The sequence below is a fragment of the Mesorhizobium sp. L-8-3 genome (genome assembly GCF_016756615.1).
Lineage (GTDB): Bacteria > Pseudomonadota > Alphaproteobacteria > Rhizobiales > Rhizobiaceae.
Map to the genome: position 1 here is coordinate 5,586,484 of NZ_AP023262.1, position 456,026 is coordinate 6,042,509.

Annotated in this window: 440 protein-coding genes, 7 tRNA genes and 4 pseudogenes (2 of these 451 only partly in view); 201 read left to right on the forward strand and 250 right to left on the reverse strand. The window is 64.0% G+C overall.

Annotated elements, in window-relative coordinates; all coding sequences use genetic code 11:
- From JN302_RS25875 to JN302_RS25890, 4 genes are all read right to left on the reverse strand, one after another.
- On the reverse strand, positions 1-129 hold the 5' portion of the coding sequence (locus tag JN302_RS25875) for a HEAT repeat domain-containing protein (protein ID WP_202329627.1). 951 nt of this gene lie to the left of the window's left edge; only the first 129 of its 1,080 coding nucleotides appear in the window; the start codon lies at positions 127-129; its stop codon lies beyond the left edge, outside the window.
- Positions 129-551 (reverse strand): DUF6484 domain-containing protein, encoded by a 423-nt coding sequence (locus tag JN302_RS25880; RefSeq protein ID WP_202329628.1) that lies wholly within the window; start codon positions 549-551, stop codon positions 129-131. Before JN302_RS25880 ends, JN302_RS25875 begins: the two co-directional genes overlap by 1 nt.
- Before the next feature lie 10 nt (positions 552-561).
- Positions 562-2,889, reverse strand: coding sequence for a type VI secretion system Vgr family protein (locus tag JN302_RS25885; RefSeq protein WP_202329629.1), 2,328 nt, complete (start codon positions 2,887-2,889; stop codon positions 562-564).
- A gap of 223 nt (positions 2,890-3,112) precedes the next feature.
- On the reverse strand, positions 3,113-6,877 hold the full coding sequence (locus tag JN302_RS25890) for an autotransporter (protein ID WP_202329630.1): 3,765 nt from the start codon (positions 6,875-6,877) through the stop codon (positions 3,113-3,115).
- Positions 6,878-7,458: 581 nt separating this feature from the next.
- Between JN302_RS25890 and JN302_RS25895 the strand changes: the two genes are divergently transcribed.
- The 5 genes from JN302_RS25895 to JN302_RS25915 all read left to right on the forward strand — a co-directional run bounded on the left by JN302_RS25895 (position 7,459) and on the right by JN302_RS25915 (position 16,993).
- Positions 7,459-8,922, forward strand: a complete 1,464-nt coding sequence (locus JN302_RS25895; protein ID WP_202329631.1) for a caspase family protein — start codon at positions 7,459-7,461, stop codon at positions 8,920-8,922.
- A 90-nt stretch (positions 8,923-9,012) separates the two neighbouring features.
- Positions 9,013-10,509 (forward strand): type VI secretion system protein TssL, long form, encoded by a 1,497-nt coding sequence (tssL, locus tag JN302_RS25900; protein ID WP_202329632.1) that lies wholly within the window; start codon positions 9,013-9,015, stop codon positions 10,507-10,509.
- A gap of 34 nt (positions 10,510-10,543) precedes the next feature.
- On the forward strand, positions 10,544-14,005 hold the full coding sequence (tssM, locus tag JN302_RS25905) for a type VI secretion system membrane subunit TssM (protein ID WP_202329633.1): 3,462 nt from the start codon (positions 10,544-10,546) through the stop codon (positions 14,003-14,005).
- A gap of 88 nt (positions 14,006-14,093) precedes the next feature.
- Complete coding sequence (locus JN302_RS25910; protein WP_202306871.1) at positions 14,094-14,864, forward strand: PP2C family protein-serine/threonine phosphatase; 771 nt, start codon at positions 14,094-14,096, stop codon at positions 14,862-14,864.
- The gene (locus JN302_RS25915; protein ID WP_202329634.1) at positions 14,861-16,993 is read left to right on the forward strand and encodes a serine/threonine-protein kinase; all 2,133 of its coding nucleotides are present in this window, start codon (positions 14,861-14,863) and stop codon (positions 16,991-16,993) included. Before JN302_RS25910 ends, JN302_RS25915 begins: the two co-directional genes overlap by 4 nt.
- 10 nt (positions 16,994-17,003) lie before the next feature.
- On the opposite strand, the gene JN302_RS25920 is transcribed toward JN302_RS25915, so the two are convergent.
- From JN302_RS25920 to JN302_RS25940, 5 genes are all read right to left on the reverse strand, one after another.
- Complete coding sequence (locus tag JN302_RS25920) at positions 17,004-17,672, reverse strand: hypothetical protein (protein ID WP_202329635.1); 669 nt, start codon at positions 17,670-17,672, stop codon at positions 17,004-17,006.
- Between the two features lie 1,058 nt (positions 17,673-18,730).
- Positions 18,731-19,144 (reverse strand): ExbD/TolR family protein, encoded by a 414-nt coding sequence (locus JN302_RS25925; protein ID WP_202329636.1) that lies wholly within the window; start codon positions 19,142-19,144, stop codon positions 18,731-18,733.
- Positions 19,141-19,572, reverse strand: a complete 432-nt coding sequence (locus JN302_RS25930; RefSeq protein WP_202329637.1) for an ExbD/TolR family protein — start codon at positions 19,570-19,572, stop codon at positions 19,141-19,143. The genes JN302_RS25925 and JN302_RS25930 overlap by 4 nt, the downstream gene beginning before the upstream one ends.
- Positions 19,573-19,586: 14 nt before the next feature.
- Positions 19,587-20,285, reverse strand: a complete 699-nt coding sequence (locus JN302_RS25935) for a MotA/TolQ/ExbB proton channel family protein (protein ID WP_202329638.1) — start codon at positions 20,283-20,285, stop codon at positions 19,587-19,589.
- Positions 20,286-20,298: 13 nt separating this feature from the next.
- Positions 20,299-20,721: a hypothetical protein gene (locus tag JN302_RS25940; protein ID WP_202306878.1), complete on the reverse strand. Its 423-nt coding sequence runs from the start codon at positions 20,719-20,721 to the stop codon at positions 20,299-20,301.
- A 347-nt stretch (positions 20,722-21,068) separates the two neighbouring features.
- On the opposite strand from JN302_RS25940, the gene JN302_RS25945 reads away from it, so the two are divergent.
- Positions 21,069-21,482, forward strand: coding sequence for a DUF1036 domain-containing protein (locus JN302_RS25945; protein WP_244742130.1), 414 nt, complete (start codon positions 21,069-21,071; stop codon positions 21,480-21,482).
- The gene (locus JN302_RS25950) at positions 21,479-23,809 is read left to right on the forward strand and encodes a peptidoglycan DD-metalloendopeptidase family protein (RefSeq protein WP_202329639.1); all 2,331 of its coding nucleotides are present in this window, start codon (positions 21,479-21,481) and stop codon (positions 23,807-23,809) included. The genes JN302_RS25945 and JN302_RS25950 overlap by 4 nt, the downstream gene beginning before the upstream one ends.
- Before the next feature lie 147 nt (positions 23,810-23,956).
- On the opposite strand, the gene JN302_RS25955 is transcribed toward JN302_RS25950, so the two are convergent.
- Entirely contained in the window at positions 23,957-24,481 is a 525-nt protein-coding gene (locus tag JN302_RS25955) for an OmpA family protein (protein WP_202306881.1), read from the reverse strand.
- Positions 24,482-24,928: 447 nt separating this feature from the next.
- Here JN302_RS25955 and tagH point away from each other — a divergent pair, with 447 nt between their 5' ends.
- Positions 24,929-26,056, forward strand: coding sequence for a type VI secretion system-associated FHA domain protein TagH (tagH, locus tag JN302_RS25960; protein WP_202329640.1), 1,128 nt, complete (start codon positions 24,929-24,931; stop codon positions 26,054-26,056).
- 337 nt (positions 26,057-26,393) lie between these two features.
- Here tagH and JN302_RS25965 read toward each other — a convergent pair whose 3' ends face one another.
- Positions 26,394-27,434 carry a class I SAM-dependent methyltransferase gene (locus JN302_RS25965; protein ID WP_202329641.1) on the reverse strand — a complete coding sequence of 347 codons (1,041 nt, stop codon included), beginning with the start codon at positions 27,432-27,434 and terminating at the stop codon, positions 26,394-26,396.
- A gap of 281 nt (positions 27,435-27,715) precedes the next feature.
- Between JN302_RS25965 and JN302_RS25970 the strand changes: the two genes are divergently transcribed.
- On the forward strand, positions 27,716-29,719 hold the full coding sequence (locus tag JN302_RS25970) for a GGDEF and EAL domain-containing protein (protein ID WP_202329642.1): 2,004 nt from the start codon (positions 27,716-27,718) through the stop codon (positions 29,717-29,719).
- A gap of 441 nt (positions 29,720-30,160) precedes the next feature.
- Here the strand turns inward: JN302_RS25970 and JN302_RS25975 are convergent, their stop codons facing one another.
- Together JN302_RS25975 and JN302_RS25980 are read right to left on the reverse strand one after the other, a co-directional pair.
- Positions 30,161-31,822 (reverse strand): acyl-CoA dehydrogenase family protein, encoded by a 1,662-nt coding sequence (locus JN302_RS25975; protein ID WP_202329643.1) that lies wholly within the window; start codon positions 31,820-31,822, stop codon positions 30,161-30,163.
- An 18-nt stretch (positions 31,823-31,840) separates the two neighbouring features.
- Positions 31,841-33,064, reverse strand: coding sequence for a CoA transferase (locus JN302_RS25980; RefSeq protein ID WP_202329644.1), 1,224 nt, complete (start codon positions 33,062-33,064; stop codon positions 31,841-31,843).
- Positions 33,065-33,390: 326 nt separating this feature from the next.
- On the opposite strand from JN302_RS25980, the gene JN302_RS25985 reads away from it, so the two are divergent.
- Positions 33,391-34,413 carry an aromatic ring-hydroxylating dioxygenase subunit alpha gene (locus JN302_RS25985; RefSeq protein WP_202329645.1) on the forward strand — a complete coding sequence of 341 codons (1,023 nt, stop codon included), beginning with the start codon at positions 33,391-33,393 and terminating at the stop codon, positions 34,411-34,413.
- 144 nt (positions 34,414-34,557) lie between these two features.
- Positions 34,558-35,463, forward strand: coding sequence for a LysR family transcriptional regulator (locus JN302_RS25990; protein WP_202329646.1), 906 nt, complete (start codon positions 34,558-34,560; stop codon positions 35,461-35,463).
- Between the two features lie 38 nt (positions 35,464-35,501).
- On the opposite strand, the gene JN302_RS25995 is transcribed toward JN302_RS25990, so the two are convergent.
- Positions 35,502-35,882 (reverse strand): hypothetical protein, encoded by a 381-nt coding sequence (locus tag JN302_RS25995; protein ID WP_202329647.1) that lies wholly within the window; start codon positions 35,880-35,882, stop codon positions 35,502-35,504.
- A 27-nt stretch (positions 35,883-35,909) separates the two neighbouring features.
- On the opposite strand from JN302_RS25995, the gene JN302_RS26000 reads away from it, so the two are divergent.
- The 9 genes and pseudogenes from JN302_RS26000 to JN302_RS26040 all read left to right on the forward strand — a co-directional run bounded on the left by JN302_RS26000 (position 35,910) and on the right by JN302_RS26040 (position 45,522).
- Positions 35,910-36,539 (forward strand): flavin reductase family protein, encoded by a 630-nt coding sequence (locus JN302_RS26000; protein ID WP_202329648.1) that lies wholly within the window; start codon positions 35,910-35,912, stop codon positions 36,537-36,539.
- Between the two features lie 21 nt (positions 36,540-36,560).
- Entirely contained in the window at positions 36,561-37,688 is a 1,128-nt protein-coding gene (locus JN302_RS26005; protein ID WP_202329649.1) for an S-(hydroxymethyl)glutathione dehydrogenase/class III alcohol dehydrogenase, read from the forward strand.
- A 45-nt stretch (positions 37,689-37,733) separates the two neighbouring features.
- Positions 37,734-38,308, forward strand: a pseudogene (gene gfa / locus JN302_RS26010) (S-(hydroxymethyl)glutathione synthase).
- Between the two features lie 38 nt (positions 38,309-38,346).
- On the forward strand, positions 38,347-39,327 hold the full coding sequence (locus JN302_RS26015; protein ID WP_202329650.1) for an ABC transporter substrate-binding protein: 981 nt from the start codon (positions 38,347-38,349) through the stop codon (positions 39,325-39,327).
- 456 nt (positions 39,328-39,783) lie between these two features.
- Positions 39,784-40,710 (forward strand): ArsR/SmtB family transcription factor, encoded by a 927-nt coding sequence (locus tag JN302_RS26020; RefSeq protein WP_202306896.1) that lies wholly within the window; start codon positions 39,784-39,786, stop codon positions 40,708-40,710.
- Between the two features lie 126 nt (positions 40,711-40,836).
- Positions 40,837-42,342, forward strand: coding sequence for an arabinosylfuranosidase ArfA (gene arfA / locus JN302_RS26025; protein ID WP_202329651.1), 1,506 nt, complete (start codon positions 40,837-40,839; stop codon positions 42,340-42,342).
- Between the two features lie 119 nt (positions 42,343-42,461).
- Positions 42,462-43,736, forward strand: a complete 1,275-nt coding sequence (locus JN302_RS26030) for an extracellular solute-binding protein (protein WP_202329652.1) — start codon at positions 42,462-42,464, stop codon at positions 43,734-43,736.
- Positions 43,737-43,798: 62 nt separating this feature from the next.
- Positions 43,799-44,683, forward strand: a complete 885-nt coding sequence (locus JN302_RS26035) for a carbohydrate ABC transporter permease (RefSeq protein WP_202329653.1) — start codon at positions 43,799-43,801, stop codon at positions 44,681-44,683.
- On the forward strand, positions 44,680-45,522 hold the full coding sequence (locus JN302_RS26040) for a carbohydrate ABC transporter permease (protein WP_202329654.1): 843 nt from the start codon (positions 44,680-44,682) through the stop codon (positions 45,520-45,522). The genes JN302_RS26035 and JN302_RS26040 overlap by 4 nt, the downstream gene beginning before the upstream one ends.
- A 63-nt stretch (positions 45,523-45,585) precedes the next feature.
- On the opposite strand, the gene JN302_RS26045 is transcribed toward JN302_RS26040, so the two are convergent.
- Positions 45,586-46,659: an ABC transporter ATP-binding protein gene (locus tag JN302_RS26045; protein WP_202329655.1), complete on the reverse strand. Its 1,074-nt coding sequence runs from the start codon at positions 46,657-46,659 to the stop codon at positions 45,586-45,588.
- An 89-nt stretch (positions 46,660-46,748) separates the two neighbouring features.
- Here JN302_RS26045 and JN302_RS26050 point away from each other — a divergent pair, with 89 nt between their 5' ends.
- On the forward strand, positions 46,749-46,928 hold the full coding sequence (locus JN302_RS26050; RefSeq protein WP_202329656.1) for a hypothetical protein: 180 nt from the start codon (positions 46,749-46,751) through the stop codon (positions 46,926-46,928).
- Here the strand turns inward: JN302_RS26050 and JN302_RS26055 are convergent.
- The 3 genes from JN302_RS26055 to JN302_RS26065 are packed head-to-tail and all read right to left on the reverse strand — an operon-like array spanning position 46,925 to position 49,127.
- The gene (locus tag JN302_RS26055) at positions 46,925-47,986 is read right to left on the reverse strand and encodes a LacI family DNA-binding transcriptional regulator (RefSeq protein ID WP_244742134.1); all 1,062 of its coding nucleotides are present in this window, start codon (positions 47,984-47,986) and stop codon (positions 46,925-46,927) included. The two genes, JN302_RS26050 and JN302_RS26055, sit on opposite strands and share 4 nt — an antisense overlap.
- A complete protein-coding gene (locus JN302_RS26060) occupies positions 47,979-48,200 on the reverse strand; it encodes a hypothetical protein (RefSeq protein ID WP_202329657.1) in 222 nt (73 codons plus the stop codon). The genes JN302_RS26055 and JN302_RS26060 overlap by 8 nt, the downstream gene beginning before the upstream one ends.
- Before the next feature lie 15 nt (positions 48,201-48,215).
- Positions 48,216-49,127 (reverse strand): SMP-30/gluconolactonase/LRE family protein, encoded by a 912-nt coding sequence (locus tag JN302_RS26065; protein ID WP_202306906.1) that lies wholly within the window; start codon positions 49,125-49,127, stop codon positions 48,216-48,218.
- Positions 49,128-49,570: 443 nt separating this feature from the next.
- On the opposite strand from JN302_RS26065, the gene JN302_RS26070 reads away from it, so the two are divergent.
- From JN302_RS26070 to JN302_RS26090, 5 genes are all read left to right on the forward strand, one after another.
- Positions 49,571-50,695, forward strand: coding sequence for a sugar ABC transporter substrate-binding protein (locus tag JN302_RS26070; protein ID WP_202329658.1), 1,125 nt, complete (start codon positions 49,571-49,573; stop codon positions 50,693-50,695).
- 77 nt (positions 50,696-50,772) lie between these two features.
- On the forward strand, positions 50,773-52,314 hold the full coding sequence (locus JN302_RS26075) for a sugar ABC transporter ATP-binding protein (RefSeq protein WP_202329659.1): 1,542 nt from the start codon (positions 50,773-50,775) through the stop codon (positions 52,312-52,314).
- Complete coding sequence (locus JN302_RS26080) at positions 52,311-53,291, forward strand: ABC transporter permease (RefSeq protein WP_202329660.1); 981 nt, start codon at positions 52,311-52,313, stop codon at positions 53,289-53,291. Before JN302_RS26075 ends, JN302_RS26080 begins: the two co-directional genes overlap by 4 nt.
- A complete protein-coding gene (locus JN302_RS26085) occupies positions 53,288-54,274 on the forward strand; it encodes an ABC transporter permease (RefSeq protein WP_202329661.1) in 987 nt (328 codons plus the stop codon). The genes JN302_RS26080 and JN302_RS26085 overlap by 4 nt, the downstream gene beginning before the upstream one ends.
- Positions 54,275-54,277: 3 nt before the next feature.
- Entirely contained in the window at positions 54,278-54,805 is a 528-nt protein-coding gene (locus JN302_RS26090) for a gluconokinase (RefSeq protein WP_202329662.1), read from the forward strand.
- A 124-nt stretch (positions 54,806-54,929) separates the two neighbouring features.
- Here JN302_RS26090 and JN302_RS26095 read toward each other — a convergent pair whose 3' ends face one another.
- The 7 genes and pseudogenes from JN302_RS26095 to JN302_RS40030 form a co-directional block, all read right to left on the reverse strand.
- Positions 54,930-55,442, reverse strand: coding sequence for a DUF992 domain-containing protein (locus JN302_RS26095; protein WP_202306912.1), 513 nt, complete (start codon positions 55,440-55,442; stop codon positions 54,930-54,932).
- A gap of 306 nt (positions 55,443-55,748) precedes the next feature.
- Entirely contained in the window at positions 55,749-56,768 is a 1,020-nt protein-coding gene (locus JN302_RS26100) for a glycoside hydrolase family 25 protein (RefSeq protein WP_202329663.1), read from the reverse strand.
- Positions 56,769-56,949: 181 nt separating this feature from the next.
- On the reverse strand, positions 56,950-57,399 hold the full coding sequence (locus JN302_RS26105; protein ID WP_202329664.1) for an RrF2 family transcriptional regulator: 450 nt from the start codon (positions 57,397-57,399) through the stop codon (positions 56,950-56,952).
- A 49-nt stretch (positions 57,400-57,448) separates the two neighbouring features.
- Positions 57,449-57,913, reverse strand: coding sequence for a group III truncated hemoglobin (locus JN302_RS26110; RefSeq protein WP_202329665.1), 465 nt, complete (start codon positions 57,911-57,913; stop codon positions 57,449-57,451).
- Between the two features lie 297 nt (positions 57,914-58,210).
- Positions 58,211-58,693, reverse strand: coding sequence for an L-2-amino-thiazoline-4-carboxylic acid hydrolase (locus JN302_RS26115; RefSeq protein WP_202329666.1), 483 nt, complete (start codon positions 58,691-58,693; stop codon positions 58,211-58,213).
- Positions 58,694-58,799: 106 nt separating this feature from the next.
- On the reverse strand, positions 58,800-59,834 hold the full coding sequence (gene ftsZ, locus JN302_RS26120; RefSeq protein ID WP_202329667.1) for a cell division protein FtsZ: 1,035 nt from the start codon (positions 59,832-59,834) through the stop codon (positions 58,800-58,802).
- A 119-nt stretch (positions 59,835-59,953) separates the two neighbouring features.
- Positions 59,954-60,031, reverse strand: a pseudogene (locus tag JN302_RS40030) (RcnB family protein); the annotation flags it as partial.
- 436 nt (positions 60,032-60,467) lie between these two features.
- Between JN302_RS40030 and JN302_RS26130 the strand changes: the two are divergent.
- Positions 60,468-62,483: a bifunctional DedA family/phosphatase PAP2 family protein gene (locus JN302_RS26130; RefSeq protein WP_202329668.1), complete on the forward strand. Its 2,016-nt coding sequence runs from the start codon at positions 60,468-60,470 to the stop codon at positions 62,481-62,483.
- 93 nt (positions 62,484-62,576) lie between these two features.
- On the opposite strand, the gene JN302_RS26135 is transcribed toward JN302_RS26130, so the two are convergent.
- From JN302_RS26135 to JN302_RS26145, 3 genes are read right to left on the reverse strand one after another with little or no spacing between them, the layout of a single operon-like run.
- Positions 62,577-63,299 carry an RNA polymerase sigma factor gene (locus tag JN302_RS26135; protein ID WP_202329669.1) on the reverse strand — a complete coding sequence of 241 codons (723 nt, stop codon included), beginning with the start codon at positions 63,297-63,299 and terminating at the stop codon, positions 62,577-62,579.
- Positions 63,300-63,328: 29 nt separating this feature from the next.
- Positions 63,329-63,853: a plastocyanin/azurin family copper-binding protein gene (locus JN302_RS26140; RefSeq protein WP_202329670.1), complete on the reverse strand. Its 525-nt coding sequence runs from the start codon at positions 63,851-63,853 to the stop codon at positions 63,329-63,331.
- Positions 63,850-64,260, reverse strand: coding sequence for a DUF5602 domain-containing protein (locus JN302_RS26145; RefSeq protein WP_202329671.1), 411 nt, complete (start codon positions 64,258-64,260; stop codon positions 63,850-63,852). The genes JN302_RS26140 and JN302_RS26145 overlap by 4 nt, the downstream gene beginning before the upstream one ends.
- Positions 64,261-64,501: 241 nt before the next feature.
- Between JN302_RS26145 and JN302_RS26150 the strand changes: the two genes are divergently transcribed.
- On the forward strand, positions 64,502-66,034 hold the full coding sequence (locus JN302_RS26150; protein ID WP_202329672.1) for an FAD-dependent oxidoreductase: 1,533 nt from the start codon (positions 64,502-64,504) through the stop codon (positions 66,032-66,034).
- 64 nt (positions 66,035-66,098) lie between these two features.
- Here the strand turns inward: JN302_RS26150 and JN302_RS26155 are convergent, their stop codons facing one another.
- Positions 66,099-66,983 (reverse strand): LysR family transcriptional regulator, encoded by an 885-nt coding sequence (locus tag JN302_RS26155; protein ID WP_202329673.1) that lies wholly within the window; start codon positions 66,981-66,983, stop codon positions 66,099-66,101.
- A gap of 132 nt (positions 66,984-67,115) precedes the next feature.
- Between JN302_RS26155 and JN302_RS26160 the strand changes: the two genes are divergently transcribed.
- Positions 67,116-67,784, forward strand: a complete 669-nt coding sequence (locus JN302_RS26160; RefSeq protein WP_244845939.1) for a 5-formyltetrahydrofolate cyclo-ligase — start codon at positions 67,116-67,118, stop codon at positions 67,782-67,784.
- 109 nt (positions 67,785-67,893) lie between these two features.
- The gene (locus JN302_RS26165; RefSeq protein WP_274609288.1) at positions 67,894-68,463 is read left to right on the forward strand and encodes a Tim44/TimA family putative adaptor protein; all 570 of its coding nucleotides are present in this window, start codon (positions 67,894-67,896) and stop codon (positions 68,461-68,463) included.
- 13 nt (positions 68,464-68,476) lie between these two features.
- On the opposite strand, the gene JN302_RS26170 is transcribed toward JN302_RS26165, so the two are convergent.
- Positions 68,477-68,824 carry a DUF488 domain-containing protein gene (locus tag JN302_RS26170; protein WP_202334454.1) on the reverse strand — a complete coding sequence of 116 codons (348 nt, stop codon included), beginning with the start codon at positions 68,822-68,824 and terminating at the stop codon, positions 68,477-68,479.
- A 78-nt stretch (positions 68,825-68,902) separates the two neighbouring features.
- Between JN302_RS26170 and JN302_RS26175 the strand changes: the two genes are divergently transcribed.
- Positions 68,903-69,871: an IS5 family transposase gene (locus JN302_RS26175; RefSeq protein WP_202328731.1), complete on the forward strand. Its 969-nt coding sequence runs from the start codon at positions 68,903-68,905 to the stop codon at positions 69,869-69,871.
- 438 nt (positions 69,872-70,309) lie between these two features.
- Here JN302_RS26175 and JN302_RS26180 read toward each other — a convergent pair whose 3' ends face one another.
- Positions 70,310-70,462, reverse strand: coding sequence for a hypothetical protein (locus JN302_RS26180; protein ID WP_202329675.1), 153 nt, complete (start codon positions 70,460-70,462; stop codon positions 70,310-70,312).
- Between the two features lie 473 nt (positions 70,463-70,935).
- Here JN302_RS26180 and JN302_RS26185 point away from each other — a divergent pair, with 473 nt between their 5' ends.
- Positions 70,936-71,256 carry an NUDIX hydrolase gene (locus JN302_RS26185; RefSeq protein ID WP_210382566.1) on the forward strand — a complete coding sequence of 107 codons (321 nt, stop codon included), beginning with the start codon at positions 70,936-70,938 and terminating at the stop codon, positions 71,254-71,256.
- Here the strand turns inward: JN302_RS26185 and JN302_RS26190 are convergent.
- Positions 71,241-72,391, reverse strand: a protein-coding gene (locus JN302_RS26190) for an IS630 family transposase (RefSeq protein ID WP_202329677.1) whose coding sequence is annotated in 2 segments (ribosomal slippage) — positions 71,241-71,941 and positions 71,941-72,391 — 1,152 coding nt in all. Because the reading frame shifts where the segments join, the coding sequence is not laid out codon by codon here. The two genes, JN302_RS26185 and JN302_RS26190, sit on opposite strands and share 16 nt — an antisense overlap.
- 591 nt (positions 72,392-72,982) lie before the next feature.
- On the opposite strand from JN302_RS26190, the gene JN302_RS26195 reads away from it, so the two are divergent.
- Entirely contained in the window at positions 72,983-74,080 is a 1,098-nt protein-coding gene (locus JN302_RS26195; protein WP_202329678.1) for a carboxynorspermidine decarboxylase, read from the forward strand.
- Positions 74,081-74,120: 40 nt separating this feature from the next.
- Positions 74,121-75,362 (forward strand): saccharopine dehydrogenase family protein, encoded by a 1,242-nt coding sequence (locus JN302_RS26200; RefSeq protein WP_202329679.1) that lies wholly within the window; start codon positions 74,121-74,123, stop codon positions 75,360-75,362.
- A gap of 166 nt (positions 75,363-75,528) precedes the next feature.
- On the opposite strand, the gene alr is transcribed toward JN302_RS26200, so the two are convergent.
- The 11 genes from alr to JN302_RS26255 form a co-directional block, all read right to left on the reverse strand.
- Positions 75,529-76,632 (reverse strand): alanine racemase, encoded by a 1,104-nt coding sequence (alr, locus tag JN302_RS26205; RefSeq protein ID WP_202329680.1) that lies wholly within the window; start codon positions 76,630-76,632, stop codon positions 75,529-75,531.
- Positions 76,629-77,882 (reverse strand): D-amino acid dehydrogenase, encoded by a 1,254-nt coding sequence (locus JN302_RS26210; protein WP_244845947.1) that lies wholly within the window; start codon positions 77,880-77,882, stop codon positions 76,629-76,631. Before JN302_RS26210 ends, alr begins: the two co-directional genes overlap by 4 nt.
- Positions 77,883-78,326: 444 nt before the next feature.
- Positions 78,327-78,791 carry an aminoacyl-tRNA deacylase gene (locus tag JN302_RS26215; protein WP_202306939.1) on the reverse strand — a complete coding sequence of 155 codons (465 nt, stop codon included), beginning with the start codon at positions 78,789-78,791 and terminating at the stop codon, positions 78,327-78,329.
- A 259-nt stretch (positions 78,792-79,050) separates the two neighbouring features.
- Positions 79,051-79,998 (reverse strand): alpha/beta fold hydrolase, encoded by a 948-nt coding sequence (locus JN302_RS26220; RefSeq protein ID WP_202329681.1) that lies wholly within the window; start codon positions 79,996-79,998, stop codon positions 79,051-79,053.
- 116 nt (positions 79,999-80,114) lie between these two features.
- Positions 80,115-80,585, reverse strand: a complete 471-nt coding sequence (locus JN302_RS26225; protein ID WP_446720678.1) for an SRPBCC family protein — start codon at positions 80,583-80,585, stop codon at positions 80,115-80,117.
- Between the two features lie 139 nt (positions 80,586-80,724).
- Positions 80,725-80,973 (reverse strand): ParB N-terminal domain-containing protein, encoded by a 249-nt coding sequence (locus JN302_RS26230; protein WP_202329682.1) that lies wholly within the window; start codon positions 80,971-80,973, stop codon positions 80,725-80,727.
- 67 nt (positions 80,974-81,040) lie between these two features.
- Complete coding sequence (locus JN302_RS26235; RefSeq protein WP_202329683.1) at positions 81,041-82,306, reverse strand: cysteine desulfurase-like protein; 1,266 nt, start codon at positions 82,304-82,306, stop codon at positions 81,041-81,043.
- Positions 82,307-82,334: 28 nt separating this feature from the next.
- Positions 82,335-83,387, reverse strand: a complete 1,053-nt coding sequence (locus JN302_RS26240; protein ID WP_202306947.1) for an aldo/keto reductase — start codon at positions 83,385-83,387, stop codon at positions 82,335-82,337.
- 52 nt (positions 83,388-83,439) lie between these two features.
- Positions 83,440-83,688 carry a hypothetical protein gene (locus JN302_RS26245; protein ID WP_202306949.1) on the reverse strand — a complete coding sequence of 83 codons (249 nt, stop codon included), beginning with the start codon at positions 83,686-83,688 and terminating at the stop codon, positions 83,440-83,442.
- 196 nt (positions 83,689-83,884) lie between these two features.
- Complete coding sequence (locus JN302_RS26250) at positions 83,885-84,367, reverse strand: hypothetical protein (protein ID WP_202329684.1); 483 nt, start codon at positions 84,365-84,367, stop codon at positions 83,885-83,887.
- 90 nt (positions 84,368-84,457) lie between these two features.
- Positions 84,458-84,745 (reverse strand): DUF2218 domain-containing protein, encoded by a 288-nt coding sequence (locus JN302_RS26255; protein WP_202329685.1) that lies wholly within the window; start codon positions 84,743-84,745, stop codon positions 84,458-84,460.
- A gap of 322 nt (positions 84,746-85,067) precedes the next feature.
- On the opposite strand from JN302_RS26255, the gene JN302_RS26260 reads away from it, so the two are divergent.
- Positions 85,068-85,232 (forward strand): hypothetical protein, encoded by a 165-nt coding sequence (locus tag JN302_RS26260; protein ID WP_202329686.1) that lies wholly within the window; start codon positions 85,068-85,070, stop codon positions 85,230-85,232.
- Between the two features lie 230 nt (positions 85,233-85,462).
- On the opposite strand, the gene JN302_RS26265 is transcribed toward JN302_RS26260, so the two are convergent.
- On the reverse strand, positions 85,463-85,969 hold the full coding sequence (locus JN302_RS26265) for a DUF1993 domain-containing protein (protein WP_202306957.1): 507 nt from the start codon (positions 85,967-85,969) through the stop codon (positions 85,463-85,465).
- A gap of 149 nt (positions 85,970-86,118) precedes the next feature.
- On the opposite strand from JN302_RS26265, the gene JN302_RS26270 reads away from it, so the two are divergent.
- A complete protein-coding gene (locus tag JN302_RS26270) occupies positions 86,119-87,174 on the forward strand; it encodes a DUF1176 domain-containing protein (RefSeq protein ID WP_202329687.1) in 1,056 nt (351 codons plus the stop codon).
- A 36-nt stretch (positions 87,175-87,210) separates the two neighbouring features.
- On the opposite strand, the gene JN302_RS26275 is transcribed toward JN302_RS26270, so the two are convergent.
- From JN302_RS26275 to JN302_RS26310, 8 genes are all read right to left on the reverse strand, one after another.
- Positions 87,211-87,630: a DUF1330 domain-containing protein gene (locus JN302_RS26275; protein WP_202329688.1), complete on the reverse strand. Its 420-nt coding sequence runs from the start codon at positions 87,628-87,630 to the stop codon at positions 87,211-87,213.
- Positions 87,631-87,639: 9 nt separating this feature from the next.
- Entirely contained in the window at positions 87,640-88,527 is an 888-nt protein-coding gene (locus JN302_RS26280; RefSeq protein WP_244845949.1) for an alpha/beta hydrolase, read from the reverse strand.
- 115 nt (positions 88,528-88,642) lie between these two features.
- Positions 88,643-90,253, reverse strand: coding sequence for an NTP transferase domain-containing protein (locus JN302_RS26285; protein ID WP_202329689.1), 1,611 nt, complete (start codon positions 90,251-90,253; stop codon positions 88,643-88,645).
- On the reverse strand, positions 90,250-90,960 hold the full coding sequence (locus tag JN302_RS26290) for an XdhC family protein (RefSeq protein WP_202329690.1): 711 nt from the start codon (positions 90,958-90,960) through the stop codon (positions 90,250-90,252). Before JN302_RS26290 ends, JN302_RS26285 begins: the two co-directional genes overlap by 4 nt.
- A 6-nt stretch (positions 90,961-90,966) precedes the next feature.
- Positions 90,967-91,302, reverse strand: coding sequence for an XdhC family protein (locus JN302_RS26295; protein ID WP_202329691.1), 336 nt, complete (start codon positions 91,300-91,302; stop codon positions 90,967-90,969).
- A gap of 27 nt (positions 91,303-91,329) precedes the next feature.
- Positions 91,330-92,580: a vWA domain-containing protein gene (locus JN302_RS26300; protein WP_202329692.1), complete on the reverse strand. Its 1,251-nt coding sequence runs from the start codon at positions 92,578-92,580 to the stop codon at positions 91,330-91,332.
- Between the two features lie 2 nt (positions 92,581-92,582).
- Complete coding sequence (locus JN302_RS26305; protein ID WP_202329693.1) at positions 92,583-93,512, reverse strand: AAA family ATPase; 930 nt, start codon at positions 93,510-93,512, stop codon at positions 92,583-92,585.
- Positions 93,513-93,533: 21 nt separating this feature from the next.
- Entirely contained in the window at positions 93,534-94,037 is a 504-nt protein-coding gene (locus tag JN302_RS26310) for a flavin reductase (RefSeq protein WP_202306968.1), read from the reverse strand.
- 180 nt (positions 94,038-94,217) lie between these two features.
- On the opposite strand from JN302_RS26310, the gene JN302_RS26315 reads away from it, so the two are divergent.
- The 5 genes from JN302_RS26315 to purB are packed head-to-tail and all read left to right on the forward strand — an operon-like array spanning position 94,218 to position 98,958.
- A complete protein-coding gene (locus JN302_RS26315; RefSeq protein WP_202329694.1) occupies positions 94,218-95,276 on the forward strand; it encodes an ABC transporter substrate-binding protein in 1,059 nt (352 codons plus the stop codon).
- 7 nt (positions 95,277-95,283) lie between these two features.
- Positions 95,284-96,297 (forward strand): P1 family peptidase, encoded by a 1,014-nt coding sequence (locus JN302_RS26320; protein WP_202329695.1) that lies wholly within the window; start codon positions 95,284-95,286, stop codon positions 96,295-96,297.
- Between the two features lie 17 nt (positions 96,298-96,314).
- Positions 96,315-97,040 carry a DUF2259 domain-containing protein gene (locus tag JN302_RS26325; protein WP_202329696.1) on the forward strand — a complete coding sequence of 242 codons (726 nt, stop codon included), beginning with the start codon at positions 96,315-96,317 and terminating at the stop codon, positions 97,038-97,040.
- A gap of 2 nt (positions 97,041-97,042) precedes the next feature.
- The gene (locus JN302_RS26330; protein WP_244742148.1) at positions 97,043-97,591 is read left to right on the forward strand and encodes a hypothetical protein; all 549 of its coding nucleotides are present in this window, start codon (positions 97,043-97,045) and stop codon (positions 97,589-97,591) included.
- A 59-nt stretch (positions 97,592-97,650) separates the two neighbouring features.
- Positions 97,651-98,958: an adenylosuccinate lyase gene (gene purB / locus JN302_RS26335; protein WP_202329697.1), complete on the forward strand. Its 1,308-nt coding sequence runs from the start codon at positions 97,651-97,653 to the stop codon at positions 98,956-98,958.
- A gap of 20 nt (positions 98,959-98,978) precedes the next feature.
- Here the strand turns inward: purB and JN302_RS26340 are convergent, their stop codons facing one another.
- A complete protein-coding gene (locus JN302_RS26340; RefSeq protein WP_202329698.1) occupies positions 98,979-99,785 on the reverse strand; it encodes a VOC family protein in 807 nt (268 codons plus the stop codon).
- Between the two features lie 248 nt (positions 99,786-100,033).
- Between JN302_RS26340 and JN302_RS26345 the strand changes: the two genes are divergently transcribed.
- Positions 100,034-100,588 (forward strand): RBBP9/YdeN family alpha/beta hydrolase, encoded by a 555-nt coding sequence (locus JN302_RS26345; RefSeq protein WP_202306978.1) that lies wholly within the window; start codon positions 100,034-100,036, stop codon positions 100,586-100,588.
- A 3-nt stretch (positions 100,589-100,591) separates the two neighbouring features.
- Here the strand turns inward: JN302_RS26345 and JN302_RS26350 are convergent, their stop codons facing one another.
- Positions 100,592-101,368: an HpcH/HpaI aldolase family protein gene (locus JN302_RS26350; RefSeq protein ID WP_202329699.1), complete on the reverse strand. Its 777-nt coding sequence runs from the start codon at positions 101,366-101,368 to the stop codon at positions 100,592-100,594.
- A gap of 182 nt (positions 101,369-101,550) precedes the next feature.
- Complete coding sequence (locus tag JN302_RS26355) at positions 101,551-101,871, reverse strand: DUF1476 domain-containing protein (protein ID WP_202306980.1); 321 nt, start codon at positions 101,869-101,871, stop codon at positions 101,551-101,553.
- A gap of 268 nt (positions 101,872-102,139) precedes the next feature.
- Between JN302_RS26355 and purC the strand changes: the two genes are divergently transcribed.
- From purC to JN302_RS26380, 5 genes are read left to right on the forward strand one after another with little or no spacing between them, the layout of a single operon-like run.
- Positions 102,140-102,934, forward strand: coding sequence for a phosphoribosylaminoimidazolesuccinocarboxamide synthase (gene purC / locus JN302_RS26360; RefSeq protein WP_202306981.1), 795 nt, complete (start codon positions 102,140-102,142; stop codon positions 102,932-102,934).
- A 22-nt stretch (positions 102,935-102,956) separates the two neighbouring features.
- Positions 102,957-103,199: a phosphoribosylformylglycinamidine synthase subunit PurS gene (gene purS / locus JN302_RS26365; protein ID WP_202306983.1), complete on the forward strand. Its 243-nt coding sequence runs from the start codon at positions 102,957-102,959 to the stop codon at positions 103,197-103,199.
- A gap of 20 nt (positions 103,200-103,219) precedes the next feature.
- Positions 103,220-103,477: a hypothetical protein gene (locus JN302_RS26370; RefSeq protein ID WP_202329700.1), complete on the forward strand. Its 258-nt coding sequence runs from the start codon at positions 103,220-103,222 to the stop codon at positions 103,475-103,477.
- Positions 103,474-104,142 (forward strand): phosphoribosylformylglycinamidine synthase subunit PurQ, encoded by a 669-nt coding sequence (gene purQ / locus JN302_RS26375; RefSeq protein WP_202306987.1) that lies wholly within the window; start codon positions 103,474-103,476, stop codon positions 104,140-104,142. Before JN302_RS26370 ends, purQ begins: the two co-directional genes overlap by 4 nt.
- A gap of 11 nt (positions 104,143-104,153) precedes the next feature.
- Positions 104,154-104,564 (forward strand): hypothetical protein, encoded by a 411-nt coding sequence (locus JN302_RS26380; protein WP_202306988.1) that lies wholly within the window; start codon positions 104,154-104,156, stop codon positions 104,562-104,564.
- A gap of 74 nt (positions 104,565-104,638) precedes the next feature.
- Here JN302_RS26380 and JN302_RS26385 read toward each other — a convergent pair whose 3' ends face one another.
- Entirely contained in the window at positions 104,639-104,875 is a 237-nt protein-coding gene (locus tag JN302_RS26385) for a DUF1127 domain-containing protein (protein ID WP_342215875.1), read from the reverse strand.
- 92 nt (positions 104,876-104,967) lie between these two features.
- Here JN302_RS26385 and JN302_RS26390 point away from each other — a divergent pair, with 92 nt between their 5' ends.
- Positions 104,968-106,383, forward strand: a complete 1,416-nt coding sequence (locus JN302_RS26390) for an aminotransferase-like domain-containing protein (protein WP_202329701.1) — start codon at positions 104,968-104,970, stop codon at positions 106,381-106,383.
- Between the two features lie 11 nt (positions 106,384-106,394).
- Here the strand turns inward: JN302_RS26390 and JN302_RS26395 are convergent, their stop codons facing one another.
- The gene (locus tag JN302_RS26395; RefSeq protein ID WP_202329702.1) at positions 106,395-106,820 is read right to left on the reverse strand and encodes a hypothetical protein; all 426 of its coding nucleotides are present in this window, start codon (positions 106,818-106,820) and stop codon (positions 106,395-106,397) included.
- Positions 106,821-106,875: 55 nt separating this feature from the next.
- Positions 106,876-107,043, reverse strand: a complete 168-nt coding sequence (locus JN302_RS26400; protein WP_202329703.1) for a Thivi_2564 family membrane protein — start codon at positions 107,041-107,043, stop codon at positions 106,876-106,878.
- Between the two features lie 210 nt (positions 107,044-107,253).
- On the opposite strand from JN302_RS26400, the gene purL reads away from it, so the two are divergent.
- Positions 107,254-109,488 carry a phosphoribosylformylglycinamidine synthase subunit PurL gene (gene purL / locus JN302_RS26405; protein WP_202329704.1) on the forward strand — a complete coding sequence of 745 codons (2,235 nt, stop codon included), beginning with the start codon at positions 107,254-107,256 and terminating at the stop codon, positions 109,486-109,488.
- A 57-nt stretch (positions 109,489-109,545) separates the two neighbouring features.
- On the opposite strand, the gene JN302_RS26410 is transcribed toward purL, so the two are convergent.
- Positions 109,546-110,316 carry an IclR family transcriptional regulator gene (locus JN302_RS26410; protein WP_244845951.1) on the reverse strand — a complete coding sequence of 257 codons (771 nt, stop codon included), beginning with the start codon at positions 110,314-110,316 and terminating at the stop codon, positions 109,546-109,548.
- Positions 110,317-110,449: 133 nt separating this feature from the next.
- Between JN302_RS26410 and JN302_RS26415 the strand changes: the two genes are divergently transcribed.
- The 10 genes from JN302_RS26415 (at position 110,450) to JN302_RS26460 (ending at position 120,017) form a co-directional block, all read left to right on the forward strand.
- On the forward strand, positions 110,450-111,199 hold the full coding sequence (locus JN302_RS26415; RefSeq protein WP_202329706.1) for an SDR family oxidoreductase: 750 nt from the start codon (positions 110,450-110,452) through the stop codon (positions 111,197-111,199).
- Between the two features lie 23 nt (positions 111,200-111,222).
- Complete coding sequence (locus tag JN302_RS26420; RefSeq protein WP_202329707.1) at positions 111,223-112,776, forward strand: sugar ABC transporter ATP-binding protein; 1,554 nt, start codon at positions 111,223-111,225, stop codon at positions 112,774-112,776.
- Positions 112,773-113,768, forward strand: coding sequence for an ABC transporter permease (locus JN302_RS26425; RefSeq protein ID WP_202329708.1), 996 nt, complete (start codon positions 112,773-112,775; stop codon positions 113,766-113,768). Before JN302_RS26420 ends, JN302_RS26425 begins: the two co-directional genes overlap by 4 nt.
- A gap of 97 nt (positions 113,769-113,865) precedes the next feature.
- A complete protein-coding gene (locus JN302_RS26430; protein WP_202329709.1) occupies positions 113,866-114,810 on the forward strand; it encodes an ABC transporter substrate-binding protein in 945 nt (314 codons plus the stop codon).
- Positions 114,811-114,902: 92 nt separating this feature from the next.
- Complete coding sequence (locus JN302_RS26435; RefSeq protein WP_202329710.1) at positions 114,903-116,180, forward strand: L-fuconate dehydratase; 1,278 nt, start codon at positions 114,903-114,905, stop codon at positions 116,178-116,180.
- Positions 116,181-116,191: 11 nt separating this feature from the next.
- The gene (locus JN302_RS26440) at positions 116,192-116,968 is read left to right on the forward strand and encodes an SDR family oxidoreductase (RefSeq protein ID WP_202329711.1); all 777 of its coding nucleotides are present in this window, start codon (positions 116,192-116,194) and stop codon (positions 116,966-116,968) included.
- Between the two features lie 204 nt (positions 116,969-117,172).
- Complete coding sequence (locus JN302_RS26445; RefSeq protein ID WP_202307007.1) at positions 117,173-117,406, forward strand: BolA/IbaG family iron-sulfur metabolism protein; 234 nt, start codon at positions 117,173-117,175, stop codon at positions 117,404-117,406.
- Positions 117,407-117,412: 6 nt separating this feature from the next.
- Complete coding sequence (locus JN302_RS26450) at positions 117,413-118,057, forward strand: HAD family hydrolase (protein ID WP_202329712.1); 645 nt, start codon at positions 117,413-117,415, stop codon at positions 118,055-118,057.
- A 273-nt stretch (positions 118,058-118,330) separates the two neighbouring features.
- Positions 118,331-118,666, forward strand: coding sequence for a Grx4 family monothiol glutaredoxin (gene grxD, locus JN302_RS26455; protein WP_202307011.1), 336 nt, complete (start codon positions 118,331-118,333; stop codon positions 118,664-118,666).
- Between the two features lie 103 nt (positions 118,667-118,769).
- Positions 118,770-120,017, forward strand: a complete 1,248-nt coding sequence (locus JN302_RS26460; RefSeq protein ID WP_202307014.1) for a multidrug effflux MFS transporter — start codon at positions 118,770-118,772, stop codon at positions 120,015-120,017.
- Positions 120,018-120,083: 66 nt separating this feature from the next.
- On the opposite strand, the gene JN302_RS26465 is transcribed toward JN302_RS26460, so the two are convergent.
- The 5 genes from JN302_RS26465 to JN302_RS26485 all read right to left on the reverse strand — a co-directional run bounded on the left by JN302_RS26465 (position 120,084) and on the right by JN302_RS26485 (position 123,997).
- Complete coding sequence (locus tag JN302_RS26465; RefSeq protein WP_202307016.1) at positions 120,084-120,911, reverse strand: inositol monophosphatase family protein; 828 nt, start codon at positions 120,909-120,911, stop codon at positions 120,084-120,086.
- A complete protein-coding gene (gene ttcA / locus JN302_RS26470; RefSeq protein ID WP_202307018.1) occupies positions 120,908-121,780 on the reverse strand; it encodes a tRNA 2-thiocytidine(32) synthetase TtcA in 873 nt (290 codons plus the stop codon). Before ttcA ends, JN302_RS26465 begins: the two co-directional genes overlap by 4 nt.
- A gap of 133 nt (positions 121,781-121,913) precedes the next feature.
- Positions 121,914-122,531: a 30S ribosomal protein S4 gene (gene rpsD / locus JN302_RS26475; RefSeq protein ID WP_202307022.1), complete on the reverse strand. Its 618-nt coding sequence runs from the start codon at positions 122,529-122,531 to the stop codon at positions 121,914-121,916.
- Between the two features lie 264 nt (positions 122,532-122,795).
- On the reverse strand, positions 122,796-123,503 hold the full coding sequence (locus tag JN302_RS26480; protein ID WP_202307023.1) for a 2OG-Fe(II) oxygenase: 708 nt from the start codon (positions 123,501-123,503) through the stop codon (positions 122,796-122,798).
- Between the two features lie 74 nt (positions 123,504-123,577).
- Entirely contained in the window at positions 123,578-123,997 is a 420-nt protein-coding gene (locus JN302_RS26485; RefSeq protein WP_202307024.1) for a winged helix-turn-helix transcriptional regulator, read from the reverse strand.
- A 137-nt stretch (positions 123,998-124,134) separates the two neighbouring features.
- Between JN302_RS26485 and JN302_RS26490 the strand changes: the two genes are divergently transcribed.
- On the forward strand, positions 124,135-124,773 hold the full coding sequence (locus JN302_RS26490; RefSeq protein WP_202329713.1) for an NAD(P)-dependent oxidoreductase: 639 nt from the start codon (positions 124,135-124,137) through the stop codon (positions 124,771-124,773).
- 80 nt (positions 124,774-124,853) lie between these two features.
- Here the strand turns inward: JN302_RS26490 and murI are convergent, their stop codons facing one another.
- Together murI and JN302_RS26500 are read right to left on the reverse strand one after the other, a co-directional pair.
- Positions 124,854-125,648 (reverse strand): glutamate racemase, encoded by a 795-nt coding sequence (murI, locus tag JN302_RS26495; RefSeq protein WP_202329714.1) that lies wholly within the window; start codon positions 125,646-125,648, stop codon positions 124,854-124,856.
- Positions 125,641-126,570 (reverse strand): RNA methyltransferase, encoded by a 930-nt coding sequence (locus JN302_RS26500; RefSeq protein WP_202329715.1) that lies wholly within the window; start codon positions 126,568-126,570, stop codon positions 125,641-125,643. Before JN302_RS26500 ends, murI begins: the two co-directional genes overlap by 8 nt.
- A gap of 86 nt (positions 126,571-126,656) precedes the next feature.
- Here JN302_RS26500 and JN302_RS26505 point away from each other — a divergent pair, with 86 nt between their 5' ends.
- A complete protein-coding gene (locus JN302_RS26505) occupies positions 126,657-127,004 on the forward strand; it encodes a TfoX/Sxy family protein (protein ID WP_202329716.1) in 348 nt (115 codons plus the stop codon).
- A 23-nt stretch (positions 127,005-127,027) separates the two neighbouring features.
- On the opposite strand, the gene JN302_RS26510 is transcribed toward JN302_RS26505, so the two are convergent.
- Positions 127,028-127,552 carry a hypothetical protein gene (locus JN302_RS26510; protein WP_202329717.1) on the reverse strand — a complete coding sequence of 175 codons (525 nt, stop codon included), beginning with the start codon at positions 127,550-127,552 and terminating at the stop codon, positions 127,028-127,030.
- A gap of 51 nt (positions 127,553-127,603) precedes the next feature.
- Positions 127,604-128,518 (reverse strand): alpha/beta fold hydrolase, encoded by a 915-nt coding sequence (locus tag JN302_RS26515; RefSeq protein WP_202329718.1) that lies wholly within the window; start codon positions 128,516-128,518, stop codon positions 127,604-127,606.
- A gap of 139 nt (positions 128,519-128,657) precedes the next feature.
- Between JN302_RS26515 and JN302_RS26520 the strand changes: the two genes are divergently transcribed.
- Together JN302_RS26520 and JN302_RS26525 are read left to right on the forward strand one after the other, a co-directional pair.
- Positions 128,658-129,872, forward strand: coding sequence for an NADP-dependent isocitrate dehydrogenase (locus JN302_RS26520; RefSeq protein WP_202307036.1), 1,215 nt, complete (start codon positions 128,658-128,660; stop codon positions 129,870-129,872).
- Positions 129,873-130,331: 459 nt separating this feature from the next.
- Entirely contained in the window at positions 130,332-130,973 is a 642-nt protein-coding gene (locus JN302_RS26525) for a glutathione S-transferase family protein (RefSeq protein ID WP_202329719.1), read from the forward strand.
- 146 nt (positions 130,974-131,119) lie between these two features.
- Here the strand turns inward: JN302_RS26525 and alaS are convergent, their stop codons facing one another.
- The 5 genes from alaS to JN302_RS26550 form a co-directional block, all read right to left on the reverse strand.
- Positions 131,120-133,789, reverse strand: a complete 2,670-nt coding sequence (gene alaS, locus JN302_RS26530; RefSeq protein WP_202329720.1) for an alanine--tRNA ligase — start codon at positions 133,787-133,789, stop codon at positions 131,120-131,122.
- A 237-nt stretch (positions 133,790-134,026) separates the two neighbouring features.
- A complete protein-coding gene (gene recA, locus JN302_RS26535) occupies positions 134,027-135,115 on the reverse strand; it encodes a recombinase RecA (RefSeq protein WP_202307040.1) in 1,089 nt (362 codons plus the stop codon).
- A 419-nt stretch (positions 135,116-135,534) separates the two neighbouring features.
- A complete protein-coding gene (locus tag JN302_RS26540; protein WP_202329721.1) occupies positions 135,535-136,182 on the reverse strand; it encodes an OmpA family protein in 648 nt (215 codons plus the stop codon).
- Between the two features lie 176 nt (positions 136,183-136,358).
- Positions 136,359-136,745 (reverse strand): hypothetical protein, encoded by a 387-nt coding sequence (locus tag JN302_RS26545; protein WP_244742159.1) that lies wholly within the window; start codon positions 136,743-136,745, stop codon positions 136,359-136,361.
- 525 nt (positions 136,746-137,270) lie between these two features.
- On the reverse strand, positions 137,271-138,101 hold the full coding sequence (locus tag JN302_RS26550; RefSeq protein WP_202329722.1) for an aldo/keto reductase: 831 nt from the start codon (positions 138,099-138,101) through the stop codon (positions 137,271-137,273).
- A 64-nt stretch (positions 138,102-138,165) separates the two neighbouring features.
- Between JN302_RS26550 and JN302_RS26555 the strand changes: the two genes are divergently transcribed.
- Together JN302_RS26555 and JN302_RS26560 are read left to right on the forward strand one after the other, a co-directional pair.
- Positions 138,166-139,167 carry a heparan-alpha-glucosaminide N-acetyltransferase gene (locus JN302_RS26555; RefSeq protein ID WP_202334457.1) on the forward strand — a complete coding sequence of 334 codons (1,002 nt, stop codon included), beginning with the start codon at positions 138,166-138,168 and terminating at the stop codon, positions 139,165-139,167.
- Positions 139,164-139,640 carry a methyltransferase family protein gene (locus JN302_RS26560; protein ID WP_202329723.1) on the forward strand — a complete coding sequence of 159 codons (477 nt, stop codon included), beginning with the start codon at positions 139,164-139,166 and terminating at the stop codon, positions 139,638-139,640. Before JN302_RS26555 ends, JN302_RS26560 begins: the two co-directional genes overlap by 4 nt.
- Before the next feature lie 111 nt (positions 139,641-139,751).
- On the opposite strand, the gene JN302_RS26565 is transcribed toward JN302_RS26560, so the two are convergent.
- Complete coding sequence (locus JN302_RS26565; RefSeq protein ID WP_202315067.1) at positions 139,752-140,138, reverse strand: MerR family transcriptional regulator; 387 nt, start codon at positions 140,136-140,138, stop codon at positions 139,752-139,754.
- A gap of 132 nt (positions 140,139-140,270) precedes the next feature.
- Positions 140,271-141,683: a magnesium transporter gene (gene mgtE / locus JN302_RS26570; protein WP_202307046.1), complete on the reverse strand. Its 1,413-nt coding sequence runs from the start codon at positions 141,681-141,683 to the stop codon at positions 140,271-140,273.
- A 988-nt stretch (positions 141,684-142,671) separates the two neighbouring features.
- On the opposite strand from mgtE, the gene JN302_RS26575 reads away from it, so the two are divergent.
- Entirely contained in the window at positions 142,672-142,881 is a 210-nt protein-coding gene (locus JN302_RS26575; protein WP_202307047.1) for a cold-shock protein, read from the forward strand.
- Here the strand turns inward: JN302_RS26575 and JN302_RS40035 are convergent.
- Positions 142,869-143,324, reverse strand: coding sequence for a hypothetical protein (locus JN302_RS40035; protein WP_202329724.1), 456 nt, complete (start codon positions 143,322-143,324; stop codon positions 142,869-142,871). The genes JN302_RS26575 and JN302_RS40035 overlap by 13 nt on opposite strands.
- 91 nt (positions 143,325-143,415) lie before the next feature.
- Positions 143,416-145,212, reverse strand: a complete 1,797-nt coding sequence (locus JN302_RS26585; protein WP_244845953.1) for a B12-binding domain-containing radical SAM protein — start codon at positions 145,210-145,212, stop codon at positions 143,416-143,418.
- Between the two features lie 454 nt (positions 145,213-145,666).
- Between JN302_RS26585 and JN302_RS26590 the strand changes: the two genes are divergently transcribed.
- Positions 145,667-145,981, forward strand: a complete 315-nt coding sequence (locus tag JN302_RS26590) for a low affinity iron permease family protein (RefSeq protein ID WP_202329725.1) — start codon at positions 145,667-145,669, stop codon at positions 145,979-145,981.
- A 262-nt stretch (positions 145,982-146,243) separates the two neighbouring features.
- Here JN302_RS26590 and JN302_RS39265 read toward each other — a convergent pair whose 3' ends face one another.
- The 4 genes from JN302_RS39265 to JN302_RS26610 all read right to left on the reverse strand — a co-directional run bounded on the left by JN302_RS39265 (position 146,244) and on the right by JN302_RS26610 (position 151,008).
- Positions 146,244-147,098 carry a Gmad2 immunoglobulin-like domain-containing protein gene (locus JN302_RS39265; RefSeq protein WP_244742166.1) on the reverse strand — a complete coding sequence of 285 codons (855 nt, stop codon included), beginning with the start codon at positions 147,096-147,098 and terminating at the stop codon, positions 146,244-146,246.
- A gap of 14 nt (positions 147,099-147,112) precedes the next feature.
- Positions 147,113-147,460 carry a hypothetical protein gene (locus tag JN302_RS26600; RefSeq protein WP_202307049.1) on the reverse strand — a complete coding sequence of 116 codons (348 nt, stop codon included), beginning with the start codon at positions 147,458-147,460 and terminating at the stop codon, positions 147,113-147,115.
- Between the two features lie 667 nt (positions 147,461-148,127).
- Positions 148,128-148,349 carry a hypothetical protein gene (locus JN302_RS26605; RefSeq protein WP_202307050.1) on the reverse strand — a complete coding sequence of 74 codons (222 nt, stop codon included), beginning with the start codon at positions 148,347-148,349 and terminating at the stop codon, positions 148,128-148,130.
- A gap of 2,574 nt (positions 148,350-150,923) precedes the next feature.
- Positions 150,924-151,008: transfer RNA gene (locus JN302_RS26610), tRNA-Leu, on the reverse strand.
- Positions 151,009-151,188: 180 nt separating this feature from the next.
- On the opposite strand from JN302_RS26610, the gene lipB reads away from it, so the two are divergent.
- Both lipB and ggt read left to right on the forward strand, forming a co-directional pair.
- Positions 151,189-151,932 (forward strand): lipoyl(octanoyl) transferase LipB, encoded by a 744-nt coding sequence (lipB, locus tag JN302_RS26615; RefSeq protein WP_202329726.1) that lies wholly within the window; start codon positions 151,189-151,191, stop codon positions 151,930-151,932.
- Position 151,933: 1 nt separating this feature from the next.
- The gene (ggt, locus tag JN302_RS26620) at positions 151,934-153,694 is read left to right on the forward strand and encodes a gamma-glutamyltransferase (protein ID WP_202329727.1); all 1,761 of its coding nucleotides are present in this window, start codon (positions 151,934-151,936) and stop codon (positions 153,692-153,694) included.
- A 407-nt stretch (positions 153,695-154,101) separates the two neighbouring features.
- Here ggt and JN302_RS26625 read toward each other — a convergent pair whose 3' ends face one another.
- Genes JN302_RS26625 through proS form a run of 3 tightly spaced genes read right to left on the reverse strand, consistent with a single transcriptional unit; the run spans position 154,102 to position 157,390 of the window.
- A complete protein-coding gene (locus tag JN302_RS26625; protein WP_202307056.1) occupies positions 154,102-154,782 on the reverse strand; it encodes an ABC transporter ATP-binding protein in 681 nt (226 codons plus the stop codon).
- Positions 154,779-156,065 (reverse strand): lipoprotein-releasing ABC transporter permease subunit, encoded by a 1,287-nt coding sequence (locus JN302_RS26630; RefSeq protein ID WP_202329728.1) that lies wholly within the window; start codon positions 156,063-156,065, stop codon positions 154,779-154,781. The genes JN302_RS26625 and JN302_RS26630 overlap by 4 nt, the downstream gene beginning before the upstream one ends.
- Positions 156,062-157,390: a proline--tRNA ligase gene (gene proS / locus JN302_RS26635; RefSeq protein ID WP_202329729.1), complete on the reverse strand. Its 1,329-nt coding sequence runs from the start codon at positions 157,388-157,390 to the stop codon at positions 156,062-156,064. Before proS ends, JN302_RS26630 begins: the two co-directional genes overlap by 4 nt.
- Before the next feature lie 688 nt (positions 157,391-158,078).
- Here proS and JN302_RS26640 point away from each other — a divergent pair.
- Complete coding sequence (locus tag JN302_RS26640) at positions 158,079-158,480, forward strand: MAPEG family protein (protein ID WP_202329730.1); 402 nt, start codon at positions 158,079-158,081, stop codon at positions 158,478-158,480.
- A gap of 102 nt (positions 158,481-158,582) precedes the next feature.
- Here JN302_RS26640 and JN302_RS26645 read toward each other — a convergent pair whose 3' ends face one another.
- From JN302_RS26645 to JN302_RS26750, 22 genes are all read right to left on the reverse strand, one after another.
- Complete coding sequence (locus tag JN302_RS26645; RefSeq protein ID WP_202307064.1) at positions 158,583-158,852, reverse strand: DUF1467 family protein; 270 nt, start codon at positions 158,850-158,852, stop codon at positions 158,583-158,585.
- A gap of 83 nt (positions 158,853-158,935) precedes the next feature.
- Entirely contained in the window at positions 158,936-159,340 is a 405-nt protein-coding gene (gene mce / locus JN302_RS26650) for a methylmalonyl-CoA epimerase (RefSeq protein ID WP_202329731.1), read from the reverse strand.
- 106 nt (positions 159,341-159,446) lie between these two features.
- Entirely contained in the window at positions 159,447-161,111 is a 1,665-nt protein-coding gene (locus JN302_RS26655) for a ribonuclease J (RefSeq protein ID WP_202329732.1), read from the reverse strand.
- 21 nt (positions 161,112-161,132) lie between these two features.
- Positions 161,133-161,957 carry a biotin--[acetyl-CoA-carboxylase] ligase gene (locus tag JN302_RS26660; RefSeq protein ID WP_202329733.1) on the reverse strand — a complete coding sequence of 275 codons (825 nt, stop codon included), beginning with the start codon at positions 161,955-161,957 and terminating at the stop codon, positions 161,133-161,135.
- Between the two features lie 4 nt (positions 161,958-161,961).
- On the reverse strand, positions 161,962-163,398 hold the full coding sequence (gene nuoN / locus JN302_RS26665; protein WP_202307070.1) for an NADH-quinone oxidoreductase subunit NuoN: 1,437 nt from the start codon (positions 163,396-163,398) through the stop codon (positions 161,962-161,964).
- Between the two features lie 13 nt (positions 163,399-163,411).
- The gene (locus tag JN302_RS26670; RefSeq protein WP_202307071.1) at positions 163,412-164,917 is read right to left on the reverse strand and encodes an NADH-quinone oxidoreductase subunit M; all 1,506 of its coding nucleotides are present in this window, start codon (positions 164,915-164,917) and stop codon (positions 163,412-163,414) included.
- A gap of 1 nt (position 164,918) precedes the next feature.
- On the reverse strand, positions 164,919-166,910 hold the full coding sequence (nuoL, locus tag JN302_RS26675) for an NADH-quinone oxidoreductase subunit L (protein ID WP_202307072.1): 1,992 nt from the start codon (positions 166,908-166,910) through the stop codon (positions 164,919-164,921).
- 10 nt (positions 166,911-166,920) lie between these two features.
- A complete protein-coding gene (gene nuoK, locus JN302_RS26680) occupies positions 166,921-167,229 on the reverse strand; it encodes an NADH-quinone oxidoreductase subunit NuoK (protein WP_202307073.1) in 309 nt (102 codons plus the stop codon).
- A 2-nt stretch (positions 167,230-167,231) separates the two neighbouring features.
- On the reverse strand, positions 167,232-167,852 hold the full coding sequence (locus JN302_RS26685) for an NADH-quinone oxidoreductase subunit J (RefSeq protein WP_202307074.1): 621 nt from the start codon (positions 167,850-167,852) through the stop codon (positions 167,232-167,234).
- Between the two features lie 247 nt (positions 167,853-168,099).
- Positions 168,100-168,591 (reverse strand): NADH-quinone oxidoreductase subunit NuoI, encoded by a 492-nt coding sequence (nuoI, locus tag JN302_RS26690; RefSeq protein WP_202307075.1) that lies wholly within the window; start codon positions 168,589-168,591, stop codon positions 168,100-168,102.
- A 2-nt stretch (positions 168,592-168,593) separates the two neighbouring features.
- A complete protein-coding gene (locus tag JN302_RS26695; RefSeq protein ID WP_202329734.1) occupies positions 168,594-168,785 on the reverse strand; it encodes a hypothetical protein in 192 nt (63 codons plus the stop codon).
- Complete coding sequence (gene nuoH, locus JN302_RS26700) at positions 168,785-169,828, reverse strand: NADH-quinone oxidoreductase subunit NuoH (protein ID WP_202307077.1); 1,044 nt, start codon at positions 169,826-169,828, stop codon at positions 168,785-168,787. Before nuoH ends, JN302_RS26695 begins: the two co-directional genes overlap by 1 nt.
- Positions 169,829-169,836: 8 nt before the next feature.
- On the reverse strand, positions 169,837-171,921 hold the full coding sequence (gene nuoG, locus JN302_RS26705; RefSeq protein WP_202329735.1) for an NADH-quinone oxidoreductase subunit NuoG: 2,085 nt from the start codon (positions 171,919-171,921) through the stop codon (positions 169,837-169,839).
- Positions 171,922-171,995: 74 nt separating this feature from the next.
- Positions 171,996-172,691 carry an NADH-ubiquinone dehydrogenase gene (locus tag JN302_RS26710; RefSeq protein WP_202329736.1) on the reverse strand — a complete coding sequence of 232 codons (696 nt, stop codon included), beginning with the start codon at positions 172,689-172,691 and terminating at the stop codon, positions 171,996-171,998.
- Positions 172,692-172,765: 74 nt separating this feature from the next.
- On the reverse strand, positions 172,766-174,070 hold the full coding sequence (gene nuoF / locus JN302_RS26715; protein WP_202307080.1) for an NADH-quinone oxidoreductase subunit NuoF: 1,305 nt from the start codon (positions 174,068-174,070) through the stop codon (positions 172,766-172,768).
- Between the two features lie 10 nt (positions 174,071-174,080).
- Complete coding sequence (locus JN302_RS26720) at positions 174,081-175,331, reverse strand: NADH-quinone oxidoreductase subunit E (protein ID WP_202329737.1); 1,251 nt, start codon at positions 175,329-175,331, stop codon at positions 174,081-174,083.
- Between the two features lie 89 nt (positions 175,332-175,420).
- Positions 175,421-176,611, reverse strand: a complete 1,191-nt coding sequence (locus tag JN302_RS26725) for an NADH-quinone oxidoreductase subunit D (protein ID WP_202307082.1) — start codon at positions 176,609-176,611, stop codon at positions 175,421-175,423.
- Between the two features lie 45 nt (positions 176,612-176,656).
- Entirely contained in the window at positions 176,657-177,046 is a 390-nt protein-coding gene (locus JN302_RS26730; RefSeq protein WP_202329738.1) for a four helix bundle protein, read from the reverse strand.
- Positions 177,047-177,070: 24 nt separating this feature from the next.
- The gene (locus JN302_RS26735) at positions 177,071-177,670 is read right to left on the reverse strand and encodes an NADH-quinone oxidoreductase subunit C (protein WP_202307083.1); all 600 of its coding nucleotides are present in this window, start codon (positions 177,668-177,670) and stop codon (positions 177,071-177,073) included.
- Between the two features lie 6 nt (positions 177,671-177,676).
- Positions 177,677-178,258 carry a NuoB/complex I 20 kDa subunit family protein gene (locus JN302_RS26740; RefSeq protein ID WP_202307084.1) on the reverse strand — a complete coding sequence of 194 codons (582 nt, stop codon included), beginning with the start codon at positions 178,256-178,258 and terminating at the stop codon, positions 177,677-177,679.
- Positions 178,249-178,614: an NADH-quinone oxidoreductase subunit A gene (locus JN302_RS26745; RefSeq protein ID WP_202307085.1), complete on the reverse strand. Its 366-nt coding sequence runs from the start codon at positions 178,612-178,614 to the stop codon at positions 178,249-178,251. The genes JN302_RS26740 and JN302_RS26745 overlap by 10 nt, the downstream gene beginning before the upstream one ends.
- Positions 178,615-179,052: 438 nt before the next feature.
- A complete protein-coding gene (locus JN302_RS26750; RefSeq protein ID WP_244845955.1) occupies positions 179,053-180,243 on the reverse strand; it encodes a M24 family metallopeptidase in 1,191 nt (396 codons plus the stop codon).
- A 236-nt stretch (positions 180,244-180,479) separates the two neighbouring features.
- Between JN302_RS26750 and JN302_RS26755 the strand changes: the two genes are divergently transcribed.
- Entirely contained in the window at positions 180,480-181,016 is a 537-nt protein-coding gene (locus JN302_RS26755) for a hypothetical protein (protein WP_202329740.1), read from the forward strand.
- Between the two features lie 161 nt (positions 181,017-181,177).
- Here JN302_RS26755 and JN302_RS26760 read toward each other — a convergent pair whose 3' ends face one another.
- Positions 181,178-182,128 carry a homocysteine S-methyltransferase family protein gene (locus JN302_RS26760; protein WP_202329741.1) on the reverse strand — a complete coding sequence of 317 codons (951 nt, stop codon included), beginning with the start codon at positions 182,126-182,128 and terminating at the stop codon, positions 181,178-181,180.
- A gap of 227 nt (positions 182,129-182,355) precedes the next feature.
- On the opposite strand from JN302_RS26760, the gene JN302_RS26765 reads away from it, so the two are divergent.
- The gene (locus JN302_RS26765; protein ID WP_202329742.1) at positions 182,356-183,009 is read left to right on the forward strand and encodes a TetR/AcrR family transcriptional regulator; all 654 of its coding nucleotides are present in this window, start codon (positions 182,356-182,358) and stop codon (positions 183,007-183,009) included.
- 163 nt (positions 183,010-183,172) lie between these two features.
- Here JN302_RS26765 and JN302_RS40040 read toward each other — a convergent pair whose 3' ends face one another.
- Complete coding sequence (locus JN302_RS40040; protein ID WP_446720679.1) at positions 183,173-183,622, reverse strand: hypothetical protein; 450 nt, start codon at positions 183,620-183,622, stop codon at positions 183,173-183,175.
- 507 nt (positions 183,623-184,129) lie between these two features.
- A tRNA-Asp gene (locus JN302_RS26775) sits at positions 184,130-184,206 on the reverse strand.
- A 211-nt stretch (positions 184,207-184,417) separates the two neighbouring features.
- Between JN302_RS26775 and JN302_RS26780 the strand changes: the two genes are divergently transcribed.
- Both JN302_RS26780 and JN302_RS26785 read left to right on the forward strand, forming a co-directional pair.
- A tRNA-Val gene (locus tag JN302_RS26780) sits at positions 184,418-184,493 on the forward strand.
- Between the two features lie 223 nt (positions 184,494-184,716).
- Positions 184,717-185,346 carry a hypothetical protein gene (locus JN302_RS26785; protein WP_202307094.1) on the forward strand — a complete coding sequence of 210 codons (630 nt, stop codon included), beginning with the start codon at positions 184,717-184,719 and terminating at the stop codon, positions 185,344-185,346.
- A 476-nt stretch (positions 185,347-185,822) separates the two neighbouring features.
- Here the strand turns inward: JN302_RS26785 and JN302_RS26790 are convergent, their stop codons facing one another.
- The 5 genes from JN302_RS26790 to JN302_RS26810 form a co-directional block, all read right to left on the reverse strand.
- Entirely contained in the window at positions 185,823-186,095 is a 273-nt protein-coding gene (locus JN302_RS26790) for an HU family DNA-binding protein (protein ID WP_202307096.1), read from the reverse strand.
- A 194-nt stretch (positions 186,096-186,289) separates the two neighbouring features.
- Positions 186,290-188,707: an endopeptidase La gene (gene lon, locus JN302_RS26795; protein ID WP_202329743.1), complete on the reverse strand. Its 2,418-nt coding sequence runs from the start codon at positions 188,705-188,707 to the stop codon at positions 186,290-186,292.
- Positions 188,708-189,014: 307 nt separating this feature from the next.
- Entirely contained in the window at positions 189,015-190,283 is a 1,269-nt protein-coding gene (gene clpX / locus JN302_RS26800) for an ATP-dependent Clp protease ATP-binding subunit ClpX (protein WP_202307101.1), read from the reverse strand.
- 291 nt (positions 190,284-190,574) lie between these two features.
- Positions 190,575-191,210 (reverse strand): ATP-dependent Clp protease proteolytic subunit, encoded by a 636-nt coding sequence (locus JN302_RS26805; protein ID WP_202307103.1) that lies wholly within the window; start codon positions 191,208-191,210, stop codon positions 190,575-190,577.
- A 250-nt stretch (positions 191,211-191,460) separates the two neighbouring features.
- Complete coding sequence (locus JN302_RS26810; RefSeq protein WP_202329744.1) at positions 191,461-192,564, reverse strand: NAD(P)/FAD-dependent oxidoreductase; 1,104 nt, start codon at positions 192,562-192,564, stop codon at positions 191,461-191,463.
- Positions 192,565-192,652: 88 nt separating this feature from the next.
- Between JN302_RS26810 and JN302_RS26815 the strand changes: the two genes are divergently transcribed.
- The 9 genes from JN302_RS26815 (at position 192,653) to arsK (ending at position 200,300) form a co-directional block, all read left to right on the forward strand.
- The gene (locus tag JN302_RS26815; protein ID WP_202329745.1) at positions 192,653-193,897 is read left to right on the forward strand and encodes a cytochrome P450; all 1,245 of its coding nucleotides are present in this window, start codon (positions 192,653-192,655) and stop codon (positions 193,895-193,897) included.
- Positions 193,898-194,030: 133 nt separating this feature from the next.
- On the forward strand, positions 194,031-194,402 hold the full coding sequence (locus tag JN302_RS26820) for an ArsR/SmtB family transcription factor (protein ID WP_202329746.1): 372 nt from the start codon (positions 194,031-194,033) through the stop codon (positions 194,400-194,402).
- On the forward strand, positions 194,395-194,922 hold the full coding sequence (locus tag JN302_RS26825) for an arsenate reductase ArsC (RefSeq protein WP_202329747.1): 528 nt from the start codon (positions 194,395-194,397) through the stop codon (positions 194,920-194,922). The genes JN302_RS26820 and JN302_RS26825 overlap by 8 nt, the downstream gene beginning before the upstream one ends.
- A gap of 3 nt (positions 194,923-194,925) precedes the next feature.
- On the forward strand, positions 194,926-195,984 hold the full coding sequence (gene arsB, locus JN302_RS26830) for an ACR3 family arsenite efflux transporter (RefSeq protein WP_202329748.1): 1,059 nt from the start codon (positions 194,926-194,928) through the stop codon (positions 195,982-195,984).
- On the forward strand, positions 195,981-196,406 hold the full coding sequence (arsC, locus tag JN302_RS26835) for an arsenate reductase (glutaredoxin) (RefSeq protein WP_202329749.1): 426 nt from the start codon (positions 195,981-195,983) through the stop codon (positions 196,404-196,406). Before arsB ends, arsC begins: the two co-directional genes overlap by 4 nt.
- Positions 196,381-197,109 carry an arsenical resistance protein ArsH gene (arsH, locus tag JN302_RS26840; protein WP_202329750.1) on the forward strand — a complete coding sequence of 243 codons (729 nt, stop codon included), beginning with the start codon at positions 196,381-196,383 and terminating at the stop codon, positions 197,107-197,109. The genes arsC and arsH overlap by 26 nt, the downstream gene beginning before the upstream one ends.
- Positions 197,110-197,202: 93 nt before the next feature.
- The gene (locus JN302_RS26845; RefSeq protein WP_202307114.1) at positions 197,203-197,520 is read left to right on the forward strand and encodes an ArsR/SmtB family transcription factor; all 318 of its coding nucleotides are present in this window, start codon (positions 197,203-197,205) and stop codon (positions 197,518-197,520) included.
- A gap of 48 nt (positions 197,521-197,568) precedes the next feature.
- Positions 197,569-199,038, forward strand: a complete 1,470-nt coding sequence (locus tag JN302_RS26850) for a flavoprotein (protein WP_244845957.1) — start codon at positions 197,569-197,571, stop codon at positions 199,036-199,038.
- On the forward strand, positions 199,038-200,300 hold the full coding sequence (gene arsK, locus JN302_RS26855) for an arsenite efflux MFS transporter ArsK (RefSeq protein ID WP_202329751.1): 1,263 nt from the start codon (positions 199,038-199,040) through the stop codon (positions 200,298-200,300). Before JN302_RS26850 ends, arsK begins: the two co-directional genes overlap by 1 nt.
- 141 nt (positions 200,301-200,441) lie before the next feature.
- On the opposite strand, the gene JN302_RS26860 is transcribed toward arsK, so the two are convergent.
- From JN302_RS26860 to JN302_RS26875, 4 genes are all read right to left on the reverse strand, one after another.
- Entirely contained in the window at positions 200,442-200,804 is a 363-nt protein-coding gene (locus JN302_RS26860) for a cupin domain-containing protein (RefSeq protein ID WP_202329752.1), read from the reverse strand.
- A gap of 54 nt (positions 200,805-200,858) precedes the next feature.
- A complete protein-coding gene (locus tag JN302_RS26865) occupies positions 200,859-202,142 on the reverse strand; it encodes an O-acetylhomoserine aminocarboxypropyltransferase (protein WP_202329753.1) in 1,284 nt (427 codons plus the stop codon).
- 178 nt (positions 202,143-202,320) lie between these two features.
- The gene (locus tag JN302_RS26870; RefSeq protein WP_202329754.1) at positions 202,321-202,842 is read right to left on the reverse strand and encodes a CoA-binding protein; all 522 of its coding nucleotides are present in this window, start codon (positions 202,840-202,842) and stop codon (positions 202,321-202,323) included.
- Between the two features lie 142 nt (positions 202,843-202,984).
- Complete coding sequence (locus JN302_RS26875) at positions 202,985-203,806, reverse strand: enoyl-CoA hydratase (RefSeq protein ID WP_202329755.1); 822 nt, start codon at positions 203,804-203,806, stop codon at positions 202,985-202,987.
- Positions 203,807-203,962: 156 nt separating this feature from the next.
- Here JN302_RS26875 and JN302_RS26880 point away from each other — a divergent pair, with 156 nt between their 5' ends.
- Positions 203,963-204,409: a PaaI family thioesterase gene (locus JN302_RS26880; protein WP_202307124.1), complete on the forward strand. Its 447-nt coding sequence runs from the start codon at positions 203,963-203,965 to the stop codon at positions 204,407-204,409.
- A gap of 149 nt (positions 204,410-204,558) precedes the next feature.
- Here the strand turns inward: JN302_RS26880 and JN302_RS26885 are convergent, their stop codons facing one another.
- The 4 genes from JN302_RS26885 to JN302_RS26900 are packed head-to-tail and all read right to left on the reverse strand — an operon-like array spanning position 204,559 to position 208,055.
- A complete protein-coding gene (locus JN302_RS26885; protein WP_202329756.1) occupies positions 204,559-205,359 on the reverse strand; it encodes a 3-methyl-2-oxobutanoate hydroxymethyltransferase in 801 nt (266 codons plus the stop codon).
- The gene (locus JN302_RS26890; RefSeq protein WP_202329757.1) at positions 205,356-206,597 is read right to left on the reverse strand and encodes an NAD(P)/FAD-dependent oxidoreductase; all 1,242 of its coding nucleotides are present in this window, start codon (positions 206,595-206,597) and stop codon (positions 205,356-205,358) included. Before JN302_RS26890 ends, JN302_RS26885 begins: the two co-directional genes overlap by 4 nt.
- 16 nt (positions 206,598-206,613) lie before the next feature.
- Positions 206,614-206,934 (reverse strand): MocE family 2Fe-2S type ferredoxin, encoded by a 321-nt coding sequence (locus tag JN302_RS26895; RefSeq protein ID WP_202329758.1) that lies wholly within the window; start codon positions 206,932-206,934, stop codon positions 206,614-206,616.
- A 26-nt stretch (positions 206,935-206,960) separates the two neighbouring features.
- Complete coding sequence (locus JN302_RS26900) at positions 206,961-208,055, reverse strand: fatty acid desaturase family protein (RefSeq protein WP_202329759.1); 1,095 nt, start codon at positions 208,053-208,055, stop codon at positions 206,961-206,963.
- Between the two features lie 45 nt (positions 208,056-208,100).
- Here JN302_RS26900 and JN302_RS26905 point away from each other — a divergent pair, with 45 nt between their 5' ends.
- The gene (locus JN302_RS26905; RefSeq protein WP_202329760.1) at positions 208,101-209,213 is read left to right on the forward strand and encodes a LacI family DNA-binding transcriptional regulator; all 1,113 of its coding nucleotides are present in this window, start codon (positions 208,101-208,103) and stop codon (positions 209,211-209,213) included.
- Positions 209,214-209,267: 54 nt separating this feature from the next.
- Here the strand turns inward: JN302_RS26905 and JN302_RS26910 are convergent, their stop codons facing one another.
- Both JN302_RS26910 and JN302_RS26915 read right to left on the reverse strand, forming a co-directional pair.
- Complete coding sequence (locus tag JN302_RS26910; RefSeq protein WP_202329761.1) at positions 209,268-210,047, reverse strand: IclR family transcriptional regulator; 780 nt, start codon at positions 210,045-210,047, stop codon at positions 209,268-209,270.
- Positions 210,048-210,078: 31 nt separating this feature from the next.
- A complete protein-coding gene (locus tag JN302_RS26915) occupies positions 210,079-210,906 on the reverse strand; it encodes a sugar phosphate isomerase/epimerase family protein (RefSeq protein ID WP_202329762.1) in 828 nt (275 codons plus the stop codon).
- 83 nt (positions 210,907-210,989) lie between these two features.
- Between JN302_RS26915 and JN302_RS26920 the strand changes: the two genes are divergently transcribed.
- The 5 genes from JN302_RS26920 to JN302_RS26940 all read left to right on the forward strand — a co-directional run bounded on the left by JN302_RS26920 (position 210,990) and on the right by JN302_RS26940 (position 214,228).
- On the forward strand, positions 210,990-211,628 hold the full coding sequence (locus JN302_RS26920; protein ID WP_202307133.1) for a nuclear transport factor 2 family protein: 639 nt from the start codon (positions 210,990-210,992) through the stop codon (positions 211,626-211,628).
- A 31-nt stretch (positions 211,629-211,659) separates the two neighbouring features.
- The gene (locus tag JN302_RS26925; protein ID WP_202307134.1) at positions 211,660-211,809 is read left to right on the forward strand and encodes a hypothetical protein; all 150 of its coding nucleotides are present in this window, start codon (positions 211,660-211,662) and stop codon (positions 211,807-211,809) included.
- Between the two features lie 13 nt (positions 211,810-211,822).
- Complete coding sequence (locus tag JN302_RS26930) at positions 211,823-212,506, forward strand: hypothetical protein (RefSeq protein WP_202329763.1); 684 nt, start codon at positions 211,823-211,825, stop codon at positions 212,504-212,506.
- Between the two features lie 71 nt (positions 212,507-212,577).
- Positions 212,578-213,384 (forward strand): shikimate dehydrogenase family protein, encoded by an 807-nt coding sequence (locus JN302_RS26935; RefSeq protein WP_202329764.1) that lies wholly within the window; start codon positions 212,578-212,580, stop codon positions 213,382-213,384.
- Between the two features lie 79 nt (positions 213,385-213,463).
- The gene (locus tag JN302_RS26940; RefSeq protein ID WP_202329765.1) at positions 213,464-214,228 is read left to right on the forward strand and encodes a sugar phosphate isomerase/epimerase family protein; all 765 of its coding nucleotides are present in this window, start codon (positions 213,464-213,466) and stop codon (positions 214,226-214,228) included.
- Between the two features lie 68 nt (positions 214,229-214,296).
- Here JN302_RS26940 and JN302_RS26945 read toward each other — a convergent pair whose 3' ends face one another.
- Positions 214,297-215,001, reverse strand: coding sequence for a TetR/AcrR family transcriptional regulator (locus JN302_RS26945; RefSeq protein ID WP_202307139.1), 705 nt, complete (start codon positions 214,999-215,001; stop codon positions 214,297-214,299).
- 605 nt (positions 215,002-215,606) lie between these two features.
- On the opposite strand from JN302_RS26945, the gene JN302_RS26950 reads away from it, so the two are divergent.
- The 7 genes from JN302_RS26950 to rpsI all read left to right on the forward strand — a co-directional run bounded on the left by JN302_RS26950 (position 215,607) and on the right by rpsI (position 221,580).
- Positions 215,607-216,620, forward strand: coding sequence for a sialic acid TRAP transporter substrate-binding protein SiaP (locus JN302_RS26950; RefSeq protein ID WP_202329766.1), 1,014 nt, complete (start codon positions 215,607-215,609; stop codon positions 216,618-216,620).
- A 91-nt stretch (positions 216,621-216,711) separates the two neighbouring features.
- Entirely contained in the window at positions 216,712-217,275 is a 564-nt protein-coding gene (locus tag JN302_RS26955) for a TRAP transporter small permease (RefSeq protein WP_244742175.1), read from the forward strand.
- A complete protein-coding gene (locus JN302_RS26960) occupies positions 217,272-218,567 on the forward strand; it encodes a TRAP transporter large permease (RefSeq protein WP_202307141.1) in 1,296 nt (431 codons plus the stop codon). The genes JN302_RS26955 and JN302_RS26960 overlap by 4 nt, the downstream gene beginning before the upstream one ends.
- Positions 218,568-218,703: 136 nt before the next feature.
- Positions 218,704-219,864 (forward strand): Gfo/Idh/MocA family protein, encoded by a 1,161-nt coding sequence (locus JN302_RS26965; protein ID WP_202307142.1) that lies wholly within the window; start codon positions 218,704-218,706, stop codon positions 219,862-219,864.
- Positions 219,803-220,258, forward strand: coding sequence for a type II 3-dehydroquinate dehydratase (gene aroQ, locus JN302_RS26970; RefSeq protein ID WP_202307143.1), 456 nt, complete (start codon positions 219,803-219,805; stop codon positions 220,256-220,258). The genes JN302_RS26965 and aroQ overlap by 62 nt, the downstream gene beginning before the upstream one ends.
- A 378-nt stretch (positions 220,259-220,636) precedes the next feature.
- Positions 220,637-221,098, forward strand: a complete 462-nt coding sequence (rplM, locus tag JN302_RS26975; protein WP_202307144.1) for a 50S ribosomal protein L13 — start codon at positions 220,637-220,639, stop codon at positions 221,096-221,098.
- A gap of 5 nt (positions 221,099-221,103) precedes the next feature.
- Positions 221,104-221,580, forward strand: coding sequence for a 30S ribosomal protein S9 (gene rpsI, locus JN302_RS26980; protein ID WP_202307146.1), 477 nt, complete (start codon positions 221,104-221,106; stop codon positions 221,578-221,580).
- An 87-nt stretch (positions 221,581-221,667) separates the two neighbouring features.
- Here the strand turns inward: rpsI and JN302_RS26985 are convergent, their stop codons facing one another.
- Entirely contained in the window at positions 221,668-223,041 is a 1,374-nt protein-coding gene (locus JN302_RS26985) for an amino acid permease (protein ID WP_202307148.1), read from the reverse strand.
- A 36-nt stretch (positions 223,042-223,077) separates the two neighbouring features.
- Complete coding sequence (locus JN302_RS26990) at positions 223,078-223,341, reverse strand: hypothetical protein (protein WP_202307150.1); 264 nt, start codon at positions 223,339-223,341, stop codon at positions 223,078-223,080.
- 305 nt (positions 223,342-223,646) lie between these two features.
- Here JN302_RS26990 and JN302_RS26995 point away from each other — a divergent pair, with 305 nt between their 5' ends.
- Positions 223,647-225,164, forward strand: coding sequence for a tetratricopeptide repeat protein (locus JN302_RS26995; protein WP_202329767.1), 1,518 nt, complete (start codon positions 223,647-223,649; stop codon positions 225,162-225,164).
- Positions 225,165-225,498: 334 nt separating this feature from the next.
- Here JN302_RS26995 and JN302_RS27000 read toward each other — a convergent pair whose 3' ends face one another.
- Complete coding sequence (locus tag JN302_RS27000; protein ID WP_202315077.1) at positions 225,499-225,957, reverse strand: histidine kinase; 459 nt, start codon at positions 225,955-225,957, stop codon at positions 225,499-225,501.
- A 571-nt stretch (positions 225,958-226,528) separates the two neighbouring features.
- Between JN302_RS27000 and arcD the strand changes: the two genes are divergently transcribed.
- From arcD to JN302_RS27025, 5 genes are all read left to right on the forward strand, one after another.
- On the forward strand, positions 226,529-228,007 hold the full coding sequence (gene arcD / locus JN302_RS27005; RefSeq protein ID WP_202307154.1) for an arginine-ornithine antiporter: 1,479 nt from the start codon (positions 226,529-226,531) through the stop codon (positions 228,005-228,007).
- A 46-nt stretch (positions 228,008-228,053) separates the two neighbouring features.
- Positions 228,054-229,283: an arginine deiminase gene (gene arcA / locus JN302_RS27010; protein ID WP_202307156.1), complete on the forward strand. Its 1,230-nt coding sequence runs from the start codon at positions 228,054-228,056 to the stop codon at positions 229,281-229,283.
- Between the two features lie 28 nt (positions 229,284-229,311).
- Positions 229,312-230,316: an ornithine carbamoyltransferase gene (locus JN302_RS27015; RefSeq protein ID WP_202307158.1), complete on the forward strand. Its 1,005-nt coding sequence runs from the start codon at positions 229,312-229,314 to the stop codon at positions 230,314-230,316.
- A gap of 3 nt (positions 230,317-230,319) precedes the next feature.
- Positions 230,320-231,255, forward strand: coding sequence for a carbamate kinase (gene arcC / locus JN302_RS27020; RefSeq protein WP_202329768.1), 936 nt, complete (start codon positions 230,320-230,322; stop codon positions 231,253-231,255).
- A 437-nt stretch (positions 231,256-231,692) separates the two neighbouring features.
- Positions 231,693-232,862: a porin gene (locus tag JN302_RS27025; RefSeq protein ID WP_244846703.1), complete on the forward strand. Its 1,170-nt coding sequence runs from the start codon at positions 231,693-231,695 to the stop codon at positions 232,860-232,862.
- 40 nt (positions 232,863-232,902) lie between these two features.
- Here the strand turns inward: JN302_RS27025 and JN302_RS27030 are convergent, their stop codons facing one another.
- The gene (locus JN302_RS27030) at positions 232,903-233,967 is read right to left on the reverse strand and encodes a glycerophosphodiester phosphodiesterase family protein (protein ID WP_202334459.1); all 1,065 of its coding nucleotides are present in this window, start codon (positions 233,965-233,967) and stop codon (positions 232,903-232,905) included.
- Positions 233,968-234,126: 159 nt separating this feature from the next.
- On the opposite strand from JN302_RS27030, the gene speB reads away from it, so the two are divergent.
- Both speB and argC read left to right on the forward strand, forming a co-directional pair.
- Entirely contained in the window at positions 234,127-235,077 is a 951-nt protein-coding gene (gene speB / locus JN302_RS27035; RefSeq protein WP_202329770.1) for an agmatinase, read from the forward strand.
- 111 nt (positions 235,078-235,188) lie between these two features.
- Positions 235,189-236,115 carry an N-acetyl-gamma-glutamyl-phosphate reductase gene (gene argC / locus JN302_RS27040; protein WP_202329771.1) on the forward strand — a complete coding sequence of 309 codons (927 nt, stop codon included), beginning with the start codon at positions 235,189-235,191 and terminating at the stop codon, positions 236,113-236,115.
- Between the two features lie 291 nt (positions 236,116-236,406).
- On the opposite strand, the gene JN302_RS27045 is transcribed toward argC, so the two are convergent.
- Positions 236,407-237,522, reverse strand: a complete 1,116-nt coding sequence (locus tag JN302_RS27045) for a COX15/CtaA family protein (protein WP_446720680.1) — start codon at positions 237,520-237,522, stop codon at positions 236,407-236,409.
- A gap of 206 nt (positions 237,523-237,728) precedes the next feature.
- Here JN302_RS27045 and JN302_RS27050 point away from each other — a divergent pair, with 206 nt between their 5' ends.
- A complete protein-coding gene (locus JN302_RS27050) occupies positions 237,729-237,944 on the forward strand; it encodes a DUF2842 domain-containing protein (RefSeq protein WP_202329772.1) in 216 nt (71 codons plus the stop codon).
- 16 nt (positions 237,945-237,960) lie between these two features.
- Here the strand turns inward: JN302_RS27050 and JN302_RS27055 are convergent, their stop codons facing one another.
- The gene (locus JN302_RS27055) at positions 237,961-239,019 is read right to left on the reverse strand and encodes a polysaccharide deacetylase family protein (protein ID WP_202329773.1); all 1,059 of its coding nucleotides are present in this window, start codon (positions 239,017-239,019) and stop codon (positions 237,961-237,963) included.
- A gap of 88 nt (positions 239,020-239,107) precedes the next feature.
- On the opposite strand from JN302_RS27055, the gene JN302_RS27060 reads away from it, so the two are divergent.
- Positions 239,108-240,319 (forward strand): GNAT family N-acetyltransferase, encoded by a 1,212-nt coding sequence (locus JN302_RS27060; protein ID WP_202329774.1) that lies wholly within the window; start codon positions 239,108-239,110, stop codon positions 240,317-240,319.
- Positions 240,320-240,493: 174 nt separating this feature from the next.
- Here JN302_RS27060 and JN302_RS27065 read toward each other — a convergent pair whose 3' ends face one another.
- A complete protein-coding gene (locus JN302_RS27065) occupies positions 240,494-242,692 on the reverse strand; it encodes a GumC family protein (RefSeq protein ID WP_202329775.1) in 2,199 nt (732 codons plus the stop codon).
- Positions 242,693-242,907: 215 nt separating this feature from the next.
- Between JN302_RS27065 and JN302_RS27070 the strand changes: the two genes are divergently transcribed.
- The 5 genes from JN302_RS27070 to JN302_RS27090 all read left to right on the forward strand — a co-directional run bounded on the left by JN302_RS27070 (position 242,908) and on the right by JN302_RS27090 (position 247,711).
- A complete protein-coding gene (locus JN302_RS27070) occupies positions 242,908-243,471 on the forward strand; it encodes a polysaccharide biosynthesis/export family protein (RefSeq protein WP_202307172.1) in 564 nt (187 codons plus the stop codon).
- Positions 243,472-243,486: 15 nt separating this feature from the next.
- Entirely contained in the window at positions 243,487-244,626 is a 1,140-nt protein-coding gene (locus tag JN302_RS27075) for a glycosyltransferase (protein ID WP_202329776.1), read from the forward strand.
- Between the two features lie 112 nt (positions 244,627-244,738).
- Positions 244,739-246,274 (forward strand): undecaprenyl-phosphate glucose phosphotransferase, encoded by a 1,536-nt coding sequence (locus JN302_RS27080; RefSeq protein ID WP_202329777.1) that lies wholly within the window; start codon positions 244,739-244,741, stop codon positions 246,272-246,274.
- The gene (locus JN302_RS27085) at positions 246,271-247,581 is read left to right on the forward strand and encodes an O-antigen ligase family protein (protein ID WP_202329778.1); all 1,311 of its coding nucleotides are present in this window, start codon (positions 246,271-246,273) and stop codon (positions 247,579-247,581) included. Before JN302_RS27080 ends, JN302_RS27085 begins: the two co-directional genes overlap by 4 nt.
- A 53-nt stretch (positions 247,582-247,634) precedes the next feature.
- Positions 247,635-247,711 (forward strand) — tRNA-Pro (locus tag JN302_RS27090).
- Between the two features lie 202 nt (positions 247,712-247,913).
- On the opposite strand, the gene JN302_RS27095 is transcribed toward JN302_RS27090, so the two are convergent.
- Positions 247,914-247,990 (reverse strand) — tRNA-Gln (locus JN302_RS27095).
- A 313-nt stretch (positions 247,991-248,303) separates the two neighbouring features.
- Between JN302_RS27095 and JN302_RS27100 the strand changes: the two genes are divergently transcribed.
- Positions 248,304-248,552, forward strand: coding sequence for a ribbon-helix-helix domain-containing protein (locus JN302_RS27100; protein WP_202329779.1), 249 nt, complete (start codon positions 248,304-248,306; stop codon positions 248,550-248,552).
- Between the two features lie 58 nt (positions 248,553-248,610).
- On the opposite strand, the gene JN302_RS27105 is transcribed toward JN302_RS27100, so the two are convergent.
- The 7 genes from JN302_RS27105 to JN302_RS27135 form a co-directional block, all read right to left on the reverse strand.
- The gene (locus JN302_RS27105; protein ID WP_202307177.1) at positions 248,611-250,326 is read right to left on the reverse strand and encodes a M10 family metallopeptidase; all 1,716 of its coding nucleotides are present in this window, start codon (positions 250,324-250,326) and stop codon (positions 248,611-248,613) included.
- 225 nt (positions 250,327-250,551) lie between these two features.
- The gene (locus JN302_RS27110) at positions 250,552-251,100 is read right to left on the reverse strand and encodes a MerR family transcriptional regulator (protein WP_202307178.1); all 549 of its coding nucleotides are present in this window, start codon (positions 251,098-251,100) and stop codon (positions 250,552-250,554) included.
- Between the two features lie 216 nt (positions 251,101-251,316).
- On the reverse strand, positions 251,317-251,640 hold the full coding sequence (locus tag JN302_RS27115) for an integration host factor subunit alpha (RefSeq protein WP_202307179.1): 324 nt from the start codon (positions 251,638-251,640) through the stop codon (positions 251,317-251,319).
- 150 nt (positions 251,641-251,790) lie between these two features.
- Entirely contained in the window at positions 251,791-252,762 is a 972-nt protein-coding gene (locus JN302_RS27120; RefSeq protein ID WP_202307181.1) for a beta-ketoacyl-ACP synthase III, read from the reverse strand.
- 8 nt (positions 252,763-252,770) lie between these two features.
- A complete protein-coding gene (gene plsX / locus JN302_RS27125; RefSeq protein WP_202307183.1) occupies positions 252,771-253,844 on the reverse strand; it encodes a phosphate acyltransferase PlsX in 1,074 nt (357 codons plus the stop codon).
- Positions 253,845-253,953: 109 nt separating this feature from the next.
- Positions 253,954-254,505, reverse strand: coding sequence for a YceD family protein (locus JN302_RS27130; RefSeq protein ID WP_202329780.1), 552 nt, complete (start codon positions 254,503-254,505; stop codon positions 253,954-253,956).
- The gene (locus tag JN302_RS27135) at positions 254,502-255,056 is read right to left on the reverse strand and encodes a ubiquinol-cytochrome C chaperone family protein (protein ID WP_202307187.1); all 555 of its coding nucleotides are present in this window, start codon (positions 255,054-255,056) and stop codon (positions 254,502-254,504) included. The genes JN302_RS27130 and JN302_RS27135 overlap by 4 nt, the downstream gene beginning before the upstream one ends.
- 145 nt (positions 255,057-255,201) lie before the next feature.
- On the opposite strand from JN302_RS27135, the gene JN302_RS27140 reads away from it, so the two are divergent.
- Positions 255,202-255,693, forward strand: coding sequence for an outer membrane protein assembly factor BamE (locus tag JN302_RS27140; protein ID WP_244845959.1), 492 nt, complete (start codon positions 255,202-255,204; stop codon positions 255,691-255,693).
- 156 nt (positions 255,694-255,849) lie between these two features.
- Here JN302_RS27140 and JN302_RS27145 read toward each other — a convergent pair whose 3' ends face one another.
- The 13 genes from JN302_RS27145 to nrdR form a co-directional block, all read right to left on the reverse strand.
- Positions 255,850-257,994 carry a sodium-translocating pyrophosphatase gene (locus JN302_RS27145; RefSeq protein ID WP_202329781.1) on the reverse strand — a complete coding sequence of 715 codons (2,145 nt, stop codon included), beginning with the start codon at positions 257,992-257,994 and terminating at the stop codon, positions 255,850-255,852.
- 173 nt (positions 257,995-258,167) lie between these two features.
- Positions 258,168-258,923, reverse strand: coding sequence for an ABC transporter permease (locus tag JN302_RS27150; protein ID WP_202329782.1), 756 nt, complete (start codon positions 258,921-258,923; stop codon positions 258,168-258,170).
- Positions 258,920-259,858: an ABC transporter ATP-binding protein gene (locus tag JN302_RS27155; RefSeq protein WP_202329783.1), complete on the reverse strand. Its 939-nt coding sequence runs from the start codon at positions 259,856-259,858 to the stop codon at positions 258,920-258,922. Before JN302_RS27155 ends, JN302_RS27150 begins: the two co-directional genes overlap by 4 nt.
- On the reverse strand, positions 259,855-261,021 hold the full coding sequence (locus JN302_RS27160) for an ABC transporter permease (RefSeq protein ID WP_202329784.1): 1,167 nt from the start codon (positions 261,019-261,021) through the stop codon (positions 259,855-259,857). The genes JN302_RS27155 and JN302_RS27160 overlap by 4 nt, the downstream gene beginning before the upstream one ends.
- A gap of 163 nt (positions 261,022-261,184) precedes the next feature.
- Positions 261,185-262,096 (reverse strand): glycine betaine ABC transporter substrate-binding protein OsmF, encoded by a 912-nt coding sequence (gene osmF / locus JN302_RS27165; protein ID WP_202329785.1) that lies wholly within the window; start codon positions 262,094-262,096, stop codon positions 261,185-261,187.
- Positions 262,097-262,315: 219 nt separating this feature from the next.
- Entirely contained in the window at positions 262,316-263,530 is a 1,215-nt protein-coding gene (locus JN302_RS27170) for an MFS transporter (RefSeq protein ID WP_202329786.1), read from the reverse strand.
- Positions 263,527-264,027 (reverse strand): transcription antitermination factor NusB, encoded by a 501-nt coding sequence (gene nusB, locus JN302_RS27175; protein WP_202307196.1) that lies wholly within the window; start codon positions 264,025-264,027, stop codon positions 263,527-263,529. The genes JN302_RS27170 and nusB overlap by 4 nt, the downstream gene beginning before the upstream one ends.
- Before the next feature lies 1 nt (position 264,028).
- Complete coding sequence (ribH, locus tag JN302_RS27180; RefSeq protein WP_202307198.1) at positions 264,029-264,484, reverse strand: 6,7-dimethyl-8-ribityllumazine synthase; 456 nt, start codon at positions 264,482-264,484, stop codon at positions 264,029-264,031.
- Positions 264,485-264,616: 132 nt separating this feature from the next.
- Positions 264,617-265,234: a riboflavin synthase gene (locus JN302_RS27185; RefSeq protein ID WP_202334462.1), complete on the reverse strand. Its 618-nt coding sequence runs from the start codon at positions 265,232-265,234 to the stop codon at positions 264,617-264,619.
- Positions 265,234-266,340 carry a bifunctional diaminohydroxyphosphoribosylaminopyrimidine deaminase/5-amino-6-(5-phosphoribosylamino)uracil reductase RibD gene (gene ribD / locus JN302_RS27190; protein WP_202329787.1) on the reverse strand — a complete coding sequence of 369 codons (1,107 nt, stop codon included), beginning with the start codon at positions 266,338-266,340 and terminating at the stop codon, positions 265,234-265,236. Before ribD ends, JN302_RS27185 begins: the two co-directional genes overlap by 1 nt.
- Positions 266,341-266,563: 223 nt before the next feature.
- Positions 266,564-268,198, reverse strand: coding sequence for a tryptophan halogenase family protein (locus JN302_RS27195; protein WP_202329788.1), 1,635 nt, complete (start codon positions 268,196-268,198; stop codon positions 266,564-266,566).
- Between the two features lie 485 nt (positions 268,199-268,683).
- A complete protein-coding gene (locus tag JN302_RS27200) occupies positions 268,684-270,300 on the reverse strand; it encodes an MFS transporter (protein ID WP_202307204.1) in 1,617 nt (538 codons plus the stop codon).
- 259 nt (positions 270,301-270,559) lie between these two features.
- Positions 270,560-271,024 (reverse strand): transcriptional regulator NrdR, encoded by a 465-nt coding sequence (gene nrdR / locus JN302_RS27205; protein ID WP_202307206.1) that lies wholly within the window; start codon positions 271,022-271,024, stop codon positions 270,560-270,562.
- Positions 271,025-271,044: 20 nt separating this feature from the next.
- On the opposite strand from nrdR, the gene JN302_RS27210 reads away from it, so the two are divergent.
- The 3 genes from JN302_RS27210 to JN302_RS27220 are packed head-to-tail and all read left to right on the forward strand — an operon-like array spanning position 271,045 to position 272,032.
- Positions 271,045-271,350, forward strand: coding sequence for a hypothetical protein (locus JN302_RS27210; RefSeq protein ID WP_202329789.1), 306 nt, complete (start codon positions 271,045-271,047; stop codon positions 271,348-271,350).
- Between the two features lie 20 nt (positions 271,351-271,370).
- Positions 271,371-271,598, forward strand: a complete 228-nt coding sequence (locus tag JN302_RS27215) for a ribbon-helix-helix domain-containing protein (RefSeq protein WP_202329790.1) — start codon at positions 271,371-271,373, stop codon at positions 271,596-271,598.
- Positions 271,595-272,032 (forward strand): TA system VapC family ribonuclease toxin, encoded by a 438-nt coding sequence (locus tag JN302_RS27220; RefSeq protein WP_202329791.1) that lies wholly within the window; start codon positions 271,595-271,597, stop codon positions 272,030-272,032. The genes JN302_RS27215 and JN302_RS27220 overlap by 4 nt, the downstream gene beginning before the upstream one ends.
- A 122-nt stretch (positions 272,033-272,154) precedes the next feature.
- On the opposite strand, the pseudogene JN302_RS27225 reads toward JN302_RS27220, so the two are convergent.
- From JN302_RS27225 to JN302_RS27250, 6 genes and pseudogenes are all read right to left on the reverse strand, one after another.
- Positions 272,155-272,511, reverse strand: a pseudogene (locus JN302_RS27225) (ATP cone domain-containing protein); the annotation flags it as partial.
- Positions 272,512-272,630: 119 nt separating this feature from the next.
- Positions 272,631-273,947, reverse strand: a complete 1,317-nt coding sequence (glyA, locus tag JN302_RS27230) for a serine hydroxymethyltransferase (protein WP_202329792.1) — start codon at positions 273,945-273,947, stop codon at positions 272,631-272,633.
- A gap of 209 nt (positions 273,948-274,156) precedes the next feature.
- Positions 274,157-275,410 carry a L,D-transpeptidase family protein gene (locus JN302_RS27235; protein ID WP_202329793.1) on the reverse strand — a complete coding sequence of 418 codons (1,254 nt, stop codon included), beginning with the start codon at positions 275,408-275,410 and terminating at the stop codon, positions 274,157-274,159.
- A gap of 317 nt (positions 275,411-275,727) precedes the next feature.
- On the reverse strand, positions 275,728-276,243 hold the full coding sequence (gene ldtR, locus JN302_RS27240) for a transcriptional regulator LdtR (protein WP_202329794.1): 516 nt from the start codon (positions 276,241-276,243) through the stop codon (positions 275,728-275,730).
- A gap of 310 nt (positions 276,244-276,553) precedes the next feature.
- Complete coding sequence (locus JN302_RS27245; protein WP_202307221.1) at positions 276,554-276,982, reverse strand: DUF6163 family protein; 429 nt, start codon at positions 276,980-276,982, stop codon at positions 276,554-276,556.
- 103 nt (positions 276,983-277,085) lie between these two features.
- Positions 277,086-278,123 (reverse strand): enoyl-CoA hydratase/isomerase family protein, encoded by a 1,038-nt coding sequence (locus tag JN302_RS27250; RefSeq protein ID WP_202307223.1) that lies wholly within the window; start codon positions 278,121-278,123, stop codon positions 277,086-277,088.
- 427 nt (positions 278,124-278,550) lie between these two features.
- On the opposite strand from JN302_RS27250, the gene hemB reads away from it, so the two are divergent.
- From hemB to JN302_RS27280, 6 genes are all read left to right on the forward strand, one after another.
- Positions 278,551-279,582 carry a porphobilinogen synthase gene (hemB, locus tag JN302_RS27255; RefSeq protein ID WP_202307225.1) on the forward strand — a complete coding sequence of 344 codons (1,032 nt, stop codon included), beginning with the start codon at positions 278,551-278,553 and terminating at the stop codon, positions 279,580-279,582.
- Between the two features lie 25 nt (positions 279,583-279,607).
- A complete protein-coding gene (locus JN302_RS27260; RefSeq protein WP_244742181.1) occupies positions 279,608-279,961 on the forward strand; it encodes a DUF423 domain-containing protein in 354 nt (117 codons plus the stop codon).
- An 89-nt stretch (positions 279,962-280,050) separates the two neighbouring features.
- Positions 280,051-280,290, forward strand: a complete 240-nt coding sequence (locus JN302_RS27265) for a DUF2188 domain-containing protein (protein WP_202307228.1) — start codon at positions 280,051-280,053, stop codon at positions 280,288-280,290.
- Positions 280,291-280,390: 100 nt separating this feature from the next.
- Positions 280,391-280,861, forward strand: coding sequence for an RDD family protein (locus JN302_RS27270; RefSeq protein ID WP_202307229.1), 471 nt, complete (start codon positions 280,391-280,393; stop codon positions 280,859-280,861).
- 116 nt (positions 280,862-280,977) lie between these two features.
- Complete coding sequence (locus JN302_RS27275) at positions 280,978-281,733, forward strand: arginyltransferase (protein ID WP_202307230.1); 756 nt, start codon at positions 280,978-280,980, stop codon at positions 281,731-281,733.
- Positions 281,734-281,789: 56 nt separating this feature from the next.
- A complete protein-coding gene (locus JN302_RS27280) occupies positions 281,790-282,686 on the forward strand; it encodes a DMT family transporter (protein ID WP_202307231.1) in 897 nt (298 codons plus the stop codon).
- A gap of 32 nt (positions 282,687-282,718) precedes the next feature.
- Here JN302_RS27280 and JN302_RS27285 read toward each other — a convergent pair whose 3' ends face one another.
- Both JN302_RS27285 and JN302_RS27290 read right to left on the reverse strand, forming a co-directional pair.
- Positions 282,719-283,414 carry an SDR family NAD(P)-dependent oxidoreductase gene (locus JN302_RS27285; RefSeq protein WP_202307232.1) on the reverse strand — a complete coding sequence of 232 codons (696 nt, stop codon included), beginning with the start codon at positions 283,412-283,414 and terminating at the stop codon, positions 282,719-282,721.
- Positions 283,415-283,539: 125 nt separating this feature from the next.
- Positions 283,540-284,715 carry an AI-2E family transporter gene (locus tag JN302_RS27290; RefSeq protein ID WP_202315081.1) on the reverse strand — a complete coding sequence of 392 codons (1,176 nt, stop codon included), beginning with the start codon at positions 284,713-284,715 and terminating at the stop codon, positions 283,540-283,542.
- A gap of 555 nt (positions 284,716-285,270) precedes the next feature.
- Here JN302_RS27290 and JN302_RS39270 point away from each other — a divergent pair.
- The gene (locus tag JN302_RS39270) at positions 285,271-288,357 is read left to right on the forward strand and encodes a calcium-binding protein (RefSeq protein ID WP_274609230.1); all 3,087 of its coding nucleotides are present in this window, start codon (positions 285,271-285,273) and stop codon (positions 288,355-288,357) included.
- A gap of 187 nt (positions 288,358-288,544) precedes the next feature.
- Here the strand turns inward: JN302_RS39270 and JN302_RS27315 are convergent, their stop codons facing one another.
- From JN302_RS27315 to parC, 6 genes are all read right to left on the reverse strand, one after another.
- The gene (locus JN302_RS27315) at positions 288,545-291,685 is read right to left on the reverse strand and encodes an efflux RND transporter permease subunit (RefSeq protein ID WP_202329795.1); all 3,141 of its coding nucleotides are present in this window, start codon (positions 291,683-291,685) and stop codon (positions 288,545-288,547) included.
- Positions 291,682-292,908: an efflux RND transporter periplasmic adaptor subunit gene (locus tag JN302_RS27320; RefSeq protein ID WP_202329796.1), complete on the reverse strand. Its 1,227-nt coding sequence runs from the start codon at positions 292,906-292,908 to the stop codon at positions 291,682-291,684. The genes JN302_RS27315 and JN302_RS27320 overlap by 4 nt, the downstream gene beginning before the upstream one ends.
- Positions 292,909-292,933: 25 nt before the next feature.
- Positions 292,934-293,668, reverse strand: a complete 735-nt coding sequence (locus tag JN302_RS27325) for a TetR/AcrR family transcriptional regulator (RefSeq protein WP_202329797.1) — start codon at positions 293,666-293,668, stop codon at positions 292,934-292,936.
- 188 nt (positions 293,669-293,856) lie between these two features.
- Complete coding sequence (locus JN302_RS27330; RefSeq protein ID WP_202329798.1) at positions 293,857-294,123, reverse strand: hypothetical protein; 267 nt, start codon at positions 294,121-294,123, stop codon at positions 293,857-293,859.
- Positions 294,124-294,134: 11 nt separating this feature from the next.
- Complete coding sequence (locus JN302_RS27335) at positions 294,135-294,461, reverse strand: ArsR/SmtB family transcription factor (protein ID WP_202307238.1); 327 nt, start codon at positions 294,459-294,461, stop codon at positions 294,135-294,137.
- Positions 294,462-294,632: 171 nt separating this feature from the next.
- A complete protein-coding gene (gene parC / locus JN302_RS27340) occupies positions 294,633-296,885 on the reverse strand; it encodes a DNA topoisomerase IV subunit A (RefSeq protein WP_202329799.1) in 2,253 nt (750 codons plus the stop codon).
- A 292-nt stretch (positions 296,886-297,177) separates the two neighbouring features.
- Between parC and JN302_RS27345 the strand changes: the two genes are divergently transcribed.
- Positions 297,178-298,383, forward strand: a complete 1,206-nt coding sequence (locus JN302_RS27345; RefSeq protein ID WP_202329800.1) for a hypothetical protein — start codon at positions 297,178-297,180, stop codon at positions 298,381-298,383.
- A gap of 208 nt (positions 298,384-298,591) precedes the next feature.
- On the opposite strand, the gene JN302_RS27350 is transcribed toward JN302_RS27345, so the two are convergent.
- The 3 genes from JN302_RS27350 to JN302_RS27360 form a co-directional block, all read right to left on the reverse strand.
- A complete protein-coding gene (locus tag JN302_RS27350; RefSeq protein ID WP_202329801.1) occupies positions 298,592-299,275 on the reverse strand; it encodes a pyroglutamyl-peptidase I in 684 nt (227 codons plus the stop codon).
- Positions 299,276-299,279: 4 nt separating this feature from the next.
- Complete coding sequence (gene aspS, locus JN302_RS27355; RefSeq protein ID WP_202329802.1) at positions 299,280-301,070, reverse strand: aspartate--tRNA ligase; 1,791 nt, start codon at positions 301,068-301,070, stop codon at positions 299,280-299,282.
- Between the two features lie 202 nt (positions 301,071-301,272).
- A complete protein-coding gene (locus tag JN302_RS27360) occupies positions 301,273-301,689 on the reverse strand; it encodes a GNAT family N-acetyltransferase (RefSeq protein WP_202329803.1) in 417 nt (138 codons plus the stop codon).
- Between the two features lie 207 nt (positions 301,690-301,896).
- Between JN302_RS27360 and JN302_RS27365 the strand changes: the two genes are divergently transcribed.
- A complete protein-coding gene (locus tag JN302_RS27365) occupies positions 301,897-303,135 on the forward strand; it encodes an MFS transporter (RefSeq protein WP_202329804.1) in 1,239 nt (412 codons plus the stop codon).
- 115 nt (positions 303,136-303,250) lie between these two features.
- Entirely contained in the window at positions 303,251-304,408 is a 1,158-nt protein-coding gene (gene rnd, locus JN302_RS27370) for a ribonuclease D (RefSeq protein ID WP_202307252.1), read from the forward strand.
- 38 nt (positions 304,409-304,446) lie between these two features.
- Here rnd and ppx read toward each other — a convergent pair whose 3' ends face one another.
- Positions 304,447-305,961 carry an exopolyphosphatase gene (ppx, locus tag JN302_RS27375; RefSeq protein WP_202329805.1) on the reverse strand — a complete coding sequence of 505 codons (1,515 nt, stop codon included), beginning with the start codon at positions 305,959-305,961 and terminating at the stop codon, positions 304,447-304,449.
- Positions 305,958-308,165 carry an RNA degradosome polyphosphate kinase gene (locus JN302_RS27380; RefSeq protein ID WP_202307256.1) on the reverse strand — a complete coding sequence of 736 codons (2,208 nt, stop codon included), beginning with the start codon at positions 308,163-308,165 and terminating at the stop codon, positions 305,958-305,960. The genes ppx and JN302_RS27380 overlap by 4 nt, the downstream gene beginning before the upstream one ends.
- A 174-nt stretch (positions 308,166-308,339) precedes the next feature.
- Between JN302_RS27380 and JN302_RS27385 the strand changes: the two genes are divergently transcribed.
- Positions 308,340-308,585 carry a zinc-finger domain-containing protein gene (locus JN302_RS27385; RefSeq protein ID WP_202315084.1) on the forward strand — a complete coding sequence of 82 codons (246 nt, stop codon included), beginning with the start codon at positions 308,340-308,342 and terminating at the stop codon, positions 308,583-308,585.
- Positions 308,586-308,612: 27 nt separating this feature from the next.
- Positions 308,613-309,833 carry an FAD-dependent monooxygenase gene (locus tag JN302_RS27390; RefSeq protein ID WP_202329806.1) on the forward strand — a complete coding sequence of 407 codons (1,221 nt, stop codon included), beginning with the start codon at positions 308,613-308,615 and terminating at the stop codon, positions 309,831-309,833.
- A gap of 300 nt (positions 309,834-310,133) precedes the next feature.
- Here the strand turns inward: JN302_RS27390 and JN302_RS27395 are convergent, their stop codons facing one another.
- The 5 genes from JN302_RS27395 to JN302_RS27415 form a co-directional block, all read right to left on the reverse strand.
- Positions 310,134-310,937, reverse strand: coding sequence for an amino acid ABC transporter ATP-binding protein (locus JN302_RS27395; RefSeq protein WP_274609040.1), 804 nt, complete (start codon positions 310,935-310,937; stop codon positions 310,134-310,136).
- Positions 310,938-311,076: 139 nt separating this feature from the next.
- Positions 311,077-312,228, reverse strand: coding sequence for an amino acid ABC transporter permease (locus tag JN302_RS27400; protein ID WP_202329807.1), 1,152 nt, complete (start codon positions 312,226-312,228; stop codon positions 311,077-311,079).
- A gap of 6 nt (positions 312,229-312,234) precedes the next feature.
- Complete coding sequence (locus JN302_RS27405; protein ID WP_202329808.1) at positions 312,235-313,425, reverse strand: amino acid ABC transporter permease; 1,191 nt, start codon at positions 313,423-313,425, stop codon at positions 312,235-312,237.
- Positions 313,426-313,488: 63 nt separating this feature from the next.
- Positions 313,489-314,517, reverse strand: coding sequence for an amino acid ABC transporter substrate-binding protein (locus JN302_RS27410; protein ID WP_202307265.1), 1,029 nt, complete (start codon positions 314,515-314,517; stop codon positions 313,489-313,491).
- A gap of 256 nt (positions 314,518-314,773) precedes the next feature.
- Entirely contained in the window at positions 314,774-315,475 is a 702-nt protein-coding gene (locus JN302_RS27415) for a phosphatase PAP2 family protein (protein ID WP_202329809.1), read from the reverse strand.
- Between the two features lie 187 nt (positions 315,476-315,662).
- Between JN302_RS27415 and JN302_RS27420 the strand changes: the two genes are divergently transcribed.
- The gene (locus JN302_RS27420; protein WP_202329810.1) at positions 315,663-316,835 is read left to right on the forward strand and encodes a cystathionine beta-lyase; all 1,173 of its coding nucleotides are present in this window, start codon (positions 315,663-315,665) and stop codon (positions 316,833-316,835) included.
- Between the two features lie 568 nt (positions 316,836-317,403).
- Here JN302_RS27420 and JN302_RS27425 read toward each other — a convergent pair.
- Positions 317,404-318,324, reverse strand: coding sequence for a class I SAM-dependent methyltransferase (locus JN302_RS27425; RefSeq protein ID WP_202329811.1), 921 nt, complete (start codon positions 318,322-318,324; stop codon positions 317,404-317,406).
- Positions 318,325-318,515: 191 nt separating this feature from the next.
- On the opposite strand from JN302_RS27425, the gene JN302_RS27430 reads away from it, so the two are divergent.
- From JN302_RS27430 to JN302_RS27455, 7 genes are all read left to right on the forward strand, one after another.
- Positions 318,516-319,019, forward strand: coding sequence for a VOC family protein (locus JN302_RS27430; protein ID WP_202329812.1), 504 nt, complete (start codon positions 318,516-318,518; stop codon positions 319,017-319,019).
- Between the two features lie 59 nt (positions 319,020-319,078).
- Entirely contained in the window at positions 319,079-319,312 is a 234-nt protein-coding gene (locus tag JN302_RS27435) for an acyl carrier protein (protein WP_202307275.1), read from the forward strand.
- A 109-nt stretch (positions 319,313-319,421) separates the two neighbouring features.
- Positions 319,422-320,663 carry an MBOAT family O-acyltransferase gene (locus JN302_RS27440; RefSeq protein ID WP_210382567.1) on the forward strand — a complete coding sequence of 414 codons (1,242 nt, stop codon included), beginning with the start codon at positions 319,422-319,424 and terminating at the stop codon, positions 320,661-320,663.
- Between the two features lie 9 nt (positions 320,664-320,672).
- Positions 320,673-321,935, forward strand: a complete 1,263-nt coding sequence (locus JN302_RS27445) for a hypothetical protein (RefSeq protein WP_202329814.1) — start codon at positions 320,673-320,675, stop codon at positions 321,933-321,935.
- Positions 321,932-322,063, forward strand: coding sequence for a hypothetical protein (locus tag JN302_RS39660; RefSeq protein WP_274609231.1), 132 nt, complete (start codon positions 321,932-321,934; stop codon positions 322,061-322,063). Before JN302_RS27445 ends, JN302_RS39660 begins: the two co-directional genes overlap by 4 nt.
- Positions 322,064-322,222: 159 nt before the next feature.
- Positions 322,223-322,513: a hypothetical protein gene (locus JN302_RS27450; RefSeq protein WP_202307281.1), complete on the forward strand. Its 291-nt coding sequence runs from the start codon at positions 322,223-322,225 to the stop codon at positions 322,511-322,513.
- 170 nt (positions 322,514-322,683) lie between these two features.
- On the forward strand, positions 322,684-324,027 hold the full coding sequence (locus JN302_RS27455) for a calcium-binding protein (RefSeq protein ID WP_202329815.1): 1,344 nt from the start codon (positions 322,684-322,686) through the stop codon (positions 324,025-324,027).
- Positions 324,028-324,251: 224 nt separating this feature from the next.
- Here the strand turns inward: JN302_RS27455 and JN302_RS27460 are convergent, their stop codons facing one another.
- Entirely contained in the window at positions 324,252-325,433 is a 1,182-nt protein-coding gene (locus JN302_RS27460; protein ID WP_202334463.1) for a phosphopentomutase, read from the reverse strand.
- A gap of 416 nt (positions 325,434-325,849) precedes the next feature.
- On the opposite strand from JN302_RS27460, the gene JN302_RS27465 reads away from it, so the two are divergent.
- Positions 325,850-326,095: a hypothetical protein gene (locus tag JN302_RS27465; protein ID WP_202329816.1), complete on the forward strand. Its 246-nt coding sequence runs from the start codon at positions 325,850-325,852 to the stop codon at positions 326,093-326,095.
- Between the two features lie 458 nt (positions 326,096-326,553).
- Here JN302_RS27465 and JN302_RS27470 read toward each other — a convergent pair whose 3' ends face one another.
- The 7 genes from JN302_RS27470 to JN302_RS27500 all read right to left on the reverse strand — a co-directional run bounded on the left by JN302_RS27470 (position 326,554) and on the right by JN302_RS27500 (position 329,779).
- Positions 326,554-327,294 carry a hypothetical protein gene (locus JN302_RS27470; RefSeq protein ID WP_202329817.1) on the reverse strand — a complete coding sequence of 247 codons (741 nt, stop codon included), beginning with the start codon at positions 327,292-327,294 and terminating at the stop codon, positions 326,554-326,556.
- A 308-nt stretch (positions 327,295-327,602) separates the two neighbouring features.
- Positions 327,603-327,679: transfer RNA gene (locus tag JN302_RS27475), tRNA-Arg, on the reverse strand.
- A 49-nt stretch (positions 327,680-327,728) separates the two neighbouring features.
- On the reverse strand, positions 327,729-328,034 hold the full coding sequence (locus tag JN302_RS27480; RefSeq protein WP_202307286.1) for an ETC complex I subunit: 306 nt from the start codon (positions 328,032-328,034) through the stop codon (positions 327,729-327,731).
- Between the two features lie 227 nt (positions 328,035-328,261).
- Positions 328,262-328,456 carry an FkbM family methyltransferase gene (locus JN302_RS27485; RefSeq protein ID WP_202329818.1) on the reverse strand — a complete coding sequence of 65 codons (195 nt, stop codon included), beginning with the start codon at positions 328,454-328,456 and terminating at the stop codon, positions 328,262-328,264.
- Positions 328,431-328,937: an FkbM family methyltransferase gene (locus tag JN302_RS27490; protein ID WP_202329819.1), complete on the reverse strand. Its 507-nt coding sequence runs from the start codon at positions 328,935-328,937 to the stop codon at positions 328,431-328,433. The genes JN302_RS27485 and JN302_RS27490 overlap by 26 nt, the downstream gene beginning before the upstream one ends.
- Before the next feature lie 209 nt (positions 328,938-329,146).
- The gene (locus JN302_RS27495) at positions 329,147-329,452 is read right to left on the reverse strand and encodes a DUF982 domain-containing protein (RefSeq protein WP_202329820.1); all 306 of its coding nucleotides are present in this window, start codon (positions 329,450-329,452) and stop codon (positions 329,147-329,149) included.
- Positions 329,453-329,509: 57 nt separating this feature from the next.
- A complete protein-coding gene (locus JN302_RS27500; protein ID WP_202329821.1) occupies positions 329,510-329,779 on the reverse strand; it encodes a hypothetical protein in 270 nt (89 codons plus the stop codon).
- Positions 329,780-330,205: 426 nt separating this feature from the next.
- Between JN302_RS27500 and JN302_RS27505 the strand changes: the two genes are divergently transcribed.
- The gene (locus tag JN302_RS27505; protein ID WP_202329822.1) at positions 330,206-330,694 is read left to right on the forward strand and encodes a hypothetical protein; all 489 of its coding nucleotides are present in this window, start codon (positions 330,206-330,208) and stop codon (positions 330,692-330,694) included.
- Between the two features lie 235 nt (positions 330,695-330,929).
- Here the strand turns inward: JN302_RS27505 and JN302_RS27510 are convergent, their stop codons facing one another.
- From JN302_RS27510 to JN302_RS39665, 5 genes are all read right to left on the reverse strand, one after another.
- Positions 330,930-332,054, reverse strand: a complete 1,125-nt coding sequence (locus tag JN302_RS27510; RefSeq protein WP_202329823.1) for an alpha-hydroxy-acid oxidizing protein — start codon at positions 332,052-332,054, stop codon at positions 330,930-330,932.
- An 83-nt stretch (positions 332,055-332,137) separates the two neighbouring features.
- Complete coding sequence (gene dctP, locus JN302_RS27515; RefSeq protein WP_202329824.1) at positions 332,138-333,100, reverse strand: TRAP transporter substrate-binding protein DctP; 963 nt, start codon at positions 333,098-333,100, stop codon at positions 332,138-332,140.
- Between the two features lie 35 nt (positions 333,101-333,135).
- Positions 333,136-334,452 carry a TRAP transporter large permease gene (locus JN302_RS27520; RefSeq protein ID WP_244742187.1) on the reverse strand — a complete coding sequence of 439 codons (1,317 nt, stop codon included), beginning with the start codon at positions 334,450-334,452 and terminating at the stop codon, positions 333,136-333,138.
- Positions 334,449-334,850, reverse strand: coding sequence for a TRAP transporter small permease (locus tag JN302_RS27525; protein ID WP_202329825.1), 402 nt, complete (start codon positions 334,848-334,850; stop codon positions 334,449-334,451). The genes JN302_RS27520 and JN302_RS27525 overlap by 4 nt, the downstream gene beginning before the upstream one ends.
- A 126-nt stretch (positions 334,851-334,976) precedes the next feature.
- Positions 334,977-335,102 (reverse strand): hypothetical protein, encoded by a 126-nt coding sequence (locus JN302_RS39665; RefSeq protein WP_274609232.1) that lies wholly within the window; start codon positions 335,100-335,102, stop codon positions 334,977-334,979.
- A gap of 375 nt (positions 335,103-335,477) precedes the next feature.
- On the opposite strand from JN302_RS39665, the gene JN302_RS27530 reads away from it, so the two are divergent.
- Positions 335,478-335,554, forward strand: a tRNA-Pro gene (locus JN302_RS27530).
- A 198-nt stretch (positions 335,555-335,752) separates the two neighbouring features.
- Here the strand turns inward: JN302_RS27530 and JN302_RS27535 are convergent.
- The 6 genes from JN302_RS27535 to JN302_RS27560 all read right to left on the reverse strand — a co-directional run bounded on the left by JN302_RS27535 (position 335,753) and on the right by JN302_RS27560 (position 340,738).
- Positions 335,753-337,138 carry a hypothetical protein gene (locus JN302_RS27535; RefSeq protein ID WP_202329826.1) on the reverse strand — a complete coding sequence of 462 codons (1,386 nt, stop codon included), beginning with the start codon at positions 337,136-337,138 and terminating at the stop codon, positions 335,753-335,755.
- On the reverse strand, positions 337,135-338,355 hold the full coding sequence (locus JN302_RS27540; RefSeq protein ID WP_202329827.1) for a hypothetical protein: 1,221 nt from the start codon (positions 338,353-338,355) through the stop codon (positions 337,135-337,137). Before JN302_RS27540 ends, JN302_RS27535 begins: the two co-directional genes overlap by 4 nt.
- A complete protein-coding gene (locus tag JN302_RS27545; protein WP_202329828.1) occupies positions 338,352-338,543 on the reverse strand; it encodes a hypothetical protein in 192 nt (63 codons plus the stop codon). Before JN302_RS27545 ends, JN302_RS27540 begins: the two co-directional genes overlap by 4 nt.
- Positions 338,527-339,024: a hypothetical protein gene (locus JN302_RS27550; RefSeq protein ID WP_202329829.1), complete on the reverse strand. Its 498-nt coding sequence runs from the start codon at positions 339,022-339,024 to the stop codon at positions 338,527-338,529. The genes JN302_RS27545 and JN302_RS27550 overlap by 17 nt, the downstream gene beginning before the upstream one ends.
- Positions 339,025-339,183: 159 nt before the next feature.
- Positions 339,184-340,008, reverse strand: a complete 825-nt coding sequence (locus JN302_RS27555; protein WP_202329830.1) for a hypothetical protein — start codon at positions 340,006-340,008, stop codon at positions 339,184-339,186.
- A gap of 13 nt (positions 340,009-340,021) precedes the next feature.
- On the reverse strand, positions 340,022-340,738 hold the full coding sequence (locus JN302_RS27560; RefSeq protein ID WP_202329831.1) for a hypothetical protein: 717 nt from the start codon (positions 340,736-340,738) through the stop codon (positions 340,022-340,024).
- 114 nt (positions 340,739-340,852) lie between these two features.
- Here JN302_RS27560 and JN302_RS27565 point away from each other — a divergent pair, with 114 nt between their 5' ends.
- The 4 genes from JN302_RS27565 to JN302_RS27580 all read left to right on the forward strand — a co-directional run bounded on the left by JN302_RS27565 (position 340,853) and on the right by JN302_RS27580 (position 343,909).
- Positions 340,853-341,095 (forward strand): helix-turn-helix domain-containing protein, encoded by a 243-nt coding sequence (locus JN302_RS27565; RefSeq protein ID WP_202329832.1) that lies wholly within the window; start codon positions 340,853-340,855, stop codon positions 341,093-341,095.
- Complete coding sequence (locus JN302_RS27570) at positions 341,092-341,403, forward strand: hypothetical protein (protein WP_202329833.1); 312 nt, start codon at positions 341,092-341,094, stop codon at positions 341,401-341,403. The genes JN302_RS27565 and JN302_RS27570 overlap by 4 nt, the downstream gene beginning before the upstream one ends.
- 320 nt (positions 341,404-341,723) lie before the next feature.
- Positions 341,724-342,875 carry an AAA family ATPase gene (locus JN302_RS27575; protein ID WP_202329834.1) on the forward strand — a complete coding sequence of 384 codons (1,152 nt, stop codon included), beginning with the start codon at positions 341,724-341,726 and terminating at the stop codon, positions 342,873-342,875.
- A 776-nt stretch (positions 342,876-343,651) separates the two neighbouring features.
- The gene (locus tag JN302_RS27580) at positions 343,652-343,909 is read left to right on the forward strand and encodes a hypothetical protein (RefSeq protein WP_202329835.1); all 258 of its coding nucleotides are present in this window, start codon (positions 343,652-343,654) and stop codon (positions 343,907-343,909) included.
- A gap of 270 nt (positions 343,910-344,179) precedes the next feature.
- Here JN302_RS27580 and JN302_RS27585 read toward each other — a convergent pair whose 3' ends face one another.
- The 4 genes from JN302_RS27585 to JN302_RS27600 form a co-directional block, all read right to left on the reverse strand.
- Positions 344,180-345,562 carry a tyrosine-type recombinase/integrase gene (locus JN302_RS27585; protein ID WP_202329836.1) on the reverse strand — a complete coding sequence of 461 codons (1,383 nt, stop codon included), beginning with the start codon at positions 345,560-345,562 and terminating at the stop codon, positions 344,180-344,182.
- 195 nt (positions 345,563-345,757) lie between these two features.
- Complete coding sequence (gene hdaA, locus JN302_RS27590) at positions 345,758-346,453, reverse strand: DnaA regulatory inactivator HdaA (protein WP_202329837.1); 696 nt, start codon at positions 346,451-346,453, stop codon at positions 345,758-345,760.
- Positions 346,440-347,612 carry an AI-2E family transporter gene (locus JN302_RS27595; protein WP_202329838.1) on the reverse strand — a complete coding sequence of 391 codons (1,173 nt, stop codon included), beginning with the start codon at positions 347,610-347,612 and terminating at the stop codon, positions 346,440-346,442. Before JN302_RS27595 ends, hdaA begins: the two co-directional genes overlap by 14 nt.
- The gene (locus tag JN302_RS27600) at positions 347,584-348,141 is read right to left on the reverse strand and encodes a CDP-alcohol phosphatidyltransferase family protein (protein ID WP_202329839.1); all 558 of its coding nucleotides are present in this window, start codon (positions 348,139-348,141) and stop codon (positions 347,584-347,586) included. The genes JN302_RS27595 and JN302_RS27600 overlap by 29 nt, the downstream gene beginning before the upstream one ends.
- A 179-nt stretch (positions 348,142-348,320) precedes the next feature.
- Here JN302_RS27600 and purM point away from each other — a divergent pair, with 179 nt between their 5' ends.
- From purM to JN302_RS27615, 3 genes are all read left to right on the forward strand, one after another.
- Positions 348,321-349,385, forward strand: coding sequence for a phosphoribosylformylglycinamidine cyclo-ligase (gene purM / locus JN302_RS27605; RefSeq protein ID WP_202329840.1), 1,065 nt, complete (start codon positions 348,321-348,323; stop codon positions 349,383-349,385).
- Entirely contained in the window at positions 349,382-350,095 is a 714-nt protein-coding gene (purN, locus tag JN302_RS27610; RefSeq protein ID WP_202329841.1) for a phosphoribosylglycinamide formyltransferase, read from the forward strand. The genes purM and purN overlap by 4 nt, the downstream gene beginning before the upstream one ends.
- Positions 350,096-350,253: 158 nt before the next feature.
- Entirely contained in the window at positions 350,254-350,769 is a 516-nt protein-coding gene (locus tag JN302_RS27615) for a SixA phosphatase family protein (protein ID WP_202329842.1), read from the forward strand.
- Positions 350,770-350,803: 34 nt separating this feature from the next.
- Here the strand turns inward: JN302_RS27615 and JN302_RS27620 are convergent, their stop codons facing one another.
- Positions 350,804-352,909 (reverse strand): molybdopterin-containing oxidoreductase family protein, encoded by a 2,106-nt coding sequence (locus JN302_RS27620; protein WP_202329843.1) that lies wholly within the window; start codon positions 352,907-352,909, stop codon positions 350,804-350,806.
- A gap of 109 nt (positions 352,910-353,018) precedes the next feature.
- Here JN302_RS27620 and JN302_RS27625 point away from each other — a divergent pair, with 109 nt between their 5' ends.
- The 4 genes from JN302_RS27625 to JN302_RS27640 all read left to right on the forward strand — a co-directional run bounded on the left by JN302_RS27625 (position 353,019) and on the right by JN302_RS27640 (position 355,894).
- On the forward strand, positions 353,019-353,894 hold the full coding sequence (locus JN302_RS27625; RefSeq protein ID WP_202334464.1) for a 23S rRNA (adenine(2030)-N(6))-methyltransferase RlmJ: 876 nt from the start codon (positions 353,019-353,021) through the stop codon (positions 353,892-353,894).
- Between the two features lie 68 nt (positions 353,895-353,962).
- Positions 353,963-354,427, forward strand: coding sequence for a hypothetical protein (locus JN302_RS27630; protein ID WP_202307303.1), 465 nt, complete (start codon positions 353,963-353,965; stop codon positions 354,425-354,427).
- Between the two features lie 14 nt (positions 354,428-354,441).
- Positions 354,442-355,164 carry a ribonuclease T2 family protein gene (locus tag JN302_RS27635; protein ID WP_202329844.1) on the forward strand — a complete coding sequence of 241 codons (723 nt, stop codon included), beginning with the start codon at positions 354,442-354,444 and terminating at the stop codon, positions 355,162-355,164.
- Between the two features lie 130 nt (positions 355,165-355,294).
- Positions 355,295-355,894 carry a glutathione S-transferase gene (locus JN302_RS27640; protein ID WP_202329845.1) on the forward strand — a complete coding sequence of 200 codons (600 nt, stop codon included), beginning with the start codon at positions 355,295-355,297 and terminating at the stop codon, positions 355,892-355,894.
- A gap of 307 nt (positions 355,895-356,201) precedes the next feature.
- On the opposite strand, the gene JN302_RS27645 is transcribed toward JN302_RS27640, so the two are convergent.
- On the reverse strand, positions 356,202-356,864 hold the full coding sequence (locus JN302_RS27645) for an outer membrane protein (protein ID WP_202307308.1): 663 nt from the start codon (positions 356,862-356,864) through the stop codon (positions 356,202-356,204).
- Between the two features lie 377 nt (positions 356,865-357,241).
- Here JN302_RS27645 and JN302_RS27650 point away from each other — a divergent pair, with 377 nt between their 5' ends.
- The 7 genes from JN302_RS27650 (at position 357,242) to JN302_RS27680 (ending at position 364,733) form a co-directional block, all read left to right on the forward strand.
- Positions 357,242-358,003: an SDR family oxidoreductase gene (locus JN302_RS27650; protein WP_202307309.1), complete on the forward strand. Its 762-nt coding sequence runs from the start codon at positions 357,242-357,244 to the stop codon at positions 358,001-358,003.
- Between the two features lie 74 nt (positions 358,004-358,077).
- A complete protein-coding gene (gene uvrC / locus JN302_RS27655; RefSeq protein WP_202334465.1) occupies positions 358,078-360,084 on the forward strand; it encodes an excinuclease ABC subunit UvrC in 2,007 nt (668 codons plus the stop codon).
- Between the two features lie 98 nt (positions 360,085-360,182).
- Entirely contained in the window at positions 360,183-360,773 is a 591-nt protein-coding gene (gene pgsA, locus JN302_RS27660) for a CDP-diacylglycerol--glycerol-3-phosphate 3-phosphatidyltransferase (RefSeq protein WP_202329846.1), read from the forward strand.
- 3 nt (positions 360,774-360,776) lie between these two features.
- Positions 360,777-361,031, forward strand: coding sequence for a molybdopterin converting factor subunit 1 (moaD, locus tag JN302_RS27665; protein ID WP_202329847.1), 255 nt, complete (start codon positions 360,777-360,779; stop codon positions 361,029-361,031).
- 7 nt (positions 361,032-361,038) lie between these two features.
- A complete protein-coding gene (locus tag JN302_RS27670; RefSeq protein ID WP_202329848.1) occupies positions 361,039-361,512 on the forward strand; it encodes a molybdenum cofactor biosynthesis protein MoaE in 474 nt (157 codons plus the stop codon).
- A gap of 78 nt (positions 361,513-361,590) precedes the next feature.
- On the forward strand, positions 361,591-362,358 hold the full coding sequence (locus tag JN302_RS27675) for a YbaY family lipoprotein (RefSeq protein WP_202329849.1): 768 nt from the start codon (positions 361,591-361,593) through the stop codon (positions 362,356-362,358).
- A 110-nt stretch (positions 362,359-362,468) separates the two neighbouring features.
- Positions 362,469-364,733, forward strand: coding sequence for a putative bifunctional diguanylate cyclase/phosphodiesterase (locus JN302_RS27680; protein ID WP_202329850.1), 2,265 nt, complete (start codon positions 362,469-362,471; stop codon positions 364,731-364,733).
- 74 nt (positions 364,734-364,807) lie between these two features.
- Here JN302_RS27680 and ndk read toward each other — a convergent pair whose 3' ends face one another.
- Positions 364,808-365,230, reverse strand: coding sequence for a nucleoside-diphosphate kinase (gene ndk / locus JN302_RS27685; protein WP_202329851.1), 423 nt, complete (start codon positions 365,228-365,230; stop codon positions 364,808-364,810).
- An 83-nt stretch (positions 365,231-365,313) separates the two neighbouring features.
- On the reverse strand, positions 365,314-366,006 hold the full coding sequence (locus tag JN302_RS27690) for a glutathione S-transferase family protein (RefSeq protein ID WP_202329852.1): 693 nt from the start codon (positions 366,004-366,006) through the stop codon (positions 365,314-365,316).
- 68 nt (positions 366,007-366,074) lie between these two features.
- On the opposite strand from JN302_RS27690, the gene JN302_RS27695 reads away from it, so the two are divergent.
- The 6 genes from JN302_RS27695 (at position 366,075) to JN302_RS27720 (ending at position 372,951) form a co-directional block, all read left to right on the forward strand.
- Positions 366,075-366,587: a DinB family protein gene (locus tag JN302_RS27695; RefSeq protein WP_202307318.1), complete on the forward strand. Its 513-nt coding sequence runs from the start codon at positions 366,075-366,077 to the stop codon at positions 366,585-366,587.
- Between the two features lie 73 nt (positions 366,588-366,660).
- Positions 366,661-368,538 (forward strand): ABC-F family ATP-binding cassette domain-containing protein, encoded by a 1,878-nt coding sequence (locus JN302_RS27700; protein ID WP_202329853.1) that lies wholly within the window; start codon positions 366,661-366,663, stop codon positions 368,536-368,538.
- Positions 368,535-369,341: a crotonase/enoyl-CoA hydratase family protein gene (locus tag JN302_RS27705; protein ID WP_202329854.1), complete on the forward strand. Its 807-nt coding sequence runs from the start codon at positions 368,535-368,537 to the stop codon at positions 369,339-369,341. Before JN302_RS27700 ends, JN302_RS27705 begins: the two co-directional genes overlap by 4 nt.
- A gap of 8 nt (positions 369,342-369,349) precedes the next feature.
- Positions 369,350-369,946 (forward strand): helix-turn-helix domain-containing protein, encoded by a 597-nt coding sequence (locus JN302_RS27710; RefSeq protein WP_244845962.1) that lies wholly within the window; start codon positions 369,350-369,352, stop codon positions 369,944-369,946.
- Between the two features lie 67 nt (positions 369,947-370,013).
- Positions 370,014-370,967, forward strand: coding sequence for a DUF5996 family protein (locus JN302_RS27715; RefSeq protein WP_202329855.1), 954 nt, complete (start codon positions 370,014-370,016; stop codon positions 370,965-370,967).
- Between the two features lie 232 nt (positions 370,968-371,199).
- Positions 371,200-372,951 carry a tetratricopeptide repeat protein gene (locus JN302_RS27720; RefSeq protein ID WP_202329856.1) on the forward strand — a complete coding sequence of 584 codons (1,752 nt, stop codon included), beginning with the start codon at positions 371,200-371,202 and terminating at the stop codon, positions 372,949-372,951.
- A gap of 265 nt (positions 372,952-373,216) precedes the next feature.
- On the opposite strand, the gene JN302_RS27725 is transcribed toward JN302_RS27720, so the two are convergent.
- The 7 genes from JN302_RS27725 to JN302_RS27755 form a co-directional block, all read right to left on the reverse strand.
- Entirely contained in the window at positions 373,217-373,762 is a 546-nt protein-coding gene (locus JN302_RS27725; RefSeq protein ID WP_202329857.1) for a DUF2076 domain-containing protein, read from the reverse strand.
- Between the two features lie 29 nt (positions 373,763-373,791).
- Positions 373,792-374,508, reverse strand: a complete 717-nt coding sequence (locus tag JN302_RS27730) for a Bax inhibitor-1/YccA family protein (RefSeq protein ID WP_202329858.1) — start codon at positions 374,506-374,508, stop codon at positions 373,792-373,794.
- 26 nt (positions 374,509-374,534) lie between these two features.
- Positions 374,535-375,308, reverse strand: coding sequence for an anti-sigma factor family protein (locus JN302_RS27735; protein WP_202329859.1), 774 nt, complete (start codon positions 375,306-375,308; stop codon positions 374,535-374,537).
- Complete coding sequence (locus tag JN302_RS27740) at positions 375,301-375,834, reverse strand: sigma-70 family RNA polymerase sigma factor (RefSeq protein WP_202329860.1); 534 nt, start codon at positions 375,832-375,834, stop codon at positions 375,301-375,303. Before JN302_RS27740 ends, JN302_RS27735 begins: the two co-directional genes overlap by 8 nt.
- 163 nt (positions 375,835-375,997) lie before the next feature.
- A complete protein-coding gene (locus JN302_RS27745; RefSeq protein ID WP_202329861.1) occupies positions 375,998-376,615 on the reverse strand; it encodes a hypothetical protein in 618 nt (205 codons plus the stop codon).
- 16 nt (positions 376,616-376,631) lie between these two features.
- Positions 376,632-377,081, reverse strand: a complete 450-nt coding sequence (locus JN302_RS27750) for a DNA polymerase III subunit chi (protein ID WP_202329862.1) — start codon at positions 377,079-377,081, stop codon at positions 376,632-376,634.
- Positions 377,082-377,116: 35 nt separating this feature from the next.
- Positions 377,117-378,607 carry a leucyl aminopeptidase gene (locus JN302_RS27755; protein WP_202329863.1) on the reverse strand — a complete coding sequence of 497 codons (1,491 nt, stop codon included), beginning with the start codon at positions 378,605-378,607 and terminating at the stop codon, positions 377,117-377,119.
- 164 nt (positions 378,608-378,771) lie between these two features.
- On the opposite strand from JN302_RS27755, the gene JN302_RS27760 reads away from it, so the two are divergent.
- The 7 genes from JN302_RS27760 to rsmA all read left to right on the forward strand — a co-directional run bounded on the left by JN302_RS27760 (position 378,772) and on the right by rsmA (position 387,369).
- Positions 378,772-379,557: a phosphatase PAP2 family protein gene (locus JN302_RS27760; protein WP_202329864.1), complete on the forward strand. Its 786-nt coding sequence runs from the start codon at positions 378,772-378,774 to the stop codon at positions 379,555-379,557.
- Positions 379,558-379,766: 209 nt separating this feature from the next.
- Entirely contained in the window at positions 379,767-380,969 is a 1,203-nt protein-coding gene (lptF, locus tag JN302_RS27765; RefSeq protein ID WP_202329865.1) for an LPS export ABC transporter permease LptF, read from the forward strand.
- 1 nt (position 380,970) lies between these two features.
- The gene (gene lptG / locus JN302_RS27770) at positions 380,971-382,053 is read left to right on the forward strand and encodes an LPS export ABC transporter permease LptG (protein ID WP_202307342.1); all 1,083 of its coding nucleotides are present in this window, start codon (positions 380,971-380,973) and stop codon (positions 382,051-382,053) included.
- Positions 382,053-384,467, forward strand: coding sequence for an LPS-assembly protein LptD (locus JN302_RS27775; RefSeq protein WP_446720681.1), 2,415 nt, complete (start codon positions 382,053-382,055; stop codon positions 384,465-384,467). Before lptG ends, JN302_RS27775 begins: the two co-directional genes overlap by 1 nt.
- Before the next feature lie 97 nt (positions 384,468-384,564).
- Positions 384,565-385,503: a peptidylprolyl isomerase gene (locus tag JN302_RS27780; RefSeq protein WP_202307344.1), complete on the forward strand. Its 939-nt coding sequence runs from the start codon at positions 384,565-384,567 to the stop codon at positions 385,501-385,503.
- A gap of 19 nt (positions 385,504-385,522) precedes the next feature.
- A complete protein-coding gene (gene pdxA / locus JN302_RS27785; RefSeq protein WP_202329867.1) occupies positions 385,523-386,548 on the forward strand; it encodes a 4-hydroxythreonine-4-phosphate dehydrogenase PdxA in 1,026 nt (341 codons plus the stop codon).
- Positions 386,545-387,369, forward strand: a complete 825-nt coding sequence (gene rsmA / locus JN302_RS27790) for a 16S rRNA (adenine(1518)-N(6)/adenine(1519)-N(6))-dimethyltransferase RsmA (RefSeq protein WP_202307348.1) — start codon at positions 386,545-386,547, stop codon at positions 387,367-387,369. Before pdxA ends, rsmA begins: the two co-directional genes overlap by 4 nt.
- A gap of 63 nt (positions 387,370-387,432) precedes the next feature.
- On the opposite strand, the gene gmk is transcribed toward rsmA, so the two are convergent.
- The 8 genes from gmk to JN302_RS27830 form a co-directional block, all read right to left on the reverse strand.
- Entirely contained in the window at positions 387,433-388,089 is a 657-nt protein-coding gene (gmk, locus tag JN302_RS27795) for a guanylate kinase (RefSeq protein ID WP_244845964.1), read from the reverse strand.
- Positions 388,090-388,092: 3 nt separating this feature from the next.
- Positions 388,093-388,980 carry a YicC/YloC family endoribonuclease gene (locus JN302_RS27800; RefSeq protein ID WP_202329868.1) on the reverse strand — a complete coding sequence of 296 codons (888 nt, stop codon included), beginning with the start codon at positions 388,978-388,980 and terminating at the stop codon, positions 388,093-388,095.
- 62 nt (positions 388,981-389,042) lie between these two features.
- Entirely contained in the window at positions 389,043-390,221 is a 1,179-nt protein-coding gene (mltG, locus tag JN302_RS27805) for an endolytic transglycosylase MltG (protein WP_202329869.1), read from the reverse strand.
- A gap of 96 nt (positions 390,222-390,317) precedes the next feature.
- Positions 390,318-391,580 (reverse strand): beta-ketoacyl-ACP synthase II, encoded by a 1,263-nt coding sequence (gene fabF / locus JN302_RS27810; protein WP_202329870.1) that lies wholly within the window; start codon positions 391,578-391,580, stop codon positions 390,318-390,320.
- 40 nt (positions 391,581-391,620) lie between these two features.
- A complete protein-coding gene (locus JN302_RS27815) occupies positions 391,621-391,857 on the reverse strand; it encodes an acyl carrier protein (RefSeq protein ID WP_018427111.1) in 237 nt (78 codons plus the stop codon).
- A gap of 190 nt (positions 391,858-392,047) precedes the next feature.
- The gene (gene fabG / locus JN302_RS27820) at positions 392,048-392,785 is read right to left on the reverse strand and encodes a 3-oxoacyl-[acyl-carrier-protein] reductase (RefSeq protein WP_202329871.1); all 738 of its coding nucleotides are present in this window, start codon (positions 392,783-392,785) and stop codon (positions 392,048-392,050) included.
- A gap of 61 nt (positions 392,786-392,846) precedes the next feature.
- Positions 392,847-393,788, reverse strand: coding sequence for an ACP S-malonyltransferase (fabD, locus tag JN302_RS27825; RefSeq protein ID WP_202307358.1), 942 nt, complete (start codon positions 393,786-393,788; stop codon positions 392,847-392,849).
- Positions 393,789-393,908: 120 nt separating this feature from the next.
- A complete protein-coding gene (locus tag JN302_RS27830) occupies positions 393,909-396,638 on the reverse strand; it encodes a bifunctional diguanylate cyclase/phosphodiesterase (protein ID WP_202329872.1) in 2,730 nt (909 codons plus the stop codon).
- Between the two features lie 426 nt (positions 396,639-397,064).
- Between JN302_RS27830 and rpsF the strand changes: the two genes are divergently transcribed.
- The 6 genes from rpsF (at position 397,065) to JN302_RS27860 (ending at position 401,595) form a co-directional block, all read left to right on the forward strand.
- Positions 397,065-397,529, forward strand: a complete 465-nt coding sequence (gene rpsF / locus JN302_RS27835) for a 30S ribosomal protein S6 (protein ID WP_202307362.1) — start codon at positions 397,065-397,067, stop codon at positions 397,527-397,529.
- Positions 397,529-397,777 (forward strand): 30S ribosomal protein S18, encoded by a 249-nt coding sequence (gene rpsR, locus JN302_RS27840; protein ID WP_018427106.1) that lies wholly within the window; start codon positions 397,529-397,531, stop codon positions 397,775-397,777. Before rpsF ends, rpsR begins: the two co-directional genes overlap by 1 nt.
- A 220-nt stretch (positions 397,778-397,997) precedes the next feature.
- On the forward strand, positions 397,998-398,579 hold the full coding sequence (rplI, locus tag JN302_RS27845; protein WP_202315091.1) for a 50S ribosomal protein L9: 582 nt from the start codon (positions 397,998-398,000) through the stop codon (positions 398,577-398,579).
- Between the two features lie 283 nt (positions 398,580-398,862).
- Positions 398,863-400,158, forward strand: a complete 1,296-nt coding sequence (locus JN302_RS27850; protein WP_202329873.1) for an SAM-dependent methyltransferase — start codon at positions 398,863-398,865, stop codon at positions 400,156-400,158.
- A 125-nt stretch (positions 400,159-400,283) separates the two neighbouring features.
- Positions 400,284-400,604, forward strand: a complete 321-nt coding sequence (locus tag JN302_RS27855) for a YnfA family protein (protein WP_202307366.1) — start codon at positions 400,284-400,286, stop codon at positions 400,602-400,604.
- Between the two features lie 7 nt (positions 400,605-400,611).
- The gene (locus JN302_RS27860) at positions 400,612-401,595 is read left to right on the forward strand and encodes a small ribosomal subunit Rsm22 family protein (RefSeq protein ID WP_202329874.1); all 984 of its coding nucleotides are present in this window, start codon (positions 400,612-400,614) and stop codon (positions 401,593-401,595) included.
- 8 nt (positions 401,596-401,603) lie between these two features.
- On the opposite strand, the gene JN302_RS27865 is transcribed toward JN302_RS27860, so the two are convergent.
- Together JN302_RS27865 and JN302_RS27870 are read right to left on the reverse strand one after the other, a co-directional pair.
- On the reverse strand, positions 401,604-402,479 hold the full coding sequence (locus JN302_RS27865; RefSeq protein WP_202329875.1) for a DMT family transporter: 876 nt from the start codon (positions 402,477-402,479) through the stop codon (positions 401,604-401,606).
- Between the two features lie 84 nt (positions 402,480-402,563).
- On the reverse strand, positions 402,564-403,394 hold the full coding sequence (locus tag JN302_RS27870; RefSeq protein WP_202329876.1) for an AraC family transcriptional regulator: 831 nt from the start codon (positions 403,392-403,394) through the stop codon (positions 402,564-402,566).
- A 293-nt stretch (positions 403,395-403,687) separates the two neighbouring features.
- Here JN302_RS27870 and JN302_RS27875 point away from each other — a divergent pair, with 293 nt between their 5' ends.
- The 5 genes from JN302_RS27875 (at position 403,688) to JN302_RS27895 (ending at position 409,701) form a co-directional block, all read left to right on the forward strand.
- On the forward strand, positions 403,688-405,175 hold the full coding sequence (locus JN302_RS27875; protein WP_202329877.1) for a replicative DNA helicase: 1,488 nt from the start codon (positions 403,688-403,690) through the stop codon (positions 405,173-405,175).
- An 84-nt stretch (positions 405,176-405,259) separates the two neighbouring features.
- Positions 405,260-406,657, forward strand: coding sequence for a DNA repair protein RadA (gene radA, locus JN302_RS27880; RefSeq protein WP_202329878.1), 1,398 nt, complete (start codon positions 405,260-405,262; stop codon positions 406,655-406,657).
- 46 nt (positions 406,658-406,703) lie between these two features.
- The gene (locus tag JN302_RS27885; protein WP_202329879.1) at positions 406,704-407,300 is read left to right on the forward strand and encodes a CvpA family protein; all 597 of its coding nucleotides are present in this window, start codon (positions 406,704-406,706) and stop codon (positions 407,298-407,300) included.
- Between the two features lie 61 nt (positions 407,301-407,361).
- A complete protein-coding gene (purF, locus tag JN302_RS27890; protein ID WP_202329880.1) occupies positions 407,362-408,837 on the forward strand; it encodes an amidophosphoribosyltransferase in 1,476 nt (491 codons plus the stop codon).
- Between the two features lie 117 nt (positions 408,838-408,954).
- Positions 408,955-409,701 carry an SDR family NAD(P)-dependent oxidoreductase gene (locus tag JN302_RS27895; protein WP_202329881.1) on the forward strand — a complete coding sequence of 249 codons (747 nt, stop codon included), beginning with the start codon at positions 408,955-408,957 and terminating at the stop codon, positions 409,699-409,701.
- 158 nt (positions 409,702-409,859) lie between these two features.
- Here the strand turns inward: JN302_RS27895 and JN302_RS27900 are convergent, their stop codons facing one another.
- Entirely contained in the window at positions 409,860-410,996 is a 1,137-nt protein-coding gene (locus JN302_RS27900; protein WP_202329882.1) for a helix-turn-helix transcriptional regulator, read from the reverse strand.
- Positions 410,997-411,208: 212 nt separating this feature from the next.
- Here JN302_RS27900 and JN302_RS27905 point away from each other — a divergent pair, with 212 nt between their 5' ends.
- The 4 genes from JN302_RS27905 (at position 411,209) to JN302_RS27920 (ending at position 416,030) form a co-directional block, all read left to right on the forward strand.
- Positions 411,209-411,829: a hypothetical protein gene (locus JN302_RS27905; RefSeq protein WP_202329883.1), complete on the forward strand. Its 621-nt coding sequence runs from the start codon at positions 411,209-411,211 to the stop codon at positions 411,827-411,829.
- Positions 411,830-411,976: 147 nt separating this feature from the next.
- Positions 411,977-412,876, forward strand: coding sequence for a DMT family transporter (locus tag JN302_RS27910; RefSeq protein ID WP_202329884.1), 900 nt, complete (start codon positions 411,977-411,979; stop codon positions 412,874-412,876).
- Positions 412,877-413,092: 216 nt separating this feature from the next.
- Positions 413,093-413,662 carry a putative glycolipid-binding domain-containing protein gene (locus tag JN302_RS27915; protein WP_202307387.1) on the forward strand — a complete coding sequence of 190 codons (570 nt, stop codon included), beginning with the start codon at positions 413,093-413,095 and terminating at the stop codon, positions 413,660-413,662.
- A gap of 139 nt (positions 413,663-413,801) precedes the next feature.
- Positions 413,802-416,030, forward strand: coding sequence for an AMP-binding protein (locus JN302_RS27920; RefSeq protein ID WP_202329885.1), 2,229 nt, complete (start codon positions 413,802-413,804; stop codon positions 416,028-416,030).
- Between the two features lie 122 nt (positions 416,031-416,152).
- Here JN302_RS27920 and pssA read toward each other — a convergent pair whose 3' ends face one another.
- From pssA to JN302_RS27945, 5 genes are all read right to left on the reverse strand, one after another.
- Entirely contained in the window at positions 416,153-417,004 is an 852-nt protein-coding gene (gene pssA, locus JN302_RS27925; RefSeq protein ID WP_202307389.1) for a CDP-diacylglycerol--serine O-phosphatidyltransferase, read from the reverse strand.
- Between the two features lie 4 nt (positions 417,005-417,008).
- Positions 417,009-417,707 carry a phosphatidylserine decarboxylase gene (locus tag JN302_RS27930; protein WP_202307390.1) on the reverse strand — a complete coding sequence of 233 codons (699 nt, stop codon included), beginning with the start codon at positions 417,705-417,707 and terminating at the stop codon, positions 417,009-417,011.
- Between the two features lie 246 nt (positions 417,708-417,953).
- On the reverse strand, positions 417,954-419,834 hold the full coding sequence (locus tag JN302_RS27935; protein ID WP_202334598.1) for an ABCB family ABC transporter ATP-binding protein/permease: 1,881 nt from the start codon (positions 419,832-419,834) through the stop codon (positions 417,954-417,956).
- A 19-nt stretch (positions 419,835-419,853) separates the two neighbouring features.
- On the reverse strand, positions 419,854-420,225 hold the full coding sequence (locus JN302_RS27940; protein ID WP_202329886.1) for an ArsR/SmtB family transcription factor: 372 nt from the start codon (positions 420,223-420,225) through the stop codon (positions 419,854-419,856).
- 42 nt (positions 420,226-420,267) lie between these two features.
- Positions 420,268-421,764: an Ig-like domain-containing protein gene (locus tag JN302_RS27945; RefSeq protein WP_202329887.1), complete on the reverse strand. Its 1,497-nt coding sequence runs from the start codon at positions 421,762-421,764 to the stop codon at positions 420,268-420,270.
- Positions 421,765-421,916: 152 nt separating this feature from the next.
- Here JN302_RS27945 and JN302_RS27950 point away from each other — a divergent pair, with 152 nt between their 5' ends.
- A complete protein-coding gene (locus tag JN302_RS27950) occupies positions 421,917-422,528 on the forward strand; it encodes an LOG family protein (protein WP_202307393.1) in 612 nt (203 codons plus the stop codon).
- Between the two features lie 12 nt (positions 422,529-422,540).
- On the opposite strand, the gene rarD is transcribed toward JN302_RS27950, so the two are convergent.
- The 9 genes and pseudogenes from rarD to cysS form a co-directional block, all read right to left on the reverse strand.
- Complete coding sequence (gene rarD / locus JN302_RS27955; RefSeq protein ID WP_202329888.1) at positions 422,541-423,449, reverse strand: EamA family transporter RarD; 909 nt, start codon at positions 423,447-423,449, stop codon at positions 422,541-422,543.
- A gap of 122 nt (positions 423,450-423,571) precedes the next feature.
- Entirely contained in the window at positions 423,572-423,703 is a 132-nt protein-coding gene (locus tag JN302_RS39275) for an urea carboxylase-associated family protein (protein WP_244742209.1), read from the reverse strand.
- Positions 423,700-425,316: a citramalate synthase gene (cimA, locus tag JN302_RS27960; protein ID WP_202329889.1), complete on the reverse strand. Its 1,617-nt coding sequence runs from the start codon at positions 425,314-425,316 to the stop codon at positions 423,700-423,702. Before cimA ends, JN302_RS39275 begins: the two co-directional genes overlap by 4 nt.
- A 49-nt stretch (positions 425,317-425,365) precedes the next feature.
- Positions 425,366-425,500, reverse strand: a pseudogene (locus JN302_RS27965) (prolyl aminopeptidase); the annotation flags it as partial.
- A 14-nt stretch (positions 425,501-425,514) separates the two neighbouring features.
- The gene (locus JN302_RS27970) at positions 425,515-425,991 is read right to left on the reverse strand and encodes a GFA family protein (RefSeq protein ID WP_202329890.1); all 477 of its coding nucleotides are present in this window, start codon (positions 425,989-425,991) and stop codon (positions 425,515-425,517) included.
- Positions 425,988-426,479 (reverse strand): GFA family protein, encoded by a 492-nt coding sequence (locus JN302_RS27975; protein WP_202329891.1) that lies wholly within the window; start codon positions 426,477-426,479, stop codon positions 425,988-425,990. Before JN302_RS27975 ends, JN302_RS27970 begins: the two co-directional genes overlap by 4 nt.
- A 13-nt stretch (positions 426,480-426,492) precedes the next feature.
- Positions 426,493-426,876 (reverse strand): VOC family protein, encoded by a 384-nt coding sequence (locus JN302_RS27980; RefSeq protein WP_202329892.1) that lies wholly within the window; start codon positions 426,874-426,876, stop codon positions 426,493-426,495.
- Positions 426,873-427,265, reverse strand: coding sequence for an endonuclease domain-containing protein (locus tag JN302_RS27985; protein WP_202329893.1), 393 nt, complete (start codon positions 427,263-427,265; stop codon positions 426,873-426,875). Before JN302_RS27985 ends, JN302_RS27980 begins: the two co-directional genes overlap by 4 nt.
- 229 nt (positions 427,266-427,494) lie before the next feature.
- Positions 427,495-428,991 (reverse strand): cysteine--tRNA ligase, encoded by a 1,497-nt coding sequence (gene cysS, locus JN302_RS27990; protein WP_202329894.1) that lies wholly within the window; start codon positions 428,989-428,991, stop codon positions 427,495-427,497.
- A 407-nt stretch (positions 428,992-429,398) separates the two neighbouring features.
- Here cysS and JN302_RS27995 point away from each other — a divergent pair, with 407 nt between their 5' ends.
- Complete coding sequence (locus tag JN302_RS27995) at positions 429,399-429,539, forward strand: transcriptional regulator (RefSeq protein WP_202307408.1); 141 nt, start codon at positions 429,399-429,401, stop codon at positions 429,537-429,539.
- Between the two features lie 57 nt (positions 429,540-429,596).
- Here JN302_RS27995 and JN302_RS28000 read toward each other — a convergent pair whose 3' ends face one another.
- Positions 429,597-430,370 (reverse strand): SOS response-associated peptidase, encoded by a 774-nt coding sequence (locus JN302_RS28000; RefSeq protein ID WP_202329895.1) that lies wholly within the window; start codon positions 430,368-430,370, stop codon positions 429,597-429,599.
- A 198-nt stretch (positions 430,371-430,568) separates the two neighbouring features.
- Here JN302_RS28000 and JN302_RS28005 point away from each other — a divergent pair, with 198 nt between their 5' ends.
- The 4 genes from JN302_RS28005 to JN302_RS28020 all read left to right on the forward strand — a co-directional run bounded on the left by JN302_RS28005 (position 430,569) and on the right by JN302_RS28020 (position 432,698).
- Positions 430,569-430,952, forward strand: a complete 384-nt coding sequence (locus tag JN302_RS28005; RefSeq protein WP_342215879.1) for an NUDIX hydrolase — start codon at positions 430,569-430,571, stop codon at positions 430,950-430,952.
- 87 nt (positions 430,953-431,039) lie between these two features.
- Positions 431,040-431,417, forward strand: coding sequence for a TIGR02301 family protein (locus tag JN302_RS28010; protein ID WP_202307411.1), 378 nt, complete (start codon positions 431,040-431,042; stop codon positions 431,415-431,417).
- Positions 431,418-431,555: 138 nt separating this feature from the next.
- Complete coding sequence (locus JN302_RS28015; protein WP_202307412.1) at positions 431,556-431,813, forward strand: hypothetical protein; 258 nt, start codon at positions 431,556-431,558, stop codon at positions 431,811-431,813.
- Positions 431,814-431,891: 78 nt separating this feature from the next.
- Entirely contained in the window at positions 431,892-432,698 is an 807-nt protein-coding gene (locus JN302_RS28020; RefSeq protein ID WP_244845966.1) for a hypothetical protein, read from the forward strand.
- A 223-nt stretch (positions 432,699-432,921) separates the two neighbouring features.
- On the opposite strand, the gene JN302_RS28025 is transcribed toward JN302_RS28020, so the two are convergent.
- Positions 432,922-434,247 carry a dihydroorotase gene (locus tag JN302_RS28025; protein ID WP_202329897.1) on the reverse strand — a complete coding sequence of 442 codons (1,326 nt, stop codon included), beginning with the start codon at positions 434,245-434,247 and terminating at the stop codon, positions 432,922-432,924.
- 103 nt (positions 434,248-434,350) lie between these two features.
- On the opposite strand from JN302_RS28025, the gene ygfZ reads away from it, so the two are divergent.
- From ygfZ to JN302_RS28060, 7 genes are all read left to right on the forward strand, one after another.
- Complete coding sequence (ygfZ, locus tag JN302_RS28030; RefSeq protein ID WP_202329898.1) at positions 434,351-435,226, forward strand: CAF17-like 4Fe-4S cluster assembly/insertion protein YgfZ; 876 nt, start codon at positions 434,351-434,353, stop codon at positions 435,224-435,226.
- Entirely contained in the window at positions 435,223-435,840 is a 618-nt protein-coding gene (locus tag JN302_RS28035) for a YfbR-like 5'-deoxynucleotidase (RefSeq protein WP_202334469.1), read from the forward strand. The genes ygfZ and JN302_RS28035 overlap by 4 nt, the downstream gene beginning before the upstream one ends.
- Before the next feature lie 161 nt (positions 435,841-436,001).
- The gene (locus JN302_RS28040) at positions 436,002-437,192 is read left to right on the forward strand and encodes an MFS transporter (protein ID WP_202329899.1); all 1,191 of its coding nucleotides are present in this window, start codon (positions 436,002-436,004) and stop codon (positions 437,190-437,192) included.
- Positions 437,193-437,413: 221 nt separating this feature from the next.
- The gene (locus JN302_RS28045; RefSeq protein WP_202307419.1) at positions 437,414-438,022 is read left to right on the forward strand and encodes a YkoF family thiamine/hydroxymethylpyrimidine-binding protein; all 609 of its coding nucleotides are present in this window, start codon (positions 437,414-437,416) and stop codon (positions 438,020-438,022) included.
- A gap of 79 nt (positions 438,023-438,101) precedes the next feature.
- Complete coding sequence (locus JN302_RS28050) at positions 438,102-438,686, forward strand: ECF transporter S component (RefSeq protein WP_202329900.1); 585 nt, start codon at positions 438,102-438,104, stop codon at positions 438,684-438,686.
- Complete coding sequence (locus JN302_RS28055) at positions 438,679-440,334, forward strand: ABC transporter ATP-binding protein (RefSeq protein ID WP_202329901.1); 1,656 nt, start codon at positions 438,679-438,681, stop codon at positions 440,332-440,334. The genes JN302_RS28050 and JN302_RS28055 overlap by 8 nt, the downstream gene beginning before the upstream one ends.
- A complete protein-coding gene (locus JN302_RS28060) occupies positions 440,328-441,062 on the forward strand; it encodes an energy-coupling factor transporter transmembrane component T family protein (RefSeq protein ID WP_202307427.1) in 735 nt (244 codons plus the stop codon). Before JN302_RS28055 ends, JN302_RS28060 begins: the two co-directional genes overlap by 7 nt.
- Before the next feature lie 15 nt (positions 441,063-441,077).
- On the opposite strand, the gene JN302_RS28065 is transcribed toward JN302_RS28060, so the two are convergent.
- The 4 genes from JN302_RS28065 to JN302_RS28080 all read right to left on the reverse strand — a co-directional run bounded on the left by JN302_RS28065 (position 441,078) and on the right by JN302_RS28080 (position 444,670).
- Positions 441,078-442,541, reverse strand: coding sequence for a RimK family protein (locus JN302_RS28065; RefSeq protein ID WP_202329902.1), 1,464 nt, complete (start codon positions 442,539-442,541; stop codon positions 441,078-441,080).
- Positions 442,542-442,632: 91 nt separating this feature from the next.
- Positions 442,633-443,136 (reverse strand): GNAT family N-acetyltransferase, encoded by a 504-nt coding sequence (locus JN302_RS28070; RefSeq protein ID WP_202307430.1) that lies wholly within the window; start codon positions 443,134-443,136, stop codon positions 442,633-442,635.
- A gap of 200 nt (positions 443,137-443,336) precedes the next feature.
- The gene (locus JN302_RS28075; protein ID WP_202307432.1) at positions 443,337-444,161 is read right to left on the reverse strand and encodes an anti-sigma factor family protein; all 825 of its coding nucleotides are present in this window, start codon (positions 444,159-444,161) and stop codon (positions 443,337-443,339) included.
- Positions 444,158-444,670: a sigma-70 family RNA polymerase sigma factor gene (locus tag JN302_RS28080; RefSeq protein WP_202307434.1), complete on the reverse strand. Its 513-nt coding sequence runs from the start codon at positions 444,668-444,670 to the stop codon at positions 444,158-444,160. Before JN302_RS28080 ends, JN302_RS28075 begins: the two co-directional genes overlap by 4 nt.
- A gap of 227 nt (positions 444,671-444,897) precedes the next feature.
- Between JN302_RS28080 and JN302_RS28085 the strand changes: the two genes are divergently transcribed.
- Positions 444,898-446,133 (forward strand): MFS transporter, encoded by a 1,236-nt coding sequence (locus tag JN302_RS28085; protein ID WP_202307436.1) that lies wholly within the window; start codon positions 444,898-444,900, stop codon positions 446,131-446,133.
- A gap of 23 nt (positions 446,134-446,156) precedes the next feature.
- On the opposite strand, the gene JN302_RS28090 is transcribed toward JN302_RS28085, so the two are convergent.
- Complete coding sequence (locus tag JN302_RS28090; protein ID WP_202329903.1) at positions 446,157-446,852, reverse strand: outer membrane protein; 696 nt, start codon at positions 446,850-446,852, stop codon at positions 446,157-446,159.
- Positions 446,853-447,146: 294 nt separating this feature from the next.
- A complete protein-coding gene (locus JN302_RS28095; RefSeq protein ID WP_202329904.1) occupies positions 447,147-447,851 on the reverse strand; it encodes a glutathione S-transferase family protein in 705 nt (234 codons plus the stop codon).
- 107 nt (positions 447,852-447,958) lie between these two features.
- On the opposite strand from JN302_RS28095, the gene JN302_RS28100 reads away from it, so the two are divergent.
- Positions 447,959-448,306: a winged helix-turn-helix transcriptional regulator gene (locus JN302_RS28100; RefSeq protein ID WP_202329905.1), complete on the forward strand. Its 348-nt coding sequence runs from the start codon at positions 447,959-447,961 to the stop codon at positions 448,304-448,306.
- A gap of 181 nt (positions 448,307-448,487) precedes the next feature.
- Here the strand turns inward: JN302_RS28100 and JN302_RS28105 are convergent, their stop codons facing one another.
- The 5 genes from JN302_RS28105 to JN302_RS28125 all read right to left on the reverse strand — a co-directional run.
- Entirely contained in the window at positions 448,488-451,211 is a 2,724-nt protein-coding gene (locus tag JN302_RS28105; protein ID WP_202329906.1) for a DUF2339 domain-containing protein, read from the reverse strand.
- A 24-nt stretch (positions 451,212-451,235) separates the two neighbouring features.
- On the reverse strand, positions 451,236-451,754 hold the full coding sequence (locus JN302_RS28110) for a PaaI family thioesterase (protein ID WP_202307446.1): 519 nt from the start codon (positions 451,752-451,754) through the stop codon (positions 451,236-451,238).
- The gene (gene recO / locus JN302_RS28115; RefSeq protein ID WP_202307448.1) at positions 451,751-452,512 is read right to left on the reverse strand and encodes a DNA repair protein RecO; all 762 of its coding nucleotides are present in this window, start codon (positions 452,510-452,512) and stop codon (positions 451,751-451,753) included. Before recO ends, JN302_RS28110 begins: the two co-directional genes overlap by 4 nt.
- Before the next feature lie 179 nt (positions 452,513-452,691).
- Positions 452,692-453,210 (reverse strand): DUF6398 domain-containing protein, encoded by a 519-nt coding sequence (locus JN302_RS28120; RefSeq protein ID WP_274609234.1) that lies wholly within the window; start codon positions 453,208-453,210, stop codon positions 452,692-452,694.
- Positions 453,211-453,344: 134 nt separating this feature from the next.
- Positions 453,345-456,026, reverse strand: partial view of a YhaN family protein gene (locus JN302_RS28125; protein ID WP_202329907.1) — the 3' portion only. 834 nt of this gene lie beyond the right edge of the window; 2,682 of the gene's 3,516 nt are visible here — the last part of the coding sequence; the start codon falls outside the window, past its right edge; it ends in the stop codon at positions 453,345-453,347.

Here is a 456,026-nt window from a genome sequence, read left to right on the forward strand (position 1 = left end):
AGCCGCCATCAGAGTGTCCCGTTGCGCCCAAAGGAAGGCGGCTTGCTCGACGTGCTGCTTCACGACGAAGGGCACGAGGGGCGGCTGCGGCCCCGCAGGCGGCCGATGTTGTGGCGTCACGGCCGCCATCAGTTCAAATCGATCGAACCGCCGCGGATGCGGTTGGCGGCGCTGGCATGGCTGGTAACGTAGGTACCGCGAATGGTGATACGGCCGTCTTTCTCCATGATGATCGTCGACTTCCCGCATCTGAATTCGATGCGCTCCTCGCCGGTGATCTTCACTCTTTCGCCGTCGCGAACAACCTGGGGCGGCAACTTGCGAGTGGGCTCGACGATGCGCCCGACGATCAAGGGGCGGCCTGGATCACCTTCCTGGAAAAGCAGCGCGACCTCGGCGCCGATCATTTCCGATGTCAGTTCCGTCAGGCTGCGTGCCGGCACCGCCGTCTCTTGCGGGTTCCCGGGAAAGACAACGAGCGGGGCATCCTCGCCGAATCCCAGGAAGACTCCTATCACGACGCCGTCGATCCGCTCGTGAACGCTGCCCATGGCCGTCACCTCAGTTCTCGCTGATCTTCGAACCCTTCATCACAATGTCGCTCGAAGCCTTGATGCTGATCTTGCCTGAAGCCTTTACGGAAATGTCCTTGCCCTCGATCGCAATCGAGCCGTCCTTCTTCATCATCAGCTTCGCCGATCCGGTCTTGATGAGGATCGAGTCTCCCGCATCGATGACCAGATTCTTGCCGACCTTGATCGAACTGTCCTGCGCGATCTGAATGCCGCTTCCCTTGCCGATCTTGAGCGAATGCGCGCCGCTTATGTCGGTCGAGTCATCTGCACCGATCTTTGCGCTGCGCGCCGCACCGATATCGCTGCTCAGGGCACTACCGACCTTGAAGGACTGATTGGCCCCGATCTGCACGCTCTGGTTCGCCCCGATGTCCCAGCTGTCGCTCGCGCCGATGTCATGGCTCTGATTGATGCCGACGCTCACCGAGCGCGTCGCGCCGATCGTGTTTATCTGCGCCGCCCCCACGCTTCGGGTCTCGGCCGCCCCGACCGTATCGATCCGCGCCGCGCCCACGGTGATCGTCTGGACGAGGCCCACGGTCTGGGTGTGGTTGGACCCGATCGTCTCAGTGGAGTTTGAGCCGATGCCGATCGTCTCGTCGACCCCCACCGTCAGCGACCGGTTGGCGCCCACCGTCTCCGTGTCGTTCGAGCCGATATTGGTCGTCTGGTCGACGCCGATCTTCACGGTCTTGTTGTTGCCGACGTCCTCGTCGAGATCGACGCCGACCGAATGCTTGGCGTTGTTGTCGATGCGGTCGGACTGGTCGTGCTGCACCAGTTTGGTGCGATCGTTCTTGATCAGAAGGTTGTGGTCCTTCTGCGCCTGGAAATTGACCAGTTCGGAACCGGCCTTGTCCTCGAACATCAGCTCGTTGTATCCGCCGCCGCCCTTCGAGGAGTTCGATTTCCAGCCCGATTGGGTTGCGCTTCCGGGCAGTCCGTAGGGTGGCATCTGCGAGGCATTGTAGACGCGGCCAGTGATGATCGGCAGATCAGGATCGCCCTCGATGAAGTCGACGACCACCTCCTGGCCGATGCGCGGAATCTGGATGAAGCCCCAGCCGCTGCCGGCCCAACTCTGCGAAACCCGTACGAAGCAGGAGCTGTCCTGATCCTTCTTGCCTTCGCGGTCCCAATGAAACTGGACCTTCACCCTGGCATATTCGTCGGTGAAGATTTCCTCGCCCGAGGGACCCACCACGGTCGCCGTCTGCGGGCCGCGCATGACGGGCCGCCGCGTGATGCGCGGTGGCCGGTAGGGCAATGAGGTCGGCGCCACCTCCATGGTCACGCGGAAGTTCTCGGCTTCCGTTTCGACGCCGCTGCGGAAGCCGGGATCGAACAGCCGGTATTCGGCGCTGACCACCAGATATTCCTGGTTCTGGTCTTCGCGCGGAAAGCCTTCGAGTTTGAAGGTTGAGCCCGAGGCCAGGCCACGCACGGTGCCGGCGGCCCGAACGCGCCGGTGCACGGCCTGGATCTCCTCGCGCCGGATCGCCGCGATCGCGTCGCCGCGCCCGACATCGAGATGAGCGCCCGGCTGGCGATAGTGTTCGCCGGATGCCCGCTCATGGCTGAAGGCCTTCGTCGATACGGCCATCAGGTCGGCGCCCGGTTTCTTGAAGTCGTAGTCGGTATGGGCGTAGGCACCCGGCATCACGGCGCTGCCGGGTATCCAGTCGGAGATGTATTCGACGTCGCGCCTCGCCGCCCGCCCCTCCTGGTGATAGGGCACCTTCTCGTAGCCGGGCGCCGGCTTCAGCTTGCTCATGGCGTCGGTCAGGATGAGCTTGTGCTCGCCATCGCCATATTCGAAGAAGTACATGATGCCTTCGTGCTCGAGCAGGCGCTGCACGAAGTCGAGGTCGGTCTCGTCGTACTGCACGCAATAATCGCGCGCGGGGTACGATCCCTGGAGCCGCTTCTCGTATTTGGCGGGAGCGTGCTTGGAGAAAATGTCCTCGACGATCTCGACGACGCTCATCTTCTGGAAGATGCGGCAATCGGTGGTATTGCCGAGGAACCACAGCCAAGGCCTGACCACGGCCTCGTAATAGGCCAGCCTCTCCTCGATACGCGTGAGACGGAACTCGGAGATGAGACCGCTGAACCAGCGTTTCGGATCGGATTCCCCCTCGATCGAGACAGTGCCGCCCAGCATCTTCAGGGGGTCGACCTGCAGGTCGTTGCTCACGAAGCCGACGGTGAAGGCGAAGCAGCGGCTGATCTCGTCGCGTCCGATCAGCTGGGTGAAGGTCAAAGTCTTGGCTCCGACCGGCGTCTGGATGACTGCGGCACGATCATCTGCCATCGGGAACGTGCCTCCGGAACGCAGGCCAACTTTCAACGATCAAGTGTAGCACAAGTCTTGGAGACCGGCCAAAAATCACGCGCTATCTTCCTGATTGCAAATCCAATTCATCCGAAGAGGCTTGTCGGGCCGTGGTCGAGGCAGGCATGCGCCCGATCAGGATCGTCGGCCTCGGTTCACCTGCGTTGGCATAGCCGTCCTCGCTTCGCAGCTTTCCCGATGCTCAGAATGCTACCTTCAGCCCGATCTTGCCCGCTATCGTGGAACTATCGGAGGAAAGCTTGCCCCGAACCTCGCCGCTGACCGTGGAGGATTGCGATATCTTCAGGTTGAAGCCCCCCGAAAGTGCCGCGGAAAAGTCTGAGTCGTCGAAGAAGAATCCCACCCCGCCGGCGCTCGCCTCGTTGTTGTAGGCAAAGCGCTGCTGGAGATCGGCACGCAGATATGGGCTGAAGATCATGCCGTTTTCCATCCGGTAGTCGGCATACACGCCTGGATCGAATTTCACGGCGCCGAAGGACACCTTCGATTCCCCGTGCTCGACGCCGAGGCTGTCCGTATAGGCGTCGCCGGTGAAGCTGATGCCGAGCACGCCGCCGCGCAGATCGAAGCGGGCCCTTTCCGTCAAGTTGAAGATGTGGCCGGCCGATGCCGTAACCGCATAGCCGATCGTGTCGTATTCGCCGCTGGCTCCGTTGAGCACGCCGTTCGAGACGTCCGTGCCGCCGAAAAGAACCATTCCGGAGACCAGGAGATAGTTCTGCTCCTTGCGGAACAGACCGTAGGTGCCCGCCATGCCGCTCTCGTTGCGTCCGGAACCGACGCTGGGGAAACCTCCGAACGAGCCGAGGGCCAGATCCGTGGAGGTGTAACCCGCGAACAGTCCGAGATTGAGCCCGTATTCCTGATCGAAGGCGAAATGCCTGGCGGCGTTGAAATCGAGGCTGATCGCGGCCGAGAAGTCGTCGCTGTCGAAGGACGGCCCCTGGATGCTCGTGGCGCCGTTCGAGATCGTGAAGCCGTCATGGTTCACGCGAGCGAACTGGCCCGAGGCGAAGACGCCAAATATCGGAGCCGCCGCTCCCGTCGTTCCGCCATCGAGACCGAGCCCGTATTCAATTGCATCTCCAGTGATGTCGAAGAACGCATCCTTCATCGTCTCCACCGTCTGCGAATTGACGGCCGCATCGACGTTCGACACGAGGCCGACAACTTCCGCATTCGGCGTTGCAATGAGGATCAGGCCGCCGCCCGCGCCTGGCAGAACTTGATAGGTGAACAACTCGGCGGCCGTCCCACTGATGCCGCTGACTGTGAACGCGCCGCCGATCGGGGCGCCGGCCGCGGTCAGGATGGGTATCTGCGTGGTCTCCAGAATCTGCGGCGTACCGAGCAGATTGACCAGTATCACATTGTCGCCCGTGGCGGTGGCAGCGCCGTTGGCAATGATGGTGTCGGCCTGGGCCGTGACCTGGTTGAAGTCGAGCCCGATCGTCGCGCCGTCGAGAAAGAGCCCTCCGAGCGTCAAGGTGCTGGTGGGATTTCCGTCGATGAGGTTCAGTGTCGAGCCCGCGATCGAAAGATTGCCGAAGCCCCCCGCCTGCGAGGCGAGCGTCACGGCTCCGGTCGAGAACAGCGTCGAGCCGCCGGTCAGGGCCAGCGCGTCGATCACCTGCACGCCGCCGGCGAAGCGAAGGGTCGATCCTGTGACCGCGAGCGAGGAGAAGCCGGCGAAGTTCTGGCTCTCGCTCCCGACAGCTAGATTGGTGCCACTGATCACGCCCGTGGCATCGGTGCCGCTGAACAGGACGCCGTCGCTCAGATTCAGCGTCGCGGCATTGTCGATCACCAGCGTGTTGCCGGAGAGCCCCGTGATGTCGCCGCCGACCGTGCCGCCGAAAAGGCGGACGGTCTCGGCGTCGATGCCGCCGAGAATGGTGCCACCTTCGAGGATGACGACATCAGCCCCCGCGCCGCCGAGCACGCTGCCGCCGACCGTGCCTCCGTCCATGGCGAAGCTGTCGTTGCCCTCGTCCAACTCGACGACGCCGTCGATCCTCGCATCTCCGGAAACGGCAACCGTGTCGTTACCGGCACCACCGGTAATCCTCGACACCCTCCCCGTCCCGCGTACGGTGAGGGAATCGTCGCCTATGTCGCCGCCGACAGGGCCTGCCACCGTGCCGCCGCTGACCTCCACGACATCGTCGCCTTCATTGCCGAAAAGGAAGCCGGCAATAGATCCGCCCTGCACGGTCAGAGTGTCTGCGCCTTCATTGCCGCTGACGGCTGCGCCGACGCTGCCGCCCGTCATCAGGAAAATGTCGTCGCCCGTCTCGAGCCCGATTGCATCCGGATCGGCGGTCGAGCCGACGATGTTCGCCGTGCCCGAAATCGTGACCGTGTCGTTCCCGGAACCTGCAAAGATCGACTCCTCGATCGTGCCGCCGCTGACGGTGATGTTGTTGCCGCCGCCCTGCCCGAACACCGAACCGTTGATGGTGCCGCCGCTCATTCGGAAGACATCGGCTCCACCGCCGAGATAGACGCCCGGCTGCGGGGTTACGGTCGGGCCGATCACGCTCCCCACCGTGCCGCCGGTCATCGTGAAGGTGTCGTCTCCCTCGTCGAGTTCGACCAGGTCGCTGATCACTGCCGTACCGGAAACCGTGACCGTGTCATTGCCGTCGCCGCCGGAAACGGCGAACACCGAGCCGGTTCCGCGGATGGTCAGAGCATCGTTTCCGATGTCGCCGCCGACAACGCCAGATACCGTCCCGCCGCTGACGTCGATAATATCGTCCCCCTCGTTGCCGAAAAGGAAACCGGCGATGGACCCTCCTTGCACGATCAGAGTGTCGGAGCCTTCATTGCCGCTGACAGCCGCACCGACAGTACCGCCGGTCATCAGGAAAGTGTCGTCGCCGGCTTCCAGCCCGATCGCGTCAGGGTCGGCCGTCGAGCCGACGATGTTCGCGGTGCCCGAAATGGTGACCGTGTCGTTCCCGGATCCTGCAAAGATCGACTGGTCGATCGTGCCGCCGCTGACGGTGATGGTGTCGCCGCCGTCCTGCCCGAACACCGAACCATTGACCGTGCCGCCGGTCATCGTGAAAGTGTCGTCGCCCTCCTCGAGTTCGACCACGTCGCTGATCACTGCCGTGCCGGCAACCGTGACCGTGTCATTGCCGTCGCCGCCGGAGACGGCGAACACCGAGCCGGTTCCGCGGATGGTCAGAGCATCGTTTCCGATGTCGCCGCCGACAACGCCAGATACCGTCCCGCCGCTGACGTCGATCGTATCGTCCCCCTCGTTGCCGAAAAGGAAACCGGCGATGGACCCGCCCTGCACTGTCAAAGTGTCGGCGCCTTCGTTGCCGCTGACAGCCGCACCGACAGTGCCTCCCGTCATCAGGAAGGTGTCGTCGCCGGCTTCCAGCCCGATCGCGTCGGGATCGGCCGTCGAGCCGACGATGTTCGCCGTGCCCGAGATGGTGACTGTGTCATTCTCGGAGCCGGCAAAGATCGACTGGTCGATCGTGCCGCCGCTGATGGTGAGGGTGTTGCCGCCGCCCTGCCCGAACACCGAACCATTGACCGTGCCGCCGGTCATGGTGAAGGTATCCGCACCGTCTCCCAGAAATATGGACACAGGCGAACCCGGATCTCCCACCGTACCGCCGTTCATGTTGAAGGTGTCGACCCCGCCGAGTGTTTCGATGGTGCCGGTCGTGATGTCGAGAAAACCCACCTCTCCGATCGGCGTGAGAGCCCCACTGGTACCGAGAATGAGGCCGCCCGACATGTTTATCACGTCGCTGCCGTTACCGCTGTAGATTTGGGGGCCCTCGAACGGGGTAATACTGGTTGCGAACGATCTGAACGTTCCGGACGGGCAATCCACGGTGACGCCCGTGCCCAAACCCAGCGTCCCGCTGCAAGCGCGTGCCTGCGTCGACGGGAACATCAGCATCGCGGCGATGGCCATGCCGGAAGCGCCGGCAAGCCAGATAGCGGCAACACCTCTGGCGGTGTCGCTGCGGGTGCGCGCGCCGCAAGATTTCGGACCGCGGACGGTCGGCCCTGCCTTGACCAAGAGTACCCCCCTTTTCCCTTCGCCGACCGCCCCGCCATGGCCGACATCACTGAAGAAGAACCCGGTTCAATTGTGTCAAACTATGCCATCCAGGCAGCCTGAGCCGCAATTGTAAATTTATCACACTGGTCGCAAGTCATTCAGGCGCATGGAGAAATTCCACGTCTTCTGCAACCCTCGTTTGCAGCTTCTTCCTTTGGAGATCATCATTTCACAGCCGCCACCGGCCCGAAAATCAGGCAACCTTCTACAGAAAATATAAGACGTCTGGCGTGAAACGAGCGTAAAATCAGGCCGATGCCGTCATCTCAGGGCGGTGTCAATGGCATGGCGTGCTATCTTTTGCCTGCTCGTTGGTGTAGAAAAAGCAGTGGTCTTCGAAGGTATCCGGCCGGCACCACAGGCGGCGACTTTGCCAACCCGTATACGTTCGACGACTGCCAATTGTCGGATGGCAGCACGGGGACAGAGACATGTCGTTCTTCGGACTCCTCCTCCATTCAGTGGTGCCGACATTGCTGCTGATCGGATCGACGTTCGCCGCGAGTGCTGCGGCGATGGACACGTCCCCCGACGAACCGTCGAGGCGGATGGCGATCGTCGTCGGGAATTCCGACTATCAAAGCAAGCGCCTGGAGGAGCTGGCCAATGCCGCCAATGACGCAAGCCGCCTTTCGGAGAGCCTCAAGAGGCTGAATTTCGACGTCCTGACCGCCACCAACGTCACCCGTGACGACTTCGACCGGCTCCTGGCCGATGCCGAAAAGAGGCTTGCCACGGCGAGCTCTGTCCTCATCTTCTATGCGGGTCACGGGGTCCAGATCGAGGGTCAGAACTACCTGCTGCCGGTCGACACGCCGGATCCGGAAAGCATCGAAAAGCTGACCGGGCGGGCCGTCAAGCTGAACGACGTCATCGCGCGCTTCGCCAGCCGGGAGCGCCAGACCTTCGTCTTCCTCGATGCCTGCCGCAACAATCCGATGGGCGCATCCGGCCTTGGAAGCAACGGCCTCGCTCAGGTCGAGGCCGGCGAGAACACGTTCATCGCCTTTGCGACCCAGCCCGGCAACGTGACGGTCGACGGTGCCGGCGAGAACAGCCCTTTCACGGCTGCCCTTCTGAAGAGCGTCGAGATCCCCGGCCTGAGCATTTCGGACATGATGATCCGTGTCCGCAACGAGACGGAGGCGCTGACGCTTGGCCGGCAGGTCCCGTGGGACCAGTCCAATCTTCGGGAACAGTTCTACTTCACCGAGCAGCAGGTCATTGATCCGACACAGCTGAGCGCGAGCCTGTCGCGGATTTTGTCCGACCCGGTCGCCAAGCAGAAGCTCCAGGTCGAACTGGCGTCGAACGATCTGCAGACCGCGGTCCTGATCGTCGGGCAGACGATGCGCTCGATAGGCTCGCCGCTGGCCGTCCCGGCGAGCGATCCGCCTGCTGTGGCGGAGCAGCGGGGCGGCACCAGGGTGGCGAGCCTCGACGGAGCGCGGCAGAGCGTAGTCTCCGACCTCGGAACCTTGATCGTTGGGACGTCGGTCGAGCAAGGGGCCGAAGACAGCTCCAAGGAACTGGCTCGCAGCGTTCAGACGGAACTGCGCCGGCTGGGATGCTATCGCATGGCGGTGGACGGCGATTGGGGCAAGGGTTCCGCCCGCGCCCTCAATGATTATTACAAGAACACCAAGCAGGTGGCTGCAGCGAACGGGCCAAGCGTGGAACTGCTCGGCGATCTGTTCCTGCGCTCCGGCCGCATCTGCAAGGCCCCGGTGATCGTGAAGAAAGTCAGGCAAACCGATGTCGCCTCCCAGGAAGCCGGCGGCAAGCCGGCCTCAACGAGAACGGGCAATACGAAACGCAGGTCGAGTCCGGCACGCGCGCCGGCTCCGCCTCCGCCCGATATCAGCAGCGGGATCGGCATCGGCGGAATTTTTTAGCCAGCGAGCCCCCCGGCTGCATCGACTTGCCGCATCGAGGCCTCGTGCTTCGTGCCGGCAAGCCGGAGGTTTCGGCGTCGAAAACCGGCCATGAGCATCAAGGACGAACCCATCGCCTCGGGCGACCGAACCATCATCCGGCCTGTTCCAACCGGTTCGCCGAAGTCTGTCCCGGCGGGCACTCCGCCGCAGCGGAGCCGCGCTGATGTCGAGCCCGCATCGTCGCCGGCAACGATCATTTCTCCGCAAGCGGGCCGCGCCTCCACCCAGGACTGGCCCGGCGCAACGGTAATCGCCGACGCCGCACCGGGCGGCTGGCCAGGCGTCGGGCCTACCGTTCTTGCCGGCTGGGATGGCGCGCCGGCCTCAGAAGCCTCGCTCGAACCTGTCGGCGGCGCGCCATATCCCGGCTCCAATCCGCTGATTGCCGCCGCGGCGCCGCTGCTCCTGCTTCTCGGTCGCCTTCGGACGAAGCAGACCGAGATCGACGGCGAGCCGTTGATGGACGGCATTGCCGAGGCCATTCGGCAATTCGAGCGGGAGGCCGGTGAACGAAACGTCCCGGCCGAAGAGATCCGGATCGCGAAATATGCGCTTTGCGAAGTGGCCGACGATATCGTGCGGAACCTGCCCGGCTCCGACAGGCAGGCCTGGATACGGAACGGCATGGTGTCGAAGTTCTTCCAGGGCCAAGCCTCCGGCGCCGGTTTCTTCGAGGAGCTGAACAGGCTGTTGGCCGATCCCCACTCGCATTACCATTTGCTCGAACTGATGCATGCATGTCTCGGCCTCGGTTTCGAAGGCCAGTATCGCGGCCTGGCCGACGGCGGCAGCGGTCTGATGCGTGTGCGCGGCGACGTCTACGAGACGCTTCGCGTTCTTGAGCCGCAAGCGGACGATATCTCCCCTCGCTCACAGGACCCATCCGCAACGACGGCACGAGCTTCTGCATCCCTTCCGCTCTGGGCCGTCGCCGCCGCCGGGCTCGTGCTGCTCGCGGTCACCTACGCAGCGATGCGTTTCACGGTCGAAAGGCAAAGCGACGCGGCCGTCCACAACTTGCTGGCGCTCAATCCGCCCACGGCCGTCACGATCGAGCGAACCGCCCCGGCACCGGTTATCGAGGAGCCAAGACGCTCCACGCGGCTGGACCGCATTCGCGCCGCCCTTGCCGCCGAAACCGCCCTGGGAAATCTGATCATCGAGCCCAAGGACGGTTTCATCGTTATGGAAATCAACAATCTCCTGCTGTTCCAGCCGGGTAAGGCCGAACTCAGGCCCGAATTCGAGCCGGTCGCGGGGCGCATCGCCGCCGCGCTCGAGCCGGAACCGGGTCCGATAAAGGTCGTCGGTCACACCGACGATGTGAAGCCCAGCCGGTCGAGCGCCTTCAAGTCGAACTACGATCTTTCCCTCGCCCGTGCCGAGGCCGTGAAGGAGCTTGTCGCGCCGCGGATGAGCGACGGGTCGCGCTTGTCGGTGGAAGGCAAGGGCGAAGACGTTCCCATAGCGGACAACAAGACGCCGGAAGGCCGGGCCCGCAACCGCCGGGTCGAGCTGATGATTCCGCAGGAGGAAACGCCGTGAGGGCAGCCGGCTCGCACGTCGGTTCGGTGAGCCCATGAGATCCTGGATCGTCGGGAGCATCTCGGCTATCGCGCTGGCCTGCTTCGCTGCGGCCGTCTGGTATGCCGGCCCGATGATCGGCTTCAACGGCGAGCGGCCGTTCGAACCGGTTTGGGTCCGCGCCGCGATCGTTGCGGCGGCCTTCCTGCTGGCGGGGGCTTGGGGCGTCCTCATGCTGCTGCGAAGACCGGCGACGCATCCGCCGCATGTCGCAGAGGCGGACGTGGCGACCGGCAACCCCGAGCTCCTGAAGCGCCTGAACGAAGCGCTCGGAACGCCGCGGAGCAGCAAGCGCAAGATCGCCGACAAGCAACCCTGGTATCTCGTCATTGGCCGGCAGGACGCAGGCAAGACGGCGGCGATCGCCAATTGGGGGCTCCGCCCGGACGCGTCGCGTAGCGCGCGAGAGGCCGCCACGCAGCAATGCGACTGGTGGCTCGCCGAGGAGGCCGTGTTCATCGACACGCCAGGTCGCCTGACGATGCAGGATTCGAATTCCGCGACCGACCGGAAGAGTTGGCTGGCGCTCCTGTCGCTGCTCGGCAAGAGCCGCGCCGGGCAGCCGATCGACGGTGTCATCGTCGTGATAAGCCTCAAGGACGTCATAGCTCTCGAAAGTGAGGCGCTGGCCGCACAAGCCCACGCCATCCGCAATCGGCTGCAGGAGATACAGGACCGGCTGACTACCGAATTCGGCGTCTACCTGCTGTTCAGCATGGCCGACCTCGTCCCCGGCTTTGCCGAGTTTTTCGGCCGCTTCGACGACAGCCGCCGAGGGAAGGTATGGGGGGCGATGTTCCAACCGCAGGACCGGGAGGAGAGGACGGCAGGCAGCCGTGTCGGGAAGGAGTTCGACGCATTGGTCCAGCGTCTTTCGCAGGAAACGACAGACCGCCTTTACCACGAGCCGGATCCGATCGCGCGCATCGCAATCTTCGGCTTTCCTCTGCAGTTCGCGTCCCTGAAGCAGCGCATCGTTGATCTGGCGGGGCGGATGTTCGAGCCCGCCGCCTATAGTGCGGTGCCGAAACTGCGCGGATTCTATTTCTCCTCGGCAAGGCAGACCGGGGCGGCGGCCGAATATACCGGTTCCGCGCATGGCGTGGACTTCTTCCTCCGCGATCTCCTGACCAAGGTTATCCCCGCCGAGACGGGCTGGAAATCGCGGGATCGGCCGGCTCTCCGTCCTGCCGCCCTTCTCCGCTATGGAGGCCTCGCCGCATTTGTGCTCGGGGCCGCGACGCTGATCGGCGCGTGGGGTGTTAGTTTCGTCAGGAACCGCGCGCTGGTCGATTCGACGCAGGCGCTGATCAAGCAGGTTCACGTCGGAAACAACTCGCCTCTTGGAAGCACCGAGGTGACCGGCGTCGATCTTGAGAACATCGTCGAGACGCTGGCTCTGCTGCGCGACCTTCCCGCCGGCTATGACAGCGGCGAAACGTCCACGCCGCTTCAGGAACGGTTCGGCCTAAGCCAGCGCGCCAAGCTCAATTCGGCAAGCAAGGAAGCCTACCGACAGGCGCTCGAACGTCTCTTGCGATCGCGCCTTGTTCTGCAGGTCGAAAGCGCTATCCGGACAAAGCTCGCGGAGCCGATCGAGCTCTATGAGCCGCTGAAGGTCTATCTCATGCTGGGCGGCCAGGCACCGCGGATCGATGACGAATTGATCATTGCCTGGATCAAGCAGGACTGGGAGCAGAACCGTTATCCCGGACCTGCCAATCGCGAGGGACGCGACGAGCTCGAACGGCACCTGCGCGCCATGCTCGACCTCGACGACGGACGCGGTCCCACCTACGAGCTCGACCGCAGTCTTGTCGAGACGGCGCAGCGGTCGCTATCGCGCATGGACATGGCCGACCTTGCGCGGGCGCTGGTCAATTCGGCGATCCACTCGGCAGGGCTGGACGACTTTTCCGTGGCGGCGCGCGCCGGTCCCCAGTCGCCTCTGGTCTTCGAGGCCCGCGACGGCCGCGGCATCGCTGCGCTGCGCGTGCCCGGCATCTACACCTGGAGCGGATTCAACGAATTCTTTCTGCCGCAGCTTGCAACGGTCGCGCAAAAGGTCGTCGATGACCAATGGGTCATGGGCGCAGGCGGCGCGCAGGTCGGAGTGGAGGAGCAACTCGACCGTCTCGGCCCCGAACTGCTGGAGCGCTACGGCAGGGATTTCTTAGCGACGTGGACGAAGCTGCTCGACAATCTGAAGCTGAGGCCCATGACGGAAGACAAGCCTGACTATGCGTCACTGTCCGCCGCATCTTCGCCGACATCGCCGATCACGCAACTGGTTGAAGCGGTGGCCGACGAAACGGCTCTTACACGGGACTTGCGCGCCGGCGAAGACACGGAACCTGCCCCCGGAGCGATGGAGAGCATGGCAAAAGGCCTCGCCCGCATCGGTGTCGACCTTCCTTCCGGCAAATCGCAAAGCCGCGCTGGCGGGGCTTTCAAGCGGCCGACCAACCAGATTCCCGGCGCCAATATCGAGGCCCATTTCAAACCGTTCCAAATACTCGTCGACGGCAATCCCGGTGGGCGACCGATCGACGCCCTCATCCAGAATTTCCACAATGTGCTGCGAAGCCTCGTCATGGCGACCAATAGTCCCGCACAGGCGGAGCGCGCCAACGCCAATCTGCAGCTTCAGGTTCACAATCTTCGAGCCAACGCGTCGCGGCTTCCAAAACAGCTCGCCAGCATGGTCAACGCCGCCGCCGACGATTTCGAGGGCGACGTCGCAAGAACATCGATTGCGCAACTGAACAAGCTGCTTGCCGAGGCGGTGACCGAGCCCTGCAATCGACTGGTCACCAACGCCTACCCGTTTGCCAGGCGCAGCGATCGCGATGCATCCCTCACTGACTTTGCCCGGCTGTTTGCACCCGGTGGCGTGATCGACAGATTCTTCGCGCAAAACCTCGCTCCGCTAGCCGATCTCAGCGGACGTGACTGGCAATGGAGGCAGGACAGCCGTCTCGGACGTGAGCTTTCCAAGTCGACGTTGAAAGCCTTCCAGCGAGCCGCCGAGATCCGGGATGCATTCTTCCCGCAAGGTGGGTCGGCGCCGGGCGTGAGCATCACCTTCACGCCGTTCTCGCTGCATGTCGACGCCGACATGGCCCTGCTCGACGTGAACGGCCAGATCGTCCAGAGCCACCAGACCGGCAGCGTGCCGTCGACCTTCAACTGGCCCGGCAGCACCTCGTCGGGCGGCGCCGGCCTAAGCCTGACCCCGGAGATCCCAGGACGGGAATTCGCCGTCCATTTCGACGGTCCATGGGCGCTGATGCGTCTTCTCGATGGCGCAGCCTCGCTCAGCCCCAGCGACAACGGACTGGAGGCGCGGTTCCTCATAGGCGGACGCGACGTCGCCTACACCATTCGCGCCGGCTCGGGGGTCAACCCCCTGGTCCTGCCGGCGCTCTCCGAATTCAGCTGCCCGGACCAGTTATGACTTACCGAAACGCCTGAAACTGTGGCAGACTGGAAACAGCGAGCGCAGACAGCGCCACAGCGGGCGCTCGGGAATTGCTGGGAGGCACATGGGCCAGGTCGCGCTCGCGGTCGAGAGCTATGGCGTCAGCCATAGAGGTTGCGTGCGCCAGATAAACGAGGACCGTTTTCTGATCGATGCCGACAGTGGGATCTGGCTGGTGGCCGACGGCATGGGAGGACATGACTCCGGTGAGGTCGCGTCCGCGAGCATCGTCGAGCATCTCGCGACGGTGGGGACGGCCAATTCGCCCAGGGACCTTCGCGCACGTTTCGAGGATCGGCTGAGCCGGGCTCATGAGGACATCCGGAAGCTCTCGGAAGCGCGCGGCGAGACCGTCGGCTCGACCATCGCGGCACTGCTCGCGATCGACGGCAGCTTCGCCTGCCTCTGGGTGGGCGACAGCAGGATCTATCTCGTCCGCGACGGTGTGATCGTCCAGATCTCGCACGATCACACCGAAGTCCAGGAACTTCTCGATCGCGGCGTCATCACTTCGGAGGAGGCGCGATACTGGCCGCGCCGCAACGTCATTACTCGTGCCGTCGGCGTCAGTGAGGATGTCCTCATCGATTACGAGCAAGGGAAGACCCTGCCTGGCGATATCTTCGTCCTGGCCAGCGATGGCCTGACGGCGCATGTCAGCGACTCCGAGATCAGGGCGGCCGTCCTTTCGGCGGCTCCACAGGATGCCTGCAATGCGCTGCTCGAAACGGTGCTGTCGCGAGGCGGAACCGACAATGTAACGATCGTCATCGTCAATATCGGTGCGGCGCGGGCGGGTAAAACCGCCGCCCGGCAGGGACACAAAGCGCCATGAGTTCCGACGAGAAGACGCGAATTCAACCCGAAACGACCCGTGCCGCGGCGGGAACACAGCTCAGCGGCATCTACGAGCTCGACGAGCGCCTCGCCTCGGGCGGCATGGGAGAAGTCTATCGCGGCCACAATATCCAGACCGGCGACCTCGTGGCGATCAAGATCGTGCTTCCCGAATTCGCCCGCGACCAGACGATCCTTTCGCTGTTCCGCAAGGAGGCGTCGATACTCAACCGTCTGTCGCACGATGCGATCGTCCGCTATCACGTCTTCACGATCGATCCGGCTATAGGCCGTCCCTATCTGGCGATGGAATTTGTGGACGGCGAGTCCTTGTTCGACGTGATGCGTCGCGGTCCAATGCCAACGGACGATGTGCGCAGGCTCTGTATTCGCCTCGCTGCGGGGCTCGGCGCGGTCCACGAAGCGCATACGCTCCACCGCGACCTTTCGCCCGACAACATCATCCTGCCGGGAGGGCGGGTGGACCGGGCGAAGATCATCGATTTCGGCATAGCGCGATCCGCCGGCATAGGCGACGGAACGCTGATCGGCGGCAGGTTCGCCGGCAAATACAACTACGTGTCGCCCGAGCAGCTCGGCCTTTTCGGAGGCGAGGTCAGCGAGAAATCCGACATCTACAGTCTGGGGCTGGTGCTCGCGGCGGCACTGCGTGGAAAGCCCATCGAGATGAGCGGGTCCCAGGTCGAAATCGTCGAGAAACGTCGCACGGTTCCGGACCTGACCAGCATAGATGACGATTTCCGGCCAGTGATCGAAGCCATGCTGCAGCCGGACCCGGCGGATCGACCGTCCAGCATGTACGAGATCGTCGAAATGGCGCGGGCGGATCTCCCGGCGGGCGGCGACCACACCGAACGATCCAGAGCGGCAGGCGTGGCGCAATCCTCGCCTTATCGTGACGCTTCGCTTCACCCATGGCTGGAGGAGCCCTCGTCGGCCGCCACGCCAACTTCGCCCGTTGCAGGCAAGGCGAGCACTCCGCCGACCGATCAATCATGGGCGCCTGGCAGCGCCCAGCCCGGCTTCGTGTCGCACAGGCGTCCCGTGCTCCTGGACCAGGCCCGCCCGGCTCCGGCACGTGCCGGGCAGGCAACTCGCGGACGATGGTGGAAGAACAGGACCACGATCGTCGCCATATCGGTTATCGTCGTGGCGCTGGGCATGGGTGCCGGTGCCTATTTCGGAGGCGTCTTCGGTCCCGTTCCTCAGCCCCGGGAGCCAGCTCGCGTTCCCGTGCCCCTCTCCGAACCGGAAGTGACCAAGCCACCGGCGGGCGCCGGGGGCGGTACTGACGGCGGGACAAGCGAACGGCAAAGTGCCCCCGGGAGCATGGCGCGCGAGCCGTCGGCGCCTGGTTCTGCTTCGCCGTCTGTGGAGCCGCCTGCGGCGAAGGACCCGGACGACCTGCAATCCGACGAGGGGGCGGGCCGGCTCGCCGATCCGCGCCAGCCGCCCGGCCCAGCGACCGTTGCATTGGACGGCGTGGCGGATCGTATCTCATGGTTGCGCGAATATGCCGGCGGCGACTGCTTCTTCGCGACGACGACATCGGCCACCGATACGGCGATCGAAATCGAAGGCTTCGGAACGGACGTCCAACCGTTTCAAGAGATGATGAAGGCCTTCCAATCCAGGTTCGATATCGAGCCGGAAGTGGGCGTCCGGCTCATAGAGCCCGCGCAATGCGCCGTAACGGACTTCCTGCGCGGGCTCGGCGCGGGTGAAGTCCCGCAGCTGACGCTCTATCGTACATCGGTCGAAAGTAATTCGCCGGTGAGCGGCGCGCTCAAACTGGCTCCCGGGCGCAAGTCCAGCCTTCTGCTGATCGACCACAAAGGCATGGCTTTCAATCTCGACGACCGGGTTGCCATCGAAGCGGACACCGCCTCGTTCAGCATCCCGATCGGGCTGAGTGCCGCCGACCGAGCGGGAGGAAAGGCTGTTCCACAGATCATCATGGCGATCAGTGCCTCCGGCGACATCGAGGCCGCGTCGTTTCAAAAGCCGACGCCGGCGTCGGAGGTGCTGCCCAAGATTCTGGCCGAGATTCAGGCGAAGGGAATTGGCGGCGCAGCCACGGCCAAATACTTCCGGCTTGGCGGATAGGCCGGAGGCCTCACCTGACGATGACAGACGCCATGCCGAAATCGACTGTGCTGCCCCTGCGCCTGATCTCGGCGCGGAGCTCGTCGAAAAAAGCGGCCGCCTGTTCTCCCTCCTGCAACGAGAACGTCTCGAGCGCTTCGTCGCTGGCGATTGCCACGAGAAGCTGCTCCGTACCGACAGGGCCGTCGGTGAGAGTGAGGGGTGCCCGAAAGCCGACCGTTCCATCGCTTTCCAGGAACAACTGCTCTACTTCCTGCACTTTGCCCTCGTCGTCCACCACGACGAGATAGAGGCGGTTGCGGCTCAGGTTGCTGATGCGCCCGGAAAGCTCGTCCCCGCTTGCGATTTCGCTGACGGCAAGCTCTACCAGCAGGCGCGGCTCCGGATAGCCTTCGAGACCGCCGGCGAAGGCAAGAGCGGCACATTGCGCGTCCGTCACGACATGTCCGCGAACGTCGATCGGAACCTCGATCAATCGCCGAATGCGCCGCTGGAGCTCACTCACAGGGCTGGCCGCGGTGGCGAAGCCGTTCACGCTTATGGCTTCACCCCTGGCGGACGCGAGTGCCAGGAAGCACTGGCTGTTCATTTGCCCGGAGATGAGGTCGAGGATCTTTGCGAGTGCTTCGGCGGCGCTTTCCCGGGGCCGGATCAGGCGCTGCTGCTCCTGTGGTATCATCGCAATCCTGGGCTCCGGCGCTTCATCAACCGCAGTGACGACCTGCCCGGCACCGGAGGGCGAAAGTGCGGGCGGACCCGCGCGCTTCGGCGGCGCTTCAAGCGCCGGCCGGGCAGGCGGCAGGGCCGTCGCTGGGAGCGTACTGGGCTCCACCGGGCGTGGCGGCGCCGTCGATGGCGACGGCGACCCGCGCTGCTGAAGCGGCGCAAGAGATAGCGACGGACGGGTTGGAGCCGCCGTCGCGGCCGGCGATCCGACAGCGCTCGCGACCGATGGGTCCGAGCGTGGCCGCTGCGAGATCATCGGCTCGACGATGGGTGCGGTTGCCGCCGGCGCCACGGAACCGGCCGTCGACCGACGCAAACTGGTTGCCTCCACTGCGGACAGATGACGCTGTAGGGGCGTCGCTTCGACCGCCGGATCAGCGAGGGAAGGCGACGGCGCCTTTGCTGAATCCGTGCTCGGTGCGACCAGGGGGAACCGTGCGGTCGATTGCGCCGATGGCCCGCTCTGCTGGCGAGGTGCAACCGACCCCGGACGAGGAACCGGGGCGGCCGTCGGGGCCTTCGGCTGCGATGCGATCGTATTTTCGATCGATCGATCCGCGGACGCATCGGTCAGGACCGTCGGCGCGACGATGCGCGCGACCGACCCCGGCGTCACGAGGCCCGGCAAGGGAAGGTGCAGGTTCCCCGCTTCCGATTCGGATGCGGTGGGCACCGCCACAACGGGGGTCGCCGCACGCGGCAGAACCGGCGTGGCCGCTGTCAGGTCTCCGCGGTTCGGCACGAGACGAAGTGCCGTCGGCGGCTGGCTGGCGATCTCCTTTTGCCCGACTGCAGTCGCCGTTCCTGCCGAGGGAGCCACCGGAGCCAATGCCAAGGGAGGACTTGCCTCGCCGACGTGGGCGCGACGGATGGAATAGAGGGCGATGCTCGTACTCGGCGGTTCCCTCGGCCGGCTCGCCGGCACGAGGATCAGGCCCGTTGTGATCGCTGCGTGCAATGCCAGCGAAGCGCAGAAGGCGCCAAGCCAAAGCGCCGGCTCCGATTGTCGCTTCATGGACCGGCTCCGGCAATCGTCTCCCGCATCGTTACGATCCGGACCGGGACACCAGCCGCGTCGACACGCGCCAGGACCTCGAGAAAGTCGCGGCCGGCCATCGAGCGGTCTGCAAGGACATTCAGGAAGCCACCTGCGGATGCCGCCTCGCGGACCATCGTCGGGAACTCGTCCATGGTCAGCGGCGCGCCATCGAGGGAGAGCGAACGGTCCGCCGCAATCAGCAGAAGCGGCCGCGGGAGCCGCTCCAACGGCAGGTCCAGCGTGACCGGGACATCCGTCTCCAGTTCGTTGCGTTTGATCAGGCTGCCGGTTGCCAGGTAGAAAAGCAGCAGCAGGAAAACGATGTTGATGACGGTCAGCGAGAAGTCGTGCCGCGGCCGTCTGGGGCGAGACGGGAGGTAGCTCATGGCGTGCTCCCGGTCGCATCGACCAGCGTCACCCTCCCGGCGGAGACCGCTTGAAGGGCCTCGAGGGTGGTGACGATGTCCTGGACGCTCGCCGACCTCGTGGCAATCAGCAGGAAGCCGGTGGAGCCACGCGAAATCAGGTGGCTGAGCGCCGGCTGGAGTTCTTCAAAGGGGATGGCCTCGCCACCGACGCTGACGAAACCGTGTGAGACCCGGATGGCGAGGTCGCGTGTCCGCGCGGCATCGCCCGTCTGGTTTCCGTCCTCGATTCCGGTCGCGACGTTCCCGATCGGCATGAGGGAATAAGGTGCGATCTGGGACGACAACATGAAGAAGATGAGCAGCAGGAACATGATGTCGATCAGCGGCGTCAGTGCGAACAAGGCACGTCGGCGTGCGGGCTGCCAGCGTATCCTGTGCCGGCCCACGGTGATCTCCCGTTTCAAGCCGTTGCCGGGCGGGTCGCGGTGCCGGGCTCCTCTCGCTCCCGCGCCGCGCCACGCTGGCCGGAATCTGCCCCCGCCTCGACGCTGAGCACGGCACCGATCGCCGCGTCCATGGTCGCTCGTTCGTCCTCCACCCGCGAGTCGAGCCATACCCAGACGAAGTAGAAAGGAATGGCTATGGCGAGCCCCGCGGCCGTCGTCAGAAGCGCAGCCCAGATGCCGGTCGCCAACGCGGATGGATCAATGGCGCCGCTGCGCTGGGACAACTCGCCGAAGGCGGAAATCATGCCGATAACCGTGCCGAGCAGCCCCATCATAGGCGCGGCCTGCACCACCGATTCCAGGATTCGCAGATAGCGCGACAGCTCGGTCAGTTGGTCGAGCGCCGTCTGCCCGGCAATTTCCTGGGCCCGTTGCCGATCTCCCGGGTGCCGCATGAGGGATTTCATCGCGCTGACCACCGTGGCCGAAGCCGGCGAGGTCTCCCTGGCCGCCTCGTCGAGTGCCCTCGCCCGGTCACCCGTGGCCCAGATGGCAACGGCATTTCGAGCCGCCCGCGACCGCCCGGCGCCCATGCGGGCGAGTTGGACGACCTTGAAGATGGCCACCGTGGTCGCGACGATGGAGACGGCAACCAAGGCTATCAGCACCGGGCCGCCGGCCGAACCCAGTTGATCGATCAGGACGTCGAGCATCGGCGGTCCCCGGCTACAGCCCGAAGGATATCGACGTGCGCGCCGTCGTCTTCAGGGCATCTATGCATATCGTCGAGTTCTTCCCCTCGGCGACGCATTCGGTGATGTCGTTGATCAGCAGGCGCGAAATCGTCGCGCAGGACTGGCCGGCAAGGTCGAACTGCACGACTTTCGTCTTGCCCGCCGGAAGGCGGCCGAACTGGAAGACGAGCGACTGGCCGACCTTGCCTTGTTTGTCGAAGGTGAAGACGTCGAAGGACGTCTTGTCGAGCAGTACTCCTGTCCCGTTCATGGCGACATAGGCAAGCCGACAGCCGCCGTCGACGTCCACGGCATCGTTCAGCTCGATCGAAAGGGCCTTTTCCTCCGCCGCGGCAGGCGTCGCGCTGACCCCGACCGAAGCAATGATGCGATAGAGCAACTTCCGACAGGCCATCAACGCATCTCCCAGGCTGCAATGCGTCAAGCTTATCCGCCAACTCAATCTAGGCGCTTCCTCGCGGCCAGGGAATAGCGAATGGACCGTGAAGCCAGAGTGAAAGCCTGTTGCCCAAAGCAGGTTTCCTCCGACAAGAACCTGCGACAAGAGAAGAGACCGGCAGGTGAAGCGCGGGCGAAGCCACGCAAGCCTGCTTAGGGTCGGCCGTTCGCGATCATCAAGTCTTTGCCATTTCGGAAATGGTCGTCGATAATGGCGCCGGTCTGTGGCGGGCCGGCCCATCGTCCGCGGGCAAGGCTCGGACGGCAATGGCAACGTCGCGACGGTTACCGGAAACCGGCCAGATGGCAAAGGCTCGAGCGGCGCTTCTGGCGCTCATCATCGCGCTGCTCCTTTCGACGGCGGCTCGGGCCGAGTTCACCGTGTGCAACCAGACGCTCGACGTGGTCAATCTGGCCGTCGGCCAGGAGATCGACAGCGCGTTCCAGACGGACGGCTGGTGGACGGTCGGCGCAAATCAGTGCGTCAATGTCATCCGCGAAGAGCTGAGCAACCGCTATATCTATGTCTACGCAACCGACGTTTTCGGTCATCCGATACTCAGCGGCGCGACCGACATGTGCATCGAGAAGCGGCGCTTCACCATTCGCGGAATAGAGGAGTGCTGGCAACGCGGCCACATCGCCGCTGCCTTTTACGAGGTCGACACGCTCGCTCAGGTCCGTTGGACCCTGTTCCTCACGGGGCAAGGCCCATGACGCACGGCATAGACGCCAGCTTCCGCCTTAAGAAGCAGGCGCTGGCGGCGTACCGTCGGCGTGCCCGGCGGAGGAAAGTCCTTGCAGCGTGTGGTGCCCTCCTCGTCCTCGCCCTCGTGGCCGGTCTCTATGTCACGGCGAGCCATTGGCTGGTCCGCGACGACGACGATCAATTGGAGATGGCCGAAAGTTCCGCGCTGATACCGGCGGACGCCCCGGTCTATGTTCCTGCGATCGTCGATCTTCCCGGAGACCCGATGTGGATCAGCCTCACTCGCGACAGCGCCAGCGCGACGCAGGTCCGCTCGGTCGAGCGGCCCGCCGCGCTCGCCGGGGCCGGGATTTCGCCGCAGATCGAAATCCTGTCGGACGTGATGCTGAGTTCCAGCGAACGCTTCATGACGACCATCCCCTCCACGCAGGAAGACTTCGCCTTCTTCCAGGCCCAGCGGACAGCGACGACAATGCCTGCGGCAGGTGCGCCGGCCGACCTCGAGGCCATTCCTGCCACGGACGAGCAGCCGCGGCGGGATCAAGCCGGTACTGAAGCTCTGTCGACCGGGGATTCGGCTGCCGGCTGGGGACAGACCATCAGTTCGGGCGTGGCCGATCTGCCCGATTTCGACAGGACCGAGATCGAGAACAATACCGCCGCGGCGACGGTGACCCCTGAGCAGGAGAGATTCGAAACCACCGAGGATTCGTTCGTGAAGGTGCTGGTCAACCGAAGTCTCGACAGCGTCGTCCTGGAGGGACGCTTTTCCTCTGAAGACGCCGAGCTTGCCGGAGAGGCCATGAAAGCGTTCTTCCACCGGGACACACTCGAGCCCGGCTTCGTCGTGGCCTTGCGTGGATTTCGGACCGGCCGCCGCGCCTCGATGCTGTCGCTGAAGCAGGTTTCGATCTACGGGAACGACAAGTTCGTCGGTACACTAGCGCGCGACGCATCTGGACGCTTCGGCCCAGCCGCCGATCCATGGGTGCGCGACAATCTGTTCAACTATTCGGGCGAGCCGAAGGACAGCGGCCCCAAGCGCCAGTACCGGCTGCTCGACGCGATCTATTCGACCGCTGCCCGAAACAGCATTCCCACCGCAGTGATCGGCGAGGCCATCATGCATCTGTCACGCGGGCAGGACCTGAACGCATTCGCTGCCCACGACGACCGCCTGGTCCTGATCTATTCGAACTCGGCGCGCAGCAAGGACGGCGTCGGCGGACGGGTGCTCTATGTTGCCGTACAGGGCGCCGAGAAGATGCTGGAATGCTTCGTCTTCCGGCAAGGCGACGGCGAATTCGCCTGCGTGTCGAGAGACGACCAGGTCCGCTCGCTTACTGTCACCAATGGAATGGTCACGCCGGTCAACGGCGTACTGACCTCCACCTTCGGACCGCGCATGCATCCGATCCTGAAAACCGTGCGCATCCACAAGGGCGTCGACTGGATGGCGCCGGTCGGCACGCCTGTCTTTGCAGCCTTCGACGGCGAGATCGCCTTCCAGGGCAGCGGCGGAGACTACGGCAATCTCGTGCGCATCTCGCATGCCGACGGCCGCGAAACGCGCTACGCCCACCTGCAGCGTTTCGCCATGAACGATGGCGTCGGCACCTCCGTCAAGGCAGGCGACGTCATCGGCTATGTCGGCACGACAGGGCTGTCGACCGGTCCGCATCTTCATTTCGAACTGCATCGGGGTATCGAAGCCATCGATCCGTTGGGTACGACGACCGTCGTGGCCTCCGACAACTCGGCTGTCGAAGCACTGACGGATCGCATCATCCGGGTTGAGAGCGCCAATGACCCCCGCGCCAAGAACCCCTTGTCGACGGCGACCGGCCTCGGCCAGTTCATCGAATCCACCTGGATCAGGATGATGAACACATACCGGCCCGATCTTGCACGGACGCTATCGCGCGCCGAGCTTCTGGCGTTGCGATTTGACGCGACGCTTTCACGCGAAATGGTTCTCAACCTGGCACGCGAAGGCGAGGCCTATCTTCGGGCCCGTGGTCATCAGGTCACGGCCAGCCGGCTCTACCTTTGTCATTTCCTGGGCGCGGAGGGCGCCAACCAGATTCTGTCCAGTCCCGGCGACAAGCTGCTCGCCGGTGTGCTGAGTTCGGACGTGATCCGGGCCAACCCCTTCCTCGCAGGCAGGACCGTCAACTACCTGGTGAACTGGGCGGAAGCCAAGATGCGTGGCCGCCGCGGGATCGTCGCGACGCAGCCCGCGTCCGTCACCAGGGAGATCAAACAGACGTCGCCGGAATTCGAGCAGTACAAGGCCGCGATCTCGGGCATCCTGCCGCCCCAGACCAGCTTGTGAAACCAGCGGTCGACAAGATCGACCGTTGGAGCGATAGCCATGTGGACCCAGAGGCCCGCGCCGGCGATCGAGGTCGCGTGGATGCGTCGGTGTCCACGCCAACCGGATGCGTCAAAACCAGTGGCGCGCCAGCGAACCTCGTTCGCTCTATTGCAGATTGATGCGCATCTCGACCCGCCGATTGACCGCATCATAGGGATTGGCGACGCGCGGGTTCTCCTCGCCCTTGCCCACCGAACTGATGCGTGACGATTCGATGCCGTTCGACAGGAGGAACGTCGTCACGGAGCGCGCCCGCCGTTCGGAAAGCCCGAGATTGTAGCCGGCCGATCCGTACGCATCGGTATAGCCCTCGACGACGAAGCTGTGAGACTTCAAGCGATTGTCCTTGAGCGCCTTGGCGAACTCGTCGAGCTTCGCCCGCGCGTCGGGAGTAAGCTCGGCAGAGTCGAGATCGAAATTGACCAGCATGTCGAGCCCGGTCTTGACGGGCGCCTGCGTCTTGCTCTTGCACTCCTCTTCCGTGCCTACGCAGATGCCGCGAGCGGCACCGAGATCGACCGCGTTCGCAAAGAACTCGACGATATCTTCCGACGCTTGGACAGGCTCGGCCGATGCATTCGTGGACACTAGCGCTGCTGTTACCACTAGCGTCGAGGCAACCACACGCATGGCAGCATCTCCAGTTCAGCAAGCCGAGTTCGTACCAAACCCGGCTGCCAAAATTAAGACTCGGGCATTGCCCTGTCAACGAACGTCCTACTGCCGTCACTTGGCGCTGCCGCAGTCTCGAGCACAGCAGCCATCTTCACCGACTCGGCCATGGGCAAGACGAAAGTTCGAGTTTGTTTGGCTCAATCGACGACGACGGGGCAAGATCGTCACATGCGCCGATCGGTGACCGGTTGCCCGGAAGATCTCGCGGCGCATCGGTTGGCGCGACGCAGACACAAAGGCCCGAGCGGTCGAAATGCCAGATGGCCTGAAATGCCGGATGGCCTTGCCCGCTGAACGGGATAGCCGCATGCTGGTACTCAGCGCGGATCGGTCTGGCTTGCAGCGCCTTCCCTGGCGGTGCAAGGAGGCTTCCAATGCGAGAGAAAGTCTGAAGAGACGCCGATGACGATCACTCTGACAATCGTCAACGCGGACATGCTGCCGAAAGGTGCGCCCGCATTCTATCGTGCGACGCTGCACGGCTTTCATATCGGGCGTGACCAGCAACTTGACTGGACACTACCCGATCCGTCCCGCCGTATCTCGGGGCGACATTGCGAAATCCGCTTCGAAAACGGCGGCTACTACCTTTATGACCGGTCCACGAACGGCGTGTTCCTCAACGGATCTTCCGAAAGGATGAGAAGTCCTTTCCGGCTTTCCGACGGCGACAGGCTGGCGATCGGAAGCTACATCGTGAGGGTTGCGGTCGAAGGGGACCCGGCGGGCCACACCTTGTCGGAGTTCGCCCCATCGGCACATGGGCGGGACCCCGCTCCGGAGGATGCGGAAGGACGCGGAACCGGGAGCCCGGATCGCCCCTTGCGAAGGGAGCCGGCTTTCGTCGTCCAGACTGACCAGGCCGAAGCGCGCGATGCTGCCGCCTCCGCCGCTTGCGAAGCGCGCGACATCCGGCGGGACGAGGCAGCGCGGTACGTGACGGGAGCCGGCTCCGGTCAGCCGACTGCCGAGGCATTCGTCGATGCGTTTTGCAGAGGGGCAGGGATCGCTCCCGAGATGTTGGCGGCTCGAGATCAGAATGTGCTTGCGGAGGAAATCGGCGAATTTGTCAAGCTGACCGTCGAGCATCTCGGCGAGTTGCTCAGGGCCCGTGCGACCGCCAAGGCGATGGTAAAGAGTTCGAACCGGACCATGATCGGAAGACAGGACAACAATCCGCTCAAATTTGTTCCAAGTCCTCCGGAAGTGATCGAAGCGATGTTTGCAGGCAGGCGATCAGGCTATCTTGACGCCAGGGCCAGCCTCGAAGAGGCCTTCGGGGATCTCAAGCAACACGAAACCGCGACCTACACGGCAATGCAAAAGGCGCTGGCAAGGCTGCTCGACCCGCTGGCCCCGGAAGTCATCGAAACAAAGGCGCAGGGCTCCGCCTTCACCTCCTCGAAAGCTCGTGCCTGGGACTTGTTCGTGCAGCGTTGGGGGGAACGCAATGCTGGCGAAAACGGCATGCTCGACGCCTTCCTTGCCTATTTCTCGGAAGCCTATGACGAGGCGACGGGCAAGAAATAGTGACAACTCTCCGGGTCAGGCGGCGCGCAGAAGGGCGGTTTGGGCTCGAATATTGAAGGCACGTTTGGTTCTGGCCGTCGGAACCGTGCGCTCGGTCGGTTGCGACGTTCGCCATCGATCTGCCGCCGCCCTGACCTGCGGGAACTGATGCCGAGATCAGCGAGATGTTGGTTGAGGTTCCTGATCGTCCGAGAGACGCATGAGTGGACAGGCCGGCCGATCGGTTCAGGTTCGGCGGCCTCCAGCGCGTCGCGTGAAAAAGGTTTCACGCGACATGCTGGAAATCATTGATATGGCGCGTGTCTTTGTCCCGAAACCGGCTTTCGGGAGACACGCGCTAATCCCGCTTGGCAATCGTTGCGTAAACGATGTTTCGGTTCTCGCCGAAGAAGACGTCAGCATCCACGGAGTTTCGGTCGACGCTGCCATTGACGATTTTCCACATATCCGCTTCCGAACGCAGCAGCAGGGTCCAGTCCATGAAGGTTTCCATGTAGCCATCATCGGTCAGTTCCGGCGAAAAATTCGCAAAGAACAACACGCCGTTGGGCTTCAGCATACGCATGCATCGTCTGCTCAGCCGGATCGCGACCGCGTCGGTCAGATAGTCATAGAGACCGGCGGCATAGATGAAATCGAACCGGCCCAGCTTGTGGGCGTCGGTGAGCAGACCGCGAACGGAGCCATCGATCGCCTCGACGGCAGTGCCCGCGAAGTCGCGAGTGACAGAACCGACGCTTAGCGGATCCTGGTCGAGCGCGACCCAGCGCGTGATCCGGCCATTCCTCAGGGCGGCTGACTTCTCGGCTTCGCGCAAGTGCCCGGCCGCAATCGCCAGCACCTCTGTTCCCGGCCCTTTTGCGTCCGCGATCTCATCCACCTTCTGCGCCAGGATATCGCGCCGCTCCCTCACGGCCACGCAAGAGGGATAGTATTTGCTGAAGGCATAGAGCTCGCGACCGATCGGCGTTGCGCTGGTCGCGCTGCCCAGGATACTCTCATGCTGGTAGATGAAATCGAGGAGCTGGGCATCGCCCGAATACCCCCTGTTCTTCTCGAAAGACCAGCGCGTGAAGGGATCCTCGTGGAAGAACGCTGCAACGGGGTGGTTTTGCGCGATCGGTATCAGTTCGCGCCAGACTGCCGGATCGAGCTTGCGGCGCGTCTTGTGCAACGCCTCGACCGTCCAGCGCATCGTTTGCACCGGGTCCGTGCCACCTTCAAACCACTGCTGCGCCGTATGGAGGATCAGGCCAAGTTCCGCAGTTGCGGTAGCGAATTGATCTCGCCTGGAAGGGCCGTATCGGGATACGACGTCGGCTGCCATGGCCGTCGGAGTGATGAGACTTTCGCCGTCCAGTACTGGTCGGTTGATCATACTGACAGCCCCCGCCACCTAGAGCTGCAACCGCATGCGCCACCCTTCGCAGTTGCAACATTTGTCTCGTATTTGATTAGTATTTTTGGGAGGGTCTTTACAAAACGCTAACGCAGAGAAAACTTAGTCGCCGTTTTAACGGAAATTTCCATCCGCAGTGCCATGATCGTCTTCACGCCGGGCTTGCTCATATGCCATTGGCGTAGAGGGACAGCGGGCGCGTCATGCGACAGGCAAGCCGTTTGGCACTGGAGATCTCGCCGCACCCCGACGCAAGGCGTATGCCTCAGGCAACGGCAGGCGCTACCGACAGCGATCTGCCCGAGCGGAAGGAACGCCCGTCGCCGGGACATCTGCAGGCGCTCTATCGGAGCGACCGCGAAGAAGCGCGGCGCATGTCGGTCCGTCACGGCCTCTGGGTTGCCGTGCTTGTCTATCTCATCTTCTCGGCGACGGACATTCTGCTGATTCCAGACGTTGCGACGCTGACGATCGCAGTGCGCTTCAGCGTAGGTGTCGCAACCCTGCTCATGGTGGAATGGCAGTTCCGCAACCATTCGCCTGCGTCGCACATGGAATTCACCTGTGCCGTCGCCCTGGTCCTTGCCTATGTCGGCTGGCTGTTCTCGTCCATCACGACGCAGTACACGGAGACGATCTCCTATTACCTGGTCTTTGGCGCCATCTTCATGATGAGCGCAAATCTGTTCTTCAGCTTCCGTTTCAGCTTTTCACTGCTGGTTTCAGGACTGATGCTCGTGGCGTCGCTCTTCGTCATCCTGAGCCATTTTCCGCTTAAGAACGTGTATCACCTTTCGTTCGGCGTCTTCTACGTCTCCTGCTTCGTCTTTACCTCCTACGTGAACTGGAGGCTCAATCGAGAACGCTACAACGTATTTCTCAACGAGCTGGAAGCCAAGTTCCAGCATGCCGAGGCGACAGAACGCGGCAAGGAGTTGCTACGGCTGTCGCGCACCGATCCGCTGACCGGCCTGGAGAACCGTCGCGCAATCGACGACAGGCTGCATGACCTGTGGGATGCCTGGCAACGACAGGGCGAGACTTTCGTCGCGATGCTTATCGACGTCGATTTCTTCAAGCGGTTCAACGATTGCTACGGTCACCAGGAAGGCGACCTGTGCCTGGTACTGGTCGCCGAAGCGCTACGGAAGACGATCGGCGAGAGTGTTACGATCGGCCGATATGGCGGCGAGGAGTTCATCGTAATTGCCCCGGTGAAGAATTCCGAACAGGCAATGGATCTGGCCGAGGAATTGCGTCGGGCCGTGGAGAAACTGGCCCTCAGGCATCAGCAGCGTCGGGACGGCGTCCACATCGTGACAGTCAGCATCGGGGCGACGATCGCAAGACGGCATACAGGCAGCAAGCTCGAAAAGATCATCAACGAAGCCGATCGCGCGCTCTATCTCGCCAAGGCGAGCGGGCGCAACTGCGTCAAGCTCTTCGATCCGAACGACCCGCAAAGCAGCGACGAAAGCGAGAACATCGCCGCGCTTCTGAAGATCGCCATCGAGACAGGGCTGGTATCGCTTGTCTACCAGCCGATCAAGGATGTCGGCAAGAACCAGGTCGAGGCGCTCGAAGCACTCATGCGGCTGCGCATGCTGGACGGCACATCGGTCCCGCCCAGCCTGTTCATTCCGGTCGCCGAACGCACCGGCGCCATAATTGAATTGGGCCGCTGGGCGATACGGACCGCCTGCCGCGAGGTGATCGCCAATGACCTCGCCCGCATTGTCACCATCAACGTCTCTCCCGTGCAACTGAAGATGCCGGGCTTCGCGGCATCGGTTGCCCAGCTACTCTGCGAAGCCGGCGTCTCCGGCAACCGCCTGGCCTTCGAGATCACCGAAGGTCTGGAGATGGAGATGCATTCGGATGTGCTGCGCTGCATCGAAGACCTCAAGACGCTCGGCATCGAGATTTGGCTTGACGATTTCGGAACCGGCTTTGCGGGCCTGTCCTGGCTGCGTCTGATCGAGTTCGACACGGTCAAGGTAGATCGCTCGTTTCTGCACGATTGCGTTTCGGTCCGCGGAAACGATATGTTCCAGGATATCGTTCGACTGGTCCGCAATCGTGGCCCCAAGATACTGGTCGAAGGCGTCGAGAGCGCCGAACAGCTCGACCTCTTGCATCGATTGAGGATCGACATGGCCCAAGGCTTCTACCTGGGGCGCCCGACGCGCGGCGATCACATCCATAACGAGGTGCCTCCGCAGGGCCGCTCGCCGGCGAGGTGTCTGCCGGCCCGCACGGCATAGATGTCGGCCACAATGCCCTGCAACGCGTTGCGTGAAAAAGGATCACACAACACGCTGTGGGTCTTTGATTTGACGCGTGTCTTTGTCCCGAAACCGGTACCTACTTTCGGGAGACATGCTTTAGCCTGAAGTTTGGGGCCCAGAGACAAGCAATTGCTTCATTTGACTCGCATATCTGAAAAAGGGGCCTTTCCGTTACTGGACACACGCCCCACTTGCATCAACGAGCGTTTTCAGGCGAATCGAATCATAAAATGGCTGAAGAGTGAAGGTCGAATCGCGCTACGACATTGACACTTCTCGAAACCGATTTTCAGCTCAACCGACTCAATAGACTCAGCTTTCGGCGGTTTGGGGCCGCAACCTTCGGTTTAGCCGGGTTTTGTTCAGCGAGAACCGTGATCTGTTGTCTGCCGAGCGCTTTGTCCGCAAGAGGCGAGTTCATCGGCGGCCGGAGAGGAGGCCCCTGCCGACGACATGCGCCTGGATCTCGGCCGCGCCCTCGAAGATGCTGAGGATACGCGCATCGCAGAGCACCCGGCTGATCTCGAACTCCATCGAATAGCCGTTGCCTCCATGGATCTGGAGCGCGGCGTCGGCGCTCGTCCAGGCGACGCGGGCAGCGAGCAGCTTTGCCATGCCCGCCTCGATGTCGCAGCGACGGCCCTTGTCCTTCTCGCGCGCCGCGAAATAGGTGAGCTCGCGCGCCAGCACGGTCTCGACGACCATCAGCGCGAGCTTGTCCGAAATCCGAGGGAAATCGATGATGGACCGACCGAACTGCCGGCGCTCCATCGCATAACGCAGGCCAAGTTCGTAGGCGTTGCGCGCCACGCCCACGGCGCGCGCGGCTGTCTGGATGCGCGCGCCTTCGAATGTTCGCATCAACTGCTTAAAGCCCTGCCCTTCCTGTCCACCCAGCAGACCGTCGGCGGGGACGTGGAAGCCGTCGAAGGAGAGTTCGTACTCCTTCATCCCGCGATAGCCGAGCACCTTGATCTCGCCCCCGCTCATTCCTTTTGCCGGAAAAGGATCGCCCGACAAGCCGCGCGGTTTCGGGGCAAGCAGCATGCTCAACCCCTCATGGCTTTTCGTGTCCGGATCGGTCCGGACCAGCATCGTCATCAGATCGCTGCGCGAGGCATGGGTGATCCAGGTCTTGTTGCCGTGGATGCTCCACCCTTCCGTCGACCGGATCGCGCGCGTGCGCAGGCTGCCGAGGTCGGAGCCCGTGTCCGGTTCGGTGAACACCGCCGTCGGCAGGACCTCGCCAGAGGCGATCTTCGGCAGCCATGTCGCCTTCTGCTCCGGCGTGCCGCCGGTGAGGATGATTTCGCCGGCGATTTCCGAGCGCGTGCCGAGCGACCCGGCGGCGATCCAGCCCCGTGACAATTCCTCCGTCACCACGCACATGGCGAGCTTGCCGAGGCCGAGGCCGCCGAATTCGGTATCGATGCACACGCCGAAGGTGCCGAGTTGGGCCATCTCGGCGACGATCATGTCGGGGATCAATTCGTCGGCGAGATGCCATTTGTGGGCATCGGGTGCGACCCGCTCATCGGCGAAGCGCCGATAGGTGCCGCGGATCATGTCGAGACCGTCGTCGCCAAGGGCATCGGAGATAGGCGCGCCACCTTCGATGAGTTCCATCAGCCGCAAGCGATTGGCCGCTGAATTGCCGCCGGCGGCAAGCGCGGCCACCTCGGGCGTGCCGCCGAGCATCCGCACCGCTTCGCCGAGGCCGAGATCGATCGGTCGCAGGATCTCGTTCGGCCCGATCGGGATGCCGCCGACAAGCTGGTTCAGATACTCCCCGAAGGCGATCTCCAGCACCAGCCGCTCGGCTTCGCCGAGAGCGCCGGACTGTCCCAGGTTCCGTCCCCAGCGTTCGGTCTGCGCCAGCGCTTCCACCACGGTGGCGATCCAGGCAAGGCCGTGCACGGCGCGCTGCTCCCTGTCCAGGGCCGATGCGTCGGGACAGCCGTCTTTCGCGACACGCTGCGCAACATGATGCTTCGCCGTCGCCGCATATGCGCGGGCCGCCGCGAGGGCCGCGTGGGCACGCGCGAGCACGGCGTCGGATATGCCTGTCGTCCGGTCCATTGCTGATCCGTCCTGCATCTACGAGTGCGGCCCTGCGACGATGCCGTCATCGTGAAGGCGCGCTATTTCGGCGGTCGAGAGCCCCAGCACCTCGGCGAGCACTTCGTCGGTATGCTCGCCCAGACGCGGCGCGCGCGGCGCCGGCGCACGACCGAGACCGGCGAAGGTAGCAGCCGCGCCTGGAGTCGGATAGGCGAAGCCCGCCGGGTGCCTCTGCTCGGCAAAAACAGGATTGTCGCGGATGAAACCCCGCTCTTCGGAGATGGTCTCGGAAAGCTTGCGATAGACGCTCCAGCAAACGCCCGCCTTCTCCAGGACGCCGGCCGCATCGGCCAGGGAAAGCCGCGCGATGGCCGCCTGCATCAACTCGAAAAGCCGGGCGCGATGGTGGTAACGCTGACCCTCATGGGCGAAGGCGACGCCGAGTTCGGCTTCGATCGCCGAAACCTGCGCGCCGATCTCCAGTGCCTCGACCACGGACGACCATTGCTTGCCGGTGATGGCCACGATCATCACGCGCCTGCCGTCCGCCGTGACGAAGTCGCGCCCGAGCGCGCCGAACAGATCGTTGCCAAGGCGCGGCCTGTCGGCGCCCACGACCACCTCCGCGATCTGGCCGGTATGTCCGAGGGAGGTCGCGGCGACATCGCTCAGCGGCACCCGCACCTCCGCCCCCTGCCCCGTCAGGCGGCGCTGCCGCTCGGCGGCCATGAGCGAGAAGGCCGCATAGGAGCCGGTGATCAGATCCCAGGCCGGCAGGACGTGGTTGACCGGCTGGTCCTGCGGCAGTCCCGTCGGGCCAGTCATGGCCGGCAAACCTGTCACCGCATTGACCGTATAATCGACGCCGTTGCGGCCGTCGGCCCAGCCCATCACCCGCACCGTGATCATGTCGGAGCGCCGCGCCGCGAGCCGCTCATGAGAAAGAAATCCTTCGACCGGATAGTTGGTGACGAACAGGCCCGCATCGTCGCCTGGCGCGGTCGCGATACGAACGGCGAGATCGCGTCCCCGCTCGCTCGAAAGATCGATCGCTATCGACTTCTTGCCCTTGTTCAGCCCTTCCCAGTAAAGGCTGGCGCCCGTCGCGGTGACGGGCCAGCGACTGTAGTCCGGCCCACCGCCGATCATGTCGAAGCGGATGACGTCGGCCCCCAGTTGGAGAAGATGCTGGCAGCATATCGGACCGGCGATGAAGGACGCGCCCTCCACGACGCGCATGCCTTTCAGGACGTCATACATCGGTGCACTCTGTCTCCCTTTTGGCGCCACCTTGGTTTCAGTCGCCGACCGGTCTGTCCTGGCCCGGCGAACAGAAGTGCCGATCGTGATCCCGTCGATCGGGATAGCCGTCATGAGGCCGTAAGCAGATAATCGAGCGTCTCCAGCGCCAGCAAATCCCACAGCCGCTCAGCAGGCGCGGCCTCTTCGATGCATCATGGTCCGGGCGACGATCAACTAGCGGCTTTGTCGATAGTGCGCATCCAGAATCGCGATTTCTGGAATGTGCTTGCGAATGCCAGACTTCGTCCGGGACCTATTCAGCAACTTGAGCCAGAGAGGAGTCCATGGCTTTCATAAAGAACACCTGGTACGCGGCCGCATGGTCTAGCGAGATTAGCCGCGACATGCTCGCCCGAACCATCGCCAACGAGAAGATCGTCTTCTTCCGCAAGGAGTCGGGTGGGGTCGCAGCGATCGAGGACCGTTGCCCTCATCGGTTCGTGCCTCTCCACCTCGGAAAGCTCAAGGGCGACATTGTCGAGTGCGCCTATCACGGGCTTTGCTTCGATCCCTCCGGCGCTTGCACGCTGAATCCGCATGGCGACGGGAAGATTCCTCGGGCCGCGCGCGTGAAGAGCTACAAGGTCGTCGAAAAATACAATGTCGCATGGCTCTGGCTGGGTGACGCCGAGCGTGCCGACGAGAGCCTCATCGCCGAATTCAGCGTTCTCACCGATCCGAAGTTCTGCACGGTGAACAGCTATCTTCATGTCAACGCGAACTATCAGCTCATTTCGGACAACCTGCTCGATCTGAGCCATGGTCAGTATATCCATCCGATGTTCACGAATGCAGAAGGGCCACCCCGTTTCGAACCCGAGAAAAACCCTTCCGAGCATGAAGTCTGGGCACGATTCTCCCGGCCCAATCAGTATCCCAACAAATACTTCCAGATGCTCGGCTATCCAAAGGACCAGCGTGGCGATCATCGGAACTTCATGCGCTGGTCGTCGCCGTCCCTGCTGCTCCTCGATGTGGGCATGACCGGCGTTGGACGTCCGGTCGAAGAGGGACTGTCGATCCCGACCTCGCATTTGCTTACGCCTGAAACAGAGCTCACCACGCATTATTTCTGGGCGATGTCGCGCGACTTCCGCCAGGACGATGCGGCGCTGAGCTCCGAACTCCTCAGAGTCGGCGTCGCCGTCTTCGACGACGAGGACAAGCCCGTTATCGAGGCACAACAGCGCATGATCGACACCAGCGAGTTGATGTCGCTCAATCCCGTCCTGCTGCAGACGGACGGGCCGGCTGTCCGGGCACGGCGGGTCGTTGAGGCCAGACTGCAGGCTGAACGCCATAGCTGATCGGATCGGGCCAAGAACAAGGCGTCGCGGGCTGAGCCTGCGGCGCCTTCCTGTCGTCGTTTGTGGCTTGCATCCAGGGGATGGGCTAACGTGTCTGCAAACTCAGCCGTTCTGGAGCGGGCCGTGCGATTCCGGCATCTGGACATGAACCTGCTGGTCGCCCTGGACGCAATCCTGACGCACCAGAACATCACGCGGGCCTCCGAACGGCTTTGCCTCAGTCAGTCCGCAACCAGTGGAATCCTGTCGCGTCTTCGTGAGCACTTCGAAGACGAGTTGGTGGTCAGGACCGGTCGGCGCATGACGCTGACTCCCTTGGCGGAAGAACTGGTCGTTCCGCTTCGCGCGATCTTGTCCGACACGGAAAGGCTCCTGTCTATGCGAAGCGCCTTCGACCCGGCGACGTCGGACCGCCAATTCACCATCGCCTGCTCCGACTATGTCTGGGCAACCCTCATCCTGGACATCATTTCGGCCCTCCGAAAGAACGCTCCATCCGTGAACATCTACTACCGCGGGCCCAGCACCCGTTTTTACAAGACAGATATCGACATGCTGATCGTGCCGGATCGATTCATGCTGGAAGACTGCCATTTCGAACCCCTGCCCCCGAGCCCCTATGTGTGTATCGTCTGGGACGGCAACGAACAGATCGGCGCGTCCATCTCGCTTGAGGATTTTCTGGAGGCTCGTCACGCACAAGCGTTCAGCGAGCGAACGACATTCATCGAATCGTGGTTCCTCAAGCAATTCGGACGAGCCCCCCGGGCTGGCATCACCGCGCCAAGCTTCACGCTCCTGCCGGACGCACTGGTGGGAACGGAATTCCTCGCTCTGGTCCCCAAAGACCTTGCGGCGCGGGCAGGAGCGTATCTGCCGATCAGAACCGTCGCCGTCCCCTTTGAGCTGCCGGTCATGACGGACGTATTGCAATGGCGTCCCTCGCATGACCGTGATCCCGGGCTGCAGTGGCTGCGGGAGCAGATCGTGAGCGTTGCGAGCCAACGCTTTCAGTCCAAGAGCTCATCTATCGGCGCTGTGGATATCTGACCTCCAGAATCCCAATTTCCGGATGTCGGAAGCCCGACCTACACTTTCCAATCGATAGAGCCCGGTTCCGGCCGGGATTTCATTGATGAAGTGGAAACGTGCTTCCGATGAGTTTCGAAAAGAACCGTCAAATCCATGCCCTGATACGCCGCATCGAAATCGTCGCCGAAGATATTGTTTGCGTGGAGCTTTCTCCCGCGAATGGCGGCCGTTTCCCGCCATTCTCCGCAGGCTCGCATGTCGACGTCTTTATCGATGAGAGGACGATCCGACAGTACTCCATTTCCAACGACCCCAGCGACTGTTCCTACTATCGCCTTGCAATCCAGAAGGAACCCCAATCCCGCGGCGGCTCGAAGGCCATCCATGAATCCTTCCGGGCCGGCGATATCATCCGGATCGGCGAACCCAGGAACCATTTCTGCCTGGCGGAAGACGACGTAAAGGTGGTGCTGGTCGCCGGTGGCATTGGCGTTACGCCCATCCTGTCCATGGCGTATCGCCTGACCGCCAAAGGCACTGACTTTGCATTCCACCTCTGTGTGCGGTCCAGGGAACGGGCGGCGTTCGTGGACGAGATCTCGACCAGCCCCTTTGCCGCGAGATTTGAGCTTCATCTCGACGACGGTGGCCCACAGCAGCGTTTCAACCCGGACAACGCCTTTGCAGATCTTACGCAGACATCGGCAGTCTATGTCTGCGGGCCGCGAGGTTTCATGGAATTCGTGACGGGCGCGGCGCGACGGTCGGGCATCCGGCCGGAGAGGATCCACACGGAGAGCTTTGTGTCGGCGGCAGTCGACGGCGAAGAGGAGTTCGAAGTGGTAACCGCCCGAACCGGCAAGGTCCTGCTTGTAAGGCACAACAAATCGATAGCCGAAACTCTGGAGGAAGCCGGCATCTGTCCGATCCTGTCGTGCGAACAGGGCATATGTGGCACCTGCCTGACCAAAGTCATCAGCGGCGAGGTCGACCACAGGGATACGTTCCAGACCAATGCAGAGAAAATCGGAAACAGCATGATCGCGATCTGTTGCTCGCGCGCAAGGTCAAAACAGCTTGTGCTTGATATCTGAAAAATGCCGGAGACAGACGATATGAAGACCCGCGCCGCCGTTGCCGTCGCTGCCGGAAAGCCGCTCGAAATCATGGAGGTCGACCTTGACGGGCCGCGCGAGGGCGAGGTGCTGGTCGAGGTCAAGGCGACCGGCATCTGCCACACCGACGAGTTCACCTTGTCCGGCGCCGACCCCGAGGGCATCTTCCCCGCCATTCTCGGCCATGAGGGCGCCGGCATCGTCGTCGATGTCGGCAGAGGGATGACCAGCCTGAAGAAGGGCGACCATGTCATTCCGCTCTACACGCCCGAATGCCGGCAGTGTCCGTCCTGCCTGTCGCGCAAGACCAATCTGTGCACCGCCATCCGCACCACCCAGGGCCAGGGCCTGATGCCCGACGGCACCAGCCGCTTCTCGATCGGCAAGGACAAGGTGTTCCACTACATGGGCTGCTCGACCTTCTCCAACTTCACCGTGCTGCCGGAGATCGCGCTGGCCAAGGTCAATCCCGACGCGCCGTTCGACAAGATCTGCTACATCGGCTGCGGCGTCACCACCGGCATCGGCGCCGTCATCAACACCGCCAGGGTCGAGGAAGGCGCCACCGCGATCGTCTTCGGCCTGGGCGGCATCGGCCTCAACGTCATCCAGGGGCTGCGGCTGGCCGGCGCCGACATGATCATCGGCGTCGACCTCAACGACGACAAGAAGGCCTGGGGCGAGCGCTTCGGCATGACGCATTTCGTCAATCCGAAGGAGGTCGAGGGCGACATCGTCCCCTATCTCGTCAACCTGACCAGGCGCGGCGCCGACCAGATCGGCGGCGCCGACTACACCTTCGACTGCACCGGCAACGTCAAGGTGATGCGCCAGGCCCTCGAGGCGTCGCATCGCGGCTGGGGCCAGTCGATCATCATCGGCGTCGCCGGCGCCGGCCAGGAGATCGCGACGCGGCCGTTCCAGCTGGTCACCGGCCGGGTGTGGAAAGGCACCGCCTTCGGCGGCGCGCGCGGCCGCACCGACGTGCCGAAGATCGTCGACTGGTACATGGACGGCAAGATCGAGATCGACCCGATGATCACCCACACGCTGACGCTCGACGAGATCAACACCGGCTTCGACCTCATGCATGAGGGCAAGTCGATCAGAAGCGTCGTGGTGTACTGACCCAGCCCGGAACCAATAGCGAGCAGCCACAGGAGGAGAAGGCTCATGGCGGACAAGGTATCGATACATCCGGCAATCGATGACGGGTGAGGCCCGGCAGCGCCGATTTCACCGGCGGCACCCTGGTTTGCGCCTGCGCGGATCGCCCGGTGAAGGTGGCGATCAAGGGGCAGATCGCGCACAACCACGCCTGCGGCTGCACCAAATGCTGGAAGCCGGCCGGCGCAAAGTTCTCGATCGTCGCGGTCGCCGCTCATGAGAATGTGACGGTGTTGGAGAATGGCGACAAGCTGGCCGTGGTCGACGCGTCGGCGCTGATCCAGCGCCGCGCCTGCAAGGCTTGCGGCGTGCATATGTACGGTCCGGTCGAGCGCGACCATGCTTTCAAGGGGTTGGACTTCATCCATCCGGAGCGCTTCCAGGAAGCCGGCTGGGCAGAGCCCGGCTTTGCGGCCTTCGTGTCATCGATCATCGAAGCGGGTGTCGGCCCGGACGAGATGGACGGCGTGCGGGCGAGGCTCAGGGAACTCGGGCTGGAGCCCTATGACTGCCTGTCGCCGGCGCTAATGGACTACGTCGCCACCTGGGTGGCCCGAGAATCCGGCGTGCTGAGGGCCTAGAATTCGCCTCGATAAGCTTGGAAATGGGAGAAAGATCAATGCGAATAGCCAAGACAATAGCCATCGCTTTGCTTGCCGCAAGCGCAGCGTTGATGTCGGCCCCGAGTTGGGCAACCGACACGGTCAAGGTGCGCTTCAGCTGGAAACTCAAGGGCGAATACAGCTTCTTCTACCTGGGCAAGGATGAGGGTATCTACGCGAAACACGATATCGACGTCCAGTTGGGAGAGGGCGCGGGGGCGCAAGCCGCACTCGGTTCACTTGTTCAAGGCAACGAGGATGTCGTGATCGTCCCCGCCATCTTTGCCATTTCCGCTATCCAGAAAGGCATGCCGGTCAAGATCGCGGCCCTTTATCAACCGAGCACGCCATTCGCCTTCATTTCCCAGCCCGACAAGCCGGTGACAACCCCCAAGGACATGGAGGGCCGCTCGCTTGCGGTTTCCATCGGCGACACCGCAACGAGTTATCTGAACGTATTCTGCAAGATAAACGGCATCGACTGCGACAAGATCAAGCAGGTTCAGATCGACCCTCAATCGAAGATACCTCAGTTCATGCAAGGTCGGATCGACCTGATCACCGTATACACCAATGTGGATCTTCCGCTGATAGAGGAACGAAGCGGAACCAAATTCGCCGTACTGGATCTGCCCAAATATGGCTTGTCCGTACCCGGGCTGGCGGCGGTGGTCAGCAACAAAGGCCTTTCCGACAATGCCGACATCCTGAAGCGGTTCTTTACCGCCACGAATGAGTCGATCGATTTCGCGCGCAAGGATCCGACCGCCGCCACGAAGGCGCTCATGAACGCCTGGGGCGCGGCTCCTTCGGAAGCACTGGTCAGAACGACGATTGTAAAGACGTCGGCCAGCCTGAGTTCACCTGCTGGAAAGCCGCATGGCTGGACGGACGAAAAGACCATTTCCGATGCGCAGGAGCTGATCCTGTCGACGGAAGAAGGGGCGCTACGGAAGCCTTCGTCCGACTTCTACACGAACTCGCTCCTCGAGCCATGACCACGGGCGTCGGCGCAAGTGAAAACCGCGCCGAACTCGAGTTCCCGATCCCCGACGCGCCGGGGATCGGGATGCCCCGCGAGCGGTCGCGCCATTAAGCCCGCTCATTCCATGTACGTTCATCCGCACGCGGCACGACAAGCCCGGCTTTCTGTCGACGGGCAGTTGCGTTTTTCCAGCCGATCAAGGTTATGTCGGACGTGGTGCTACGGCCGGTTCCAGAGCTGAACGCCGGCGCTCCAGCTCGACCTTTTGTGGCCGCGCGCGGCGCCGTCTCCTTCGGTGCTGCACTTCGTCCATGCGATGGTCCACGCGAAGGCGGAGGAAACCGACACCCCCTGATCGCGCAGTTGCGTCGAGGCGGGCGCGGCCGTCGCAGATCACGACGAGTACTTGCGCCTTTATTTGTATCTGACCTGCTGATACAAAAGCCTCGGCAGAAGGCAGCAGAGGCATATGTCAAACCAGATTATCGTGGTCGACCCGATTGAGCGGATTGATCTTCTCAAGAGCCTCGCGAGCGAAGTGCGTGTCCGCATCCTCGATCTGCTCAACCGAAAGGGTCCGCGAAACGTCAATCAGGTGGCTGAGGATTTAGGCCTCCCGCAATCTACGATCTCCGCGAACATCCAGGTGCTCGTGGATGCCGGCCTCATCCAGACAAAGTCCCAGCGGGCCAGGAAGGGCAGCCAGAAGGTTTGCTATTCCACGTTTTCTGAGTTGCTCATCGCCTTCAAGGACCGAAGCCCCGCCCAAGGCCGCGACGTGATCGAGGTGGCAATGCCCCTTGGACTGTACACGCGCTGCGAGATCTCGGCGCCCTGTGGCCTTTGCTCGAAGGATGGTGTGATAGGCCTTCTCGACGTGCCGGATACCTTCCTGGATCCCGACCGGATGCGCGCCGGCTTATTGTGGTTCACGCGCGGCTTCGTCGAATATCAGTTTCCAAACAATGCAACGGTTGCCAAGGCAGCAATCGGCGCGCTGGAATTGTCCCTCGAACTTTCGTCGGAAGTGCCCGGCACGTCGAAGAACTGGCCTTCCGACATCACCATCGCCATCAACGGGCGCGAAATCGACACATGGACCTCCCCTGCGGATTATGGCGACAAGCGAGGCGTCTATACGCCCGATTGGTGGAAGCTTGCAGGATCGCAGTATGGCAACCTCAAGCAGTGGCGCGTGACGCCGGCGGGAACCTACCGCGACGGCGAGAAAGTGTCCGACTGCTCGCTGCAAGACCTTCAACTGGAGGAGCACCGGTCAATCCGGATGCGCATCGGCGTCAAGGAGGATGCGCGCCATCCAGGCGGCCTGAACATATTCGGCAGCGGCTTCGGCAACCACAGCAAGGACATCGTGCTGCGCCTCGTCAAAGCCTGAGGCAGCCAGTCTGAAATGGCCGTTTACAACATACTCTCTTGACGGAGGCTGATCCTGCGCGCCTAATGATTCCGTAATTCCGATACAAACCGGAAAGTCGGATGATATCCCGACCTGGGAGGAGACATGAAGGCAAGGGTCACAGCAAGCGCGGCCTACACGGTCGCGGACATCGACAGGCGTCTCTACGGGTCCTTTCTCGAGCACTTGGGACGCGCGGTTTACACCGGCATATACGAACCGGGTCATCCCCTTGCCGACGACCAGGGCATGCGCCAGGACGTGATCGACCTCGTCCGCTCCCTGGACACACCGATCTGCCGCTATCCGGGTGGGAACTTCGTGTCGGCCTACAATTGGGAGGACGGCATCGGCCCCAAGGAAGGAAGGCCGAAGCGCCTCGACCTTGCCTGGCATACAACCGAGAGCAACCAGGTGGGCATACATGAATTCGCTGACTGGGCGGAGAAGGCCGGCACCGAGATGATGCTTGCCGTCAATCTCGGTTCGCGCGGGCTCGACGCCGCGCGGGCCTTCGTCGAGTATGTCAATCATCCGGGTGGCAGCTACTGGTCCGACCTTCGGGCAAAGAACGGCCGCCGCGATCCCTGGAACTGCCGGCTCTGGTGCCTGGGCAACGAGATGGACGGTCCATGGCAGATCGGCCACAAGTCAGCGGCCGAGTACGGCCACTTGGCCAACGAGACGGCGAAGGCGCTTCGTGGCTTCGATCCGACCCTTGAACTGGTTGTCTGCGGATCGTCGCATTCCAACATGCCATCCTATCCGCAATGGGAGGCTACCGTACTCGAGGCGACGTACGACCAGATCGACTACATCTCGCTCCACATGTATTTCGAGAACTACGAGAAGAACACAGCGGAGTTTCTTGCACTGCCGGAGAAGCTTGACCGTTACATCGGCACCGTCTCCGGCATCATCGACTATGTGAAGGCCAAGTCCCGGTCGAAACGAGACGTCAAAATCTCGTTCGACGAATGGAACGTCTGGTACCACGAACGCAAGCAGGACGCGGAGCGGATGAAGACCTGGGGTTGGCCCGAGGCACCTCGGCTGCTCGAGGATATTTACAACTTCGAAGACGTTCTTCAGGTCGGGTGCATCATCAATACGTTCATCCGCCGGTCGGACGTCGTGCGGATCGCATGCATCGCCCAACTGGTGAACGTGATCGCGCCAATCATGACCGAACCGGGTGGCGAGGCATGGCGGCAGACGATCTACTGGCCGTTCATGCTGGCGTCGAAGAACGGCCGCGGCACGGCGCTGCAACTTGCCGTCGAAGTGCCGACCTACAGCGCTGCCGCAGCCGACCGGGTGCCCTGGCTCGACATTGCGGGAGTCCACGACGCCAATGCCGGCACGCTGACCTTCTTCGCCGTAAACCGGCACGGATCCGAAGCGATGGAGGCCGACCTTTCGCTTGAGGGCTTTGCTGCGAAGTCAGTCGAGCACACGATCATCCGTCACGACGATTTGGAAGCCCGGAACACCAGGGACGCGCCTGAGACGGTCGTCCCCGCAAGAGGCAATGGGGCCGTGCTTGGCGGCAAAGGCCTGACCCTGACACTGCCGCCATACTCCTACTCCATGGTGCGGGTGGCACTCTGATCAGAGTGTATCTGAATTTCCGATACATACCAATCAATCCGTTGCACCAATCGCACTTTGATGTAGGATAGCGGCCAGGTTCAAGCGGGCTCAGAACCGTGCAACTGGGAGGAAGGAAGATGAATTTTCACAGGTTGGCGACGACCGCCTTGGTTGCGGCCGGCAGTCTCTGGGTCGGCGCTGTCCAAGCCGAAGAGACCGTCGTGTGGTGGGATTTCCTGGGCGGCGGCGACGGCGTCCGCATGAAGCAGATGATCACGGATTTCAACGCCGCACATGCAGGCAACGTCAAGATCGACGCGACGACGCTGGAATGGGGCACGCCTTTCTATGCGAAGGTGCAGACCTCGGCGGCGGTAGGCGAGGCGCCCGACGTGATGACCTATCACGCCAGTCGTATCCCGCTTGCGGTGAGTCAGGGCATCCTGGACGAGATCACCGCCGACGACCTCGCCAAGATGGGCGTGTCGTCGTCGGACTTCGCTTCGGCCACATGGGATGCAGTGACGGTCGACGGCAAGCAATATGCCGTGCCGCTCGATACGCATCCAATCGTCCTCTACTACAACCGTGATCTCCTGAAGAAAGCCGGTGTGCTCGGCGACGACGGCAGGCCGAAAGGCATGGGTAGCAGAGACGAGTTCACGGCAACCTTGCAGGCGCTCAAGGATGCCGGGGTCGAGTTCCCACTGGGCAGCGTGACCGCGGACGGCAACTTCATGTTCCGCACTGTTTATTCGCTGATGTGCCAGCAGGGCGGCGAGCTGATGACGAACGGCAAGTTCCTGACGGGCGACAATGGCGACAAACTGAAGAACGCGCTTGCAGTGCTTCAGGATTGGACGAAGGCCGGGCTGCAGTCGACTTACACGGATTATCCCGCCACGGTCGCACTGTTCACATCCGGCAAGGCAGCGATGATGATCAACGGCGTTTGGGAGGTCCCAACAATGACCGACCTCGCCAAGCAGGGCAAACTGTTCGACTGGGGCGCGGTTGAGATCCCCGTGGTGTTCGACAAACCCTGCACCTATGCCGACAGCCACACTTTCGCGATCCCGAAAAACCAAGGCAAGGAAATGAGCGCCGAGAAGCGGGCTGCGGTGCTCGAGGTGATCTCGTGGATAGACAAGCACTCGCTGTTCTGGGCCACCGCCGGGCACATCCCGGCATACAAGCCGGTCACGGATTCGGCCGAATACAAGGCCATGGAGCCGAACGCGACCTATTCGACGCTGACCAGCAACCTGATCTTTGACCCCAAGTCGCCGCTTGCCGGCATCGCGGGGCCGATCTTTGATGTGATGTCCAACCACTTCGTGCCTACCTTGAACGGAGAGATGGACCCGGCTGACGCCGTTACGTCGATCACGGAAGAGTTGAACAACATGTAGCCCCCTTTCGGCGACTCGGAGCCACCCATGATCCGGTGGCTCCGCTCCTTCGAGTAGAGTCCATGCTCCACAACAAGCGGAAGGACGTACTGGTCGCGCTGACTTTGATCGCTCCCTTCGTCGCGATCTACGCGCTCGCCTTCGTCTATCCGACCCTCCAGATGTTCCGTATCTCCTTCACCGACGCACCGCTGATCGGCGAGGGCAAATTGGTCTGGTTCGACAACTACTTGCGGCTGACCAACGACCCGATGTTCCGAAGGGCGGCATGGAACACCGCCTACTTCGTGCTGATGACCGTCGCGCCCGGGACCATCATCGCCCTGATGATCGCGCTCGGGGTATCGCGACTGAAGGGGCGGTTCCAGGCAATGATTCTGGCGTTGTTCTTTTTGCCCTACATCCTGCCCGTGTCGGTGGTCTACCTGATCTGGGACTGGACGCTCAACTTCCAGTTCGGCATTGCCATGCACATGCTCGATTGGCTCGGTATCCAGCGGGTACCGGTCTTCAAATCGCGCATCTGGTTCATGCCAGCGGTGGCCTGGGTGACGATCTGGTGGACGGCCGGCTTTTCCATCCTGCTGTTCCTGGCCGGACTGCGTGCCATTCCGGCCGATATCTATGAAGCGGCAGCACTCGACAATGCGACGCGCTGGACGACGTTCCGACGGATCACCTGGCCGCTGCTATGGCCCGTCACTTCGCTGGTTTTCACCATCCAGCTCATCCTCCAGCTGAAGATCTTCGACCAAGTCTACCTGTTCTCGGTCGGTGGGCGCCCGAACGACAACATGGTGTTCGTCTACTACGTCTTCCAGCGCGCTTTCCAGCAGAACCAGGGCGGCCGCGCAGCGGCTGTCGCGGTGACGCTGTTCGTCCTCGTTGTCGTGGTCTCGGTGCTGCAGTTCCAGCTCCTGCGCCTCGCGGACGGACGCCGCGCATGACAGGAGCTGTCGCGCAACGCTGGAGTTTTTGGGGCGGACTGCTCACCGCGCTGACAGCGATCTCTGCCGTCGTCTGGGCATTCCCGCTTTACTGGGGCGTGGTCTCGTCGTTGAAGCCGGAAGACGAGGTTGTGCGGCCCTTCATCGAACTCTGGCCGGAGACACTCACCTTCCAGCATTACATCTTTGCGCTGACTTCCACGCAGATCGGGCTCTGGTATCTGAACTCCGTGGTGGTCGCGGTCGGTGTAACGGCGATCTGCGTGTTCACGTCGATGCTGTGTGGCTACGCGATCTCGCAGCTGCGATTCCCAGGGCGGACCGCGCTATGGTTGCTGATCCTGGGATCCTTCATGGTTCCGATCCAGGCATTGATCATCAATCACTTCAAGCTGGTCGCTGATCTGGGACTTCTGAACACTTGGGCTGGAACAATGCTGCCGCAGCTCATCCATCCTGTAATCGTCATCGTCTACAAGCAGTTCTTCGACCAGGTGCCGCGAGACTTCCGTGAAGCGGCGGTGATGGACAATGCTTCGGAGTTCGCGATCCTGTTCAGGGTCTACATGCCCATGAACTGGGGCGTGACGACCGCACTGTCGATCGTTTGCTTCATCTGGACCTGGAACGCTTTCCTATGGCCGTTCCTCGCCATCACGCGGACCGAGATGATGACGGTGACCGTAGGCATCACGCAGGTCAACGACGCCTTCGGTATCTACTACGCCCGCCAGTTGTCGGCGGCGGTCCTGGCCGGTCTTCCAGTAGCGCTGGCATACCTGCTCTTTCAGCGGCGCGTGACCGAAGCGATTACCCTGTCGGCCGGGATCAAGGGCTGATCTCAAGGTCGCAGCTTCGAGGTCGGGCCGGTCGACGAACCCGCCTGGGCCGCCGATCCGCCGTTATTGCGCGTGCCAAGCCCATCCGTCGTTGCCGAAGAGATGGAGCGCCGAGGGATCGAATTGCAGACGGACGGTGTCGCCCGGGCGAAGCGCCGAGACACCGCGGTCCTGTGCGATGACCTGGATGCCGTCCTGCAACCGTACATAGACGAGTGTTCGTTCGCCGAGCCGCTCCACCACAACGACTGTGCCCGACGTCTGCCCGCCTTCGGTCACCACCGTCAGTGCCTCCGGACGAACGCCGAGGTCGAACGCCCCGGTTTCTGCCGGAGCCCTCGACAACGGGACCAACGCTCCGTCGCCGAGCCGCACCTGCACGCGGTCGCCGGAGCCCGACAGCGTCACCGGCAGGAAGTTCATCGCCGGCGAACCGACGAAGCCCGCGACGAAGCGCGAAGCCGGCCTTTGATAGACCTCCATCGGGGTGCCGATCTGCTCGATCCGGCAGTTGTTCAGGATGACAATGCGGTCGGCGAGCGTCATCGCCTCGATTTGGTCATGCGTCACGTAGATCATCGTCGACCTTAGGCGCTGATGGAGTTCGGCAAGCTCGACCCGCGTTCTTGCCCGCAGCGCGGCGTCGAGATTGGACAGCGGCTCGTCAAACAGGAACGCCTTCGGCTCCTTTACGATCGCGCGCCCGATTGCGACCCGCTGGCGCTGCCCGCCCGACAGTTGTGACGGCCGCCGCTGCAGCAACGCTTCCATTTCCAGCATTCTCGACGCATGCGCGATCCGCCGCTTGATCACGTCGGCAGGGACGCCGATGTTTTTCAGCCCAAAGGCCATGTTTTCAGCAACCGTCATATGGGGATAAAGCGCGTAGTTCTGAAAGACCATCGCCACATTCCGCTTGCCGGGCGGCAGTGTCTCCGAGCGGACGCCGTCGATCGTCAGGGAGCCGCCGTCGATCGTTTCCAGTCCCGCTATCATGCGCAGAAGCGTCGTTTTGCCGGAGCCGGAAGGCCCCAGGAACACGACCAGCTCGCCGGAGGCTATTTGCAGGCTGACATCGCGGATGACGTCCACCGAGCCAAAGCGCTTCCAGGCACGTTCGAGCGAAATCTCGGCCATGTTCATCCTCCTCCGCTGTGTTCCATATTTTCGGATAGACATCCGATGTCAAGGATGTTTACGCAGCCGGTGCGGAGCGTTTCCAACCGATGTCGATCTCCATCTTCGGTCCAGCCCCCGGCAGCCTGCTTGACGGCTCGACAAGTTGCCGGCGTATGCGGTCGTCGCAGGTCGTGGTCGAGCAACTCAGCCATTCGGCTTTCGCCCTCACGGATCCGGGCGTGCGGATTTCCCGCACCCGGCTCTTCCCGAGGGTGACCCGCGTCTAACGCCGGCGGGTGCTCTCGCGGGCCTGCAACTCGAAGCCCAGATCCAGGACTGGTGCGGTCACCTCGTTGCCTGCGAGCCGGTCGAGCGCCATCCGCATCGAGCGGTGTCCGATCTCGTAGCGCGGCGTACGCACGCTGGTAAGCGTGGGAAAGGCGACCCGCATCATGTCGAGATCGTTGAACCCGCAGATACCCATCCGGCGCGGAACGGCGATCGCAGCGCGATGGCATTCGAAAAGCACGCCGAGAGCGAGATCGTCATTGTTGCAGAAGACGGCGTCGATATCCGGCACCCGGGCCAGCGCATCGGCCAGCAACTGCCCGCCCAGCGACACGCTCGACGGTGTCGGCGTCGTGGTCACCAGACGCGGATCGAACAGGCCGGCCTCCTCCATGGCGTCGCGATAGCCGGCCAGCCGCCGCTGCGAACGCGGGTCCATGCGCGCACCGATGAAACCGATGCGGCGGTATCCGGCCTCGAGGAGGTGGACGGTCGCCTCCCTGCCGGCGTCGAAATGGGAGAAGCCGACCAGCATGTCGACCGGATCGGTGGCCGTCTCCATGATCTGGACCACCGGACACCCCGCAGTCCGCAAGAGTTTCCTCGTCACATCGGTCTGGTCGATGCCAGCCACGATGAGGGCCGCCGGGCGCTGGCCGAGGAAGACCTTCACCAGCCGCTCCTCCTCGAGCGGAGAATAGTGCGTATTGCCCATCTGGATCTGGAGCCGGCTGCTGCCCAGTTCGTCATAGATGCCCCGCACCACGTCGGCGAAGACGACATTAGTCAGCGATGGAACGAGCACGCCCACCACATCCGCCCGGGATGACGCCAAGGCCCGCGCATTGGGATCAGGCACATATCCCAGCGTGGTGACGGCGGCATCTATCTGCGCGCGCAGCTCGGCCGACACCCGTGATGGATCGCGCAACGCCCGCGACACCGTGATGGCCGCTACTCCGGCAAGCCCCGCGACGTCGGCAATGGTCGGACGGCCACCACCCCGCCGGCTCGCCCGCTCGGTCCGCCCCTGTTCGCTTACGATGTCGTCAGCCAATAAGAACTCCTTGGAGCGGCACACACCTCGATGGAACCGCCGCTGCCCTATCTCCTGGCCAGAGCATCGGACCCGGCCCGAACTCGATCTCCAGTTCCGGCAGCCCGGTCGCCTCGGCAATGGCACCAGCCAACTTGGCGCCGACGCCGGCCTTCCTTCCCGCCGGGTCGGGGTGCAGGACTTCGCAAACAATGGCGATGCGCACAAACGGCATTGCCGCCTCCCGGCCTCAATAGAGTTTCGCGCCGTTGACCATCAGCCGCACCGCATAGAGCGAAGTGGTGCCGCATATGTAGAGGATGTTGCGCTTCGGGCCGCCGAAGACACAGTTTGCGGTGGCCTCGGGCACCTTCACCTTGCCGATGAGCGTACCGTCCGGATGGTAGCAATGGATGCCGTCTTGCGCGCTGGTCCAGATGCGGCCCTCGTCGTCCAGGCGGAAACCGTCGAACAGACCGGCGGTGCAATCGGCGAACACCCTGCCTCCGGAAACGCCGCCAGCCTCGCCCACGTCGAAGACACGCATATGGGCCGGATGTTCCTGACCGTGCGTCCTGCCGGTGTCGGCGACGTAAAGCTGCCTCTCGTCCAGGGAGAAAGCGAGCCCGTTGGGGCGCACCATGTCGGTGATGACGGCTTCGACGGCGGCCGTCGCCGGGTCCACACGGTAGACGTGGCAGCTGCCGATCTCGCTCTCGGCCTTATGCCCTTCATAGTCGGTTTCGATGCCGTAGGCCGGATCGGTGAACCAGATCGATCCGTCCGAGCGCACCACCACGTCGTTCGGCGAATTGAGCCGCTTCCCGTTCCAACGCTCGGCGATCACGGTGATGCTGCCATCGTGCTCAGTGCGGGTGACGCGGCGGCCGCCATGCTCGCAGGTCACCAGCCTGCCCTGCCGGTCCGTCGTGTTGCCGTTCGAATGGTTCGACGGCTGCCGGAAAACGCTCACATTCCCGTCCGTCTCGTCATAACGCAGCATGCGGTCGTTCGGGATGTCCGACCAGGCCAGGTAACGGCCCGCCGCGAAATAGGCGGGGCCCTCCGCCCAGCGGCAACCGGTATAGAGCCTGTCCACATGCGCGGCGTCATTGACCAGCCGCGTAAAGCGCCGGTCGATTATTTCGTAGCTGTCCGACATCTTCCTCCCCTTACGCTCGATGACAGAACTCAGCGATGATAGCGCTATCATCAGAACTGGTTCAAGGGGCAGATGCGACGAGGCTTGCATCGCCTCCGGCTCGCATGTGCCTGCGATATGCACCATTCGCCGAGAATGACGCGACAAGCGCCACTATCGGACACCTAGCCTCGATGCAGGGTACCCGGGGCCATGCTCGATCCGGCCCTTGAGCGACGATCGAGACAGGCAGAAAGTCCCCAAAAAAGCACTTTACAAGGCTGAAATGGTAGCGCTAACTCTTTCAGTGACTGCCTTTGGGAGGAGATCCGAAGCGTCGCGAACGAGCCCGGCATGAAGCGTGCCGATGGCGGGCGGTAGCAATGCCCGGAGATCGATATCGGAATCGATATCGGATCGCTGGTCGAAGCCGGATCTGGTACGCCTACACGGGAGGAAATGCGATGGTGAAGTCACTCGTCGGCGGCATTGTTGCAGCCACGGCATTGGTCTTGCTCAACTCGTCGGCCCTTGCCGAACCTGAAATCGTCTCGGGCCCCGCTGTCGAGCCCGATTGCTTCGCGCCTTGGTCGGCGGACACGAAATTCTTCAAGTTCCCGAAGAAGGATGGGCCATACCGTATTGCGCTGGCCAATGGCTATATCGCCAACACCTGGCGCATCCAGATGGTGCAGACGGCAAAGGCCTACGCGGCACAGCCGGATGTCGCGGCCAAGCTCAAGGAGTTCAAGGTGGTCTCGACCGGCGAGGACGTGCCGGCGCAGATTTCCGCAATCAACAATTTCATCGATTCCGGTTATGACGCGATCGTCGTCAACGCCCAGAACCCGACCGCCTTCGCGCCCGTCATCAAGCGGGCCAAGGAAGCGGGCGTGGTTCTTGTCGCCTTCGACAACATCCTGGACACGAAGGACGCCATCAACGTCAATGTCGACCAGAAGGGGCTCGGTGAATTGTGGGCCGAATGGCTGGTCAAGCACCTGCCCGACGGCGGCAAGATCCTCGAAGTGCGCGGCGTCGCCGGAACCTCGGTCGATACCGATCGCCACAACGGCATCCATGAAAAGCTGCAGGCTTCGGGCAAGGACTTCCAGGTGACCGAGGTGATGGGCAAATGGGACGACGGTGTCGCGCAGAAGGTCACGGCCGACGCCATCGCGACGAACGGTCCGTTCGACGGCATCACCGGGCAAGGCGGAGACACCGGCATCGTCCAGGCCATGATCGACGCCAAGCATCCGTTCGTCCCCTTCGGCGGAGAGACGGAGAACGGCTTCCGCAAGTTCTGCGCCAAATTCGCCTCCGAGGGGCTGAAATGCACCTCGGCGGGCACCGGTCCGGCGCAGGTCGCGGTCGCCATCAAGACGGCGATTGCCGCTCTCGAGGGGCAGGTCGTGCCCCAGGAGGTGAAGCTGCCGCTGGCCGTCGCCTCCGATCCGGATCTCAAGGAAGGGCAGGACTATTTCCCCAATGAGTCCGACAACTTCTTCGTCGGCAATTCCTTCCCCACCTGCGGAATCAATTTCAAAGCGCAGGAGATCATGGGGCAGACGAAGGAGAACAAATAGCCAGTGCAATTCCAGGGGTGCCGCGCGGCAGGCGCGACACCCCTCATCAAGTCGCCGACCAATTCCCGGAGATTACGATGGAAGGCACGGCACCGTTCTTTCGAATGGAAGGGGTCTCGAAGCGTTATGGCGGGGTGAGGGCGCTCGAGAAGGCCGATCTCTCCGTCAGGGCCGGCGCTATCCATGCGGTCCTGGGGGAGAACGGTGCGGGCAAATCGACGCTGATCAAGATCATGGCCGGCGTCGTGGCCCCGGACGAAGGCCATATGACGCTCGACGGGAGACAGGTGGAATTCGCTTCTCCCGCGGCGGCGAATGCCGCCGGGATCGTCTGTGTCTTCCAGGAACTCTCCCTGATCCCCGAACTCACGGTCGCCGACAACATCATCATATCAAATCCACCCACGCGTTTCGGCATGATCGACCGCGGGGCGCAGCGACGCATGGCCGAGGAGGCCCTGACCCGCGCGGGAGCGTCCGATATTCACCCCCTGGCACTGGTGAAGGACCTCCCACTGTCCCGCCGCCAGATGGTGGAGATCGCGAAAGCGCTGGCGCGAAAACCGCGAATACTGATCCTGGACGAGGCTACGTCCGCGCTGACGTCGGCCGATGTCGCCAACGTTTTCGCTGTGCTCAAACGACTGCGGGCGGAAGGTCTGGCGCTGCTTTACATCTCGCATCGGATGAACGAGATCGCCGAACTGGCCGACGATTGCACCGTCTTCCGCAACGGGCGCAAGGTCGCCAGCTATCCGGCCGGTTCGAAAAGCGACAGCGAGGTCATCGAAATGATGATCGGCCGCGAATATCACAATGCATATCCGACAAAACCGGATCGCGACACCAATGTCGCGAAGGTCCTGGAAGCGCGCAACCTCTCCTGGTCGGACCGGCTTCGGGACATCTCCTTCTCGATCGGCGCCGGCGAGATCGTGGGACTCGGTGGACTGGACGGACAAGGACAGCGCGATCTGCTGCTGGCGCTGTTCGGCGTGCTGCGCGGGCTCGGCGGCGAGGTCCTGGTCGACGGGAAGCCGGTGAGCATCAACAGCCCCGCCCAGGCGCGCAAGCGCGGCATCGGCATGGCTCTCATCCCCGAGGATCGCAAGACCGAAGGCCTGATGCTGCCGATGACCGTCCGAGACAATCTGTCCTTCGCCAGCCTGGATCGTCTGACCCGGGGCGGCGTGGTCGACCGCGCCGCGGAACAGGACCACATCGACGAGATGGTGAAGCTGCTGGAGATCAGGACCGACGGCCTCGATATCCCGGTCGGCTCGCTTTCCGGCGGCAACCAACAGAAGGTGGTGATCGCCAAATGGCTGATGCGCCACCCGCGCATCGTCCTCCTCAACGATCCGACCCGCGGCATCGATGTCGGCACGAAACAGGAGATCTACCAGTTGCTGCGCAGGCTCGCCGACGGCGGCGCTGCAATCCTGTTCTACTCGACGGATTATGCCGAGCTGATCGGCTGCTGCGACCGGGTGCTCGTGCTCTATGACGGGGCGATCAAGCGCGAGCTTGCCGGCGACGAGATAACCGAACATGCGCTCATCGCCAGCGCTCTCAACATCCACCCCGCAGAGGCCGCGCGCCAAAAGGCAGCCCGATGAAGGACTGGCGATACTGGTTTGCCGAGCAGCGCGGAACGCTGACAGCACTGACGATCTTCGTGGTGATGTTCATCATCTACACGTCGAACCATCCGGCAGGGTTCACGCCCAACGTCGTCCAGACCGCGGCGAACAAGGGCGTATTGCTCGCCTTCGTCGCCATGGCCCAAACGCTGGTGGTGATTACTGCCGGAATCGATCTCTCCGTCGGGATGATCTTCCTGCTCACCAATTGCCTGGCCTCCTGGCTCGTGCTGGGCACCCCTCAGGCCACGGCGTTCGGCGTCATTGCGGTTCTGGCGGCGGGCGCCTTGTGCGGCGCTATCAACGGAGCGATCGTCATCTATGGCCGGCTGCAGCCCATCGTGGCGACGATCGCAACCGGCGCCGTCTATTTTGGCCTGGCTCTGCTTCTTCGCCCCTTCCCGGGCGGATCGGTCAACGAGGGGCTCGCCGACGCCTTGACCGGTCGGATCCTCGGCGTGGTGCCCGCCAGCCTTGTCGCGCTGGCAGCGGTGATCCTGGTCGTCTGGGTGCCGTTCAGCCGTTCGGTCTATGGGCGAGCGGCCTATGCCGCCGGCTCTTCCGAAACGGCGGCCTACATGTCGGGGATGCCGATCCGGCGCGGCAAGTTCATGGCCTATACGCTGGCAGGGCTCGTCGCAGCTATCGGCGGTCTCTTTCTCACCTTCTTCACCTATACGGGCGAAGCCGCCTATGCCAGCGGCAATGCCTATACTTTGTTCTCGATCGCCGCGGTCGTGCTGGGCGGCGTTTCGCTGTTCGGCGGAAAAGGCAGCGCAATCGGCGCGGTCTTTGGCGCCCTGGCCTTCCGCACCATCGGCGACCTGTTGTTCGTCTTCGACCTCGACCCTCTGTGGCAGCCCCTGTTCCAGGGGATCATCCTTTTGGTCGCGGTCAGCCTCGGAGCCTTTGCCCTGTTCAGGGTGCGCAACAGGTTGGAGTGGTTCCAGTGAGCGAGACGACGATGACGCGCCTTGCCGGACGCATGCCGGGCCTCATCCGCCGATCCGATCCGGCGGTACTGACCGCTTTCGGCTGCATCATCCTTCTGCTTCTTCTCGGCAGCCTCTATTCGCGCAGCTTCCTGTCGCCGGAATATCTGCTGCAGCAGTTGAAGGTCGCCTCGTTCCTCGGGGTGATCGCCACGGGCATGATGCTCGTCATCCTTCTGGGGCAGATCGACCTGTCCGTACCATGGTCCGTCGCAACAGGCGCGATGATGGCCTGCGCGGCGGCGGCTTATGGACCGGTGGGCGTCGCCCTTGCGATCCCCTTCGGAATCCTCTGCGGCATCGCGATCGGCGTCGTCAATGGGCTAGGCGTGGCCTATCTGCGCATACCGTCCATGATCGTCACTTTGGGCACGAACGCGGTGGCGCAGGGCGTCATGGTGGTCTACACAGGCGGCTTCTCTCCGCAGGATTCCGCCACCCAAGCCATGCGCTACCTCGCGACCGGTTCCCTGATCCCGGGAATCCCGAATGCCGTGATCATCTGGGCGCTTGTCGGCGCCGCGACGGTCTTTTTGCTCACACGGACGGGCTTCGGGCGCGCCGTCTACGGCATCGGCAACCGCGAGCGGGCAGCCTACCTTTCCGGCGTGGACACACGACGGGTCGTGATGATCGCCTTCGCGCTGGCTGGCGGGTTGTCAGCGTTCGGCGGCGTCCTGCTCGCCGGCTACGCCTCCAAGGCGGCCCAATCGATGGGCGATGCCTATCTGTTGCCGGCCATTGCAGCGGTCGTGCTGGGCGGAACCTCGATCCTCGGCGGTCGCGGCTCCTATCTCGGTACCGTCGCCGGCGTCATCCTGATCACTCTGCTGCAATCGATACTGTCCGTCATGCAGATGCCCGAGGCCGGACGCCAGATCACCTATGGCCTGGTCATCATCCTGATGCTGCTTCTCTATGGCCGAGCACCGGCAAGCCGCTGAATCATGAACGAAGCACCGGAACATAGCGGCGGGAATGCGCCTGTCGTCGTGATGGGCGTTGCCGGATCGGGCAAGACATTGGTCGGCCGACAACTGGCCGAAGAAGTTTGCGCGCTGTTCATAGAGGGCGACCAATTCCATCCGCCCAGCAACGTTGCGCTGATGGCGAGCGGCACAGCCCTCAACGACGAGAACCGAAAGGATTGGCTCGACCGGATCGGCCGGCGGATCGCGGAAATGTCCGCGACCGGCCAACGAACCGTCACGGCCTGTTCCGCGCTGAAGCGCATCTATCGCGACTGCTTGCGCGGACATTGCCCTGACATCGTATTCCTGTATCTCGACATCGATCAGGAGGTCGCGGAACAACGCGTAGCGGCCAGGCATGATCATTTCATGCCGGCGAGCCTCGTCCGGAGCCAGTTCGAGGCGCTCGATCCGCCGGGCGAGGATGAACGGGCGCTTGGAGTGGATGCTACGTTACCTGTGACGACGATCGTGGCCAAGGCCGTCGACTATCTCGGTTCGTGAAAGCCGCGCCGGGTGCCGCACCCGCCCATGCGCACGTGGCCAAATTCTCCAGACAAGAACGAGGCGGCTTCAGGCTTCACCCGGCCGGGGCGAGGATAGTCCCCCGCCCCTTTGCCAGCGCGGATCAGTTCGCCGATGCGAGTGTCATCGACGTGCCGGTGGCAGCGAGATTGAGACCAATCTGGCCGGTGAGGCTCACAGGCTGAAGCTGGATGGAACCGGCGGTGCCGCCGAACAGAATGTTGGTGCCGATACCGGCCCCGACCGTCGCTTCGGCGGTGGCGCCTCTGTAGATGCCGCCCAACGAGCCGCGGTGATAACCGGCGGTCGGGGCGAAGACCGCCCAGATGAGCCTGCTCTGCGTCGTGAAGCCGACGTCGACACCGAGCTTGCGAATTGTGCCGGTATAATGGTCGATGGCCCTGGAACCGATCGTGGAGGTGAACACGCAGTCGAGTTCCTTGGCGGAGCCGAGCACATAACCGACGCCCCCGCCGATACCGCATTGGAGGTAACCAATCCTCACGCCGTCGCGGTCGTCCGGGATCGGCTGTGCTCGAAGATCTGCCGCGCCGGCCACCGAAGCGCCCAGAAGCGCCATCTGTGCGGCCAACGCCGCTGCAAGCATCTTCTTCATCATAGTCTCCTTGTGGGAATGCATGCGAGAATGCGCCCCGTTACCGACCCGCCTGTGATCGAGCATATAGAGCGGCGGTGACGGCAAGACCATGGCGGCGGCACGCGCTGCGCGCTCCGTTCACATCTTCCTGATCGACATGGAGAAATCGGCAGGCAGACGCTCCATCCGCCTCGATCTAGCCGGGGGGATTGCAGCGAAGAAAAGGTTACGATCGCCTGTTCCGCAAAGTGACGCAGCAAGGGCCCACGGGCGGTGCGGCGAAGGAGAGGCCGAGGCGAAACGCCCGCCCCTGCCCGCCGGCACTCACGTCTTGTCGGCCACCCATATGTGCCACTCGCGCTCCGTGCCGTGGAACACGTTGAGGTCGATCCTGCCGCTCACGCCGTGCGAAAGGCCCGAGCCGGAATACTGCCAGAACACCCATTTGCGGCCGGGATAGACCTTGGAGGGATGGCGTGCCACGGCGCGCAGCCAGAACGGATGGTTCGGGAAAGCCCCTTCGAGATTGTCGGCGTGGAAGTCGGGCGCGGTGTAGATGATCGGCCGTTGGCCATAGTGGGCCTCCAGCTTGTCCATGAAGACCTGCATCTTCTCGCGAACCTTGGCCGGAGACGGCCGCCGCTTGCAACTCGACTCGCCATTCCACTCGACATCGATGACAGGCGGTAGCGCGCCCGGCTCCTTCGGCACGTTCCGGATGAACCAGTCTGCCTGCTCGCCGGCCGTGCGGCACCAGTAGAAGAAGTGGTACGCACCGCGCTTCAGCCCGGCAGCCTTGGCAGCCCGCCAGTTCTTGCGGAACATCGGGTCGAGATGGTCGCCGCCATCCGTCGCCTTTATGTAGGCGAAATTGGCGCCCTGCGAGCGCAGCTTCACCCAGTCGACCTCGCCCTGCCAGCGCGACACGTCCACGCCGTGAACGGCGAGTTGGTGTGGGGTGGAGGCTCCGAAATTGATCGGCTTGGCGTCGCGGAAACGCCGACGATAGATCGTGCCCACCTTCGGCGCAGCCTCGCGCGCGGCCGGTTTGTCCGGCACCATCACGGCGAGCGTCGTCGGCTTCGCCGGCGGCACCAGCGCATTGGCCTGGAAATCGCCTACCGCCGCCGGGGGCTCGGCGCCCGGGACCACCTCTTCCTCGGCTTCGGCCGCGAAGCCGACGTCACGCGCCGCAACGCCGGCGGTCGGCACAGGCTTCGTCGGCCTGATGGCGTTGGTGATCTCGGGCGACGGCGGCAACACGCTTTCCAGGCCGGAGCTGGCGGAGCAGCCGGCCACGGCGATCCCGGCAAGAAGAAGGATGAGGGCTCTTGTCGAACGCATTGGGGCCTATACGCAATACGAAACAGGCCGCAGGCGGATGCCGTCGGCAGGAATGGGTCTGGCCGATTCTTGATCGATAAAATGTCAACAAAGTTTGAATCGATTTGCAGGAATCGCGAAAATCGCGCGTCTTCCGCCGAAAAGAGGTGGCCGATCTGGACAGGCTTCCCGATGCAACGCTTCAGCCGTTCGCCGACATGAAGCTGTCCTGCACAGGGGCCGGAAAGTCCCGGGGCGTCAAAACAATGTCGGCCAAGGTGTAGCGATCAAGCGTCGTCTGGAAGGAAGCCATCGCCTCGTCAAGCATGCCGGCAAGCTTGCAGCAGCGCGTCAGCACGCACCGATTGCCGGTCGCGAAACACTCCACGAGGGCGAAATCGGGCTCGGTCAGCCTGACGACGTCGCCAATGCGTATGGCCTCTGGAGGCCGGCCGAGCATGAGCCCGCCGGAGCGGCCGCGCACCGCCCTGAGAAAGCCGCCGCGCGTCAACGTGTTGGCCACCTTGTTGAGATGCGTCTTCGAGACACCGAAGGTCCGCGCGGCCTCCTCGATGGTGATCAGCCGGTCACCTGCCGAAGCCGCAAACATAAGCATTCTAAGCGCATAGTCGGAGAAGTTCGTCAGCCGCATGAGCCGTCCTCCGTCGCACGCCCGGCCGACCGCAGCCGCCGCCGTGACGTCACAGGCTTTGCTCCAGGATCGGTTTGACGCCGACCGTGTCCTCACCCCTGTTGAAGGCGATCGCCAGACGGAAGCTGTGGGCGATGCGCAGCGCACGCTCCATGAAGAGTGCAGCCACGTCGGCCGGGCAGACGCGCCCTACCGTTGACTGGAACAGCGTGAGCCAACGCCGGAAATGCTCCTCGCCGAGCCCTGCAATGGCCAGGTGCGGCGGCAACGGGCGACCTTCATAGCGCCCGGAGCGCAACAGGGTCGAGGACCAGAAGTCACACATCTTGCCGAGATGGCGCGGCCATGCCTCGGGCTCGATGGCGGCATTGAAGATCGGGCCGAGCAGATCGTCCTTGCGGATCTCGGAATAGAAGCCATGAACCACCTCACGGATCATGCGTTCGTCAAGTGCTTCGGGCAGCAAGCCGCCGCCGACGACGGCAGTTCCTTTGCCTGTAGAGTTCTCGCTCATTCCTGTCCTGGTCCTTGTCGTGGCATCCGGCGGGGCGGCGCGGCCCGCGTTCCCGGTACTGGCGGCCCGCGCTTCAGATAAAACATATATCGTAGATCTATGTTTTGCGAAATGCGACACGACACCGCTCGAACCGATGCCTGCAACGAGGATGTTTTGCCGGCAATTGCCGGATGGCAACGGGCATGGGGGCGCGGAAAGCCTGGCCAAGAAGCCGCTGACATCCGGCGGATATATGCGGACAACCCGCCAAGGCTGAGAGATTGCTAGAAATTATGGCCCTATAGGGGGGCCGGATCAGCCACCCTTCCGGTAGGAATAGCGGAAGGTGCAGCGCGGCGCGCCCGCCATGATGGTGTGGTCCCGCACCAGGGTGATGTCGGGATCGTAGCCCTGGCAGAAGGTGCCGTCGCGGTTGCACGACATCAGATGGCCGATATCGGCCAGGCCCATTTCACGGTAGGTCTCGGCATAACGGCAGCGAGTGACGTCGAAGCTGAACGTTGTGTCGTTGGTTTCCAGCACCTCGACCTCGAGCGCGCCGTCAGCGGTCCACAATTGGTAGAGCTTGATGAAATCGGCCATCGAGGTCTTGCCCTCAGGCGCCTTGGCAGCGAAGGACTTGCCCTCTGCGATCGCAGCCTTGCGGACCGCCGCATCGAGAATGGCATCGGCCTGTTCCTTGCCGAGCGCGGCGACCATTTCGGCATGGATCGGGCCGATCACTTCGGCCTGAAGGCGCCGCTTCAACAGGACAGGAACTTCCGTGCTCTTCTTCATCGTGACGCCGCTTCAGTGGTCTCGATGCAGAGGAAACACCCTCCTGGCGGGGATGCAAGCCGGAATCGCGCATGCGGCACTTTGGTGCGCGACAGGCAAATGACCGTCAATGAACGGTCTGGATATCGCCCGCGTCCGGACGTGGGCGCATGTTGACGATCGGGTCGTTCTGGCTCGGCGGCGCTTCCAGGCCGGTGGCGACGACCGACACCTTGAACTGACCTTCCAGCGTATTGTCGAAGATGGCGCCGACGATGATATCGGCTTCGTCGCCGACCTCCTCACGAATGCGGGTCGCGGCCTCGTCGACCTCGAACAACGTCATGTCCATCCCGCCGGAGATCGAGATCAGCACGCCTCTCGCTCCCCGCATGGAGCTTTCGTCCAGCAGCGGATTGGAGATCGAGGCCTCGGCAGCCTTGCGCGCGCGGTTCTCGCCGCCGGCGACGCCGGTCCCCATCATGGCGCGGCCCATATCGCGCATCACGGTCTTCACGTCGGCGAAATCGAGATTGATCAACCCCTCCTTCACGATCAGGTTCGTGATGGAACTGACGCCCGAATAGAGCACCCGGTCGGCCATGCCGAAGGCATGTTCGAAGGTCGTCTTCTCGGTCGCGATCCTGAACAGATTCTGGTTGGGGATGACGATCACCGTGTCGGCCGCCTTCCGAAGGAGTTCGATGCCCCGGTCCGCCATCATCATGCGGCGCCGGCCTTCGAAGGTGAAGGGCTTCGTCACCACAGCCACGGTAAGGATGCCAGCTTCGCGCGCGGCCCTGGCGATGACGGGCGCCGCGCCGGTGCCGGTGCCACCGCCCATTCCGGCCGTGACGAAGCACATATGGGTGCCGGCGAGGTGATCCATGATCTCGTCGATCGATTCCTCGGCGGCGGCCTGGCCTATATCGGGCAAGGAGCCGGCGCCCAATCCTTCGGTCACCAGCGCCCCAAGCTGGATCAGCCGCGGCGCCTTCGACATGGTCAGCGCCTGGGCGTCGGTGTTGGCGACGATGAAATCGGTGCCCTCGAGGCCCTCGGCAATCATGTTGTTCACGGCGTTGCCGCCACCCCCGCCGACGCCGACAACGGTCAGCTTGGGCTTCATTTCCGAGATTTCAGCCTTCTTGGGAATGTCCATCTTGCCCGCTTCCTGCGCAACGCCCCCGCCCGAATCGGATCGTGACAAGGGAATCAGATACGCGCGGCCGGCGCAAGCCATAGAGGCGCCGGCCGCGCCTGCCTGTGGAAGCCCGACGCCTATCTCACGGCTGCGATGATGCCGGACCTGACATTGACGAGCAGATAGTCGTCACCGACCCTCACCCATTGCTGATTCCGTCCGGCCGCTTGAGGCCATGCTTTTGGAGGTCGCGGACACTATTCCGACAAAGCCCTTTTGTTCTCCGAGGGAATCGACACTGTCCGCGCCGCGGGCGACGGCAGGCGGTCTCGAACGGTCATGATCCCGTTCGCGATCTACGATCTGTGGAACTTCAGCACACGCGGCCGGACTGCCACAAATATGCCAATGGCTCGCGGTGGATAGGACGGGGCGAATGGCACCCATGGCCTGACCCTGGAAGCGCTGCCGCGCAGTTGTTGACGGAAGACGGCGGCAACGACGGCCGCAGCGGACGCGTCGATGCGAGACGTCCGTATGGCATTCTTGCTCACCACCCTTGAGACCCTGCCGTCCGCTCGACGGGCCGGATCCGGGGTTCGGAAAGAACGACACGCCAATTCAAAGAGATAGAACTGCGAGCTGATCCATATGACGATTTTCGGTTTCCTGCAGATGCTCGTGGATCTGATCGAGGCGAACCCCACCTTGGCGCTGCTGATCGTGTTTCTCGTCTCGGCCGGCGAGGCGCTGTTCGTCGTCGGTCTCTTCGTCCCCTCCACCGTCGTACTGGTGGCGGCAGGAACTATGGTCGGCATGGGCAAGCTCTCCTTCGTGCCGATCTTCCTTGCCGCTACCTTCGGCGCGGTGGTCGGCGATGCCGTCTCCTTCTGGTTCGGCCATATCTGGAAGGAACGGGTCCGGCAGGTCTGGCCGTTCAGCCGCTACACGCTTCTTCTCGACAAGGGCGAGACCTTCTTCCAAAGGCACGGCGGCAAGAGTGTCTTCATCGGCCGCTTCATCCCCGGCGTGAAATCGGTCATTCCCGGCATCGCCGGCATGATGGGCATGGGCATGGCGCGTTTTACCGTCATCAACGTCGTCTCGGCCTTCGCATGGGCCGGCGCCCACATCATCCCCGCGGTCGCGCTGGGCCGCGGCTTCGACCTCGCCCATTCCGCCAATCCGAGGCTGGCAGCACTGCTCGTCGGTGTTCTCGTGGTGCTGGTATTGGCCTGGTACCTGACGAGGCTGACGCTCGCATTCACCTTGCCCCGCCTCGACAAGGCGAGACTATGGATAGCCGACCACCTGAAGACAAAGGATTCGAGCATCGCAGGGCTTGCTGCCCGCGTCCTGCTCAACGAGGAAGGCGCATTCGTCGCCTTCTGCCTGGCCATACTCTGCCTGTTCGGCCTCGCCGGCTTCGCGCTGCTGGTGGTCAACCTCATGTTCGAGCCCGAACTGGCCGCCTCGGACCAGACCATCAGCACGTTCCTGCAGGCATTGCGGAATGGTCCAGGCGACCGGGTGATGGTGCTCGTCACCATGCTCGCCGACAGTGTGACGCTGACACCGCCGGCGGTCGCCTTCGTCGCGATCATGCTCGCGCTCAGGCGTTGGCGGCTGGCCGCCATGGCGACGGTGACCTTCATCGGAGCGGCCATCTTCGTGCCGCTTGCCAAGTCGCTGCTCCAGAGGCCACGCCCCATGCCGCACTACAGCGGCGCGGAGGCCTTCAGCTTTCCGAGCGGTCATGCCACCCTCTCGATCGCAATCATAGGAGGCATCGTGGTGATCCTCGCCCACGCCTTGCCGACGCGCTGGAAGTCTGTCGTCTACGCCACGACCGCCGCGTTGCTGGCACTCATCGCCTTGTCCCGCGTCTATCTGCTCGCCCACTGGCCGAGCGACGTCATCGCCGGGCTGCTGTTCGGCGGGTCGATGGTGCTGCTGCTGGCATTCCTGCTGCATGGCCGCGAACTCGGCCTGCCCGCGGGCAAGGTCGCCGTCGCAGTCGGCCTGGTCTATGCAGGGACCTGTGCGATCCATATCGACAGGAGGTTCGGCGATACCCTGGCGAGTTACAGCCGGCCGCTGCCCGTCGACACGATCTCCGCCGACGACTGGACAGGCGGAGGATGGCGTTCGATCCCGCGGGCGAGAGTGCTGTTCGACGGCGAGTTCGCCGAACCGCTGATCCTCCAGACGGACATGCCGCTGCCTGCCCTGAAGACAGCGCTGGAAAAGGCGGGCTGGCGGGAGCACGCCGCGAACCTGTTCTCCAGCACCCTCTCCCACACACTGCCTGCCGTGGGCTCGATAGCCGACCTTCCGCCGCTCCAGTCCTACAATGGCGGACGGCCTGCTCTCGCCACCTTCACCCTCGACGACACGTCTCGACCCGGCACGCGGCTGGTTCTCAATATCTGGCCTACATTCACCACGATCGCCGGTACGGGCACCAACGCGCCGCTGGTCACAGCATCGGTGACGCGGGAGGCGCTGGAGCCCCTGCCCTTCGGTTACGGAAAGACCAAAATCGCGCCGCTGGAACCCGATGCCGAAGCGAAGGCGGCGCGCTCGGTTGCCGACGCGTTGGCGACTACGGGCGGACGCATGACGCAGCCTGGCCCATCGCTGTTCCTGATTGCATCAGGCGCGTGACCGCACTGTCATTGCCGAAAGAGGTAGCCATGGAAAGGCCACGCGACGGCCTCGGCGCAAGCCCGCCGCTTCAGGACCAGAGCCTGGTTGGTCTTAACCCGGATGGCGTTCGACCGGTCGCTCGTGGCGCAACCGCTCGACCACCCGGTCGGCCATATGGGCGCAGCGCGCGCCGTCGAATGGAAACAGGTCGCCGAATGCCGCGGAAAGCCGTTCTTCGATTGTGGCGCGCATCAGTCGTCGCGCCCTGTGCAGCCGCGTCTTGACGGTTTCCGGCTTGATCGACAGGTGGAGCGCGGTTTCCTCGACGCTGAGCCCCTCGACGTCGCGCAGGATGAAGACGACCCGAAACAGGTCGGGCAGACGGTCCACGGCATGTTCCAGGATCTGCCGGATCTGGCTGCGTGCCGCCTCGGTTTCCGGGCCGGCGGGCATCAGCGAGGAGGGAAACATGACCAGGCATCCTTCATTCGAGACGACCCCGGCGTCGAGTTCGGTGAGTTCGGCCATCGGCCGCCGCCGTCTCACGCGTCCGAGAGCCTCGTTCAGCGCGATCCTCGTCAGCCAGGTCGACAGTTGCGCATCGCCGCGAAACCTGTCCAGATTGGTGAAGGCGCGGACATAGGTTTCCTGGACGATGTCCTCGGCTTCCGCGTCATCGCGAACGACGCTGCGTGCCACGCGGAAGAGCCGCCTGTTGTGACGTTGGACGAGGACGCGTATCGCGCCCTCGTCGCGGTGGCGGGCAAGGCCGACAAGCCTCTGGTCATCGAACGAAGCCAGGTCGAACTGAAGCCGTGTGACTGCCAACTGCATGATCCGCCGTTGCCTCCGTTCCCGGCGCGTCACGCGCGCCGGACCGCCCCTTTGCGCATGATGTCCTCAACCGAGGGGAAGGCCTGCAGCGCTTTCCCCGGCAGCTCACCGTTCGCGCCGGCCAGTTCCATCCACCCATGCGGCTCCGGTTCCCCAACGACGATGCGGCCCACCATTCCCGCATGCTCGTGCGGAATGCAGTAATAATCGTAGACCCCTTTCTCGGTGAACGTAACCGAGAACGTCTGACCGGGCAGCAGAAGGTCGGAGTTCCAGGCCCTGGATCCCTTGGGCATGCGCAAGGGCCGGTCGAAATTCTCCGGACTGTAGGCGGTCGTCGAGTGGGAATTGCCGGGATCGCGATTGATCCAGCGGATGGTCTGCCCGGGTTTGACCAGGATACCCACGGGATCGAACCATACATGCGAGCCGTCGGCGCGCCCCTGCATAACGATCTCGACCGGGGCGTCCGCCCGCGCGCCGGCCAGGTGCAGGCCGAGGATGGCCGCACAGCCGCCCCCTGCCGCCAGGAAACGACGACGCGTCAGGATCATTTTGCGACACGCGCCTGGTCGGAGACAGGCACGTGCCACAGCACGACGTGCACATGCGGTTCTTCGACGCCCGGATGACCGGCATTGTAGTAGACGTCGACGTGGTCGACATTGCCGCCGGGGGCAGCCAGCGCATCGAAGCGTCTGTCGGGATTGAGCTCCTTGATCGGCAGCATGTAGATCGTGCTGACGAGCTTGCCGTCATGATCGTAGGCGAGGAACGGGCCGGCGGGCAAAGTCGCGGGATCGACGAACAACTGGCCCATGCCGGGGAGGAAGTCGGGCAGCTTCACGAGGCTGCTGACCGCCTTGTACGCACCCTGCGGCGGCGCCTTGGAGACATCGGCAGCCAGCGTGGGCAGTGAAGCGGCGAGTACCAGCGCAAGCGCGGCGGAAACTATTCTCATGGCAGCTACTCCTTCTTTGGCGGCGCCGCCGACGTCGCGGCGTCACTGCGTTGGATGCGGCAGCCGCGCCGAGGTTCCCGGAAATCGTCACATGTGCATTGAAGGAGAAGAGCGCCCGAGGCCGGGTCCATTGGTGGCGCGAACGCTGGCGACAAATCAGCAAGGAACCGATTGCCCTTGGCGAGCGTCTAAGAGGCGTGCCCGGCACCGCATCGGCGGCGCCGGCAAGGAGGAAACGACGATGGCGTCTCGAGACAACCAGGACTCCGGCCCCGACCTGGGCGCCGGAATACCAACCGCTATGCTGGACGGGAAAACCCTGCTTCAAGGCCATGTCGGCGAGGAGACCGTCGTCCTTGCGCGCGTCGGCGAGGAGGTGTTCGCGCTCGGCGGGACATGCAGCCACTATGGGGCTCCGCTGGCGGACGGCCTTATCGTCGGTGACACGCTCCGCTGTCCATGGCATCACGCCTGTTTCAGCCTTCGCACGGGTGAGGCCCTTGCCGCCCCCGCAATCGATCCGCTTGGCCGATGGCACGTGGAACACCAGGGCGACCACCTGTTCGTGAAGGGCAAGATACCCAAGGAACAGGCTGGAAGCGCTATGCGAGACACGAGCAACGATCCTGAGCGGATCGTGATCGTCGGCGGCGGCGCGGCCGGATTTGCCGCCGCTGAAATGCTTCGGCGGCGGGATTTCTCAGGACAGTTGACCATGCTGAGTTCGGACGACGACGCGCCGTACGACCGTCCCAATCTGTCCAAGGACTATCTTGCGGGAACCGCCGAAGAGGCCTGGATGCCGCTGCGGTCGCCGAAATTCTATGCGAGAAGGGATATCGATCTGCGGCTCGGAACAACCGCGATACGCATCGACACCGGCAAGAAGAAGGTGACGACCTCGGACGGTCACGACTTTTCGTTCGACCGTCTTCTTCTCGCGACCGGGGCCGAGCCGGTTCGCCTCTCGATCCCCGGCGCAGATCGCCCGCATGTGTTCGTGTTGCGATCCATGTCAGACTGCCGTGCGATGATCGATCGCCTTGGCAATACGCGCTCAGCCGTCGTCGTCGGAGCAGGCTTCATCGGGCTGGAAGTTGCCGCATCGCTGCGCACCCGGAGCGTGGCGGTTCATGTCGTCGCTCCCGGAGCAGGGCCACTCGAAACCGTTCTGGGACAACAACTCGGCGACTTCATCCGATCCGTGCATGAGGAGCACGGCGTCACCTTCCATCTGGGGGCGACGGCGGAACGGATCGACGAACGGACCGTCCGATTGAGCGATGGGGAAGTTCTCGACGCCGATATGGTCGTTGTCGGCATCGGCGTGAAACCACGTCTTTCGCTGGCGGCCGACGCCGGCATCGCCACGGCCGGCGGCGTTCTCGTGGACGAGTTCCTGGAAACGAATATTCCCGGCATCTTCGCGGCCGGAGACATTGCCGAATGGAGCGAGCAGAGAGGCGCCGAGACACGTCGGGTGGAGCACTGGGTCGTGGCCGAGCGTCAGGGACAGGTCGCGGCCGAAAACATGCTCGGGCTTCGACAGCCGTTCCGAAGCGTTCCGTTCTTCTGGAGCGCCCATTTCGACGAGACGATCCGCTATATCGGCTATGCCAGGTCCTGGGATACGATCGACGTCGAGGGCAGCATCGAAGGCCGCGACTGCATGGTCACGTACAGGAAGGACGGCAGGACGCTCGCCGCGGCCACGATCGGGCGCGATGTCGAGGCGCTGCGTTGCGAGGCAGCGATGGCCGGGGAGACGGAATGATCGATCCTTGCGATCATCGCCAGCGCAGGCTCTGGAAGAGCTGTATCGGCCTTCCTGCGAGAGACTAGCCCATGGGAAGGATCGAATTCGTGTCGGCCCTCGGCCCTGTTGCAACGACATTTCGCAGCGCCGCCAGCGCCGCCTGTACGTCCGCCCGGGTCTGGCTCTCCTCAGGGTAGACCGCATAGGCCGGGTAGGTGAACTCGGGCGCATCATCCACGCGCTCGAGTTCCCCGGCCTCGACGAGCTGCGTCACCACGCCCTTGCGGAAGTAACCCATGCCGCCCGCCCTCATGATATAGCTCAGGCCGAGCGGCCCAAGGCCGACCAGCAGTCCCGGCTCGCCGAAGGTCGTCGAATTGGCGTCGTGCTGCGCGGCGAACATCGGCCCCCAATCGACGTAGACATAGTCCTCTCCGGTGTCGGCAGCACCCGGCGCCTTCCGCCGCACCAGGACGAGTTGCTCTTCAAGCAGGAGCTCGACCTTGAAACCAGGAAGAAGCTTGGGCGCATAAAGCACGGCAATGTCGAGCACGCCGGTGCGCAGTTGCTCCAGCAACTGGTCGGGCACTCCGACATGGGCGTGAATGGCGATCTTCGGCTCGGCTGTCCTCATCCAGACGAGCCAATCGAGAAGCAGAGGATTCCACAGGCTCAGTTCTCCGCCGAGCGCGATCATGCTCGTTCGCCCCGACGGTATGGCGAGCTGGTGCCTCGCCCTCTCCCAGACCTGGACGAAAGACTGCGCGAACCGCTCGAACTCCCGGCCCGATGGCGTCAGTTGCGCGCCGTTGCGGTTGCGGATGAACAATTGCCGCCCGAGTTCCTGTTCGAGGGTCCTGATCCGGGCGCTCACCGTGGTCTGGGTGACGTTGAGATGTTCGGATGCCTTCAGGAAGCTGCCGGAATGGACGATCTCGAGGAAGGTTCTGATGCGATCGACATCCATCGCGAGCCTCGCATTCAATGCAAAATTATTGCATCAATAGAGCATTTAATTCCGTTTGCCTTCCTCTTTTTTCTCAGCAACCTTGCTTGCGGCTGGTTTCAGAAAACCGCCACAGCGACGTGGAGGCTTGTCATGGATGAGCAGGAAAGCACAGAGATCGAGACCGGCGAGTATGCCTCTCCGCCATGCTTCATGCATGAACTGATGCCAGGTTTCGAAGCCGATCCCCTTCCGCGCGACCAGGCGACCTGGACCGACGTCGCCCGGTGGCGCAAGTCGGAGCGCCAGCGGCTCATCGACCAGCGCCTGCTGTTCGACCCCGACGACCGCAAGCTGCGATCCGGCCGGATCGCCGCCGGGCTCGATGCAACCATCGGCTCCGTGGCCGGGCGCATCGTCAGCCTCTATTGGCCGTTCAAAGGCGAGCCGGACCTGCGCGTCTGGATGTCGCGGGTGAACGAATGCGGGGGAAGGATCGCCCTCCCCGTCGTCATCCAGAAGGGCTGGCCGCTCGAGTTTCGGGCATGGTCGCCGGGCGATCCGCTGGAGCGCGGCGTCTGGAACATACTGGTGCCCGCGCATGGACCGGCAGTGCTGCCCGATGTGGTGATAGCGCCGGTCGTCGGCTTCGACGAAGCAAACTACAGGCTCGGCTATGGCGGGGGCTTCTTCGACCGCACGCTCGCCGCGATGCCCCGGCGACCGATGGTGGTCGGCATCGGCTATGCGGAAAGCCGGATCCGTACAATCTATCCGCAGCCGCACGACATCCCGATGGATGTGATCGTCACTGATGCTTGACGTATCCGGGCGGGCGCATCCGGCAACAACCGATCGAGACCGCCGGTGGAGCTCCGTGGAGGCGAGGATGAACCAGGCAGCAGACGCAAGCAATCTAAGCGCCGTGGTGATGCTCACGGTGTATTGGATTCTTCTTATTGTCTGGGATCACGTATTTCCGCCGCCTGCTTCCAGAAGGACGGGGGGGTCGCTCGCGGATCATGCAGGTCGGAACAACCTGCCGGTTTCAGCACCGACAAGGGCGACATCGTTGCTTCGCCAGAGCGATCCGACATTCGACGAAACGGCTTTCCTTGGTCGTGCCTGCCTTTGCTACGAGGTCGTTCTCGAAGCCTATGCGAAAGGCGACGCCGAGACCCTCGAGCCGCTCGTTGGCCAAGAGGTTCGCGACGTGTTCGCCCGCGCCGTGGCAGCCCGCCGCGCCAATGGAGTGACCTTGGAGATAGCCCTCGTCGCGTTGAGGGAAGCCGAGATCGTCCACGCCGGTGTCGGGAAGAAGGCGATCAAGGTAGGCGTGCGCTTCAGGTCCGAACTGATCAGATTCACCCGTGCCACGGACGGGAAGATCATATCGGGCGACCCTCGGCAGATCGTCCCGACGGCCGACCTATGGACCTTCGCGCGCGATCCGGGAACCGGCGCCTCCGCCTGGCGCCTGATCGCCACGGAACCCGGCTGATCCAGCTGTCCCCTCACGGGCCCGAAGATAGGACCTCCCGCAGAACAACTGCTTGATTGTGCTCCACATCCTTGGCGGCATAAACCAATGTCACCGTCTGGCCCCGGGCCTTTTCGCGCAGTTCAGCGAGTGCCTCCTTCTTGCTCAGAAGCTCCGCGCGATATCTACGGTTGAATTCGGACCATCGCACGGGATCATGATCGAACCACTGCCGCAGTTCGGGGCTCGGCGCGATATCCTTCAGCCACAGATCGATTTCGGCGTCCTGTTTCCTGATACCTCGCGGCCACAGGCGATCGACAAGAACACGGAGTCCGTCGTCGTCGGATTTCGGCTCGTAGATGCGTTTCAGACAGATCATGGCTACCAGCACCTCGGAGCGCTTTTCAAAAGTCCCAACTCTATGATTCAATAGAGAAAAGTTAGGATTGATTCGGCTATGTCTCGTCGTAACTTGGCGCAACCTTCACTCGCCGATGCATTGGTGCGTGACGTGAGCAGGGGTAACAAGTTTCTGGAAGAAGTGCAGAAGTTGATCGATTGGTCGGCTTTCGAGGTGCTGTTCCGGGAAATCCATAACGATGCTCTGGGGGCGCCCGGCTACCCGCCGATAGCAATGTTCAAGATTGCGCTCTTGCAGCAATGGTACGGCCTGTCCGATCCGGCGGCGGAAGAAGCGGTGGCCGACCGGCTGTCGTTCCGCCGCTTCTGTGGGTTTCCGCTCGATCAAAAGACACCGGACCACATGTCGATCTGGCGCTTCCGCCAGAGGCTGGTCGAACTGGCGCTTCAAGATAAGCTGCTTGCCGAATTGAACCGGCAGTTGGAAGGGCGCGGTCTTCTGGTAAGGCGCGGCACGCTGGTTGACGCCACCATCATCTCGGCGGCGGTGGCCAGGCCCGACTACGAGAAGGGCCAGGTGTCGGCGCGCGATCCGGATGCAGGCTTCACGCACAAGCACGGCAAGACCTATTTCGGCTACAAGGCCCATCTCGCCGGCGACGCGGAGAGCGGGCTGATACGCCAGGCGGAGATGAGCTCGGCCGATCTGCATGACAGCCAGATGGGCGCTGTGCTCATTCAAGGTGACGAAGAGGCCTATTACGCCGACAAGGCCTATGACAGTCAGGCGCTGCGCGACGAACTGGCGGATCGAGGCATCAAGGACCGGATTGCCTACAAGGCCAAGCGGGGCAAGCAGCAGCCGAATTGGCAGAAGTGGATGAACAAGGTCGCCGCCAGCGTGCGGGCCGGCATCGAGCGGACCAACGCGACGATGAAGAACTGGTACGGCATGGCCCGGGTTCGCTATCTCGGCCTGGCGCGCAACCACTGCCATCTGCAGCTTGTCGCCTGCGCGATAAATGCCAAACGGGCGCTCGTTCTCGTCAAGGCCGGCACGGCCTGAGGGGAAGGCTGCGTCCAAAATCAGGAAATCGAGGGCAAAATCGGGAGCAAGTGAGCAGAAACTGAGCCGATAGGCTGGAGAAAGTTGCGCGGATCGGCGGCGACGGGCCGCTGATGCCCGCCACATACGGGCGAAGAACGTCTAAGGGCGGGACGCCCCAACTTTAGAAAAGCACTCCCTCGCTATGCGAGCGATTGTCGGTTCTTGCGACCAGTCCGACAAATGAAATCAAATGCTGCCCTGGTGCAAGAAATCTGCATCGCGCATGACAACTTTTGCCGGAGGAAAGCTGCGAGATCGCTTCCGCGTCCTTTCCGTGTCTGCTCTGCATCGGCTGCACAACTCTCGATTGCCTTTCGTTTCGCCAGGATTCGTCTTTCCCAAATCCAGAGCCGCCGCGCGTCATGCATTGCGTGCGAACAACCTCCGTATGCAGTTTCATTCGCCAATGCGCACGTGGTGCATCGCCTTCGGCCGGGGCTCGTCGACATTGATCGAGGGGTATTCCGACTTGGCCACCACAATGTTGGACCGCCTGTGGCGCGGTTGCCGCAGTTGCTGTAGTCCGCCCTGCATGGTCATCAACACCATCGATACGGTGTTGTCCTCACTGCAGGAACAACAGCCGACAAATCATTGCCGTAAAACGGAAAATTCCGGATTTCGACCGGTTCCTGCCCTTGTTTCGCCGAGATGTCGGGGTACCTGCGATTCATGTGCGGAAACTGCTTCATCAGGACATCAAGGCCGGCCGGCGAGACCAATGTGTCTTCCCGGAGCGGCTTCCTGAACTGAACAGACCGCATCAATATCCGTTCCGGGAGCAATCGCAGAAAGCCACCAGCGGTTTTTCGATGCCACGCATTGCGTGCGCACAAAGGAGCGAGTCATGACCGAGCCCCGACCCCCGAAGATCTGTCATTCCTGCCACCGGATACTGCCCCAGGCGGCCACGCGCTGCCTCTGGTGCGCAACCCCGAGGCGATCGACATTCGGTCTCCTTCCGATCCTATTGCGCTGTTCTGCCGCCCCGCAGACCATGGGCGTGGGATATGGCCTTGATGATGGAAGCCGGCACGCCCCGCGGTGCGTTCGGCGCGACACTTCAGCAGTTCGGCGCCCTGCCCTGGCGGCGCAGCCGATCGGGCGGGATCGAGATCCTGCTGATCACCACGCGCCGGACCGGTCGCTGGATCCTGCCGCGCGGTTGGCCGGTGAAAGCGAAGACGCCGGCTCAGACGGCAGCCCGGGAAGCCTTCGAGGAAGCCGGCGTCATCGGCAGCGTCGATCCCCGGCCGGTGGGCGAATACAGCTACGTCAAGACGCTCGCGGACGGCTCCGAGAACGACTGCCTAGTCGCTTGTTTCGATCAGATTGAAGGGTAGAGATGCTTCAGTTTGATGCGCGCGTTGGCGGTCGTGAAGTGCCAGCTTGCCTTGGCGTGATGAGTATTGCGGTCGGTCTCCCAGGCAGCGACTTCCTCGATGAGGATGTCTTTGTCGGGGATGCGGCGGTCGAGGCATTGGCAGGATAAGACGCCGAGTTCGGATTCGGCCAGATTGAGCCAACTGCCGTGCTTGGGCGTATAATGCCACTCGAAGCGTTCGACGAGGCGCCTGGCTTCGGCAGCCGGAAAGGCCTCGTAGAGGGACGCCTTGCTGTGGATGTTGAGATTATCCTGGACGAGCGTGATGGTTGCGGCGTTGGCGAAGTGGCAATCGGCGAGCTCCTTCAGCACATGGGCATAGTCGATTGCGGTATGCCGGTCGGTGACCTTGACATGGCGCCAGCCCTCGAGCGGGGCAAACAACATGAACAGATTGGCGGTGCCGTTGCGCTCATACTCGTAATCGAAACGGGCCGGGCGCCCCGCCTTCATCGGGATCGGCACTCTTGTTTCGGCGATCAGTTGCTTTGACGTCTCGTCCAAACAGATAAGCGGGCGGTCGGGATCATGCGGCCGCGTGTAGACCGCCAGCACATCCTCCATCGCCGCGACGAAGGCGCTGCTGGCTTTCGGTGGGATGACCCAGCACTCCCGGCGATGGGGCTTCAGTGCGTTTTTTTTAGCGTCCGCCAGATCGTTGAATCGCTGGCGCGCTCGACGATGCCGAGTTCCACCACCTTGTCCTCCAGAAGCCTGAGCGTCCAGCGCGCATAGCCCTTGGGCGGTTCCGAGCAGGCCAGCGCAATCAATTTGGCTTCCTTCTCGCCGTCGAAAATGGGCGGCACCGCCGGCGTTTCCCGCGGCTTGCGGCGCAACACCGCGTCGAACCCCTCTTCCACCAGTTGCTTGCGCACCCGGTAGACCATCGATGGGCTGGTCTCCAAGACCGCGATGATGCGGCTATCGCTCCACCCCGGGCCCCCTTCCGAGACATCGGCCTTCAACAGGATGCGCGCCTTCAAAACCTGTCGCGCCGGGGTCTTACCCTTCCGGACCAGCCCTTCCAGCTGCTCGCGTTCTGCGCCACTCAACCGCACCACATATCGCTTTACCGCAATCTCCTTGGCAGTCATGAGAGCCTCCATCGCGAATCATCGCGATCAAAGCGAACCAGCAAAACCTTTCAATTTGGTTGAAACGACCGACTAGTAACCTTGTTCAGCCTCCAGGTGCACGGCACACTGGTCAACTGGCCGGAACGGAATCAACGCCAACGGCGCTGGCATGGACTGGACCAGGCCTGCGAGGCCGCGTCCGACAGGCAGTTGGCCGGTCTGCTTGCAACGCTCGACTGGAACCGGAAGGCCGCTTGATGCGGCCTTGATCCCTTCCCCACCGCTCGACGCGGAATTGAACGACAGCGGCATCGCGCCGTTTTGACGGGTTGACTTCCGGGACCCCATGCCTAGGTTGGCGCCATCATGCCGACCGCCACGACACATAGCCCGCGAGAGCCGCAGCACTGGAAAGCGGGAATCTAGCCCGGACGCGATCGTAGCCCTGGCTCAGCGTTCGGGATCGCCAGGTTCCCATCGAGTTTCAGCGTAACGAACAGGCGCCGGCGAGCCCGCTGCCAGCAGGCAAATCCCCTCGGACCTGCCGCCGGTGCCGCCTCTGAAGGCCGGCATTTCCCAATAGACATCGCCAGACGGAAACGAGCCCGCATGCTCCAGACACCCTATTATCTCATCGACAAGGCAAAGCTCCTCCGCAACATGGAGAAGATGGACCGGGTGCGGGAGAAATCGGGCGCGAAGGTCCTTCTGGCGTTGAAGTGCTTCGCCACCTGGTCTGTCTTCGACGTGATGCGCGAGCACATGGACGGCACGACCTCCTCATCGCTTTTCGAAGTCCGGCTGGGCCGGGAGAAGTTCGGTGGCGAGACCCATGCGTACAGCGTGGCCTACGGCGACGACGAGATCGACGAGGTGGTCGCCAATGCCGACAAGATCATCTTCAATTCCATCGGGCAGCTTGAGCGCTTCGCCGGGCGAACGGCCGGGCTGACCCGGGGGCTGCGGCTCAATCCCGGCGTCAGTTCGTCCAGCTTCGATCTCGCCGATCCGGCCCGCCCGTTCAGCCGGCTCGGCGAATGGGACGCCGGCAAGGTCGCGGCGGTCATCGATCGCATCGACGGCTTCATGATCCACAACAACTGCGAGAACGCCGATTTCGACCTGTTCGACCGGATGCTGTCCGCGATCGAGGAGAAATTCGGCGGGCTGCTGCCGCAAGTCGGCTGGGTGAGCCTGGGCGGCGGCATCCATTTCACGGGCGAGGACTACCCGCTCGACGCCTTCTGCGGGCGTCTGAAGACCTTTGCGGAGCGTTACGGCGTGCAGGTCTACCTGGAACCGGGCGAAGCCTCCATCACCGGGAGCACCACTCTCGAAGTCACGGTGCTCGACACGCTCTTCAACGGCAAGCACCTCGCCATCGTCGACAGTTCGGTCGAGGCCCACATGCTCGACCTGCTGATCTATCGCCAGACCGCCAAGGTCGAACCCGATGCGGGCGGGCACAGCTACATGATCTGCGGCAAGTCGTGCCTGGCCGGCGACATCTTCGGCGAGTTCCGCTTCGCCGAAGCCTTGAAGGTCGGCGACCGTATCTCGATCCAGGATGCCGCCGGCTACACCATGGTGAAGAAGAACTGGTTCAACGGCGTGAGGATGCCGTCGATTGCTGTTCGCGAACTCGACGGCAGCACCAGGCTGGTCCGCGAATTCACCTTCGCGGACTACGAGCAGAGCCTCTCCTAGGCTCATTTTTTCCCAACTGCGAAAGGAAACATCCCCCGGAATGAAGAAGAACGTTCTCATCATCGGCGCCGGCGGCGTGGCACAGGTCGTTGCGCACAAGTGCGCCCAGAACAACGATGTGCTGGGCGATATCCATATCGCGTCACGCACCGTGGAAAAGTGCCGCAGGATCGTGGATTCCATTCGCGAGAAGAAGAGCTTGAGGATTTCCGGCACGCTGGCCGCTCATGCTCTCGACGCGATGGACGTCGAAGCCGTCAAGGCGCTGATCGTGAAAACGGAAAGCCGCATCGTCATCAATGTCGGCTCGACCTTCGTGAACATGTCGGTGCTTTCCGCATGCATCGCGACGGGAGCGGCTTACATCGACACGGCGATCCACGAGGATCCGATGAAGATCTGCGAGACGCCGCCATGGTATGCCAACTACGAATGGAAGCGGCGGGCGGAATGCGAGGCAGCAGGGATCACCACGATCCTCGGTGCCGGCTTCGATCCCGGCGTGGTGAACGCCTATGCCGCGCTGGCGCGGGACGCCTATTTCGACCGCATCGATTCTATCGACATCGTCGACGTCAATGCGGGCAATCATGGGCGCTACTTCGCGACCAATTTCGATCCGGAGATCAACTTCCGCGAATTCACCGGAGAGGTCTGGTCATGGCAGAACGGTGGCTGGACGTCGAACCAAATGTTCGAGATCCGCAAGGACTGGGACCTGCCCGTGGTGGGTGTGAGCCCGACCTACATGACCGGCCATGATGAGATCCATTCGCTGTCGCGGAATCTCGGCGTGCCTGATATCCGCTTCTGGATGGGCTTCGGCGAACGCTACATCACGGTGTTCACCGTATTGAAGAATCTCGGCCTCCTGTCGGAGCGGCCCGTGACGACGGCCGAGGGCCAGCAGGTCGTGCCACTCAAGGTCGTCAAGGCCGTGTTGCCGGATCCTTCTTCACTGGCACCGGACTATACCGGCAAGACCTGCATCGGCGACTTCGTCAAGGGTACGAAGGATGGCAAGGAGCGCGAGATCTTCATCTACAACGTGGCCGACCATGCCGAAGCCTACGCGGAAGTCGGCAGCCAGGGCATTTCCTATACGGCCGGCGTGCCTGCAGCGGCCGCGGCCGTTCTGGTGGCCGCCGGCGCCTGGGATGTGAAGAAGATGGTGAATGTCGAGGAACTGCCGCCCGTGCCCTTCCTCGGGCTGCTCGACCGCATGGGCCTGCCGACCCGCATCAGGGACGAACAGGGCGATCGTCTACTGGACTTCGCCTGATCGATATCCTCCCTGCCGCCCTATCGGAGCGGCAGGGAGATGCCGTCACCCCTTCGGTCATCATGAGCCGCGCCATTCGTGGCAGACGAAGGACGCAACCCGGCTTGGAGTGTTTCCCGCTTGGCGACACATATGCCGAGTTGACCAGTGCGGACGGGGACACTCGTCAGGCGGCCGCGCCCACGTAGCGCCGGTGGAACCGGCGTCCCAGGCTGGTGAGCACCTCGTAGCCGATCGTGCCGGTCGCGGACGCGACCTGGTCGACCGTCTGCTCCGGGCAGATCAAATCGACCAGCGCACCCTCGTGCAGATCGTTCTTCCGGCACTCGGTCGCGTCGAGAATGATGCTGTCCATCGAAACCCGGCCGATGAAGGGGAGCCGCAGCCCGTCGAGATAGGCCGCCGCCGTTGCACAGCGGCGCCAGCCGTCGGCATAGCCGAGCGAGATGGTCGCGAGACGCATAGGACCGTCCGCTCGCGCCGTGTGGCCGTACCCTATGCCGGTCTGCGCGGGGACATCCCTGAGTTGCAGGACCCTCGCCGAAAGATGGACGACCGGCCGCATCGGATTGGGAGCCAACGGGGTGGGATTGATTCCGTAAAGGGCCGCCCCCGGGCGCGCGAGATCATGGTGGAAGCCGGTTCCGAGGAAGATGCCTGACGAGTTGGCCAGAGATGCCGGAGCCGGCGGCAACAAGGCGCGCAGGCGATCGAATTCGCGCCGCTGCATGCCATTGGCCGGGTGGTCCGGCTCGTCGGCGCAAGCAAGATGGCTGAGCACGGTCACGACCTCGATCGGCTCGAGCAGGCTCCGGTCGGCCGCGAGAAGCTCCACCTCGCGGGACGCGAGCCCGAGCCGCGACATACCGCTGTCCAACTGCAGCGCGGCCGGCAGTTTCCGATCGGCTTCCACGGCACGCTCCCGCCAGGCGGCGAGTTCGCGCAGGCTGTTGATCACGGGAACGAGGCCGGCGTCGAGGAACACCTCCTCCGTTCCGGCCGGCATGCCATTGAGCACGAGGATACGGGCGTGCGGCAGTCCCTCGCGCAGCACCAGCCCCTCCTCGACATGAGCGACGAAGAAGGAGCGGCAGCCAGCCGCCCGCAAGGCCGATGCGACCTCGACGGCGCCGAGGCCGTAGGCGTCGGCCTTCACCACGGCACTACATTCCGTGCCGCCGAGCCGGCCGCGCAGGAGGGTGTAGTTGGAGGCGATCGCTTCGAGATCGACCGTCAGGACCGCGCCTGCGCGCTCGAACGGCGTGTTCATGCCGCATACCGATCCATGGCGAGTTCGCTTGCGTCGATCTCTGGCTGCTGGCCCGAAATGATGTCGGCGATGATACGCCCCGAACCGCAGGCCATGGTCCAGCCCAGCGTTCCATGTCCCGTGTTGAGGTAGAGATTGGCAATGCTTGTGCCACCGATGATCGGCGTGCCGTCCGGGGTCATCGGGCGCAGGCCGGTCCAGAAAGTCGCCTCGCCGACCGAGCCTCCCCTGCCGAAAAGGTCGGAGAAGGAATGCTCGAGCGCCCCTCGCCGCGATCCGCGCAGCGCCAGGTCGTAACCCGCGATCTCGGCGGTGCCGCCCACCCGGATGCGGTCGCCGAGCCGGGTGATGGCGACCTTGTAGGTCTCGTCCATGACGGTCGAGACCGGGGCGCCGCCTTCGTCGCGGATCGGAATGGTGAGCGAGTAACCCTTGACCGGATAGACGGGAATGCGGATTCCCAAGGGGCGCAGCAACAGCGGCGAATAGCTTCCCATGGCCACGACGAACACATCGGCCTCCACCAGCCCGCTGTCCGTGCGCACGGCCTTCACGCGGCGTCCGTCGGTGAGGATTTCACGGACGGCCGTGCCGTAGCGGAAATCGACGGTGTCGGAAACGAGCCCGGCGAGCCTGCCGGTGAACATATGGCAGTCGCCGGTCTCGTCGCCGGGAAGACGAAGCCCGCCGACGAACTTTCCGCGCACGTGGGCAAGCGCGGGCTCCGCTGCGATGCACCCCGCCGGATCCAGCACCTCGAAGGGCACGCCGAACTTCCCGAGCACCTCGACGTCGCCGCCGATGCCGTCCAGTTGCTGCTGCGTCCGGAACAGTTGGAGTGTCCCCTTGCTGCGCTCGTCATAGGCGATGCCGGTCTCGGAACGGAGGTCGCGCAGGCAGTCGCGGCTGTATTCGGCGATCGGCACCATGCGCGCCTTGTTCACGGCGTAGCGGGCTGACGTGCAGTTGCGCAGCATCTTGAAGAGCCACGACCACATGGCCGGATCGAGCTTCGGACGGACTGCGAGAGGGCCGTGGCGCATCAGCAGCCACTTGACGGCCTTGACGGGAACGCCGGGGCCGGCCCAGGGCGAGGAATAGCCGGGCGAGACCTCGCCTGCGTTGGCGAAGCTGGTTTCGAGGCCCGGGCCCTTCTGCCGGTCAAGCACTGTGACCTGGTGACCGGCCCTGGCGAGATAATAGGCGGTGGTCACGCCGATGACCCCACCGCCGAGTACGACGACTCTCAATCTGTTCTCCTGCTGTCTCAGAGAGGAAATCCTCGACCGCCGCGTGGCGATCGGATCTTGCGGATCGGCTGCGTGGATCGCGGAGGCGCCCGCCCGCGCGGACGCCCGGATCAGGGCCGAATTTTCAGGGTTTGGATTTCAGACCCCCGGTCGCAGCCGTCGCCGCGCCAGGGCTAGGCGCATGCGATAAGGCTGCCCGCGTGATTGAGAAATCGAGCGCGGGTCCCGAACAAGCGGCCGGCAGCCTTGAGCCTTTTACCTGCCATCGGGTCGACAAGCCTTTTGCGATGGGCGCAAAATACGCGAACGGCCGCCGGATGCAAGAGCGGCTGAATGCAGGCCGTTGTGCCACGCGCGAAGGGTCGCATGAAGCGCAAGGGCCGCCTCGCGCGGCGGCCCACGCCGCGTTTTCGCCAGCGAGCGTTTCCTCGCCTCGTACATCTCTCAGCCGCTGATATGCCCGTGCGGCATGCCATACATCAGCCGGCCGAAACCTTCGCCGCTGACATGGACGAGGCTGCGGTGATCGCCACCTTCGAAATAGACGTCGCTGCCGCCCTCGAGGCGCTCGTCGACCACGCATGCGACGCGATAGGGAGCTCCGAAGATGGGAACGGCGCCGGTGTCGCAATCGGGGAACAGTGTGCTCGCCTCCTCTTCGGTGGCCAGGTGCACCCGCTCGCCCAGCAAGGCGCTCACCTTGTCGAGATCGACCCGGCGCGAGGCGGGCACCACGGCCAGAAGGTAGCCGTCGTCCCATTTCAGCACCACGCCCTTGGCGAGCGAGGCGCCGGGTACGTGGCTCGCCTCGGCAGTCATGGCCGAAGAGCCGGTCCTGCTATGCCGGGCTATGTCGTATTGGACATGATTGTCCTCGAGGTATTCCTGCATCGTCATTGAGATACCCATGACCGTTCCTTTCGCATCGTGCATGGCGGCCGGTGCGCAAGGTGGATGGCGGCGGGTTCCTCGGCGTCGGACGGATGCCTCCGGGGCGCCAAGCCGGCCCATCGCCAGACCGCCGGCCGGTCACCGTCCGGCCCGCCCGAAGGCGGGCCGATCTATGGTCAAATGTTACACCAGCCGATAGGATGCGGCAAGGAAACCGGGCGCTTCGCTTATCGTGTCGGACGGCGATCCAGATCGCTTTTCCGCCGATGAGATTCGTTCATTTCGCGCTCCCGGCCTGGACCTCCGCCCAGCTCTTCGCCGCGGTCTCGCCGTTCAGGAACGGCAGAACGGTAGGGACGAGTTCCGGCCCGAAGAACATGTCGTAATGGGTGCGGTTGGGGATGATGGCGAGCCGGTTCTGCGAGATGTTCTCGCGCATCCAGCCGGCGTCCTTCAGGCCGCCGCCGAGAAGCTGGTAGAATTGAACGATATGCTCCGGCCGATACATGTCGCTGTCGCCATAGACCAGCATGACGGGCATCTTCAGCGTCTTCACCTCCTGCGACCAGTCATAGGGCTTGCGCATCATCTCGCCCATGCGGTCGAGCAGCCGCGGAAAGTCCGCAGGGTTCGGCGCAATGGCCATGTAGGACTTGTACATGGGCGTGTCCTTCATCGCATCGGCCATGGATGCGCCGACCTGAGCCTGCATCGGCAACATCTCGGGATAGAAGCCGTCCTGCGCATAACCTGCCGAGACGACTGCCAGGCTCCGCACCATTTCAGGATGCTGTATGGCGAGGCGCAGGCCCGCACCCCCGCCGAAGGAATAGCCCAGCACGTCGACCTTCTCGTAGCCGATCTTCTTCAGGAGCACCGAGAGATCGTCGCCGATCGCCTTGTGGTCGATCGGCCGCTCGCCGAGCGTCGTGCGGCCGTGGCCCTGCAGGTCGACCGCGATGACCTGCCTGTCCGCCTCGAGGCTCGGCATGATGGGCGCGAACATGTCGATCGATCCGAGCCCGCCATGAAGCAGCAGGAGCGGCTCGCCTTGTCCGCGTATCTCATAGTAGTAGTTGATGCCGTCGATCATGACGTGGCCGGTCTCGGCCGGGGCCTGAGCGCCAACAACCATCGGCTTTGCGTCCTCCGCGACGGCCGCGCTCGTTGGAGCGAGAACGGCAAGCGCGGAAGCGGCGAGTGCGATGAGGGTGGATTTCAGCATGATGATCTCCCTTGCCGGCGCACTGAGCGCCGCGCATCGATGGTGTTTCTGGAATATCGAAATGGTTTGAGGTCGCGCCGCGCTTGAAGCAGCCGCGGCGCGGTCGAAGAGGCCGGTTACAACCGCTTGGCCACGGCTTCGAGCTGGTCGGCGCACTGGCCCCAGCCCTCATGGAAGCCCATCTTCTCGTGCGTTTCCCTGTCCGCGACGCTCCAATGCAGCGCCCGCGCCGTGTAGCGCGTCTTGCCGTCCTCGTCCTCGAAGGTCAGCACCGCCGTGAAGAACGGCTTTTCCGACGGCTCCCAGGCAGCGGAATAGGCGTCGGTGATGACCAGCTTCCGGTTCGGCACGACTTCGAGATAGACGCCGCGGTTCGGGAACTCGTTGCCGTCCGGATCGCTCATCACGACCAGATTGGCGCCGCCGGGCCGCACGTCCAGTTCGGCGTGGGGCGTCGACCAGGGTTTCGGCGCGAACCACTGCTTCAGGATCTCAGCGTCGGTCCAGGCGCGGTAGACCTTTTCGCGCGGCGCGTCGATGAGGCGGGACAGGACGAGTTCGCGATCGGAAACGGGGGTGGAGGCCATCATTATTTCCTTCAGTTGAGGTGCCTATGACCGGACGTCGAACGAGCTGACCGGGAATCGACACGCCGAGCAAAAGAAAATTTCGAATCTTTTGGAGGTTCCATTCGCACCGCACCGGCAGGGGACTGAAGCCTGCCGCTCAGTGCTTCCTCGCCTGGACCAGATAGGCGTCGATCGTCGTCTCGCCCAGCCACTTGGCGGCTTCCAGCCGGTGCAGCCCTTCTACCAGGACAAAGCGCTTGTCGTCGGCGCGCACCTGGATCGGCGTCTTCATGCCGTTTTCCAATATGTCCTCGGCGAGCAGCCGCACCGTCTCGGGATGCAGCGTCTTGCGCCGCGCCGCCGGCACATAGATGTCGTCGACCTTGATTTTCTGAACCCGCAGCATCGAGAAGCCTCCAGGCGGTCAGCCTATCCGCATCGGGCCGACGGGGGAAAGGGGTACGATAGGCGCGCTATCCGCGGTGCTCGCGCAGCATGCCGACGATGCGCGTCACGCTTTCGATCGTCTCTTCGATCTCAGCGGCCGTATTGTAATGCGCGATGCCGATCCGCACGACGCCGCGATCCGCCGCAATGCCGAGCTGATGGACGATCTCCCAGGCGTAGTTGTGCCCCGACCAGACGAAGATGTTCTCGTCTGCCAGCGCGCGCACGATCTCGTCGGGCGCGACACCCTCGACCGTGAAGGACACCGTCGGAACGCGTGCGCCAATGCGCGCCGGGTCGGTGATGCCGTGGATCGTCAACCCGCCGATCGCCGACAGCCCCTCGATCAACCGGGCGGCGAGCCGGTTCTCATAGGCGATCGACGCGGCGAAGGCTGCCGCGATCCTGTCGCGCCGCGAGCCGTCGGCGCCGGCCCGCGCACCGAGCGCCTCGAAATAACCGATGGCGGCGGAAAGGCCGGCCATAAGTTCGATCTGCGGGGTGCCGAGTTCGAAGCGTTCGGGCAACGCATTCGACGAGCAACGCAACTTGTAGGGCACGAGCGTGTCGATCAGCGCGCGCCGCCCCCACAATATGCCCAGATGCGGACCGAAGAACTTGTAGGCCGAGCAGGCGAGGAAGTCGCAGCCCAGATCCTGCACGTCGACCAGCCCATGCGGCGCGAACTGCACGGCATCGACATAGACGATCGCCCCGACTGCCTTGGCGCGCGCGGTGAGGGCCTTCACCCGGTTGATCGATCCCGTGAGATTGCTTGCGTAGTTGAGGGCGACAAGCCTGGTCCGCTCCGACAACAGCGCGGAAAGGGCATCTTCCTCGACCTGCCAACTGACGGTGTCGAAAGGCAGGAAGTGGACGGTCAGCCCGCGATCCTCCGCAAGCTGGAGCCAGGGCGAGACATTGCCCTCGTGATCCATGCGGGTCACGATGATCTCGTCACTCGGGTTCCAGCCCCGCCCGAGCGTGCGCGACATGTGATAGGTCAGCGTCGTCATGTTGGCGCCGATGATGATCTCTTCCGCGCTCGACGCCCCCAGGAAATCGGCCATGGCGTCATGCGCGGCGTCGACGACGTCGCCGGCCGCGAGCGTCGTGCGGAAGAAGCCGCCGAGATTGGCGTTGGTCTCCAGCAGGCAGCGGGCCACGGCATCGGCAACAGCCCGCGGAACCTGGGTTCCGGCCGGATTGTCGAGATAGATCCGCCTCCTGCGGCCGTCGGTCAGGGCAAGCGCCGGGAAATCCCCGCGCACGGTCTCGATCGGAAACGTCATGGCTGCCCTCCTCCCTTCCGACCGGTGATCAGGGACAGGGATTGCCGACACGCTGGTGGATAGCGTCCACCGCTTCCTGCATCTCGGCCGTCCACTTCACCGAGACCGACGACAGCGCCGTCTCGAGCTGCGGGATCGAGGTGGCACCGATGATGTTGGAAATGACGAAGGGGCGATTGACCACGAATGCGTTGGCGAACAGCGCCGGCTCCATGTTGAATTCCAGCGCCAGCCGGTTGTACTGGAGCAGCACTTCCGCCGCATTGGGCGTCTCGTAGCGCTGGCCACGGTTGAACAGGGTCGAACGCGCACCCGCCGGCCGGGCGCCATGGTCGTATTTGCCGGTCAGATAGCCTTGCGCCAGCGGCGAATAGGCGAGCAGGCTCACCTCCTCGCGATCGCAGACCTCGGCGAGATTGACCTCGAAGGTGCGGTTGACGAGGTTGTAGGCGTTCTGCAGCGAGACCGGACGCGGCCCCATGCCCTTCTCGCTTTCGAAGACGAAACGCATCACGCCCCATGAACTTTCGTTCGACAGGCCGAAATTGCGGATCTTGCCTGACTTCACCAGTTCGTCGAAAACCGCGATCGTCTCGGCAATCGGCGTCTCGTCGGGATCGCGAGGCGACGGCCACGACGGGACGCGGGTCGGGTTCGATCCCCACGGCACCCGTCGCTCCGGAAAGTGAATCTGATAAAGGTCGACGTAGTCGGTCCGGAGGCGCGTCAGCGACTTGTCGATGGCGTCGAATATGTCCGAGCGGACCAGCTTGGACGGCCGCCCGCCGCGAAACCAGTCGTTGGCCGTGCGGCCGACTACTTTGGTGGCGAGCACCACGCGGTCGCGGTTGCCGCGCGCCTTCATCCAGTTGCCGACGATCCGTTCGGTGCTGCCCTGCGTCTCCGGTTTCGGCGGGATGGAATAGAGTTCGGCGGTATCGAGGAAGTTGACGCCGTGATCGAAGGCGAGGTCCATCTGGGCCTGGCCTTCCGCTTCCGTGTTCTGCTGTCCCCATGTCATGGTGCCGAGGCATATGCTCGACACATGGAGGTCGGTTCGCCCGAGACGGCGCTTTTCCATCGGTTGCTCCGTTTGTTGAGGCCGACCGGAAGGCGACCAGGGGATTTTCAGCTTACGGCCACAACCGCACGGTCGAGGCGATCGCCAGCAGCGTGGCGATGACGATCAGCACCCCGTAGATGCGGGGGCGGTCGAACAACATCGCGTGGCCTGCGATCCAGCCGGCGAGCGCCGATCCCAGGGCGAAAAGGAAAGCGATGCGGTTGTCGAAACCGATCGAGGCGCCGATCAACCCGCCGACGATCACCGCGCCGAACACGATGATCACCGCGATGGCATATTTCTCGTAGTTGTCTTCCATTCCGATCCTCTTGCGATCGCCCGAAGCGCTCGCCCGCTCCTGTGGCGGATTCGTCAGGCATGACAAAAGCCGTCACCGCACCGGGTGTCAATTTCATGTGGACGTCCACGGCGCCAACTTTGCACGGTTGGCGGACCGGAAACCAGACCCGCTGCCTGATCTGCAAGAGAAAATCCCTCGGCGTGGCCGAGATGCCTCAACCGCGCGGACGGGCGCGGCGCCGTGCGTCGTCGATCAGCATGTTGGCGACCTGCATGCGCACCATGGCCCGCTGCCGCAGATGCGGGGCAACCCGATCGGGATGGTTCTTGAAGGCGAAGGCGCGCCTGATCTTGGCCAGTTCCGCGGCGTTGGTGGATGCCTTCAGGCCGAGTTCGCGCAGGATCGCCTCGGGTTCCACCGGCGGAAGGTCAGCAGCGGGCGGCTCCGGTCGTTCGACGGAGGCGCCCACGGCTTCGAACAGCGCATCGACCTTGTCGTCCAGCGAACCCGACATGTCGTCATATTCGGCTGCGACGCGGTCGTCGGCCACCCTGATGCGGCCGGACAGAAGCTCTTCCGCCACGGCGAGATAGTCGAAGGACACGCTCGGAGGCGGCATCGACTGGTCCTCGATCCGCGAATCGACCAGCAATTCGTCGAGCAGCGAAGCGAAATCCCGGCCCGTTCCTACGCTCAAGACTGTTTCCTCCGCCGGGACACCATACGTTCGTTCGTCGTGAACTTAGGGCCGGCGCGTTAAAAATCGCTTCGCGCGACGATAAGGAATTTAGGCGTCGTTCCAGTTGATCGCCGGCTTGTCCCGGAACGCGAAACGTTCAAGATGGCTGGCGACGACATCCTGCATGCGGGGCAAGTCGGCCTCACTCTCCGTCGTGACCGTCATGGTCAGCCGGTTGCCTTGCGCCGTGAGCGAACAGACGCCGAACGGAAAGGTGATTGTTCCCTGCTCCGGCGTGAACTCCGCCGGGATCTTGTGGGCGAAGTGCTTGCAGAGCTGCTGAAGATAGCGGCTGGCCATCTCGGTCGTCACAACGGCGGTCGATCTGAAGCTCATCCGTCGGGTTCCCCTTGTCATGCCATCAGGCCGGCATGAAAGACTTTTGCAGGGCGGTCGCCCCTTCGTCGAGGGGGAAAAGGCGGGCCACGCAGGAAAACATGGCCCGAATGCGCCGGTTGGCGAGGAAAGCCGGACTCAGCCGGCGTAGGGATACGCATGCGCGCGCATGAAAGTTTCACGTCGCGCTGTTTTTTCGATTCCATGTTCGATTTGTGACGTCCGAACCGCGGCACGCATAGCTCCCATGCAAATGCTGCACTGCACAATTTCAGTGAATCGCCCTACGTAACGATCGGGAGGACCAACAGGGGCTTTAGTCATGGGGTTCTTCACCGAACTGTTCGTTCGGCCTCGACCGAAGGAACACGCGCGCTTCCGCGCGGCGATGGTGGTGCTCAACGCGATGAGCAATTCCGATCGCGCCGATATCGGCATCAAACCCGCCGATTTTCCGCGCATCGCCCGCGAAATGTCGCTGCGATAGTCCAGGAACACGGGGCGAGTCGCGAAGCGCGCGCCCCTTGAGTAGTGATCGGCCCACCGCTTCGGCCCGAAGATCGAGACCGGTTTTCGCGCGTCGTTTCAGGGTGATAGAGCGCCCTTTGCGTGTCCCCATGGAAGCGCGGCGCTCGAGGAGGCCGATCTCCGCGTTGCAGGCCGGCGTCGTCGGCAAGCCGATGGCGCCGCGCCGCAACCGGATGGTTTCGCCAGACTTCAGCCTCTGCCGAAAAAGTCGGCCTTGCCGATCGCCACGCCGTTGTGACGGAGGATGTCGTAGGCGGTCGTGACGTGGAAATAGAAGTTCGGCATGGCGAAATGCAGCAGGTACTGCATGCCGGTGAAGGAAAGCTCGCCGCTGCGCATGGGGAGCGCGATGGAACGTTCCTCCGACCCGTCGATATCCTGCGGTGCAAATCCCTTCAGCAGTTCGACCGTCTTCGCGATCCTCCCCTGCAACTCAGGAAAGCTGTTCTCGGTGTCCTCGAACTTCGGGATCTCCCGGCCGGCGAGGCGCGAGGGCGCGCCCTTGGCGTGATCCGTAGCGATCTGGACCTGCCTGGCGAGCGCGAACATGTCGGGCGCCAGGCGGGCCTCGACAAGCGTCTGCGGGTCTATCCCCTTTTCCGTCGCATGCGCCTCGCCTTTCGACAGCACATGCGAAAGGCCTTTGAGCGTCGTGATGAACACCGGCACAGAAGCCTGGTACATCGAAATCGTCACTTGAAATTCTCCTGAAGGATTTGGGCCGGAACGGCCTGATGGGTCCACGGCCCCAAGATAGGCTCGGTGAGCCCAGTTTGTGTAGCCCGCCTTCATCCCGACGCCACATTCGTTCTAAATCCTCTCCACGGCCCCCTCGGAGATTCGCGATGAAGCCCCATCTGCTCGCCGCCGCATTCGCATCCGTTGCCGCCTCCCTCTCCGCGCTCCCGGCAGCCGCTGAAGAGCCCCCCTATCTCGATGACCGCTCGGATCCTGCCGCCCTCGTCCGTTCCCTCTACAATGCCGTGAGCCGGCAGGAGTATGCGCGGGCCTGGAGCTATTTCGGCGACACCAAGCCGGCCAAGGATTTCGACAGCTTCGCGAAGGGCTATGACGATACCGCCCGCGTCGATGTCGAGACCGGCGCCGTCAGCAGCGAGGGCGCCGCGGGCAGCACCTTCTTCGAGGTGCCGGTCGCCATAAGGGCGGTCGCGAAGAACGGCGACGAAGCCATCTTTGCCGGCTGCTATACCGCACGGCTCGCCCAGCCCTCGATCCAGGGCGTGCCGTTCCAGCCTCTGCATCTGGAGAAAGGCTCGCTGAAGGCCGCACAAGGCGAGCTGTCCGAGGTGGTGCCGGCAAGTTGCGGCGACGGTCCTCCGCCCCCTCCGCGCGACGCGCTGAAGGAGCAGGCCGAGAAGCTCTTCTCGACGGCGTATGGATCGATCTGCCGGACCCTGGAGCCAGGTGCCGAACCCGAAGCGGCGGCTCCCGAGATTCACGACATCGGCTTCCACTACAATTGGGACGGCGAGAGCGAGCCCGAGCGCAAGGCGCGGCTGTTCAGGTTCGACTGTGGCGGAGGCGCCTATAATACCAATGAGGTCTACTATCTCGCCGATGACAGCGGCGAGTTGCGCCAGCTCCAGTTCGCCTCCCCCGAGCTCGACATCCGCTACGAGAACGACAATTCGGAGGGCAAGGTCGAATCGGTCGACATCATCGGCTACCAGTCAGACGACATGCTTGTGAATTCGATATACGACGCGGCGACCAAGACGCTCGTCTCCCACGCCAAATGGCGCGGAGTCGGCGACGCTTCGTCCACCGGGACCTACATCTTCCGGGAAGGCACCTTCACGCTGGTGAAATACGACGTCGACGCCAGCTATGACGGCGAAATCAACCCGGTAACGGTGCTGGATTTCAACACCGGTCCATAGAGCGCCGCGCGTCCGGGCGCGGATGCGGTAGCTGGTTTATTCTCCGAAACCTGCGCCCGGCGATCGCGGCGCCAGTCTGACGAGACGAGAATCCAGAACGGCCGCCTGCCGGTGGACGACCGCCTTCTGGTATTCGGGATCCTTGACCATCTCGACGAAAGCCGCTCCCGAGGGATACTCGGCGACGAAGCAGCGGTCCCAATGCTCCTCCTCCGGCCCGATGAGCACCAGGCGGAAGTCGCCGCTCCAGGCGATGCGGCCGCCGACGCGGCGGAAGATCGGGCCGCTCTCGCGCCCATAAGCTGCGTAGGCCTCCGCCCCCGTCGCTTCGCGCCCATCCGGATAGGCGGCCACATCGCGGAAGCGAATGAGGTTGAGCATGTGGATCGGCCCCTCTTCGGGCAGCCGGCGGAACGCGCCAAAACGCTCGCGCGTGGGGTCGACATGGCCGGTCATTGGATTCTCCTATCTTACGGACAACATCCAGTTGAGCGTTTCCCGCCAGTCCGTCATGCGGATCGGCGTGCCGTGCGTGCCGGTCTCGAAACGCACGAAACGCGTAGGATAGCCGGGCGACTTCCGGCGGATCGACCGGTAGAACGTCTCCTGCTTCTCGACCGGAAAAACCTTGTCCTTGCTGCCCTGGCCGAAGAACACAGGCACCTTGCGCTTGAAGGCCGGGGTCGACAGGAAGCCGTCGTCCCAGTGCGAACCGAGCAGAATGAGACCCGAGAGCCGGCCGGTCACCGCCTTGTCGGCGGCAAGCTTCCAGCACAGGCCGCCGCCCATGGAGCCGCAGGCGATGAACAGCTTCGCACCGGGCGAGGTCCCGGCATAGTGATCGATCAGGGCTGCGATCTCGGCTGCACCGCCGTCGCCGAAGTCGGAGAAATCGGGCGAGAGATAGAGGCCGTCGTTCTGGGCCATCAGGTTCTTGATGCGGTTGAAATTGCCGCCGAAGGTGAAATCGTCGACTCCCTGCTTGCGGCTGCCGCCCTGCCCGTGGAGATAGATCGTGATGATTTTCGCGTCCTCGCTCCTGCCCACGGCGACATGTTTGATTTCGCCGGCGGGTGTCGGCAGGACGAGATCCTTCTGAACTTTGCGCACCCCGAGTGCGACATAATCGCTCTTCACCCGACGTTCCGGTACCTCGTCCCGCGCATCGATGTCGCGCGCCTCCTTGTAGTCGACCACGACATAGTCGCCGCCGTCGGCCTGCGACAGGATCGCGGGATAGGCGAAGAGCCGGTCCTTGAACGACGCGAGGTCGGCCGCAGTCGCAGGCAGGGCCAGCGACAGGGCAAGGACGGGGCTCACAAGGAGGTGGGCGAGGCGTTTGATCAAGGGCAAGCGGGCGTTCCGGAGTGTGATGAACGGCGAAAGGCGAACAGTGACGTTCAACCGCAACATATGACAACCGGCTTCTGCCGGAAGTCGCCATTCGCTACCTTTATTCGCTGTTCGTTCAGTCTTGAAGCATCCCTCCGGCCATGCGCATGGCATCCGGGGTGTCCACATCGATGGCCGCGCCCTCGCCGATCTCCACATCGACGACGGCAAGGCCCTCGGCTTCCACGATATGCCGCGCGCCGGTGTCGCCCTCAAGCGTCGCAACATCAGCGAAGAGCGACCGCGGCAGCAGCACCGGATTGCCGCGTTTGCCCCCGTGCGTGGCCCGAACGACCGAGGCCGAACCTGCTGCCTCGAATGCCGCGATCAGCCGGTCGAGGTCGGCCGTTTCCACGCCCGGCATGTCACCGAGCAGGATCAACGCGCCGGCGGCGTCCGCCGGAAGCGCAGCAATTCCCGCTTTCAGCGAACCGGCGAGGCCGGAGGCGAAGTCAGCATTGCGCACCGTCGTGGCGCCGAGACCGGACAGCGCTGCACGGATACGCTCCTCCTGATGGCCTGTCACGACGACCGTTCCCGCCGATCCGGAAGCCAGCGCGCGTTCCGTCGTCAGGCGCACCAGAGGCTTGTTCTCGAACAAGGCGAGCAGCTTGTTCGGCCCGCCCATGCGGCTGGAGCGCCCGGCGGCGAGCACCACCGCATAGACTTTGGCGGCCGCCGGCGACCTGACAGGCTCCCGCGGCTGAGGTCGTGTCGGGATCTCCATCAACAGGCCGCCGACGCCCATGCCGGCGATGTCGGTGGCGGCGATGGGAACATCGGCGATGAGACGATCCAGGACCCAGTCGAAGCCGTTTTCCTTCGGGCTTCTGGCGCAGCCGGGTGCGCCAAGAACCGGCTTTCCATCGAGCGCACCCAGCACGATCAGATTGCCCGGATCGACCGGCATGCCGGCGCGCAGCACCTCGCCGCCCGCCGCGCGGATCGCGGCCGGCACGACGTCGTCCGGGTCGCTCATCGCGGAGGCCCCGAATATCACCACGATGTCGCTGTCGCGCGCGAGAGCGGTCACGGCCTCGGCCACCCTTCCGGCTTCATGCGGCGTACGGCGCTCGCCGACGACGCGGCTGCCGGATCGGGCGAGCCGCGCCTCGGTGACACGCACGGTCTTGTCGAGAACACTGTCCTTGACGCCGGGAAGCATGGTCTGGACAAGGCCGAGCTTGCGCGGCCGGAACGGACTTACGGCGAAGGCCTCCCTGCCCCGGCAGAGCCCGACGACCCTGTCGATGACGTCCCCCGGCACCGCGAAAGGAATGATCTTCACGGTCGCCACCATCTGGCCCTTCCCGACGGTGGCGTAACCGGCGACCGTGGCAATGGTGACGGAGGGGTCGACGGCGTTGATCGCATCGATCAACGCCTTGTCGACGGTAAAGACACCGGCCGCGCGCGCATGGAGATTGACGCGGCCCGTCGCAGCGGGCTTCGCTTCGACACCGGACACCGTCATGGCGGATGCTATTCGGGTTGCCGCCTCGTTCTCGCCGAGATCGCCGGGATCGAGCACGGCCGCCACGATTTCCCGGACGCCAGCCTCCTTCAGGAGGGCAATATCGGCGGCGCCGACCATGTGCGCCTTGCGCAACCGCTTTTCTCCTGCAGCGGTCGCATGCGCCAGGATCGCGCCTTCGGCCTCGTCGACCGGTACCGGACCGAACCTCACGCCGCCTCGCCCTTCTGCAATCTGTCGAGACCGCGCGAACGCAAGGCCAGGATCACCTGCGCCAGGACGGCAACCGCGATCTCGGCCGGGCTTGCCGCGCCGATGTCCAAACCGATCGGCGCATTCATGCGGCCGACCGCCTCTTTCGAAGCCCCCAGCGCCATCAGCCGTTCCACGCGCTTGGCGTGTGTCTTCCGGCTGCCCAGTGCGCCGACATAGAAGCACCCGGCGTCCAGCGCCGCCTTCAAGGGCAAATCATCGATCTTGGGATCGTGGGTCACCGCAGCCACGGCCGTATAGGCGTCGAGCGGCTGCCGCTTCAGCACATCCTCCGGCCATTCGGGGTGGAGCGGCACATCCGGAAAACGTTCCGGCGTGGCGAAGGCGGTTCGCGGATCGACGATCTCCATGTCGAAGCCCGCGATCTTCGCCATCGGCGCGAGCGCCTGGCTGATATGGACGGCCCCGATCACCAGCAGACGCGGGCGCGGCAGGCTGACATTGAGGAAATAGGATCGGCCGTCGGCCTCGATCGCCGCGGAAACACCGGTTCGGAACGCCCTGGCCGCCGCCTCGCCAAGCTGGCCGGCGACAATATCGCCCTCCCGCAGGACGCGATTGCTCCCGTCGCCGAGATCGGTGAGCAGGATCGCCGCGCGCCGGTTGCGGCGCTCTTCATTCAGTGCCTTGAGCGACCCAGGATCCATGGTGCGTCAGCCCAGCCGCTCGACATAGACCTTGATTCGCCCGCCGCAGGAAAGGCCGACCTGCCAGGCCGTCTCGTCGGCGACGCCGAATTCGAGCATCTTCGCCTTGCCGCTGTCGATCACGTCGAGCGCCTCGGTGACGACCGCACCCTCCACGCAACCGCCGGAAACGGAGCCATGGAAATTCCCCTCGCCGTCGATGACCAGGTGGCTGCCCACCGGTCGCGGCGCGGAGCCCCAGGTCTCCACGACCGTTGCGATGACGACAGTCCTGCCGTCTTCCATCCAGCCTTCAGCTATGGCGAGCGGATCCCGGATTTCATCGAGAACGGTCTGTTCCATGAGGGCATCTCCTTTCCCGAAATATGGTTATGCGGCACGGCGCTTGCCAAGGTCCAGCCACAACCGCGGATCGTTCTCGCGCATGCGGCCGGCGGCAAGCGAGGCGCAAAGGTCCGAAAGCGCTGCAAGATTGTGCACCGGACGAAACTCGTCGACATGCGGAAGCATGGCCCGCACCCCCCTCGCCCGCGCCTCGAAACCGTCGAAGCGCAAGAGAGGATTGAGCCAGATGAGCCGCCGGGAGCTCTTGTGGAGCCGCTCCATCTCCTCGGCCAGTTCCGTCACGTCATCGCGCTCCAGCCCGTCTGATATCAGCAGCACGACGGCGCCCTGGCTGAGCACGCGACGCGACCAGAGCCGGTTGAACTCATGCAGCGTCTCGCCGATACGTGTGCCGCCGGACCAGTCCTTCACCGCCGCCGAGCATTCCGCCAGCGCCTCGTCGGGGTCGCGATGCCGCATCTGCCGCGTAAGATTGGTCAGCCGCGTGCCGAAGACGAAGGTGTGGACGCGCCGTCGCTTCTCGGCCAGCGCATGCAGGAAATGTAGGAAGATGCGCGTGTACTGGCTCATCGAGCCGGAGATGTCGGCCAGCACCACCAATGGCGGATGAACCTCGCGCGGCGAACGGAAGCGAGGCAGGATCAGTTCGCCGCCGGTGCGCAGCGCGGCGCGCATCATGGCGCGAGGATCCGTGCGCCTGCCCTGCGGATCGGAACGGAAGCGGCGTGTCTTCACCTCGTCGAAGGGCAGCCGCAGCGCGGCGATGGCCTTGCGCGCATCGGCGAGTTCGGCCGCCGTCATCTGCGCGAAGTCCTTCTCGCGCAACACCTCGTTGCCGGAGAAGGTGAAACGGGCATCGACCTCGATCTCGGGAATCTCCTGCGGCGGCTGGTCCTTCCGATGCCCCTCGAACATGGCGTCCGCCACGCGGGATTCGGCCGCGCGCGGCTTCTGCTTCTCGCGATTGTCGGGCGCGACCGGCGAGAACATGGCAAGCATCTTCTCGATCAGTTCGCGCGACTTCCAGAACAGCCGGAATGCTTCGTCGAAGACCGCGTGATCCTCCCGTCGCGTTACGAGCACGGCATGCAGCGTCCAGTAGAAATCGTCGCGCGTGCCGATGCCCGCGGCAAGAACCGCCTCGATCGCATCCTTCACCGCAGCGGGCCCGACCCGCATGCCGGCCTTGCGCAGCGCCCGGGCGAAATAGACGATATTGTCGGCGATCCGTCCGTCCGGTTTGGCGATCTGGGGTGCCGAGCGGTAACTCTCCATAGCTATTCCGCAGCCGACAGCTCGGCCTTGACCTCGTTGAGGATGCGACGGCCCTCGCCCTCTTCGATGCGGGCGATGTCGTCCTGGTATTTGAGGATCACGCCGATCGTGTCCGATACCGTCTCGGGATCGAGCGCAACCTTGTCGAGTTCGGTCAGCGCGCCGGCCCAGTCTATCGTCTCGGCAACGCCTGGAACCTTGAACAGCTCGATCTCGCGAAGCTTCTGGATGAAACGCACGACCTCGGCCGAAAGCCGCTGGTTGGCGTCGGGCACCTTGCGGCGCACGATCTCGAGCTCGCGCGCGGCGTCGGGGTAGTCGACCCAGTGATAAAGGCAGCGCCGCTTCAGCGCATCGTGGATCTCTCTCGTACGGTTGGTTGTGATGATGACGATCGGGGCTTCCTCGGCAATGATGGTGCCGAGCTCGGGGACGGTGACCTGGAAGTCCGAGAGGATCTCGAGCAGAAACGCCTCGAAGGCCTCGTCGGTGCGGTCGAGTTCGTCGATCAGGAAGACGGGCGCTGCGCCTTTCTTGCCGGTCAGGGCTTCCAGAACCGGCCGCCGGATCAGGTATCTCTCGGAAAAGACGTTCTTCTCCATATCCTTCCGATCGACCTCGCCCGCCGCCTCCTCCATGCGGATCTCGATCATCTGCGCGGCGTAATTCCACTCGTAAACCGCCGAGGAAACGTCGAGGCCTTCATAGCATTGCAGCCGGATCAGGCGACGCCCGAGCGCGCTGGCCAGCACCTTGGCGATCTCGGTCTTGCCGACGCCGGCCTCGCCTTCGAGGAACAGCGGCCGCTTCATTCGCAGGCTGAGGAACAGGACCGTCGCCAGCGCGCGGTCCGCGACATAATCCGCACCGGTCAGGAGATCGAGCGTCTCGTCGATCGACTGCGGCGCGGGGCGCGGGATCATCTCGGCCATTCTGTCTCCGGAAATGCCGACTCAGGCTTCGCCGAGCAGGCAGTAGCCTCGGTCATGATAGATCAGCGGGCGGACGTTATCCCCGATGGCGAGGCCTGTCACCTTGCCAAAAAGCACACGATGGGTGGCCAGATCCTTGGCTTCGATGATCTCGCAGTCGAAGGTGGCGAGCGCACCCATGAGAACCGGCGCGCCGGTCGCGATCGTCATCCACCGCCCGGCGCCGAAACGGTTCTCCGCCGGGAGGCCGGTCTGACCGGAAAATGCCTGGGCGACCTCCTTCTGCGCTGCCGCGAGCGTGTTCAACGCGAAATTGCCGTTCGTAGCGAAGGCGTCGTTCTTCGGATTCTCGCGATTGAGGCAGACCAGCACGATCGGAGGATTGTCCGACACCGAGCAAGTCGCGATCACGGTGGCGCCGCGGCGCCCCGCCGGGCCGTCCGTGGTCACCACATGCACCGCGCCTGCGAAGCGGCTCATCGCATCGCGATAGGCCTGGCCTGCCACTACGTTCTGCTTGAGCACCGCTTTCCCCGACCTGATGACGCTGTATCTGTTAAATATGTTAAGTTATTGGCGTCACAACCCCGCCAGCCATGTCTGAAATAGCGTGTTGCGCGGCATGCCGCCAGCCTTTACGTGTGGGCCTCAGCTGGCCGCGGGCGTCGCGCCGCCCCGCACCGGCCCGGTGAGATGAATGTCCTGATGCCGCCACGCAGTTTCATCCTGGCCTTCGCGACGGCCGTTTGCCTTACCGGCGCCGCCGCTGCGGATGAACCGCGCATCGGCGTGGCAGTGCCGCTCAGCGGCCCTTCCGCACTGCTCGGCAAGCAGCTCCGCGACGGCGCGCATGCCGCTGCCGCCGGTCAGGCAGCTCTGACCGACGTGGACGACGGCTGCACCGCAGAGGGAGGAGCCGCTGCGGCTCACCAATTCGTTGCGGCCGGGGTCGAGATCGTGGTCGGCTTCGTCTGCACGGAAGCCATCGAGGCGGCCCTGCCCATCCTCAAGGACGCCGCGATCTCTGTGGTCACGCCTGGGGTGCGCACCGACAGCCTGACCGACAGGCGCAAGAAGACCGGATGGCCCGTCTATCGCCTGGCGCCGCGGGCCGACGCCGAGCGCAGTGCGGTCGGCACTCTCCTGACCAGGCTCTGGAGCGATGCGCTTTTCGCCATTGTCGACGATGGAACCATCTATGGCCGCGAGCTCGCCGAAGGCTTCAGGGGCGCCGCCGAGCAATCCGGGCTGAAGCCGGTGTTCGTCGACACGTTCCGGCCGCAGCTCGACAACCAGATCGGCCTGGTCGGCCGGATTCGCAAGGCGGGCGCGACGCACCTCTTCGTCGGCGGAGACCGGGACGATATTGCCGTCATTGAGCGCGATGCGCAGGCCCTGGGCGTTCCTCTGGTGATCGCCGGCGGCGAGGCCCTGCGAAGCGCGCCGGGCGAGGTTCCCTTGCGGGCCGGGACGTTGATGGTCGGCCTGCCCGAATGGGCCGAGACCGCCGATCGCCAGGCGACCGAAGCGCTGGCGAAGCAAGGCGTGATCGCCGAGGGTTACGCGCTTCCGGGCTACGCGGCCATGCAGGTGGCGATCGCCGCCGCGGTTTCAGGCGATGCCGCCGCCGCGCTCGACATCGAGGAATTCCGGACCGCGATCGGACTGGTGAGGTTCGACGACAAGGGCGATCTCTCCACAAACCCCTATCGGCTGTTTCATTTCGACGGCGCGAGATTCGTCGCCGCGACGGATGGAGGATGAATTCCGAATGAGCTTTCGAACCGGGCCCCGCAATCTCCTGACCGATGTCGCGGGATTGCGCGTCGGCAATGCCGAGGACCCACGCATCAAGACAGGCGTCACCGTGGTCGTCTGCGACGAACCGGCTGTCGCCGGCTACCAGATCCTGGGCGGAGCCCCGGGCACGCGCGACACGGACCTGCTGGAACCGCACAACTCGGTCGAGACGATCAACGCGCTCGTGCTTTCAGGCGGCTCGGCCTTCGGCCTCGATTCCGCCACGGGCGTGCAAGCGGCGCTGCGCGAACAGGGCATCGGGTTCGAGGTTCGCGGCATCCGCATTCCGCTGGTGCCGACGGCGATCCTGTTCGACCTTCAGAACGGCGGCGACAAGGATTGGGGTCGCTACCCGCCCTATCGCGAGCTCGGCTTCGCCGCAGTCCAGAATGCCGGGCTCGACTTCGAAATCGGAACCGCCGGCGCCGGCGTCGGCGCCCTCACCGCCGGGCTGAAGGGTGGCCTCGGTTCGGCCTCGACAGTGCTCCCCAACGGCGTGACGGTCGCCGCGCTCGCCGGCGTCAATCCGACCGGATCGGTGACGGTCGGCCGGACCCGACATTTTTGGGCGTCGCCATGGGAGATCGGGACGGAATTCGGCGGGCTCGGCCTGCCCTCGCCCATCCCGGACGACGCCAGGAACGTTTCGCTCAAATTCCGCGACCAGGAACAGGCCGGCGCCAACACCACCATCGCCGTCATCGCCACCGACGCCGTGCTCACCAAGGCGGCCGCCAAACGTCTCGCGATCGCGGCCCATGACGGCTTCGCCCGGGCGATCTGGCCTGCGCACACGCCAGTCGACGGCGACCTCGTCTTCGGCCTGGCCACGGGCAAGAGCGGCATCGAACTCGACGCTCATGCCGCTATCGATCTCTATGCCGTGGCCGGATCAACCATGGCGCGGGCCATCGCGCGCGGCGTTCGCGCCGCGACGCGGGCCGGCGACGACCTTCTTCCGCCATGGTCGGAACGCCGGGCCTGATGCAGGGGAGACACCGAATGAGACCAGCAGCCCTCGCCACATCGCTCTTCGCCCTCGCACTCATCGCCGCCGATGCCTTCGCCGGCGACACCGCCTCGCTGGAAATATTGGGCTTCAGCGAGGACGGCGCCGTGTTCGCCTTCGAGGAATACGGCGTACAGGACGGTTCCGGCTTCCCCTACTCCAACCGCTACTACATCGACACCAGGACGGACCAGTTCCTGCCCGAGACGCCCGTCCGGGTGCGGCTCGACGACGAGGCTGCGACGCTCGACGCAGCCCGGACCGAGGCGCGGGAGCGGGGCGAGAAGTTCGTCACGCAATCGGAGCTCTCAGCCAACCGCGGCTTTACCGCCGGCGCCAACGCCGTCACAGAACTGTCGGCCGATCCATTCCGCCTGGCCGTCAATCCGCGTCCTGTTTTCCCGGCCATCGATCCGATGCTGGAGTTCCGCCTGGACGAGATACCCATACCGGTTCCGGAACCCTGCGCGAGCCAGGGCGAGGCGCGCGGTTTCCGGCTGATCCGCATCGGCACGGCAGACGGCGAGCAGAGCCGCCTCGTCCATGAGGACAAATCCATCCCCAGGAGCCGCGGCTGTCCCAACGGCTACCGGCTCGGTGCGATCCAGACCTTTTCCGGCGACGGGTCGCTCGCCAGCTATGCGGTGCTGATCTCGGTGCGCCAATATGGCTTCGAGGGGCCCGACCATCGCTGGATCGCCGTGACCGGCCGGTTTTGAACTTGTCGGTTTTGGGGCTCCCCTCCTCATCCCTGCCCGACCGGCCCGGCACGCTGCGCCGGTTCTGTGCCCATGTCTGCCGAGCGGTACCGCCGGTCGGCCCCGCACTCGCCGGCGCCGCCTTGTGGGCGGCCATCATGGCGGCGAGCGCTACGCACGGCATATGGCTGCGGACATGGCAGACACCCTACAAGGTCCAGGCGGTCGCGCTGCTTTTCGCCGTCGGCGGCGCGGTGGGCTTTCCCGTCGGCCTGTTCCTTGCACGGCTCTTCGGCATGGGGAGACGGCGTGAAGCCGCCTTTGCCGCCGCGCTCATCGGCTTTTCGGCAGCAACGGTCGCCTCGACAGCGCTGGCCTATGCGCTGGTCTACCGGTCTTACTATGCGGCCTGGCACGCCGAGCCCCTGTCGCTCACCTGGCTGTTCCAGCTGATCTTCACCACCCTCGGCGCAACCGGCCAGTTCGCCGTGCTCGGGCTGCGCCTCTATTTCCCCATCGGCTTTGCCGCAATGCTCGCCGCCGCGCTCTGGTTTGTCAGAAAGCCGCGTTGAGCATTGGCGCTTGCTCTGTTAGGACGCGGCCAACATTTCCCTGATGTCAGGAGCGACTGATGATCCCCCGCTATTCGCGGCCAGAAATGGTCGCCATCTGGTCCGCCGAAACCAGGTTCAGGATCTGGTTCGAGATCGAGGCGCATGCCTGCGATGCGTTGGCCGAGATCGGCGTCATCCCCAAGGAAGCGGCGCGGACGATCTGGGAAAAGGGCGGCGCAGCCAAGTTCGATGTCGAACGCATCGACGAGATCGAACGCGAGACCAAGCACGACGTCATCGCCTTCCTGACGCATCTGGCCGAGTTCGTCGGCCCCGACGCGCGTTTCATCCACCAGGGCATGACCTCGTCGGACGTTCTCGACACGACCTTCTCGGTGCAGCTGACTCGCGCCACGGACATCCTGCTCGCCGACATGGATGCGCTGCTCGCGGCGCTGAAGAAGCGCGCCTTCGAGCACAAGGACACGGTCACGATCGGCCGCAGCCACGGTATCCATGCCGAACCCACCACCTTCGGCGTCAAGTTGGCGCAGGCCCATGCAGAGTTCAGCCGCTGCCGCGAGCGCCTGGCGCGGGCCCGGGAGGAGATCGCGACCTGCGCCATATCGGGGGCGGTCGGTACCTTCGCCAATATCGACCCGCGCGTGGAGGAGCATGTCGCCAGGAAGCTCGGCCTCAAGCCAGAGCCGGTCTCGACCCAGGTCATCCCGCGCGACCGCCACGCGATGTATTTCGCCACGCTTGGCGTCGTCGCCTCCTCGATCGAGCGGCTGGCCACCGAGATCCGCCACCTGCAGCGCACCGAGGTGCTCGAAGCCGAGGAATATTTCTCGCCCGGCCAGAAAGGCTCCTCGGCGATGCCGCACAAGCGCAATCCCGTGCTGACCGAGAACCTGACGGGTCTCGCCCGCATGGTCCGCTCCTTTGCGCTGCCCGCCATGGAGAATGTGGCGCTCTGGCACGAGCGCGACATCTCGCATTCCTCGGTCGAGCGCATGATCGGCCCCGACGCCACGATCACGCTCGACTTCGCGCTTGCGCGGCTGACCGGCGTGGTGGAGAAGCTCGTCGTCTACCCCGACAACATGCTGAAGAACATGAATCGGTTCCGCGGGCTGATCCATTCGCAGCGCGTGCTGCTGGCGCTCACCCAGGCCGACGTGTCGCGCGAGGACGCCTACCGCCTGGTCCAGCGCAACGCCATGAAGGTCTGGGAGCAAGGGGCGGATTTCCTCGAGGAACTGCTCGCCGACCAGGACGTCCGGGCTGCCCTTTCAGAGGCCGACATTCGCGAGAAATTCGACCTCGGCTATCACACCAAGCACGTCGACACGATATTCCGGCGGGTGTTCGGGAAGCTTTGAGCCCGGCCAGTTCCGGCCGCTCAGGCCGCCGGCACCGTACGGATCGCGGTGCCCCAGGGGTCGTGCTTTTCGGTCTCGGCTGTCGCCGTCTCCGATTCCAGTTCGACCCAGGCGAGACCGGTGCGCTGGTCGTCGCGCGGACCGGCCCCCCGGCTCTGCCAGGAATTGGCGCCGATATGGTGATGATAGCCGCCGGTCGAAAGGAAGACCGCGCTGCCGCCGAGGCTCTGCACCGTGTCGAAACCCATTTCGCCGTTCCACCACTCTTCAGCCGCGCCGGCATCGCCGACGCGCAGATGAACGTGGCCGATAACGCTGCCGTCGGGTGCGCCCTTCCAGGCGTCGTCCGGCTTGAGTTCACCGAGCAGGCCGGGCACGTCCAGCTGTTCGGTGCCCATGTTCACGAAACGGCCGTTCCAGCGCCAGCCTTCCCTGGGCCGGTCGGCATAGATCTCGACGCCGTTTCCTTCCGGGTCGGTGAGATAGATCGCCTCGCTAACGAAATGGTCGGCCGACCCGACGACCGGGATGCGCTCGTCGATGGCAAAACGCGTCCAGCGCGCGAGGTCGGCCCGGGACGGCAGCAGGAACGCGGTATGGTAGAGACCCGCGCTTCGCGGGTCGTCCTCTTTGGCCGAATTGCTCTGGGCGATCTCCATCAACGGCCTTTGGCCGGCGCCGAGGACGACGACGTTGGGGCCGCGCGACAACTCGACGAGGCCGAGGATCTTCTTGTAGTATTCCGCGACCGTGGCCGTGTCGCGAGCCTTCAGCCCGATCCGGGAGACCCGCGTCGGCGTCGTCATCGCGAAGGAAATTCCGTCCATGGCTGGCTCCGTATGAGCGACCCCGACGGCCGCGCCGATTGCTAGAAGTGCTCCGCCGCCCGTGACGGCGCGCCGTGTGATATCCAAGGTCGTCCCCCTGCCGAGTTGCGATCAACGATGAAGGTCGGGCGATCATGCCGCGGGCGCAAGAACACAAATGGCGAACACGCTGTTCAACCACGGAAGCTGCGAATTTTGCGCCGGCTTCGCGGTTGCACCATGGCGAGCGCGTCGCTACATGCGCGGCCATGAAAGTCAAAGACGTCGATATATTGATGGTGCCGGGCTACACCAACTCCGGTCCGGAACACTGGCAGAGCCGCTGGGAATCCAAGCTTTCGACGGCCCGGCGTGTCGTTCAGGCCGAGTGGTCGAAGCCCGTGCGCGAGGACTGGACAGCGACGCTCGCCACCGCCGTCAACGAGGCGGAGCGCCCCGTGGTGCTCGTTGCCCATTCGCTGGGCGTTCCCACGGCCATCCATGCATTGCCGCAGTTCCGCAAGCCCGTGGCCGGTGCCTTCTTCGTCGCGCCCCCTGATGTGGCGAACCCGAAGATACGGCCGAAACATCTCATGAGCTTCGGCCCGTATCCGCGCGAACCGCTGCCGTTCCCGTCGATCACCATCGCCAGCCGCAACGATCCTTATTGCGCCCTCGAGATCGCGGAGGATGTCGCGGCCGCCTGGGGATCGCTGTTCATCGATGCGGGCGAGGCCGGCCACATCAACAGCGAAGCGGGTTACGGGCCATGGCCGGAAGGCTCCATGGCCTTCGCGCAGTTCCTCTCCCGCCTCCAGGCGTAAAGCCTATCGGCGGCCGAGCACGTCCCGCGCCGCCGCGATCAGCCCCTGCGATCCAGCGGCGATGATCTTGTGCTCCGAGGCTATCGCCTGCAGATGATAGCCCATGGCGGCATAACGGCCGGCGAGCGCCATGTCATTGACATACATCGCCGCGACCTTGCCGGCGGCGATCGTGCGGCGGGAAATATCGGCGAGGGTTTCCATCATGTCCTCGCGCAACGGATCTAGCTCGGAACCGTTCGTCCACGCGATCGAGAAGTCCGAAGGGCCGACGAAGATGCCGTCGATCCCCGGCGTCTCGAGGATACCGTCCAGCGCGTCGAGCGCCTGCCGCGTCTCCACCATGGCGAAAGCCGTCGTGCGCGCGTTCGCCTCGCGCAGCCAGGCCTGGGTATCGGTCGCTCCGGTGCGCGGAAAGGCATAGGTCGGTCCCCAGGACCGCTCGCCGACTGGCGGATACTTCATCGCGCCGGCAAAGGCGCGCGCATCGGCTATCGTGTTCACCATCGGCGCGATGACGGCCTCGGCGCCGAAATCGAGCGCGCGGCTCGCCATGTCGAAGCGACCGACGGGGATGCGCACGATCGCATGCTTTCCCGCCCGCAACACCGGCACCAGCCCGCGCAGCACGCTGTCCTCGTGATGGCCGCCATGCTGCATATCGAGCGTGACCGCGTCGAACGCCTGTCCTGCAAGGATTTCGACCGTCAGGGCATCCGGTACCCCCGACCAGGCAGTGAAGAGCGTTTCACCCGATACGAGGCGCGAGAAGAGGGTCATGGAGAAGGCAGGTCCTGGATGTTTCGCGGGGCGGATCGTCGGATCGACCAACAGCCGGCCACAGGATCCGAAGCCATTGAAGCAGAACATGCCGGCAAGGCAACAAAAAACCGCCCCCGAACGAGGGCGGCTTCTTGGTCCAGACCGTGTCCACGTCCAGTGACGCGGACGCCGCCTGTTCGTCAGGAATTCCTGACCTGCTCGGCGGCGGTCTCCATCAGTTCGTCCATGGTCCGGCGGATCTGGTGGTCGGACTGCTCGACTCCGGCAGCGTCGAAATCCTTGCGGATCTTACGGAAAACGTCGTGGTCGCCGGCTTCCTCGATATCGGAGACGACGACCTCCTTGGCGTATGCGTCGGCATCGTCGCCGGTCTTGCCGAGCTTCTCGGCGGCCCAGAGCCCCAAAAGCCTGTTGCGGCGCGCGACCGCCCTGAAGCGCTGCTCCTCGTCGAGGGCGAACTTTCTCTCGAAACCTTCTTCGCGGTCCTTCATCGTCGTCATCGCAAACCTCCGGTTGGCGCCGATTCTATGGCTTGATATGGGTTTTCCCTGCACAAACCAAAAGGTATGCGCCGGGTCAATATCACCGGGTGATTGCTGCAGTGCGACATTTTGAAGGCGAAACCGGTTGATGGATCGAATTGCTCATTGAGCAAGAGAGCCGATTAAGATAGAGACCGGCCTTGAAACCCACAGTCGCGGCACCTTGCTGCCCGCGCGAGCCAAGGAAGCGGTCATTGCCGATCGCCCTTCAAACCAGAGAAAACCGATGAATCGTCGCCGCCGTATCTATGAAGGCAAGGCCAAGATCCTTTACGAGGGACCGGAGCCGGGCACGCTGATCCAGTTCTTCAAGGATGATGCCACCGCCTTCAACAAGAAGAAACACGAGGTCGTGGATGGAAAGGGTGTGCTCAACAACCGCATCTCCGAGCACATCTTCACGCATCTGAACCGCATGGGCATCCCGACCCATTTCATCCGCCGCCTCAACATGCGCGAGCAGTTGATCAAGGAAGTCGAGATCATTCCGCTCGAAGTCGTCGTCCGCAACATCGCGGCCGGCTCCCTCGCCAAACGGCTGGGCATGGAGGAAGGCACCGTCCTGCCGCGCTCGATCATCGAGTTCTATTACAAGGCCGACGCGCTCGACGACCCGATGGTGTCGGAAGAGCACATCACCGCCTTCGGCTGGGCGAGCCCGCAGGAGATCGACGACATCATGGCGCTCGCCATCCGCGTCAACGACTTCCTGTCCGGCCTGTTCCTCGGCGTCGGCATCCAGCTCGTCGACTTCAAGATGGAATGCGGACGCCTCTTCGAGGGCGACATGATGCGCATCGTCGTCGCCGACGAGATCTCACCCGATTCCTGCCGCCTGTGGGACGTCTCGACCCAGGAGAAGCTCGACAAGGACCGCTTCCGCCGCGACATGGGCGGGCTTGTGGAGGCCTATCAGGAGGTCGCCCGCCGGCTCGGCATCATGAACGAGAACGAGCCGCCGCGTCCTTCCGGCCCGGTTCTGGTCGCCTCGACCGATGGCCGCAAGGGCAAGCCGCACTGAGCGCGAAGCAGGAAGCGTCAAATTGATCAAGGCACGCGTCACCGTCACCCTCAAGAAAGGCGTCCTCGACCCGCAGGGCAAGGCGATCGAAGGCGCGCTCGGCGCGCTCGGCTTCGACGGCGTCGGCTCCGTGCGGCAAGGCAAGGTCTTCGACGTGGAGCTTGACGGGGCCGACCGCGCCAAGGCGGAGGCCGACCTCAAGGCCATGTGCGAGCGGCTGCTGGCCAACACGGTGATTGAGAACTATACTGTGACGCTAACCTGAGGTTGCGCCGGAGGGCGTGAATGACCGGTGTCACGAACGACCTGATGTATGGGCTGTTGAAGCGCATGCAGCACGATATGTCCGGGCTTCGGCTGGACTTGTCGGAGGTCAAGAAGGAACTGAACGTCATTCGCGGCCATATGGTCGGGATTCAGGCCGACATTCACAACATCTATGGAATTCTCGGCCGCCACGACGAACGACTCGACCGCATAGAGTGGCGCCTGGAGCTGCGAGAACTCGCCCAAGCGCAGAAGGGATTCGATCCTAAGTCATGAAATCCGCCGTCGTCCTGCTTCCCGGCCTCAACCGCGACCGCGACATGATCGCCGCGCTGACCAAGATTTCCGGCCGCGCGCCACAGACCGTCTGGCAGACCGACACGACCATCCCCGATGTGGACCTCCTAGTGATCCCGGGCGGCTTCTCCTACGGCGACTACCTTCGCTGCGGGGCCATCGCGGCGCGCATGCCGGTGCTGCGGGCCGTTGCGGAAAAGGCCGACAAGGGTGTCATGGTGATGGGCGTCTGCAACGGCTTCCAGATCTTGCTCGAGGCAGGCCTCCTGCCCGGCGCCCTGATGCGCAACAGCTCGCTCAAATTCGTCTGCCGCGAGGTGAAGCTCGAAGTTGCGAACGCGAATACCGCCTTCACTCGTGGCTATGGGCCCGGCCAGGTCATTCGCTGCCCGGTCGCCCACCACGACGGCAACTATTTTGCCGATGCGGAAACCCTCGCCCGGATCGAAGGCGAAGGTCAGGTCGTCTTCCGCTATGCGGAGGGCACCAATCCGAACGGCTCGATCAACGACATCGCGGGGATCGTCAGCCAGCGCGGCAACGTGCTCGGCCTGATGCCCCATCCGGAGAACCTGATCGAGACGGCCCATGGCGGCACGGACGGCCGCGCTTTGTTCGAAGGTGTGCTGGGGCTGGCTGCCTGATGTTTCCACGCATGGTCTTTTTTCCGGCTGCAGCGGCGATCGGTGCAGCCGCCCTCCTCCTGGCTGCCTGCCAGTCGGGACCGAGGGAGAGCGGGATGAGCGTCTCGGGCAAGAGCGCCGCGCTGCGCACGATGGAGCAGGTGGCGATCGCCGCGCAGAAATGCTGGTTCGCCAGCAAGGATGCGGCCTTCCGCCCCTACCGCATGGCCAATGAGCTCAACTCGTTCAGCGGCAGGCCGCGCATCCTGCTGGTGCCGGCAAAGCACCCCGAGGGACGCCCGTTGCTCGTCGTCCAGGCCGAGGGAACGCCGGCGCGGCTGCAGGCCTTCGGGCCTCTGATGCAGGAACAGCTCGGCGCCCGCATCGGCGCCGACGTGACCCGCTGGGCTTCCGGCGAAGCCGGCTGCGGCACCCCCGCCTGAGCAAGGGGACAACCGGCGGCGCTCCGCTCCGACCATCGGTCCGCGTTCTCGCATTCGGCCTGTTGGCTCAGCCGTCAATCCAGGAACGACCGCAGGCCTTCCCGCTCGGCGTCCGCCCGCGAGATGCCGATATCCTTGAGCTGATCGTCGGTCAGTTCGAGCAGGGCAAGCCGGCTGCGGCGCTTCGCCAGACGATCTTCGAGCCAGAGGATCGCCGACGTGATCACGACGACGATGCGCGTGACGAAACCCGATCGCTGATCCCCGACCGCTTCCGACGCTGCGACTGACATTGTGCGCATTGTACTCATTGAATTCATCCTCTGGCTCGATTTGGCCAAAATGTATGGGTTCAATCTAATGAATTGACTCGCATTGAATGGCAACATATAAAATTGTCACCATGACAAGTTGGGCACCCGATCTCTCCACCGGCGACGGACCGCTTTATTTGCGGCTGGCCAACCGCATCGAGAACGACATCGGCGAAGGGGTGCTGCCAGGCGGCACGAAGCTGCCGCCCCAACGCGACCTCGCCTATGATATCGGCGTCACCATCGGCACGGTCGGCCGTGCCTATGCGCTGCTTCGGGAGCGGGGCCTCGTCAGCGGCGAAGTCGGGCGCGGAACCTATGTGCTCGACCGCAGCGCTCCGGCGCCCGGATCACGTGTTCGGGCACCGGTGCCGGACGGAGGACTGCGGCATCTGGAAGCGCCGGCGGGAAAGATACGTTTCGACAGCACCGCCGCCCCCGATGTCGGCCAGGGCGCCATCATCGGCCGCATGCTGTCGGAGATATGCCGCGACAATCCCGGCGAGGTGGCGAGCTACACGCGATCCACCCCTGTGAGTTGGACTGAAGCGGGCAGCGTCTGGCTCGCGCGAGGCGGCTACCGCCCCGAACCCGACAGCATCGTCTCGACGCTCGGAGCGCACGCTGCCCTGGTGGCGGTAACGTCGGCCGCGACCGCGCCCGGCGATGCGATCGTCTTCGAAAACCTCACCTATTCGCAATTCGCCCGCAGCGCCGGGCTGATCGGCCGCCGCACGGTGCTGGTCCAGTCCGACGACCAGGGCGTGATACCGGAGGATTTCGAGAGGCTCTGTGCGCAACGGCACCCGAAACTCGCTTTCCTGATGCCGACCGCCCAGAATCCCACCGTCGCCATGATGCCGGAAAGCCGGCGGCGCGACATCGCGGAGATCGCGCGACGCCACAATGTCTGGCTGATCGAAGACGACCTCTACGGCGCCCTGGTCTCCGATCCGACGCCGATGCTAGCCGAATTCGCGCCGGAGCGTACTTTCGTGGTCGGCGGGCTTTCAAAATCCGTGGCGGCGGGCGTTCGCGGCGGCTGGGTGGCATGCCCGCCGCATTTCGCGCACAGGATCGCCGTTGCCCACAAAATGACAACCGGCGGGATGCCATTCGTCCTTGCGGAACTGAGCGCGCGCCTCGTCCTGTCGGGAGAGGCCGAACTGCTTCGGGAGCGCTGCCTGGACGAGGTCAACGCCAGGGTGAAACTCGCGCGCTCGATCCTGGCGGGCTTCGACCTGCGCTGGCAGACCAATGTCCCCTTCGTCTGGCTCGGCCTGCCCGAACCATGGCTCTCCGGCACTTTCGCGAAGGCCGCGTTCGACGCGGGCATCCTTCTCGACGACGAGGACGAGTTCAAGGCCGGACGCTCGGAACAGGTCTATCATCGCGTCCGCCTCGGTCTCTCCACCCCGCGCACACGCGACGAGGTCACGGCCGGCTTGGAGGCCTTGCGCCGCCTGCTCGACGACGGGCGCGCCGGATACGACACCTACGGCTGACACCCCCGGCTTCAACGTTGGTCGTATCGCCACCAATGGTCCCGGTGCCGGTTCGGCGCGTGGCCGAGAACCATGCCGACCATGAAACCGGCGACCGCGCCCAGCACCATTGCCGACGAGACGGTGCCGGGATTGTCCTTCACCGCTTCGGAAACGGAATGGGCCCTGTTGCCGAGCGCCCTCGTCACTTTCGTCGCACGCCGCGAGGCGCTGTTGTACCAGCCGTGCGCCTCCCTGGCGACATGGCCCGCCTGCTCTGCCAGCATGTCGTCGATCCGGGCGATCTCATGCTTGAGTTCGGCGATCTGCTTCTCCATCGCGGTCCGGGTTTGGTTCTTTCTCGTCGTCACTCCCTGCGCTTTGCTCTGCACAGACTTTGAAGTGGATTTGCTTTGCGCCGTCTTGGGCGTGCCGTTTTGGAGCTGGGTATCTGCCATGGGACTTCCTTTCGAGGTTGAACATCCGGGCGGTGGCCCGGGATGGCGGGCACGGTCAGAAGACCGCGAGATATCTCAGCAGCGAGATGATGCCGATGATGATGACAACGATCCGGGCGATCTGCCTGGTGCGTCCGTCGAGCGGCAGCCGGTTCACGAGCCACAGCACGAGCACGACCACCAGGAATGTCACAAGAATGCCGATGAGAAGACTTGCAGCCATCGTCCCTCGCTACTTCGAGATGGAAACAAGGATGGGAACGCGGGCCGCGCCGATCCGGTTCCGTCCCGCGGCCATGGCGCCGGATTTCCGCACCTTCGAGCTTCGGGAGAATTTGTGGCTTGCGTCCTTTTTTCTGCGATCTGCGGTGTAACCCGCAGGCGGGTTGGGCTATGACACGCCGAGCCAACCTTTGGGATCCGACCGCCGCCCATGACCATAAAAAACGCCGTCCCGATCACGCCGGAGCTTATCGCGGCCCACGGCCTGAAGCCCGACGAATATCAGCGCATTCTCGACCTCATCGGCCGTGAGCCGAGCTTCACCGAACTCGGCATCTTCTCCGCCATGTGGAACGAGCACTGCTCGTACAAATCCTCCAAGAAATGGCTCCGCACCCTGCCGACCACGGGCCCGCAGGTCATCCAGGGACCCGGCGAGAACGCCGGCGTCGTGGATATCGGCGATGGGGAAGCAGTGGTCTTCAAGATGGAGAGCCACAACCATCCGTCATACATCGAGCCCTATCAGGGTGCGGCGACCGGCGTCGGCGGCATTCTGCGCGACGTCTTCACCATGGGCGCTCGGCCGATCGCGGCTATGAACGCGCTGCGTTTCGGCGCACCCGATCATCCCAAGACCCGGCATCTGGTGGCCGGTGTCGTCGCCGGCGTCGGCGGCTACGGCAATTCCTTCGGCGTGCCCACGGTCGGCGGGGAGGTTAATTTCGACCCCCGCTACAACGGCAACTGTCTGGTCAACGCGTTTGCCGCGGGCCTCGCGAAGACGGATGCGATCTTCTACTCCAAGGCCGAAGGCGTCGGCCTGCCGGTCGTCTATCTCGGCGCCAAGACCGGACGCGACGGCGTCGGTGGCGCTACCATGGCTTCGGCCGAGTTCGACGACAAGATCGAGGAGAAGCGCCCGACCGTCCAGGTCGGCGACCCCTTCACCGAAAAATGCCTGCTCGAAGCCTGCCTCGAGCTGATGGCGTCGGGCGCTGTGATCGCCATCCAGGACATGGGGGCTGCGGGCCTCACCTGCTCGGCGGTCGAGATGGGGGCCAAGGGCGATCTCGGCATCGAACTCGACCTCGACAAGGTGCCAGTGCGCGAGGAGCGCATGAGCGCCTATGAGATGATGCTGTCGGAAAGCCAGGAGCGCATGCTCATGGTGCTGCGTCCGGAAAAGGAAGAGCAGGCCGAGGCGATCTTCCGCAAATGGGGACTCGATTTCGCCATTGTCGGACGGACCACCGACGATCTGCGCTTCCGCATCCTGCATCAGGGCGAGGAAGTCGCTGACCTGCCGATCAAGGAACTCGGCGACCAGGCGCCCGAATACGACCGGCCCTGGACCGAACCCAGGCCGCAGCCGGCACTGGCCGGTGACGACATCCCTACCGCCGACGTGGCCGATGCCCTGCTGACACTGCTCGGCGGGCCCGACCTTTCCAGCCGGCGCTGGGTCTGGGAACAATATGACACGCTGATCCAGGGCAATTCCCTGCAGCGTCCCGGCGGCGATGCCGGCGTGGTGCGCGTCGACGGCCATCCGACCAAGGCGCTGGCCTTCTCCTCGGACGTCACCCCCCGCTATTGCGAGGCCGATCCTTATGAAGGCGGCAAGCAGGCGGTCGCCGAATGCTGGCGCAACCTGACGGCGTCAGGCGCCCTGCCCCTGGCTGCCACCGACAATCTGAATTTCGGCAATCCGGAACGGCCCGAGATCATGGGCCAGTTCGCTCGGGCCGTCACCGGCATCGGCGACGCCTGCCGCGCCCTGGATTTCCCGATCGTCTCCGGCAACGTCTCGCTCTACAACGAGACCAACGGCCAGGCGATCCTGCCGACCCCGACCATCGGCGGCGTCGGTCTCATCCGCGACTGGACGAAAATGGCGCGCGCTGGCTTCGCCGCCGAAGACGAGGCCATCATCCTGGTCGGTGCGCCACCCTACTGGGGCACGCATCTCGGCCAATCCATCTATCTTCGCGACATCCATGGCCGCCAGGACGGGCCGCCGCCGCCGGTCGACCTCGCCCATGAGCGGAACGTGGGTGACTTCGTGCGCGCGCTCGTCACCTCGGGCATGGCGACCGCAGCGCACGATCTTTCAGACGGTGGTCTCGCCGTTGCCCTCGCCGAAATGGCGATGGCCGGCAACATCGGCGCGACAGTCAATCAATTGAACGACTTGTCGCCGATACCTCTGTTCTTCGGTGAAGATCAGGGCCGCTACCTCGTCACCATACCGCGCGACAAGGTCGACTGGTTCTACGAGGAACACCTGAAGGACAGCGGCATCTTCGCGCCCTTCATCGGCACGACCGGTGGACAAGAACTGAAGCTCGGCGAAGCGCGTGCGATCGGCATCGATGAATTGCGCGCCGCGCATGAGGGATGGTTCCCGGCCTATATGGCCGGCGACCTTCCGCCGGAGAATTAGGGTCGTCAAGACTCGCCCACCCTGACGGACAGCCGACTGTCCGTCAGGCCATTTCCGTCACGACAGTGAAAGGCGTTCCGCGACACCGCGCAAAAGGCCGAGCACTGCATCGATGCCGACCTTCGCCCCCTCGTCGAGCCTCCGGATGAAGGGACACGTTAGGACGGCAAGTGCACGGCCTTCCGGCGACAGCACCGGCACACTGATGTCGCTGATACCAGCAATCTGGCGGCTGTCGCCGATCCGGTAGCCCGCTTCCCGGTAGCTTTTCAGTTCGGGCGCGATCCGCGCGAGAACCTCCGTGTTTCCGGATCCCTCCCATCGGGCCAGCATCTCCGACTTCGCCACCGGTTCCTGGAAAGCGAGAAGCGTCAGGCCGGAGCCGGTGGTCAGGAGTTCGATGCGCGCGCCGATCCTGATGCCGAATTCCCAGTTTCCGGGGCTGCTCGCATGAGCCACGACGATGGCCGCATCACGATCCATGGCCACAAGGTGGCACGATTGGCCGGCTTCCCGGGCAAAGGCATCCATCAACGGCAAGGCACGCGCCACAAGCCTGCGGACCGGCGGGTGACGATGGGCCAGCACAAAGAGTTTCATGGTCAGCGCATATCGGTCGCCCTCGGGTGACCGGCTCACATAGTCGCGCGCGACCAGCCTCTCCAGCATCCGATAGACCTCGCTTGGACCGCGCCCCATGGCCTTGACGATCTCGGCGCGCGTCAACCCTCCCGGCTGCTCGGAAAGAAGCTCAAGAATGTCCAGCCCCTTGTCGAGCGCCGGTGCCCTGTAGCGGTCGTCCTTTTCCGGTTCCGTTGCGGTGTTCAATGGCTTCCGTCCCATGCCCCCGGCTCCCTGCAGGTCAGTGTCGCTGCCTTCGATTTCTCAGTTTACATATGAATATTCTGTTCGTATATAGACAACACGAACGCAAGCTGGCTGCTGGAGGAGGCGACGAGCCGTGCGACTGGATGGGAAACGCATCTTCATTTCTGCGGCGGCGCAAGGCATCGGCCGGGCGAGCGCGCTGGCATGCGCCGCCGAAGGCGCTCGCGTGATCGCTACCGATATCGACGCGGAGGCGCTGTCCACGCTCGTCGATGAAGACAACAGGATCGAGTGTCATCGCCTCGATATGCGCGATGGAGGCTCGGTCGCGGCATTTGCCGGACGGCAGCAGCCGCTTGACGGGCTCTTCAATTGCGCCGGTTTCGTGCACAACGGCACGATCCTCGATTGCAGCGAGGACGACTGGGATTTCAGCTTCGACCTCAACGTCAAGAGCATGTATCACGCCATCCGGGCGTTCCTGCCGGGGATGCTCGAACAGGCAGGGAAGACCGGCGGGGCCGCCATCCTCAACATGGCGTCGATGGCTTCCTCGATCAAAGGTTTCCCCAACCGGCTGCTCTATGGCGCGACCAAGGCGGCCGTGATCGGCCTGACCAAAGGCATGGCCGCGGACTATGTCGGGCGGGGCCTGCGCTGCAACGCGCTTTGTCCAGGCACGGTCGACACGCCATCGCTTCGCAGCCGCATCGCCGCTGCTCCCGACCCGGTCCAGGCAGAGAAGGATTTCATTGCGCGCCAGCCGGTCGGCCGGCTCGCGCAGGCCTCCGACATCACGCCGCTGGTGGTCTATCTGCTCTCCGACGAATCGCGCTTCGTCACCGGCCAGGCCGTCCTCGTGGACGGCGGCGTCACCATCTGACGGCGGGAGGCGCAAAGGACGTCATGACCGCTCTCGTCGCCATGACCGATATCGGCAAGTCCTTTCCGGGCGTTCGGGCGCTGCACAAGGCGCGGCTGGAGCTTCGTTCGGGGGAGGTTCATGCGCTGATGGGCGAGAACGGCGCCGGCAAGTCGACGCTGATGAAGATCCTCGCCGGCATCTATGCGCGCGACGAAGGCGAGATCCTGCTCGACGGCGAGCCGGTCGAGATCGGCTCGCCGCGCCAGGCACAGGACCTCGGCATCGGAATCATCCATCAGGAACTGAACCTGATGCCGGACCTGACGGCCGCGCAGAACATCTTCATCGGACGCGAGCCGCGCAAATGGCCCGGCTTCCTGCTCGACGAGACAAAACTCAATGCCCAGGCCGCCGAAATTTTTGCCGCCATGCATCTCAGGCTCGATCCCCGCACGCCGGTGGGGCGGCTGACAATCGCCCGCCAGCAGATGGTGGAGATCGCCAAGGCCTTGTCGCACCGATCGCGCGTGCTGGTGATGGACGAACCCACGGCGGCGCTGAACGACGCAGAGATCAATGAACTCTTCGCCATCATCGGGAAACTGAAGGCCGAGGGCGTGGGCATCATCTACATCTCGCACAAGATGGACGAGTTGAAGCGCATCGCCGATCGGGTGACCGTGATGCGGGACGGCGAGTATATTGGCACGATGCCGGCCAAATCGACGCCGGTGGACAAGATCATCTCCATGATGGTCGGTCGTGCCCTCTCCGACGACCGTGCCGCCGCCCCCGCCCATGCCGATGCCGATGCCGAAATCATGCTCGAGGTGTCGGGCCTCAACCGCGGATCGGAGATCCGCGACGTCAGCTTTTCGGTCCGCAAGGGCGAGATCCTCGGCTTCGCCGGGTTGATGGGCGCCGGCCGCACGGAAGTCGCACGCGCCATCTTCGGTGCGGATCGGCTGGACAGCGGCGAGATCTTGGTGTGCGGCCGCAAGGTCGACATCCGCAAGCCGCAGGACGCGGTGCGCGCCGGCATCGGCTATCTTTCGGAAGACCGCAAGCATTTCGGCCTCGCCGTCGGCATGGATGTGCGCAACAACATCGCCATGGCGAGCCTCGGCCGGTTCACCGGCCCCGGCGGGTTGCTGAAAGAAGCCGCCATGCACGAGGCGGCGACGCGCTATATCGGTCAACTCGCCATCAAGACGCCTTCCGACAAGCAGGAAGCGCGGCTGCTTTCCGGCGGCAATCAGCAGAAGATCGTCATCGCCAAATGGCTGCTGCGCGACTGCCAGATACTGATCTTCGACGAGCCGACGCGCGGCATCGACGTCGGCGCCAAGAGCGAGATCTACAAGCTGCTCAACGCACTTGCCGGGCAAGGCCGCGCGGTCATCGTCATCTCCTCCGAACTGCCCGAGATCCTGCGGCTCAGCCATCGCATCGCCGTGATGTGCGAGGGACGGCTGACCGGCGTCCTTCACGGCGGCGCTTCCCAGGAGGAGATCATGCAACTGGCGACGCAACGCGGCGGCCGTGGCAAGGCGAGCGAAGGTGGAATCTGGCCGGCACAGGGAGAGAGCAGATGAGCGCGACAACAACCGGGACGACCGCCCCTTCCACCCGGTTCTCCGGCGCCCAGCACAGGCTGCTTGCCTTCGCCAGCCTGATCATTCTGATGGTGGTCTTCAGCCTCGCCTCGCCCAATTTCCTTCAGACCAGCAACGTCATCACGATCCTTCAGGCCACCTCGGTCAACGGGGTGCTGGCGATCGCCGCGACGCTGGTCATCATCACCGGCGGCATCGACCTTTCGGTCGGCACCCTGATGACCTTCTGTGCCGTCATCGCCGGCGTCGTTCTGACCTTCTGGGGCATGCCGATCGGTCTCGGCGTTCTGGCGGCGATCCTGGCGGGGGCCTTGAGCGGAACCATCTCCGGCACCTTCGTCGCCAAGCTAAAGATTCCGCCCTTCATCGCCACGCTCGGCATGATGCTCATTCTCAAGGGCCTGTCGCTGGTCATTTCAGGCACGCGGCCGATCTATTTCAACGACACGCCCGGCTTCACCCAGATCTCCCAGGGTTCGATCATCGGCGCTGTCGTTCCCGCATTGCCCATCCCCAACGGCGTGCTCATCCTGTTCCTGGTGGCGATCGCGGCGAGCTTCATCCTCGAACGGACCATTCTCGGCCGCTTCACCTTCGCGCTCGGCAGCAACGAAGAGGCGGTGCGCCTTTCCGGCGTCAACACCGACCGCTGGAAGATCGCCGTCTATGCGCTTGCCGGCGGCATCTGCGGCATCGCCGGACTGCTCATCGCCTCCCGGCTCAACTCGGCCCAGCCGGCGCTTGGACAAGGCTATGAACTCGATGCGATCGCCGCGGTGGTGATCGGCGGCACGTCGCTCAGCGGCGGGCGCGGCACGATCGTCGGCACGCTGATCGGAGCCCTGATCATGAGTGTGCTCGCAAACGGCCTGCGCATCCTGTCGGTCGCCCAGGAATGGCAGACCGTGGTGACGGGTTCGATCATCATTCTTGCCGTGTACACCGACATTTTGCGGCGGCGACGGCTTTGACCGGGCCGTGCTTCGCGCAGCGCCTGCGCTGCGCCAACATCAAGAAGAGACGCTGAAGCTCCGACGAACCGATCAAGACTTACCCCAAGGAGGAAACATGTTTACTCGTCGCACCGTCCTCGGCGTTCTGAGCGCCGCAACGTTCCTCGGCTATGGCACGATGGCCATGGCCCAGGACAAGATGTACATCCCCCTGGTCTCCAAGGGCTTCCAGCATCAGTTCTGGCAGGCCGTCAAGACCGGGGCCGACAAGGCCGCCGCCGATCTCGGCGTCGAGGTCACTTTCGAGGGGCCGGATTCGGAATCGCAGGTCGACCGCCAGATCGACATGCTGGCGGCAGCGCTCGCCAAGAAACCCGCTGCGATCGGCTTTGCCGCGCTGGACAGCCAGGCCGCCATCCCGCTGCTGCAGCAGGCCAAGGACGCCAACATCGCCGTGGTAGCCTTCGATTCCGGCGTCGACAGCGACATTCCCGTCGCAACCGCGTCGACCAACAACCTCGCCGCGGCCGCTCTTGCCGCCGACAAGATGGCCGAGTTGATCGGCGGCGAAGGCAGGGTCGCTCTCGTCGTGCACGACCAGACCAGCCGCACCGGGATCGACCGGCGCGACGGCTTCGTCAACCGCATCAAGGAAGCCTATCCGAAGATCGAGATCGTCGCGATCGAATATGGCGAGGGCGACCATCTCAAGTCCACCGAGATCACCAAGGCCATCCTGCAGGCGAACCCGGACCTGAAGGGCATGTTCGGCGCCAATGAAGGCTCGGCCATCGGCGTCGTCAACGGCGCGAGGGAACTGGGGCGCAAGCTGGTCATCATCGGCTACGATTCGGGCGCCCAGCAGAAGAAGGCGATCAACGACGGAGAAATGGCCGGCGCCATCACCCAGAACCCGGTCGGCATCGGCTACAAGACGGTCGAGGCCGCGGTGAAGGCGGCCAAGGGCGAGCCGGTCGAGAAGAACATCGACACCGGCTTCTACTATTACGACAAGTCGAACATCGACAATCCGGAGATCGCCGCCGTCCTTTACGACTGACCCAGCCATCGACCGGAGGCGGCCCGTCGCCTCCGGTCCTCTATATAGTTCAGGCATGGATGCAATTGCTCCCTGCCGTAGGAATCCGACCAATGACCACCATCACCGACATGCAGGTGCTCGACCTGCGCTTCCCGACGTCCCAGCATCTCGACGGTTCGGATGCAATGAACCCGGACCCGGACTATTCCGCCGCCTATGTCATCCTGAAGACCGACGCCGCCGGTCTCGAAGGGCACGGGCTCACCTTTACCATCGGCCGCGGCAACGAGATCTGCTGTGCCGCGATCGAGGCGATGCGCCATTTGGTCGTCGGGCTCGACATGGCGGAAGCGACGGCGGACATGGGCGCCTTCTGGCGCCATGTCACCTCGGACAGCCAATTGCGCTGGATCGGCCCTGACAAGGGCGCCATCCACCTCGCCACCGGCGCCGTAGTCAATGCTGTCTGGGACCTGTGGGCGAAGATGGTCAGCAAGCCCGTCTGGCGGCTGGTTGCCGACATGAGCCCGGAAGAGTTCGTCCGCTGCATCGACTTCCGCTACATCAGCGACTGCATCACGCCGGACGAAGCGCTGGCCATATTGCGCGACAAGGCGCCTGACAAGGCCAAACGGATCGCCACGCTCGAGCGGGAGGGCTACGCCTGCTACACCACCTCTGCCGGCTGGCTCGGCTATGACGACGACAAGCTGCGGCGCCTTTGCCGCGAGGCGATCGACGCCGGCTTCAACCACATCAAGCTCAAGGTCGGCCGCGACAAGGGCGACGACATCCGTCGCCTGCGCATCGCCCGCGAAGTGCTGGGTCCCGAACGCAAGCTGATGATCGACGCCAACCAGGTCTGGGAGGTCGACCAGGCGATCGACTGGGTGCGCGACCTCGCCTTCGCCTCGCCCTGGTTCATCGAGGAGCCGACCAGCCCCGACGACATCGAAGGCCACCGCAATATCCGCGAAAGCGTGGCGCCCATCCAGGTCGCGACCGGCGAGATGTGCCAGAACCGCATCATGTTCAAGCAGTTCATCATGCGCGGCGCCATCGACGTCGTGCAGATCGATGCCTGCCGCCTGGGCGGGGTCAACGAAATCCTGGCCGTGCTGTTGATGGCCGCGAAATATGGTCTGCTCGTGTGTCCTCACGCCGGCGGCGTCGGGCTCTGCGAATATGTCCAGCATCTTGCGATGATCGACTACATCTGTGTCGCCGGCACGCGCGAAGGCCGCGTCGTCGAATATGTCGACCATCTCCATGAGCACTTCAAGGAACCCTGCGTCATCCGCGATGCGGCCTATATGCCGCCGGCAGCGCCGGGCTTTTCGATCGAGATGAAGCCAGCTTCGCTCGAAACCTATCGCTTCGGCGCCTGAAGGAGGCGGTCATGGATCTCGGACTACGGGACAAGGTCGTGATCGTCACCGGGGGCGGCGCCGGGATCGGCGGCGCGATCACCCTCGGCCTTGCCGCAGAAGGCGCGATACCGGTGATATTCGGCCGCAGCCCGCTGACTGCGGATTTCGCCGACCACCTGAACGAACGGGCCCCTCGGACCAGATTCGTCCAGGTCGACCTGATGGATGACGATGCCTGCAAGGCTGCGGTCGAGGAGACTATCGGCGACTTCGGCCGCATCGACCATCTCGTCAACAATGCCGGCGTCAACGACAGTATAGGATTGGAGGCCGGTCCGGCGGCGTTTCGCGCGTCGCTGGAGCGGAACCTGATCCACTATTACGTCCTGGCGCATCACTGCCTGCCCTGGCTCAAGGCTTCACGTGGCTCGATCGTCAACATCTCGTCCAAGACCGCGCTCACCGGCCAGGGCAACACCAGCGGCTATTGCGCGGCGAAGGGCGCCCAGCTCTCGCTGACCCGCGAATGGGCGGCCGCGCTGCGCGAAGATGGTGTCAGGGTGAATGCGGTCATTCCGGCCGAGGTGATGACGCCGCTCTACGAGAAGTGGCTGCAGACCTTCGACGACCCAGATGCGAAGCTCGCTGAGATCACCCGGCGCATTCCGCTCGGCAGGCGCATGACCAGAGCCGAGGAGATCGCCGACACCGTCATCTTCCTGCTTTCGGATCGCGCCAGCCACACGACTGGCCAATGGCTTTTCGTAGACGGCGGCTATACGCATCTGGATCGCGCGCTCGACTGATCGCCGCTCATCCCCTGCGGCCTTGGATTTCGACCGTCCCGCGATTGACCCCGGCAGGGCTTGCCGCCATATCTCTAGATGTATCGGCCCGACGAGCAGACTCGATCGTCGGCTGGATGCGTTGAAGCATGGTCCTGGAACTCCTTTGCGTGCCGAACAGAACACGCCGCGCTCCAGGGGCAGTTCGGAACGGGAGACTCGCCAGTGGCAATGGACGCGCGTGACATCGAACGGCTGATCAAGGAAGGCATTCCGGACGCCAAGGTGACGATCCGCGACCTCGCCGGCGACGGCGATCACTACGCCGCCGAAGTGGTGGCGGAGAGCTTCCGCGGCAAGAGCCGCGTCCAGCAGCACCAGATGGTCTACGAGGCGCTGAAGGGCAACATGGGAGGCGTCCTGCACGCGCTCGCCCTGCAGACCAGCGCTCCGGAATAAGTCCCTGTGCGATCGGTCCTTTTCGACGTCGACGGCGTGCTGGTTCACAGTCTCTTCCACGACATCCCCGAACGCCGCCGACGCTGGGACCGCTACCTTCTCGAAGATACGGGGGTCGACCCCGAAGCCTTCCAGACATTCTTCGGTCCCGCTTTCATGGAGGTCATCGAAGGCAGGGTTTCGCTGGTCACGGCGCTGGAGGCGTTCCTGCCTACCGTAGGCTACCATCTCTCGCCCCTCGGCTTCATCGACTACTGGCTGGCGCGCGACACGCATGTCAACCTCCAGCTCATGAGCCTCCTCGCCAGGTTGCGGGCATCGGGTCCGGTGCGCCTTTACCTGGCGACCAATCAGGAGCATCTGCGCGCCTTCCACCTCTGGGACAAAGTGGGCCTGAAGCACCATTTCGACGACATGTTCTACGCAGCCCGCATGGGTGTCGCCAAGCCGGACCCGGAGTTCTTCCGGCGTGTCGAGGCGCGGATCGGCCCCCAGCAGGAGCCGCCGCTCTTCTTCGACGATTCGCGTTCCGTCGTTGCCGCGGCCAATGAATTCGGCTGGGAAGGCGTGGTGTTTTCAGATGTCGAGGATTGCGCCGGGCATTCCTGGATCGCCGGGCGGCTCGGCACCGTCATGGCCGGCCAGACATAGCGATGATCGGGCCGGCGGGGAGACAAGGAGCGTCGCGGCACAGCGACACCCATTGCGAAGACGTCCAACGCCGGAAGCACCGTTACGGCCTGTCGATTTCATAGGCAAGTCCGCTGCACTGGAAAGCCGGTCTGGATCAACGAAACTGTGCCAGCAAGATGTGCCGGCTATCTTCAAAGCTTCTTGCATGCGTCTTGTTTCGAGCCGCCGAACGGTCTATCTCATGGTCATGTTTCGAGCCTGCATGATCCGCGGGCGTGAAAGGACTTCTCTATGAGCGGCATATCCGAATACATCGACAGCGAGGTGAAGGGCAACGACGTCGTTCTCTTCATGAAGGGCACTCCGGGCTTTCCGCAGTGCGGATTCTCCGGCCAGGTCGTCCAAATTCTCGACTATCTCGGCGTGGACTACAAAGGCGTGAACGTGCTCACCTCGAACGAGCTTCGCCAGGGCATCAAGGACTATTCGAGCTGGCCGACCATCCCCCAGCTCTATGTCAAGGGCGAGTTCGTGGGCGGTTGCGATATCGTCCGCGAGATGTTCCAGGCCGGTGAACTGCAACCCTTCCTCGAGGAGAAGGGCGTCAGCGCCAAGGGCGCTGCCTGATCCCATAAGCGGAGCCCTCGGGGACGATCGCTCCCGGGTTAAGCCTCTGACGATGCGCCGGCGCCTGCCGGCGCATTTTCATTTTGCGCGAGAGGGAACGACGATGGATGCACAAGTTTCGGCCGGGGGCACAGGAAGCCGTCTCTCCATTCCCCGCTGGGAGTTCATCGCGCTCGCCGCGGCGCTCATGGCGCTCAATGCGCTGGCCATCGACATCATGCTGCCTGGCCTCCAGCAGATCGGCGCCAGCCTCGGCGTGGAGAGCGAGAACCACAGGCAATATGTCATCACGGCCTATGTGATCGGCTTCGGCCTGCCGCAACTCCTCTACGGTCCGATTTCCGACTGGCTCGGACGGCGTCCGCCGCTGCTGTTCGGCCTTGCCATCTATGTGATCGCGGCCTTCTGCGCTTCCTTCGCGCCGACCTTCGAGACTTTGCTGCTTCTGCGCTTCATCCAGGGTGTCGGCGCCTCGGCCACCCGTGTGATCGCGGTCTCCTTCGTTCGCGACGTCTTCGGCGGTCGCGCCATGGCCGAGGTCATGTCCCTGGTGTTCATGGTGTTCATGATCGTGCCCGTCGTCGCGCCGGGTGTCGGACAGCTGGTGATGCTGTTCTCCGAATGGCACATGATCTTCGTGTTCATGGGCCTGGCTTCGCTCGTCATCACGCTCTGGACCGCACGCCGGCTGCCCGAGACGCTGGAGCCCGAGCGCCGCCGGCCCTTCACGGTCGCCTCCGCGCTGGAGGGCTTCCGCATCGTGCTCTCCAACCGGCTGGCGCTGGGCTACACGCTGGCGACGATGCTGGTGTTCGGCGGCCTGTTCGGCTTCATAAACTCGGCCCAGCAGGTCTATGTCGGCATCTACGGCCTCGGCGTCTGGTTCCCGGTCCTGTTCGCGGCGGTCGCGGCGATGATGGCGGTCTCGTCCTTCGTCAATTCGCGCCTCGTGGGACGCTTCGGCATGCGCCGCCTGTCGCATGGCGCGCTTATCGGCTTCCTCGCCGTCAATACGATCCTGTTCGGGCTGGCGCTGCTGGGGCCGGTGCCGCTGGTCGTGTTTGTCGGGCTCTTCACCGTCGCCATGCTGCAATTCGGCTGGATCGGCTCGAATTTCAACGCCATCGCCATGGAGCCTCTCGGCCATGTCGCTGGAACGGCGTCATCCGTTCAGGGCTTCGTCCAGACGGTCGGCGGCGCGGTTATCGGCGCGCTCATCGGCCAGGCCTTCGACGGCACGGTGATGCCGCTCACGGCCGGCTTCTTCCTGCTGTCGATCCTTGCGCTCCTGCTGGTGCTGTTCGCCGAGCACGGCAAACTGTTCCAGGTGCACGGCAAGCCGACGCACTGAGTTCAGCTACGGTTGGGAAGAGAGGGCTATCGCGTATCGAGGGTGGCCGGCGGACTGCGTCCAGCCCTACTCCGCCCAGAGCTCGCGCCGCAATTCCTGCCAGCTCTCTTTGTCCGGAGCCACCAGCAGGCCGCCGTCGACATGGGAAGCGTTGTAGGCGCTGCCATCGAAACGGGCCGCGTGCCCACCCGCCTCCGCATGGATGAGCACGCCGGCGAGGTGATCCCAGGGCATCAGCTTGTTGTAGACCACGAAGTGGCCGAAGCCCGTGGCAAGCAGCCGGTACTCGCAGGCGGCCGCGCGATAGTTGAACTGCGACAGCGTCCTGACATGATTGCGCGCGAGCCGCGACCGCTCCGGCTCCGGCAGGAAGCTGAAGGAGATCGCGCCGGTCATCTGCGACATCGGGACCGGATCGGCAACGCGCGCCTTTTCCAGGTTGCCGTTGGAATGCCTGACATGGCTGCCAGCACCCTTCGCGCCGATCAACCAGTCCTTGCCCACTGGATCGTGGATGATGCCGGCGACCGTCTCGCCCTTGACGACGACGGCGAGCATGACGCCGAACAGCGGCATGCCGGAAGCGAAGTTGAAGGTGCCGTCGACAGGGTCGATGACGAAGGCGAGTGGCGCCTCGCCGAGCCCGTCGAGAATGCCGGGATTTTCCGAATGCGCTTCCTCGCCGATGATCACCGCGTCTGGATAGCGCTCGCGCAATCTTGCCGTGATCACGCGCTCCGCATTGACGTCGGCTTCCGTCACCAGATCCGCGGCCGAGGTCTTTTGCCTGATGTCGCCTCGATCGAGGCGCCGGAAGCGCGGCATGATCTCGGAGGTCGCGGCGTCGGCGAGCAGCGCCGCCAGCCAGTCGATTGCGTTGTCGTCAAAGGTCATGCGGTTCCTGCGTCGGCTGATTGTTCGTTGAGGGCGGCGAAGTCGAAAAGCTTGCGGTCGAGGAGATGCGAGGGCCTGACATTGCCGAGGGCGCGGATCATCGTGTCCTTGCGGCCCGGCATGCGCCGTTCGATATCTTCCAGCATCGCCTTCATGGCGTTGCGCTGCAGCCCTTCCTGGCTGCCGCACAAATCACAGGGGATGATCGGGAAGCGCATGCCATCGGCGAATTTGGCGAGGTCGTTCTCCGCGCAATAGGAGAGCGGGCGCAGCACCATCACGTCGCCTTCGTCGTTGAGCAGCTTCGGCGGCATCGCCGCCATGCGGCCGCCATGGAAGAGGTTCATGAAGAAGGTCTCGAGGATATCCTCGCGATGGTGCCCGAGCACCAGCGCGGCGCAGCCCTCTTCCCGCGCGATCCGGTAGAGATGACCGCGGCGAAGGCGCGAGCAGAGCGAACAATAGGTGTTGCCCTCGGCGATCTTGTCGGTGACCACCGAATAGGTGTCCTGATATTCGATGCGGTGCGCGATGCCGTGCCCGTTCAGATAATCGGGCAGGATGTGCTTGGGAAAATTCGGCTGGCCCTGGTCGAGATTGCAGGCCAGAAGCTCCACCGGCAGCAGGCCGCGCCATTTCAGGTCGAGCAGCAGCGCGAGCAGGCCGTAAGAATCCTTCCCGCCAGAGAGCGCCACCAGCCAGCGGTCGCCCGGCCGAACCATGGCGAAGTCGGCAATCGCCTGGCGCGTATTGCGCAGCAGCCGCTTGCGCAGCTTGTTGAACTCGACCGAGGACGGCACGTCCCGGAACAACGGGTGTGTCGCACCTTCGGCGTCGGAAATCTCGTCTGGGGACTGGTGCACTGTCATGGCCGACTCCTGCGCCCCGTTCCATAGAGCATTACTGCGACGTGCGTCCACTTGGACGCGCAAGGGAGGTCCCGGACCAAAAGAAAAAGGCCGCGATCGGGCGCGGCCTTTTTCGGTATTCGGATGCGAACGGTTAGCGCGAGTAGAACTCGACGACCAGGTTCGGCTCCATCTGCACGGCGAACGGCACATCGGCCAGGCCCGGCACGCGCTGATAGGTCGCGGTCATCTTGTTGTGGTCGGCTTCGATGTAGTCGGGCACGTCGCGCTCGGCGAGCTGGACCGATTCCAGCACCAGGACGAGCTGCTTCGACTTCTCGCGCACCTCGATCACGTCGCCCGGACGGCAGCGATAAGAACCGATGTTCACGCGCTTGCCGTTCACATTGATGTGGCCGTGGTTCACGAACTGGCGCGCGGCGAAGATCGTCGGAACGAACTTGGCGCGATAGACGATGGCGTCGAGGCGCGACTCGAGAAGGCCGATCAGGTTCTCGGAGGTGTCGCCCTTGCGGCGATTGGCCTCGTCATAGACCTTGCGGAACTGCTTCTCGGAGACGTCGCCGTAGTGACCCTTCAGCTTCTGCTTGGCGCGGAGCTGCAGGCCGAAGTCGGACATCTTGCCCTTGCGGCGCTGGCCATGCTGGCCGGGGCCGTATTCACGCTTGTTGACCGGGGACTTCGGACGGCCCCAGACGTTCTCGCCAAGACGGCGGTCGAGCTTGTATTTTGCGGATTCGCGCTTGCTCATCGCATTCCCTTCACAATATTGCACCGGAACCCCATGTTCCGGGCAGAGGAAACGCGCCCTCCTCTGGCCTCCGTTTTCGAGACCTGACAGGATCTTCCACGCACGCTTTGCGGAAAGACCCACGGGACACGTCAAATAGGACGCCGGACCTTTCGGCCCGGCGCTGGCGTGGCTCTAGTGGATCGGCTCCACGGTGTCAAGGAATTCCGAAAAACTATAGATCGCACGGGAGCGGGGCATCTCGCCACGCCGGCTCCCTGCCGCTCACGCCGCATCATGAAAGATCACGCCCGCGGTGAACCGTTCGCCAGAACGCACGCGGCTGACACCGTGGCGCATCTTCACGCGGTAGTCGCCGCGCGTGCCCGCATGCGGCCTGTCGTTGACGGCGAAGAGAGCGCCGTGCCCCATGCGCAGCGGCACCACCTCGGCGCGCGACTGCATGCGCGGGCGCTGCTCGGTGAGCACCAATTCGCCACCTTCGAACTCCCTTCCCGGCTCGCTGAGCAGGATCACGAGCTGGATGGGGAACAGATGCGCGCCGTAGACGTCCTGATGCAGGCAATTGTAGTCGCCCGACCGGTATTTCAGCAGGAGCGGCGTGGGGCGCGTCTGGCCGTCTGCGTGGCATTCGGCCAGGAAACCGTCCAGTGTCGCGGGGTAACGCCGGTCGAGCCCCATGCGCTCGTTCCAGGCGTCGGCGATCGGGGCGAGCCGCTCATAGAATGCCTGCCGCAGTTCGGCGATCGGCTGGGGCAGCGGATTGGCAAAATATTTGTACTCACCGGCGCCGAAGCCGTGTCGCTGCATCACGATATGGCTGCGGAAACGGCCATCCCCGTCGTAAAGCGAGCGTAGCGAAAGGCAATCCGCCTCGCTCAACAACGGGCCGGTGAGCGCCACGCCGAAGGCGTCGAGGTCGCGGGCGATCGATGTCCAGTCGAGAGCGGATGCGGTCTTGGCGGTCGTCATGGCTGGATCCCTGGTTTTCCATCGGGATCGTAGAAGGCCATATCGAGCGCCGCATTCCGTTTCTTGCCGGCGCCTCAGCCAATCTCCGACGTGGTGTCGAAACGCTTGCGTGCATTGCGCATCAGATCGCGGTTCTGCGACGCCCAGGTGCCCAGCGCACCGATAGGCACCGCGATCGATTGGCCGAGCTCGGTGAGCGCGTATTCGACCTCGGGCGGCATTGTGGGCCGCACGGTGCGTCGCACCAGCCCGTCGCGCTCCAGCGAACGCAGCGTGACCGTCAGCATGCGCTGCGAGATTCCCTCGATCGACCGTTTCAAGGCATTGAAGCGGAGAGGCCGAGGCTGAAGATTGATGATGACGAGCAGGCTCCAGGTATCGCCCACAATGTCGAGCACCTCGCGCACGGGACAACTGCCGACGCCGTCCCACTCGAAGCCCGGATTGGTGTGAAGCAAGGGCACCGGTGATCCCGGTCTCGACGCGGCATTCATGCGGTTCTCTCCATGTAACCAGGGCACGGAACAATGCGTTCTTACGCGTCCCTGCTCTGGGCTCTATATAGTTACCGTTGATAACCTGCTTACACAACATGCCTGCCCTTCTCGGGCCGGCCGAAGGAGAACGCCAAATGAAAATCGCGCTCATCGGAGCCTCCGGCTTCGTCGGCACCGCCATCCTGAAGGAAGCGGCAACTCGCGGCCACGCCGTCACGGCGATCGTCCGCAATCCGGATAAGGTGGAAAAGCTGCCCGGGGTCACGGCTGTGAAAGCTGACGTCGCCGACGCCGACGCGCTCGCCAAGGCGATTGCCGGCCACGACGTTGTCGTCTCCGCCTTCAACGGCGGCTGGGGCGACCCCGACATCTACAACAAGCATCTCGATGGCTCGAAAGCGATCATCGCGGCCGCTGGCCAGGCGAAGACCCGCCTGATCATGGTCGGCGGCGCCGGCAGCCTCGATGTTGCCCCTGGCGCACAGCTCGTCGATTCGCCGGAGTTCCCGGCGGAATGGAAGGCAGGAGCACTCGCCGCGCGCGACGCCCTTGCTGCGATCCGCGAGGAGAAGGAGCTCGACTGGTCCTTCGTTTCGCCCGCGATCCACCTGACGCCCGGAGAAAAGACCGGCGTCTACAGGCTCGGCGGCGACCAGCCCGTCTTCGACGCCAAGGGAGAAAGCGGCATCTCTTCCGGCGATCTTGCCGCCGCGATCGTCGACGAGGCCGAAACGCCGAAGCATTCGCGCAGGCGTTTCACGCTCGGTTACTGACAACGGCAAACAGCCGAAATCGCTTGCGGAGCGGCGGCGCCGGCGATCATCGTGACGGCCGCGCCGCGCGACGGTACTGGTCAGGCCAGGCCGAGGCCGAAGCCCTGCATCAGGCGCCGCGTGGCAAAGTCCGCCTTGCCCGACGTGAAGATCGCGATATCTCCGCCGTTGCGCGGCTCGAAGTCGTCGAATCCGTCCGTGTCGAGCAGCGACAAGGCGCGCCGGGCGATCGCCTCGGCCGGATCGAGCCAGTCGACCGGCCAAGGCGCGGTCTTGCGCATGCGGTTGACCAGGAAGGGATAGTGGGTGCAGGCGAGCACGACGATGTCGGTCCGCCTGCCCTCCTGTTCGATGAAACATGGGGCGATCTCGGAGCGGATCACCTCCTCGTCGACGAAACCCTCGCGCATATAGACCTCCGCCAGGCCGGCCAGCTTGTCGCTGCCGACCAGGCGGACATGGCATTTCGACGCCCATTGGGCGATCAGGTCCCTGGTATACTGGCGTTTGACGGTGCCCGGCGTCGCCAGCACCGAAACGAGGCCGGAGCGCGTGCGTTCGGCCGCCGGCTTTATGGCCGGCACGGTGCCGACGAAGAGACGGCCCGGAAAGACCTCGCGCAAGGCGTCGATGACGAGCGTCGATGCCGTGTTGCAGGGAATGACGGATATTTCGGGGTCGTAGCGATCGAGCAGCGTGCCGAACAGATCGAGGATGCGTGCCTTCAGGGCAGGCTCGTCCCACCGCCCGTAAGGGAACGCCGCGTCGTCGGCGACGTAGACGAAACGGCGGCCGGGCATCAGCACACGGGCCTCGCGCAGCACCGTCAGCCCGCCGATGCCGGAATCGAACATGAGGACCGGATGCTCAGCCATTGTCGACATCCTTCCCGGTTCCGGCAGCGCCATTCTCACCGTCATCCCCGCTCGAGCCGCGATCTGCTCCGCCGACGCCGCGATCTGCTTCGCCGACGCCGCGATGGGCAGCCGCATCGGCCTTCGCCTTACGTTCGGGATAACCGGAACCGCGCGGTTCCCTGGGCGAGAAATAGTCGAGCGACGCGACGACGCCGCGCAGCACCTTGATCTCGGGCTCGGCAAATCCGGGGCGTGTCAGCACGGCGCGCAGATTGTCGACCATCTTCGGCTTCTTGGCCTGCGGCCGGAAATAGCCCCTGGCCTCGAGCGCCTCCTCCAGATGCGTGAAGAGGCCCTGCAACTGCTCCTTGGGTGCCGGCGCCATCTCCGGGCCGGAGAACGGCGCCTCGTTTCCGACTTCCAGACCCGACTTCATCCACTCATAGGACATCAGCAGCACCGCCTGCGCGATGTTGAGCGAGGCAAAGGCCGGATTGACGGGAAAGGTCACGATCTCGTCGGCGAGGCCGACCTCGGCATTGTCGAGGCCGATGCGCTCGCGGCCGAAGAGGATCCCCGTCTTCTGACCCGCCCGGAAACGCTGCTGCAGCGCCTGTGCCGCCTCGACGGGACCGCGCACCGGCTTGAAGCCGTCACGCTCGCGCGCGGTGGTCGCGAAGACGAAATTCAGGTCGGAGATCGCCTCGGGCAGGGTCTCGAAGACCCTGGCGCCGTCGATGACATGATCGGCCCGGCTCGCGGCCGCTCGCGCCCGCTCGTTCGGCCAGCCGTCGCGCGGATTGACGAGGCGCAACTCGGACAGGCCGAAATTCGCCATGGCGCGCGCAACCATGCCGATATTCTCGCCGAGTTGCGGCTCGACGAGGATGATTGCCGGTCCTTCGGCGATGAGTTTGCGGTCGCGATCGGTGCCTGCCATGCTATGCCAATAAAGTGCTCTTTGCGGCTTTTGCGCGTCCCTGCCATATTCGCCGCGGAAAATGAAGCATCGGCAAAGAGGCTGGCATGAGCAACGAACTGGCCGAGCGGATCAGGGAGGTCGTCGGCGACGATCCCAATATCGGGGAAATCCGCATGTTCGGCGGCATCTGCTTCACGCTGAACCGCAACATGATGGTCGGCACGATGAAGGATGGCACGCTTCTCGTTCGGGTCGGCGCGGACGGCGAAGCCGCCGCGCTGGCTCTGCCCGGCGCCTCCAGGATGAATTTCACCGGCCGCGAGATGAAGGGCTACGTCATCGTCGCCGCCGAGGCGCTGGATGACGAGGCACTGCGGAACTGGATCGCCATGGCATCGGCCCATGTCGGCCCGATGCCGCCCAAGCCCGCGAAAGCACCGAAGAGGAAATAAGGTTCAGCCAGTCGGAGCGGCGCCTACTGCGTGCATTCGTTCTTGAAGCGCGCAAGCTTCGCCCCATCGCCCTTTTCGGGCGCCAGGGTAAACGCCTCGCCGCCCACGACGAGCATGGCACCCTCGCCGCTCCCCTCGGTCAGGGCGTCGAACAGCGGGGTCGGATCGGAGATGCCCGTCGTCAGCATCCAGCCACCGTCCATCTCGTTGGCGTCGAGATGGACGCTCGTGAACTGCAGGTCGACGGTCTTTCCGCCCGCCAGTTTCATCGTCCCGCTCGGCCACGCATCGGTGACAAGAATCATCGCTTTCGCGACCTGCTCCACGGGTCCGGTGATGATCGAGAACCGCACCGGCGGCCATTGGCCGGGCGAGCAGGTCAGCGCGTGATACACACATTCGCCGGCCTCTTCGGGCGTGCAGGGGCTGATGGCGACCGTCGCCGTGCCGTCTTCCGCCGCGTTGAAAATGGCGTGAAGCTGTTCCGCGCCGGCCGCGACCGGGACCAGCAGACTTGCTGCGGCCAGTATCGATTTCCAAAGCAGCATCCCCCACCCCCACTCTTTCCAGCAATGCGACAATCAACGCCGCCCGCATCGTCAGATCTGTTTATCCGAACCCGCTGTCGCGGGCACAAGGAATTTTCTCATGATGTCGGCAACTTCCTTCGGCTTCTCATGCAGGATCCAGTGGCCGGCGCCGGCGACCTTCTTGACGGTCAGGTCGTCGGCGAAACGGTCGAGCCCCTCCAGGCAGACCGGCCGCAAGGCTTCGTCGGCGTCGCCCCAGATCACCAGATGCGGCATTCGAACCTTCGCCCTGTCCGCTTCCATGGCGAGCAGCGGCGCATCCGTCACGACCTCGTCCGGCCGGGGCACGACCACCGGCGACGAATTGTACCAGTGGAGCATGGCCTGCATGGCTCCCGGCCTTGCCCATGCCGCACGGTACTGGGCCTCGATCTCCGGCGTCATCCAGTCCGTCTTCGAGAAACCGGCGATCATCCTCAAGGTCCGCGCGAAATCGTCTTCGACCATGCGTTCGGCGGCGTCGGCCGCGCGCAGCTTGTGGAAATACTGGCTGGCCCTGCGCTGCCCCGCATCCTCCAGGATCGCCCGCTGGAAACAGACCGGATGCACCCCGTTGGCGATGACGAGACGCGTCAGCCGGTCAGGATGGGCGAAGGCATAGGCGTAGGCGATCGAAGCACCCCAGTCATGTCCCGCGAGGATGAAGGGCTTGCCTGGTGAAAGCTGGTCGGCGAGCGCCGCCACATCGGCCACCAGATGTTTCGCCCGATAGGCCTCTTCGCCCGCCGGCTTGGACGACAGGTTGAAACCGCGCTGGTCTGGCGCGACCACGTGGAAATCCCCGGCCAGCTCGAGCATCACCTCCTGCCAGGCAGCCCAGTATTCGGGGAAACCGTGCAGGCATATGATAAGGGGGTTGGCGGGATCGCCGGTCGACGCGACGTGAAGCCTGACGTCGCCGACATCGAAGAATCCGAAGCGCATTCCATTGACCTCCCTCTATGGGCCGACGCGGCTTGCGACCGTTTGCGCAGCGGTATCCGCTTTGCTATAGGGGCCGCATTTCTCAGATCACGATCCTTGCGGGACAGCTGTCCCGAACTCCAGAAACGAGGCATTTCCCATGGCGAAGATCAAGGTGGCAAATCCGGTCGTCGAGCTCGACGGCGACGAGATGACCCGCATCATCTGGCAGTTCATCAAGGACAAGCTCATCCATCCCTATCTCGACATCGATCTCGAATATTACGATCTCGGCATCGAGAGCCGCGACGCCACCGACGACCAGGTGACGATCGATGCCGCCAATGCCATCAAGAAATACGGCGTCGGCGTGAAATGCGCCACCATCACGCCCGATGAAGCGCGCGTCGAGGAATTCAAGCTCAAGAAGATGTGGAAGTCGCCCAACGGCACCATCCGCAACATCCTGGGCGGCGTGATCTTCCGCGAACCGATCGTCTGCAAGAACGTCCCGCGCCTCGTGCCCGGCTGGACCAAGCCGATCATCGTCGGCCGCCACGCCTTCGGCGATCAGTACCGCGCCACCGATTTCCGTTTTCCCGGCAAGGGCAAGCTGACCATAAAGTTCGTCGGCGAGGACGGCCAGACCATCGAGCACGACGTGTTCGACGCGCCGTCCTCCGGCGTTGCCATGGCCATGTACAACCTCGACGATTCGATCCGCGACTTCGCGATGGCTTCGTTCAACTACGCGCTGGACCGCGGCGTGCCATGCTACCTCTCCACCAAGAACACGATCTTGAAGGCTTATGACGGCCGCTTCAAGGACATCTTCCAGGAGGTGTTCGACAGGGAATTCGCCGAACGATTCAAGGAAAAGAAGATCTGGTACGAGCACAGGCTGATCGACGACATGGTGGCGTCGGCGCTGAAGTGGTCGGGCGGCTATGTCTGGGCGTGCAAGAACTATGACGGCGATGTCCAGTCCGACATCGTCGCGCAGGGCTTCGGCTCGCTCGGCCTGATGACCTCGGTGCTGGTAACGCCCGACGGCAAGACGGTCGAGGCCGAGGCTGCGCACGGCACCGTCACCCGTCACTATCGCCAGCATCAGAAGGGCGAGGAGACCTCGACCAACTCGATCGCATCGATTTTCGCCTGGACGCGCGGCCTCGCCCATCGCGCCAAGCTCGACGGCAATGCCGAGTTGCAGAAATTCGCCGAGACGCTGGAGAGGGTCTGCGTCGCGACCGTCGAGAACGGCTACATGACCAAGGATCTGGCCCTCCTGATCGGCGCGGACCAGCCCTGGCTGTCGACGACAGGCTTCCTCGACAAGATCGACGAGAACCTGCAGAAGGCGATGGCGGCCTGAGCCGATCGCAGACACTCCGGCCGCTTCGGGCGGCCGACATTCCCGTCGTCGAACCATAGTTCGACGACGCCGATGCCGTGAAACGGCTGGGCGGGCGAGACTGGTCCGCCTTCTTGATCGCGCATATCGCGGCGAGCGAACGGCCCTTCGCGCTTGCGTTCGGCCCCGGGAAGCGCCGATCCGGCCATGTCGAAGCCGCCAAACGTCTCCCGCTCCATCAGTTCACGCTTCGCGGGAGTTCTTCGTCGGCGTCGAGGACGAAAATGAGGCGAGCGCGCGGCGGCTCAGGAGCGTCGGCTTCCGGTGCGCGACCGAGACGGACGAGGACGGCTTCCGCCGTTTCGCCTGGCCGCAGCAGGGTCGCCACGCAGCCGGCTGCTGGATGCCGCCGCATGGTTGAAACGGCATCCATCCCCCGGCATGCTTGAAGCGGGAGCGAAGCGCTGGGAGCCAACTGCCATGCCCGAACCGATCCGCGTCTTCGGAGCGGACTACAGCGTCTATGTCAGGATCGTGCGGCTGATGCTCGAAGAGAAGGGCATAGGCTACGAGTTGATCCCGGTCGACATCTTTGCGCCGGGCGGGCCGCCCGACTGGTATCTCGACCTCCACCCATTCGCCCGTATTCCCGCTTTCGAGCACGGCAGCCTCCACCTTTTCGAGACGGCAGCGATCACCCGCTATGTCGATGAGGCCTTTGACGGTCCGGCGCTGCAACCGGCGGAGGCGAAGGGTCGCGCCGTGATGAACCAGATCATCGGTCTGCTCGACGCCTATGCCTATCGCACGCTGGTCTGGGACATCTATGTCGAACGCGTGTCGAAACCGCGAGAAGGCAAGGCCTCCGACGAGGTCGTCATCGCATCAGCCCTGATCAAGGCGAAGACCTGCCTTGCCGCCCTCGCCAGCCTGAAGTCCGCAGGCCCCTGGCTGCTCGGCAAGCAGTTGACGATCGCCGACCTCCATGCCGCGCCGATCTTCGCTTATTTCCTCAAGGCGCCCGAAGGGCGTGAGCTCATGAATGAGCAGCCGGCGCTTTGGGAATGGTGGCGTCTGATATCCGCGCGGCCGAGCTTTGCCGCGACCGAGCCGACGGATTGAGGCCATCCATCCTCGTCGGAGGGGCGAACGAAGGCTGGCGGTGGGAGATTCTTCCCGCGTTCGCGGGAGAAGATGCCGGCAAGCAGACGGAGAGCGGTGCCGCGCGGCAAAAGAGCCCCGCCCCCATCAGGTTCCGTGCGGTTGGATCAAGCCGCGCCTTCCATCGCCGCCTTCACGGCCGCGATGGCCTCCCCGGCCTTGGCCGCGTCCGGCCCGCCGGCCTGGGCCATATCGGGCCGGCCGCCGCCGCCCTGCCCGCCGAGTGCGGTCGAAGCGACGCGCACGAGGTCGACCGCGCTGAAGCGCTTGACAAGATCCTCGGTCACCGCGACCACGACGCTCGCCTTGCCGTCGTCGCCGCTGCCGACGAACACGACCACACCGGATCCGAGCGTCTTCTTGCCCTCATCGGCCAGCGGCTTCAGGTCCCTGGGCGCCACGCCGGAAACCGACTTGCCGAGGAAGCCGACCCCGGCGACCGTCTCGCTGTCGCCGCCATTGCCGGCCGCGCCGCCCCCGCCGAGCGCCAGCTTCTTGCGCGCATCGGCGAGGTCGCGTTCAAGCTTCCTGCGCTCGTCGAGGAGCGCTGCGACACGCGCCAGCGCATCGCCGGGCGAAACCTTCAGCGCCGCCGCCACGGCCTTGAGCCTGCGATCCTGCTCGTCGAGATGCTTTCGGGCCGCGTCGCCTGTCAGCGCCTCGATACGGCGCACCCCGGCTGCAACGGCACCTTCCGATACCAGCCTGACCAGGCCGATGTCGCCCGTAGCCGAGACATGGGTGCCGCCGCAAAGCTCAACCGAATAGGGCTTTCCGGCCTTGTCGCCATGCAGCGCCGCGCCCATCGACACCACACGCACCTCGTCGCCGTATTTCTCGCCGAACAACGCCATTGCGCCCTCGGCGATCGCGTCGTCGACGCTCATCAGCCGGGTCGTCACGGGGCTGTTCTGCACGACGATCTCGTTGGCCATAGCCTCGACCTTCTCGAGTTCCTCCGCCGAGATCGGCTTCGGGTGCGAGAAGTCGAAACGCAGCCGTTCCGGCGCCACCAGCGAGCCTTTCTGCGCCACATGCGTGCCGAGTATTTCGCGCAGCGCCTCATGGACGAGATGGGTGGCCGAGTGGTTGGACCGCAGCCGGGTGCGGCGCGCATGATCGACCTTCATCTCGACGGCGAGGCCGGGCCGAATGGTACCCTTCACGACGCGGCCGCTGTGAACGAAGAGCCCGTCGCCCTTCTTCTGGGTGTCGGTGATCTCGATCTGGAATCCGTCGCCGGCCATCGTCCCGGTATCGCCCATCTGGCCGCCGGACTCGCCGTAGAACGGCGTCTGGTTGACGACGATGCCGACCGTGTCGCCCTCTTTCGCCTCGTCCACGACGGCACCGTCCTTGACCAGCGCCCCGATGATGCCTTCGGCCTGCTCGGTGTCGTAGCCCAGGAACTCCGTGGCGCCCGTCCTGTCCTTGACCGAGAACCAGACCGCCTCGGTTGCGGCCTCGCCCGAACCGGCCCAGTTGGCACGCGCCTCGGCCTTCTGCCGTTCCATCGCAGCGGTGAAGCCAGCGAGATCGACGGAAATGCTGCGCTGGCGCAACGCGTCCTGCGTCAGGTCGAGCGGGAAGCCGTAGGTGTCGTAGAGCTTGAACGCCGTCTCGCCGTCGAGCATGTCGCCGGCGCCCAACGTCTCGGTCGCATCGGCAAGGAGTCCGAGGCCGCGCGCCAGCGTCTTCCTGAAACGGGTCTCTTCCAGCTTCAGCGTTTCGGTGATGAGCGCCTCGCCGCGACCGAGCTCGGGATAGGCCTGTCCCATCTCGCGCACCAGCGCAGGCACCAGCTTCCACATCAGCGGCTCGCCGGCCCCGAGCAGCTGCGCATGCCGCATGGCGCGACGCATGATGCGGCGAAGCACGTAACCGCGCCCCTCGTTGGAAGGCAGCACGCCGTCCGCGACCAGGAAGCAGGACGAGCGCAGATGATCGGCGATCACGCGGAAGGATGCCAGGTTCCCGGCATCCGGACCGTGCCCCAGCGCCGAAGACGTTGCGTCGATGAGGTGGCGGAACAGGTCGGTCTCGAAGACGCTCTCGGCCCCCTGAAGAATCGAGGCCATGCGCTCGAGACCCATGCCGGTGTCGATCGATGGGCGGGGAAGCGAAACGCGCTCTTCCTTGGTCACCTGCTCGTACTGCATGAAGACCAGGTTCCAGAATTCGAGGAAGCGGTCGCCATCCTCCTCGGGGGTTCCGGGGGGGCCGCCCCATATATGTTCGCCACGGTCGATGAAGATTTCGGAGCACGGGCCGCAGGGACCGGTGTCGCCCATTGCCCAGAAGTTGTCCGAAGTGGCGATGCGGATGATGCGGTCGTCCGAGAAGCCGGCGATCTTCTTCCAGTGGTCGGCCGCCTCGTCGTCGGTATGGTAGACGGTGACGAGCAGCTTGTCCTTGTTCAGCCCGAACTCCTTGGTGATCAGGTTCCAGGCGAGCTCGATGGCGCGTTCCTTGAAGTAGTCGCCGAAGGAAAAGTTGCCGAGCATCTCGAAGAAGGTGAGATGGCGGGCGGTGTAGCCGACATTGTCGAGGTCGTTGTGCTTTCCGCCGGCGCGCACGCTCTTCTGCGCGGTCGCGGCGCGCGAATAGGAGCGCGCCTCGAGCCCGGTGAACACGTTCTTGAATTGCACCATGCCGGCATTGGTGAACATCAATGTCGGGTCGTTGCGTGGCACGAGCGGGCTCGATGCGACGATCTCGTGCCCGTTTTTCCGGAAATAGTCGAGGAAAGCCGACCGGATCTCGTTTACGCCACTCATGAAGCTGCCTTTTTCAGAGGAACCGCCGGTCCCGGCGGGCGATATGGATAGGGCCTTTTAGCGACAGCGCGGGAGACTGTCCAGAAAGCCGCGAAGGCCTGGAATCCGGGCTCCGCCATGACCCGCAAGGCATGATGCGCAGCCCGGTTCGGACGCGTTCGCCGGGAGGAACAACGACAAAGCCGCCGGCGTGAAGCCGGCGGCTTTGTCGTTCGCGCGAATTGTTGCGTGCGGCGACTACATCTCGCCCGCTTCATCCAGGCCGCCGTCTTCGCCGCCGCCATTCTCGAGGAACTTCTCCGCGATAAGGCCCGCATTCTGGCGCAGCGCCGTCTCGATCTCGCGCGCGAGTTCCGGGTTGTCGCGCAGGAAGTTCTTCGCATTCTCGCGGCCCTGGCCGAGACGCTGCGAATTGTAGGAGAACCAGGCACCCGACTTCTCGATCACCCCTGCCTTGACACCGAGATCGACGAGTTCGCCCGTCTTGGAGACACCTTCGCCATACATGATGTCGAACTCGACCACCTTGAAGGGCGGCGCCAGCTTGTTCTTGACCACCTTGACGCGGGTCTGGTTGCCGACGACCTCGTCGCGGTCCTTCACCTGGCCGATGCGACGAATGTCGAGCCGGACAGAGGCGTAGAACTTCAGCGCGTTGCCGCCCGTGGTCGTCTCGGGCGAGCCGAACATGACGCCGATCTTCATGCGGATCTGGTTGATGAAGATAACCATGGTGTTCGAGCGCGAGATCGACGCGGTCAGCTTGCGCAACGCCTGGCTCATCAGGCGGGCCTGGAGGCCGGGCAGAGCGTCGCCCATCTCGCCCTCGATTTCCGCCCGCGGCGTCAGCGCCGCGACCGAATCGACGACCAGCACGTCGATCGCGCCCGAACGCACCAGGGTGTCGCAGATCTCCAGCGCCTGCTCGCCGGTATCCGGCTGCGAGATCAGGAGGTTTTCGAGATCGACGCCGAGCTTGCGCGCATAGACCGGATCGAGCGCATGTTCCGCGTCGACGAAGGCGCAGATGCCGCCCTTCTTCTGGGCCTCGGCGACCGTGTGCAGCGCCAATGTCGTCTTGCCCGAGCTTTCCGGTCCGTAGACCTCGATGATGCGTCCGCGCGGCAGGCCGCCGATGCCGAGCGCGATGTCGAGCCCGAGCGAGCCGGTCGACACCGTTCCGATCTCGACCACCTGCTCGTTCTGGCCGAGCCGCATGATCGAGCCCTTGCCGAAAGCGCGCTCGATCTGCGACAGCGCCGCATCCAGAGCCTTTGATTTGTCCACCGAATTGTCCTCTACAAGCCGCAATGTGTTCTGAGCCATGATACATTACCCCTGGGTCGTCAATGAAGACCGGACTATCCGGTGAATGGTTAGGATTTGTACCTCTTTTGTTCCCGTTTGACAAGAGGACATAACGGACTGAAACAAAATCGGAATTCGGATCCGTTCTATTTATGTCCCAAAGGCGCGCCTGCCGCGCGCGAGCGCTTCGTGCCATCCGCCCGACGTTCCGATTCGCTGCACTTGCATGCCCGCTGGCCGGAAGCCGAACACTCCGGCGCCCGGACCGCTCAGGATGGATAGAGATCCTGGAACCTGACCAACGGTCGATGCATCGACCGTTGGAGCGCGCGACCGCGTGGCCCACGCCCGTTGGCGCGAAAGCCAGGCAGCCCGAAAGGGCCGTGCCGGCGCGTGAGGCCCAACAATCAAGCCTCGCCGGCGCCAGAGGCCAACTATCAAGTCAATGGCGAGAGCTGGATCTCGACACGACGGTTCTGCGCGCGTCCCTCCGGCGTCGCATTGGTGGCAATCGGCCGGGTCGCGCCGAACCCGGTCACGGCGAAACGCCTGGAATCGACGCCGCGGCCGCTCAGATAGTTCGCGACGGACAAAGCGCGACGCTGCGAAAGGTCGAAATTGTGGCCGGCGCTGCCGGTCGAATCGGTGTGGCCGTAGACGTCGACAATCGTGCGGTTGAACTTGTTGATGACCAGAGCCACAGAATTCAGCGTCGGATAGAAGGCCGGCATCACCTGGTCCTGATCGGTCGCGAAGGTGATGTTCGACGGCATATTGAGAATGATCTGGTCGCCCGAGCGGGTGACGCTGACGCCCGTGCCCTGCAACTGCCGGCGCAGTTCCGCCTCCTGCTGGTCCATGTAGTTGCCGGCAAGGCCCCCGGCCAGTGCACCGATACCCGCGCCGATCAGCGCATTGCGGCGATCGTCGCCGCCGGCCAGCATGCCGAGGCCCGCGCCGAGGCCTGCGCCGAGCGCGGCTCCACCCAGCGTGTTCGACACCTTGGGCTGGCCAGTATAGGGGTCAGTCGTGCACGCGCCGACGAAAATCGTGGCCGCGAGCACGGCCAGCACTGTCTTCTTCATCCGGTCATCCCTCTCCAGGTCTTCGCGCGCCGAAGCGCGTGTGAATCAATGCCTGCGCGGCCTTGTAGCACGATTGTGGGCGAAATGCGGTATGAAGGCGGCCGAACGAGCCGATGTTGTGGATCGCCGCCAGGGGGTAGGCCGGACTCGCTTTCGCCGGGGCCGGCCCTATGCCGTCAGTAGCCGCGCGGCGGCACGAACAGGCAGATCGTGCGGCCGTTGTTGGCGCCTGCCACCGAGCACCAATGGAACGCGCCGTCAGGCGAATTCTTAACGCGGGCGTCCGTATAGGCGAGCACCTCGCCCGTGCCCAGGATCACGTACCCTTCCGGACGCTCGCTGATCGCCTTCTTGCTCACCTCCCTGCAGTCATAACCGGAGCAGCATGCAAAGGGATAGCTCCAGCCTCTCGGCTGGGCGGCGCTGGGCATCGCGTCATGCGCGAGCCCCGGACCCGCAGGCACAATTCCGAGCAGGGCCAGGCCGGCAAGACGCCACGCGGTCCAGGATGCGACGATCGCTGCCCGCCTCGGTGAGATCAAGTCCTTGAGGTTTCGAAACATTGGCGACATTCCTGACAGAGGCTCCAAGCAAATGCTGGCCCTTACCGGAACGTGACATCCCAAAACCGCATGCCGGACGGCGATCGTCTCGCGTGCCGGCATGGATGCTTTTCCAATGCTTGATCTAGGGTGTGCCGATTCTCTGGGCAACACAAGCAACCGAATGACGCACAATCGTCGCAATATGAGGAGTTGCAGTTGTCGCCGCAACTCACATTGCTTTGGGCAGACAGCGCCAGGTCAGCCAGCCGCAGAACGCGCGGAAAATGCCGGGCGTGCCGAAGGGGGCGTCCAGCCCCAAGGAGACCAGCACGGCACGCCGGCGACTCGATGACATGGAAGCTCGCGAAGGCCCGCGCGCCCGGCGGGTGCACTGCTGGCAGCCAGATCGGGTGGCGGACCTGCATCGTCAAATAAAGACTCTGGGAGAGGCAGTCCGCCAAGTATGACCAGGCGGCCGGCCTCTCCGATTGCGGGAGACCGACCTTCACCCGCCGAAATACGAAGCGGCCGGCCTGCTGCAGGTCAGGGATTGTCCCATTTCGGCGAGAAACTGAAATCGCAAAGCCTGGCGTTTCTCGCCGAAAGCATTGAAATCGCGTCCATTTCCTCTTCCGACAAAGCGAAAGCCGAGACCGCGATGTTCTCCGCCAGCCGCTCCTTCCGGGTCGTCCGGGGAATGGGCACAACACCAGCCTTTTGCATGTGCCAGCGCAGGACGATCTGCGCCGGCGTCCGACCGTGGCGGCGCGCGGCCGACGTCACGGCCGGCTCCGAAAACAGCGGCTCGCCGCGAAAGATCGGGCAGTAGGCGACCATGGCCATGCCGGCCGCGCGGCAGGCGGCATGGACCTTCGACTGGTCGAGATAGGGATGGTACTCGACCTGGTTGGCCACGAGCGGCGCCTGCGAGGCCGCGAGCGCCTCGCGCAGCAGAGCGGTCGTGAAGTTGGAAACGCCGATGTGCCGCGTGAGCCCCCTCGCCTTCACGGCGTTCAGTGCCCCGATCGTCTCGGCGACCGGCACGGCCGGGTTGGGCCAGTGGACGAGCAGCAGGTCGACATGGTCGAGGCCCAGGCGCCTCAGGCTCGCCTCGGCTGATCGTTCGAGCTTTCGCGGCTCGATATCTGACCACCAGACCTTGGTCGTGACGAAGATCTCGTCGCGCGGCACGCCGGAGGCCCTCAGGCCTGCGCCGACCGCCTCCTCATTATCATAGGCGGCGGCCGTATCGATATGCCGATAGCCGAGAGCCAGCGCATGGGCCACGAGTTCCACGCACAACCGGCCGTTCAGCGTCCATGTGCCCATCCCGGGCGTCGGAATGCGCGCACCGTTGGCCTCCACGATGTCCATGGCCTCGATCTCCGCTACAGTCGATCTGCTTGCACATTTTACCAAACGCCTGCAACAACAGACCATGATCCTCGACAGCGCGCAGCAACCAGCCCCGAAGAAATCAGCCTCCCGCATCGAGGCCATCGACATCGCCCGCGGCGCAGCCCTGGTGGCCATGGCGATCTACCACTTCACCTGGGATCTCGAATTCTTCGGTTATGCCGAGCCCCAGATGACCGCACAGGGCGGCTGGAAGCTGTTCGCCCGCGCCATCGCCTCGTCCTTCCTGTTCCTGGTCGGCTTCAGCCTCGTGCTTGCCCATGGCAGGGGCATCCGCTGGAACGGCTTCCTGCGCCGGCTGGCCATGGTGGCCGCCGCGGCCGCCGCGATATCGATCGTCACCTATGTCGCCTTACGCGGTGGGTTCATCTTCTTCGGCATATTGCACCAGATCGCAGTGGCGAGCCTGCTCGGCCTGGCCTTCCTGAGGCTGCCGGCGGCGATCGTCCTGCTTGCGGCGGTCGCCGTCATCGCCGCGGCGAACTTCCTGCGCTCGGCCCTTTTCGACCATCCCGTATGGTGGTGGCTCGGCCTCGGCAGCTTCAATCCACGCTCGAACGACTACGTGCCGGTGTTTCCCTGGTTCGGCGCGGTGCTGGCCGGCATCGGCGCGGCGAAGCTCGCCCAGGCACAGGGCCTTTTTGCACGGCTGGCGACGATACGACCCGGCGCCTGGTCCCGCCCCCTCCAATTCGCCGGCCGGCACAGCCTGGCCTTCTACCTCATCCATCAGCCCGTGCTGATCGCCTGCGTCTGGGCCCTGTCGCAGGTGGCGCCGCCCCGGACGGAAAGCCGTGAGGTGACGTTCCTGAAATCTTGCGAACGGGAATGCAGCGACCTTGGCGACGCCGGGTTCTGCGCGCGCTATTGTGCCTGCATGCTCGACTCGCTCGAGCGGGAAGGACTTGTCGAGCAGGCCTTCTCTGGCGAGAACAGCGAAACCCTGCAGAGCCAGGTGGAAGGCCTTGCGGGCATATGCACGGCGGAAGCCGACCGGACGGTTCCGGAGGGAGGGACACAATGAGCGATCCGCAGGCGCGGCCGAACCGCTTGCCGTGGCCACCCTTCATCTATCTCGCGGCCATCGCCGCAAGCCTCTTCGCCCATATCTTCTTTCCTCTGCCGTGGATCGGCGCGCCGCTCTCCGACATATTGTTCGCCGTCGGCTGGCTGGCTGTCGCGGCAACGATCGCCCTCGAATATACGGCGATGCGCACGCTCGTCCGCGCCCGGACGACGATCATGCCCAACCGTCCCAGCGAGCATCTGGTGACCAGCGGGCCCTTCTCCTTCACCCGCAACCCGATCTATCTCGGCAACACCTTGCTGATGATCGGCATCGCCCTGATCAGCGGCATCGCGTGGTTCCTGCCTCTGGCGCTGATTGCAGCCTTCGCCACGCAGAAGCTCGCCATCGAACGCGAGGAAAGGCATCTGCACGCTCGCTTCGGCAAACGATATAACGACTATGCCAGGCGGGTGCGCCGCTGGATCTGACACGACCTGGCCGGCGCGAGCGTCGGCCCGAAGAGCAATTCGGTGCCTGCCGGCATCTCGCCTCGCCGGATGGCGCCTTCCACGGTCGCTTCGCCGCAGTTTCTGCGCAGGTCAGGTATTGACGCCCAGTTCCACGAGCCGCTCGACACAGGATTCCTCGGCCTGGTCGAGTTCGGCGAGCGTCTCCTCCAGGTCGCGGCGCTTCTGCCTGAGGTCTTCGCGCTTCTCCTCGATGCGCTTGATCATCAGCTTCAACTGGCCCACCTCGCCGGGCGGTTCCTTGTACATCTGGATGATTTCGCGGATCTCGTTGATGGAGAAGCCAAGCCTCTTTCCGCGCATGATCTGCTTGACCAGATGCCGGTCGGACGGACGGAACAGACGTGTGCGGCCGCGACGAACCGGCTGGATCAGCCCCTCGTCCTCGTAGAAGCGCAGCGTCCTGGTCGAGATGTCGAACTCGCGGGTGAGCTCGGTGATCGAATAGTATTCCCGCATTGCCATGCAGCGCACTCGCCGTGTTTCGAATGCGACATCTGGCACGGCATTTACGTAAAAGTCAAATATCCGAAATTCCTCATGCCTCACTGCTAGTTCGCCGAATGGAGTCACGGGTGCAGTGAGCCGTGTTCAGCCCAAATTCATCCACCAGGAAGCGAGACCGAGGAAGGCCAGGAAGCCGATCACATCCGTCACCATGGTGGTGAAGATCGACGACGAGATCGCCGGATCGGCGCCGAGCCGGTCGAGGAACAGGGGAATCAGAATGCCGCCCAGTGCGGCAGCGAACATGTTGATGATCATCGCCGCAGCGATCACAAGGCCAAGGTCGGTATTCTCGAACCATCCGGCGGCGATCACGCCAATGATGGTCGCGATGATGACGCCGTTGAGCAGCCCGACCATCATCTCGCGGCGGATGACCCGCGCGGCATTGTAGATGTCGAGGTCGCGGGTCGCGAGCGCCCGCACGGTCACGGTCATGGTCTGGGTGCCGGCATTGCCGCCGAGCGAGGCGACGACGGGCATCAGGGCCGCCAGCGCCACCATCTCCTCGATCGTCGCGCCGAACATGCTGATGACCGAGACCGAGACGAAGGCAGTAACCAGGTTGACAAGCAGCCAGGGCACGCGCGAGCGGGACGTCGCCACCACCGTGTCGGAGAGTTCCTCGTCGCCGACGCCGCCCATGCGCAACAAGTCTTCCTCGGCTTCCTGCTGGATGACGTCGACCACATCGTCGATGGTGAGCACGCCCACCAGCCGTTCGTTCTCGTCGACCACCGCAGCCGAGAGCAGGTCGTATTGCTCGAATTCTCGGGCCGCCTCTTCCTGATCCATGGTGGCCGGGATCGCGTGGCGCGTCTCGTGCATGACGTCTTCGATCTTCACCGAGCGTTTGGTGCGCAGGATCTGGTCGAGATCGACGGCACCCAGCAGCTTGAAGGTCGGGTCGATGACGAAGATCTGGCTGAAGCGGTCGGGAAGGTTCTGGTCCTCGCGCATGTAGTCGATGGTCTGGCCGACGGTCCAGAACGGCGGCACCGCCACGAACTCGGTCTGCATGCGCCGGCCGGCCGTCTCTTCCGGATAGTCGAGCGCGCGGCGCAGCCGGATGCGCTCGGTGAAGGGAAGCTGCGCGAGGATCTCCTCCTGGTCCTCGGCGTCGAGATCCTCGAGGATGTAGACGGCGTCGTCGGAATCGAGCTCCTTGAAAGCCTCGGCGATCTGCTCGTTGGGCAGGCTGTCGACGATGTCGAGGCGAATTGCCTCGTCGACTTCGGTCAGCGCGGAGAAGTCGAAGTCCTTGCCGAGCAGATCGACCAGCGCCAGCCGCTGCTCCGGAAGCAGCGCCTCGAGCAGGTCGCCCACCTCCGACTGGTGGAGGTCGGCCACGTCGCGCTTGAGCGTGATCGTGTCGCGATCGGCGATCGCCGCGCCGATATGGGCGAGGAACGACGGGCGGATGACACCGTCCGCATCGTAGATGTCGGCGTGTCCCTCTGCCGAGGCGCCTGGAGCCTGTTCGTGCGTGCCTTCCAACGGCGCCTCCCGCTACGCGATTCCGGGAACGTTGTCAGAGCGGTCTAGCCCGTTTTCTTGCCGGATTGAACAGCCGCGCGAAGCGAATTTGCGGCGGCATCGAGAGAACGACCGCTTAGTACTGCCGTACGGCCCGGCAGCCCGCTTCTCATGCCCCGCAAGGAGGTGGCGCGTCGCCGCAACAACGGATCACATCCCTTGATCGAGATGTTGCCGAGACCAGCCGCCGCGGAGCCTCAGCGGCCGCCACTTGCTGGAACGGGCCTTCCGTGCCGGGACATAGGCTCGGGAAAGTTCGGTCACGGTCGGGAGGCGCAGCTGTTGCGTCTATGTGTCGATCAAATGCGTCCAGCACGGCGGGGCAGCGCGATCAAAAGGAACGCGCTGGCCCGAGCCAACGTTACCGGTAGATGCGATCCATCCAGATTATGCGATGAACGCGGAGCTTTCTGCGTTGACGCTCCGCGTAGCGGACCGCGCTCTTCTTGTTGGCGAAGGACTGAATCTCAGGCCGCCCTTCGACGACACTGCGGACGAACCATTCGCCCATGGACGGAACGACTTCGATGGAGTTTTCGAATGGCTTGCGCATTTCGCTGGGCATAGCTGGGACCCCTTCGGTCCGGGGCGAAAGCGTGATTGTCTCTTTCAAGAACCGGCGCCCGTGCCAATTACCGGCAACGAACCATGGGACGCTCCTCGACTGCCAGAGTCAAGCGAATAGCCGAAAGACTGAAGAACCCGCCACCCAGGATACATGTCGATTTCTTGTTGTCCCCAAGGCTCGCCAGGCAGGTCGTTCTGAAGCGCACCTAGATTTGCCTTGCGGTGAACACATTCGCAGCCTATTGTTCAATTATCGATCTTGTTGGCGAACATTGTTTCGCGCTTTGGCGCCCTTACGATCTTCCTTCTCAATTTCGAAGACTACGGCGTTTGGCACGCAGCCAGGCGGCGACAATCTGTGCCGATTTGAAAGGAAATCGCCATGAACACCGGAACTGTAAAGTTCTTCAACTCCACCAAGGGCTTCGGCTTCATCGAGCTGGGCAATGGACAGCCGGACGTGTTTGTCCACATTTCTGCCGTCGAACGGGCCGGAATGCGCAGCCTGGTAGAAGGTCAGAAGGTCAGCTTCGACATCGTGCGGGACAACCGCAGCGGCAAGAGCTCGGCCGAGAACCTTCAGGCCGCGTAAGGACACAGCGCTTCGGGTCTTTGACCACGGATGTTGGCCAACGAAGCGTCAGGGGGAAGGTCGGGTTTGCCCGGCCTTTTTTCTTTCCGGCGAAAGGAGAGCAGCATGAAGCGTATCCCCGGAGATGACATATTCAAACCGAACCCGACGCGGATCGAAGCCAAGAGCGATACCACCACGAGAGCCGCGCGGGAGATACTCGCAAAAGAAGAAGCGTCCAGGTCCGCGAAGACCAAGCGGTTGCGCGCCGCCAGGCTCGCCCGGGAAGAGATGGAAGGCACGACGGCCAACGGGCCTAAGAAGGCTCGGAAACGATAGCGTGCAAGGGAAGTATCCGCGAGGCGGCCGGGCATAGGCCAACACCTTTTGGTGAGCGCGCTCCACTTGCAGCACTCATACTCGGCGGCGGATCCGGCATCTAACCCGTCAAGGTAGATGAGCAATCGATCCGTTCCTGACGTAAGCGATGCCCAACGCCATCGTCGGGGACATCGGTGATGACGCCGTCCCTGTTGGGGGACGATATTCCAACTTCTAAGTGACCAACTTTTTGTCGACCCTCGCAGCAGCAGTCAGCCGGGCGACCTTGTTCATATGGGCTATGGCGGCACTGCCGCCCATCGTCTTGGTGAGGAGTGCAAATTTCCCGTCGCCATCTTCGCCGACCGGACTTAGCGCTTGATCCATGTAACCCGCTCTGCCCACCTCACGCTTGATCGCACTCGCTGCAAGCACCAGACCAACGATCCGCCCTGCTATGATGATGTTCTTCCTGACGGTCCGCCACGCCAGTCGCGACCAGAAGATCAAAGGGCTTTCACGTGGCAAGCCGGGCCGGCGCTCGGAGGGCCGCATAAGTCGAAGAATCCCGGTCTGCAGCGGGTGCATGTTTTCGATCGGAACAGAGGTGCCGAACGTCACCAGAAGTTTGACGAGGCTGTGAACGGGCACGCCGGTCGCGACCGCACGGCGCAGCAGCGTGTGCATGTGCTTTGGCGTGTAATAGAGCGCCCAGGCCTCGCGGTAGATGCCCTCCCACTCAGCCTTGCTCATCCGCGAATGGGGCGTGCATACATGCTCGACATCATAGATGTTGAGGTCCGCGTCCATCTCGCCGCCCGCCCTCCAGAGCGCCTGATGGTCCTCGGATCCGGGCAGCGGGGTCAAGCAGAAGAACTCGACGATGTCGAGCGGCAGCTCCTGCTGGATAATGGCGATGTCGCGCCTGATCGTCTCGGGCGTGTCCGCCGGGAAGCCGAGGATGTAGCCTGCTATCGTGATGATACCCTCTGCCTTCCAGGCGAGCAGCATCTGGCGATACTCGGTGATCTTGTTCTGCCGCTTCTTGGCGGCCGTGAGGTTGTCGGGGTTGACGTTTTCCAGCCCGATGAAGACGCGCGTCACGCCGGCCCGCTTGGCCTTCTCGACGAAATTTTCGATTCTGTGGCAGAGCGTATCGACCTGGATCATCAGGCCGAGCGGGATGCCGTGCTTCTCGCGCAGTTCGATCAGCCGGTCGAAGATCGCCTCCCACTCCCTGTTGCGGGCGAAATTGTCGTCGGTGATGAAGAACTTGTGTATCCCTTGCGCCCAGTTCATCCGTACAAGCTTCTCGACGTCATCCGCCGAGCGGAAGCGCGACCTGCGACCCTGAACATTGATGATCGTACAGAACGAGCACTGGTAAGGGCAGCCGCGGCCGGCGTCGAAGCTGGTGCTCAGCCCCAGCGTGTGCTCGACATAGGTTTTCGGCAGGAACGGCACGGGCGTGCCCTGGATCCCCGGCAGATCTTTCATGAAATCGTAAAGCGGTTTCAGCTCTCCCGCCGCGGCATCGCGGAGCACGTCGTCGAGCCGACCTTCGGCCTCGCCCGCGAACATCGAGATCCCCATCTCGCGACATTGGTCGAGCCCGACCGCCTCGTCGTCCAGCATGGCGAGGCAGCCGGAAATGTGAAAGCCCCCCATTGCGACCGGCACGCCCGCCTCCCGGAAAGGGTGAGCCATGTCCAGCGCGCGCGGATACTGGTTGGATTGAACGCCGACCAACGCGACAAGGCCGAAGTTGCCATGGCGCTCGAACCGCTTCAGGAGCCCGGGAATATCGACGCGCGTGTTGGTCTCGTCGATCGCGACAATGTCGATCGCGACACCAGGCCCGAGCACCTCACGCTCTGCGCAGTCTGCGGAGATGCCGTAAAGGGCAGCCAGCGAGTTGGAGGGGATCATGGCCCGCCACCAGCGGATCACGTAGCCGTCATCGTCGTAATGCGACGGTTTGATGAGGACGAGTTGGAAGCGCCGGCCCACGGTTGCACGGGAATTGGACAAAGCCTGACTTTCGCGCTCGAGGGGCCGATGAGAGACGGCACTGGCGACTTAGCACGGCCAGAACTTGATCTGCAAACTCAAAGCCCGAACCGCCCTACAGCCAGAACCACGACGGCGACCAAGAGTGACCAGACGTTCGAGACAATCCAAGCGGTCGAGATCCCGAATACGATCTCGTTGTTCACGCGATGCTCCCACGTTTGTCATGCCTTCCACAAAAGGCACGAGCCATGGGATGGTTGCAGAGAACACGTTTTCGTCCGCGTGTCGCACCGTCGGGCATCTCAAATGCTGCCTGTGGGAAAGCGGGCTCGAACCGTCGGCTGCGCTTATGAGCACCGGGCTCTAGCTGTTCGAATGATCCGCGCAATTGCCCGACTGACCATGCCGTCATGAACGGCGAATGGAACCTCTCCACCCGGCACCGGTTATTCGCCAAACCGGAGCGGAGACCATGGATGCCGGCAGCATTCTAACGAAGTTGGGCACCCTGACCGCGCGGCCGTGGGCATTCCTGATCCTGATCGCCTATGCCGTTCTGTGGCTGACGTTCGAGCGAGACAGCTTCGATTGGCACGGCTTTGCCACGTTGGCGACCTGGGCCATGACCTTGTTCATTCAACGAGCCGAGCATCGAGATACACAAGCGCTGCAGGCCAAACTGGATGAACTGCTGCGCGCGACCGGACCCGCGAGGGACGAACTCGCACAGATTGATCAGCAGGAGCCCGAGGAAATCGAGCGGCGCAGGGACTCCGAACAGAGGTGAGCTTCTTGTGTCATGCGCGGGTTGACTGGTTTCCCGAGCAACACGCCTGGAGCATTTCCGCGTTTCGAAGAAAAGCGGAAATGCTCCAGCTCTTTGTTCATACGCATTCCAGACGCAAGACCGCTGCGCACTTTTGCTGGAATTGCACTGGGAATACATCGGTCCCGAGAAGATGAATGGTGCGGTTCAGAAGTCTCCAGCGGATTACCCCACAGCGACCTCGGTCGAGGGGGATCATCGTCGCCCGTCTATGCTTCACCTTTCACGCCCCTATCGGCACCTTCAACTCCTGACCGACAAATATCCGATCAGGGTCGGTGACAAGCTGCGGATTGGCGCGGGCGATCCTGGTGAACAGGCTTGAGTCACCATAATTCTCGCGCGCGATTTTCGACAGCGTATCGCCGGCAATGACTCGATGAATGCGAAAGCCGATATAGCCTGGCACGATGCGCGGGCCATAGATGACGGGCACGATCACCTTGTTGATCTCCGAGCCGTCCTGTGCGCTCTCTTCGAACACCTCGACGAACAGGCGGTCGAGTTGAAAGGCTGCGTTGCCGATCTGCACCTGGATTTGGAACTGACCGTGTTCACCGGTGCCGCCGCCAACGGTGAAGAAGCCGGTGCGCTCGTCGTGGCCGTCGTGGACCCGCCAGTTCAACGTGGCCTCGAAGCCCTGCCCCACGCCTGCAATGAGCACAGGGTCGCCGACCAGATCGAAAGGCTTCGGCTGCTGTATCTCGTTGGGCATGTTCCCTCCTTCCTCACGGTTGCTGCTTACATGATGGAAAGCAACAGGCGAGCACGCACCAGGAGGCAACGGAACAGGGAATGTCTCCCTTACGCTAGCCGCCGGCAGCGCAAAAATCCTGTTATTGCGCATAATACTACAAAGGCGGCAGCAATGCACCTTTCCTTTTGCAATCCATTTCTTATTGGTTTCAATATGCTCAATATCCGTCGCAGTTCTTGGCCCACGGATTGCGATATAGTCGACGTGCGGGAATTGGATTCTTATGCGGCGGCTGCCACGTTGCTCGAAATCAGCCTGCCGGTGACGCGAACGATCAGGAAGTCGGCACCGAAGCTGCGCAGCGTAGGCCAGTCGAACCAATCCCGGTTCCGTTGCTAGTAGATCTGGTGTTCGACCACGAAGGACATGCGGGCGGCAGAACCGTTCGCCCCTACGCGCCACTTCTCATCCGCAAACACAGCAAGGTGTCCCGGCGTAGCGTTGAGAAAGCACAAACGAAAGGGCAGGCCGGAGCGGTCATGGCGTATCTTCCGGAGCACAAGGCCCAATGAGTCCGATCTGAACGCGTTGAAGCAGTATCCGGCCGAACAGGCGCTGTAGTCGAAAGCCTCAGCGAAACTCGAGTAGACCTCAACCGGAGCATGCAGCCGACGACGCATTATCCGAACATTGTCATCTGCTTCGGCAACCATCATCGGAGAGGTATCTATGCCGATGGCCATTTGGATTTTGCGGAAAGCTGCGAGCACAGCACGCGACCCTTACCGCAACCGATATCCACAAAGACCTCATCCGGCACCAACTCCAACGCGTCGAGTAGCCCGTCGATGGCGCGATACGTCTCCGCCACTATTCCACATTGATGTCCGGCCCGCGTTGCACGGGCCGGAAAAACATTTGACCGGCATGGATGGAGAGGCTTGGCTTGCCAGCCAACTGCATTCCGCATAACTACGCTGCACGCACGGCAGCGCCCCGTTTTGCTGCTATCTCTTTTTCAAGTTGTTGCGGGTCCGACGCCGCAACCAGATATAGCCGCCAATGAAAACGCCAGCAGGAAGCCCGAGGGCTGCTACCGGGCCGGGTGCGGAATGACTTATCTTTTTTGCCTGCCCCGGAGGCATGGGTTTCTCGGCGAAGCTCGGAGACGACACCAGAAGCGCCACGGCCGCTGCGGATAGCAAGGCCTTCATGCACATGCGCAACCCCTCCTTTCTCTCGGAAGAATGCTCCCAGCCCTTTTGCAATGTATTCCCGCGCCTCCTCTCCGAGCATCTGACCGAAAGGCGTATGCCCATCGGCAAACCGAGGCACAACGGTCGCTATCTGAAGAGCCCGGCCCGGACACGGGCCGGCAAGATGGCAACCAGCGCGCTCCTGCGGGGGGGGCTAGCGCCCGCGTCGCTTCAGTGCATCTCCAACGGCGCCGTTCACCGGTTTCTCGAGTTCTTCACCTTCCGGATTCTCCGAAGGCGAATCTCTGGTGTCTCGAGGAGGATGCCCACCGTGCTCGGGCTCCGGGGGCGCTCCGTCCTTGGGATCGGGCGGTTGCTTCTTCTTATCGTCGACCTCATACAGCAGGCCGACGATCTGGGCAGCCATATCAGGCATCGTCAGCACTCCAGTTTCGATGGACTAACCGGCTGACCGACGTCAGGTTCCCAGTGCAAAACGCAAAAAGCCTGCGCGTCAGATGACAGACACGCCGCCCGAGGGCGAGGCGCCAAAAGAGCCGCGCCTTGGTAGCTTTGAAGCTGCAGCGGACCTACACGGTACGGCAACTGCGCGCGGATCGTCGGGAAGCTTCCGAACAAAAAAGGCAAGCCCACGATCGTGGCCATCCTCGGCCATTCTGAGGCGAAGATGAGCGAGGTCTACACCCGGCGGGTCGAGCGCTGGAAACTCGCCAAAACGGCGATCGAGCGGACAAGGTGTCCCACGCATCGCGCTGACGTGGGACACACCCACGCTCAACACCTTTGGAAACAAGGGTCTGGAGACTGCCGTCGGTGCGCCTTGGCAGAGAGAGCCCGAACCTCAAGGGTTCGCAAGGGCGACCGCCCGTCGGCCGGTCAGGCCGCCCCGTCGGAGCCGTGAGCGAAGCGAACTGGCGTGAGATCAAGAAAAGCAGAGGGAGCCCGAACCCGAGGGGTGCGCAAGGGCGACCGCCCGTCGGCCGGTCAGGCCGCCCCGTCGGAGCCGTGAGCGAAGCGAACTGGCGTGAGATCAAGAAAAGCAGAGGGAGCCCGAACCCGAGGGGTGCGCAAGGGCGACCGCCCGTCGGCCGGTCAGGCCGCCCCATCGGAGCCGTGAGCGAAGCGAACTGGCGTGAGATCAAGAAAAGCAGAGGGAGCCCGAACCTCAAGGGTTCGCAAGGGCGACCGCCCGTCGGCCGGTCAGGCCGCCCCATCGGAGCCGTGAGCGAAGCGAACTGGCGTGAGATCAAGAAAAGCAGAGGGAGCCCGAACCTCAAGGGTTCGCAAGGGCGACCGCCCGTCGGCCGGTCAGGCCGCCCCATCGGGAGCCGTGAGCGAAGCGAACTGGCGTGAGATCAAGAAAAGCAGAGGGAGCCCGAACCTCAAGGGTTCGCAAGGGCGACCGCCCGTCGGCCGGTCAGGCCGCCCCATCGGAGCCGTGAGCGAAGCGAACTGGCGTGAGATCAAGAAAAGCAGAGGGAGCCCGAACCTCAAGGGTTCGCAAGGGCGACCGCCCGTCGGCCGGTCAGGCCGCCCCATCGGAGCCGTGAGCGAAGCGAACTGGCGTGAGATCAAGAAAAGCAGAGGGAGCCCGAACCTCAAGGGTTCGCAAGGGCGACCGCCCGTCGGCCGGTCAGGCCGCCCCATCGGAGCCGTGAGCGAAGCGAACTGGCGTGAGATCAAGAAAAGCAGAGGGAGCTCGAACCTCAAGGGTGCGCAAGGGCGACCGCCCGTCGGCCGGTCAGGCCGCCCCATCGGAGCCGTGAGCGAAGCGAACTGGCGTGAGATCAAGAAAAGCAGAGGGAGCTCGAACCCGAAGGGTGCGCAAGGGCGACCGCCCGTCGGCCGGTCAGGCCGCCCCATCGGAGCCGTGAGCGAAGCGAACTGGCGTGAGATCAAGAAAAGCAGAGGGAGCTCGAACCTCAAGGGTGCGCAAGGGCGACCGCCCGTCGGCCGGTCAGGCCGCCCCATCGGAGCCGTGAGCGAAGCGAACTGGCGTGAGATCAAGAAAAGCAGAGGGAGCTCGAACCTCAAAGGGTTCGCAAGGGCGACCGCCCGTCGGCCGGTCAGGCCGCCCCATCGGAGCCGTGAGCGAAGCGAACTGGCGTGAGATCAAGAAAAGCAGAGGGAGCTCGAACCTCAAGGGGTTCGCAAGGGCGACCGCCCGTCGGCCGGTCAGGCCGCCCCATCGGAGCCGTGAGCGAAGCGAACTGGCGTGAGATCAAGAAAAGCAGAGGGAGCTCGAACCTCAAGGGTTCGCAAGGGCGACCGCCCGTCGGCCGGTCAGGCCGCCCCATCGGAGCCGTGAGCGAAGCGAACTGGCGTGAGATCAAGAAAAGCAGAGGGAGCTCGAACCTCAAAAGGGTTCGCAAGGGCGACCGCCCGTCGGCCGGTCAGGCCGCCCCATCGGAGCCGTGAGCGAAGCGAACTGGCGTGAGATCAAGAAAAGCAGAGGGAGCTCGAACCTCAAGGGTTCGCAAGGGCGACCGCCCGTCGGCCGGTCAGGCCGCCCCATCGGAGCCGTGAGCGAAGCGAACTGGCGTGAGATCAAGAAAAGCAGAGGGAGCTCGAACCTCAAGGGTTCGCAAGGGCGACCGCCCGTCGGCCGGTCAGGCCGCCCCATCGGAGCCGTGAGCGAAGCGAACTGGCGTGAGATCAAGAAAAGCAGAGGGAGCTCGAACCTCAAGGGTTCGCAAGGGCGACCGCCCGTCGGCCGGTCAGGCCGCCCCATCGGAGCCGTGAGCGAAGCGAACTGGCGTGAGATCAAGAAAAGCAGAGGGAGCTCGAACCTCAAAAGGGTTCGCAAGGGCGACCGCCCGTCGGCCGGTCAGGCCGCCCCATCGGAGCCGTGAGCGAAGCGAACTGGCGTGAGATCAAGAAAAGCAGAGGGAGCTCGAACCTCAAGGGTTCGCAAGGGCGACCGCCCGTCGGCCGGTCAGGCCGCCCCATCGGAGCCGTGAGCGAAGCGAACTGGCGTGAGATCAAGAAATGGTGCGGTCGAGAAGACTCGAACTTCCACGGGTTGCCCCACAGCGACCTCAACGCTGCGCGTCTACCAATTCCGCCACGACCGCACGTCACGACAGGGGCCGGTCCGAACCGGCTCGCGGCATGTAGCAAATCGCTTTGGGCGAAACAAGTGCGCCTGACGCTTTTAAGCGAGGAGATTTGCACAAGTTTCGCCCGCCTCTTCCCGCCTTGCGCGAACTGGACGTTGCGTCCGGCAAGGTCCATATTCGGCCAGGGAAAAAACCATGACAGAACGCAGCCAGATCGCCACGTCCTTCCTGCCGGTTCCGGGCTCCGCGCCCGTCGAATGGCGGATCGAACCCGGGCTCACGCCCTACCCGCAAGCGCTGGAATTCATGGAGAGCCGCGCCGCCGCGATTCGTGAGGGCAAGGAGCCCGAACTGATCTGGCTGGTCGAGCATCCTCCGCTCTACACGGCTGGAACCAGCGCCAGGGTCGAAGACCTGATCGAAGCCGACCGCTTTCCGGTGTTCGCGGCCGGACGCGGCGGCGAATATACCTATCATGGGCCTGGGCAGCGCGTGGCCTATGTCATGCTCGACCTGAAGCGCAGACGCGAGGACGTACGCGCCTTCGTCGCTGCCCTGGAGGAATGGATCATCCGTACGCTCGACCGTTTCAACGTCAGGGGCGAACGGCGCGAGGATCGGGTCGGTGTCTGGGTGATTCGGCCCGACCGCCCGCGCCTGCCCGACGGTTCCGTGGCCGAGGACAAGATCGCCGCGATCGGCATCCGCCTCAGGCGCTGGGTGTCCTTCCATGGCATCGCCGTCAATGTCGAGCCGGAGCTGTCGCATTTCTCCGGCATCGTGCCCTGTGGAATCACAGGCTACGGCGTCACCAGCCTGGTGGATCTCGGCCTGCCGGTCACCATGGCCGATGTCGACATCGCCTTGAAGGGCGCCTTCGCCGAAGTATTCGGACCGGTTGAGGCCGAACAATCCGAAACAATGCGCAGGAGTGCGTGACATGAAGCAGGCGCGGCTGCGATCCCTCACACTTGCCGCGCTGCTTGCCGTCCTGGCTCCAGCCGCCCATGCCCAGCAGGCCTCCGATGTCGTGGCTCCAGAGGGCAAGAGCGGCATCACCACCAGGGCGCCTGTCCATGCCGGAAGCCAGATGGTTGCCGCGGCCAATCCGCTCGCTGCCCAAGCCGGGCTTGCGGTGCTGCGCGACGGCGGCAACGCCGCCGATGCGCTGGTCGCCGTCCAGGCCGTGCTCGGTCTCGTTGAGCCGCAATCCTCGGGCCTCGGCGGCGGCGCCTTCCTCACCTGGTACGACGCCTCCACCGGCAACGTGACGACTTTCGACGGCCGCGAAACGGCGCCCGCGGCGGCGACCCCGAACCTTTTCCTCGGAGCCGACGGCAAGCCGCTCGAATTCTTCGACGCCGTGGTCGGCGGCCGATCGGTCGGCACTCCCGGTGTTCCGCGCCTCCTGGAGACGGTGCACGCCAGATACGGAAAGCGGCCTTGGGCCGGCCTGTTCGATCGGGCGATCGAACTCGGCGAGAAAGGCTTCGCGGTTTCTGCGCGCCTCAACGTCCTGCTCGTCGAGGACGGCGGCCGGCTCGACCAGGACCCCGCCGCACGGGCCTACTTCTTCGGCTCGGACGGCAAGCCGCTGGCCACGGGCACTGAACTCGCCAATCCGGACTACGCGGCCACCTTGAAGGCCATGGCGGCGGGCGGCGCGGACGCCTTCTACAAGGGTGCGATCGCCGAGAAGATCGTCGCGGCGGTACAGGGCCATGCGACAAATCCGGGCGGACTCACCCTGGCCGACCTTGCCGGTTATGAGGTCAAGGAACGTTCCGCAGTCTGTGCGCCCTATCGCGGCCATCAGGTCTGCGGCATGGGGCCGCCCTCGTCGGGCGCGATCGCCATCGGCCAGATTCTCGGCATGATCGAGCCTTTCGACATCGCGACGCTCGGGCCCGACGATCCGGTGAGTTGGCGCATCATCGGCGATGCCACCCGCCTCGCCTTTGCCGATCGCGAACGCTTCGTGGCCGACAGCGATTTCGTGACCTTGCCGAAGGGCCTGCTCGATGCCGATTATCTGAAATCGCGTTCGGCGCTGCTGCGCCGGGACACCGCACTCGGCCCCGACGAGGCAAGCGCCGGCGAGCCGCCATGGGACAAGGCCGAGCTCAGGATCGACGGTCGCTCGCTGGAGCAGCCCTCCACCTCGCATTTCACTGTTGTCGACAAGGACGGCAACATCGCCGCCATGACGTCCTCGATCGAGAACGGCTTCGGCTCGCGAATGATGGCGGCCGGTTTCCTGCTCAACAACCAGCTCACCGACTTTTCCTTCGAGCCCGAAGCCGACGGCGAGGCGGTTGCGAACCGGGTCGAGGCCGGCAAACGGCCGCGCTCTTCAATGTCGCCCACGATCGTGCTGAGAGACGGCAAGCCAGTGTTCGCGCTCGGCTCCCCCGGCGGCAGCCGCATCATTCCCTATGTCGCGACCACGATCATCGCGCTCATCGACTGGAAGATGGACATGCAGGCGGCGATATCCCTGCCGCATATGGTGAACCGCTTCGGCACCTATGATCTCGAGGCGGGCACTCCGGCCGAAGGGATGGCCGATGATCTCGAAGCCCTCGGCTACGAGGTCAAGGTCCGCGACCTCAATTCGGGCCTTCACGGCATCGCCATCGATGCCGGCGGGCTGACCGGCGGCGCAGATCCCCGCCGCGAAGGGGTGGCCCTCGGTGACTGATCGCGGTCTGCCGAATTCGTCCGTGCGGAGCGCCCTTGCGGCGCCCCGCTCCTTCTCCAATCAGAGCGCGCCGATCCACATCGCCATGGTGACGATGAAGGCGCTAACCGAAACCAGCGAAACGACATCCTGCAAAAGGTCAGTCATGGAACTCTCCTGATTTGGATATGTTCCTTTTATGTTCTATTCTTGTTCTTGTTTCAACCCATTTCCAGCGACGCGTGCCGCCGGCCGACTCAAAAGGTTAGCAAAATCCTAATCCGATCCACCGACATGCGGTGGATGCACAGCATCGCGCCGTCTCGCATCGATGGTTTTTCAGGATGACCGCATGCGACTGCGCAGGTGCGAACCGGCACGAATATGGGTGGCCGATGGCCGGCGGCACCGAAACCGCCGACACGATATCAGAATGGGACGACCTTGCCTTCGGCTAGGGTGACGCGGCGGTCCATGCGTGCGGCGAGCTCGTGATTGTGGGTGGCGATGAGCGCGGCAAGGCCGGACTGGCGCACCAGCGCCTCCAGCGCCTCGAAGACATAGGCGGCCGTGGTCGGATCGAGATTGCCTGTCGGCTCGTCGGCGAGCAGGATCAGCGGCGCATTGGCGACCGCGCGCGCGATCGCGACCCGCTGCTGCTCGCCGCCTGAAAGCTCGGCCGGCCGATGGTGGGCGCGCTTGCCGATCTTCATGTAGTCGAGCAACTGCGCCGCCCGTTCCGCCGCCTCGGCCTTGCCGAGCCCCTTCACGAGTTGCGGCATCATGATGTTCTCGAGCGCGGTGAACTCCGGCAGCAGATGGTGGAACTGGTAGACGAAGCCGATATCGTTGCGGCGGATCGCGGTACGCTCGTCGTCCGACAGCCGCCCGCAGGCCTTACCCGAGAGGATGACGTCCCCGGCGTCGGGCCGCTCCAGCAGTCCGGCCGTGTGCAGCAAGGTCGACTTGCCCGTGCCCGACGGTGCGACAAGCGCCACCATCTCGCCGCGCCCGAGCGTGAAATCGGCGCCGCTCAGGATGGTCAGCTTGCGCGGCCCCTGTACATAATGGCGTTCGACGCTCTTCAGTTCGATGACGGGGACGCTCACTCGTACCTCAGCGCTTCGACGGGATCGAGCTTCGCGGCGCGCCAGGCGGGAAACAGCGTTGCCAGGAAAGACAGGACAAGCGCCATGAGGATCACCGAGATCGTCTCGCCCGGATCCATCTTGGCCGGCAGCTTGCTCAGGAAATAGAGCTCCGGATTGAACAGCACCGTGCCCGACAACCAGGAGAAGAACTGGCGGATCGATTCCACATTGAGGCACACCACGATGCCCAGGATGACGCCGGCAATGGTGCCGGCCCCGCCGATCGCGGCTCCGGTCATCAGGAAGATGCGCATCACCGAAGCCCTCGTGGCGCCCATGGTGCGCAGGATGGCGATGTCGGCACCCTTGTCCTTCACCAGCATGACCAGGCCGGAGATGATGTTGAGGGCCGCGACGAGCACGATCAGCGTCAGGATCATGAACATCACGTTGCGCTCTACCTCGAGCGCCGAGAAGAAGGTGTGGTTGCGCTGCCGCCAGTCGGTCAGGAAGACCGGCCGCTGCGCCGCCTCCTCGACAGGGCCTTTCAGCGCGTCGACGGCATCGGGATTGTCGACGAAGATCTCCAGCGCCTGCGCGCGGTTCTCCATGTTGAAATAGAGCTGCGCTTCTGTGAGCGGCATGAAGATGATCGAGGAATCATATTCAGACATGCCGATCTCGTAGATGGCGACGATCGGATAGGACTTCACGCGCGGCGTCGTGCCGAGCGGGCTGACGTCGCCGTCGGGCGAGATCAGCGTGATCGTGTCGCCGAGCACGAGACCCAGATTCTCGGCCATGCGTGTGCCGATCGCCACGCCCTCGCTGTCGTCGAAACCGACGATCGAGCCCTGGCGGATGTTGTTGGCGACGAGTTCGAGCCTGGACAGGTCCTCGCCGCGGATACCGCGCACCAGCGCGCCCGTTCCGGCGCCGATATTGCCCGAGGCAAGCGTCTGTCCGTCGACCAGGGGGATCGCATATTTGACCCCGGGCACCCCGGCGATGCGGCCGGCGACGGCGGCGTAGTCCTCCAGCGGCGAATCGATCGGCTGCATCACGAGATGGCCGTTGATGCCCAGGATGCGCACCAGAAGCTCGGCCCGGAAGCCGTTCATCACCGCCATCACGATGATCAGCGTCGCGACGCCGAGCATGATGCCGGCAAAGGAGATCGAGGCGATCACCGAAATGAACGCCTCCTTGCGGCGGGCGCGCAGATAGCGCCAGGCCACCATCCGCTCGAAGGCGGAAAACGGCGCCGCGCCCTTCGACTTCGCTGCCGCCGCGCTGCTCATGGACGGGCGCCGAGACGATTGACGACGTCGGCGAGCGCGATCGCGCTGCGCTCGCCCGTCTTGCGGTTCTTGATCTCCGCCTCCCCGGCGGCCACTCCGCGTGGTCCGACGATCACCTGCCGCGGCAGGCCGATCAGGTCCGCCGTCGCGAACTTGCCGCCGGCGCGCTGATCGGTGTCGTCATAGAGCACGTCCCATCCGGCTGCGGTGAGCGACTTGTAGAGCTCGTCACAGGCGCGGTCGCAATCGGCGTCGCCGGCCTTCATGTTGATCAGGCCGATGTCGAAGGGCGCGACCGCCTCCGGCCAGATGATGCCGTTCTCGTCATGGCTCGCTTCGATGATCGCCGCGACGAGGCGCGAAGGGCCGATGCCGTAGGACCCCCCGGACGCGAAATGATCCTTGCCGTCCGGGCCGGTCACCTTCGCGCCCATCGGCTTCGAATATTTCTCCCCGAAATGGAAGATGTGACCGACCTCGATGCCGCGGGCCGAAACCTGCTCGGTCCCGGCAATGGCATCCCACGCCCTCTCGTCATGCATCTCGTCCGTCGCCGCGTAAGGCGTCGTCCAGCGCTTGACGACATCGGCGATCGCCGCGTCGTCGGTGAAGTCGGTGTCGGCGCCAGGCACGGGAAGCGTCAGGAAGTCCTTGTGGCAGAACACCTGGCTTTCGCCGGTGTCGGCCAGGATGATGAATTCGTGGGACAGGTCGCCGCCGATCGGACCGGTGTCGGCACGCATCGGGATCGCCTGCATTCCCATTCGGGTAAAGGTCCTCAGATAGGACACGAACATCCTGTTGTACGCGGCTCTGGCGCCTTCATAATCGATGTCGAAGGAGTAGGCGTCCTTCATCAGGAACTCGCGCGAACGCATGACGCCGAAACGCGGGCGGACCTCGTCGCGATACTTCCACTGGATGTGGTAGAGATTCAGCGGCAGGTCCTTGTAGGATTTCACGTAGGACCGGAAGATCTCCGTCACCATCTCCTCATTGGTCGGGCCGTAGAGCATATCGCGCTCATGGCGGTCCTTGATGCGCAGCATCTCCTTACCGTAGTCGTCGTAGCGGCCGCTCTCGCGCCACAGATCCGCCGACTGGATGGTAGGCATCAGGATTTCCAGCGCCCCGGCACGGTCCTGTTCCTCGCGGATGATGCGACAGACCTTGTCTAGCACGCGCTTGCCCAGCGGCAGCCAGGAGAAGCTGCCCTGCCCCTGCTGCCGGATCATGCCGGCGCGCAGCATCAGGCGGTGCGAGACGATCTCCGCCTCGCGCGGATTCTCTTTCAGGATGGGCAGGAAGTAACGCGACAGCCGCATGAAAAATCCGTTGAAGTGACCCATGCCGCAAGGACGAGCGGCAGGCGAAAGGTGATTGCTTGTACGCGCTTCATAGCCATTTCATGGCCGCTTGGGAACCCGATCGCATGCGGCGAATGGGCTGCCCGTCCAAGGTCGGAAGTCGGCAGAAACCTTCGCTTGTCCAGTCAAGTTTAGCTCGACTAAAATCCAGGCAAGGCCTGCTTCTCTATTGTGCATTGCAGCACAATCTGATGGCTTTTCACGCAAAATTCCGCGTGACATTGTGTTCTTTCGTAGGCTAATGTGCCCGGCATAATCGAGAGGGCGGAAATAAATCCGCTCTCCTACGCGGTCAAAGTCTTGGGAGGATGCGATCTAGGCGCGGTTACTCGCTGCCGCCGGACACCGGAAAGCAGATCGGACGCGTTCAAACTGCAAGGCTTCGGCCTTGCATTTTTTTTGCGCAATCATCAGCTTGGCGTCGACAGCTCACGGATCATGCGAAAGCACTCGCGCCTTGTCTCTCCCCGCTCGGGGCGGTCTATGTAAGTGGCTGCTTACTTATGTAAATGCCGCCGCCTGACGGACGCTACCTCAGAACCGGCAATCGGATCCGATTTTCGGGAAGCACGATACGGGGTTTCAAAGTGATGGAGCGTGCTCTACGCGTCCGAATGGACGCGCGGCACCCAACCGGAGCATTGCCATGCCGACGTCAGCAGATCTTCTCGCGGCCTCTGCGGTTCTCTGCTGGGTGATGGTTCTGTTCGCCGGCGTCCTGCGCATCCGGACCTGGACAAAGGCCGGGGTAGTGATCGGCCTGGGCAACCGCGACACGCTGCCGGCAGCCGGCACGGTCGCCGGGCGCAGCGAACGCGCTGCACGAAACATGCTCGAGAACCTCCTGATCTTCGCAGCGCTTCTCCTGGCTGCATGGATGGCGAAGGTGCCGGAGGAAAAGCTCATCCTTCCTGCCCAACTCTTCTTCTGGGCGCGGCTGGCCTACTTCCCGACCTATGTGGCGGGCATCGTCTATCTCAGGACCGCGTTCTGGGCAGTGGGCGCCGTGGGCACGGCGCTGATCGCCTGGGCCGTGCTCGCCGGCTGATCGCCGCATCGGCCCGAAGTTGGGATTCGGCCTTCGGAAACCGTGATGGCCGGTCCAAATTCATGGATCGTCCTTCGCGCATCCGAACGGACGCGCGGCGCCCTATTCGAACTCGGGCACGATGCGGGGGATGTCGTCGATGGTGAGGCCGAAGCCTCGGGTCAGAACGTAGAAGCCGCCCAACAGCAGGGCCGAAACGATCGTGGTGCGGATGACGGCGCGCAGCATATGCGGCCCGGTCGGAGCGCTGGGCACCGTGCCGAGCGTCACGTCCTTCGCCTCGTCCTGCGTGCGCAGGCTGAACGGCAAGGTGGCGAAAAGCGTCAGCCACCAGATGATGAAGTACAACGCGAAGACGGAAACCCAGGTCATTGCCGACCCTTTCTGCCATTCCTGACCTTCGGTGGACCGAAGGCGCCTCTCATATCATGCGCTATGTCGCGCGACCTCCGGCCTCACGCCTGTTCAAGCTCGACCAGCGTTCCCTGGAAATCCTTCGGATGCAGGAACAGCACCGGCTTTCCATGGGCACCGATCTTCGGATTGCCGTCGCCCAGCACCCGGGCGCCTGATGCCTTCAGCCGGTCGCGCGCGGCAAGGATATCGTCGACCTCATAGCACACATGGTGCATGCCGCCCGACGGATTCTTGTCGAGAAAGGCCGCGATCGGCGAACCCTCACCCAACGGCTCCAACAGTTCGATCTTGGTGTTGCCGACGTCGATGAAGACAACGGTCACGCCATGTTCCGGAAGCGCCTGCGGCTCGGTCACCTTCGCGCCGAGCGTCTGCCGGTAGACAGCGGAGGCGGCAGCCAGGTCGGGCACCGCGATGGCGACGTGATTGAGGCGTCCGAGCATATGCAATCCCTCATCCACAATACCGGACCAGCGTCTTGCATCCGGTATTGCGCAAAAAACAGGAAGACAGAGTCATTTCCGCGTCTCGGAGAAAAGCGGAAATGCCCTATCGCGTGACGAAGACCGTCACCAGAGGCTTTTTTCCCCAGGCATCGTTGGCCGCCGCCCGCACGGCGCGGCGAACGGCCTCCTGCACCAGGTCCAGGTCTTTTCGGCGCTGACGTGGTATGGAGTCCACCGCGCCGATTGCCGCATCGACCATCAGGTCCTCCAGCAGTTCGCCTCGCGCGTCGATCTCGGCAACGCCGATCGCCACCAGATCGGGATCGTCTGCCAGTTCGTAGCGATCGTCCAGCACCACGTTCACCGCGACATGACCGGCAAAGGAAAGCTTGCGGCGGCTGCGGATGCCCATGGCTTCCTCGCTGCCGATCAGCTTGCCGTCCTTGAAGATGCGGCCGAACGGCACCTGGTCGATGATCTGCGCCGTTCCGGGGGAGAGCCGCAGCATATCGCCGTTGCGCAACTGCGCCACTTCGGGAATGCCCGATGTCGCCATCAGCGAGCCTTGCGCCACGAGATGCGCCGCCTCGCCGTGCACCGGCACGCCGATACGCGGGCGTGTCCATTCATACATCCGGCGCAGCTCGGCCCGCCGCGGATGACCCGAGACGTGGACCAGCGCGTCTGCGTCCTCGATGATCTTCATGCCGAGGTCGATCAGGCGGTTCTTGATCTCGAGGATCGCCTTCTCGTTGCCGGGAATGGTGCGCGAGGAGAAGATCACCGTATCGCCCGCGGTAAGCGAAACCGTTTTCATCTCCTCGCGCGAGAGCTTGGCAAGCGCTGCAAGCGGTTCTCCCTGGCTGCCGGTGCAGATCACCACCAGATTCTCGCGCGCGATGTAGCCGTAGTCCTCCTCGTCTGCGAACTCGGGCAGTCCGTCCATGTAGCCGAGTTCGGTCGCCACACTGATGACGCGCTTCAGCGATCGGCCGAGAACGAGACATTTGCGGCCGGCATCGCGTGCTGCCTCGGCGATCGAGCGAATACGCCCGACATTGGAGGAGAAAGTGGTGACGGCGACGCGGCCCTTTGCGTCTTCGATGAGCTTCTTCAGGCTCTGGCCGACCGCCTGCTCGGAAGGCGATTCACCTTCCCGCACCGCGTTGGTGGAATCGCAGATCAGCGCCAGCACGCCGGCCTCGCCCAGCGCGCGGAAACGAGCCTCGTTGGTGAGCGGGCCGATCTCGGGTGCCGGGTCGATCTTCCAGTCTCCAGTATGGATCACCGTGCCCGCCGGGGTGGTGATCGCCAGTGACACCGGCTCCGGAATGGAATGGGTCACCGGGATCGCCTCGATCCGGAACGGACCGACGGTGAAGGTTTCGCCGGCGCGATAGATTATCACCGGAACCAGCGGCGAGCCGCTTTCGGACTGCCGCTTGGCTTCCAGCAGCCCAGCGGCGAAAGGCGTCATCCAGCAAGGCGCCTTGAGCCGCGGCCACAGGTCGAGCAGAGCGCCGTAGTGATCCTCATGGGCATGAGTGATGACGATGCCCTTCAGATTGACGAGATCGTCCTCGATATAGCGGATATCGGGCAGCACGAGATCGACGCCGGGCAGGCCGGAATCCGGGAAGGTCACGCCGCAATCGACCACGATCCATTCGCGCGCGTCCGGCGGACCGTAGCCGTAGAGCGCGAAATTCATGCCGATCTCGCCGACCCCGCCGAGCGGGACGAAAACCAGTTCTGCCTTGTCCGCCATCTCAGCGTTCTCCGGGATTTCTCATGACGCGGCGGCGGATGCGACCGCGCCGAAATGCACATCGCCGGCGGCGATGCTGATCGCATGGCCCTCCCGGTCGCGGATCACGAACCGGCAATCCTCGTCGATCGTCTCGAACACGCCGCGGATCACCTTGCCGTCGACGCGCACGGCGACCTCGCTGCCGAGGCCCGCTGCCCGCCCCAGCCAGCGCTGACGGATGCGGGAAAGACCCCGTCCCTCGTCCCACGCACGGCTGTTTTCGGTCCAGGCATCGGACAGCGCGATGAACAGGCCTTCGGCATCGCATCGGCTGCCGAGCGCCCTCAGCGACGTCGCCGGATAGGGCACGTCTTGCGGATACGCCACAACATTGACGCCGATGCCGATCGCCAGCCCGAAGCGGTTGTCGTCGAGCATGGCCGATTCGAGCAGGATGCCGGCGAGCTTCGCGCCACGCGCCAGCACGTCGTTCGGCCACTTCAGCTCGAAGCGGTCGCCGCGACCGCCCCCGCCGTCGGGGGCGACGGCGACGGTGCCGCCGGGCAGGACTGCGTCCAGCGCATCCGAAAGCGCGAGGCCCGCGACGAAACCGAGCGTTGCCGCCAGGCGCAATTCGTGGCGTCCGACCAGCAGCAGCGTCGCTGCCAGGTTGCCCTCGGGCGTCGCCCAGGCGCGACCGCGCCTGCCCCGCCCGCTATCCTGGCGCTTCGACACGATCCACAGCCTGCCGGCATCCCCCTCCCGCGCCCGCTCCAATGCGAGCGCGTTGGTGGAGCCGACACTGTCATGCGCTTCGAGCCGGTAGCCTTCCAGTTGTGCGGTCGGAGCGAGCGAAAAGGCCATCGCGTCAGAAGAACGTCTTGGCTGCGGCTTGCGCCACCTGCCCGATCGGTCCGCCGATCAGCACGTAGAAGAGCACGAACGCGCCGCTCACGCCCAGCACCAGCTTGAGCTCGCCGGCCATCGGCGTGAAGCCGCCGGCCGGCTCATCGAACCACATGATCTTGATGATGCGCAGATAATAATAGGCGCCGACCACCGAGGCGAGCACCCCGATCACCGCGAGCGCGTAAAGATGCGCGTTGATCGCCGCCAGGAACACGTACCATTTCCCCCAGAAACCGGCGAGCGGCGGGATGCCGGCCAGCGAGAACATCAGGATCGTCATGATCGTGGCCATGGTCGGATTGGTCGTCGCCAGGCCGGCCAGATCCTCGATCTGCTCGACATTGCCGTCCTTGCGGCGCATGGCCAGGATGAAGGCGAAGGTGCCCAGCGTCATCACCAGATAGATCAGCATGTAGATGATGACGCCGCGCACGCCGGCTTCGCTGTTGGCGGCAAGACCGACCAGCGCATAGCCCATGTGGCCGATCGAGGAATAGGCCATCAGGCGCTTGATATTCCTCTGGCCGATCGCCGCGAAGGCGCCGAGCGCCATGGACGCAATGGCGATAAACACGACGATCTGCTGCCAGTCGGGTGCGATCGGCGCGAAGGCGCCCATCGTGACGCGCACGATCAGCGCCATCGCCGCCATCTTGGGCGCGGCCGCGAAGAAGGCCGTCACGGGTGTCGGCGCCCCCTCGTAGACATCGGGCGTCCACATATGGAAGGGTACGGCCGAGATCTTGAAGGCGAGCCCGGCCAGGACGAAGACCAGTCCGAAGACGAGACCGAGCTGACGCTCGCCGCCAGCAAGCGCCGATGCGATCGCCTCGAAGCCGGTATGGCCGGTATAGCCGTAGACCAGCGAGATGCCGTAGAGCAGCATGCCCGAGGACAGCGCGCCCAGCACGAAATATTTGAGGCCCGCCTCGGTCGAGCGCACGCTGTCGCGATTGATCGCGGCGACCACGTAGAGCGAGAGCGACTGCAGCTCCAGGCCGAGATAGAGCGCGATCATGTCGTTGGCCGAAACCATCAGCATCATGCCGAGCGTAGCCAGCATGATGAGCACGGGATATTCGAACTTGTCGAATTTCTCAGCCTTGGCGAAACCGACCGACATGATGAGGGTGACCACAGAGCCGATCAGCGTCAGCACTTTCATGAAGCGGGCGAAGGGATCGTTGACGAAGGCGCTGCCAAAAGCGTTGCCTTCGCCGCCGAGGAACAGAAGCCATGCGCCGGCGCCGATCAGCACGGCGACGGCGAGGCCATTCACGACGGTGTTGGCCCGCTCGCCGGAATAGACGCCGATCATCAGAAGCGCCATCGCCCCGACGGCGAGGATCAGTTCCGGCGTCGCCAGAGAGAGGCTCGAGTAAAGTTCCGGTGTCATGAACCCGTCCCTGTCAGTTCGCGGCCGCGGTTTGCGCGGCTTGCAGCGAAACGGTGATGTTGTCGACCAGCGCCTTGACCGATGCCGACGTCACATCGAAAACCGGCGTCGGATAGACGCCGAAGAAGATGGTCAGCACGACCAGCGGATAGATGACCGCCTTCTCGCGGGTCGAGAGGTCGAGCAGGCCCTTCAGGCTCTCCTTGGTCAGCGCCCCGAAGATCACCTTGCGGTAGAGCCAGAGCGCATAGGCCGCCGACAGGATCACGCCCGTCGCGGCGAACAGGGCCACCCAGGTGTTGACCTCGAAGACGCCCATCAGGGTGAGGAACTCGCCGATGAAGCCGCTGGTGCCCGGCAGGCCGACATTGGCCATGGTGAAGATCATGAACACCGTGGCGTATTTGGGCATGTTGTTGACCAGGCCGCCATAGGCCGCGATCTCCCGGGTGTGCATGCGGTCATAGACGACGCCGACGCACAGGAAGAGCGCGCCCGAGACCAGCCCGTGCGAGAGCATCTGGAAGATCGCGCCCTGGATGCCGAGGTCGTTCATCGCGAAGGTGCCCATCGTCACGTAGCCCATATGGGCGACCGACGAATAGGCGATCAGCTTCTTCATATCCTCCTGCATCAGCGCAACGAGCGAGGTGTAGACAATCGCCACAATCGACAGCGTGAAGATGAAGGGTGCGAAGTCCGCCGAAGCGATCGGGAACATCGGCAGCGAGAACCGCAGGAAGCCGTAGCCGCCCATCTTCAAGAGGATAGCCGCCAGGATCACCGAGCCGGCGGTCGGCGCCTCGACGTGGGCATCCGGCAGCCAGGTGTGCACCGGCCACATCGGCATCTTGACCGCGAAGGAGGCGAAGAAGGCGAGCCACAGCCAGGTCTGCATGCCGGCGGGGAAGTTGTAGGTCTGCAACGTCGGGATGTCGGAGGTGCCGGCCGTCCAGAACATGGCCATGACGGCGAGCAGCATCAGCACCGAGCCGAGCAGCGTATAAAGGAAGAACTTGAAGCTGGCATAGACGCGCCGCTTGCCGCCCCATACGCCGATGATGATGAACATCGGGATGAGGCCCGCCTCGAAGAACACGTAGAACAGCACGATGTCGAGCGCGCAGAACACGCCGATCATCAGCGTCTCGAGGATGAGGAACGCGATCATGTATTCCTTGACGCGCTTCTCGACCGACTCCCAGCTGGCCAGGATGCAGAGCGGCATGAGGAAGGTCGTCAGTATGACGAACAGCATCGAGATGCCGTCGACACCCATATGGTAGGAGATGCCGGAATCCAGCCACGCCGCCTTCTCGACCATCTGGAAGCCGGGTGTAGTGGTATCGAAGCCGGCCCAGATGAACAGCGACAGCAGGAAGGTGAAGACCGTCGTCAGAAGCGCGACGTTGCGGATGTTGCGGCGCGCGCTTTCGCCCTCATCGCGGATGAGCAGGATGAGGAACGCCCCTACCAGCGGCAGGAAGGTGACCGTCGAGAGAATTGGCCATTCGGTCATTTCAGAAGCCGCTCCCGAGCATCATCCATGTGACGAGGGCTGCAACCCCGATCAGCATCGCAAAGGCATAGTGGTAGAGGTAGCCGGTCTGCAGGCGCACCACGCGGCTGGTCACGTCGATGACCCGTGCCGACACGCCGTCCGGCCCGAAGCCGTCGATCAGCCAGCCGTCGCCCTTCCGCCACAGGAAGGTGCCCAGCCGCTTCGCCGGCCTGACGAACAGGAAGTCGTAGATCTCGTCGAAGTACCACTTGTTCAGCAGGAACTGGTAGATCATCTGGTGCCGGCCGGCGATCGCCGCCGGCTCCTCGGGCCTGCGGATATAGAGGTGGTAGGCCACGCCGAAGCCGAGCAGCATGGCAACGAACGGCGCAAGCTTCACCCAGACCGGCACCTCGTGGAAATCATGCAGGATATGATTGTCCGGCAAGGTGAACAGCGAAGCCTTCCAGAACTCGGCATAGTGCTCGCCGATGAAGTAGTCGTGGAACACCACGCCGGCGAACAGCGCGCCGATGGCCAGGAGAACCAACGGCACGAGCATGACCGGCGGCGATTCATGCACGTGGTGCATGACGTCGGCGGTGGCGCGCGGTTGGCCGTGGAAGGTCATGAAGATCAGCCGCCAGGAATAGAAGCTGGTGAAGCAGGCGGCGATCACCAGGAGCGCGAACGCGAAGCCGGCGACGGCATTGTGGCCGACGAACGCTCCTTCGATGATGGCGTCCTTCGAGAAGAAGCCGGCCGTGCCGATGATGGTGGCGGGGATGCCGACGCCGGTGAGCGCCAGGGTTCCGATGATCATCATCCAGTAGGTGACCGGGATGAGAGTCCTGAGGCCGCCCATGCGGCGCATGTCCTGCTCGTCGGAGACGGCGTGGATGACCGAACCCGAGCCGAGGAACAGCAGCGCCTTGAAGAAGGCATGCGTGAACAGGTGGAAGATGGCCGCCGAATAGAAGCCCATGCCCAGCGCGACGAACATGTAGCCGAGCTGCGAGCAGGTCGAATAGGCGATCACGCGCTTGATGTCGTTCTGCACGAGGCCGACGGTCGCGGCAAAGAAGGCCGTGAAGGCGCCGATGAAGGTCACCACGGTGAGCGCCGAGTGTGAAAGCTCGAACAGCGGCGACAGGCGCGCCAGCATGAAGACGCCTGCCGTCACCATGGTGGCGGCATGGATGAGGGCGGACACGGGCGTCGGGCCCTCCATGGCGTCGGGCAGCCAGGTATGAAGCGGAACCTGCGCCGACTTGCCCATCGCTCCCATGAAGAGCAGCAGGCAGACGACGGTGAGCGCGCCGTGCTTGTCGAGGCCCCAGCCCAGGAAGGTCCAGTAGGGTTCGGCCGCAGCTTCCGCCGCGCCTTCCGGCGGCAGGAACGACGCCGCATTGGCGAACACGGTGCCAAGGTCCACGGACTGGAACAGCACGACGACGCCGAAGATGCCGAGCAGGAAGCCGAAATCGCCGATGCGGTTCACGACAAAGGCCTTGATCGCGGCCGCGTTCGCCGACGGCTTCTTGTACCAGAAGCCGATCAACAGGTAGGAGGCGAGGCCGACGCCTTCCCAGCCGAAGAACATCTGCACCAGATTGTCCGCCGTCACCAGCATCAGCATCGCGAAGGTGAACAGCGACAGATAGGCGAAGAAGCGCGGCCGGTGCGGGTCGTGATGCATGTAGCCGATCGAATAGATGTGCACCAACGCCGAGACGGTGTTGACCACGACAAGCATGACGACGGTGAGCGTGTCGATCCTCAGCGCCCAGTCCGCCTGCAGCCCGGCGATATCGATGAAGCGCAGCACCGGCACGCTGAACACCTCGCCCTCGCCGAAACCGACGCTGAAGAAGGCGATCCACGACAGCACGGCCGAGATCACCAGGAAACCGGAGGTGATGTATTCGGACGCCTTGGCGCCGATCGAGCGTCCGAAGAGGCCGGCGATCAGGAAGCCGAGGAGCGGAAGGAAGACGATGGCCTGGTACATTTTGGTTCCGTCAACCCTTCATCATGTTGACGTCTTCGACGGCGATCGAGCCGCGATTGCGGAAGAAGACGACGAGGATGGCGAGGCCGATGGCCGCCTCGGCGGCGGCCACGGTCAGCACGAAGAGTGCGAAGACCTGGCCGACGAGGTCGCCGAGGGCGGCCGAGAAGGCCACGAAATTGATGTTCACGGCGAGCAGGATGAGTTCGATCGACATCAGGATGACGATGACGTTCTTCCTGTTCAGGAAGATGCCGAAGACGCCCAGCGTGAACAGGACTGCCGAAACGGTCAGATAATGAGCGATGCCCACAACCATGGTCAGATTCCCTTGCCCGTCTCGACTTTCTTGATTTCGATCGCGGTCGCCGGCGTGCGCGCCACCTGCGCCGGGATGCTCTGGCGCTTGACGCCCGCCTTGTGGCGCAGCGTCAGCACGATGGCGCCGATCATGGCGACCAGCAGCACGAGACCCGCGATCTGGAAGTAGTAGATGTAGTGCGTATAGAGGATGTCGCCCAAGGCAGCGGTGTTCTGGCGCGTCGCGATGTCGGGCGTCGGCATGGCCACGCTGCCGGCGAGTTCCGGCGAGAAGACGTAGCCGCCCAGCACCACGATCAGTTCGCCCGCCAGGATCACGCCGATCACCGCGCCGATCGGCGCATATTGGAGCGCTCCCTCCTTCAGTTCGGCGAAGTCGACGTCGAGCATCATGACGACAAAGAGGAACAGCACGGCCACGGCGCCGACATAGACGACCAGCAGGATGAGCGCCAGAAACTCCGCCCCGGTGAGCAGGAACAGCCCGGCCGCGTTGAAGAAGGTCAGGATCAGGTAGAGAACCGAATGGACCGGATTGCGCGCGGAAATGACCATGAAGGCCGCGCCGATCGCGATGAAGGCGAAGAGGTAGAAGAAGACCGCTTCGAGTCCGTTGAGCATGGGGTTCCCCCGGGTTTACTTCCAGCCAAGACGCAAGCCGCGCCCTGCCCGATCTTGCCGGCTCCGCAACCGCCTCCGGTCGCCAGGGCCGCGTGTTCCTAGCGCATGTCCCGGTCGGGTTCAAAGAGCCGGACGGAAGAAACATGCGCAATTCAAAAACTTCGAGGACGACCCCCTTCCGGAAAAGTCCGCAGCCTTCCGGGAGCATCCCTCAGGCCGGCCTCGCCGCCGGCCGATCCTGCCGCCTTCAGCGATACGGCGCATCCATCGCGATGTTGCGCGCGATCTCGCGCTCCCACCGGTCGCCGTTCGCCAGCAGCTTGTCCTTGTCGTAGTAGAGTTCCTCGCGCGTCTCCGTCGCGAACTCGAAATTCGGCCCCTCGACGATGGCGTCGACCGGGCAGGCCTCCTGACAGAAGCCGCAATAGATGCACTTCACCATGTCGATGTCGTAACGCACCGTCCGGCGTGTGCCGTCGTTGCGGCGCGGTCCGGCCTCGATGGTGATCGCCTGGGCCGGGCAGATCGCCTCGCAGAGCTTGCACGCGATGCAGCGCTCTTCCCCGTTGGGATAGCGGCGCAGGGCATGCTCGCCGCGGAAGCGCGGGCTGACCGGGCCTTTCTCATGCGGATAGTTCAGCGTCGCCTTCGGGGCGAAGAACTGCCGCATCGACAGGAAGAAGGCACCGACGAAGTCCTTCAGGAGCAGCGATTTGGCGGCGTGCGCAAGCGCTGACATGATTATTCTCCGCTCATCAGCGGGGCCACGAGGTAGCCCACGATCGGCAACAGCACGAATTGGCTGAGGCCCGTAACATTCAGAACCCGTTTCGTCTCGGGCAGTTCGACGCGTGAGGCAAGCAGCCGCAGCAGCGCGAAATCGATCGCCGCCACGACAAGCCCCACGATCGCCCCGATGACGGCCGTCGACATCACGCCATTCCCGTCAGCTTGAGGAAGGCCGCCGTGACGACAACCATGGCCAGCGAAATCGGCAGGAACACCTTCCAGCCCAGCCGCATCAACTGGTCGTAGCGGTAGCGCGGAACGAAAGCCTTCACCATGGCGAACATGAAGAACACCAGGCAGACCTTCAGCACGAACCAGATCACGCCCGGCACCCAGGTGAACGGCGCGAAATCGAAAGGCGGCAGCCACCCCCCGAGGAACAGGATCGTGGTCAGCGCGCACATCAGCACGATCGCGACATATTCGCCGAGGAAGAACAACAGGAACGGCGTCGACGAATATTCGATCATATGGCCGGCAACGAGTTCCGATTCCGCCTCGACCAGGTCGAAGGGCGGGCGATTCGTCTCGGCCAGAGCCGAAATGAAGAAGATGACGAACATCGGGAACAGGCCGAGCCAGTGCCAGTCGAGCAAGGTGTTCGGCAGCCCGAGCCTGGTGCCGAGCCCGTCCTGTTGCGACAGCACGATGTCGGAGAGATTGAGCGAGCCGACGCAGAGCAGCACGGTGATGATGACGAAGCCGATGGAGACCTCATAGGACACCATCTGGGCCGCAGAGCGCAGGGCGCCGAGGAACGGATATTTGGAGTTCGACGCCCAGCCGCCCATGATCACGCCATAGACCTCGAGCGAGGAGATGGCGAAGACATAGAGGATACCGACATTGATGTTGGCGACCGCCCAGCCGTCGCTGACCGGGATCACCGCCCAGGCCGAGATGGCGAGCACGGCCGAAACGAGCGGCGCGAGCAGGAACACGCCCTTGTTGGCGCCGGACGGGATGACCGGCTCCTTGAAGACAAATTTCAGCAGATCCGCGAAAGCCTGCAGCAGCCCCCACGGGCCGACGACGTTCGGACCGCGGCGCAACTGCACGGCCGCCCAGATCTTGCGGTCGGCGTAGAGGATGTAGGCGACGAAGATCAGAAGGACGACGATCAGAACCACCGACTTCAGCAGGATGATCAGCGCCGGAAGGACGTAGAAAGAAAAGAAGCTGTCCATGATCGTCCCTATTCGGCGGCCTGCTTGAAGCCGTCTTTGGCGAGTGCGGAGCACTCCGCCATGACCGCCGACGCACGCGCGATCGGATTGGTGAGATAGAAGTCCCCGACCGCGGAAACGAACGGCGCCTTCCCGAGCTTGCCGCCGAGCGCCGCGGCCTTGGCCACCGCTTCCGCGTCGGCGGGGGCGATCTGGTCGATCGCGCGGAAATGCGGATGGTCGACATAGAGCCTGGCCCGCAGCTGCGACAGCGAATCGAAGGGCAGCCGCTTGCCGAGCACGTCGGACAGCGCCCTCAGGATCGCCCAGTCCTCGCGCGCGTCGCCCGGCGCGAAGCCGGCACGGTTGGTTGCCTGCACGCGCCCCTCGGTGTTGACATAGGTGCCGGACTTCTCGGTGTAGGCCGAGCCCGGCAGAATGACATCGGCGCGATGGGCGCCGGCATCGCCATGGGTGCCGATATAGACAGTGAAGGCCTTGCCGATCCTGCCCATGTCGAGTTCGTCGGCGCCGAGCAGGAACAGTACGCCCAGCGCATCGTCCATCATGCCGGCGACATCCTTGCCGCCCTCGCCCGGCACGAAGCCGAGATCGAGCGCACCGACACGGGCGGCCGCCGTGTGGAGCACGGCGAAACCGTTCCAGCCTTCGGTCACCGCGCCGACCGCCTGCGCGAGTTTCGCAGCGAGGCCGAGCACGGCGCTGCCGTCGGCACGCGCCAGGGCCCCTTGCCCGACGACGATCAGCGGACGCTCGGCCTTCTTCAGCACGTCGAAGAAGGCGCCCTTGCCCTCGACGAGCCCCTTCAGCGTATCCGCTCCGGCGCCCAGCAGGTCATAGGCGTATCGCGTGTCGCCGATTTCGCCGATGACGCCGACGGGCAGATTGCCGATCCGCCACCGCTTGCGGATGCGGGCGTTGAGCACCGATGCCTCGAAGCGCGGATTGGAGCCGATAATGAGGACGGCGTCGGCCTGCTCGATGCCGTCGATGGTCGGGTTGAACACATAGCTCGCGCGGCCGAGCGTGGGGTCGAGCGCGGCGCCGTCCTGGCGGCAGTCGATGTTGCCGGAGCCGAGCGACGTCATCAGTTGCTTGAGCGCATAGATCTCCTCGACGGCGGCGAGATCGCCCGCGATCGCGCCGATCCTGTCCGGCGTCGTGCGCGCCACGGCTTCCTTGATCGCGGCGAAGGCCTCGGACCAGCTTGCCGGCGAGAGTTTTCCGCCCTTGCGCACATAGGGACGGTCGAGGCGCTGCGTGCGCAGGCCGTCCCAGATGAAGCGGGTCTTGTCGGAGATCCACTCCTCGTTCACCGCCTCGTTGACGCGCGGCATGATGCGCATCACCTCGCGGCCGCGCGTATCGACGCGGATCGCCGAACCGACGGCGTCCATCACGTCGATCGTCTCGGTCTTGGTCAGTTCCCAAGGCCGGGCCTGGAAGGCGTAGGGCCTGGAGGTCAGCGCGCCGACCGGGCAGAGATCGATGACGTTGCCCTGCAGTTCCGACGTCATCGCCTGCTCGAGATAAGTCGTGATCTCGGCGTCCTCGCCGCGGCCGATCAGGCCGAGTTCGGAGATGCCGGCGACCTCGGTCGTGAAGCGGACGCAGCGCGTGCAGTGGATGCAGCGCGTCATGATCGTCTTGACGAGCGGCCCGATATATTTGTCCTCAACGGCGCGCTTGTTCTCGTGGTAGCGCGAAGCGTCCACGCCGAAAGCCATCGCCTGGTCCTGCAGATCGCATTCGCCGCCCTGGTCGCAGATCGGGCAGTCCAGCGGATGGTTGATCAGCAGGAACTCCATGACGCCCTCGCGGGCCTTCTTCACCATCGGCGTGTTGGTGAAGATTTCCGGTGCCTCGCCGTTCGGGCCGGGGCGCAGGTCCTTGACGCCCATGGCGCAGCTCGCCTGCGGCTTGGGCGGCCCGCCCTTCACCTCGACCAGGCACATGCGGCAGTTGCCGGCGATCGACAGCCGCTCGTGGAAGCAGAAGCGCGGCACTTCCGCGCCGGCCTCTTCCGCCGCCTGCAGCAGCGTGTAGTGGTCGGGAACTTCGATGTCCCTGCCGTCGACCTTCAGCTTCGCCATATCGTTTCAAACCCCTGCGGTGGTCCGCAAATTCCGGGCCGGGCATCGACGCTCGGCCCGGCTGTCCAGTCTCTTCAGTGCTTCGTTTCGCCCGCGGCCAGTTTCGCCGCCTGGCCGATCCAGTCATCGCGTCCGATGCGCCCCTTGAATGCGAGATAGTCGTCGACCCAGGCGATCTCGGGCGCGCTCCAATCCGCGATCTGCGCATAAGTCCAGACACCCAGCCCGTTGAGCACGCTCTCCAGCTTGGGACCGATGCCTGATATCTTCTTGAGGTCGTCCGGCGCATCCGGCCTGTCGACCGAAGCCGGCCGCCGGAAATCCTCGGGCAGCAAAGCGGCCACAGTCTCGGCGGCAACCGGCGTCACTGCCTTTTTCACGCCCGCCTCGTCGGTGACCGGCGTCGCCTCCTCCGGAACGTCCACGTTCACCGCCTCCTGCGCATGGGCGATAAGCGTGTCGGCGGCAGCGCGTGCGCGCGCTGACGGGGTCCGGCGGGAGGGCTCGGATCCGAAATCGTCCGAGCCTGATGCGAGCAGCCGTTGCGAGGCTTCCGCCATGCCGGCCACCGCCCCCATCCACATTCCGAAGGCATGACCGGCAAAGCCGATGCCGAGCGCGGAGGCCGCGGCGAAACCGCCGGCCGGATGCACCATCAGATTGACGGCGCTGGCCAGCTCCTTCGGCAGCAAGGCGTTGATCTCGCGGTTCATCTCTTCAAACTGCTTCACGTCTGGCATCAAATGCTCGGGTATGGAAAACATCGACATCGTCGTCTCCTCAGCCGATTTCCGTTGGTCCCTGCCCTTGCCGTTTCCTTGTACCGTTCCTGCTTGTTGTGCTCTTATTCGGCCGCCACCAGCACGGGCTCGCTGCGATGGGCGTTGCGCGAAAACTCATCGATGCGCCGCTCGATCTCGGGGCGGAAGTTGCGGATCAACCCCTGGATCGGCCAGGCGGCTGCGTCGCCGAGCGCGCAGATCGTGTGGCCCTCGACCTGCTTGGTCACGTCGAGCAGCATATCGATCTCGCGCTTGTGGGCCTCGCCGCGCACCAGCCGTTCCATGACGCGCCACATCCAGCCGGTGCCCTCGCGGCACGGCGTGCACTGGCCGCAGCTCTCGTGCTTGAAGAAGTAGGAGAGCCGCGCGATCGCCTTCACGATGTCGGTGGACTTGTCCATGACGATCACGGCCGCGGTGCCGAAGGACGACTTCCTTTCGCGCAGGCCGTCGAAATCCATCGGGCAGTCGATGATGTCCTCGGCCTTGACGACCGGGCAGGAAGCCCCGCCGGGGATCACGGCGAGCAGATTGTCCCACCCACCGCGGATGCCGCCGCCATGCTTCTCGACCAGTTCGCGGAAGGTGATGCCCATCGCCTCCTCGACCGTGCATGGCGTGTTGACGTGGCCAACCAGCATGAACAGCTTGGTGCCGACATTGTTGGGCCGGCCGATGGACGAGAACCACGCCGCGCCGCGGCGCAGGATGGTCGGCGCGACAGCGATGGACTCGACGTTGTTGACAGTGGTCGGACAGCCATAAAGGCCGACATTGGCCGGGAACGGCGGCTTCAGCCGCGGCTGGCCCTTCTTGCCTTCCAGGCTTTCGAGCAGGGCCGTCTCCTCGCCGCAGATATAGGCGCCGGCGCCGTGATGGACGTAGATATCGAAATCGTAGCCGTTCTTGTTGCCCTTGCCGATCAGCCGGGCCTCGTAGGCCTCGTCGATGGCCCGCTGCAGGGCCTCCCGCTCGCGGATGAACTCGCCGCGAACATAGATGTAGGCGGCGACCGCTCCCATGGCGAAGCCGGCGAGCAGGCAGCCTTCGACCAGCGTATGAGGGTCATGGCGCAGGATGTCGCGGTCCTTGCAGGTGCCAGGCTCGGATTCGTCGGCATTGACGACCAGATAGGCCGGTCGGCCGTCGCTCTGCTTGGGCATGAACGACCATTTCAGGCCTGTCGGGAAGCCGGCGCCGCCGCGGCCGCGCAGGCCCGACGCCTTCATCTCGTTGATGATCCAGTCGCGGCCCTTCTCGATGATGCCGGCCGTGCCGTCCCAGTGGCCGCGCGCCATGGCGCCGGCCAGCGACCGGTCGAACCGGCCGTAGATGTTGGTGAAGATGCGGTCCTTGTCCTGAAGCATTATTCGTCCCTCAGACCGGCTTCTTGCCGAAGACGCGGATATATTCGGCGACGCCGCCCTTGGCGAGCGCCTTGGCCTGCTTCACCCAGTCGTCGCGTTCGATGCGGCCCTTGAAGTTCAGGTAACCGTCGACCCATTCGCGCTCGGCCTTTTTCCAGGACGCGACCTGGGCAAAGGTGAAGATCCCCAGCGAATGCAGGATGCCTTCGATCTTCGGGCCGACGCCCGAAATGAGCTTGAGATCATCGACCGCCGTCGGCCTCTCGATACCGGCCGGCCGGTTCCCGTCGTCGAGCGACGGCTTTGCCGGCGCCTTCTTGCCGGCTGCCACTTCAGGCGCCTTGAAGGCGGTCGCCGGCTCGGCCTTCGGGGCCGGCGACTTGCGCTGTTTCGCAACCTTTTCAACCTCTTCCGAGGCTTTGTTCGCAGCCGCAGCCGAATGGCGCGGCGCGGCGACGCTCGCGGCCTTCTCGGCGGCCGGCGCGACCTTCGCCGTCGAAGGAGAGTTGACGGCGGGATTGGTCTCCAGCGCGTCTGTCTTCGGCTTCGCGGATTTCGACGGCGCGACCGGAGGCGAAGCGACAGCACCCCCGGCCGCGCTCGCCTTGGCTGCCTTGCCCGTGCCCTTGGCGACAGGCTTGAGAACCGACTTCTCGTCGGCAAGCGAGGTCAGGCCCGAGATCGGCGCGGAGAAGACGCGGTCGGTCTGCGGGCCGGTGGGCACCGACGCGCCCTTGCCGGCCTCGAACTGGTCGATGATCTCGGCCAGCCTCTCCGGCGTCAGGTCCTCATAGGTGTCCTTGAAGATCATCACCATCGGCGCGTTCACGCAGGCGCCGAGGCATTCGACCTCTTCCCAGGACAGCGTGCCGTCGGCATTGGTGTGGAACTGCTCGTGATGAATCTTGGAGCGGCAGACATCCATCAGCGCTTCCGAGCCGCGCAGCATGCAGGGCGTCGTTCCGCAGACCTGGACATGGGCGCGCGTGCCGACCGGCTTGAGCTGGAACTGGGTGTAGAAGGTGGCAACCTCGAGCACGCGGATATAGGGCATGGCGAGCATGTCGGCGACGTGCTCGATCGCGGCCTTGGTCACCCAGCCCTGCTGTTCCTGGGCCAGCATCAGCAGCGGAATCACGGCCGACTGCTGACGGCCCTCGGGGTACTTCTGGATCCAGGTCCTGGCCTGCGCCGAAAAAGCCTTGTCGAAGGCGAAGGACGCTGGCTGGACGGCTGGCTCTGCAAGACGGCGGACGGACATGATGATCGCTTTGCTTGTCTCTTAGTTCCTGTGGCAGGCGCGGACGGGTTCCTGCATGCCTTCGACGGCCTCTGGACGACGGACGGACACTAGCGGTCGACCTCCCCGAACACGATGTCGAGGGAGCCCAGCACCGCTGATATGTCGGCCAGCATGTGGCCGCGGCAGAGGAAATCCATCGCCTGCAGATGCGCGAAGCCCGGGGCGCGCAGCTTGCAGCGATAAGGCTTGTTGGAGCCGTCGGAGACGAGGAAGACGCCGAACTCGCCCTTGGGTGCCTCGACGGCGGCATAGACCTCGCCAGCCGCCACGCGATAGCCTTCGGTGTAAAGCTTGAAGTGATGGATGAGGGATTCCATCGAACGCTTCATCGCCGCACGCTTCGGCGGTACGACCTTGCCATCGAGATTGGAGACCGGACCGGTCTTCTCCTTGCCGAGCAGGAGATCGACGCATTGCCGCATGATGCGCGCCGACTGGCGCATCTCTTCCATGCGGATGAGATAGCGGTCGTAGCAGTCGCCGTTCTTTCCGATCGGGATGTCGAAGTCCATCTCCGGATAGCATTCATAGGGCTGCGACTTGCGCAGGTCCCACGCCGCGCCCGAGCCGCGCACCATCACGCCGGAGAAGCCCCATGCCCAGGCGTCGTCGAGCGAGACCACGCCGATGTCGACGTTGCGCTGCTTGAAGATGCGGTTAGGCGTCAGGAGATCGTCGAGGTCCTTGACGGTCTGCAGGAACGGATCGATCCACTTGCCGATGTCCTCGACGAGCTTTTCCGGCAGGTCCTGGTGCACCCCGCCCGGCCGGAAATAGGCCGCGTGCATGCGCGCGCCGCAGGCCCGCTCGTAGAACACCATCAGCTTCTCGCGCTCCTCGAACCCCCAAAGCGGCGGGGTGAGCGCGCCGACGTCCATCGCCTGCGTCGTGACGTTGAGCAGATGCGACAGGATGCGGCCGATCTCCGAATAGAGAACGCGGATGAGTTGTCCGCGCTTCGGCACCTCGATGCCCAGCAGCCGCTCGACGGCGAGCGCAAAGGCATGTTCCTGGTTCATCGGCGCGACATAGTCGAGCCGATCGAAATAGGGCACGGCCTGGAGATAGGTCTTCTGCTCGATCAGCTTCTCGGTGCCGCGGTGAAGCAGACCGATATGCGGATCGACGCGGTCGACCACCTCGCCGTCCAGCTCGAGCACGAGGCGCAGCACACCGTGCGCGGCCGGGTGCTGCGGGCCGAAATTGATGTTGAAGTTGCGGACGGAGGTTTCAGCCATGGGCGCTGCCTGCGCAGTGAATGGTGAATGGTGAATGGTGAATGGTCATTGCCCAAGTCCGCCCCGCTCCAGCGATCGAACGAACTGGACCAGCCTCTTTCCAAGCCTCGCGTAACGCTCGTCCAGTTTCGACGACTGTTCCGCAGATATCAGCCCGATCCGACCGCACAATATCGTGTGGGTCTCTAATTCCTTCAGAGACCCCTGGGCAATCCTGAGGAACTGAATAAAGGTCCGCCTCTGCGCGCGACCAAACCCTTCCGCAATATTCGCGGGGATCGAGGTGGCACAGCGTCTCAGTTGGGATGTCATCCCGAACAACTCCTCGCGCGGAAACCCGCGCGTAAGCGAATAGACGTCCTCGGCGATATCCATCGCCTCTTTCCAGACAATCAGATCGCGATAGTCGCGTATCTTCCCTGGTGTCTCGTCCATTCACCATTCACTATTCACCATTCACTATTTCGCCTTTTCATCGCCCGGCAGCACATAATCCGTCCCCTCCCACGGCGACAGGAAATCGAAATTACGAAATTCCTGCTTGAGCTCGACAGGCTCGTAGACCACGCGCTTGGCCTCGTCGTCGTAGCGGACCTCGACGAAACCGGTCAGCGGGAAGTCCTTGCGGAGCGGATGCCCCTCGAAACCGTAGTCGGTGAGCAGGCGACGCAGGTCCGGATGCCCGGAGAAAAGGATGCCGTAGAGGTCGTAGGCCTCGCGCTCGAACCAGTCGGCGCCGGGGAAAACGCTGGTGACGGAAGGCACCGGCGTATCCTCGTCCGTCATCACCTTGACGCGGATGCGGTTGTTCTGGCGCGGCGACAGGAGGTGGTAGACGACATCGAAGCGCTTCTCGCGATAGGGATAGTCCACGCCCGAAATGTCGATGAAAGATACGAACTGGCACTGCGCGTCGCGGCGCAGGAAACTCATCACGTCGACGATGTCGCCACCGTCGACCGTGATTGTCAGTTCGCCATAGGCGACCAGGGATTCCCGGACACGAGCGCCGAGCTTTTCGCCGATATAGCCGGCGAGGTCGTTAAGGGCTTCACTCATCTCGCATCACCGCTCGATCGTTCCGGTGCGGCGGATCTTCTTCTGTAGAAGAAGGATGCCGTAGAGCAGCGCTTCCGCGGTCGGCGGGCAGCCCGGCACATAGATATCTACGGGCACGACACGGTCGCAGCCGCGCACCACCGAATAGGAATAGTGATAGTAGCCGCCGCCATTGGCGCAGGAGCCCATGGAGATGACGTAGCGCGGCTCCGGCATCTGGTCATAGACCTTGCGCAGCGCCGGAGCCATCTTGTTGGTCAGCGTGCCGGCGACGATCATGACGTCGGACTGGCGCGGGCTGGCGCGCGGCGCGATGCCGAACCGCTCGGCATCGTAGCGCGGCATCGAGATGTGCATCATCTCGACCGCACAGCAGGCGAGACCGAAGGTCATCCACATCAGCGAGCCGGTGCGGGCCCAGGTGATGAGCGCTTCGGACGAGGTGACGAGGAAGCCCTTGTCGGCCAGTTCGTCATTGATGCCGCCGAAAAAGGCATCTTCGGACCCGACCGGCTTTCCGGTCCTGGGATCGAGTATGCCCTTCGGCTTCGGCGCGACGAGCGTGCCGGAACTGTCGTTCAATCCCATTCCAGCGCCCCTTTCTTCCATTCGTAGATGAAACCGATCGTCAGCACGCCGAGGAAGATCATCATCGACCAGAAGCCCAGCATGCCGATCTCGCCGAAGGAAACCGCCCAGGGGAACAGGAAGGCCACTTCGAGATCAAAGATGATGAACAGGATCGACACCAGGTAGAAGCGGATGTCGAACTTCATGCGCGCGTCGTCGAAAGCGTTGAAGCCGCACTCATAGGCCGACAGCTTCTCCGGATCGGGGTTGCGGTACGCCACCAAAAACGGGGCGGCGATCAGGGCCAGACCCACAACGAGCGCCACGCCGATGAAGATCACGATCGGCAGATAGGAACTCAGCAGTCCGTTCATTGGCTGACTTTCGTTTGGCTGCGGACAGACAACAACTACAGCACGACACACGCGATGGAAACGTGACGTTTCATCGCCCATGCTGCATTGCGGCGAGCGTTAGCGCAGCCCATCCGGCGGCGCAAGCCCAACAGTGGCGAAACTGTGGTCCAGAAGGTCTTGCCTGCCCTTACGGAAGCGCCGGGAAACGCGCAGCTATGGCCTTAGGTGGTCACAGGCTGTTCTGCCTACAGTTGCCAAAGAGCAAACGGAGAACCACGGATTGCCGACTCAATGGACTGAGCCATGGGGTCGGCGGTTGATCCGCACTTGCGCTGATTTACGGCCGCCCATGCATGGCGGCACCCATATGGATGGCGTGTCTTCACGATCGGCCGCGCCAAGGAACCGGCTCGGCTTGCCGTTCGGAGAGAGCCCGTATGGCCCTGCCCCGAAACCCTATGCCGTGCCGCCTCGGTTCCAGCCGCGGCCACGGTCGCCGATCAGTTCGAAGCCGTCCTTGTGGATGGCGATCGTGTCTTCGAGCTTGATGAAGCCGCGGCGGGGGTGGAGCATGGTCGTCTCCACCGAGATCACCATATTGGCCTCCAGCGGCCGCGCGGCATCGACGCCCTCATAGGCGACCGGATGGTTAGTCATGAGGAAAGGCACCTCGTGGGTGATCAGCCCCATTCCATGGGCGAAGAAATCGGTGAAGGCCGCGCTCTTCGACGCTTTCAGCACGCTTTCCGCATGAGCGATCATGTCGCTGCCCAGCGTGCCCACGCGCGCCATCGACATCGCCGCCTGCTGCACCGCGTCGATCTCGGCCAGGAGATCGACCAGTTCCTGGTCCGGCTCGCCGAGCACGCCCATCCGGCAGAGATCGCCGATATAGCCGTGATAATTGCCGCCCGAATCGAGCGACAGCACTTCGCCCTTCTGCCAGCGCTGCGGCGACACGGCGCGGTTATGGCTGGAGCCGATCGTCAGCAGGCAATATTCGAAGGTCAGGCCGCGATTGGTCTCCTCGCGGCGCAGCGCCTCGACGATCTCCTGTTTCGACGCCCCCTCGCCATGGCTGGCGAACACGGCCAGCATGGAATCGGTGATCTTCTCGGAGGCGAGCCGCAACTGGTCGAGCTCGGCGTCGGTCTTGATCGCCCGCATGCGCTCCAGCATGCCCGTCGCGTCGACGAATTGCGGCCGGCCGAGCTCACGCACAATGGCCTGGTAGGCGTCGAGCGGCAGGAAGGCCGGCTCGATGCCGATCCGCTTGCCGGCGGCGCCCAGCTTCTTCAGATGTGCGGCCGCGAGCTCGGCCGCGTCGACGCTTCCCCAGGACGCGGTCTGCACGACCGGCGTCCAGAACGGATTGTTCTGATGCTCGCCACCCTCCATCTTGTTGCCGACATAGGCGGCATTGCCCGGCCTGCCCTTCTCGTAGACCACCACGGGCAGGTAGCGGCTGTGGCCGATCGCATCCATGGCCGCGAAGAAGATGAATTTGTAGCCGCCGAGCAGATACTGCACATTGTGTTTCGAAGTCGCCAGCAGGATGTCGATGCCGGCCTCGCCCATCAGACGGTCGACGCGCTGGTGGTCAAAAGGAGCGCCGACCTTCGCGGCGCCGCCGGGGGCAATGTTCACGATTGTGCTCCCTGGTTGTTCCCGCCGGATTGCTGCGACTTGTTGCCGACAATCTGGTAGGACCAGTTTGCCCGTTCGCCATGCAAAGGTCCAGAGCGAATCGTCGCGATGGCCGCCGGCTCGAGCTTCGCGCATGACCGGCGCGCGGGCGACCAACTTGACGTAACGGCATCCCCGCGCAAGGATTTCGGCATTCGACGGTCGAGAGAGAGGGCACGCCAATGGGAATGCTCCAGATGACACGCAGCAATCTGACCTTCGGACAGATCGATCAGGGAGCTGACGCCCAGGCGGGCGCCGCGAACACGATAAGATGCTACCGCACGGCAAAAGCGGAGCTGGAGAAGGACTGGATTTCGGACAGGCGCTACAGAGAGCTTGGGCCGCCGGAATTCGGCAATATGAACGCGATCGCGAGCATTCACCGCGCCGGCTTTCGTGACAGGCAGGAGGACGGGATGAGAAGTCCTTTCCTGTCCATCGCCACGAACTGGCGCAAGCTGCTCAAGGAATCCGATTCCAGCACGAGCTTTCTCACCAACGACACTATGGTCATGGCGGAGTTCGAGATTCCGCCGCACTATCTGTTCCGCCCCAAGCCATGCGCGCCGCAATCCAAACGGGAAACTGAATGGCTGTACTACGACTTTCCCGAGATGATCGGGAACTGGCTCGTCGCGCTCTACATCCCTCCCAAGTCTCACACCGACAACACTCTGGTGAAGTACACCGGAAAGAACGCAATCCCGTCGAACGTACCGCCCCACCGTTGATGAGGGCGTTGCCGCCTCGTTGGAGGAAATCCGTCGGACTGTGAATTTCGCGCCGTCTCCGGTTTCGACGCTGTCTTCGCTTGGGACGCGATTGCTGCAAAGCTCTCATGCGGGAACGAGCAGTGCGGTGCTCCCCGTTCCCCTTCCCTGGCCAAGACCTGTCAAGCGCCTTGCGCCGGCAGCACAGCCTCGCAGATGGCCGCGATGTGGCGATGATCAGTGCCGCAACAGCCGCCGAGCACTCGCAGCGCGGGGAGAGAACGTCGCAACGCGACATAGCGCCGTCCGAGATCGACCGGATCGCCTTCATCGAGCGTCGTCGATTCGTCGAGTTCCTGGTGGCTCCTGCTCGACGCGTTGGCGCGGACGCCCTGGACACGCGCCAGCCACGGCTCGCCATTCTCCAGCGCGTGTGCGAAATGCGTGGGGTGAGCGCAATTGATCATGAAGTAGGCCGGCGAGCCGTCGGTTTGCCGGTCGACGGATTCGATCGCCTCCTGGAGCGACGTCCCGTCGGCCAGCCTGCCGTCCGTCTCGACCGTGAAGGAGACGACACAGGGCATTGACTGCGCCCTGGCGGCGCGGGCAATACCGATGGCTTCGCCGACCGTGTTCATGGTGACCGCCGAGACCATGTCCGCGGCGCTGTTCGCGAAGGAGCCGATCTGGACGCCGTGGTAGTCTTCGGCCTCGTCCGCTTCCATCCGTCCGGCCTTGTAGCCGTCGCCGCGCGGACCCACGACGCCGTTGATGAGGCATGGCGTCGACGGCCCCTCCCATTGTGCGCGCAGGCTCTCGAGAAATGTGACAGCCTGCCTGTTGACCCTGTCGAGGGTGACCGCGTCATGGTCGAGCAGGGCTCCCCAATCGGCATTGGCGCGCCAGGTCGGCGTATCGAGGATGAAGCCGACGCCACGCTTGCGGGCGATCGCCAGGTACCTGGCATAATAGGCTTCCAGTTGCCGCCTCCCCTCTTGCGTGGACAGGAGCGTAAAGGACGCGAAATGCGGAAGGTCGACGCCCTCGTGAAAGATCAGGGTTGTTTCCAGACCACCGTCCGACAGGAAAGCATCCCGCTCCGCCAGCGGAAGAGCATGGCGATACTTGGCCATTCTGGTCTCCAATGTTAGTGTTCGTCGGCCGTTTCCTCACGACACGGCCGGGCTTGACGCTATTTATTGTCGATGCAGGGCGCTCAGGCTAGAAGACTTGTGGTCCGGCATGGGTCCATCGCAAAAAACATCGACATTACATAGGCATAAAGGCTGCGTCAGCCGTCTCTGTTCAAAGCCGGGCGGGCAAAACCGTACCGCAGGTGCAGTCGATCGGAGCAGACAGCATGGGCAAGGGCGACGACACGCGGGACCGGTTGCTGGCGATCGCAGAGGCGTCGGTGCTGGCGAAGGGCTTCGGCGCGACCTCGATCGAAGAGATCATCGCGGAAGCCGGCATCACCAAGAGCGGGTTCTTCTACCATTTCCACGACAAGAACGAACTCGCCCGTGCGATGGTGAAGCGCTACGTGGAAACCAATGACCGCCTTTTCGACGAGATTTTCGGCCGTGCGCGCGAATTGTCCGACGATCCGCTTCAGGCGTTCCTGATCGGGCTCAAGCTGCTCGCGGAAACCATGTCCGACATCGAAAACGGCCATCCCGGCTGTATCATCGCCAGCGTCTGTTACCAGGAACGCCTGTTCGACCGTGGAGTGCATGACCTGACCGCCAGGTCTGTCCGAGCCTGGAACGCGCGCTTCCGCGCATATCTCGAGCAGATCGCGACCGTCCATCCGCTGCGCGAAGCGGTCGACATGGACGACATCGCGGACATGCTTTCCTGCGTCGTGGACGGCGGCATCATCATGTCGCGGACGCTGGGCGACAAGCGGCGCGTCGAGCGGCAGATCCTCGCCTTCCGCAGCTTCGTGAAGATGCTTTTCTCGGCGCCCGCCCAGCCGGACGCCATCAGACCTTCGGTTCCGGCAGCGGGCTAGTAGCGCATCGGCTCGAAGAACGCACCCGAATTTCCGAAAACGCGATGCGTGGATTGGGCGTGACAGGGCGACGTCGAGCTTCCGATTGGACGCGCGGCGCCCTTGGGTCAGACGGCTCGCAGTGGCCGCACTGTCGATCGGGTCGGCTGAAGCGATGTCCGGCTCAGAAACCGCGCGGAGGAACAAACAGGCAGATCGTGCGCCCGTCATTCGCCCCCGCGACGGAGCACCAGTGAAACTCGCCGTCGGGGCTGTTCCTGATGCGGGTGTCGGAATAGGGGATCACCTCGCCCGTCCTGACGATGACATATCCTTCGGACTGCTCGCCGACCGCCTTGTCGGCGACCTCACGGCAGTCGTAGCCGGAACAGCAGGCGAAGGGATATGACCATCCGTGCGGCTGTGCCGCGGTTGGCAGGGCATCGTGCGCTCGCGCATAGGATGCCGCGAGCAGCGCCCCCGCGCACAGGAAGACGGCGGCGACCAAAGCCAGCAGCGTGGCGCCTTCGAGACGTTCTCCCGGGGTGCGCTCGCCTACGTCGTCGGCCCTGCAGCCGACATGGCAGCGGCAAAGCGGGTAAAGCTTGCAATCGACTGCGTGCTTCGGTTTCATTGATCGCTCCCGTACTGGCGGCAGTTCGACCTCGTGACGGCCTTGCGCCTCGCGCGCTCGTTGGGATCGCCTCGCGGATCTTGCACGGCGCCGGCCTCCGGTTCGAAGCTCAAGACTGACCGGAGCTACGAACTGCTTGGTACTGTCGCCCGAAGCGTCGCACAGTCAGCGCTATTCGATCGTGAATCCCACATGAAGGCAGCGGGGTGGATGCCGCAGTCATGCCTGAGGCCGACAAGATCTCGACCGCCCGCGCGCCGTGCCGCCGAACTGGTCCGTGGGACATGTTGAGTGGAGGCGGAACCGCTGTTGCGGCGCTGGCGATAAGCTTCGCCTCATGCACACGGGCGCTGTCGAGGTCAACAACGGCGGTACGGCCGCCAAGGCGCGGCAGAAAACCTATGGGCCGGCAAATCTCGCCGTCGGCGAAGGCCAAAAGGCGAAAATCGCTACCGAAAGAATTGAAGCCTCTGGAGAGGACGGGGCACTCAAGCCCTTGGAGAGAAATGGCGCGAGTGACGGGGCTCGAACCCGCGACCTCCGGCGTGACAGGCCGGCACTCTAACCGACTGAGCTACACCCGCGCTTCTGACGGCGGCACCGGATAACAGCGCCCCGTCGTTGGGCGGTGAATTACGGGGTTCGTTCGCGAGTGTCAAGCGCATCGAGAGCGCTTTTCACATTGTCACAAAAGCTTTTTTTCGAACCTCTGGACTTGCCGCAGCGGCACCTCGGGCCGAGCCCGTTTTGTCCTTGCGATCGCGGCAGGAACCGCTTAAACGTCGCCGACGCGGCGGGCGATTAGCTCAGTTGGTAGAGCGCTTCGTTTACACCGAAGATGTCGGCGGTTCGAGTCCGTCATCGCCCACCATTTACAACCGCGATTTTTCCGGCACACTTAGAAAGAGCAATGCCGTCTCGAGTGACTGGGACGCCTGCGGATGCGTGTCGTTCGAATACTCCCACTCTCGGCCGTGTCAGCCTGATGGGTGCATGATCGATCGATTCCCGAGGCGACAATCCAGTCCATTTCGACCTTGAAGGTCCGGACGGATAATTCTGCGCGAGATCCGCGTGCTAGCCGGAGGGAACAGATGCTGATCGTCTACACGCAAGCAGGTACCGACCTGATGGGCACGTTTGGCTTGACCTCGGTTGGCGGCCACGCGGCGCTCGCCGTTCTCAGCACGAGGTCGAAGGTCTATATCTCATGGGTCACGCAGCCAGGCGCGCATGGGCTTCAATATGAACTGGATCACTTCTCGAAGGCGGGTTGGTCGGATCCCGTCTACAGAGTCCAGCTTCCCACCGTCGAGGACGGCGTCAGTTCCCGGCTGTCGGCCGAGAAGGCACTAGGCTGGTGGGACAAAGGTATCTATAGCGAAGCGGAGGCTCATCTCGCCGAGTGGAACATGCAGCGCCCCTCCGGAAAAGACCTCCGTTCCGTCCTGACTGCCAAATACAACTGCGCGCAGGTTGTGAGACAGCTTCTGATGGCGGCAGGCGCAGAACAATATAACCCTGCGTGGTCATCGGCATGGACTCCCGACAACGTAGCGCGGCTCGCATCGTTTCTCCATCGCCGGATTGGCGAAGAACTCCAGCGGGCTGGCGAAGCGTGGCCGGCCGAGAATGCCCCCGCGACTTTCTTCGCTCGTGACACGCTCGCCGGGCGCAATGTGCACCCCTGGCCGAAGAAACCTTGTGCGGCAGCGCCGCACTGACGACCGTCACCAGACTGGCAAAGGAACCTCCGCGGTGGCCGCTTCGCTGCGCGGATCGGCGCAAGGGTCCTGTCCGCCGCTTTGCCTTCGCCGTCTATGCCGCGCGCAGCAGGCATCGTCAGGCAACAGCACCGGTAGCGCCATCAAGATGCCCGACGCCATGCCGAATAGCCAGACCACGGCGGAGTGCGCCGATTGCGGCTGCCCTACCGTCAGACCGACAGAAGCTATGAAGCCCATCCCGCCAGAATGATGCCGGCGGCGCCCGAGATCAGGCATCAAGTGCCGGAACGAGCCCCGTGAAGCGAACAAATATCGGATGCCTTCGCCACAAGGCAAGCAGGCTTCCTTGGCCGCGAAAGGCTCCAAGCAGCCTCGACCGTCACCACAACGATCAAGACAGCGCCAGGCATGGCGCACAATAGAAAAGCCGGGCACGGGGCCCGGCTTTTCGAACTGTCCCTGAGGGAAGCTGCTCAGTTGACAGCGTCCTTGAGGCCCTTGCCGGCCGAGAACTTCGGGACGGTGCGGGCAGGAATCTGCACTTCGGCGCCGGTCTGCGGATTACGGCCGGTCGAAGCCGCCCGCTTCGACACACTGAAATTTCCGAAACCGACGAGGCGGACATCCCCACCGCCCTTCAGTTCGCTGGTGATGACGGAGAAAACCGCATCAACCGCTGCCTGTGCGTCGCTCTTGGAAAGCTTCGCGGTCTCGGCAACGGCGGAGACGAGTTCGTTCTTGTTCATAAAACTTCCCTTCCATGAGAATACCGGGACAATCGACTCAACCGGCAGGAAACGAACTCTAGAAAGAAGTGTTGCGGCAACCAAGCTGGAAAACCGGCCCGGAGCCAGAAATTTCCCGGAATTCCGGGCTTTTTCACAGAAAAGCCGGGCGCTGGGGCCCGGCTTCAGGTCTTGATCGGCGCAGAACGCGACAATCAGTGGGCGAAGCTCTGCGCGCCCGCCTCGTCGCCGGCCTCCGGCTTGGCCGCCGGAGCATCCGCCGGCTCGACCCATTCGATCGCCTCCGGCATGCGCACCAGCGCGTGGCGAAGCACCTCGCCGACCCTGGAAACCGGGATAATCTCCATCCCGCTCTTCACATTGTCGGGGATCTCGGCCAGGTCCTTGGCATTGTCCTCGGGGATCAGCACCTTCTTGATGCCGCCGCGCAGAGCAGCGAGCAGCTTCTCCTTGAGGCCGCCGATCGGCAGCACGCGTCCACGCAACGTGATCTCGCCGGTCATCGCCACGTCGGCCCGCACCGGAATGCCGGTCAGCACCGAGACGATCGCCGTCGCCATGGCCACGCCGGCCGAGGGGCCGTCCTTCGGGGTCGCGCCCTCCGGAACGTGGACATGGATGTCGCGCTTGTCGAACAGCGGCGGCTCGATGCCGAAATCGATGGCCCTGCTGCGGACATAAGAGGCCGCGGCCGAGATCGATTCCTTCATCACGTCCTTCAGGTTGCCGGTCACCGTCATGCGGCCCTTGCCGGGCATCATGACGCCCTCGATCGTCAGCAATTCGCCGCCGACCTCGGTCCAGGCAAGCCCGGTCACAACGCCGACCTGATCGTCCGCCTCGACCTGGCCGAAGCGATAGCGCGGCACGCCGAGATAGTCCGACAGATTGTCGGGCGTGATCTTCACCGACTTCTTCTTGGTCCGCAGGATCTCGGTCACGGCCTTTCTGGCGAGCTTCATCAGTTCGCGTTCCAGGCTGCGCACGCCCGCCTCGCGGGTGTAGGTCTGGATGACCCCCCGCAGCGCCGGTTCGCTCACCGAGAATTCCTTCGGCTGCAGGGCATGGTCACGTACCGCCTTGGGCAGCAGGTGCCGCTTGGCGATCTCGACCTTCTCGTCCTCGGTGTAGCCGGCGATACGGATGATCTCCATCCGGTCCATCAGGGGCGGCGGAATGTTCAGCGTATTCGCCGTCGTCACGAACATCACGCTCGAAAGGTCGTATTCGACCTCCAGATAGTGGTCCATGAACGTCGAGTTCTGTTCCGGGTCCAGCACCTCGAGCAGGGCCGACGACGGATCGCCGCGGAAATCCATGCCCATCTTGTCGATCTCGTCGAGCAGGAAGAGCGGGTTGGACTTCTTCGCTTTCTTCATCGACTGGATGACCTTGCCGGGCATCGAGCCGATATAGGTGCGGCGGTGACCGCGGATCTCGGCCTCGTCACGCACGCCACCCAGCGCCATGCGGATGAACTCGCGACCGGTTGCCTTGGCAATCGATTTGCCGAGCGAGGTCTTGCCGACGCCGGGAGGGCCGACGAGGCAAAGGATCGGCCCCTTCAGCTTTTTCTGGCGGCTTTGCACGGCGAGATACTCGACGATGCGATCCTTGACCTTGTCGAGGCCGTAATGGTCGGTATCGAGGACGTTCTGGGCGAAATCCAGATCCTGCTTGACCTTGGAGTTCTTGCCCCACGGAATCGACAGCAGCCAGTCGAGATAATTGCGCACCACCGTGGCCTCGGCCGACATCGGCGACATGGTCCTGAGCTTCTTCAGTTCGGCTTCCGCCTTGTCGCGGGCCTCCTTGGTCAGCTTGGTCTTCTTGATGCGCTCTTCGATCTCGGCGGCCTCGTCGCGGCCGTCCTCGCCCTCGCCGAGCTCCTTCTGGATCGCCTTCATCTGCTCGTTGAGGTAGTATTCGCGCTGTGTCTTCTCCATCTGGCGCTTGACGCGCGAGCGGATGCGCTTTTCCACCTGAAGCACGGAGATCTCGGCTTCCATGAAGCCCATCGCCTTCTCCAGCCGCTCCTTGACGGAGAGCGTGGCGAGCATTTCCTGCTTCTCGGTGATCTTGATCGCGAGATGCGAGGCGACCGTATCGGCGAGTTTGGAATAGTCTTCGATCTGGCTGGCCGCGCCGACCACCTCGGGCGAAATCTTCTTGTTGAGCTTCACATAGTTCTCGAAGTCGGAGACCACCGAGCGCGCCAGCGCCTCGATCTCGACCTCTTCCTCTCCGGGCTCGACGAGAACGGCAGCCTTGGCCTCGTGGAAATCGACGCGATCGGTGAAGGCGGCGATCTTGGCGCGCGCGGTGCCCTCGACCAGCACCTTCACGGTGCCGTCCGGCAGCTTCAGGAGTTGCAGGACATTGGCGAGCGTGCCGATGTCGTAGATCGAACCCGGCTCCGGATCGTCGTCGGCGGCATTCATCTGGGTCGCGAGCAGAATCTGCTTCTCGGCGCCCATCACCTCTTCCAGTGCCTTGATCGATTTCTCACGGCCGACGAAGAGCGGCACGATCATGTGCGGGAATACGACGATGTCGCGCAGCGGCAGAACCGCAAACACACCGTCGCTGGAAGACCGGGATATCTTGGCCATTGTCTTACCTTTCATTTCGCGGTCGCACGTTGGCCAGCCGCGAATCTCATATTAGCGGTCGCGAACCCTTCCGCCTATCGCTCATTGTGACGCGGAGATTTAAGCACGGAGTTCAGCCCCAACCTCATGCGTTAGGTGGATGCTGAGGCGGCAAAGATCAAGGGCTGTGTGGTGAATGGAGAATTGTGAATGGTGAATGGCCGGATGGATAAGCTCGGCATCGCCTGAAGCATCACATGGATCGGGCGTGGCAGCCAACGCGACCACGCCCGATCCATTCACTATTCACCATTTCGCCATTCACCGGTCAGGCGCTGACGCTGCCCTTTTCCTTCTCGGCATAGATATAGAGCGGACGGGCATTGCCCGAGACGACCTCCTCCGAGATCACCACTTCCTGCACCCCTTCCAGGGCCGGAAGCTCGAACATGGTGTCGAGCAGGATCGCCTCCATGATCGAGCGGAGGCCGCGCGCCCCGGTCTTGCGCTCGATCGCACGCTTGGCGATCGCCGACAGGGCGTTCTCGTGGAAGGTCAGGTCGACATTCTCCATCTCGAACAGGCGCTGGTACTGTTTCACCAGGGCGTTCTTCGGCTCGGTGAGGATCTGGATCAGCGCGGCCTCGTCGAGGTCCTCCAGCGTCGCCAGGACAGGCAGACGGCCGACGAATTCCGGAATGAGGCCGAACTTCAGGAGGTCTTCCGGCTCAACCTGGCGGAAAAGCTCGCCCGTGCGGCGGTCTTCAGGCGAGGCGACCGTGGCGCCGAAGCCGATCGAGGTCTTGCGGCCCCTGTCCGAGATGATCCGGTCGAGGCCGGCGAAGGCGCCGCCGCAGATGAACAGGATGTTGGCGGTGTCGACCTGCAGGAACTCCTGCTGCGGATGCTTGCGCCCGCCCTGCGGCGGAACCGAAGCGACCGTGCCTTCCATGATCTTCAAGAGCGCCTGCTGGACGCCCTCGCCCGAAACGTCGCGGGTGATCGACGGATTGTCCGACTTGCGCGAGATCTTGTCGATCTCGTCGATATAGACGATGCCGCGCTGAGCCCGCTCGACATTGTAGTCGGCGGCCTGCAGGAGCTTGAGGATGATGTTCTCGACGTCCTCGCCGACATACCCCGCCTCGGTCAGCGTCGTCGCATCGGCCATGGTGAAGGGAACGTCGATGATGCGGGCGAGCGTCTGGGCGAGCAGCGTCTTGCCGCAACCGGTCGGACCGATGAGCAGGATGTTCGACTTCGCCAGTTCGACGTCGTTGTTCTTCCCGGCATGGGCCAGGCGCTTGTAGTGGTTGTGCACGGCCACCGACAGCACGCGCTTGGCGTAGGGCTGGCCGATCACGTAGTCGTCCAGGACCTTCAGGATTTCCTGCGGCGTCGGCACTCCCTCGCGGGACTTCACCATCGAGGTCTTGTTCTCCTCGCGGATGATGTCCATGCACAGCTCGACGCATTCATCGCAGATGAAGACCGTCGGCCCGGCGATGAGCTTGCGCACCTCATGCTGGCTCTTGCCGCAGAAGGAGCAGTAGAGCGTGTTCTTGGAGTCGCCGCCGCTGTTGCTGACCTTGCTCATCTTGTTCTAGTCCTTTCCCTGCCACCCGTTCGCCTCGACGGATGACATAGCAATTCCTTGGCGGAAAGCCCGCCGGCGCCAGAGCTGGCACTCGCTGCGCATTTCCGTACCAAGCACAATCCAGAAATCGCGGCAAATGATTTGCGGCTGCCCCAGCATCACGCTAAGCCGTCGAAACTCAACATAGGCTTAACGTAGGCCGAGGCAATCGTCGAGGGAACAGCAAATTGTGACGGAAATGCCGCAAGCGCTCTCAAAAAAGCGTCATTCCCGCCGCAAATCTCTGCGCCGTCACGCCGCGGACACCGCCGCTTCTATGGCTTCGCGCGACGAATAGACCTTGTCGATGATGCCGAAATCCTTCGCTTCGTCGGCCGTCATGAAATGGTCACGGTCGAGGGTGCGTTCGATTGTCTCGTAATCCCGCCCGGTATGTTTGACGTAAACCTCATTCAGGCGGCGCTTCATCTTTATGATGTCCTGGGCGTGCCGCTCGATGTCGGAGGCCTGGCCCTGGAAGCCGCCGGAAGGCTGGTGCACCATGATGCGGGCGTTGGGCGTGGCGAAGCGCATGTCCTTCTCGCCGGCGCACAGGAGCAGCGATCCCATCGAGGCGGCCTGGCCGACGCAAAGCGTCGAGACCGGCGGCTTGATGAACTGCATGGTGTCGTAGATCGCCATGCCCGAGGTCACCACGCCGCCGGGCGAATTGATGTAGAGCGAGATTTCCTTCTTGGGGTTCTCGGCCTCGAGGAACAGGAGTTGCGCGCAAACCAGCGTCGCCATGCCGTCTTCGACCGGCCCGGTGATGAAGATGATGCGTTCCTTGAGAAGCCGCGAGAAGATGTCGAAGGCCCGCTCGCCGCGATTGGTCTGCTCGACCACCATCGGCACGAGGTTCATATAGGTTTCGACGGGGTGCTTCATGAATTGTCCCTTTGCCCGGATTCCGGCGCAGCAGGCCGGAATCGACTTGAATTGCTCGCTTGTTAAATAGGACGTCGCCTCCGTCCTGCGCAAGGCCGGCGCGCCTGATGCCGCCCTGGCAGGTCTCGGAAAAGTGTCCTGCGGCATTCCGACGGGAACCTGCGGCAAGTAGAGCAACTGGCAGGTGAATCGTGGACACGGCCACCCAAACCTGCCTGGCCTGCGCTTTGGCGCGGCGAAGCCTGGGGGGTCATGCCGCCTCGGCGCGCAGCCATCGGACGAGACCGGCGACATCGCCGTCCTCCACGGCCGTGGCCACGCGCCGCCCGACCGCCGCCCCGAATTTGTAGCCGTGGCCCGAACAGGCCGAGATCACGAGGCACTTCCCGATTTCGGTGCCGAAGAAGCGCTCGTCGTCGGTGAAGGTGTAGGCGCAGGTCACCACGTCGGTGATGCGGTATTCGCGCACGCGCGCGATCGGCGGCTGGAACAAGTCGCGGATCGCCTCGCCCTCCCCTTCGACCGGAAGCCTGTTCCAGTCCGCGTCGCTTGTCGGCACCTTGTGCAACCCGGTCCCGAATTTGAGCCCCGCCCCGCCGCTCGGCGGAATCATGTAGCCGTCGGTGCGCCCGCCGACGTCGAGGACGACCGGCGCCCTTTCCCAGGCCTCGCGCAGGTCCGCCGGCGGCTCGGCATAGGCGAGAGCCGTGCGCCAGGTCTTCAGCGTGCCGGCGAGATGTGGAATGAGCTTCAGCACCCAGGCGCCGGCGGCCACCACGATGCGGTCCGCCTCGATGCTCGACCCGTCTGCGAGCCCGACATGTCCAGCATCGGCATCGATGTCGACAACCCTGCTGTTTTCATAGAGGAATGCCCCCTTCTCCTTCAGCCAGACGGCGAGGCCGGCCGCGATCCGCCGGCAGTGCAGCGCCCCTCCCTCGGGCGAGAAGAGGGCATAGCGAAAGGTGCCGGGCTCGAGAAACGGCCAGCGCAAGGCCGCCTCGGCGGGTTCGAAAAGCTCGAACGGATAAGCTCCCGCCGCGAGCCCGTCGCGATACTGCTCGGTCTCGTCGCCCGCCTCGCGCGAGATGCACAGGAAACCGCGCGGATCGAGATGGCACGTGCCGAGATCGGCCCACATCTCGTCCCAGGCCTCGTAGGCCTCGGTGATCAGCCTGCCATAGCCGGCCGCCGTCCCGTAGGCCCGCCGGATGATGCGATGGTGATCGCCGGAGGCGGCGAGCGGATTGGGGATCGGCCCCTGTTCGATGAGGGTGACCTGATGGCCGCGCTTGACCAGCGACCAGGCCGTGGACAGTCCGGCGATGCCCGCGCCGACGATCGCAATCCTCATGCCTCGAACTCCTTGACCAATGACCCAATATCAGGCGCGTCAACATACGGTCTGGAAAAACGCGGGCAAGCCGGGCTAGAGAGCGGCCATGATCCAGCCTCGCTATCTCTCATTCGACGCAGAGACCCGCCGCGTCGGACTCGACCCCCACGACCAGGATTTCGTCCAGGACCCTTACGAGGCCTATCGCTGGCTTCACCAGGCCGCCCGCAGCTTCTACTGGGAAGATTTCGGCTTCTGGTGCCTGGGCGGCCACGACGACGTGAACCGGCTGCTGCGCGACCGCCGCTTCGGTCGCGAGAAGCCGGCCGGTGCCGCCGACAGCCAGGGTGTCTCAGGCGACCGGCTGCATCTTGTGGATTTCGACGCGATCGAAGCGAATTCGATGCTGGAGCTGGAACCGCCGGTCCACACGCGTTTGAGGATGCTCGTCAATCGCGCCTTCGTCTCCCGTCAGGTCGAACGCCTTCGTCCGCGCGTGGAGAAGTTCGCCAACGAGCTGATCGACGGTTTCGAGCGCGCCGACGAGGTCGATCTACTGCCGGCTTTCGCCGCGCCCTTGCCGATCACCATCATCGCCGAGATGCTGGGTGTGCCGGTGGAGATGGGCCAGCAACTGCTCGACTGGTCCCACAGGATGGTCGCCATGTACATGCATGGCCGCACGCGCGAGACCGAGGAGACCGCCAACCGGGCGGCACGCGAGTTTTCGGATTTCCTGCGCTCCTACGTGGCCGAACGCCGGCGGCAGCCGGGAGACGACCTCCTGTCTCTGCTCATCTCGGCGCAGGAGGACGGCCAGAAGCTGACCGAGGACGAACTCGTCTCCTCGACCATCCTGCTGCTGAATGCCGGCCATGAGGCGACCGTCCACCAGACCGGCAATGCCGTTCGCACGATCCTGATGCGGGGCGGCGACCCACGCCGCCTGTTCGCATCCACTGAGGTCACCGAAGCGACGGTCGAGGAATGCCTGCGATACGACGCGCCGCTGCACATGTTCACGCGTTACGCCTATGGCGAGATCGAAATCGGCGACGGCATCGTGCTCAAGCCGGGCGATCAGGTCGGCCTGCTCCTTGGGATGGCCAACCGCGACCCGCTGGCATTCTCCGCCCCCGACAGCTTCGACCCAGCCAGGACCGACGGAAAGAACGTCTCCTTCGGCGCCGGGATCCATTTCTGTATCGGCGCACCGCTCGCCCGGCTGGAGTTGCAGACGGGCCTGAAGGTGTTGTTCGACCGCTTGCCCGGGCTTCGTCTGGCCGAGGTGCCGCGCTACCGCGACACCTATCACTTCCATGGGCTGGAGCAGCTTGTCGTGCAGCCCTGATGTCTTCGTGCCGCACAATGTCGCGGCATCGCGCATCGCGCGGCTCCATCCGTCCGGACCCGGCGCCCGAAGCTTGGGGAGGCATGCCCCGATGTCTCTTGCTTTGAGTCCATATGTCGACTAGTCTCGACACATGGAAAAAGAACAAGCGATCCTTGCCTTCGCCGCGCTGGCGCAATCGACGCGGCTCGATGTTTTCCGGCTGCTCATCGGGCATGAGCCGCATGGCCTGCCGGCGGGTGACATTGCACGGCACATGGCGGTGCCTCACAACACGATGTCGACACATCTTGCGGTGCTGGCGCGCGCCGGATTGATCGAGGCCGAACGGCAAAGCCGATCGATCGTCTATCGGGCCCGTCTCGATGCGGTCCGGGCGCTTGCCGGCTACCTGCTCAAGGACTGTTGCGGTGGGCGGCCCGAGATATGCGAGCCGCTGATCGCCGACCTGTCCCCATGTTGCCCACCCAGGCATCCTGCCCTCGAGGAGGCCGCCCATGACTGACCGCATCTACAACGTTCTGTTCCTTTGCACGGGCAATTCCGCGCGCTCGATCCTGGCAGAGGGTATCCTGCGCAAGGAAGGGGCGGGCCGATTCAACGCGTACTCCGCCGGCAGCACGCCAAAGGGCGGCGTAAATCCCTTCGCTCTGAAAGTCCTGGCTGCGCTCGACTATCCCACCGACGGCTACCGCTCCAAATCATGGGATGAATTCGCGGTGCCGGGGGCGCCCGAAATGGATTTCGTCTTCACAGTCTGCGACGACGCCGCCGGCGAAGCCTGCCCGGTCTGGCCCGGCCAGCCTATGACGCCGCATTGGGGTATCGAAGACCCTTCCAATGTCGAGGGCACCGACATCGAGAAGGAACGCGCCTTCAGCACGGCTGCCAGGTTCATGAAGAACCGGATCATGGCCTTCCTCAGCCTGCCGCATGCCTCCATCGATCGCATGGCGCTCGATCATCACTTGAAGGCAATCGGTCGTCTCGACGGCACAACCTCCAAGACCACGGACGTTGCCTGAACCATGTCGACATTCGAACGCTATCTGACCTTATGGGTCGCGTTGTGCATTGTCGCAGGCGTCGCCCTCGGACACGTGCTGCCGGGCCTGTTCCACGTCATTGGCTCCGCCGAGATCGCCAGGGTCAATATCCCCGTCGCGGTCCTGATCTGGCTGATGATCATTCCGATGCTGCTCAAGATCGACTTCGCGGCGCTCCGCGAAGTGAGCCAGCATTGGCGCGGCATCGGGGTGACGCTCTTCATCAACTGGGCGGTCAAGCCGTTCTCGATGGCCCTGCTCGGATGGCTCTTCATCGGCTGGCTCTTCCGGCCCTATCTGCCCGCGGATCAGATCGACTCCTACATAGCGGGTCTGATCATCCTGGCTGCCGCACCATGCACGGCCATGGTCTTCGTGTGGTCGAACCTGACCAGGGGCGAACCACATTTCACCCTGTCGCAGGTTGCCCTCAACGACGCCATCATGGTGGTCGCCTTTGCACCGATCGTCGGTCTGCTGCTTGGCCTGTCGGCGATCACGGTTCCCTGGGATACGCTTGTCCTGTCGGTCGTCCTCTACATCGTCATTCCCGTCATCATCGCCCAGCTCGTACGCCGGAGCCGCTTGGCGAAAGGTGGAGAGGCAGCACTCCAGGGACTTCTGCGTATGCTGCAACCGCTGTCCCTTGTGGCCTTGCTTGCGACGCTTGTCTTGCTGTTCGGCTTCCAGGGCGAACAGATCATCTCGCAACCCATGATCATTGCGCTGCTGGCCGTTCCGATCCTGATCCAGGTCTACTTCAACTCGGGCCTCGCCTACCTGCTCAACCGGCTCTCGGGCGAGAAGCACTGCGTCGCCGGCCCCTCCGCACTGATCGGCGCATCGAACTTCTTCGAGCTCGCCGTGGCGGCCGCCATCAGCCTGTTCGGCTTCAGCTCGGGCGCAGCCCTTGCCACCGTCGTCGGCGTGCTGGTCGAAGTTCCCGTGATGCTGTCGGTCGTATGGATCGTGAACCGCAGCAAGGATTGGTACGAACGCGGGTCCGCGGTCCGCGCTGAAGAAGCCCAGAGGATCGCATGACTGACGTCACCATCTACCACAACCCCGAATGCGGAACGTCCCGCAATACGCTGGCGCTCATTCGGAACGCCGGCGTCGAACCGAAGGTCATCGAATATCTGAAGACACCGCCGAGCCGGATCGCTCTCGCGGAACTGATCGCCAAGGCGGGCCTCACCGTCAGGGATGCGATCAGGGAAAAGGGAACGCCCTACGCAGACCTTGGCCTCGACGACCCGACGCTCACCGACGAAGATCTGCTCGATGCCATGCTCGAGCATCCCATATTGATCAATCGTCCGTTCGTGGTGACCCCCTGGGGTGTCCGGCTCAGCCGCCCGTCAGAGGTCGTGCTCGACATTCTCCCGCTCCCCCAGAAAGGTCCGTTCGCCAAGGAGGATGGCGAGCTTGTGATCGATGCCGAAGGAAATCGCGTTGCCTGACCTGCCCAATATTGTCGAGCAACTCCTGCGCCTTCCCGATCCGTCGTCCCTGCGTGTTCAGCTCTCGACGCACAAGCCTCGCATTCTTCTTCTCTATGGCTCCTTGCGCCAGCGTTCCTACAGCCGCTTTCTCACCCTGGAGGCGCAGCGCCTGCTTGATGCGCTGGGGGCCGAAACCCGCATCTATCATGCGAATGGCCTGCCTTTGCCCGATGACGGATCGCCGGAACACCCCAAGGTGCTGGAGTTGCGCGAGGCCATGCTTTGGTCCGAGGGTCAGGTCTGGACCAGTCCGGAACGTCACGGCGCCATGAGCGCCGTCATGAAGTCGCAGATCGACTGGATTCCCCTGCCCGGCGGCGCAATCCGTCCAACCCAGGGGCGGACACTTGCGTTGATGCAGGTTTCGGGAGGCTCCCAATCCTTCAATGCGGTGAACCAGATGCGGATTCTCGGCCGCTGGATGCGGATGATCACCATTCCGAACCAGTCCAGCGTGGCGAAGGCATATCAGGAGTTCGACGAAGCGGGCCGCATGAAGCCGTCTTCCTTTTACGACCGTGTGGTCGACGTCATGGAAGAGCTCATGAAGTTCACCCTGCTGACACGGGACATTTCCGGCTATCTCACCGACCGCTACAGCGAAAGAAAGGAGGATGCCGCGAAACTCGAGGCACGTGTGAGGCTGAAGGAGGCAACCTGACCTCCGCTTATCCCGGCGTCCTCAACGCGCCATATTTCGACAAACATCGAAATAGCCGTTGACAGTGCCGGAAAATGCGCCGAAGCTATTTCTATGAAACTCGAAGAAGCGGCAACACAGCTGGAGGCGCTCGGCAATCCGACCCGGCTAAGGGTGTATCGGGCACTGGTTCGTGCAGGCGAAGAGGGCCTCCCGGTCGGCCAGCTCCAGGACCGGATAGGCATCGCAGCGTCGACGCTCTCCCATCACCTGCATCGCCTGATCTCGACGGGACTGGTGACCCAGGAACGACAGGCCACCACCCTCATCTGCCGCGCCAACTATGTTGCCATGAACGGTCTCGTGGGGTTCCTCGTGGATGAGTGCTGCCTGGACTCACAGTGCATCGGCAGTGAAGAAGCGGCCGCCTAGGCGCTCTTTTTTTGGCCTTCTATTTCTATGTTTCTGGAAGGATGGAATATGCCAACGACATCTTCTGACTCGCTTCCTATCGCGGTGATCGGTGCCGGACCGGTCGGATTGGCCGCGGCGGCACATCTCATCACGCGGAACCTTCCGGCAAGAGTGTATGAAGCCGGGAGTTCCATTGCCTGGAACATGCGCGATTGGGGCCATGTCAGGGTCTTCACACCGTGGCGCTATTGCGTCGATGCGGCTGCGATCGGCCTGCTCGAGCCGCATGGCTGGCGGATGCCTGCAGCCGATGCGTTTCCCACCGCAAACGAGATCGTCGGCGAGTACCTCGCGCCCCTCGCCCGAACACCCGAATTCGCCGGGATCGTCGAGACGGGAGCACGCGTGGAGGCAATCTCCCGCCTGGGGCTGGACAAGGTGGTCAGTCGCAGCCGGGACGAACGCCCCTTCGTTCTGTCGATCAGGGCCGCCGGCGGCACACGTCGCGAACGCGTCCGTGCCGTCATCGATGCATCAGGCACCTGGGCTACCCCCAATCCGCTTGGTTCAAGCGGCATTCCGGCCGACGGCGAGGCGGAATTCGCGGACCGGATCGCCTACGGCATTCCCGACGTGCTGGGGCGGCACCGTAGCGACTATGCAGGCCGGACGACGCTGGTCGTCGGAGCCGGCCACTCGGCGGCAAATTCGCTGCTCGACCTTTCGCGTCTCGCCAGGGTTGAGCCCGACACCCGCTTCTTTTGGGTCACGCGCAGCACCAATCTCATTCGCATCTACGGCGGGGGCGACGCCGACCAATTGCCGGCAAGAGGCGAACTTGGTGACGCCACGAGGGAACTCGTCGAGAGCGGTCGCGTCCGGCTGACGACGGGCTTTTCCATCCTCGCCCTGCGTGAAGACAACGGCCGGCTTGTCGTCGAAGGGGACACGGCTGAGGGAAGGCGGATCATCGGACCGGTCGACCGGATCATTGCCGCGACCGGGCAGCGTCCTGACCTGTCCCTGACGCGCGAACTGCGGCTCGACCTCGATCCCTGGCTGGAAAGCGCCAGGGCTCTTGGACCGTTGATCGACCCGAACGAGTACTATTGCGGGTCGGTTCCACCCCACGGTTTTCGGGAGTTGGCGCATCCCGAAAAGGGGTTCTTCACGGCAGGTATCAAGAGCTACGGTCGGGCACCGACGTTCCTTCTCCTCACCGGGTACGAGCAGGTCCGTTCGATCGCGGCTGCCCTCGCCGGCGACATGGAAGCCGCCGAGAATGTCCGGCTCGTTTTGCCGGAGACGGGCGTCTGCGTGACGCAGTTTCCGGATCCCGAGAACGAGAAGGCCGGTTGCTGTGGAGGCCCGGCAACGACCAGGGCCGATGCATGCTGCGCGGCGGATGAGACCGCCAAGAATCTCGGCTCGGATGGCTGCGGCTGCGGCGAGTGGCCTAATATGCCGGCAAAGGTGGAAGCATCGGGTTGCTGCGGTTCCGGCAAGAATGGCGCACCCGCAGGCGAGGTTGCTTGATGTTTCACCGGGTCGGATCGATCCATCTGCCGCCAACGGCCGTCGTCTGGATGCTCGGCGCCACCCAGATCATCGGCTATGGAACGCTCTATTACAGCTTCGCCATTCTGGCGGGAGACATGGCCGGCGAGTTCCATTGGCCCGTCTCGTGGGTGTACGGCGCGTTTTCGGTCGCCTTGCTGTTCGGCGGCCTGGTCGCACCTGCTGTCGGACGATATGTCGACAGCCACGGCGCAGCCCTCGTCATGGCGGTTGGGTCAATCGCGTCGGCCGTCGCACTGGCATTGACGGCCATTGCACCGAACCCGATCGCGTTCACCCTGCGTCTGATCGCGATCGAGATTGCCTCGACCCTCGTCCTCTACGATGCGGCCTTCGCCGCGATCGTGCAGACGGCTGGAGCGGGCGCGCGAAAACGCATCACGCATCTCACGCTCATCGCGGGCTTCGCTTCGACCCTGTTCTGGCCGCTGACGACCTGGCTTCACGGCCTTCTGGACTGGCGCGGCGTGCTTCTGCTCTTCGCAAGCGCAAACGCCCTGATCTGCTTTCCGTTTCATCTGGTCCTGTCGGCGGCGCGAGCCGGTCGAACGACGGTGGGCATGCCATCGTCTTCGCCTCTGTTGGATGGGCCGGAGCTGCCTGTGCGACTGCAGCCTCGCGCACTCATCCTCGTAACGGCGGGTTTTGCGCTCTCCGGGTTCCTGTTGTCGGCCGTGCTTGCGCAGATGGTCCCGATGCTTCAGGCCCTTGGGCTCGGGGCGTCTGCTTTGCTGGTCTCCGCCTTGTTCGGCCCGGCTCAGGTCCTCGTCCGCTTCGTGAACATGATCTTCGGCGTGCGGCGCCATCCGCTCTTCATCACCATAGTGGCGGCCTCGATGCTGCCGGCAGCGGCGCTGATCGTCATCGGAACCGCGCCGATGGTCGCAGGCGCCGCCATATTTGCGATTCTCCTGGGTTTCGGATCGGGCCTGAAGAGCATCGTGCAGGGAACGCTTCCCCTCGCGCTGTTCGGAAGCGCTTCTTACGGCGAGCGGCTCGGTCGAATGGCGCGCGTCCGGCAATTTCTCGCAGCGATGGCGCCTTTTACGTTTGCGGTCGCCAGCGATCATTTCGGGGCTGCGTCCGCCCTGCTTCTGTTCGTCGTTGTCGCAGCGCTCGGCTTGGCGGCGTTCGTGGAGGTCGCGCGTATTCGGCGGCTCGCGTTCACGCCCGCCCAAGGAGAGGCCGTGCCGACGAGCGGGCGGCAGACCACCGCATAGAGCGCCCGCGCGCCCATTCGGACGTGCAAGGGACGACGCTCCACCACTTCGTATCGACGCGCGTCGCGCCTTCCGAGAATTGAGCGCAAGCTTCGAACCGATGCGCCAACAAGCGCCATTTGTGGATGGCGATCCCGCCGCTCATCCGGATGGCGCAAGCAGGATGACATATTCCTTGCGAGTTGTTTCAAGCACTTCCCAGCTTCCCTTGAAGCCCGGCCGCAGCACGAAGCTGTCGCCGGCCTTCACGGTGCGCGCCTCGCCGCCCTGCTCGGCGATCACCGAGACGCCGGCGAGGATGTGGCAGAACTCCCACTCGTCATATTCGATGCGCCATTTGCCGGGCGTGGATTCCCAGACGCCGGCATAGAGTCCGCCTTCGGTCTCCTCGACATTCCACGTCCGAAACTTCGGATCGCCCGAGATCAGCCGCTCGGGTGTGGGCGCGCCGGCCTCGGGCTCGACGGCCGAGATATCGATGGAAACGAAGCGCGGTGACGGCATGGAAGGCTCCCTTTTGTCGGCCATCCATGCCACGCAGGGCCAATCTTCGCCAGTTCAGATCTTCGCCAGCGCTTGTTCGAGATCGGCGGTGATGTCGGCCACGTCCTCGATGCCGATCGAAAGCCGCACCACTTCCGGCCCGGCGCCGGCCGCCGTCTTCTGCTCGTCGGAGAGCTGGCGATGCGTGGTCGATGCCGGGTGGATGACCAGCGACTTGGTGTCGCCGATATTGGCCAGATGCGAGAAAAGCTCCAGCGCCTCGACGAATTTCACGCCGGCATCGTAGCCGCCCTTCAGGCCGAAGGTGAACACCGCCCCGGCGCCGAGCGGCGAATAGCGCTGCTGCAGCGTATGGTTCTTGTCGCCCGGCAGGCCGGCATAGGAGACCCAGGCCACTTTCGGGTGCTTCTGCAGATATTCGGCGACGTTGCGGGCATTGTCGGAATGACGCTGCATGCGCAGCGGCAGGGTCTCCAGTCCGGTGAGGATCAGGAAGGCATTGAAGGGCGAGATTGCCGGCCCGAAATCGCGTAGTCCCAGAACGCGCGCGGCGATGGCGAAGGCGAAATTGCCGAAGGTCTCGTGCAGGACGATGCCGCCATATTCGGGCCGCGGCTCCGAAAGCATCGGATAGTTGCCCGACTTCGACCAGTCGAAGGTGCCGCCGTCGACGATCAGGCCGCCGATCGAATTGCCATGGCCGCCGATGAACTTGGTGAGCGAGTGGACCACGACGTCGGCCCCGTGCTCGATCGGCCGCAGCAGGTAGGGCGTTGCCAGCGTGTTGTCGACAATGAGCGGCAGGCCGTGCTTGCGGGCGATGTTGGCGATCGCCTCGATATCGACGAACTCGCCGCCGGGATTGGCCAGGCTCTCGATGAAGATGGCGCGGGTGCGTTCGTCGATCTGGCTCTCGAAGCTCGAAATATTCTCCGTCTCCGCCCAGCGCACCTCCCAGCCGAAATTCTTGAAGGCGTGGCCGAACTGGTTGATCGAACCACCGTAAAGCTTTCTGGCGGCGACGAAATTGTCGCCTGGCCGCATCAGGTTGTGGAACACCAGGAGCTGCGCCGCATGGCCCGAGGCGGTCGCGAGACCGGCCGTGCCGCCTTCGAGGGCGGCCACACGCTCTTCGAGCACGGCCTGCGTCGGGTTCATGATGCGGGTGTAGATGTTGCCGAAGGCCTTCAGCCCGAACAGCGAGGCGGCATGGTCGGCGTCGTCGAAAACATAGGACGTGGTCTGGTAGATCGGAACGGCGCGCGCGCCTGTCGCCGGATCCGGCTTGGCACCGGCATGAACGGCGAGCGTGTTGAAGCCTGGGGCGCGTTGCGACATGTCCATCTCCCTGAGACACCTGAAAAACCGGCGCATTCTTGGCCGACCAAGCCGGCGAATGCAAAGAAGAAATTGCTGAAAAAATGAGCGAATAGCGAATAGCGAGTAGGGCGAAGGAAATGGAGCGCCGCTCCCGGTCCGCCCCCTATTCGCTATTCGCTACTCGCTATTCGCTCCCCTATCTCCCCCTGACGCCGAAGCTCTGGAAGCCCTGCCGCATGATCGGCTTCTTGGACGAGATCACGCGGCTGTTGACGCCGTTCCAGCCGATCTCGCCGGAGAGGCGCCCGTATTCGATCTTGGGGCAGCGATCCATCACCACCTTGATGCCGGCCGCTTCCGCTTTGGCGGCGGCCTCATCGTGGCGCACCGTGAGTTGCATCCAGATCACCTTCGGCAGCGGGTCGAGCGCCAGCACCTCGTCGACGATCGGCGGCACGGCATCGGAGGCGCGGAAGATATCGACCATGTCGACAGGCTCGGGCACGTCCGCCAGTCGGGCATAGGTCGGCCTGCCGGCGATCTCCTTGCCCGCCTGCCCGGGATTGATCGGGTAGACGACAAACCCCTTGTCGACCAGATATTTGGTCACGAAGAAGCTCGGCCGAACGTCATTGGCCGAGGCGCCGACGACAGCAACGGTGCGCACGGAGTTCAGGATGCCGGAAATGTAGTCGTTGTCGTAGCGATCGTGGTTCATGCCTCGTCCTCATACAGCGCCTCGGCCAGAAAGCCAGCGGGGTCGCCGCAGAAATTATCATGCGGAAATGATCGGTGTCGCGGAAGTCGCCGTCCTCTAACCGACTGGGCGGATCACCGGCCAGGCGCGGCGAGACGGAATGTCATTCGCCTGTCCACTCCGGCTTGCGCTTGCCGATGAAGGCGCCGATGCCCTCCTCGGCGTCGCGGGCCAGCATGTTCTCCACCATCACCCGCGCGGTGTAGTCATAGGCTTCCGAGAGGCCCATCTCGGCTTGCCGGTAGAACGCCTCCTTGCCGATCTTCAGCGTCAGGGGTGATTTGGAAACAATGGTTTGCGCATATTTCGTCACGACCTGGATGAGATATTCGCGCGGCACCACACGATTGACGAGGCCGAATTCGCGCGCCGTGCCGGCGTCGATGGTTTCGCCGGTCAGGAGCATCTCCATCGCGTGCTTGTTCGAGACGTTGCGCGACAGCGCCACCATCGGCGTCGAGCAGAACAGCCCGATATTGACGCCGGGCGTGGCGAAGCTGGCCTGATCGGAGGCGATGGCGAGGTCGCAACTGGCGACGAGCTGGCATCCGGCAGCGGTCGCGACGCCGTCGACCTCGGCGATAACGGGCTTGGGCAGGCGCACGATAGACTGCATCAGCGCCGCGCAGCGCCCCATGGTCAGCTCGAAGAACGCCCTGCCCCGGTCCGGATCGCTCCGATGCGCGGTCAGTTCCTTCAGGTCGTGGCCGGCGGAGAACACTTTGCCCGGGGCGGAGATCACGACGACGCGCACGGCCTTGTCGTCGCGGGCCGCGTCGAGCTCGGCCTGCAGCGCCTCCATGAAGGCGAGCGAAAGCGCATTGGCCGGCGGGTTCATGAGCGTGAGGCGAAGAATGCCGCCGTCGAGCGCGGCATGCACCGGCCCCTGCTCGTGATTGCGTTTCAACGCGACGACTTCCGCCATGGCGGCGACTCCATTCGGCCTTGATATAGGACTTTTCGGCCAAAGAACTATCACGCGCCGGGTTGAAGAACAGCACCGAAATGTGTCTTCTGGCTTCCGTTTACGGAAACGGAAGAATCCGGGACGCCGTCCCGGCCCCAAGGACAGGGAGCAGGAATGCCAGCACAGGCCAGGCTCGAGCCGCTGATGACGGCGGATGAAGTGAACGACCTCCTGAGGAAGGTCTATCCCCAACTCAACGAGCAGTTCGAATTCTATCACGCGGTCGACGTGTTCCCGGGCGGCTGCACGGTGCGGCTCAACGCCGACGACAGGCACTTGAGGCCGGGCGGCACGGTGTCGGGCCCGTCCCTGTTCACGCTGGCCGACATCGGCGGTTATGTCTGCGTGCTCACCCATGCCGGTCCCGACGCGCTGTCGGTGACAACGAACCTCAACATCAATTTCGTGCGCAAGGCCGAGGCCGGCCCGATCGACGGTCACTGCCGTATCCTGAAGCTCGGCAGGAGCCTGATGGTCTTCGACATCGACATCGTCGCGGGCCCCGACCGGCAGACGGTCGCGCATGCGACGGGAACCTATTCGATCCCGCCGAAGCGGTAAGCGCTGCCTCAGGCACCTTATAAGCCAGGCGATATGCGTCCATCACTTGTATCGCGGCGCAGCGCGCCCCACCGGGCAGCGGTCGGCCAATCGATTACCGTGCGCTCCTTCGACACCCATCGGGTCAGGCCACCTCGCGACTGTCTCGGTCAGGCTTGGTCGAGCCTTCTGATGAATTCCGCAAGCACTTGGCCATTCACGGAAACAACGTGTCCCGCGGCCGGGTAGACCCCGGTGGCGACGTCATCCGCGAACTCGCGAAAGGCACTGATACGCTCGGATTGAAGCCGGTCAAATTCGGCGACGAAATTGCGGTAGGTCTTGGAGTGACGTGGATAGTGGCCCCTGTGCGCCCCAAGTACGTCTGTCGCGAACAAATACTGGCCGTCGCAACCTGCCCCCGCACCCATGGATATCAGCACGAGCGAGGTGCGCCTCGAAATCTCGGCCGCCACGTCCTCGGGCACCACCTCGATCTCGGCCATGACCGCGCCGGCCTTTTCGAGGTCGCGGACACGCTGCCAGACCTCCATCGCTGTCTCGACGGTCTTGCCGACAGCCCTGAAGCCTCCTGTCCAGCTGATCTGCGAAGGGATCATCCCGACATGGCCGCAGACCGGAATCCGCTCTTCGGCGAGGCGCCTGACGACACGCATGCTGGCTGCGCAATAGACCGCGTCGGCACCGGCCCGGTGAGCCTCGAAGGCACCCCGAAGATAGTCTTTCGGCGTTAGATAGACGCCGTAGCTCAGGCTTACCACGCAGAAGACCGTGGGAACCGCCTCCCGGAACTGCGGATGCTTCAGAAGATGTGGCGGCACTGAAATCATGTCGATTCCGGCCTGCTCGGCCGCTGCCGCTTCCTCGATGCTCTCGACGCGCAACATGATGAGCTGGCGTTTGCCTTTGAGCGCCCGCAGATCGGCGATCGTCGTTTTCTTGGCTGTCACGACGCAGCTCCCGCGATTGCCTCCGGTCGCAACAGCGATTTCAGGCTGACGCCGCCGTCGGCAAGCAGTGCGGGATCGATGCCCCGGCGGCTTCTGATGAGCTGCTCGGCAACCTTGATTTCCCTGGCGGCCGATGTGCCCGGGCCGATTGCACTGGCAGCGAGCAGACGGCCATCCGCTGCCTGATCGAACACGATGAGCCCATCGTCGCGCAGCTTGCGCTCGACGGAGCCTGCCGACAATTCCGCCAGGCCCACCACCTGCAGCCCAAGCTCATACTGATCCGACCAGAACCATGGAACAGCATCGAATGGCGCGGGATCGCCCAGCATGGCCGAAGCGGCATGCTCGCCCTGTTCCCTCGCACTGCGCCAACTTTCCAGCCTCGCATGGCGGCCGCAATAGAGAGCGACCGGAAAACGGCAGCAATCGCCAGCGGCAAAAATGTGCGGATCAAGAGTGGCAAGGCTGCCGTCGACCACGATCCCGTCATCACACGCAAGACCGCTTGCGCGCGCCAGCCCGTCGTTCGGCGAGGCGCCGACACCGACGACCACGTGGTCGGCCAGAAGCGTTTCGCCCGTTCCCAGCCGGATCGCCACCTGCGATGGTCCGAGGCTCGCTTCGACGATGCGCGCGTTGGCCATGATGCGCACGCCCTCGGCCGAATGACGTGCGGCAATGATCGCCGCGATGGGTGCCGGTACGCCGCGCTTGAGCACACGCTCTTGCGCCTCCAGCACGACGACCTCCGCGCCGCGTTGCCGCGCGAACGCGGCCAGTTCGAGACCGATGAAGCCGGCGCCGACCATGGCGAGCCTGACTCCCGGGCGTACGGCACGGCAAAACCGGCGAGCATCGTCCAGCGTACGCACGGTCATGATGCGCTCATGTGTCGGCAACTCATTCAGGCGGCGTGGGCTCGCGCCGGTCGCCAGCAGCAGCTTGTCATAGGCGAAGATGCCGCCATCACCTACCGCAACGGTCTGCGCGCTGCGGTCGATCGACGCCACACGGGTGGATTCCAGGAATGTTATCCCCGCCGAAGCCAGTCCCGACGGGGTAACGATTGGTTTCGGTTCGATCGCGCCGCCGTTCGTCGGCGGCTTGGAGAGCGGCGGCCTCTCGTAAGGCGCTTGAGCTTCCTCTCCGATCAGCGCGACCGGACCGCCGTAGCCATTGGCGCGCAAGCCGAGCGCGGCCGCGCAGCCGGCCTCGCCGGCACCGACGATGACCATTCCTCGCGCCCGCATCTCAAGCGACCGCGATCTGGACCCGTCCGCCGTCGAGCCTGACGGCATAGACGCCGAGATTCCTGCACACCGGGCCGCTCAGCGCCTGCCCGGACCGGTAGTCGAACCTGCCATTGTGTTTGGGACATTCGATCACGTGGTCCATCACCAGCCCGTCGGCTAGAGAGACCTGCTCGTGCGTGCACAGACCGTCCGTTGCGAAGAACCGGCCGCCGGGAGCATGGGAGATGGCATAGGTCTTTCCCTGATGGTCGAAGCGGACGACGTCTTCCTCGTCGACGTCGTCCACACTGCAGACATCAATCCAGTCGTGATCAGCCATGACTTCCTCCTCCGAAGCTTCGGTTCTCATTGAACGGGCTGCGGCATGACCGCGAGGTCATGAAGCTCATGGCGATAGGGCTTCGCCGTTGGGGGCAGTATGCGCTCCACATGATGGTAGGGATCGCGAGCCTGCCTGAAGACCGTAGGGACAATTTCGCGATAGGCCGCCCAGAGGCTCGGATATGGTACCGGCGTATCGTGCTTCATCATCTCGTGCAGATGGGGCAGCGCATGATACGGCACCATCGGGAACATGTGGTGCTCGACGTGGTAGTTCATGTTCCAGTAGACGAAGCGGAACAGCGGATTCATCATCACTGTGCGCGAGTTGAGGCGGTGGTCGAGTACGTCCTCGGCCAATCCGGCGTGCTGGGTAAGGTCGAAGAGCCGCGCCAGCCAGGCGCCGTACATGGTGGGCAACACGCCGATCAGCAGGACGGGTATCCAGCTCCGCAGCAGGAGCGAAAGCGCGACGGTGCCGAGATGTATCACCAGCCAGACGCGCGCGGTCGTGAACACTTTGGCCCGCGCGGCCTCGGGGATGAAATCGCGCTCCTCCCCGGTCAGCCGACCGAGGCTGTGGCGAACCATCGAAACGATCGAGTTGCAGACGCCGCCCACGGCCAGGAAGCTCAGCAGGATCAGCGGCAGGTTTGGTGGCCGCTTGACGGCGATCTCAGGATCGCGCCCGACGATCAGTGTGTCTGTGTGGTGTCTGGCGTGGCTCCAGCGGGTCACCTCGGACTCGCGCATGACCATGAAGCTGGCAAGCTGATACACCATGTCGTTCATCCAGAATGTCCGGAAGGCGGTGCCGTGGCCGCATTCGTGCCAGCGTGAGTCCGACGCCGAACCGTAGAGCACGCCATACAGAGCGAAGAAGGGCAGCGCGAGCCACGAGCCGTCGAAATGGACGCCGCCGGCAGCACTCGCCGCCAGAAGCGCGAACCACAGCAGCGTGTCCCTGATGGCGGGTCCGTCGCTGCGCTGCATCAGCGCCTTCATTTCCCTGCGTGGAATCTCGGTGTGGTACCATTCGGCAGCGGCCAGGCCCGCCGCGACGGCGGCGCGTGAACTCGGTCCTGCGAGGCTGTAGTCGCGTAGCGGTTCGCCTGGCATCGTCTCCTCCCGTCACGATTGGTTGTGCGACAATCGCGAAGCAGCTTGCCGAATTCAACTCGTCTTGATATTTTCCCTCAAAATCATCATTCAATGAAAGAAACTGTCATTACTGAGGAACCCGGGTCGCAGCGGATAACTCTCTCGGACGTGGCAAAGGCTGCCGGAGTGAGCCTCGCCACGGTCGACAGGGTGCTGAACGGAAGGGCGCCGGTCAGCGGCAAGCGCGCGCAGCAGGTCTACGACGCCGCCCGTGCGCTCGGCTATCACGGGCTACCGATCCTGAGAGCGCGCGCGCCGGCGCCGCGCCAGCATATGCGTCTTGGCATTGCCATCCGCCGGCGGCACCACGCCTTTTATCAGCAGATCGAAGCCGACCTGCGGGCGGCGGCGGCACGCCATTCGACTGCCGAGGTGGAACTCGCCTTCTATTATCACTCGGACAATTCACCAGCAGAGGCGGTCAGGCTCGCCCGCGAAATGGGCGGCCATTGCGACGCGATCGCGATGATGGCTCCGGACAGTGCGGAGTTGCGCGATACCATCCTCGGCCTGCGTCAGCGGAAGGTGTTCACATTTTCCATTCTGTCGGACTTCGCGGTCGATTTCCGCCACGCCTATATCGGCGTCAACAACCGGCAGGCCGGGCGGACGGCGGCCTGGGGAATTGCCCATACGGCCCTGCGCCCGGGACGGGTGGCTCTGGTCACGGGCGCTTACCACTTTAGCGCCCAGGAAATGCGGGAGTTGGGTTTCCGGTCCTATATGCGGGAACGCTGCCCCCACTTCGCGATCGTTGACACGGCCGCTGTCGCCGAGTCTTCCGACGCCGTGAGGCAGGCCGTGGGACAGCTACTGGATAGAAACGACGATCTGGTCGGCGTCTACGTCGCCAGCGGCGGCTTCGAGGGCGCGCTGGAGGCCCTGACGGCAAGGGGTCGGGAGAGAACGGTGTCGCTCGTCGTCAACGAGATCACTCCAAGCTCGCGCCAGGCGCTTCTCGCGGGAACCGTCTCAATGGTCATCGCGACGCCAGTGCGCGAATTTACGCGGCAACTGGTCGACGAAGCCGTCAGTACCGTGCAGACGATGGGAACCGAGTTGTCGCGGCCCGAGGCCCTCCCGTTCAACATCGTCATTTCCGAGAACACGACCTGACTGAATTCATCGGGCCGAGCTTGTCCGTTGTCGCGGGAACGGGAGCCTTGCGAACTAACCGGCCAGTCTGCGCGAAACGGTCGCAACGGCCTCGCCGAGGACCTCTACGCAGTGGTCTCGGACGGCGTCGTTGAACCGCGGCATGGGGATGGCGATGTTGATGGAGGCTAGCGGAAAGCCGGACTCGTCCAGAAGTGGCCGCGCCACGCCGGCTATCCCCGGCGTGAACTCCTCGACCACGTAGGCCACGCCGCTCTGACGCACCACTTCCAGTTCATCGATGAGGGCCTTGACCGTACGGATCGTGGCCAGCGTAATCGGCTCGAACGTGACCCGCGCCAGGTACTCCTTCAGCATCTCGTCCGGCAGGAATGCAAGAAGCGCCTTGCCGCCGGAGGTGGCGTAGAGGGGAGCGGTGTCGCCCAGCCGCATGTGGTAGAGCAGCCTGCGCGGGCTCGTCACGCAGGCGACCACCTGCGATGACATCCCCCTCATCACGTTAAGCGCGCACGATTCCTGCGTTTGCAGCGTGACCCATTCGAGCACGCTCTCGGCGGCGGGGATGACCTCGCTGCCGCCTTTTGCATGCCGCGCCAGCCGGGCCACGGCGGTACCGAGTTCATAGCCTTTGGTGGCCGGGACGTAAGCCAGGTATCCGCGATTGACCAAGGTCTTGAGAAGCTGCGTGAGGCTGCTCTTGGGGATGCCGAGCTCCTCGGCGATCTCGGAATGGGTTTTCTCCGCGCCCCAGCGGCCGATATATTCGAGAAGATCGAGCGCCCGCGTCGCGGACTTGACGACGCCTTGTTCCGTTGGGGTCTTTTCGCCGTCCATGGCCTCTCGCATCTCTGAGCTTCCGCTCGCGTCAGGGAGCCGGCTCATCGCTCCAGGCACGCTCTATCACGGATCGCGACAGCTTCGCAGCCAAGCGCAACCGGTCGATGGTGGATAGTTCCCCATGGCGAATCGTCGGCGCTTCCAGCGCCACGGGAACGTCGCGCGGGAATGCTCTCAGGAAGGCGCTCAGCCACAGTTCGCCCTCGCCGGGATAAAGCCGCGCGCCCCGCGCCTCCCGGCGCAGGGCGTCGGTGTCCATCGGTGGTCGGCTTGGCGCGTCGCAGAGATGAACGTAGCGAAACAGGTCCGGGGGATAGAGTGCGAGATCATCGGGCGAACCGCCGGAGCGTGCGAGATGAAGCGCATCGACGAGGAGCCCGGCGTCGGCTGCTCCGGCGGCCGCAAGCAGTTCATGCGCCTCCGCCAGGGAGCGAACCGCCGTGTAGGGAATGAATTCCAGCATGGGCGACAGGCCGCAGGCCACCGCGTCTTCACAGGTCTTGCCAAGACTTTCGGTCAGCCGCGCGCGGTGGGGGTCGTGCCCGACGATCAGCACGTGGCGCGCACCGAGTTCGGCTCCGACTTCATAGGCGCGTCGGAACGCGTCCAGATCGCTGTCCGGCCGCAACCAGAACGCCTCGATGTCGAGCAGTTCGATCCCAGTTTGGCGCAGCCGTTGCCGGATCGCACGCCGGGTCTTCGGCTCTTCCAGCACCGGCGCGACAACGTCGCCAGGCAGCGGCGGCCAAAGGCGCAGCCCGACCGCGTCGAACCCCGCGCCAGCCGCCAGCTCGATCAGTTCGATGGGGTGCGTCGAGAGCTGGGTCAGGTGGGCGAGTGACAGTATTGCGGGCATGGCCATCGATCCGAGTGGCAGAATCCGGTTTACTTATAGAACAAGTTCTCCTATGTGAACAGATACCAAGGAGGAACCGAGCCATGACTGCGCCGTTCGATGACCGGTTCACCATCCGGGAACTGCTGGAAAACTGGGTCGTCTGGCGCGACGCGGGCGACTGGGAGCGTTTCCGCACCGTCTGGCACGACGACGGGCGGATGATGGCGACCTGGTTCCAGGGAACAGCGGACGAGTTCATTGCGGTCAGCCGCAAAGGCTTCGAGAACGGCGTGCGCATCCTGCACTTCCTGGGCGGCACGTCGATCGACCTGTCGGGTGACAGGGCGATCGCCCAGACGAAGATGACGATCAGCCAGCGCGCCAAAGTCGAGGGCGTGGCCTGCGACGTCGTCTGCACCGGTCGCTTTTATGATTTCCTGGAGCGCCGCGGCGGGCGCTGGGGTGTCGTGCTGCGCCAGCCGATCTACGAGAAGGACCGCCTGGATCCGATCGATCCGACCGAAGCCCCGAGGCTGGACAGCGAGCTGCTGCAGGCATTTCCCGAGGGCTACAGGCACCTCGCCTACCTGCAGACCGGCATCGGCTACACGGTCAAGCGCGACATGCCCGGCCTGATCGGGCCCGAGGTCGAGGCGCTCTATGCTCGCGGCCGGGGCTGGCTCGAAGGCGGCCCCACCGGCGTGCCGGGAGATCAACCGGCGCAAGCGACCGGTGCGTGACGGCCGCGCGCTCGAAACGGAAACTGAACCGATGCAACCCTTCGTGTGCGGGTCTGAGCCCTCGCGCGTGATCTTCGGTGCCGAGGCACCCGCCTGCCTCGGCGAAGAGATCGAGCGGCGCGACATCCGGCGCGTGGAGCAGCTTCCCAGGTCGCCGCATCGGACCAACACCACCGACTGAACGGAGACACCCGATGCCGCTCAAGGGCAAAGCCATCATGATCGTCTGGCACGACATCAGACAGGGATCGGAACCGGACTATCACCTCTGGCATACGCGCGAGCACATGCCGGAGCGGCTCGCCGTACGGGGTTTCCTGCGCGGACGCCGCGGGGTGGACTGGAACCGCGACAGGCATCGCTACCTGACCCTCTACGAAGGAGAGAGCATCGGTACTTTCGGTTCGCCGGAGTATCTCCGGCGGCTCAACAATCCCACGCCGTGGACGCTGAGAACCCAGCCGACCTTCTACAACTTCATCCGTTGCGCCTGCGTCTTGGCCGCAAGCATCGGACGCGGCGTCGGCGGAGCGATGGCGACCATCCGCGTGCCATTCAACGGCGTTGACGACGCGGGCTTTCGCGCTCTGGCTCAGCCCTTGGCAGAGGAAATCATTGAACTCGAGGGCGTCTCGGCGGTCCATCTCGCTGTCGCTCGCCCTGACGTGACAGGCGCGAAGACCCGCGAAACCGAGCTTCGCGGCATGACGAGAGACGACATCTTCGACGCCGTGATCATGATCGATGGCATCGGGCGCCGCGAACTGGAGAGGCTCGACGCAAAGATCATGGGCCGGTTGCGGGCGCGCGGCCTCAGCATCGATCCGGCCGAAGCAGCCATCTACGACATGGCCTTCTGCCTCGATGCAACGGACTGAGCAGCACAATGAAAGCGGATGACATCGAACTCGTGACCAGGCGGCCGGTCGTCGACGGCGCCACGCAGCTGGTGGGCATCGTCGGGAGCCCGATTGCCCAGGTCCGCGCGCCGGAAGTCTGGACGGGCCTGTTCCATTTTCACGGACTCAACATCATCTGCGTCCCGTTTCACATGCTCCCCGAAGGCCTTCCGGATTTCTTCGCCGGGGCCAGGAGGCTGCGGAACCTTGCCGGCCTGATCGTGACGATCCCGCATAAGCCGGCAGCCGTTAACCTCGTCGACGGCCTGACCGAACGCGCCGCCCTCGTGCGGTCGGTCAACTTCATCTGCATTCGCCCGGATGGCCGCTGGGTAGGCGATATCGTCGACGGCATCGGTTTCGTCGAAAACCTCAAGGCCCATGGCGTCGACCCCCGGGGCATGCGCGCGCTGCTGATCGGAACCGGCGGGGTCGGAACGGCGATCGCCTTCGCGCTCGCCGAGTCCGGCGTCTCAGAGCTCTTTGTCCACGACCGCGACACCGCGCGCAGCGACGGCCTCGCCGCGCGGCTCTCGAACCTTGAGCGTCCGGTGCGCACTGGGCCACCGGACCCGGCCGGCTTCGACCTCGTCGTCAACGCGTCTCCCCTGGGAATGAAAAGCGACGACCCGATGCCAATGGACGCGACACGCATTGGTGCCGGCAGCGTGGTGGCGGACGTGATCGTGCATGAAACCGAACTGCTGCGACGGGCTGCCGCGCTCGGCTGCAGGACGATCGACGGGACCGGAATGATGGATCACCAGCTCGCGTTCATGGCAGGACACATGGGGCTCGGCGAGATGGATTTCAGCGCGGCAACCGCCCGGCGTATCGCCGCGGCCGCTCGTCGATAGCGGTTCGAGGCCAGCACCACCGACAGCCACTGCGGACAGGGGACTGGACATGAGACTTGGTGGGACGACGTTCTCGTTCATGTGGAGCGAGCCGGCGCACGAGACGATGCGGCGCCTCGGTCGCCTGGGCCTGCGAGAGTTCGACGTCGTCCTGGCGCCCGGTCATTTGTGGGCGGACGAACTCGATACCGGAGCCCGGCGCGACTTGCTGCAGGCGCTCTCGCGGGAGGGCATGAAAATCGAGTCGCTGAACCTCCCCGCACTCGACTTCAACCTCGGCAGTTGCCTGGCCGAGGTGCGAGACCACGCGGTCCGCAACTACGCCGAAGCTTTGCGTCTCTCCGCGGATCTGGGCGGCCGCGGTGTCGTCGTCGTGCCGGGTCGCGTCTCCGGCCTGCTGCCGCCGAAGATGGAGGACACAATGTCATGGCTTGGCGACAGCATCGAGGCGCTGCTGCACTTCGCCGACAAGACGGGACAAGACCTGCTGCTCGAGACGCATCCGCTGACAGCGATCCCCACCGCAGAGGCGGTCGCCGCTTTCATCGAAACGATTGGCCATCCGCGTCTGCTGGTCGCCTACGACGTAGCCAATGCCAAATTCATCGGCGAGGATCAAGTCGCGGCCCTCCGCCGCCTCAAGCCGATCCTGGGCCAGGTGCATGTATCCGATGCGAAGCGCAGTTCGTGGAAGCACGACCCCGCCGGCCTGGGGACGGTGAATTTCGGCGAAGTCAGGGCTACGCTCGGAGAGATTGCGTTCGACGGGCTCGCCGTGGTTGAGGTGATCTCCAGCAACGCTGTGGCCGATACCGAAGCGACCGTCCACGCTTTGAACGGATGACAGCAATGGCGTATCCGCGACACGCTTGGCGATGTCCCCTCTCCAGCCTGGCGCGGCCGCACCACTCCTCAGCGCGTATATTCCGAACCGAACCCGGTCATGTCCGCATCGAGACGCCCGAGGATGGTCAGCAGTATCTCCTGCTTGCGCGCCCGCCGGAACGCCGGCGACTGCATGTCGACATTGAATGCCGCGGTGAAGGTGGCACGGTTCGACACGTTGAAGAAGGACAAGGCCGAGATCGTCATGTGGACCTCGACCGGCGAGATCGTCCGCCGGAAGTTCTCCTTTTCGTAGCCCCTCCTGAGCAGCCGCTCGATGCGGGCGATGATCGGCTGATGCAATTCCTGGACAACGGACGATGTCGCGAGGAAGCGGGCATCGTTCAGGTTTTCCGTCATCAGAAGCTTGACGTAGGTGGGGTGCGCGAAATGGAAGTCGAAGGAGAATTCGACGAGGTTCTTCAGCGATTGCCGCGGGTCGTCCTCGTCCAGGTTGATCGCGAGCTCCGCGGTTCGCATGCGACGGTAGCCGTTCTCGAGAACGGCCAGGTAGAGCTTCGCCTTGGACGAGAAATAGTAATAGATCATGCGCTTGCTGCGCTTGGTCTTGGCCGCGATGCTGTCGAGCTTGGCGCCGCCGAAACCGTGGCGTGCGAACTCTGCCTCCGCCGCCTTCAGAATGTCCGCACGGGTGCGATCCGGATCGTTGCTCGGCAGCGACCGCTCGTATCTACGGCTAGGACCTGCTCTGCCTGGCGGCTGCTCGTTCATGCCCTCGACCTCGGACCAATCGCCCGCCCGTCCTTATCGCGAGAGGCGGCGTCGGCACAACCTCAGCCGCCGGCTCTCGGTCCGAACAGGCGAGCTTGTGAACCATTTTGTTCATTATCACCCGTCGCTCTCAGCTCCGCATGATTTACTGACGCGGAGTTGATACCTGATCATAGCGCGTTGAATCAACAATGTTCCTTGTGAATTTTCCACGTTTCGACCGAGGGGTTTGACTCAGTACGCATATCTGAGCTACTGTGAACCCAATCGAACATTTTGAAATGGCGCAACAGACGCCGCGCAAGTTCGACTGGGAGGAAATTGCAATGAGCTGCCGGCTCGAATATCGCGTTTCAAGCCAAATGTTGGGCCGGCGCGAATCCAATCCATTGTTGTGACCCTGACCGATGCAGCCTGATCGCTGCCACTTGGCCGCGAATGGGCTGGCTTTGGCCGACACTGCGCCTTCGCCGAAAGGTTCGACCCGAAATCGCGCACCAGCCTGGTTCCTCGGCATGTGCCCCCCGATTCGAAGCAGATCGTTCCGAGGCATTCTCGGGATGGACCAAATGAACGACCATGGACAATTTCTGGGAGGAAATCAGATGACCGCAGTCACCCGTCGCACGCTTCTTGCCGGATCCGCTGGCCTCATGTTGGCGGCCACGATCAGCTTACCCGTCACATCATGGGCGCAGGACAAGATCACGCTTCGCCTGTCGACTTCCGGCACGCAGACGGATCAGCGATCCATCGCTATGGCCAATGTCTTCGGTCCCGCCGTCTCGGGCTTCGCCGACTTTCAGCCGCACTACAACTCCTCGCTGGTTGCACAGGGCTCGGAGTTGGAAGCGATCTCGTCGGGCGACCTCGAAATGACGATCTGCTCCGCCCAGGAACTGGCGACTTTCTTTCCGGAGTTCTCGATCTTCGCGGCCGGTTACGTGCACCAGAACGCCGAGCATCAGGTGAAGGTCTTCAACGATCCGCTGATGGATCCGTTCAAGAAGAAGGTCGAGGACGAACTCGGCGTGAAGCTGCTGGCGGTCATGTATCTGGGCCGCCGCCACGTGAACCTTCGTTTCCCGCGTTCGGAACGCAACGTCATGACGCCGGCAGATCTTGCGGGCGTCAACCTGCGCATGCCGGGCACCGATGCCTGGCTGTTCCTCGGCAAGGCGCTCGGAGCCAACCCGGCACCGATCGCCTTCTCGGAAGTCTATACCGCGCTGCAGACCGGGTCGGTTGACGGGCAGGACAATCCGCTGCCCACCGTGGTCGACTCCAAATTCTACGAAGTCACCAGGCAGATCAGCCTGACGTCGCATCTGGTCGACCTCAACTACATCGCCTTCTCCAAGGAAGTATGGGACGGGCTGACACCGGAACAGCAGGAAACCGTGCAGAAGGCCGCGGTGGACGCGGCCGAGTCCGGTCGGCAGGCGCAATTGCAGAAGGAGGAGGAACTCGTGGCCTTCCTGAAGGACAAGGGTCTCGAGATCTATGAGCCGGACCTCAAGGCGTTTCGCGAGCATGTCCAGGCACAATATGTCGGCTCCGAATTCGCCAAGGCATGGCCGGAAGGAGTGTTGGACAAGATAAACGCACTCGGCAACTGAAGTGGTTCAGTTGGCGCGACGGGGACGCGCGTCCCCGCCTTGCCGCCATCATCCGCGGCAGGGCTTGACGTCGGACTAGGGAGGGTCCCGCGTGAGACGAACGATCGACACTTTTCGCACTTTCGCCGAGGCCGTTGCCGGCGCCTTGATGGCGGCCATGTTCGTAACCTTCATCGTGCAGGTCACTATCCGTTACACCGCCCGGGCCGACTGGATCGCTGAAGCCGTTCCGCTGCTGCAGCCGTCCAATTTCGGGTGGACGCTGGAATTCTGCCTGGCGCTGTGGGTTTGGCTGGTGTTCTGGGGCAATGCCTTCGTCGTCCGCAACCAGGAACACGTCTCGTTCGATATCCTCTATCTCGCCGTGGCGCCGGGCATGCGCAGGGCCTTCTTCATCGCGGGGGGCCTTGCCATCTCGGTGGGCCTGCTGCTGTCGATAGAGCCGACCTGGGATCGGCTGGCGGTCCTGAGATTGAAGAAGACCGCAACGCTCTCGGCGCTGTTCGGCGACTGGATCCGGATGCGCGACATCTACGCGATCTACCTGCTTTTCCTCTTCGTCGTCGCACTCCGCTACGCGGCGGGCGTCTGGCGCGCATTCCGCCACGGCGTCGACGAACTGGATCTCTCGGACGGGGAGCGCGTCGACGCATGAGCTTCGCCTTTGTCCTCTGTCTCGGCACGATGGGCGTGATCGCCGCGATCGGCGCACCGATCGCCTATGCGATTCTCCTCGCCTCCTTTGTCTACCTGGCCGCGAACGGGATGAGCATTGGTATCGCCGGCAAGGTCATGCTCGACGGGCTCTACCAGAGCTTCATCCTGCTGACTGTGCCGCTGTTCATCGTTGCAGCCAACATCATGAACGCAGGCTCGATTTCCGACCGGCTTCTGCGCTTCTGCATCGGCCTCGTCGGCCGCTTCAGGGGCGGCCTTGGCCATGTGAACGTCCTTGCGTCCCTTGTCTTCTCCGGCATGTCCGGATCGGCCGTCGCCGACGCCGCCGGTATCGGCAAGATCATCATCGACCTGATGGTTCGCTCCGGCCACTACACGCGCGGCTATGCGGCGGCGATCACCGCCGCGTCGGCAACCATCGGGCCGATCATCCCGCCATCGATCCCCATGGTGCTCTACGCGCTGGTTTCCAACAGTTCCATCGGCTTCCTGTTCCTGGGCGGCATCATGCCTGGGTTACTGATGGGAGCGGTGCTGATGGCCATCAATGCCTGGATATCGCACCAGCGCGGGTTCGGCGTGGAGAAATCGGTCCCACTCAGTCAACTTCCAAAGCTGACCCTCGATGCGGGTCCCGCGCTGCTGATGCCGGCTATCCTGCTCTACGGCATCTATGGCGGAGTGACGACCCCGACCGAGGCAGCCGCGGTCGCCGCGTTCTACGCGCTGCTCCTGGCCGCCTTGTTCTACCGCTCGCTGTCCCTGGCGGCGTTCGGACGGATTCTCGTCGAAAGTGCCCGTTCCTCGGCCGCGGTCGGCCTCGTGATCGGCGGCGCGCTCGTCCTCAACTATGTTGTCGCTTCGGAAAACATCCCCAATCTCGTCGCGCAGTCCCTTGTCGGCGTCAACGTATCACCGCTCGCCTTCCTGCTGTGCGTCAACCTGCTGCTGCTGATCCTGGGGTGCATTCTCGATGCCGCGACGATCATCCTGGTAATCATTCCGCTCTTCATTCCCGCCTGCCGCGAACTCGGCATCGACCTTGTGCATTTTGGCGTGGTCGCGGTCGTCAACTGCATGATCGGGCTGATCACGCCGCCTTACGGCATCCTCCTGTTCGTCATCAACGCGGTGACGCGCATCCCGCTCGCCGAAATCATCCGCGAAATCTGGCTGTTCGTGGCCGTCCTCGTCTTTGCGCTGCTTCTGCTGATCCTCTTCCCGGGCATCGTGCTCTGGCTGCCGCGGATGTTCGGTTACGACGGATAGGAGCCTCCCTCCTGATCTCGCCCTTCGGAACAAGCACCCTTTGCCCGGCCGTCACGCCGGCACGCAACGTTTCTGGCCACGATGCCCCACTTGGAATTGGAGTGCGGACACAGCCACACAAGGAGCAATGGACATCATGACGAGCATCTCCATCGGCCTGATCGGCGCAGGCCTGATAGGCCGCAAGCACCTTAGGAAGATCGCCGAGCATCCGGACTACACCCTGGCAGGCATCTCCGACGTCAACAGCGACGCCGTCGCGGCGCAGTATCCGGAAGAACGGGTCTATGCGGACTATCGCGCCATGCTGGACGAGGCTCGACCCGAGGCGGTCATCATCGCTTCGCCCAACCAGTTGCACGCCGATGCCGGCGTGGAATGCGCGCGCCGCGGCATTCACATCCTGGTGGAAAAGCCGGTGACAGACACCGCCGAGGCCGCACGCGTGCTGATTGCCGAGACCCGGCGCAGCGGCATCAAGACACTGGTGGGTCATCACCGGCGCCACCATGACCAGGTGCAGCAGCTTCGATCGTTGCTGACCGAAGGAAACATCGGCGCGCTAGTCGGCGTGTCGGCCATCTGGGCGGTCTACAAGCCCGACGACTACTTCAAGGCGGCGCCGTGGCGCACGCAACCGGGGGGAGGACCGATTCTCATCAACCTCATCCATGAGGTCGATTTCTTGCGCTTCACGGCGGGCGAGATCGTCGCCGTCAGCGCGATCTCGTCCAATCGCCAGCGGCATTTCGGGGTAGAGGATACCGCCGCCGCGCTGATGGAGTTCGAGAATGGGGCCATCGGCACCATCATCGCCAGCGACAGTGCCGTCTCGCCCTGGAGCGTCGAGCAGGGCACGGGTGAATCAGTCGAGTTCCCCTTCAGCGGGGAGAGCCCCTATCGTTTCATCGGCAGCCACGGCTCGCTCGAATTCCCGACCCTCGTCCGCTGGGGCCAGACCGATGGCGCGCGCTCCTGGAACCGGCCCGTCATATCGCAGCGCCTCTTCGCCACGACGATCGACCCCTACCTGGCGCAGCTCAATCATTTCCGCGACGTGATCCGCGGCGCCGCCTCAACGATGCAGAGCGTGGAGGACGGCGCCCGGACGCTGATCGCCACGCTCGCCGTCACAGAGGCTGCGGCCACCGGTGCCCGCATCGATCTTCGTGACCGCTACGAAGCGCTCTCCGGCGCCTTCGCCTCATCGCCAGCCCATGCAAGAAAGTCCCATCATGACCAGCAAGCCCATCTACGTCCTGAACGGCCCGAACCTCAATCTGCTGGGCGATCGTGAGCCGCACATCTACGGCCACACCACGCTGGCGGACATCGAGGCAAGTTGCGGCCGCACCGCCGCGGCCGGCGAGCACGGTATCGTCTTCAGGCAATCCAACCATGAAGGCCAGCTCATCGACTGGATTCACGAGGCGCGCCGCGAGGCTGACGCAATCATCATCAATGCGGGCGGTCTTACTCATACATCGATTGCCATCCACGACGCGTTGAAGAGCTTTGCGGGTCCGGTGATCGAACTGCACGTTACCAATGTTCATCGTCGCGAAGCCTTCCGGCACCACTCCTACATTTCCTTTGCAGCGACGGCGGTGATATGCGGGCTTGGCCCCGAAGGCTACGGTATCGCGCTGGACGCGGCGGCGATGCTCGCGGCCAAGGCGAAACGGGCCTGACCAGCATGGGGTTTCCTGATCCCTTGCCGGGACTCTAAGACCACATCCGCGCCGGATAGCCAGGTGTCGGGCTTTCCCCATCAGGTCGGCCCGAGCAACTGTCGCGAACCCCAGCTTCGCGCTTCACCACCAGATGCCATGTCTCCCTACTGCGGTAAAATAATACCACATTCATAACGACATTGTTTTTACTGGATATTTTTGCAACAACGGTCATCCCGCAAGCTTGACGCGACAGTCTCCCTCCCCTATAAGCCAGCCCGAAGCAGCGGCCAGCCGGCCGCCGTTTCGTTTTTGGCGCACCGTTCCGGCGGCACTCCAAGGCAAGCAACAAGAAACGCCTTCCCCCGGGAAGGTCCCAACCGAAAGCAGCGAACCATGAAAACCTTTTCGCAGAAGCCTGCGGACGTGGTGAAGAAGTGGGTTCTGATCGACGCCGAGGGTCTCGTCGTCGGCCGTCTCGCCTCCATCATTGCCAACCGTCTCCGCGGCAAGCACAAGCCGACCTTCACCCCGCATGTCGACGACGGCGACAACGTCATCGTCATCAATGCCGACAAGGTGGTGCTCACCGGCAAGAAATACACCGACAAGGTCTATTACTGGCACACCGGCCATCCCGGCGGCATCAAGGAGCGCACCGCGCGCCAGTTGCTCGAGGGCCGCTTCCCCGAGCGTGTCGTCGAGAAGGCCGTCGAGCGCATGATCCCGCGCGGCCCCCTCGGCCGTCGCCAGATGAAGAATCTCCGCGTCTATGCCGGCGCCGAGCACCCGCACATCGCCCAGCAGCCCGAAACGCTCGACGTCGGCGCGCTGAATGCCAAGAACAAAAGGGCTTGATCAACATGGCTGAGCTTTCCTCGCTCGCAGAACTCGGCGCCGCCACCCAGGCCGCGCAGCCGGCCGCGCCGGTCCACGTCCAGAAGCTCGACAAGAGCGGACGCGCCTATGCCACCGGCAAGCGCAAGGACGCCATCGCGCGCGTCTGGGTCAAGCCCGGCTCGGGCAAGATCATCGTCAACGACAAGGACTTCGGTGCCTATTTCGCCCGCCCGGTTCTGCAGATGATCCTGCAGCAGCCGATCGTCGCGGCCAACCGCGCCGGCCAGTACGACATCGTCGCCACCGTCGCCGGCGGCGGCCTGTCCGGCCAGGCGGGCGCCGTTCGTCACGGCATCTCCAAGGCCCTCACCTATTACGAGCCGGGCCTGCGCGGCCTCCTCAAGAAGGGCGGCTTCCTCACCCGCGACAGCCGCACCGTCGAGCGCAAGAAGTACGGCAAGGCCAAGGCCCGCCGCAGCTTCCAGTTCTCGAAGCGCTGATCTCTTATCGCACCATCTGGTGCCGATCTCTCGAGGCCGCCTCCGGGTGGCCTCTTTCTTTGCGGGAGCCCCCTGGACTTTTCGCGGTCATGCCGCGTCCTGCCGAGCCGCCGTGGCTGACTGGTCGCTGCTCGCCCTGGAATTGCGCCACTTGATCCACACATGGATGGGAATGCCCACCAGAACCAGCAGGAAGCCCAGGAACACCGTCTCCGCCCCGGCGCCGTAGAGAGCCCAGAGCGCGTAGACAAACCCTATGGCGCCCAATATGGCGACCTTGGTGATCTCGGGGCCCGCGACGGTGCGGCCTGACCGCACGACGATCATCAGTTCAGCCAGGGCGCAAAGCGCATAAGGCAGCAGGCTCGACATCACTGCCAAGAGGATGATCGTATTGAAGGCGCCGACCAGGCCCTTGGCGAAATTCATCGCCACCAGGATCGATGCCAGGAGGTTGGAGAAGATCAGCGCATTGGCGGGGGTGCCGTAGCGGGAAAGCCGCCCCATCCGCTCGGGGAAGACATGATCGAGGGCCGCTCCGTAGGGCACCTGGCCGGTCAGGAGGGTGAAGCCGTTCAGCGTGCCGAAGGTGGAGATGACCGCACCGATCGCGACGAGGGTTCCGCCGACCGCCCCCCACATCTCGCGCGACACGTCGGCCAGTGGCGCCGAAGACTGCGCCAGCAATTCCGCCGGTAGCACCCCGATCGCCACCGTGGTGACCGCGATATAGACCGCGGCAGCGATCAGCACCCCCACGATGGTCGCCCGCGGTATGGTCTTTGCCGGGTTGATCACGTTGCCGGACGGCACGGTGGCCGATTCCAGTCCGAGATAGGCCCACAGCGTCAGCGCCGCCGCGGCGGAGATCGCGGCCAGGTCGGACTCGCCGCTGGTGTTCAATGGCGAGAAGTTCGCCGGCTCGACCCAAAGGAAGCCCAGCGTGCCGATGAGCACGAGCGGCACCAGCTTCAGCACGGTTGTCACGATCTGGACGAAGCCCGCTTCCTCGACCCCGCGAATATTGACCAGGGTCAGCGTCCAGATCGCCAGCAACGCCACCGCGAGGCTGTAGGTGTCCGATGAGCCGATCGCGGGAACAAGGAAGCCGACATAGCCAGCCAGGGCAACTGCGACAGCGGCGTTGCCGGTCCACAAGGCGATCCAATAGCCCCATGCGATGATGAAGCCGGCAAATTCGCCGAACCCGGCCTGCGTATAGGCATATGGGCCTCCGGTCTTGACGACGATCCGCGACAGCCGGCCGAAGATGACGGCCAGGATCAGCGCCCCGATCGAGGTCACGATCCATCCCGCGAGTGAGATCGGCCCGAACGCGGCAAGAGACGCCGGCAAAAGGAATATCCCCGAGCCGATCATGTTGCCGACGACCAGAGCCGTGCAGGCCATCAGGCCGAGGCCGCCTGCCCTCTCCCCGCGCGACGCCGATGGATCACGCATGTCTGGGTGCATCTTTCGCCGTCGGCGCAGCCATCGTCATCCTCGAGCCTGTTGCAGCAACTGGGCGACCTCTTCCTCCAGCCCGGCAATGACCGACCGATAGTCGGCAACCTCGGGACGTTCTTCTGCCCCGGAACGCGCTTCGAACCAGGAGAGGCTGGCGCGGGCCAGCACATATTCCTCGCATATTCCGCGAAACGCCTCGTCCTTGAGCGCCAGCCGGCGGATGAGAGCCCCATCTCCGGGAAAGCGTTCAATGATCTCCGCGAGATCGAGGCGCAGATTTTCGGGCCCCGTCATCCATACCTCCGGAATACCGTCAAAGTATGAGATGTTCGATACCGCGCCGCAATGGAAGGTTGAGTAAGTCACGGTGACTGGCCTAACCTTTCCCCGTTTGCCGTTACCGTTTGGTCTGCTAACGTTGGAAGGCACGCATACCCGCTCTATGCGAGCCAATCGCCATTGTGACCCTGAGGGAGGTCGAGTCGATGGAAGAAGCGGGGTGTCACTCCTCGGATGCCGTTCGAGACGCGCTCGCGCGCATCTTGGAGTCGCCTGATTTCGACGCGACGGATCGCATCAGGCGATTTTTGAGCTACGTGGTGGACGAGACTTTGAAGGGCCGTCCCGACCGCATCAAGGCCTACAGCATTGCGACCTCCGTCTTTGGCCGTGACGAGACCTTCGATCCGCAGGTCGACTCCATCGTGCGTATCGTGGCCGGCCGTATGCGCCGGTCCCTCGAGCGTTATTATCTCACCGGCGGCAAGGATGATCCGTTGCGAATCCGGATTCCGAAGGGCTCCTATGTGCCCGTCTTCGAGGATGCGGCCATGGCGCTGGAAGACCCGCTGCATTCGCACGGGGGTGAGTTGCAGAAGCCGGGCAAGATCGGGCCCTCTATTCTGGTCGGCCCTTTCATCGAGGAAGGTGATCTGGCCTCCTATCCGAATCTAGGGCGCGGGCTCGCCAGATCGCTTGTCGTCGGACTTGCCCGCTTCACCAATTTGCGGGTGTTCGGGACCGAGCCGTTGATCGAGCGCGTTCCAGGTCCCGCATCCGGCGGCGCCGACGAGGTGGCCGTCGACTATATCCTCAGCGGTGGAACGACGGTCGGTTCCGATCGGTTCTGGGCCGACATGCTGCTTGTCGACGCGCGCAGCGGAAGAACGGTCTGGGCGGACAGCTTCGAGCGCGGGCTCGTTCCATCCGAGATCTTCGCGCTTCGCAGCGAGGTCGCGAACCGGGTGGCCCGCACATTGGCCCAGCCCTATGGCGTTATTTACAGTGATCGGGCGCAGGAGACCGAAGGCAGCCCTCCCGAAAGATTGAGCAGCTACGACTGCGTGCTGTACTTCTATCAGTACTGGCGGACGTTCGATCAGGACATCGTGGATCGTGTCCGCGACTGCCTGGAACGCACAATCCGGTCCGAGCCACACTATTCCGAAGCCTTCGCCTGCCTTTCCCTGGTCTATTCCAACATCCATCGGTTCGGAAACGGGAACAGATTTGCCGACACCGATTTCCGTGAGCGCGCCCAAGCCCTTGCGGATCGCGCCGTCGAGCTTGCGCCGAGTTCGAGCTGGGGCCACTACGCGCGTTCGTTGGCCTACTGGTCCTCGCGCGACATCCGGGCGAGCCTCGCCGCTTTCGAGACCGCCCGTGCGCTCAACCCCAACGACACGGCGATCGCCGCGGATCTCGGGCAGCGTTACGCCATGCTTGCCGAATGGGAAAAGGCAGTGCCGTTGCTGGAGGAGTCGTTCTCGAGAAATCCCGTGCAGCCGGGCAGCTACAGGCTCGGGCTGTTCTTCTATCATTGCGCCCATGGCCGCTTCGAGGAGGCGCTGAGGGAAGCGCGCAAGATCGGCACGCCCCACATGATCCTCGGACCGATGGCCATCGCCGTCGCCGCAGCCCATCTGGGCGACCATGAGGAGGCAGTGAAGGCAGTAGGCCAGATGATCGCGCTCGACGCCAGCTATGGCGACCATGTGGTCGCGGATCTGGAGAGCCGCAACTTGCATCCCGACCTCATCCGGATGGCCGTCGATGGATTGCGCAAGGCGGGTTTGCAAGGTCGCGATACTGGCTTTCTGGCCGCAGAGTCAGCCTGACCTTCCCTCCGCTGGACAAAGATCGGAACGCTGTGGTGACCCGACGCTTGCCGTAAGTTACGCTGCTCGCGCGGCCCTCCGGGCGGGGGATCCCTGAAAGGATGCCGCGCAGGGAAGAACTGCGGGGGTCACGTCGGAAGCGTCAGAGCATCCAAATCTGAGAGACAAGCGGGAGCCGCATCGGTCGGCACGTCTTACACCCAGCTTCTTCAACCCAGGATCGTGCTCCCCAATCGCCCGTCCGGTTAGAAAACAGGCTTGAAGCGGAGAAAAGTAACGTCGAAAGCGGGTGCCTCGATCGCCTCGAAGCAGCCGCCTTCGATTTCAACCCGTTTCATTTTGCTTCCGGTGCCCAGCTCAGGAAAAATCCAACGTCGCCGGGAACTCCTCCGGGGAAATTGATGATCATGGCTTTCAGCTTGTAGCCTTGCGGCTTGCCGAAGGCCTGGTACCGTTCGAAGAACTCCTTGGCCTTGCCCCGCAATGTGCTCGGCCAGTCCGGGTCGTTGCTGTTGATGGCACGTCCGCTGTCGGTGCACAGATCGGATGGGAAGCTATAGACAAGGGCCTCGAGCTTCCCGTCCCTGACCGCGTTCATGACGAGCCGACGCACCGTGGCGATCTCGCTCTCGGTCACGTGTTGCTTGAGAAAGCTCTCGGCGAAGTCGGCGAGTTCCTTCTGTTTGGCTTCCCGCTCCTTTCTGTAGAGATCGGCTTTCTCCATTTCCTTCTCGAGCAGCATCTGGCGAAGCTGTGACGCGCTGAGCGGGGTGTCTGACTTTTCCTCGGCCATGTCCTTTGATCCGTCGCTGTCTTGCGAGGCATGAAGACTATCACAGGGGTAGTCGATTGCTACCGCCGCGATCAGTCTCGACTGAAACATACGGTTACATACCTGCTGATGACACATCTTTCGACGCTCGCCACATCGACGTTTCAACTTGGCGAGGCACGGAATGATTGCAATCAGGATTGATGGCGATCGGACATCGTGGATCGAGGCGTTTCGCCCGCAGCCGGAAATTAGCCAGCAAATAGCAGGACTTCACATCTCTTGTCGACGCGTAAACACCACACAGCGAACAAGTAAAGGCTAGTGAATAACCCCAAACGACTTGGAAAGATGCAGCATACGTTGAATGCTCCCGGTTGCACGCTGGGCAAACTCGCGATGCCGGCGGCCATGGCGAGGGAGGGCAAGTCGTCCCGGCTGGTAGCACAAACCGCCTTCGATGCAGACGCCAGGGTAGAGCCGCGTCGCATACCCCGGGCTCCGCCTGCGACCATTATCGACCCGGATCATGACAACAGGCTCGCAAGTACGCCTCCGTTGGAGGTGTGTCCGGTGAAAGGGAGGGCATCCAATGTCGACCACATTCGCAACCGACCAGCCGCAGACGACATCCGAAACCGCGCATAAGCTGACGCTCCTCCCACTGATCGCGCTCGTCGTCGGGTCCATGATCGGAGGCGGGGTCTTCAACCTTCCTTCCGACATGTCGCGCCAGGCCTCGCCCGGTGCGATCATCATCGGCTGGCTGATCACCGGTGCCGGCATGCTGATGCTGGCCTTCGTCTATCAGCGCCTTGCCGTTCGCAAGCCGGAGTTGAACGCGGGCCCCTATGCCTATGCGAAGGCGGGCTTTGGTCCGTTCATCGGCTTCAACAGCGCCTGGGGCTATTGGCTGAGCGCCTTCCTCGGCAATGTGGCCTACGCCGTCGCGATCTTCTCGGCCCTCTCCTATTTCTTTCCGGTCTTCGGCGACGGAAACAACCTCGCCTCGATCCTCGGCGCCTCGATCTGCCTTTGGCTGGTGCATGTGCTCGTGCTGGGCGGCATCAAGCAGGCCGCCTTCGTCAATGTCGTGACCACCATCGCCAAGCTGGTTCCGCTGATGGCGTTCGTTCTGCTCGCGGTCATCGGTTTCAACTGGGACAAGATCTCCTTCGACTTCTGGGGACAGGGAGGCGCTGACGGCACCGGCGGGCTCGGCTCGATTCTCGCCCAGGTCAAAAGCACGATGCTGGTCACGCTCTGGGTCTTCATCGGCATAGAAGGCGCGAGCGTCTATTCGGCGCGCGCTGCGCGACGCTCCGATGTCGGCCGGGCGACGGTCATCGGCTTCTGTGGCGCGCTCGTCATCTATGTGCTGGTCTCGCTGCTGGCCACCGGGGTGATGACCCAGCCGGAGCTGGCCGCCCAGAAAGTGCCCTCCATGGCCGGCGTGCTGGAGGCCCTGGTCGGAAGATGGGGCGCCATCCTTATCAGCCTCGGCCTCATCGTCTCTGTCGGCGGTGCTTTTCTTTCCTGGACGCTGCTTTGTGCCGAGATCCCCTACACCTGTGCTCGTGATGGTACCTTCCCCAGATGGTTCGGCGGCGAGAACGCGAATGGCTCGCCCGCCAATGCTCTCTGGGCCACGAATATCCTGATCCAGGCATTCCTCGTGCTCAGCCTGTTCTCGAAGAGCGCCTATCAGTTCTTCTACTTCATCGCCTCCGTCGCCATCCTTCCGCCCTACGTCCTGTCGGGCGCCTATGCGCTCAAGCTGGCCAGGAGCGGCGAAGGCTACGCCGACGACGAGCGATCGCGAACCAGGGATACGGTGGTCGGCGCTCTGGCTACCCTCTACGGCATCTGGCTGGTCTATGCGGCAGGGCTCGAGTACCTGCTCATGTGCTCCATCCTCTTCGCCCCTGGCATCTTCGTCTACGCCAGGGCCAGGACAGAACGCGGGGAGCAGGCCTTCTCTGGATACGAATACGCCCTCGCGATCGTGCTGGTCGCTCTGGCGTTGCTGGCTGCGTGGCTGTTGTGGACCGGCCGGATCAGCCCCTTTTGACGGCGGCCCGGCATAGCCGCCGCCAGCGAGCTCAATGGAGGAGACAATGCGTGAATTCGGCGTGCATTCGGAGGTCGGCAAGTTACGCACGGTGATGGTGTGCAGGCCCTCGCTCGCCCACCAACGGCTCACGCCGGGCAACTGCCATACCTTGCTCTATGACGACGTTATCTGGGTGCACGAGGCTCAGAAGGACCACTACGACTTCGTGTTGAAGATGCAGGAGCGCGGCGTGGAGGTGCTCGATCTGCACGACCTGCTGGAGGAGACATTGCAGGTGCCGGAAGGCCGGCGCTTCGTTCTCGACCGGCTGATCACGGCAAACTCCGTCGGTGTGCAGAACGCCGCGATCATGCGTCCCTGGCTGGATGAGTTGGAGGCCGGCCGTCTCACGCCCCTGATGATCGGCGGCATAACCGTCGCCGACCTGCCCGAAGGCCTCAGCAAGACGATGATGGCTGAAGCCTTCGGCGAGGCGGAGTTCATCCTGCCACCCATACCCAACACCTTGTTCCAGCGCGATCCGTCCTGCTGGATTTACGGCGGGGTCACCTGCAATCCGATGTACTGGCCGGCAAGAAAACCCGAGACCCTTTTGCAGCGCGCTGTCTACAAGCACCATCCCTCCTTCAGCGCAGGGGATTTCAAGATCTGGTGGGGCGATTCCGACGAGCCGTTTGCCGCCGCGTCGATGGAAGGCGGGGACGTCATGCCGGTCGGCAACGGCATCGTGCTGATCGGTCTCGGCGAGCGCACGACACACCAGGCAGTGGGCCAGGTCGCGCAGCAATTGTTCCGCAACAAGGCGGCCAAGCGGATCATAGGCTGTCTCATGCCGAAAAGCCGCGCGGCCATGCATCTCGATACGGTATTCAGCTTCTGCGACCGCGATCTCGTCACCGTCTTCCAGGACGTTGTCGACCAGATCCATTGCTACAGCGTCTACCCCACAGGCGATGGCGGCTCCTTCGAGGTTCGCCGGGACGAAAAGCCGATCCTGGAAGTGGTCGGCGAAGCTCTCGGCGTCGGCAAGCTGAGAACCGTCGCGACGGGAGGGAATGTCTATCAGGCGGAACGGGAGCAATGGGACGACGGCAACAACGTCGTCGCGATCGAGCCCGGTGTCGTCGTCGCCTATGACAGGAACACCTACACCAACACGCTGCTGCGCAAGGCGGGTGTCGAGGTCATCACCATACGCGGGTCCGAACTCGGACGCGGTCGCGGCGGCGGCCACTGCATGACCTGTCCGATCCTGCGGGACCCCGCCTACTGACATCAGCCATCACATCAGGGAGTGGAAGATGAGCTTCAATCTACGCAACCGTTCGCTGCTGACGGTGCAGGACTATACGCCGCGCGAGTTCCGTTTCCTGCTCGACCTCGCCCGCGACCTCAAGCGCGCAAAATATGCCCGTACCGAGCAGCAGCATCTCAAGGGCAAGGAGATCTGCCTGATCTTCGAAAAGACATCGACGCGCACACGCTGCGCGTTCGAGGTCGCTTGCCACGATCAGGGCGCCAACGTCACCTATCTCGACCCGGCCGGTTCCCAGATCGGGCACAAGGAATCCTTCAAGGACACGGCCCGGGTGCTGGGCCGGCTCTATGATGCGATCGAGTATCGTGGCTCGGCCCAGAAGGCGGTCGAGCAACTGGCGGCCTATGCCGGAGTGCCCGTCTACAACGGCCTGACCGACGAATATCATCCGACGCAGATGCTGGCCGACGTCATGACCATGCGCGAGAACGCCGACAAGCCGATCAGCGACATCAAATATGCCTATGTCGGCGACACCCGTTCGAACATGGGGCATTCCCTGTTGATCGTCGGCTGCCTGATGGGCATGGATGTGCGCATCTGCGGGCCCAAGCAGCTTTGGCCGTCCGAGGACTATGTCGGCATCGCCAACGGCCTGGCCGAGAGTTCCGGAGCGAGATTGTTGATAACGGACGACGTCCAGAAGGCCGTGGAAGGTGTCGACTTCATCCACACCGACGTCTGGGTATCGATGGGCGAACCCAAGGATGTGTGGGCCGAACGCATCAAGCTGCTGACGCCCTATCAGGTGAATACGGAACTGATGAAGGCCAGTGGAAATCCGCAGGTCAAGTTCATGCATTGCCTGCCGGCCTTCCACGATACCGAGACGACCGTGGGCAAGCAGATCGCCCAGGACCATGGGATGAGCAACGGGCTCGAAGTCACCAACGACGTCTTCGAATCGGAAGCCAACGTGGCCTTCGAACAGGCCGAGAACCGGATGCACACGATCAAGGCGCTCCTGGTGGCCACCTTGGGGGATTGAACCATGCGCATCGTGATCGCACTCGGCGGCAATGCGCTGCTCAAGCGCGGCGAGCCGATGACGGCCGAGGTCCAGCGGCGCAACATAGAAACCGCCGCCCGGGCGATGGCGCCCATCGCCTCCGAACACCAGTTGGTGATCAGTCACGGCAACGGCCCGCAGGTCGGGCTTCTGGCTCTGCAGGGCGCCGCATACAAGGCGGACGAGGCCTATCCGCTCGATGTCCTCGGGGCCGAGACGGAAGGGATGATCGGCTACATGATCGAGCAGGAACTGGGCAACCTGCTGCCTTTCGAGGTGCCTTTCGCCACGCTCCTGACGATGGTCGAAGTCGACGGCAACGACCCGGGCTTCAAGGATCCGACCAAGTTTGTCGGTCCCGTCTATGAACAGGCCGAAGCTGATCGCATCAAGGCGGAGAAGGGCTGGGTGTTCAAGCTCGACGGAGCGAAATGGCGGCGGGTCGTGCCCTCGCCCCTGCCGAAGCGAATCTTCGAGATCCGCCCGATCCGCTGGCTGCTCGACCACGGCACTGTCGTCATCTGCGCCGGTGGCGGCGGCATTCCGACCATGTACGAACCGGGCAAGGACCGCAAGCTGGTCGGCGTCGAAGCCGTGATCGACAAGGATCTGTGTTCCGAACTGCTGGCGCGGGAACTCGAGGCCGACCTCTTCGTCATGGCGACCGATGCGGACGCGGTCTTCATCAGCTGGGGCACGCCCGAGGCGAAGGCCATCCATCGAGCGAGCCCCGAAGCGATATCGGCTCACAAATTCCCGGCGGGCTCGATGGGGCCGAAGGTCGACGCCGCATGTCATTTCGCCCGGACGACCGGGCGGACGGCCGCGATCGGAGCATTGGCGGACATTGCCGCGATCGTGCGTGGCGAAAAAGGAACACTGATACGGTCCGATTTCCAGGGGATGACCTGGCATTGAGAGCTCCCGCGCTGAAATCCGGGGTTTCGGCGGGGCAAGAGGAACCCGGATCCTCCGCGTCCGAGGCGCGGAGGCGCCGACGCAGCACGCTGGGCCAGCGGGAAGAGTGCCCTGAAGCCGCGTTTCCATTCAGCCTGTTTTGGCTTCTTTGTTGTCCAGCGCCTCCGTCTTGGCGCAGGATGCCTCGGCCCCGCCTACAAGCCGGGGATCGGCGACCTGATGACGACGATGCAACCGAGGCATGCCAAGTTCTTGTATGCCGGCGGGTCCACCGGTTGCTCGCGGAACCGGCAAAAGCGGCTCCCCAAACTCCACTTACGATGATAGGGTGAATCACCCTTGGTAACGGCCTCGTGGGGACTTGGAGTGAGGCCATGACCACCGGGATATCCGACGCATTCGCAGGAAGAGCGAATGCTCATGGAGGGGGAACAGTGATGATGCCGAAGTGCATTCCTTTCGGCTTTGCGGCTGCGCTCGGCGCTGTTACGGGCGCTCGCGCGGCGGATGCGGTCGTGGTGCCGGAGCCCGAACCGATTGAATATGTCCGTGTCTGCGATACCTTCGGGACGGGCTTCTTCTATATCCCCGGGACGGAGACCTGCCTGAAGATCTCCGGCTACATCCGCTACCGGATCGGCGCCACCAATGACGACGGGCTGATCTTCGACGCCGACGGCAATGTAATCGGTGGCTACACGCCCAACTACCAGGGCTTCGCCGGCGGCGGCTGGAACAAGCAGACTCGCGCCCGCGTCAATTTCGAGACACATTCCGAGACTGAATGGGGCACATTGCAGGCATTCATCAGGTTTCAGGCGAATTGGGGCGAGGCCTCCGAGGACGACAATCCCTTTGCCGACGGGCCCGTGGGCGCCGACCAGGCCTGGCTGCAGCTCGGCGGCCTGCGCATGGGCTATACCGAATCGGCATGGGCCGAAACGATCTATGGCGTGACCAACGGCGGTTCGTTCTCCGATGGCGGCCTCTGGTATGGCGATCAGCAGCGGCATCTTGTCCAGTACAATTTTGGTGCCGAACAGGGCTTTTTCGCCGTTCTGTCGGTGGAAGACGACGCGCTTCAGGGCAACGGTTACGTTCCCGACTTTGTGGGCGTCATCGGATATCAGCAGGGCTGGGGTGCGGTCTGGGCGCGTGCCGGCTATGACAGTGCCCGCAGCCCGGAAATCGGCGGTGATGACGATGGCGGTTTCGGCGCCCAGCTCGCCGCCCAGATCAATATTCCCAACACCGAATCCGCTATTCGCGTGATGGGCTGGTATGCCAATTCGGACAATGCCTACGGCACGCAGAGCGCCTATAGCGGCATAAGCGGCGGTTTCGGTGACGCGGAATGGTCGGTGCTTGCAGCCTACAATCACCAGTTCACGCCGAAATTCAGCGCCTCCACCGGCTTCCAGTATTTCAACAACTTTTATGAGGCGTACAGCGAGGAGGGCACCGACCTCGATGGCTACAGCGCGGACCTGTCCCTCGTCTACGAGCCGGTCCAGGACTTCGAGATCCGCGCCGAAGCGAACTACGACAAGGTGGATGGCTTCGACGGTTCTGTGGCCGGCTTCCTGTGGTTCCTGCGGCGTTTCTGAACAGACACCAACTCGGGCCGCTGCGCCCGATGGTTGATATCTACTGATTGCGCTCTCCGTCGGCGACGTCGGCAGATGCGTGCCGCGCGGAAGCCTCTTCGCCACCATACGGCCGGCGGTAGCCGTTCTCCGTCAGCCAGCCGATGGCGGCCGCCGGCTCGTCGGTCTGGATCATCGTCGCGCCTCGATCGACCCAGAAGCCGTAGCTCTGTTCGGGAAAACCCGCGGCGACGGCGAGTTCGTCCCCGCGCCCGCCGGAGAGCATGCCGCCGGTCCTGTTGACGATCGCATAGGTGTTCACCCAGAGGTGCCAGTCGCCGCGGGCGGCGACCGCCCTCGCCCGGGTGCCGAACAGCGGTCCGCCGTCGCCGGTCATCGGCTGGCCCGGTTCGCGCCAGTGGATCAGTTCGACCGCGTCGGCCGAGACCGCGCGCGTGGCAGCCTCCAGGAAAGCGGTCTCGCGCACGGCGTCGTCGGCGATGATCGGCATGAAGGTGACGCCCGGCCCGGCAGCGTCGACGATCCGCCGCGCCTCGGCAACCTTCTCGGCGTTCCACAGATTCTGCTTGATGACCAGTTGGTCGGCCATTCCCATGCCGCGCGCGACCGCCACGATCCCGGGCAGTTCGCCCGGGTCGAGCTTGTTGTCGATATTGACGAGGATCCGGTCCTTGGTGACGGCGAACATATCGGCCAGCGTCGGCACGGTTTCCGCGGTCGCCCCGCCGGTGCCCTCGACGACCAGCCGGCAGGAGGCCAGTTCGGTCATCGTCCTTTCGACGAGTTCGCCCTTGCAGGTCGTCGTCCGGTCGAGCCAGCTATCATGCAGCACGACATAGACGCCGTCCTTCGATTTCTGGACGTCGATCTCGATCATCTCCGCGCCGAGCGCGATCGCATCCTCGACAGCCGCCGCCGAATTCTCGGGAAAACGGGACTTGCCGGCCTGCAGCCCGCCGCCGCGATGGGCAACCACCATCACATGGTCACGCCACTGGTTGGCATGTTCGAGCCGCTCCTTGATCGCGTCGACCCTGGTCTGCGCCGATACCGGCGACGACAGCGCGGCAAATAGGATGGCGAGCGCGGCGCCCGACCTGACCATGCTCACGAGAATCGCTCCGTGGCCGATGATGTGCGATGGCCGCAATAGCCCGGCCCCATGACAGGCACGTGAAGCGGGCGGCGCCACGCGAAGGGGGTCGCAATTGCGGAGGGAATATCGAATAAGGGAGGCCTCGAAAATTATGAGAGGGATTTGTGCATGCCCGCATCGTCCATCGATCACGCCTTCACCGCGACGAAGTCCACCGGACGCGCCTACGACCCGACCTATGCCGGCGCGTTGTCCTTCATGCGACGCCGCTTTACCAAGAACGTGAAAGGCGCGGATGCGATCGTGTGGGGCATTCCTTTCGACGCCGCCGTGACCAATCGCTCGGGCGCCCGATTCGGCCCCCAGGCGATTCGTCGTGCATCGGCCATCTTCGACAATGACCCGCAATATCCGTTCGGCATGGATTTGTTCGAGCAGCTCGCCGTCGTCGATTATGGCGACTGCCTGCTCGACAGCGGCAACCATCAGAAGACGCCCGGAACGATCGAGCGCGAGGCCGCGAAGCTCCTGAAATCGGGCGCCTTCCTGCTTTCTCTCGGCGGCGACCATTTCGTCACCTGGCCGATCCTGAAAGCCCAGGCGGCGATTCATGGCCCGCTGGCGCTGGTCCAGTTCGACGCGCATCAGGACACCTGGCCTGACGACGGCAAGCGCATCGACCATGGCTCATTCGTGGCGCGCGCCGTGCGCGAGGGGGTCATCGATCCTGACCGCTCGATTCAGATCGGCATCCGCACCCATGCGCCGGAGGACTGCGGGATCAAGATCCTTTACGGCCATGACGTCGAAGAGATGCGGGCCTCCGACATCGCCTATGCCATCGCCGAGCGGACCGACGGCAGGAAGACCTACGTCACCTTCGACATCGACTGCCTCGACCCCGCCTATGCGCCCGGCACGGGAACGCCGGTCGCCGGGGGGCCGTCCTCGGCCAAGGTCCTTTCGGTACTGCGTCAACTCACCAAGGTCGACATCGTCGGCGCCGATATCGTCGAGGTGTCGCCTGCCTACGACCACGCCGACATCACAGCGATCGCCGGTTCGACCGTGGCGATGTATTATCTCGGCCTGCTTGCCGAGCGGAAGGCGCGCGCCTGAGCGCGCGCCCGCGAAAATCGATCTCTCGGGCGGAGACCGGCCGGGCTATGGAATTGATTCCGCGCCCCGGCTCGACTATCTGGACACCACGGCTCCCAACGGACGATTGAGATGAAACCGAAGATCTTCATCGATGGCGAACATGGCACGACCGGCCTGCAGATCAGGACCCGGCTGGCGGATCGCGACGACTTGACGGTTCTGTCGATCCCGGTGGAACGCCGCAAGGACCAGGCGGCGCGCGCCGAATTCCTCAATGCCTCCGATATCGCGATCCTGTGCTTGCCGGATGACGCGGCGCGAGAGAGCGTCTCGCTGATCGCCAACGACAACACCCGCGTCATCGACGCCTCGACGGCGCATCGCGTCGCTGAAGGATGGAGCTACGGTTTCCCCGAGATGGACCGGGCCCAGGCGAGCGAGATCGCCGCGGCCAAGCGCGTCGCCAACCCCGGCTGCTGGCCGCAGGGGCCGATCGCGACCTTGCGGCCGCTGATTGCCGCCGGCCTGCTGCCGGCCGATTACCCTGTTACCATGAACGGCATATCGGGCTATTCGGGCGGCGGGCGCAGCATGGTCGAAGATTATGTCGCCAGGGGCGAGGACGCGCCGCAGTTCCTGCCATACGGTCTCGGCTTCCAGCACAAGCACGTGCCCGAGTTGAAGAAATACGCCGGCCTCTCGCGCGATCCGCTGATGCAGCCGGCGGTCGGGAATTTCGCGCAAGGCATGATCACCGCCGTGCCCCTGCAACTCGGAACGCTGGAGCGCGTGCCGTCAGGCGCGGAACTGCATGCCGCGATCGCCGACCACTATGCCGGTGTGAAGAACGGCTTCGTCGAGGTGGCGCCGCTTGGCGATGCCGAGCGCATGGCCGAGATCAATCCCGAAGAGTACAACGACACGAACCGGATGAAGCTTTACGTCTTCGCCAACGACAAGCGCGCCCAGGCGCTGCTGCTCGCCGTCTACGACAATCTCGGCAAGGGCGCTTCCGGGGCGGCCGTCCAGAACATGGAACTGATGCTGGGGCGTTGACGGTAGGGTTCGCCCGCCGGGCAGTGCCGGGCGTAATCAATTCTTGATGTCCCCCCTCGGCCTCCGGTTGACACCGGCGCCAGGATCGGTGATTTTCCGACGCATTCTTTCACTGTCGAGGTCTTGCGACCTGCGCGCTGCCGGGCGGGCTTCTTTCCACGGGCGGCCGTTCGCGTTTGCCCTTCAACCGACCTGTCCCGATGCCGAAAGGCCTGAAGGCCGAAAAACTGGCCTCGTCCTGCTTTTTTCCAGTTTTTTACAGGACCGTGCCCGTCCGGAAAGCAGGCGGCGTCAGCCTCCGGCGGGCACCTTCGAGGGCAGCGGATAGGCGCCTCTGGTCCCGCGCCAATGGGCGGTCGCGAAGATCAGTACGGCCATGGCGGCAGCCTGGTGAAGCAGCGCCCAATGCATGTGGGCCTGCATCAGCAGAGTGCCGACGCCGATCGCCGCCTGGCCGAGCACGAGCAGCACGAGCACCCAGGCGCGCCGGGCATGGGTGCTCGCCGGGAAGCTCCGCGCCGTGGCTATCGCGTGCCAGACTGCTGCGACCAGAATTGTGTAGGCAAACATCCTGTGCACGAACTGCACGGTCTTGGGGTTCTCGAAGAGATTGCGCCACGCCGGCTCGATGACGAAGAGGTCGCCGGGAACGATGGCGCCGTCCATCAACGGCCAGGTGTTGTAGGTCAGCCCGGCATGCAGCCCGGCGACAAGCCCGCCGAGATAGATCTGCACGAGGACCAGGAGCACCATGACGCCGGCAAAACGCCTGACGCCGCGATCCGCCGGCGACTGCGTGTAGGTCGCAAGGCCACGCGCGATATAGGCGACCGCCACGATGATGATGCAGGCCAGCGTCAGATGCGTCGCCAGGCGATACTGGCTGACGCTGACGTGCTCGACCAGTCCCGATGCCACCATCCACCAGCCGATCGCGCCCTGCAGCCCGCCCAGCGCGAGCAGCCCGACGAGACGCGGCTTGAGCGCGTTCTCCAGCCGGCCGGCCAGCCAGAAGAAGACGAGCGGGATCGCGACAAGGAAACCGACGCCGCGGGCAAGCAGGCGATGCGCCCATTCCCACCAGAAGATCCCCTTGAACTCGTGGAGCGTCATGCCCTTGTTGATCTGCTCATATTGCGGGATCTGCTGGTATTTCTCGAACTCCTCCTGCCATTCCGCCTGGTTGAGCGGCGGGATGACGCCGTGGATCGGCTTCCATTCGGTTATGGAGAGCCCCGAACCCGTCATACGCGTGGCGCCTCCCACAATGACGAGCGCGAACAGCGCGACGAGCACAACATAGAGCCAGGAGCGCACCTCGAGGCGGTTGCGCAGCAGACGGTCGCGGGTTTCGGCGGATGGGCGAGTGGTGACGACTGCGGTCATGATGGCGGATTGGTGGACCATAGCCGCGGCCGCCGCAAGGGCGGGCTTCGCGACACGCCGTCGCGCCCAGGCAGCTCTGCGTGGCTTCGCCCGCACGTCACCGGCCTGGGCGCTTTTCCGCCGCAGGGTTCCCGTCGGAAAAACGGTGGGACACTTTTGCGGAACCTGCCTGGGTTCCGGTTGCGCCCGCGATGCGAAACCCTTACGAGATCGGCAAAGGAAGAAACATGCCCGTCCGCCTCAAGAAACTCATCGGAACCGTCCTGCTGGTGGCGCTCGTCATCGTCTATGCGCTGGTCGCCACCATGGTCGCCGTCGCGCAGCTCGCCGAATCCGGCCCTGTCGTCCACTTCCTGTTCTTCCTGCTGTCAGGGCTGGTGTGGATCCTTCCGGCGATGGGCATCATCAAATGGATGGTGTCCGAGCCGAAGGCAAGGGGCTGAGCCGGCCGCAATCCGCTCAGACTGTGACAAGCAGCTTCCCGCCATTGGCCAGCGGCGTCGTCACGCCCGTGAGCATGGTGCGCATATGGGCGAGCCGCTGGTAGCGGCCGTTGACGGAGAGACGCGGCAAGGCGTGCAGATGGTCCGCATGCTCGGCCCGCAGCACGCCGTGGCGGGTCGTCACCGCCGACTCGTATCCTGCCTCGCATGCGAGAGCCACTTCGCGCGGCCCGACCGCGCTTTCATAGCCATAGGGATAGGCCATATGTCGCGGTGTTTCGCCGAGATGCAGCGCCAGGGCTCGCCCGGCATCGACGATCTCCCGCAGCGCAGCTTCCTCGCTCAGCCTCCGCAGATTGTAGTGATGGACGGTGTGGGCGCCGATAGTGACCAGCGGGTGGCGTGCCATGCCCCTTATCTCGTCCCAGTTCATCAACGTCTCGCGGCGCGGCGCGGTGAAATCGAGACCGGCAGAATCCGCGAGCGCGCGAACGGCCTCGCTTTGATGCTCCTCGGCCACCTCGCGGGTGAAGAAATCGTGAAGCCGGGCGCTGGCCTCGCGCTTGCCCGCGCGGGTGGAGCAATCGAGATCGAGCGGCCCCTGGGGCGTCTTCATCTCGATCCGCTCCCTTGCGGTGACCACATCCTCGAGCAGGTCCCACCAGAGATCGACCGTGCCGTCGATCAGCCCGGGGGCGACATAGATCGTTACGGGCGTATCGTGTTTTTCGAGGATCGGCAGCGCCTCGAGCAGATTGTCGCGATAGGCGTCGTCGGCCGTGACGGTTGCGAAACGCGGCCCACGGCCGCCTCGTTTCAGGCGATCGATGGCCTCGTCCAGGCCGATGAAGACATAGCCGCTCCGCTTCATGTCGGCGATCAGCACGTCGAGAAAGGCCGGCGATATGCTCAGATGGTCGTTGATGGCAAGCGGTTTGCCCGGCGCCGCCGTTACGCGATGCAGCATCAGGATCACGCCGACGCCTGCCGTCCATGGGCGCAGGAGGGGCGCGATGCCGGTGAGCCTGGCCGTATTGAGTGCCAGCTTGCGCAGCGTCTCCGCCCTGTCGATCATTCATTCACCTTTGGCGACTAAGCTCGGGGATGCATGGCTGCAGGGGCCATGCAATCCGCGCCGATGATAAGGACCCAAGGATTGAAGTATGGTTGACGCTGCGGCGTCGTTCGAGGGCCATTCGATCGAGGTCGGCGTGGCGGATGCCGCATTGGCCTCCGGCGAAGCCGTGATCGTCATCCATCCCGGCGGGGCGGAAGCCATCGCAGCCTATGAAGCACTCTGCGAGGCTACCGTCCATTCTCCCTCCCAGAGCCCCCAATGGATCCGCGCGTGGATCGCCGAAACGCGGCCGGACTTTTTCGTCGCCGTGGTATCGCAATCCGGCGCGCCGGTTCTTGCGCTGGCGGCTGAAGTCGTCGCGTCCGGTCCGTTCCGCCTCGCCCGTTTCATGGGCGGTCACCACGCCAATGGCAATTTTTGCCCGTTTGCGGCCTCGAGCGGTCGCTTGTCGCTCGCAGTGCTTCGGCGACTGGTCGCGGCAATCGGCCGGGCGAGGCCCGACATCGATCTGCTTTCGCTGGAGCGCATGGCCGGCGAGATCGGGGACCTGCCCAACCCGCTCCTGGCGCTGCCAAACCGGCCGAGCCCCAATCTGGCGCTGGCCGTCGGCTTGACCGGCGGCTTCGATGCCGTGCTCGATCGTGCCGGCAGCAGGCGGAAGCGCAAGAGGAACCGGGCCCAGGCGCGCAAGCTCGCAGCCGCCGGCGGTTACCGCTTCATCAGGGCCTCGAGCCAGATGGAGGCGGCAAGGCTGCTCGACGCCTTTTTTTCGATGAAGCGGGAGCAGTTCCGCAAGATGGGCGTCGGCGACGTCTTCGCCGATGCCGAGATCCGCGGCTTCTTCGGCCGCCTCTTCTCGGAATCCCTCGCCACAGATCCGCCGGTCTTTCAGCTCGACGGACTCGAGGTCGGCGGCAAGCTCCGCGCCGTAACCGGCGCGAGCCGCTGCGGCAGCCGCTTGATCTGCGAATTCGGGGCGATAATCGACGACGAGCTCGCAATCCACAGCCCCGGCGATTTCCTCTTCTTCAACAACATCGCCGTGGCTTGCGCCGAGGGGCTGGAGGTCTACGATTTCAGTGTCGGCGACGAGCCCTACAAACGGCTGTGGTGCGACACGGAGATCGTCCATCACGACGTCATCGTACCGCTCAGCGCCAGGGGAACGCTGCTAGCACTCGCCACCCACGCGAAGAACCGCCTCAAGGCGATCGTCAAGGGCAATCGTTACCTCTGGCGACTGGCCAAGGCGCTGCGCCGACGCAAGGCTGGACGGGAAGTGAATGGTGAATGGTGAATGGTGAATGGTGAATGGTGAATGGTGAATGGTGAATGGTGAATGGAAATATCTCAGTAGATCGGACCGCGCAACTCTTGAATTCACCCCGATACTTGTTTTACCGCGTCTCATTCGATTGGTGAACTTCACTAAACTGATCTACCATTCACCACTCCACCATTCACCAACACATCACGCGGCCGATCGGCCCGGCACGGGCGCGGAAGGCGGCTTGTAGCCCAGGGGCGTGACCAGGGTGGGCTTGCCGTAGCCGACCGCCTCGAGTTCCGCCGCCGCTTCGGCCACGGCCTTGTCGGCGGGCTCGATCACGCTCACCATCACTTCGGTCGCGGATGAGACGAGGCGCCGGATCTCCTCGGCGTCGGCCGGGCCGCATTCGACCACCACCACGTCATAGGCCGTGGTCAGGGAATTCATGATGATCGGCAGGCGGTCGGCGGCACGCATGGCGCGCGCCGGGTCGGCCGTGCCCGGCGGAATGACGTGGCAGTCCGAATAGAGATCGGCATGGATGACATCGGTGAACTGGGCCTCGGATGCCAGAAGATTGGTGATGCCGCGATAGACGCCGCTTTCGAGCATCGGACGCGAGGCCGCGCCGGATGCGGTAAGGTCGAGCAGGAGCACCCGCAGCCCGGCATCGGCAACCTCGCGCGCCACCAGTACGGCCGTCGCGGCCGCCTCGTCGCCCTCCGGCGAGACGAAGATAGCACGCGTCGCGCCGCCCGCGATAAGCTTTTCGGCGGCCCGCTCGATCGAGACCTCGCCGAGCGTCGGAGGAGGCTGCGGCGGCAGTTCTGCCAGCAGGCTCGGATGCAGTTCCGGAGACGGCTTGGGTTTCGGGGTGGCGGGTGCGGACGGCTCGGCACGAGGCTCCGCGACCACGACGTTGGGTTCCGGAACGGGAAGTTCGGCCGAGGACGGCATCTCCACCTGCCCCACCGGCTCGACCACCGCGCCGGGCGCCGGGCGCATCGCGCGGCCGCTGAACAGTTCCTGCAGCAAGGTCACGATCGCCGTGATCAGCAGCGAGCCGACGAAAGCGGCGCCGACGATCGGCAGGATCTTCGGGAAATAGGGTTCGGATGGAACGATCGCCCGGGAGAAGACGCGCGCGTCGACCGGCAGGTAGCTGCGATCCGTGCGCGACGAGGCCTCGCGGTAGCGCGCGAGATAGGATTCGAGCAACTGGCGTTGCGCCGCCGCCTCCCGTTCCAGCGCCCGCAGTTCCACCTCCTGGTCGCCGGCGCGGGCGGAGGCGGCCTTGAGCGAGTTCAGGTCGCCGGTGAGTTGCTGTTCGCGCAATTGCGCGGTCTTGGCTTCGGTCTGCAGGCCCTTCAGGATCTTCTCCGCTTCGTTGCGGATCTGGCGATCGAGGTCGGCGAGCTGCGAATTCAACGCACGGATGCGCGGGTGGTTGTCGAGCAGCGTCGTCGACAGGTCGGCGATATCGGCCTTCAACTGGACCTGGCGCTCGCGCAAACGCTGGATCAGCCCCGACGACAGCACTTCGGGCAGGGAATCGAGCGAGCCGCCGTTCTGCAGCGCCGCGCGAACGCCCTGCGCGTTGGCCTCGGCGGCCGCCCGGTTCGCCCGCACGCGCGACAGTTCGGTCGCGAGTTCGGAAAGCTGCTGCGTGGCCAGCACGGAATTGTTCTGCCCGATGAGAAGGTCCGACTGCGAGCGGAAGTTCGCCACCTTGGCTTCGGCTTCCTTTACGCGCTTGGTGAGGTCGGCGATCTCCGGCTCGAGCCACTCGGTGGCATCGGAGTTCGATTGAAGCTTGGCGTCGCGGCTGACAGCGATGTAGGCGTCGGCGATCGCATTCGGCACTGCGGCCGCGAGCTTCGGGTCCTCGGAGGAGAATTCGATGACGATGACGCGCGAGCGCTCGACACGGTAGACATAGAGCTTCTCGCGCATGGCCTTCAGCACGCGCTCTTCCGCCGGAATCTCGCTGGGGTCGGTGCGCAGCCCGGTCAACACCAGCAGGCGCCCGACCAGCGACATGTTGGCCGCCGGGTCGAACTCGGGCCGCTTTGCCAGTTCGAGCTTCTGCGCCACCTGCATCAATATGTCGGTCGAGCCGATGACCTCGACCTGGCTGGTCACCCCTTCCTCGTCCAGGACAGGGTTGGTGTTGTTCTCCCCGCCCTCGACGGCCGGGCGCGTGAAGACGGATTCGCGCGTCTCGATGAGGATCCGCGTCTCGGCCCGGTAATGCGGCGTCGCCATCCAGGCGAGCACGAAGGCAAGGCCCGTGACGATCAGCGACACGACGGCGATGCGGCGCCATTCCCGGACGAGGCTGGCAAACAGCCTGCCCAGATCGACGTCGACATCATTGATTGCCGTTTGAATGCCGGTCATGCATCCACTCCACACAAGAACCGGTCACATGGTAAACAACCATGGTAACCCAGCCGTTAACCCGCGCCGATCGTGCCAGCCGCGGTTGCAGCCGGCTTCTCGACCACACGTCGCCGCCCGAAGCTTTTACCGGGCATTAACCCTAACAGAGTGATAACGAGCCTACTACGAAGTGCCGGGGGCTTCCCGCCCCTCGACAGAGGTTTGCGCCGCCCATGAAACGATCGCTCCCCCTGCTCCACGCGATGCTTGCGGCGGCGATTCTCGCTGGCTGTGCCGGTTACCGTCCGGCGCCGGAGGCGTTTCACGAGGCGCTCGACAAACCCTATCTGCTCGGCGCGGGCGATCGCGTCCGCGTCACGGTCTTCGAGCAGGCGGACCTTACCAACACCTACAGCGTCGATCAGTCCGGCTACATCTCCTTCCCGCTGGTGGGTTCCATCGCCGCGCGCGGCCACTCGGCCAAGCAGATCGAAGGACAGATCGCCGCCAAGCTGCGCCAGGGTTACCTGCGCGACCCCGACGTCTCGGTCGAGATCGATCGCTACCGGCCGATCTTCGTCATGGGCGAGGTCGGGGCCGCCGGCCAGTATTCCTACGTGCCGGGGATGACCGTCTACTCGGCCATCGCCATTGCAGGCGGCTTCTCGCCGCGCGCCAATCAGGCCAATGTCGACATCACCCGCGCCATCAACGGCAAAGTCATGACCGGACGCGTCGTCACCTCCGACCCGCTGATGCCGGGCGACACCGTCTATGTGCGCGAAAGGCTGTTCTGAGATCGAACCGGCCCGATGCCCGTGACGACGAGAAAGCTCCGCATCGTCCACTGCTTCCGGTCGCCCGTCGGCGGGATATTCCGCCATGTGCGCGACCTCGTCGAGGCGCAGGTGGCTGCCGGCCATGCTGTCGGCATCGTATGCGATTCGACCACGGGCGGCGCCTTCGAGGAGAAGCTGTTCGACGGCATAAGGCCAATGCTGGCGCTGGGGGTGAGCCGCACTCCCATGCAGCGGCATATCGGCCTCGGAGATATCACGTCCGCCTGGCGGACATTGAAGATCATCAAGGAATTGCAGCCGGACGTCCTGCATGGGCACGGCGCCAAGGGTGGCGTCTATGCCCGCGTCTTCGGCTCACTGCTGCGGGTTTCAAGGTCTCGCGTAGCCCGCCTCTATTCAGCGCATGGCGGAAGCCTGCACTATGACGAAACGACCGCGACGGGGAAGTTCTTCTTCGCGCTGGAGCGGGCGATGGAACGCTTCACCGACCACCTGCTCTTCGTCTCCGAATATGAGCGCGCGGTCTTCCGCCGCAAGATCGGCGAGCCCAGCGCCCCGAACAGCCTGGTGCACAACGGGCTTCGCGCCACCGAATTCGAACCCGTATCCGTGCCGCCCGGCGCCGCCGACTTCCTCTATATCGGCATGATGCGCGATCTGAAGGGACCCGACCTCTTCATCGACGCGCTCGCCGAGGCGAGCCGCCGGCTCGGGCGCCCGGTGACCGCCGTGCTGGTCGGCGACGGCGACGACAGGCCGCGCTACGAGGCACAGGTGAAAAGCCTGGCCCTTTCGCAACATACCGTCTTCCTAAAGCCCATGCCGGCGCGCGAAGCCTTCTCGCTGGCCGAGATCGTGGTCGTGCCCTCGCGCGCCGAGGCCATGCCCTACATCGTTCTGGAGGCGCTCGCCGCCGGAAAGCCGATGATCGCGACCGCGGTGGGCGGCATTCCGGAGATTTTCGACCCGGGCCAGGCGACGCTGGTGCGCCCGGATTCTGGAGAGATCGCCGCCAGGATGGCCGATGCGCTCGGCGACTTCGCCGCCTACAGGGCGCGCATGCCCACGCCGGAGGCGCTTCGGGCTCGTTTCGGTGCCGATGTGATGGCAGCAAGCATCGAAAAGGCTTATTTTGCCGCGCTTGAGCGCTGAGCGATCCCAGTCCCGAATCGCGGCCGGCGGACGTCCCAGCCGCACCCGCACGCCGAAAGGGTTTCTTAGCCCATTTCGGCTAATTGTCCGTCGCAATCCGAGACAGCCGGCCATGAACGAGACCGACCCCGCCAAGCGCTTTTCGGTTGACGCCGTCCGCAAGTTCCAGGACGGCTCGGCCGACAAGAATTCGCCGCGGCAACTCAACGACGTCGCCCGCCAGGTGGCATCCCAGTACCGCCACGACACGATGTCGCCGGTGATGGTGAGTGGCGTGCTGCGGCTGGTTGAGTTCGCGCTCCTCGCGCTCTGCGGCATCGCCCTCTACGGCTACTATGTCGGCTTCTCTCACCTCTACTGGCTCTACCCGGCCGTCATCCTCGGCGGATCGCTGGTCACGGTGATATTGTTCGAGCTCAGCGATCTCTATCAGATCTCCGCACTGCGCCGGCCGATCGTCCATGCCGGACGTCTGTTGCTGATCTGGATCGGCACCTTCGCCCTGCTGGCGCTCGGCGGCTTCTTCCTGAAGGTGTCGTCGGACTTTTCGCGCTTCTGGTTGGGGAGCTGGTTCCTGGCCGGGTTCGTCCTGTCGTTCGGGCTGCGGCTCGTCATGTCGAGCATGATCCGGCGCTGGGCCCGCAACGGCACGATGGAGCGCCGGGCCGTCATCGTGGGCGGCGGCCAGGCGGCCGAGACCATGATCCGTTCGATCGAGCGGCAGCCCGACAACGACATCCGCATCTGCGGCCTCTTCGACGACCGTGACGACCGCCGATCACCGCCGGTCGTCGCCGGCTATCCGAAGCTCGGCAACGTGTCCGAGCTGATCGAGTTCGCGCGGATTGCGCGCATCGACATGCTGATCGTCTGCCTGCCGATCACGGCCGAAGCCCGCGTGCTCTCGATGCTGAAGAAATTGTGGGTGCTGCCGGTCGATATTCGCCTGTCGGCCCATTCGAACCAGTTGCGCTTCCGGCCGCGCTCCTACTCCTTCATCGGCTCCGTGCCGATGCTCGACATCTTCGACAAGCCGATCAACGACTGGGATTCGGTCGCCAAGCGCGCCTTCGACATCGTCTTCTCGCTGGTCGGCATCATCGTCTTCTCCCCGGTCATGCTGGTCACCGCCATCGCCATCAAGCTCGACAGCAAGGGCCCCGTGATCTTCCGCCAGAAGCGGCACGGCTTCAACAACGAGGAGATCGACGTCTACAAGTTCCGGTCGATGTACACCGACATGTCCGATCCGACGGCGAAGAACGCGGTGACCAAGAACGATCCGCGCGTCACGCGCGTCGGCCGCTTCATCCGCAAGACCTCGATCGACGAGCTGCCGCAGTTCTTCAATTCCCTGTTCGGCTCCCTGTCGCTGGTGGGGCCGCGGCCCCATGCGGTGTCGGCGCAGTCCCACAACAAGCTCTATGTCGAGGTGGTCGATGGCTATTTCGCCCGTCACAGGGTCAAACCCGGCGTCACCGGCTGGGCGCAGATCAACGGCTGGCGCGGCGAGATCGACACCGACGAGAAGATCAAGATGCGCACCGAATACGACCTCTATTACATCGAGAACTGGTCGCTCTGGTTCGATCTCAAGATCCTGCTGCTCACGCCGGTCCGGCTGCTCAACACGGAAAACGCGTATTGACCGCGCAAGCCCCGGAGCTGCCGCGTGCCGCAGTCAATGCCAGGCTGGTCGCGCTGATCAGCGGAGCCGCTGTTTCCTTCGGCGTCTTCCTCTCCGGCTTCGTCATCAACGAGCCCGCGCCTTACGAGCTCTACATGGCCGGGCTGATCGCGGTATGGGCGCTGTTCGGACTGCGAATCTCCCGGGCGGTCACGCCGCTGCTTGTGCTGCTGGTGATCTTCAACATCGGCGGGCTGATCTCGATGAGCCAGATGGGCGAACTCTACAACACGCCGCTCTACCTCGCCGTCTCGCTGTTCCTGGCCTTTACCGCCGTGTTCTTCGCCGCCGTGACCGAAGCGCGGCCCGGCATCTACAAGCTGATCTTCATGGCCTGGCTGGCAGCCGCGCTCGCCACCGCGGCACTCGGCATACTCGGCTATTTCAATGCCTTTCCCGGCGCCGGTGTCTTCACGCGCTACGATCGCGCCGCGGGCGCTTTCGAGGATCCGAACGTCTTCGGTCCATTCCTCACGCTTCCGGGCATCTGGCTGCTCTACCGGCTGCTGACGGGCAGCCCGCTCAGAATGGTGCTCTATGCCGTGCCGCTGGTGATCATAGCCGCCGGCATCTTCTTTTCCTTCTCGCGCGGCGCATGGGGTCTGTTCGCCGCATCCTCGGTGCTGCTCGTCGCCTGCCTCTTCCTGCAGAGCGCAAGCGGCCTGTTCCGTCTGCGCATCGTGGTCATGACCGTGGCGGCGATCGTGCTGCTCATTCTTGCGGTGCTGGTGATCCTGCAGATCCCCGGCGTCGCCGACATGTTCACGGCGCGGGCGCGGCTCGCCCAGGACTATGACAGCGACCGGCTCGGCCGGTTTGCCCGCTACGGCATCGGCTTCGCCATGGCGATGGAGCACCCGCTTGGAATCGGCCCGCTGAATTTCGGCAGGATCTATGGCGAGGACACCCACGATATCTGGCTGAAGGCGCTGCTGGACTATGGCTGGCTGGGCTTTGCCGCCTACGCCGTCCTGATCGGCTGGACGCTCGCCGCCGGGTTCCGGATCCTGTTCCGGGCACGCCCCTGGCAGCCCTATTTCCTGTGCGCCTATGTCGTGCTGATCGGCCACGTGGCGCTCGGCACCATCATCGACACCGACCATTGGCGGCACTTCTATCTGCTGCTCGGCCTCGTCTGGGGCGGCATCGCGCTGGAGCAGCGGCATCAGCGCGCGCTGCGGCTGCGGCCGCTCGTCGCGGCGCCCCCTCCTCCGCCGGCTCAGGGCGCCCCGGCGCCACGAGGCGGCTCTCTTCTTTCGAGTGCATAGACGACGAATTCGGTTGACCGCCCGATGGATAAGACGATAGGAAGCACCCGGTTCGGAGCGTAGCGCAGCCCGGTAGCGCACTTGACTGGGGGTCAAGGGGTCGTGGGTTCGAATCCCGCCGCTCCGACCATTTTCCACTTTTTTCCGGCCCGGAGACACATAGCTACCGGTTTAAGCTGGCGCCGGGGTAGTTTCGTACCGCAACGGGTCTCTTGGTGTGCCATATCGGAGCGGGGTCGAACCCAAAGGGTTCGCAAGGGCGACGGCCCGCTGGCCGGTCAGGCAGCCCCATCGGAGTTGCAAGCGCAGCGAGCCGGCGTGAGATCAAGAAATGGTGCGCCCGGCAGGATTCGAACCTGCATTGCCAGAGACAAAGCCTGCCGCTCTATCCAGTTTGAGCTACGGGCGCGTCCAGATACCAGTCTACGGAGCCGGCTGCATCAAGCCAAGCCAGCCATCGGAACGATGGAGCCTCACTTTTGGATCATAAAAGCGCAGGCTGCGAGGCGTAGCCCGCGTAAACCGCAGGACCAGAAGGCCCGCCACAAGGGCGAATCGCCTTGACCGCGTGTCACCCGTCCGCGCCCATGGGCTTCCACGGGACCAGGCATGTGACCGCTCTGCTTCGCCGGACGACCGCCATCCTCCTCGGGAGATGACAAACGCTGTCCTGCAACAGCGGCCTCCACGCCGCCGCTTTTTGTGTTAACATGGTTCTTGTCATGGATCAGCACATCCCACCGCGCCGGAAGCGACGCGGCCCTGCGCCCACCGGCAAGGGCGTCCTTGTCGGCGTGCGCCTGCAGCCTGAGTTGCTCTCGGCGCTTGACCGATTTGCCCACAACGGCAACCTGTCGCGGCCCGAGGCCCTCCGGATCGCGTTCCGCGACTGGGCGCTCGCGCATGGCCATGTGCCGAGCGCGGACGAAGGAAAGCGTCCGGACGAACTCGATGCGTCTAACGACGACTGAAAATACCCGGAGGTGGTTTCAGTTCCGGGTCCGGCGCGCCGATGGAAATGCGACGGGGTCAAACCACGTAGAAATCAGCGTTCGAAAGCGCCAGATTCGTGCCGAGGCGCGCGAAATGCAAGCCGCCGCCCGTTGCGTTGCCGTTGAAGTCGTAGTTCAGCCAGCCGGTATCGGTTTCGTAGATGATGCGGTCGTCGGCATCCTGGGCAAGGCCCGTCGTGTTCCTGGCAAAGGCCGACGCGGCCAGGAAGCCGAGCTGCTTCAGGCCGGTGAAGACGGCGTTCTCCAGGCGGATCGTATCGTCCGCGGCGGAGAAGCCGCTGATCAGATCGATATTGCCGCTGCCGAGCCTGGTGTTGAACACGAATGAATCCCTGCCCACACCACCGATCAGGGTATCGTTGCCCAGACCGCCGTTGAGCATGTCGTTGCCGGCACCGCCGTCGAGCCGGTTCGCGACGCCGTTGCCGACAATCACGTTGTTCAGGCTGTTGCCCGTGCCGGAAACCGCGCTCGTACCCGTAAGCCTCAGGTACTCCACCGCCCCCAAGACGCGCGCGCTGGAGGAAAGGCTGAAATTGATCCACGACAGCACGGTATCGCTGCCGCCGGACCCGCTAACGCTCTCGTCGATGATGTCGCTGGTGCTGTTGACATAGTAGATGTCGTTACCAGCGCCGCCGTACATCCGGTCGGCGCCGGCATCGCCGTTCAGGCGATCGTTGCCGATGCTGCCGTAGAGCCGATCGCTGCCCGTTCCTCCCACGAGCGCGTCGTTGCCGGCACCGCCATAGAGCGCGTCGTTGCCGGCGCCCCCGCTCAGACCATTTGCGGCACCGTTTCCCGTCAGCGTATCGTTGCCGGAACCGCCGGTGGCATTCTCGATGACGACACCGGGACCGATCGTGACCGTATCGCGCGAGGTCGAGCCGCCATTGAAGCGGATCGCCTCGCTGAGGCTGCTGAACGCTCCGGGATTGAGGTTGATCCTGGTGGCCTCGGAGCCGCTGTAGACGATCGTGTCGATGCCGCCGCTGTCGTTGATCGCCTGCCAGTAATAGCGGTTGTCGTAGAAGATGTAGGTGTTGTTCCCGGTGTTGACGCTGGCACGGCCGTAGAGCGCCTGGATGGCGACGAGGTCATAATACATCGGCGTCGTCGGATAGAAGGACGCCCAGCCGTCGCCCTGGCTCGACCAGGGCGACGCCGTGTAGCTCATCACCGTGTAGAAATAGTTGTCCTGCGCGCGCGGCATGATGTTGCCGTCTTCGAAGGGGTGCTTCAGGCCGAGCGCATGTCCGACCTCATGCAGGATCGTGTGAAAATCGTCGGTCCCTCGCGGCACGGAACCACCGTCCGCATTGAAATTGACCCAGCTGAACCACACGTCCCCGGCCGCGGTGTGGCCGCCTGGGTAATAGGCATGCGCGGCCGAACCGCTGCTGATGTTCTGCGTATAGGTGAAACGAAGCTCACCGACGGTCGTGCTGTTGTCCGCAACCTGGACGAAGCGGACGTTGGCGGAACCCGCCCACACCGCAAGCGCGTCGCGAACGGCTGCTTGCTCCGCTGCCGACAACGCAATCCAGTTGCCCCACTCGTTGCCGGGATAGTTGTCGTAGTATGCCCAGCCGGTCGGGAAACTGTAGGTCAGCGTCACGCCCTGCCCGAAGCCGCCACCCCATTTCGTGCCGCCGATCAGGTACTTTCCGATCCCCGCCCACTCTGGGTTCACCTCCGTCCAGCCAACGGAGTTCCGTGTCGGACTTGCCATTCATCTACCCCCGATACCGGCGTTCCGATCTTCGCGTCGAACGCCGCCCCACGAAACTACCAGAGCGGCGCACCGCGCTCGCGCTCCATTTGTTTGTCCGAGCACCGGATGCTCCGACCTATTTTCGAGTATCCGACTTCCCCTACAGCCGCTACCCGGCTCCAGCCCCATAGCCCCGGAATGCCGAATTCCGGCGAAAAATTGACCGCCGGCGCTAAGGAAGAGCTACCGCACCTGATCGAGCAGGCGCTTGCACTCGAGGAGGTCGAAGAGCGCCTCCTGCAGCAGCGCGCGGTTGTCGCGCGAAAGCTTGCCGCTGCCAGGCTGGACCGGGCCTTCGTCGTCGGCCTTGCCGAGCCCGAAAAAGCGGCGGGACGGCTTCACCTTGGGCTCGCCCACCAGCATCTCATCGTCATGGCTTCGCGGCTGCGCCGCCGGCGTCAGGGGCGGCGCAGCCGCTTCGGCCTGCTTGCGCTGTGCGATCGCCTCGACCGCAGCGAGGTCGCCGCTGCCGATCGCCACGAGGAACTGGTTGCCGTTCTCGCGCAACAGCTTCTGCACGCCCTTGATGGTGTAGCCCTGGTCGTAGAGCATGTGGCGGATGCCCTTGATCAACTCGACATCCTGGGGCCGGTAGTACCGGCGGCCGCCGCCCCTTTTCATAGGCTTGATCTGGGTGAACCGCGTCTCCCAGAAACGCAGCACATGCTGCGGCAGATCAAGGTCTTCGGCGACTTCGCTGATGGTTCGGAACGCGTCGGGGCTCTTGTCCATGGCCAAGTCTCCCTCCTTGCCGCATCGGCCCTAAGGCTGCAAATGGCCCGATGTGTTGAAAGCAACACCCCGGGCGCCACTCCGCGCTGCGCATCATAGGCGCTCCGGGATCGATTCGTAGACTATTTCAGCGGTTTGCGGCGCAACATTCAAGCCCGGCACGAATCCGCGTCCGGCTTGTCAACCGCCAAATCTGGAAATCGACACTCTCGGGCGCTACTTGCCGCCCTTGCCGCGATTGTTCTGATGCGCCCGCAGGATGCGGCTCTTCAGCACGTTCGAGGCCTTGAAGGTCATCACGCGGCGCGGCAGGATCGGGACTTCCTCGCCGGTCTTGGGATTGCGGCCGATGCGCTCGTTCTTGGAGCGGACGTGGAAGGTGGCGAAAGAGGAGAGCTTTACCGTCTCGCCACGGACGATCGCCTCGCAGATCTCATCGAGCACGGTCTCGACCAGTTCCGCGGATTCCGTTCGGGACAGGCCGACCTTGCGATAGACGGCTTCGGCTAGGTCGGCTCGCGTAAGCGTTTTTCCCCCCATGCGAACGTCCAACCATCCTCAAAACTGACAGCGATACAAAACGTTCGAGACGTTAAGTAATTGGTTCGTCTAGGTCAAGGACCCACGGACCGGCTGTTTTCCGATTTGCGCCACACCATGGCCACAATGGTTAAGGCGCTCCCGCGCAGGTCACCAACGCAGGAGAACGGCCCCCCAGGTGAAGCCGCCGCCCATGGCCTCCAGGAGAACGAGATCGCCCTTCTTGATCCGCCCGTCGGCGACGGCGACGGCAAGCGCCAGCGGCACCGACGCCGCCGAGGTGTTGCCGTGACGGTCCACGGTGACGACGACCTTCTCCTCGGCTATGCCGAGTTTCCTGGCGGAAGCGTCGATGATGCGCTTGTTGGCCTGGTGCGGCACGAACCAGTCGAGATCGGCCGACGTGATGCCGGCCTGCGCATAGGTCGCCTCGATGACGTCGGTGATCATGCCGACGGCATGCTTGAAGACCTCGCGGCCCTCCATCCTGAGATGGCCGACGGTGCCGGTCGTGGACGGACCGCCGTCGACGTAGAGCTTCTCCTTGTGCGTACCGTCCGACCGCAGGCTGGCTGCAAGGACGCCGCGGTCGGCGATGGTGCCCGCGCCCTCCCCGGCCTCCATGACGATCGCGCCGGCGCCGTCGCCGAAGAGCACGCAGGTCGAGCGGTCGTTCCAGTCCAGAATGCGCGAAAAGGTCTCGGAACCGATGACGAGCACACGCTTCGCCTGGCCGCCGCGCAGATAGAGATCGGCCGCCGTGACGGCATAGACGAAACCGCTGCAGACCGCCTGCATGTCGAAGGCGAAGCCGTGGCGCATGCCGAGCCGCTGCTGGATGTCGACCGCCGTCGCCGGAAAGGTGTTGTTGGGTGTCGACGTCGCCAGCACGATCAGGTCGAGATCGGCCGGCGTCAGGCCCGCATTGTCGAGCGCTGCGCGGGCCGCGGCTTCACCGAGCGAGGCTGTGGTCTCGTCGTCGGCCGCGATATGGCGCTGGCGAATGCCCGTGCGCTGCACGATCCACTCGTCCGAGGTCTCGACGACGCCCTCGAAGTCGGTGTTCTTCATGATGCGGCGCGGCAGGGCCGAACCAATGCCGCGCACGACTGATCGTATCATTTCAGCCCCTAGAGCGTGTCTTCAGCTTCACTTTCGGCGGCGGGCAACGGCCGCGCCACCTGCGGCAATCGAGCATGGAAGAGGTCGAGATCGGCCTTGATCTTCTCGATCAGCCGGTTCCTAACCATGTCATATCCGAGTTCGACCGCCGCCATGAACCCTTCGGCGTCCGTGCCGCCGTGACTTTTGACCACGATGCCGTTCAGGCCGAGGAAAACCCCGCCATTGGCCTTGCGTACATCCATCTTCTCGCGCAGCAGGTCGAAGGCGCCCTTGGCGAAAACATAGCCGATGCGCGCCATCAGCGTCCGGCTCATCGCTGCCTTGAGATATTCCGCAATCTGCCGGGCCGTGCCTTCCGCGCTCTTCAACGCGATGTTGCCGGCGAAGCCTTCGGTGACGACCACGTCCACCGTTCCCTTGCCGATGTCATCGCCCTCGACGAAGCCGCGATAGTCCATCGACCGCAGGCCCGCCTCGCGCAGGATGCGGCCCGCGTCCTTGACCTCTTCCTGCCCCTTGATCTCTTCGACGCCGACATTGAGCAGGCCGACCGTCGGCCGGTCGGTCTCAAGCAGCGCACGGGCCATGGCCGTTCCCAAAATGGCGAAGTCGACCAGTTGGTGCGCATCGGCGCCGATGGTCGCCCCGACATCCAGCACGATACTCTCGCCGCGAACCGTCGGCCAGATGGCGGCTATGGCCGGGCGCTCGATGGTCGCCATGGTGCGCAGGCAGAATTTCGACATCGCCATCAGCGCGCCGGTGTTGCCGGCCGAAACGCAGACATCGGCGTCGCCGCTCTTCACCGCCTCGATCGCCTTCCACATGGACGACTTCCAGCGCCCCTGGCGCAGAGCCTGGCTCGGCTTGTCATCCATCCGGACCGCCACCTCGCAATGATGGAAGTCGGTGATCGAAGCGAGCTTCGGGAATTGCGCGAGGATCGGACGCACCTCTTCTTCGCGGCCATAGGCGACGAAGCGGACATCGGCTCGCCGTTCTGCCACCTTGGCCAGAGCGGGTATCGTCACCGTGGGGCCGTGGTCGCCACCCATCGCGTCAATGGAAATACGTATCACGCGGCAGTCATCTCGTTTCTCCCGGGGCGGGGCCGGGGTTCGGAAGTCGGGCGAAAATACCGGTTTTGGTCCCCGACACAACCGGCATTTCGCCTCACAAGGCGGCTTTTCAGATTTTCGACCTCAACAGGCGCAGCTTCTGCTGCAGCGGTCCCTCGGCTTCATTCTCGCTGTCCACAACGGGTGTTATCTCGGCGCCGGCCTTACGCGGATAGGGATCGATGCCCAGTCCGAAGAATTCTTCGGCAAGGGCACCGACGTCTATCGTGTCGCCCGAGAAGGTCTCCGGGCTGTCGGGCCCTTCCGCATCCAGCACGATTTCGCCGCCGCTCTGGAAGCCGAGGCGGCCGAGTTTGGAATCCTCGGGCAGATAGACCGCCTCAACGGCCTCGGCAATGTGATTCTCGATCGGATCGAGGGTGACGACGCATTCCTGCACGATATCGGCCTCGACCGTCCCGCTCACCTTCACGCCGTGGCGCTTCCAGGGGGCGACCAGCAGTTCGGCGCGATAGCGCTCGACGGCGACGAGCCCATGCGCGACGGCCAAGGCGGCACGCTCCTTCTCATCCGCGTCGATCACAACGGGCATGCCCTTCTGCGGCAGGCGTGCCACATGGGCGAGGAAGGAAACGGGGCTCTTCGTCTGGTTGTCCATCATGAACTCCTTGTGCCCGGCTCGGGCGCCGGGAACGTCACTTCGCCGCGAAGCAGGTCGGACGACGGCTGGGCCGCGAGCGCCGTCGCGACACCCCCGACATGGGCGGCCAACTCCCGAACCTCGGCCCACCTCTCCACACCGGGGCGGACGTTGCGGGCGAGCGCCTGCGACAGCGCCTCGCCGTCCCCGGCATCCAGCGCCTCGCCATAGGCTTTCACGCGTCCGTAGAACATGCGCGCTAGCAGCTTCATGCGTTTCGGCACGCCCGGATCGCTGATGCCGAGCTCGCGAATCGAATGCTCGACATCGCGGAAGAACTCATCCGTAAGCTCCTGGGCGATTTCCGCGATCGGCCCTTCCTCGCCTCGGACACGACGAAGAAACAGGAACATGTGCAACGCGACCATCTCGAAGCGGCCTAGCGGCGTATCGGGCACATTCCAGGCCGAATATAGCTGCGGCTGCCGCGCGGCCGCCACGATTTGATCGTAGAGGCGGTCGACAGTTGCGCGGCTCACCGTTCTACGGCGGCCGAACAGAAATTTCAGCATGCGGTACGGCCTCCTTGGAACCGTTTCGCGGCGTGGTTAGGTTGCATCGGCGTAGAAGCTGGTTTACCGCTTCTGCCGCTCGAGCAGCAAGCCGATGTTCGACAGGGGTGACATGGAGTTGTTGTTGGTTTCGCGGAATTTCAAGATGGCGGGAACGAAGACGATGCGCCTTTCCGCCGTGCTCGCCCTCGGCGTGGCAGCGGCGGCCTGCAATGCGTCCCAGACCCTCAACCCCAGCGAGACCCTCACCCAGGGCTATGTCATCGACCAGCAGCAGATCGACCAGGTGCCCGTCGGCTCGAGCCGCGAGCAGGTTCTGCTGGCCCTCGGCACGCCCTCGACGACGGCGACTTTCGACAACGAGGTCTTCTACTACATCTCGCAGACCCGGGTCCGCAGGGTCGCGTTCATGAACCCGGCTCTGGTGGATCAGCGGATCCTGGCGGTGTATTTCGGGCCCGACGGGCGCGTCACCAACATCGCCCACTACGGCCTGCAGGACGGCAAGGTGTTCGACTTCATCTCACGGACCACGCCGACCGGCGGCAAGGACAACAGTTTCATCGGCCAGTTGCTCGCCGGCGCCGGCACGGGAGGAGCCCAGGCCGCGAAGAACATCTTCGGCGGCGGCGGCTGATCGAAGCCGCCAGCGCCTATCCCAAAAAAAAAGCCGTTCGCCTATGCCGGCGCGCTCGGCGCAATGCAGGCACACCGGATCGCTTCCGAACGCGAGAAGAGATGAGCCCCGCGGGATCGCTCCCGCGGGGCTCTTGCTTCAACCGATGCGCTTGTCTCAGGCTGAATGGGCGAGCACGGCGAGCAGCAGCAGCGCGACGATATTAGTGATCTTGATCGCCGGATTGACGGCAGGGCCCGCGGTGTCCTTATAGGGATCGCCGACCGTATCGCCGGTCACCGAGGCCTTGTGCGCCTCGGAGCCCTTCATGTGCTTGACGCCGTCCTTGTCGGTGAAGCCGTCCTCGAAAGACTTCTTGGCGTTGTCCCAGGCGCCCCCGCCCGAAGTCATCGAGATCGCGACGAAGAGGCCGTTCACGATCACGCCGAGCAGCGAGGCGCCGAGTGCGGCAAAGGCCGAGGCCTTGGAGCCGGAGATCAGCAGCACGCCGAAATAGACGACGAGCGGCGCCAGCACCGGCAAGAGCGACGGCACGATCATCTCGCGGATCGCCGCCTTGGTCAGAAGGTCGACGGCGCGGGCATAGTCCGGCCTGTCCTTGCCCTGCATGATGCCCGGCTTTTCGCGGAACTGCCGGCGGACCTCCTCCACGATCGAGCCCGCCGCGCGGCCGACCGCCGTCATGGCGATGCCGCCGAACAAATAGGGGATCAGGCCGCCGAAGATCAGCCCTGCCACGACATAGGGGTTCGACAGGTCGAACGAAACCGTCCCGAGATCGGCGAAATAGGGGAACCGGGTGGGGTTCGCGGCGAAGTACTGGAGGTCGTAGCTGTAGGCCGCGAACAGCACCAGGGCGCCGAGGCCGGCCGAGCCGATCGCATAGCCCTTGGTGACCGCCTTGGTCGTGTTGCCGACAGCGTCGAGCGCGTCGGTGGACTGGCGCACTTCCTTGGGCAGTCCCGACATTTCAGCGATGCCGCCGGCATTGTCGGTGACCGGGCCGAAGGCGTCGAGCGCGACGATCATGCCGGCGAGGCCGAGCATCGTGGTGACCGCGACCGCGGTGCCGAACAAGCCGGCGAGCTGGAAGGTCGCGATGATGCCGCCAACGATGACGATCGCCGGAAGCGCGGTCGATTCCAGCGAAACCGCGAGGCCCTGGATCACATTGGTGCCGTGTCCGGTGACCGACGCCTGCGCGATCGACACAACCGGGCGCTTGCCCGTGCCGGTGTAGTATTCGGTGATGACGACGATCAGCGCCGTCACCAGGAGGCCGATCAAGCCGCAGACGAACAGGTTCGTGCCCGTGACGGCCGTGCCGCCGGCGGTCCCGATCTCTCCCCAGCCGATGGTGAGCTGCGTGGCCGCCCAAAGCCCGAGAATCGATAGCAGGCCGGTGACGATGAGGCCCTTGTAGAGGGCACCCATGATCGAACCGTTTGCGCCGAGCTTGACGAAGAAGGTGCCGACGATTGAGGTGATGATGCAGGCGCCGCAGATGGCGAGCGGATAGAGCATGACGCTGCCGAGAATTGCGGTGCCGCCGAAGAAGATGGCGCCGAGCACCATGGTGGCGACGACCGTGACCGCATAGGTCTCGAACAGATCGGCGGCCATGCCGGCGCAGTCGCCGACATTGTCGCCGACATTGTCGGCGATGGTGGCCGGATTGCGCGGATCGTCCTCCGGAATGCCCGCCTCGACCTTGCCGACGAGGTCGCCGCCGACATCGGCGCCTTTGGTGAAGATGCCGCCGCCCAGACGGGCGAAGATAGAGATCAGCGATGCGCCGAAGCCGAGCGCGACGAGCGCGTCGATGACGGCGCGGTCGGCGGGCTGGTGGCCGAGCGCACCCACCAGGACCCAGTAGTAGACGGAGACGCCGAGCAGCGCGAGGCCGGCGACGAGGAGGCCGGTGATGGCGCCGGACTTGAAGGCGATATCGAGGCCGGCCGCGAGGCTGTTGGAAGCTGCCTGGGCCGTGCGCACATTGGCGCGGACCGAGACATGCATGCCGATGAAGCCGGCGACCCCGGAAAGAACGGCCCCGATCAGGAATCCGATCGCTGCGGTGCCGGAAAGGAGCCACCAGGCGAGTAGGAAGACGACCACGCCGACGATGGCGATGGTGGTGTATTGGCGCGCGAGATAGGCCTGCGCGCCTTCACGGATGGCGGCAGAAATTTCCTGCATGCGTGCATTGCCCTGGTCGGACGCAAGGACCGACTGCGTAGCCCATAGGGCGTACAGGACAGAAAGCAGCCCGCAGAGAATGACGACGTAAAGCATTGTCATTGCGGATTTCCTCGATTGCGGCCCGAATAGAACCCCTCCCCGGGCCATTGGGACAGGCCGGTCTCTGGACGGAATCCGGCCTATGCCACGGCTTATCCAAAGGCGAGCGTCAACGTCAAGGTTTTGTTAGGTTTTTGCCCTGATTTCGCCGCGATTCGAAAGGCGCTTCGTACTCAGTCTGCAACCTGCAGCCGACCTGAGCGACGAGCGGCAATCCGCTCGACCGCGGACAGTCCGTCATAGATCAGCACCGCCAGCACGGCGACGATCAGTCCGCCCTGCAGGACGAAGGCGAGGTTGTCGGACAGGAGCCCGGCGATGATGACTTCGCCCAGGGTCCTGGCCGCGACGGTCGAGCCGATGGTCGCGGTGGCCAGGCTGATCACGACCGACAGCCTGATGCCTGCCAGGATGACGGGAACGGCGAGCGGCAGTTCGACCTTGGTCAGCCTTTGCCAGCCCGTCATGCCGACGCCGCGCGCGGCCTCAACCACCGGCTGCGACAGCGTCGTCAGTCCCGTCAGCGCATTTTCGAAGATCGGAAGGAGCCCGTAGAGGAAAAGCGCGATCAGTGTCGGCTTCTCGCCGAAACCGACGGCAGGCACGGCCAGTGCCAGCACCGCGACCGGGGGAAAGGTCTGGCCTATATTGACGAGGCTGCGCGACAGCGGGAGGAATTCGGCACCTACCGGCCGGGTGACGAGAATGGCGAGCCCCACCGCGACGATCGTCGCCGCCACGGTCGCGAGCAGCACGGTCCACAGATGCAGCAATGTGAGCGAAAGGAGGCTGCCCTGGTTGTAGATCGCCGGCGCGTTGTTCCTGGCGAGCGGGCGGAACAGCGGCGCGAACCAGTCGGGCGCCATCACGAAGGCGACGAGCAGCAGCAATGCCAGAAGCCGCAACGCGAACGGCAGGAAGCGGATCATGCCGGCCTCGCCCCGCGCCTGACCAATTCATCGACTGTCACCCTTCCGAGCGGGCTGCCCTCCGCTGTCACCACGGGCAGCGCCTGACGCCCTGACCAGAGCAGCATTGCCAGGGCATCGCGCAGGCTGACGTCGGCCGTGATTGCTTCACCCTCGGCCGGGCCCGGCTCGACCGCCTCGCTCACCTTGCCGAGCGAGAGCAGACGGAAGGGCCGATCGCCCGTGCCGATCAGGTTCTCCACGAAGGTGTTGGCCGGCCGCGCCAGCACCTCGGCCGGCGTCGCATATTGCATCAGCTTGCCGCCATCCATCACCGCGATCCTGTCGCCGAGGTGAACGGCCTCCTCCATGTCGTGAGTGACAAGAACGATGGTGGTGCCGAAGCGACGCTGGATCGCTAGAAGATCCTCCTGCGCCTTGGCGCGGATGATGGGATCGAGCGCGCCGAAGGGCTCGTCCATGAGGAGCACGTTTGGTTCGGCCGCGAGCGCACGCGCCACGCCGACGCGCTGCTGTTGGCCGCCGGACAATTCGTGAGGATAGCGCGGTCCGAAAGCCGCGGGGTCGAGCTGGAACAGCGTCAGCAATTCCTCGACCCTGGCCGCAACGCGCCTGGCATCCCAGCCGAGCAGCACCGGGACAGTGCCGATGTTCTGCGCGACGGTGCGGTGCGGAAAGAGCCCATGTCCCTGGATCGCATAGCCGATACGGCGACGCAGTTCGTATCCGGGCAGCGAACGATTGTCGACGCCGTCGAGCCTGATCGCACCCGAGGTCTGCTCGACCAGGCGGTTGATCATGCGCAGCAAGGTGGTCTTGCCCGACCCCGAGGTACCGACGACCACCGTGATGGTGCGAGGCTCGACGACAAGCGAAACATCGTCGACGACGGCCGCGTCGCCGTAGCGCTTGGTGACGTTCTCGATCTCGATCATGACTGGTTCCCCGGACGCTTGCCGGTTGCGGTAAGCTCGACCACCGCGTCGAGGATGATCGCGGCGGCGAAGGCCAGCGCCACGGTGGGTATGGCGCCAAGCAGCACAAGATCCATCGCCGTCTGGCCGATGCCCTGGAAGACGAATACGCCGAAGCCGCCTCCGCCGATCAGAGCGGCGATCGTCGCCAGGCCGATATTCTGCACGAGCACGATGCGGATGCCGGTCAGAATAACCGGAAAGGCGAGCGGGAACTCGACGCCGAACAGTCGCTGGCGGTCGGTCATGCCCATGCCGCGTGCCGCATCGTTGACCGCGGAGGGAACCCCGGCAAGGCCGACGACGGTGTTGGCCACCATCGGCAGCAGCGAATAGAGGAACAAGGCCACGAAGGCGGGCGCCACGCCGATGCCGCGTATGCCGAGCGCGGCCGCTCCCGGCACATGGGTCGCGACCCAGCCGAGAGGTGCGATCAAGATACCGAACAGGGCGATCGACGGGATGGTCTGGACGATGTTGAGAACGTTGAGCACGGCGTCGCGCACCGCCGACAGGCGGTGGCACAGAATGCCGAGCGGTATGCCGACGACCATGGCGGCGGCGAGCGAGCCGAGCGCGAGAGTCAAATGTCGAGCGGCCTCGGCACGAAAACTGTCGGCCCGATTGGCATACTCCTTGAAGACCGACAGCCCGTCCCAGAGACCGGACGCGATCATCGCAGCGAGTGCCGCGGCCGTGAGGATAAGCACCACAACGCGCCCCAGCGGCGAAAGCTTCAGCCTGGTCAGAGCATCGGCAAGCAGCAGAACGAAGCCGAAGGCCAGCAGCCAGAAGCCAGACGCGGGAGATACGCGCGCGAAGCTGTTTTCCGGCGGCGTCAGGTGACCCGCGGCCGAGCCGATCGAAAGGGCGAGCGCGACCAGCGCGACAAGGCTCGCGGCGAGGCGGACACCTGCCGCCACGCGCAGGAGGGCGCAAAGGCCCGAAACAAGCACGACAGCCGACAGCAGCGCCGCGATCGAGGGCGGCAGCGCCTCGAACAAGGAACGCGGCTCGCCGGCTACGATGCGGTTCGCGCGAAACGTGGCGAAGGGAGCGATCAGCGCGCCATAGGCCGCGATCGCCGCGATCACCACGCCGAGCTTGTCGAATCGAAAGACCACCCTCCCCCCATTTGCCGGTCAAGCGCCTGAGGCCGGGCATTCGTCCCTAGGCGAAACGGTGCTTCGTCCTCTGTCCGGACGACGGTTGCGGGCACCTTACATCATCGGACTTGAACGTCGACCCATGCAGGCGAGCCGCGCTCCGGGGGACCGGCCTCACGGACTATTTCAGGAAGCCGTTCTTCTTCAGGAAGTCTTCGGCGACGGCCTTCGCCGGCTCTCCGCCGACCTGGACGCGCCCGTTGAGCTGCTGAAGGGTGACGAGGTCGAGCCTCTCGAAGACCGGCTTGAGGAGGTCGGCGATCTCGGGATGTTCCTTCAGCACGGCTTCGCGGATGATAGGTGCCGGCTGGTAGACAGGCTGCACGCCCTTGTCGTCGGCGAGCACGACGAGCCCGGAAGGCGCGATGCCGCCGTCGGTGCCGTAAACCATGGCCGCGTTGGCGCCGTTGGTCTGGTTGGCCGCAGCCGCGATCGTGGCGGCGGTGTCGCCTCCCGACAAGGTGATGAGTTGGTCCGGCTTCAGCGTGAAGCCATAGGTGGTCTGGAAGGCCGGCAGCGCCGCGGCCGAGTTGACGAATTCAGACGAGGCCGCCAGCACCACCGCGCCGCCGCCGGCGACATATTTGCCGAAGTCGGAAAGCGTAGCGAGCTTGTTGGGCTCGGCCACGTCCTTGCGCAGCGCGATCGCCCAGGTGTTGTTGGCGGGCGACGGGGTCAGCCAGACGATCTTGTTGGTGTCATAGTCGAGCTTCTTCGCCAGCTCGTAACCTTTGGCCGCATCCTTCCAGACCGGATCGTCGGCCTTTTCGAAAAAGAAGCCGGCATTGCCGGTGTATTCGGGGTAGATGTCGATCTCGCCGGCGGCGATCGCCTTGCGCACAACGGGCGTGGCACCGAGCTGGATCCGGTCGGTCGTGGCGATGCCATTGGCATCGAGCACGAGCTGGATGATGTTGCCCAGCACGCCGCCCTCGGTGTCGATCTTGGAGGAAACGACGACCTGGGCGCCGGCGGCCACTGTCGTGAGCGACAGCGCGACGGCGGCGCCGACGAGGCTTCTGATCGATTTCATCTGGATTTCCCTCTGTGACGGTCGGATATGCGATGGCGGCGAATGAGCATGCGCCCACCCCGCCGTCGGCGCATTCGGTTTCACAAGCGACAGGCCCGACGAAACAACTCCGCTGCGCGTGAACGGTTGCGCGCCGCCATCAGAATGGGGGGGCCTGGCACGCTCCGCAAGGCCAGACAGGCGGACCAGGCGATCACTCCTGACAAGGCAGCAGCCAGATCAGGCCCTTGCCGTCTCGCGCTTGCGTGACGAAAGTACCAACGCACCAAGCACGGCCAGGCACAGCACCGCCACCGGAAAGACGATCCAGTTGAGCATCTCCCAACCCCAGGCGTTATAGACGGTTCCCGCCATCAGCGAGGAGAAGGCGACCGTGCCGAACAGCACAAAGTCGTGGAAGCCTTGCGCCTTGGCCTTTTCAACCGGGCGATAGGTGTCGGCGACCATGGCCGTGGCGCCGATGAAGCCGAAGTTCCAGCCGAGGCCGAGCAGGATCAGCGACGTCCAGAAGTGCCACAGCTCTATGCCCATCAAGGCTATGGCGGCGCAGGCGATGAGGAGCAGCAGACCGATGGCCACGATACGCTCGACGCCGAAACGGTGGATCAGGCGGCCGGTGAAGAAGCTCGGCCCGAACATGGCCATCACATGCCAGGATATGCCGAGCGTCGCCTCGTCGGCCGAGAAACCGCAACCGACCATGGCGAGCGGCGCGCCGGTCATGACGAATGACATCAACGCGAAGGAGCCGACCCCGCAGATGAGGGCGGCCAGGAACCTCGGCTGGGTGATGATTTCGGCGAGCGGCCGCGCGGAATGCCCGTCTGCCGCGGCGACGCCGGCATGGCCCATGGGACGCTCGCGCAGCAGAGACAGGTTCAGTGCACCGATCGCGGCCAGCACCACGATCGCCGCGAAGGACCCGGCAAACTGCACCGGCGCCAGCAGCTCATGCGTGAAGATGACGATCTGCGGGCCGATGACGGCGGTGATCAGGCCGCCAGCCATGACGAAGGAAATGGCGCGCGCCTTGAAGGCGGGCGGCGCATTGTCGGCCGCCGCGAAGCGGAGTTGCTGCACGAAGGCGCCACCGCCGCCGACCACGAGGAGCCCGATCACGAAGGGCCAGAAGAGACCCTGGAAAAGAGCCGAGGTCGCGATCACGCCGCCGATGGCGGTGACGAGCGTGCCGAACATGAAGCCGCTGCGTGTCCCGGCACGCCGGATCAGTGCGGCGGCCGGCAAGGCGGCCAGCGCCATGCCGACGTTGAAGCCGGTGACCGGAGCGGTCGCCAGCGACTTGTCGGCAGCAAGCAGGTAATAGCCCGCAAGGCCGCCGATGGAGAGGCAGATCGAGGATGCGGAGCCGACGATCGCCTGCGAGGACGCAAGGATCAGCGCCGTGCGCCGCGCTTCACGCTCGGCGGGGCTCACGAGGCGTCTTTTCCGCGCCCTTCCCCGCGCACCCGGCGGGCGACCCGGTCGAGGACGGCATTGACGAGCTTCGGCTCGTCCTCCTCGTAGAAGGCCTTGGCGATGTCGACATATTCGGAAACGATGACGGCGACCGGAACGTCCTCGCGGTCCATCAATTCATAGGTGCCGGCGCGCATGATGGCGCGCAAGGTGGAATCGAGCCTGGACAGCGGCCAATCCTCGGTCAGCGACTGGCGGATCACCGGATCGATGGTCTTCTGCTTCTCGACCACGCCGGCCAGGATGGCGCGGAACCATTGCGCGTCGGCCTCGCGATACAGGGCCCCGTCAACCTCCTTGCCCAGCCGGAAGGTCTCGTATTCGGCGGTGATCTCCAGGAGGCCGCTGCCCGCCACATCCATCTGGTAGAGCGCCTGCACGGCCGCCAGCCTCGCCGCCCCGCGCTTGTTGGCGTGGCGGACGGTCGGCGCAGGCTTGTCGGACGGGTTAGCCATCTCAGGCCCCGAAACGATTGCGCAACGCGATCATAGTCAGCGCGGCGCGGGCTGCGAAGCCGCCCTTGTCGCCCTCGCTGCGCCGGGCGCGCGTCCAGGCCTGGTCGTCGTTTTCAGTGGTCAGGATGCCGTTGCCGATCGCGATCGATTCCTCGACGGAGAGGTCCATGAGGGCGCGGCTCGATTCGTTGGAGACGATGTCGAAATGATAGGTCTCGCCGCGGATGACCGTGCCCAGCGCGACAAAGCCGTCATATTCGGTACCGCCCTCTTCCGCTCCGTCGAGCGCGAAGGAGATGACCGCCGGAATCTCCAGCGCGCCCGGAACCGTCGCGACGTCGTAGGTGGCGCCGGCCTCGTCGAGCGCTGCTTTCGCTCCGTCGAGCAGGGCATCGGCGAGATCGTCGTAGAAGCGCGCCTCGACGATCAGGAGATGGGGCTTTTGGGTATTGGGCATGAATGTCTCCGGGGGGTCGCCGGTGACTTAGGCCGAACCCGAGTTCACCGCAAGCCGTTCATTGGCACGGAAGGTACGATCGCTGCTTCGAACGCGGAACAGACGTTCAAAATCGCCCCAACGGACTGCTCGTCACAACCCTTCCTTGACGGCATCCGCCAGCCGCGCCGCATAACGCGCCATGGTGTCGATCTCGATGTTGACGCGATCGCTGGCCTGGCGCTGTCCCCAGGTCGTGACCTGCAGGGAATGGTGGATCAGAAGCACGTCGAACCGGGTCCCTTCGACCTTGTTGACGGTCAACGAAGTGCCGTCGAGCGCGACGGAGCCTTTTGGGGCAATGAATTTCGCCAGCTCGCGCGGCGCTTCCAGCGTGAAGCGCACGGCGTCGCCCTCGTCCTGCCGCGCCACGATACCGGCGGTGGCGTCGACATGGCCGGCGACGATATGGCCGCCCAGCTCATCGCCGACCTTCAGCGCCCGCTCGAGATTGACCCGCGTCCCTTCCGTCCAGGCTGCCGCGGTGGTGAGCCGCAGCGCCTCCTCCCAAGCCTCGACCTCGAACCATCGCTGGTTCGCACCTTGCTCGGGCAGGGCGGTGACAGTCAGGCATACGCCGCCGCAGGCGATCGAGGCCCCGATGGCGATCGTAGCCGGATCGTAGGCCGTCTCTATGCGCAGCCGCCTCCCCTCGGGCAGCGGGGCGACGGAGGCCACAGTGCCGACATCGGTGACTATTCCAGTGAACATCAGATCGACCTCGTCCATTCCGCGAAATGATCGTCGCCGAAGCGGGCCTCGCGGCTCAGCTTGAACCCGGCGGGAATATGGCCGTGATCGATCGGCGCCGCCACGCCGCCGGCACCGATCGTGGCCGGTCCGCGAAACAGAGCGATCCTGTCGACCAGATCGTCCTCCAGGAACGCACGTGCCGTGTCGGCGCCTCCCTCGACCATCACGCTCGACATGCCGCGAGAGGCGAGATCCTCAAGCAGTTCCGGCAGCGCGATGCGGCCGTCATAGACTTCGGCAGCGAGCAGCTTCACTCCGGCGGCCTCGAGAACGGCCCTGCGGCCCGCCTCGGCATCCGGCCCCGTGGCCACCAGAACCGGCACAATGCGAGCGGTCACCACGAGGCCCGACACAGCCGGAAGGCGCAGGCTCTGATCGAGCACGATTCGGACGGGCGAGCGGTTCTCGAGACCGGGCAAGCGTACGGTGAGTTGCGGATCGTCCGCGATAGCGGTGCCGATCCCGACCATGATCGCATCGGCCTCCATGCGCATCAGATGGACCTGAGCGCGGGCGACCGGACCGGTGATGGCTATCTGTCCCTGACCGAGCCGGCCGATCATGCCGTCGGCGGAAAGCGCAAGCTTCAGAATCACCTCCGGCCGCTTCCTCACCGAACGAATGAGGTAGCCGGCCATGAGGTCTGCAGCCTCGTCAGCGAGCACACGCTCGACAACCTCGACGCCGGCGCGCCGCAGGATCGCATAGCCGTTGCCGGAGACACGCGGATCGGGGTCGCTGGCGGCGCAGACAACGCGCGCGACCCCCGCGGCGACAAGCGCGTCGGCGCAAGGCGGGGTCCGGCCATGATGCGCGCAGGGCTCCAGTGTCACATAGGCTGTCGCGCCGCGGGCTCGTTCGCCTGCCTCCGCGAGCGCCTGGGTCTCGGCATGCGGCCTCCCGCCGATTGCCGTCACGCCGCGACCGACGATCACGGGACCGTCGCCGTCGTCGCGCACGATCAGCGTGCAGACGGCCGGGTTGGTCGAGGTGCGTCCTTTGTGCATGCGCGACAGCCTGATTGCCGCCGCCATGAAGCGACGGTCAACAGCCGATGTCGTCATGCGGGGCGGCCTCGCCGAAGAAATGGGGAAGCGGGAACTCCATGCGAAGGATGATGTATCGGCGAAACCATGTCACCGCAATCCGCCATGTCACCGCAATCCGCGCCGAGGCCGGAATCATATGATCCAGCCCCCTCCGCTCGTCCTGGCAGGCATGGCAGACCGGCTGCCGTATGTCGACCGATTGCAGAGTGGCGAAGATCAGGAATCCGGACCGCCTCTTCTACCGCCCGGCGCCCGCCGAGGCAGGCTCGCGAACCGCCGCCGTCCGCGTCGGCGCCCTGCCCTGCGCCCAGCGAAACTCGACGGTACCGGCGGCGATGCGCTCGAGGAACTCGCGATGGCCGAGGCACTGGGTCGCGGCCTTCTTGTTGTCCTTCGTCATCGCCTCCGTCACCTTGCGGGCATGGGCCCGCACCTTCGGGTTGGCGTCCATGTGGGACCTGGCAACCGTCCGACAAAGATGCCCCAACCCATCGATGACGGGATAATAGAGCTGCTCGTTGACATGCGGCATGTCCCAAGGGAGCGGCGCAAACTGCGAGCGCCGCGGCATGCGCTTCGACCACAGTTCCAGCATCGCCTTGGTGGTGTCGTGCAGACAGTCGCGCCGCGCGTGCTGCCAGAACGGCTCCTCGCGCTCGCCGGCGTAGTGCAGGTTGATGAAGGTACGGAAATCGTTGAGCTGACGCGCGACCACCTTGTTGTAGTCGTCCCTTGCCTTCTTCACGTCGACCGGCCCCGACCTGAACAGCAATCGCCGAAGCAGCATCACCTGCACGATGGTACCGTGGATCGACGTAGCCTCCAGGGGCTCAAGGAAGCTCGACGACAGGCCGAGCGCGACACAGTTCCCGATCCATGCCTCGTCCACCCGCCCGGCGTCGAATTTCAGATCGTTGCGCGGCTCGATCTTGTGCCCGAGCTGGCGTTCGATCTCAGCCTGCGCTTCGTCAGGCGTGCGGAAGCGATCGCAATAGACGTAGCCGCAGCCGATGCGGTCCTGCGTCGGGATCGACCACATCCAGCCGGCCTCCTGCGCCCAGGCTAGTGTGTAGGGCGGGATCTCGGCGCCAGGCTCATGCTCCAGCCAGAAAGGCATGGCGCGGTTGACCGGCAGGATGTCGGAATAGGAAATCCAGCGCGCGCCCATCTCGCCGCAGATCAGCTTCCGCCGGAATCCCGTGCAGTCGATATAGAGATCGCCAGAGACTTCCAGCCCGTCCGTCGTCAGCAAGGCTTCGATATCGCCCGATACGCTATTGCGGCGGACACCACCGACTTCGGCATCGATGCGGGTCACGCCCGTGGAGATATCGCGCAGATAGGCGCCGACCCGCGCCTGGTCGAAATGCATGGCATGCTCCGACGGGCCGGCCTGAAGCAGCCCGATCCCGTCCGGCCCAACGCCGAACGGGCTCTTGCCGCGATTGATCATCTCCTGGAAGAGGTGCAGGTCGGAGACAGGCTTGCCGTTTGCGACGGCATGGATGTCGAGCGCCGATTCCCGCTCGGCCGGCTTCAGCGCGGGCGTAACGGCCAGCAGATTGGGGTCATCGATCGGGCCGTCATAGCTGTGCCCCTTGCGGCGCCATTCCTTGTGACGGATGCCGAACTTGATGGTTGCGCCCGTTTCCCGGATGAAGGCGGCCTCGTCGATGCCGAGTTCGAGGATCATCTGCCGGAAGACGGCGGTCGTGCCTTCGCCAACGCCGATGGTCGGTATCCTGCTCGATTCGACGACGCTGATGTCGAGCCCAAGGCTGTTGGCCGCACCGTGACGCTGCAACATCATGGCGGCCAGCCAACCGGCCGTCCCCCCACCAACGATGACAATCCGGCGTTTCCCTCCCGGCATGGCCCCTCCTTTGTTTTTATTGCCCTCCCCAAGGCATGATACTTGATCACATATTTGTGATTCGAATTCAATGGGGGTATCGGCAGAACCGGATGACGTAACGTTCTCCGACGGCACCGCAATCAGTACGTGCAAAGCTTGGTGCTCCGGACCATCTCTCAAAGACGGTTCGAAGCAGAATCAATATCAACTTTATTCATACTGCCACTAGCTAAATGACTGATAGTTCATATCGCCATGCCCATAATACATTCGCTTTCAGTTTATATATAAATCTATATATACCGCATATCACGCGATCGCTACCAGAATAAACGAGAAAAACTTTTGAATTGTTTTACAAAGATGAACAGGGGGGCCACAGTAAAAGAGCATCATCGGTCTTCCCGTCGACGCCCCTTGCGGATAACCGCGCAGGTCCGGGCACGAAGTAGCCGACTACGATCTTGGGAGCCTGTCCGGCGCAGCGGGACAGAGTGTGGGTTTCAGGATCCGGCCGGCACGCGCTGCAAAGGCCGCTCCAGACGACGCAGGTCGAGGCCACGCGTCTCGATGCCGAACCAAGCAATGAGAGCAAGGGCGACCAGCATCGGCACCGCTGTGGCAACAGCGGCGATGCCAAGTGGCGGCACCAGTGCTGATATGCTCAGGCCCTGCGCGATCAAACCGCCGGCCTTCGAACAGGCGGCGACCCAACCAGTCGCCCGCCCGCGCACTTTCAGGGGAAATATCTCCGACACATAGGGGAGCAGAATGGCGATTATGCCGTTGCTGCCGATGATCAGCAACGCGACGGGCAAGACCGGGCTTCCGTTGCCATGCACATCGAGCAGGAGCACCCCTATGAGGCCAAGCTGGGTAACCAGGATTGTCGCGACCAGTGACCACTTCGTGCTCCATCGACTGTAGATGAAAGCGCAAACGAACACGGTCGGAAAGGCGATCAGCGCCGATTCGGCCAGAAGGCGCGACGACACGCCCATGCTGTAACCCTTCGAGACGAGGTCTGCGGGAAGCCACAGCAGCAATCCGAAATTGATCAATCCCCAGGCCACTGCCAGCACGCTGAGACCGATCGTCTTGCCGACCACTTCGGGCGTCCAAAGGCTTGGCCCCGGATCGTGGCTGCCCTCGGTATGGTGATGGCCATGGTGAAGGAAAGGCTCTTCCGCTTCGACGCCCGAAACCTTGCGGCTCGTGGTGCCGAAGCGGGCCATGACCTTGCGCGCTTCATCGATGCGGCCGCGCGCCAACAGGAACTTCGCCGATTCCGGTATCATCCCGCCCATCAGGATCAGGATGATGCCAGTAGGCAGATTGGCCAGCCACAGGATGCGCCAGCTGAAATCAGGAACAAGGAGCGCGGACAATGCGCTCGCCGCGAAATAGCCGCCAACCGCGCCAAGCCCGCCGACGAGGACCAGCGCCCATCCGCGATGTCTTGACGGCATCGTCTCGGCAAGCAACGCATAGGTGACAGGCAGCATCCCGCCCGCACCCGCTCCCATCAGGAAGCACATGAACATGTTCCAGGCGAGCGAGGGCATCGCGCCGCAGATCGACGTGCCGACAAAGACCACCGCGGAAAGCAGAATCGAGGCTTTTCGGCCATAGACATCCGAAAGGACCCCCCAGAGGACGGATCCGACCACAGTGCCTGTCAAGGCGAAGAACGGCACGAGCGCGGCCTCGGCCTTGGAGACGCCGTACTCGGCCGTCATGCCGGGCATGATGAAGCCGAGCGAGGCGGGTTTCATCACATCGATGACCAAGGCCATCACCAGAGCGGCCATCAAGGTGAAATGGGCCGGGCTCAGGCGGGCGTCCTCGGGCGCCACGACCGCAATTGTCGCTGCGGTGTCCAACTGCCGGCCAAGCTTCGTCGGCAACAGACCGTAAGCGGCAACGCCTATCCCAGCCACGATCAGGACCATCCCGAAGATCATGCCGTCGTCCATCGGCATATCGGCAAGGACGAATCCCATGTCCTTGCCCATCCAGTACATGGGGACATGGAGAAGCCCGCCGATCGTCACAGCGAGACAACCAAGCACGAAAGACGGCACGCCTCGGCGTTCACGAAAAACGGTACGGTCGATCACGCACAGCCCCCTCCACAGAGACAGCACTATTCCTCCTGCGCGCCGCTTCCCCTTCTCCTGGGACGCGTGGTGAGCCACAGCCTTCGGCTCTGCTATCGTGTTCTCCGAAGAACGGTCCTGTCATCGGGCCGATGCTCCAGGGCGAAGGCTAGTGTGGCCAGCCGCGCGCGAATAACATGATCGTGACCAACCCGCAAAGCACGGCGCAGTCGCAACGCCTCGGGCACCCTCTCGCCCGGCAGCATGCGCCCATCGACGTTCAGCCGACGTCGTCTTCGGTCTTGAGTTCCCCGAGAACCTCATGGAAGTCCTTCGCTTCACGGAAATTGCGATAGACCGAAGCGAAGCGCACATAGGCCACGTCGTCGAGCGACTTCAGTGCCTCCATGACGAGGCGGCCGATCTCGCCCGAAGCCACTTCCGTCTCGCCGGAGCTCTCGAGTTGGCGCACGATCCCGGTGACGGCGCGGTCGATGCGGTCGGGATCGACATTGCGCTTGCGCAGCGCGATCTCGACCGACCTCAAAAGCTTGTCCCGATCGAACGGGACCTTTCGGCCCGACTTCTTCACGACGACGAGATCGCGCAACTGAACCCGTTCGAAGGTGGTGAAGCGCCCCCCGCAGGTCGGGCAGACGCGACGACGACGTATGGCCGACCCGTCCTCGGCCGGACGGGAGTCCTTCACCTGCGTATCTTCGGACTGGCAATAGGGGCAGCGCATGGCAACTCGCGATTCTCGACGTGCGCAAAGGCTTAGAAGCTTTACGCCGAAGTGCAAGCGCGGTGCAAAAAAGCCGTGCTGCGGCCTACAGCGCGTCGCGTGAAGAAGGGCTCACGCAACACTCTGCAGGTTTTGCTACAGCGCTTGTCGTTTCCCGAAACGGCCAGCGCGTCAATTCCGCAGGCGGCGAGGCCGTAGGTTGCGACGGCCGTATCGCCGACACCGTTGACGAAGAACAATGTGACAGCACCCTCAAATTCGGTGTGAATGAGATACGGCAACTTGAAGGACGCGGTCGAGCGCGCTATGTGATGCGTGATGATTGATGCGCCTCTAGGATCACGAGATGCGAACGACACTGGCGATCGATGATGATGTTCTGGTCGCGGCCAAGGCGATGGCCCGGCAGCAGGACCGAAGCCTCGGAGAGGTGATCTCCGAGTTGGCGCGGCGTTCCTTGCGCAGGCCGAGGATCGGCGGCGAACGCAATGGCATTCCGCTGTTGTCGCCCCGCCCCGACAGCCCCCCCGTTACGCTAGAGCTCGTCAATGAATTGCGCGACGAACTTTCGTGATCTATCTGCTTGACGTCAATGTGCTAATCGCACTGATCGATCCGGGTCACATTGCTCACGACGACGCTCATCGGTGGTTCGAATTGGCAGGGCAAGCGTCTTGGGCAACTTGTCCCATAACCGAGAATGGGGTCATGCGGATTGTCGGCAGTCCAAAGTACCCAAACTCTCCAGGCTCTCCCGCCCTCGTCGCAGACATCGTCAAGAGGTTGCGGGCGCTTCCCGGGCACCAGTTTTGGCCCGATGATGCAAGCCTTGTCAGTTCACGTGACATTGATACCGACAGAATCCGGACCTCTGCGCAGGTGACCGATACCTATCTGCTATCGCTCGCCAAGTCCAACGGGGGCCAACTCGCAACCTTTGACCGTAAATTGTCACCTGATGCGGTAAAAGGTGGAAAGGCTGCGCTCCATCTGATTCCGAGCAAGTAAGGCGGTGCCGTCACTCTTGGACCGGAAGCGGCAGGCCGCCGGTCCCGCCCGTCGCCGCCACCGCGGCGTCACCAAGTATCGAGCAGGTCACCTCTCGCCCGGCAGCATGCGCCCATCGACGTTCAGCCGACGTCGTCTTCGGTCTTGAGTTCCCCGAGAACCTCATGGAAGTCCTTCGCTTCACGGAAATTGCGATAGACCGAAGCGAAGCGCACATAGGCCACGTCGTCGAGCGACTTCAGTGCCTCCATGACGAGGCGGCCGATCTCGCCCGAAGCCACTTCCGTCTCGCCGGAGCTCTCGAGTTGGCGCACGATCCCGGTGACGGCGCGGTCGATGCGGTCGGGATCGACATTGCGCTTGCGCAGCGCGATCTCGACCGACCTCAAAAGCTTGTCCCGATCGAACGGGACCTTTCGGCCCGACTTCTTCACGACGACGAGATCGCGCAACTGAACCCGTTCCGCGCAGCGGCCTCCAGCGTGTTGCGTGAAGAAGGGCTCACGCGACGCCGGAGGTGCTTGCTTCAGCTTTTCCCGAAACCGCTGCACGGCTCCGGGAGACATCGTTTGAATGCGGATGGCCCCTCGGCCTTCGGTCAGCCCAGATAGGAATAGAGCGGGAAACGCTCCGTCAGCGCGACGACCTTGGCTTTGACAGCCGCCTCGACCCCGGCGTTGCCCTCGTCGGAATTGGCGGACTTCAGCCCGTCGAGCACCTCGGCGATCAACTGGCCGATCTCCCGGAACTCGGCCTGGCCGAAGCCACGCGTGGTACCGGCCGGCGTGCCGAGACGGACACCCGAGGTGACGAAGGGCTTCTCCGGATCGAACGGAATGCCGTTCTTGTTGCAGGTGATGTTCGCCCGCCCAAGGGCGGCCTCGGCCCGCTTGCCGGTCGCGTTCTTGGGACGCAGGTCCACCAGCATCAGATGGTTGTCGGTCCCGCCCGACACGATGTCGAGGCCGGTTTCGTGAAGGCTGGATGCGAGCGCCTTGGCGTTCGCCACGATGTTCTGGGCATAGATCCTGAAATCCGGCTTCAGCGCCTCGCCCAGCGCCACCGCCTTGGCGGCGATGACATGCATCAACGGCCCGCCCTGCAGGCCGGGAAACACCGCCGAGTTCATCTTCCTCGCTATATCCTCGTCATTGGTGAGGATCATGCCGCCACGCGGGCCACGCAGCGACTTGTGCGTCGTGGTCGTCACCACATGGGCGTGCGGGAACGGCGAAGGGTGCTCGCCGCCCGCGACCAGGCCGGCGATATGCGCCATGTCGACCATCAGATAGGCTCCGACGGCGTCGGCGATCTCACGGAACTTCTCGAAGTCCCAGAACCTGGAATAGGCCGTGCCGCCGGCAATGATGAGCTTCGGATTGTGGACATGGGCGAGCCGCTCGATCTCCTCCATGTCGAGCAGATGATCGTCGCGGCGCACGCCGTAGGAGACGACCTTGAACCATTTGCCGGACATGTTGACCGGCGAGCCGTGCGTCAGATGACCGCCCGAATTCAGATCGAGCCCCATGAAGGTGTCGCCCGGCTGCAGCAGGCCGAGGAACACGGCCTGGTTCATCTGGCTGCCCGAATTGGGCTGGACGTTGGCATAGGCGCAGCCGAAGAGCTTCTTGGCACGCTCGATGGCAAGTTCCTCGGCGACGTCGACGAACTGGCAGCCGCCGTAATAGCGCTTGCCGGGATATCCTTCGGCATATTTGTTCGTCATGATCGAGCCCTGCGCCTCCAGCACGGCGCGCGAGACGATGTTCTCCGAGGCGATCAGCTCGATCTCATGGCGCTGGCGACCGAGCTCGTTGCGGATGGCGCCGAAGATTTCCGGGTCCGCGTCGGCCAGCGTTCTTGTGAAGAAGGAGGATTCGAACTGGTTCGAGGCGGCCGTTGCTGTTGCCATGGCGGGAGATCCTTTGGCTCGGGGAAAGTCGGCCGCGCATTAACACACTTCGTCCGGCCCTGCCACGTTCGCCGCGCGAATTTTGCTTGCCGCTTTGCGGCATGTGGCAAAGCGACGACGACGCTGGCCGGATCGGCTGCCTGAAACGCAAGAGGCCGCCCCGAAGGACGGCCCCTGTTCTTGTTCGCGGGCTTGTGTCGCTCGGCCGCTCAGAGAGCGGAGATCTGCAACTCGTCGACTCCGTCGCGGCCATAGATGTCGTCGCGGAAATGGACAACACCGTCGCCGGTCGACCAGGCCGAGACATAGGTGAAGTAGACGGGCACCGGATCGGAGATCGCCACCGGGACGCTCTCGCCGCTCTTGATCGTCTGCTCGAAGTGCTGCCTGCTCCATCCGGGCGTGTCGCGCAGCAGCCAGGTGACGAGGTCGCGCACGTTCTGCACCCGCACGCAGCCGGAAGAATCGAAGCGCATCAGCTTGGAAAAGAGACTCTGCTGCGGCGTGTCGTGCATGTAGGTGGCATGCGGGTTCGGGAAGTTGATCTTCACCGAAGCCATGGCATTGCCCGCGCCCGGATCCTGTCGGAAGCGGAACTTGGCCGCATCCTCCGTCGACCAGTCGATGGTCGCCGGATCGATCTCGTTGCCGTCCGGCCCGAGGATGCGGATGCTGTTCTTGGTCAGATATTGCGGATCCTTGCGCATCAGCGGAATGATGTCCTTGCGGACGATCGATTCCGGCGCGTTCCAGTAAGGATTGACGATGATCTCGTTGATCTTCGAATTGAGGATCGGCGTCTGGCGGTCGATCTTGCCGACGATCGCCGTGTGGCGCAACACCACGCGGCCGTTCTCGACCGCCTCGATCTGGGCGGCCGGGATGTTGACCATGACGTAGCGGTTGCCCAGTTCGCCCGACATGCTGCGCAGTCGCACGAGGTTGGTCTCAAGCTGGCCGAGCCGCACCGGAGCAGAAACATTCATCGCCGCATAGGTGTATTTGCCAAGCACGCCGTCGGCAGGCAGGCCGTGGCGGGCCTGGAAGCGCTTCACGGCCGCGTCGACATAGGTGTCGAAGGACTGGCTGATGCCGGCGCGCGTCGACAGGTCGCCCGAGATCATCAGGCGCTTGCGCAGGATCTCGACGTCCGGATCGACGACGCCGAGCTTCAGCTTCTTGGAGGCGGGAACGGTCGGCCAGCCGCCCTGCGCGACGATGTTGGAATACTGGCCGATCGCCTGTTCGATATAGAAAACTGTCTCGGGGCTGAAGATGGGCAGGTGGGAGGCCACCTTGCCGCCGCTCTGGCTCACGCTGGCGTCGAACTGGTCGTTCCAGTTGCCGCGGCGCGGCGAGCTCAGGATATCGCCGATAACGTCCTGGGCATTGGCTGCGCCCGTCAGCACCGTGGAGGCGACTGCGCCGGCGCCGGCGAGGAAGAAACGGCGATTTGCTCTCATGAACATTCCAGACATACTGTTTCGGTCTCAGCGCATTCCCGCGGGTAGGCCGGCAAGATTACGGGCCCTGCCTTAACAATTCGCCAACCCTATGGCGAACCATCGAGATCGGCTCTAGCGGGAATACCCATCCCCGGCTCCGACATCGCCGCCATGGACAAAGGCGGCATCGTCTTCCCCTATCCATCCGAATATGGCGGCAACGTGGCCAGCGCCACACACAACAAAGTGAAAGTATGAAATGAAAGCAGGCGCCATGGATGGGGCGCCCCTTTCAGTTTCCGTGCGGGGAGCGGAATACCGCGTCCCGCCCCCTGCTACATGCGATAGGCGATGGTGTCGTTCCAGAACCGGTCGAGGCGCTGCAGCGCTCGGTTCATCTGACTGAACTCTTCCGCATTGATGCCGCCGACCTGCTCGATCGAGCCGATGTGACGCTCATAGAGCTTGCCCACGACCTCGGCGACTTCCTGCCCCTTGTCGGTCAGGCTGACACGGACCGACCGGCGATCGATGCGCGAGCGCTGGTGGTTGATAAAGCCGAGATCGACCAGCTTCTTCAGATTGTAGGAGACGTTCGACCCCAGATAGTAGCCACGCGAGCGCAGTTCGCCGGCAGTGAGCTCCGAGTTGCCGATGTTGAACAGCAGCAGTGCCTGGATCGCATTGATGTCGCTGCGGCCGTTGCGGTCGAATTCATCCTTGATCACGTCAAGAAGACGACGATGCAATCTTTCAACAAGCTGCAGGGATTCCATGTATAGGGAACGGATCGCATCGCGACGTTCGTCGATAGCAACAGCGGGTTTCGCCGCCTGGCGCGTATTGATCATTGTTCGAGCCTCTCGTTTGTCGCCTTGGTGATTTTTTTAGTTTCTCACCTTGATCGCGACCCTATCGAATACACATAAAATTCGACTTAAACGTCAGGCTTAACAAGGCCTTACATTTGGGTGAGCGACTCGGAGGCTTAACGAACGGTCACCCGAAACGAGAAAATTAACCGTACCCTATCGGCCCGAATATCGGCCTCGTTTTCGGAAAGCGCGACGCGCGGTTTCAAAGTGATGGAGCGTCCCTTGCGCGTCCAATGGAGGGCAAGGCCCGAGTTGTCGGGCAGAATCCTGCCTGCTTCCTCGGGAGTTACTGGTGGGCTCGCGGTCGTTTCTGCAGGAAGATGACGACCCTGAAGGCCGTATAGATCAAAGCGACGCAGAGATGCGAGATCGGGATCACGGGGCGGTTCCCGTAGAGGTCGGGAAAGCCGACATACATCACCGTCTCTATTGCGGCGCAAAGGAACCAGATCACGGGGCCCCAGGAAGCGAGCATCCAAAGCCCGATCGCGGCAAAGGGAAACAGCACGGCAAGCGTCACGCCGGCCACCTGCCAATGCACCGGCATCAGATCGAAGCGCCAGAGTTGGCCGTCGTAGAAGCCTATCAGCCGGATCCAGTAGAGCACGCCGAACAGCAGGCAGTATCCGGCGATCACGCGCTGGAACCAGGCGAAGGCCGTTTCGGTCAGCGTCTGCTGGGGAAGCCGTTGGGGCGGTTCCAGGCCTGCCTGCATGGCGCTCACGCTCGACAGACCCCGCCCCGCTTGTCACTGGACGCCCGGCTGTAGGCCATCTCGGCGAGTACGCCGTCCGCGGGGCGACGGAAGAGCGAGTTGCTCACAGATCGAGTTCCCCGTCCGGCAACGGTGCGAAATAAGCGTCGATCTCAGCCCTGTCGACCGCTTCGAGCGTCGCGGGCCGCCACACCGGCGCCCCGTCCTTGTCGACGATCACGGCGCGAATGCCCTCGTAGAAGTCGTGCCCGGCAAGCATACGGTTGAGGATGCGGAACTCCATGCGCATGCACTCCTCCATGTCGAGCATGGCACCGGCCTTGATCTGCAGGAAAGCAACGTTCAGGCTGGTTGGGGACCGCTTCAACAGTGTGTCGAGCGTCTTGGCGGCGAACGTATCCGTCGGCCCGGCCTGCTCAAGGCTGGCGATCAGACCGGCGAGATCGCCTTGCATGAAATGTCGGCTGATGGCGTGAAGCGTCGCTTCGTCGGTCTCGCCGACTGGCGCTTCACTACAGGCCCCCAATGCGGCAACGCCTTCCGTGCACAGCGCGTCGACAAGTGCGGGCAGCGCAGCACCCGGCACGGCGTGGGTGGCGAGCCCGCAACCCAGCGCGTCGCCATGGCGGATGCGGTTGCCGGTAAGCGCCAGGTACATGCCGAAACTGTCCTTCAGCCGCGGCAGCAGGTAGCTGCCGCCAACGTCGGGGAAGAAGCCTATACCGACCTCGGGCATGGCGAACAGGGCGTTCTCCGTCAGCACCCGATGCGAGCCATGGAAGGATATGCCGACGCCGCCGCCCATGACAATGCCGTCGATCAGCGCGATATAGGGCTTGCCGAAGCCGCGGATGCGGGCATTGAGCCGGTACTCGTCCGCGAAGAAGCCCACCTGCGGCTTTCCCGCCCGGCCCGATTCGTAGACGTCGAGCAGGTCGCCGCCCGCGCAGAAGGCCCTGCCCTCGCCCTTGAGGACGACCAGGGCGACCGCAGGATCGACCTCCCAGGCATCCAGCGCCTTCGCCAGCGCCAGCACCATTCGATGGTTGAGCGCATTCAGCGCCTTCGGGCGGGTGAGGGTCACGACTCCTGCCTTGCCGATCCGTTCGAAACGGATGTCGTCGCCGCCACCAAAATCCATGCGCAAGAATCCAGACAGTTGAACAGGCCAGAAGTGCTAAGCGCGCCGCCCGGCATCGTCAATGCCGCAGGTGATCGCGTCCCTTCCCGGCCCTGCCAAACCGGCCTGCCTGAAAATGCACACCCCTCCGCTGTAAGCGTCAGCTGGTCCTCGACATAAAAGTGGGGCTTGAGCAGCGGCGTCGCGCCGCTATGCCAGGCAGCGCACGACCCTCGTCGTCCAGCCAGTAGGTCCATCTCTGTCGTGCCGCAGATACGCTCACGTTCCGGTTCGTCCTTGCTTCAAGCATCCCCGGCAAGAGACGCCATCGAGCAGCGAGCCCGCAAGGCATTTGGTGTCCGCCCCGGGCAGGGCGATCTGACACAGGCGGGCGCATTGGTCATGTCCGAGCGCCATGCTAGAAATCACCCATTCTGGAGACTGCCCGATGAACAAGCTCACTCCCGCAAAGGCCGCAGGAAATCGCAGTGTCGACGATATCACCGGGAGCCGTCGTCTGCGCCGCATGCGCAAGGCGGACTGGTCGCGGCGCCTCGTCCAGGAGAATCGCCTGACGGTGGACGACCTGATCTGGCCGATCTTCGTGGTCGACGGAAGGGACCGCCGCGAACCCGTGGCGGCCATGCCCGGTGTGTTCCGGATGAGCCTCGACCAGGCCGTGAAGGAGGCCGAACAGGCGGCGAAGCTCGGCATTCCGGCGATCGCGACCTTCCCCAATGTCGAGCTTTCCCTGCGCGACGAGACCGGCTCGCATATCCTCGACCCCGACAACATCATCAACCGGGCCACGCGGGCGATCAAGGAAGCAGTGCCCGAGATCGGCGTCATCACCGATGCGGCCCTCGACCCCTTCACCAGCCACGGGCATGACGGCATCCTGCGCGACGGCATCATCGTCAATGACGAGACGGTCGAGCAGGTCGCCGCGGCTGCCGTGCTGCAGGCAGCCGCCGGCGCCGACATCATCGCGCCTTCGGACATGATGGACGGCCGGATCGGCGCGATCCGCGACGCGCTCGACGCCAACGGCTTCCAGGACGTCGCGATCATGTCCTACGCCACGAAGTTTGCGTCTGCCTTCTACGGACCCTATCGCGACGCGATCGGCACTGCCGGGCTGCTCAAGGGCGACAAGAAGACCTACTACATCGATCACGCCAATTCCGACGAGGCCGTGCGCGAAGCGGAGCAGGATCTCGCCGAGGGCGCCGACATGCTGATGGTCAAGCCCGGCCTGCCCTATCTCGACATCATCCGCCGCCTGAAGGACGAATTCCAGATGCCGACCTTCGCCTACCAGGTGTCCGGCGAATACGCGATGATCAAGGCCGCGGCGGCGAATGGCTGGATCGATGGCGAGAAGGCGATGCTTGAATCGTTGCTTGCGTTCAAGCGGGCGGGCTGCGACGGCATCCTTACCTATTTCGCTCCCGAGGTGGCCCGGATGCTGAAGCCATAGCGACGTCATGGCCGGGAGAGCCATCATGGCCGACCGTGTCCTTGTCGTCTTCGGGGGCCTCTGCGGCGCGACCGGCGTGGCGCTTTCGGCCGTTGCAACGCATGCGGGCGGCGCAAATGTCGGCACTGCGGCGTCTTTCCTGCTCATGCATGCGCCGGCATTCCTCGCCCTTGGGCTTGCCGCGCGCGGCCAGGCACTGCGCCTGGCCGGACTGGCGCTGCTGCTGGGCGTCCTGACCTTCTGCGGCGACCTTCTGATGCGCGACTATGCCGGCGCCCGGCTCTTCCCCATGGCGGCACCGGCCGGCGGCGTGCTGATGATCTTCGGCTGGCTGGCGGTCGCGGCCTCCGCTCTCGCGGCACGCCGCACCGGAGACTGACCTCGCCCGCTCCCCTTGCCCGCGCCCCCTTGAAGGAACGGTTCCTCTTCTTAGCTTGCCATTCAGGGGCTGCATTCAAGGAGGAGCCGGTGGTTCATGTTACCTATCATATCGTCGAGCATGACGGAGGCTGGGCCTACAAGCTGGACGGCGCGTTTTCCGAGACGTTCCGGACCCATGAAGAAGCACTGAAGGCAGCGCAGCGCGCCGCCGGCGAGCAACACGTGTCCGGCAAGACGACGGGCATCGTCTATCAGGACGGCAACGGCGAATGGCATGAAGAAGTATCGCGCGGCGACGACCGGCCTCAAGCCGACGTGGACGGCTGACCCGCCGGATATCGCCCGAGGCGCAAATCTTGAATTTCTTCGCCAAATTCCCATCTCCTGATGGGCGTCGACGGTTGCGTGGCGCTCCATGAGGAAAGTTATGAATACCCGGGTTCTCGACGGCGAAATCATCTCCACAAGGCTCGACGATGCGCGCGCCTATGACGGCGTGCGCACCAGGCGCATCATGGCCTTCCTCATCGACTATCTGATCATCGGCCTGCTGCTGATCCCCTTCGGCGTATTGGTTTTCCTGCTCGGCCTTTTGACCTTCGGTCTTGGCTGGTCGCTGTTCGGCGTTCTCGCGCCGGCCGTGGCGCTGCTTTACGTATGGTGCACGCTCGGAGGCCGCAATCAGGCGACGACCGGGATGCGGATCATGAGGATCCGGCTCGACAGGCTCGATGGCCGACCCGTCGACGGCCTGCTGGCGGTCGTCCATACCGTGCTCTTCTGGGCGGGCAATGTGGTGCTTACCCCGCTCGTCCTTCTGGTCTCGCTTTTTGCCGACCGAAAGCGCACGCTGCACGACCTCCTTCTCGGTACCGTGGTCACCCGCGACGACCGTTGAGAAGGCGGCCCCCGCGATTGTGAAGGTGTGGTAGATCCCGGCGGCTTCATTCTCCTGTTGAAATTTTCGCAGGCGCGGCCAAGGTAGAATGATTCGTGGGATCCACGCCGAAGCCGATGACGCAGCACCCGACCCAGTCGCCGCAGTTCTTCCTGACCGCGCCCTCCCCGTGCCCCTATATCGAGGGCCAGTTCGAGCGAAAGGTGTTCACGCATCTGGTCGGCGACAAGGCTCCCGAGATGAACGATCTGCTTACCCAGGGCGGCTTCCGGCGGTCTCAGAACATCGCCTACCGCCCCGCCTGCGAAGCCTGCCGGGCCTGCATCTCGGTGCGCATCCTCGCCGGCGAGTTCCGGCCGACGAAGAACATGAAACGCGTGCTGCACCGCAATGCGGATCTCGTCGGCGCCATGCACGACGCGGAACCCTCCACCGAGCAGTACTCCCTCTTCCGCTCCTATCTGGACGCCCGCCACCGCCGGGGCGGCATGTCCGACATGACCGTGCTCGACTATGCGATGATGGTCGAGGATACCCATGTCGACACCAAGGTGATCGAATATCGCCGTCGCGGACCGGACAGCTTCATTACCGGCAAGGGCGAGGGCGAACTGATCGCCGTGGCGCTGACCGACAGGATGGCCGACGGGCTGTCGATGGTCTATTCCTACTACAACCCAGACATGGAGGAGCGGTCTCTCGGCACCTTCATGATCCTCGACCACATCGCCCGCGCAAAGGCGGCAGGGCTGCCCCATGTCTATCTCGGCTACTGGGTCAACGGCTCGCGCAAGATGAGCTATAAGGTCCGGTTCCAGCCGCAGGAACATCTCGGCCCCAAGGGCTGGGACAGGTATGCCGGGCAACCCTGACGTCTCACACGCCGGCCCGTCCAACGCTGCCGTCGCCCTCCTGACGGGAGCCTTCCTTGTCCAGCCGATCCGACCACTCCAAGGGCCTGCTGCTCACCGCCATCGGCGGTCTGGTGCTGACGATCGACATCCCGCTGATCCGGCTGTCGCATGGCGAGGCGTGGTCGATCCTGATGCTGCGCGCGGGCACTACCTTCGTCGCGGCGCTCGTCATCTGGGCAGTGTGGCGGTCGATCACGCCGAAGGCCCCGCAGCTCATTCCAGGCCGGACGGGGCTTGCGGTGGCGGTGCTCTACGGCCTTGCCTCGATCACATTCATCACCGCCGTCTATAACACCTCGACCGCCAACCTGGTGTTCATGCTGGTCTTCAACACCATATTCTCGGCGTTGTTGTCCTGGATCTTCCTTAAGGAACGGCCACGCCCGGCGACCCTGATCGCCATGGCGGCGATGATCGTCGGGGTCCTCGTCATCGTGAGCGATTCGATCGGCAGCGGGAATCTCTTCGGCGACCTCGTGGCGCTCCTCTCGTCGCTGCTGCTCGCCGCCGCGATCACGACCAGCCGCGCGAGCGGCAAGGACATGGGCTTCACCGCGCTGGTCGGCGTTCTGCTACCTCTTCTGGTCGCCCTCTTCTTCGTCGCCAGGACGGGATACCGCATCGACGCTCCCTGGTGGATCATCTTCAACGGGGCCGTGGTGATGCCGATCTCCTTCTTCTGCCTCGCCAATGGGCCGAAATATCTCTCGGGGCCGGAGGTGTCGATGTTCTACCTGCTGGAAACGGTGCTGGCGCCGGTGTGGGTGTGGATGATCTTCGCCGAGACCCCGTCGCGCAACAGCCTGATCGGCGGGACGATCCTCATCACCGCTCTCGTGTGCCATTCGCTGTGGCAAGTGGCGCAGGGCCGCCGGCGCAGGGCCACATTCGCGGCGCGCCATGCGGCCTGAAGCGCCGGATCCCGTGCCGACGGCTCCTGCCGTCAGGACAGGCCCACGACCGGTACGAGCGCGCCGTGAATTGCGGAAGCACCGTCGGAGCAGAGGAAAGCGATGACGGCGGCGAGTTGCTCGGGCTTGACCCACCGCGCCGGGTCGGCGTTGGGCATGGCGCTGCGGTTCTCGGGCGTGTCGATAATACTCGGCAGCACGCAATTGACATTGATGCCGCGGCCGCGCAGCTCGCTCGACATCGATTCCGTCAGCCGCATCACCGCGCTCTTCGAAGCGGCATAGGCGCCCATATTCGCACCGCCCCTGGTCGCGCCGTTCGCGCCTATGGTGACGATCTTGCCGGCCCGCCGCGCGATCATGCCGGGAATGGCGGGGCTCACCGTGTTCACCATGGTCGACACGTTGAGCTTCATCATGATCTCCCAGTCGGCCGGCGCCGTCTCGTGCACCGCCTCGCCTGCATGGAATCCCCCCGCGATGGCGCAGATCGCGTCGATGCGTCCACATCTCCGCTCCGCCTCGGCGACCATGCGCGATGCGGCCTCCCTGTCCGTCAGGTCCGCGGCCAGCTTCAGGTGACGCGACGGCAGCCCGGGATAGGCGGCGTCGAGCGTTTCGTTCCGCGATCCGACCAGTACAAGCCGCGCCCCGCCGGCTTCGAACAGTCGCGCCACAGCCCTACCGAGATTACCCGTCGCGCCCGATATCAGAACCGTCTTTTCCATGACACGACCCCGTCAAAGAATGGACCTTGCCCTTTGTGGCATGACGCAGGGACGGTTTCCACCAGCCGTTCGCGCAACGAACAACCAGTCGTCATGCCGTTGTCAGGCAAGCGGGATATAAGCGATCAGCCGGCCTGGACCTTCTTCAACTGGGAGGCGTCTCCGCCAGGCTCGACCACCACGGCGGCCGCGGGATCGGTCGGCGGCAAGGCTTGCGCCGCGGCCTCGGTCATCTCGACCTCGTGAAGCCATTCGCGCCAGATCGCGACGAGAAGCGCCATGAGCACCGGCCCGATGAAAAGGCCAAGGAAGCCCATCGTCTTCACGCCGCCGATCAGCCCGAAGAAAGTCGGCAGGAAGGGAAGTTTGATCGGTCCTCCGACCAGCCTCGGCCGGATCGTCTTGTCGACGATGAAGAGTTCGAGCGACCCCCAGGCAAACAGCGCCAGGCCGGCGATCCAAGATCCGCTGGCGACGAGATAGATCGAGACCAGCGACATGGACAGCGGCGCGCCGCCCGGGATCAGGGCCATGAGGCCCGTGAGCACGCCAAGCGTCACCGGCGACGGCACGCCGGCGATCCAGTAGGCGACGCCGAGCACGATGCCCTCGCCGATGGCAATCAGCGTCTGGCCGGTCACCGTCGAGCTGATCGTCGCCGGCACCACCCGCGAGATCCGCTCCCAGCGCATCGGGAGGATGCGCTCGCCTAGCCGGTCGACCTTGGCCGAAAAGGCCTCGCCGTCACGATAGGTGAAGAAGAGCGCGATCAGCATGAAGAGCAGCGTCAGCAGCAGGTTGAAGGCGCCACCTCCGGCCGCCACCACGGCGCGGTATATGCTGCCTATGTTGTCGCCGCTGACGAGCTGGATCAGTTGGCCGATCGCGCCGGGGTGGCCGATATGGCGCGTCCATTGTTCGTCGAGCCAATCGCCGACGATGGGCAGCACCGTGATCCAGTGCGGCGTGGCGGCGCCGATCTTGTTGGCTTCGACGGCCCAACTTACCCATTCACGAACTTCCGTCACGGCGTAGCTGCCGGCGACGACGATCGGCACGACGAGGAAACTGACGATCAGCATGATGGCGATGGCCGCCGCGAGGGTGCGGTTGCCGTGTACGCTATCAAGCAGCCGGCGATAGAGCGGCCAACTCGCGAAGGTGATCACCAGGGCCGCAAGCACCGGAACCAGGAAACCGTGGAAGAAATAGATGCCCGCGGCGATGATCAGCAGCAGCAGCCATCGTGCCGCCGACAAAGGCGGCAGCACCGCCGCCCGAGGCGGCGCCGAAGGGCCCATCAGGCGCGGCGCGCCGGTCGGCTTGCGTGGACTCGACAGGTTCAAATACGCTTACTCCAACCGGAAGCGGTCCGGATGCCCGTGCCCTGGTCGAGATAATCCCAGCCTCGGCCGTCGCATTGTGCAGCATTCCCGTCCATATGCCAAATCGCTTCGGCAGATTGATGACGACCGCGGCGCCGCGATTGGTTGCCGCTGCGTCATCCGCCACGCAGCGGTCACTGCAGAGGAATCTTCGCAAGATCGAACTGCGTGTGATTGCCATGCGATACGACCTATGCGATAGGTTCGTTGCCCCCATCAGACGACTCGTGCTCGCGGGTCAAAGACCAATCTGCTTGGCAAGGCGAAAGGAGAGCATTCCCGGCAAGTTCCGCAGCGGAGCAACTGCGATCTCCCGCTGCCGGGAATTCGGCAAGCCCGAACGCATTGAGCGTTTGCGCAGGCGACCCGTAAAACCAGCATAACTCATCCCGAGAAAATCTCAGGCGCACCTGCATGACGTCGTCGACGTCTCGCGGCTTGCGGGCTGTTCAACTTCTGCGAGATCAAGACATGGCGATAATCGACGGTGATAGTGGAAACAATCCTCTCAATGGAACCAATTCTGGCGACACGATCGACGGAAAGGCCGGCAACGACATTATCAACGGCTTCGGCGGCAACGACACGCTGATCGGCGGCGACGGCAGCGATATCTTCGCCTACACGACGCGTGAATTCGATAATGACACGATCACCGACTTCCAGCGGGGCGTCGATAGAATCGATCTTTCGGCCCTGAACATTGCCGATTTCGAGACGCTGAAGCGCTTCATCAGCTCCGATTCGCTCGGCAATGCGGTCATTACCTTTGCTTTCTACGGTAGCACCGAATCCATCACGCTTCGCGGGATCAACCAGGCATGGCTGACAGGCGGCAACTTCATCTTCAATAGCAGTACGGCCGCACGCACGGTCGAGGGTACCAACTATCGGGACGTGCTGTTCGGGGGCAACGGCAACGATACGCTCAATGGTTACAGCGGCAACGACACGCTGAGCGGTGGCGCAGGCAATGACCAGCTCCACGGTCAAGAAGGCGACGACACGTTGATCGGCGGCGCAGGCAATGACGTCTATCTCTATGCCGCACGCGATTTCGACCGGGATACGATCGAAGGCTTCAGCCTCACCGCCAATACCGACAAAATAGACCTCACGGCACTGAACGTCGCCGACTTTACGACGCTGAAGCGTTTCATCAGCTCCGATTCGCTCGGTAACGCGGTCATTTCGCTCGGCTTCTACGGCAACGCCGAGTCTATTACGCTCAAAGGTGTAGCCGCGTCGCAGCTCAGCGCTGCCAATTTCATCTTCAACAGCAGCTCGACCGCCCTTAGCGTCGAAGGCACCTCCTACCGCGACGTCCTGTTCGGCGGTAACGGCAACGACGCGCTAACCGGCTATAGCGGCAATGACGTTCTCAGCGGCGGCGGCGGCAACGACCAATTGCTCGGCATGGACGGGGACGACACATTGATCGGTGGCGCCGGCAATGACGTCTATCTCTACACCGCCCGCGATTTCGACCGTGACACGATCGAAGGGTTCAGCACGGCGAGTGACAAGATCGACCTGTCGGCCTTGTGGGTCGCCGACTTCACCACGCTCTCCCGTTTCATCACCAACGACGCGTCTGGCAACGCTGTCATCACACTCGGCTTCTACGGCAATACCGAGTCCATAACGCTGAAGGGAGTTTTGAAAGCCCAGCTCAGCGCCGCCAACTTCATCTTCAATGCCAATCCCTCGGGGGTCACAGTCGAAGGCACGGGTTACCGCGACGTCCTGTTCGGCGGCAACGGCAACGATGCCCTCACCGGCTATAGCGGCAATGACACGATGAGCGCAGGCGGCGGCAACGACCGATTGCTCGGCATGGAGGGGGACGACACGTTGATCGGCGGCGCCGGCAATGACGTCTATCTCTATACCGCGCGCGATTTCGACCGCGACACGATCGAAGGGTTCAGCGTCGCAGCCAACACTGACAAGATCGATCTCAGGGCCCTGAATGTCGCCGACTTCACCACGCTCTCCCGTTTCATTGCCAACGACGCGTCCGGCAATGCCGTCATCACGCTCGGCTTCTACGGAAACGCCGAATCCATAACGCTGAAGGGAGTCTCGAGGGCCCAGCTCAGCGCCGCCAGCTTCATTTTCAACACGAATTCCGCCGGTCTCACCGTCGAAGGCACCGGCTATCGTGACGTGCTGTTCGGCGGCAACGGCACCGATACGCTGACCGGCTACAGCGGCGACGACACGCTGGCCTCTGGCAACGGCAACGACCGCCTCATCGGTCTGAGCGGAAACGACACGCTGATCGGGGGCTTCGGAGCAGACCGCATGGAAGGTGGTACGGGCAACGACATTTATTACGTCGACAATGTCGGAGACCAGGTCATCGAAGCAGCCGAAAGCGGTACTGACACCGTCCTCGCCACCCTCAGCTATGCGCTTGCTGCCGGCCAGCACGTCGAAACCCTGGCTACCACTTCCATGGCCGGGGCAGCAGCGATCAACCTGAGCGGGAACGAATTCGCCCAACGCATCTCGGGTAATGCAGGCCGGAACTACCTGAATGGCGGCGGAGGGAACGATACGCTGATTGGCGGTGCGGGTATCGATACACTGAACGGCGGCACCGGCAACGACACCCTCTATGTCGACAATGCCGGCGACATTATCGTCGAAGTCGCCGGGGGCGGCACCGACACCGCTCTCGCCAGCGTCAGCTATACGCTTGCCGCTGGGCGGCACATCGAACTCCTGGCCACCACCTCCATCGCCGGGACGGTGGCCATCAACCTTACCGGGAACGAGCTAGCCCAACGCATCAACGGCAACAACGGCGTCAATGTTCTCAACGGCGGCAGTGGCAACGACACACTCTACGGCTTCAATGGCAACGACACGCTGAACGGCGGCATCGGCATCGACGTGCTGGCGGGCGGCTATGGCAATGACCGGCTCTATGTCGACAGCTCGGCCGACAGAGTAGTCGAAACCTATGGTCAGGGTACTGACTCCGTCTTTGCCTCGGTTCACTACACGCTCGCTGCCGGGCAAAGTGTCGAGATCGTCGCCACGACGTCCGTCGCCGGCACCGGGACCATCAACCTCGCCGGCAACGAGCTCGCCCAGCAGGTCATCGGCAACAATGGTGTCAACCGGCTCTACGGCAATGGCGGCAACGATACGCTGAACGGCAATGGCGGCAACGATGTGCTTTTCGGCGGCGTGGGAAACGACAGGCTGACGGGCGGCGCGGGTAGCGACTACTTCGTATTCAACACCGCGCTCAGTTCCTGGAGCAATGTCGACCGCATCACCGACTTCAACGTCGCGGCCGACACGATCCAGCTCGACAATGCCGTCATGGCGGCGCTCGGCGGTACAGGCACACTGTCGGCGGCAAAGTTCTGGAAGAGCACGGCCGGCGTCGCCCATGACGCCGACGACCGCATCATCTACGACATCGACACCGGCAGGCTGTTCTACGACGCCGACGGCAGCGGATCCAAATACTACGGTGTCCACTTCGCCACGCTGGCCCCGAACCTGGCCCTCACCAACTACGATTTCCAGGTGATCTGATACCCTGCGGACCGGGCCAGTATAGGCCCGGTCCGCGGCGCCGCACTGGAGCGCCGCGCGTCCATTCGGACACGTAATACGACCCGGCAGGTTCTCACGATATTCTCGCCAACGCCAAAGCCGTCCGGTCTCGCACCGGGCGGCTTTGTCGTTGCAGAGACTGCGTCCTGGAAGTCGGGACGGGCGCCTATTCCGCAGCGACCGGCAGCCCTGTCGGGCGCTGCAGCGAGTGCACGGTCGCGCCCTGGCCATGGTCGTCGCCCGGCTCATCCTTGGCATTCGGCCTCACCAGCCAGTGGAACAGCCGCGCGGTACCGAGCGCCGCGTCGTCCATGATCGTGTAGAAGGACGGCACGAAGACCAGCGACAGGAAGGTCGAGACCAGCAGACCACCGACCACGGCCACCGCCATCGGGGCGCGGAACTCGCCGCCGTCGCCGAGAGCCAGGGCGGCCGGGATCATGCCCGCCGACATGGCGATCGTGGTCATCACGATCGGCCGTGCCCGCTTGCGGCCGGCATCGACGATCGCCTCGCTGCGCGAAATGCCCTGCTTGACCTCCTCAACCGCGAAATCGACCAGCATGATCGCATTCTTGGTGACGATGCCCATGAGCATCAGGATACCGATGACCACGGGCATGGAGACGGCCGAATTGGTGAGCCAAAGGCCGGCGACCACACCGCCGATGGCGAGGGGAAGGGAACCCAGGATCGTGAAGGAGTGGAAGACCGAGCCGAAAAGCAGGATAAGCACGGCAAGCACGAGCATCAGTCCCGTGACCATGGCCATGGCAAAGCCGGAAAAGACCTCGCCCATCACTTCCGCGTCGCCGGTCTGCTGGATGCGCACCCCACCGGGCAGGCTCTTGACCTCCGGCAGTCCCCAGACGATGTCGAGCCCTGTGCCGATCTCCTGGCCGGCGGCCATGTCGGCGCCGATCACGACGCGGCGCTCCCGATTGAAGCGCTGGATCGAAGACGGCCCCTGGCCGAACCGGATCCCGGCGATCGAGGACAGCGGCACCATCGTGCCCGACGCGGTCGGCACCGGCAGGGTGCTTACCACGGAAAGATCGTGGCGGGCCTTCTCGTCGAGCTGCGCGCGGATCGGGATCTGGCGGTCGCCGACCGTGAACTTCGCCAGATTCGCGTCGACATCGCCAATCGTTGCGACGCGCAGTGTCTCGGAAAGCTTTGCCGTCGAGATGCCGAGTTCCGCCATCCGATCGAAATCGGGCACCACGATGATTTCAGGCCGGTCGAGCGCGGCGTTGGAAGTCACCGCGCGGAATTTGCCGGTCGCGGTCATGGCGCTCTGGATTTTCCGCGCGGCCTCGTCGAGCTTGGCGCCGTCAGTCCCCATCACGCCCAGTGCCAGCGCGCGCTCGCCCCGGTCGTTGACGAAGTATGCGCGCAGATCCGGCACAACCTCCAGCTTCTTCAGCAGGATCTCCTCGATCTCGGCCTGGGTGACATCGCGCTCGGACTTGTGCCGGAGGTCGGCCACGACCGTGGCGCGGCGCGGCTCCAGCGTCCCTGTCGGGTTCGATCCGCCGATTACATAGACGTTCTCGACTTCGGGAACGGTGCGCATCAGCCGCGTCACCTCGTCGGTCGTCGCGCGCGTGTCTTCGAGCCGGCTGCCGGGCGGCAGTTCGAGCGAGAAAACGATGCGGCTCGCGTCCTCCTTGGGGATGAACCCCGAGGGCAGGAAGCCGATAGCGTAGATGGAGCCGGCGAAGAAGGCGATACCGGCGGCGAGCGTCAGCCAGCGATAGCGCAAGGTAGCCCTGAGCAGCCTGACATAACCGCGCATGACGAGACCCGGCCTGGGTTCGTCATGGCCGTGGCCGCGCAGGAAATAGGCGGCCAGCATCGGCGTGATCAGCCGGGCCACAAGCAGCGAGAAGAACACCGCCACGGCGACGGTGAGGCCGAACTGCTTGAAGTACTGACCCGCAATGCCGCTCATGAAGCTGACCGGCGCGAACACCGCAATGATGGTCGCTGAGATGGCGATGACCGCCAGGCCGATCTCGTCCGCCGCCTCCAGCGAGGCGCGGTAGGGGGATTTGCCCATCTTCACGTGGCGCACGATGTTCTCGATCTCGACGATCGCATCGTCGACGAGGATACCGACCACCAGGGTGATGCCGAGCAGGCTGACGAGGTTGAGCGAGAAGCCCAGCAGGTCAAGCGCCCAGAAGGCCGGTATGATGGAAAGCGGCAAGGCAGTCGCCGCAACCAGTGTCGCGCGCCAGTCCCGGAGGAAGATGAACACGACGATGACCGAAAGGATGGCGCCTTCGATCAGAGTCTCCATGGCCGAGTCGTAATTGCCTTCGGTATAGGCAACGGAGTCGTCGACTTTGGTTATCGTGACGTCGGGATGGGCCTTCTCCAGTTGCGCGATCGCAGCCGAGACGCGTTCGCTCACGTCGACGTCGCTCTCGCCCTTGCCGCGGAAGATGCCGAAGGAAACGACCGTCTGGTTGTTGACGCGAGCGAAGGATTTCGGTTCCGCCCAGCTGTCGGTCACCGTCGCAATGTCGGAAAGCCTGGCCTTGCGGCCGCCCGACAGCGGAATCTCGAGCTTCTCGAGATCGGCGACGGTCCTGGCGCCGCCGAGCGTGCGGATCGACTGGTCGCGCTCGTTGAACTTGCTGTTGCCGCCGGTCATGTCGACATTGGCCGCGCGCAAGGCGGCGTTGACGTTCCAGGCCGTCAGGCCGAGCGCATTCAGCCGGTCGGGATCGATCTCGACCTTGATCTCGCGCGTCACGCCACCATAGCGGTCCACCCGGGCCACACCCTTCAGGCCCTGCAGCTTGCGGATCACCGTGTCGTCGACGAACCAGGACAGTTCCTCAATGGTCATGGCCGGTGCCGATACCGCATAGGTGAGGATCGCCTGGCCCTCGACATCGACCCGGTTGACAACGGGGGCGTCCGATGTGGCCGGCAAGTCGGAGCGGATGCGCTCGATCGCATCCTTGACGTCATTGACCGCGGTCTGCGTCTCTACATCGAGGCGGAACTCGACCAGCGTCTGGGAATTGCCCTCGGTAATGGTCGAGGTGACATTCTTGACGCCGGAGATGTTGGCGACGGCGTCCTCCACGCGTTTGGTCACCTGCGTCTCGAGCTCGCTCGGCGCGACGCCGGGATCGGTCACCGTCACCGCGACCAGCGGGAAGTCGATGTTGGGAAAGCGCGTGACCGGCAGGCTGGCGAAGCTCATCAGGCCGAGCGCCGTCAGCACGATGAAGAGCAGGATCGGCGGGATCGGATTGCGAATCGACCAGGCGGAGAAATTCCAGCTCATGGCTTGATCGCCCCCGTCTGGTCGTCACGCGCGGTCGCGACGTCGTCCCGCACCGGGGTCACCATGTCGCCGTCGGCGACGAAAGTTCCGGCACGCGCCACCACCTCCTGGCCTTCGGCAAGGCCTGACCGTATCTCCGCGAAAGAGCCCGTGCGCGCGCCGACCGTCACCGGCACGGTCTTGACCTTGCCGTTCTCCACGAGTTGCAGGAAAGCGTCGGCGCCCTGGTAGACGAGGGCGGACGCCGGAACGGCGACGCCTTCGCGACGCAGCACCTCGATCTCGCCGCGCGCGAAATTGCCCCCGCGCGCGCCGCAGCCGGGCGCCAACGCGATGCGGATGGAGCCGAGACGGGAGGCCTGGTCGACCTCCGGCGCGATCCTGCGAATGCTGCCTTCAACCACCTCCGTCGAACCGGCGAGCGCAACTTCCACCGGCATCTCGACCGCGAGCCTGGGCAGCACCGTCTCCGCGACATCCGCCGACAGCTCGAACTCGCCGTCGATGGCGATACGGAAAAGCGGACCGCCGGCGGCCGAGACGATACCGCCCAGCGTGGCGTTGCGCGACAGGACAAGACCGTCGGCGGGCGCCCTCACCTCGGTCTTGTCGATCTGCACGAGCACGTTCTCCTTCTGCGCGTCGATGACGCCGATCTGGGCCTCGGCCGCGGCCAGCGCCTTTTCAGCCGAAACGCGCTTGGCCTTTGCGCTGTCGTAGGCGTTGACTGCGTCGTCGAGTTGGGCCTGCGCGGCGACACCCTTCTTCTGCAGCGCTCTCGCCCGCTCCAGTGCCTCGCCCGCCTGGCGGACGCCGATCTCGGCATCGCCGATCTGGGCTTGCGCCTGGGCGACGCTAGCTTCCGCCTGGACCCTGCTCGCCTCCATCTGGGCAAGCTGGGTGTCGAGCAGTGAACGGTCGAGCACAGCCAGGACGTCGCCTTTCCTGACCTTGTCGCCCTCGTCGGCATTGAGCAGCACGACCGTCAGCCCACCGAGATCAGTGCCGGCCGCCGCCTCCTCGCGGGCAATCACTGTGCCTGTGACGGACAGCGTCTCGACCAATTCTCGCTTGCGAGCGACGGCAACACGGATCGCCGGCGGGGCCTGAACGGCCGGCACCGGCTGCTGCGCGGCCGAGACCGGCGGCGGCATGAAGACCACGGAAACACCAGCCAGAAGCAGGCCGGCGAAAGGCATGACCAGTTTATTCTTTGCGGACATCGGTCTACTCGCGAAAACGGGTGTATCAGGCAGTCTGGGCAGTAATGTCGGTCGCAGGCCTGGTCGGGCGCAGAACCGCTTCCGCGATGGTGCGGAAGACCTTCTCCAGGCGGTCGGCATCGAAGCCCATGGCAAGAAGGTCGTTGAGCATGAGCCCCTCGCCGATCGACATGAGCGTCGCCATCAGCGTTGCGAGATCGGTGACCGGATCGATCTCGCCTCTTTCGATCGCAGCGCCGAGATAGGCCTGGAGCATGACCTGGGCCTGCCCCATATTCTCCATGCAGCAGCGCGCCACGGCGGGGTTGCGCATGGATTCGGCACGAATCTCCGCGAAGAGCGGGGCAAGCCCGCGTTCGTGGATGTGATGCATATGGGCCATCGCTACGGCGACGATCCCATCGACTGCCGAGGACATCCCGATCATGACCCCGAACAACTCGAGATCTTCGCGCCGATCCTGCTCGGTGATCGCCTCGATGATCGCCTCCTTGGAAGCGAAGTAGCGATAGAGCGCGCCGGGGCTCATCCCCGCCTCGGCACATATCTGCTGCATGGACGCGCCCTGGAAGCCGTGCCGCACGAAACAGGTCTTGGCTGCATCCATGATGCGCTGGATCTGCATGTCGCGCCGCTCGGCGCGCGAAGCGGCCTGCGGTTCACCGGGCGAAGCCACGTCTGGCTCGCCGGGCGAAGCCGCCTGCGCCTCGCCGTCATCGGCGACTGCTGGACCGCGATCGGCTGACGGGACTTCGTCCATAACGGCCTCATTGAGAGCGAATGTTCATTCTCAATTTATGCGAATGATCATTCGCAAGCAAGATATTGCACTGCAAAAACCCGATTCTGGCAAGCCACGATCGATCACGACTTCGTCAGAACGGCGCGGGCGGCGGCCCTTCGGGCACCACGTCCTCCCGGACACCTCTTCGCTGGACGTGCGGCGCTCTACGCAACCTCGCGCAGGAGTTTCTCGATCGAAGCGATCCTCGTCTTGGTCTCCGAGATGTCGTCGGCCAGCCTCTGCCCCGCCGCGGCAGCACTTGTGCTGGCCGCGGTCGCCTGCTCGGCAAGCTTCTTGTATTCGTCCTCGCGCGCCAGCTGCGCCCTGGCGCGCCATGTCGCCGACAGCTGGATGATGACGGTGACGATGATGATCGTTGCCAGGGTCAGCACCGCCGCCCCCATGATCATCCCGCTCTGCACATGGTCCATCGGCTATCCTTTCAGTCGATCTTCGTCGTTTCGTTGCTGAGGGTCGCAGCCGCCGCAGCAATCGCTTCGGGCGTAACCGCGATGTCGAATGCGGCCACCTCGAAGAAATTGAGCGCCTTGCCGTCGTCCGACAGTTCGAGCCGGCTGGTCACGAGCCCCGCCTCCTCCAGCCTGTTCAGGTGCATATGGAGCAGCGGGCGGCTAATGCCGACCTCACGCGCGAGCTGACTGACATAGTTGCGCCCGCCTCGCGCCAGTGCAGCGACGATGCGCAGCCTGTGCGGACTGGCGAGCGCGGCCAGTGCCGCGAGAAGACGGTCGCCGTCGGACGCTGTCATTTCGATTCCGTCTTTCATATGTCAATAATTTCTTACACATGAAAGACCGGATGTCAATCCTGCTGCGTTTTTTGTGGAATATGTCCCTCCGACATACGCGCGCCGACATCTTCCGAAGATCGCGGGCGACCACCGGTGAGTGCAAGAGATCGTTTGCGAGACTGGGAGCCGCTATCCGAACTTGCCGGTTCTCGGGAAACCCTTGGGCACCATGCGCCCGGCCGAGGCGCGCGCACCGATCCACTCGGCGAGTTCCTCCCGGCCGCGGGTGAAGACACGCCCGGCGGAATCCTGCCAGGTGAGGCCCTCGCCCGTGTCGAAGGTCTTTATGTCGAGCACGCCGCCATCCTTGTATTTCTGGAGCCGCACGCCTTTGCCTCGCGTCATCTCCGGAATCTCGGAAAGCGGGAATACGAGCATCTTGCGGTTCTCGCCGACGATCGCGACATGGTCGCCGGAAACCGGCACGCAGCGCTGCGCCTCGTCGGGCGACTTCACGTTCATCACCTGCTTGCCTTTGCGGGTGTTGGCGACGACCTCCGCCTCCGGCACGAGGAAGCCGTTGCCGTCGTGGCTGACCAGAAGCAGCTTGCGCTGCGGGTCATGGACGAAGGCGGTGACGATGTCCTGGTCGTTGTCCATGTCGACGATGATGCGGATCGGTTCGCCATGGCCGCGACCGCCGGGCAGGCGATCCGCGCCGATCGTGTAGAACTTGCCTCCGGTGGTGAAGACGAGGATCTTGTCTGTCGTCTGCGCCGGGAAGGCGAGCTTCAGCCCGTCACCTTCCTTGAAGGTGAATTGCGAATGATCAGTCAGGTGCCCCTTCATGGCGCGCAGCCAGCCCTTTTCCGAGACCACCACCGTCACCGGCTCCTTCTCGATCATCGCCTGCTGAATGTCCTCGATGTCGTGGTCCGGCGCATCGGCGAAGGTGGTGCGGCGCTTGCCGATCGCCGTCTCAGGCCCGAACTGGTCGCGAACCTTGCCGACCTCCCATTTGATCGTCTGCCATTGCCTGTCGTCCGATGCCAACAGCGCCTCGATCTGCTTCTTCTCCTCCGTCAGTCCATCGAACTCCTTGCGGATCTCGAACTCCTCGAGCTTGCGCAGGGCGCGCAGCCGCATGTTGAGGATGGCCTCGGCCTGCACGTCGGTAAGCGAGAAGCGGGCTATCATGACCTGCTTGGGCTCGTCCTCCTCGCGGATGATGCGGATCACCTCGTCGAGGTTGAGATAGGCGATGAGATAGCCGCCAAGGACCTCTAGGCGTCTTTCGATCTCTCCGAGCCTATGGCGCGAACGGCGTACCAGCACCTCCTTGCGATGCTCCAGCCATTCCTGGAGCACGCCGCTCAGCGAAAGCACGTTGGGCACCTTGCCGCGCGACAGCACGTTCATGTTGAGGGGAATGCGGCTCTCCAGTTCGGTGAGCTTGAACAGCGATTCCATCAGCAGGCCCGGATCGACCGTGCGGCTCTTGGGCACGAGCACGATGCGGATGTCTTCCGCGCTTTCATCGCGAACATCGTCGAGCAGAGGCAACTTGCGCGCGATGAGCAGTTCGGCTGTCTTTTCGATCAGCCGCGCCTTCTGCACGCCATAAGGGATCTCGGTCACCACGATGGTCCAGGTGCCTCGGCCCTGATCCTCCTGATGCCAGCGCGAACGGACACGGAAGCCGCCGCGACCGGTCTCGTAAGCCTCGCGGATCGAGGCCTGGTCGTCGACGATGATGCCGCCCGTCGGGAAATCCGGCCCCTGGACGAAATGCATCAGTTCGGGAACCGTCGCGTCGGGATGGTCGATGAGGTGAAGGGCGGCGTCGCACAGTTCGGCCGCGTTGTGCGGCGGGATCGACGTCGCCATGCCGACGGCGATGCCGGAGGAGCCGTTGGCGAGGAGGTTCGGGAAGGCGCCCGGCAGGACGACCGGTTCCTCGTCCTCCTCGTTATAGGTCGGGCGGAAATCGACCGCGTCCTCCGTGATGCCCTCCAGCAACGCGGTGGCGACGCCGGTCATGCGCGCTTCGGTGTAGCGCATTGCCGCTGCGTTATCGCCGTCGATATTGCCGAAATTGCCCTGTCCGTCGACCAGCGGATAGCGCACCGAGAAATCCTGGGCGAGGCGCACCAGCGCGTCATAGATGGACTGGTCGCCATGCGGGTGGAACTTGCCCATCACCTCGCCGACGATGCGGGCGCATTTCGCGAAGCCCTGGTCCGGGCTGAGGCGCAGCAGCCGCATCGCATGCATGATGCGCCGATGGACCGGCTTCAGCCCGTCGCGCACGTCGGGCAGCGCCCGGTGCATGATGGTCGAGAGCGCATAAGCGAGGTAGCGCTCTTCGAGCGCCTTCTTCAGATCGACCGGTTCGATATTGTCGTCATCGCCGGAATCCGGCGGAACTAGGCCTTTTCCCATGGGCCCGCACTAGCCGGGATGGCGATTCGCGGCAAGAGGCACCGGCGCTGCGGATTTGCCCTTGTATCCGATTCATCCCGAACCGCCACGTACAATACATTCCTGGAGCAAGATTCCAGTCGCTGCAGGGCCCTTGGGGGGCTCGCAATCATTCGTTGCCTTTCGCATGGCGCCCTCATTGCTTTTTCCGGAAAATTTTGGACAAGTGCCGCGCGAGCGTCATCTTCCGGTCAGGTTCTATCCCGACAGGGAGGCGCGGCCATTTTCTCATTTTTTGTCGAGGATACCTCCGATGCCACTTCGTCGTTCCGTACATCACAGGATTGCACTTTCCACTTTTCTGCTCGCATTTCCGATTTCTTCCGCCTTTGCCCAGGATGCGACCGCCGTCGCCGAGCGCCTGAAGGCGGCCTTCGCCAAGCAGGGCGGCGAGCTGTCCTGGACCGGGGTCAGCGGCGATGCCTCCAAGATGGTGATCCAGGGCGTGACCGTGGCCGCCCCCGGCCAGCCCACCAAGGTCGCCATCGGCGACGTCACCTTGAGCGACATCACGGAAGAGAACAGCGCCTACACGATCGGCTCCGCCACGCTGCCCACCTATTCGGTGACGCAGGACGGCGCCACAATCGATATCGCCGGCATCGAGATCACGGGCCTCAAGCTTCCCGCAGAAGATTCCGCCGACCCGATGGCCGCCTTCATGATGTATGACACGGCCGACATGGAGAGCATGTCGGTGAAGATCGGCGACAAGCAGGCCTTCACCATGGACAGCGTCCATTTCGAGATCACCCCGCCCGAAGGCGGCAATGCTATGGAATTCTACGGCTCGGCCGACAGCTTCACCGCCGACCTGTCGCTGGTCGAGGACGCCGACAGCAAGAAGGTGATAGAGGCGCTCGGGTTTCAGTCGCTGAACGGCAGCTTCGAACTGGCCGGCTCCTGGCAGCCGAGCGACGGGCGGCTCGCCCTCGACCAGTACGACATCACCGTCGACAAGGCCGGTACGCTCGGCCTGACCTTCGACCTCGGCGGCTATACGCCCGATTTCATCAAGTCGATGCAGGACATGCAAAAGAATATGGCCGAGAGCGGGGGCGACGCTTCCAGCCAGGGGCTCGCCATGCTCGGACTGCTGCAGCAACTCACCTTCAACGCGACCAGCATCCGCTTCGACGACGATTCACTGACCGGCAAGGTTCTCGACTATGTCGCGGCCCAGCAGAACGCCAAGCCGGCCGACATCGCCAACCAGGCGAAAGCCCTCCTCCCCTTCATGCTGGCCACGCTCAACAATCCCGAATTCACCACGCAGGCAACTCAGGCGGTAACTGCCTATCTCGACGATCCGAGGAGCCTCCAGATTTCGGCCGAACCGTCGGCGCCTGTGCCCTTCGCCGTCATCATGGCGGGCGCCATGTCGTCCTCGCCGCAGGATCTGGTGAAGACGCTCGGCGTCTCGGTCACCGCCAATGAGGACGGCGACGACGCGCAGTAGTCGGCCCCGCCCACGAAACCTCGAAGGCCCGGTCGCAACGCCGGGCCTTTGCTTGCGAAACGCCCGGCGCCAGAGGTCGCTTGGGGCGCGTCGTCCTGCTCGGGGCTGGCGGGCCGAAACGGCATGCGGCTATCCAAGCCATACCCGCACGGCGCCGACCGAGGATCCACGGAATTCACGACTGGCTGCAAGCTCGATGCTTCGGCACCTACCTTGGGCGCCAGGTTCGGCTACGCCGTCGTACCGGTGCGCTGCGCCCCCACGCTTCGGCACAGAGCCGGATCACGAGCAACGCACCCTCGACAAGAGTTTCCAGGTCCATGGCACCGGCCACCTCGGTGGTCTCGCCTTCCCGCAGCGGCGGCACGTGAATGAAGCCGGACATTCCGGGCGCGAATTCATAGAGCACCGGCGAACGCGAGAGGTAAAACAGGTAGTTGCAGAGATAGCCGCCGGCATCGTCCGACCAGTCCACCGGAATACCCGCGGCCGCCAATGCGACATGCAACGCGTCCAGTGGCAGCGTCGACGCAAGTACGTCGTCACCGTCGCAGATCCTGGCTGCCTCCGGAACATGGCCGGAATTGTCGGGCTTGCCGCCATAGGCATTGCGCGCCAGGCGCTCAAGCACGAAGCCTGTTGCCGCGGCGCTCAGCCCGAAATGGATCGCGATATCGGGCTGTTGTGCCGCCGCCAGACGACGAAGTGCTTCCGGCAGCTTGGCATAATCCACGTCGAGGACTACCGCCGCGACGGCACCGACCGATGCGAGTTCGGGCAGCCGGTTGCGCAATTCCGCCACCAGCCGTTCCGTCGGATTGACCGGCGCGCCGGGAAAGGCCGAGAAGCCGGTCACCAGAATGCGTGGGCGTTCCGGACCGGCGCTCGTCATCGGCTCAGTCTTCCTTCTTCTGGGCCACGACCCGAAGGCCGAGCTCGCGCAGTTGCTGCGGCGTCGCCTCTGCCGGCGCGCTCATCAGCAGGTCGTAGGCCTGCTGGTTCATCGGGAACATGGTCACCTCGCGCAGGTTCTTCGCGCCGACCAGCAGCATGACCACGCGGTCGATGCCCGCGGCCATGCCGCCATGCGGCGGCGCGCCGTACTGGAAGGCGCGGTAGAGACCGCCAAAGCGCTCTTCCACGGTCTCACGCGACAGACCGACGATCTCGAAGGCCTTGACCATCGTCTCGGGCAGATGGTTCCGAATGCCGCCGGAGGCGATCTCGAAGCCGTTGCAGACCATGTCGTACTGGAACGCCTTGATCGAGAGTGGCTCCTGCCCATTGAGCGCGTCAATGCCGCCCTGCGGCATCGAGAATGGGTTGTGGCCGAAGTCGATCTTCTTCTCGTCCTCGTTCCATTCGAAGAACGGGAAATCGACGATCCAGCAGAGTTCGAACCGGTCGCGGTCGACGAGGTTCAGTTCCTCGCCGGCGCGCGTGCGCGCAGCACCTGCGAAGCTCACGAACTTCTTGGGATCGCCCGCAACGAAGAAGGCCGCGTCGCCGTCGGAGAGGCCGAGCTGGATACGGATCGCCTCGGTGCGCTCCTCGCCGATGTTCTTGGCGATCGGGCCCGCACCCTCCAGCTTCTCGCCTTCCTTGCGCCAGAAGATGTAGCCGAGGCCAGGCTGGCCTTCGCCCTGCGCCCAGCTGTTCATGCGGTCGCAGAAGGCGCGCGAACCGCCGGTCCTGGCCGGGATCGCCCAGACCTCCGCCTTCGGATCGTTGGCGAGGATGTTGGCGAAGACCTTGAAGCCCGAGCCACGGAAATGCTCCGACACGTCCTCCATCACGATCGGGTTGCGCAGATCGGGCTTGTCGGACCCGTATTTGCGCATTGCGACGTCATAGGCGATGCGCGGGAACTCCCTGGTTACCGGCTTGCCCTCGGCGAAGGTCTCGAACACGCCGCGCATGACGGGTTCCATCGTCTGGAACACATCCTCCTGCTCGACGAAGCTCATTTCGAGGTCGAGCTGGTAGAACTCGCCGGGCAGCCGGTCGGCGCGCGGATCCTCGTCGCGGAAGCAGGGTGCGATCTGGAAGTAGCGATCGAAGCCCGACACCATGATCAGCTGCTTGTAGATCTGCGGCGCCTGCGGCAACGCATAGAAATTGCCGGGATGGATGCGCGACGGCACCAGGAAGTCGCGCGCGCCTTCCGGCGACGAAGCGGTGAGGATCGGCGTCGAATATTCGGTGAAACCCGCCTCGCCCATACGGCGGCGCATTTCGGCGATGATCCTGGTGCGCGCAACGATGTTCTTGTGCAGCGTGTCGCGCCTGAGGTCGAGGAAACGGTATTTGAGGCGGATGTCCTCGGGATAGTCCGGCTCGCCGAAGACCGGCAGCGGCAGCTCCTTGGCCGAGGACAGCACTTCCATGTCGCGCGCGAAGATCTCGATCTCGCCGGTTGCGAGATTGGCATTGATCGTCTCGGCCGTACGCGCCTTCACCTCGCCGTCGACGCGGATCACCCATTCGCCGCGCACCGTCTCGGCAGTCTTGAAGCAAGGCGAGTCCGGATCCGCGACGATCTGGGTCAGGCCGTAGTGATCACGCAGGTCGATGAAGAGCAGGCCGCCATGGTCGCGGACGCGATGGACCCAGCCGGACAGGCGGACGGTCTTGCCGACGTCGGATTTCTTCAGTTCGGCGCAGGTATGGCTGCGGTAACGATGCATGGACCAAAATTCCGGTTTTGCAGGATTTCACACGAACCGGCACCGCTCAGAAGCGGCCGGTCCAAAAGTGGCGCGAAAAGCGCATGGGTACCGGCTTTTGTCAAGGTGAGGACGCGCGCGAGCGCCGGGAACCGGCTCGCAGAGGATCATGACCGGTGTCTCCCAGCTGCCGCGTCGAGCGCAAGACCGGGCCGCGGACCGTTCAAAGCGACTTCTTGAGCCACACCATCTCGTGTCCCGGCGGGAAGTCGGCGAGACGCCCGAATTCCTCGTAGCCCTGCCGCTTGTAGAAATCGGGCGCCTGAAAAGTGAACGAACCCAGGAAGGCTCCGATGCAGCCCTTCTCCCGCGCGACCTCCTCGCCCTTCTCCAGAAGCCGGCTGCCGAGACCGCTTCGCCTGCGCGCCGGACTGACCCAGAGCCAGTCGACGAACAGCCACGAATATTCGATCTTGCCTTTGAGCCCTGCCTGGACGGCGCCGGCGGCGTCGCGCGCAACCACCCAGAGCGCCTCCTCGCCATATGGTCCGGCTTCGCCGGCATTATATGCGTCCAGCCCCTCGCCGATCATGTCGCCGACCTCATCGGCGACGGAGTTGCTTACCGTCAACGTTACCATCGTCTTGCTCGCGCTTTCGCAGAACGCAGCCGCCCGCCGCGTGTCGCAGCTTTGCTGGCAAGATCAGCGCACCCGGAACGGGACGATTGCGCGACGCAGGATAGTCTATTGGGACAGCTTGCGAAATGCGTCGCTCCAGGGCCGATCGTGTCGCATTGCCGGCGTCATCGCTCTATACAGGTCGACGATGCTTCGCCAACCGCTCTGATGTCCTCAATCCGCCCGCTGATCCCCCTTCTGGTCGCCGCCGGCATCCTGCTCGGCGGCAACGGGCTCCAAGGCACCCTCATCGCGCTTCGCGGCGCGCAGGAAGGCTTCTCTCCGGCCGTCATCGGCTTCATGGGAACCGCCTATTTCGGGGGGTTCCTGTTGGGCTGCCTGGCGATCACTGCGATCATGAAATCCGTTGGGCATGTGCGGTCTTTCTCGGCCCTGGCCGCGATCGCATCGGCCGGCACGCTGATGCTCATCCTGGTCATCGACCCGGTCATGTGGTCGGCGATCCGCTTCGCGACAGGCTTCTGCTTCGCCGGCCTCTTCACGATCATGGAGAGCTGGCTGAATTCCGGCGTCCGAAACGAGGATCGTGCACGCGTCCTTGCCATCTACCGGATGGTCGACATCGGCGCGGTCACGGGAAGCCAGTTTCTGATTCCCATATTCGGCGCCGACGGTTTCACCATCTTCGCCATCATGTCGATCATGATCACAGTCTCGCTCGTGCCCGTCTCGCTCGGCGACCGGTCGAACCCGGCGCCGCCGGAAAACGTGAAGCTCGATCTCGGCCGCGCCTGGCGCATCTCTCCCCTCGCGGCGATCGGCTGCATCGCAGTCGGCGTGACCAACAGCGCGTTCCGGACGCTGAGCCCGGTCTATGCCGAGCAGATCGGCATGTCGGTGACCGACGTCGTCACCTTCGTCAGCGTCGGCATCATCGGCGGGGCCATGATCCAATATCCGCTCGGCTATCTTTCCGATCGCCGGGACCGGCGCATGGTCCTGCTCGCGACAACCGGCTGCGCCATGGTGGCGGCCCTGGCGCTCGCGTTCCTGGCCGGCAGCAACCCGCTCGCCAATTTCATCATCGTCTTTGTCTTCGGCTCCTTCGCGATGCCGCTCTATTCGCTCTCCGCCGCCCATGCCAACGACCGCGCCGACAAGGGCGAATTCGTGCTGGTGAACGCGGCACTCATGCTCTTTTATTCGTTCGGCGCGATTGGCGGGCCGCTGATCGCCTCGACCGTCATGCAGCGGCTGGGGCCGTCCTGGCTGTTCGTCTTCAGTGCCGTGGTCTACGCCGTCTTCATCCTGATCATCGTCTACCGCATGGGCGCGCGTCCCGGCGTCCCGGCCAGAAGCCGGAGCCGCTTCATCGCGCTGCTCAGGACATCGACCGTCTTTGCCCGGCTGGCCCGTCGGAACGGCGACGGCGACAAGGTCGAATAGCGCGCCAGAACCTCCCTCACCCGGCCAATGAGCGAGAAATGGGCCCTTGGCGGCTTGACGCAGGCGGCCCGGGCTGAAATGGAGAGACGTGATCGTTCCTGACTAAAGATTTTTCATGGAATTGATAAAAACTCAGAAAGAGCTCGAAAGCGCCATCATGGCGCTCGAAAAAGCGGAATTTGTCACCGTCGACACGGAATTCATCCGCGAAACGACGTTCTGGCCTGAGCTCTGCCTCATCCAGATGGCAGCTCCCGGCGTGAACGCGCTGGTCGATCCGCTGGCCGAAGGCATCGATCTGAAGCCGTTCTTCGAGTTGATGGCGAACGAGGCGGTGACCAAGGTCTTCCACGCCGCGCGCCAGGACATAGAGATCATCTTCCATCGCGGCGGACTGATCCCGCATCCGGTCTTCGACACGCAGGTTGCCGCCATGGTCTGCGGTTTCGGCGACAGCGTCTCCTACGACCAGCTCGTGCAGAAGATCACCGGCGCGCATCTCGACAAATCCTCCCGCTTCACCGACTGGCGGCACCGGCCGCTGTCCGACAAGCAACTCACCTACGCGCTCGCAGACGTCACCCACCTGATCGACGTCTACCGGCATCTCCGGGACGAGCTGGAGCGCGAAGGCCGCGCGCACTGGCTGAACGAGGAGATGGACGTCCTCACGGCGCGCGAGACCTATGACCCGCATCCGGAGGACGCGTGGAAGCGCCTCAAGATGCGCCTGAAGAAGCCGCACGAGCTCGCGGTCGTGCAGGCGGTCGCAGCCTGGCGAGAGCGTGAGGCACGCGAACGCAACGTGCCGCGCGGCAGGGTGCTGAAGGACGACGCCATATACGAGGTTGCGCAGCAGCAGCCACGCGACGCCACGGCACTGGCGCGCCTGCGCACTACGCCGAAGGGCTGGGAACGCTCCTCTGTCGCAACAGCACTGCTTTCGGTGGTGAATGCGGCACTCGAAATTCCCAAGGAGCAGATGCCGAAGCTGCCGAAGCCCCAGCAGACGCAGGAGGGATCGAGCGCTGCGGCGGAACTCCTGAAGGTGCTGCTGCGCCTGACAGCGGAAAAGGAAGGCGTCGCCGCCAAGGTGCTCGCTTCCGGCGACGATATCGACCGCATCGCCTCGGAGGGAGAAAAGGCGGACGTAGCTGCCCTGCATGGCTGGCGGCGCGAGGTGTTCGGCGAGCAGGCGCTGCGCCTCGTACGCGGCGAGATCGCACTCAAATTCGAGCGGCGCAGGATCGCCGTCTTCGAAACCGGAACCTGAGAGAGACCGGACCTGACGGTCCCGCCTCCCCGTGCTCGTCAATCTCCCACGACCAGTTCCAGGTTTCGGCCGGTGAGTCTCGAGAGCTGCGCGAGACGCCCGGCCGGGCGTTCGCCGTTCAAAGCGGCGTGCAAACGCGGAATGACCAGGGCCAGCCCGCCGCCGGGGCGCGTCTCCCATTTCAGCGTCGGGATGACGCCTGGCATGGAGGCCGAAAAAAGATAGACGACCCGGAGCACCGCGCCCAGCAGCCGCGCCCGTTCAAGAAGGCGCGGCGTCGCCAGCGCCCGCATCTGCGGCGAGATGGCCTCGTCGAACACGCCCTCGTGGCGGAACATGTTGGCGAGCGCGATGAAGGCGCGGCCGGGGTGGTCAACCCCGATGAAGGACGCATGCGCGATGATGTTGAGCGACTGGGTGCCGCGATATTCGGGATGGGCGCGCCAGCCGATGTCGGCCAGCAGGCAGGCGGCGCGCCGGTAGCGCGCCTCGTCCTCGGTCTCGTCGACGCCGAAGGCTTGGAAGGCAGAGCCGGTCCACTCCGCGAGTTCATGCGCGTGGTTGACCGAGCGCGCCCGCAGCAAAGCCAGTTCCTCCGATGCGGAGATCAGCGGATCACTGCGCTGCTCTTCCGGTGACAGCAGGGAATAGAGGAAACCCTCGCGCACGCCCAGTGCGGAGATGATGATCTTCGACGGCTTCTGCGCGGCGATGATTTCCTGCAACACGGCCGCGCCATAGGGCAGAAGCGCACGACGGCTCTTCGAGACACGCTCGATGCCCCTGATCTTATCGAGATCGCCGCGCACGACCTGCTTCAGGAAGGCGGCCGAGCTCTCCACGCCCATCTCATAGTGGTGCATGACTGCAAGCGGATAGTCGATCGTGTTCATGTGCAGCCGGGCGAGGTTTCGCCAGGTGCCGCCGACCGCGTAGAAGGGCCTGCCCTGCCCGGCCTCCAGCAATTTCGCGCGGGTGAGTTCCTTGCGCGCGATGCGCGTCGCCGTGGCCGGGGAACTCTTCGACATGTCCTGCAGGCGCAGACCGCCGAGCGGCAAGGTAATGCCGTCGCCGATCGTCTCGCCTGATATGTCGACCAGTTCCAGGCTGCCGCCGCCGAGGTCGCCGGCGATCCCGTTTGCCGGGTGGAAACCGGAGATGACGCCCAGCGCCGAGTAATAAGCTTCCTCCCGTCCGCTGAGCACACGGATCTGCGTGCCCAGGATCTCTTCGGCCCGATGGATGAAGTCCATTCCGTTCTGTGCTTCGCGTGCGGCGGCCGTGGCGATCACAAAAAACTGCTCGGCGCCGGCCTGCTCGGAAAGGGCGCGAAAGCGGCGGAACTCCTCGACCGCTCGCTTCACGGCATCGGGATCGAGCTTTCCGGTCGTGACGATGCCGCGGCCGAGCCCGGCCAGCATCTTCTCGTTGAACAGGATGGTCGGCGAGCGTGCGATGCCCTCATAGATGACCAGGCGAATCGAATTGGAGCCGATATCTATGATGGATAGCGGCCGACGGTCCTGGAGCCGGCCCTGGGAATTTCCGATCATGCTTTGACGGCTGCGTTCGCTTTCTTCTGACGCTTGAACTGCGCGATGCGTTTGGGAGCATGGGACTTCAGCGCTCCGCCACGGCCGGACAGGCTCGGATTCGTCATGAAATATTCCTGCGCGTTGAACGGTTCCTCGCCTTCGTCCGGCACGACCCGGCGCGAGGTTCCGTCAGGCAATACTTCGAAACTTTGCTGATTGTCCATGATGTTTCCGAGCATGATCTGGCCCAGCACCTGCTCATGCACAGTCGGATTGGTGATCGGCACCAGCGTCTCGACCCGCCGGTCGAGATTGCGCGGCATCATGTCGGCCGAGCTGATATAGACGATGGCCTCGTCGGACGGCAGCCCATGACCGTTGCCGAAGCAATAGATGCGGCTGTGCTCGAGGAAACGGCCGACAATCGACTTGACCCGGATGTTCTCCGAAAGACCGGGCACCTGCGGCCGCAGACAGCATATGCCGCGCACCACCAGATCGATCTCCACGCCTGCGCTGCTCGCCTCGTAAAGAGCGTCGATCACGATCGGATCGACCAGGGAGTTCATCTTCATCCAGATGCGCGCGGGCCGCCCCTCCCGAACATGGCGCACCTCGTCGGCGACGTGGCCGAGGATTCGGCTCCTCAGCGTGTAGGGGGAGATGGCGAGCCGCATCTCCTGGGCAGGCTCGGCATAGCCGGTGATGAAATTGAAGATCTGCGCAACGTCGCGCGCAATCGTCGGATCGCAGGTGAAATAGGAAAGGTCGGTATAGATGCGGGCCGTGATCGGGTGATAGTTGCCGGTGCCGAGATGCACATAGTTGCGCAGCTTCTGGTCCTCGCGGCGGACGACCAGCGACATCTTGGCATGCGTCTTCAGCTCGATGAAGCCGAAAACCACCTGGACGCCGGCGCGTTCCAGGTCTCGCGCCCAGCGGATATTCGCCTCTTCGTCGAAGCGGGCCTTCAACTCCACCAGCGCCGTCACCGACTTCCCAGCCTCGGCGGCATCGATGAGAGCACGCACGATCGGGCTGTCGTTCGAGGTGCGATAGAGCGTCTGCTTGATGGCGACCACCTCCGGATCGGCCGCCGCCTGGCGCAGGAACTGCACGACGACGTCGAAGGATTCATAGGGATGGTGGACGACAATGTCCTTCTCGCGGACCGCCGCGAAACAATCGCCGCCATGCTCGCGGATGCGTTCGGGAAAGCGCGGATTGTAGGGCTTGAACTTGAGGTCGTCGCGGGCGACCGCCACGATTTCTGAGATCTGGTTCACCGCCAGCGGTCCCGTGAGCACGCTGATGCGCCCCGACGAGACCCCGAGTTCGCCGGCCACGAAGTCGCGCAGCACGTCGGGCATCACGCTGTCGAACTCGATGCGGATGACCGAGCCGCGGCGCCGGCGCTTCAGCGCCGTCTCGAACAGGCGAACCAGATCCTCGGCCTCTTCCTCGACCTCGATATCGCTGTCGCGAATGATGCGGAACGTGCCCGAGCCCTTCACCTCGTAACCGGGGAAGAGCTTGCCGATGAACAGGTTGACCGTCTCCTCCAGCGTGATGAAGCGCACTGCGGACTTGCGGTCGGGCAGGCGGATGAAGCGCCTGAGCGCCACGGGAAGGCGCAGCAGCGCCGTCATCTCCTCGCCGTTCTTCAAATGCCGCAGTTGCAAGGCGATCGAGAAGCCGAGATTGGGAATGAAGGGGAAGGGATGCGCCGGATCGATCGACAGCGGCGTGAGCACGGGGAAGACGGAATCGAGGAAATGTTCCTCGAGCCACGCCTTGTCGTCGCGGCTCAGCGCATCGGCACCGATGCTCTGGATGCCCTCGCTCTTGAGCAGGTCCATCAGCTTCGAGAGGATCTTCTGCTGGTCCTCCTGCAGCCGTTCGACCTCGCGCAGCACCTGGTCGAGCTGCTGTTCGGGCGTTCGCCCGTCCGGGCTCTTCATGGCGATGCCTTCGCGCACCTGCCCGGCGAGCCCCGCCACGCGCACCATGAAGAACTCGTCCAGATTGGCGGCTGATATCGATAGGAACCGCACCCTTTCGAGAAGCGGATGGCTCGCGTTCTGCGCCTGTTCCAGGACACGGCGATTGAACTGGAGCCAGGAGAACTCGCGGTTCACGAAACGGTCCGGATTGCCTTCGGGGCCGCCCGGAGCTGCTGCGACGGTGACGAACTCGGTCTGGATAGGCTTCAATTCGGTCATCTGACGTGGTTCCCCTCGCCGGCTTTCCGCAAGCCGGCTGACTTGAAGAGCAATCTATCTCCTGACAGTGTTTTGCGACAGTTTGATTTCATGCCGCTTGCATTGGATGCTCATATGATACAAACCGGCGGCGATTTCGTGATCGCCCGCAGCGATCATTCCGGAGGTTTTTCCATGGCCGGTGGCTCAATCCCACATTTCCAGAACGATGCCGGGCATCCGGTCATCACGATCGGCGTCAGGGAGTTCATGTGCGTGGGGGCCGACGCGCCCTTCGACCACCCGCATGTGTTCCTCGACATGGGCAGCGACGCGGAAAAGGTCTGCCCCTATTGTTCGACGCTGTTCCGCTACGACCCGTCCTTGAAGGCGAACGAAACCCGTCCGGAAGGCTGCATCTACATCGAACGTGCCGCCTGACCAGGCGGACCGTCGGCCGATACGGCGATGACGGGGCAAGCCAGGCGGATCATCGTCGCGGGGGCGGGTATAGCCGGCCTGACCGCGGCGCTCGCCTTCGCGGCTCGGGGCTGCTTCGTCGAGATCTATGAACGCGCGCCGCGCCTCGAAGAGGCCGGCGCCGGACTTCAGCTTTCGCCGAATGCGACGCGCATCCTTGCATCGCTCGGCGTTATCGATGCCCTGAGCCCCTTGGCCGTGCGGCCCGAAGCGGTGGTTCTGCGCGATGCGCGCACTCTGCGCGAAGTGACCCGGGTTCCGCTCGGAGGCGGCGCGGAACGGCGCTGGGGCGCCCCCTATCTCGTCGCCCACCGCGCCGACCTGCAGGGCGCCTTGCTGGCGCGCCTGCGGAGCAACGACAACATCAAGCTCGCGACCGGCGCCGTCGTCAGTGGCTTCGCGTCCCGGCCGGACGGCGTCACCGTCGCTGTCGAACGGGGCGGCACGACCGAAGAGATTTCGGGCGAATTGCTCGTCGGAGCCGACGGCGTCTGGTCCTCGATCCGCGAACTCACCGGGGCGAACGGCAAGAGCCGGTTCGCCGGAGACGTGGCCTGGCGCAGCACTCTGCACGCGGAAAGCCCCGCCGGCCGCGCCTTCCAGTCGATCGCGCGCTCCGACGTTGTGACGGCCTTCATGCACCGTTCCGTCCACCTGATCGCCTATCCCGTCCGCGGCGGTAGCGCCGTCAACCTCGTCGCGCTCGCAAAGGGCCAGGCTTTTGCAAAGATCCGCCCGGAAGCCGCAGACCCCGACGGGCTCGCGGCAGCCTTGCGCGGCACCGCCCCCGGCATAGCCCGGCTGGCGCAGGAGGCCGGTCCCTGGACCTTGTGGCCGCTTCATACCGTTGCCCCTGCTGCGCAGTGGACAGCCGCCGGCCGGGTGGTCCTGATCGGTGACGCGGCGCACGCCATGACACCCTTCGCCGCTCAGGGTGCCGCAATGGCAATCGAAGATGCCGCAACGCTCGCGGCCTTCGTCGCGGCCGCGCCCGCCGATATGGGCGGGGCATTGGCGCGATACGAGGCGATCCGCCGCCCCCGCATCGCGCAGGTTTCGAAGCGCGGCGCGCTCAATCGCTTCACCTGGCATGCCTCGGGACCGGTCGCCCTCGCCCGCAATCTCGTCCTGGCGGTGCTTCCCGGCGCGAAGCTCGCAGCCGATCTCGACTGGCTCTATGGCTGGACGGTCCCAGAAGCGGAGAGTTAGCCGTCAGGCGTCTGCCGGGCCCCGATCGTGCGGAGCGAGCTATGTAGAGGGCCATAGGAAGCGGGTCGATGAGAAATCACACCGACTGCAGAATAGCCCAGCGTGTCGTCCGAGCCTTCGGTTGTGCATGCATGGGCAGCGAGCAACTTGAGACGACGGAGGCGCCGACGGGATCGGCGCTTCCGCGGGGGCGACGCCTACCGCTTCGGCTCGAAAACCGTATTCGACTTTCGGGAAGCACGATGCGTCGGCTCAAAGTGATGGAGCGTCCCTTGCGCGTCCGAATGGACGCGCGGCGCCCTAATGCAGGATCTGGCTGAGGAACAGCTTGGTACGCTCGTGCTTGGGATGGTCGAAGAACTCGGCCGGCGTGTTCTGTTCGACGATCTGCCCGGCATCCATGAAGATCACGCGATTGGCGACCTTTTTGGCGAAACCCATCTCGTGGGTGACGCACAGCATGGTCATGCCTTCCTCCGCCAGCCCTACCATCGTCTCGAGCACTTCCTTGATCATCTCGGGATCGAGCGCCGAAGTCGGTTCGTCGAACAGCATGATGCGCGGGTTCATGCAGAGCGAGCGGGCGATCGCGACGCGCTGCTGCTGGCCGCCCGACAACTGGCCCGGATATTTGTTGGCCTGCTCGGGAATCTTCACCCGCGTGAGGAAATGCATCGCGATCTCCTCGGCCTGCTTCCTCGGCATCTTGCGCACCCAGATCGGCGCCAGCGTGCAATTCTCCAGGATCGTCAGATGCGGGAAGAGGTTGAAGTGCTGAAACACCATACCGACCTCGCGGCGGATCTCGTCGATCTTCTTGAGATCGTTGGTCAATTCCTTGCCGTCGACGACGATCTTTCCCTTCTGGTGCTCCTCCAGGCGGTTGATGCAGCGGATCAGCGTCGATTTGCCCGAGCCGGAAGGTCCGCAGATGACGATGCGCTCGCCGCGCATCACCGTCAGGTTGATGTCCTTCAGGACGTGGAACTCGCCGTACCATTTGTGCATGCCGTCGATCTCGACCGCTACCTCCGTATCGGATATGTGCATCTTGGAGCCGTCAACCCGGATGTCGTCGGCGCTTACTGCGTTTTCGGTGGCCATCGATGGTTCCCTTTTCGTGGCTCGTTATTGTCGCTGCGTCACCGAAGCGCCACGCATCGGGGGACGCTTCGACCTTTCGTTTCCACGCATCGGCTTTTCCCGGGCCCTGATGCGGCCGCCGGACCGGCGCGTTGGTCCATTATCTACGATAGCCGGTATCGAGCCGTTTCTCCATGAAGATCGAGTAGCGGGACATGCCGAAACAGAAAATCCAGAAAATGAAGCCGGCAAAGACGAGCCCCGTCATCGGCGTCTGCGCCGACGCCCATGTGGCGTCGGAGAAGCTCTGCCGCACGATGCCCAGCAGGTCGAACATGCCGATGATCGACACCAGGCTGGTGTCCTTGAAAAGGCCGATGAAGGTGTTGACGATACCCGGGATGACGAGCTTCAGTGCCTGGGGCAACACTATCAGCCCCATCTTCTGCCAGTAGCCGAGCCCGAGCGAATCGGCTCCCTCATACTGCCCCTTGGGGATCGCCTGCAGGCCGCCGCGGACCACCTCGGCCATGTAGGCCGAGGCGAACAGCGCCACACCGATCAGTGCGCGCAGCAACTTGTCGAAAGTCGTGCCCGGCGGCAGGAAGAGCGGAAGCATCACGCTCGCCATGAACAGCACCGTGACCAGCGGGACGCCGCGAACGGTCTCGATGAAGACGACGCTGAGTATCTTCACGACGGGCAGCTTCGACCGCCGGCCGAGGGCGAGAAGAACGCCAAGCGGCAGCGAGACCGAGATGCCGACATAGGACAGAACCAGCGTAACCAGCAGGCCGCCCCAGAGCGCGGTCTCGACATGGCGGAGCCCGAACCAGCCTCCGACGAGCAGGACGAAGGCCACGATCGGGAACAGGCCGAAGAAAAGGATCGCGTTCAGCCCCTTCCGTGGAACACGCGGGATGAGCAGCGGCACCAGCAGCGCCACGAACATGATGCCGACCAGGATCACCCGCCAGCGCTCGTCGGACGGGTAGCGGCCGAACATGAACTGCAGGAACTTGGCCTTCACGAACGGCCAGCAGGCCCCGGACCAACCGTCGGGCTGCAGGCCGCCCTGGGCGACGGTGGCGCAGAAGGTCCGATCCGTGCCGGTCCATGCCGCGTCGAACAGCGCCCAACTGAGGAAGGGCGGCAGAATGATCGCAACGAGCACGAGCCCGAGCAATGTGAGCACCGTGTCGGCGGGCGAGGCGAACAGGTTCCTGCGCGCCCAGGCGACCAGTCCGGCCTCGTCCCGAGGCGGTTTTTCGATTGCCGCCATCTCCGTGCGGACGTAGGAGACTTCACGCATCGTCTTCTACCTTTCCACAAGGGCCATCTTGGCGTTGAACCAGTTCATGAAGGCCGATGTCACCAGGCTGAGGCCGAGATAGACCATCATCCATATCGCCACGATCTCGATCGACTGGCCGCTCTGGTTGAGGATCGTTCCGCCGATGGCGACGAGATCGGCATAACCCACCGCGACCGCCAGCGACGAATTCTTGGTGAGATTCAGATACTGGCTCGTCAGCGGCGGAATGATAATGCGCAGCGCCTGGGGCACGATCACCAGGCGAAGCGTCGAACGCGGACGCAGGCCCAGCGCTGCGGCCGCTTCCGATTGTCCACGGCTCACGCCCAATATGCCGGCGCGCACGATCTCGGCGATGAAGGAGGCGGTGTAGAAGGAGAGCGCCAGATAAAGTGCGATGAACTCCGGCTTGATCTGGAGGCCGCCGGTGAGATTGAAGGTCGACTGTGTCGGGAATTCGAAGGTGAGCGGGAAGCCGCTGGCGGCGAAAGCGAGCAGCGGCAGGCCGATCAAAAGGCCCAGCGAGGTCCACAATACCGGAAACTGCTGGCCGCTCGCCATCTGGCGGGCCCGCGCGGCGCGCGCCACGAACCAGGACATGGCGATCGCCAGCAGGAATCCGACGCCCACGAGCCAAGCGTTGTCGCCCCAGATCATCCTGGGCGTGAAGAGTCCGCGGCTGTTCAGGTAAGTGCCGAAAGGCAGCTCGATGCTTTCGCGCGGCAGCGGCAGCACCGAAAGCACCCCCAGATACCAGAAGAAGATGACCAGCAGCGGCGGGATGTTGCGGAAGACTTCCACATAGACCGTGCAGATCTTGCGGATGAGCCAGTTCTTCGAAAGCCGGCCGATGCCGACCAGGAAACCGACGATCGATGCCGTGACGATGCCGGTGACCGCCACAAGGAGGGTGTTGAGGAGCCCGACCAACAGGGCCCGCCCATAGGTCGAATCGGAAGAATATTCGATCAGACTCTGGCTTACGTCGAAGCCGGCGCGGCCCGAGAGAAACCCGAAACCGGAGGCGATGTTGGCACGCCGCAGATTCTCGACGGTGTTGCCGATGATCCAGTAGATGAAGACGACCAGGACAATGAAGACGACAGCCTGGTAAAAGATCCCGCGGACTTTGGGGTCGTTCAGGAACGACGCCCGCGCGGGGGCAGTGTGACGGATTGTTTCCTGAGACGCCATCTATCCTCCTTCGATCCGAAGACCGGAAGGCGGGACACCCGCCTTCCGGAGGCGGTCATGCCGTCAGCGGATCGGCGGCGCGTATTGCAGCCCTCCCTTCGACCACTGCGCATTGATGCCGCGCGCGATCTTCAGCGGGCTGGCCGCGCCGATGTTGCGTTCGAAGACCTCGCCGTAATTGCCTACGCCCTTGACGATGTTGACGACCCAGTCGTTGCCCAGGCCAAGGTCGGTGCCGATCTTGGTGTCGGCTTCCTCGCCGAGCACCCGCTTCACCTCGGGGCTGCCGCTGGTCTTCATCTCTTCGACATTGGCCTGTGTGATGCCGAGCTCTTCCGCCGTCAGAAGTGCGAAATGCACCCACTTGATGACGTCGAACCACTGGTCGTCGCCCTGGCGGACCGCCGGCCCGAGCGGCTCCTTGGAGATGATCTCGGGAAGCACGACATGATCATCCGGCGAGGCGAGCGTCAGGCGGATGGCGTAGAGGCCGGACTGGTCGGTGGTATAGACGTCGCAACGGCCGGAATCATAAGCCGCGTTGACCTCTTCCAGCTTCTCGAAGACGACCGGGTTGTATTCCATCTTGTTCGCCTTGAAGTAATCGGCGAGGTTGAGCTCGGTCGTGGTGCCGGCCTGCACGCAGACCGAGGCGCCCGAAAGCTGCAGCGCGGAATTCACGCCCGGCAACTTCTTGGCGTTGATCATGAAGCCCTGGCCGTCAAAATAGTTGACGCCCGTGAAGTTGAAACCGAGCGCCGTGTCGCGGCTGATCGTCCAGGTCGTGTTGCGGATCAGAACGTCGATCTCGCCCGACTGAAGAGCCGTGAAGCGCTCCTTCGCGGTGGTCGGTGTGTATTTCACCTTGGTCGGATCACCGAAGATCGCAGCGGCGACCGCCTTGCAATAATCGACGTCGAAGCCCGACCATTCACCCTTGTCGTTCGGCGCGGCAAACCCGGAAAGACCAGTGTTCACTCCGCATTGCACGAAGCCCTTGGCCTTCACGTCGTCAAGCGTGGCGGCGGAGGCCACCGAAGCGGTCAGCGCCAGCGCTGCAACGCCCAGCATGCCTGTCAGTGCGTTCTTCATACCCACAACCCTCTTCTGTTTTCCAGGATCCAGCCCTGCTTTTTGCGGTGCGGAGACATCATCCTGCTCCGGTCTCTCCCGGAACATGCATGACAGAGCGTCACCAACGCTCTTCCTCCCGCTCCAAATTCTATCGAAGGCGATTATTCGACGCTGGTCAAGTACGAATGGCCGGGCTGGCCCAATCGCGGCAAGCAGTCCAAAGAAACTGTTGTCCCGCGCGGGCTTGGGAGCTTCACGGCAATGAGCCGGCAAGCTATTTTCGCGCCGCCCGGCCGATGACGCTGGGGAACATTTTTCCTTGCTGCAGGCGGAAGACGACACCTCGCGTGGCGAGGAAGCGCGCGAGCACGATGGCGCAGGTCAGTCCGAACAGGAAGCCCGTCATCACGTCCGACGGATAGTGGGACAGCGACGCCACCCGCGTCGAGGCGACGAAAAGCCCAACCGCCGCGAAAAGCCAGGTCAGGCGCGGGTACCAGAGCATCAATATTCCCGCTACCGCGCCCACGGTCGTGGAGTGGCCCGAGGGAAAGCTTGCGAACGCATAGCCGAAGGAGAGCGGGTCGAAGTGATAAGCGCCGTGCTGCTCGAAAAGCACCGGTCGCGCGCGGCCGAACAGCACCTTCAGCACATTGACCAGGATGCCCGGGATGGCCACCGCGGCGAAGCTGAAACCGGCCTGCCCGAAGACCCGGGCGAGCCGCGCCCTGCCCCGGAACCCGGCCCGCGTCCAATCGGCAAAGCCGACACCGAGAAAGATGGCCGCAGCGGGGATTAGATACCAGTGCGAGCGGCCAAGATCGGTGATTGCGGCCATCCATCCGATGAACGGCGCCCGGCTCGTGCGCACATGGCCAACTACCCACGCATCCGTCAGGGCGGCCGCGCCGGCAAGCGCAAGACCGACCACCACCATGAAGGTCAGCTCGCGCGTCCAGATCGATCCGCCCCGCATGTTCGGCCGATGCCAAAGCCGGTCGTTCGCTCCGCCGAACGCCGCCGCGAGGCGCTGGTGCGGCCGCAACGCCGGCGCCGCCGCCCGAGACGTGTCGCGCTGGCCAAGCGGATCGCGATCGCCGGACGGTTGCGAAGGCTCGGCCGGGCCCTTATGCGTAGCTTCTTTTCTGGACAGGCTTGATCTCATGGCAAAGAGCGACACTGGCGGCAAGGGCATCAATACGCGCCTCGCCCACATTGGCAACGATCCACACTCCTATTTCGGATTTGTCAATCCGCCTGTCGTGCATGCTTCGACGGTATTGTTCCCGGATGCCGCAACGCTGGCGGACAGGAATCAGAAATACACCTACGGCACCCGTGGCACGCCGACATCCGACGCATTGGCCAATGCGATGGACGAACTCGAGGGATCGGCCGGCACCATCATCGTCCCGTCCGGACTCGCCGCCGTCGTCGTCCCACTGCTGGCCTTCCTGTCGGCAGGCGATCACGTGCTGATCACGGACTCCGTCTACTCACCGACCCGCAACTTCGCCGACTCCATGCTCAAGCGGCTCGGCATCGACGTCGAATACTACGATCCGCTGGTCGGGGCCGGCATCGCAGCACTGTTCAAGCCCAACACCAAGGTCGTCTTCACCGAATCGCCCGGCTCGAACACCTTCGAGATGCAGGACATCCCGGCGATCGCGACGGCCGCCCACGCCATCGGGGCAGTCGTCATGACCGACAACACCTGGGCGACGCCGCTCTATTTCAGGGCGCTCGATTTCGGTGCCGACGTCACCATCCATGCGGCCACGAAATATCCGGCCGGCCATTCCGACGTGCTGCTTGGCACAGTCTCGGCCAACGCCGCCTGCTGGGAGCGGCTGCACGAAACCTTTCTGACGCTCGGCTGCTGCGCGTCGCCCGACGACGTCTATCAGGTCCTCCGCGGCCTGCGCACAATGGGCGTACGGCTGGAACATCATCGCAGGAGCGCGCTCGACATCGCACGCTGGCTGGAAGGCAGGACGGAAGTGGCCCGCGTGCTGCATCCTGCGCTGGAAAGCCACCCCGGCCATGCGCTCTGGAAACGCGACTTCTCGGGGTCGAGCGGTGTTTTCTCCCTGGTTCTGCGTGGCGGCGGAAAGAAGCAGGCGCATGCCTTCCTCGACGCGTTGCAGATATTCGGCCTGGGCTATTCGTGGGGCGGTTTCGAGAGCCTCGCCGTTCCCGTCTACCTCGGCGACCGCATCGTCGCCAAGGGCCCGACCGAAGGGCCGGTGATCCGCCTTCAGATCGGGGTAGAGGACATCGAGGACCTGAAGGAGGACATCTCTCGCGGACTGGCCGCCGTGCAGAACGTGTAACGCCCCGGGGACGTTCGACGCCCCGGGGACGTGCAACGCCCCGGGATCAGTAGCCGATCATTCCGGAGAAGGCAGCCGCGACAATCAGCGACACGCAGACCAGGACCAGCGGCGCAATGGCATTGTCGGTGTTCATCATCGTCGTCCTCCTGCGGGCGAAGCGCCCGCACCATGCCTCCCGCCACATCCCGCACGACGCGCTCACCCCGGCGCGAACCGTCGGGCGACCCTCACCTGTGTTGCCTGAGATGTTGCAATAGACGGCACGGAAATTGGCTGAATTACGGCAACGGCGTCGATTTCGCCACGCTTTCGCCAAATGTCTTTCCGGCGTTCCGTCGCGAACAGGACGCCGGAGTGCTTGTCTCGAGGCGCGGTATCATACCGGCAGGCCTGGAGGCTGACCCATCCATGCGGGCTTGATGTCAGCGCGCCCAGCGGGTGGATGCTCTGCATACCCACCCGACCTCAATCACGGGCGCGGCCCATCCGGGGCGCTTGGCTTGCGCGCCAACGGGCGTGACCCGCGGTCTCGCTCTTCACCGTTCGATCCTATCGACCGGTTGTATCAGTCGGCTCTGCCGGCGACGAAGACACAGGAAATGGTCAGCTTCTTCCTGCGCGCCGCATCCAGCGTCTGGTTGGTCGCGGGAAAGAACGCCCTATCGATGATCCGGAAACCGGCGTCGACGACGAACCGCTCCAATTCCTCCGGAGTGTCAGCATTGAACAGATGATCCGGCGCGGGGCTGTTGATCGGCATGTTCAGAAACAGCCGACCTTCGGGCGCCAGCAGCGAACGCACCACGGCCAGCGTCTCGGCCGGCTTCTCCATATGCTCGAGAACCTCGCTGAAGACCAGGCTATCGAACGAACCGACGGGGCCCCTGAACAGGTCCCGCAATTCCAGCGCCGGCTGTTCGGCGAGGCCGAGCCTGCGCAATGCTTTCGCCGTCATGGCGATCGAGGCATCCGAGATGTCCCAGGCCGAGACCTTGCCGGCGCGCGGATCGGCAGCCGCGAAATAGAGGAAGAGGCCGTGCCCCGGACCGATTTCGAGATGTGAATAGCCCTCGGTATTCGAAGCCAGGAAGCTCGTGCGGTAGAACTCCATCGCCCTGGTATGATTGCTCCACCACAGCTGCGTCATCAGCAGGCCGTTCATGTAGCGGGTCATATACTCCTTGTTGGAGTAGACGTCGCGATAGGCCTCTTCGAAGGTGTTCAGCCGATAGCGCCCGTGCCGCCGGAAATGGAGTTCCTCGTTCACCTGCTGGCTGCACAGCCAGACGTAGTCCTCGACATGTTCTTCGAGTTCGTCGCCGACGAGCCTGGCAATATGTCCGGCAAATTCGTCAAGACTGGCAGCCTGCGCATCGTCCATCGTTTCGAAACGGCGCCTGAAGAATTTCTCGTGAGCCGGAGCGGCGGCGAGCTGAGTCTCCAGTAGCGCCTTCAGGACCGGGTAGCGCGCATCGATCCGCTGCATTGACTTCGCGCTCCGCCGGGTTCGATCAGACTTGCCGAGACTACAGCGCGTCGCGTGAAGAAGGATCCACGCGACGCGCTGTAGGTTCTTGATTTAGCGCATGTCTTTTTCCCGAATCCGCTGCACAGTTTCGGGAGGCATGCGTTATATCGACGACAGGCTGGCACGGCAACCACGGGCTTCGGCACACCATGACCGACATCGTCTTCGACCCTCGAAAGGTTTTCCACTACGGCTACGTCGTGCCGAATATGGACCGCGCCCTTAGGACCTGGACCCGTCAGGGCGCCGTGATCGTCGTACCGCCGTCGGTCGACCCGATCCAGAACGTCTCCTGCGCGCTGCTCGTCTATCTCGACAGTGTGCCCATCGAGCTGGTGGCGCCGCTGCCCGAAGGGCCTAACCCCGTCGCCTCCCGCCTGTCCAAAGGCGGCGGGCTCGACCATGTCTGCCTGTTTTCCGACGACCTCGACGGCGACCTTGAAAAACTCGCGGCCGAGGGCGGCATCCAGCTTGTTGCTCCATGCTTCGGCGCGGTGTTCAAGAGGCGCCTTGCCTTCGTCGCGACCCGCGCCGGGCTGATCGTGGAGATGATGACGCGCGCCATGGTTGACGGCGCCGGACCCGACCCGCTGCTATCGTTTCTCGGCCGGGCCGATTTCCGACAACCGCCCGTCGACGTCCAGCCGAGTTGAATTACCTCTCCCTCGACGATATGGGTCGGGTCCAACGCAAGCATTCCAAGAGGGGGCTCATGAGCGACAGACTTCTCGCCTTGTTCGCCGAGGAACTGGACGTTTCTTCTTCCGCACTGGACGACGACAGTTCACCCGACACGGTCGAAAACTGGGACAGCCTCGCGGCCATGCGCCTTGTCGCGGCGATCGAGAGCGAGTTCGATGTCAGGCTGTCGACCAGGGAGATCATGAAGATGCGCTCGATCGGAATCGCTAGGGCCGTCCTCCGGGACAAGAGCGTCGACGTCTGAGCGGCCCGCAATCTTGAGAAGTGCCCCCTGCAAGGACCGAACGCAGAAGCTTGCCAAGGCGCTCGACGTTCTGCCCTTTTTCACCCTGTCCACTCGATAGGCATGCGTGATGGGCAGCGGCGGCTTCTTCGGCTTCTTCCTGGATCTCTTTTTCCTGGTCCCGATCCTGCTCGCCGTCAGGGCCGCCTTCCCTCACCCGGTCGTCTTCCGGGTCGCATCGACCCTCGCCGGGCTCTATCTCATCTACGCCCAGGCGCCGCGCTTCCTGCCCTTCTTCATTGCCTATTGGGTCGCGGTCTGGCTGCTGCAGCACCTTGCCGCGCAGGCGGAGCGGCGGCCCTCCAATGCGAACCTCGCTCTTGCCGTCGTCGTCGTCGTTCCCCTCGCGCCGATGGTGGCGTGGAAGCTCGCTCCTGCACATTTTGTCCCCTCGCTCAACGAATTCGCGGCGAAGGTTCTCTGGGCGGCGGCTCCCGGCTTCGGGTTCGCGGACGCCCTGGTCGGCATCGTCGTGCCGCTGGGTCTTTCCTTCGCGACCTTCCGCGCGCTCGACCTGCTGCTGAAGATCTATCTCGGCCTGCTGCCGCCGCTGAGCTTCGATCGCGTGCTCTATTACGGCTTTTTTCCGCCGATCCTCGCACTTGGTCCCATTGCCGAATATGAGGAAGTGAGAGCGGACAAGCCTTCGTCCCGATGGCCCAAGGCGGGGGATGTCGCGGTCGGCATTTTCCGTGTCATGCTCGGCATCGTGAAGATCTTCGCGGTCGGCATGCTCCTGGAGCGCGGCGCGGCGGTGATGTGGCGGGGCGGCGACGCGTCGGTGTGGGCGAGTTGGGGCGCGCTCCTGCTCTACGGATTGTTCTTCTACGCGAACTTCTCCGGCTACAGCGACGTCGCAATCGGGGCCGCACGCATCCTCGGACTGAAGCTGAAGGAGAACTTCGCCAATCCATTCCTGAAAACCAACCCGCAGGCCTTCTGGAACGCCTGGCACATGAGCCTCACGCGCTGGACGCAGCGCTACGTCTTCGTCCCGCTTGGCGGCATGCGCCCCGGCCGTCACTACGCCGCCGCCTTCGCCAGCATCATGGTCATTGCGCTTTGGCACGGCCTGGCCCTGCCGATGGTGGTGTTCGGCATCTTCCATGGAACGATTGCCGTCGCGCACCGCTGGCTGACCGAGCGCCGGCGGCGCGCAGGCAAGAAGCCCGGTCCGGAGCCCTGGTACGGCCATGCCCTCAAATCCGCACTGGTGTTCTCCTACGTGTCGCTCAGCCTGCCCCTTCTGGTCCTGGACAGCGGGCAAGCGCTGGCGCTTTATGGCCGCCTGTTCCTCGGCACGCCGATGTAGGGCGCTGACATGCTGGATTTTCAGCCTTGGATCGAACGCACTTTCGGCGCCTGGACGTTCCGCGAGATCGTGATCGCCCTGGTGGTCGTCGCCGCCGCCCTCGCCGCTTTCGATGTGGCGCGGGCGTTTGTGCCGATCCCCGTCTTTCCGACACCGGACGCTGGCTCGTCGAGCGCCATAAGGCGCTGGCTCGACCGTGACGATCCGCGCGGCTTCCTGCCGGGCTCCGCGCTCGGTTCACCCGGCGAGGATGACGGGCGCTTCGACATCGCCTGGATCTCGGGTTCGCCGATTTCCATCCGCAAAGCGCCGTCCGAATGGCGCCTGATGGGCAAGTCGGGCTACGAAATGACCGATGTGCTCGCGCACTATCTCGTTTCCATGGACGGGCGGCCGGTCAGGATCCAGGAATATCTGCTTCAGGGCGTGCGTATGGGTGATGTCAGGCGCGCCGTACTGTTCGCGGCCCATCAGCCCGAAATCGATGCCTATGTCGTCGAGGCGAACCCGGTCTGGATGCTCAACGACCTGCTGCAATTCACGCTGTCCCGACAGCGCGCCTCCGTCCTCGGGCTTCCCGGCGCGACGCGGTTCGACTTCGCCGTGATGGCGCGGCTGCTCAGGCCGCATGAGGTCGGCTTCCAGCTACTTGCAGGGGCGCTTCCGGTCATACGCGACCGTTTCGCCCTTTTCGGTGGGCTGTCGCCCTCTCCCCTTCCACCGTTCCCGCAGCGCAAGCCTGCAGAACATGCCCAGGACGGGCAGATGATCGGCACGTGGATGAATTGGCTTTTCCCCGACATCGCCACGCTTCCCATCCCCGAAGCTGCCGCCGGCCTGCGCAGCTACCGCAACCTGATGCTGATGGGCGACCTCGGCGAGGAGGGGCTGGGCATGCGGCTGTTCGCGGCCAATCTTCACACCCTGGCCGCAACGGGCAAGCCGGTGATCGTCTTCATGCCGCCGCTCAATCCCAGGCTGAAACTCGATGCCTCTTCTGTCGATTATGTGCGATCGATGAGGGCCGCTCTCGACCGACAGTTTGCGGCTGCGGGGGCGCCAAACATCGTCTTCCGCAGCGATACGGTCTGGGCGGAGCCGCAACCCGCCGACTATTTGGACATATTGCACCTGCGCCACGGACAGGGCGTCATCGGTCTCGTTGTCGGTTTGCTCGAAGAGAAGATCGGCAAGACCTTCGCGAAACGGCCGCTGTCCGATGTCTATGGCGCACCGGAGAGGACGACCGTCGGACAGAAGGCAACACCATGACCGGCGGACCGGGCAAGGACATCAACTGGGTCGCCGTCTTTGTCTTTGCCCTCGCGGTTCTCGCCGGCTTCGTGCTGATTCTTTATGCCGGCGGCGGCGGCAGCGGCTTCGTGTACGACAACGTCTGAGCGGAAGCCTTTGTGGCCTTTTCGAGGCCACCACCCCTATCCAATCGTAGAAGCGGGCTCATCCCTTTGGTGCTGAAAACTTCAAGGGGGCGGCGGCGTTATCCTACGGGAAAGCGGATGGCGCGGCGGCGGCGGCCGCGCCAAACGAGGAGTAAGAAAATGAGCAAAGCTCGGACAATCGCTGTGGGTCAGGAACGCTTCGAGATACGCGACGACGGTATAGCCAGCGTCTTCACCGACCTCATCATAGAAAGCAGGCTGATGGGCGGTGTCGTCTGCCTGTCGCTTGGCACGCTGGTCATCGACGGAGACGTCGACGCCGGAAACGACCCGGAAGCCGTCATCGCCGCCAGGCTGCGAATGACGCTGCGCACGGCAAGAGCTGTCCACGAACAGCTTTCGCTGCTGATCGAGCGCGCCGACCAGGAACTCAAGCCCAAACCGAACTAGTGCGGCGACTTCGCACGATTTCGAAATCTCGATCGGCGACGAAATTCGAAATCAAAACGAAAATATGTCCTGAGTTCCCTTTTTGCGATAAGTGCTTCCGCCTCGTCCATACGCGCGGTGTCGATCCCTGTTAGCGGTGCGTCCCTCGAAAACAACACGGAGACGGGACAATGCCGACTTATGTAGGAACCCTTGGCGCCGACAATATCAACAATGCCGTTTCGGACGTCATCTACGGACTTGATGGAAACGATACGATATTCTCGTCATTTGGCGGAATAGTTCACATCTACGGCGGACAAGGTGAGGATACGATCGATTACAGCGATGTGGCAGCGGGTAGCGCCAAGATCTACGGCGACGATGGTGCGGACATCATCGACGGCGGCGCGAACAACGATGAGATCTATGGCGGCGAGGACGGCGACCAGATCACCGGCTGGATGGGCGACGACTATATAGACGGAGGACGAGGAAACGATCAGCTTTATGGCAATGACGGTTTCGACACCATCTACGGCGGCGATGGCGCTGATATCATCCAAGGCGGCGCCGGCGAAGACATAATCGACGGAGGTTACGGCAACGACTGGCTGGACGGCGGTTCCGGAGCCGACATCATGATCGGCGGTGTCGGCAGCGACACCTTCTATGTCGACCACGCCGGCGACTATGTCGAGGATTCCGGTATGGCCGGGAGTGGCAACGATCTCGTGATCGCGTCGGTCAGTTTCAGCCTGATCGACCCGGATCATGCGTCCGGCCGGATAGAGATGCTGACGCTCGACGGGACCGCCGACATCAACGGCATCGGCAATGAGATCGACAATATCATCAAGGGCAATTCGGGCGCGAACACCCTGAACGGTCGCGGCGGTGCCGACAAGATGACGGGCGGCGCGGGCGACGACAGGTATTACGTCGACAATGCCGGCGACAGCGTCATCGAAGCGGCCGGAGAAGGCAATGACGTCGTCTACACCTACACCAGCTACCAGTTGGCAGCAGGACAGCATATCGAGACTTTCTCCACCACCGCGCTTAGCGGTACCGGGGCCATCAACATGACCGGCAACGAGGTGGCACAGCGCATCAACGGCAACAACGGGGATAACCGCATCTATGGGGGCGCCGGCAACGACCTACTGGTGGGCTACGCCGGCAATGACAACCTGGAAGGCCAAGCCGGAAACGATCGCCTTTTCGGAGTGTCGGGCGCCGACAAGTTCATCTTCCGCTACGCCACCATGGCGACGGCCGGCGCCGACACCATTGTCGACTTCGATGCGGACGATCTCATCTTTGTGGATCACCCGACATATGCCGGCGCCCTCGGCGCTTCGTCGTTCCGCACCGGCACCGAGGCGCTCGACGCCGACGACCGCTTCATGTGGGACGCCCCCAGCAAATCGCTCTACTTCGATGCGGACGGCAACGGGGCAGCCTCCAAGGTGCTCATTGCGGTTCTGGAGAATGCCTACGCGTTGTCGGCGGACGACATAATGATGTTCTGAAGCCAGATCCCGCACGTCCCGGCTCGAGGTTGCGGGCTGCCGGCTGGATCCGAGGCCCGTAACCCTTCCGACATCACGTTCAGGACCTCGGCCAGGATTTTGCGTTCGCGCCGAGGCGTCGCTTCAAGGTGATAGTGACACCCAAGCGCTTTCGAATGCGCACGGCTCGCCATAATTGAATCGGGAATTGAAGGTTCGTTCAGCCTGCGCTTGGAAGCCAGACGTCACCTTCCGATCCCCAGATGCGAAGCGACCAGTTCGGCGACCGCGGCATAGGGCATGATGCCGAGTTCCTTGCCGTCGATGCCGGGTCCGGTCGCAAGCACGGGTACACGCTCGCGGGTGTGGTCCGTGCCGCGCCAGGTCGGGTCGTTGCCGTGGTCGGCAGTGATGACAAGAAGATCGCCCCGCCGCAGCCGGCCGGTCAGTTCCGGCAGCCGTGCATCGAACGCCTCCAGCGCTCTCGCATAACCCGCCACGTCGCGGCGATGCCCCCACAGGCTGTCGAACTCGATGAAGTTCGTGAAGACAAGGTCGCCGGGCTCCGCCCTGTCGCACCAGTCGAGCACGCGGTCGAAGAGCGCCATGTCGTCGGCGCCCTTGGCGACATCGGTGATGCCCTTGTGGGCGAAGATATCGCCTATCTTGCCCACCGCGTGGACCGCGCCACCCGCGGCGATCACCCGGTCGCAGATCGTGCCATCGGGCGGCGCGATGGCGAAGTCCTTGCGGTTGGGCGTCCGGACGAAGCTGCCGGGCGCCTCGCCGACGAAAGGCCTGGCGATGATGCGGCCGACATTGAGCGGATGGAACAACTCGGCCGCGACCCGGCACAGATCGAGCAGCCGGCCGAGCCCGAAATGCGTCTCATGGGCTGCGATCTGCACGACGCTGTCGGCCGAGGTATAGACGATCGGCATGCCGCTCGTGATGCTTTCCACCCCGAACCGGTCGATCACGTCCGTTCCCGACGCATGGCAATTGGCGAGCGTGCCGGGAATGCCGGAACGGGTGACCAGTTCGCCCATCAGCTCTGCGGGAAAAGCCGGGACCGTGCGCGGAAAATAGTGCCAGTCGCGGGTGACGGGCACGCCGGCGAGCTCCCAATGGCCCGACTGCGTGTCCTTGCCGGCCGAGCTTTCTTCCGCGACGCCCCAGCGCCCGGCCGCAACGGCGCCCAGACCGGGTGCCGCCTTGCCGCAGGAGAGCTGGATGGCAGCTCCCAACCCCAGCGAATCGAGATTGGGGATGTCAAGCGGACCGCTGCGCCCCTGCTCGGCGCGGCCGCCAGCACATGCCTCGGCGATGTGAAGCAGCGTGTTGGCCCCTTCGTCGCCGTAACGTGCCGCGTCCGGCGCGCCGCCGCATCCGACGGAATCGAGAACGCAGAGGAAGACACGTGCCATCATTTCACCTCAAGCAAGCTGACAGCGACCGAGTGAACGGCGCCGGATCAGTTCAACGATCTCATAGAAAGCCCAGCCGATGAGGGATAGCAACAGGACCATGCCGATGACCACGGCCGTATCGCTGTTCTCCTGCCCGAAGACACGATGTAGCCGATCCCCTCGTTTGCTCCCATCGATTCGCCGATCACGGCCGCGATCATGGCGAGCATGGCGGCGGCCGTGCCATGAGCACCGAAGGCAGGAGAGACAGCAGCTAGATATGGCGGAAGCGCTGAGCGCGCCGACCGGTCCGAGGCGCGGGAGCATCAATTCTGCTTAAGTCGATTACGCCCTACGCACAGGTGCAGTCCCGGCCGATCACCGCTAACCTCGATGGTCCTCCAGGCAACGCGCAGTGCACGTGGAGAGAAACGATGAAGCTCAGATTGTTGAGTTCGACGGGCGCTATGCCGATGCTCCTGGCAACCGTCGCCGGCGCAACCGTGCTCGCAGGCGTTGTCGTTGGTGGTCTCTATTCGCAACAACAGAACGAAGACGCGGATAGGGGCGGCGTCAGTCGTTCCGCGCCCAGCCCGACCCTCGGCATCGGCCTGCCTGCGTTGGTCGTCGTCGGCGGATATGTCTGGGTCCGCTACAGATCCAAGAAGCGCCGGACATAGGCTTGAAAAGATCGAGGACTATGCGCCGACGGAGGACGTGGCCGGGCTGGCAAGCCCGGCGGGGCTTTCGCGCCGGCCAGAACGGACCTCCCCCGATCACGCGTTCCACCTTTGCCGACGTGCCGTGCCCATTACCCCGGCGGATCGAGATGGGTGCGCATGACGGTTGCTTCCCCATCCCCGCGGCCTTCCCCGAAAGACAGGCGGGTCGGCATCCGCAACTTCACTTTCGAGGCCTGCTCAGGCTTCACTCACGTTACGGCCCATCGGCTCGCTCAACCGCCCAAGGCGGACTTTGTCGCAGGGCTTCGATCCATCCAGTTACCCGGACAAACCGCCTGCCAGCTACCAGTTCAACCGACAACTCACTGGGTGGATACTTCCTCCACTGGTGGAACACGCGCTCGGGGCGCACTGTCTTTTCCCCGAAACCGGTGCCCACTTTCGGGAGACATGCTTTAGGGTTCGCGGGGGTCGAACCGCAGTGCGTCTGTTATCTGGTCGATAGTATAGCGCCTGGCGCCCGTGAGAGATTGCCACTTCGCTTCTTGGACTTCGTCCTCCGCGATGTTGCCAATAATCGTGCTTGCACGGCCCGTCGACAAGTTGATGCTGACTTCTTCCGTCTCGCCTGTGCCGCGATGCGTCCGGCTTCGGTCCAATCCGATCAATTCAAAGCCGTCATCCTGGAAACGGAACGTCAGTTTCGTCTGCCCCATCTCCCAACCGCCCGCGCTGGCGAAAAAGCCGAGAGTGACCGAGAACGCTCCCCTCGCGACTGCCAAACCTCCTGGACTGGCGAATGGATCGTCCAAAACCGGGTCTTCGTGCCTTGGTATGAGGGTGTGATTGGCGAGCGCGAGACGGTAGTTTGCCCGGCCTTCAGTGCCAAACGCGACGGCAAGGATTCGTGGATTTGTATCCAGGCTATTGGAGCCCAGCCCGTCCAGGTTCGCCACTATGTTGGCCGGATTGTCCTCCCGCAGTACGAATACGACGTCGTTGACTCGATCGCGGTTCAAATCACCTTCCGCTTTTGCTTCGAAGTACCAGCCAACCGGTACGAAATCCCGGAGCTCCGCAGCCGTTTCAGGAAGATCGGGATACCGCGCTGCGGGGATTTGCAGCTCACTCGCTACGCAAGCTTGCCACATGAGAGCTGGCGCAAGAGCTAGAGTGAACCAAAGCCCTGTTCGCATTGATGCCCCCGGTACAGACCGCCCGTCCAATGCGGGCGTATCCTAGTCAAGATCATTCCATGCTGCCAGCCTTGGAACAGCAGGAAAGGTGACAACAAGGCGGATGAAATGTTGGAACGCGGCCAACGGCCGAGACGGAACTCGTCGGCCGGAGGGGTACTTCCATCACCTGTCGCGTGTCAGGATTCGAATGAGCGGCAGCCCCATGACGTTCACATAGCTGCCATAGCGCGACACGGGCCTACAAGGCGGATTTCTCGCGGCGCGCCATCGAAGCCAAAAAAGATAACTATTTCAACTTGATGCGTTGGCGATCCCGGCAGGATTCGAACCTGCGACCATCGGCTTAGAAGGCCGGTGCTCTATCCAGCTGAGCTACGGGACCGTCCGCGCCGGCCGGGCCGGCGAAGCTTTGGATGCGCCTGATCCGAAGCTCAGTGCGTCCACGGGGTCTTGCGGTCATAGCGGAAATTCTCCGCATAGGAAATCTGCCGGCGGCGCGTTTCCTTGGGCAACTCGACCCGATAGGCGAGCCCGTTCTTTTCGGCATAGGCGACCGCCTCCTGCTGCGAACTGAAGGTCAGCCTGATCTGGCTCTTCATGTCGCCCGAACTGGTGTAGCCCATGAGCGGATCGATCTTGCGCGGCATTTCCGGATCGAATTCGAGCACCCAGAGACCGGTCTTGCCCTTACCGGACTGCATCGCCGTTTTGGCGGGGCTGAAAATGCGTGCGGACATGTCCCTCATTCCTTGCTTCGGCGCGAGGCGCCTCGACCTGAGGCGTCAATACTGTGCATTAGGGCCAACGGCAAGACTTAAGCCATCCGACGACTCGCCTTCGCCCGAGGAGGCAGGCGACCCTGGAACGGCTCTCGCGACGTGCTTGTGAAGAAGGATGCCGTAGGTTCTTGATTTTGGCGCATGTCCTTTTCCCGAAACCGCTGAACACTTTCGGGAGAAACGCGTTAGCGCCACCCCAGGCAGATGTTGTCGATCCGCCCGGTTGCCATCCTCTCGCGGATCGCGCCGAGGCGGCGCGAGAGTTCCTCGGAGAAATGCTCGTGGGTCTCGACCAGGATGAGATCGATCCGGCGATCGAGGCCCGCGTCGAGGATGGCTTCGAGGACCTCTGCCTCAGAACCCTCGACATCCAGCTTCAATAGTCGTACCGGCCTCGGGCAGCGCCTCGACATATGCCACGAGATCGACGATCTCGACCTCCGATACCGGCGCGCTCATATGGACGTCGCGGCGCACCAAGGACGAAGCGATCGTGTCGGCGATCTCGCCTGAGGATGCCGACTGCGTCTGGTAGAAAGGCGCCCACCCGGGCTTCGCCCCGACGGCCTTCGCTTCGATCGTCAAGCCAGGGGTTTCAGGAAAGCGCGAACGCAGCACGTCGAGCGCTGCGGGGTCGGGCTCGAATGCGATGACCTTGAGGCCCCTGGCAAGCAGGAACGCGGTGACGTCGCCGACATTCGCCCCGCAGTCGATCGCAAGCGCTCCCTCGGGCAACTCCCGAAGCAGCCTTCGCATTCTCAGCAAAGCGCCCTTGAAGGCGTCACGCGGCCGTTTGCGGAACCTCCGGTAAAGATGCCACCGGAGCCAGGAATTCCAGTAGCTCTCGCCAATTTCGAGCATCTTGTCCGCTCGCCCCGTTTCGATCGAAGGGCGCTATCATGGTCAGCATGCGACCACAAACCGCCGCTCACATGTTTGCCGGTGCGGCGCCCCCGGCGGCACCACCTGCCCCCAGGCTTGCGCCGACCGCCGAGCAACGCCGTTGCAGCCATGTCGAGCGGTGCCCGACAACGTCGATTGCGCTACCCTCGAGAGTTCCACCAGGCCGACTAGGCTGGAATGCCACCTCGACCGGGCTTGGAGGTGACTATCCACGGTTCGATCTCGACAGGCGCCTGGTCGAGGATGTTCGCTGCGCGGGCGAAGCCGGTGAAGGCCTCGTATGCATAGGAGGCCGGTATCTCGCCACGCTGGGCAGCTTCGCAGGCCCGGGACGCGGCGTTGTAGATTGGTCCACGGCGCGCCTGCGGCCATTCGGCCAGGAACGCAAGCGCCTCACCGACGCATGTGACCTCGCGCCGAAGGCGTTCTCCGTTCCTTAAGAAAACGGCACGTGCAAAATTCTTCCTGTTCATAGGCTCCTCCTGCTGTGAAGCGGCGCGTGAGGCGCCGCTTCCTGCGTTCCAAGGCCCTCATGCTGGACGGCGCGTATGCCCCAGTTCGCCGACGGCATCCCTCATCGCCTGCAATGCACGTCCAACCGGCCGTCGAGCGCGTCGCGACAGGTGCGCATGGCGGATCTTGGGACCGGAATTTGGCGGGTTCAACCGAGCCATCCATTCGATGGCTTCCCAAGTCGTGGCGACCCGGCGCGGCGCGGCCTCATCGCAGATCTCTGCGGGCAAAGGACACTTGTCGTCCATCATCACTTCCTCGGATTGCTGCGTGGTCTCTTTGAGCAAGCGATGGCCGCAGGCCAGATCCGCCGCGACCTGAGCAATAAATGGTCTTCAAGGCCGCCACCCGCAAGCCCGCTCCCCCAACAGCCGGCACCGCCATCGCGAGCGCGCCGGCGGCGTGTTGCAATCTTCGAGCGGCTGCGTTTTCAAGCGGCTCGCAATAGTTCCATCCTCTCGACCAGATAGCGGCGCCGCTCCTGCCAGTCCGACGTGGAATGCCGATGCATCCACACGGCCTCAGTCGCCGTCACGGCCCGTCCTCGCCGCCTGGCTTTCACGCCGACATGCGCGGCGCGCAGCCGCACGCTCCGACGATCGGACCTGTCGACAATCGGGATCAGCCTGGGATCGGGAGCCGCTTTGCGTGATCCATCGGGATTGGTGCACCACCGGCCAGAGCAGTTGTCGCCAGCAACCCCGGAGACGCCGATGCGTCTGAATACATCGGCCATCAAGTCAGGCGGTCGAGGCACGGCCTGGGCAATCTTCGCCTTAGAAGCCCCGCTGCCACTCGAGATAGGGGTTGCCGCCCGGTGCGCCGCGATTGCTACCGAAAGCGGGTTGCAATTCCGGATTGATATTGCTTTGGCTTGTCGCCTGACAACCGGCAACAACGACAACAATTACAGACAGAAACGCAATTTTCCACATTATTTCATCTCCGGAATGACACCCGCCTGCACCACATGCATTTGGATTACTGTTTGCATTTGTTTCAGATTTGTCGATCAATTGAGTATGAACAATAGACCCAGACTGAAGGACGGTCCTGTTCGATTCCGCAGCCCAAAGCCGAAGAAGCATATCGACTGGAGAGCGCGCCGTGAAGCGGCCCGCCAGTGGAAGGCGCAGCCATATTGTTGTGCCAACAGGAGCGCATCGCCGAGCGTTTTTCCGGCCTGCGCTTCGTCGCCATAAGCGCGCCGAACGATCGCCTCGCCTAACCTGACCAAGTCGTCGAAGACGCGACCGACGGGTGCGGCGGCGTTTTCGGCATCTATGAGGACGGCGAGACGCCGGGAACGCTGGCAAGCCCGTCGTGATCGATGATCCTCAGGCTCAGGATGCGCTCGAACCTGGGCGGGGGATCAGGCTCCCGGGGAGCGAGGGATTACGTCGAGCCAGGGCGCGCTCGTTGTCGGAGATCGGCCGGTCACACGCATCGCATGAGGGACGCCTCCAGTTCCGACAGGGCTGCAACGCCCAGCATCGCCAGAGCGCGGTCCATCTCGTCGCGAAGGATGGCGATCAACCGGTCGATGCCAGCCTCGCCCTCAGCCGCCACGGCGTAGAGCGCCGGCCGCCCGATGCCGGCCAGGCCGGCACCAAGACACAGCGACTTGACCACATCCGCCCCCCGCCTGATGCCACTGTCGATCAAGACGGGGATTTTGAGTTCGGCCGCGATTTCGGGCAAGACGGCGACCGGGGAGACGGTATCGTCAAGCTGCCGGCCGCCGTGGTTCGACAGGATTACCGCATCCACCCCCAGATCGGCGCAGCGCCGGGCGTCGTCCTTGCGCAGAATGCCCTTCACCATCAGTTTTCCCGGCCACAGATCGCGCAGCCCGGCCAGCGCATCCCAATCGAAGCTGGCATCCATCCGCCGCTTCATCAGCGCGGCCTGCACCTCGGCGCTCTGTGTCTCGGTCGTCTCGAAGTTCTTGAGTTTCGGCACGCCATGGCGCAGGTAATCGAGCGACCAGCCGGGATGAGTGATGCCGTCCCAGATCGAGCGCGGTGTATAGCGCGGCGGCAGGCCGAAACCGTTCCTCATGTCGCGTTCGCGATAGCCGTTCAGGGGGACATCGACCGTCAGCATGAGCGTCGAATAACCGGCATCGCGCGCCCGGCAGCACATGGCAGCCGAGATCTCGCGGTGCAGGACGTAAAGCTGGAACCATTTGTCGCCGTCGCCGGCACGGGCGATCTCCTCGATGGATTCCGACGAGGCCGTGGAGAGCGCGAAGGGGATGCTAGCGCGGGCGGCGGCGCGGGCCAGCATCGCATCCGCACCGGGACGCAGCGCGCCGTTGAACCCGGTCGGAGCGATATAGATCGGCAGGCCGTAGCTGCGGTCCCACAACTGCGCGGTCAGATCGCGGCGGCTGACGTCCCGAAGGCGATGCGGCAGAAACTGCCATGCCCTGAAGGCGGCGAGATTGGCGTCAAGCCCGCTTTCATCCCCTGCGCCGCCCTCGATGAAATCGTAGATCATCCTGGGCAGGCGCTGGCGGGCCTTCCTCTGGAAGTCATGAGCGTTGTAAATGCCGGTCATAGGTCGGCTCTATCAGGGGACGCACCGGCCCCGATCAGCGTCCGGGGCCGGCAGATATCGGTCAGGCATTCTTGACCGGCGGATCACTTCATCAGCAGTTCGCGCAGTTTGGGGCCATTGTCGGGGCTGGCCGAGATGATCATCTGCCAGCCGGCGTCCTGTGCCGTCTGTTCGAATGCAGCGGCCTTGTCTGCCGGCAGGCCGACCATGGCGATGCCGGCCTCCTGCTGCTTCTTGCCCTCTTCTTCGGCCAGCGTGATGAAGCTGCCCGCGGCATCCTCCATGGCGACCATTTCCTTCTGAAGGAACGCCTTCTGCTCGTCGGACAGGGCATTCCAGGCCTTCTGGCTCATGTAGATGCCGGTCTCGACGTTGTAGAAGCCCGGGTCGATGCGGGCCTTGGTCTTTTCCTGCCAGCCGAGGTCGAAGACGCCGATTGCCGGCCAGCCGTAGCCGTCGACCGCCCCGCGTTCGAGCGCCGTGTAGACATCGCCAGGCGCCATCTGCACCGGCTGCGCGCCGAGCGCGGCAAAGAAGGCCTGATAGACCGGCACCGAGCGCAGCTTGAGGTCCTTGACGCTTTCATTCTCGGGCGCCTTGGCGAGATAGATATGGTAGGGGATGTTCTGCGCCAGCCGGCCCAGCCAGTGGATGCCGGCCTTCTCCTCGTGAAGCTTGTTCATCAACTCGTAGCCGCCATTCTCGCGCAGTTCGGCCATGCTGCGGTTGGTCAGCGTCAGCGCGACGCCTTCGGGCACCAGATTGGCGTGGAAGACCGCCGTGGAGTTGGCCAGGTCGACGACCTTGCCGCGCAGGGCGTTGCCGATCTCCATCGGCGGCATCGCCTCGGGGCCGCCGATCATCTGGATCTGCACCACGCCCTTGCCGTTCTCGTTCACATTGGCGACGAATTCCTCGAACGGCTTGGCAAAACTCGTGCCGGCCTGGAACGCCGAAATCGCACGCAACGTGACTTCTTCGGCACTGGCGGCACTGGCAAGGGCGGCCAGTGCAAGGGCCAGCGAAAAGGGGCGGGCAAAGGTCATGGGTCAGTCTCCTATTGGTTCGCCGCTCGTGTGTCTCAGCGGATGAGTGAAGGAAGATAGAGTGTCAGTTGGGGCGCCAGGATCATCACCATCAGCACCAGAAGTTCGATCAGGATGAAGGGCACCGCGGCACGGTAGATCTTCGTCAGCGGAGTGCTGGGCGCCACGCCCTGCATCACCATCAGAAGGATGCCGAAGGGCGGCGTCAGCAGACCCAGCTCTATGGCGACCAGCATCATCAGGCCGAGCCAGACGAGGTCGATCCCGGCAGCCTTGGCCAATGGGATGAAGAGCGGCAGGGTGATCATCATCATCGAGATCTGATCGATGAAGCAGCCCAGCACCAGAAGCACCGCCAGCATCGCAAGAACCAGCGCCATCGGCGGAAGGTCGGCCGATGTCACGAGATGGATGAGCCCCGTCGTGGCGCCGGAAAAGGACAGGATCTGCGAGAAGGTCGTCGAGGCGACGATAATGAACAGGATCGCGACGGAGATCTTTGCCGTTTCAGTCATGGCCTTGGCAAAGGATGCGAAGGTGAAGCTGCGATAGGCCAGCGTCGCGATGAAGGCTCCGAGCACACCGAGCGCGGCAGCCTCGGTCGGGGTGGCAATGCCGGCCAGCATCCCGCCGATCACGGCGACGAAGATGCCGAACAGTGGCACCACGTCGCGCATGAAGGGCCAGATCCGCTGACCGAGCGGTGGGATGGCATCCAACGCCTCGCGCGGCGCCGAAGCGCGAACGAAGAGACCAACGAACACCACAAAGGCCAGAAACAGCCCGGCCATCAGCACGCCCGGCATGATGCCCCCGATCAGAAGTTCCGAGATCGAGATTCCCGACAGTGAGCCGAGCATCACCGCCAGCGTCGACGGCGGGATGAGCACGGCGATCCCGCCCACCGCCATGACCGGGCCAAGCGAAAGCGTGGTGGAATAGCCGCGCTTCATCATCTCTTGCGACAGGGTTCCGCCAAGGAGCGCCGTGTTGGCGATGGATGATCCCGAGAGCGCCGCGAAGGCGGTACCGCCGACGACCGAGACACAGGCAAGTCGTGCCGGCAGCCGGACCAGCAGCTTCTCGATGGCATCGATGGCGCGGTAGGCCAGACCGCAGTGGAACAGAAGCTCGCCCATCAGAACGAAGAGTGGGATCGGCGCCAATGCAAAGGAATTGACCGACATCGAGGCATTGCGGATCAACTGTTCCAGGCCGCTTTCTCCGCCCAGGAACAGCCAGGCGCCCACGATGTTCGCACCCAGGAAGGCCAGAGCTACCGGCATGCCGATGGCGAACAGCACCGCCAGAAGGCCGCCGAGCAGGAGCAAGGTCACCCACCAGGTCATCATGCCTCGGTCCTCCGCTCAATCACCCGACCGAGGAATTCCAGCGTGCACAGGCCAAAGCAAACCACTATGGGAATCTGGAGATACCATTCGGGGAAGATCAGATTCTTGAAGACCAGCGATCCCGCCCCGCGCGTATCGACGATCACCCTTGACGCTTCATAGAAAAGCAGGCCGCAGATCATCAGGCCGAAAAGATTGGCCAGCCGCCCCAGGACTTGCGCCGCAGCGCGGGGCACGAGCCGCAAAACGACGTCGACGTTGACGTGGCCGTACTCGCGCAACAGCCATGGCGCTCCGAAGAAGGTGGAGATGGTCAGCAGGTATTCGGTGATTTCGTTCAGCCACGGCCATTTGGCGATGGCGAGGTTACGAAACAGGATGTCGGCGGTGACGATCACGGTCAGCGCACCGAACCCGGCGCAGGCAATTATCCCGCAGAACTTGAATACGGCCTGGAATGCCGCGCGGAATGGCTGCCGCTGCATGGAGTCTCCCTCTCCCGATCGGAGGAAATTACTTTAGACTTAAAATTCCTTCAATAGAAATTTAAGCATGAAGAAAATGGCCTCCGTCCCGAGCGGTGACGCGTCAGCGCTGTCAACGCCATTCTCCGCCACGTCCGGCGCGATCGCCTGCAGCGCGACAAACATGCGCGCCTGCGCATGACCAGGTCGAAAAGGGGTTCAGGGTTGCCTGGGCCGTCTGCCTCAAAACCATCGTTGCGGCGGCGCTCCTGACGACTGATGGACGAAACTCCTTGATCGAATACGGAAGGCCCGCAAGGCGGCACGCGTCCAGTGTCATTCCATTCACTGTTGGCTGTTGCCTGTGCCGCAAGGACGTGTTAGCCGGACGCCCATCAAAGCCGGACGAGTGCAGAACAACCAATGAATATCCGGGGTGATTCTCGGTGTGACTTTGAACCACAAACGGCACACCAAACACCCTTTGTTCTCATTCGGCAAGAATCCGGCCTTGCCAGGAAAGGCTGAATAGCTTAACGGCTACAATGCCTTACATCGGCCCGGAGTGTAGCGCAGCCTGGTAGCGCACCTGATTTGGGATCAGGGGGTCGCAGGTTCGAATCCTGCCACTCCGACCAACAATTTCAAAAGCTTAGTTGATTGCAAAAATGCGCTACCCGGCTTGGGGTACCGCACGGGTAACGATATTGTGAAGAAAAGCCCCGGCGATGGCGAAAACACCGGGGCTCTTCGGGCTGACAGGCTAAGGAGATGCGGAACCCCTGTCAGCGGTCATTCGCCGGGCCGTGGCCACAGCAACAAGCGACGACGGCGGGTCATTCGGTCGCCTCCCGAGCCGTCTGGCCAATGGCCATCAAGCGGCGTAGGGCTTGCCGTCGCGTTTCGCGGCCAGCGTCGCGAGCGATAGTCTCTAGCTCTTGGTTGCGCATCGCGGTTGCGAGTTGGCCCATGCGGGTGCGTTTGCCACCTGCTGAAAGCGAACGCTCGATTGCTCCGGCTGTTAGGCCAACGCCACCGCCAAGCGCATCGGCGGACGCCCCGAACAAAAAGAGCATCTTGCGCCATTCGGTCTTGCCGGTCTGGACGCTGCGCAACAGGTTGAGTTCCGTGGGGGTGAACATGGATTTACCCGTCGCCGCCTTGCGCAGTTCCTTGGCAATCTCGTTGTTCAGCCCCTGCACAAAACCGGATTGTGAGGCGTCGGCCAGTTCGATCATCTGTTCAACGGCTTCGGCCTTTTTCTGCCGTAACACCATGGCGCGGGCAGACGACCGCATCGAAGCGAGTTCGCGGGCCGACATGGTGCCACCTTCCGCTACGATCTGCGGATTGACCGCGAAGTCATCAAGGGCCGTTTTGACAGCCTCCATCGCGGACGCTTCGGCATCGTTGCCTTGTTTGTACAGGCTGCGGATGGTCTTGCCGATGCCGGATGACTGCGCATCGAGTGCCCCGAAGTCGAGCGCCGGGCTTTTCATCAGGTCGTCAAGGATGCCGTGCGCCTTGGCTGCGTTGGACGGGTGGAAGCCCTGTTTCAAGAGGGCCGCTTTCGTCCGGGCCAGCATGTCGGCATAACGGTCGCCGTTGTAGCTGAAACCTGCTTCCCGCATCTGGTCGTAAGCGCTGCGGATATGCCGCCGCATCTCGTCGCCAGAGGAGATTTCCGCATACTTTGACGCTTGCTTGACGACGCGGACGGTCTCACGCCGTACCCCGGCAGCGGTCAAGCCACCCGCCAACGCACCGGCCATGCGAGCCGGGGTTTCCAGAAAGGTGCCTTCCGTCGCCTGTCCAAGCCCTTCCGATGCAACGGCCGGAGCAAGCACCATCGCACCACGGCGAACGAGACCGCCCGGAGCAAGCGCGTTGGGAGCGAATTCGCCGATGGTCCGGGCATATTCCCCTGCCGTGGTCTGCGGGTCGTATTCCGTTGCACCACCGGTCAGCGCGGCCATGCCTTGCCGTGTCGGCTCGACCATGGGGCGGTTTTCCGGTAGTTCGCCGCGAACCATGGATTGCACGGTGGCGACCGGGTTCGTCGGGATAAGGGCCGAAAGGGCCATGTCAGCAAGCCCGGTCACGCCTTGGGAGAGCCCCGCACCGGCCGAACGTGCAACGTCCGCCGCGACGGAGGGCTGTGCCTGTTCCTGTTCTAGACGGAGGCGAGCCCTTGCGAGGGCTTCGATCTGCTCGCGGGTCATTGGAACAGCTTCCTTTCATCCGGGGTAAGCAATTGCCACATGCGATCGCGCATCGGGTCATTTGGGGCGAAGCTGTCCGGGATGCCCGGCACGGAGGCCGGAGAGCCTTTCAAGCCGTTCAACAGCGTGCGTAGCTTGGGGCTCATGATCGTCTGGCGGTCAAGGTCAGCGATTTTGCGGCGGGCTTCCGCCGCTGAAATCTCACCGGCCGCGAAGCTATCGATGACTTCGCTACGGCCTATGTTCAACGCCCCTTTCATGCGGATCATCTCGGAAATCAGCTTGTTGGCTTCGGGCTTATTCCGAAGGGCCGGAAGCGATTGCATCATGGCATCAAATTCAAGGTCCGACGTTGCACCGCTGCCGGGAACCCGAAGCGTAGGGGCCAGACGCTTCACGATGGACTGGAACGCTGCACCGGCACTGTCGATGCCGGGGAATGCTTCCTGTAGGCGACCAATGACCGGACCTTGCGGGGCCATTTTGATTAGTTCATCGATCACTTCCATGTCAGCGACGAGGCCAGCGCTCTGGTTGCCGGCCTTCTGATACTCGTTCCAAAGCTCACCGGTCTTGGTGTCCAAAGACTTGCGCAAGGCCGTATCGGAAGGTTCGCCGCCAACTGTGATGTTGGTCGCACCGGCCCGCTTGGTCTCAAGCAGGAACTCCGGGAACGTCCCTTCGTAGCCGTTCGCTTTGGCGAAGTTGAACTCCGTGATGTCATCGGTTGTCGGATTGCGCAGCCGCTCGACTTCAAGCCGTGTCTTTTCAAGGTTCGCCTCCGCCTGATAATCCCGCTGTGGTTCCGTGGCCAGCGTTCCGATGTTGGCGAGGTCGCCCATATCCACCCCGTTGTTGAAGGCGTCGATGCCTTCCGGCGACTGGATGAAATCGAGGATGGCTTTCTGCGGGCTCATGCCCTTGGCGATGCGCTGTTGAATGCCTGCCGTGGCGGCGGCTTGAGCCCCGGACAACTGCTGCCGCTGGAACTCTGCTTCGGTCGGGGAACCGATAAGCTGGCCAAGACCACGCAACATGCCGCGCTGTGGGTCAAGTAGCCGATTGTAGCGACTAGACGGCTGCGCAGGGAAGCCCGCAGACGGCAATCCGCTGTCTTGGGCTACCGAACCACGGAATGCTTGCTGTCCGGTCCTACGGACGGCCGTGGCGGCCGTGTGCGGGTCATTCTGTTCGACTTCCCACGGAAAACGGGTCATTTGTAAACCTCATGTTCCGGAGTGTCTTCGTCCGGGTCTTCCATAAGCTTTTCAGCTATGGCGGACGCAAAGTCTTCAAGCTCAGCGTCATCCGCGTCCGCCAGAAAATCAGCGATATACTCGCCAAGCTCCTCCGGGCCGTCGGACATATCGATCCAATGCACGATCTGCTTATTCATCTTTGACATCGCTGTCCTCCATAGCTTGAGGGGCCAGTGCATCAAGATACCGCTGCGCCTCCGGAACGCTCAAAGGACGCGAGTTCATCTTTTTGCCGCTGGCGTCCTTGATGTCGGCGCGACCATAGCCAAGGTCGATGATCTGCCAGCCGCCACGCTGTTCGATCACCGCACCTTGGACACGGCCAAGCTCCGCGTTGATGTCCTTTTGCGCTTGGGCCAGACGTTCCGCACGCTGCTTCTCCCGCATGTCGGCCTCGACATCAAAACCTGCTTGTCGGGCGACTTCGGCTGACACCTTGGTGCCGTTGCGGCTGTAGTAGTTTCCGGGCGAAACCTTGTCGCCAAAGACTTCGGTTTGGGTTGTCGTGCCGAAGCCAATCGGGCGAATTTGCCACGGGTGGTTAAGGTCCAGCGCACCGTTTGCCGCATGCGTCGGGGAAAGGTTGCCGCTGTTGTCGAGATTGGACGAATGTACTTGGTATGCCATTTTGAGTTCTCCTTTTACTCTTCGGATTGATGAAGCTGGGCGCATTCCGCCTGCGTGTAGCCGTAGTGTGTGCCGGTCTCGTCGTGTTTCACGCACAACGGTAGATTGGGAGCCAAGCGGCGCTTGTCGCGAGTGTCTTGAGAGCGGTTCGGCGGAGTGTCAGGCACTGGCCACCTCCTTCACGATCTGGCCCTTAAACGGAGCGTCTTCGGGCATGGTGTGAACCGGTTCCGGAGCCGCCGATTGCGCAGCGTCGCGGCGTGACAGTGCGATGTTGAGGGCCATTTCGTAGGTCGCTACGTGCTTGCCGGTCCCGTCCCTTTCCATGTTGGAGATGGTGCCTTTGTTGATGGCTTTCTCTCCGATGGCTTCGACAAGTTGTCCGGCCCCTTCCATGGTCAAGCCAAGGGCTTCCCGCTTCGAACGGAGGTCCCTGCCAAGCGCGGGATTACGAGGGTTCTTGAGGCTTACTTCGGTCGGATCGATAAGAAGGTCTTCTAGGTTCATTCCGGAACGCTTCATAAAGGCCATCACCATCCGTTCGCGGATTTGCTTGCCGTGCTCTTCCAATTCGGCCTGATGCCGAGCACGTTCATCGGAAAGACGGGCTTCCGCCTTCGCGAGGGCGGTTTCCAGCGCCGTGAATGGCTCCACGTAGCGACGGAGAATGATCGGATTGATCTCGTCGCCGACTTCCACCACGAAAACACGAATGCCTTTCGCCGTGAGGGCAGAAACGATTTCTATTACTTGCGAGGGAACGCCGGAGAGGGTCGCTAGTCTTGGCGTGACGACCACATCTCCGGGGATCGCGCGCAAGAGCAAGGCGCGCAAAGCTTGATCGCTGTGCGGAAGGTTTTCCATGAGGATCGTACCGCCGCTAAGAGCGGGCAGCATGAACCTCTGTAGCAGCGCGTTGCAGGCAGCAACCTCGCGGTTCATCTGGAAATCATTCACGGGCTGCAAATAGGCAAAGCTGGTCATAACTGTTCTCTCCTTAGTAATCCCGGAGACCCATGCGGCGTTGCCACGCGGTAAGCTGGTCGCTAATGTCGGTCTCCGTGTTAGGTTCGGGCTGGGGTTCGGCAGTACCGCGAGCCGGGCCGCCGCCCATGTCGAGCCCGCCGCTACGGTCGTCGCCGCTACCTTCAATGGCCCCGATATGTGAGACGGTCTCCGTTTCGTAGTGGATGCGTTCAAAGAGTTGCTGGCGGCTGGTGTCGTCTTCGGCCATGTCAACAATATCGTCCAAGGACATTCCAGATTGCCGGATCAGGTTCCCGACCGCCTTTTGAACGTCCACTTGATTGTCGTAGGGGTTTTGCAACTGGTATGAGCGCCATAGCCGGTTGCTGGTCTTGGCAAAGCGTCGGGTCTGCCTGTCTTGGCGGTCCCAATCGTCTATCGTGGGGATATCCCGAACCGCCGGTTCACCGTTCAAGCCGTATCGAATTTCGCCCTTTGGAAGCGTCGATTTCTTGGCAGCATCGTAGATTTGACGCTTGAGGCCCGGGTAGATTTCGCCGTCAAATTCATCGGCCGGGCGGTAGCCTTCCTGCTGCTGCCAGCGGATGAGGTCATCCGTTACATTGTCCCCGTGCGTTGCGCCGCCGAGATGCTCAGGCTTTAGCCCGGACAGGATGCGGCGGATTTCCTGTTCTTGTGCGTCCTGCGCCGCTGCAAATCGTTCCCGTTTCCTCTGGTCCCTACTCATTTTGCCCCGCCCCTGTTGACGCTGTTGAATATAACCACATGGTTATATATGGTTGCGCGGTGGTCGTCAATAGGATAGGATATGCCGCAAATAGGACACTACGGAGTTGCAACTATGACTGACTACTCAGTAAGCGAACTTGCCACCTATGCGGGCATCAGCAGACAGCGCATGTGGCAACTGATCAAGGACGGAAAAGGCCCGGCCACCTTCTTGGAAATCAAGGGCAACGGCCGCACGCGGATCAAGATCGACTGGCCCGACGCCGTGCGATGGATGGCGGAACGTTATCCGAAGCGGGCGCAACTGTTTGTGGAGGTGTGGATGGCCACCACGGTTTCGGGCACGCTCCAATGACCTATGAGCCAAATGAAAACTGTGCTGACCGCTACGGACGCAACATCCAGTACAACACAGTCCAGACCGTGAAGAGTGCGCAGCGCATGAGGGCCGCTGGTCTGGAGCGCTACCTGTCGCGCTGTGAGCGGCGGTTACTTGAACTAGCGGACAGGGAGGCGACGACCCGCGCACAGCGTGCCGCCGTGGCCGAAGCGGCGAAAGGGCCCAAAACGGTTTATCGCGGCAAGGTGACCTATAGCGTCAACGGGTTTAGCCCGAACGGCGTGAAAATCGGTCGCCCTCGCAAGGCCGATGGGGGTGTGTGATGGCGGGGCCGAAGAAAGAGGGCGAAAGCAGACCGCCCAAGCCGCCGTCGCGGCCGGGAAAGCCGGGCGGCAATCGGCAGCCCGTACCGGGAAGGCGCGGCCCGAAACCCGGATGGCAGCGCTAAGCCCTCGGTTGCATATGACAGTCACTCGCTACGCTCGTAGATTGCAATTGGTATTGAATTGGTAGCTTGTGACAGACCTGTCGGTAACATATATTCTTGAAGCAAAGAAAAGGCCGCCCCGAAGAGCGGCCGATTAAGATCAGGAGTATCCGAAACTCGCAAACGAAGGAAACCAAACCAACGAGGGAGTTACAAATGACATATAAGCCAAGTAGCGGTCCAAATCAAGGTCATGGCCGGAATGTCGCAGCATATGACGGCGTTGATCTGATCTATATAGACGGTCAGGTTTTATTGCCCGAACGGTATCCAGACCTTTACCCTGAGCTTTACAAGCCTGCACCAATGGCAAAGCCTGAATTGCTACCGGCCAATGACAACGCCGCAGGCTCACCATCTAGGAGTGAGTTGCTCGCTCTGGACTGGAATGATTGGCTGACTAAGGAAGTACCACTGCGAGAAAAGCTCATTGACCCGATCATTCCGCAGAAGGGGCTTATTGAAATCTACTCCAAGCGGGGTATCGGAAAGACATGGCTTGGACTTGGTATGTCTATCAGTGTCGCCACTGGAACGGATTTTCTGCGCTGGAAAGTCTCTAAGCCCCGTCGCGTACTGTACGTTGATGGTGAGATGGATTTTGCTGAAATGCAGGTTCGGGCTAGGGATATGGCCGCAGCAATGGGCGTGTCACCTAACCCCGGATATCTGCGCCTTGTCTCAGCAGATATGCAGGAGAGTGGCATTCCTGACCTTGCGTCGGCTGACAGCAGCGGACGGGACATGATCGAAAAGACGCTGAGATTAGGAACACCGGAGAAGGTTGACCTTCTCATACTAGACAACTTGTCTAGCCTGACCGATGCGCCTGAAAATTCCGATGAAGCATGGGATCATATGAAACGTTGGTTCCTTTCTCTTCGCAGGCGAGGCGTTACGGTCATTTTTTTCCATCATGCGGGCAAAGGCGGCAATCAACGTGGGACTTCGAAGCGCGAAGACCCATTGAACACTGTTATCAAGTTGGCGGCTCCAAGGGACTATAGAGAGGAGGACGGGGCTAGGTTTGAAATCCACTATGAGAAACACCGGGGGTTCTATGGAGCCGACGCACAACCATTCGAGGCACAGTTTCGTGACGGCAAATGGACAGCGAAGATGCTCAGCGAAGAAGCACGCATGTTGCAGGTGGCCGAGTTGACGCGACAGGGCTTGTCCGTTCGGAAGATCGAAGAGGTGACGGGACATTCGAAGTCAGACGTCGGCCGTTTGCAGGTCAAGGCCCGCAAGCAAGGTTTGCTGGGACAGAAAGACAACGATCCTGGGACAGGAACTCGGGACGGCTAATGTCCTTGAAAAATGCTCCACCGCCGACCTGTCGCCAGTACTGTCCCAAAACCCCTATTTATAGGGGTTGGGACACTGGGACAGCGTGGAGGGCGCGGGACATCGAACAAAACCACGCAAATCCTACCCGCTCGGAAACTAAAAGGGGACCCGTGGCGCGGATTGTTGTTATGTTTCATAACAAGGGCGTTGTTGCGTGAGGGCTGGAATTCCGCCTAGGCGTCCATCGTGCATCGCTGGAAAAATATAACGCCTAGATTGTGGTTGGCCTCGGGATGCGTCGCGGCGTTGCGGCGTCCGTAGCGGCCCGGCTGGGGGGGGTATTATCATCATTATCAGCCCGTCGCGGCATGGTGCGATTGGTTGAAAAGGGCTGACTCCCTGAGATAGCATCAAGGGAACAACACCGTAAAATCAATGTGTTAGCAGAAACTCGCTACCCGTGCGGGCTCCGTGGGTAATCAATGTTGCACCGCAGCGTAGCGTCACCAGATCGTGCGACGCCCGCGACGACGGCGGCAGGGGCTGGGGGTTCCCCCTTGACACCCCTACCCGCCGGGTACCCCCAAGGGGCCCCCAAGCGTAGACCGTGCAAAGAAAAACATTTAGTTCAAGCTTAAACTATTGTGTTGCCTACGATTTCGCCGCTCGCACCCACGGCGGGCCCCGGACGCATCAACGAAACGAATCCGTCGAGGCGGACCGATTCCTTTTATTGATTGGAAGTCCGGGCATCGCGGGCCGATATTTTCGCCATGCCACCGGAGGGTTCACACATGACCTATCAGGATCGCATAGCGCTATGGCAGGACGTGCCGCTTGCCCGCTGGCCATCCGATCTAGCCACGGAGTATTTCGAACAGGAAGCGAAACAGCGGCGCAAGGCTGCCGTGGCACAGCGGCCCGTAGTGATCGCAGTCCGGGTGCTGTGGATGGTCGCCTGTCTCGTCGTGGTGGCTGCGACGGGCTCTTTCTGGCCGCTGGCCGTCCTCGCCGCGCTTGGACTATTGTGGATTGCCCGCCCGCTGCCGTAGGGCGGGTGAAAAGGGGGGGGGGGGGGGGGCAAATGGAGGATGTCGTAATTGCGCTGGTTATCGCTGCGCTGGACACGGGGAATGTCCGTCGCCGGACAAAGGCCGGAGTGGTTGCGGGACCGACATTAATTCAAGGCTGGCTCATCACGTTCCCGATAGTTGCTTTGTGCGTCTTCGGGCTCATCAAACTCATCCGATGGCTTATCTAAACGGCAAACGAAAAGGGGCCACGCTGGCCCCTTTCTTTATGTGCAAGCGCTGTACGGGCCGCTATGCCGTGATGCGGGCCAGTTCATCCGCCCATGCGTCCAGCGCCGCGTATTTCTCGGGGCCGTAGTCGTGTTGATCGTAGATTGCCGCCATGCCTTGGGGCTTATGGTTCGTCACTTCGTCGGCAAGCGTGCGAGAGAAGCCTAGCGCGGTGATCCCGCTGTAGGCTGTATGACGCAAGTCATGATAGGTCCAGCCGGGCATAGGCTTGCCAAGTTTCTCCTGAACCCGCTTGTCGAGCCGTTGTTTGACACGAGATTGCTTGTGAACAGGCCGGTTCGAACCTTTTGCGCTGAATAGGAACTTGCTGCCGTCGTTCGGCAGATTGGCAATCAACGTCAGTGCCAACTGTGACAGCGGAACGACGTGTGCGCGTCCGTTCTTGGCCCGGTGGGCGGGTATGGTCCATTCCCGTTCCGCAAAGTCGAACTCGGAAAACGGAGCTTCACGGACTTCGCCGGGACGCTGGCCCGTCACAAGCGTCAACAGCGCGATTTGCCCGTAGGGGTACCCGATAGCTTCATCGTCCTTGGCTGTTGAGACAGCAAGCCATAGAGCCTTGATCTCTTCCGGGCTCAATACACGGTCGCGCTTGCCTTTGGGGAACCGTCGCCGCACCGTGGCGAACGGGTTGACGCTGACATATTCCCGTTCTTCCGCCCACCGCCCGAAATGCTTTAACGCGCCTAGCACGTGGTTAGCGGCCGATGGGCGGTCGGCCATCTGGTCTATGATGGCAAACACGTCTTTACGTGTCAGCATGGGGGTTTTGTCATGCCGGGCGAACGTCCTGCCGGTCCAGTGACTTAAGACGCCATTTCCGTTGGGTATCCAGCCTCCCCGACCGTCCGTCTTCAAGCCAAGCCATGCGGCTGTCTGGCGCTTCGTGCTGTCGCGGGTTGGCTTGTCCGGGCTTGCGTCTGGGTATTTGGTCATGAACTCCACAAACAACTGATCCACCGTCCAGCCTTCCCATTGCAGGGATTGAAGCGCTCTTGTCTCGGCAACTTCGCGCCGCTGTACGATGGCGGGATCGATCTTCTGCTTGACCTTGAGATAGCAGTTGCCCGCCAACGCAACCGCCATATCCTTTGTCAGTGGTTCCCCAATTTGCGGCGCTTCGCCCGGCTCTAGTTCGCGCGTGCCGTCAACTGTGCCAAGCGTCAGCTTAGCGGCCTTGCCATCGGGGCGACGGTAACGGAACGCCCACGACTGTCCGCCCGTCACTTGCGATATGAGGTATAGGCCCTTGGTGCCGGGAACCGGTTCCTCGATACGCTTCCCTTTCAGTTTTGCCCGTGTGGGGCCTGTAAGTATCCAGATCGTACCGCCCGGCTTGGCTTCTAGTGCGGCTTTGCGTTGTACTTCCAGTGCGTTCGCCATGGTCGTCCACTCCCCTAGGGGTAATCCAAGGGTAACAAAACTAGCACGAAAACGGGGATAACGGGTAGCAAAAACCCAGCAAATCCGGGCTTTCTTTGGTATGTTCTCTTTATTTGGGATCAGGGGGTCGCAGGTTCGAATCCTGCCACTCCGACCAATGCCACCCTTCCTGGACACAGCTCGGAGCCGGGTCGGTCAGAAAAGCTCGCCCTGCCCCTCGTCCATCGCGCTTATGATCTCGGCGGCCATCGCCCGCGTGATGCGGCTCTTCTGCTCGAGCGCGACCCGGTCCAGCCTCTGCACCACACGAATCGCGGTCGACAGCGAGCGCTCGATGCGCCGCACGACATACTGCACCACATGCGGCTCGACCTCGACCTGGCGGTCGGCGAAGAGCTTGGTGATGACGCCGGCAAGCAGGACGTCGTCCGGTTCGCGGATCTCGACAGTGGCGGCCGCTTTCAGCCGGGACGCCAGGTCGGGCAGCCGCACTCCCCAGGCCGCTGGGAACCGGCGGGCCGTCAGGAGGAGATGCGTGCCGGCTCCGCGCACGGCGTTGATCAAATGGAAAAGCCCGTTCTCGTCGAGCGGACCGCTGTCGGCATCGTCGATGAAGACCGGGCCGGACGACGCCGCATCGACGGCCTCACCTCCGATGTCGCCGCATCCCACGTGCCGCGCATCCGCCATCTCGCACCAGATGGCGCCAAGATGCGACTTGCCCGACCCGGCCGGCCCGGCCAGCACCACGACGGGCGACGGCCAGTCCGGCCACCGGTCTATCAAGGACACCGCGTCGCGATTGGCGACCGACACGACGAGGTCGTCGCGCGAGCGACCCTCGGCATGCGCGAGATCGAGCGGAAGCTGGCGTGCTCTATTTCGGGCCATGCGCGCCCGGCGCCTCCGGATGGGGCGGGACCCCTTCGACCTCGCCCTGGTGGCCTATGTAGAGAGGTGAAGCCAGATAGCGCTTGATTGCAAAGCGCACCAGCACCGCGACGGCCGCCGCCGCCGGCACCGCGATCAGCAGTCCGACAAAGCCGAACAGCGCGCCGAAGGCGAACAGCGCGAACATCAGCCAGACCGGATGGAGCCCGACGCTCTTTCCGACGAGCCTCGGCTGCAGAATGTTGCCCTCGACGAACTGGCCAAGGAAGAAGACGGCGGCGACGGCGCCGATCATATAATAGTCCGGCCAGAACTGGACGATCGCCACGCCGATCGACAGCACCAGCCCGACCAGAGACCCGACATAGGGAATGAAGCTGATCAGCCCCGCGAACAGGCCGATCAGGATGCCGAAGTTCAATCCGACCAGCGTCAGGCCGATAGCGTACATGATGCCGAGCACGAGGCACAGCGTGCCCTGGCCGCGCACGAAACCGGCGGTGGCGGTGTTGATGTCGGCAGCGATCTCGCGGACGGTCCCGACATGGTCGCGCGGCACCCAACTGTCGACCCTGGCGACCATGCGATCCCAGTCGAGCAGCATATAGAAAGCCACCACCGGGGTGACAATGAACAGGCCGGCGACGTTGAAGAGCGCCACGCCCGAATCCCAGATCGACTTCATGATGGTCGACACGAAACCGGCGCTCGACGTCAGGAGCGAGTTCAGGCCTTCGCGCAGGCTGTCGGCCTCGATGCCGAAGCGCTTTTCGAGCCATGTCGGATCGTAGCTGGTGATCAGCGACTGGAGCTGGCTGAGATAGCTCGGCATCCTCGCGATGAAATCGGAAAGCTGCGTGGCGAGCACCGGGATGAGGATGACCAGGGCCAGGACCAGCACGATCACGAAGGCGACCAGGATCAGCACCGTCGCGGCCAGGCGCGACATGCCCAGACGCTGCAGCCGGTCGGCCACGGGATCGAGGAAGTAGGCAAGCACCATGCCGGCCACGAAGGGCAGCAATATGTCGCTGAAGACGTAGATGAACAGCGCAAAGACGGCGGCGGCGACGAGCCAGAAGCGGAGCTGGCGCCGCAGCGCCGCCAGGGCAAGCTCGGTCGCCCCGTCCTCACCCACCTGAATTCTTGCCTTCGCCATAGCCGCTCATATGCCTCAGCCAGCCTACGAGATAGGCCGCGGCGGAAGCGACGGTCAAGGTGCCGGACAGCAGCACCAGCCCGTCGCGCACCGGTCCCACGTCGGCCCCGAAGGCGAGCTCCCCCAGGACGAAGGCAGCCAGCACGATCTGCACGGCCGTGTTGGCCTTGGACACGAAGAGCGGCTTCATCTCGACCGGATGAGCCATGATCGTCGACAAGAGCACGGCGCCGACGATCAGGGCGTCGCGGGAAACGGCGGCGATGACCAGCCAGAGCGGCAGTTCGCCCATGAAGCCCAGCACGACGAAGACGCTGACGAGAAGCAGCTTGTCGGCCATCGGGTCGAGATAGGCGCCGAGTTCGGAGCGCTGGTTGAAGTTGCGGGCAATGAAGCCGTCGACTGCATCGGAAATGCCGGCGACGAGGAAGCCGGCGAGCGCCCACTCCATGCGTCCGGACAGCAGGGCAAAGACGACGCCCGGTACCAGGAAAAAGCGCAACAGCGTGATCATGTTGGGTATTGTCACCTGTCCTCCTTTCCTTCCGACATCGCCGCACTCGGCTCGATACATGGTCCACCGGACCGACAATCGCAAGATGCGAGGCCGATTTGCGAGACTGCGGCGGATTTCTCGTCATGCCTTGCGACGACAGGCACTTCATGCGAAGAGCCCGCTGAAGATCCAGGGCCAGCGAAGGAAACGCCATGAGCGAACGGCAGAACGGGCTGACCTATGCTGCGGCAGGCGTCGACATCGACGCCGGCAACGCGATGGTCGAGAAGATCAAGCCGCTGGTGCGCTCCACGCGCAGACCTGGGGCCGATGGCGAGATCGGCGGCTTCGGCGGCCTGTTCGACCTCAAGGCCGCCGGCTTCAGCGACCCGGTTCTGGTCGCGGCCAATGACGGCGTCGGCACCAAGCTCAAGGTGGCGATCGAATCCGGTCGGCACGAGACAATCGGCATCGACCTTGTCGCCATGTGCGTCAACGACCTCGTCGTACAGGGCGCGGAGCCGCTGTTCTTCCTCGACTACTTCGCGACGGGCAAGCTGGACCCAGACCAGGGGGCGGCGATCGTCGGCGGCATCGCCGAGGGCTGCAGGCAGGCGGGCTGCGCGCTGATCGGCGGCGAAACGGCAGAGATGCCCGGCCTTTACCGCGAAGGCGACTACGACCTCGCGGGGTTCGCCGTCGGCGGGGCCGAGCGCGGCCAGCTGCTGCCGACCGACGACATCGTCGAGGGCGACGTGCTGCTCGGCATCGCCTCCTCGGGCCTCCATTCGAACGGCTTCTCGCTGGTGCGGCGCATCATCGCCGAGTCCGGGCTCGCCTGGACCGACCAGGCGCCCTTCGGCGTAAAACAGAGCCTCGCCGAGGCGCTGCTCGAGCCGACACGCATCTATGTGAAGTCGGTCCTCAAGGCCATCCGCGGAACGCACGGCCTCAAGGCGCTCGCCCATATCACCGGCGGCGGTTTCCCCGAGAACATCCCGCGCGTGCTGCCCAAGGACTTCGCGGCCGAACTCGACCTCGACGCCATCGAGGTCCCGGCCGTCTTCTCCTGGCTGGCCAAGGCCGGCGGCGTGGCCCCGGCCGAGATGATGCGGACTTTCAACTGCGGGATCGGCATGGTCATCGTCGTGGCGAACGGGCAGGCGGCCCAGGTCGCGGCAGTGCTCCAGGAGGCGGGCGAGACGGTCACGCCGATCGGCCGCATCGTGCCGCGTCGCGACGCCGGCGTCATCTATCGCGGAGCGATCGGCCTATGACGGACAAACGCAAGCGCGTCGCCGTACTCATCTCCGGGCGCGGGTCCAACATGGCGGCGCTGATCGCGGCTGCGAAGGAACCGGCATATCCGGCCGAGATCTGTGGGGTCGTGTCCGACAATACGGAAGCGGCGGGCCTGGCGGTCGCCGCGGCGAACGGCGTCCCCTGCAAGGTCGTCGCGCGGCGCGATTTCGCCGACCGGCAAGCCCATGATTCGGCGATCGACGCCGCGCTGGCCGGCTTCAAGGCCGAGTTCGTCGCACTGGCCGGCTATATGCGCCTTCTCTCCGCCCCCTTCGTACGGAAATGGCAGGGACGGATGATCAACATCCACCCGGCGCTGCTGCCCTCCTTCAAAGGGCTCGACACCCATCGGCGCGCGCTCGACGCCGGCTGCCGCATCCATGGCTGTACAGTGCATTTCGTGACGCCCGAAATGGACGACGGGCCGATCATCGCACAAGCTGCGGTCCCGGTGCTCACAGACGACACGGAGGAGAGCCTCGCGAGCCGCGTGCTCAAGCTGGAGCACAAACTCTATCCGGTCGCGCTCGCGCTCCTCTGCGACGGCAAGGCGCGCATGGAGGGCGACTGCACGGTGCTCGCTCCTGCCGGCCTCCAGGAGCGCAACGCGGCGCAGTTCGTGATGGCGCCGGAATTCGCGAGCGCGGAACGGAGCCTCGAAGACCTGGCCCGCTTCACACCATAGATGCCTGGGATCTGCGCAGAAATGCCTGGCGAAGTGGCTGGCCGCACCGGCATCGGCGTCTTCCGATGGCTGATGCTCGCTCCTTGCATTAACCTTGTCGGTCACGGGCTGGCGACTACCTCTCGGGAGGTCGGCCGCCGGCCTCTATCGGAGGCGATATGAAGAGACTGCTCCTGCTTCGCCACGCAAAATCGAGCTGGGACGACCTCTCGCTCGCCGATTTCGAGCGGCCGCTTTCCCTGCGCGGCCTGAAGGCAGCCCCGCTCATGGGGCGCGAAATTGCGGCTCGCGACTGGTTGCCCGACCGCGCCCTGGTGTCGCCGGCTGTGCGTACTCATGCCACCTGGGATCTCGTCGCGACCCAATGGCCGGCCCAGCCGCCGGTCAGCTTCCCTGAGACACTCTACGACGCCATGCCCGAGGAGATACTCGGCGAGTTGCGCGGCACGCCGGAGAGCGCCTCGACACTCCTCGTCATCGCCCACAATCCCGGCCTCCAGCAATTCGCCGCCGGGCTAGCAGGCGGAACGTCCGACCAGAAGGCACTGGCGAGGCTTCGCCAGAAGTTCCCGACCGCCGGCCTCGCGCGGCTCGTCTTCGACGGCAAATGGCGGGACCTGCGTTTCGACGGAGCGAGGCTGACGCATTGCCTGCGCCCGAAGGATCTGGGCTGAGCCCATCCCCAGGCTCTGCTTGCAGCCGGAACCGTCAGGCCGCCTTCACCCAGACTTTGTTGTCGTGGAAGGCGGCACCGCCGTAAGGAGCGCCGGCATCGGCCCCGGTAAGGACATTGATGCCCTCCCCGCGCTCATGGGCGGTGTTCGGCCAGATGCCCTCGGCGATCACCACGCCCCGACGGATGCCCTCGAAGAGTTTCGCGTGCAGCACCACCGCGCCGCGCCGATTGCCGATCTCGACCCGCTCGCCGTTGTCCAGCCCGAGCGCCGCCGCATCCTCGGGATGGATCAGCAGTTCAGGCTTTCCCTCGCGGTTCTTCGAGCCGGGGGTCTCCGTGAAGGTCGAATTGAGGAAGGAGCGCGCCGGCGACGTCGCCAGCCTGAACGGATGCTCGGCATCGGCGGTCTCGATCAGGTCGACATGATCGGGGAACTCGGGCAGCCGGTCGTGAGGCCCCATCAGCCCCATCGTCCTAGGCGGCCGGTTGGGCGCGGCCGTGCCCGTCCAGTCCGGCCGGAAACGGAACTTGCCGTCCGGGAACGCGAAGCCCTTGACGAAATGCGCTTCCTCGAAGGGCGGCTGCACATCGGCCCAGCGCTCTTCCTTGAATGTGGCGAACGTGCCAAGACCGCGCTTGCCGAGCATGCGGTCGATATGGTCCTGTTCGGTCATGCCGAAGCCTGGCATATCCGCTACGCTGAGCCTTTTGGCCAGTTCCTCGACGACATAGTGGTTGGTGCGCGGACCGGCCGGCGGCTCGATGAGCTTGGGACCGAGAATGATGTGCTGGTTGCCGCCACCGCGATAGATGTCGTCATGTTCCATGAACATGGTGGCCGGCAGCACCACGTCGGCGAGTTGCGCCGTATCGGTCATGAACTGCTCGTGCACGCACATGAACAGGTCGTCGCGCAGCATGCCGCGACGAACCAGACGCTGCTCGGGCGCGACATTGGCCGGGTTGGTGTTCTGCACCAGCATCGCCGTCACAGGCGGCCCGCCATACAGCGCTTCCGGCTCGCCGGTGAGCACCGGGCCGATCCTGGACTGGTCGAGATGGCGAATCTTCGGGTCGACGAGACTGCGCCCCTCCAATTCGCTCTTGTCCATGCGGAAAATGTCGGAATTGGAGTGGAACGCGCCTCCGCCCTCATATTGCCAGGAACCGGCGACGGCCGCGATCGACAGCGCCGCATGCATGTTGACGGCTCCGTTGCGCTGGCGCGCGAAACCGTAGCCAAGCCGGAAGAAGGTGCGCCTGGTCGTGCCGACGAGGCGCGCGAAAGCCTCGATGTCGTCGACCGGCACACCCGTGATGGCCGACGCCCATTGCGGTGTCCGGTCGCGCAGATGAGCTTCGAGACCGGCCGGATCGTCTGTGTATTTCCGGAGAAAATCGCGGTCCGCGAGCCCGTCGCGGAACAGGACATGCATGACCGCGCAGGCCAGCGCCCCGTCGGTCCCGGGCCTGACCACGAGGCCGATGTCGGCCTGCTTCATGGTCGCGTTCTCGTAGACGTCGATGACGACGATCTTCGCGCCACGCTCCTTTCGCGCCCGCACCGCATGGGTCATCACATTGACCTGGGTGACCACGGCGTTGGTGCCCCAGATTACGACGCAATCGGATTTGGCCATTTCGCGCGGATCGGAGCCGATCAGCCTCCCGGTGCCGACGACATAGCCGGTCCAGGCGAGATTGGTGCAGATCGTATCGAAGAAGCCGGAATATTTCTTGGCGTGCCGCAGTCGGTTGATGCCGTCGCGCTGCACGAGACCCATGGTGCCGGCGTAATAATAGGGCCAGACCGTCTCGCTGCCGTGGCGGGCCTCCGCGGCGATGAACTTTTCCGCCACGAGGTCGAGCGCGGCCTCCCAACTGGCCTCCTTCCAGCGCCCTTCGCCCTTGCCGCCGATGCGCACCAGCGGCTTCAGCAGCCTGTCCGGGTGGTGGATGCGCTCGGCGTAGCGCGCGACCTTCGCGCAGATAACACCGGCGGTGTAGGAATTGCCTTTGGCGCCATGGACGCGGCCGATACGGTTGTCGTCCAGGACTTCGACGTCGAGCGCGCAGGTCGACGGGCAGTCGTGAGGGCAGGCCGAATGGCCGATTCTGATCTTGGCGTGCTGGTTCATGCCGGAAAACTAGCGGTTTTCGGCGGAGCCGTGTAGACGCCTCGCGGGAAAACATTTGATGCAGAAGTCCGCCCGAGGCGACGACGCCTCCCGAGCCGGGGACCCTTCGATGAACTACCGCCACGCCTATCATGCCGGGAATTTCGCCGACGTGGTCAAGCATGCCGCACTTGCCCGTCTCGTCGAATATCTGAAGCAGAAGGACAAGGCCTTCCGGGTGCTGGATACCCATGCCGGCATCGGCCTCTACGACCTTTCCTCCGACGAAGCGCAAAAGACGGGCGAGTGGCGGGAAGGCATCGGCCGGATCATCGACGCACCCTTGCCGCCGCAGGCCGCGACACTTCTTTCCCCCTATCTGGACGCCGTTCGCGACGTGAACCTGGCCGGCAGGCTCACGCGCTATCCCGGCTCTCCTGCGATCGTCCGTCACCTCCTGCGCAAGCAGGATCGGCTTTCCGCGATCGAGCTTCATCCGGACGACGCCGGGCGGCTCGCCCGCCATTTCGCCGGCGATTTCCAGACGCGCGTGATCGAGCTCGACGGCTGGCTCGCCCTCGGCGCGCATCTGCCGCCCAAGGAAAAACGCGGTCTGGTGCTCGTCGATCCACCTTTCGAGGAGGAGGGCGAGTTCGGGCGGCTGCTCGACGGGCTTGCCAGGGCCTATCGCCGCTGGCCGGGTGGAATCTATGTGTTGTGGTACCCGATCAAGGACCGTCGGGCGGTCGACGCTTTTCGCGCCGGTTTGGCGGCGGCCGGCATCGCCAAGATCCTCGATCTGCGTTTCGAGATCCGGAGCCCCTCCCCCGAGCCCCGGCTCGACGGAACCGGCCTGATCGTCGTCAACCCGCCCTTCACGTTCGAGAACGAGATACGGGTCGTCCTGCCGGCGCTCCACCGCCTGCTTGCGGAAAAACCGGCAGCGCGCTGGTCGGTCGAATGGTTGGCGGGCGAAAGGCCCGGCGCAACCGCAACGGGCGCTTGACCCAACGGCGCTTCACAAGCAGAGTGCCGGCGTGCCGGGCTGAATCGCGTCGGCAACGGAGAGATGTCATGAACCGCCTCATTGCCCTCGCCCTGGCCACCGCGATGACCGCCAGCTCGGTCTTCACTGGACCAACCGTGGCCTCGGCGGCGGACCTGGGCGCGGGTAGCTATGCCGAATATTCGGGCGCGTGCAGCCAGGGCTGGGTGCTGCGCGCAATCAGGCATCGTTTCCGCCATCAGGTGACGCATGTGCCTAACCTGCCCGACGTCAGCATCGTCGATTTCAGCCGGATCCACGAAAACCGCTACATCCCCTTCACCGAAGGCAACGTTCCGTTCGCCGACAATAACCCGATCGGACGAACCTATTGCGGCGCGACCGTAGCCCTGTCGGACGGTTACAGCCGCGATATCTGGTACCTTATCGAGGAGGGCCAGGGATTTGCCGGCGTCGGCGACAACGTCGAGTTCTGCGTCTCAGGCTTCGATCGCTGGTACGTCTATAACGGCCATTGCCGCATCCTGCGCTGATCTGAAACATGTCCATGCGGGGGCCGCTCAGGCTTGCCGCCATCGCTGTCCTGGTTGCCGCGGCGTTCTTCCTGGTCTGGTGGGATCAGCGCGCCGGCGCTCCGACTGAAACGGCCGCGCAGCCTCCCAAGGCAGACAGACAGCGGGCTGGACCGCAACTCGGCAGCGGCTTCGACTTCTATCTGCTCTCGCTGTCCTGGTCGCCCTCCTATTGCGAGGCGGAGGGCCCGGATGCCAATCACCAGCAATGCGGCTCCGACCGCCCATATGGCTTCGTCGTTCACGGGCTCTGGCCGCAGTTCGAGCAAGGATTTCCCGAAAACTGTGCGACCGGCGAGCCTGACGTCGCGAGCCAGACGGTGCGCCGGTTCTACGACCTCATGCCCTCTGCCGGGTTGATACGGCATCAATGGCGCAAGCACGGCACCTGCTCCGGGCTCGACCAGAGGGACTACTTCGCCACGCTGCGCGCGGCGCATGACAAGGTGGCCGTTCCGGAAGAATTCCGCAGCCTCGATGCCTATCGCACGGTGGCGCCCGGTGCTGTCGAGGATGCCTTCCGCCGGGCCAACCCGATGCTGCCTGCGCAGGGGATCACGATCGCCTGCGACGAACGCTATCTCCGGGAAGTCCGCATCTGCCTCACGAAAGAGCTGGCATTCCGCCCCTGCCCCGCGATCGACCGGCGCTCATGCCGGTCGACCGCAGCTGTTATGCCGCCCGTGCGAGGCCGCTGAGCTTCGTATCGCTGGATCATCGAATTTGCCCCGAATGCCGTTCCCACCGTCGGCTGCAATGCTCTAACGTCCCGCAGGAATGCGATTCCCGGCGGCATTCCAAAGTTTCGGTCCGGGCTTGCGAGGAAGCATGCCAAAGGTTCTTTATTCTCCACCGTCACCTTACAGCGCCAAGGTCCGCATGGCGGCTGCCTATGCCGGCGTGGCGGTCGAATTCGTGACGGTCGACACCAATGCCGAACCTGTCGAGTTGATCGGTGCCAATCCGCTCGGCAAGATTCCGGTTCTCATCGCCGACGACGGACAGGCCGTCTACGACAGCCGCGCCATCACGCAATATCTGAACCGCATTTCGGGCAATCGGCTCTTTCCGCGCAATCCGGAGAAGCGGACCGAGGCCGAGGGCCTCGAAGCGCTGGCCGACGGCATTTGCGACTGCCTGCTCGCCCATGTCTATGAGCGGCGCTCGCGGCCGGAGGAGAAGGTCCACCAGCCTTGGCTGGACAAACAATGGTCGAAGGTGTCACGCGCGCTCGACCAGCTCAACGCGGCGCCGCCCAAGCTGCCGAAGAAGATAACGGCGGGCCAGATCGCGCTGCGCGCTACGCTTGGCTATCTGGCATTGCGTTTTCCTGGCCAGTGGGAACGCGGCCGCGGCAAGCTCAAGCGCTGGGCCGATCGATTCGATCAGAAGTTCCCGGAACTCGCGCCTTTCGTTCCCTCTGCCTGATTCCAACGGCACTGGATGATGACACATCCGGTGGGGTGGATGCTGAGCATCGACCCGGCCTCAATCGCCTGCGTGGCCCCTCCGGCCGCTTGGCTTTCGCGCCAACAGGCGTGGGCCACGCGGTCGCGCGCTCCCACGGTCGATATCATTGACCATCGGTATGAACCCTGCCGCGAAGGCACGACGCGCTCCAGCTAAGAAAAAAGCCGAGCACGAGGCCCGGCTTTCCCAACGATGCAAGCGTGCCTACACGAGACGTCGGCCTCCAGCCCGGGGGGACAGGCCATCGGCCGGCACGCCGGCCTCGTCAGAACTTCATGCCAAGGCCGAACATCACGCGGTTGTCGCGCGAGTCGACCGACTGCACACCGCTTCCGGTGTTGAAGTCCGCGCTGCCGAAATCGGTGTAGCGGTACTCCACGCGTCCGAAGACGTTCTCGGTGACCTTCACGTCGACACCGGCGCCCGCCGTCCAGCCGAGCAGCGTATTGCGGTCGCTCCCGGCTGCGTCCTCGATCTTCAGGCTCTGCGCGGCACCGCCGGCCGTGCCGTAGATCAGGACATTGTCGGTCGCGGCCACGCCGATGCGAGCGCGCAGCGAACCGTCCATGCCCGAACGCGACTCGGTGCCCAGCGCGTCGCCCTTCAGGTTGGCGTAGTTCAGGTCGACTTCACCGCCGAACACGAACATGCCGTTCTGGAAGTTGTAGCCGCCGAAGGCGCCGCCGATGAAGCCATCGGTGTCGATGTCGGTGGACGGCGTCCGGGTGCGGCCCGAAAAGCCGTAGCCGAGTTGGACACCGGCATAGGGGCCGGACCAGGTGTTGAGCGGCGGCTGCTCCATCGGAGCGGCCGGTGCCGGCGGCTCTTCCATGACAGCGTCCGCGGCATTGGCGGGGATAATTCCGAGAAGGGCCACAAGGCCGAAGGCCGCGGCAACCGGCCGGGCGAATTTCATCTTGGCTGACATTCTTGTTACTCCGTATCACAAGGCACTGGTCGCACGATTCCCATGCGAGGCACTTCGGATCGTCCGGGGGTCAAACGGCCCGGTGCCTTACGAGCCCGAATGTCGTGGCCAAATGCGGCTGAAGCGCACCTGAATTTCGGTCATTCCCCGGCGCCAATGAGGCGGAAGGTTGACGTTGCACTTTCGCAACAGAATTGTCAGTAAGCTGTGGTTTTCCAAGGCTTTGAGAGCTTGGAGGAGCACCTGCCTCGCCCTATACTCGGTTCCCGGCGGCTGAATCGCGACACGGCGCGGCGCCGTCGCCACAGTGTTGCCCAAAGCTCTAACACCGGGAAAACGATTTGGCGCTGCACAGAGGACCAGGAACGGATGGAAGCGTGGAAGCCCCGGCAAATGTCCTGATCACCGGGGCGGCAAGACGAATCGGCAAGGCGATTGCCGAGGACCTGGCCGCGCACGGCTTCGGTGTCGCCATCCATTGCAACACCGCGCGGGACGAGGCGCTTGGGCTGAGCGCGGCCATCCGGGATCGCGGGGGCAAGGCTGCTGTGGTGCAGGCCGACCTCACCGATACCGGCGCGACAGCAGAACTGATGGGGCGGGCGATCGAGGCGATCGGGCCGGTCTCGATCCTCGTCAACAACGCTTCGGTGTTCGAGGACGATTCGCCGCGCGACTTCGGCTGGGACGTATGGGACAGGCATTTCGACCTGCACCTGAAGGCGCCCGTTCTGCTCGCCAGAAACCTCGACTTGGTCTTGCCGGAGGGTAAGGAAGGACTTGTGGTCAACATCATCGACCAAAGGGTCTGGCGGCTCAATCCGCGTTATTTCTCCTACACGCTGTCGAAGTCCGCGCTGTGGACGGCGACGCAGACGCTGGCCCAGGCACTGGCCCCGAAGGTCAGGGTCAATGCCATCGGCCCCGGCCCGACTTTCGCCAATTCGCGCCAGCGGCGGGAGGACTTCCAGGCCCAAATCGATGGGCTTATCCTGCGCCGCAATCCAGCCCTTGGCGAGTTCGGCGCCACGGTGCGATATCTGTGGCAGGCGGGCTCGGTGACTGGACAGATGATCGCGGTCGACGGCGGCCAGCATCTTGCATGGCAGACCCCGGATGTGACAGGCATGGCGGAATGACCGGTCGATCCCACAACCAGCCACCGTTGGCGCGAGCTCGCCAGGGCATCGCCACGGACGATGTCGCCGGCTACATGCCGGGCAATGCGGAGGAAGAGGAAGCTCCGATCCCGGAAGAGATCGCCTCTGCCGACGGTCCAGCCCTGCCCTTCACCCGCATCGACTGGGACAACCGCGAGAGCGGCGATGCAGACGGCAAGGTCGGTGCGGATGTGATCCAGACCCTGGTCCGGCGCCTGCCTAATTCGCCCGGCGTCTACCGGATGATGAACGCCGTCGGCGACGTGCTCTATGTCGGCAAGGCGCGCAGCCTGAAGAAACGGGTCACCAACTACGCGCAGGGCCGCTTCCACACCAACCGCATCGGCCGGATGGTGCGCGAGACGGCGACGATGGAATTCGTCGTCACCCGCACAGAGACCGAAGCGCTGCTGCTCGAAGCGAATCTTATCAAGCGGTTGCGGCCGCGCTTCAATGTGTTGATGCGGGACGACAAGTCGTTCCCCTATATCCTTCTGACAGGCGACCACGCCTCGCCCGGCATCTTCAAGCACCGGGGAGCACGATCGCGCAAGGGCGATTATTTCGGCCCCTTCGCGTCGGCCGGCGCAGTCGACCGCACCATCAACTCGCTGCAGCGCGCGTTCCTGCTGCGCAGTTGCACCGATTCGGTTTTCGAGAGCCGCACCCGGCCTTGCCTGCTCTACCAGATCAAGCGCTGTTCCGGTCCGTGCACCGGCGAGATCTCCGCCGACGACTATGCCGAACTCGTCGCCGAGGCGAAGGATTTCCTTTCGGGCCGCAGCCAGGGCGTGAAGGCGGAGATCTCGTCGGCCATGCTCAGGGCCGCCGAGGACCTCGATTTCGAGCGCGCGGCCATCTATCGCGATCGGCTCGCGGCGCTGAGCCATGTCCAGAGCCATCAAGGCATCAACCCGCAGTCGGTCGAGGAGGCCGACGTCTTCGCCATCCATCAGGAGGGCGGCCAGACCTGCATCCAGGTCTTCTTCTTCCGCACCGGTCAGAACTGGGGCAACCGCGCCTATTTTCCGAAGGCCGATCCGGCGCTCGAGCCGGGCGAGGTTCTGGGCTCTTTCCTGGCGCAGTTCTACGACGACAAGCCGTCGCCCAAATCCATCCTTCTGTCCCGCGCGATCGACGAACGGGAATTGCTCGAGGAGGCTCTGTCGACCCGGGCCGGACATAGGGTTTCCGTCGGCGTGCCCCTGCGCGGCGAGAAGAAGGACCTCACCGATCACGCCCTGCAGAACGCCCGCGAGGCGCTCGGGCGGCGGCTGGCGGAGACTTCGACACAGGCACGGCTGCTCGCCGGATTCGCCGAGACCTTCGGTCTGGCGCGGGCGCCGGAGCGCATCGAGATCTACGACAATTCGCACATCATGGGCACGAACGCCGTAGGCGCCATGGTCGTCGCAGGGCCGGAAGGCTTCGTGAAGAACCAGTACCGGAAGTTCAACATCCGCTCGACCGAGATAACCCCAGGTGACGACTTCGGCATGATGCGCGAGGTGATGGAGCGCCGCTTCTCGCGCCTGCTCAAGGAACACGGCACGCCGCGGCAATCCGACGCCGAAGCGGAGGAGGAGGTGGGCCACTCGGCGTTCCCTGCCTGGCCCGACGTCATCCTGATCGACGGCGGCCAGGGCCAGATGACGGTCGTGCGGGCGATGCTGGCCGAGCTCGGCGTCTCCGACAGGGTCGCCGCGATCGGCGTGGCCAAGGGCCAGGATCGCGAGGCAGGCCGCGAGCGCTTCTTCGTCGACGGCAAGCCCTCCTTCATGCTGCCTGTGCGCGATCCGGTGCTCTATTTCGTGCAGCGCCTACGGGACGAGGCGCATCGCTTCGCGATCGGGTCCCATCGCGCCCGGCGCAAGAAGGAGATGGTGAAGAGCCCGCTCGACGAGATCACCGGCATCGGGCCAAGCCGCAAGCGGGCCCTGCTCCACCATTTTGGCACCGCCAAGGCCGTCAGCCGGGCGGCGATCGAGGATCTCATGGCCGTCGAGGGCATCTCCGAGTCGACGGCGCGGCTCGTCTACAATCATTTTCACGAGAGTTGAGCCGGAATAGCGTCATATTCGGCTGGCACATCGATTTCAGCCAGTTGACCCCCCACATTCGCATCTGTTTTGAGTACGCAATCGAAAAAGAGTAAGAGATGGCACGGCGCGCGTTCAACCTTCCGAACATACTGACCTACGGCCGCATCCTGGCGGTGCCGTTGGTCGTGCTGTGCTTCTTCCTTGAGGGGCGCCTGCAATCGAGCGACTTCGCGCGCTGGTCGGCGCTGGCGATCTTCATCGCGGCGAGCGTCACCGATTATTTCGACGGTTATCTGGCGCGCGCCTGGCAGCAGACCTCGAGTATCGGTCGCATGCTCGACCCGATCGCCGACAAGCTGCTGGTCTCGACCTGCCTGCTCCTGCTCGCCGCGGACACCGACCGCACCATCGCGGGCTGGTCGCTTTGGGCCGCGATCATCATCCTGTGCCGCGAGATCCTCGTCTCGGGCCTGCGCGAATACCTTGCGGGGCTTAAGGTCAGCGTGCCGGTGACGCAGCTCGCCAAATGGAAGACAACAATCCAGATGGTGGCGATCGCCGTGCTGCTCGCCGGCCCCGCGCTCGACAAGATCGTCCCTTACGCGACCGAGACCGGTATCGTGCTGCTCTGGATTTCCGCGCTGGTCACGCTTTATACAGGCTATGACTACTTCCGCGCCGGGTTGAAGCACATAATCGACGAGTAGCGCATGACGAAGCTCATCTATTTCGCCTGGGTGCGCGAGCGGATCGGCAAGAGCGACGAGGAAATCGACCTGCCCGCTTCGGTGCAGACTGTCGCCGACCTGCTGCACTGGCTGAAGTCGCGCGGCGAAGGCTACGAGGCCGCGCTCGAACACCCCCAGGTGATCCGCGTGGCGATCGATCAGGAGCATGTCAGCCATCGCGAGCCGGTTGCCGGCGCCCGCGAGATCGCCCTGTTCCCTCCGATGACGGGAGGCTAGTCGAGCGATGTCGGCGCGTGTCGTCCCGGTCGTGCGCATCCAGGCGGAGGATTTCGACACCGCCGTCGAGATCGACAGCATGACACGCGGACGGACGGATGTCGGCGCTGTCGTCACATTCACCGGACTTTGCCGGGACGAGGCGGGCGCCCTGTCCGCACTCGAGCTCGAGCATTACCCGGTCATGGCCGAGGCCGAGATCTCCCGCATCGCGACCGAAGCCGCCGAGCGCTGGCCGCTCGGCGGGCTGACCGTCGTACACCGCCACGGCAAGATCCGCCCGGGAGAGAACATCGTCCTCGTCGTCACGGCCTCGGCGCATCGCCAGGCCGCCTTCGACGCGGCGTCCTTCCTCATGGACTACCTGAAGTCGCGTGCGCCCTTCTGGAAGAAAGAACATCGCGCCGACGGCGGTAGCGGCGGCTGGGTCGAGGCAAAGGCTTCCGACGATGAGGCGGCCGCCCGCTGGTCGCGGGACTGAGCGGTCCGTCCGGCGACCGCCACGGAACGACCGCATTCGCGTGGTCGGCTGGTCTCCTGGAAACACGGGAGGCCTTCCTTGTTCGGCAAGATCGCGGAACTGCTCGTCTTCGGCTTCCCACCGCTCGTCATCGCCATGCTGGCTACCTCTTCCGCCTCGTTCGCGACGGAGAAGACCATCTCCGGTGAAGTCCTCTATCGCGAGCGCATCGCGCTGCCGCCCAATGCCGTGCTCACCGTACAGCTCGTCGACATCTCGCTCGCCGGCGCTCCGGCATCGGTCGTCGGGAAGCAGGTCGTCGACCCGGCAGGGCAGGTCCCGATCAGGTTCACGATCGTCTTCGATCCTGCGGTGATACAGGGCAAGGCCCAATATGCGCTGGAAGCGCGTATCACGATCGACAATTCGATCTGGTTCATCAACGACATCCGCCACTCCGTGGACCCGCTGCAGGCCCCGCCGCAATCGATGGTGCTCAAGATGGTGCGTCAGTCGGAAACGCCGGCGGCACCCTCGATTTTCGACGCCACCTGGCTGGTCGACGACATCGAGGGGACCGCCCTCGGCGGCGAGGCGCGCGTGACCTTCGCCGTCAGCGCGGACGGCAGGGTCTCGGGCAGAGGCCCGTGCAACGGCTATTTCGGAACCGCCGAGATTCATGACGGCTCGATCAAGATCGGCGATATCGGCTCGACCATGATGGCCTGCGCTCCCGATTTGATGGAACAGGAAAAGAATTTTTTCGAAGCATTGGGCAGGACGGCACGCTTCCGCGTCGGCAACGGCAAGCTCATCCTGTCCGACGCGGCGGCGAAGGACATAATGCACCTTTCCGCCGGCAGTTGATCTGGCGGGATAAGCCGCTGTTAAGCATGTCCGTCAAGGCTCTGTTTTCTTAGAGAATTTGTAAGCCCGGCGTCGTAGCCTCGCGCGGCGTCAACCTTGTACCGAGTTCAATGCCTGGCTTCCACAGCGCCCTGATCGATTTCGGGTCCAGCGCCAACTGGCTGATCGCCGCGTGGCTCGTCCTGTCCGCGCTGGTCGCCCTGGCGGCGCTCCGCTATCGTCGGCTCTACCGCGCGGCGCGCGCCGGCCGCGCCAGGCTCGCCGACCTGATCGACAACCTGTCGGAAGGCATCTACACCTCGTCGCTCGACGGCAGGCAGCTCAGCGCCAACAAGGCCCTGGTGCAGCTGAACGGCTATTCCAGCGAGCGCGAGATGCTCGCCAGGGTCAAGGATATCGGGACCGAGTGGTATGTCGATCCCTCCCGGCGCGCCGCGTTCCGCGACGCGCTGGAGCGCGACGGCAGGGTCGAAGACTTCGTTTCGGAAATCTACCGCCACAAGACGCGCGAACGCATCTGGATCTCCGAATCGGCGCGCCTCGTCCTCGATCCGACCACCGGCAATCCGCTCCACTATGAAGGCTCGGTCCGCGACATCACGGTGCTGGTGCGTCGGCTCAGCCTGGAGGAACGTTTCCAGAAGCTGACACGCGAGCTGCCAGGCGCGCTTTTCCAGCTCGTGACCAGGGCCAGCGGCGTGGCCGAAGTCCTTTATGTCAGCGCCGCCTTCACGCGGATCACAGGCATCCCGCTCGAAGAATTCGTCGAGCGCCCGCGGAGCCTCTTCGGACGCGTGCACGGCGCCGACATCTCGGGCCTCAGGCGTTCGCTGAGAAGGGCTACCGAGAAGCGGCAGAGCTGGGACCACGAATTCAGGCTCCGCCTTCGCGACGGCACAGAGAAATGGGCGCGCGTCGCAGCCACGCCTGAATTCAGGGAAGCCGGCATCATCTGGCATGGCTATCTCACCGACATCTCGACCCGCAAGAGCAACGAGATGGAGATAGAACGGCTCGCCTATTTCGATCCGCTCACGGAGCTTCCAAACCGGCGCATGTTCCTGAACCGCATGGCCCAGGCCATCGTCGGCAGCGAGAGGCGAGGCGACCACGGCGTGCTGCTGTTCATCGACCTCGACAATTTCAAGACGCTCAACGACACGCAGGGGCATGACGTCGGCGACGCTTTCCTCGTCCAGGTGGCGGCGCGCCTCGAGCGCTGCCTCGCGCCAAGGGACCTCGTCGCGCGCATCGGCGGGGACGAGTTCGTGGTCATTCTCGAAGCCGCCGGCGTCGACGAGGCAAATGCGACGCGCCACGCCATCGTGGTGGCAAACCGGCTGCTCGTGACCCTGCGTGAGCCTTTCGAGCTCGCAGCGGTTCGCCACCTCGCCTCGGCAAGCGTCGGCGTGGTGGTGTTCGACGGTGCAGAGGCTCGCCCCGACGAGATCCTGAAGCGTGCCGATATCGCCATGTACCAGGCCAAGGCAGCGGGCAGGAACGGGATGGCCCTGTTCGACCCGGCCAGCCTGGAGCGCGAACGCGAACGTTTCCGACTGGTCGGAGACCTGCGCGCCGCGCTCGGCGGTACAGAACTCGAGCTGCACTTCCAGCCGCAGGTCGACGATCGCGGAGTCATCATCGGCGCAGAAGGACTGCTGCGCTGGAACCATCCGCGGCTCGGCATGATCTTTCCGGATCGGTTCATCCCGCTCGCGGAGCAGTTCGGACTGATCGAGGAACTCAGCCGAGCCGTATTCGACCTCGGCCTGGCCGCCCTCGCCTCCTGGCAACGCGATCCCGCGACCGCGCATCTCAGGCTCGCGCTGAATGTGAGCGTGCAGTCCTTCAACTGCGACAGCTTCGGGGCGATGCTGGGACAGATGGTGCGCTCCCATGCCGTCGATGCGACGCGGCTGACGCTGGAACTGACGGAACATGTCATGGCCCGCGACCACGAACGCGTCGCCCGGCTGATGGCCGAGATCAAGGACCTGGGCGTGCGCCTGTCCCTCGACGACTTCGGCACGGGCTACTCCTCGCTCGCCTATCTGAAGACCCTGCCCTTCGACGAACTCAAGATCGACGGGCGTTTCGTCGCCGATATAGAGACCGGCGAAAGCGACCGGGCGCTTGTGAAGACCATCCTGGCCATGGCGCGCAATCTCGGCCTCACCTCGGTCGCCGAGCATGTCGAGAACATCCGCCAGCAGGCATTCCTGCGGGCCTTCGGATGCGATTGCTTCCAGGGCTATCTCTATGGCAAGGCAGTACCGGCAGCCGATTTCCTCGATCGCCTGCGCGAGGGCGGCACACCGCAACCCGCAACCCTCCGCAGCGGGCATCCGTCTCGACGGGACTGGATCGCGTCATGAGAAAAAGCCGGGGCGCGAACCCCGGCTTTTTCAAGTCGAATCAATTATTTATCGTATCAGGCACCGAAACCGATTCAGCCCACGATCTCGGTGTCGGAGAACCAATACCTGATCTCCTGCGCGGCGGTCTCCGGAGCGTCGGAGCCGTGCACCGAATTCTCGCCGATCGACAGGGCATGAACCTTGCGGATGGTGCCCTCGGTCGCATTGGCCGGATTGGTGGCGCCCATGATTTCACGGTTCAGGGCGATCGCATTTTCACCCTCGAGAACCTGAACGATCGTCGGGCCGGACGACATGAATTCGCAGAGCTCGTCGAAGAACGGGCGTCCGCGATGGACCGCGTAGAAGCCCTCGGCCTCGCGGCGGCTCATCCACACGCGCCGGGACGCAACGACGCGAAGGCCGGCATCCTCCAGCATCTTGGTGATCGCACCGGTAAGGTTGCGCTTGGTCGCGTCGGGTTTGATCATCGAAAAAGTGCGTTCGATCGCCATCTTCTGTCCCTGTGTGGATGTCCTTGGAAAAGTGGCGGCTCTATACAGGCCGGATGCCGGATTGCCAAGGCCTCGCGGGCAAATCAGGCCGCGGCTGGAACGCCGCGCCCAAGTCCCTCGTGAAGATCCAGGCAGCGGCCGAACCATTCCGACACCGGGTCGTCAGCGGCGAGGAATTGATAGGGCGACGCCACCCGTACCCATTGCAGTGCGCCAAATACGATATAGTCGGGGAACAGCGGCGACGGGCCGCCGATCCAGGGCTGGTAGGCGAGCATCGACCGCAGCGGCTCCAGGGAACCGCGGAACGCTGCCAGCCCTGCATCTCGCCCGCCCGGCACCTCCTCCAGCTTCTTGCCGAAACGCGGCTCGCGGCTCTGCCGGAAATAGGCGCGGTTGGGCTCGTCCTGCATGCCGTAGATATCCATGAGGGCAGCCGCCCCCAGATAGGTATGCAGTATCGTCTGCGACCAGCGTTCGATGAAGCGGCTCATGGCCTCGCCTCCCTCGCCGCCGAACAGGCTTGGGCGATCGGGATAGGTCTCTTCGAGATAGAGCGCGATGGCGAAGGAATCGGCCACCACCCGCGCCCCGTCGCGGATCACGGGCACCGTCTTCGACACTCCGCCTTCCACTGTCGGCACATCGAGGAACCGTGTCGGTACCGTCTCGAATTCGAGCCCCTTATGGGCGAGCGACATCGCCGTCTTCCAGCAATGGGGGCTGTAGGGGCGAGATGGGTCCGAGCCGACGAGATCATAAAGCAGAATGGCCATTGGCGTTCCTAAGGGTGCAGTTTAGTGTCCGCCGCATATTTTCCGCTTCGCGTTTCAAAAGGAAGTCCATGAAGCAGCATTTCATGATGTTGGCCGCCTACAACCGTTGGGCCAACAGCCGCATCTACGACGCCGCCGCGGTACTGACTGAAGAGCAGTTCCGGCGCGACACGGGCGTATTCTTCAAGTCGCTCATGGGCACTCTGAACCACATCCTGGCAGCCGACCGCATCTGGATGAAACGCTTCACCGGGCAAGGCGAGGCGCCGACGACGCTCGACGCCGTGCTCCACGCGGATTTCGCCGGATTGCGGGCGGCGCGCGAGGCGGAAGACGCGCGCATCATCGACTGGACGGCGTCATTGACCGCAAAGGCTCTCTCCGGCCGCTTCACCTATATGCCGCTTACCGACATGCGCACCGTCTCGCAGCGGCTGGCACCCGCGCTCGACCATTTCTTCAACCACCAGACCCATCACCGGGGCCAGGCGCATGCGGTGCTGACAATGCTCGGCAGGCCCTCCGTAGTGCTCGACCTCGTCTATTTCCAGCGCACCGAGGACGGGCGACCCTACGCCTGAGGCCCCGATACAGGCGGCCAGCGCGAGGCGCGCCCTTGCCTTCGCCCGTAGGGTCGGCCAAAAAGCCGCCGCTATGCTTACGATCAATGACCTTTCGCTCCGTATCGCCGGACGCCTGCTTCTCGATCATGCTTCCCTCAGCCTGCCCGCCGGAGCGAAGGCCGGGCTGGTGGGGCGCAACGGAACCGGCAAGACAACGCTCTTCCGCGCCATCACCGGCGACATGTCGGCGGAGACCGGCTCGATCAGCCTCCCGCGCAATACGCGGATCGGCCAGGTCGCCCAGGAAGCGCCCGGCACCGAGGAGCCGCTGATCGACATCGTGCTCAAGGCCGATGTCGAACGCGCAGCCTTGCTGGAAGAGGAGAAGACCGCCACTGATCCGCACCGTATTGCCGAGATCCATACGCGCCTCGCCGACATCGACGCGCATTCGGCGGAGGCGCGCGCTGCAACCATTCTTGCCGGCCTGGGCTTCGATGCCGAAGCGCAGAAGCGACCTGCTTCGTCCTTCTCCGGGGGATGGCGCATGCGTGTGGCGCTCGCCTCTGTGCTGTTCGCCGAGCCCGATCTCTTGCTGCTCGACGAGCCGACCAACTATCTGGACCTCGAAGGAACGCTGTGGCTCGAGACCTACGTCTCGCGCTATCCGCATGCGGTTCTCCTGATCAGCCACGATCGCGACCTCCTGAACCGCGCCGTCAACTCGATCGTTCATCTCGACCAGAAGAAGCTCACCTTCTGGCGCGGCGGCTACGACCAGTTCGAGCGCCAACGGGCCGAGCAGCAGGCTCTACAGGAGAAGAGCCGCGTCAAGCAGGAGGCGCAACGCAAGCACCTGCAGTCCTTCGTCGACCGTTTCCGCGCCAAGGCCACGAAGGCCCGCCAGGCGCAATCGCGCATCAAGGCGCTGGAGAAGATGAAGCCGATCGCGGCGCTCATCGACGACACGGTGCGGCCCTTCAGGTTTCCCGAACCCGTCAAGACCGTCGCGTCGCCGATCATCGCCCTTGACGGCGTCTCTGTCGGCTACCAGCCCGGTCACCCGATCCTGAGAAAGATGTCGCTGCGCATCGATGCCGACGACCGCATCGCCCTGCTCGGCGCCAACGGCAACGGCAAGTCGACCTTTGCCAAGCTGCTTTCCGCCCGGCTGAAGGCGGAGACGGGCACCATGACGGTCGCGCCGGGGCTGAAGGTCTCGATCTTCGCGCAGCATCAGCTCGACGACCTCAGGCCGGAGGAGAATGCCTATGAGCATGTGCGCCGGCTGATGCCGGACGCGCCGGAATCCAAGGTGCGCGCCCGCGTCGCGCAGTTCGGCCTGGCAACGGAGAAGATGAATACCGCGGCCAAGGATCTTTCGGGTGGCGAAAAGGCACGACTCCTGATGGGGCTCTCCTCCTTCGAGGGACCGAACCTGTTCATCCTCGACGAGCCGACCAACCATCTGGACATCGATTCGCGCGAGGCGCTGGTGCATGCGCTCAACGATTTCCCTGGCGCCGTCATCCTCATCTCGCACGACCGTCACCTGATCGAGGCGACGGCCGATCGGCTGTGGCTGGTCCGCGACGGCTCCGTCCGTCCCTACGACGGCGATCTCGGCGACTATCGCCAGGAGGTGACTGGCGTCTCGGCCGACCGGAAGGAACGGCGCGAGGCCGACAAGGCGTCGAAGGCGGAACGGCGTCGCGATGCCGCGCAGCGCCGCCAGGCGCTCGAGCCGCTCGCCAAGCAGATCCGCGCGACCGAGGCCCTGATGGACAGGATCAGGAAACGCATCGACGGCATCGAAGACCAGCTCGCCGATCCGAGGCTCTACGAAAAGGACCCGAGTGCCGCCACGCAGCTTGCCAAAGAGCGTTCCGACCTGTCCAATGCGCTGGCCGGTCACGAAGAGACCTGGCTCACGCTTTCCGCGGAATACGAGGAAGGAATAGCCGAATGACGATCAGGGTCGAGCAGGACAGCGAGGTCACCATCGTCACGATCGACCGGGCGGAAGCCCGCAACGCGGTCAACCCCGACATGGCCCTGGCGCTGTTCAACGCTTTCCTCGCCTTCGAGCGCGACGACAAGCAGAAGGTCGCGGTGCTGACCGGCGTGCCCGGCGTCTTTTCCGCCGGCTTCGACCTGAAATGGGCGGCCGCCGGCGCCGGCGACACCTGGTTCGCCGAGCATGATCTCGACCGTTCCTTCGACGGGCGTGACGACCATCCGCGCAAGGGGCCGATGGGGCCGACCCGCTTGCTGCTCTCCAAGCCGGTGATCGGCGCCATCTCCGGCCCTGCCGTGGCGGGCGGCATGGAGCTCGCGCTCTGGTGCGACCTGCGCGTCATGGAGCAATCCGCCTATATGGGCGTCTATTGCCGCCGCTGGGGCGTGCCGCTGATCGACGGCGGCACTGTACGCCTGCCGCGCATCGTGGGTCACGGCAGAGCCATGGACCTGATCCTGACCGGCCGCAAGGTCGAAGCCGAGGAATGCCTCGTCATGGGCCTGGCGAACCGCGTGGTGCCGGACGGCACCTCGCTTGCCGCGGCGATCGAACTGGCGCAGGAGCTGACGCGCTTCCCGCAGGCCTGCATGCGCGCCGACCGCCTGTCGGCGATCCGACAATGGTCGCTCGACCCCGCGCGGGCGCTCGCCGGCGAATGGCGGAGCGCCGAAACCTTCCGCGCGGAGGGTCAGGCAGGGGCCGCTCGCTTCGCTTCCGGCAAGGGCCGGGGCGGCGATTTCGGAGAAATCTGAGGCGTGCCATGCATGGCGGCCCGTCTTACCCATCCGTTGCCGTCCTGATGTGGGCGGTGCGGCGCACGCGCATGCTGCGCCGGATGAAGCAGAGCCACCTCGCCGAATTGCTGGGCGTTGGCCAATCGTCGCTCTCCAAATGGGAAAGCGGCAGGCATAGGCCGCCGCATGATGCGCTCGATGCGCTGGCGCACTTCGCCGCGGCCGTGCCCGATGAAGCCTCGGGAGCGATCCTGAAGCGACTGGTCGAGCAATCCGGCCGAGCGATCCATCTCGTCTGCGACACGACGCATCGACTGCTTGCGGCCTCGCCGGCGCGGCGCGCTGAATGGCATCTGCCCGAGGACGGTATCGGCGAGCCGATGTGGAGATACGCCACGCCGGAGATCCGCCGTGCCGAGCAGCAGCTCGGCGCGCTCGGCTGGTTCGAACGCGGCAACGTCGCCGTGTTCTTCAAAACCAGCGGACAGCCCGGCCCGCTGGTCTCGATCCGGCCCGGCACCGTCCTGTGGGAGAGATTGCCGGTTGGCGGTTCCGGCTGCGGTCGCCTGGTGACGACGCTCGATCCGACCGAGGCTCCACCCGACAATGCGAGGGCTATCTAGCGGCGCCGACTGATCAACAAGCGTCTCCTGGACGCCCGACCTGCTTCCGACGCGAAAGGAGTGAACCATGCCGCGTCCCAGCGACCCGAACCGGTGGCCTGACCTGCCCTATGCCGCATGGAAGGAAACACGTGACACGCTGCATTTGTGGACCCAGATCGTCGGCAAGATCCGGCTGAAATATGAACCCTGGCTGAACCATTCCTGGCATGTGCCGCTCTATGTGACGGCGCGCGGCCTGACGACGTCGCCCATCCCCGGAGGCGCGCGCGCCTTCCAGATCGATTTCGACTTTATCGACCATCTGCTGTGGGTGCGCACGAGCGACGGCCACCTTCGCCAGATCATACTGGCACCGAAACCCGTGGCCGACTTCTACGACGAGGTGGGAATCGCCCTTGCCGAACTCGGGCTCGACATGGACATCACGACGATACCGTCCGAGATTCCCGACGGCATTCCGTTCGATCAGGATCGAACGCACGCTTCCTACGATCCCGATCATGCCAATCGCTTCTGGCGCATTCTGCTTTCCACCCACGAGGTCCTTTCGCGCTTCCGCACCGGCTTTCTCGGCAAGGTGAGCCCGGTGCATTTCTTCTGGGGAAGCTTCGATCTGGCCGTGACCCGTTTTTCGGGCAGGACGGCCCCGCTCCATCCCGGCGGGGTGCCCAATCTCCCCGATGCAGTGGCCCGCGAAGCTTATTCCCACGAAGTTTCCAGCGCCGGTTTCTGGCCGGGCAGCAGCGGCCCGGTGGAGTATGCGGCGTTCTATTCCTATGCCTATCCGACGCCGGACGGCTTTGCGGCGGCGAGCGTCCGGCCGGCAGCCGCGTTCTTCTCCAAGGAGCTCGGCGAATTCATCCTTCCTTATGACGCGGTGCGCACGGCAACGGATCCTGATCAGAGCCTGATGGAATTTCTCGAAAGCACCTACGAAGCCGCGGCAAATCTCGGTAGTTGGGATCGGATCGGCCTGGAATGCGGGTTGGGTGCGCCAGGGCGGCCGAGGCTCGTTTAGTGCTCCCGGAGCTGTAGCACTGACCGACAATCCTGGGCGGTTTTCGGAAGCGCGATGCGTGAGGAATGGGAAGACCGTGACCCGGCGCGGCCATGCCCGCAGCAGCGATGACCCAGCGGTCGCGCTGAATCGTCAATTGATTTGCCAAGAAAGCCTTTCGGGAAGATCATTGGATTTGGGCAGTCGTAAGCAATAGAGACCTGCTGTCGCGCAAGCATGCAAGGAGGCTTACATGAGACTGTATAATATACTTCAAGTTGCAGGATTGCCGACGCTTGTTTTCGCCGGATTCGGGGTTGGTGCAGCCGTTGCGGATTTTGGTGTCACCGAAGTTCCCGAGGCCATCGCCGCGGCTCCCCATTGCATGGCTGCCAACCTTCCCTCCCAGGGCTTGTCGCCTGAGGCGATCAAGGCCTACGAGGGAGCCGACCCGCCGCTGTGGAACGATCTCGGTTCTCTGACATATCCGATCAGCACCAAGAACAGCGAGGCGCAGAGCTATTTCCAGCAAGGGCTCAGGCAGACCGCCAATTTCAATCACGCGGAAGCCAGGCGCGCTTTCGGCAAGGCGCAACGCCTGGATCCGAGCTGCGCCATGTGCTTCCTCGGTGAGGCGCTCGTGCTTGGCCCGAACGTCAACGTGCCGATGGACCCGGCCGCGAATGCGCCGGCGATCGCTGCGCTCAAGAAAGCGCAGGCGCTCGCGTCCGGAGCGAGCGAGAAGGAAAGGGAACTGATCGAAGCGGTGGCGACGCGATATTCGGAGGATCCGGCCGCAGAACGCCCCAAACTCGACGCGTCCTTCGCTGACGCCATGGCTGCCCTTTCGGACAAATATCCGGACGATCTCGAACTGGCGGTGCTGGCAGCCGAAGCGGCAATGGATACCCAGCCGTGGGACTATTGGGAACCGGGCGGCAAGGAGCCCAAAGGCCGTACCGCTGATGTCCAGAAGCGGCTGGAAGGCGTGCTCGCCAAGGCTCCCGACCACCCCTGGGCGATTCATCTCTACATTCATCTCGTTGAAGCCTCGGACCGGCCCGAACGCGCCGAGCCTTATGCCGATCGGCTTGCAGCGCTCATGCCTGGCGCCGGACACATCGTCCATATGCCCAGCCACATCTATTATCGTATCGGGCGCTATGCCGATTCACTCGAGGCCAACAAGGCAGCCTCCAAGGCGGACGAGACATACATTGCTGAGACAGGCGCAGTCGGCGTCTATCCGATCGGGTATTATTCGCACAACGTGCATTTCGTCCTGGTCTCGGCGCAGCTTCTCGGCGACGCCGAGACCGTGCTCGCCGAAGCCGACAAACTCGACAAGTGGCTGAGCAACGACGTCGCGACAGCGGTGCCCATTGCGCAGCCTGTGAAGGCAGCCCCGTATTTCGCACGGGCGCAATATGCCGACCCGGACACGGTTCTGGCCATGCCCGACCCGCCCGGCGCGCCGCCCTATGTGAAGGCGATGTGGCACTATGCCAGAGGGACGGCATTCGCGGCCAAGAAGGACGTGGCCGGCGCACGCACCGAGGCCGATGCCATTCACCGCATCGCCCAGGAGACGGACTGGTCGGTCCTTGACGCCTGGGCTGTCCCCGCTCGCCCGGTTCTGGAGGTGGCCGAAGACGTGGTCCGCGCTCGCGCTTCGCAGGCAGAGGGCAAAGACAACGATGCGATCGGCCACTGGCGGAAGGCTGCCGAAGCCGAAGACACCATCCCCTATATGGAGCCGCCCTTCTGGTATTATCCGGTGAGGCAGTCTCTCGGTGCAGCGCTCCTCAAGACCGGCAAGCCCGATGAGGCACAGAAGGAATTCGAGGCCGCGCTTGAACACGTCCGAGGCAGCGCCTGGGCGCTCTACGGCCTCCAGCAGACGGCCAAGGCGAGAGGAGATGCGGCAGGTGCAAGCAAAGCCACCGAGGAGTTCGAGAAGGCCTGGCGCGGCGATCCCGGCCTGCTCACGCTCGATCGCCTGTGAGGCAATCCTGTCGAATGCCGCTCCGGTGCTGAATGCCGAGACGACGGTCGATCAGCCGGAGGCGGCATCGCGGCTCGTTGGGGCCCAAGCCGCGGCCTTGGGCCGAAGAGCAATGCCGTAGCTCCGGAGTGTCGGAACGTTCTTTTGCGCGCCCAATGGATGCGAGAGAAGATACCCGGCTAGGCCTGTGCGAGTCGCGTCTGCCGGGTTTCAGGCTGTCAAGATAGTGCGAGGATGGCTCACCCTCGCACCGGTTCCGTGGCGATCAGAACTCCATGTCGCCGAAGCCGCCGTCGTCAGCGCCGGCATCATCGGCTCCAGCATCCTCCTCGGCGGCCTGAGCTTCGTTTCCACCGAACATGCCGGCAATGGCGTTGCCCAGAAGCACGCCGCCGGCAACGCCCATCGCGGTCTGGGCAGCGCCGGCAAGGAAACCGCCGCCACGCGCGGGCTGCGCCGGAGGCGCGGCATATTGCCCACCGAAGGCGGGACCGCCGCCCCCGACGCGCGGCACGGAGCCCGAACGCGCCGGTCGGCGACCGTCACCGAACAGCCCGGAGAATAGCCCGCCGGAGGATTGCGGCACACGCGCTGCCTCGGCCTCCAGTTCCGCGATCCTTGCCTGAGCGGCTTCGAGCGCCTGCTCCTGCACCACAATGGTCTGGGCCATGTAGTAAGGCGCGCCGGGCTGCTGAGCGATCTGGCCGCGGATGAAATCTTCCGCCTGGGGGTCGCGCGAAGGCGACTGGCGCTCGACGGCTGCTAGCTTGCCGAAGAGGCTCTCGATTGCGTGCTGGTCGTTCCTGTCCATGGTGCGTTGCTTTCCTTTGCTCGTCAGTACTATTCGCGCTCGCCGGTGAAGTGGAGCAGCAGCTGGAAGATGTTGATGAAATTCAGATAGAGCGAGAAGGCTCCGAAGACCGCAAGCTTCTGCCGGGAGTCGGAGTCGAAATTCTCCGCATACTGTTCCTTGATCGTCTGTGTGTCCCAGGCGGTCAGGCCCAGGAATACGAAGATGCCGAGCACCGAAATGGCGAACTGCAAAGCCGAAGAGCCCAGGAAGATGTTGACCAGGCTGGCGATCACCACTCCGATCAGGCCCATGATCAGGAAGGACGAGAAGCGGGTGAGGTCCGACCTGGTCGTGTAGCCGTAGAGGCTGGTGGCGCCGAACATCGTGGCCGCGATGAAGAAGGTTCGTGCGATCGAGGTGCCGGTGAAAACCAGGAACACCGAAGCGAGCGAGAGCCCCATGACAGCGCAGAAAGCCCAGAACATCATCTGCGCGCCGGATGCCGTCATCGTCTGGATGCGGAAGGAAAACAGGAAAACGAAAGCGAGCGGAGCCAGCATCACCACCCATTTGAGCGGCGTGGAGAAGATCGGCACATAGAGCGCCGGGACCGAGGCGACGGTGAATGCCACGACGCCCGTCAGCACCAGGCCGAGCGCCATATAGTTGTAGACGCGCAGCATATGCTGCCGCAGGCCCTCGTCGAAGAGCGCGTCGCTGCGCGCACCAAAGCCCGCGCGATAGCCGTAGTCGGGAGTGTTCATCCAGGGTCTCCTGTCGGATGGTCGGTTCAGTGGAGTGTATCGAAAAGCCGCTTGGCCGCGCGTTCCAGCTTGTGCGGATCGCCCGTCGCCACCAGGGCGTAGGCGACCTCGCCGATCTGGAAATAGGCGGCCCAGGCCTCGCCTGCCGGCACCAAGGTGGGCCGCACGACGTCGAAGCTTCCGGGACGTACGGCGAAGAGCGAAACCGGCCCGAACTGCCTTGTACCCACGGCCATCTCGACGCTCGGTCCGAAGCGGGACGGGTAGATCTGCACGTCGCGCACGTCCCAGTCGCCGGGCAGATCCGGCATGACGATCGCCGTGGCCGAACGGATCTCGACCGGATCGTAGTCCGTCACTTCCGGCTGGGAGCTCATGGAGGCGCGCAGCACCGAGGTGCCGTGCGCGCGTATGGCGTCCTCGACATAGGCAGGTGGCGGCATCGAAGCGACCACCTCCGTGACGGCGATCGGCAATGCAATCTCATGGGCGAGCCAGCCGGCAGCGACGAAGGCGAGCACGGCAGCAGCGCGCTGCAACGCGCCGAAGAGACGGCGGCGCGACAGGCCCCGCTCCAGCCGACGCGCCGCCTCGGCTGTCGCCGGGCGCGGCATACCGCGCACGCCCGCAAGCGCGACGCGCAATTCATCGCGCGTCCTCAGGTCCGCCATCACCCGTGCCGCCGTCTCGGGGCGGACAGACAGGAACGCTTCAACCTCGATGCGGCGGGTGACGTCGAGTTGATCGTCGACATAGGCATCGAGATCGGCATCGGTGACGGGATCGAGAACGTCACTCATCGCTGCCTCTGACAACCCTGAGGTGCCTGACCCTGGCCGGCGAAGTTTCCTCCAACTCGCGCAAGGCGGCGCGCGCCCGGCCGATGCGCGACATCAACGTCCCGAGCGGAATGGCGAGAGCTTCGGCCGCCTCCTGGTAGGAAAGTCCTTCGATCGCGACGAGATGCAGCGCCGCGCGCTGCTCTTCGCTGAGCCCTAGAAAAGCTTCGCGAAGCTGGGTGAGACGAAGCGAATGCTCCTGGGGCGCGTCGAGGAAAGCGTCGGCCAGTTCGCCGGCCCGTTCGATGCGGATGGCTTCGGCCCGTCGGCTGCGTTTGCCGTCGACGAAGGTGTTGTGCAGGATCGACAGCAGCCAGGCGCGAAGATTGCCGCCGTGGCGAAAGCTGGCGCGTCGCTCATAGGCGCGCACCAGCGCATCCTGCACCAGGTCTTCCGCGTCGGCGCTGTCACGCGTCAGCGAGCGGGCATAGCGCCGCAGCGCCCCTAACTGGCCGAGCACGTCGAAGGCTGACTTCCCGAGTTTCATGGCCCGTATACGGAACTGCGGGCGCGCCTAATCCCCGGGTGCGTAGATTCTTCTGGCGGCCTCGTGATGCCGCGCAGTTGTGGACTTGCAGCACGGGTTTCATCGTCCGGACGCGGATACGATTTGCCGCACACCGAATCGAGCCTACGCGGGCGTCGCCCTTTCAGGAGCGGCCGCCCGCTCCCCTGCCCCAGCGCGACCGCGGCGGCTGCGAATTGGGGTTCGGTGGATGACCGCCGCGGCGCAGCGCCAGCACGAAACCGATGAAGCCTATGCCCATGAGGGCAAAGCCGAGAGGTTGCGCACGTTCGTCGTAGCTTGCGGCGCCGGCGCGCAGAATGAGATCGACCGACTTCATTTCGATGCCCTCGGCATCTCCGGGGCCGACCGTGAAGACATAGGGCCCGTCGCTCGCGTCGGAAATGACACCGCCGTCGTCGCGGTAGACCCGCTCGCCGCTCTGCGGACTGTCGGCGCGCGGAGCCGCATCGACGAAGTTAAGGGTTTCGGCGAGCACGGTCCTGCCACCTGTCGCCGCCGTGATGGTCAGCACGGTGCGCTCGTTGGTCAGGCGTGGCGCTCCGATCGACGTCATGTCGACCAGCACCCGGACCGGCACGTCTGCCGCCGAGAGCTTCGTCTCGATCGGATGGAAACCGGAACCGCGCTCGTACACGCGCCACGAGCCGATCTCCTTTCCGGAGAAATTCTGGATGACGAAGGGGTATCCGATGCCAAGGACGGCACCAGCCAGGAGCATCAGGAGAAAGAAGAAGCGCATCGGGAACTCATCTTCATCAAGCCTTCCGCTCCCAGCGGCGGTCCGGCGTCTGCTGCCAGTAGGTAACGGCATGACCCGCAGCCTTCATGGCCTTCCACTGCTCGCGTGCGCCTTCGAGCTGCATGGCGTCGTGGCCGTCAAACATGAAGACGGCGCGGGCGTAGGATGTCAGGTCGGGCGGCGATGCACCGTCGACCAGGAAGCGTATCTCCGCATTGTTGCCGTTGGCCATGCCGGTGGTGAGCAGGATCGGCTGGTCGGCCTGATGCGGCTCGCGGTCTGTGGCATGCGCAAGGAAGGACTCGTCGCGGTAGGTCCAAAGAAGCGTGTCGAGCGCGTCGCGCCGCTCCTCGGTCCCGGTCTGGACCACAACCTTCCAGCCGCGCTGGACGCTGCGTTCCAGCAATCCCGGCAACGCTTCCTCCAATCTGGACTCCGTCAGATGATAAAACAGGACTTCCGCCATAGCCCTCTGAACCCGCCTCTATCGCCGTCCAAGGATCATCCCTCGTAGTAATCCCGGACCAGCCGGTCCAGCAGCCGGACTCCGAAGCCGGACGCCCAGGACTGGTTGATCTCGTTTGCCGGCGAGCCCATGGCCGTGCCGGCTATGTCGAGATGCGCCCAGGGCGTGTCCTTGACGAAACGCTGCAGGAATTGCGCCGCGATGATCGCGCCGCCGAAGCGGCCACCGATGTTCTTCATGTCGGCGTTCTTGGAATCGATCAGCTTGTCGTAATCGGGACCGAGCGGCATCCGCCACACGCGCTCCTGCGTCGACTGGCCGACCATGAACAGCCGCGCCGCCAGCTCGTCATTGTTGGAGAACAGCCCCGCATGATGGTTTCCGAGCGCCACCATGATCGCGCCGGTGAGCGTCGCCAGATCGATCATGAATTTCGGCTGGAAGCGGTCGTTGCAGTACCACAAGACATCGCAGAGCACGAGCCGCCCCTCGGCATCCGTGTTCAGCACCTCGACGGTCTGTCCGGACATCGAGGTGACGATGTCGCCCGGGCGCTGGGCATTGCCGTCGACATTGTTCTCGACGCAGCCGATGATGCCCACGGCATTCACCTTGGCCTTGCGGGCGGCAAGGGCATGCATGATCCCGGTGACGACCGCCGCGCCGCCCATGTCGCCTTTCATGTCCTCCATGCCTGCCGCGGGTTTCATCGAATTGCCGCCGGTGTCGAAGGTCACGCCCTTGCCGACAAACGCGATCGGCTTGTCCTTGGCCTTGCCCCCGTTCCACTCCATCACGACGAGCCGGGGCGGCCGTGCGGAGCCCTGCGCCACGCCCATGAGCGCGCCCATGCCGAGCTTCCTGATCTCCTTTTCCGTGAGCACCTCGACCTTGACGCCGAGCTTCTCCAATTCCTTGGCGCGCGTGGCGAACTCGACCGGTCCCAGGGCGTTGGCCGGTTCGTTGACCAGGTCGCGTGCGAGCAGCACCCCGCCTGTCGCAGCCTCGGCCGCGGCAAAGGCCTTCCGGGCGCCGGCAGGATCGGCGCAATGGATGGTGATCTTCACCTGACGCGGCGGCGTCTTCTCGCCATTCTCGTCCTTGCGTGTCTTGTACTTGTCGAAGACATAGGCCCGCAGCAGCATGCCGGCCGCCGCATTGGCGGCATCGCCGGCACCGACCTTGGTTTCCGGGACGTCGAGAATCACGGCGACCTCCGTCGGCTTGCGCAATGCCCCGAGAATCGAACCGCCGATCCGGAGCCACCCATATTCGGTCAGGGCCGAGACCTTGCCGACGCCAACGACGACGACGCGCTCATAGGGCGTGCCCGTCGGGGTGAGCACGTCCGTGCTCGTTCCCATCTTGCCGGTGAAATCCGCAACCGTCAGGGCGCGATCGAGCACCTTGGCGGGATCGCAAGCCTTTGCGGTCTCGCTCATTCCCGCCTCCTCCGCCGACAACAGGACGACGACGCCCTTTTTCGGGGTCGCGAGTTTGGCGAAGCTGATCGTCGGCGATGTCATCGGGAATCCTGGCTGAGAATGGGCGCGTGGAAAACGACCTTTGGCGGTTTTGCTCGCTTTGGCAAGGCCGCCGGCCGCATGAAAGGCACACCGGCGCGGCTTTTGGCCTTCACCGTCATTTGGCGGTTGACGAGGCATTGCGCTAGTGGAATGAGCCGCGTCCTATGAGACAGCGCACCCACGGCAAGGTCAGGATGAAACCGGCGAGCGATCTGCCGGATCTGTCCCCTTTTTCGGAAGTCACGACAGCCTTGCTTCTGACCGTAGCGCTGCTGGCGGCGCTCCTCGCATTCCATTTCTTTCCTGGCGTCGACCGCGCCGCCGCCGCCCTGTTCTTCGATGAGACCGCCTGCGGCTCGGCGAAAGGCGCCGGCTCCGTCTGCGGTTTCTTCCCAGCAGGCGAAATGGCTCCAATGAGGGCGCTGCGGCAATTCCTTCAACATCTTCCCGCGGCCTGCGCAGCGGGATTGGCCGCGGCCGCCCTGACGCGACTGCGCATGGGCGAGGAATTCTGGGGACCGTGGGCGCTGCGGGTCGGCGCAGTGTTCTGGACCTACGTGCTGTCTGTCGGCTTGATCGTCAACGGCATCTTCAAGGAACTCTGGGGGCGCCCGCGGCCGGTCCAGACCGACATCTTCGGCGGGCCGCTCCCCTTCGTGCCCGCGGGCGAGATCTCGGCCTATTGCCAGTCCAACTGCTCGTTCATCTCCGGCGAGGCGGCAGCCTCTGCCTGGCTGATCTGCCTGGTGGCGCTGCTGCCGCGTCAATATGCCGGTCTCAGACCCTTCGCCTTCGCCGTGGCCGCTTTCGTTGCCGTGCTGACGTCGGGGCTGCGGATGTCGTTCGGCGGCCACTATCTTTCCGACGTGGTTCTCGCGAGCCTCGCCACGCTGGTCGTCTTCTCTCTGCTGGCCGTCGCGGCTGTCCGGTTCCCACGCACGCAATCGTGAGCTTCCAGGCGCGAAGGCGATCTGTTAAGGCTTTGTTTACCTAGCCTATTGGCGCTTTGTTAGCCAATGTCGCTCAACTATCGCGCCGGCTCGGAGAACACGGTGCCCGATCGCAAGGATTTGGCGCAACCTATTGAAACACGCAGGCGGATCGTTCCAGCTTGCCAACGGTGCGCCGGGCGGCGCAGGCACATGGAATAGCCCTGCGGATGAAGATCCTCGAACGCTACATCCTACGCCGGACGTTCGTGGTTGCGCTCGCAGCCCTGTTCTGGACGCTGGCCGTGGTGTGGACGGTCCAGGCCCTGTCGCGAATCAACCTCGTCACCGACAGCGGGCAATCCGCCTTGGCCTTCTTCCATCTGGCGACGCTGGTGCTGCCTTCGATCATCCCGGTCGTGCTGCCCTTCGCCGTGGCGATCGGCATCAGCCAGACGCTGACGATGATGAACAGCGATTCGGAACTGGCCGTGATCAGCGCGGCCGGCAGTTCGAGGATGACCACCATCCGGCCGGCCCTGGTCCTTGCCCTCGGGGCCTGCCTGACCTCCTTCTTCGTGCAGAATGTCATCGACCCCGGCGCGCGGCTCGGCGTACGCACGCTGCTCGCCCAGGCAAGCGCCGACCTTCTTTCGACCGTCATCACCGAAGGCACGTTCCGCAAGGTCAGCGACGGCCTCTATGTGCAGGTCGGCGAACGCCTGCCCGACGGACGGCTCGGCGGCATCTTCGTCGCCGACTCCCGGCAAAAGGATGTCGATCTCGCCTATTATGCCAAGGAAGGCGCACTGACGAACCGCAATGGTCGCGCAATGTTGGTGATGAATGACGGAGTCGTTCATCGCAAGACGCCGGCAGGAGAAGTTTCGGTGATCCGCTTCACCTCCTACGTGTTCGACCTGTCGGTGTTCACTTCGGCCAGCCAGCACCTGGTCATCTACGCGAAGGACCGGTCGCTCGCCTATCTGGCCGATCCCGACCCGAACGATCCGTTCTTCAAGGCTAATCCGCAGGAGTTCAACTCGATCTTCCACCAGCGGCTGACCGAATGGCTCTATCCTCTTGTTTTCGCGCTGATCGCGCTGGCGGTGGCCGGCGACGCCCGCTCGCATCGCGAGGCACGCGTCCACCCGATGATCACGGCGCTCACCATTGCGCTGATCGTCCGCTGGATCAGCTTCTTCGCTGCCGGTAAAGCGGAGACCGACGCCAACTATGTGCCGCTGCTCTACGTCATTCCGCTCGTCGCGGCGGGACTTTCCGTGTGGTGCCTGGCCACCAACAGGCCGATGGAACTCCCTGTCAACTGGACCGATCGCGCGGCCACCCTTTTGCGCCAGGTCGGAGAACGCCTGACCGTCCTCAGACTGCGGCTGTTCGGCGCCTCGTCTCCCGGCGGAGGCTCGGCCTGACATGGGTTGGACGCTGAGCCGCTACTTCTTCCTCCGCTACGTCGTCATCACGTCGTGGTTCTTTATCGGCATTTCGGCGCTGGTATTCATCATCGACTTCACCGAACTGTCGTCCCGCACCTCGGATATTCCCGGCTTCTCGGCCGGCCTGGCGCTTTCCGTGTCGGCGATGCGCGTTCCCATGGTGATGCAGCAGACCGTTCCGTTCATCGCGCTGTTCGCCGCGATGGCGACCCTGGTTTCGCTCAACCGCAAATATGAGCTCGTGGTCGCACGATCGGTCGGCGTGTCCGCCTGGCAGTTCCTCCGGCCCGCCTGCTTCGGCGCGCTGCTGCTCGGTCTGCTGACGGTCGGCGTAATGAACCCGATCGCCGCCGCCGGCTATTCGCGCGCCGAGGAGATCGAGGCTTCCTACCGCTCCGGCAACGGGGCCGCCGTCGCGGCGTCCGCTCCATGGATAAGGCAAACGACCAGGGCCGGAGACACGATCATCGGGGCGCGCAGCGTCCTCAACCAGGGCCTGGAACTGGTCGACGCCGTGTTCTTCCGCATCGACAATGCCGACAATATCGCTGAGCGGCTGGACGCTCGCAGCGCCTATTTGCGCAACGGCCACTGGGAGTTGCACGACGTCTCGCGCATGGTCGAGGGTTCGCTGCCGCAGAAGATCGAATCACTCGAGGTGGAAACGAATCTGCGCCCTGAATTCGTGCAGGAGCGGCTCGCCAGGCCCGACACGATTCCCTTCTTCGAACTGCCCGCCAAGATAGAGGTCGCCCGGTCTTTCGGGCTCAAGGCCAATGCCTTCGCCATGCAGTTCCACTCGCTCGTGGCGCTGCCGCTGCTGCTTGTGGCGATGACGCTTATCGCCGCCACCGTCTCGATGCGCTTCGCGCGTCTGGGACAATCCGCAACGATGATTTTGGGTGGCATCGTTGCCGGCTTTCTGCTTTATGTTAGCTCGGTTTTGGTGAAAGCGTTCGGCACGGCGGGATTCGTCCCACCGGCAATCGCAGCATGGCTGCCGGTTGTCGTGGCAATGTTCTTCGGGGTGACGTTTCTGCTGTACAAGGAGGACGGTTAGTGGCGGTCGCGCTAACTGAGGGGTCTAAGCTCGTCCGTCTGAAGCGCCTTCTCGGTGCAACGGCTCTGGCGTGCCTGTTTGCTTGCGGCGCGCTGCCCCAGGCCCATGCTCAATCTCTGGATCTCGAACGCGACGTCTCGCCGAATGCGCAGATGCTGCTCGAGGCCGATACGCTGGTCTATGACAACGACAAACGCACGGTGACGGCAGTCGGCGGCGTCCAGATCGACTATGACGGCAACAGGCTCGTTGCCCAGCGCGTCACCTATCACCGCGATTCCAATCGCCTCGTGGCGAGCGGGGCCGTCCAGATCATCGAAAAGGACGGCAACAAGATCTATTCCGACGAGATCGATATCACCGACGACTTCCGCGACGGTTTCGTCAACGCGCTGCGAGTGGAGACGCCGGACAAGACCTATTTCGCGGCCGAAAGCGCCGACCGCGAGGGCGGCGTGGTCACGACCTTCAACAATGGCGTCTACACGGCTTGCGAACCCTGCGAGGAAAAGCCCGACCGGGCGCCGGTCTGGCGCATCAAGGCGCGCAAGATCATCTGGGACGGCAAGGCCAAGACGGTCCGCTTCGAGCAGTCGCGTTTCGAGATGTTCGGCTTCCCGATCGCCTACCTGCCGGCTTTCGAGGTCGCCGACCCGACGGTGAAGCGCAAGACCGGCTTCCTGATCCCCGGGGTAACCTACAAGAGCGAACTCGGTATCGGCGCGATCGTGCCCTTCTATGTCGCGCTCTCGCCGACTTACGATCTTACCCTGCAGGGTCGGTACTATTCCCGTCAGGGCTTTCTGGGCCAGGCCGAATGGCGCCAGCGCTTCAACAACGGCCAGTACAACCTCAAGATCGCCGGTATCCGCCAGGGCGATCCTGATGCCTTCGACCTCAATACGGTCGACCGCGGTACGGTAGCCGACCCCACCCGTTTCCGAGGCATGGCCGCGTCGAAGGGCGACTTCGTCATCAACGAGCGCTGGACGGCCGGCTGGGACATCATGGTCCAGACGGACAAGAATTTTTCCAGGACCTACAGCATCGGGGGCTACACCGCCCTCGTGAACGCCTCGCAGGTGTATCTCACGGGCCTGGGCGACAGGAACTTCTTCGATCTGCGCGGCTATCGCTTCCAGGTGCAGGAGAGTATTCAGGATCGTTTCCCCTCGGCACGCAATCCTCAGCAGCCCTGGGTGCTGCCAAGCTTCGACTACTCCTTCACGAATGATGATCCGGTCGCGGGCGGCGAGTTCAATCTCGACATCAATTCCCGACTGATCTACCGCGACAAGCTCGATGAGGCGTTCCGCTTTGAAACCGTGGACGGTGTCCGCCAGAAGCAAGTCACTGCGGTGCGCGGCATCGAGGGCACCAGCGGGCGGGTCACGGCGGACGCCGAGTGGAAGCGAAGCTTCGTCAGCGACGGAGGGCTCGTGGTCACCCCGCTGCTCGCCTTCCAGGCCGATTCGACATTTGTGAACCAGACCGCCGCTTCGGTCGCGGCCATCAACGCCATGGCTGCCAACCCGCAAATCGACGCGACGGCGGATGTGCGTTCGGCCTATTATCGCTATATGGCGACGGCCGGGCTCGACCTGCGCTGGCCGGTTCTTTTCTCGTCGACTTCCTCGACACACGTGCTGGAGCCTGTCGCTCAGATTTTTGCCCGCCCGAACGAGCAATACGAGGAGACGCTGGGTATCCCCAACGAGGATGCCCAGAGCTTCGTCTTCGACGCCACGACTCTGTTCGAGCGCGACAAGTTCTCCGGCTATGATCACGTCGAAGGCGGCACCCGTGCCAATGTCGGATTCCGCTATTCGGGCACTTTCGGCGGCGGCTGGACGACCAATGCGATCGTCGGTCAGTCCTATCACATCGCCGGCGAGAACTCCTTCGACAGCCCCGATCTCGTGAATGTCGGCGCCTATTCCGGCCTCGAAACGGAACGGTCGGACTATGTCGGACTGGTCGGGTTCGCTACTCCCTTCGGCCTGTCGGCTTCGGCGAGCACCCGTCTCGACGAACAGACGCTCGAAGTTCGCCGCGCCGAGCTCAGGGCCGGTCTGAGCACCAAGAGGGGATCGCTGACGGCAAAATATGCCTTCATCCAGGCCCAGCCGCTCTACGGCTTCCCCACGGACCGCAAGGAGGTCACGCTGGCCGCGAGTGCACGGTTGCATGAATATTGGCGCGTCTTCGGATCGGGCACTTACGACTTCGAGGCGAACATGACGACGCGCGATTCGTTCGGTTTCGCTTACGACGACGAGTGTTTCTCCTATTCGATGACCTTCTCGGAACTCCGGAGCACCGACAGGAGAGAAACCTCTCAGACGGTGGGATTCAACATCTCGTTCCGCACGATCGGCGACTTCGGATCGAGTTCTCTCGGCTCGATCCAATGACGCGTCATCGTTTCGCCGCATAGGGCGGCGAGAAATTGCTGCTTTCAGCACGCCCGGCCTCGGGCTCATGGGCGTGCCGTAAACGGGGACAACTATCATGACCGCGATCAGAAAGCGCCTCGCCGCATCCGGAATCGCTTTCCTGTTGGCCATGGCCACGGCTCCTGTTGCCCTGGACGTCGACGTTGCCTATGCCAGCGAGATCAAATATGTCGTGAACAACGTGCCTATCACGTCCTACGACATCCAGCGGCGGGTAGCCTTCTTCAAGCTGCAGCGTCGGTCCGGCGGCGCCAAGGAGGCGGCCGACGACTTGATCGAGCAGGCGATCCGCACTTCGGAAACCAAGCGCCTGGGGATCAGGATCACCGACCAGCAGGTCGACGACGCCTATGGCCGCTTCGCAGCCCAGAACAAGATGCAGCCGGCCCAAATGGACCAGATCCTCAACCAGACGGGCGTGACCAAGGCGCATTTCAAGGATTTCATCCGCTCGCAGATGGGCTGGAGCCAGGTACTGCAGGCGAAGTATCGGGCATCCGGCACGCTCAGCGAACAGGATGTGGTGCAACGCATGCTGCAGAAAGGCGGCAACAAGCCCAAAGCCACGGAATACATGCTCCAGCAGGTCGTCTTCGTGGTGCCGGCTGCGGACCGCAAGGCGTTGCTCGGCAAGCGCAAGCGCGAGGCCGACGCCATGCGCTCACGGTTCTCCGGCTGCGACAAGACCCGCGAATTCGCCAAGGGCCTGGTCGACGTCACCGTGCGCGACCTGGGCCGCGTGCTTGCACCCGAACTGCCGCCGGCATGGGCCGATGCGATCAAGAGCACGCAAACCGGCGCGGCCACCCCGGCCCGGGAAACAGAGCGCGGCGTCGAGTTCATCGGCATCTGCAGCGCCAAGGAGGTCTCCGACGACCGCGTCGCGCAGATGGTCTTCCAGAACGAAGCGACCAAGCAGGGCGGCGAAGCCGAGGACTTCTCGAAAAAATATATGGAAGAACTGCGCAAGAAGGCCAAGATCGTCCAACGCTGATCAATGACGCGCAGCCCAATTGTCCGAGAATATCCCGCTTCCGCTTGCGCTTACGGCTGGTGATCCTTCCGGTATCGGCCTGGAGATCGCTGTCGCCGCCTGGCTCGGCCGCCAGGCGCTCGACCTTCCGCCTTTCTATCTGATCGGAGATCCCGAGCTTCTCGCCGCCCGCGCGAAAGCGCTCGGTCGAGACGTGCCGGTCGCGACCGTCACGCCGGGCGAATCGGCCGAGGTGTTCGCGCAGGCTTTTCCGATCGCGCCGCTGCCGTCGCGCTTCACGGATACGATTGGCGTCGCCGATCCAGCCAATGCCGCGGGGATCGTCGGTTCGATCGACCGTGCGGTCGCCGATGTCTTTGCCGGAAAGGCCTCCGGGGTGGTCACCTTGCCGATCGCCAAAAAGTCTCTCTACGATGCCGGCTTCGCATTCCCCGGCCATACGGAGTATCTTGCCGAACTTGCGTCCCGGCAGACGGGGCGTCAGGTCCAGCCGGTCATGATGCTCGCCGGCCCCGAACTGCGGGCGGTACCGGTAACCATACACATTCCCCTCGCCGAGGTTCCGACGGTCCTCACGACCGAGCTGATCGTCTCGACCGGCCGGATTGTCGCGAACGATCTGCGGAACCGTTTCGCGATAGCGCGACCACGCCTCGTGCTGGCCGGATTGAACCCGCATGCCGGCGAACAGGGCGCGATCGGTACCGAGGACGAGACGATCGTGCGGCCGGCCGTCGAGGCGCTGCGCGCCGAAGGCATCGACGCGGTCGGGCCGCGGCCCGCCGACACCATGTTCCACGCCGCGGCCCGCAAGCGCTACGACGCGGCCCTGTGCATGTATCACGACCAGGCCCTCATCCCTGCCAAGGCGCTAGGCTTCGACGACACGGTCAATGTCACGCTCGGACTTCCATTCGTTCGCACCTCGCCTGACCATGGGACCGCCCTGGACATCGCCGGCCGTGGCATCGCGCGCCCGGACAGCCTGATCGCCGCGCTGAAGCTCGCGGCCCGGCTCGGCACCGGCAGGACCAGCCCTGCATGAGCATCGACGGGCTGCCGCCGCTCCGCGACGTGATCGAACGCCATGGGCTCGCGGCGAAGAAGTCGCTCGGCCAGAACTTCCTGCTCGACTTGAACCTCACCGGCAAGATCGCACGCGCGGCCGGCAATCTCGAAGCCACGACCGTGGTCGAGGTGGGCCCCGGCCCCGGCGGACTCACCCGGGCCCTTCTCATGCATGGCGCCGCGCGCGTCGTAGCGATCGAACGCGACGATCGATGCCTCGCCGCTCTGGCGGAGATCGCCGGCCACTATCCCGGTCGCCTCGACATTGTCGCCGACGACGCGCTGAAGATCGATTTCGCCGCACTCGCGGACGGCCAGCCGCTCAAGATCGTTGCCAACCTCCCCTACAATATCGGCACGGAGCTCCTGGTACGCTGGCTGACCGTTCCTGTCTGGCCGCCCTTCTACACATCCATGACCCTGATGTTCCAACGCGAAGTCGCCGAACGCATCGTCGCCGCACCGGGCAGCGGCGCCTATGGCCGGTTGGGTGTTCTGGCCGGCTGGAGGACGGAAGCGAGAATCGTTTTCGACGTGCCGCGCCAGGCATTCGTGCCGCCGCCAAAGATCACATCGTCGGTCGTGCACCTCGTGCCCCGGGCAGAGCCGGTGCGGACCGATGTCCTCAAGCTTGGCCGGGTCACCGAAGCGGCCTTCGGCCAGCGCCGCAAAATGCTGCGCCAGAGCCTGAAGAGCGTCGGCGGGGAAAGGCTCCTCGAAGCGACCGGCATCGACGGCACCCGGCGGGCCGAGACGCTGAGCGTCGCCGAATTCGTGGCACTCGCAAACGCGCTGTAGGGCGGTCGCGCGGCCCCGCTGGCGTCACCAACGAAGCCGCAATCACGATCTCGCTTGTCCGGCCTATTCCGGCTTCTCGTCCAGCAGCGCCGAGACGAAGTCGAACAGGCCGGGCCTGCGGTCGCGGCGCAACCGCTCCGCCGTCACGATCGCTCTTACTTCCGCAAACGCCCGGTCGAGATCATGATTGATCACGACGTAGTCATATTCGCGCCAATGCTCGATCTCGACCTTGGCGTTCTTCAGGCGCGTGTCGATGGTGGATGCGGAATCCTCGGCACGGCGCTGCAGCCTGGACTTCAGCTCGGTCATCGACGGCGGCAGGATGAAGATCGAGACGATGTCGCCGCGCATCTTTTCCTTGAGCTGCTTGGCGCCTTGCCAGTCTATGTCGAACAGCATGTCACGGCCGTCCGCCATCGCCCTTTCGGCAGGCTCGCGCGGTGTCGCGTAGAAATTGCCGTGCACTTCCGCCCACTCCAGCAAGGCGTCGTTGTCGCGCAGCATTTCGAATTCGCGCCTGCTGCGGAAATGATAATGCACGCCGTCGATCTCGCTGCCGCGGCGCGGCCGCGTGGTCACGCTCACCGAAAGTTCGAAACCCGGGTCGCTCTCGATGAGGCTGCGGGCGATAGTCGACTTCCCCGCGCCCGACGGCGAGGAAAGCACAAGCATCAAGCCGCGCCGCTTGATCGCCTGCGATGGTCGCTCCTCGGCCATCCCTTACTCCAGATTCTGCACTTGCTCGCGAAACTGGTCGACGACGGCCTTCAATTCGAGGCCGATTGCCGTGACCGGCGCCGCATTGGACTTCGAGCAAAGCGTATTCGATTCGCGATTGAATTCCTGCGACAGGAAATCGAGCTTGCGGCCGATGGCGCCGCCGTCGGCGAGCAGGTTGCGACCGGAGGCGACATGGGTCTTCAGCCTGTCGATCTCCTCGCGAATGTCGGCCTTGGTGGCGAGGAAAGCCGCCTCCATATGGAGCCTGGTCTCGTCGAGACCCGTGCCCGGTTCCATCAGCAGCCGAACCTGCTCGGCGATACGCGCGCGGATCACGGCAGGATCGCGGGACGGATCGGCCTCCGCTGCGAGCGTCAATGCTTCGATGCGATCGAGATGGGCGCCGAGCACGAGACCGAGCGCCGTTCCTTCCGCCAGGCGTGCCTTTTCGAGGCCGGCCAGAGCCTCGTCCAAAACGCAGAGGATCGACTTGTCGAGGCGCGCCCGCTCCTCCTCGCTCTCCAGCGCTTCCGGCATTTCGAGCACGCCGCGCAGGGCGAGCAGCCCGTCGGCCGTGGCCGGAGCGACACCGAACTGCTCCTCCAACCTCTTCGCGAGGCCCGCCAGGTCCTTCAGGAAATCCTCGTTGACAACGGGCTGCACAGCAAGGCCGTCGCGCTGCACGGCCAGGCTCGCCTGGATGTTGCCGCGGGAGAAGCGCTTCTGGATCGCCTGGCGGGTGGCCTGCTCCAGCCGCTCGAAGCCGGGCGGCAGCCTCAGCCGGGCGTCGACGCCCTTGCCGTTCACCGACTTGATTTCCCAGGCGATCGCCGCGCCGTCGTGATCTGCGCCGGCACGCGCGAAGCCGGTCATACTCTGCAAACTCATCGCCCTTGCCCGTCCAGTCGCGGCATCAGGCGGGATCCGGATCGGATCATTCCCGCGTCCCGCTATTGTTGGTTGGTCGACTGGGAGGCGCCACCGGCCTTCGCCGCCTCTTCCGCCTGCTTCTTTTCCACCGCGCGCCAGCGGGCGACATTCTTGTTGTGCTCTTCGAGCGTCGTGGCGAAGACATGGCCGCCCGTGCCGTCAGCGACGAAATAGAGATCGTCCGTCTTGGACGGATTGGCGACCGCCTCGAGCGCCGCCCGGCCGGGATTGGCGATCGGCGTCGGCGGCAGGCCGTTGATAAGATAGGTGTTGTAGGGCGTCGGCTTGTCGATGTCGGACTGGAAGATCGGACGGTCCGCCGGCTTGCCCCTGCCGCCGAACAGGCCGTAGATGATCGTCGGGTCCGACTGGAGCCGCATTCCCTTGTTGAGCCGATTGATGAACACCGAGGCCACGCGGGATCGCTCGTCGGCCCGGCCAGTCTCCTTCTCCACGATCGAGGCGAGCGTGACGAACTCTTCGATGGAGGCGATCGGCAGATCGTCGGAACGACGCTCCCAGATGCTCTCCACCAGATTCCTCTGGTCGGCGAGCATCTTGTCGATGATCTGCTGGCGGCTCGTGCCGCGTGTGAAGCGCTGGGTGTCGGCGGCAAGCGTGCCCTCGGCCGGCATCGTCGAAGGCATGTCGCCGGTGAGGGCTTCCTGCTCGGCGATACGCTGGAACGCCTGCTCGACGGTCAGGCCCTCCGGTATGGTCAGCGAATAGAGCACCGACTTGCCGCTCTTCAGGAGTTCCATGATGTCGCGCATGGAGGCGCCGGCCTTAACCTCGTACTCGCCCGCCTTCATCTTGCCTTCATTGCCATAGGCGCGAAGGCCGAGCTGGAAGATGCGCGCGTCGGAGATCAGGCCGCGGCGCTGGAGCTGGTCGGCGATCTCCTGGACCCCGGTATTCGGCTTGACCAGGAACGTGCTGACGGTCTGCGTGGGCCCGGCAGCGTCGAAGGCGCGCTTGCCGAAATAGACGGCGATGCCGGCGGCCAGCGTGACCAGCACGACCGTCGACATCAGGAAATTGAGGAAGACCACGAACTGGTTGCGCGACTGGCGCGAACGCCGCGGCGGCGGCGTCCCGGCCTCTGGCCTCAACGCGTCGCTGGCGCTCTTCGGTACGATCGGTTTCGCTTGCGTCTCGCGCTGCGCGAGTTCGGCTTCGCTCGGAGGGTTCGTGTTCATCTCGCCTCGGTCCGTACTCGTCGATCCTGGAATCGCGCCGAGACTAGATGCGAATATGGCGAAATTCGCGGCAAACCGCTCGTCGGAACGTTCGGGTCAGCCATTGTAGCGCTGGAAGATCAGCGAAGCGTTGGTGCCGCCGAAACCGAAGGAGTTGGACAGAGCGACATCGATCCGCCGCTCGCGCGGCTTGTTAGGGACGAGATCGATCGCCGTATCGCGCTCCGGATTGTCGAGATTGATCGTCGGCGGCGCGACATTGTCGCGGATGGCGAGGATCGAGAAGATCGCCTCGGCCGCACCGGCCGCGCCGAGCAGATGCCCGATCGACGATTTCGTCGACGACATGGAGATCTTCGAGGCCGCATTGCCGACAAGGCGCTCGACAGCGCCGAGCTCGATCGTGTCGGCCATCGTCGAGGTGCCATGCGCGTTGATGTAGTCGATGTCGGACGGTGCAAGCTTGGCGCGCTTCAGAGCGGAATTCATGCAACGGAACGCGCCGTCGCCATCTTCGGCAGGGGCCGTGATGTGATAGGCGTCGCCGGAAAGGCCGTAGCCGGTAAACTCGGCGTAGATCTTCGCGCCACGCGCCTTGGCATGCTCGAGTTCCTCGAGCACCACGACGCCGGCGCCCTCGCCCATCACGAATCCGTCGCGATCTTTGTCGTAGGGGCGCGACGCCGTCTCGGGGCTGTCGTTGCGGTCGGTGGAGAGCGCCTTGCAGGCAGCGAAGCCCGCCAGCGCAAGCCGCCCGATCGGAGATTCGGCGCCGCCGGCCAGCATCACGTCGGCGTCGCCGAACATGATCAGCCTGGCCGCATCGCCGATCGCATGGGCGCCGGTCGAGCAGGCGGTGACGACGGCGTGATTCGGGCCCTTCAGTCCATGGCGGATCGACACCTGACCCGACACCAGATTGATGATGTTACCGGGAATGAAGAAGGGACTGATGCGGCGTGGGCCGCGTTCCTTCAGAATGAGCGCGTTTTCCGAGATACCCTCGATGCCGCCGATGCCCGAACCGATCATGACGCCCGTGGCGCAACGTTCGTCCTCGGTTTTCGGCTGCCAGCCGGAATCCTTCAGCGCCTCGTCAGCGGCCGCGATGCCATAGAGGATGAAATCGCCGATTTTCCGCAGTTCCTTCGGCTCGAGCACGGCCTCGGGATTGAAGCTGTGATCACTGCCGTCGCCACGCGGAATGACATTGGCGATCTTGCAGGCGAGATCTTCGACCTCGAATTCGGTGATGCGGCGGGCAGCACTGCGCCCGCTGAGCAATTGCCGCCAGGAATGCTCGGCCCCGTAGCCGAACGGGGAGAGCAAACCCAGGCCCGTGACGACGACGCGTCTCATGGCTCAACTCTCCCCACGCAATACGGCATGATCGGTGGCGTCAGGCGGACGCCTTGTCGATGTACTTGACGGCATCGCCCACCGTCAGGATTGTCTCGGCCGCATCGTCCGGGATCTCGACACCGAACTCTTCCTCGAAGGCCATCACGAGCTCGACCGTGTCCAGGCTGTCTGCGCCGAGATCGTCGATGAAGCTTGCCGCCTCGGTGACCTTGTCGGCATCGACGCCAAGATGCTCGACAACGATCTTCTTGACGCGTTCTGCGGTATCGCTCATGTGGGCACCCTCGTCTTCTGAGATTATCTGTCTTCGTTAGCGGCCCGATTGCCGCTAATCAAGCTGAAAAGATGTTCCGTCCGGAACGGGACAGCGGAGCAGGTTCTTGCGTCCTCCCCCGCCGGATCGGAGGCCGCATTACACGAAAAATCGCGGCTGTCCAAGGTGAAAACGGCTCGATTCCGGCATCTCAGATCATCGCCATGCCGCCATTCACATGAATCGTCTGGCCAGTGACGTAAGAGGCTTCGTTGGAGGCGAGATATACGACCGCGGAGGCGACCTCGCCGCCGACGCCCATACGCTTCATGGGGATCGCCCCCATGATCGCTTCCTTCTGCTTGTCGTTCAGCTTGCCGGTCATGGCTGATTCGATGAAGCCCGGGGCGACGCAGTTGACCGTAATGGCGCGGCTGGCGATTTCCTGGGCGAGCGACTTCGAAAAGCCGATCATGCCGGCTTTCGATGCGCAATAGTTTGCCTGGCCCGGATTGCCGGTGACGCCGACGACGGAGCTGATGTTGACGATGCGGCCGAACCGACGCCGCATCATCGGATGCGTGAGCTCGCGCGTCAGCCGGAAAACGGCCGTCAGGTTGACCTCCAGAACCTGGTCCCAATCCTCGTCGGACATGCGCACGAAGAGGCCGTCCCTGGTGATGCCGGCATTGTTGACCAGTATGTCGACGCCATCGAGATCGGCTTCAGCCTTCTGACCGAGCGCCTTGACCTCGTCGCGTTGGGACAGGTCGGCAGGGAAGATCTTCACCCGCTTGCCAAGCTCGTTCGCCAGGGTCTCGAGCTTCTCCACCCGCGTCCCGTGCAGGCCGACCACGGCACCTTGCGCGTGGAGGGCGCGGGCAACGGACTCGCCGATGCCTCCGGAAGCCCCGGTAACGAGCGCCTTGCGGCCAGTCAGATCGAACATTGCCTTTACTCCCCTGAAGACCGGAGCACTCCCTCGGCGAGGGACATGTCGAGGATTATCATTACACCAGCGTTGCGAGCGCGGCTTCCACATCGGTGGAATTGCCCACGGCCGAAGTGGCAATTTCCTTGTCGATGCGCCGCGCCAGGCCCGACAGAACCTTGCCGGACCCGATCTCATACAGGGTCTTCACGCCATTTGCGCCGAACCATTCGACGGTTTCGCGCCAGCGCACCCGGCCGGTAACCTGCTCGACCAGGCTCGCGGCGATCGCGTCCGGATCGGTGAGCGTCCGTACCGCCACGTTTGCCACGACGGGAACGGCCGGCGCGTTCTTGACGACCTTGGCGAGCGCTTCGCGCATGGCCTCGGCGGCCGGCGCCATCAGGGCGGAATGGAACGGGGCGGAAACGGGCAGCATCAGTGCGCGCTTGGCTCCTTTTTCCGTGCACAGGCGCGCAGCGAGCTCTACCGCGGTCCTGGCGCCCGAAATCACCAGTTGCCCGCCGCCATTGTCGTTGGCGATCTGGCAGACCGAGTCGCGGGAGGCTTCCGCGCAGGCGGCCTCGACACCGGCCTGGTCGAGACCGAGGATCGCAGCCATTGCGCCTTCGCCGACCGGCACTGCCGCCTGCATGGCGTTGCCGCGGATTCGCAACAGGCGCGCCGTGTCGGCGATCGAGAACGTCCCGGCGGCCGCAAGCGCAGAATATTCGCCGAGCGAATGGCCGGCCACATAGGCGACCTTGTCTTTGAGGGAGAAACCGCGCGCTTCAAGCGCACGCAATGCGGCCAGCGACACCGCCATCAGGGCCGGCTGGGCATTCGCGGTCAGGGTAAGGGTCTCTTCCGGCCCTTCCCACATGATCGCGGAGAGCTTCTGGCCCAGCGCATCGTCGACCTCCTCGAAGACGGCTCGGGCTTCCGGGAACGAATCCGCCAGATCCCTGCCCATGCCGACGGACTGGCTGCCTTGCCCCGGGAAGGTGAAAGCGATCGACATATGAGAGCGTTTCTCCAACTTTTCTTCGGCTGCGTGTGGAGCAAGGATGGGCGCGGAGTCAAGGGCGGGCAAACGATACGCAGATCGTTGCCTGGCTTTCGATTACCGGCCGAACCGCCGTCAGCCGGCCGCGCGCCCGCGCCGGGCGAGGATGAAAGCCTCGAAATCGGCCGCGCTCATGGGCCTTGCGAATGCATAGCCCTGCAGTTCCTGGCATCCGAGTTCCCGCAGGATGCGCGCGTGTTCCATCGTCTCGACGCCTTCGGCGATCACTTCGATGCCGAGGGACCTGCCGATTTCGATGATCGACTGGACCAGATTGGTCTGCGCGGTCGACAACGTGATCGGCATGACGAGTTGGCGGTCTATCTTCAGCCGCCGCGGTCGCAGCTTGAGAAGGCTGACGATCGACGCGTAGCCGGTACCGAAATCGTCGATCTCGACATCAATGCCGAGTTCCTTGATCTGTTCGACGTTCCAGCCGATCAATTCGTCATTGTCGTCGAGGAAGATGGACTCCACGAGTTCAAACGAAACCGTGCCGCGGCGGATGTTCAGGCTGCGAAGGCTTCGGATCAGTTCCTCGTCGCCCAGGCGGCGGGCGGATACGTTCACGGCGATCCTGGGCACCCTCAGGCCGGCCCTGTTCCACTTCTCGAAATCCGCCAGGGACCGCTCCAACACCATCCTGTCGATCGTCGGGACGACGGAAAGCTCCTCGGCGATCTTCAGGAACCTGTCCGGCCCCAGCACGCCCTCGGTCGGGTGGTTCCAGCGGACCAGGGCTTCCACGCCAGCCACTTCCAGGCTGCGCGCATCGAACTGAGGCTGATAGTGGACGATGAACTGCCCCTGCTCCAGGCCGTTGAGAATCTCGTCGGCGACCCGCTTGGTGCTGACGATCTCCGCCTGAAGGGCTTCATTGAAGAATTGATGCTGGTTGCGGCCTCGGCTCTTGGCCCGATAAAGCGCGATGTCGGCATCGACGAGAAGGCTGCGCGGGTCGCTGCCGGCGCCGCTGTCGATCGAGATGCCGACGCTAACCCCGAAACGGCACTCGTGGCCTTCGTACATCACGGGTTCGCCCATCTTGCGGACGATGCGGTTGGCGAGCTCGGAGAGGTAGCGGTGGTTGGCGTCGGCGTCGTCACCGTCCAGCAGGCACATGACCACGAACTCGTCCCCTCCGACACGGGCGAGGAAATCGCTCGCGCGGACATTGGACTTGAGCACGCTCGCGGCATGAACGAGCATAGCGTCGCCCGCGGCATGGCCCAGCGTGTCGTTGATCTGCTTGAAGCGGTCGAGGTCGATATGGAGAAGGGCGGTGCGTTCTGCTCTGTCCTCCCGCCTCGCCCGGAGTTCCAGCTTCTGGTCGAGGTAGCGGCGATTGGGGAGCCCGGTCAACGCGTCGTGAAGGGCCGTATGCTCAATCCGCGCCTTGGCCACCATTAGCTCCGCATGACGGGCTTCCATCAGATTCTTCGTGCGCCTTAGATCCTCGTTCCGCTCCACGTCGGCAGAAACGTCCCAGTTCACGCCGACGATCTTGGACGAGCCCTCCGCTCCCTCATAGATCGCGCCGATCGCGCGGATGTGGCGAATGACGCCATCGGGAAGCCGCACCCGGAACTCGGAGTAGTATCTTCCGGTGACGCCGATCGCCTCGTCGAAATCGCGTTCGGCACGTTCGAGATCTTCCGGGTGAAGTGCGTTCCGCCAGTCGGCATAGGTCCGCGGGCCGTCGTCGACGGGAAGCCCGTAGAGTTCGTTCATGCGGTCGTCCCAGACGAGTTCGTCCCGCGCCATGTCGAAGTCCCATACGCCGACCTGCGAGGTTTCCAGGGCCAGCCCCAGGCGGCGGGACAGTCGTTTGAGCTCCGTCTCTCGCCGACGCAATTCGCGGATATGGCGTTGCCGTTCTTCGACCAGCCGCGCCGTGACGAGCATGGGAATCACGATCAGCGCTCCGCACAGCAACACCACCGCGCGAAGGAGCCAGCGATTGTCGGGAGGTACGTCCCAGCCTCCCTTGGGCACCGCGGCGATGCGCCAAGTCACGGATGGCAGCAATACATCCGCGTATTCCGGATCCTGGTCGAGGACAGAGGGCTCTCCGAAGAACGGCGTGTCCTGCCCGGCTGGCCCGTCGAGCCTCGCTATGGCCACATCGATGGGCATGCCTCGTTCCATGAGGCCGCTTTCCCGATAGAGCCGGTCGGCATCGATCACGACGGAAACGATTCCCCAGAAGCCGCCATTGGCACGCTTGGTGTAGACCGGGAAGCGGCCGATGAATGCCGTCCCGCCCTGAACGAGCTCGACCGGACCGGCGAGCACCAGTTCGCCGGTGTCTCGCGCCCGAAAAGCCGCCTCGCGCTGTGCCGCGTTCTCACGATAGTCGAGGCCGAGCGCCTTCTCGTTGCCCGCCAAGGGGTAGATGAGAGACACGACGAGGTCCGGCGCCGCGGCCACGCTGCGGATCTGCGACTGGTCATGGGGCAGCGCCGACGCCAGCCTCGCGAATCGGTCCTGGTTCATGTCGGGCTCGGTCGCAATCGTGGCCACCAGCCCGCGCACGAGCTGGATGTTGCCGCTGACGTTGCCCTCGAGCTTCGCGCGAATCAGCTCGATGCGGGCGCGTACCTGGGCGCGCAGTTCCTGGCGGAAAATCTCGTGGTTCTGGGCTTCTGCGAAAAAGGCCGCACCCAAGATAACCGCGATCGCAATGGCGGTAGGGACGTTGGTCGTCCGGAAGATCGCCCTGAAAAACCGGCGACGAATTCGTCCGAATAAGTCCACCTTGTCGCCACCCGCACTTTGCCCGTTGAGGCCTATACGGATAGCCATAGTAGCAACTGCTTAAGCTAGGCTTTATTATTAGCGCACGCGTTTTCCAAATGCGCATGGGCGTCCCGCATCAGAACCCGCCGCTGCCCGGCCACCCGGTTGCGGGACTGTTTCGCGCCGGTCCGGAGCGGATGCTGCGCAAAGAAACTCTCGGCGCGCTTCGTCGGCTCTTGCCTTTCCAGGCTTTCCCTTGTATGAGCCGCCGCAATCTGCCGGTCCCGACCGGGGGCTGAACGGAGGGCTGGGCCGTGCGCCGGGATGTTGTCCCGACCGCTGTTCGTCGCGAAGCCGAAGGTGCTTCCGCCTCCCGTGTCTCCGCTCTCGACCGTCTCGTCATGCTCCTTTCTTCCCCGCATCTCCGGGTCAAGAGAAGTTGCAGAGGCTTAGCCGTCGGGAACCGGGAGAGAAACGAAGAAAGGCAAGACAATGGCTCTTTACGAACATGTGTTCCTTGCCCGGCAGGACCTCTCGCAGCAGCAGGTCGATGAGCTCGTTGAACGTTTCAAGGGCGTCATCACCTCCGGCGGCGGCAGCATCGGCCGGGTCGAGAACTGGGGACTGAAGTCCCTCACCTACCGGGTCAAGAAGAACCGGAAGGCATATTATACGCTGATGGACATCACCGCTCCCCCGGCGGCCGTCAAGGAACTCGAGCGCCAGCAGGGCCTGTCGGAAGACGTCCTGCGCTTCCTGACCATCAAGGTCGAGAAGCATGAGGAAGGCGCTTCGGCCATGATGCAGAAGCGCGATCGCGACGAGCGTGGCGACCGCGGCTTCGGCGATCGTCCGTCGCGCTTCGGCGACCGTGAGCGCGGGGACCGCCCGGGCCGCTTCGGCGACGACCGTGGCCCACGCCGTCCGCGCGAAGCTGTTGAAGGAGCTGCAGAGTAATGGTCGACATCAACCAGATCCCGACCCGGCGTCCGTTCCATCGCCGCCGCAAGACCTGTCCGTTCTCCGGCGCCAATGCACCGAAGATCGACTACAAGGACGTTCGTCTCCTGCAGCGCTATATTTCGGAGCGCGGCAAGATCGTGCCCTCGCGTATCACTGCCGTCAGCCAGAAGAAGCAGCGCGAGCTCGCCCAGGCGATCAAGCGCGCCCGCTTCCTCGGCCTTCTTCCCTACGTGGTGAAGTGATCTTCCGGGGCCGGACAGCTCAGCCTGCCCGGCCCTGCCCTCCGCTTCGGGTGCGGGCGGGCGACAGAAATCCCGAGTTGGGGCGCGGAGAACCGCCTCCCCTAACTGCCGCGACAGGCAGGACAGCGACCAGCACGGCACGCCATCGGCTGCGGGCCACCGCGCTTCCTGCCTGTTCCTGAAAACCGCGCCACCGGCGCAACGCATGAGGAACAGAACGATGGACGTCATCCTTCTCGAACGCATTTCCCGCCTCGGCCAGATGGGCGATACCGTCAAGGTCAAGGACGGCTACGCCCGCAATTTCCTGCTGCCGAAGGGCAAGGCGCTGCGCGCCAACGAAGCCAACAAGAAGAAGTTCGAGGGCCAGCGTGCCCAGCTTGAAGCCCGCAACCTCGAGCGCAAGTCCGAGGCACAGGCGGTCGCCGACAAGCTCGACGGCAAGAGCTTCGTCGTCGTTCGCTCGGCCGGTGAGACCGGTCAGCTCTACGGCTCCGTCTCGACCCGCGACATTTCCGAGCTGCTGACCGCGGAAGGTTTCACGGTTGCCCGCAACCAGGTCGAACTGAACCAGCCGATCAAGGCCATCGGCCTCACAAACGTGGCAATTGCGCTGCATCCGGAGGTCGAGGTGACCATCACGCTCAACATTGCGCGCACGGCCGACGAAGCCGAGCGTCAGGCTCGTGGCGAGACCCTCACCACCGCCGAGGCGATCTACGGCGAAGACATCAACGAGAACGCCCGCCCGGAGAACTTCTTCGACCCGAACGCCGAGGACGAAGAAGCGGCCAACGCCTGATCCGGCCGCTACTTTTTCGCGGTTTCGAACGAACCCGGGCGGCGACGCCCGGGTTTTTCTTTGAAGGCCCGCGCGTCCACCTGGACGCACGAACGACCGTTCCAGGGTTTTGAAAGCAAACATTGCGCCTGCCGCAGATCGCGCACGGCCTTCGAGCCGGTACGGCTGCCTCAACAAACTGTGTCAATTTTATGCCAGCGGGAACTTTTCAAGCTGCGCCGATTTGAAGCAGAATAATCGGGTTCAGCCGACGGAGCAGCGTCGGATTCCTGAGGTGGCGGCTATGAACATCCTGCTGAGGCGTATCGTCGACCGCTTGGTGCGAACCGGAAATCTCAAGGTGACGGGCCCGAACGGCGCGACGTTCCAGTTCGGCGACGGCACCGGCGAGCTCGTGCATCTGCGAATCAACACGCGCCACGCCGAGCGGACCATCACCTTCCATCCGACGCTGGCGTTTCCGGAAGCCTTCATGGAAGGCGAACTCGATTTCCTCGAAGGCGACGTGCTGTCCTTCCTGCATCTCGTCTACCGTAACATGGGGCCGACCAGCAGCATCGACGCGGCCTGGGCGCGCGCCATAGAGGGCCTGCGAGTGGCGTTTCGGCGGCTGCAGCAGATCAACACGGCCGGCCGCGCCAAGCGCAATGTCGAGCGTCACTACGACCTGTCGGGAGAGCTCTACCGGCTCTTCCTCGACAAGGATATGCAGTATTCCTGCGCCTATTTCGAGCGGCCCGACATGACGCTCGAGGAAGCTCAGCTCGCCAAGAAGCGGCACATCGCGGCCAAACTCAGGATGAAGCCCGGCCAGAACGTGCTCGACATCGGCTCGGGCTGGGGCGGCCTCGGCCTCTATCTGGCCAAGAGCTTCGACGCGGAGGTGCTCGGCGTCACGCTGTCGACCGAGCAGCACGCCGTTGCCACCGAACGCGCCCGGGCGGAAGGCCTCGACGACCGCGTCCATTTCGAGATCCGCGACTACCGCTCCCTGTCGGAGCGTTTCGACCGCATCGTTTCGGTCGGCATGTTCGAGCATGTCGGCGTCAACCACTACCGCGCTTTCTTCGACAAGGTCGCCACCCTGCTCAAGCCCGACGGCGTGATGCTGCTTCATTCGATCGGGCGCGCCGGCCCGCCTACAGCCACCAATCCCTTCATCCGCAAGCACATCTTTCCGGGCGGCTACATCCCGGCTTTGTCCGAGGTGTTGCCGCATGTCGAGAAGGCCGGCCTTTTCGTCACCGATGTCGAGATCCTGCACCTCCACTATGCCGAGACGCTGAAGCATTGGCGCGAGCGCTTCATGGCCAATCGCGAACGGGCGAAGGACATCTATGACGAGCGCTTCTGCCGCATGTGGGAGTTCTATCTCTCGGGGTCCGAGGCAGCGTTCCGCTGGCAGGACCTGATGGTCTTCCAGATCCAGCTCGCCCGGGCGAACGATGCCGTGCCGCTGACACGCGACTATATCGGCAAATGCGAGAAAGCGCTCGCCATGCACGAGATGGCGCATGGCGCGGTCGCCGAACGAGCGCCGAAGGCAAAGCGGGCCAGGAAAGTCAGCGAAAAAGAGTGATTCCGGCCGCGAGGTCGGGTTCCCACGACGCTTCCCGTCCGGGCGGGGCACTTTCCTGTTGCCCGCGCATCGGATTTATGCGGTATCCGCTGTCATTCCGATATTCGACAGGAAGGCCCGTTCCCATGAGCTACGCCGTGCTGGCGACCGCGGCGATCGCCGAGATCGCCGGCTGCTTCGCCTTCTGGGCCTGGTGGCGCCTTGACAAATCGCCGCTGTGGCTCGTTCCGGGCGCGTTGCTGCTCCTCGCCTTCGCCTGGCTGCTCGCGTTCGTACCGGCCGAAGCTGCCGGCCGCACCTTCGCCGCCTATGGCGGCATATACATCTCGGCGTCGCTGATATGGATGTGGGCGATGGAAGGCGTGCGACCCGATCGTTTCGATCTCGCAGGGGCTGCGATCTGCCTGGTCGGCGCAACCGTCATCCTTGCCCCGCGCGGAGCCTGAACGGCCAATGGAACTCCCCGCCGCACTTCGACAGGCCGTCGACCGGCTTCTTGAAGGAATCCCGGTGACAGAACTTCAGAAGGCTGCCGGGCTTCTGTCTGCGCGCTACCGCGCCGAAGTTCGCGACGGGCGCCTGCATCTGGACGACCGGCTCGCGGTGAAAGCCTATCTGGCGACACGCCTGCCGGCCACCTTCGCCGCGGTTCGCGCGAGCCTTGCATCGGTGGCCGAGTTGCGGCCCGACTTCGCGCCCGGCACGATGCTCGACCTGGGAGCCGGGCCAGGTACGGTGCTATGGGCGGCTGCCGACTGCTGGCCGACGCTCGGCGACGCCGTTCATGTCGAAGCGAGCGCCGCCGCGCGCCAGGTCGGCGAAGCTCTTGCCGGCGACATGGACACGGTCGGGGCCCGCTGGCTTGCCGGCGACGTCACAGGCGACATGGACGGCCTCGCAAAGGCCGATCTGGTAACGCTTTCCTATGTGCTCGACGAGATCGATCCGAAAACGATCGGCTCGCTCATCGGACGGCTGTGGGAACTCACCGAAGATACGCTCGTCATCGTCGAGCCGGGAACGCCCGCCGGCTGGTCGCGCATCCTGGCCGCCCGGCAGCGGCTCGTCGAGGAGGGCGCGCATCTCGTCGCGCCTTGCCCGCATTCAGCTCCTTGCCCGCTCGCGGCTCCCGACTGGTGCCATTTCGCGCGGCGCGTTGCCCGATCGCGGCTGCACCGGCTCACCAAGGGCGCCGATGTTCCTTGGGAAGACGAGAAATATGTCTTCATCGCAGCCTCGCGGCATGCCGGCAACGGTCCTGCTGCGCGTGTCGTCGCTCCGCCGCGGGCGGCCAAAGGCAAGGTCACGCTCAAGCTTTGCCGCCAGGATGGATCGGCCGCCGAGCGGACGGTCACGAAGCGGGAAGGTGACGCGTTCCGGACGGCACGGCGGCTCGACTGGGGCGAAGCGGCGCCCTGGACCGTAGGCGGAGCCTGAACGGGCGGTCAGATGCGGCCGTCCCCCTGCGGAGCTTCCACCGGCTTCACCGACCTTCGCGACAGTATCGCGAGCGCCACCCCACCAAGGACGAGGATGGTCGATATGACCAGCCTGACCGTCACGGGTTCATCCAGCAAAGCCACCGCAGCCAGGGCCGCGATGACAGGCACCGTCAACTGGACGATCGCGGCCTGGGTGGACGTCAGTCCCGGCAATGCGCGGTACCAGATGGCATAGCCGAGGCCCGATGCGACCACGCCGGAGGCAATGGCCAGCACCGCGCCGCGCGCCGTAACTTCGTGGTCGAGCAGTGCGATTGCCGCCAGCGGAACGCAGAACGCCGCCGAGCGAATGAAATTGCCGGCCGTGTCGCCGAGCGGATCACGCGCGCCGCGGCCCCGCAACGAGTAGACGCCCCAGGCAATGCCGGACAGCGCCATCAGCGCGCTTCCCGGCAGGTCCGGCTTGTCGAGGCCCGGCGAAACCAGATAGACGAAAGCCCCGAAAGCGATGGCGAGACCGGCGAGTTCGCCCGTATTCGGTCGATCCTTCCGCCAGAGCCCCCACGAGATCATCGTGCATTGGACGGCGGCGAACAGGACCAGCGCGCCGACGGCGGCCCCGAGCCTGAGATAGGCCAGTGAAAACGCGATAGCATAGACGAAGAGCGCCAGGGCCGACGGCCAGTTGCCGGGAAGCCCTCCACCCGACCCCCGGCGCCAGCGCAGAATCAGGCCAAGCGCCATCGCGCCCGAAACCAGCCGGATCACCGTGTAGCTCGGCGCATCGATTGCGGGGCCGGCGAGCGCCAGCCGGGCAAGCAGCGAGTTGGCGGCGAAGGCGAGCATCGCAAGCGTCGTCAGGAAAGCCGTGATCCGCATGACGCCCTCTGTTTCGGCACGGTAGACGGTATATGGCCGCCCCACCGATGCAAGAAGGACAAGAGCCGGGGATGCGGATATCCCCTACCCCTTTATCGGTATCCAGACCTCCAGCCCGCCCGCGCCGCTGCGCGGGTCGAACTCCCGGCCATACCGCTCCAGCGACGGGGCATCGGCCACCTCATGCCCCGAACCGGGCAGCCATCCGGCCCAGATCGCATGCATGGTGTTGCGGATCGTCGAAATGTGATCGCGATGAGAAAAGACGGCGTATTTCTGCGGTGGAATCCGGATCCTGGTCAGGACGGGGTCCATGTCGGAGAAATCGGCTACCTCAGCGCCACAGATATAGTCGAAACCCTTGTCGTCGCTGTTGGCCATCACGCCATAGGCCACACCCTCGACTTCACCCGCCATGTTGCCGAGATGCGCATGGAAGCGTTCCCAAAGCGCCGGGATCCCGTCCATGCTTTCATATTCGAAGCGTTGGCCGAGGCCGGCGATCAGCATGGCCCTGCCCTGTAGGAAGCGCGGCGGCTCCAGTTTCACCTCGATGTTCTGCTGCATCACGATCGGCTCCACCATGTCTAACCCCTCGATTGTGCCCTGCGCCCGCAACTGGTCGGGCGTGATACCGAACTGGTCACGAAATGCCCGGGTGAACGCTTCATGCGAGCCGTACCCGGCCTCCAGCGCAACCGACAAAATGTCCGGCGCACCATAGGCGAGCGCGCGGGCTGCTTCGCTCAGCCGGCGTCCGCGCAGATAACGCATCACCGACCGGTCGAGCGTTGCGGAAAATGCCCTCGACAGATGGAACCGCGAAACGCCGCTCGCCTCGGCGATGTCGTCGAGCGACACCTCGCCGCCGAGATGGCTTTCGATGAACCAGAGTGCCTTTGCCACGGGATCCATGAAACACTCCCAGGAAACAGGGCTTCTATGACACCTTGCGGGGCGGCCGGTTTGATCCAGCTTGCTCCCTCTGCACGTCTGATCGGAAGCGTTTTGGATTTTCCCGTTTTGTTCCATTCTGGCCAGGGCTAATCTTCCGCTTCCGATTCGCGTCAATCGTGATTCGGGCGCCGGGCCGGAGCGCCTGTGGACTTCTGTGAATCCCGCGCACAAGAAGGCGGCCGGCCACGAATCTTTTCCGGTGGCGCCCTGCGTCTGATACCGAGGGCCGGAGTGCGGAAACTGGGGGTGACATGGCTGACGCAGCACGCAAACTGGAAGTCGCGGAAACGCCGCTCTATCGCGAGGCTCCGAACAACATCGAGGCCGAACAGGCACTTCTCGGCGCGATCCTCGTCAATAACGACGCCTTCTATCGCGTGTCGGACTTCCTGAAGCCGGCCCATTTCTTCGAGCCGCTGCACCGCAAGATCTTCGAGCTGTCGGGCGAGCTGATCCGGATGGGCAAGATGGCCAATCCGGTGACGATGAAGACCTTCCTTCCGGCCGACGAGAAGGTCGGCGACATGACGGTCGCGCACTATCTTGCGCGCCTCGCCGCCGAGGCCGTCACCGTCATCAACGCCGCCGACTACGGCCGCGCCATCTATGACCTCGCCACCCGCCGCGCGCTGATCACCGTCGGCGAGGACATGGTCAACATCGCGTACGACGCACCGGTCGACATGTCGCCGCAGGAGCAGATCGAGGACGCTGAGCGCCGGCTTTTCGAACTGGCGGAGACCGGGCGCTATGACGGGGGCTTCGAGAGCTTCAACGATGCGGTCAAGACCGCCGTCGACATGGCAAATGCGGCCTATATGCGCGATGGCGGCCTGTCCGGCATCTCGACCGGGCTGCGCGAAATGGACCGTCGCATGGGCGGACTGCAGCCTTCCGATTTGATCGTGCTCGCCGGTCGCCCCGGCATGGGCAAGACGTCGCTCGCCACCAACATCGCCTTCAACATCGCCAACGCCTATGAGCCCGAGCAGCAGGCCGACGGCTCCTTCAAGGCCAAGAACGGCGGTGTCGTCGGCTTCTTCTCGCTCGAAATGTCGTCCGAGCAGCTCGCCACCCGCATCATCTCGGAGCAGACCGAAATCCCCTCCTCCAAGATCCGGCGCGGCGAGATCTCCGAATATGATTTCGAGAAGCTCGTGGCCTGCTCGCAGACCATGCAGAAGCTGCCCCTGTTCATCGATCAGACCGGCGGCATTTCGATCGCCCAGCTCTCCGCCAGGGCGCGCCGCCTGAAGCGTCAGCGCGGTCTCGATGTGATCGTCATCGACTATATCCAGCTCATGACCGGCTCGTCGAAGAAGGGCGAGAACCGCGTCCAGGAAATCACCGAGATCACCACCGGCCTCAAGGCCCTGGCCAAGGAACTCGGCGCCCCGATCATCGCGCTCTCCCAATTGTCGCGTCAGGTCGAAAACCGAGACGACAAGCGCCCGCAACTGTCGGACCTTCGCGAATCCGGCTCGATCGAGCAGGACGCCGACGTAGTGATCTTCGTCTATCGCGAGGAGTACTACCTGAAGAACAAGGAGCCGAAGTTCGGCACGGACGAGCACGTGAAATGGCAAACAGAGATGGACGAGGCGCGCGGCAAGTCCGAGGTGATCATCGCCAAGCAGCGCCACGGCCCAACCGGCACGGTCCCGCTCGGCTTCCAGGGTGAATTCACGCGCTTCTTCGACCTGGCGGAAGATACCCACGTGCCGGAGAGGCTCGAGTAGTCCGGTGGCGCGCATGATGCCGATCGCGGGTCTGGCGGCCGCACGGTGCCGTCGCGCTCCGTCCGTTGCCGGGCGGGCCGTCTGATGGCCAAGTCACGCGTCCAGTTCATCTGCCAGAACTGCGGAACCGTCCATACGCGCTGGGCGGGCAAGTGCGATTCCTGCGGTGAATGGAACACGCTGATCGAGGAAGGCACGGCCGGCGGCATCGGCGCCGGGCCGGCGGGCCTGCGCTCTGCACGCAAGGGGCGGCCGGTCACGCTCACCACGCTCTCGGGAGACATAGAGGACGCCCCACGCATCGCGTCGGGCATAAGCGAGCTCGACCGGGCGACCGGCGGCGGCTTCGTGCGCGGATCGGCGCTGCTGGTCGGCGGCGATCCGGGTATCGGAAAATCGACGCTGCTGATGCAGGCCGCCGCCGCCCTCGCCCGGCTCGGGCACCGCATCGTCTATGTTTCCGGCGAGGAGGCGGTGGCGCAGGTCCGCCTGCGCGCGCAGCGGCTGGGCGCCGCCAGCGCGCCGGTCGAGCTCGCCGCCGAGACCAATGTCGAAGACATATTGGCGACCATCTCCGAGGGCCGCCGCCCCGATCTCGTCATCCTCGATTCCATCCAGACGCTCTGGACCGATATCGCCGATTCGGCACCCGGCACGGTCACCCAGGTCCGTGCGGCCGCGCAGGCCATCATCCGCTACGCCAAGTCGACGGGCGCCGCCGTGGTGCTGGTCGGTCATGTCACCAAGGAGGGGCAGATCGCCGGGCCGCGCGTCGTGGAGCATATGGTCGACGCCGTGCTCTATTTCGAGGGCGAAGGCGGCCACCACTACCGCATCCTGCGTACGGTCAAGAACCGCTTCGGTCCGACTGACGAGATCGGCGTCTTCGAGATGTCCGACCGCGGCCTGCGCGAAGTGTCCAACCCCTCGGAGCTCTTTCTCGGCGAACGCCATGCGGCCGCCCCCGGCGCCGCGGTCTTCGCCGGCATGGAAGGCACGCGGCCGGTCCTAGTAGAGATCCAGGCCCTCGTCGCGTCCTCCCCGCTCGGCACGCCGCGCCGCGCCGTCGTCGGCTGGGATTCGGCGCGCCTGTCGATGGTGCTGGCCGTGCTGGAAGCGCATTGCGGCGTCCGGTTCGCCACGCACGACGTCTATCTGAATGTCGCCGGCGGCTATCGCATCACCGAACCGGCGGCGGATGTGGCCGTCGCGGCCGCTCTGGTTTCGTCGCTCACCGGTCTTGCCCTGCCCGCTGATTGCGTCTATTTCGGCGAAATCAGCCTTTCGGGGGCCGTGCGGCCGGTCGCGCATGCGCTGCAGCGCCTCAAGGAAGCCGAAAAGCTGGGGTTCGCACAGGCGGTCCTGCCGCGAAGCACCGACGAACTGGCGGGAGGATCGGGAGCCAGCACCTTCCAGCCGGCTATGCTCGCCGATCTCGTGGCCCGCATCGCCGGGTCGCGGCTGAGACGGGTCGAAGACTGAACCTGCGAAGGCGGTGAAGCGGACCGCATCATGGAGTGGGAACGACATGCCGATTACGCTGCTTGACGGAATTCTCGTCGGCTTCACCCTCGTTTCGGCAATGCTCGCCATGGTCCGCGGCTTCTCCCGCGAAATCCTCTCGATAGCGTCCTGGGTGGCGGCGGCGGCGGCGGCCTATTTCTTCTATCCCCAGGTGCTGCCCTATGTTCAGCCCTATATCGATCACAAGCAGATCGCCATGGCCGCGGCGGCCGGAGCTGTGTTCATCGTTGCGCTTATCGTCGTCACGGTCATCACAATGAAGATCGCCGACTTCATCATCGATTCCCGCGTCGGCGCGCTCGATCGCACGCTCGGTTTCCTCTATGGCGCCGCGCGCGGCATCCTGGTCGTGGCGGTCGGACTGCTGTTCTTCAACTGGCTGGTCGGCGTGAATCCGCCGAACTGGATCGCCGAGGCCAAGTCGCGCCCCTTGCTCGAGGACATCGGCGGGCGCATCCAGGCGCTCTTGCCAGACGATCCCGAGAACTCGATCCTGAAGAAGCTTACGCCGGAGACCGGCGAAGGCGCGCCAGACGCCGCGGGGGAGACGCCTTCAGCAGGCGATGCCGAAGCGCCCCCGGCCGAGGGCAACAGCAACTGATCTGCTGGTGCGCGGCGCCGGCCGCGCCTATATAGCGGTATTCAGGACGAGAGGCAGCGCCATGACGGACGCAACCGCAGCCAAGATGCTTTCCGCCGAAGCCGACGATCACTTCCACGACGAGTGCGGTGTGTTCGGCATCTATGGCCGGCAGGATGCCGCCGCAATCGTCACGCTCGGCCTGCATGCTCTTCAGCATCGCGGACAGGAAGCGGCAGGCATCGTCTCCTATGACGGCAACCAGTTCCATGTCGAACGCCATGTCGGCCTGATCGGCGATACCTTCACCAAGCAATCGGTCATCGACAGGCTGCCGGGAAACCGGGCGATCGGCCATACGCGCTACGCGACCACCGGCGGCGCCGGATTGCGCAACGTCCAGCCATTCTTCGCCGAGCTTGCCGAAGGCGGCCTGGCGATCGCCCACAACGGCAACATCACCAACGCGCTTACCGTGCAGCGCCTGCTGCAGAAACAGGGCGCCATCTTCTCCTCGACATCGGACACCGAGACGATCCTGCACCTCGTGGCGCTCAGCAAGGAGCGCGACATCAATTCCCGCTTCATCGACGCGATACGTCAACTCGAGGGCGCTTTCTCGCTGGTCGCCCTCACCTCGAAGAAGATGATCGGCTGCCGCGATCCGCTCGGCATCCGTCCCCTCGTGCTGGGCGATCTCGACGGCTCCTGGATACTGGCCTCGGAAACATGCGCGCTCGATATCATCGGAGCGCGTTTCGTCCGCGACCTGAAACCGGGGGAAATGGTGATCGTCACCTCCAAGGGCATAGAGAGCGTCTTTCCCTTCGAGGTTCAGAAGCCACGCTTCTGCATCTTCGAATATGTCTATTTCGCCCGGCCGGATTCCACCGTCGAGGGCCGCAACGTCTATGACGTGAGGAAGCGGATCGGCGCCGAACTGGCCGTGGAGAACCCGGTCGATGCCGATGTCGTCGTGCCGGTGCCCGATTCGGGCACGCCGGCGGCGATCGGCTTCTCTCAGCAGGCCGGCATTCCTTTCGAGCTCGGCATCATCCGCAACCACTATGTCGGCCGCACCTTCATCCAGCCCGGCGATTCGATCCGCCACATGGGCGTGAAGTTGAAGCACAACGCCAATCGGCGCATGATCGAAGGCAAGCGGGTGGTGCTGGTCGATGATTCGATCGTGCGCGGAACGACCAGCCAGAAGATCGTGCAGATGGTGCGCGACGCCGGCGCCGGCGAGGTGCACATGCGGATCGCCTCGCCGCCGACGCGCTCGTCCTGCTTCTATGGCGTCGATACGCCCGAGAAGGCCAAGCTGCTCGCCTCACGCATGTCGGTCGACGAGATGGCCGATTTCATCCGCGTCGATTCCCTCGGCTTCCTTTCGCTCGACGGTCTCTACCGCGCCGTCGGCGAGGCCGCCCGCGAGAACGAATCGCCGCAGTTCTGCGACGCCTGCTTCTCCACCGAATACCCGACCCGGCTCACCGACATCGAAGGCTCCGACAATGTTCGGACCCTGTCGCTGCTCGCCAATGGCGGGCAATAGCGCCGGCGGGCCTACCGTTCCAGGGCTGCTCCCGCAGGCCGCCGGTCTTCGTCGCGCCAGGCGACCAGGCAGCCGGCGGGCCTGGTACGCTCCGCCCAATTCCCGAAAGGATAAGGCATGACCACCTCTCTCGACCTTGCCGGGCGTGTCGCCCTCGTCACCGGCGCCTCGCGCGGCATCGGCTACTTCATTGCCAGGGAACTGGCCGCGGCAGGGGCTCATGTCATTGCCGTGGCGCGCACAGTGGGCGGGCTCGAGGAACTCGACGACGAGATCAAGGCCGCCGGCGGTCAGGCGACCCTCGCACCGCTCGACCTCACCGACATGGCCGGGATCGATCGCCTGGGCGGCGCGATCCACGAGCGCTGGGGCAAACTCGACGTCATGGTGGCAAATGCCGCGATCCTCGGCGTGATTGCGCCGATCGGCCATGTCGAGGCGAAGGTGTTCGACAAGGTGATGGCCATCAACGTGACGGCGACCTGGCGGCTGATCCGTTCCGTGGACCCGCTGCTGCGGCTGTCGGATGCCGGTCGCGCCATCGTGATCTCGTCGGGCGCGGCGCATTCGGCGCGCGCCTTCTGGGCCCCCTATGCGGCCTCCAAGGCCGCCGTCGAAGCGCTCGCCCGATCCTGGGCTGAAGAAACGAGGAATTTTCCGTTGCGTGTCAACGCGGTCGATCCCGGTGCGACACGCACGGCCATGCGCGCCCAGGCAGTGCCTGGCGAAGATCCGCAGACCCTTCCGCATCCTTCGGAGATCGCCGCCAGGATCGTTCGGCTGGCAAGCCCCGCTCTCGCGGAGACCGGCCTGATCTTTGACGCCAGGCGAGAACGCTTCACCGCCTATCGCATGCCTGAGTAGGCGGGCGCCTCGCCCGCCCCGGCATCGGCCCCCAGTTCCGTCGGTGCGTCCGCCGATCCAACCAGGCTTCGGAAAAAAGCATCCCACGGCTCTCCGACAAACCTTCAGCATGAGAAGCGGCTGAGCAGGTGAAGCGTCTGCGAATCCTGCAAGCCAGCTTAGCGTCCGGGTTTCAAGCTGCGCATCCACACGATCAGTTCGGACTGGCGCGAGGTGCCCGTCTTGCGGAAGATCGACTTCAGTTGCTGCCGCGCCGTCCCCTCGGCGATCCCCAGTTCGGCGGCCGCCTGGCGCAGCGAAATCCCGCGGTTGAGCGCCAGCGCCACTTTGATCTCAGCCGGCGTCAGGTTGAACGCAGCGGTCGCCCGTTCCAGGTCGGGCGGCCGAGTACCCTGAGCCGGTTCGATCAGTATCGCCACGGTCGGCCCCTCGAAAAAGCTGGCGATCGGATCCTTGTTCAATCTGACGAGCGTGATCTTGCGCATCTTCCCGGACGCGGCGACGACATGGGAATGAACGCGGGGGCCTTCGGCCAGTCGGTCGACCATCTGCTGCAGCGCCCTGGCCGCATCCTGGTCGGTCAGCGCAACGCGCCCGGTCGGCGTAATGCCGATCCCCTCGCCTCCATCGATATGACGAACCGCCGCGGCGGAAACGGACTTGACGGTCATTCCTTCGCCTACGACGACAAGGCCGATGTCCGTTTCCTCGAACAAGTGATCGCCGACGTCGGACAGGGCTTTCTGGAACGGCCCTGTCTGGTAATAACGAAAGGCCCGCCTCAGATGCGGCGCAAGCCGGGTCAACGTCTCGGCCGCTGCCATGTTCTGATTCGGGTCGGCGCGGTCGGTCAGCGTGCTCAACAGCAGGGAGCGGCCGCTCTCGCGCACGATCGTGACGCCCACCGCCGCCTCGGCGCCGATCGATCGCATGAAATCGCCATAAAACTCCGTTCGCACCAGATCCCCGCGGTCGAGCATCTGCTCGGAAACGACACCCAACCCGATCGGCCTTACCGAGGCCTTTGCCATCCAGGGATTGATGCGTGAATAGTGCTGGGCATAGGCCAGCAAAGCCTCCTCGCTGAGACCGGACGTCAAGGAGAGATCGCCCCTGTTGCGGACCGAATCATGAAAGAAAAAGACCGTCTTGCCGCCGGGCAGTCTAGCGCTCAAGCGATCCAGAAAGTCGTTCCAATCGGCCTCGCCGAGCAGGGATGCATAGACGAGGTCGATGAGGTCGTCGTCGCGATCGTCCTCAGTGCCGCTTATTTCCCGCCCCTCTCCGCTGATCATGGTGCCATCGCCCGGGCCGCATAGCCGACCGGTCGTTATTTTATGTAATCATCATCGATATTGCCGGGAATTCCAGCCGAGTTCCATTTGTACGATTGTATGAGGCGCCGCTACGTCACCTTCACGACTTCCGCACGGAGTCGTGATTGGTCGCCCCGCTGCCCACGGTCATAGGCTCGCTCCGGCGGGATCAGCTTCAGGGAGGAACCTCAATGAGGACGAACTTTTTTCTTGCGGCCGGCATGGTGTGTGCCCTGACCGTCGCTGCGAATGCGCAGAACCAGGAGATGAGTTTCTTCATCACCAGCCAGGGCCCCGGCAACGGCGCCAATCTCGGTGGACTGGCCGGGGCCGACGCGCATTGCCAGAGCCTGGCCCAGGCAGCCGGTTCAAGCGGCAAGACCTGGCGTGCCTATCTGTCGACGAGCGACGCCAATGCCCGAGACCGGATCGGCTCCGGTCCCTGGTACAACGCCAAGGGCGAGAAGATCGCTGGCGACGTTGCCTCGCTCCATTCCGACAGCAACGGTATCACCAAGCAGACCGGGCTCGACGAGAAGGGCCAGGTCGTCAACGGCCGGGGCGACCAGCCGAACCGGCACGACATCCTTACCGGCTCGATGCCGGACGGGACGGCCGCACCGCAGACCTGCGAAAACTGGACCAGTACCGGCGACGGCAGCGCCATGGTCGGTCACCATGACCGCATGGGCCTCGACGATTCGGCGGCCGCGAAGTCGTGGAACTCGTCGCACCCTTCGCGCGGATGCGGCCAGGAAGCCTTGCGCGGCACCGGCGGCGACGGGCTGCTCTACTGCTTCGCCACCAACTGACCGCAGTGCCACTTCGGACTGCGTCGGCAGGATCCCGGCGACAATCCGCGTCTGCCCCAACGCAATCTCCACCCTGGGCGTAGCGCGGCCTCAAGCCGCGCGCGATAGCAGGCTGTCGGCATCATCGCCGCACCCGGGATCCTACCGATGTCCGCAGTTCCCATTCCCGAGACCCGGGACCATGTCCTTGCGGGCATCATGCTTACCAGCGTCGCCTATTTCGTATTCACCTTGCATGATGCGGTGGTGAAGCTTCTGGTGGCCTCCACCCCCGTCTGGCAGATCCTGTTCTTCCGCAGCGTCACGATCCTTATCGGCTGCCTCATCCTCGGCGGGCGACCGCTCTGCGTCGAAGCCGCGCGATCGCCCGTCATGAAGCCCATGTTCCTGCGATCCTTCCTTATCCTGGTGGCCTGGCTCTGCTACTACACGGCCGCGCGTTACCTCCAGCTCGCCGAGCTCACCACAATCTACTACGCCGCGCCCGTGATGGTGACGGCGATGTCGGTGTTCGTGCTCAAGGAGCAGGTACCTCCGGTGCGCTGGGCGGCTGTCTTCATCGGCTTCGCGGGCGTATACCTCGCCTGTGATCCGGCGACGCTCGGGCTCTCGATTCCGGTCCTGCTGGTGCTTGCAGCGGCCTTCATGTGGGGCCTGTCGATCGTGCTTCTCAGGAAGATCGCGCTGCAGGAGAAGACCATCGTCCAGATGGTCCTCAACAATTCCTTCTTCCTGGTCACGGCCGGCGTGCCGCTGGTCTATCTCTGGCACACGCCCGATCTGCTCGAAATCCTGTTGCTGCTCGGCGCCGGAACGCTGGCCGGCATCGCCCAGTTCACGCTGTTCGAAGGCATGAAGCGCGCTGAGGCTTCGATCGTCGCCACATTCGAATATACCGGGCTCGTCTGGGCGTTCCTGCTCGGTTACCTGATCTGGGCGGACATTCCCCGACACGAGGTCTTCCTGGGTGCCTCGCTCATCATCGGCGCCGGACTGCTGATGATCGCGGGCGAGCATTTCCGCAAACGCCCGACACCGGAAAAATAATCCATCCGCGCGGGAACCATCCGAAGGGCCGCGCGTTACGGGGGCTGGACGGGTCGTCCCCCCACCCCCCTTACCCCCTCAGACCCGTCCCTTCACTTGGGCCGGTCCGTAAGGGCCGGCTTCTTCTTTTCGATGTTGCCCCGGTCGCCTGACGACGGCATTGTCGTCGGCGGTTTCAGGGGAGAACCCAACAGAAACGCAAGGGGCAGAAGAGCGATGACGGTCGCCGCGATCCTTTGGGAGAGGCTGGACGTGGAAGGCCACGATACCTGCCGTCTGTCGAAACTGGCAGATGGCTGGAGGCTCGACGGCCGCGCAGTGTTCCGCGAGGGTGGCCGGCCCTGCAGCCTGAGCTACGAGGTCACATGCGACACCGGCTGGCGAACCCGCTCGGCACTGGTCACCGGCTCGCTCGGCGCGCAGGATCTCCGCTTCGAGATCGCCCCCTCCGGCAGTGGCGGATGGAGCCTGAACGGCATTGAGCAGTTGCGCCTCGCCGGGCTCATCGACGTCGACCTGGGGTTCACGCCGGCGACCAACCTCCTGCCGCTCAACCGCCATGCGCTGGCCGTCGGCGACGGAACAAGGCCTTCACCGGCCGTCTATCTCGAATTTCCCGAAGCGCGGCTCGACTACCTGGAGCAGACCTATGAGCGGCTCGGCGAGACCCGCTACCGCTACACATCTCCAGCCTACGGCTATGACGAGACGCTCGAAGTTTCCGACTTCGGCTTCGTAACGGACTATCCCGGGCTGTGGCAAGGCAAACTCTGGCTTCCCGACTGACACCCTCGTCGTATGGCTTCGGGGCCAGGCTGCGTGCCGGTCACGCAAACTCGCATTGACCTTCGGGCTACTTCCGTTACCCTTTCGATCGAAGCGATCAAATCAAGAATCGCGAAAGTGGTAGGCAGGGAGGTGCGGCATGATCCTGATCGTCGCTCTGCTCCTCGGTGTGGTGGCCGCCTATCTGGTGATCGCCGCCGTCGAGATGCTGCGGCTCGGCATCGGCTTTCGGCAAGCGCTTTTTTATGTGCCGTTCAAGCTCGCATACCCTATCGCCGACCGCCGGATCCGGATCGCGCGCGAAGCCAAGCCACCTGTCATCTATGCGATCGTCCATCAGTCCCGCATCGATCCGGCGCTCATGCTTGCGCTTCTGCCGCAGGACACGCTCCATATCCTCGATCCCGAATCTGCAGCGGCAGGCTGGCTGGAACCGTGGCGGGAGCTCGCCCGCACGATCGCCTTCAATGCCGAGCATGTGTTCGTCAGCCGCCGGCTGGTGCGACATCTCAGGGGCAAGGGACGACTGGCGGTCTACTTCCCCGACGCTGTAGAGCCGGACATGAAGGCGTTTCGTCTCTACCGGGCGGTGGCGCGGATCGCGACCAAGGCAGATGCACGGATCGTCCCGATTTTCATCGGTGGAGCACGCCACCTGCCCTTCTCCTTCACACCGGCGGAGAAGGCGCCGCGCCACTGGTTCCCGCGCCTTACGCCCGTCGCGCTCGAGCCCGTCAGCCTCGCTGAACTGGTAGAAAGGCCAGACGGCCAGCAGACGACCGCCGCCAACGCCCTTTTCGATCGGACCGCCGACGCACGCCTGGCCGCGACGGACTCCTTCCGCAGTCTGTTTCTGGCCATACGTGACGCCGCTTTCCGGTTCGGTGCTGGCAGGATCGTCGTCGAGGACGCCGTCGCTGGCGCCCTCACCTATAAGCGGCTCTTCATCGAGGCGCGTCTGATCGGCCAACGCATCACCTCCGCCTCGGCGCCTGGCGAAGCGATCGGGGTGATGCTGCCCAACGCCAACGCCCTGGTCGCGTCACTCGTCGGCCTCTTTTCCGCCAGTCGCGTCGCCGCGGTCATCAACTACACGGCCGGCCCGGCAAACGTGACGGCGGCGGTCCGCACGGCGCACATCCGAACCGTCGTCTCGTCGCGCGCCTTCGTCCAGAAGGCCGGGCTCGCCGACATCGTCGAAGCCGCCGAACAGGGCGGCGCGAAGTTCGTCTGGCTCGAGGACGTCAGCACGAGTGCCACAATGGCGGAAAAGCTCGGAGCGGCCTTACTGTGGCGCCGGCCGCTCGCGGCGCAGGACGCCGCCAAGCCTGCCGTCATCCTCTTCACCTCAGGCACCGAAGGCACGCCGAAAGCGGTGGTGCTTTCCCACCGCAACCTCGTCGCCAATGCGATGCAGGCCGAGGCACGCATCGCCTTCTCGCCGCGCGATACTCTTCTCAACGTGCTGCCGGCTTTCCATTCCTTCGGCCTCACCGGCGGCACGCTTCTTCCGCTCCTGACCGGCGTCAGACTCTTCCTTTACCCGTCCCCGCTCCACTACAAGCTCATTCCGGGCATCGCCGCCAAGGTTCGCCCGACGGTCCTGTTCGGCACCGACACCTTCCTGGCGGGGTATGCGCGGACGGCCGACGACAACGATTTCTCGAGCCTCAGGCTGGTGGTCGCCGGCGCCGAGCCGGTGCGCCAAGAGACGCGGCGCACCTGGCGCGAGCGTTTCGGAGCGGAGATCGTCGAAGGTTATGGGCTCACGGAAGCGGCTCCGGTCGTAGCGGTCAACACGGCGATCCACAATCGCGACGGCACGGTGGGACGCCTGCTGCCCGGTATGCAGCTCAGGGTGGAGCCGGTCGAGGGAATAGCCGAGGGCGGGCGGCTCTGGATCACCGGGCCCAACGTGATGATCGGCTACATGACGGCCGACGCGCCGGGCGAGATCCAGCCTGTCGACGCGGCGTGGTACGACACCGGAGACATCGTGTCGACCGATCGCGAGGGCTTCATCACCATCAAGGGACGCGTACGACGCTTCGCCAAGGTCGCCGGCGAGATGGTGTCGCTCGGCGCCGTGGAGATGCTCGCCCAGGCCCTCTGGCCCGAGGATCGGCACGCCGTCGTCGCGGTGCCCGACCGGCGTCGCGGCGAACGGATCGTTCTTGTCACGACCGCCGAGGAGGCCGCGCCCGAAGCACTCGTCCAGCACGGGCGAAATGTCGGCGCCAACGCCCTGATGGTTCCCCAGGACATCGTGAAGGTCGACGAGGTTCCTTTGCTCGGCTCGGGCAAGACCGACTATCCCTCTGCCCGGCGCCTCGCGGTCGAAAGGCTCGGTCTCGACAAGGCGGCGTAGAGGGCCGCGCCTGGTGCTTCATGCCAATGACCGATGCCATCGACCGCTGGAGCGCGACTGCGAAGCCCGCAATACGCAGCATCCGCGCTCATTGGACGTGTCCGCATCCAGTGCCGTTGGCATCAATCGGACTTGGTGCCGTCCTCCGTGTCGGCGTCGGGAACGACCTTTTCAGTCCCTTTCTCAGCCTCCTGCCGAGCCTTGCGGGCATAGGCGCCCGCGCTGAAGGGCAGGAAGACCAGATAGGCGGCCACCGAAGCCGTCAGCGTGTACCAGGGATAGGCCGACAGAAGAAGGACGTAAGCCACCACGCCGAAGATCAGCGGCATCACCATGTCGCGGCGCACGCGCAGCCCTAGCTTCTTGCCGGAATAGACCGGCACCCGGCTGATCAGCAGGATTGCGATGAGGATCGTGTAGCCGACGCCGGCAAAGGCGAAGCCCGGACCGGGCTCGACGCCGAGAAAACCGAGATAGGCCGGCAGCATGACGAGTGCGGCTCCCGCCGGTGCCGGCACCCCGACAAAATAGTCGGCCTGCCAGGCCGGGCGTTCCTCGTCGCCCAGAAGCACGTTGAAGCGCGCGAGCCGCAATCCGCAGGCGATCGCGAAGAGCAGCGCCGCGATCCAGCCCGGCGAACCGGCCTGGTCGAGCAAGTAGGCATAAAGAACGAGTGCCGGCGCGACACCGAAATTGACGATGTCGGCGAGCGAATCCATCTCGGCCCCGAATTTCGAGGATGCCTTCAGCGCGCGCGCCACGCGCCCGTCGATACCGTCGAGGAAGGCGGCGATGAGGACCATGACCACGGCCGTCTGGAAACGACCCTCGAACGCCATGCGCACACCGGTCAGGCCCGCGCAGATGGCCAACACCGTGATGAGGTTCGGGATGATCAGCCGGAGCGGTATCTCGTGGATGCGCGGACCGCCCTGGCCATGCGGCTGGAAGGGCTTGAAACCTTGGGTTGCCATGGACCTAGGAGATCCGGACCAGCGGCGCCGCGGCATTGCCGCCGAACTCGGCGATCACCGTTTCCCCACCCACCGCGGTCTGGCCGATGGCGACGCGCGGCGCAGCCTGTGCCGGCAGGAACACGTCGACTCGCGAGCCGAAGCGGATGAGGCCGAAACGCTCGCCGACGCCGATATTGCTGCCGGCGTCGGCCCAGCAGACGATCCGGCGCGCCACAAGCCCGGCGATCTGGACCGCCGCGATCGTGCCGTTCGGACTGTCGATGACGAGGCCGTTGCGCTCGTTCTCGGCGCTTGCCTTGTCAAGCTCGGCATTCAGGAACTTGCCCGGCCGATGCTCGATCCTGGTGATGCGGCCGCGAACCGGCGCGCGGTTCACATGGCAGGAGAAGACATTCATGAAGATCGAGATGCGGGTCATCTCGCCCGAGCCCATGCCGAGTTCGCGCGGCGGCACGGCCGGCCCTACCGCCGACACCACGCCGTCCGCCGGGCTGATGACCAGGCGGTCGTCGACCGGGGTGACCCGCTCGGGATCGCGGAAGAAATAGACGCACCAGGCCGTGAGGATGAGCCCGATCCAGAACAGCGTGTAGGACAGCAGCGCCAGCACCAGCGTCGCCGCAGCAAAGGCCGCGATGAATGGATAGCCCTCGCGATGGATCGGCACGAAGGCGTTGCGGATCGTGTCGGCTATGCTCATGGCCGGCTCCATTTCGAATTCGCGCCTGCTTAACCGATATGACTGCCCGCCGCAACGCGCCGTCGTCCCGGACCGGCGCTCCGCGACCCATGCCAATAGGCCTGATTGCCGACACATTCAGGCGCCGCGGGTGCTGACCATCCAGGTGGCCCCAGCCGCGCACGGCCCATTCGGCCGCTTGGCATTCGCGCCACCAGGGTGGGCCACGCCGTTGTGTTCGACGCTCGATCTTATCGGCCGTTGACGTCAGACCTCGGCCGTGCGGCGGCGCACCACCACGCCGAGCTCGTCGGCCTCGCGCGCAACCCTCAGGCGCTCCTCCGCCTCCGTCGCCTCGCGCTGCCGGTCCCACATGGCCGCATAGAGCCCCTTCTGGCGCAACAGGCTCTGATGTGTGCCGCGCTCGGCGATCACACCCTCCCGCAGCACGATGATCTCATCGGCACCGATCACGGTGGACAATCTGTGGGCAATGACGATCGTCGTGCGTCCACGACTGACCAGGTCCAGGGCGGTCTGAATCTCCTGCTCGGTGTGCGTGTCCAGCGCCGAGGTGGCCTCGTCGAGGACCAGGATCGGCGGCGCCTTCAGGATGGTGCGCGCAATCGCCACGCGCTGCTTCTCGCCGCCCGAAAGCTTCAGCCCGCGTTCGCCCACCATCGACTTGTAGCCCTCGGGCAGCTTCTCGATGAAACCGGAGATTTGGGCTAGTTCCGATGCCCTGCGCATATCCGTCTCGTCGGCGTCCGGCCGACCATAGCGAATGTTGTAGGCGATGGTGTCGTTGAACAGCACCGTATCCTGCGGGACCATGCCGATTGCCGTGCGCAGGCTGTGCTGCGTGACCTCGCGTATGTCCTGGCCGTCGACCAGGATCGCCCCCTTCTGCGTGTCGTAGAAGCGGAACAGGAGCCGCGAGATTGTGGACTTTCCGGCGCCCGACGGCCCGACGATGGCGATCGTCTTGCCCGCCGGAATGCTGAATGAGACGCCCTTGAGGATCGGCCGCTCCGGATCGTAGGCGAAATGCACGTCGCGGAACTCCACCGTGCCCTGGATCACGCTCAGCGGTTTGGCATCCGGCCGGTCGGTCACTTCCTGCGGGACATCTAGCAGGTCGAACATCTGCTCGATGTCGGTGAGCGCCTGGCGGATCTCACGATAGATGAAACCGATGAAGTTTAGCGGCACCGAGAGCTGCATCAGCATGGCGTTAATGAAGACGAAGTCGCCGACGGTCTGGGTTCCGGCCTGCACCTCCAGTGCGGACATGACCATCATGACGGTCATGCCGATGCCGAAGATGAGGCCCTGGCCGAAGTTCAGCCAGCCGAGCGACGTCCAGGTCTTGGTCGCCGCGATCTCGTAGCGCGCCATCGACCGGTCGAAGCGCTCGGCCTCCATGCGTTCGTTGTTGAAGTATTTTACCGTTTCGAAGTTGAGCAGGGAATCGATGGCTTTGGTGTTGGCATCGGTATCGGAATCGTTCATCTCGCGCCGGATCGAGATGCGCCAGTCGCTCGCCCGAACGGTGAACCAGGTGTAGACCCATACCGTCGTCGCCACGACCAAGACATAGAGCCAGCCATAGGCCACCGCGAAGATCGCGGCGGTCAGCACGAATTCCAGCACGGTCGGCGCAGTATTGAGGATGGTGAAGCGTACGATCGTCTCGATGCCCTTGGTGCCGCGCTCTATGATCCGCGACAGGCCGCCGGTGCGCCGCTCGAGATGGAAGCGCAGGGACAGATCATGCATATGGACGAAGGTCTTGTAGGCGAGTTGGCGGACCGCATGCTGCCCGACCCGGGCAAACAGCGCGTCGCGGAGCTGATTGAGCCCCCATTGCACAAGGCGCACGACATTATAGGCGATGACGAGCATGACCGGCGCCAGCAGAAACGCCGGCAGCGGCGGGGTTGTCTTGCCGTCATGCGCCAGGGCGTCGGTCGCCCATTTGAAGAAATAGGGCACGATGACGAGGATGATCTTCGCGGCGATCAGGAAGAAGGTTGCCCAGACCACCCGCGCCTTCAGGTCGGCACGATCCGCCGGCCACATATAGGGCCAGAGATTGACGACGGTCTTGAGGGTCGAGCCGGAGTCGGCTGAGACGGTCTTTGCCACGCGGCGTTTCCTCGGATTCTTATTGCTCTTCCGGGCTGCCGTCCGTCCCGGACCGCCCGCAGTTCCATTGCCCGGAACAGCAGGAATCGAGCAGCCCCGCGATCGCCCTCGACAATACCGCCACCGCCTCCCGGTCGACCGCATAGAGCGAGCGCTGGCGGTCGACCGCGTGACGCACCAGCCCGGCGGAGACCAGCACCTTCAAATGCTGGGAAACGGTCGACTGTGCGAGGTCGAGGGACTCGACAACCTCCTTGCAGCAGCAGCCATCCGAGGCGGAGAGCCGCCGCAGAATCTCGATACGGGCCGGATGCGACAATGCGCCGAGCTTGACCGCAAGCCGGTCAGCACCCGGTTCTTCGGGTTGGGGTGAGGTTGCTGCCTGCTCCATCGTCCATCGCCGATATACGATGAACGATGGAGATGCAACTGGTTATTGGGCCTTGGGAACGGCCGTTGCCGCCGTGTCGGCCGCTCCCGGCTTCGACGTCATCTGCTCGCCCATCGCTTTCATGTCGGCGGCCTCGCCTTCCTCGGTCTTGTGGGGCACCGAGAAGACCTGGCCCGGCCATATGCGGTCGGGATTGGAGATCTGGTCCTGATTGGCGAGATAGATGGTGGAATAACGCACGCCGCGACCGTAGACGCGCCGGGAGATGCGCCACAGCGTATCGCCACGACGGATGATGACGGCACTTTCGACGGCCTGGAGCTTGGGAGCCGTCACGTCGGGCGGATTGGCCGCGATTTCTGTGGCGGCCTTGCGCTGCTCCGCGGAGGCGACCGCCGGTTCGGACGGCGTATTTGCCGGTTTTTCGCCGGCCTGCGCGTCAGGTTTTTCGGGAGCGGCTGCTTTTTCAGGAACAGCCGCGGGGGCGGCGGGCTCGGGCGAAGCGGATTGCGCCGGTGCGGGCGAGGCCACCGCGGCGATCGCCTCGCCGGGCTCGCGTTCGAACGGCACTGCGGCACGGGCAACGATCTGCAGACCGTCGGCGCCGAGCACATCGGCACGGATGATATAGCTGCCGACCGGAAGGTCGCGCTCCGCCTCGACCAGGAAACGGCCATTGGCGTCGGTCTTCGCCTCCCCAAGCAGGATCTCGTCGGCATAGACACGAACCCTCTGGCCCGGCTGTGCCATGCCGGCGACAAACACCTTCTTTCCTTCGATCTCGACGGCCTGGACGGCGATCAACGGCTTGGCAGGCGCGGTCGTCGCTGCCGGTTCGGCGGGTTTCGGAGCGGCCGGTTCGGCTTCCACAGGCGACTGAACTGCGGCCGGAGGCTGCGCAGGTTCGGTGGCGGCAGCCGGAGCCGGCCCGGCGGGCGCAGGTTGCGGCGTCGTGATGATCTGGGAAGGCTTGCCGGGTTGCTCGACCATGGCCAGTACCGGACCGCCTGGCGCCTTCGGGATCGACACGACCGCGGTCTCGGCCGAGGGGACGGCGGCTCCCGCCGGGGGTGTCGCGCGCAAGGTGAGCTGATAGTCCCCAGGCGCCAGGGGCTTGTCGAGCACGATAGCAAAATCGCCGCTGGCATCGGCCTTTGCGCCACCGATGACGCCGCCACCGGCCTGAAGGTCGACCTGCGCCTCGGGCGCGGCCTTGCCCGCGATCACCACCGACCCGTCGGGCTCCACCCGGACGATGTCGAAGGACGGCACGGCCGGCCCTTGCGAGTCGGGGGGAGCGGGAGCCGCCGCCTCGAGCGCCGGCGCGACTGTTCCGGCAGACGGCATCGCGGGCTCGGCGCCGGGAAGGCGCTCGGCTTTCGGGGCTGCGGCGTCCGGCTGCGTTCCCGGTAGTGCGGCGACCACGGCCGGGGGCGGAACAAGAAGAGAATCCAACGCTCCCGATACATAGGCCGCCCCCGCGACGGCGGCCGCGCCGCCCGCCAGGAACAGGATCGCCTTGAGCGGATTAACGACCATCTACCTTTTTCGCCCCTTTAGCCAACTTCCATCGGTCTATCCCCTTTTCCGGAAACCGACAAGAAACCCAACAAGGGCTCTTGACCCCGGAAAAAGATGAACTCAGATGGACCAATCCGCTACAGTCACGTAGGCAGAGCTCGTCCAGTTGCATGAACACGATACGATCCATCTGCGTCTATTGCGGCTCCTCGCCCGGCCGTGACGACATCTATATCCGGTCCGGGCAGGAACTCGGGCGGTCCATCGCCGGCGCCGGGCTCCGTCTCGTCTATGGCGGCGGCACGAAGGGCATCATGGGCGCGGTTTCGGACAGCGCCATCCGGGCCGGCGGCAAGGTGACCGGCATTATCCCGCGTTTCCTCATGAGCAAGGAAGCGACCGAATCCGCCCTGGGACGCCTCGACGAACTCGTCGTCACCGAGAACATGCACGAGCGCAAGCATATGATGTTCGAGAAATCCGACGCTTTCGTGGCCTTGCCGGGCGGCATCGGAACGGTCGAGGAGATCGTCGAGATCATGACCTGGGGGCAGCTCGGCCATCATCGCAAGCCGATCGTCTTCGTCAATGTCCGCGGCTTCTGGGATCCGATGCTGGCGCTGCTCGACCACATGCGGGAGGCCGGCTTCATCCACAGCGGCCATCTGGTGGATCCGCTGGTCATCGACGAGCCGGGGGCGGTCGTCGCCGCCGTCCTGGCCGAAGCCGTGGCCGACGGCGTGCCTTCGAGCGGTGTGGCCACCGTCATCGACAAATTGTGACGGCGGCCGCGATCAAGCCGCCTTGAGCCCGCGCAGCATCGTCCAGCTATAGATCGCCAGGGCCACCCAGATCAGCCCGAAAGCGACTGCGCGCACGCCGCCGAAGGGCTCGCCGAACACGAAGACCGCGATCAGAAGCACAATCGAGGGGCCGATATACTGCATGATCCCGATGGTCGAGAAACGCAGCAGCTTGGCGCCGAACGCATAAAGCAGCAGCGGGATGGACGTGATCGGACCGCAGAGCATCAGCAGCACCATGTCGCCCGGCGCCGAGGCGACGAAATGGCTCTCGCCGTTGAACTGCAGCCAGGCGATATAGCCAAGCGCCGGCAGGCAAAGGATCAGCACTTCGAGGAAGAATCCCTGGCTCGGACCGATCGGCAACGTCTTCCTCAGGAAGCCGTAGACGGCGAAGGATAGCGCCAGAGCCAGCGAAACCCATGGCAGGCCGCCGGCATAAACGGTCATGATGACGACCGCCAGCGCCGCCAGCCCGACCGCCAGCACCTGCGGACGGCTCAGCCGCTCCCCGAGAAGCATCGCGCCCATGAGCACGCTGACCAGCGGGTTGATGTAATAGCCCAGCGCCGTCTCGACCGCCCGGTCGACGGCGATCGCCCAGACATAGATGCCCCAGTTGAAGGTGATCAGCGACGCTGTCACTGCGGCCATCAGCAGCGTCCGACCGGAGCGCAGCGCTGCCTTGAGGTCGGCGGTGCGTCCGAGCAGCAGGAGCACCAGCCCGGCGATCGGCACCGACCAGATGATGCGGTGGGCGACCACCTCGGTGGCGGGAATATGCGCCACCGCCTTCATGAAGATCGGCTGGACGCCCCAGAAAGTATAGGCGCCGAGAGCGAAGAAGAAGCCGCGCGTTGCCGCTTGCGCGTCATGTTCCGATAAGGTCTGGACAGTCATGCGGCTCCTATGCGCCCGCCGCGCGCCGAGCACCACACAAAATTTGTGATGGTTCAGCGCAATCCGGTTGATGGCTCAACGAGTTTACCTGCCCAGGCTGATGGCCCAGGCAGGCGGAAGCCTCAGGCCTGCCCGGATGCCGCGATTATCCCGGCACGCCGGTTCGGGTCCGTGATGCGTATCCGGTCGCCACGTTTCGCCGTCACGACCAGTCCCGATTGCGCCGGAACGAGATAGTGCTTGGCGTCGGTCATTCCGCCGCCACCAGCCCCGCCATCTCGCGGTTCTTCATCAGCTTGTAGACGATCGAATCCATCAGCGCCTGGAACGAGGCATCGATGATGTTGTCGGAGACGCCGACCGTCGACCAGCGCGCGCCGGTCGAATCGTGCGATTCGATCAGGACCCGGGTCACCGCCTCGGTGCCGCCGTTGAGGATACGCACCTTGTAGTCGACCAGCGTCAGGTCGCCGATCTCGTTCTGGAATTTGCCCAGATCCTTGCGCAGCGCGATATCGAGCGCGTTGACGGGGCCATGGCCTTCGGCGACCGACATCTTCTCCTCGCCGTCGACGAGCACCTTCACGATCGCTTCGGATACGGTCTTCAAATGCCCGTTGGCGTCGAAGCGTCGCTCGACCATGCAGCGGAACGAGGTGACGCGGAAGAATTCGGGCACGGTGTGCAGCATCCGGCGCGCCAGGAGCTCGAAGCTCGCATCCGCCCCCTCATAGGCATAACCTTCGGCCTCGCGCTCCTTGACCAGCGCGATCAACGCGTCGAGCCGGCGGTCGTCGCGTGGCACGTCGATGCCGCGACGCTTCAGCTCAGCGATGAAGTTCGCCTTGCCGCCCTGGTCCGACACCATCACCTTGCGCCGGTTGCCTACGGTTTCGGGCGGAACATGCTCGTAGGTCCTGGGTTCTTTGATCAGCGCCGACGCATGGATGCCCGCCTTGGTGGCGAAGGCGGACGAACCGACATAGGGTGCTTGCTGTTCCGGGGCCCGGTTCAGCAATTCGTCGAAGGCACGCGACAGGCGCGAGATGCCGGCCAGTGCGTCGAGCGACACCCCTGTCTCGAAACGATCGGCAAAGGCCGGCTTCAACAGAAGCGTCGGCACGACCGTCACGAGGTTGGCATTGCCGCAACGCTCGCCGATGCCGTTCAGCGTCCCCTGGATCTGCCGCACCCCGGCTTCCACCGCGGCCAGCGAGTTGGCCACCGCCTGGCCGGTGTCGTCATGGGCATGGATGCCGAGATGGTCGCCCGGTATGCCTGCCGCAATGACCTTCTCGACGATCGCGCTGATCTCGGAAGGCTGGGTCCCGCCATTGGTGTCGCACAGCACCACCCAGCGCGCGCCGGAGGCATAGGCGGCCTCGGCGCAGGCGAGTGCGTAGCCCGGATTGGCCTTGAAGCCATCGAAGAAATGCTCGCAGTCGACCAGCGCCTCCTTGCCGGAGGCGCGCACCGCCTCGACCGAGGCGCCGATGGCGTCGAGGTTCTCCTGCTCGGTGCAGCCGAGCGCGACGTGGACATGATAGTCCCAGCTCTTGGCGACAAAGCAGACGGCATCCGACTTGGCCTGGATGAGCGCAGCAAGGCCAGGGTCGTTCGAAGCTGACACCCCGACGCGCTTGGTCATCCCAAAGGCGACGAAACGGGCGGCAGCCGTCCGCTTCTCGCTGAAGAAGGCGGTATCGGTCGGGTTGGCGCCAGGATAGCCGCCCTCGACATAGTCGAGGCCGAACTCGTCGAGCAGTCTGGCGACGGCGATCTTGTCCTCGACCGAGAAGTCGATGCCTGGCGTCTGCTGGCCGTCGCGCAGCGTGGTGTCGAAAAGATAGAGACGTTCGCGTTTCATGGCATGGGCAATGTTGGAACACTTCCTCTGGATTGCATCAGTTCTTGCCTCAGAACCTGTCCGTCGCGCGGATGAGCCGATCGAGGATCCCCGGCTCGGAACAGGCGTGACCGGCCCCCTCGATCGGATGTAGCCCGGAGCCGGGACATGCCTTGTGCAGTTCCCAAGCGTAGCAAGCCGGGCACGACTGCCGCCCACTCATAGTTTCAAGCCTTGTGCCGGCCATTGTGCCGTATCGCGATCGGGATGCTGGAAGGAGATGATCGTCTCCTGCCTGGTGTAATAGTCGGGATCGTCATGCACCGGCACTTCAAAGATCTTCTCCACCCATGGCAGGCGCGCGGCATAGTTGACCTGGATCTGCGGCGCCAGGTCGGAGCGGTCGTCGAAAGCGCCGATCGCGATCTCTAGGCCACCCGGGTGGCGATAGGTCAGCGGCGTCCCGCAGCGCGGGCAGAAGCCGCGATCGATATTGACCGAGGACTGGAAATAGGTCGGCTCTTCGCGCGGCCACTCGACGCCTCCCGTCGGCGCGGTCACCAGCGCCGAAAAGAACGAGCCGAACTGCTTCTGGCACATCCTGCAGTGGCAGATCGAAGGCCGGCCGAGCGCGCCCTGGATGCGAAAGCGCACGGCGCCGCACTGGCAGCCGCCGGTTCGAATGGTCTCGGTCATGATTTCTCCTCGGGCGGCCAGGTTTCGGTGTCGTGGTCGGGATGCTGGTAGGAGACGAGATCGGCAAGGAACGGCGCCGAGGTGATGTCGGCCATGGTTTCTTCGCCGGGCAGTTCATATATGCGGTCCACATAGGGAAGCTTCGCCTCGACGCCCCACTGGATGACCGGTGCGATCGTCTCGGGATGGTCGAAAGATGCAATGGCCATCGCGATCCCGTCCGGCGCTTCGTAGCACAGCGGCGTGCCGCAGTCGCCGCAGAAGCCACGCCAGGCATGGTTGGACGAGCGGAACTTCCTGGGCTCTCCCCGGGTCCAACTGAGCTTAGCTCCGCGCACCGAGACGAGCGGCAAGTAGAAATTTCCGCTTGCCTTCTGGCACATGCGGCAGTGGCAGATCGAGGCGTCGCCCAGGGCGCCTTCGATGTGGAACCGCACCGCTCCGCATTGGCAGCCGCCCGAATAGACCGGCTTGTTGTCGAGGCTCATCGTCGTCTCCCCCTCACTCCGATGCGTGACAGACGGCTTCGACATTGTTGCCGTCGGGATCGAAGACGAAGGCGCCATAGTAGTTGGCGTGGTAGTGCGGGCGCAGCCCCGGCGCGCCGTTGTCCTTGCCGCCGGCCGCGAGTGCGGCCGCGTGGAAGGCATCGACCTCGGCACGGCTCCGCGCCGTGAATGCGTAGTGGCGGCCGGGGCCGGTCGGCGTCGCCTCATGCAGCCAGAACACCGGCCGGTCGCGGCCATAGCCACCGACCTTGACGCCACCGGTGTACTCGGCCGGAACCATGTAGAGCAGCGAAGCGCCGAGCGGCGCCATCGCCTTGTCGTAAAAGGCCTTGGAAGCTTCGAAGTCGGAAACGCTGATGCCGAGGTGATCGATCATGCTGCTGCCTCCTTACCAGGGCCGGGCTCATCGCGCCCGGCCGAAACCACGACATGTTGGCACACACCGGCAACATCGCGAAGAACGTCGTCGTTCCAGAAACGCAGGACGGTCCAACCGAGAGACTGAAGCTTTGCGTCGCGGATTCGGTCCGCTTCGGCCTGCCCTGCTTCCCCGTGATGAGAGCCGTCGATCTCGATAACGAGCTTTTTCTCCGGGCAGGCAAAATCGACGATGTACCCTGATATCGGCAACTGCCGCCTGAAGCCGAGCCCCATCAGCCGGTGAGCGCGGATTTCATTCCAGAGCTTTAGCTCTGCTTCTGTCATGGATTTGCGCATTTTTCGCGCGAGACGTCGGTGGGTATCGGGGACGGACGCGTGGTTCATGAAACCGATCCCCGCTTCTCGTGTCGGCGAGGTCCGTTACCCCCCTCTGCCCTGCCGGGCATCTCCCCCTCAAGGGGGGAGATTGGCCGGCCGCAATGCCCGCCCTCACTGTAGGCAAGCTGCAAATAGCACCAGCGTTTCCAATGAGAGCTGGCGATAGCCACAGCCAATCTCCCCCCTTGAGGGGGAGATGCCCGGCAGGGCAGAGGGGGGTGAACCACCGCCAATGTCACCGCTTCATCTCCCAGGTCGTCACCCGCGCACCGGTTGTGGGATCCTTGCCGTCCTTCAGCTGGATGCCCTGCGCCAGAAGCTCGTCGCGCACGCGGTCGGCGGCCGGCCAGTCCTTCGCGGCGATATGGGCCAGCCGCGTCGCGATCTGCGCCTCGATCGCCTGACGATCGACGCCGGCATTCGCCGACTTGCCGGCGGTCCAGGCACTCTCGGTCTGGCCGAGCAGGCCGAGCAGCGCGGCACTGCGTTTGAGGGCCTGCTTCGCGCCGAGTGATCCCTTCGAAGCTTCGGCGCGCAATTCGTGCAAACCCGCGATCGCCTTCGACGTGTTGAGGTCGTCGAGCAGCGCATCGACCGTTTCGGCGCATGACACGTCGCCGGCATCGACGTCCCCGACGGCGCGATACCAGCCATCCAGCGTCCGCTCGGCTTCCATGAGCGCGTTGGCCGTAAAGTCGATTGGCTGCCGGTAATGCGTCGTCAGCATGGCGAGCCGCAGCACCTCCCCCGGCCACCGGCGGCCGCCGAACGTATCGGTGCGCAGCAACTCGTTGATGGTGACGAAATTGCCGAGGCTCTTCGACATCTTCTGGCCCTCGACCTGCAGGAAGCCGTTGTGCATCCAGACATTGGCCATGCGCTCGGAACCGAAGGCGCAGCAGGACTGTGCGATCTCGTTCTCGTGGTGCGGAAAGACGAGATCGATGCCGCCGGCATGAATGTCGAAGGTGTTCTTCAGGGGATCATCGCATTGCAGGCCGCCGCCGAAGGGTTCGAGCAGCTTGGCCATCGACATGGCCGAGCACTCGATGTGCCAGCCCGGCCGACCGTCAACCTCTATGCCGGCAGGCGACGGCCATCCAGGCTCTCCGGGCCTGGACGGCTTCCACAGCACGAAATCCATCTCGTCGCGCTTGTAGGAGGCGACGTCGACACGTGCCCCGGCCAGCATCTCGTCGAGCGATCGTTTGGCGAGTGCCCCATAACGCGGCCCGGACCGCCTGTTCATTTCGGAAGGCGAGAACAGCACATGGTCCTCGGCGACATAGGCCACACCGCGCGCGACCAGCCGCTCGATCATCGCCCGCATCTCGGCGATATGCTCCGTTGCGCGCGGTTCGTGCGTGGGCGGCAGGCAGTTCAGCGCCGCGACGTCCTCGTGGAACTGCCGCGCGGTCTTCTCAGTCACCTGCCGGATCGCCTCGTTCAGCGGCAGGCCCGGAAAGTCACGCGCGGCGCGCGCGTTGATCTTGTCGTCGACGTCGGTGATGTTGCGGACATAGGTCACGTGGTCCGCGCCGTAGAGGTGCCGCAAGAGGCGGAACAGCACGTCGAAGACGATCACCGGTCGGGCATTGCCGATATGGGCGAAGTCGTAGACCGTCGGGCCGCAGACATAGAGCCGGACATTGCGGACGTCGATCGGGGCGAAGTCCTCCTTCGCGCGCGTCAGCGTATTGTAGAGCCGCAGTCCCGTGGATGCTTCCGACATATGTTCTCCAAGCCCTCGTGCAGCCCTGCGCCTCGGGACGCATGACTCCTGTGGAAACCTTTCGCGGCGCACCGCTGGCCGGGGCGTTTGCTTGTCTTTTCTTGAAAGAGGGCGAAAACGTCCGGACCAGCGAGAGCGCTAGCCGATAATGCAAATGCCGGGAATGGCAAAAAACGTTTTCATGGCCGGCTTTATCGCTCTACGCCGGGCAGTGCGTCAAGCCGCAATTTCACAGCCGCAATTTCACTGGCCCCGTCTCGGGGGAACCTATCGGCTAAGATTTTATTAAACATATCTGTACGAACGAAACGGGACGAAGATGAAGATATCGGTCCGATGTCACGATTTGGTCGAAATCGATCACCATCTGCACTCCCATGACCCAGACTTACCTTAGGGAAGAGACAATGACTCGCACCAAAAGCGAAGCAGAACGAGCCCGCAGCCAGTACGCCGCCCTCACCAAGCACTATCGCGCGATCGGCCCGGCAGCGATCGTGGCCGCGCTGCTGCACACTAAGAAGCGCAAGCCGAACAAGGCGGCCTGACGCCAAGCCATAGCCCCGCTTTTGACGGCACCGGCGGGTTTGGCTATCGGCCTGCGATCAGAACAACGACATCTGATCGCCTGAAGCGGACTTCTGCGCTCTTGCGGGTTTTGCCCGCGCCTCGCTCTCCAGGAGCACCGGGTCGACGCGCTCCTGTATGTCGGGGCTGGTGTTGGCCACCTTGTTCACCCGGTCGGAAACCGGCACGGCCTCGAAGAAATCCGGTTCGGCCGGCCGCAACAGGTCCGCCACGTCGCGCGGCTCCCGGGTGCGGCAATCCAGCCATCGCGAGAAATCCTCCGGCCTGACGATGACAGGCATACGGTCATGGATGTGACTGACGTCGCTGTTGGCCGATGTCGTCAGTATCGCGCCCGTGTCGATCTCGGAGCCGCCGGGCTCACTCCACGTCTCCATCAGCCCGGCAAAGGCGACGATACCGCCCGCCTTCGGCCGTATCCAGTAAGCTTGCGCCAAGCGCGGGCCGCTGCGCTTCCATTCGTAGAAGCCCGATGCCGGGATGAGCACCCGGCGGTGACGCATCGCCACCTTGAACGATGCCTTCTCGGCCGCGCTCTCCGATCGCGCATTGAGCAGCAAGGGAAATTCCTTCGGATCCTTCACCCAGGCAGGGATCAGCCCCCAGCGCACCAGCAGGGCGCGCCGGTCCGGCAGGTTCGAACCCGGCGCGCGCGGTTCGCCGGCGATCACAGTCAGGATCGGCTGCGTCGGCGCGATGTTGTAGCGGGCGGGGAAATCCTCCAGATCGGCCAAGCCGGCGAAGGCGGCCGTCTGGTCCGGCGAGGTGGTGAGAGCGAAGCGTCCGCACATGGTTCGCGCCTGTCCTTGCGGAGTGGGAGGAGATTCGGGGCGGACGGCGCATGCGCCCGACAACGGCATGGTGGCGCGCGACCGCGCGCTTCGCAACATCCCGCCGTCGCATCTCGTCCGGGTGAGGACCGCCTTCCACAAGAAAGCGCCCCGCGCTATCCAGACCTCATGGACGAACAGGAGATTCCGGCCGTCTCGGTGGCAGTACGTCGCGGCACCACCGTCCTTCTGGTGAAGCGCGGGCGCGAGCCCTCGCGCGGCTACTACGCCTTTCCGGGCGGACGCGTCGAAACGGGCGAGGACGCCGAGCAGGCCGCTCGCCGGGAACTGCTGGAGGAGACCGGCCTCGACGTCGGGGATCTCGCGCCGGTTCGGGAGTACCGGGTCGGCGGCACCAAGGACGGCCGTGCCATGCACTACCGGCTCATGGTCTTCTCCGGCGTTCACAAGGGGGGCGAGGCCGTGGCCGGCGACGACGCTGACGAGGCGGGCTGGTACGACCTGGACGCGATGCGCGGCATGCTGCTGTCGGATTTCGTGTTCGACGTCGCACGGGAGGTCCTGTCCGGCCGAAGCCGATAGGCGACGCCGGGCACGGGATTTCCTGGCAGATTGCGGGATCCCGGCAAATTGCCTTGCAGGCGACAAGATCATTGGCCACAAGGCCTTATGAGCCGCATCGCAATCGCCGCCTTCGCCCTGGTCATGCTCGGCGCGCCGAACGTCTCGGCGCAGGCGCCCGCGGCCGTGTCGCCCTTCGAGGCACAATTGATGCGGCTGGCAGAGGTGTTGGGCTCGCTCCACTATCTGCGCAATCTTTGCGGCGAGAAGGGCAATCAATGGCGCGACGAGATGGAGAAACTGCTGGCCGCCGAGAATCCCGAGCCTACGCGGCGGGCGCGCTTCATCGCCAGCTTCAACCGCGGCTACCGTTCCTTCGACGGCATCTATGTGAACTGCACTGCCTCGGCGACGGAGGCGATCGGGCGCTACATGAAGGAGGGTGAGGCGCTCAGCAGGGACATCGCGTCCCGATTCGGCAATTAGGAACCTGTTAACTTTTTTCCCGATGGACAGCGCACAATCGCGATCCGGTGTGTTAGAAAGCCTTAATGGGACATTAACAGGGACGACTCAAGTTGATCCGAATTGTCCGGATCGCCGCTTGAAAGGGTGGAAGGCAAGATGGAACAAGGCTTCAGCGACATCGACGCCCTGGTGCGCGAAGAAAAACGGTTGACTGCCGTCGAGAGCCACAACGAAGCCTGGGCCGAGGGGCTTTCAGCCGGCATCGAGCCCGAGATCATCGCCGAGGCGGCCCTGGCCACCGCTTTCGGTGAGTTGCTGCGCTCCAGCGGCGAGGGTGCTGCCCTCGCGCTTCTCGATCGCATGCGCGAAAAGGTCGTCGCCGGAGAATTCGAGCCGCTGCTGCGGCGCCATTGACACACCTGCTTTCCGGTTTTTCATGTATATGATCCTGCGACAGGGCGCAGACCGCCCTGCCCGACAGGTCGAGGAAGCATGGCAAGTCAGTCCCCCCAGAGATCATACGCCGGCGCACGACGCGCCGCGTTGCGCCTTCTGGCCGGCGCGTTTTTCCTTTCCGGCACGGTCGTTTGGGCCACCGCCCCGGCATCGGCGCTGAGCGAAATCAAGCAGGAACAGGCGACGCCTCCGCCTGCCGCCGAATCGGTCGAGCAGGAGCCGCTGCCGCCGGTCCATACCGTGCCCGACCCCGACCCGATCCAGACCACGCCGCAGGGGACCGACGAGCCTCCGCAACCCGCTGAAGAAGAGGCCGTCCCCGGCGAGGACGAAAGCGGCCAGATCGGCCGCCCGGTCATCGACCCCAATGCGCCGTTGCCCGAGATCATCTACGATCTGGACCGCCTGCCGTCGCAGGTGAAGCGGATGCGCGAGCTGATCGTGGAGGCCGCCCAAAGCGGCAACATCGAGGCCCTGCGGCCGCTGATCGGCAACGGACCGGACGGCACGCAGATCGCGCTCGGCGGCGTCGACGGTGATCCGATCGAATTCCTGAAGGGCCTCTCCGGCGACGAGGAAGGCCAGGAGCTTCTGGCGATCCTCGAGGAGGTGCTGAACGCCGGCTATGTCCACCTCGACGCGGGCAAGCCGGGAGAGCTCTACGTCTGGCCGTATTTCATCGCTGTGCCGCTCGATCGCCTCGACGCACGCCAGAAGGTCGAGCTCTTCAAGATCGTGACGGCGGGCGACCTCGAAGACATGAAGACCTACGGGACCTATATCTTCTATCGCGTCGGCATCTCGCCGGAAGGCAAGTGGGAGTTTTTCGTCGCCGGCGACTGACGCCAACGGTCTATGAGATCGACCGTTGGAGCGCGCGACGGCTTGGCCCACGCCCTTCGGCGCATAGCCAAGCGCCCGGAAGGGCGGCGCTGGTGTTCGAGACGTCAGCAGCCACGCCCGGTGGATGTGTCGGCAGCCAGTGCCGTCGGTATCAGGCCCGCCCCTCGCTCCCTTCGTTGCCGCCTGTGGACAGGACGCAAGATGCGTCCCGCGTGACGGATGGCTACAGGGCCTCGGAGAACGCGACGGGTTCGCCCTGCTCTGCCTCGACGAGCTCGCCTTCCCACATCACCTGCTTGCCGCGAATGATGGTGCCGACTGGCCAGCCGGTGACTTGCCGGCCGTGATAAGGCGTCCAGCCGGCTTTGGAACCCGCCTGCTCGTTGAGGATCGTCGCGCGGCGCTTAAGGTCGACAACGGTGAAATCCGCGTCATACCCGGCAGCGATCCGTCCCTTGCGCGCCATGCCGAAAATCCGCTGCGGACCGTGGCTGGAGAGATCGACGAACCGCTCGAGAGAGAGTTTCCCGGTGTTGACATGGTCGAGCATGATCGGGACGAGCGTCTGCACGCCGGTCATGCCCGAAGGTGAGGCCGGATAGGGCTTGGCCTTTTCCTCCAGCGTATGCGGCGCATGGTCGGAGCCCAGCACGTCGACGATGCCCTGCGTCACGCCACGCCAGACGCCGTCGCGATGGCGCGCCGCGCGCACCGGCGGGTTCATCTGGATCAGGTTGCCGAGCGTGGCGTAGTCGTCGGCGCTCAGCGTCAGATGGTGCGGCGTCGCCTCGCAGGTGGCGACGTCCTTATGCGCCTCGAGGAAATCGATCTCCTCAGCCGTCGAGATATGGAGCACGTGGATGCGCGCCCGCGCCTTCCGCGCCACGGCGATCAGGCGCTGCGTGCACTGCAGCGCGGCGATCTCGTCGCGCCAGACCGGGTGGCTTGACGGATCGCCCTCCACCCGCTCGCCCAGCCGCTCGCGCAGGCGGAACTCGTCTTCGGAATGGAAAGCGGCGCGACGGCGCGTCTTGCTGAGGATCGAATAGACGCCGTCGTCGTCCTCGACGAGGAGGTCGCCGGTCGACGAACCCATGAATATCTTGATGCCGGCTGCGCCCGGCAGGCGTTCAAGTTCGCCCACGTCCCCCGCATTGTCCCGCGTGCCGCCAACCCAGAAGGCGAAATCGCAATGCATCCTGTGCCGGGCGCGGGCGACCTTGTCGGCCAGCGCCTCGGCGCTCGTGGTGAGCGGCTTGGTGTTCGGCATCTCGAACACGGCGGTAACGCCGCCCAGCACCGCGGCAAGCGAACCGGTCTGCAAGTCTTCCTTGTGCTCGAGGCCGGGCTCGCGGAAATGCACCTGGCTGTCGACGACACCCGGCAGGATATGCAGGCCCGTGCAATCGATCGTCGTCCCGGCGGAGGCGCTGCGCAGTTTGCCGATCGCGGCGATCCTCCCGCCGACGACGCCGATGTCACGCGCGCCGCGGCCGTCATGGTTGACGACCGTGCCGCCCTTCAGGATCAGGTCGAATGTTGTCGCCATGACAGTGGTCCTTGCCGTTCGCCGGTCGGGCCGGTCCTTGCCGCCCCGCGCGGCAGGGCTTACGTAATGGCCAACCGATTTGCAAGATCAGGCCCCGCCAACGATGCCCACCGTCCAGCTCGACGACCGCGCCCTCGTCCTCGTCACCGACGACGATGCGGAGACGCTGCTCCAGAATATCATCACCACCGATATCTCCTCGCTGAAGACGGGCGAGGTCAAGCCCGGCGCCCTGCTCGCCCCGCAAGGCAAGATCCTCTTCGACTTCCTCGTCTCACGCGTCGACACGGGCTTCCGCCTCGACTGCCGGGCCGATGTCGCCGACGACCTGGTGAAGCGGCTGACCCTCTACCGCCTCCGGGCAAAGGCCAAGATAAACAAGCAGGATCAAGCGCTTGTCGCCGTCTCGTGGGGCGATGATTCACGCTCCTCCCCTTCCGATTCAGCTTCTTCACGAAATGAATCAAGCTTGCTCGACACCCGCTTCCCGGAGGTCGACGTATCCCGGCACTACGGCAAGACGGCCGGAGGGTCGGACCGCGCGGAATGGGACGCATTGCGGGCCGCCCACGGGATCGCCGAAAGCGGCGCCGACTATGAACTCGGCGACGCCTTTCCCCACGACGTGCTTCTCGACCAGACCGGCGGCGTCGGCCTGGCCAAAGGCTGCTATGTCGGGCAGGAGGTCGTGTCGCGGATGCAGCATCGGGGTACGGCGCGACGGCGCGTGCTGATCGCGACGGGGCCGGCCGCACTTCCCGCCCCCGGCACCGAGATCCTCGCCAATGGCCGCCCGCTCGGTGCGCTCGGCACGGTCGCCGGCCGTACCGGCCTCGCCATCGTCCGGATCGATCGCGTCAAGGATGCGATGGCTGCTGGCAACCCGATCACCGCGGACGGGCTCGAGCTCGAGCTTGCGATCCCCTCCTGGGCGAAATTCACCTTCCCGGCGGACGCCGCGTCCGCGGAGGGCGCCTGATGGGAGACAGACCGGGGGCGCCGGCCAGGGCCTGGCAGCGCATGCTGTCCGGCCGCCGGCTCGATCTTCTGGACCCCTCGCCGCTCGACGTCGAGATCTCCGACATCGCGCACGGGCTGGCGCGCGTCTCGCGATGGAACGGGCAGACCCGCGGCGACCACGCCTTTTCCGTCGCGCAGCATTCGCTGCTGGTTGAGGAAATCCATTCGGCCATCAGCAAAGACATCCGGCCGGAAGCCCAGCTTGCCGCCCTGCTGCATGACGCCCCCGAATATGTGATCGGCGACATGATCTCGCCGTTCAAGTCGGTGATCGGAGGTGGCTACAAATCCTGTGAGGAGCGGCTGCAGCGCGCGATCCATATGCGTTTTTCGCTGCCTACAGCCTTGCCCGGCAAGCTCAAGCAGGAGATCAAGCGGGCCGACCAGATCGCTGCCTATTTCGAAGCCACCGAGCTTGCCGGCTTCTCGGTCGCCGAGGCGACCCAGTTCTTCGGACGCCCGCGCGGCATCGCGGCCGACCAGTTCGACCTGACGCCCAGACCGCCGAACGCAGTCCAGGGAGCATTTCTCAAACGTTTCGCTGCGCTCGAGAAGGCGCGGGTGGCCGCGTAGCCGCGCCCGCTGCAGCGCATGGTCGGGGACACCGCCGCGCCCATTCATAGTGGACGAAGCCGGGGTCTTGTTGTCGCCTGGCCCAACAAGCGCGGCTTGACTTCGCGTCACCTCCCGTGCATTGCGCGCGCCCGCCTGTTGGCGGTCAAGGAGTGTGCGCCATGCAAAAGACCGGCGGCAGCCACGTGCCGGCCTTCGTGATGATCGTCTGCGGAACCGTCCTCGGGATCGCCGGCACCGATCTCGTGCTGCCCGCCGTGCCTGAGTTGCCGGAGGCTCTCGGCGGCACGCTCGAACGCTCCCAGTTGGTGCTCGCGGCTTTCGTCGCCGGCTCCGCCTTCGGTCTGCTCGTGTTCGGCTCGCTCGGCGCACGGTACGATCAGCGTGCGCTGCTGGTCGGTTCGCTGGTTGCCTACGGCGTGATTTCCGGCCTCGCCGGATTGAGCCCGTCACTGGAAGCCCTGATCGGCCTGCGCTTCCTGCAGGGCGCCGCGGGCTCGGCGGCGGCGGTCTTTGCGCCGGGGATCATCCGCGCGCTCTACGGCGACGAGCGCGCCGTCGGCGCTCTCGGCTTCCTCGGCAGCGTGGAAGCGCTGACGCCAGCACTCGCTCCGGTCGCCGGCCTGTGGCTGATCCGCCTGTTCGGCTGGAACGCCTCCTTCGGGGCGATTGCGCTCCTGGCTTTGCTGCTGGCCGGCGCGATCACCGCCTGGCATCGTCACATCCCCGCCGTGGTGAGCAGCCGCAAGGCCGGTGGATATGGCCACCTGCTGGCCGATCCGGTCTTCCTTCGCTACGCCGTGAGCCACGCCTTCACTCTGGGCGCTCTTCTCGTCGTCGTGTTCGGCGCGCCGACCGTGTTCGTCGCGGCCCTCGGCGCCACGCTTGCCGACTTCATCATCATGCAGATGACGGGGATCGCCACCTTTGTCGTGGCGGCCAACCTGGCCGGCCGCCTCGTTCGCCGCTTCGACGCAGAACGCTTGATATCGATGGGCACCCTGCTGTCGGCGGCGGGGGCGGTTGCCATGCTCGCCTATGCGCTTGCGGGCGGGGGCGACACTCTGGTGGTCACGGCGCTCTTCATCCCGTTCAACACCGGTCTCGGGCTGCGCGGACCGCCCGGCTTTCACCTCGCCGTCGTTGCTGCGCGTGGCGACGATGCTCGCGGCGCCGCATTGGTGGTCGTGGCCATCCTCGTCACCACCGCCGTCGGCACCGCGGCGGTCGCTCCTTTCATCACGGCCGGCCTCATGCCGCTCGCCATGGGTGCCGCCGTGCTGGCACTTGCTTCGGTCGCTCTTGTGACCTTGCTGCCGAGCCTCGAACAGCAAGAAGGCAGCGGCGGCTGACTGCGCCTCGAAGGACGAAGGGGGCCGCTGCGAACCGGCGGCATCCTGGCCCGCAATTCGCGATCGACAGGCCCAATACGGGGCTTGCGTCGCGGGACGCCGCGGCATAGAGCTTACGTCGTTCGACAGGGGTGCTCCGTATTGCCGGGGCTGAGATGCGAGGCGGCATGCCTCCGGACCCTTCAGCTGATCTGGTTAATGCCAGCGGAGCGAGGCGGCCGATGTTCTCAGGTGCACAGCTATCCCTTTACCCGATGGCCGACGACTTCGTCGGCATCATCCTGGGCGCCATCAAGGCGCTTGAGCCCTATCGCCCGAACTTCAGGATCGAGACGGACGACGTCTCGACGCTCATCGTCGGGCCGCCCGAGCAGCTTTTCCCGGCCATGCGAGACCTCTTCGTCGCCGCAGCGTCTAGCGGCAAGCACTGCGTACTGTCGGCGACGGTCTCGCGCGGCTGTCCGGGCGAGCCGGACGATGCGATCTGCACGCCGCTCGTATCGGCCCCACCGGATTTGCCGCTGCGGGACCGGATCGAAGCGGCAGCCGCCGCGGTCCTCGCAGCGCAACCGACCGGCCAGCCCGTCGCGGCCCAGTTCTCGCTCTATCCCCTGGGCGCCGGCCATCACATGGACGAGATCTACGGCTGTATCGAATTCCTGAAATCCTCCGGCGTCTTCGACCGGTCGAAGAATTTCTGCACCAAGCTGCGCGGCGATGCCGGGCCGGTCTTCGCCACATTGGCCGAAGCCTTCCTGCGTTTCGGGGCGCCGCAGGGTCATGTGGCGCTCGACCTCACGGCCTCGGCGAACAGTCCCACTGTCGCCTGAACCGCATCGGGCGCGCGTCCTTCTGGATGCGCAAGGACGCTCCAACACTCCGAAACTCGACATCGCGGGAGATCGAACAATGAATGACAACAGCGCCTGGACTTTGCGTGACATACTGATCGTGACCGTGCTCGGCGCGGTGTTCGGCGTCCTCTATCTGGCCTGGGTGCAGGTCTGGCTCATCGCCCAGGCCGTGTTCGGTCCGGTGACCATGGATGTCGTGATGGGCTTCTGGTTCATCGTGTCCATCATCGCCGCCGTCATTATCCGAAAGCCCGGCGCGGCGCTGTTCTCCGAGTTGCTGGCCGCGGCCACCCAGATCCTGCTCGGCAGCCCGGCCGGCCTGCTCCTGCTTGTGACCGGCCTTGTCCAGGGTGCGGGCGCGGAGGCGGTTTTCGCCGCCACCCGCTGGCGCAACTACAGGCTGCCCGTGCTGATCGCGTCAGGCATCGGCGCGGCGATCTTCTCCTTCGTCTACACCTGGATCCGCTTCGACTACGGCGCGCTGGCTCCCGGCCTGCTCGTCACCATGTTCGTGCTCCGCTGCCTGAGCGGCGCCCTGCTCGGCGGCGTGCTCGGCCATTTCATCGTCGAAGCGCTCTATCGCACGGGCGTCCTGTCGGGCCTGCCGATCGACCACGCCAAACGGACGGCCCGTGCCTGAGCTTGCCCCGGCCGCGGCCTGGAAGAATGTCACGGCCCGGTATCCCTATGCCGGCCGCGATGCGGTCGGGCCGGTCGATCTCGACGTCAGGCAAGGCGAAAGGCTTCTGCTTCTCGGTCCGTCCGGCTCCGGCAAGTCGACGCTCCTCAATACGTTGACCGCGCTCATTCCGCAGACGATTCCGGCAACCGTCGCAGGCTCGATCCGATTGTTCGGCAGCGCGGTGAACGAATGCCGGCCCGACCGCTGGGCCGGCACGGTGGCGCGCTTCTTCCAGGATGCCGACCAGACACTTTGCGGCATGCGCGTCGAGGACGAAATCGCCTTCGCCCTCGAAAACCGGGCGATACCGGAACAGGATATCGTGCGCAAGGTGAGCGAAGCCATGCGCCGGGTCGGGCTGTCGGAAGCATGGCGCCGACGCCGTACCGCCACGCTTTCAGGCGGCGAGAAACAGCTCGTCGCGCTCGCCGCGACACTGGTGCAGGAGGCGCCGCTGTTCGTGGCGGACGAACCGACGGCACATCTGGCGCCGGCGGCGGCCGCCCGCTTGCATCATCTGCTTCTCGAAGAATCGATCGCGCGCAGCGTGCTCATCGTCGATCACAGGCTCGACGGGCTGATCGGTTCCGTCGATCGCGTGGCGGTGCTCGGCGTGGACGGCGAGATCATTGCCGAGGGGCAACCGGCGCCCTTGTTCCGAAGAAACCAGGATCTGTTCGACCGGCTCGGAATCTGGGTGCCAACGGCGAGCCGGCTCGACGCGAAGCTGGCGGAGGCCGGCCTGGCGCCCGCGACCCCGCCGCTCACGATCGACGGCCTGCTGCGGGCCATCGACGCGGAGGGGATGACGGCACGGGCGGCGCCGGTGCTGCAGAATTTCCTCGCCGAGCATTCCGCGCGCGCCAGCCTCACTCCCGGTGCCGAAATCGCCGCCAGGCTCGAAAAGGCGGATTGCGCGCCGCTGTTCGGGCCCACCATTCTCAGGAACATCTCACTGGAGATTCGCACAGGAGAGTGCCTCGGCATTCTTGGCGCAAACGGCGCCGGCAAGTCGACGCTCGGCGCCAGCCTGGCGGGTCTCCTCAGGCTCGGCAGCGGACGGCGGCAGGGGGCCATCGGCGGCGTCGCGTTCCAGTATCCCGAAAGCCAGTTCACCGCCGGCTCAGTGCGCGAGGAGATCGTGGCCTCGCTCGACCGTTCCTTGCCGATATCGGAAAGACTCCGGACCGCCGAGGACATCGCCGCCGCCTGGAACCTTGCCGACCTCGCGGAACGCCATCCGTACGAGCTGTCGCAAGGGCAGAAGCGGCGGCTGGCGCTCGCCACGCTCACCGCGACCGAACGTTGGCGCCTTCTTGTGCTTGACGAGCCGACCGCCGGCCTCGATGCCGCGGGCGCGACCATGATCGCAGGTCGCATCGAGGCTCTCGCCCGATCGGGTCGGGGCATCGCTGTCATCACCCACGACATGGATTTCGCCCTGCGTCTCTGCGCGCGCTCGGTCATCGTCGGCGAAGGCGGCCTTCTGGCCGAAGGCCCCACCGTCGAGCTTCTGGAGGATCGGAATCTCGTCGCCCGAGCAGGGCTGGCCGAACCGGTGATCGCGCCGGTGCGGCGCTGGCTCCGACAGGTGCCGGCATGCTGAGCTCGATCCATCCCCTCGCCAAGCTGGTCGTCTGCATCGCCTGGATCGGCGCGTCGATCGCGGTATTCGACGCGCGCTTCCAGCTTGCCGCCATCGTTCTGTGCGTGCTCGCGCTGGTGGTGCTGGAGAAGCGTTCGCCGCTCGCCGTGCTGGCGCTGATGGTGCCCTTCGCACTCTTCGGATTCGGCTTTCTCACGACCAGCCTTCTGTTCCGTCAGGAGAGCGGCTTCGCGCTTCAGATGGCGAAGGAGGCGCCGATGGCGTCAGAGGCCTTCTCGGCCGGCATCACGCTGTTCCTGCGGGCAGTCGCCTGCGGCATGATCTCGGCGCTGTTCGCGCTGACCACCGATCCCGGCGCGCTAATCAAGGCATTGATGGCGAACTGCCGGCTTTCGCCGCGCATCGGCTATTCGCTGTTCTCGGTGCTGCAGTTGGTACCCGACCTTGGAGCGGAAGCTCAGCAGATCCGGCTGGCGCGTGCGATGAAGCGCGGCAAACCGCCGTCGCGCTTCCCCAATCCGGCCGAGGCAATGACGCTGCTCGTGCCACTGCTCGCCTATGCGATCAGGCGGGCGAACCGCGCCGCCATCGCCCTGGAGGCGCGCGGCCTCGGCGTGGCTTCACCGCGCACGATCATCGGCGCGCCCCGATCTCGCCCCCGGGACGTCGTCTTCTTGGCCGTCACGCTCGCCATGCTCGCCTTTTGCGCGGCGTGGGTTCGGCTTTAGCGTGTACGCAGTTACCTACCTGCCCTGGCGTTCGAGGCGGTCCAGGAACCACTGCGTCAGCCTTACCCAGACTTCGTCCTTTTCGCCGGAGTCCTCGCAGCCATGGTCGAGATTCGGGTTGTCGTTCACCTCAATGACGAAGACACCGTCTCTGGTCTCCTTGAGATCGACGCCGTACAGCCCGTCGCCGATACAGCTTGCGGCGCGCACCGCCGTCTCCACGACATGGGCGGGCGTATCCTTAAGGGTGAAGGTCTTGATGCCGCCCTGGTCCGGCTTGCCGGCCCGCTCGTGATTGACGATCTGCCAGTGCTTCTTCGCCATCAGATAGTGGACGGCAAATAGCGGCTGCCCGCCGAGCACGCCGACGCGCCAATCATATTCGGTCGGAACGAACTTCTGGGCGATGAGAAGGTCGGAATCCTCCATCCATGTCGTCGCCAGCGTCTTCAGCTGGTGGAAATCCTGCACCTTCTTGACGCCGCGCGAGAAGGCGCTGTCCGGGATCTTAAGCACCAGCGGAAAGCCGAGGGTCTGTGCAGCGACCTCGAAATCGGCCGGGCCGGCGATCATCACCGTCGGGGGCGTCGGCACCTTGTTGTAGGTCATCAGCTCGTTCAGATAGACCTTGTTGGTGCAGCGGATCATCGACAGCGGATCGTCGATGACGGGCATGCCCTCCTGCTGCGCGCGGCGCGCGAAACGATAGGTATGGTTCGAAATCGATGTCGTCTCGCGGATGAACAGCGCGTCGTAGTTGGCGAGCTTCGCCAGATCGCGCCTGGTGATCGGCTCCACCTCGACGCCCATCTTCTCCGCGATGCGCGCCCAGTAGCGCAGCGAGGCGATCTCCGACGGCGGCAATTGCTCTTGCGGGTCGACCAGCGTGGCGAAAGTGTAGCGCGCCGGTGTCCGTGTCTTGGTGTCGCGCCATTCGCGGCTCGTATAGGTGTCGAGGCAATCGACGAAGCGCTTTTCCTCCGGATCCGTCATCCGGGCGAGCGGCAGGAAGCCGACCTTGCGGATCGTCGCCCGTTCGGCACTGTCCCTGATCGAGACTTCAAGGGCCGGGGCGCGGAACCAGTCGAAGAGCTGCTTTGCGAAACGGTCCCAGGCCTTCGACGGCCCGATGCCGAAGAAGATCGGCACACGCGATGGAAAGGAGCCGCCGAGGTCCTTGCGGCACTTGTTCAGCGCCACTTCGAGTTCCGGCAGGGCATGCTCGTAGAGTTTGCGCTCGGACAGATCGATCATCGTCTCGACGGTCGGAATGACGCGATGGCCGCGAGAGCTCGCCAGCAGCGAAGCGTAGTAGCCACGGCTCTGGTAGCCGTAGTTGTTCGAGAGGTTGATGACCTTGGGCCGCTGGCCGCGGAACAATGCGGGATGCGCGAGATAGTCGCGATTGGTGATGATCTTATGCGGCGTGGCGACCTGATCGATGTCGTTCTGCCTGCCGGTGAGGATGACCCAGGTCATGATGTTAGGCGCCTTCCAGGAGCGAGGAGGGAGAGGAGGTCATGCGGCGCGGCACTGAATGTTCACGCGGGGGGGACGGACAATAGCGGGATCAGCGGGCAGGTCCATCCCGGCCGGCCGCTTCCGCGTCCGCAGGCGGTCCGGCCGGCGGCAACTCCTTCTCGTAGCGAAGTGCGGCCGTTCCGTCGTGGTAATAACGCTGCAACCTGCCGATGAAGCGATATCCGTTGCGCTCATAGAGCGCGCGAGCGCGGCCATTGTCTTCACGCACCTCGAGCCTGATCAGCCGTCGCCCACGCTGCCGCGCGGCCGCCTCGGCGGCCTCCAGCAGCGCCCGACCGATTCCGGCGCCGCCATGGTTCCTGTCCGTCGCGATCGAATAGAGTCGCGCCACTCGCGTGCCCTCGCGCCAGAGCACCACGCAATAGCCGACCACCACATCCCTGACGGCGGCAACCAGCACGGCCGCCGAACGACCGGCCAGCAGCCGGCGCATCGAGCGGGTCGAAATCCGGTCCCCTTCGAACACTGCATTCTCGATGGTAAGGATGGCACTCGCGTCGGACGCGCGGGCCTGGCGGATGTCGGCTGTCATGCGGACCAGGGAACCTCGTGCGATGCGTTGGCGTGCCGAAATGAAAGGTCCCTGCTGCAGCCTGACTACACTCCAGCATCCATCGCGCTTTGGCGCGCCAAATCGGCCGAATTGTGACGCGGTGATCGGCACAATGTAAGCCGCAAAAAGCTCAATGAGTCACGATCTCTGTGCGACGCAAGGTGTCGCAGGGGCTGCCTCTACGTCGCAGCGCCCTCGACCAGTTGCCGCCAGGCGTTTCGGGCAACCTCTGCCAACTCGTCCGATGGCAGAGCCCCGACGACGGCGCAGCCGAAACCCTTGTCCAGCCAATAGACGGCGCTCGGCCCACCGGCTTCCTGCGCATAGGTCCCCCTGATGCCGTCTTCCTTTGTCGCGGTGACATAGAGCGATATCTGCTTGCCGGCCGCATTCTTGTAGACCAGCAGCGCCGCAACCTTGTCGTCATAGGGAAGGATCCGTCCGCCCAGCAACTCGAAGCCCTGTGCGGAAAGGTCGGGCGCGACGAGCTTCAGGCCCACCCGCTTCGACAACCATCCATCCAGACGAAGCTTGTCGCCGGCATCGACTTCGACAGCGCGGGGCTGGTCGACGGCATAGGTCAGATAGGCACCGACCGCCTGCTCGGCGAGCCGGCTTTCCGCCCGGTCCTGCCGCGTACCGATGAGGTAGCCCCCTACCCCGCCAGCCAGCAACATCAGCACGGCAGCGGCCGCCGCCCGCCAATCCCCCCACCATCGAGCCCGCCGGTCGTCCACGATTGCCTTGCGGCCGGGGTTGCTGGCTGTCTCGGCGCCGATACCCCCGGCGCTCAGGAGTCCGGACAGGCGATCGGGCACGGCTTCGTCGAGCACGCCGGCAAGGGTGTCCCGCAACCGGGCCGCATCGTCGGCGAAGCGCGAATACTTCGCTTTCATATCGGAGTCGGCCTCGAGCCATGCCTCGAAATCGGCCCGTTCCTCCGGCGGCAGTTCGCCGTCGAGCGCCAGGTGGATGTCGCGTTCGGAGAACGGGCGGCCGGTCATTTGTCGATCACCCTTATCGTCCGGCGCCGAGCCGCATCGCCGAGCAATTCGCGCAGATCATCGCGGCCGCGCGAGATGCGCGACATCAGTGTGCCGGCGGGGATGCCGAGCATATCGGCGGCCTCGGCATATGAGAAACCTTCGATCGTAACCATCACCAAAGCCGCCCGCCTTTCCGGGCTTATCGCCTGCAACGCTTCGAGAATCTCGCGCGACGCCAAGTTCTCGACCTGCGTAGCCGGAGTGACCATCCCGTCGGCCGCCTCGATCGGCATCGTCTCGCCGCGCCTCCTCACCTTGCGCGTCTGGTCGACGAACAGGTGATGCATGATGGTGAAGAGCCAGCGTCGCGGACTTTCGCCGGTGCGCCAGTTCTCCAGCCGGGTCAGTGCTCTCTCGAGGCAATCCTGCACCAGATCGTCGGCGGCTTCGCGGTCGCGAAGAAGCGCGCGAGCGTAGCGCCGCAGACGAGGGATCTCCGCCAATATCGCCGTCCTCTTCTCGTCCATCGAGCCCCGCTGGCGGCCGGTTCCTGTTGGGGAACCATAGCCTATAACGTCCGGCCTGTGAAAATATTCCCGTGTGCACCCCGCCACGGCAACAGACGATGCGAACCGTGGAACTCCCGGTGGTTCCACGCTGATTCATCAACGAAACTGAATCGATCGATCCAACCAATTCATTTGAATGACGGGTCGGATCGTATATCAATCGTGTAGATACACGAGAGACTCCGATGTCCAGCACCCAGGCCTCGCAAACTGCCCGCCACCTCCCCTGGCTGATGATTATCTGCGGTTGCCTGATCGCCGCACTGACCTTCGGGCCACGGTCGGCGATGGGCTTCTTCCAGCTTCCCATGCTCGCCGAGAAGGGCTGGGACCGCACCACATTCGGGCTGGCGATGGCGATCCAGAATTTCTTCTGGGGCGCGGGCCTTCCGTTCTTCGGCGCCATCGCCGACAAGTTCGGCACCTGGCGCGTCCTGGCGCTTTCGGGCGTCCTCTATGCGCTCGGCCTGTTCCTGATGGCGACAGCCGACAGCCCGACCATGCTGCATATCGGTGGCGGCGTGCTCGTCGGACTCGGTGTCGCGGCCGGCGGTTTCGGCATCGTGCTGGCAGCCTTTGCGCGCAACGTGCCGGCCGAGCGCCGCAGCTTCGTCTTCGGCCTCGGCACCGCCGCCGGCTCCGCCGGCATGTTCCTCTTCGCGCCGATCAGCCAGGGCATGATCGATGCCTTCGGCTGGTCCGATTCGCTGGTTTACATGGCCATTGCCATGCTGGTCATTCCGGTGCTCGCCATCCCGCTCGTCGGCAACGCCGCCAGCGGCAAGGCGGCGCAGACGGAACGCGACCAGTCGATCGGCCAGGCCCTGAAGGAGGCATTCGGACACCAGAGCTTCCTGCTGCTCACATCAGGCTTCTTCGTCTGCGGCTTCCAGGTGGCGTTCATTACAGCCCATTTCCCGGCCTATATCCGCGACATCGGCATCGACGCGCGTTACGCGGTCATCGCGCTCGCCCTCATCGGCTTCTGCAACATCATCGGCTCGCTGGCCGCGGGCGTCATCGGCCAGAAATACTCCAAGCCGATCTTCCTCGCGCTCATCTATCTCGGCCGATCGATCCTGGTCACGGCCTTCCTGCTTCTTCCGCAGACGCCGGCGAGCGTCATCGTCTTCGCCATCCTGATGGGGCTGCTGTGGCTGTCGACCGTGCCGCCCACCAACGCGCTGGTGGCGATCATGTTCGGCACGCGCCATCTCGGCATGCTGGGCGGCATCGTGTTCTTTTCGCACCAGATCGGTTCGTTCCTGGGCGTCTGGCTGGGCGGCTATCTCTACGACCGCTTCGGTACCTACGATCCGGTCTGGTGGCTCGGCGTCCTGCTCGGCCTGTTTGCAGCGGTCGTGCATTGGCCGATCCGCGAGAAGCCTGTCGAGCGCCCGGCATTGGCGCCCGCCGAATAGCGGCGCCGACCGGCATCACGCGGTCAGGCTCCAAATCGTGAAGAAAAGGCCCGTGGCGGATACTCCCGCCACGGGCGTCGCTCAGAAGCGGTAGTTGAGGCCGAGCTCAGGCTCTGGGTGTTGACGTCGTCGGAGCGGGTTGCCCCGCCGACCACCGTTGATTCCACATCGTTCAGCCTGTGCATCAGATATTCGACCTTCAGCGAGGTGCGTCCGGCAAAAGCCTGTTCGACGCCGGCGCCTACCACGAAGCCGCCCTTCCACTGATCGTCCGAGACCACCGTGCCTTTCGGCTTCAGCTTGGCCCAGCCATAGCCGGCCGTGCCGTAGATCAGCGTCCGGTCGAGCGACACGCCCGCGCGCAGCTTGGCGGCGCCCGTCATCGTCTGCTCCAGTTCGGCACCGTCGCCGAGACGGATGTCGGTGCCGGTCGAATAGGTGCCGTCGAACTCGCCGCCATAGACCAGCGGACCGGCCTGGAAGTTGGCGCCGACCTGCCCGCCGAACGCCCAGCCGCTGCGCGACGAGAATGGGTTCGGGACACCTTTGGACTGCACCCCGCCCTGGACGCCGGCATAGACGCCGGACCAGTCATAGGCGAGTTCCCCGCCGCCGCCGGCCGGCTCGTAGCCCGAAGCCATGTCGGCGGCCGATGCGAAAGAGGCGAACGACGCCGCGATACCCGCCAGCGTGAGCAATGCGAAGAACTTCCTGGACATGACAAACTCCGAGATCGTCATTGGCGGCCGCCTGCACGTCAGGCCCTTCGGGCCAATCCGCAAATCGAGCCGCGCCATTTGGTGACGAGGGGAGGATGACCACCGCGCATTACGCCTGCATTGCATAAATTTAATAAAAACAGATATTTATCATTTACTCTTCATAAACCATGGATGTGGCGGAAGAGAAATTCACCCACTCGACGGTGAAGGGCCGCCAAGCGGCGGCCCTTTCTTCTCGAAGGTCTCGCTGGTGAGTTCCAGTCGGAACTCCGGCCGTGCCCGCGGTCCGGCTCAGACGCCGAACTTTTCGATCACTTCTGCGAGCGGCAGCTGTCCGCGCAGTGCGCCGGATCCCACCGGAGTCTCGCCGTTCTCGATCGCCGTGGCGAAACGCACGGCCGGATCAGCCTCGATCCGGCGGCGCAGCGCCTCCAACCTTGGCCAGCGGTCCGGCTCGGCAACCTCGTGGAATTCCAGCCATCGCGCCACGCCGATCAGCACGCCGTCGGCGAGCGTCGGCCGATCCCCCACGAGAAACGGCGCGTCGCCGATCATGGCCTCCAGCTTGTCATGCCGCTCGATCACTCGTTCTTGGCCGAACTTGCGCAGACGCGCCTTCAGTTCCGGATCGGGATCCTCCGTCTCCAGTGCCACCCAGAGCGGGCTGAAGGCGCCGGTGAAGCCCGTGTTCACGAAGGCCATGAGCTGATGCATGCGGTCGGCCTCGGGCGAGCCGGGAACGAAGCTGATACGCCGTTCGATGTCGCGCGCCTCGAGCCATGCCGCAATCGCCATGGTCTCGGTGAGCGGACGTCCCTCGTCGGTGATAAGCACGGGCGTCTCGTGGCGAGCGTTCAGCCGCGCATAGGAGGGTTCGCGCATCTCGCCGAGCATGTCGACGCGGCTCAAACGGTAGGGCTGTCCGAGCCACTCAAGCGCAGCCACAAGCCCCATCGAGCTTCCCAGGGGGAAGCCGTAAAGCAGGATTGGTTCCATTGTCTTCTTCCGTGGATTAAAGGGTCACGCTGCGCAGCGTGACTGGAACATAAGCGGTCGCGGCCCCATGTAAATTACGCACATTTCTGTAACCAAGGACCATTGCCGTGAAAGATCTGGTCTCGCGTTGCCCCATCGAAGAGGTCATGCAGGTTCTGAGCGGCCGCTGGCCGACGCTGCTGCTCTACTATCTCAAGGATGGGACCAAGCGGTTCAGCGACCTGAGGCGGGACAACCCGACCGTGTCGCACCGGATCCTGACGCTCGAGCTCCGCAAGCTCGAAAAGGCGGGAATCGTCCGGCGTACGGCCCGTCAGGGCTATCCGCTGCGGGTCGACTATGACCTGACGCCGGTCGGCCTGACGCTGGTACCGCTGATCGACGCGCTCGGAGGCTGGTGGGAAAAGACGGAAACCGAAAGGCTCGGCCTACCGAAGCTGCGCCACGCCGCCTGATCGTTGCTGCTGGAAGCGCTGCCGGACCTGCAATCCACGGGGAGGAAAACAGGACCGGCAGCGGCGCCTCGGTGCCGTGCCGCGCCGGGCAGCGCGGCTTGGGGTGCGCTCGGGGCCGAGGCCCGCGCAAATTCGCGGGCACGGGTTGCGCCAACATTGCGACCCGCACCGCTCCCGAGGCTTATTTCGCAGCCGCGGCCAGCATGCGCTGATAGAAGAGGCCGATGCCGATGAGCACGGCCCCAAGCCCGATGAAGGAAAGTGCCCGCAGCACGCCCTCAAGTTCCGACATGTCGAGCAGGAAAACCTTTGCCACGGCAATCACGACCAGCCCGGCCGACGCGATGCGAAGCGCCTGCGAGCCCAGTCGCACACCCGCCGCGAGCAGGACGACGCCCATCGCCAGCCACAGGGCCGAATAGGAATAGGTTTCGAGCTGGGTGAAGCCTTTCCACAGGCCGATGAACTCGCCGTGGAAGAGACGGCGCACCGACAGCGTCGCGTAGGCGAAGCCGAGCATGGCCGCGACCACGGCCAGCATCGCCACGTACCAATGCGGCCGCTTGCCCCGCGCCAGCCAGGCGAGCGCGGCCGTGGCCAGACAGGGCAGGAGATAGCCGAGGAGGAGCAGGTTGACGATCGGAATGCCGCCGGTCGATTCGTCCGTATAGACCGGATTCAGATTGGCGAAATGCTGGAGCACGATGGAGGCGACCGACAGCACGCCGAGCGCCAGGGAACCGTAGCGGAAGACCGGGCTCGGCGAACGCAGGTCGAGCGAGATGAGTATGGCGCCGCCGCCGATGGCGATCAGCGTGTAGATCGACTGTTCGGCGAGCATCGGAGCGCCGGCATCGATGACGCCGCCATTCATGGCATGACGTACGAGCATGGCGACCCCAAGCATGGCGAAGAGCGAGGCGAAGCCTTCCATCGCCAACCGCGGTCGGCCATTCGTCGTCCGCGCCAACTGCCATGCCGCATAGGCTGCGCCGAGAGCAGGAACGCCATAACCGGGCAGCAACCGGTTGAAGACCGGCGTCGTGCCGAGGAATTCCTCGCCGACGATAGTCGGGTCGAAGGCCATGCGGCCGAGCACGGCCACCGCTGTGGCGACACTCAGCCAGCCCAGCACAGGATAGGACCTGAACCGCGTGGCATAGGCAGGTACTGCAGCGACCACGCCCAGCGCCAGCGTCGTCCAGCCGCCGCCGAGCGCCATGTGGAACATGAGAAGCGTTGCAGCGCCCGCACCGCTGAGCAGGACCGAAACCGCCGGACCACCCGCGAGGGGAGGCCTTTCGGCGCGTGCCACCCATTCGGCGCCAGCCACCAGGACCGCAGCGAGCAGCAGCGCCGAGCCGGCGAATGAATAATCCTGATCGAGATTGCCGAAGGCGATCCAGGTGGCGGCGAGGACCGCGAGCGGCACGGCGACACCCCAGCCGGCCCAGGCGACCGCACGGATGCGAGCGGCGCCTGCGAATCGCCAGGCGCCCCACAGGCCGGCGGCGACGAAGACAAGCGCCAGCATGATGCCATAGCGGACGGCGGTCGCGCCAAACGGTGCCGGAGATGTCCCCTCGAATGCGATCGAGCCTGACGAGAATTCGACAAGGAAGCGCCCGCCGAGGCCGACATAGGCATAGGCAAGCGCGGCAGCCGCCCCCGCGCCGAACAATGCGGGGATCGCCAGGCGGCGATAGCAGGCGACGCCGAGCAGGCCTGCGATCAGGACCGTGGCGACCGCCATGCCGCCGACATCGCTGAGACGCGGATCGACCGCGAGCGCCAGGGCGGTAAGCCCGACGAATACCGCAGGGGCGATCGACGGGATATCGAAGCCGTGCGGCGAAGCCACGGCGCGGCCGCGCAGCCAGATGAAGACCAGCACGCCGAGTGTCACCGCACCGATGAAGAGCAGGATCGTGAGGTCGGTTTCCGCGAAGCTCGCGAGATAGAGCAGGCTCCAGAGCCCGGAGCCGGCGAAGGCAGCCGTCATCAGCGGCGCCCAGTCCCGCAGCCGGGCGATGACGCCCGATGCGACAAGAACAATGGCGAGGAAGCCGAACAGCGCCCAATGGTTGGGCGCCTCCGACGCGACAAGCAGCGGCGTGAGATACGAGCCGACGAGACCGACGCCTCCCAGCGCCTGGCCGTGAACCAGCGCCGCCGCGATCGTACCGACGCCGATCAGTCCGAGCAGGACGAAGGCGGAGCCGGGGCCGATGAAGCCGTATATGCCGTGCGCGGCATATACCGTGCCGAACAAGGTGAAAGCCCCGGCCGCAGTCAGGATCGCCGGCACATACGCGCTCTGCAGTCCCTCCGCCGGCAAGCGGAATCCGGTGCGGCGAATGAACTCCCCGCCGCCGACGAGGATCAGGCCGAAGAGGGCCGCCATGGTCAGGCGCACGCCGGGTCCGAAGATGCCGGCCTCGATCGAATAACGGACCAGGAAGATGCCGCCGAGTGCCAACGCCAGGCCACCGACCCACACCGCCCAGCGCGTGCCGAGCGCGGTCTCGATGTCGGGCTTCTTCGCCGCGGCCGCGGGCACGGCCTCCAGTTGCTCGCCGTGCGGTCTGGACCACGGGCCAGGTTCCGCGGGCGCCTGGGCATCTGCCGCTTCGACTTGCCCAAGCTTTTCCCGTTCACCTGGCGCGGCCTCGGACATGGCCGTCATCGCCTCCTTCGTGGCGTCGTCCGGCAGGGCCGTGGCTGGCTCGGCGGACGCCGCCTCCGTTGCCGGCGGAGCCATCCTCAACATAGCTTCGCGGTTGGCGAGGAACGCCTTGCGCAGGCCTTCGAGATCGAACTCGAGCACCGTGATGCGCTTCTGTTGGCGCACGACCACGGCGAACAGCACGATCACCGCCACCAGGGAGATTATGCCGAGTTCCATACGCTACCCCCGCCGGACCGATCGTCACCGGGCAGCCAGATTGGCCGCCGGGAAGATGGAGCAGGTTTCCGTACCGAAGGCCAGCAGCTTGCCGTTGCTGTCCTTCAAGGACGCCTCCGAGACCGCGAGCGTCCGGCCCTTGTGGATCACCCTGCCCTCACACACCACTTCGCCCGTTTTCGGAGTGATCGGACGCGTCAGATTCACCTTGAATTCCGCCGTCGTATAGGCCTCACCCTTGTCGAGCAACGTCTGGACGCTGCAGGCGAGCGCCGAATCGAGGATTGTCGCAGCCCAGCCACCATGCACCCCGCCCAGCGGATTGAGGTGACGCTCGCTCGGCAGGCCGCGGAAAACGGCCTTTCCCTCGGAAACGTCGCATAGCGCGAAGTTCAGCCGTGCATTGATGCTGGGAGCCGGATATTTACCGTCGATGAGGCGCTGCAGCAGTTCCAGGCCGGTATAATAGGCAAGGTCTTCGTGCGGGATCGTGCCGATGCCGAGACGCGACACATATCCCGGGAAAAGCTCGACTTCGGTCATGCAGCGGATTCTCCATTTGGCGCCGACTTTCCGGCGAGATTCTTGCGCAGGGCGGCAATGAAGCCGACACGGGCTTCCGGCTCGCCCATTCCGCGCGGTTCGTAGACATGGCGCGTCAGGAAGAAGCCGGTCAGTCGGAACGCATCGTCAATTTCGGCCGGCCCGGCGCGCAGGCCCGAGCCGCGCCGCAGAAAGGCCGGCAGCGGCAGCATCCTGCCGCGCCACGGATCACCCGCCGACTTCGAGACGGCGCGGCCCGATTTCGGTGAGACGTAGATCAGGTCTTCCGTCGCGCCCGTCGCGGCGCAGCACGAAAGGTCGAGGCCGAAACCGAGTTCGTCTAGGATCAGCAGTTCGAAGCGCACCACGAGTTCGCCCGCTGCCGCGGGATCGTCGAGATGGTCGAGCATCAGCGTCAAGGTTTCGTAGAGGCTCTGATGCGGATCGCGTTCCGGCAGCAGCCGCAGATGCGCGGCCAATGTCTGAAGGCCGTAGACGGCGGTGGCGCTGTCGAACAGGCGCGCCGCATTCAATTCGATGCCCTCCGCCTGGAAGGTGCCGAGATGCTCGTCGAGTCGCGCGCGCCAAAGAAGGTCGACACGGTTGCCGGCCTGCAGCACCGGTTGCTGCCGGCGCGAGCGCCCGCCCCGGACCACGCCGAGATGACGGCCGTGCACGCGGGTCATCACTTCCAGAATCACGCTCGTCTCGCCGTGCTTGCGAGTGCCGAGTATGATTCCCTCGTCGCGCCATTCCATGGAACAAGCCTTTCACCGCCCGGCCCCCAAAATCAAGGGACGGGGCACGGCTGCCCTACCGCATCGGCCCGAAAATCGTGCTCGATCTTCGGAAAGCACGATGCGTAGATTCATAGTGCTAGCAGCCTGTTGGACTTAGACACGGCAGGCCTATGAGAGCGATTGGAATGTCTGGGCCTCTACGACTTGTCGTGCGGGAGGTAGGGGATGAGGCCGTTGGCCAAGGCGAGCTGTTGGATTTCCTGGGGCGCATTGCGGATGTCGACGACGAAACCGTTGATATCGAGCATCCAGAGCAAGGGATTTTGGTCGGTGAGGCTCTGGAGCGACCAGTTTGGGTCGAAGCTATAGGCATTGATGGCTTTTCGAATGGCGGCGGCCTTGGCGCTTGCCGTGCTTTGACCGACACCGAAGGCGGAGCAGATGCCGGCCATTGGCATGTGAGGCTTCGTTGCGGGATCGGAGAGGAAATTGATCTGGCCGAGGGCGTGCAGGATGCCGCAGGCCCAAGTGCGGGGTTGGCCCGAGGCGAGCGGGCTCGGCCGCTTGCGGGATAAGGCAGCGGCCATGCGGCGGGCCAAGCCGGCATATTCATCGTTGAGATGTGTTTGGCAAAATGCGTCGGTCAGGGCGACGATCTCGTCGTAGCGCGGCCGGATGCTCTTGGGGACCGAGATGGAGGAGGCCGATTTGCTCATGCCTGGAAGTATGGGCAGGCGGGTTGGCTCTGACCAGAGTGGCGGGCACTTGCAGAAGAAGCTTTCTGTGGACGGTTACAGAATTGTTGTCATGAGGGGTATCGTCGAGCTGGCAACCGATTGGTCGAGCACTGCTAGAGCGCCCTTTGCGCGTCCAAATGGACGCGCGGCGCTCTAGCGGCGCTTGCCGGCAATTCGTGGATCCGCGCGCCGGGGCATACGCGCTGAGCGATGGCGCACAGATGCTGATGATGGGTGAGGTAGATGACCTGTCCGACCGAGGCCATCTCGCCGAACAGCCGGAAGGCCTCCTCGGCGCGGAAATCGTCGAAGGTCTCCATGATGTCGTCTGCGACAAAGGGCACAGGGCGACGCGAGGCCGCGTATTCCAGATAGCCGGCGACGCGCAGGGCCAGGTAGAGCTGGAAGCGGGTTCCCCGCGACAGGTCCGAAGCCACCTTGGAGGTCCCGTCGGCGGCCTTTGCGATCAGGATCTCGCTGTCCCTGTCCGGCTGGGTGGCCAAGCCGTCATAGGCGCCGCGGCTGATGGTGGCGAAGGCTGCCGATGCGCGTGCCATCATGGCGCTGCGATGCCGCTCGCGGTAGGTCCGCAACGCCGTCTCGGCCGCCGCCGCGCCCGCACGCAACCGGAAATAGGCCCTCGCTTTTTCCTCGATCTCCAGCAACACCAGCCGCCTTTGCTGCTCTATCCGTGCTACGGCGTCGTCGCCTCCGACCGTTTCCACGCGCTCGGCAGCCTTGCGATAGGCGATAAACAATTCGCGACTGCTCTGGTCGAGATCGTCGAAGCGCGCCTTCAGCTCGATAAACTCCCGTTCGAGCGCCGACCGGTCGGCGTCTTGGAGCAAGGCCTGCGCCGCTTCGATGGACGGCGCCCCCGTCACTTCGAGCACCTCGCGCTCGAGCCTTTCGGCCTGAAGCCGCAATTCGGCCCTCCGATCGACGGCCGCCAGTGCTTCGGCGACCTCGCCCAGCGTCTCGACGCCGAACAGTGCCGTCATCTCGCCCCCGAGCCGCGCATTCGTCGTGGCCGCGGCCTCGATCCCGGCCTTCCGCCGAGCCGCGTCATCCAGGCGTGTTCGCCTGTCGGCCAGCAGTTCCGCATCGGACTTCGCCTGCTCGACCCTGGAAACCAGGTCCCGGTAGAGGTCGATCGGCGCAGCGTCCGGCTTCAGCCCGACACGCACCGCGAGCGCTCGCAGTTCCTCGGCAAAACAGGTCTGATCCTGCTCCATCTTGGCGATGCGGTCGGCGAGCCCCTCGCGGTCACGTAGGATCGCTTCGAGCTCGCCGAGACGTTCAAGAATCTCGCGCAGACCGGCGACGTCAGGCATCGCACCGGCGAGCCAGGTGCCGGCGCAGGCCACGGCCAGGTCCGCGTGCCAATCCGCTTCCGCGGCCCTCGCCTCGGCCAGGGCCCTGGCACGCAGGTCCAGATCGGACTTCAGCTCGACGATGCGCTTTGCGACGGCGGAATGCTCAGCACGCCCGTCGAGAGCCGACTGCGCCGCCGCCATCAGCATGTCGATCGATGCGTCTGGCGCGTGCCGGACGCCGGCCGACGCCAGCGCGAAGACAAGCTGTCCCGCCAGTGCCTTGCCGTCCTCCTCTGCCTCCCGAACGTCCCTTTCGGCTTGCCTCGACAGGCGCGCAACCTCGATCACCTGCTCGCGCCGCTGCAGCCAATCTTTGAGATCCTGCAGGCCGATGTCATTCGGCAAGCCTGGCGACATCTCCTTCATCGCCGCCGCCATCTCCGCCCTCGCGGCGTGAAGCTCCGTTTCGGCGTGGGCCTTTGCCTCCAGCTTTTCCGCCAGGGCAGCTTCGATGAGCAGCAGTGACCTCGCAGCCTGATTGAGCCTTTCGACCTCGCCGGCCCTGCCGAGGCGAGCATTGGTGACGAGGTCGTCCTGGCGCAGCACGACCTCGAAGGCGTCCGCCGTCGCCTTGTCGAGGGCGCCGCGATGGATCGCCCAGGCCTCTTCGCGCGCGGCGCGCGCAACGGCGGCCTCCTGGTCGGTGACCACGCCCGATGTCCTGCCTGCCGCGTCCAACTCGCCCCTCAGGCGCCGCTCTTCCGACCGCAGGCGCTGGATTTCCTTGTCGAGCGTCGCTCCGTCGCGCGCGGCCTCATCGAGCCGCGTCGCCCAGGTCTCGATCAACGACGGTCGCGGCACCGCCATGCGCATGAGAGTATCGAGATCCCCGGTCCAGCGCCCGAGCGCCGCGATGCGCTCCGCCAGCGTATCGGCGTGCGTCGCCCGGGCCCGCTCGGCCAGCCGCCGACGCGCAGGATGGTCACTCGCCCGCATCGCGGCCAGAGCGCCGGCCAGGGCGGCCGCCGGCGCGCCGTCGCCGCCGCCCGGATCGAGATCGATGCCCGCGTCGGTCGCACGGCTCGCGGCTTCAGCATAGGCCGCCTCGGCTCTTGCGTGTTCGCTCCGCGCGACGGCAAGCGCGGCGTCGATTCCCGAGCGCCTCTCGACCAGATGCCGCAGCGTCCCGAGCGCGCGGGCGTCGAGCACCAGCGACGCCGGAGGCTCCCCCTCCTTGTGCAGGCTCCTGACGATCGCCGCGATGCGACGCTCCAACTCCGACAGCCGCAGCCGACGGTCGGGCAAGTCCTTTTCCGCGGTGACGTAGCGCGCACGCATGTCGCCGAGGGGCCCCAGGCGGACGGTCAGGGTGCGCGCGGCCTCGTCGACGACGATTGCACCGATCTCCCGGGAAAGGGCCTCGATCTCGGCCGACACTGCCTCGCCTCTGGCTCCCAACTCGATCTCGGCTTTTTGAAG

Coding starts and splice junctions, on each gene's coding strand:
- JN302_RS25880 (WP_202329628.1), bottom strand. CDS start 551: ATGGGCAGCGTTCACGAGCGGATCGACGGCGTCGTGATAGGAGTCTTC.
- JN302_RS25885 (WP_202329629.1), bottom strand. CDS start 2,889: ATGGCAGATGATCGTGCCGCAGTCATCCAGACGCCGGTCGGAGCCAAG.
- JN302_RS25890 (WP_202329630.1), bottom strand. CDS start 6,877: ATGGCCATCGCCGCGATGCTGATGTTCCCGTCGACGCAGGCACGCGCT.
- JN302_RS25895 (WP_202329631.1), top strand. CDS start 7,459: ATGTCGTTCTTCGGACTCCTCCTCCATTCAGTGGTGCCGACATTGCTG.
- tssL (WP_202329632.1), top strand. CDS start 9,013: ATGAGCATCAAGGACGAACCCATCGCCTCGGGCGACCGAACCATCATC.
- tssM (WP_202329633.1), top strand. CDS start 10,544: ATGAGATCCTGGATCGTCGGGAGCATCTCGGCTATCGCGCTGGCCTGC.
- JN302_RS25910 (WP_202306871.1), top strand. CDS start 14,094: ATGGGCCAGGTCGCGCTCGCGGTCGAGAGCTATGGCGTCAGCCATAGA.
- JN302_RS25915 (WP_202329634.1), top strand. CDS start 14,861: ATGAGTTCCGACGAGAAGACGCGAATTCAACCCGAAACGACCCGTGCC.
- JN302_RS25920 (WP_202329635.1), bottom strand. CDS start 17,672: ATGATACCACAGGAGCAGCAGCGCCTGATCCGGCCCCGGGAAAGCGCC.
- JN302_RS25925 (WP_202329636.1), bottom strand. CDS start 19,144: ATGAGCTACCTCCCGTCTCGCCCCAGACGGCCGCGGCACGACTTCTCG.
- JN302_RS25935 (WP_202329638.1), bottom strand. CDS start 20,285: ATGCTCGACGTCCTGATCGATCAACTGGGTTCGGCCGGCGGCCCGGTG.
- JN302_RS25940 (WP_202306878.1), bottom strand. CDS start 20,721: ATGGCCTGTCGGAAGTTGCTCTATCGCATCATTGCTTCGGTCGGGGTC.
- JN302_RS25945 (WP_244742130.1), top strand. CDS start 21,069: ATGGCAAAGGCTCGAGCGGCGCTTCTGGCGCTCATCATCGCGCTGCTC.
- JN302_RS25950 (WP_202329639.1), top strand. CDS start 21,479: ATGACGCACGGCATAGACGCCAGCTTCCGCCTTAAGAAGCAGGCGCTG.
- JN302_RS25955 (WP_202306881.1), bottom strand. CDS start 24,481: ATGCGTGTGGTTGCCTCGACGCTAGTGGTAACAGCAGCGCTAGTGTCC.
- tagH (WP_202329640.1), top strand. CDS start 24,929: ATGACGATCACTCTGACAATCGTCAACGCGGACATGCTGCCGAAAGGT.
- JN302_RS25965 (WP_202329641.1), bottom strand. CDS start 27,434: ATGATCAACCGACCAGTACTGGACGGCGAAAGTCTCATCACTCCGACG.
- JN302_RS25970 (WP_202329642.1), top strand. CDS start 27,716: ATGCCTCAGGCAACGGCAGGCGCTACCGACAGCGATCTGCCCGAGCGG.
- JN302_RS25975 (WP_202329643.1), bottom strand. CDS start 31,822: ATGGACCGGACGACAGGCATATCCGACGCCGTGCTCGCGCGTGCCCAC.
- JN302_RS25980 (WP_202329644.1), bottom strand. CDS start 33,064: ATGTATGACGTCCTGAAAGGCATGCGCGTCGTGGAGGGCGCGTCCTTC.
- JN302_RS25985 (WP_202329645.1), top strand. CDS start 33,391: ATGGCTTTCATAAAGAACACCTGGTACGCGGCCGCATGGTCTAGCGAG.
- JN302_RS25990 (WP_202329646.1), top strand. CDS start 34,558: ATGAACCTGCTGGTCGCCCTGGACGCAATCCTGACGCACCAGAACATC.
- JN302_RS25995 (WP_202329647.1), bottom strand. CDS start 35,882: ATGGTTCCTGGGTTCGCCGATCCGGATGATATCGCCGGCCCGGAAGGA.
- JN302_RS26005 (WP_202329649.1), top strand. CDS start 36,561: ATGAAGACCCGCGCCGCCGTTGCCGTCGCTGCCGGAAAGCCGCTCGAA.
- JN302_RS26015 (WP_202329650.1), top strand. CDS start 38,347: ATGCGAATAGCCAAGACAATAGCCATCGCTTTGCTTGCCGCAAGCGCA.
- JN302_RS26020 (WP_202306896.1), top strand. CDS start 39,784: ATGTCAAACCAGATTATCGTGGTCGACCCGATTGAGCGGATTGATCTT.
- arfA (WP_202329651.1), top strand. CDS start 40,837: ATGAAGGCAAGGGTCACAGCAAGCGCGGCCTACACGGTCGCGGACATC.
- JN302_RS26030 (WP_202329652.1), top strand. CDS start 42,462: ATGAATTTTCACAGGTTGGCGACGACCGCCTTGGTTGCGGCCGGCAGT.
- JN302_RS26035 (WP_202329653.1), top strand. CDS start 43,799: ATGCTCCACAACAAGCGGAAGGACGTACTGGTCGCGCTGACTTTGATC.
- JN302_RS26040 (WP_202329654.1), top strand. CDS start 44,680: ATGACAGGAGCTGTCGCGCAACGCTGGAGTTTTTGGGGCGGACTGCTC.
- JN302_RS26045 (WP_202329655.1), bottom strand. CDS start 46,659: ATGGCCGAGATTTCGCTCGAACGTGCCTGGAAGCGCTTTGGCTCGGTG.
- JN302_RS26050 (WP_202329656.1), top strand. CDS start 46,749: ATGTCGATCTCCATCTTCGGTCCAGCCCCCGGCAGCCTGCTTGACGGC.
- JN302_RS26060 (WP_202329657.1), bottom strand. CDS start 48,200: ATGCCGTTTGTGCGCATCGCCATTGTTTGCGAAGTCCTGCACCCCGAC.
- JN302_RS26065 (WP_202306906.1), bottom strand. CDS start 49,127: ATGTCGGACAGCTACGAAATAATCGACCGGCGCTTTACGCGGCTGGTC.
- JN302_RS26070 (WP_202329658.1), top strand. CDS start 49,571: ATGGTGAAGTCACTCGTCGGCGGCATTGTTGCAGCCACGGCATTGGTC.
- JN302_RS26075 (WP_202329659.1), top strand. CDS start 50,773: ATGGAAGGCACGGCACCGTTCTTTCGAATGGAAGGGGTCTCGAAGCGT.
- JN302_RS26080 (WP_202329660.1), top strand. CDS start 52,311: ATGAAGGACTGGCGATACTGGTTTGCCGAGCAGCGCGGAACGCTGACA.
- JN302_RS26090 (WP_202329662.1), top strand. CDS start 54,278: ATGAACGAAGCACCGGAACATAGCGGCGGGAATGCGCCTGTCGTCGTG.
- JN302_RS26095 (WP_202306912.1), bottom strand. CDS start 55,442: ATGAAGAAGATGCTTGCAGCGGCGTTGGCCGCACAGATGGCGCTTCTG.
- JN302_RS26100 (WP_202329663.1), bottom strand. CDS start 56,768: ATGCGTTCGACAAGAGCCCTCATCCTTCTTCTTGCCGGGATCGCCGTG.
- JN302_RS26105 (WP_202329664.1), bottom strand. CDS start 57,399: ATGCGGCTGACGAACTTCTCCGACTATGCGCTTAGAATGCTTATGTTT.
- JN302_RS26110 (WP_202329665.1), bottom strand. CDS start 57,913: ATGAGCGAGAACTCTACAGGCAAAGGAACTGCCGTCGTCGGCGGCGGC.
- JN302_RS26115 (WP_202329666.1), bottom strand. CDS start 58,693: ATGAAGAAGAGCACGGAAGTTCCTGTCCTGTTGAAGCGGCGCCTTCAG.
- ftsZ (WP_202329667.1), bottom strand. CDS start 59,834: ATGGACATTCCCAAGAAGGCTGAAATCTCGGAAATGAAGCCCAAGCTG.
- JN302_RS26130 (WP_202329668.1), top strand. CDS start 60,468: ATGACGATTTTCGGTTTCCTGCAGATGCTCGTGGATCTGATCGAGGCG.
- JN302_RS26135 (WP_202329669.1), bottom strand. CDS start 63,299: ATGCAGTTGGCAGTCACACGGCTTCAGTTCGACCTGGCTTCGTTCGAT.
- JN302_RS26140 (WP_202329670.1), bottom strand. CDS start 63,853: ATGATCCTGACGCGTCGTCGTTTCCTGGCGGCAGGGGGCGGCTGTGCG.
- JN302_RS26145 (WP_202329671.1), bottom strand. CDS start 64,260: ATGAGAATAGTTTCCGCCGCGCTTGCGCTGGTACTCGCCGCTTCACTG.
- JN302_RS26150 (WP_202329672.1), top strand. CDS start 64,502: ATGGCGTCTCGAGACAACCAGGACTCCGGCCCCGACCTGGGCGCCGGA.
- JN302_RS26155 (WP_202329673.1), bottom strand. CDS start 66,983: ATGGATGTCGATCGCATCAGAACCTTCCTCGAGATCGTCCATTCCGGC.
- JN302_RS26160 (WP_244845939.1), top strand. CDS start 67,116: ATGGATGAGCAGGAAAGCACAGAGATCGAGACCGGCGAGTATGCCTCT.
- JN302_RS26165 (WP_274609288.1), top strand. CDS start 67,894: ATGCTCACGGTGTATTGGATTCTTCTTATTGTCTGGGATCACGTATTT.
- JN302_RS26170 (WP_202334454.1), bottom strand. CDS start 68,824: ATGATCTGTCTGAAACGCATCTACGAGCCGAAATCCGACGACGACGGA.
- JN302_RS26175 (WP_202328731.1), top strand. CDS start 68,903: ATGTCTCGTCGTAACTTGGCGCAACCTTCACTCGCCGATGCATTGGTG.
- JN302_RS26180 (WP_202329675.1), bottom strand. CDS start 70,462: ATGGTGTTGATGACCATGCAGGGCGGACTACAGCAACTGCGGCAACCG.
- JN302_RS26185 (WP_210382566.1), top strand. CDS start 70,936: ATGGAAGCCGGCACGCCCCGCGGTGCGTTCGGCGCGACACTTCAGCAG.
- JN302_RS26195 (WP_202329678.1), top strand. CDS start 72,983: ATGCTCCAGACACCCTATTATCTCATCGACAAGGCAAAGCTCCTCCGC.
- JN302_RS26200 (WP_202329679.1), top strand. CDS start 74,121: ATGAAGAAGAACGTTCTCATCATCGGCGCCGGCGGCGTGGCACAGGTC.
- alr (WP_202329680.1), bottom strand. CDS start 76,632: ATGAACACGCCGTTCGAGCGCGCAGGCGCGGTCCTGACGGTCGATCTC.
- JN302_RS26215 (WP_202306939.1), bottom strand. CDS start 78,791: ATGGGTATCTCAATGACGATGCAGGAATACCTCGAGGACAATCATGTC.
- JN302_RS26220 (WP_202329681.1), bottom strand. CDS start 79,998: ATGCTGAAATCCACCCTCATCGCACTCGCCGCTTCCGCGCTTGCCGTT.
- JN302_RS26225 (WP_446720678.1), bottom strand. CDS start 80,585: ATGGCCTCCACCCCCGTTTCCGATCGCGAACTCGTCCTGTCCCGCCTC.
- JN302_RS26230 (WP_202329682.1), bottom strand. CDS start 80,973: ATGCTGCGGGTTCAGAAAATCAAGGTCGACGACATCTATGTGCCGGCG.
- JN302_RS26235 (WP_202329683.1), bottom strand. CDS start 82,306: ATGACGTTTCCGATCGAGACCGTGCGCGGGGATTTCCCGGCGCTTGCC.
- JN302_RS26240 (WP_202306947.1), bottom strand. CDS start 83,387: ATGGAAAAGCGCCGTCTCGGGCGAACCGACCTCCATGTGTCGAGCATA.
- JN302_RS26245 (WP_202306949.1), bottom strand. CDS start 83,688: ATGGAAGACAACTACGAGAAATATGCCATCGCGGTGATCATCGTGTTC.
- JN302_RS26255 (WP_202329685.1), bottom strand. CDS start 84,745: ATGAGCTTCAGATCGACCGCCGTTGTGACGACCGAGATGGCCAGCCGC.
- JN302_RS26260 (WP_202329686.1), top strand. CDS start 85,068: ATGGGGTTCTTCACCGAACTGTTCGTTCGGCCTCGACCGAAGGAACAC.
- JN302_RS26270 (WP_202329687.1), top strand. CDS start 86,119: ATGAAGCCCCATCTGCTCGCCGCCGCATTCGCATCCGTTGCCGCCTCC.
- JN302_RS26275 (WP_202329688.1), bottom strand. CDS start 87,630: ATGACCGGCCATGTCGACCCCACGCGCGAGCGTTTTGGCGCGTTCCGC.
- JN302_RS26290 (WP_202329690.1), bottom strand. CDS start 90,960: ATGGATCCTGGGTCGCTCAAGGCACTGAATGAAGAGCGCCGCAACCGG.
- JN302_RS26295 (WP_202329691.1), bottom strand. CDS start 91,302: ATGGAACAGACCGTTCTCGATGAAATCCGGGATCCGCTCGCCATAGCT.
- JN302_RS26300 (WP_202329692.1), bottom strand. CDS start 92,580: ATGGAGAGTTACCGCTCGGCACCCCAGATCGCCAAACCGGACGGACGG.
- JN302_RS26305 (WP_202329693.1), bottom strand. CDS start 93,512: ATGGCCGAGATGATCCCGCGCCCCGCGCCGCAGTCGATCGACGAGACG.
- JN302_RS26315 (WP_202329694.1), top strand. CDS start 94,218: ATGCCGCCACGCAGTTTCATCCTGGCCTTCGCGACGGCCGTTTGCCTT.
- JN302_RS26320 (WP_202329695.1), top strand. CDS start 95,284: ATGAGCTTTCGAACCGGGCCCCGCAATCTCCTGACCGATGTCGCGGGA.
- JN302_RS26325 (WP_202329696.1), top strand. CDS start 96,315: ATGAGACCAGCAGCCCTCGCCACATCGCTCTTCGCCCTCGCACTCATC.
- purB (WP_202329697.1), top strand. CDS start 97,651: ATGATCCCCCGCTATTCGCGGCCAGAAATGGTCGCCATCTGGTCCGCC.
- JN302_RS26340 (WP_202329698.1), bottom strand. CDS start 99,785: ATGGACGGAATTTCCTTCGCGATGACGACGCCGACGCGGGTCTCCCGG.
- JN302_RS26345 (WP_202306978.1), top strand. CDS start 100,034: ATGAAAGTCAAAGACGTCGATATATTGATGGTGCCGGGCTACACCAAC.
- JN302_RS26350 (WP_202329699.1), bottom strand. CDS start 101,368: ATGACCCTCTTCTCGCGCCTCGTATCGGGTGAAACGCTCTTCACTGCC.
- JN302_RS26355 (WP_202306980.1), bottom strand. CDS start 101,871: ATGACGACGATGAAGGACCGCGAAGAAGGTTTCGAGAGAAAGTTCGCC.
- purC (WP_202306981.1), top strand. CDS start 102,140: ATGAATCGTCGCCGCCGTATCTATGAAGGCAAGGCCAAGATCCTTTAC.
- JN302_RS26370 (WP_202329700.1), top strand. CDS start 103,220: ATGACCGGTGTCACGAACGACCTGATGTATGGGCTGTTGAAGCGCATG.
- purQ (WP_202306987.1), top strand. CDS start 103,474: ATGAAATCCGCCGTCGTCCTGCTTCCCGGCCTCAACCGCGACCGCGAC.
- JN302_RS26380 (WP_202306988.1), top strand. CDS start 104,154: ATGGTCTTTTTTCCGGCTGCAGCGGCGATCGGTGCAGCCGCCCTCCTC.
- JN302_RS26385 (WP_342215875.1), bottom strand. CDS start 104,875: ATGAGTACAATGCGCACAATGTCAGTCGCAGCGTCGGAAGCGGTCGGG.
- JN302_RS26390 (WP_202329701.1), top strand. CDS start 104,968: ATGACAAGTTGGGCACCCGATCTCTCCACCGGCGACGGACCGCTTTAT.
- JN302_RS26395 (WP_202329702.1), bottom strand. CDS start 106,820: ATGGCAGATACCCAGCTCCAAAACGGCACGCCCAAGACGGCGCAAAGC.
- JN302_RS26400 (WP_202329703.1), bottom strand. CDS start 107,043: ATGGCTGCAAGTCTTCTCATCGGCATTCTTGTGACATTCCTGGTGGTC.
- purL (WP_202329704.1), top strand. CDS start 107,254: ATGACCATAAAAAACGCCGTCCCGATCACGCCGGAGCTTATCGCGGCC.
- JN302_RS26420 (WP_202329707.1), top strand. CDS start 111,223: ATGACCGCTCTCGTCGCCATGACCGATATCGGCAAGTCCTTTCCGGGC.
- JN302_RS26425 (WP_202329708.1), top strand. CDS start 112,773: ATGAGCGCGACAACAACCGGGACGACCGCCCCTTCCACCCGGTTCTCC.
- JN302_RS26430 (WP_202329709.1), top strand. CDS start 113,866: ATGTTTACTCGTCGCACCGTCCTCGGCGTTCTGAGCGCCGCAACGTTC.
- JN302_RS26435 (WP_202329710.1), top strand. CDS start 114,903: ATGACCACCATCACCGACATGCAGGTGCTCGACCTGCGCTTCCCGACG.
- JN302_RS26440 (WP_202329711.1), top strand. CDS start 116,192: ATGGATCTCGGACTACGGGACAAGGTCGTGATCGTCACCGGGGGCGGC.
- grxD (WP_202307011.1), top strand. CDS start 118,331: ATGAGCGGCATATCCGAATACATCGACAGCGAGGTGAAGGGCAACGAC.
- JN302_RS26460 (WP_202307014.1), top strand. CDS start 118,770: ATGGATGCACAAGTTTCGGCCGGGGGCACAGGAAGCCGTCTCTCCATT.
- JN302_RS26465 (WP_202307016.1), bottom strand. CDS start 120,911: ATGACCTTTGACGACAACGCAATCGACTGGCTGGCGGCGCTGCTCGCC.
- ttcA (WP_202307018.1), bottom strand. CDS start 121,780: ATGACAGTGCACCAGTCCCCAGACGAGATTTCCGACGCCGAAGGTGCG.
- rpsD (WP_202307022.1), bottom strand. CDS start 122,531: ATGAGCAAGCGCGAATCCGCAAAATACAAGCTCGACCGCCGTCTTGGC.
- JN302_RS26480 (WP_202307023.1), bottom strand. CDS start 123,503: ATGACGACCGCCAAGACCGCATCCGCTCTCGACTGGACATCGATCGCC.
- JN302_RS26485 (WP_202307024.1), bottom strand. CDS start 123,997: ATGAATGCCGCGTCGAGACCGGGATCACCGGTGCCCTTGCTTCACACC.
- JN302_RS26490 (WP_202329713.1), top strand. CDS start 124,135: ATGAAAATCGCGCTCATCGGAGCCTCCGGCTTCGTCGGCACCGCCATC.
- murI (WP_202329714.1), bottom strand. CDS start 125,648: ATGGCTGAGCATCCGGTCCTCATGTTCGATTCCGGCATCGGCGGGCTG.
- JN302_RS26500 (WP_202329715.1), bottom strand. CDS start 126,570: ATGGCAGGCACCGATCGCGACCGCAAACTCATCGCCGAAGGACCGGCA.
- JN302_RS26505 (WP_202329716.1), top strand. CDS start 126,657: ATGAGCAACGAACTGGCCGAGCGGATCAGGGAGGTCGTCGGCGACGAT.
- JN302_RS26510 (WP_202329717.1), bottom strand. CDS start 127,552: ATGCTGCTTTGGAAATCGATACTGGCCGCAGCAAGTCTGCTGGTCCCG.
- JN302_RS26515 (WP_202329718.1), bottom strand. CDS start 128,518: ATGCGCTTCGGATTCTTCGATGTCGGCGACGTCAGGCTTCACGTCGCG.
- JN302_RS26520 (WP_202307036.1), top strand. CDS start 128,658: ATGGCGAAGATCAAGGTGGCAAATCCGGTCGTCGAGCTCGACGGCGAC.
- JN302_RS26525 (WP_202329719.1), top strand. CDS start 130,332: ATGCCCGAACCGATCCGCGTCTTCGGAGCGGACTACAGCGTCTATGTC.
- alaS (WP_202329720.1), bottom strand. CDS start 133,789: ATGAGTGGCGTAAACGAGATCCGGTCGGCTTTCCTCGACTATTTCCGG.
- recA (WP_202307040.1), bottom strand. CDS start 135,115: ATGGCTCAGAACACATTGCGGCTTGTAGAGGACAATTCGGTGGACAAA.
- JN302_RS26540 (WP_202329721.1), bottom strand. CDS start 136,182: ATGAAGAAGACAGTGCTGGCCGTGCTCGCGGCCACGATTTTCGTCGGC.
- JN302_RS26545 (WP_244742159.1), bottom strand. CDS start 136,745: ATGTTTCGAAACCTCAAGGACTTGATCTCACCGAGGCGGGCAGCGATC.
- JN302_RS26550 (WP_202329722.1), bottom strand. CDS start 138,101: ATGGACATCGTGGAGGCCAACGGTGCGCGCATTCCGACGCCCGGGATG.
- JN302_RS26555 (WP_202334457.1), top strand. CDS start 138,166: ATGATCCTCGACAGCGCGCAGCAACCAGCCCCGAAGAAATCAGCCTCC.
- JN302_RS26560 (WP_202329723.1), top strand. CDS start 139,164: ATGAGCGATCCGCAGGCGCGGCCGAACCGCTTGCCGTGGCCACCCTTC.
- JN302_RS26565 (WP_202315067.1), bottom strand. CDS start 140,138: ATGCGGGAATACTATTCGATCACCGAGCTCACCCGCGAGTTCGACATC.
- JN302_RS26575 (WP_202307047.1), top strand. CDS start 142,672: ATGAACACCGGAACTGTAAAGTTCTTCAACTCCACCAAGGGCTTCGGC.
- JN302_RS26590 (WP_202329725.1), top strand. CDS start 145,667: ATGGATGCCGGCAGCATTCTAACGAAGTTGGGCACCCTGACCGCGCGG.
- JN302_RS26600 (WP_202307049.1), bottom strand. CDS start 147,460: ATGGCCATCGGCATAGATACCTCTCCGATGATGGTTGCCGAAGCAGAT.
- JN302_RS26605 (WP_202307050.1), bottom strand. CDS start 148,349: ATGCCTGATATGGCTGCCCAGATCGTCGGCCTGCTGTATGAGGTCGAC.
- lipB (WP_202329726.1), top strand. CDS start 151,189: ATGACAGAACGCAGCCAGATCGCCACGTCCTTCCTGCCGGTTCCGGGC.
- ggt (WP_202329727.1), top strand. CDS start 151,934: ATGAAGCAGGCGCGGCTGCGATCCCTCACACTTGCCGCGCTGCTTGCC.
- JN302_RS26630 (WP_202329728.1), bottom strand. CDS start 156,065: ATGAGCAGCGCGGCGGCAGCGAAGTCGAAGGGCGCGGCGCCGTTTTCC.
- proS (WP_202329729.1), bottom strand. CDS start 157,390: ATGCGGCTGTCGCGTTACTTCCTGCCCATCCTGAAAGAGAATCCGCGC.
- JN302_RS26640 (WP_202329730.1), top strand. CDS start 158,079: ATGCCGACGTCAGCAGATCTTCTCGCGGCCTCTGCGGTTCTCTGCTGG.
- JN302_RS26645 (WP_202307064.1), bottom strand. CDS start 158,852: ATGACCTGGGTTTCCGTCTTCGCGTTGTACTTCATCATCTGGTGGCTG.
- mce (WP_202329731.1), bottom strand. CDS start 159,340: ATGCTCGGACGCCTCAATCACGTCGCCATCGCGGTGCCCGACCTGGCT.
- JN302_RS26655 (WP_202329732.1), bottom strand. CDS start 161,111: ATGGCGGACAAGGCAGAACTGGTTTTCGTCCCGCTCGGCGGGGTCGGC.
- JN302_RS26660 (WP_202329733.1), bottom strand. CDS start 161,957: ATGGCCTTTTCGCTCGCTCCGACCGCACAACTGGAAGGCTACCGGCTC.
- nuoN (WP_202307070.1), bottom strand. CDS start 163,398: ATGACACCGGAACTTTACTCGAGCCTCTCTCTGGCGACGCCGGAACTG.
- JN302_RS26670 (WP_202307071.1), bottom strand. CDS start 164,917: ATGACCGAATGGCCAATTCTCTCGACGGTCACCTTCCTGCCGCTGGTA.
- nuoL (WP_202307072.1), bottom strand. CDS start 166,910: ATGTACCAGGCCATCGTCTTCCTTCCGCTCCTCGGCTTCCTGATCGCC.
- nuoK (WP_202307073.1), bottom strand. CDS start 167,229: ATGGTTGTGGGCATCGCTCATTATCTGACCGTTTCGGCAGTCCTGTTC.
- JN302_RS26685 (WP_202307074.1), bottom strand. CDS start 167,852: ATGCTCAACGGACTCGAAGCGGTCTTCTTCTACCTCTTCGCCTTCATC.
- nuoI (WP_202307075.1), bottom strand. CDS start 168,591: ATGTCAGCGCTTGCGCACGCCGCCAAATCGCTGCTCCTGAAGGACTTC.
- JN302_RS26695 (WP_202329734.1), bottom strand. CDS start 168,785: ATGTCGACGGCCGTCATCGGGGCGATCGTGGGGCTTGTCGTGGCGGCG.
- nuoH (WP_202307077.1), bottom strand. CDS start 169,828: ATGGACAGCTTCTTTTCTTTCTACGTCCTTCCGGCGCTGATCATCCTG.
- nuoG (WP_202329735.1), bottom strand. CDS start 171,921: ATGGCGAAGCTGAAGGTCGACGGCAGGGACATCGAAGTTCCCGACCAC.
- JN302_RS26710 (WP_202329736.1), bottom strand. CDS start 172,691: ATGTCGATGTTTTCCATACCCGAGCATTTGATGCCAGACGTGAAGCAG.
- nuoF (WP_202307080.1), bottom strand. CDS start 174,070: ATGCTTCAGGACAAGGACCGCATCTTCACCAACATCTACGGCCGGTTC.
- JN302_RS26720 (WP_202329737.1), bottom strand. CDS start 175,331: ATGTCCGTCCGCCGTCTTGCAGAGCCAGCCGTCCAGCCAGCGTCCTTC.
- JN302_RS26725 (WP_202307082.1), bottom strand. CDS start 176,611: ATGGCTGAAACCTCCGTCCGCAACTTCAACATCAATTTCGGCCCGCAG.
- JN302_RS26730 (WP_202329738.1), bottom strand. CDS start 177,046: ATGGACGAGACACCAGGGAAGATACGCGACTATCGCGATCTGATTGTC.
- JN302_RS26735 (WP_202307083.1), bottom strand. CDS start 177,670: ATGAGTGAAGCCCTTAACGACCTCGCCGGCTATATCGGCGAAAAGCTC.
- JN302_RS26740 (WP_202307084.1), bottom strand. CDS start 178,258: ATGGGATTGAACGACAGTTCCGGCACGCTCGTCGCGCCGAAGCCGAAG.
- JN302_RS26745 (WP_202307085.1), bottom strand. CDS start 178,614: ATGAACGGACTGCTGAGTTCCTATCTGCCGATCGTGATCTTCATCGGC.
- JN302_RS26755 (WP_202329740.1), top strand. CDS start 180,480: ATGACACGCAGCAATCTGACCTTCGGACAGATCGATCAGGGAGCTGAC.
- JN302_RS26760 (WP_202329741.1), bottom strand. CDS start 182,128: ATGGCCAAGTATCGCCATGCTCTTCCGCTGGCGGAGCGGGATGCTTTC.
- JN302_RS26765 (WP_202329742.1), top strand. CDS start 182,356: ATGGGCAAGGGCGACGACACGCGGGACCGGTTGCTGGCGATCGCAGAG.
- JN302_RS40040 (WP_446720679.1), bottom strand. CDS start 183,622: ATGAAACCGAAGCACGCAGTCGATTGCAAGCTTTACCCGCTTTGCCGC.
- JN302_RS26785 (WP_202307094.1), top strand. CDS start 184,717: ATGCTGATCGTCTACACGCAAGCAGGTACCGACCTGATGGGCACGTTT.
- JN302_RS26790 (WP_202307096.1), bottom strand. CDS start 186,095: ATGAACAAGAACGAACTCGTCTCCGCCGTTGCCGAGACCGCGAAGCTT.
- lon (WP_202329743.1), bottom strand. CDS start 188,707: ATGGCCAAGATATCCCGGTCTTCCAGCGACGGTGTGTTTGCGGTTCTG.
- clpX (WP_202307101.1), bottom strand. CDS start 190,283: ATGAGCAAGGTCAGCAACAGCGGCGGCGACTCCAAGAACACGCTCTAC.
- JN302_RS26805 (WP_202307103.1), bottom strand. CDS start 191,210: ATGAAGCACCCCGTCGAAACCTATATGAACCTCGTGCCGATGGTGGTC.
- JN302_RS26810 (WP_202329744.1), bottom strand. CDS start 192,564: ATGAGGATTGCGATCGTCGGCGCGGGCATCGCCGGACTGTCCACGGCC.
- JN302_RS26815 (WP_202329745.1), top strand. CDS start 192,653: ATGATCCAGCCTCGCTATCTCTCATTCGACGCAGAGACCCGCCGCGTC.
- JN302_RS26820 (WP_202329746.1), top strand. CDS start 194,031: ATGGAAAAAGAACAAGCGATCCTTGCCTTCGCCGCGCTGGCGCAATCG.
- JN302_RS26825 (WP_202329747.1), top strand. CDS start 194,395: ATGACTGACCGCATCTACAACGTTCTGTTCCTTTGCACGGGCAATTCC.
- arsB (WP_202329748.1), top strand. CDS start 194,926: ATGTCGACATTCGAACGCTATCTGACCTTATGGGTCGCGTTGTGCATT.
- arsC (WP_202329749.1), top strand. CDS start 195,981: ATGACTGACGTCACCATCTACCACAACCCCGAATGCGGAACGTCCCGC.
- arsH (WP_202329750.1), top strand. CDS start 196,381: ATGCCGAAGGAAATCGCGTTGCCTGACCTGCCCAATATTGTCGAGCAA.
- JN302_RS26845 (WP_202307114.1), top strand. CDS start 197,203: ATGAAACTCGAAGAAGCGGCAACACAGCTGGAGGCGCTCGGCAATCCG.
- JN302_RS26850 (WP_244845957.1), top strand. CDS start 197,569: ATGCCAACGACATCTTCTGACTCGCTTCCTATCGCGGTGATCGGTGCC.
- arsK (WP_202329751.1), top strand. CDS start 199,038: ATGTTTCACCGGGTCGGATCGATCCATCTGCCGCCAACGGCCGTCGTC.
- JN302_RS26860 (WP_202329752.1), bottom strand. CDS start 200,804: ATGCCGTCACCGCGCTTCGTTTCCATCGATATCTCGGCCGTCGAGCCC.
- JN302_RS26865 (WP_202329753.1), bottom strand. CDS start 202,142: ATGTCGCAACGCGCCCCAGGCTTCAACACGCTCGCCGTTCATGCCGGT.
- JN302_RS26870 (WP_202329754.1), bottom strand. CDS start 202,842: ATGAACCACGATCGCTACGACAACGACTACATTTCCGGCATCCTGAAC.
- JN302_RS26875 (WP_202329755.1), bottom strand. CDS start 203,806: ATGGCGGAAGTCGTCGCGTTGAAACGCAATCACGAGCAGGGGCCGGTG.
- JN302_RS26880 (WP_202307124.1), top strand. CDS start 203,963: ATGCCAGCACAGGCCAGGCTCGAGCCGCTGATGACGGCGGATGAAGTG.
- JN302_RS26890 (WP_202329757.1), bottom strand. CDS start 206,597: ATGGTCATCGTCGGTGCCGGCGAGGCCGGCTGCGCGGCCGCGCTCGGC.
- JN302_RS26895 (WP_202329758.1), bottom strand. CDS start 206,934: ATGGCTGATCACGACTGGATTGATGTCTGCAGTGTGGACGACGTCGAC.
- JN302_RS26900 (WP_202329759.1), bottom strand. CDS start 208,055: ATGCCAGGCGAACCGCTACGCGACTACAGCCTCGCAGGACCGAGTTCA.
- JN302_RS26910 (WP_202329761.1), bottom strand. CDS start 210,047: ATGGACGGCGAAAAGACCCCAACGGAACAAGGCGTCGTCAAGTCCGCG.
- JN302_RS26915 (WP_202329762.1), bottom strand. CDS start 210,906: ATGCCCGCAATACTGTCACTCGCCCACCTGACCCAGCTCTCGACGCAC.
- JN302_RS26920 (WP_202307133.1), top strand. CDS start 210,990: ATGACTGCGCCGTTCGATGACCGGTTCACCATCCGGGAACTGCTGGAA.
- JN302_RS26925 (WP_202307134.1), top strand. CDS start 211,660: ATGCAACCCTTCGTGTGCGGGTCTGAGCCCTCGCGCGTGATCTTCGGT.
- JN302_RS26930 (WP_202329763.1), top strand. CDS start 211,823: ATGCCGCTCAAGGGCAAAGCCATCATGATCGTCTGGCACGACATCAGA.
- JN302_RS26940 (WP_202329765.1), top strand. CDS start 213,464: ATGTGGAGCGAGCCGGCGCACGAGACGATGCGGCGCCTCGGTCGCCTG.
- JN302_RS26945 (WP_202307139.1), bottom strand. CDS start 215,001: ATGAACGAGCAGCCGCCAGGCAGAGCAGGTCCTAGCCGTAGATACGAG.
- JN302_RS26950 (WP_202329766.1), top strand. CDS start 215,607: ATGACCGCAGTCACCCGTCGCACGCTTCTTGCCGGATCCGCTGGCCTC.
- JN302_RS26960 (WP_202307141.1), top strand. CDS start 217,272: ATGAGCTTCGCCTTTGTCCTCTGTCTCGGCACGATGGGCGTGATCGCC.
- JN302_RS26965 (WP_202307142.1), top strand. CDS start 218,704: ATGACGAGCATCTCCATCGGCCTGATCGGCGCAGGCCTGATAGGCCGC.
- aroQ (WP_202307143.1), top strand. CDS start 219,803: ATGACCAGCAAGCCCATCTACGTCCTGAACGGCCCGAACCTCAATCTG.
- rplM (WP_202307144.1), top strand. CDS start 220,637: ATGAAAACCTTTTCGCAGAAGCCTGCGGACGTGGTGAAGAAGTGGGTT.
- rpsI (WP_202307146.1), top strand. CDS start 221,104: ATGGCTGAGCTTTCCTCGCTCGCAGAACTCGGCGCCGCCACCCAGGCC.
- JN302_RS26985 (WP_202307148.1), bottom strand. CDS start 223,041: ATGCGTGATCCATCGGCGTCGCGCGGGGAGAGGGCAGGCGGCCTCGGC.
- JN302_RS26990 (WP_202307150.1), bottom strand. CDS start 223,341: ATGACGGGGCCCGAAAATCTGCGCCTCGATCTCGCGGAGATCATTGAA.
- JN302_RS27000 (WP_202315077.1), bottom strand. CDS start 225,957: ATGGCCGAGGAAAAGTCAGACACCCCGCTCAGCGCGTCACAGCTTCGC.
- arcD (WP_202307154.1), top strand. CDS start 226,529: ATGTCGACCACATTCGCAACCGACCAGCCGCAGACGACATCCGAAACC.
- arcA (WP_202307156.1), top strand. CDS start 228,054: ATGCGTGAATTCGGCGTGCATTCGGAGGTCGGCAAGTTACGCACGGTG.
- JN302_RS27015 (WP_202307158.1), top strand. CDS start 229,312: ATGAGCTTCAATCTACGCAACCGTTCGCTGCTGACGGTGCAGGACTAT.
- arcC (WP_202329768.1), top strand. CDS start 230,320: ATGCGCATCGTGATCGCACTCGGCGGCAATGCGCTGCTCAAGCGCGGC.
- JN302_RS27025 (WP_244846703.1), top strand. CDS start 231,693: ATGATGCCGAAGTGCATTCCTTTCGGCTTTGCGGCTGCGCTCGGCGCT.
- JN302_RS27030 (WP_202334459.1), bottom strand. CDS start 233,967: ATGGTCAGGTCGGGCGCCGCGCTCGCCATCCTATTTGCCGCGCTGTCG.
- speB (WP_202329770.1), top strand. CDS start 234,127: ATGCCCGCATCGTCCATCGATCACGCCTTCACCGCGACGAAGTCCACC.
- argC (WP_202329771.1), top strand. CDS start 235,189: ATGAAACCGAAGATCTTCATCGATGGCGAACATGGCACGACCGGCCTG.
- JN302_RS27045 (WP_446720680.1), bottom strand. CDS start 237,522: ATGGTCCACCAATCCGCCATCATGACCGCAGTCGTCACCACTCGCCCA.
- JN302_RS27050 (WP_202329772.1), top strand. CDS start 237,729: ATGCCCGTCCGCCTCAAGAAACTCATCGGAACCGTCCTGCTGGTGGCG.
- JN302_RS27055 (WP_202329773.1), bottom strand. CDS start 239,019: ATGATCGACAGGGCGGAGACGCTGCGCAAGCTGGCACTCAATACGGCC.
- JN302_RS27060 (WP_202329774.1), top strand. CDS start 239,108: ATGGTTGACGCTGCGGCGTCGTTCGAGGGCCATTCGATCGAGGTCGGC.
- JN302_RS27065 (WP_202329775.1), bottom strand. CDS start 242,692: ATGACCGGCATTCAAACGGCAATCAATGATGTCGACGTCGATCTGGGC.
- JN302_RS27070 (WP_202307172.1), top strand. CDS start 242,908: ATGAAACGATCGCTCCCCCTGCTCCACGCGATGCTTGCGGCGGCGATT.
- JN302_RS27075 (WP_202329776.1), top strand. CDS start 243,487: ATGCCCGTGACGACGAGAAAGCTCCGCATCGTCCACTGCTTCCGGTCG.
- JN302_RS27080 (WP_202329777.1), top strand. CDS start 244,739: ATGAACGAGACCGACCCCGCCAAGCGCTTTTCGGTTGACGCCGTCCGC.
- JN302_RS27100 (WP_202329779.1), top strand. CDS start 248,304: ATGGATCAGCACATCCCACCGCGCCGGAAGCGACGCGGCCCTGCGCCC.
- JN302_RS27105 (WP_202307177.1), bottom strand. CDS start 250,326: ATGGCAAGTCCGACACGGAACTCCGTTGGCTGGACGGAGGTGAACCCA.
- JN302_RS27110 (WP_202307178.1), bottom strand. CDS start 251,100: ATGGACAAGAGCCCCGACGCGTTCCGAACCATCAGCGAAGTCGCCGAA.
- JN302_RS27115 (WP_202307179.1), bottom strand. CDS start 251,640: ATGGGGGGAAAAACGCTTACGCGAGCCGACCTAGCCGAAGCCGTCTAT.
- JN302_RS27120 (WP_202307181.1), bottom strand. CDS start 252,762: ATGATACGATCAGTCGTGCGCGGCATTGGTTCGGCCCTGCCGCGCCGC.
- JN302_RS27130 (WP_202329780.1), bottom strand. CDS start 254,505: ATGATGGACAACCAGACGAAGAGCCCCGTTTCCTTCCTCGCCCATGTG.
- JN302_RS27135 (WP_202307187.1), bottom strand. CDS start 255,056: ATGCTGAAATTTCTGTTCGGCCGCCGTAGAACGGTGAGCCGCGCAACT.
- JN302_RS27140 (WP_244845959.1), top strand. CDS start 255,202: ATGGCGGGAACGAAGACGATGCGCCTTTCCGCCGTGCTCGCCCTCGGC.
- JN302_RS27145 (WP_202329781.1), bottom strand. CDS start 257,994: ATGACAATGCTTTACGTCGTCATTCTCTGCGGGCTGCTTTCTGTCCTG.
- JN302_RS27150 (WP_202329782.1), bottom strand. CDS start 258,923: ATGATCCGCTTCCTGCCGTTCGCGTTGCGGCTTCTGGCATTGCTGCTG.
- JN302_RS27155 (WP_202329783.1), bottom strand. CDS start 259,858: ATGATCGAGATCGAGAACGTCACCAAGCGCTACGGCGACGCGGCCGTC.
- osmF (WP_202329785.1), bottom strand. CDS start 262,096: ATGAAATCGATCAGAAGCCTCGTCGGCGCCGCCGTCGCGCTGTCGCTC.
- nusB (WP_202307196.1), bottom strand. CDS start 264,027: ATGGCTAACCCGTCCGACAAGCCTGCGCCGACCGTCCGCCACGCCAAC.
- ribH (WP_202307198.1), bottom strand. CDS start 264,484: ATGCCCAATACCCAAAAGCCCCATCTCCTGATCGTCGAGGCGCGCTTC.
- JN302_RS27185 (WP_202334462.1), bottom strand. CDS start 265,234: ATGTTCACTGGAATAGTCACCGATGTCGGCACTGTGGCCTCCGTCGCC.
- ribD (WP_202329787.1), bottom strand. CDS start 266,340: ATGACGACATCGGCTGTTGACCGTCGCTTCATGGCGGCGGCAATCAGG.
- JN302_RS27195 (WP_202329788.1), bottom strand. CDS start 268,198: ATGCCGGGAGGGAAACGCCGGATTGTCATCGTTGGTGGGGGGACGGCC.
- nrdR (WP_202307206.1), bottom strand. CDS start 271,024: ATGCGCTGCCCCTATTGCCAGTCCGAAGATACGCAGGTGAAGGACTCC.
- JN302_RS27215 (WP_202329790.1), top strand. CDS start 271,371: ATGCGAACGACACTGGCGATCGATGATGATGTTCTGGTCGCGGCCAAG.
- glyA (WP_202329792.1), bottom strand. CDS start 273,947: ATGGCAACAGCAACGGCCGCCTCGAACCAGTTCGAATCCTCCTTCTTC.
- JN302_RS27235 (WP_202329793.1), bottom strand. CDS start 275,410: ATGAGAGCAAATCGCCGTTTCTTCCTCGCCGGCGCCGGCGCAGTCGCC.
- ldtR (WP_202329794.1), bottom strand. CDS start 276,243: ATGATCAATACGCGCCAGGCGGCGAAACCCGCTGTTGCTATCGACGAA.
- JN302_RS27245 (WP_202307221.1), bottom strand. CDS start 276,982: ATGCAGGCAGGCCTGGAACCGCCCCAACGGCTTCCCCAGCAGACGCTG.
- JN302_RS27250 (WP_202307223.1), bottom strand. CDS start 278,123: ATGGATTTTGGTGGCGGCGACGACATCCGTTTCGAACGGATCGGCAAG.
- hemB (WP_202307225.1), top strand. CDS start 278,551: ATGAACAAGCTCACTCCCGCAAAGGCCGCAGGAAATCGCAGTGTCGAC.
- JN302_RS27260 (WP_244742181.1), top strand. CDS start 279,608: ATGGCCGACCGTGTCCTTGTCGTCTTCGGGGGCCTCTGCGGCGCGACC.
- JN302_RS27270 (WP_202307229.1), top strand. CDS start 280,391: ATGAATACCCGGGTTCTCGACGGCGAAATCATCTCCACAAGGCTCGAC.
- JN302_RS27275 (WP_202307230.1), top strand. CDS start 280,978: ATGACGCAGCACCCGACCCAGTCGCCGCAGTTCTTCCTGACCGCGCCC.
- JN302_RS27285 (WP_202307232.1), bottom strand. CDS start 283,414: ATGGAAAAGACGGTTCTGATATCGGGCGCGACGGGTAATCTCGGTAGG.
- JN302_RS27290 (WP_202315081.1), bottom strand. CDS start 284,715: ATGGGCCCTTCGGCGCCGCCTCGGGCGGCGGTGCTGCCGCCTTTGTCG.
- JN302_RS39270 (WP_274609230.1), top strand. CDS start 285,271: ATGGCGATAATCGACGGTGATAGTGGAAACAATCCTCTCAATGGAACC.
- JN302_RS27315 (WP_202329795.1), bottom strand. CDS start 291,685: ATGAGCTGGAATTTCTCCGCCTGGTCGATTCGCAATCCGATCCCGCCG.
- JN302_RS27320 (WP_202329796.1), bottom strand. CDS start 292,908: ATGTCCGCAAAGAATAAACTGGTCATGCCTTTCGCCGGCCTGCTTCTG.
- JN302_RS27325 (WP_202329797.1), bottom strand. CDS start 293,668: ATGGACGAAGTCCCGTCAGCCGATCGCGGTCCAGCAGTCGCCGATGAC.
- JN302_RS27330 (WP_202329798.1), bottom strand. CDS start 294,123: ATGGACCATGTGCAGAGCGGGATGATCATGGGGGCGGCGGTGCTGACC.
- JN302_RS27335 (WP_202307238.1), bottom strand. CDS start 294,461: ATGACAGCGTCCGACGGCGACCGTCTTCTCGCGGCACTGGCCGCGCTC.
- parC (WP_202329799.1), bottom strand. CDS start 296,885: ATGGGAAAAGGCCTAGTTCCGCCGGATTCCGGCGATGACGACAATATC.
- JN302_RS27345 (WP_202329800.1), top strand. CDS start 297,178: ATGCCACTTCGTCGTTCCGTACATCACAGGATTGCACTTTCCACTTTT.
- JN302_RS27350 (WP_202329801.1), bottom strand. CDS start 299,275: ATGACGAGCGCCGGTCCGGAACGCCCACGCATTCTGGTGACCGGCTTC.
- aspS (WP_202329802.1), bottom strand. CDS start 301,070: ATGCATCGTTACCGCAGCCATACCTGCGCCGAACTGAAGAAATCCGAC.
- JN302_RS27360 (WP_202329803.1), bottom strand. CDS start 301,689: ATGGTAACGTTGACGGTAAGCAACTCCGTCGCCGATGAGGTCGGCGAC.
- JN302_RS27365 (WP_202329804.1), top strand. CDS start 301,897: ATGTCCTCAATCCGCCCGCTGATCCCCCTTCTGGTCGCCGCCGGCATC.
- rnd (WP_202307252.1), top strand. CDS start 303,251: ATGGAATTGATAAAAACTCAGAAAGAGCTCGAAAGCGCCATCATGGCG.
- ppx (WP_202329805.1), bottom strand. CDS start 305,961: ATGATCGGAAATTCCCAGGGCCGGCTCCAGGACCGTCGGCCGCTATCC.
- JN302_RS27380 (WP_202307256.1), bottom strand. CDS start 308,165: ATGACCGAATTGAAGCCTATCCAGACCGAGTTCGTCACCGTCGCAGCA.
- JN302_RS27385 (WP_202315084.1), top strand. CDS start 308,340: ATGGCCGGTGGCTCAATCCCACATTTCCAGAACGATGCCGGGCATCCG.
- JN302_RS27390 (WP_202329806.1), top strand. CDS start 308,613: ATGACGGGGCAAGCCAGGCGGATCATCGTCGCGGGGGCGGGTATAGCC.
- JN302_RS27395 (WP_274609040.1), bottom strand. CDS start 310,937: ATGGCCACCGAAAACGCAGTAAGCGCCGACGACATCCGGGTTGACGGC.
- JN302_RS27400 (WP_202329807.1), bottom strand. CDS start 312,228: ATGCGTGAAGTCTCCTACGTCCGCACGGAGATGGCGGCAATCGAAAAA.
- JN302_RS27405 (WP_202329808.1), bottom strand. CDS start 313,425: ATGGCGTCTCAGGAAACAATCCGTCACACTGCCCCCGCGCGGGCGTCG.
- JN302_RS27410 (WP_202307265.1), bottom strand. CDS start 314,517: ATGAAGAACGCACTGACAGGCATGCTGGGCGTTGCAGCGCTGGCGCTG.
- JN302_RS27415 (WP_202329809.1), bottom strand. CDS start 315,475: ATGCGGGGCGGATCGATCTGGACGCGCGAGCTGACCTTCATGGTGGTG.
- JN302_RS27420 (WP_202329810.1), top strand. CDS start 315,663: ATGGCAAAGAGCGACACTGGCGGCAAGGGCATCAATACGCGCCTCGCC.
- JN302_RS27425 (WP_202329811.1), bottom strand. CDS start 318,324: ATGCAGCGGATCGATGCGCGCTACCCGGTCCTGAAGGCGCTACTGGAG.
- JN302_RS27430 (WP_202329812.1), top strand. CDS start 318,516: ATGACCGACATCGTCTTCGACCCTCGAAAGGTTTTCCACTACGGCTAC.
- JN302_RS27435 (WP_202307275.1), top strand. CDS start 319,079: ATGAGCGACAGACTTCTCGCCTTGTTCGCCGAGGAACTGGACGTTTCT.
- JN302_RS27440 (WP_210382567.1), top strand. CDS start 319,422: ATGGGCAGCGGCGGCTTCTTCGGCTTCTTCCTGGATCTCTTTTTCCTG.
- JN302_RS27445 (WP_202329814.1), top strand. CDS start 320,673: ATGCTGGATTTTCAGCCTTGGATCGAACGCACTTTCGGCGCCTGGACG.
- JN302_RS39660 (WP_274609231.1), top strand. CDS start 321,932: ATGACCGGCGGACCGGGCAAGGACATCAACTGGGTCGCCGTCTTTGTC.
- JN302_RS27450 (WP_202307281.1), top strand. CDS start 322,223: ATGAGCAAAGCTCGGACAATCGCTGTGGGTCAGGAACGCTTCGAGATA.
- JN302_RS27455 (WP_202329815.1), top strand. CDS start 322,684: ATGCCGACTTATGTAGGAACCCTTGGCGCCGACAATATCAACAATGCC.
- JN302_RS27460 (WP_202334463.1), bottom strand. CDS start 325,433: ATGGCACGTGTCTTCCTCTGCGTTCTCGATTCCGTCGGATGCGGCGGC.
- JN302_RS27465 (WP_202329816.1), top strand. CDS start 325,850: ATGAAGCTCAGATTGTTGAGTTCGACGGGCGCTATGCCGATGCTCCTG.
- JN302_RS27470 (WP_202329817.1), bottom strand. CDS start 327,294: ATGCGAACAGGGCTTTGGTTCACTCTAGCTCTTGCGCCAGCTCTCATG.
- JN302_RS27480 (WP_202307286.1), bottom strand. CDS start 328,034: ATGTCCGCACGCATTTTCAGCCCCGCCAAAACGGCGATGCAGTCCGGT.
- JN302_RS27490 (WP_202329819.1), bottom strand. CDS start 328,937: ATGCTCGAAATTGGCGAGAGCTACTGGAATTCCTGGCTCCGGTGGCAT.
- JN302_RS27495 (WP_202329820.1), bottom strand. CDS start 329,452: ATGAACAGGAAGAATTTTGCACGTGCCGTTTTCTTAAGGAACGGAGAA.
- JN302_RS27505 (WP_202329822.1), top strand. CDS start 330,206: ATGCGTCTGAATACATCGGCCATCAAGTCAGGCGGTCGAGGCACGGCC.
- JN302_RS27510 (WP_202329823.1), bottom strand. CDS start 332,054: ATGACCGGCATTTACAACGCTCATGACTTCCAGAGGAAGGCCCGCCAG.
- dctP (WP_202329824.1), bottom strand. CDS start 333,100: ATGACCTTTGCCCGCCCCTTTTCGCTGGCCCTTGCACTGGCCGCCCTT.
- JN302_RS27520 (WP_244742187.1), bottom strand. CDS start 334,452: ATGATGACCTGGTGGGTGACCTTGCTCCTGCTCGGCGGCCTTCTGGCG.
- JN302_RS39665 (WP_274609232.1), bottom strand. CDS start 335,102: ATGTTTGTCGCGCTGCAGGCGATCGCGCCGGACGTGGCGGAGAATGGC.
- JN302_RS27535 (WP_202329826.1), bottom strand. CDS start 337,138: ATGACCCGCGAGCAGATCGAAGCCCTCGCAAGGGCTCGCCTCCGTCTA.
- JN302_RS27540 (WP_202329827.1), bottom strand. CDS start 338,355: ATGACCCGTTTTCCGTGGGAAGTCGAACAGAATGACCCGCACACGGCC.
- JN302_RS27545 (WP_202329828.1), bottom strand. CDS start 338,543: ATGTCAAAGATGAATAAGCAGATCGTGCATTGGATCGATATGTCCGAC.
- JN302_RS27550 (WP_202329829.1), bottom strand. CDS start 339,024: ATGGCATACCAAGTACATTCGTCCAATCTCGACAACAGCGGCAACCTT.
- JN302_RS27555 (WP_202329830.1), bottom strand. CDS start 340,008: ATGACCAGCTTTGCCTATTTGCAGCCCGTGAATGATTTCCAGATGAAC.
- JN302_RS27560 (WP_202329831.1), bottom strand. CDS start 340,738: ATGAGTAGGGACCAGAGGAAACGGGAACGATTTGCAGCGGCGCAGGAC.
- JN302_RS27565 (WP_202329832.1), top strand. CDS start 340,853: ATGACTGACTACTCAGTAAGCGAACTTGCCACCTATGCGGGCATCAGC.
- JN302_RS27570 (WP_202329833.1), top strand. CDS start 341,092: ATGACCTATGAGCCAAATGAAAACTGTGCTGACCGCTACGGACGCAAC.
- JN302_RS27575 (WP_202329834.1), top strand. CDS start 341,724: ATGACATATAAGCCAAGTAGCGGTCCAAATCAAGGTCATGGCCGGAAT.
- JN302_RS27580 (WP_202329835.1), top strand. CDS start 343,652: ATGACCTATCAGGATCGCATAGCGCTATGGCAGGACGTGCCGCTTGCC.
- JN302_RS27585 (WP_202329836.1), bottom strand. CDS start 345,562: ATGGCGAACGCACTGGAAGTACAACGCAAAGCCGCACTAGAAGCCAAG.
- hdaA (WP_202329837.1), bottom strand. CDS start 346,453: ATGGCCCGAAATAGAGCACGCCAGCTTCCGCTCGATCTCGCGCATGCC.
- JN302_RS27595 (WP_202329838.1), bottom strand. CDS start 347,612: ATGGCGAAGGCAAGAATTCAGGTGGGTGAGGACGGGGCGACCGAGCTT.
- purM (WP_202329840.1), top strand. CDS start 348,321: ATGAGCGAACGGCAGAACGGGCTGACCTATGCTGCGGCAGGCGTCGAC.
- purN (WP_202329841.1), top strand. CDS start 349,382: ATGACGGACAAACGCAAGCGCGTCGCCGTACTCATCTCCGGGCGCGGG.
- JN302_RS27615 (WP_202329842.1), top strand. CDS start 350,254: ATGAAGAGACTGCTCCTGCTTCGCCACGCAAAATCGAGCTGGGACGAC.
- JN302_RS27620 (WP_202329843.1), bottom strand. CDS start 352,909: ATGAACCAGCACGCCAAGATCAGAATCGGCCATTCGGCCTGCCCTCAC.
- JN302_RS27625 (WP_202334464.1), top strand. CDS start 353,019: ATGAACTACCGCCACGCCTATCATGCCGGGAATTTCGCCGACGTGGTC.
- JN302_RS27630 (WP_202307303.1), top strand. CDS start 353,963: ATGAACCGCCTCATTGCCCTCGCCCTGGCCACCGCGATGACCGCCAGC.
- JN302_RS27635 (WP_202329844.1), top strand. CDS start 354,442: ATGCGGGGGCCGCTCAGGCTTGCCGCCATCGCTGTCCTGGTTGCCGCG.
- JN302_RS27640 (WP_202329845.1), top strand. CDS start 355,295: ATGCCAAAGGTTCTTTATTCTCCACCGTCACCTTACAGCGCCAAGGTC.
- JN302_RS27645 (WP_202307308.1), bottom strand. CDS start 356,864: ATGTCAGCCAAGATGAAATTCGCCCGGCCGGTTGCCGCGGCCTTCGGC.
- uvrC (WP_202334465.1), top strand. CDS start 358,078: ATGCCGGGCAATGCGGAGGAAGAGGAAGCTCCGATCCCGGAAGAGATC.
- pgsA (WP_202329846.1), top strand. CDS start 360,183: ATGGCACGGCGCGCGTTCAACCTTCCGAACATACTGACCTACGGCCGC.
- moaD (WP_202329847.1), top strand. CDS start 360,777: ATGACGAAGCTCATCTATTTCGCCTGGGTGCGCGAGCGGATCGGCAAG.
- JN302_RS27670 (WP_202329848.1), top strand. CDS start 361,039: ATGTCGGCGCGTGTCGTCCCGGTCGTGCGCATCCAGGCGGAGGATTTC.
- JN302_RS27680 (WP_202329850.1), top strand. CDS start 362,469: ATGCCTGGCTTCCACAGCGCCCTGATCGATTTCGGGTCCAGCGCCAAC.
- ndk (WP_202329851.1), bottom strand. CDS start 365,230: ATGGCGATCGAACGCACTTTTTCGATGATCAAACCCGACGCGACCAAG.
- JN302_RS27690 (WP_202329852.1), bottom strand. CDS start 366,006: ATGGCCATTCTGCTTTATGATCTCGTCGGCTCGGACCCATCTCGCCCC.
- JN302_RS27695 (WP_202307318.1), top strand. CDS start 366,075: ATGAAGCAGCATTTCATGATGTTGGCCGCCTACAACCGTTGGGCCAAC.
- JN302_RS27700 (WP_202329853.1), top strand. CDS start 366,661: ATGCTTACGATCAATGACCTTTCGCTCCGTATCGCCGGACGCCTGCTT.
- JN302_RS27705 (WP_202329854.1), top strand. CDS start 368,535: ATGACGATCAGGGTCGAGCAGGACAGCGAGGTCACCATCGTCACGATC.
- JN302_RS27710 (WP_244845962.1), top strand. CDS start 369,350: ATGCATGGCGGCCCGTCTTACCCATCCGTTGCCGTCCTGATGTGGGCG.
- JN302_RS27715 (WP_202329855.1), top strand. CDS start 370,014: ATGCCGCGTCCCAGCGACCCGAACCGGTGGCCTGACCTGCCCTATGCC.
- JN302_RS27720 (WP_202329856.1), top strand. CDS start 371,200: ATGAGACTGTATAATATACTTCAAGTTGCAGGATTGCCGACGCTTGTT.
- JN302_RS27725 (WP_202329857.1), bottom strand. CDS start 373,762: ATGGACAGGAACGACCAGCACGCAATCGAGAGCCTCTTCGGCAAGCTA.
- JN302_RS27730 (WP_202329858.1), bottom strand. CDS start 374,508: ATGAACACTCCCGACTACGGCTATCGCGCGGGCTTTGGTGCGCGCAGC.
- JN302_RS27735 (WP_202329859.1), bottom strand. CDS start 375,308: ATGAGTGACGTTCTCGATCCCGTCACCGATGCCGATCTCGATGCCTAT.
- JN302_RS27740 (WP_202329860.1), bottom strand. CDS start 375,834: ATGAAACTCGGGAAGTCAGCCTTCGACGTGCTCGGCCAGTTAGGGGCG.
- JN302_RS27745 (WP_202329861.1), bottom strand. CDS start 376,615: ATGCGCTTCTTCTTTCTCCTGATGCTCCTGGCTGGTGCCGTCCTTGGC.
- JN302_RS27750 (WP_202329862.1), bottom strand. CDS start 377,081: ATGGCGGAAGTCCTGTTTTATCATCTGACGGAGTCCAGATTGGAGGAA.
- JN302_RS27755 (WP_202329863.1), bottom strand. CDS start 378,607: ATGACATCGCCGACGATCAGCTTCGCCAAACTCGCGACCCCGAAAAAG.
- JN302_RS27760 (WP_202329864.1), top strand. CDS start 378,772: ATGAGACAGCGCACCCACGGCAAGGTCAGGATGAAACCGGCGAGCGAT.
- lptF (WP_202329865.1), top strand. CDS start 379,767: ATGAAGATCCTCGAACGCTACATCCTACGCCGGACGTTCGTGGTTGCG.
- lptG (WP_202307342.1), top strand. CDS start 380,971: ATGGGTTGGACGCTGAGCCGCTACTTCTTCCTCCGCTACGTCGTCATC.
- JN302_RS27780 (WP_202307344.1), top strand. CDS start 384,565: ATGACCGCGATCAGAAAGCGCCTCGCCGCATCCGGAATCGCTTTCCTG.
- rsmA (WP_202307348.1), top strand. CDS start 386,545: ATGAGCATCGACGGGCTGCCGCCGCTCCGCGACGTGATCGAACGCCAT.
- gmk (WP_244845964.1), bottom strand. CDS start 388,089: ATGGCCGAGGAGCGACCATCGCAGGCGATCAAGCGGCGCGGCTTGATG.
- JN302_RS27800 (WP_202329868.1), bottom strand. CDS start 388,980: ATGAGTTTGCAGAGTATGACCGGCTTCGCGCGTGCCGGCGCAGATCAC.
- mltG (WP_202329869.1), bottom strand. CDS start 390,221: ATGAACACGAACCCTCCGAGCGAAGCCGAACTCGCGCAGCGCGAGACG.
- fabF (WP_202329870.1), bottom strand. CDS start 391,580: ATGAGACGCGTCGTCGTCACGGGCCTGGGTTTGCTCTCCCCGTTCGGC.
- JN302_RS27815 (WP_018427111.1), bottom strand. CDS start 391,857: ATGAGCGATACCGCAGAACGCGTCAAGAAGATCGTTGTCGAGCATCTT.
- fabG (WP_202329871.1), bottom strand. CDS start 392,785: ATGTTCGATCTGACTGGCCGCAAGGCGCTCGTTACCGGGGCTTCCGGA.
- fabD (WP_202307358.1), bottom strand. CDS start 393,788: ATGTCGATCGCTTTCACCTTCCCGGGGCAAGGCAGCCAGTCCGTCGGC.
- JN302_RS27830 (WP_202329872.1), bottom strand. CDS start 396,638: ATGGCTATCCGTATAGGCCTCAACGGGCAAAGTGCGGGTGGCGACAAG.
- rpsF (WP_202307362.1), top strand. CDS start 397,065: ATGGCTCTTTACGAACATGTGTTCCTTGCCCGGCAGGACCTCTCGCAG.
- rpsR (WP_018427106.1), top strand. CDS start 397,529: ATGGTCGACATCAACCAGATCCCGACCCGGCGTCCGTTCCATCGCCGC.
- rplI (WP_202315091.1), top strand. CDS start 397,998: ATGGACGTCATCCTTCTCGAACGCATTTCCCGCCTCGGCCAGATGGGC.
- JN302_RS27850 (WP_202329873.1), top strand. CDS start 398,863: ATGAACATCCTGCTGAGGCGTATCGTCGACCGCTTGGTGCGAACCGGA.
- JN302_RS27855 (WP_202307366.1), top strand. CDS start 400,284: ATGAGCTACGCCGTGCTGGCGACCGCGGCGATCGCCGAGATCGCCGGC.
- JN302_RS27860 (WP_202329874.1), top strand. CDS start 400,612: ATGGAACTCCCCGCCGCACTTCGACAGGCCGTCGACCGGCTTCTTGAA.
- JN302_RS27865 (WP_202329875.1), bottom strand. CDS start 402,479: ATGCGGATCACGGCTTTCCTGACGACGCTTGCGATGCTCGCCTTCGCC.
- JN302_RS27870 (WP_202329876.1), bottom strand. CDS start 403,394: ATGGATCCCGTGGCAAAGGCACTCTGGTTCATCGAAAGCCATCTCGGC.
- JN302_RS27875 (WP_202329877.1), top strand. CDS start 403,688: ATGGCTGACGCAGCACGCAAACTGGAAGTCGCGGAAACGCCGCTCTAT.
- radA (WP_202329878.1), top strand. CDS start 405,260: ATGGCCAAGTCACGCGTCCAGTTCATCTGCCAGAACTGCGGAACCGTC.
- JN302_RS27885 (WP_202329879.1), top strand. CDS start 406,704: ATGCCGATTACGCTGCTTGACGGAATTCTCGTCGGCTTCACCCTCGTT.
- purF (WP_202329880.1), top strand. CDS start 407,362: ATGACGGACGCAACCGCAGCCAAGATGCTTTCCGCCGAAGCCGACGAT.
- JN302_RS27895 (WP_202329881.1), top strand. CDS start 408,955: ATGACCACCTCTCTCGACCTTGCCGGGCGTGTCGCCCTCGTCACCGGC.
- JN302_RS27900 (WP_202329882.1), bottom strand. CDS start 410,996: ATGATCAGCGGAGAGGGGCGGGAAATAAGCGGCACTGAGGACGATCGC.
- JN302_RS27905 (WP_202329883.1), top strand. CDS start 411,209: ATGAGGACGAACTTTTTTCTTGCGGCCGGCATGGTGTGTGCCCTGACC.
- JN302_RS27910 (WP_202329884.1), top strand. CDS start 411,977: ATGTCCGCAGTTCCCATTCCCGAGACCCGGGACCATGTCCTTGCGGGC.
- JN302_RS27915 (WP_202307387.1), top strand. CDS start 413,093: ATGACGGTCGCCGCGATCCTTTGGGAGAGGCTGGACGTGGAAGGCCAC.
- JN302_RS27920 (WP_202329885.1), top strand. CDS start 413,802: ATGATCCTGATCGTCGCTCTGCTCCTCGGTGTGGTGGCCGCCTATCTG.
- pssA (WP_202307389.1), bottom strand. CDS start 417,004: ATGGCAACCCAAGGTTTCAAGCCCTTCCAGCCGCATGGCCAGGGCGGT.
- JN302_RS27930 (WP_202307390.1), bottom strand. CDS start 417,707: ATGAGCATAGCCGACACGATCCGCAACGCCTTCGTGCCGATCCATCGC.
- JN302_RS27940 (WP_202329886.1), bottom strand. CDS start 420,225: ATGGAGCAGGCAGCAACCTCACCCCAACCCGAAGAACCGGGTGCTGAC.
- JN302_RS27945 (WP_202329887.1), bottom strand. CDS start 421,764: ATGGTCGTTAATCCGCTCAAGGCGATCCTGTTCCTGGCGGGCGGCGCG.
- JN302_RS27950 (WP_202307393.1), top strand. CDS start 421,917: ATGAACACGATACGATCCATCTGCGTCTATTGCGGCTCCTCGCCCGGC.
- rarD (WP_202329888.1), bottom strand. CDS start 423,449: ATGACTGTCCAGACCTTATCGGAACATGACGCGCAAGCGGCAACGCGC.
- JN302_RS39275 (WP_244742209.1), bottom strand. CDS start 423,703: ATGACCGACGCCAAGCACTATCTCGTTCCGGCGCAATCGGGACTGGTC.
- cimA (WP_202329889.1), bottom strand. CDS start 425,316: ATGAAACGCGAACGTCTCTATCTTTTCGACACCACGCTGCGCGACGGC.
- JN302_RS27970 (WP_202329890.1), bottom strand. CDS start 425,991: ATGACCGAGACCATTCGAACCGGCGGCTGCCAGTGCGGCGCCGTGCGC.
- JN302_RS27975 (WP_202329891.1), bottom strand. CDS start 426,479: ATGAGCCTCGACAACAAGCCGGTCTATTCGGGCGGCTGCCAATGCGGA.
- JN302_RS27980 (WP_202329892.1), bottom strand. CDS start 426,876: ATGATCGATCACCTCGGCATCAGCGTTTCCGACTTCGAAGCTTCCAAG.
- JN302_RS27985 (WP_202329893.1), bottom strand. CDS start 427,265: ATGAACCACGCGTCCGTCCCCGATACCCACCGACGTCTCGCGCGAAAA.
- cysS (WP_202329894.1), bottom strand. CDS start 428,991: ATGTCGGAAGCATCCACGGGACTGCGGCTCTACAATACGCTGACGCGC.
- JN302_RS27995 (WP_202307408.1), top strand. CDS start 429,399: ATGACTCGCACCAAAAGCGAAGCAGAACGAGCCCGCAGCCAGTACGCC.
- JN302_RS28000 (WP_202329895.1), bottom strand. CDS start 430,370: ATGTGCGGACGCTTCGCTCTCACCACCTCGCCGGACCAGACGGCCGCC.
- JN302_RS28010 (WP_202307411.1), top strand. CDS start 431,040: ATGAGCCGCATCGCAATCGCCGCCTTCGCCCTGGTCATGCTCGGCGCG.
- JN302_RS28015 (WP_202307412.1), top strand. CDS start 431,556: ATGGAACAAGGCTTCAGCGACATCGACGCCCTGGTGCGCGAAGAAAAA.
- JN302_RS28020 (WP_244845966.1), top strand. CDS start 431,892: ATGGCAAGTCAGTCCCCCCAGAGATCATACGCCGGCGCACGACGCGCC.
- JN302_RS28025 (WP_202329897.1), bottom strand. CDS start 434,247: ATGGCGACAACATTCGACCTGATCCTGAAGGGCGGCACGGTCGTCAAC.
- ygfZ (WP_202329898.1), top strand. CDS start 434,351: ATGCCCACCGTCCAGCTCGACGACCGCGCCCTCGTCCTCGTCACCGAC.
- JN302_RS28040 (WP_202329899.1), top strand. CDS start 436,002: ATGCAAAAGACCGGCGGCAGCCACGTGCCGGCCTTCGTGATGATCGTC.
- JN302_RS28045 (WP_202307419.1), top strand. CDS start 437,414: ATGTTCTCAGGTGCACAGCTATCCCTTTACCCGATGGCCGACGACTTC.
- JN302_RS28050 (WP_202329900.1), top strand. CDS start 438,102: ATGAATGACAACAGCGCCTGGACTTTGCGTGACATACTGATCGTGACC.
- JN302_RS28060 (WP_202307427.1), top strand. CDS start 440,328: ATGCTGAGCTCGATCCATCCCCTCGCCAAGCTGGTCGTCTGCATCGCC.
- JN302_RS28065 (WP_202329902.1), bottom strand. CDS start 442,541: ATGACCTGGGTCATCCTCACCGGCAGGCAGAACGACATCGATCAGGTC.
- JN302_RS28070 (WP_202307430.1), bottom strand. CDS start 443,136: ATGACAGCCGACATCCGCCAGGCCCGCGCGTCCGACGCGAGTGCCATC.
- JN302_RS28075 (WP_202307432.1), bottom strand. CDS start 444,161: ATGACCGGCCGCCCGTTCTCCGAACGCGACATCCACCTGGCGCTCGAC.
- JN302_RS28080 (WP_202307434.1), bottom strand. CDS start 444,670: ATGGACGAGAAGAGGACGGCGATATTGGCGGAGATCCCTCGTCTGCGG.
- JN302_RS28085 (WP_202307436.1), top strand. CDS start 444,898: ATGTCCAGCACCCAGGCCTCGCAAACTGCCCGCCACCTCCCCTGGCTG.
- JN302_RS28090 (WP_202329903.1), bottom strand. CDS start 446,852: ATGTCCAGGAAGTTCTTCGCATTGCTCACGCTGGCGGGTATCGCGGCG.
- JN302_RS28095 (WP_202329904.1), bottom strand. CDS start 447,851: ATGGAACCAATCCTGCTTTACGGCTTCCCCCTGGGAAGCTCGATGGGG.
- JN302_RS28105 (WP_202329906.1), bottom strand. CDS start 451,211: ATGGAACTCGGCATAATCTCCCTGGTGGCGGTGATCGTGCTGTTCGCC.
- JN302_RS28110 (WP_202307446.1), bottom strand. CDS start 451,754: ATGACCGAAGTCGAGCTTTTCCCGGGATATGTGTCGCGTCTCGGCATC.
- recO (WP_202307448.1), bottom strand. CDS start 452,512: ATGGAATGGCGCGACGAGGGAATCATACTCGGCACTCGCAAGCACGGC.
- JN302_RS28120 (WP_274609234.1), bottom strand. CDS start 453,210: ATGAGCAAATCGGCCTCCTCCATCTCGGTCCCCAAGAGCATCCGGCCG.